Genomic DNA, 456342 nt, shown 5'->3' on the forward strand with positions numbered 1-456342 from the left:
GAGGGGGCCGGGGCGCGTCTGCTGCAGGCCAACCTGGCCGGCCACGGTGCTGACCACGCCGGCCGGCGTGATCTTGCGGATCGTCTGGTTGCCGCCGTCGACGACGTACAGATTGTCCGCTTTGTCGATCACCATATCTCCCGGACCGTTGAATTGCGCCGCCGTGCCGGGACCATCGGCCGCGCCGGGTTTGTCGGCGGTGCCCGCGAAGATGCTGGCCGAGCCGCCCGGGGTCACTTTGACGATGATGTGGCGGACGTAGTCCGATATGTATCCGTTGCCGGCGCGGTCCACCGCAAGGCCGCCCAAGTACTCGCCCAGCATGCCGGCGGTGGCGCTCAAGTCGGTCGGATACTGATAGGTCACAGGAGGGCTTGGGTCGGAATAGCCCGACACGACCGAGCCGGACTCCTGGACGAACAGGAGGCGGCCGCCGCCGTTGCGGTCCAGGGTCCGCCAGCCTCGATGTTGTGCTTCGTGGCTCCCGGTAGCCGGGCTGCTGGAACCGCCGCCAACCATGATCGCGGTTGTGGCATATAGCGTGCCGTCGGGGCCGAGTGCCAGCGCGGACGGATTGTCCCCCAGGCTCTGCGGCAGAAAGCGGTTCGCGGGCGCATGCGTCGGGAACCTCGACAGCGACATCGTGCTGGTCACCCCGTCCAGCGTGATGCGTCGCAGGGCGACGGCAGGCGACCCGTCATAAGACTGATAGCGCCATCCATCGAGGGCGTAGAGCACCTGGCTGTTCTTATCGAAAAGAAGCTGCGAGATCTGCTTCGTAAAGCCTGCCGCGTTGCCGGTGCCGTCCGTCCCCGGAGGCACGCCATCCTTGCCGACAAAGTCGGACACGACGCCGTCCTGCGTCAGTTTGAAAATCGTGGCATTGGCGTCGTTCGCCACGAACAATGTGTCGTCCGGGCCGACCGCGATGCCGGCCCTGACGTAGTTGCCGGTTGGGTTCCTGGCCAACAGGACGATGGCCTGGTTGTTCACCGGCGGCGTGCCAGAGCCCGTCGTATCCGATGAGCCGCCTCCACCGCCGCACGATGTCAACAACGCGACGGCCGCTGCGACGAGGATGGCACGGCGTGTGGATACGGTGGCAGGTATGTTGAACACAGTTCGATCTCTTTCTATCGTAAGCCTGGCCGGAGTGGCCACGGCATGCACGATAGCAAGAAAACGATATAAAAATTCTCACGAATGGTCACGACGAGAATGCCGCGGTTTCATTTCTTCGCTGCAGGAGCTGGCAAACCCGTCAACGCGCCGGTCAGGTAAGTTTTCATGCGCGAGGCGAACCGCCGCTCGACCAGGACGTGCACGCCATACGCGGCACCCAGCACGGCGGCGATCATGCCCCAGAGCAGCAGATGGGCGCTTACCGTCGGGTAGAAGCGATTGAACACGAGATAGCCGATGTTCTGGTGCAGCAGATACAGCGGATAGCTGATCGCCCCGGCCAACGGCCAGCGATAGCGGGCGATCGAGCCCGTCCGGCCCAATGCGACCAGCAGCATCACCAGGAAGAACAGGGTCAGGATGCCGATGACGATACCGCCGTTCAAGGTCGACATGGCGTTCTCGGCGCGCACCTTGCGCACGATAACTTCCGACTGGAAGAGGGCGAGGCCCCAGGAGCCTGCGAGCACCGTCAGGCTGCTCACGGCCGCACCCTGTTTCCAGATCAGGAAGCAGGTGGCACCGGCGATGAAATACGCCGCGTAATCGAAGATCAGCAGGGTACGGACGGCATGCAGCGCGCCTGCGGGCAGCCACGCGTCCGGGAACAGCGCGACGAGTGCGAGCGCGATACATGCCAGCAGCCACATGACGAGGTAGCGCTGCGCCTGGTGAATTTTTCCGATGACCAGGAGCGCGGCCACCAGTGCATAAAACCGGATCTCGACCAGCAACGACCAGTAAGCCCCTTCCAGCAACGGCACCCTGAACAGGTCGGCGACCATCGTCATGTTGACGGCGTACTGGACGAACGTGACATTGCGTGGCGTGGCCAGTGCGATGCTGGCCAGGAAAGTGATCGTGCAACAGGTCCAGAATGCGGGGTAGAGCCGCACGACGCGGGAGATGCAGAAGTCGCGCAGGCGTGCGCTGGCGGCCGCAGTCATCAGGACGACGAATCCGCTGATCATGAAAAACAGTTCGACCCCGAGGAAGCCATACTCGGCGACGGGCGCCAGCAGCGGGTACGGCATTGCCGAGAAGCCGCCGGCCGGCCCACGGTAGGCGTAGTGAAAAAAGACGACGGAGAGCGCCGCCAGGAATCGCAGAAGATCGATTTCGTTGACTCTGGTGCGTGTCATGGCGTGAACCTCCAGGCGGCGGATTCAATGGTGCGCGACCATGCCCGCGGGCGCGATGGCCCCCGGTGCCGTACTTCGCGTCCGTGGTTGGACGCGCTTGTCCAGCATCTGCCTGCTCGAGATCGCAAACAGGAGGAAGATCCAGATCGGGGCCTCGTAGAAATACATGATGCAATACGCGGGGATCAGGACGATGATCGCCGCCAGGATGATGCCGTGCAGGGCGAATATGCGCAGCAGGATCAGCGCCAACGGCAACGTCACGATAATGCCGCCGCGGCTGACCAGGTTCAGGATGACGCCGATGTCCTGGTAGTGGCATCCGATGCAAGGATCCGTTCCATAACCGAATCCCGTGAATTTCTCTTCCAACCCGGCATCCAGGTATGTGTTTATGCCCTGCATCTTGAACGACAGGCTGGGATCGTTGCCGCCGAAGCGGGTCATCAGGTGGTCGATGAAATTGGAGGCGTAAATGTAGAAAACGACGACGGACAGTGCGATGACGATTTCGAGCAAGCCGATGCGCTTGCGCCACAGCCAGCCGAGCAGCAGCAACAGCGCGGAAACGAAGAAGATCGAGGATGCTGCATGCGTCATCAGGACGGAAATGATGGTCCCGACGGCCAGGACGATGAGCTTTTTGCTGAACTCGGCCGAAAATGCGTAGATGGCCAGCATGCACGATACGTAGTTGGTGTAAGTGCCGGGCTCCACATGCAGGCCCGCAAAGCGGGCGATGTTGAAGTATTCCTCGGTGACGCGGCTTTCCGTGCCGAACACGAGTTGATGAACGTCGTAGATCGTATGCGTGACGAAATAGTACAGGATCACCTGAATGGTCAGCGTCAGTACGTTGATCCCGATCAGGCATGCCAGCGCCGCTTCGAATTCCCTCCTGTACGAGAATCGCGTTTCGAATATCGCGATGGCCAACGCCAGGTTGGCGGCGATCAGGAGGACGAATTGCGGTGGCACCGGCTTGACGACGACCACGTGAAAAACCAGTGTGAACAGCAGCGTCGCCACGAGCAGGGAGGGCAGTTTCACCCGGATCTTCCCGAGAAACACCAGAGGCGACATGGCCACCATGGCCACGCCGGCCGCGAGATACTTGGGCAGCATCGTGGCGCGGGTTCCCGATTCTTCGAAAGGCGTGAATAACAGGAAGAGCGCGACGAGAAACGCCAGGAAGAACAAGATCGAGAAACCGGACGGAGAGCGCTTGTGCTTCATGGCTGGACCAAGATTTCCGGGATGAAAAAGGTCGCCGAAGTCCCCCGTCCGGGGACGGGGTGGCTGGCGCACACCCGTCAAGCATGCGCTACGATGCTGAAGCTCGTTTGATGTGACTCAACTAGAAGCGGCTGGTCAGCATCAGGGTGACGCTGCGCGGACTGCCCGGTGCGTGCAGCGACTGCGCGCCGTCGTGCCACACATAGTCGTAGTAGCGGTCCGCCACATTGCGGACCTGGAGCTCCACGTCCAGGTTGTTGCCGAGGCGGTAGGCGGCCGAGAGGTTGACGACGGAATACGCCCCGAACTTGCCGGTGGTGTTGGTCCGGTCCAGGAAATAGCTGCCCTGGCCATTGATCGAGCCGGACAAGCGCAGCACGTCGCTGACGTTGAAGTCCGCGCCCGCGTTGTACAGCAGATGCGGCGTGTGATCGATCTCGTTGCCCTGCGTGGCGATCGACGCGTCGTCCGCCTTGACGATGCGCGCGCGTTGCACGGCGGCGCCCACCCACACGCCCAGGCGCGACGTCGGCCGCAGGTTCAACTGCAGGTCCACGCCCCGGCGCCGCGTCTCGCCGATGTTCTCCGCATCGTTGGCCGGGTCGTTCATCTTGCGCCGGGCCTCGTTCGACGCATATTGCTCCCACACCGCGAGCCGGCCTTCCACGCCTTGCGCAGGGCGGAACTTGACGCCGGTCTCCCAGCCATCGTTGATCGACGGCGACAGGTCGCTGGTCTGGTTGACCTTGTAGGTGGCGGTGCCGATGCCGATCTGGAACGTGCGGCCGACGTTCCCGTACACGGACCAGGCGTCGTTGACCTGGTACACGGCGGACAGCTTCGGTTGGCGGATCAGTCCAAAGTCGTTGATGCCGTAGACGCGGCCGTCCAGCAGGTTCGTGTAGCTGCCGGTGAGCTTGTCGACGCGCAGCGCCGGTGTGATGGTGAGTGCGGCGGCCGGTTTGTAGATCGCCTGGATGAAGCCGCCAGCCGTGTTCAGGTCGAACTGCTGGTCGCGGGTCCGGGATTGCCGCACCTCGCTCGCGGTGAACCAGCGCTGGCTGGCGTTGTCCTGGCGCTCCGTGTCCAGCCCGCCGACGACACGGAGCTGGCCGGTCGGGCGCCACGTCAACGTCGTCGAGGCGCCGGTGTGGTTTTCCTCGATCGTGCGTTCCTGCTGGCGCACCCCGGCGGAGAAGGTCACGTAGCGGTGGTCGTTCAGGGCATTGTGATAGACCTGCGCCGCCCAGAACAGCTGGCGCCCGAGCGCCGTCTCGGCCTGCAGGGCCACCTGGTCCATCCGGCGCGTGCCGCGGTCGGTGGCGTTGTGCGGCATCGACTGTTCCCAGTCCGCGCGGGCTTCCGCAGCCGTCAGGAAGCCCGGTTCGTCGGCACGCACTTCATGGTGGCGCACGATCAGGCCGTACCGGCTCGTGCCGTTGTCGGGCGAATAAAACCATTTGCCGGAGAAGGTGGACTTGTCCGCGTCCGAGTGGGCGCGGTAGCCGTCCGTCTTTTGCCAGCTCGCGGCGTAGTTCTGGGAGAAACCATTGCGGTCGATGCCAAGCGCCGCCTGCGCGTCGCGCGTGTCGAAGCTACCGTAGCCGAGGCGCGCCGCGCCGTAATTGCCGCCGATCTTCGTCACGACGTTGGCATTGCCGGCGATGTTGTGCAGGCCGTAGCGGGGATCGTTCGTGCCGCGCACGAGCTCGACGGCGCGGATGTCCAGCAGCGGCGCCAGGTCGAGGTAGGGCATCATCCCGTCGTTGCTGTTGCTGGGTATCCCGTCGATCAGCAGCTTGACGGCGTTGATCTCGCCTTCGCCCGTGAAGCCGCGGATCGAAATCTTGCCGGACGTCGTGCCCTGGCCATATTGCGTCAGCATCACGCCGGGGAGTTGGCCGAACAATTGCCAGTTGTGGCTGATTGCCTGTGTCGCGATCTTGCTCTCGTCCAGAAGGTCGACCGACGTCAGGACATTGCGTGTGGCCAGCGGCCCCGTTGCCTTGCCGACCACCGTGACCACACCGACCGTCATCGCCGGCGCCGCAGCGATGTCTGCCGTGTCCTGCGCGCGTGCCGACAGCGCGAAACACAGTCCGATGGCGAGAACGACCGTCTTCTTACGAAAAAACATCATCAAGTGTTGATAGAAAGAAAAGTTGGATCTTACCCCACATAAATTGGACTGTAAATTATAATGAGAATGATTCGCATTGAAACAACGGAACGGTATGCGCAGATTCATCTCATGGTTACACCGGTATGTCGGGCTGACGGCGGTGGTCGTGCTCATCATGAGCGGCATCACGGGCGCCGTCATTACCTTCGATGGCGAGATCGACCGGGCCGCGCACCCCGAGCTGCGCCGTGTCGAGCCGCGGCCGGGCGGCGCCGGCGTCGACACCCTGGCGGCCAGGGCCCGCGACGCCTGGCCGCGCGACCCGGTGCGCATGCTCGTCCTGCCGGAGCAGCCCGGGGACGCGGTGGAGGTCTGGTACCGGGGCAGCAGCATGCGGGCGTACCTCGACCCGCACGACGGCCACGTGCTCGGCCTGCGCGACACGCACGACTCGCTGATGGGCATCCTCGTCGACCTGCACACGAACCTGCTGTCGGGCGAGACGGGCAGGGCGGTCATCGGCGGGTTCGGCCTGGCCGCCGTGCTGCTCATCGTCCTGGGCGTCTGGTTGTGGTGGCCCCGGCGTGGCCGCTGGCGCCAGGCCTTGACCGTCAAATGGGATGCGGGTGCGGCGCGTGTCTGGCTGGACGTCCATAAAGTGGCGGGCATCGTGACGGGCGTGTTCCTCGTCGTGATCGCCGGTAGCGGCGCCGCGCTGGCACTGCCCGGCGTCTTGACGGAGCCGTTGCTGGTCGCCTTCACCGGCGCAGGGGCGAAACAGGCCGCGCCGGCCTCGTCATCCCGCGCGGGGCCGCCCGCCTCGCTCGACGCGATGGTCCAGCGCGCAGAGGCGACGTTCCCCGCCGGACGGGTCACGCGCCTGATGATGCCCGCCACGCCGACAGGCGCGGTGACGGTACGCATGCGGCTGCCCGGAGAAATCCACCAGATCGGCCGCACGTTCGTCCACTTCGACCGGTACGACGGCAGGCTGCTGCGGACGGACAACGTCCTCGAATCGAACCTGGCCACGCGCATCAACGCGTGGTTCTATCCGTTGCACACCGGCGCATACGGCGGGACGGCGACCCGCGTGCTGAACGTCCTGTTCGGCCTGTCGCTCGCGCTGATCTCCCTGTCCGGCGGCTGGATGTGGGTCAGGAACAGGCTCGCAAGGAAACGGGCGGAGGCGCGCAAACGCGGGCGCGCGCCGGTGACGACCGCAGTGAACTGACGGTTCAGTCGTCCTTCCGGGACCGGAACGGAAACAGCAGCTGTTTGGTGAAACCGTCCGGTACATAATCGCCCACCACGCCGTATTTCTCGGGAAAGCCCGTCTGGCCTTTGACGGCCGTACCCAGGATGTGATCGATGAAAGCGAAATGCGCGGCGTAATTCTTGTCGATGGCCGCGTCGTCCGACGAATGGTGCCAGTGGTGGAAATCCGGCGTGACGATCACGTATTTCAGCGGGCCCCACGGTAAATGCACGTTGGCGTGGTTGAAGACGGCCTGGAATCCGACCACGACGATGTACACGTCCATGACGTTCTTTTCGAAGCCGAGCACGTACAGGGCGCCCAGCACGCCCACCCGGGTGATGATCAGTTCCACCATGTGCTGGCGCGAGCCGGCCAGCCAATCCATCGTTTTCGCCGAATGATGCACGGCGTGGAAACGCCACAGGAAGGGAATCTCGTGGTAGGCGCGGTGGGTGCAGTATTGCACCAGGTCGGCGCACAGGATGCACAGCAGCAGTTGGGGCAGGAACGGGATCGATTGCACCGTATTCTGGATCGTGTCGCTCGCCATCCAGCCGAACAGGCGGTGAATGGCAAAGTTCACGGTCAGCAGCGCCAGGCCGACGATGAAATGGTTGACGGCAAAGTGCACGAGATCGGTCTGCCATTCGCGGCGGAACAGCAATTGATCCTTATAGAGCGGGAAGACCTTCTCGATCACCGCGAAAATCAGGGTCGAGCCGAGGAGATCGAGGATGAACCAGTCCAGGCCGATGTACGGCGTATGGTCGGGAAAATCGGCGACGGGGACGTGCGATCCGCCCAGCGCCAGCGTCAAGAGAATGAGCGCCGCCGCCATGCCATTGATGCTGCGGCGCCGCTTGAAAATCACGTTGAGCAGGCTGATCGACCCGGACAGCACCATGGCCGCGAACATGATCGAGCGGATGATGTCGGGATCGTATTTCTGGCGCAGCTCCGGCGTCGTCAGGTACTGCGGAAAATGAAAGGCCAGCACGCCGAGGAAACACAGCACGGCCAGGAAAAATGCGAGGGCGCCGCTGGCCAGCCCGTAGCCGGGTTCCAGGCGGCCGCTTTGTTGCAGGATGTCGGCGGTAGCGGAGACGGCGTCCGTGACGTCGTCGAGCGCGGCGCGCGCGGGCTTGGTCAAAATCTTCATGAATGCGATCCGTTCTTGGCGATCAGGGCCGGCGGAGCATAGCATTTTGCGTCGCGCGAAAAGGCGCGGATTGTCACCTGGCCTTCAATCGGGGATCCGTTCGACCTTGTCTCCGTGCCCGGCATATTCGTGAAAGATATCGTCGAGCCACGTCGCCAGTTCGTCCGCCGGCACGTCCGGTGGAATGACGACCTCCTCGAACGGGGTCCGCTTGCCGGGAACCGCGCGATACACGGCCCAGGCGTCGTTCTCGCGCCGGACATCGACCTGGAAGCGGCCGTAAATGTTGAACCTCATCTGCGACTCCTTTCGGTTGGCGGTCCAGTGTAAAGGAATTTCCACCTCGGCCAGCCGGTGCGGACTGGCCTGGCCGCCGTCTATATCGGAACTGTATAGATCCCCCGCGATTGCGCATGCATGCGGTGGCCCGGGCGCGGCTACACTGGCCGCCATGAAAATCACCCGACTCACCACTTACCGCGTCCCGCCGCGCTGGATGCTGCTGAAGATCGAGACCGACGAAGGCGTCACCGGCTGGGGCGAGCCCGTCATCGAGGGGCGCGCACGCACCGTCGAGGCGGCCGTGCACGAACTGTCCGACTACCTCGTCGGCAAGGATCCGGGCCGCATCAACGACCTGTGGCAGACGATGTACCGCGCGGGCTTCTATCGCGGCGGTCCGATCCTGATGAGCGCGATCGCCGGCGTCGACCAGGCACTGTGGGACATCAAGGGCAAGGTGCTGGGGCAGCCTGTGTACGAGCTGCTGGGTGGCCTCGTGCGCGACCGCATGAAGACGTACAGCTGGGTGGGCGGCGACCGTCCGGCCGAGCTGATCGCCGGCATCGCCGCGCTGCGGGAAGCCGGTTTCGACACGTTCAAGATGAACGGCACCGAAGAACTGGGCATCATCGACAACGCGCGCAAGGTCGACCAGGCCGTCGCGCGCGTGGCCGAGGTGCGCGCGAAGTTCGGCTTCGAGATCGAATTCGGCGTCGACTTCCACGGCCGCGTGTCCGCGCCGATGGCGAAGGTGCTGCTGCGCGAGCTGGAGCCGTACCGGCCGCTGTTCGTCGAGGAACCGGTGCTGGCGGAGCAGGACGAGTACTACCGCGCATTGGCCGACGCGACGTCGATCCCGCTGGCGGCCGGCGAGCGGATGTACTCGCGCTTCGACTTCAAGCGCGTGTTCGAGCGGGGCGGCCTCGCCATCGTGCAGCCGGACCTGTCGCACGCGGGGGGCATCACGGAATGCGTCAAGATCGCGGCGATGGCGGAAGCGCACGACATCGCGTTCGCGCCGCATTGCCCGCTCGGGCCGGTGGCGCTGGCGTCCTGCCTGCAGGTGGACTTCGTCGCGCACAACGCCGTGCTGCAGGAGCAGAGCATGGGCATCCACTACAACCAGGGCGCCGAGCTGCTGGACTACGTGAAGAACAAGGAAGACTTCCTGCTGTCGTCCGGCTGGATCCGGCCGCTGCCGAAGCCTGGGCTCGGCGTCGAGATCGACGAGGAACGCGTGATCGAGGCGAGCCGCACGGCGCCCGACTGGCGCAACCCCGTCTGGCGCCACGCCGACGGCAGCGTCGCGGAGTGGTAGGCCGGCCTGCCGCTGGTGTACGATGCATGTCATACAAAAACATGCAGGGCCAGGGAAGCGGCAGGAAAAGATGAACGGAAGACTCGAAGGGAAGGTGGCGATCGTCACCGGCTCCACCATGGGCATCGGCGCGGCCGTCGCGCGGCGCTTCGTGGAGGAAGGTGCGCGCGTCGTGATCAACAGCCACGTCGACGACGCGGCCGCGCAGGCGCTGCGCGAGGAACTGGGCGGGACACGCAGCGTGTTCGTCCAGGCCGACATCACGGATCCCGCCGCGATGGAGCGGCTGGCAGCACGCGCGCTGGAACGCTTCGGGCAGGTCGACATCCTCGTCAACAACGCGGGCGTGAACGTGTTTTCCGATCCGCTGGAACTGGACGCGGAAGGCTGGCGGCGCTGTCTCGCGCTCGACCTGGAAGGTGCGTGGAACGCGTGCCGCGCCGTGCTCCCGTCCATGCTGGCGGCAGGCAGCGGCAGCATCGTCAACATCGCATCCGTGCACGGCCACAAGGTCATCAAGGGCTGTTTCCCGTATCCCGTCGCGAAGCACGGGCTGATCGGCCTCACGCGGTCGCTCGGCGTCGAGTACGCGGCGCGCGGCATCCGCGTGAATTCGATCTCGCCCGGCCTGATCATGACGGAGCGGATCGAGGCGTGGCTCGCCGGCTGTCCCGATCCCGACGCGGAACGCCGGCGCCAGGCCGCGCTGCTGCCGTGCGGGTGGATCGGGGAGCCGAAGGACGTCGCAAATGCGGCGCTGTTCCTTGCCAGCGACGAGGCGCGGTTCGTGAATGCGGCGGATTTGCTCGTGGACGGGGGTAGGAGCCAGGTGTATCACGACTAGGAGCGACTGGAAGCCTGGCCGCTTTCCTGGTGCTCGGACTGGGACCGTGTATGTCCGCTATCGACCCAGGCTGTGTCAAAACGTAGGCCGGTGTAAACGAAACGGGCCCGGTAAACGTTGAGGAAGTATCTCATCACTGGGGTGCCAAATGAAGCGCTTTATCGAAGGCGAAGATCGCGGACAAGGGACGTTGCTCCCCGAGCATTTGGACGACTACGTGGCCGAAGACAATCCGGTTCGTGTGATCGATGTATTCGTTGAAGAACTTGACCTCGCGGGCCTCGGTTTTGAGCGCGTACATCCAGCGAAAACAGGCCGACCGGCCTACCATCCGGCTGTTCTCCTCAAGCTCTACATCTATGGCTACTTGAATCGCATCCAGTCGAGTCGGCGGCTGGAGCGAGAAGCTCAGCGCAACGTCGAACTGATGTGGTTGACGGGACGCCTGACACCCGACTTCAAGACGATAGCGAACTTCCGAAAAGACAATGGCAAGGCTATTCGGAATGTCTGCCGGCAGTTCGTTATTTTGTGTCAGCAGCTCGATCTGTTTTCGGATGCTGTCGTCGCCATCGACGGTAGCAAATTCAAGGCGGTCAACAGTAGCGACCGGAACTTCACTGATGCCAAACTGAAGCGCCGGATGGAAGAAATTGAGTCGAACATCATCCGTTATTTGGCAGAGCTCGACACGGCCGACCGGCGAGAACCCGCAGCAGCACAACCGAAGCGCGTTCGTCTCAACGACAAAATCGCCGCGTTAAAATCGCAGATGGCGACGTTGAAGGAAATCGAAGCGAAGCTGACAGAGACTGGCGAAACGCAAATTTCACTGACCGATCCAGATGCCCGTTCAATGATCACGCGAGGTTCCGGCATCGTGGGCTACAACGTGCAGACTGCTGTCGACGCCAAGCATCATTTGATCATCGAGCACGAAGTAACCAACATCGGCAATGATCGCGATCAGCTGTCGGGTATGGCCAAGAAGGCACGTACGGTAATCGGCACGCCAATACTTACCGCAATTGCCGACCGTGGCTACTTCAAGGGTGAAGAAATCCTGGCCTGTCATGAGGCCGGAATCTTTGCTTTGGTGCCACCGACGAAGACGTCCGGCGCCAAGGCCGACGGGCGATTCGACAAGGCCGATTTCATTTATGATCCGCAAAAGGACGAGTACCGCTGTCCGGCAGGCGAAGCACTGATCTGGCGCTTTGAGAGCGTCGAAAAAGGTATGAAGAACCACCGGTACTGGAGCTCGAATTGCAAGGGGTGTTCACTCAAGGAAAAGTGCACGCCGAGCGCGCAACGACGTGTGACCCGCTGGGAGCACCAGGACGTACTCGACGATATGCAAGCCCGTCTTGAACAAAGTCCGGATGCCATGCGAATTCGACGCTCCACGGTCGAGCATCCGTACGGCACAATCAAAGCCTGGATGGGATCGGCACACTTCCTGACGAAGGGATTGGACCGCGTGAAGACCGAGATGAGCCTGCATGTGCTTGCCTATAATTTCAGGCGCTTGATGGCGATTCTGGGCATGGCGAGCATGATGAATGCGATCAGGGCATTTGCCCGCTATCCGCAGTTATACGAGAGGCTCTGCGCGGGTTTCCTGCCACCCCCGATGAAAACACCGAAAAGAAGCTGGGACATCTCGCGGCGCTTTCTGATGCTTTGCAATTAGCCCTGGCTCGTGTAACCGAGCTCCCAGGCTTCGGTTCCGCGTTTTTACACAGCCTGGACCCATACCGGACGTTGCGGTCACGACAGTAAGACAAGCGGCCGTGCCAAAGGAGCTTAGGTTTTAATTAGTCACGAAGGTACTTCCGTTGAACCTTGCCCAACCAGGGAGCAGTCGCGGAAAAACTCGATTCGTCATCGAGGGAACCCGAAGGTGAGCAAGTCTTGCCACTCTCTCTTCTCTCTCTTTTTTTCTTCCCTTCTTTCTCGCGCGCGCGCGCGCGCGCGCGCGCGCGCGCGCGCGCGCGCGCGCGCGCGCGCGCGCGCGCGCCCGCGCGCGCGCGTGCTCTCTCTTTCTGAAACACGCGTTGTGTCCGGTGTCCATTTGATATATATACATTCCCCCATACACACACACACACACACACACACACACACACACACACACACACACACACACACACACACACACACACACACACACACACACACACACACACACACACACACACACACACCCCCCCCCCCCCCCCAACCAACACACACATATTTTCTAATTACTTCACAACAATGCTATACATAAACATTTGCAGAATATAATGACTTCCAATTCTGACAGATACCCTCTCCATTTTACTAGCATATGCAAAATTATTTTATTTTATATTTGCTTTTGCCTTGGTTTGTTATTCTTCTGCTGCATAGATACATTCATCTTCATTCTCTTCTGCTGCATCCCATTATGATTCACCTCATCCAATTTTCAACTCAATTCAATTTTGTTTACTCCCACAGAACATGGTGGATCCTCATTTCAACAAACAGAACTCTGTGTCAGTTTAGTTGCCGTTTAACACATTCATTGAAGGTTGCTGTTGATACAAAGTTGCTCCCAGTTCTTCCTTGGTAGTATTTGGTCAGAGATTCTGATCCTTTTGCTTGTTGGTGCTGTTTGCTTTCGCCTGCGCAATATGCCTGCTGGTCGGCAGGGCTTCAAGCCAAGGCGAGTGCCCACGTCGCGCTACGATCGCGCGAGCCCCATGCATGAGCAGGGTACGCAGATAGACATTGCCGCGCTTGCTTATCCCATGTTGTCGAACGCGTCCGCCTGTTCCAGTCTGTCGCGGTGCCAACCCGAGCCACGATGCGAATTCACGGCCGGATTTGAAAGTGGCGGGGTCGCCGATTGTCGCGACCGCGGCGGTCGCGGTGAACAAGCCGACGCCGGGGATCTCGATCAACCTCCTGCACTGCTCGGTCCTGCGCAGGGAGTCGGTCAATCGACGTTCGATCACTGCCATTTCCCGATCCAGGGATTGAACACGTGCCCACTGTTCCTGGAGGCTCACAACCAGCACTTCTGGCAGCCGCTCGGATGCCTCCGACAGAGCGTCGGCCCACGCCTTCGTCAGCGCGGGATACCCGGCCGGCAGCACGATGCCGAACTCATACAGGATGCCGCGTAACGCGTTGGTCTGCATGATGCGAAACTTCATCAGTTGCTCGCGCATGCGATGCAGGGCCAGGATGGTTTGTTGATGCTCAGTTTTCAGGGCCACGGTACGCGCCTCGGGCTGTTGGACAGCGGTCCAGATCGCCTTTGCATCAGCTGCGTCGGTTTTATTGCGCTGGACAAAGGGACGCACCGATTTCGGCGCCAACAGTTTGACTTGATGGCCGAGGACACTGAGCTTGCGCCCCCATTCATGGGCGCCGCCACAAGCCTCCATTGCGACGATAGCAGGTGCAAGCTGTGTGAAAAACGGGATAACCTCATTACGTTGCAGTTTCAAGCGCTTGACTTCGCCATTCGTATCAACAGAGTGGAGCTGGAACACGGTTTTGGCGATATCCATACCAATGACGAGCTGTTTCATGTCGAATCCCCCTGTCTGGTGAATGTCAGCTACTCTACTGCCTTCGACAATGCGTGCAAATCTCCTGCTCTGCCGGAGTCCGGGAGGAGGCGTCCATACCATCTGATTTAATCGCTGAGCCCCCCCGGCGGCGGGCGCAACTGGCACAATGACGCATCCCACCTTTCCAGCATCCCGATGAAGCAAACGAGTTTTTCGGACGCCGAGTTCGCAAGCAAAAAGAGACTGACGCGGCGCGATCGTTTTCTGGCCGAGATCGAGGCCGTGACGCCGTGGCCGGCGCTGGTGGCGGCGCTGCTGCCGTACTACCCCAAGGGTGAAGGGCGCGGTCGTCGGCCGGTCGGTCTGGAGCGGATGCTGCGCATGTACATCGCGCAGCAGTGCTTCGGCTTGTCTGACGAGGGCATCGAAGATGCGATCTACGACAGCCAGGCCATTCGCGGCTTTGTCGGCATCGACCTGACGCACGAGTCGGCGCCGGACGCGACGACACTTCTCAAGTTCCGCCGTCTGCTCGAGAAACACAACCTGACGCGCAGGATCTTCGATGAAATCAACGGGCACCTGGCCAGCCGTGGCTTGATGATGCGCGAGGGGACCATCGTCGACGCGACCCTGATCGCGGCGCCTCCCTCGACCAAGAACCGCGACGAAAAACGCGACCCGGAAATGCATCAATCGAAGAAGGGCAAGAACTGGTTCTTCGGCATGAAGGCCCATATCGGCGTCGATGCCAAATCCGGCCTGACGCATACGCTGGTGACCACCCCGGGCAACGTGTCCGACGTCACGCAAACCCACAATCTTCTTCATGGCGACGAAACGATGGTGTTCGGCGACGCTGGGTACCAGGGCGCCGACAAGCGCCCGGAGAACGCGGGAAAGGAGGTCACCTGGCACATCGCGATGAAGCGCAGCGTCCGCAAGGCAATGAAGAAGAATCCGCTGGGCCGCGCCAAGGAAAAGCTGGAAAAGGCCAAGGCCAGCGTGCGCGCCAAGGTCGAGCATCCGTTCCACGTGCTGAAGAACCTGTTCAAGCATCGCAAGACGCGTTACCGTGGGCTGGCGAAGAACACCGCCCAGCTCCACACCTTGTTCGCATTCGCCAATCTGGTGCTGGCCGGCCGAACTTTTGGAAGCTCCCACGCCCGAACTCCGCCCTGAACCGGGGGGGCGCACACCGCGGCACCCAAAAACGCGTCTCGTGGCCCAGCACACGCGCGAAAAATAACTGATTTCAACCATCGTGATGTCCGACGCTGGTTTTGATGCATCGAATCGGACGCGCAAGCTATTTATTCAGCGTTTCCCTAGGCATGAACCCGCGGGCCCGGTCTCAGATATGAGTTGATTCGTCTGTGCGATCTGCGAGACCACATCGTTTGGCACTTGGTATTTTAAATGAGCACTTAGTGATGCCGTTCCTTATCCAACCCTTCACTACAACTTCTATCTTCTTCGTAACCGCGTTGTATTCGATGGCCGGGGCGGAATTGAACCACCGACACAAGGATTTTCAGTTCTTGCACTTCTTTGCCACACCCGGTATCTACTTCTCGCCGGGTGCCGCCGGTTGGCGGCTGACCAGGCTAGTCACGTTCGTTTGACAGAGACGTGGGAATTGGCAGCGAGGATTTCTTCGAAGATCGCCTTGTCGTGCTCGCCGAGTGCAGTGCATTGCGACCAGCCGTCCAGAAAAAGCATATATGACTCGTCCTCTGGCCAAGAGAGGTAGTCGTTGAAGGCATCCCAGTTATTTCCATTCCAGTGCCCACCCGCAGCTCGGATCAAACCGTCATTGAACGCGCCGGCGAACGCGTTCATGTCGCGCACGTTGCGCAGATCGACGCGATATTCATTTTTCATGATTGTTGCGTTGTCTCACGGCGCCGATCCAGTGTGCCCGTAAGCGATCGTTGGCGAAGGGTCGGTCTTGGCCGAACCCGGCCGTTCGAATCAGCATAGCAGGCTGCCGACCTGTAGGAGTCGCGGACTGTCACCACAGGCCGCTGCCGACCCGAAGCGGACATCCCCACGCGATCAGTTTCCAATCTCTTTCGTTGGCTTCGGATGAGATTGTGTCGGGCGTATCTATGCCCGCACCGCGGCGTTTACTGGCGCCCCTGCCACACCCATTTCAGGCCGCGAAGATAGCTTTCGGGCTTGACGGTACCGTGGTCCGTTCCCTCCACCGTATAACTCTGCAATTCCAAGCCCTTGTAGCCGTGTGTTCCGATCTGTTTTTCGAACAGTTCGATCGGTCCCCGGAACTGGACGGGTTCGAGCGAACCGGCCGAAATGAACATGCGCGCCTTGAGCGGCCGATTCTGCTTGGCGAATGCCTCCTCGAGCTTGAACAGCGCACCGTTATCCCAGACGACAGCCGGGCTTACGGCGACATACCCGTTGAAGAAATCCGGATCTTTCAACGCGGCGCCGAGCGCAAACAAGCCGCCCAGCGAAGCCCCGACGAGGACGCGGTTGGTCTGTTCGGCGCGGTAGGTGGTTTCGATTAGCGGCGCGGCTTCCTTACGGATGAACTCGAGGAACTGGTCGCCCTTGCCCGATCCGGCGGCCCCTGCCATCGCCGTGTACGTGTAGTCGTGCATGCGTTCGACGCTGTAGTCGGTGCCGTCGGGATAGGACAAGCCCACCATGATGCACTCGGGCATCATCTTGTCGTAGACAAGGCTGCCGTGCAGGGCGGACATCAGCGGCACGTCCCAGTAGGCATCGAGGAAGTACAGCACCGGGTATTTCCTGCCCGGACTCCAAGAGTAGCTGTCCGGCAGCATCACGATCAGCTCGTGCGCCTTGCCTGTGATCTTCGATTGCACAGTCACGATTTGGGTGTTCCGTAGCACAACGTGGCGCGGCTCGGGGTCGGCAGCGCAGGCCAGCGTGGTGACTGAAAACGCCAAGGCGAAGGAGAGGAGCCAGTTTCTTATCATCGAGATGTCTTTCATTTCCATACCTTGATGGCGTACCAACCCAAGCCCGTAGGACGAGGTGCCTCGGCTTTGACGCCTTGAGCTTGAAGTCGCGAATGAAGCCAATATGCGGCATCAGCGCCGAGCCGCTGCTCCGTCTCGGATCTGGATAAGTTGAATAGTTTGAAGTCGAAGGTTGTTACAGTTCGCATTGATGACCTTAAACGACACAACGTAAGTTCATGACCTCGCCCTACGCACTTAGGACCGCTCGACCACCGTCTGCTCGTGGCCGATCTCGGCCGTTCATTGTACGGCAGGAACGACCCAATGCCGACGGTCATAAAGGTCAACGGCCTGTCGGCACGGTGCCTATGCCGAGAACCAAATCGCTGCGATGACGCCGATCACAACAGCTAAGCTGAGCCAATAAATCACACGCCGGCCCTTGGATGATTCTTCGTAAATCTGCTCACGTGTCTTCGGGAGGGAATCTACAGATAATTGGTGAAAATTTTTCTTCATATTGAATCGCCACAAGTTTTCTAGACACTCGACAGCCGCTGAAAATACTGCTTTTCGTACTCCATCGGCGACAAGTCATTGCTGAAGCTGTGCCGGCGCTTTGGATTGTAGAACATCTCGATGTAGTCAAAGACATGCTGCCTTGTCCGGTCGCGGGTGCCATAGGTCTTCCGTCGAATCCGTTCCCGCGACTCTCGGCCATTCGGTTCAGCATAGCATGTTGTCGAAGTGAAAAAGTCACGGACTGTCACGACCGGCAGCTGTCGACCCAGAGTAGATGTTTGGGTTTTATTTCTCGATTTGCTTGAGCCAGTCGCGAAACCATTGAACCGGCATGGTCTCGCTATCAAACGATTTTGAGCGCAACTCCTCAATCGAGTATGTGTTCGAAAGATAGAGGTCCCACTGCGTTTCGATATCGGTCAGCACATGCAGTAACGCTTCGATTGAAGGTTCAGCGTCGATATTCAGATACTGACACCAGAAACGATCACACCACTCCGCGATCTGCCTGTGACTATACGGGCTGGTTTCCGGATTAGCGCCGTAGGTAAGCACATGAATCACTGAGTCACGAGTGAACGGAAGCTCAATGGGTTTAGACGGTTCCATGTTGTTCCGCTTCATTTGATCCGAGGCACTGCCCGTACGTTACTAGGTCCGCTCCTGGCCGAACCCGGCCGACCATGAACGCTCAGACCCAACAAGAATCTACATGCGGCTACTGGCCCACACAAATAACTTTAGTTTCATACTGTTGGGCATTTTCCTTCTTCTTTGCTGCCCACGTGACCACTTCCTGAGCTTCAGCGGCTGTCATGACGGTTGCTTTCTCTTTATTTTTAATAAATGACACGCCTTCGAACTTGCCTTCCTTGCTACGCATGACTCTGGCAAAGACGGGCGCCGTCTTGCCGTCGCCAGTGCGCTTGTTTTGCTGGACGAGGTAACGCTGGTCGATTGTTTCCATGGTAAAACTCCATACTTGTAGAGCAAAGCAGCATTCTACGGCGTGTGAAGCGCCACCAGGAAAACGCGGCGGGAGCAATGCTCATTCTTGTCCGGATGGCGCCGGTTGGTGAACGTCAGGTCCCGACCCAGGCCGTGTAAAAACGCGAAACCGAAGCCTGGGAGCTCGGTTACACGAGCCAGGACTAATTGCAAAGCATCGGAAAGCGCCGCGAGACGCCCCAGCTTCTTTTCGGTGTTTTCATCGGGGTTGGCAGGAAACCCGCCCAGAGCCTCTGGTATAACTGCGGATAGCGGGCAAACGCCCTGATCGCATTCATCATGCTCGCCATGCCCAGAATCGCCATCAAGCGCCTGAAATTATAGGCGAGCACATGCAGGCTCATCTCGGTCTTCACGCGGTCCAATCCCTTCGTCAGGAAGTGTGCCGATCCCATCCAGGCTTTGATCGTGCCGTACGGATGCTCGACCGTGGAGCGTCGAATTCGCATGGCATCTGGACTTTGTTCAAGACGAGCTTGCATATCGTCGAGTACGTCCTGGTGCTCCCAGCGCGTCACACGTCGTTGCGCGCTCGGCGTGCACTTTTCCTTGAGCGGACATCCCTTGCAATTCGAGCTCCAGTACCGGTGGTTCTTCATACCTTTTTCGACGCTCGCAAAGCGCCAGATCAGTGCTTCGCCTGCCGGACAGCGGTACTCGTCCTTTTGCGGATCATAAATGAAATCGGCCTTGTCGAATCGCCCGTCGGCCTTGGCGCCGGACGTCTTCGTCGGCGGCACCAAAGCAAAGATTCCGGCCTCATGACAGGCCAGAATTTCTTCACCCTTGAAGTAGCCACGGTCGGCAATTGCGGTAAGTATTGGCGTGCCGATTACCGTACGTGCCTTCTTGGCCATACCCGACAGCTGATCGCGATCATTGCCGATGTTGGTTACTTCGTGCTCGATGATCAAATGATGCTTGGCGTCGACAACAGTCTGCACGTTGTAGCCCACGATGCCCGCACCTCGCGTGATCATCGAACGGGCATCTGGATCGGTCAGTGAAATTTGCGTTTCGCCAGTCTCTGTCAGCTTCGCTTCGATTTCCTTCAACGTCGCCATCTGCGATTTTAGTGCGGCGATTTTGTCGTTGAGACGAACGCGCTTCGGTTGTGCTGCTGCGGGTTCTCGCCGGTCGGCCGTGTCGAGCTCTGCCAAATAACGGATGATGTTCGACTCAATTTCTTCCATCCGGCGCTTCAGTTTGGCATCAGTGAAATTGCGGTCGCTGCTGTTGACCGCCTTGAATTTGCTTCCGTCGATGGCGACGACGGCATCCGAAAACAGATCGAGCTGCTGACACAAGATGACGAACTGCCGGCAGACATTGCGAATGGCCTTGCCATTGTCTTTTCGAAAGTTCGCAATCGTTTTGAAGTCGGGTGTCAGGCGACCTGTCAGCCACATCAGTTCGATGTTGCGCTGAGCTTCTCGCTCGAGCCGCCGACTCGACTGGATACGATTCAGGTAACCATAGATGTAGAGCTTGAGAAGAACAGCTGGATGGTAGGCCGGTCGGCCTGTTTTCGCTGGATGTACGCGCTCAAAACCGAGGCCCGCGAGGTCAAGTTCTTCAACGAACACATCGATCACGCGAACCGGATTGTCTTCAGCCACGTAGTCGTCCAAATGCTCGGGAAGTAAAGTCCCTTGCCCGCGATCTTCGCCTTCGATAAAGCGCTTCATTTGGCACCCCAGTGATGAGATACTTCCTCAACGTTTACCGGACCCGTTTCGTTTACACCGGCCTACGTTTTTACACAGCCTGGACCCGTAGCGGTCGTAGGACCACTCCAAGAATTCGCTAACTGCGTCCTCAGAAGTCAATTCCAACAACGCCTCTGCCGACTTTGAACCGTGGCAGCATACATGTGCATAAAGAAATTCTGAGTCCAACAAGCTTTTCCGTCCTGTTTAACCGAGGCGGGTATCGGTCATATTCGTGCCTCCGCTTAGGCGAGCAGTCAAAGCAAGATTCTCGAACTCGACAACGTAGTGTCCCTCTCGACGGGCAGTTACGTAATCTCCCGGTGAGGTTAAGGCCAGCCGAACGCGCAGCTCGAATTCTTCTGGGCCATTCCGCTGCTGAGTGTCAATGATTCGAGGTTGGGCCTCCCCTTTCAAGAGTATGGCGTAGCAGGTCCGTCCACCGTCGTTTGAAGACTCCTGCACGACACCGATGCGTTCTACTGTGCCCTCATAGGTTTCTACGGTTTTTTTAGCAAACATGTTATTCCTAGCGTTAGTGTATAGCCATAGATCTGCTTACGTCCGTCTGCTTCTGGCCCAGGCCGTTGGGCCAGCATAGCATGTTGTAAAGCTGGAAAAGTCACCTGCGGTCACGACCGGCCGGAACCGACCCAACGCGGCCCTTCGGGTCCGTGCTGAAGAACAGAGCTGTTTTGACGGTCGAATGCAAAATCTAGCGCCGGGACTTCGAAATCAAGGCGCCAATAACAACGCCACTTGCGACCCCTGGACCAATGCCAAGAGCAAGGTTGCCGATCGCGATGCCAATTGCGCACCCAATCGCCACTCCAAAACAAATCCCGACACCATGAATTTGCTACCTTTTTTATCGGGTGAATCGCTCATAGAATCCTTTATTTCGAAGTTGAAAGGCCGCTTCTGGCGGCAGAAGCCATTGCTGAAACTCCTCAGTCGACCCCTTGAGACGAATAAAATCCAGGGATTCGCCTGCAGGCGTTGGTCGTTATTTACACGGCCTTTTGCTCCTGTCGGACATGTCATCGATTTCCGTCTGGGTCAGCGTTATCGGCATCGGTTCATCTGCCGGAAAACCATCGGCACCTGTTCGCGCTGGCTTGGGCGGCACTTCGTTCGGGCAAGCCGGGACCGAAGGCGGAAGCGATGCCGCCAGCGCAAATAATTGCTTGCGCAGCGGTGTATCTACGACGTTGGCATCGATCCAGAGTTCGTAAGCACGTCGCCGCTCGACCCAGGACAGGTGCGAGATCGCGTTGCCGGAAGGGGCCTGAAACACGCTGAGCCGTGCGGGCATGCCGTTGATGCGTTCGGGCTCATCCTCCGGGGCACGCCAACTACTGGTGCCATCAACGGACATGTCTTGCTCGAATAGCGTCACAATATGACCGTCGGGCATTAGAAAGCCGCGGTACAAGCGTGTATGCGGAGTATTGTCGGGCTCGATCATCGCGCCCAGGCTCTTGAAATTGGCGAATTGCGTGCGAGAGAGGTTCACCGGCTGGAACGACAAATCTGCCATGATCGGCGCGGACGGTCGGAATGCAATGCGGTAGCGCTCCAAGTTTGCCTCGCACACCTTCAGATAGCCGTGCGTTTTGGCTTCGAGAGCCAGCTGCGCCTGGGCTTCCGCGAAGCCGGGAGCGCCGGGCGGCAGGCCGAGCCCGCAGGACACGCCACCTGGGGCGGGTCTGGCGTGGGGGGAGACGACGGGCAGTGCGACCGCGATGGCCACAATGGCCCAACCGATACGTCGGTTCATTGTTTTTGCATTCATCCTTGCAGCTTAGCAGTTGCAGGACCGTGAAGTTACGCACTTTTCCACTGCGGCTGCCTGGCGAATCAGGCAATTGTGCGAACAACACCGCCGTCGACACGTAAAGCCGAACCTGTCGTCGCCGATGCCTGTTCCGAGGCGACATAAATTACCATGTTTGCCACTTCCTCGGTGGTGGCGAAGCGTTGGATCAGCGTGGTCGGACGCATCGTTTTCAGGAAATCCTGCTCGGCCTGGGCGGGCGTGATGCCTTGCTCCCGGGCTGTGGATGTCATCCAGTTCGACAGGATCTCCGAATCCGTCGGACCGGGCAGCACTGCATTGACGGTCACGCCGCTGCCGGCGACGAGTTCGGCCAGGCCGCGCGACACCGCCAGCATTGCAGTCTTGGTCATGCCGTAGTCGATCATTTCCTTCGGAATGTTCAATGCCGATTCGCTGCTGATGAACACCACGCGGCCCCAGCCGCGCGCCGTCATCTTCGGAATGTAATGCCGCGACAAACGTACACTGCTCAACACATTCAGCTGGAACAGGTCGAGCCACTCTTCGTCGGTCTGGTCAAAGAAGTTCTTCGGACGGGCGGTGCCCGCGTTGTTGACCAGAATGTCGGTGTCAGGCACCTGTGTGATCAACGCTGCGCAACCTTCCGGCGTGGCGATGTCGGCGGCGACGCCGCTCAATTTGGCGTTTGGAAGCAGCACGCGCATGTCGTGGAGCGCCGCGTCCACGCGTTCCTGGGTGCGCCCATTGATCACGACAGACGCGCCCGCGCGTGCAAGTCCTTCGGCGATCGCGCGGCCGATGCCGGCGGTGGAGCCGGTCACGATGGCAGTGCGGCTTTCAAGTTCGATGTGCATGTTATTTCTCCGGTTCTGCTAGTGCCGCTTCCGCCGCGCGAGCGAGGCGGTCAATCCCCTCCTGGTGGTAGCGATGGAGCGCACGGGGATAATTGATGCGCTCGTCGCGTCAGTCTGCTTTGACGAGGTCCTGGAAGATCAGCGACGCCCAACTGCGCCCGCGCGCCTGAACCAGCGCACCGCCTTCGCCGAGTTTGCCCAGCCATACCGGCGCATAGCCGAGGCGTTCGGCCAACGCGGCGACCTGCGGTACTGCCTCGTCGTGGTCGCTGGACAGGAAGACCACACGTCTCCCGCCCTTGACGCGTGGATCGGCCGCCAGCAGACCGGCAGGAAGATGATTAAAGCCTTTTACGACGGAAGCGCCGACGAATGCCCTGGCGATGGCGGCGGAGGATGGCTGACCGTCCAGCGTTTCGACCGGCACGCCATAGGCATTGGTCGCATCGATGATCGTCTTGCCTTGCCAGTTCGTCAGCGCCCTGGCAACGGTTGCATGTTCCAGGAACGGCACGGCAAGGAAGATGACGTCGGCTTGCAGGGCGTCCTGCAAGGTTTTTGGTCGAACCGATCCGCCGATCGCCAGCGCCCGCGACGCCAACGCGTCAGGTGCACGCCGGGTAGCGACGGCAACTTCGATGCCCATGCGGGCGAAGGCACTGGCAAGCGCTTGTCCTACTTCTCCAAAGCCGATGATTGCGTAAGTCACAGAATCTCTCCAAACAAAAAGTTGACGAGAGGATGGTAATTTAGTGATTAGTAAGTGATAATCCGAAAAATTTTCATAAGACTTATTCCAAAGTAGAATGGATCAGTTCCAGGAATTGAGTGCTTTCATAGCCGTGGTCGAGACCGGCGGATTTTCCTCGGCGGCACGCAAGAGAGGTGAGTCGCAGTCTGCCGTCAGCAAGGCGGTGAACGCTCTGGAAACGCGGCTCGGCGTAGCGCTGCTCCATCGCAGCACGCGAAAGGTGACGCTTACCGACCAAGGGCAGAGGTACTACGAGCGTACCAAGCCGCTGCTCGAGGAGATTCGAGTGGCAGACAGCGAACTTGCCGGCAGCACACTGGACGTTTCCGGCCTCGTGCGCATCGCCGCGCCTTCGACGTTCGCACGCCTGCACGTTCTGCCGCTGATTCCGGAATTGTTGGTGCGCCATCCGGACTTGCGCGTGGATCTTGTACTGTCCGACGCGCTGCGCGACATGGTTGAAGACCGCATCGATCTGGCGATCCGACTGAGCACGGTCAACGATCCGGATTCCGTCGTTCGCCGTGTGGCGGGCACGTCCTTGATCTGCGCCGGTGCGCGCCGCTATTTCGAACAGCGCGGATTACCCGGGATGCCCGCCGACCTGGTCCACCACAACTGCCTGATCTACGGCGAAATGACCGAGTGGAATTTCTACGGGCCCGAAGGCCGCTTCAGCGTGCCGGTGCGCGGCAACCTGTCATCCAACAGCGCCGAAGCAATTCTGGCCGGCGTGAAAGCCGGTGTAGGCATCGGCATGTTCCATCGGGCATCTCTTGTCGAGGAATTCCGTGATTCGGACGTGGTTACGGTACTTGATAATTTCATCCACGAGCCGCGCGACATCAGCCTTGTCTGGCCCAAGCGCCGCTTCGTGCCCACCCGCGTGCGCGCAGTCACCGATTTCTTCGCGACGGCACTCTCGCTCCGCATTTAGGCGCATCCTTCCACGGGGTCGGCCAACGGGCGCGATCCCATGCAGACACCACTAAGCTGCGTCCTGTTGCTCGGGCTTCTTTGCGGCGGTGCCGGGGCCAATTTTCAGGATGGCGCTCGTCATGAGCGTGACGAGATGATCCACTCGCGACGCAAATGACGGTTGATCGGCTGTCCAGCCGAGCGCCGTGATCAGCGCGAACAGGTCGTCCCCGGTCATGTCGGGGCGTGCCGTTCCTTCGTCCTGGGCACGCCGCAACAGCCGCGCGCCTGCCGAGTGCACTGCGGCGCATGACGCGTAAAGCGCGGAGTCCGGATTCGCGTGGGCGGCCGCCATCATGGCGACGACGCCTCTGTAGCTCCGCGTGAATGCCACCAGCTCCCGAAACCAGGTCAATAGCGCCTCGTCGGCCGAAGCCGAGCTTTCGAGTTCGTCCGCCTTCCGGGTCAGCGCGTCCAGATGGGTACACAGCAGCGCCTCGAACAAGGCTTCCCGTGTCGAGAAATGACGAAGCAAGGTGGCCAAGCCTACGCCGGCGCGGCGGGCGATATCGCGCATCGAGGCCTCGGCGCCATGCTCGGCGACCACGTCACGCGCGACCGTGAGGATTTGATTGCGATTTTTTTGGGCGTCGGCTCGCATAAGTTCCCTTGACAAGTGGATCAGTGATCCATATATTGGATTATGTGGATCGGTGATCCACATAATACAGCGCCATCTGGAATTTTTCCAGCTCCCGCGCAACGCGAATGAAAGAGCACACGACATGAACAGATTAAACGGAAAGACCGCCGTCATCACCGGGGGCGCAACCGGCATCGGCCTCGCCGCGGCCAAGCGCTTCATCGAGGAAGGTGCCTTCGTCTTCATCTTCGGGCGCCGCCAGGAGGCACTCGATGCCGCTCTCACCGCCCTCGGGCCCAATGCCCGCGCCGTGTCCGGCTCAGTTTCCGAGCTGGCTGACCTCGACCGGCTCTACGCGGCGGTGAAGGCCGAGCGCGGCACCCTCGACATCGTCCTGGCCAACGCGGGGGCGGGAAGTCCGCTTCCTCTCGGCCAGATCACCGCCGAGCACATCGACGACACCTTCGACACCAATGTGAAGGGGACGATCTTTACGGTGCAAAAGGCGCTGCCACTGATGGGTCCAGGCGGTTCGATCATCCTGACCGGATCGAGCGCCGGTACCACGGGAGCCCCGGGATTCACGGCCTACAGCGCGAGCAAGGCAGCGGTGCGCAACCTTGCCCGGACCTGGGCGGAGGACTTGAAAGGCACAGGCATCCGGGTCAACGTGCTGTCGCCGGGGGCGACGGCGACCGAACTCGCCAGGCAGGCGCTAGGTGAAGAGGGCCAGAAGGCGTACGGCGCGATGACGCCGCTCCAGCGTATGGCCGAACCAGCGGAGATCGGGGCGGCGGCCGCCTTTCTTGCCTCGTCGGACAGCAGCTTCATGACCGCCAGCGAGGTCGCCGTCGACGGCGGCCTGGCACAGCTCTGAGGAGAAAAATCGAATGACACAATCACTGAAGGGAAAAACAGCGCTCGTCACCGGGGCATCGCGTGGCATTGGCCGCGCAATCGCCGAACGTCGCGCAAAAGACGGTGCGACTGTGGCACTGACCTATAACGCCAGTAAATCCAGCGCGGACGAGGTCGTCGCGGCGATCGAGAAAGCGGGAGGCGTCGCGTTCGCGATCCATGCGGATCTCGTTGATCCGAACACCGTCCCGGCCTTGTTCGAGAGACTCGACGACGAATTCACGCAACGGAACGGTAGCACAGCGCTCGACATTCTGGTCAACAATGCCGGCAATTCCGGTTGGCTTGGCTTCAGGGACGCCACGCCGGAGGGTTGGGACACACTGATGGCCGTCTACGCCCGCGCGCCATTTTTCATCGTTCAGGCCGCTCTCGATCGTCTTGCCGATGGCGGGCGCATCATCAACATTTCTTCCGCCGCAGCCACGAAGCCGGTGACGGCTGCGCCCATTTACTCGATGGCGAAAGCGGCCATCAACACCCTGACCCACACGCTCGCAATCGAGTTGGGGCCGCGTCGCATCACGGCGAACGCCGTTGCGCCGGGCTTCACGCGAACCGATGCGAACGCCGAATTCCGCGAGAATCCCGAACTCGTCAAGGCGGTCGAGGCCCAAATCGCGCTGGGCCGCTTTGGCGAGCCTTCGGAAATCGCCGCCGTCGTGGCATTCCTTGCGTCCGATGAGGGCCGTTGGGTGACCGGCCAAGCGATCGAAGCGAGTGGTGGTTACAAGCTCTGACCGCACCCCGGAACGAAGGAGAACTATATGAGTTACGCAATTATTGGCTTCGGCAAGATTGGCCAGGCACTGGCCAGGGCGTTCGCCCGCAAAGGTATCGAAGTGGCTGTTGCAAGCACCCGCGACCCGCGCAGCTTTGCAGCCGAGGCGGCCGCCATCGGGCCTACGATCATTCCCATGACCCTGGCGGAAGCCGTCAAGGCGGATATCATCTTTTTGGCCGTCCGTTTCGAATCGCATCCGGAGGTCGCAAAAGCCCTGTCCGACTGGAACGGGAAGATCATCGTCGACGCGATGAACACGCAGGCCCCGCTTGAAGAGCTGGACGGTCTCCCGTCCTCCGCCTTTGTCGCGACGACGTTTGCCGGAGCCAGGCTGGTGAAAGGCTTCAATCACCTGGTCGCCGCGGTGCTTGACCAGGATCCGTGCGTACACGGCGGCAGGAGAGTCGTCTTTCTGGCGAGTGAAGATAACGACGCCGCATCGGAGGTCGCTGCGCTTGCGGAACATCTCGGTTTCTCGCCGGTAAAGCTCGGCGGACTTTCCGAAGGCGGACTACTTGTGCATGCGCGCGGGAAAAGTTGGGGGCAGCTGATCTTCAAGGATCTCGTCAAGTTCGACTGATCTGATCTAAGCGCGGACGGTGCTGGCAGGTAAGTGGCACTTCGTTCAACCGGAAACGGGCGCGCGCGTAGGCCCGTTTTTGGCCGGTAGCGGGCGGTGATCACGGCTCAGCGTACCGAGCCGTTGTCGTCGGAGTAACAAAACGTGTTGGTAGCCGCACTAAGTCGTATTCCCGAGTTTGACCCTGAGCGGATCGGCAACTATCATTGTGGAAACTTTCAAGGCCCACGCCGCACCGCCATGTCCGATCCCCGTTCCGACCGCTTCGTCCGCGCCTACCTGAAGACGCGCCACCTCGTCCTGCTTGTCGAACTGGGCCGGCATGGATCGATCATGCAGGCCGCCCAGGCCGCGAACCTCACGCAGCCGGCGGCCTCGAAACTGCTCGGCGAGCTGGAACACGCGCTGGGCGTCACCTTGTTCGAGCGCCTGCCGCGCGGCGTCGAGCCCACGTGGTACGGCAAGGTGCTCATCCGCCGCGCCGGCGCCTCGCTGGCCGAGATGGACGCCGCGTACCAGGAAGTGATGGAACTGATGTCCGGCCTGCGCGGGCGCGTCGCGGTCGGGGCGATCCTGACGCCGTCGACCACGCTGGTGCCGGCCGCCGTTACCCTGCTCAAGACGCGGCATGCGCGCCTGAACGTGTCGATCGAGGTCGGCAGCAGCAAGCAGCTCGTCGAGCGCCTGCGTGCCGGAGACCTCGACATCGTCATCGGCCGCGTCGTGGACGGTTCGATTGCGGACGAATTCCACTTCGAGCCGATCACCGACGAGCCGCACAGCCTGATCGTGCGCGCCGGACACCCGCTGCTGGGCGCGCGCGGCCTGGACCTGGCCGAACTCGCGCAGCAGGCGTGGATCGTGCCGCCCGCCGGCAGCATGGTGCGCGACCGGATGGCGGCGCTGTTCCTCACGCAGGGCCTGGAGCAGCCCGCGGAGACCGTGTCGACGGCCGAGCTGCCCGTCGTGACGACGCTGCTGCTGGGCAGCGACATGGTGGCGCCCATGTCGGTGGAACTCGTCAAGCCCTACCTGGATAGCGGCCTGCTGGCCATGCTGCCGTACGAACTGAATCTGCGGATGGACGTCTACGGCATCATCACGCGCCGCCATCACCAGCTGTCGCCCGCGGCGGAAGCCATGCTCGGCGCGCTGCGCGAGACGGCCACGCGTCCCAAGCCGACGGCGCGCGTCACGTACATCAAATCGGTGTAAGCTGGCGCGATGGCTTCCTCCGCATCACACCGCCTGCTCGGCATCGACTGGGGCTCGAGCAACCGCCGCGCCTATCTCGTCGACGCCGCCGGCACCTGCCTCGCCACGCGCGCCGACGACCAGGGCATGCTCGCCGTGCGCCCCGATTTCGCCGGGTCGTTCGCCGCCCTCGTGGCGGAAATGGGCGTCGATCCAGGCATTCCCGCCGTCGCCTCCGGCATGGTCGGCAGCGCCCAGGGCTGGCGCGAAGTGCCTTATCTCGACATCGGCGTGCCGCTGGACGCGCTGCCCGACCACGTGGTCCGCGTCGACGACCCGCGCGCGGGCCGTCCGTGCTTCATCGTCCCCGGCTACGTGCAGCGCGGCGAGCACGTGGACGTCATGCGCGGCGAGGAGACGCAGTTGCTGGGCGCCGTGGCGCTGGGCCGGCGCGACGGCTGGTTCGTCCTGCCCGGCACACACAGCAAGTGGGTGCATCTCGCGGACGGCGTCATCCGCCGCATCGCCACGTTCATGACGGGCGAGTTGTTCGCGATGGTGTCCGCGCACGGCACGCTGGCGCCGCTGATGGCGGGCGCGCATGACGACGACAGCGCATTCGTCGCGGGACTCGATGCGGCCCGCCGTGGCGCGCCGCTGTCGAATGCGCTGTTCGGCGTGCGTGCGCGCGTCGTCTCGGGCGCCATGCCGGCCGCGCAGGCGCGCTCGTTCGTCAGCGGCCTGCTCGTCGGGACGGAGTTCGTCGCCGCGGTCGGACTGACGGGTGGCGTCGTACCCCCGACCTGCATCGGCTCGCCCGTGCTGCGGGCCCGCTACGCGCGTGCGGCCGGCCATTTCGGCACCACGCTGGCCGGCCTCGATCCTGACCGCGTGTATTGCGCCGCGCTGGCGCGCTTCCTCGACCGGATTCCTTCATGAATTTTGCCTTGCCCCTCGTTGCGATCCTCCGAGGCCTCGATCCCGCCGACGCCGGTGCCGTCGGCCGCGTGCTGTTCGACGCCGGCTGGCGCCTGCTCGAGGTGCCGCTGAACCGGCCGGGCGCGCTCGATGCCATCCGCATCCTCGTCGACATGGCCCCGCCGGACGCGATCGTCGGCGGCGGGACGATGCTGAGCGTGGCGGACGTCGACGCCGTCGCGCAGGCGGGCGGCCGCCTGTTCGTGTCCCCGAACTGCAATCCCGTCGTCATCGCGCACGCGCGCGCAACCGGCATGCTGTGCGCGCCCGGCATCGCGACGCCCACGGAAGCTTTCGCCGCGCTGGATGCGGGGGCCCATGCGTTGAAACTGTTCCCGGCCGAATCGATCGGCCCCGCGGGGCTGAAGGCGATGAAATCCGTCCTGCCGGCCGATACGCCGTTGTGGCCCGTGGGCGGCGTCACGCCCGAACAGATCCCGGCGTGGAAGGCGGCCGGCGCGACCGGCGCGGGCATCGGCAGCCAGCTATTTACGCCCGGCGTGGCGCTGGACGACCTGGCTGCGCGTGCGCGGGCGTTCGCCGGCGCCTGGCGCGGGTGAGCACCGGGGCGGAACCTTGCCGCCGCCAACAGCCCGTGCGCGCAAGGTCAGCTCAGGTACCGGAGTAAGTCGTATGCTTGCTCGATCGCACGGTCGGTCGCGGTTGCCCTTTGTTCCAAGGTGAGAGCGCGACTCTCCAAAGGCAGCTCGTCGGATCTGAACCGGGTCACCGTAGCGATCAGCACGGGAAACCGGGGCGGCGGCGCTTCACCCGCAAGGTCGAAAAAGTGTGGCGGCGTTGGCTTCAACGCATCGTGGAGATAGTGAAGCGGAAATGAATGGCGCGCATGGAACGGTAAATGGTCGAAATCTCCGAGGGCCAGTTGACGCGCGTGCTGGGCAATCGTTCCCCGGACCGTATCGAGCGCCTCGAATACGTCCAATCCAATCGGGCTTCGACGTTGGGCGAGGAAACCCAGCCCAAGCGGATTGACGTCGCGCTTCTGCTTGCCGCCCCATGTCCACTTCGCCATGATGCTGTCCACGGTCAGCGGCGCTGCCCCGGGCGCGGTCGGCCCTGCGATGGGGTAGCCCAGCAACGTGCCCATCAGCCCATCCCAACCGTTAGGATTGGACGGCGCCGGCTTGAATTCGCGCCCGGCGCCCGGTGCACCGTCGACAAGTTCTTCCAGTAATTTGCCTAGCGATTCATGGGCCGGGTCCACCGGGGTACTGGGTGTCGGCTCGCCCGCAAGCCAGTGGACCGAGTTCTGATTGGTCTTCCACCTCGTGTTTCCGGCGCCGTGGTCCCACAAGACACCAAATTTTCCGATGTCGTGGGTCGCTGCGCCGGCGCCGTTGGGAGGCACGGCAATATGGTAGAAGCCGTGGCCCTTCGGACGTGAGGCGTATCCTGTCTGGAGTTCGAATCGCGGCCATCGATGGAACAGGTAGAACTGCGAATGGTCGGTGCCGACCGGGTCCGGACCGTTGACGGGATCGTACGGGAACGTGAGGGGAGGCTGGTCGCCGGAGCGCTTCACCATCAGCAAGCAGGCGGCCCTGCGGGTGACCCTGTGTATTCCATTGCCCGCCGGTTCGGTGACGTAAACGACGAACATCCCATCCGCGAGCTCGCACCTCGGGTTTTCTTGCCCGGCCGTGAACTTCGCATACGGTGAACCGTGCAAGAAAGTCGCCCGGAAATTCACGGCGTTGACGTTCTGGTCGTACAGATTGGACGACTCGGCATTCAATCGCCGTACGGTCTGCTCCGAGATCAGGTCCCGTACGAAATGCGGCTCGTCCCTCACGCTGCTCCCGGTCGCGCAACGATGGTGAGCGTCGGAAAAAATGCTGTTGTAGGCGTCGGTGCAATTCACGCCCGCGTGTTTAATCAGCGCCATCGATTCACCTTGAAAACAGTTCGGTTTTTGTTTGTCCGGGCATTCTATTGGACACGAATATCCTGCAACCTGAATTTGCGCACCCGTCCATCCGCATCGAACAGGATCCTGAGTTCCCGGATCTGCGTGTCCGTTGCCGCCATGCGGCCGACGAGGGGCACGTATTTCACGAGCCGTGCGGCGCTGTCGTCGTACCGGTAGAACCAGACTTCGCGGCCGTTCGGGAACGCCGTCACGGACGCGTCGCCCAGCGCGCGGCGAACGTCGTCCCTCGTCGTCGTGCCCGCGACCAGCAGGCCGGCGGCGCGGTCCTGCGTCAACGTTTCAATCCGACCGTTGCCGGTGGCGGCGCAGCCGGCCAGCAGCGCGGCCAAAGAGAACATGAGCGCGGCTTTCATGCCGGATCGTCCATGTACTCGAATTCGAGCAGCGTGTCGTCCGGCCAGCTTGCGTCGAAGATGGCGGGGATGTACTGCCGGTCGCGCGCATGGCCCCAGTCGACCAGCGCATAGCCTGCTTCCGGCAGCAGGCGCGCGGAATTCGCGTACATCCATTCGCCCGCGATCGCTTCGCGTCGCGCGCCGTGGACGAGCGTGACGTTGAACACGGGACGGTCGGCGAAGAACGGATTCTGGAACGTGCGGTACGTGCACGGATCGCCCGTGGCGACGAGCGCCATGATCGACGGATCGCGCACCATGCGGCGCAGTTCCGCCCCCTTCATGTCGACCTTGCACTCGAGCCGCAGGTCGCCCAGGCGGCGTGTAGCGGGCGGCAGTCCCGGCGTGCGGATATCGACGCGCCAGGCGTACGTGCCGTCTCGTTTGTTCGTCATGACGACGGCATCCTGCGCGGCCAGCCGCGCATCCATCGGCAGCGTGAACGACTGGTTCGCGTCCAGTTCGAGCGGTATCTCGGTCTTGCCGGCGACGAGGGTGACGGCGAGGCCCGCGAACGATGCGTCCCGCGCGCGCGGATACAGCCGGAAGCGCAGGGCGGCGCCTGGTGCGAGCTGGCGGTGTTCGGCGAAGACCAGCATCCCCTTGTAGAATCTACGGTACGGGATTTCGTCCACGTCGCGCACGGCTTCGATCTTCACGACCTGCGGCGCATTTTCGTGCGTCTCCTGCGCCGTGGAAGGCGGAGCCCAGCAACCCACTGCGCCCAGCAAGGGCAGCCACGCTTGAATCCTTGTCACGGCGATGATCCCGAAGTGTCGACGGCCGGCAGCTTACCGGATCGCGTCACGAAAAGATGCACGCTTTGTCACGGCTGCTAGAATGGATGAACGATCTTCAGAGCGTACGATCATGCCCCGACCCGACCGCCACCCCGCCGCCCAGGCCTTCTGGCGCGACCCCGCCTTGCCGTTCATCGAAGCGCGCCACGTCACGGACGGGCGCGGCCTGCACTACGGGCGCCACTGGCACGAGACGCATTCCGTCGGCGTCATCACGGGCGGCCGCAGCACCTACGTCAACGGCGCGCATGCGGAGGTGGTGGAGCAGGGTGCCGTCGTCGTCGTCAATCCGGGCGACGTCCACGGCTGCAATCCGGTCGACGACGCGCCGTGGTCCTATGTGATGTTCTACTTCGATCCCGTGTGGCTGGGCGGCGTCCAGGCGCGCGTGCGCGGCCTGGCGGATCCCGCGTTCCGCCCGTACGCACAGGCGGCGTTGCGCGCGCCGCACCTGGTGGAGGCGGGCGCGCGGTTGTTCGCCGTGCTGGCGGAGACGGATCGCAGTGCTGCGGAACGCGAGGCCGCAGTCGTGGATTTCGTGGCGCGCCTGGACGGCGCGCTGGCGCCGGGGCCGGTCCCGGACACGGTCACGCCCAAGGTCGAACGCGTCGCGCGCCACATCGACGCGCATTTCGCGGACGCCCTGCCGCTGCAGGACCTGTGCGAGGCGGCGAACCTGTCCGGCTCCTACCTGATCCGCGCCTTCAAGAAGCGCTACGGTGTCGCGCCGCACGAATACCAGACCAACCGCCGCATCCAGTACGCGAAGGCGCGGCTGCGGGCCGGCGCGCCCATCGCCGAGGTCGCGCTCGATGTCGGCTTTGCCGACCAGGCCCACTTCCAGCGCGTCTTCAAGCGGATGACCGCCGCCACGCCGGGCCAGTATCGCGACTGAACGTCAGGCGGCAGCCAGCCAGACGACGCTCGCCACGAGCATGCCGGCCATCGTCCGGTTGAAGACGCGCACGCGGCGCGGGGTGCGCAGGTACACCTGCAAACGGCTGCCGGCCCAGGCCCACGCGGCGATCGACAGCCAGCACACGACGAAGTAGATCGCGGCGAACAGCCAGACGGCGGACGCCGCGCCGTCGGACGCATACGTGCCCATGCCCGCCAGTGCCGCCAGCCACGCCTTGGGACTCAGCCATTGCAGGGCGGCGCCCTGCAGCATCGTCGGCCGCGCCGCCGTCTCGCCGGCATCCAGCTCGCCCGCGTCGCTCGCCAGTTTCCACGCCATGTAGAGCAGGAAGACGACGCCGGCCCAGCGCACGACGTTCGTCACCTGCGGCCAGGCGCCGACCGCTTCGTGCAGCCCGAGCCCGGCCAGCACGAGCAGCAGGCAGAAGCCGGCGGTGGCGCCGGTGACGTGGGCGAGGCTGGCCGTGAAACCGTGGCGGGCGCCGCTGCCGAGGGCGACGACGTTCACGGGGCCCGGAGAGATCGAGGTGGCGAGGGCGAAAGCGGCCATCGAAGCGAACATGCTCATCTGCGTTTCCTTTCGTGTTGAGGGATGCGGTAGACGATAGCGGCGGCACGCGGGCCGGTATTGAAAAAAATGACCCAACCAATTGCTCAGCAACTTGCGCGTTCGGCGCGGCGTGGCGATGGTATGGTGCTGCGATGACTTCCTTCGATACGACCCGGCGCCACCTCCTGAAGGGGCTCGGCGCCGTCTGCGCATGCGTGTGCGCACCGGCGCTGGCCGCGGACTTCGACGTGCGTACGTTCGGCGCCCGCGGCGACGGCACCACGCTGGACACGGATGCCATCCACGCCGCCATCGCCGCGGCCAGCGCCGCCGGTGGCGGCACCGTGCGTTTTCCGGCCGGCCGCTACCTGAGCTTTTCGATCCGGCTGCAAAGCCGCGTCGCGCTGTACCTCGACGCCGGCAGCGTGATCGTCGCGGCCGATCCGGCGGACGGCCATGGCCGCTACGACCCGGCCGAACCGAACCCGCACGACGCCTACCAGGACTTCGGCCACAGCCACTGGCACAACTCGCTGATCTGGGGCGAGAATCTCGAAGACGTGGCGATCCTGGGCCCGGGCCGCATCTGGGGCCGCGGCCTGACGCGCTCGGGGCCGGGCGCGAACCGGCCGCTCAAGGCCGGCGACATGCCGTCCTCGCTCGGCGGCAAGGACCCGATGGGCGAGCGCGCGAAGTCCGGTACCGTGTTCGGCGCGGAGATGGACGGCAAGGGCAACAAGGCGATCGCCCTGAAGAACTGCCGCAACGTGCTCCTGCGCGACTTCTCGATGCTCAAATGCGGCCACTTTGCCGTCCTGGCGACGGGCGTGGACAACCTGACGATCGCTAATCTCACCGTCGACACGGAGCGCGACGGCTTCGACATCGATTGCTGCCGGAATGTCCGCATCAGCGACTGCGCGGTCAATACGCCGAACGACGACGCGATCTGCCTGAAGAGTTCCTACGCACTGGGCCGCGCGCGCTTCACGGAGCACGTGACGATCACCGGATGCCAGGTCTCGGGCTTCGACCTCGGCACGCTGCTGGACGGGACCTACCAGAAGACGCAGCTGAAAGCGCCGGACGAGGAGGGTGTGTGTGGCCGCATCAAGCTGGGCACGGAATCGAACGGGGGCTTCCGCAACATCGTCATCGCGAACTGCGTGTTCGAGCATTGCCGCGGCCTGGCGATCGAAAGCGTGGACGGCGCCGTCATCGAGGACGTCACCGTCGACAATCTCGCCATGCGCGACCTGACGACGGCGCCGCTGTTCATCCGCCTGGGCCGGCGCATGCGCGCACCCGCGGGCACGCGCGTCGGCGCGATCCGCCGGGTGAACATCAGTAACGTGGTCGCGTCGCAGGCGAATGCCCCGTTCGCGGCGATCGTGGCCGGCCTGCCGGAGGCGCCCGTCGAGGACGTGCGGCTGTCGAACATCACGATCGTGTACGGCGGCGGGGGCACGGCGGCGGATGCGCGGCGCGTGCCGCCCGAGGTGCCGGACCACTATCCGGAACCGAGCATGTTCGGGGTGACGCCGGCCTACGGCCTGTACGTGCGCCATGCGCGCAACGTGGAGGTCCATCACGCCGACCTGCGCACCGCGGCGCCGGATGCGCGGCCGCCCGTCGTGCTGGACGACGTGAAAGGCGAGCGCTTCGATCACGTGCAACTTGGCCGCGCGGCCGGCGTACCGGCCATACGACGGGTCAGGCCGGCATCGGCTCCGGCATCGGCTCCTCCTCGCGCGTGATACGCCACATGTCCAGGTTCACGCCCTTGCGGTAATCGTGCTGCATCTCGGGCGTCAGCACCTCGAACATCAGGCCATTCTCGAGCCACAGCTCGACGACGTCGAACACGCCGCCGCGCGAGCAGGGCACGGCGCGCCAGCCTTCGCGCCGGCCGATCGCGAGGATCTCCTCGACGGAACGCTCGGTCGCGATGGCCAGGTGGAAGCAGGCGTACGGGCGCGGGGCGGCGTCCGGATGCGGCCGTGCCATCCCGGCGCCGTTCCCCGGCGCCATCGGCAGCGTGTGCGGATAGACCTCGACCATCGACCCGCGCACGTCGCCGGCCATCGCGACCCACGCGCCGGGCCAGGGCGGGAAGCGGAACGACTGGCCGCCCCAGATCTCGGCAATGACGGCGGCGACGCGCTCGGGATCGCGCGCGGGGATGGAAGCGTGAAAGATCATGGTTCTCCTCGGGAAGTGGCGGCACGGGCCAAAGTTGCGATGACACGCACGCCAACGTTGCCGAGGTAATCCCCGAGTACCGCCCACGCCGGGACGAAGCCCAGCTGCTGTTCGAGCAGGCACCGTGCGGCGCCGACGACGCAACGCTCGAACGTCTCGAACATTGCGCCGCGCCGTGGGAGCGGCTGCGGGATAACTCCGGTGGTTGACGTGTCCATGGCGCGCATCTTGACATTCGCGCCATGGACGGTCTCGCCCCACCGGTGGGGGTATCGACTACTTGCCGATCTCGACGCGGTAGACCGGCACCACCTTCACGCCCTTCAGCTCGGCCAGCTGCGGCTTGCCGCCGAAGTCGGGCCGGTGTTCGCGCGGCAGGTAGATCGGCGCATCCGCCCGAAGGGGCAGCACGGTCAAGGTCAGCGGACCCTGGCGCTGCGCGGGAAGGTTACCCAGGTCGAATTGCCAGCGCTGGCCGTTGTAATACCAGTCGTCGACCATGCGCGTGCCATCGAACAGGCGGGCCACGTCGCCCGTGAAGTCGATGTCGAGCAGCAGGCTGTCCACGTCCTTCGACCGATTCACCGCCCCGATATCGAGCAGCCACGCGGCCGACGCGCCGAACGCTTCCGGATCCGGCTGCACGGCCGCATTGGCGTTGCCGCCGATGCGGACCGGACGCGCCGGCTGGGCGTCGCGCAGCGGCTTCACCGCGACCGCGACGTCGCGCGGCGGCAGCGTCGTGTCGAACACCTGGAACAGGCCGTCGCGGCCGGCGCTCTTCAGCGTCGTCGATGGATAGACGGCTGCGCGCACGTGCGGCTGGCCCGCGCTCCGGAGGACGAGCCGCCCGCCGTCGAAGTACGCCTGCGCGTCGCTGAGCACGAGCCGGCGCTGGCCCTGGAACGTCCCGATCGCCGCCTGGCGCGCCTGCGCCTGCGACAGGACCAGCACCGTCAGCGGCTTCGCGCCCGGGCAACGCACCGTGAACGCCGCATCGAGGCCGGGCTGGATGCCGTCCACGACGACCGCCTTGGCACCCTCGTCGACGTGCGCGCGCGTGGCCTGCACGCAGCCGCGGGCTTTCGCGCCGAACGCGAATTCGACGGGGATGCCGTCCTGCGCCGCGAACACCCACGTGCCGCCGTCCAGCCGAGCGAGCGGCTGCGCCGTCGCATACGTCAGGCGCTGGCCGCGCTCGTCACCTAAGTCGAAATTGACGGGCCAGGCGAAGTAGGCACCGGCCGGCAGGTCGACAGGTCGACGGGGCAGCGTTACCGTGCCGCCGGGCAGCTTGACCGCGAAGCGGACCTGCTCGCGCGCCGGCGTCGGATACTGGCGGATGTGGCCATCATAGAACAGGAACGCGGCTTCGCCGCGGCTGCGCACGGACCACCGCGGCGTATCCAGATCGGCCGGATCCTTCGGCACGACGTCCGGTTTGCGCACGGTCATCGGCGCCAGGCGCGCGCCGAAGTCGTGCAGGAACCAGTGGAACGGACGCAGGCTCGCCAGCACGGCGCGCTGCTGGCCGTCCGGGCCCAGCGGCGCATTGAAATCGTAGTTGATCGCCGGGACGTCGTTGTAGCCGCCGCTCTTCGTGCTTTCCTCGAGGGTCGTGCCGCCGACGGGATTGCGCCCGCCGTGGAACATGTAGTACCCCATCAGGTTGACGCCGGAGCCCAGCTGCACGGGCAGCATGGCCGCGATGTCGTCGCTGGAGACCAGCGTGCGGCGGCGGTACATGGCGGGCAGGCCCGCGCCGTATTCCGCGCCGAGGAACGGGGTCTTGTCGATGTCCGTTTCGGCCGTGCCCTGCTGGCTCGCGCGGGTCTGGGCACCGAGGTCGCCGCTCACGCGCGTGTCGAAGCGGAACGCGTACGTCTCCTTGGGCGGGAGTTCCTTCGTGCTCGTCGCCCACGGTTCGTCCGGATAGCCGCCGAACACCGGCGTCACTTCGCCCGACGGGTACAAGGTCTGGTCCCAGCCCGTGACGGTGTAGTAGGGCACGTCGATGCCCGCCTTCACGGCAAGACCCTTCAGCGTGCGGATGTGCTCCGCGCCGCGGCCCGGGCCGGCCAGGTTGTACTCGTTCTCGATCTGCGCGCCGATCACGGGGCCGCCCTGCTTGTACAGCAGGCCGTCCAGCTGGCGCCCGATCTCGCGGTAGTAGCGTTCCACGTAACGGAGGTAAGTCGGATCGTTGCCGCGCGTGGGCATCGCGTCGACCACCCAGTCCGGGAAGCCGCCGTAGCGCACCTCGGCGTGCGACCACGGGCCGACACGGACGACGACGTCCAGGCCGTGCTTGCGCGCGAGCTGCACGAAGCGGCGCAGGTCGCGGTTGCCGGACCAGTCGAATTTACCCTCGGCCGCTTCGTGGTGGTTCCAGATGATGTAGCTGGCGACGATGTCGATGCCGGCCGATTTCATCTTGGCGAGTTCCGCATCCCAGCTGGCGGCCGGGCTGCGCGTGTAGTGGAACTCGCCCATCACCGGCAGCCAGGGCTTGCCGTCGCGTGTGAGGTACTGGTTGTTGATGCCGAGCGTGTGGCCGCCCGGCGCCGTCGCCGTGCCCAGCTTGATGGTGCCGGTGCGCGGATCGGGCGCCGGCGCCGTGGCGTCGACGGTGAGGAGTTGTTCCGCGCCCGCCATGCCGGGGCCGGCGAAGGCCAGCAGCACCGCGGCGCGGAGCAGTGTGGGTCGGGTCATCGTCATCATCAGAACTTGTACGAGAGGCCCACGTTGTAGCGGCGGCCGTATTCCATCACGTTCTGCATGTACGCGTTCGCGTTCTGCGTGTAGACCACTTTCTGGTTCGTGATGTTGTCCAGGCCCACGCGCAGCTGCAGCTGCGGCGTCAGGTAGTACGAGAAGTTCGCGGTGACGTAGGTCTCCTCGCCGTTTTCCGCCATGTACCCGGCCGTCCAGCGGGGCATGCGCACGAACGGGCTGTGGTAGTTGGCGGACAGGCGGGCCTCGAAGCCGTTCTTTTCGTACCAGAGCGTGACGCCGCCGTTGTTGCGCATCAGGCCTTCCATCGGGTAGTCGTTCGTGTACTCGTGGATGTCGCTCTCGTTGTACGACCAGTTCGCGGCGACGCCCAGGCCGTCGAACGGTGCCGGCAGGCGCGTGAACGCGTGCTGGTACACCAGCTCCAGGCCGCGCACATAGCCGCCTTCGCCGTTGATGGAACGGGTGATGACCGCCTGGCGGTTGCCGATGGTCGTCGTGTCGGTCGTGATGCCGATGTAGCTGCCGATCTGCTTGTAGAACAACGCGGCCGAGAACAGCGAGCCCTTGTCGAAGTACCACTGGTACGCGAGGTCGGCCTGGTTGGCCATCATCGGCAGCAGGCCCGGATTACCGGCGCTGCCCGTCAGCGGCTGCTGCGAGCCCGGCGTCGTGTCCATCGAGATCTGGCGCGATGCGCGCATCTCGTCCATCGGCGCACGCGACATGGCACGGGCCAGCGAGAAGCGCACCTGGTGTTTCTGCTCTTCGTCGAGGCCGAAGATCAGGTTCATGCTCGGCAGGGCCTTCGTGTACGAGGCGCCGCCCGACACCGCCGTCGGCGCCGCGCCGTTGACGGACTCCATGCCTTCGCCCGTCTGGCTGGTGTGCAGGACGCGCACGCCCGCATTGCCGCGGTACTTCAGGCCGAACATCTCGCCGTCCAGGTCCGCCTGCGCATACAGGGCGCTCGTGCGCTCCTTGACGCGCCAGCCGGCCAGCAGGTCGTTCGCGGTCGGCGTACGGCCGCCCGCATCGAGGGCGCCCGGACCGAACGTGGAGGACACGGTGCCTTCGAAATCGTTCAGCATCAGCGCGGGGAAGTAGCCCGGCACGTTGATGGTGGTGTACGCGGAGGCCGGGATCGCGGCATTGTTCGGCGAGACGTTCCACGTGGTCTGGCGGTACGACTTCTCGCGGTCGGCGAAGCGCGCGCCGATCTTGATGCGGCTGACGGGGCCCAGGTCCAGCGGCAGCGCGCCGCTCAACTGCGCGGAATCGAGGCGGTCGTGGACGTGGCCGTCATTGTCGATGACCAGCTGCGGCGCGCCGAACGTCGCGAGGTTGCCGGTGTCCTGGCTGTACGAATACGACTGCTGCTCGTTGCCCGTGAAAGCCCACGACAGGGTGCCGTTGTTCGCGGTCGTGTTGCGCACGTCGGCCCACTGGCTGGCGCGGCTCGCGCGCGACGTGGCGACGTCCGCCTCGACCTTCCAGTCGCCCACGTTGAACTTGCCGTTCAGGCCACCGGCGAAGTTGTCCATGTTCTGGATCCAGCGCGTGCTGTGCGTGGTCAGGCTGACGTCCTTGACGGTCGCGCCGGTGACGTAGCCGTTGCGGATGTCGACGTTCGAGTAATTCCCGGTCTGCCAGCCGTCCCAGTTGCCGACGTCGCCGGTCCAGTGCTGGACGCTCGGCTCGCGGATCTTGTTGCGGGCGAAGTACAGGTCGGCCGTGATCAGGGCGTCGGGGCTCGCCTTCCATTCCAGCTTGCCCAGCACGCTGCTGCGTTCGTTGGTGCCGCTCTTGAGCTCATCCTCGAAGCCCCACGGCGTCTTGTCGACCTTGCCGTCGCCATTCAGGTCGGCGGAATGGTCTTCGTTGAAGCCCCAGTGGTTCTTGCGTTCTTCGATCGACGGCTGCTTCTGGTAGCTGAACGCGACGGCCGCACCGATGGTCTTGTTCGCGAACTGGTCGATCCAGATGCCGCCCAGGCGCGGGCGCACGGTCTGCGCATCGACGTCTTTCGCCAGCGGGTAGTACAGCGTGTCGGCCTTCAGCGACGCCTGGCGGCCGTTGTACTTCAGCGGCTGCACGGTCTGCAGGTCGATGGTCGTCGCGACGCCGCCTTCGACGAGGTCGGCGTTCTGCGTCTTGTAGACGATGGCGCCGGACAGCGACTCGGACGGGAACTGCTCGAAGCGCACCGCGCGGTTCGGCTCGGACGATGCGAGTTCGCGGCCGTTCAGCGTGGCGCCGATGAAGCGTTCGCCCATGCCTCGCGCGACGATCTGGCTGGCGTTGCCGCGATCGAGACCGGCGGCGAGGCCCGGCAGGCGCGCCAGCGATTCGGCGATGGTGGTGTCCGGGAGCTTGCCAATGTCTTCGGAGGCGACGACTTCGACCATGCTGTTGGAGTTCTCCTTGACGGAGAGGGCGCTGCGCACGGACGCGCGGATGCCGGACACGACGACCTGCTGCACGGCGGTGTCGCCGCCCGCGGCCGGTTCGGACGATGCGGTTTGCGGTGCCTGCTGGGCGAGGGCGGGGACGGCGGGGAGGACGAACAATGGGAAGAGCGAGCGTACGAGTACGCTCAGGGTTTTCTGCTGCATGTAATCTCCTTGCTTTTGTCGTTTAGACTTATGTGTTGTTGTCGACTTTGTTGGTGCGTCGAGCGAACCAATCAAGCGACTGACCGGCATTCTGTCGCGTTGCAAGGAGCACAACCATTATGTTTTTCACCAGCGTATATACGAAGTTCATATAGCCTGGTGAAAAACATAAAAAAGGCAGCCCGCAGGCTGCCTTGGTATCTCACATGTTTGATGGGCACATGGTGCCCACGCGCATTACCACCACATGCCGTAGATCGTGGCCAGCACCACGCAGATGACGGCCGAGCCGAGGGCGAACGCGCCGTCGACCTTGAACAGCTTGGTGTCGACGATCAGTCCCTTGACCTTGCCGCGGGCGAACACGGTGCTGAGCAGGACCATGCCCGCGACGACCAGCCAGAACACGATGAACATGCGGTCCAGGAACGGGATCTCGTAGACACCGCTGCCGTTGTCGTGGGCGAAGCCGATCGGGGCGAGGAAGGACAGGTCCATCATCCCGGGCAGGAACTTCAGGATGATCGAGAACACGAGACCGCCCACGGTCGCGAACATCGCGGCGCTGGACGTGGTCTTTTTCCAGAAGAAGCCCAGCAGGAACATGGCCAGGATGCCCGGCGAGACGAAGCCCGTGTATTCCTGGATGTACTGGAAGCCGCCTTTCTTGTCGATGCCCATCAGCGGGGCGATCAGCACGGCCAGCAGCATCGACACGACGACGGTCATGCGGCCGATCCACACCATCTTCTGCTCGGTGACGTTCGGGTGCAGGCGTTTTTGATAGATGTCCAGCGTGAAGATCGTGGCGATCGAGTTGGCCTTGCCGGCCAGCGACGCGACGACGGCGGCGGTCAGTGCCGCGAACGCGATGCCTTTCAGGCCCGACGGCAGCAGTGCCAGCAGGGTGGGGTAGGCGCGGTCCGGATTCAGTTCGCCGCCGACGCGCATCGCGTCGCCCAGCGCGCCGGAACGGTCCAGCGCGAAGGCGGCGATACCCGGCATGACGACGATGACCGGCATCAGCAGTTTCAGGAACGCGGCGAACAGCAGGCCTTTGCGGGCGGTCGGCAGGTCGGCGCCGAGCGCGCGCTGCGTGATGTACTGGTTGCAGCCCCAGTAGTTCAGGTTCACGATCCACATGCCGCCGATCAGCGTGGACAGGCCCGGCAGGTCCATGTAGTTCGGGTTGTCGCGGCCGAGCACCATCTCGAAGTGGTCGCGGGTCGAGTTGTACAAGCTCGAGAAGCCTTGCAGCGCGCCGTGGCCATTGCCGAGTTTCGCGACGAGGTCCAGGGCCAGCCACGTGGTCACGAGGCCGCCGATGACGAGGCAGGTCACCTGGATGACGTCCGTGTAGCCGATGACCTTCATGCCGCCCAGCGTGATGATGGCGGCGAAGACGGCGAGGAACAGCATGCAGGGCAGCACGCCGATGCCGGTGACGCTGCCGATGGCCAGCGCGCCCAGGTACAGGATCGAGGTCAGGTTGACGACGACGTACAGGCCGAGCCAGAACAGGGCCATCGTCGTGGCGACGGCCTTGCCGTAGCGCTGTTCGAGGAACTGCGGCATCGTGTAGATGTGGTTCTTCAGGTAGACCGGCATGAAGAACACGGCGACGATGACGAGCGTGGCGGCGGCCATCAGTTCGTACACGGCGATGGCCATGCCGATGCGGAAGCCCGAACCACTCATGCCGATGAACTGCTCGGCGGAGATGTTCGAGGCGATCAGCGAGGCGCCGATGGCCCACCAGGTAAGGGAACCTTCGGCCAGGAAGTAGTCGTGCGAGGCGGTCGTATTCGCGCTCTTCTTGCGGCGGTAGACCCACAGGCCGTAGCCTGCGACTACGACGAAGTAGAACAGGAAGACGATGGCGTCGAGGCGGGAAATCAGATTCATAGGTTTGTCTCGGTTGTGATTCGCGCGTTTCAGCGCTCCAGGAAGGCGTCCATGATCGCGGTTGGCTTGCCGCCGCGGTCAAAGGCGCCCATCGGATAGCCCTTCCAGTCGTAAGCCTCGGGCTCCCAATAAAACACGCCGCGTGCCATGCCGCCATCGACGGCACGCGCCTTGGCGATCAGGTCGGCGATGACCGCCTTGCCGTCCGGGTGGTCCCAGGGCACGCCGACCTCGGACAGGATCACCGGCTTGCCGTAGCGGTGCACCATGTCGTTGAGGTTGGCGAGGCAGGCGGCCGTGGCGCTTTGCCACGTGTGGTTCTTCGCGGTCGTCGGGTAGGACGACACGCCGATCATGTCGAAGCGCGCGCCGTGCGCCTTCAGGCCGTCGAAGTTCCAGCGGAAGGTCGCGTTGTCGTGGCAGTTGTCGACGTGGACGATCACGATCGCGTCCGGGAACACCTGCTTGACGGCGCCATAGCCGCTGTCGACGAAGCGCGCATAGTTGTCCATGTGTCTTGTTGCGTCGCCCTCGGGCCACAGCAGGCCGGTGCGGGTCTCGTTGCCGACCTGGACCCAGGTCGGCGCGACGCCCGCGTCGCGCAGGGCGGTCAGCACGGACCGCGTGTGCGCCGCGACGGCGTCGGCCAGTTGCGGCACGGTGTACCCGGCCCAGGCCTTCGGTTTCGTCTGCTGCTGCGGGTCGGCCCAGGAATCGCTGTAATGGAAATCGATCATGACGCGCATGCTGGCGGCCTGGGCGCGCTTCGCTTTCGCGACGACGTCGGCCGTGCCGTTCCAGCCGTCCTCCGGGTTCACCCACGCGCGCAGGCGGATGGCGTCCATGCCCTGTTCCTTGAGGATGGCGTACAGGTCTGCGGTCTTGCCGTCGCGGTTGCGGAATACCCGGCCGGCCGCTTCCATTTCGCTGACCCAGCCGACGTCGGCGCCCTTGGCGAAGTTCGCGCCGGCGGCGTGTGCGAAGGGAATCCCCAGCACAAGTCCGAACGCAAATGCGGCCGCGAGGGCGGAAAAGGTGTGCTTCATCGGTCTCCGTAGTCGTTATCGTTATTATCAATCTGGCAGCAAACCGGGATTCTAGGCAGGAAATGCCATGCGCACCCCATCCATTTTTCGCGTCACCTATGAAATATTCGTATGGCGGCAATGTTTCCCTTGAAACATCCGGTATTCTTTTGATAAGGAGAAAGGAACGCAGGTCATCAGCGCACTCGAACTATACTGGTCCCGTACCCGTCGATTCGGGCGGGGTTCCGGCTGACGCCGGTCGGCGTCGCCTTATTGGAATCAGGAGGTCGAGATGAGCAAAGCAACATGTATCCTGCGCGGCGTCGCGCTGGCGTGCGCGCTGTGCGCGGCCGGCTCGCCCGCGATGGCGGCAAAAGATCCGGCGCGGTGGACGCAGGGCGACAAGACGAAAGCCCAGCGCATGGCCACGCTGAAGAAGGAAATCAACGCGGCGTACGCCGAGCAGCAGACGGCATGCAAGAAGAAGTCGTCCGCCAAACGAGCTTCCTGCCTCAAGGAAGCGCGCATGGTCTACCAGCGCGACATGGCCAGCGCGCCGCAACTGCTGGCCCAGGCGCCGCGCGGGGAGGTGACGGAGCGCGTCGTCTCCACGACGACGGCCCCGGCCACGCCTGACCAGTCGTCCGGCAGCACCGCCTACGGCAGCTCCAGCATGGGCGCGACCGGTTCCGGCGCGGACACCGTCGACGGCAAGGACGACGCAATCGCGCCGAGCTCCGGCCAGACGGGCGGCCTGCCGCCGCCGCGCGTGGACCCGTCGGACAACCGGGCGCCCGACCAGCCGCCGCAAGGCAGCACGGTGCCGGTCCAGCAGCAGCAACAGTAAGGGCTGTCTCGCGCCGCGGGGCGCCGAATGGTAAACTGCCGCCTTTTGCCGCAGAGGACCACGATGGCGCTTCGCGACCGCGCGCTGGAATTATTGATCGAGACGGATGCCGCCGCCAAGACGGCGGGCGTGGCCGCGCTGGCCGACGCCTGTCGCGCCGGGGCGGTGCGGCTCGACAGCGCCGCCGTGCCGAGCGCGCGCGACGCGGCCATTCCGGGCCGTCCCGCGCGGCCGGAACTCGTGCCGCCGCGCCTCGTCGGCCGTCGCTCGATGGCGACGGACGAAGGCCGCGCGATGCTCGTCCACGCGCTGGCCCACATCGAGTTCAATGCCGTCAACCTCGCGCTGGATGCGATCTGGCGCTTCCCGGGCATGCCGGACGCCTACTACACGGACTGGCTGCGCGTCGCGGCCGAGGAAGCCCACCATTTCACGCTGCTGGCGGCGCATTTGCGCACGCTCGGCTGGGCCTATGGCGATTTCCCCGGCCACGACAGCCTGTGGGAGATGGTCGCGAAGACGAGTGGCGACGTCCTCGCGCGCATGGCCCTCGTGCCGCGCACGATGGAAGCGCGCGGCCGCGATGCCATCCCGCCGCTGCGCGCGAAGCTGGCGCAGGCCGGCGACGACGCGGCCGCGCGCATCCTCGACGTGCTGCTGCGCGACGAGGTGGGCCACGTGGAAATCGGCAACCGCTGGTATTTTTATCTCTGCGCCCAGCGCGGCCTGGAACCGGTCGCCACCTACGATGCGCTGACGGTGCAGTACAAGGCGCCCGTGCTGAAGGGCCCCTTCAACGTGGAGGCGCGGCGCCAGGCCGGTTTCACCGAAGTGGAACTGGCCCGTCTCGCGGATGCCTGATGCCATGGATAAGCAGGGGTTCCTGCTGACGCGCCACTGGCGCGATACGGACGCCGGCGTCGAAGTCGAGTTCTGGCTCGCGACGCCGGATGGACCACGGCGCGTGCGTCTCGGGCCGCAGCCGGCCGTCGCGTTCGTCCCGGCGGAGCAGGGCGACACGGTGCGCCCGCTGCTCGCGCGCGAACGGGGCGCGGAACTGCGCGAGCTGTCGCTGTGCGACTTCCGTCACCGTCCCGTGCTGGGCCTGTACTGCACGCAGTACCGCCACCTCCTGCGCCTGGAAAAGCGCCTGCGCGAGCACGGCATCGACGTCTATGAAGCCGATATCCGTCCGCCCGAACGCTACCTGATGGAGCGCTTCATCATGGCGCCCGTCACGTTCACGGGCACGCAGGATCCGCACGATCCGCAGCTGCTCGCGGATGCGCGCCTGACGCCGGCCCAGGACTACCGCCCCGTGCTGTCGACCGTCTCGCTGGACATCGAAACGACGATGCAGGGCGAGCTGCGCTCGATCGCGCTGGAGGGTTGCGGCCAGCGCCAGGTCTACATGCTCGGGCCGGCGAATGGCGATGCGTCCGGGCTCGATTTCGACTACGAGGTCGTGGCCACGCGGCGCGACCTGCTCGACCGGCTGGAAGACTGGATCCGGCGCTTCGATCCGGACGCGATCATCGGCTGGAACCTCGTCCAGTTCGACCTGCGCGTGCTGCAGCAGCACGCGCAGCAGATGCAGCGCCCGCTGCGCCTGGGCCGCGACGGCAGCGCGATCGAATGGCGCGAACACGGCGGCCGGCAGGAGCATTACTTCGCCGGTATCGCCGGGCGCCTCGTCATCGACGGCATCGAGGCGCTGCGCGGGGCGACGTGGAGCTTCCCGTCGTTCTCGCTGGAGCACGTGGCGCAAAGCCTGCTGGGCGAGGGCAAATCGATCGACAACCCGTACGACCGCATGGCGGAAATCGACCGCATGTTCGCCGAGGACAAGCCGGCACTCGCGACATACAACCTGCAGGACTGCGTGCTCGTCACGCGCATCTTCGCGAAATCGGGCCTGATGACCTTCCTGCTGGAGCGCGCCAGCGTGACGGGTCTGGCGGCCGACCGCAGCGGCGGTTCCGTCGCCGCGTTCGAGCACGCGTACATCCCGCTGATGCACCGGCTGGGCCGCGTGGCGCCGAACATCGGCGACGTGCCGGGCGCGGACAGTCCTGGCGGGTTCGTGATGGATTCGCGCTCCGGGCTGTACGACTCGGTGCTGGTGCTGGACTATAAAAGCCTGTACCCGTCGATCATCCGCACGTTCCTGATCGATCCGGTCGGCCTCGTCGCGGGCCTCGAGGAGCCGGACGCGGACACGGTACCGGGCTTCCGCGGCGCGCGCTTCTCGCGCACGCAGCACTGCCTGCCCGGCATCGTCACGCGCGTGTGGCAGGGCCGCGATGCCGCCAAGCGCGAACGCAACGCGCCGCTGTCGCAGGCTTTAAAGATCATCATGAACTCGATGTACGGGGTGCTCGGCACGACGGCGTGCCGGTTCTTCGACTCGCGCCTGGCGTCGTCGATCACGATGCGTGGCCACGAGATCATGCACCGCACCCGTGAACTGATCGAGGCGCAGGGCTACCAGGTGATCTACGGCGACACGGATTCGACGTTCGTGTGGCTCGGGCGCGCGCATGCGGACGACGCCGCGGAACGCATCGGCCGCGCGCTCGTGGACCATGTGAACGCGTGGTGGCGCGATCATCTGCAGAACGAACTGCGCCTGGAAAGCGCGCTCGAACTCGAATACGAGACGCACTTCCGCCGGTTCCTGATGCCCACCGTGCGCGGCTCGGACGAGGGCAGCAAGAAACGCTATGCGGGCCTCGTGCGCCGCAAGGACGGCAGCGACGACCTTGTGTTCAAGGGCCTGGAGACGGTGCGCACGGACTGGACGCCGCTCGCGCAGGCGTTCCAGCAGGAGCTCTACGGGCGCGTGTTCCGCGGCGAGCCGTACGAGGACTATGTGCGTGACTACGTGGCGCGAACCCTCCGGGGCGACCTGGACGGGCAGCTCGTGTACCGCAAGCGCTTGCGCCGGCCTTTGGTCGAGTACGAACGCAACGTGCCGCCGCACGTGCGCGCGGCGCGCGCGGCCGACGAGTTCCACGTGCGCCAGGGCCGGCCCGCGCAATACCGCAACGGCGGCTGGATCCGCTACGTGATGACGACGGCGGGGCCGGAACCGCTGGAGACGCTGGACACGAGCCGCACGCCCATCGACTACGAACACTACCTGACGAAGCAGCTGGAACCGATCGCGGACGGCATCCTGCCGTTTATGAACGACAGTTTCACGAGGCTCACCAGTCCGCAGGGCGCGCTGTTCTGATCAACCGCCGGCGCGCTTCGGCCGGTGGCCGAGCTTCGTCAGTTCTTCCATGATGCGGTCGCAGTGGTCGCCCTGGACCTCGATCACGCCATCCTTCACGGTGCCGCCCGAACCGCACGCGGTGCGCAGCTGCTTGCCCAGCGCGGCGAGGGCGGCGGCATCGAGCGCCAGTCCCTTGACGAGCGTGACGGCCTTGCCGCCGCGGCCCTTCGTCTGGCGCGCGACGCGCACGTTGCCGTCGCCGACGAGTGCCGTGCCGGTCTTGCAGGTGCACGCCGCGACCGGTTGCCGGCAGCCGGGGCACATGCGGCCGCTCTCGGTGGAATAGACGAGGCCTCCGTTCGAATGCTTCATGGTGTGTCGTGAGTGATGGCTATTCCCGTGAGTTTACCAGCCCATCCCGGTCGTGCACTAATGTAAATACGATGTTACTATCCGGCCCGAGGTTCAATGAAAACAACAGGGGGTGGTCATGCATCATGCCGGCATGTTCGATGCGGTCTTTCTCGCGATGTTCTGTGCCTGTTTCGCCATCCGCGCGCCGCTTGAAGTCAGGAACAGGAAGATCGGGGCCGTCGAATCGCGCGAAGGGGTGTTCGAGAAGTTTTGCCTGCTGCTCGTGTTCACGGGGTCGACGACGCTGCCGTTCCTGTACCTCTTCACGCCATGGTTCGATTTCGCCGACTACGCGGTACGGCCCATCGTCGGCGGCCCCGGCGCCGCGCTTGCGGTGCTGGGCGTCTTCCTGTTCTGGAAATCGCACCGCGACCTGGGCCGGCAGTTCTCGCCGACGCTCCAGGTCAAGGAAGCGCACCACCTGGTCTCCGAAGGCATCTACAGCCGCATACGGCATCCGATGTACACGGCCCTGTTCCTCATCGCCACCGCGCAACTGCTGCTGATCGGGAACGCGGTTGTGGGACCGGCGTTCCTGCTCGCATTCAGCATCCTCTATGCCTCGCGCATCGAGCACGAGGAAGACATGATGCTGGAGCATTTCGGCCAAGCCTATGCCGACTACAAGGCGCGTACCAAGCGCCTGCTGCCGTCCATCAGGCAATAAGGTCAGGGCCCCGGATTCGGGTTGTCCGGCAACGACGGGATCGCGCGCAGGTATTCGTAGATGGCGTACAGGTCCCGCGTCGTCATCTTGCCGACGGCCGGCCACGGCATCACCTGCAGGATCTGGCCGGCCGGGTCGTGCGGATTATGGCCCGTGCGCAGTGTCTTCACGAATTCCTCGCGCGTGAGGCCGGCCGGGCGGCCCGCGTTGTCCGGTGTGAGGTTCGGCGCCGTGAAGGGGCCGAACTGGCGCCCGCCGGACATGTATTGCTCGGCATTCACGCGCTCGGGCTGGCCCTGGAACGGATCGCCGCCGGGCGAATACGTCGGGTGCGTGTGGCAGTCGATGCAGCCCGTCGTGTTGACGATATAGCTGCCCTGCCACACGAGGTTCCTCTGCTTGCCCTTCAGGTTCAGGATCACGCCGGGCGGCACGATTTCGCGGCCGCGCATGGCGCGGCTGTTGGTGTCGCTCAATGCGGTGGCGGCGTCCATGTCGCTGTCCGGGAACGGGCCGGGTGCGGCGGCGTATGGTGCCGCGCTGGCGGCGGCGAGGGCGAGTGCAAGGCAGGTGCGGTGGGCTGCGTTCATGCTGTATCTCCCAGGGTCGGTGGCTGAAGACGAATCAAGTCAGTATAGGCGTCAATACGCAACCCGCCAGCGCGGCCTTCCTGTCCATTCTGATAGGGTCCGGGTGAGATTGCGTGCACTTTGGCGGTGGCGGCCGTGGCACCATCACGGCTCGACATCGGGAGACGTGCATGACGACATCATCCAGGCCATGGATCCAGCTTGCCGCCGCCATCGCGGCCGGCGTGAAGGCCACGGCACGGCGCGTGCCATACTGACGCCACCATGCACCTGTACCGCGAATTCCCGCCCCATCCCGCGCTGGCCGGCCATGTGGCCTGCCTGTGGACGAGCCACGCCGTCCCGGACGGTGCGCCCGTGCGCACGCGCGTGCTGCCCGACAATTGCATCGACATCCTGTGGCAAGATTCCTCGCCGCTCGGCAAGGTGGCGGGCATGATGTCGCGTCCGCACCATGTCGAGATGCGTGATCCGGTGCTGACGGTGGCCGTGCGCTTCCTGCCCGGCGCCGCGCGTGCCTTCGTCGACGTCCCGCTGTCCGAATTGCAGGACGGCCATCCGGCCCTGGCCGACCTGTGGCCGCGTGCCGACGCGGAAGCGCTGGCGGCCGGATTGTGGGAGCACGAGCGCACGGCGGCACAGCGCCTCGCCGTCATCGAACAGGCCTTGCTCGCGCGCCTGCGTACGCGCGGACCGGCGCGGACGGATGCGCTCGCGCGGGCAGCCGTCCTGCGGCTCGAGGCAAGCGGCGGGGCCGTGCGTATCGAAACGCTGGCGGATGGCCTGGGCGTCACGCGCCAGCACCTCGCCACGCTGTTCCGCGAACGCGTGGGCCTGCATGCGAAGACCTTCGCGATGGTCTGCCGCTTCCGCCGCGCGCACGCGGCGCTGCGCGGCCGGGACGCCGCCGTCGACTGGGCGCGCCTCGCGGGCGATTGCGGCTACTACGACCAGTCGCATCTCATCCACGCGTTCCGCCAGTTCGCCGACGCGACCCCGGACTCCTTCCTGCATGGCGCGCCATGATCGTCATTGCGGCCCCCTCGAATCTCGGACTCCGCCCCCTGCGCCCCGGCCACGAACCCGGCACATGGCGCGCACCCGCCGCCTTGATCGAAGCCGGCCTGCTGGACGCCGTGGGCGGCGGCGCTCCCATCGTCATGCCGCGGCCGTCCTGGAAGCCCGGGGCCGATCCCGGCACGCGGCTGCGCAATGGCCACGCGATGCGCGACTTCAACCTGGCCCTGGCCGACCACGTGGCGGCGGCCGGTGCGCGCGGCGAATTCGCGTTCGTCATCGGCGGCGATTGCTCGATCCTGCTGGGGGCGCTGGCCGGCGCGCGGCGCCGCGGGCCGCTGGCGCTCGTCCACGTGGATGGCCACAGCGATTTCCGCCACCCGGGCAACTACGACCCGGACAGCATGCTGGGAGCCGTCGCGGGTATGGACCTCGCGCTGGCCACGGGCCGCGGCGAGGCGCTGATGACCGACTGGCCCGGCGTGGAGTCGCCCCTGGTGCGGGATCGCGACGTCGTCCAGATCGGCGAGCGGGACGGGCGGCGTCCCGACTTTGCCTGGGCGGACGTGAACGACACCGGTTTCGAACGCATCGACGTGTTCACGGCGAACGAGATCGGGCCGCCGGCGGTGCTGGAACGCACGCGGCAACGGCTGGACAAGCGCTTCTGGATCCACCTGGACGTCGACGTGCTCGACGAAGCCGTGATGCCCGCGGTCGACAGCCCCGGTGCGCCGGGTATCGCGCCGGACGATCTCGTGGCGATCCTGTCCGGCCTCGTGTCCGACGTACGCTGCATCGGGATGACCGTCACCGTGTTCGATCCCGAGCTCGATCCGGACGGGCGCCATGCCCGCACGCTCGTCGGCCTGCTGGGCAGGCTGCCGTTCGGGCGCTGACCCGACGCCGGAGTTGGAGCGCCTAACAAAACCGCCTAGTTGTTCTACAGGCAACAGCCGGATACACTGGGCCGTGCCGACCATCCGCTATCGGCCAAAAGCGGACCATCGCAAAGCTATAAGACTAGTTTGCAGTAGTCAACGATATGGATTTGTCATACCCTATCCGACCTTCGTGAAAAGCCCTGCAGCCCAATCGGCGAACGCTCGCATGGCCGGAGAGAGAAAGCGATGATGAGGATAGATCAGCGACACTGGCACGGGTTCCGGTCGCATGTCGGCCAGTACCTCGACTAAGTCTCCGCTGTGCAAATGGTCGACCACCAAGATCTCAGCCAATTGCATCAGGCCGCCTCCGGCGAGACCCAGCTTGATGTACAGGCCAGTCTCGTTAACTGCAACCGTGCCGGCAACTTGCACAGCAACCTTCTCTCCGGCCTCCACGAAATTCAGCTCGCCTGTCCGCCGAGTTGTATTGGCAAAGTAGTGAACCGCGCTGTGGCGTTGCAAATCCTCTAGATTTTTGGGAATGCCCTGTTGATTCAGATAGACCGGTGCCGCGCATGTGATCCAGCGCAACTCTCCCAGATGACGCGCAATCAGGGTCGAGTCATGGAGGCGACCGGTACGGATTACGCAATCGACGCCATCCTGTATCAAGTCCACCTGGCGATCATTTATGCCGATCATTAGATAGATGTCGGGGAACTTCGCTTGGAATTGCGCCAACTGTGGAAGGATGAGGGCATGCGCGATCCCTCCAGGCATATCTACTCGCACTCTCCCTTGCGGACGCTCGGCGGAGCCATGCAGGCTGGATTCCGTGTCATCAATCAGGTCAAGTATCGCGCGGCAGCGATGGAAGTATTGCTCGCCCTCCGGTGTCAAGCTGAGCTTTCTGGTGGAGCGGTTGAGCAAACGTGTCTGCAAATGTTTTTCCAGCCGCTTGATGATGCCCGTCACGGACGACGCGGGTAAGCTCAGCGTTTCTGCTGCACGAATGAAACTCCCGCTTTCGACTACGCGAAGAAATACCTGCATTGCTTGCACACGGTCCATGTGTTGCCTTCAAAGCGATTAGCGAAACCGGCACTATAACGCAAGATTATTCGGATTTTTCGCATATTGAAAACCTCTAGTGCTACTTTTTCTGCATCACGACAATCGCTACAGTGCAGCTATCAAATCCACAGGAGAATCAACAATGTTCGATCAAAACCGCCAACAGCTCCCAACGCTTACGATGAACCTAGCAGATCCTAACGCCACATCTCAAAACATTCTCGTGCTCGGTGCCGGCGAACTCGGCCTGCCAGTGCTGCGCAGTCTCGCGAACCGCGCAAAGGCAATCAATGGGGTGAAGATCAGCGTCCTGCTGCGTGCAAGTGCCGTTGAGTCAAACTCTAAGGACAAGCAGCGTGATATCTCGGAGATCAGGGACCTCGGGATTGAGATCGTGATAGGCGATCTGGTAAAGAGCTCCATCGATGAGCTCGCCGTGGTGTTCGCGCGCTATGACACCGTCGTCGGTTGCGCGGGATACGCGGCTGGTGTCGACACACCAATGAAGTTGGCCCGGGCTGCCCTGCAGGCGCGAATTCCAAGGTATTTCCCGTGGCAATTCGGCGTCGACTTTGACGTGATTGGACGGGGCAGTCCGCAGGACATTTTCGATGCGCAGTTGGACGTGCGTGAGCTTTTGCGCAGTCAGCACATGACCGAATGGGTCATTATCTCAACTGGCATGTTTATGAGCTATCTGTTCGAGCCCGAATTCGGCGTTGTAGACTTGCAAGACAATTCAATCCATGCTCTGGGCAGTCTAAGCACTGCTGTGACCGTGACGACCCCCGATGATATCGGAGTCTTGACTGCTGAGGTCTTGTTCGCTACGCCTCGCATCCGGAACGAGATTGTCTTCCTGGCCGGCGATACTGTGACTTATGGCGAAGTTGCGGACAAACTGGAGTCCTCCCTCGGCCGACCCTTTAGTCGATCGGTTTGGAGCGAGGAGTATTTGCTGGACGAACTGGCACGCGAGCCGAACAATATGATGCGCAAGTATCGTGCAGCCTTCGCTCAAGGACGGGGCGTCGCTTGGGACAAGCGTGGCACGTTCAACAGCCAACGCGGCCTCGTGGTTACCGACGTGGCATCGTGGATCAATACGAACCTGGTTTCCGGCCGCAGCAAGTAATCGTCGTTCATGGGCTAGGTGAGGGCATCGACAGCTATCGTCAGCGACCGTCGTGTGAGTTCAAGTCTGAGCTAGTGCAACTCAACGTAGTGTCCAGGATAGGCTGACTGCTACAGTCCGCTTCGGGTCCAGGCCGTGTAAAAACGCGAAACCGAAGCCTGGGAGCTCGGTTACACGAGCCAGGACTAATTGCAAAGCATCGGAAAGCGCCGCGAGACGCCCCAGCTTCTTTTCGGTGTTTTCATCGGGGTTGGCAGGAAACCCGCCCAGAGCCTCTGGTATAACTGCGGATAGCGGGCAAACGCCCTGATCGCATTCATCATGCTCGCCATGCCCAGAATCGCCATCAAGCGCCTGAAATTATAGGCGAGCACATGCAGGCTCATCTCGGTCTTCACGCGGTCCAATCCCTTCGTCAGGAAGTGTGCCGATCCCATCCAGGCTTTGATCGTGCCGTACGGATGCTCGACCGTGGAGCGTCGAATTCGCATGGCATCTGGACTTTGTTCAAGACGAGCTTGCATATCGTCGAGTACGTCCTGGTGCTCCCAGCGCGTCACACGTCGTTGCGCGCTCGGCGTGCACTTTTCCTTGAGCGGACATCCCTTGCAATTCGAGCTCCAGTACCGGTGGTTCTTCATACCTTTTTCGACGCTCGCAAAGCGCCAGATCAGTGCTTCGCCTGCCGGACAGCGGTACTCGTCCTTTTGCGGATCATAAATGAAATCGGCCTTGTCGAATCGCCCGTCGGCCTTGGCGCCGGACGTCTTCGTCGGCGGCACCAAAGCAAAGATTCCGGCCTCATGACAGGCCAGAATTTCTTCACCCTTGAAGTAGCCACGGTCGGCAATTGCGGTAAGTATTGGCGTGCCGATTACCGTACGTGCCTTCTTGGCCATACCCGACAGCTGATCGCGATCATTGCCGATGTTGGTTACTTCGTGCTCGATGATCAAATGATGCTTGGCGTCGACAACAGTCTGCACGTTGTAGCCCACGATGCCCGCACCTCGCGTGATCATCGAACGGGCATCTGGATCGGTCAGTGAAATTTGCGTTTCGCCAGTCTCTGTCAGCTTCGCTTCGATTTCCTTCAACGTCGCCATCTGCGATTTTAGTGCGGCGATTTTGTCGTTGAGACGAACGCGCTTCGGTTGTGCTGCTGCGGGTTCTCGCCGGTCGGCCGTGTCGAGCTCTGCCAAATAACGGATGATGTTCGACTCAATTTCTTCCATCCGGCGCTTCAGTTTGGCATCAGTGAAATTGCGGTCGCTGCTGTTGACCGCCTTGAATTTGCTTCCGTCGATGGCGACGACGGCATCCGAAAACAGATCGAGCTGCTGACACAAGATGACGAACTGCCGGCAGACATTGCGAATGGCCTTGCCATTGTCTTTTCGAAAGTTCGCAATCGTTTTGAAGTCGGGTGTCAGGCGACCTGTCAGCCACATCAGTTCGATGTTGCGCTGAGCTTCTCGCTCGAGCCGCCGACTCGACTGGATACGATTCAGGTAACCATAGATGTAGAGCTTGAGAAGAACAGCTGGATGGTAGGCCGGTCGGCCTGTTTTCGCTGGATGTACGCGCTCAAAACCGAGGCCCGCGAGGTCAAGTTCTTCAACGAACACATCGATCACGCGAACCGGATTGTCTTCAGCCACGTAGTCGTCCAAATGCTCGGGAAGTAAAGTCCCTTGCCCGCGATCTTCGCCTTCGATAAAGCGCTTCATTTGGCACCCCAGTGATGAGATACTTCCTCAACGTTTACCGGACCCGTTTCGTTTACACCGGCCTACGTTTTTACACAGCCTGGGTCGATAGCGGACTTACACGGCCGTAGTTCTGCAGCGAAGATCGCGGCCGTGTTCCCAGACGGACTGACGCCATGGCCCAAGCACTTCTCCCCGAAGACCTTTGGTCGTTCGCAGCAGCGCATCTCCCGATTCACAGCAGATCGCCGAAGGGCGGACGGCCACGTATCAACGATCGCGCGACCCTAACCGGGATACCGTGGGAATAGGTGCCACGCGAACCCGGCTGCGGCAGTGGCGTGACTTGTTGGTGCCGGCTCCACGAGTGGACGAAAGCTGGCGTTTGGCAGCGTGTCGAGGCAGTCCTCCGACGGCTGCGCGAGCACGATCGTCGGCGGCAAGTCGCTCACGGAGCACGGCAAGAGCAGCTTCTACTTCGACATCAAGATCACCGACGAGACGAATACGAAGGACGACAAGGCGCGGTACATCCGGGAAGCGTTCGACGGCTTCGCCGGCATCCTGGGGAAGGTGCACGAGGAAAGCTACATCTGCGTGCGGGACGTCCGCGCCGCTTCCTACGGCCACGGCGGGCATACCCAGGAATACCGGTATCACCGCGGATTGCGCCTGCCAGGTCATCCCGATTCGACGAACGCCTTGAGCCGCGCCAGGGCGACGTCCCACTCACGGCCGATGACTTCCAGCGTGCGCCTGGCGGCGTCCAGCTGCGCCGTGTCCAGCGTCCATCTCCGCTCCCGTCCGACCTTGACGTCGTGGACGATACCGGCCTGGGCGAGGACCTGCATATGCTTGGTCACACCCTGCCGGCTGATGTGCGTGCTGGCGGTCAGTTGCGCGATCGAGAGGGCGCCGCCCGCGCACAGGGCCGCGACGAGCGTCAGCCGCGTGGCGTCTCCCAGCGCCGCGAACACGTTCGCCAGCGCCGGACCGGCATCGACCAGGTCGCGCAGCGCGGCATCAGGCCGCGACATGGCGGACGATGTTCGTCAGCTGCGCATCCCAGCCGGCGCCGTTCATGCGGAATGCCTCCAGCCGCCGGTGTGGCGGGACGTTGTCGAAGCCCGATTCCACGATCGTCAGCAAAGTACGGTTGTTTCCGGCGTCGGCGAGCGTGAACGTGACGAGCGTCGGCTGTTCCGCGCTGTAGTCGACGGCGGGATCGATCGCGTAGGGATGCCAGCGGAAGGACAGCAGTTCGAGCGGCTGCATGCGGTCGATGAGCACGTCGAAATGGAGGTGTTCGTAGCCCGGGTAGGTGATGTTCCCGCGTGCACGCTGGCCCGGTGCGAACGTCTGGCCCTTCAGGTCGGCGCCGAACCAGTTGCCGAAGGCCTCGGCGTCGGCCAGCGCGTCCCACACTTTTGCGCGCGGCGCGTCGATGACGATGCTGCGTTCGATGCGGTCCGTTTCGGATGTGTGCTCCATGATGGCTCTCCTTGTCGCGTTTTAATATGCAACCAGATGGTTGCTTATTACGCAGTGTAGGACAGCATGCGCGAATACGCAACTCACGGAAGATGAAGCGCGGCGTACCAGTCCGCGTACGGCGTGTTGGCGACGAGCCGCCGGTTGTAATCGGGCGCGCCGTCCGTCCACCACGCGGGGCCGCGCTCGCCGAGGGCGCGCTTCGCCGCGTCGACGTCATCGCGCGCATGCCGCTCCGCCTGCGCGTCTCCCGCCTTCTTCGCGGCGCCGACGGCGCGCCGCGCGCGCATCAGGCGGTCGACGAGCGCCTGCCGCGTGGCCGGATCGAGGTCCGGATCGCTCATGCGCCAGAGGCGGCCCGCGACGACGAAATAGCGGCCGTCGGGTGTGACGAGGTGTTGGGTGGGCATCGCAATATCTGGTAACACTTGTGAGGATGGGTCTTAACGCCATTTTACAGACGAGCGCCTTATCCTTTTCGCACCATCCCGGATATGAAAGGAGCCCCCTATGCGCGACCATCCCCCGGCCGGCCGCCTGGCCGACGAACTGGCAACCACCGACGTCAGGTTCACGATCACCGATGGCCAGGTCACCGGCCTCGAACACGTGATCGGCAGCCGGACCATCGCAGCCAGCCTGCCCGCCGACGCGACGTTCACCGTCGGCACCGGCACCGTCACGGAGACGCTGACCCGCGGCGCGGCCACGGCGACGCTGACCTGGTCGGTGGACGCGACCGACGCCGCCCTGTATCACCTGACGCAGGAAGTGCGCAGCTTCGACACGACCGCCGCGAACACGCCGACCTACGGTTTCACGGTGGCCGCTGGCGCCGTGACGGGCATGACCCAGACGTTCGGCACGTCGGGATGGACCCACGACGTGGCCGTCGGCGACCTGGCCGCGAGCGTGTTCACGGTCGCCGGCAGCGCCGTCACGGAAACGGCCATCCGCGGCAATACGCTGGAGACGCTGACGTACACGACGACGGACGGTACGACGTACAAGCTCGCGTCGGAAACGCTGACCGTGGTGCCCGTGGGGACGGCGGCGACGGCGCTGGATGTCGAGCCGTACGAACGCATGCGCTTCACGTTCGACGGCGTTACGGTCACGGGGGCCCGGACGGTCAAGCCGGACGGCACGGCGGTCGACGTCCACCTGGGTTCCACCGTCACGTACGCGCAGGCGGCCGCGGGCTATGTCGTGGAGACGATCACCCGCGGCAATCACGCCTACTACGAGGTTTTTCATGACGGGAACGGCGACGGCATCTACACGGCCGTCGCGCACGGCCAGGGCACGATGGTCGATCTCGTCGGCCTGCAGGCGCAGATCACGCCGCAGATCGACGCCTTGCTCTGATCCGCTTTCCATTTTTCCAATCCACGGCCGCGCGAATCGGGCATCATGACGCCTTTACGACAGGAGACACCATGATCAAAGGATTGCGCACCGTGACCTATCCCGTGGCCGATCTCGGCCGCGCCAAAGCCTGGTTCGCCGACGTGTTCGGCGTCCAGCCTTATTTCGACCAGCCGTTCTACGTCGGTTTCGCCATCGGCGGGTTCGAGCTTGGGCTCGTCCCGGACGGCACGCCGGGCACCACGGGGTCGACGACGTTCTGGGGCGTGGACGACATCGCGGCCGAGGTCGAACGCATCGTCGGCCTCGGCGCCGCCGTCCACGCGGCGATCCAGGAGGTGGGCGAGGGCATCAAGGTGGCGGAATTGCAGGACCCGTTCGGCAACGTCCTCGGCCTCATCGAGAATCCGCTGTTCGACCCCGCCGCCGTGCGCTGATTACATGCCGGCCGGCGGCTCGACCGGGATCGGGTTGCGCAGCGACAGGTTGATCGCGTTCCAGCCCCGGATGACGGCGATCGTATAGCCCAGTTCCGCGATCTCGCCCTCGCTGAAATGTTCGCGCAGTGCGGGCCAGGCAGCGTCCGTGTCGTCGCGGTGGGGCAGGGCATTGACGGCGTCGGCCCAAGCCAGCGCGGCCCGTTCGCGTTCGCTGAAGAACGGCGATTCGCGCCAGGCGGCCACGCTGTTCAGGTGGCGCGGGTCGGCGCCCTGCTTGATCAGGTCGCGCCAGTGCATGTCGACGCAGACGCCGCAGCCGTTCTGCTGCGAGACGCGCAGGTTGACGAGTTCCACGAGGCGCGGGCCCAGCGCGCCCTGCTTGACGGTCTGGGACAGGTTGACCATGGCTTTCAGCGCGGACGGGGCCAGGGTGAACAGGTTGATGCGGGCAGCGTGCGACATGATGGTTCCTTTCGTTGGCGGGGCTGCGACATGCAGCCCTCTAACCATTAGACGGAACGGCTCCCGGCTTTGTGACAGGTACCGCGAATTATTTCAAACCGTATCGCGCGCGCGAGCTGCGTGCCCGTTCGTGCGGGGCGAACGGGCTGCTCGCGCGGTCCAGCAGGGCGCGCGCCCAGGCCAGCCGTTCCCGCTCATCCGCGTCGAGCACCCGGCCGTCATCGGTCAGCGCCCGGATGACGTGAATCGCCAGCTCCTTCGCCGCGATGTCCTCGGGCAGGCCGGAGCGCGTGCACAGGCCGTATGTGCCCGCGATGAAGTGCTGCCATTCGCTGCGCAGGTGCTCGTCCGTCGCTTCCATGTCGAACCGGGGCAGGGCGTGCAGCGCGGCCCGGTAGCGCGCCGCGAACAGCCTGTACGGATCCTGGGCGCCATCCAGCAGCACATGGAGCCACTCGACATAGCCTTTGGCAAACCAGTCGAGCGCGTGGTCTTCCGCGTGGTCGCCGAAGTACGACGTGCAATCGATGCGGACCCGAAGCCGGTACGACGGCGCGGGCATCGTACCCGCGGCCGTGAACGCTTCCAGGCGGGCACCGTCGGTGGCGCAGGCCGCGAGCAGCTGCGCGCGGGTGAGGAAATGGGTGTGCAGGTAGTCGATGAGTTCCATGCGCCCATGCTAGCGGGAGCCGGCCCGCGACGCTTCGGCCGCGGCCGAAGCATCCGCTTGCACATGCAGGCCCCGGGGTCAGTGCGCGGTGACGAAGCCCGATTCGGCGCCCCAGCGGATCGCGGCCCGGTTCAGCACGACGGCTTCCGCGTCCGCCAGCCAGCCGTCGGCATCGGCGAGGCGCCACATGGCGCCGAGCAGGTTGCGGCGCAGTTCGGGCGCATCGACGTCGTCGAGGAAGGCGTCGATCGTCGCCGTGTCGACGTGCACGTTGCCGTGGTGCGCCGTCGCGAGCAGGTCGTTGCACAACTCGTGCAGGACGGCGTCGAACTCGTCGTCCTCCAGCGCGATGTGCTCCAGGATCCGCGAACGGTAGACCGCCTTCAGCTCGCTGAGGGCGACGTTGCCGTCCACGATCATCGTCAGGGCCAGCAGGCGGCCGGCGGCGCGGGGGCTGTTCTTGGGGTATGAGCGCATTTCGGTTCTCCAGTAAAAAGACGTTAGTTGGCGTCGTGCTTGCGCGCGACGAACAGGCTGGCGATACAACTGCCGGCAATGAGCACGGCGACGACGGTCAGCGACGCCTGCACCGGCATGTGATACCAGGGCATGATCAGCATCTTCGTGCCGATGAAGGTCAGCACCATCGCCAGGCCGTACTTCAGCAGGTGGAAACGATCGGCCATGTCGACGAGCAGGAAGTACAGGGCACGCAAGCCCAGGATCGCGAACAGGTTTGACGTGAAGACGATGAACGGGTCCGTCGTGATGGCGAAGATCGCCGGGATCGAGTCCACCGCGAAGATCAGGTCCGTCGCTTCGATCAGCAGCAGCACGAGGAACAGCGGCGTGACGTAGCGGAGCCCGTTTGCGGCCACGAAGAATTTCTCGCCATGGTCGCCTTCCGCCACGCGCAGGTGCTTGCGCGCGAAGCGCATCACGGGACTCTGCTTGACGTCCGGTTCCTTGTCGGCCGCGACCAGCATGCGCATGCCCGTCAGCAGCAGGAAGGCGCCGAACACGTACAGCACCCAGCTGAATTCGCTCACGACCCACGCGCCGGCGCCGATCATGACGGCGCGCATGACGATGGCGCCGAGGACGCCGTAGACGAGCACCCGGCGCTGGTATTGCTGGGGTACCTGGAAGGCGGTGAAGATCATCAGGAACACGAAGATGTTATCGACCGAGAGCGCCTTTTCGATGAGGTAGCCGGACAGGAATTCGAGCGCCTTCTGGTCGGCCACGTCGGCGCCGACCGTCGTCTTCAGGTACCACCACAGGCCGCCGTTGAACAGCAGCGCCATGCTGACCCATGCGATCGACCACAGGCCCGCTTCCTTCACGCCCACCTTGTGCGCCTTGTTGCCGCCGAACACGAACAAGTCCAGCGCGAGCATCACCAACACGAACCCGACGAAACCGGCCCACATCGGGCCGCTCGCAATAGTCTCGATTCCGTTCATCATCGCCCTCCGGTCATCGTTGCCGTTGATTTGAACGTTCACTATAGACGCCGGTTAAAGATCGGACTAATCGTGTTATCTTTCATCATTCATCGAATTTTTCGATGTATTCGAACGCCATGAGCTCACTCAACTACAAGCATTTGCGCTACTTCTGGATGGTGGCAAAGACGGGCAGCATCGCCACGGCCGCCGCGCAGCTCCACCTGACGCCACACGCGATCTCGGGGCAGCTGTCCGAGTTCGCGGCCACGCTGGGGGTGCAACTGTTCCGGCGCGCCGGGCGCAACCTCGAGTTGACGGAGGCCGGCCGGCGCATTGCCCGCTCGGCCGAACAGATTTTCACGGCCGGGGATGAATTGCTGGAACTCGTGCGGAACAGCCGGCTCGCGTCGCCGCAGCCGTTTCGCGTGGGCTGCGCCGATTCGGTCTCGAAACTCATCGCGTGCAGGCTCGTGGAGCCGGCCCTGAAGCTGGAGGAGCCGGTCAGGCTCGTATGCCGCGAAGGCCGCCTCGACAACCTGCTGGCCGACCTGGCCGTGCACCGTCTCGACCTCGTCATCGCGGACCGGACGATCCCCGCGCACTTCAGCGTGCGCGCCTACAACCACCTGCTGGGGGAAAGTTCGATGACGGCGTTCGCCACCGCCGACCTGGCGGCCCGGCTGGGGCCCGATTTTCCGGCGTGCCTAGACAATGCGCCGGTCCTGTTCCCCGGCGAGGATGTCGCGATCCGGGGCCGTCTGCTGCACTGGCTCGACAGCGCCGACATCCACGTCCGGGTCATCGGCGAGTTCGACGACAGCGCGATGATGCAGGCATTCGGCCAGTCGGGAGCAGGGGTGTTCTTCGCGCCGACGGTGATCGCGGCGCAGGTGTGCGACCAGTACCAGGTCGCCGCGCTCGGTACGGTCGATGCGGTGGTCGAGCAGGTCTACGCGATCACGACCGAACGGCGCATGAGCCATCCGGCCACGGTCGCGATCGGCGCGCTCGCGCGGGACATGCTGTTCAGGGCTTGATGTGCGGCTGGGTGGCGCCCGGGTTCAGGATCTGGTTAGTGTCGATCTGGTCCTTGTTGATCACCTGGGGTGTGCCGGTCTGGTGCCGGCGCGGCAGCATGCTGCCGGTGGGGGCTTCGCGGTCTTCGCGCGAGAGTTGCGGGCCGTCGCTGGTCGGCGCCGCGGCGCAGCCGGCCAGCACGCATGCCGCTGCGGCGGCGCTCAGGAGATGTTTCAGCATGCCTGGTAGTCCTTGGTTTTTTGGTTTGGGTCTCGCCAATATAGTCGCGATATCGCATGAAATCTGTCATCGATTTGTCGCCGCGGCCTCCGCAAGAATCCAGTCCCGCACTGCCGGCAGCGCGCGGCTGTCCGCGCCGGGCCGCGCCAGCAGCCAGTAGCCGTGATCGGTCGTCACGGGCGGCCGCGCCGTGGCCAGCGCGAGCTTGCCGTCCGCGAGCAGGTTGCCGACCAGCGCCAGGCGGCCGAGCGCGACGCCCTGTCCGGCCAGCGCCGCCTGCACCACCTGGTCGTACTGGTTGAAGAGCAGGCGGCCGTTGCCGGACGTCCCCGTCTTGTGGCCGGCGCCGCGCAGCCAGTGCTTCCACTGCAGCCAGGGCCGCGAACTGTCGTCGTAATCGATCAGCACATGCCGGCGCAACTGGGCCGGCTCCTCGATGGCAGTCACGCCCAGCGACGGGTGCGCCACGGGCACGAGGATCTCGCTGAATAGGCGGACCGCGCCGCCCGGCGCCGCCGCGTCGGGGCAATAGCGGAGGGCGAGGTCCATGCCGTCGCGCTCCAGGTCCATCACGCGATTGGTGGCGGCGACGCGCACGTCGATGTCGGGCGCTCCGCGCTGGAAGGCGCCCAGCCGGGGCAGCAGCCAGAGCGCGGTGACGCCGATGGTGGCCGTGATCGTGATGCACGGCCGCTCGGCGGGAGGACGCAGCGTACCGATCACGGACCCCAGCTGTTCCAGCATCGGATCGGCATTCCGGAACAGGTGCCGGCCCTCGGGCGTGAACTCGATGCTGCGATACCCGCGCACGAACAGGCGGCAGCCGAGGGTCGCTTCCAGTGCCTGGATCTGGCGGCTGACGGCGGACTGCACGATGCACAAGTCCTGCGCGGCCAGCGTGATGCTCATGCGGCGGCCCACTGCGACGAAGGTGCGCAGCAGATCCAGTGGCGGCAGGTCGATCAGGCGGTTCGGCATGGGCAGGTTCCTGACATGCCGATTCGGCATGCGATACGGTCATTTTAAACGTTTGAAGGGCACGCCGCGACAGCTTGTAATGAAGATTCTTCGCCACTTCATCCAAGGACCCAGCATGCATCCGGCCACCGTCGACGCGACACTCGAGTACCTGCAAAGCGCAGACCGCAAACCCGTCACCTGGATGCTCGCGCCGCCCGGCGGGCATGCATGGGACACCGGCGATTACGCATCCATGCCCGTGACGATCCGCGACGGCCGCGCCGCCGGCGATCCGCCCGCGCTCGACCGTGAAGGCTTCCAGCTGTGCAGCGCTCCGAGCGCGATGCCGTCGTTCGCCGGGCGCGACGCCATAGAGCGCGTGTACTACCGCGAGATGGAGGCACTGGCGCGCGCCGTCACCGGGGCCAGCCGCGCCATCGTGTTCGATCACCTCGTACGCCGGCGCGATCCCGGAATCCTGGCGCCGTTCGGCGCGCGCGACGGCCAGCGTCCCAGCAGCGCCACGCGCGTCCATTGCGACTTCACGCCGGCGTCGGCGCAGCGCAGGCTGGCGCTCGAGATGGAAGCGCACGGCATCCGGTCGGCCCCGCGCCACGCGATCGTCAATCTGTGGCGCACGACAAGGCTGCCGGTACTGGACGCGCCGCTGGCGGTCTGCGATGCGCGCACCGTGGCACGGTCGGATCTGGTGGCGGCGGACATCGTCTACCCGACCCGCACCGGCGAGATCTTCGAAGTGCTGCACAACCCGGCCCACGCGTGGACGTATTTTCCTGCGATGCGGTTCGACGAGGTGCTGGTGTTCAAGCAGTACGATTCCCTGGACGGCATGCCATGCTTTACGCCGCACGCCGCGTTCGCCCATCCGGACACGCCGCCCGGCACGCCGCCGCGCGAGAGCATCGAGATCCGCTGCCTTCTCATCTTCGACTGACAGGAGCCGTACATGCATACGATCGAATTCTGGTTCGACTTCGGCAGCAATTACAGCTACCTGGGCATGATGCGGATTCGTGGTCTCGCGGCCGCTGCGGGTGTGCGGGTGGTGCCCAGGCCATTCCTGCTCGGGCCGATCTTCAAGGCGCAGGGGTGGGAGACGTCGCCGTTCGTGCTGCAAGAGGCCAAGGGGCGCTATGTGTGGCGCGACATGGAGCGGCAGTGCGCAAAATACGGCTTGCGCTGGCGGCGCCCGTCCGTCTTTCCGCGCAACGGGCTGCTGGCGGCGCGGGTCGCGTTGCAGGGGGAGGGGACGGCGTGGGAATTCGCATTCTGCGAGCAGGTCATGCTGGCCAATTTCGCGGATGACCGGGACATCGGCGACGAGGCGGTCATCGGCGCCATTCTTGCCGGGCTTGACGTGGAGAGCCGTGCGGTCATCGAGGCGGCGCGGTCGGACGCGTGCAAGTCCGCACTCCATGCGCGCACGGCGGCGGCCCAGGCCCGCGGCATCTTCGGCGCGCCCACGTTCTTCGCGGGCGACGAGATGTTCTGGGGGAACGACCGGCTCGAGGACGCGCTACGGGAACAAGCGCTGCGCCACCGCCAGGACGAGCGCCAGGGCCGCGAGGGCAACCAGGACGCCGGCCCAGCCGGGGTGCCCGAAGTTGAGCGTCCAACCCATCATCGGCGTGGCCTTGGGGACCAGCAGGCGCGTGTCGCGCTTGCTGGAATACAGGCCGAGCGGGCCGCGCCAGGTCCAGTTGGCCGGATTACGCCATTCGATCTCATTGATGTCGTCCTGCTTCATCTCTGCCGCCCCGATCGGACAATTTCATTGGCACGATTGGCGGAAAACATGCGTTTCCGCGATTTTTGGCATTCGATCCATAGCATACAATCTCCCGCGACCGCTTGCATCATTCAACGTGCCAACAATAGGAACACCATGAAACTTGGGAAGTGCATTCTCGGGGCGACATTCGCCGCTGTCCTGGCGAACAGTGCCGCCGAGCCCGTACAGGCGCCTGCAAAGTCGACGTTCAACTGGACGTCGAGCGCACCGCTGATATCGCCTCAACCGGCTGCAGGCCAGACGATTTACGGTGTAAAAGACCCGTCGATCGTGTACGTGAACGGAAAATATCACGTGTTCATGACGACCGCCGGCTCCAAAGGCTGGGGGCTCGCGTACACGAGCTTCGGGAAATGGACGGAAGCGGCGTCGGCAAAGATCGTCCCGCTCGACAAATCCCCGATGGGCCCGGGTTACCGCGCCGCGCCGCAAGTATTCTATTTCGCGCCGCAGAAGAAATGGTATCTCGTCTACCAGGGCGGCGACCCGCTGTATTCGACGTCGGACGATATCGGCGATCCGATGTCGTGGAGCGCCCCGAAACCGTTCTTTTCCGTTGTTCCGGACATCATCAAGCCACCGCAAGGGCAGGGCTGGCTGGACTTCTGGGTGATCTGCGACGACAAGAAATGCTATCTGTTCAATACCGATGACCATGGGCGCTTGCTGCGCTCGGAAACGGGGTTGAGCGAGTTCCCGAACGGCTTCCGCAATACCGTCGCGGTGATCAGCGAAAAAACCGAGGATGTATTCGAGGCCAGCAATACATACCGGATCGCGAATTCGAATACGTACATCACGCTGGTGGAGGCAATCTCGCCGAAAGGGCGCTACTTCCGCATCTGGAAGAGCGATCGCCTGGACGGAAAATGGGAACCGTTTTCGTCCGCGCCGATGAATACATTCGCCGGTAGCGATAACGTCGAACCGCTGTGGTCCGAAGGCATCTCGCACGGTGAAATGATCCGGACGAATGCCGATCAGACGATGACGATCGATCCTTGCCGACCTCTCGAATATCTTTTCCAGGGCAATGACCCGAAAGTGCGCGTGGACGATTACATCAAGCTGCCGTATCGCCTTGGTGTCATCACCGCGAAAGGCGACAATCCGGTGAGCGCGCTCTGCCGCCGGTAGGGCTTCGACTACCCGCCCAAGTAACGCCGCTCGAACCGCGCACCCATCCGCGTCAGCACTTCGTAGCCGATCGTCCCGGCCTCCGCCGCGACGACGTCGACATGCTGGTGCGGCCCGAGCAGTTCGACGGTCATGCCCGGCTGCAGGCGCGCGTCCGGAATGCCGGTGACGTCCAGCGTGATGCTGTCCATCGACACGGTGCCCGCGACCGGCACGCGCACGCCGTCGATATACGCGCTGCCGCGGCCGGACAGGGCGCGCAGCCAGCCGTCCGCATAGCCGATGGCGATGGTGGCGATGCGGCGCGTACCCTCTGCCACATAGCGCGCGCCATAGCCGACGGCGGCGCCGGCTTCGATCGTCCGTACCTGCACGATGCGTGCGTCCAGCGATACGGCCTGGCGCAGCGGGTTCACACCGCCCGGCTGGGGATTGATGCCGTACAGCGCGGCGCCGGGGCGCGCGAGGCCGTAATGGAAATCGGGCCCGAGGAAGACGGCCGACGAATTCGCGAGGCTCGCGGGCATGGCGGGAAACTGCGCGCGGATGGCGTCGAAGCGCAGGCGCTGGTACTCGTTCATCGGGTGGTCCGGCACGTCCGCGCAGGCCAGGTGGCTCATCAGCAGGACCGGGTCGAACGCGGCGAGCCAGTCGCGCGGTTCGCCCAGCGCGGCGAGATCGGCGGGCGCGAGGCCCATGCGCGACATGCCGCTGTCGACCTGCACCGCGGCCGCGAGACGGCGGCCGACGCGTGCGCACAGGGCGCTCCATTCGCGCACCTGGCCCGGGTCGTTCAGCACCGGCGTCAAGCCGTGTGCGAGGAAGTCGGCGGCGGTACCGGGCGGCGGGCCATGCAGGACGTAGATGGTGCTGTCGGGCGGGACGATGTCGCGCAGGCCGATGCCTTCGTCGACGTGGGCCGTGAAGAACACGCGGCAGCCCGCGCGCACGAGCGCGGGCGCCACGCGCGCCATGCCGAGACCATAGGCATCGGCCTTCATCACGCCGGCGACGACGGCGCCGCCCGCGCGTTGCGCCAGCAGGCGGTAATTCGCCGCGATGGCGTCCAGGTCGATCGTCAGGACGGCGCCGGCACGGGCGGCGTGGGCCGGGGAGACGATGTGCGAGGGATGGGCGACCGCGTTCATGCCTTGGCCAGCTCCGCGCGCACGTTCGCGGTCCGGGTGCCGGCATAGCGGAACACGGCCAGGTCGTCGGCGTGGATGGCCGGGACCTTGCCGCTCACCAGGTCGGCGATGACGCTGGCCGAGCCGCACGCCATCGTCCAGCCCAGCGTGCCGTGGCCCGTGTTGAGGAACAGGTTCTTCAGCGGCGTCGCGCCCACGATCGGGGTGCTGTCCGGCGTCATCGGACGCAGGCCCGTCCAGAACGTGGCGCGCGCCACGTCGCCGCCGCCCGGGAACAGGTCGTTGACGACGAGTTCCAGCGTCTCGCGCCGGCGCGGATTCAACACCTTGCTGTAGCCCGCGATCTCTGCCATGCCGCCGACGCGGATGCGGTCGTCGAAGCGGGTCACGGCAATCTTGTAGGTCTCGTCGAGGATCGTGGAGACCGGTGCCCTGGCCGCATCGACGATCGGCACGGTGATCGAATAGCCCTTGAGCGGATAGACCGGGACGCGGAATTGATCCTTCAGCAGCAGGCGCGAATAGCTGCCCAGTGCCAGCACGTAGCGGTCCGCCGTCACCCGGCCTCGCTCCTGTCCTTTCCTCGTCTGCACGCCAACGATCTGGCCATTGGCGATGTCGAGGCGCTCGATCGCGGTGTCGAACTGGAAGCGCACGCCGAGGTCGCGCGCCATCTGCGCGAGGCGCGTCGTGAACAGCTGGCAGTCGCCCGTCTCGTCGTTCGGCAGGCGCAGGCCGCCGACCAGCTTGTTGCGCACGTTGCCGAGTGCCGGCTCGGCCAGTGCGAGCTGTTCGCGGCCCAGCACTTCGAATGCCACGCCGGCTTCCTTGAGCACCTCGATGTCCTTCGCGGCGCCGTCGAACTGGGCCTGCGTGCGGAACAGCTGCAAGGTGCCCTGCTGGCGGCCTTCGTAGGCAATGCCCGTCTCGGCACGGAGCGCACGGATGCGATCGCGGCTATATTCTGCCAGGCGTACCATGCGTTCCTTGTTGACGGCGTAGCGGCCGGCGTCGCAGTTCCGGTACATCTCCCACATCCACTGGAGCTGGAACAGGGAGCCGTCAGGCTGGATCGCCAGCGGCGCGTGGCGCTGGAACAGCCATTTGAACGCCTTCAGCGGAATGCCCGGCGCCGCCCACGGCGACGCATAGCCCGGCGAGATCTGGCCTGCGTTGGCGAAGCTGGTTTCGAGGGCCGGACCCGGTTGACGGTCGATCACGGTAACGTCGTGGCCGGCCTTGGCCAGGTAATAAGCGGTGGTCACGCCGACCACGCCGCTGCCGAGTACGATGACGCGCATAGTTTTCCTTGTGTCTCTGTTATTCTAGAATTAGAAGATGTTTTTATTGTAGTGGTAGGAATGCGATAATTGTTTCGGTTTGCCATTAACTTTTCAGTGAAAAATCATGCGCGTGCAAAAAGACTCGAACCGTGTGCTGGACCGCATCGACCTGCACATCCTCTCCATCCTGCAGGACGACGGCCGCATCGTGATGAAGGACCTGGCCGAGCGCGTCGGCCTGTCGCTGACGCCGTGCATCGAGCGGGTCAAGCGCATGGAGCGCGACGGCGTCATCGCCGGCTACCATGCGCGTGTGGCGCCGCGGGCGCTGGGGCTGCAGGTCCTCGTGTTCGTGGAAATCACGCTGCGCCAGAAGTCGGAGCAGGCGTTCGAGCGCTTCCGCCGGGCGATGCTGGCGATTCCCGAGGTGATGGAATGCCACCTCGTGTCCGGCGATTTCGACTACCTGATCAAGGCGCGCATTCCGGAAATGACGGAGTACCGGAGATTACTGGGCGAGATCCTGCATGTGGCGGACGGCGGCCAGTCGAAGAGTTATGTCGTGATGGAAGAGGTCAAGGAGACGCTGGCCGTGTCGATCGCGCGCTAGTCGCCGTCGCGCAGCCACGACTTCGACCTGGAGCGGGCCACGATGGGGCTTTCCACCGGCGTGGTGGCGATGAAATCGCGCTCCACCTGGCGTGGATCCGCGTGCGGCTTCGCGGGCTTGGCCGACATATAGGACGTCACCCCGACCGCGCAGCGATAGATGACCGCGGCCCCGGCAATGATGATCGCGCTGACCGTGATCGCCAGGCCGTCCGGCCGGCCGGCCACGACCAGGATGCAGGCCACGACGATGAGGTCGAGACAGACCAGATAGTTGAAGCGGGCGGGGCTATCAGAATCGTTTCTTTTTACCGACATACTAACTTCCGGGGAAACTTGCGGTGACGCGATGCTGGCGCGCCGCAATCAATGGAACCCCGGTATACTAACATTTCCACATGGAAATATCAGTACTCGGCATGGCGTCACGTGCTGGACGCTGAACCAGGTGGTCAAACCCGGGTCAGCGACAAGTACGGCGTTTCATTCCGCCCGATACAGCGGCAACGCCAGCTTCACCGGCCGCACGTCCATCCGCACCCGGTACACGGAATAGGTATCGGCCCGGTTCGACGTCCAGCCCTCGCTCTCCGGCGTGCGCGTAAAAGTGAATTCGAAGCCGCGGTCGGCCGCGGCGCCGGCCGGGTCGCCGAACGCGATGCCCGTTGCGCGGGCCTGGTCGCTGTCGCACAGCTTCATCAGCAGGTCGGCGACGGCCGTGTTGCCGAGGATGTCGGCGGCGAACAGCGGGCCCCGGTACGACGGGTCGGCCGGGTCGACTCTTTCCTTGTCCGGACCGGGCGTGAAGCGGCCGCTGGCCGGGTCGTAGCGGTCGCCGCTGTCGAGGTAGCTGATGCGGGCACCCGTGACGTTGAAGCCGGTGCGCGCGGCATCCACGCTGGCCTGGCCGAGGTCGAGCAGCAGCGCGCCCTTGTAGCCGATGACGGCGATCGACCGGTCCGGTGCGACGACGGCCGCCGTGTTCTCGTCGATGCCGAGGCCGAGTTTGTAGTGCTTGGCGAGCATCGCGGGCAGCATGCGGGCGAAGCGGCCGCGGATCAGCAAATGCTGGTCGACGAACACCTCGTCGCCGATGAAGCCGAGGCCCGGCGCGATGTCGCGGCCGTCCGTGATGCCGTCGCGCAGCGTGGGCAGCGGGGCGCGGCCTTCGTAGAACATCGTCTTGCTCATGATGGCGGCGCCGGCGCTCGTGCCCGCGATGACGCCGCCGCGCCGGTACAGGTCCCACAGCGCGTCCAGCACGGCGCTGTTGCCGCCGTCGGCGTGGCGCAGCGCGGCCGTGATGCGGCCCTGGTCGCCGCCCGTGAAGAACGCGCCCCCGGCCGACCGCACGCTGGCCGCCAGTTGCGGGTCGTCGGCGGCGCGGCGCGCGTCGGTACCGGCCAGCCCGGCGGCCAGCGGTACGACGAACGGGCGGGCGCCGTAGCTGGCCGAGGATCTCGGCCGTCAGGCGGCCGGAGCGCTCCGGGTTGCCGGCCGCCGTCGGGAACACGGCGATGCGCGCGCCGCGGCCGCCGGCAAGCTCGACGATCTTCTTCCACACGGGGGCGTTGTCGGCCCGCAGCGCGCCGCCCGCGATCACGAGCGAGCCCTTCGCGGCGCCCGCGGGTGCCTGCGCGTCCGCGCGCGCGGCGGCCGGCGCCAGGCCGAGGCTCAGTACGAAAGCGAGGGGCAGGGTCGGAAAACGGATCGCCATGGGGGTCGTCTCGATGCGGATGGGAATAGGAAGCATGATACCCGTGCCCGGCCTTGCGGCCAAAGCCGGTATCATCGGGGTATGCATTCAGACTGGAGCCAGTATGTTGATCGTGACCCACAGCGGTAAATTCCACGCGGACGACGCGTGGGCGGTAGCCGTGCTGCTGTTGTTGTATCCGGACGCGGAGCTCGTCCGCACGCGCGACCCCGCCATCATCGCGCGGGCCGACGTCGCCATCGACGTGGGCGGCGAGTGGAACCCGGCCGCGGGCCGCTTCGACCACCACCAGAAGGGCTTCGACGGCGCCCGCGTCAGCGGCGTACCCTATGCCAGCGCCGGCCTCGTGTGGCGCGAATACGGCGCGCGCTGCGTGGCGCTGCTGGCCGAACGGCACGCGGGCTACAGATTGTCGGAGGAGGGCGCCCAGCAGATGGCGTATGCGATCGATGCGGACGTCGTGCAATACCTCGACCTCTCCGACGTGGGCGCGGCCCGCAACGCGCCGGGCAGCTATGGCCTGTCCGCGATCGTCTCCGGCTTCAACCCGAACTGGCTCGACGAGCAGCGGCTCGGCTATGGCCCGGCCGCCGAGGCCTACCGCGACGAGCAGTTCCGGCGCGTGCTGGGCCTGCTCACGGACCTGATGATCAATGCGGTCAAGTACCGCATCGGTGCGCAGCTCGCCGTGGATCAGGTGCGGCATGCCGAGGTGCTCGAAGGCGGCCGCGTGCTGTACCTGAAAAATGCCGCACTGCCGTGGACGGCCATCGTGCGCAAGGAGATGCCGAAGGTGCTGTTCGTCATCAGCTACAGCCTGGCCGAGCAGCGCCACATGATCCACACGGTGCCCGTCAGCGCCGAAAGCTTCGACGCGCGCGCCGACCTGCCGGCCGCCTGGGCGGGCCTGCGCGATGCCGACCTGGCCGCCGTCACGGGTGTGCCGGATGCCGGTTTCTGCCACAACGGCCGCTTCATCGCCGCCGCGAAGTCGTTCGAAGGCATTCTCCAGATGGCGCGGCAGGCGCTGCGGGAAGTGGATGCGCAGGCCTCGACAGCGTGATCAGCCGTTACGATTTCATCAAACGTGTGTGGTTTTTTGGTGCGAAATCACTAAAATGTGACGGAGATTCTTGCTGGTCTTTATACCGACACGCGGTTCGCGTCTAGAATTTCCCAAAAGAATCAACCTTTTTGGGATGGGACATGAAATCGGTTCAGCAGGAAGTCGACGAGCGCAGCAACCTCACGGGCACGAACAAATTCGAGCTTTTGCTTTTCCGTCTCGGCGGCGACGCCAGCGGGGAGCACAGCGAGCTGTTCGGCATTAACGTCTTCAAGATCCGCGAGATCGTCGCCATGCCGACGATCACCAAGGTGGCCGGCGCGCCCGATCACGTCCTGGGCGTGGTCAACCTGCGCGGCCAGATCATCCAGGTCCTCGACTTGCCGGGCATCGCCGGCGTCACGCCCAAGACCGGCCTGAACATCATGCTGGTGACGGAATTCGCGCGCACCACGCAGGCGTTCGCCGTCGAGAGCGTGGAAGAAATCGTGCGCCTCGACTGGACGCAGGTGATGTCGGCCGAGAAGAGCGCCGGCAGCGGCATGGTCACGAGCATCGCGCGCCTGGAAGCGGTGGACGGCCAGCCGGCCCGCCTGGCCCAGGTACTCGACGTCGAGACGATCCTGCGCAACCTGAATCCGGAAGCGCAGACCGAGAACATCGAACATGCCGTCGGCGCCAAGATGAAGCTGAAGCCGGGCGCCGTGATCCTGGCCGCGGACGATTCCGTCGTCGCGCGCGCGCTGATCGAGCAGGGCCTCGACGCGATGGGCCTCCCGTTCGTGATGACGAAGAGCGGCAAGGAATGCTGGGACCAGCTGAACCATATCGCCGCCGCGGCGGAAGCCGAGGGCAAGACCGTGCACGACAAGGTCGCCCTCGTACTGACCGACCTCGAGATGCCGGAAATGGATGGCTTCACCCTGACCCGCAACATCAAGTCGAACGCGCGCTTCGGCAACATGCCGGTCGTGATCCACTCGTCGCTGTCCGGCACGACGAACGAGGAACACGTCAAGAACGTCCGCGCCGACGCCTACGTCGCCAAGTTCTCGGCCGAGGACCTGTCGCGCACCCTGCGCACGCTGCTGCGCCAGTAATTCCTCGTTCACGCGGCGCCGGCATCGCCGCCGGCACCGTGCTGCATCGCCCTTCTGAGTTGTTGTCGGGCAACATCTTCAAGCTGAGTGCGTGGGTTTTGTCCTACAGCAATAGTCATGGTGCATAATGACAGCTCAGGATGCTGTTTCCCACCTTTTCAGAATCCCATGCCACACCCGACATCCTTTATCGCGAGCATCTGGACCACGGATACGGAAGGCGTGTGCACGTCGGTCGTCGACCACGGGCCCGGTGCGCTGCCGCCGTTCGCCGTCGCGACGCGCCTGCAGGACTGGGTACGGTTGTACGCTGCAGACACGCAGCCGGCGGACCGCGTCGCGGATGCGCTGGCGCGGTCCGCGCCATTCCACTGTGACGTCGACATCCCGTGCGCGGACGGCCGCGTGCGCCGGATCGTCGTGTCCGGCCTGCCGCGCATGGAGGCGGGAGGCCGGATCGCCGGCTGGTCCGGCGCCTTCGCCGACGTCACGGAGCAGAAAGCCACCCTCGACCGCGCGCTGCGCAGCGAGGCGGAGCATCGCCTCATCGTCGACCACAGCATGGACCTGATCGCGCACTGCGGCGTGGATGGCCGCTACATCCACGTGTCGCCGTCGTACACGACCGTCGTGGGCTGGGACGCGGCGCAGTTGGTGGGGCGCAGCGTCCTCGAATTCCTCCATCCGGACGACCAGGCGCCCACCGGCGCTGCGCTCGCGCGCCTCCTCGCCGGTGAAGACATCGCCGACGTGCTCGTGGTGCGCAAGCGGCACCGCGACGGCCATTACGTCGAGCTGGGCTCCAAGGTGCGCAAAGTGACGGATCCGGTCACGGGCACCGTGTTCGGCGCCGTGCTCGTATCGCGCGACATCACACGTGAAAGGCAGATGTTGCACCGCGTCGAGGACGCGCATGCGCGCTTGCGCACGATCCTGGAAAGCATCGAGGACGGCTTCTTCTCGGTGAACCGCAACTGGGAGATCACGTACGCCAACACGCTGGCCGAGGTGTTCGTCGGCGTCGAGCCTGGCACCTCGGGCGGCAGGGTGTTGTGGGACGTCGCGAACGACCTGGACGGCACCGAGACCAGCGTCATCTACCGGCGGGCAATGGCGACGCGTGCGAACGCGGCGTTCGAAACCTTCTACGAACCGGAAGGCGTCTGGCTCAGCGTGCGCGTGTATGCGCACGACGAGGGCCTGTCGGTCTTCTTCCACGACATCACCGACCGCAAGCGCGCGGAGGAGCGGCTGGAGCAGCTGGCCACGCGCGACGACCTCACGGGCCTGCCCAACCGCGCGTGGCTGAACGGCCATCTGCGGTCGATGCTGGGCCAGGCGCGCGGCCAGGCGGAAACCACCGTGCTGTTCATCGACCTGAACCGCTTCAAGGAAGTCAACGATTCACTGGGCCACGCGGCCGGCGACCATCTGCTGCGCCAGGTGGGCCAGCGCCTGCAGTCGTGCCTGCGTCCGGGCGACGTCGTGGCGCGGCTGGGCGGCGACGAATTCGTCGTGGCGGCCCATTGCGCGGGCCGCGGCGCCGCCGCCGGCATCGCGCAGCGGCTGCTGGAGACCCTGACCAATCCCTTCCACATCGACGGGCTGGAGATGTGCGTGGGCGCGTCGATCGGCATCAGCCTGTCGGGCCAGGACGGGGCCACGCCCGAACTGCTGTTCCAGAACGCGGACACGGCGATGTACAAGGCGAAGGCGCTGGGCGCGAGCTCGTACCAGTTCTTCGAGCCGGAGATGAGCGTGGAAGCGCGCCGCCGCCTGCAGGTCGAGGCGGCGCTGCGGCGCGCGCTGGAGCTGGGCCAGTTCGAACTGTATTACCAGCCGCGCATCGACGTGCGCACGTGGCGCCTGCGCGGCGTGGAAGTCCTGCTGCGCTGGAAACATCCCGAACTGGGGCAAGTGTCGCCGCTCGAATTCATCCCGATCGCGGAAGAGCGCGGCCACATCGAGGCGATCGGCCGCTGGGCGCTGCGCGAGGCCTGCCGTGTCGGCAAGCGCCTGTCCGACCAATATGGCACGCAGTTGCACGTGTCGGTGAACGTGTCGGCGCGCCAGCTGCGGTCGGCGGAGCTCGTGGCCGACGTCGAACAGGCTTTGCGCGAAACGGGTTTCGCGCCGCGCGCGCTGGAACTGGAGCTGACGGAGAGCGCGCTGATCGACGACATCGACCAGTCCGTCGACGTGCTCCACCGCCTCAAGCGCCTGGGCGTGAAGCTGGCGCTGGACGATTTCGGCACCGGTTATTCGAGCCTGTCGTACCTGAAGCGCTTCCCCGTCGACGTGCTGAAACTGGACCGCTCGTTCTTCCTGGAAGAGTGCCCCAATGGCGACGAATTCGTCGCGGCCCTCGTCCACATGGCGCACGCGCTCGGCCTGACCGTGGTCGCGGAAGGCATCGAGACGGAAGAGGTGATGGAGACGCTGCGCGGCTGCCGCTGCGACGAAGCCCAGGGCTATCTGTTCGCGCGGCCGATGGCGCTGGCGGAGTTCGACAAATTCCTGCAATGCGAGGTGCCGGGCGTGCTGGCCGCCTGACACCTCGCGCTTGTGTCAGCGCGCGTAGCTCGGCTTCTTCGGGTCGTACTGCCAGCCGGGCACGAGGTAGCGCATCGCCATCGCGTCGTCGCGCGCGCCGCCCGCGACCTTCTTGTACAACTCGTGCGCTGCGAGGATGCGTTCCATGTCGGGCTGGATGCCCAGGCCCGGCGCGTCCGGCACCGCGACCTGGCCGCCCACGATCTGCAGCGGTTCCGTCGTCAGGCGCTCGCGGCCTTCCTGCCAGATCCAGTGCGTGTCGATGGCCGTGATGTCGCCCGGCGCCGCGGCGGCGCAGTGCGTGAACATCGCGAGCGACACGTCGAAGTGGTTGTTCGAGTGCGAACCCCACGTCAGGCCCCAGTCGTGGCACAGTTGCGCGAGGCGCACGGAGCCCTGCATGGTCCAGAAGTGCGGGTCGGCCAGCGGGATGTCGACGGCACCCAGCAGGTGCGAGTGCGCCATCTGGCGCCAGTCGGTCGCGACCATGTTCGTCGCCGTGCGGATGCCCGTGGCGCGCTTGAATTCTGCCATGATCTCGCGCCCGGAATAACCGCCCTCCGGTCCGCAAGGGTCTTCCGCATACGACAGCACGTGGCCCTGGCCCTTGCAGGCGGCGATCGCTTCCGCCAGCGACCAGGCGCCGTTCGGGTCCAGCGTCGCGCGCGCATCCGGGAAGCGCCGCTTGATGGCGGCCACCGCCGCGATCTCGTCTTCCGGCCGCATCACGCCGCCTTTCAGCTTGAAGTCGCGGAAGCCGTACTTGTCGACGGCGGCCGATGCCAGGTCGGCGATCTGCTCGGGGCTCAACGCTTCCTCGTCGCGCACCTTGTACCAGCCGTCCTTCGCCGCCTCGCCTTCGTACGGCAGGTCCGTCTGCGTGCGGTCGCCGATGTAGAACAGGTACGCCAGCATCGTCACGTGCGTGCGCTGCTGGCCGTCGCCGAGCAGTTCGCACAGCGGCACCGCGAGGTGCTGGCCCAGCAGGTCCAGCAGCGCCGCTTCCACGGCCGTCACCACGTTTTCCAGGCGCAGGTTGATCTCGTGCGGCTGCTTCATGACCGCTTCCTCGGCGCGCGACGTCACCTGGTGGCTCACGCCGGAAATCGCCGCGCGCAGCACGTTCAGGGTGCGGTTGTAGCGCGCCACTTCGGTGCCCGTCACCAGCGGCACGAGCCGCTCCAGCGCGCGCAGGATGCCGTTCGAGCCGGGCACCTCGCCCATGCCGGTGTTGCCGGCGCTGTCTTTCAGCAGGACGAGGATACGGGTGAAGTAGGGCGCGTGGGCGCCGCACAGGTTCAGCAGCATGCTGTCGCGGCCGGCCACGGGGATCACCTGCATTTCGGTGATGATCGGGCTGGCGGCGCGCTGGATAAGGGGCATTTTTGGGTCTCCTGGTGATGTCGGGCATATAAAAAAAATATATCTCGTTGCCCGTAACATTGATCTAAACTAGAATGGTAGCGCAACCATTTCCCCAGTGTGAAGGAATAACGATGTCGCGTCAATCGATTCTGGCAGCCAGCCTCCTGTGTCTCTCTCTCGGCGGCTGTGCCGCCATCGCCGTCCAAACCCCCGCCGGCGAACACTGGGTCGCCTCGTGGGGCAGTGCCCAACTCGTGCCGGAAGGCCAGAACGAACTGCCCGCCGCGCAGTGGCAGGACGCCAGCCTGCGCCAGATCGTGAGGGTGTCGCTGAGCGGCGACCAGCTGCGCGTGAAGCTCACCAACGCGTTCGGCACGGCGCCGCTCGTGATCGACGCCGGCAGCGTCGCGCTGGCGCGCGCGCCCGGCAAGGCCGACGTCGACGGCGCCAGCCTGCGCCCGCTGCGTTTCGGCGGCGCCGCGTCCGTGACCATCCCCGCCGGCGCGGAATACGTGAGCGACCCGATCGACCTGCCGCATGCGGCGGGCGCCGATCTCGCCATCTCGCTGCATTTCGCCCAGGCGCCGGCGCGCCAGACGGGCCACCCGGGCGCCCGGGCGACGAGCTTCCGCGTGCCCGGCAACCAGGTCCAGGCCGCGAACTGGCCGCAGGCCGACACCTTTACGCGCTGGTACCAGATCACGGGCGTCGAAGTGCCGGCCCGTGCCGGGGCGCACACGGTCGTCGCGATCGGCGACTCGATCACGGACGGCTACGGCGTGAATCCGGATACGTATGCGCGCTGGACGGACGGCCTCGCGACCCGCCTGCGCGCCGCGGGAATGACGAACGTCGGTGTCGTCAACGCGGGCATCGGCGGCGGCCGCATGCTGCGCGACGGCCTGGGCCCGAACCTCGTGTCCCGCTTCGATCGCGACGTGCTGGCGCGGCCGGGCGTCTCGCACGCCATCGTCATGATCGGCGTGAACGACTTCGGCGTGCAGCACCGGAACAAGGAAGACACGCCGGCGGCGCGCGCGGCCCTGCTGGACGACCTGAAACAGGCCTACCGCCAGATCGTCGCGCGCGCCCATCTGCGGGGCGTGTGCGTGCTGGGCGCGACGATCACCCCGTACGGCGGCAGCGGCTATTACGCGCCGGGTGCGGACAACGAGGCGGACCGCCTCGCCTACAACCAGTGGATCCGTACCGCGGGCGTCGTCGACGGCGTCGTCGACTTCGACGCGGCGCTGCGCGATCCGGCGAAACCGGACCACCTGTTGAAGACCCTGGACAACGACGGCCTGCATCCGTCGACCGCCGGCTACAAGGCGATGGCGGACGCGGTGCCGCTGGAACAACTCAAGACGTGCCGCATCGCGCGCTGAAACCACCTATAAAAACATCAGGAGACTTATGAGATCACTCGTCGCCGCCGCCATGCTGGCGCTCGCGGCCGCACAGCCGGCATGGGCGCTGGGAGAGCGCCCCTTCGTCACGTTCGAAGCCGGCAAGGATGCCGTCGTACTCGCGCGGTCCGGCCAGGCCGCGCGCATCCTCGTGGACCCGAACGAATTCAAGGGCGTGCGCCGCGCGGCGGCCGACCTGCAGGCGGACATCGAACGCGTGTCCGGCATCCGGCCCGCGCTGCTGGCGTCGGCCGGCGCCGTGGCGAAGGGTTCGGATGTCGTCATCGTCGGCACGCTCGGCCAAAGCGCGCTGATCGACCGCCTCGCGCGCGAGAACAAGATCGATGCGAAGGCCGTGCGCGGGAAATGGGAAGGCTATCTCGTGCAGACGGTGCGCAATCCGCTGCCGGGCGTGGCGCGTGCGCTCGTCGTCGCGGGCAGCGACCGCCGCGGCACGATCTTCGGGCTGTACACGGTGTCCGAGCAGATCGGCGTCTCGCCATGGAACTGGTGGGCCGACGTCGCGCCCGCGAAGCACGACGTGCTCGCCGTGGCGGCCGGCACGCGCGTGGCCGACGCGCCCGTCGTGCGCTACCGCGGCATCTTCCTGAACGACGAGGCGCCCGCTTTGTCCGGCTGGGCCAAGGAAAAATTCGGCGGCTTCAACCACAAGTTCTATGGCAAGTTGTTCGAGCTGATCCTGCGCATGCGCGGCAACTACCTGTGGCCCGCCATGTGGGGCAATGCGTTCTACGACGACGATCCGGAGAACGGCCCGCTGGCCGACGAGATGGGCATCGTGATGGGCACGTCGCACCACGAACCGCTGATGCGCGCCCACGCGGAGTGGAAAAAGTACGGCAAGGGTCCGTGGGACTACAGCCGCAACGAACAGGTGCTGCGCGAATTCTGGCAGCAGGGGCTGGACCGCGCGAAGGACTACGACAAGGTCATCACCCTCGGCATGCGCGGCGACGGCGACGAGCCGATGTCCGAGGAATCGAACGTCGCGCTGCTGCAGCGGATCGTGGCCGACCAGCGCGCGATGATCGCGAAGACGACCGGGAAACCGCTGCCGCAGGTACCGCAGGTGTGGGCGCTGTACAAGGAAGTCCAGGAGTATTACGAGAAGGGCATGCGCGTGCCGGATGACGTCACGCTGCTCTGGTGCGACGACAACTGGGGCAATATCCGCCGCCTGCCGACCGCCGAAGAACGCAAGCGCAGCGGCGGCGCCGGCATCTACTACCACTTCGATTACGTGGGCGGCCCGCGCTCGTACAAGTGGATCAACGTGACGCCGCTGCCGAAGGTGTGGGAACAGATGCACCTCGCGTGGCGCCTCGGCGCGGACCGGCTGTGGGTCGTGAACGTGGGCGACCTCAAGCCGATGGAAGTGCCGACGGAATTCTTCCTCACCTATGCGTGGAACCCGGCCGCGTGGCCCGCGTCGCGTCTGCCCGAGTACCTGAAGCTGTGGGCGACGCGTGAATTCGGTGCCGCTCAGTCACCTGACCTTGCCGCGGAAATCGCCGACATCGTGGAGACCTACGCCCGCTACAACGGGCGCCGCCGGCCGGAACAGCTGGAGCCGGGCACGTACAGCGCGACGAACTACCGCGAGTCCGAGCGCATCGTCGCCGACTGGCGCGACCTCGCCGCGCGTGTCGAGCGGGTGAAGGCGAAGCTGGCGCCGGCGCAGAAGGACGCGTTCTTCCAGCTCGTCGAGCATCCCGTGCGCGCATCGGGCACGCTGGGCGAACTGTATGCGACGGTGCAGGCGAATCGCCTCCACGCGCAGCAGGGCCGCGCCGACACGAACGACCTCGCGGCGCGGGCGCGCGACCTGTTCGCGCAGGACGCCGCGATCTCGCGCGAGTACCACACGATCAATGGCGGCAAGTGGAACCACATGATGGCGCAGACGCACATCGGCTACACGAGCTGGCGCGATCCCGCAACGAACATCATGCCCGGGGTGCGCGAGATCGCGCTGCCGGCCGCGCCGGCGCTGGGCGTCGCGGTGGAGGGCAGCGAGGCCGTCTGGCCGGCGGCGAAGGACCTGCGCCTGCCCGCGTTCGAACCGTTCGACAAGGCGAACCGCTACATCGAGGTCTTCGACCGCGGCGCCGCGCCGGTGGCCTGGACCGCGCGTGCCGAGCAGCCGTGGATCGTGCTGGGCGAATCGTCCGGCACGACGGACAAGTCGAAGCGGATCACCGTCGACGTGCGCTGGGACCAGGTGCCGGCGGGCGCGACGTCCGGCCGCGTGCTGGTGACCGGTCCGGATGGCCAGCGGGCCGCCGTGGAAGTCCCGCTGCGCCACGCGGACCAGCGCGGTACGAAGGTCGCCGGCTTCGTGGAGACGGGCGGCACGGTCGCCATCGAGGCGGAACACTATAGCCGCGCGCTGGCCCCTGCCGGGCGCGAATGGCTGCGCGTACCGGGCCTGGGCCGCACGCTGTCCGGCATGACCACGCTGCCGGTGGACGCGCCCGCGCTGGCGCCGGCGGACGGCATGCGGCTCGAGTACGACGTCTACCTGTTCGAACCGGGCAAGGTGAACGTGCAGGCGACGCTGGCGCCCACGCTGAAATTCCGGCCGGGAGCGGGTTTCCGCTATGCCGTCTCCATCGACGACGAGGCGCCGCGCATCGTCGACGTGCATGCGGATGCATCGCTGCAGCATTGGGAGAAGATCGTCACGGACGGCGTCGCGCAGTTCACGACGGCGCACGAGGTGAAGGCGCCGGGACGCCACACGCTGAAATTCTGGGCGCTGGATCCGGGACTCGTGCTGCAACGCGTCGTGATCGACGCGGGCGGTCTGAAGCCGAGCTATCTCGGCCCGCAGGAAAGCCCGCTGGTCAAGGCTGATTAATCGGAATGGGCGACGCGCAGCCCGCCCTTGCGGTCGGGCAGCCACACTTCGGCGAGGTCGGAGCTGACGTCGAAGAAGCCCAGTTCGTGCTTTGCCGCCAGGCGGTGCACGGCTTCCCAGGCCGCGTCGATCCGGTCCCAGTCGAGGAACGACATGTAGATGACCGTCTTGCCGACGGTGTAGTCGGTGCCGGTTTCAGGGTCCTCGGCGCCGGCCGGTGCGGGCGGGAACTCGGCCGCAAGCGCCGCGTAAAAGGCTTGCAGCGCGGGTGTGGCCACCCGCGGGTCGTCGTAGCCGTGGTCCTCCGCCCATTCTGTCTGTTGCTCGTACCAGTCGAGGAAGGCGGGCCGTTTGGCCGGGGCGGCGTCGGGGGCGAACACCATCAGGTCGAAACTCATCGTACGGTTCTCTCAAGGCGGTTCATTGGTCAGGCATGACGATACACGCCGCCCGCGTGTGGTGCAAATGCCGAAAATCCGGCAGTCCCTTAGCGAAGCTGGTTCCGGCGGTGCAAAAAAGATAATATGCTGAGCCTGCCATAGCCAGCCGTTCCGAACCCACCGCCCATTGGAGCCTACATGACTTCCACGCTGAAATCCAAGGCCGCCCCTGCATTGCTCGCCCGCTCTTTGCTCGCCATCGCTGCGCTGCTCGCCGCCGAGGCGGCGCACGCCGGTCCCAAATATACGTACAGCTACGTGGGCAACCCGGCCGCGCCCGTACGTGCAAAACCGGTGTCGTGCTGGCAGGCGGTCTGTACGCCGTCCGTCGTGCTGATGGGCGGCGGCTACGACGTGGCCGAGGCGTTCCGCTGGATGATCGCGCAGGCCGGCATCACGAGGGCCACCGGCGGCCGCTTCGTCATCCTCCGCGCGACGGGCAGCGATGCGTACAACCCGTACGTCTACAGCCGCCTCGGCACGGTCGATACGACGACGAGCCGCAATTACGAGATGGTCGGCGGCCTCGATCTGGGCGTGACCTCGGTGGAGACCCTCGTGATCCCGAGCCGCACCGCGGCCGCGGATCCGTTCGTGCTGGACGTGATCTCGAAAGCGAGTGCCATCTTCATCGCCGGCGGCGACCAGGCCGATTATTACCAGTACTGGCAAAGCACGCCGCTGGCTGCCGCGCTGCAGCGCGCCGTCGACGCGGGCATCCCGATCGGCGGCACGAGCGCCGGCAATGCGATGCTGGGCCAGTATGCGTTCGCGGCGTTGAACGACACCGTCACGTCGGACGAGGCGCTGGCCAATCCGTTCAACCGCTACATGACGATCGATCCGCTCAACACGTCGTCCGGCAAATTCATCCAGACGGGGAGCTTCATCAGCATCTCAGGCCTGGAAAAGACGATCACCGACGACCACTTCAATACGCGCGACCGCCTGGGCCGGCTGATCGGCTTCGTCTCGCGCATCGGCGACGGCTGCCCCGGCGGCGTCGAGCGGTTCGACCAGGTGCTGGGCATCGGCGTCGACGAGGAGACGGCCGTGCTTGTGTCCGGGCCGCGCGGCAGCGTCAAGGCGCAGATGGTCGCCAATCCGTACAACCAGGAAAACACGACGGCACCGTACGCGCCGCAGAACTCCGCTTACTTCACGAAGCTCGCGCGCACGCCGGCGCAGTGCGCCGCGAAGAAGACGCTGGACATCAACAGCGGCGTGCAGGTCTACCGCCTGAGCGCGCAGGTGGCGCAGCCGTCCCCGTATCCGTCGGCGCCGCAGTACAGCTTCAGGACGAACGCGACGTTCAACCTGTCGAGCTGGACGCAGCAGACGCCGACGACCTATGCCGACGGCTCGTCGCTGAATGGTCCGTTCGTGTACGGCACCGCGGGCGGCGCGATCCTGGGCACCCAGGTCCGCTGATGCCCGTGCGCCCGCCCGTCGCAATCGATCCGGACGAGGTCGAGTTCAGCGCGATCCGTGCGCAGGGGCCGGGCGGGCAGAACGTGAACAAGGTGTCGAATGCGGTGCAGGCGCGCTTCGACATCGGCGCCTCCTCGCTGCCTTCGGACGTGAAGGAGCGCCTGCGCGCGCTGCCGGACGCGCGCATCACGCGCGACGGCGTCGTCGTCATCAAGGCGCAGTCCGCGCGCAGCCTCGAGCGCAACCGCGCGGACGCGCTGGCGCGGTTGCAGGCGCTCGTCGACGCGGCGGCCGTCGTGCCGCTCGTGCGCCGGGCCACGCGGCCCACGCTCGGTTCGCAGCGGCGCCGGCTCGAATCGAAGGCCGGCCGGGGCCAGGTGAAGGCCTTGCGCGGCAAGGTGCGCGAGTAGCGGCCTATATCGAACTCCGTATTTGCCATACGAAGATGGCATATCTCCGTGATAGCGGTTAACAATCACTGTTGGCACAATTGACTGCGCCTAGCACCGTCTCTACGATGAAATCGGTTACATAAAAATAAGAATGCGGCGTTGACGCCCCGGATGCCGTATGCGGATACGGTTGTCGCGGTCCGCTTCAAGCGGGGCGAACATCAAGGAGACTATATGAAGAACGCACTTTGCATCACCGCAGTGGCATTGGCAGCGAGTCTGGCCGCCCCGGCGCAGGCGGCGACATGGTCGACGACGGCGCAGTACGGGTCGACGACGATGGGCGCGTACAGCTTCAACAACGACATCTGGGGTTCGGGCGCCGGGCCGCAGACGCTGTGGGTCAACTCGCCGACCGACTGGGGCGTGTGGTCGAACCAGCCGAACACCGGCGGCATCAAGTCCTACCCGCACATCAACTTCTACGTCGGCAAAGCGCTGAACAGCCTCTCGCGGCTGACGGCGGTAGTGTCGGCGACGACGCCGGCCGGCGGCGCCTGGGAATCCACGTTCGACATCTGGGACACGAACCACGCCAACGAGATCATGGTGTGGCTGAACTACACGGGCACGTCGGGCGGCTGCGGCAACGTCAAGCCGATCTCGTATAACTGGACCGCGCAGGGGTGTGCCATCCCCGTGTACACGAACGTGAACATCGGAGGCGCCACCTGGAACGTCTACCGCGGCAATAACGGCGGCAACATGGTGTACTCGTTCCTGCGCACGACGAAGACCAACAACACGACCGTCGACGCCCTGGCTCTCATGCGCTACCTGCAGAACCTCGGCTGGATCGGCAACGTCACCGTGGGCGACGTCCAGTACGGGTTCGAGATCACGTCGTCGTCGGGCGGCATGGACTTCGCCTCCCGCAACTTCTCGGTCACCGCCTATTGACCATTCCCGCGCGACGCGGCCCGTCCGCGTCGTTGGCGCATGCGCAACGCGCGTGGACGCGGTCGCGTCCACCGCGCTTGGCGTCGTACATCAGCTTGTCGGCCACGGCGATGAGGTCGCGCAGCACGTGGTGCCCGCCGTCGGCCGCGGGGTCGGCGCAGGCGACGCCGAAGCTCGCCGTCGTGCGCACGTGCTCCGCCCCGTCGTCGGTCATGACGCTCGTGTCTGCGAAGCGGGCGCGCAGCCGCTCGGCCAGGTGGATGCCGCCGTCGAGGTCCGTCCCCGGCAGTATCGCGAGGAACTCCTCGCCGCCGTAGCGCACCACGCTGTCGACGCCGTCCCGCGTCATGCGCCGCAACAGGTCGGCAAAGCTGCGCAGCACGGCGTCGCCGCTGGCGTGGCCGTACGTGTCGTTGATGCGCTTGAAATGATCGATGTCGCACAGGACGACCGTCAGCATGCCGCCATGATCCGGCGTGGGCATCTGGCCGGGGCGCATCAGGGTCTCGTGCAGGTAGCGCCGGTTGAAGCAGCCCGTGAGGTGGTCACGCGCCGCGGTGTGCTGGATCTGCACGCGTGCCTGGTATTCCTCGCGCGTCACCTGGTTGAAGCGTCGCGCCGCCAGCGCGCCGAACGCGTTCGCCAGTACCAGCAGCATCACCATCGTGACGCCGTCGGCCGCCGTCAGCCGGCCATATCTCCAGGTCAGTGCAAGGAAGACGGCGGTCGCGCCGCCCGCCAGCATGAGCGCGTTGGCGAAGCGGTTCGGGATGTACAGGTAGATCACGATGAGCATGATCCCGAGCGACATCGCGTGCCAATGGAATTCGTCCGTTCGCTGCACCGCGATGAACATGAAGCACGCGAGCGCCACGGTTTCCGCGACGCTGGCGGCGATGCGCGTTGCGTGGAGGGTGAGCGGCCGGTGGTAGGCGAGCCAGGCGCACGTGCCGGCCGTCGCGGCCACGACCGCGCGCGCCGCGCACAGCTTCAGGTAGGCCGGACCATAGCCCAGCGCGGCCAGGTCCGACATCGAGAACGCCAGGTAGAACAGCGTGCAGAACACGAGCGTGTAGCCGAGCAGGGCCCGTGTCTGCGGCAGTTGGTGGACGAGGAACGCGGTTTCGTTTGCGGGCTGCGCAAACTCCCCGGTGAGCGGGTGTATTCTCATGCGGTCGATGGATGGGAACTTGAAGGGGCGGCGCGAACCGGACCATTATGTTCCAAAATTTGTATCGACGCTATTCTGCCACTTCATGCAGTTGGAATAGTCACCCTTTGTCACCTTTACGCGGACAGGCCCAGCAACGTGGAAGCGTGCGGTGCCAGCGTGATGCGCAGCGCGCCGCGCACGGCCGGCTGGTCGTGCCGCGCCCACAGGTCGCGCACGGCGACGCTGCGGTTGCCCAGGTCCAGGCGCGACAGGTCGAACACGATCTCGGTCGGCGCATCGGACGTGTTGAACAGTGCCAGGTATTGCAGGTTGCGCTTGTCGGCCGAACGTGCGCTCCAGATGCGCGTGCCGGCTTCCGCGCGGTGCGGGCGGTTGTCGCGGCTGCGCTGGTTCACGGCCAGCACCTCGGGGTTCGTCAGCAATGCGAGGGTCTTCGCGTCCAGGTGGCGCAGGTCGCCGCCCATGATCAGCGGCGAGCGGGCGATGCTCCACAGCGACATCAGCGTCTGCTGCTCGTCCGGCGTGAACTTGGTGTCGCGCGCGCCGAGGGCAAGACGGCCCAGCGGCAGCATGTCGGCGTCGGGCCACGAGTTCGCGCCCATCACGGGGTTCCAGTTTTCCAGGCGCTGGAACTGGTCGTTCAGGAGGCGCCATTCGTCCCAGAAGTCGTCCGAGACGCGCCACATCTGCGCATAGTGCGGCACGTGGTTGGCCCAACGCAGGTCCATTTCGCCCGGCGACAGGCTCAGGACGATCGGACGGCCGCTGGCCGCGATGGCCTTGTGCGCCGCTTCGACCTCGGGCCAGTTGCGCTCGTACGGGCGCGACATGTCGTCCATCTTGACGAAGTCGACGCCCCACTCGGCGTACTGCTTGAACACGGAGTTGTAGTATTCCTGCGCGCCCGGCTTCGTCATGTCGACGCCGTACATGTCGCCGTTCCATTCGCAGATCGCCTTCGTGTCGGCGATGTCCTGCGCGCGCAGTTTCGTGCCGAGGATCGGCGTGTTCAGGCGCACGGCCTGGCGCGGGATGCCGCGCATGAGGTGGATGCCGAACTTCATGCCGCGCGCGTGGATCTGGTCGGCGAGCTTCCTGAAGCCCGCGCCGTTCGCAGCGGACGGGAAGCGGTTCGGCGCCGGCTGCAGGCGGCCGTACTGGTCCAGCGTCAGTTCGGCGTCCTTGCGGTATTCGTAGCTGTTCGCGTTCGGCTCGTACCACTGGATGTCGACGGTGAACACGTTGTACCCGAACGGCAGCAGCTTCGCGACCATGATGTCGGCGTTTTCCAGCGCCTGCGCTTCCGTGATGGTGGGGCCGAACGAGTTCCAGCTGTTCCAGCCCATCGGCGGCGTCGGCGCGAGGCCCGCGGCCGATGAAGTGGATTTCGATTTTGCCGCGAAAGCGAGCGAGGGGGCGCTGGCGGCGGCAGCGGCGGCGGCGAGGGAAGCGGTGAGGATGCGGCGGCGATTCGAGTCCATGTGCGGGCTAAGAGTTGATGAGCGTCGCGCGAGTATAAATACCGATCGGCCGGCGCACTAATCACTTGTGCGCGCCGACCGATACCCGAATCGATATCGCAGCCGTCAGCCCTGGCGTGCCGGCGCCGCCTTGATCGCGTCGATGATCGCCTGTTTCATCGGCTTTGCTTTCAACTGTGCGTCGAACGGCGTCGGGCGCATCGGCAGCTTGTCCCTGCGCGGCGCCTCGTCCCACGTCTGCAGCCAGCTGATGTTGTCAGCCAGGCCCCACACGAGGATGTCGCGCAGGCGCGGGTAGGCCAGCGTCACGTCCAGGTAGTCGCGCGTGGCGGCGGCGACGCCGGCGTCGCGTTTGGCGATGTCGGCCGGCAGGCGGCGGTCGTTCACGTCCAGTTCGGTGATCAGGAGGTCGTAGCCCATGCCCGACACTTCGTCGAGGAACTTGCGCCATTCGACCAGGTCGGAACGGCCTTTATCCGTTTCGTCCCACGAACCGATATGGCTCTGCAGGCCGAGCGCGTTGATCGGCGTGCCGCGCTTCTTGAGGTCCGCGAGCAGGGCCAGCACGCCCGCACGATGCTTGGCGCTGCCGGCGTCGCCGCGCATGTAGTCGTTATAGACCAGCTGTGCCTGCGGGGCATATTCTTTCGCGAGGCGGAACGCGAGGTCGATCTGCTCGACGGCGCCAAGCGGCTTCGTGAGGGCGTTCTGGCGCAGCTTGCCGTCGGCCGGGTCGACGGCTTCGTTGACGACGTCCCAGCTCTTGATGCTCTTGCCGAAGTGGCCGCACACGGTGCTCACGTGCGTGCGCATCAGCTGTTCGACGGCCTTCGCGGGCTGCGGGCCGAAGTTCTGTTTCACGACCCACGCCGGCACCCATTTCTCGGCCTGCCAGAACAGGTTGTGGCCGCGCACGGCGATGCCCTTGTCCTTCGCCCAGGCGATCACGTCGTCGGCCGGGCCGAAGTTCGGCTTGCCCGGCGCCGGTTCGAGCGCCTGCCATTTCATCTCGTTCTCGAGCACGATCAGGTTGCATTCGCGCTCGACGAGCGCGCGGTAGGCGGCGTCGCCGAACTGGTTGCGGCCGGCGCTGATGGCGGTGCCGAAGCGCATGCCCTTGCGGGCGGCGACGTCCTTCAGCGTTTCGCCGGCGGGGCCTTGGGCGCGCGCGAACGGGAGGGCGGCCGGCAGCAGGGCGGCGCCGGCGAGCGCCTGGATGATCTCTCGTCTCGTAGTCATTCTGTATGAATCCTTCTGTTTTGCGTGGTGGGGAGAAAACGGTTCAGCCGTGGCCGGGCGCGAACGGGAACACTTGCTTCCGGTAGTACTCGAGGGGTTGCGCGGGCGCGCGCACGCCGGCCGGCAGCGGCAGGCCGGACTGGTGCTGGAAGTACGCGATGCACGCGTCGCGCCACCATACGGCCTCGCGCTGTTGCTGGGCCAGGCGCTGGGCGACGTCGTTGAAGCGCTGCGCATCCACGAACGGGCGCAGGCGCTGCCATTCGGCTTGCATCGCCGTCACTTCGGCCACGCCGTGGTCGTAGTGCGCAATCAGGTCGGTCCACAGCGTGCGGCCGTCCGGCATGCGGTAGTCCCACGGCAGGTGGTGGAACCACAGCAGGAACTCCTGCGGCGTCGTGGCCGGGTCGGCGAAGCGGCGCGCGACCTCGGGCGCGTACTGGGCCACGGCATTGCTGCCTTTCGCAGTGCGGTCGAAGCCGATGCCGTTCCTGTCGGCGCGGTGGTAGTAGACGGGGTTCCAGTCGGCGCGGCCCAGGTCGTCGACCCACGGCGCGGGACCATAATGGTGGCCGGTGCCCATGATGTGGTGCAGGCCGAGGGGCGTCATGTAGTCGACGACGGCTTCGCGCGAGCGCATCATCATGGCGACGACCGGATCGACGACGCGCGCGTCCGGCGCGAACGTCTGGCCCGCCCATTCGCGTGCGATGGCGCGGCTGTCCAGGTCCGGGTTCCAGGCGAGGCGGCCGTAGGCGTACCAGTTGGCCTGGTCGAACGTGGAGCCCGTCCAGTTGCGGCTCGATCCGATGTTCGCGACGCCGGCGATGCCGCCGACATGCCCGTCCTGCGCGCCTTCCAGTACGCGCGCCACGGTCATGGGCGTCCCCCCGGCGCGGGTATCGAAGCGCAGCGTTTCCTGGAACAGGGGGCCGAGGTAGACGAGGTGCGTGGCGAAGCCGAGGTATTCCTTCGTCACCTGGAATTCCATCACGAGCGGCGTGTCCGGCATCGCGCCGAACAGCGGGTGCGCCGGTTCGCGCGGCTGGAAGTCGATGGCGCCGTTCTTCACCTGCACGAGTACGTTCTTGTCGAACTTGCCGTCCAGCGGCTTGAACTGGTCGTACGCTTGCGCCGCGCGGTCGCTGACCTGGTTCGGGTGCGCGGGCGGGTTGTAGACGAAGGCGCGCCACATCACGATGCCCTTGTGCGGCGCGAGCGCACGCGCCAGCATGTTGGCGCCGTCCGCGTGGTTGCGGCCATAGTCCTGCGGGCCGGGCTGGCCTTCCGAATTGGCCTTGACGAGGAAGCCGCCGAAATCGGGAATGGTGCGGTAGATCTCGTCCGCCTTGCGCGCCCACCACGCCGCGACGGCGGGGTCGAGCGGATCGGCCGTCTTCGTCTCCTTCAGTTCCAGCGGCGTCGACCAGCGCACGGAGAGATAGACGCGGATGCCGTACGGGCGCAGCACGTTCGCGATGGCGGCCGCCTTGGCGATGAACGCGGGGCTCAGCACCTCGGCCTTCGCGTTGACGTTGTTGAGGACCGAGCCGTTGATGCCGAGCGACGCGTTGGCGCGCGCGTAGTCCGTGTAGCGCGGGTCGACGATGTTGGGGAGCTCCCACCAGTTCCAGATCGATTCGCCCGCGTAGCCGCGTTCGACGGTGCGGTCCAGGTTGTCCCAGTGGTTCAGCACCCGGAGGGGCAGCGCCGGCTTGTCGGCGAGCGCGATGCTGTCGGGCGCGGTGCCCAGTTGCAGCTGGCGCAGCCACGCGAAGCTGCCGTACAGGAGGCCGACGTCGGAGTTCGCCGCGATCAGCGTGATGGGGACGCCACCCTGGCGCGTGCGACGCACGACATAGCCTTCAGGACCGACGGTGGCGAGGTCGCGGCGCACGGCATCCGCGTCGGCCAGGCCCGCCGGGAGCGTGGCGCGGGCGAGGACGATGGTGCCGGCGCGTGCCTTCGCGTTCAGGGGGATGGCATCCGGCGTGCGGCCCAGCATGCCGGCGAGGCCGCGTTTCAGTTCCGCGCCGGCGGCGCGCACGGTCGGGGTGTCGTCGGGTGCCGTGATGCCGGTGGCGGCGGCCGCCAGTGCGGTCCTCTGGGCTGCGGGGAGGGGGCGGTAGCGCAGCCACAGGTCGTAGCCGTCTTCATCGGCGGCGTGGGCGAGGTGGGTGCCGACCAGGGCAAGCACGAGATTCAGGACGAACGCCGTCATGATCCGTGCGCGGACAAGCCGCGGCAAATATCGCATCGTAGTCTCCGTTGTATTTATATGAGTACCGGGTGCGGCGGCCCGTCCGGCGCAGGAATGTTAGCGCAAACTCTGGAAATGGGAAATCGATTTATGAGTGTTTACGGTCATGTTTATGGCTATCTTTGCATGGGACGAAAGTGCTAAGATAGCGCAAACAAAAAATGATGGGGAATAGGGAGAATGACCAAGACCAAACCAGAGTCCGTCCAGGAAGAGCTGGAACGACGGGGCCAGCCGACGATGGCCGACGTCGCCAAGCTCGCGGGCGTGTCCGCCATGACGGTCTCGCGCGTCATGAACGGCAAGGGCCTCGTGCGCGAAAGCACGCGCCGCAAGGTCGCGGAAGCCGTGGCGGCGCTGAACTACACGCCGAACCAGGAAGCGCGCAACCTCGCGGGCTCCAAGCCGATCCGCGTCGGCTTCTTGTACAGTAACCCGAGCGCGGCGTATCTGAGCGAGTTCCTCGTCGGCCTCCTGAGCCAGTCGGGCCTGAACAACGTCCAGCTGTTCGTGGAAAAATGCGAAGCCGGCGAGCATGAAGCGGAACAGACGCGCCGCCTCGTCGAGAACGGCCTGGACGGCATCATCCTGCCGCCGCCGCTGTGCGACAGCGAGGAGGTGCTCGCCGCCATCGCGGACGCGAACATCCCGGCCGTCGTCGTCGCGTGCGGCCTGCCGGACAGCCGCGTGGGCGCCGTCAGCATCGACGACTACGAAGCGGCACATGCGATGACGCGCCACCTGGTCAACCTGGGGCACCACCGCATCGGTTTCGTCGTCGGCCATCCGAACCAGACCGCGAGCGCGCGCCGCCTCGAAGGCTATCGCGCGGCCGTCGCGGAGCAGGGCGCGGACGCGTCCGAAGAACTCGTCGTGCAAGGCATGTTCACGTACCGCTCCGGCCTCGACGCGGCCGAGCACCTGCTGGCGCTGGAAGAACGCCCGACGGCCATCTTCGCCAGCAACGACGACATGGCGGCCGCCTGCGTCGCCGTCGCGCACCGCCTGGGGCTGGACGTGCCGGGCGACCTGACCGTCACCGGCTTCGACGACACGGCGCTCGCCACCACGATCTGGCCGGAGCTGACCACCGTGCGCCAGCCGATCGCCGGCATGGCGCGCGAAGCCGTGCAGTCGCTCGTGCGCCGCGTGCGTGCGCTGCGCGAAGGCGAGGAGGCCGAGCCGGAACAGGTGCGCATGGACTTCGAACTGGTACGCCGCCAGTCCGACGCCGCACCGCGCACCCGTCCTTCGGCACTGCTGCCGCTCACCGCCGCCAAGCGCGCCGGCTGATCCCTCCCGGCCGCGGCGCCCAGTCGCGGCCGACTACGCGCAACGCATAAACTGTTCGCGCAAACATCCTCAATTCCCTCTTTTCCCGCCAATTCCGCCATTCGCGGAGGCTGTTGCGTCGCCTCTGCCGGACATCTACCCAATAATTCATTGACAAGCGCCAAATTAGACGATTAGACTGGAATGGTTGCGGTAACATTTCTGTTATTAGAATGTTGGACCTCGATCCACCGCATGCCAGGCAGACCACACTCCGCCGGCCACACGGCGGCATACAAAAACAAGCAGGAGACATAAGTCGATGGGTATCAAACGCAGAGAGTTTCTGGCCACCGTTGGGGGCGCGGCCGGCATGGCAGTCGTGCCGGGCGCGCTGGCGGCAAAAGCCGCCAAAGGGGGCGCACCGGTCTACAAGCAGGCGAACGCGCCCGTCGCGGCGCGCGTGGAAGACCTGCTGGGTCGCATGACGGTCGATGAAAAAATCGCGCAGCTGCAATGCATCTGGTTGACGAAGAAGGATCTCCAGAACGACGATACGAGCTTCAACGCCGAGAAGGCGGCAAAAGTCCACCCGCACGGCATGGGCATGTTCGCGCGCCCGTCCGACCGCCAGATCGGTGCGGACAACAATGCCGGCAACTCGGGCGCCGTCGGCAACCGCGGCCCGAAGGAAACGGCGGACTACGTGAACGCCGTGCAGAAGTGGGCGATGGAAAACACGCGCCTGGGCATCCCCGTCTTCATGCACGAGGAATCGCTGCACGGCTACGTGGCGCCGGAAGCGACCAGCTTCCCGCAGGCGATCGGCCTGGCCTCCACGTTCGATCCGCAACTCGTCGAGCAGATCTTCTCGCTCGCCGCGAAGGAAATGCGCGCACGCGGCGCCAACCTGGCGCTGGCGCCGGTCGTCGACGTGGCGCGCGAGCCGCGCTGGGGCCGTATCGAAGAGACCTATGGCGAAGACCCGCACGTGTGCGGCGTCATGGGCAAGGCGGCCGTGCTGGGCTTCTCGGGCAACACGCTGCCGCTGGCGCAGGACAAGGTCTTTGCCACGCTGAAGCACATGACGGGCCACGGCCAGCCCGAATCGGGCACCAACATCGGTCCGGCGAACGTGGGCGAACGCGCGCTGCGCGAAGACTTCTTCCCGCCGTTCGAGAAGATCATCAAGGAAACGAAGATCGCGGCCGTGATGCCGTCGTATAACGAGATCGACGGCGTCCCGTCGCATGCCAACCGCTGGCTGCTGACGGACGTGCTGCGCAAGGAATGGGGCTTCCAGGGCCTGACCGTGTCCGACTACATGGCGGTCGCGGAACTGGGCAGCCGCCACCACCTGGTCGGCTCGGTGAAGGAAGGCGGCCTGCGCGCATTCAAGGCCGGCGTCGACATCGAGACGCCGGACCCCGCCGGCTTCGCCGCGCTGGACGAACTGGTCAAGGAAGGCAAGATCACGACGAAGGAACTCGACGCCGTCGTGCGCCGCATCCTGCGCTGGAAATTCGACGCGGGCCTGTTCGAGAACCCGTACGCGGACGCCGACCAGGCAGCAGCCCGCACCGCGACGCCGGAAGCCATCGCCCTCGCGCGCAAGGCAGCCCAACGCACCGCGGTCCTGCTGAAAAACGACAAGGGTTTGTTGCCGCTCGCGCCGAACAAGGTCGGCAAGCTGCTGCTGGTGGGCACCCACGCGAAGGACACGCCGATCGGCGGCTATTCCGACAAGCCGCGCCACGTCGTCTCCGTGTACGAGGCGCTGCAGAAGGAAGCGCAGGCCGGCGGCTTCACGCTGGATTATTCGGAAGGCGTGCGGCTGACGGAAGGCCACGTGTGGGGCCAGGACGAAATCGTCTGGACCAAGCCGGAAGTCAATGCGCGCCTGATCGCGGAGGCGGTGGAAGCGGCGAAGAAGGCCGACACCATCGTCATGGTCCTGGGCGACAACGAGCAGACCGCGCGTGAAGCGTGGGCCGACAACCATCTGGGCGACCGCACCACGCTCGACCTGATCGGCCAGCAGAACGACCTGGCCCGCGCCATCTTCGCGCTGAACAAGCCGACCGTCGTGCTGCTGCTGAACGGCCGTCCGCTGTCCGTGAACTACCTGGCCGAACGCGCGGATGCGCTGATGGAATGCTGGTACATGGGGCAGGAAACGGGCCACGCCGTCGCCGACCTGATCTTCGGCCGCGCGAACCCGGGCGGCAAGCTGCCCGTCACCATCGCGCGCAACGTCGGCCAGCTGCCGATGTTCTACAACCGCAAGCCGAGCAGCCGCCGCGGCTACATCGACGACGTGACCACGCCGCTGTACCCGTTCGGCTACGGCCTGTCGTACACCCGCTTCGACATCTCCGCACCGCGCCTCACGAAGGACCGGATCGCGACGAATGGCACGACCCAGGTACAAGTGGACGTGCGGAACACGGGCGCCGTGCGCGGCGACGAAGTCGTGCAGATGTACATCCGCGACGACGTCAGCTCCGTCACCCGTCCGCTGCTCGAACTGAAGGGCTTCCAGCGCGTGACGCTGGAGCCGGGCGAAAAGCGCACGGTCACCTTCGACATCAAACCGACCGACCTGTGGTTCTACAACGCCGACATGAAACGCGTCGTGGAACCGGGGACGTTCACCATTTTCGCAGGACCGAACAGCGTCGACCTGAAGAAGGCGACCCTGACGGTGGCATAACCAAGAGAGACAAGACATGACAGCTACCCAAGCCAACCCGCTGCCCCAGGACCTCGACCAGGCCTTGATGGTCGGCCGCGTCTGGCGTTCAGCTCCGACCAATGGCCCGGCCGTAGTGGCCGTCCGTAACGGTCGTGTAATCGATATCACCCGCCACGCGCCGACCGTGTCCGAACTGCTCGAGCGCGACGACCTGGTCGCCATCGTGCGCGGCGCGGAAGGCGAGGACCTGGGCGACGTCAACGCGCTGGTCGCCGCCGCGCTGGCCGGTGACGAAGGCAACGCGGTGCGCCTGCTGGCCCCGTGCGACCTGCAGGCGATCAAGGCATGCGGCGTCACGTTCGCCGTCAGCCTGCTGGAGCGCGTGATCGAGGAACAGGCCAAGGGCGACCCGGCCCGCGCGGCGGCGCTGCGCCAGCAGCTGCAGGAAACCATCGGCACGAACCTGTCGGAACTGGAACCGGGCGGCGAAGCTGCCATGCGCCTGAAGGCGGACCTGTCGGCACGCGGCATGTGGTCGCAGTACATGGAAGTGGGCATCGGCCCGGACGCGGAAGTGTTCACCAAGTCGCAGCCGATGTCGGCGGTCGGCCACGGCGCGGCCGTCGGCCTGCACCCGTCGTCGCACTGGAACAATCCGGAACCGGAAATCGTCCTGGCCGTGAACAGCCGCGCGCAAGTGGTCGGCGCCACGCTGGGCAACGACGTCAACCTGCGCGACATCGAAGGCCGCAGCGCGCTACTGCTCGGTAAGGCGAAGGACAACAACGGCTCGTGCGCCATCGGCCCGTTCATCCGCCTGTTCGACGGCGACTTCGACATCGACACGCTGCGCAACGCGGAAGTGCGCATGCAGATCGAAGGCGTCGACGACAACTTCGAACTGGCCGGCGCCAGCTTCATGCGCGAGATCAGCCGCGACCCGCTGGACCTCGTGCGCCAGACCTGCGGCAAGCACCACCAGTACCCGGACGGCTTCATGCTGTTCCTCGGTACGATGTTCTCGCCGATCAAGGACCGCGACGCGCAAGGCGGCGGCTTTACCCACCACGCGGGAGACCGCGTGAGCATCTCCACGCCGTCGCTGGGCACGCTGGTCAATACCGTCCAGCGCAGCGACCAGATCGCACCGTGGACCTTCGGCGTGCGTGCACTGTACGCCAACCTGGCCCAGCGCGGCCTGCTGTCCTCTGGCGCGGCTTGAGCCGCGCCTCCTTGATTACAACGAGAATTACATGTCTGAACAAAACCAAGCATTCGTCTACGCCACGTTCCCCGACCTCGCCGGCAAGCGCGTCGTCATCACCGGCGGCGGCAGCGGCATCGGCGCCGAGCTGACCACGGCCTTCGCCGGCCAGGGCGCCCGTGTCTACTTCCTCGACATCGCCGAGGAAGCGTCGCGTTCCCTGGAAGCGTCGCTGGCCAACTCGCGCATCGCGCCGAAGTTCATCAAGTGCGACCTGACCAACCTCGACGAGCTGAAGGCGACCTTCGCGCGCATCGACGAGGAAGCGGGCGGCGTCGACATCCTGCTGAACAACGCGGCCAACGACGACCGCCACGACATCGAGAACGTGACGCCGGCGTACTGGGAAAGCCGCATGAACGTGAACCTGCGCCACCAGTACTTCTGCGCGCAGGCCGTCATCCCGGGCATGAAGGCGCGCAAGTACGGCGTGCTCCTGAACTTCGGTTCGATCTCGTGGCACCTGCCGCACACGCAACTGGGCCTGTACATGATGGCGAAGGCCGCCATCGAAGGCATGACCCGCAACATGGCGCGCGAATTCGGCCCGCACGGCATCCGTGCCGTCACGGTCGTCCCGGGCGCCGTCGTCACGCCGCGCCAGAAGGCGCTGTGGCACAACCCGGATGAGGAAGCGCGCATCCTGGCCGGCCAGTGCATCCCCGAGCGCGTCGAGATGGAAGACGTGGCCGCGCTGGCGCTGTTCCTGGCGTCGAACAATGCGCGTCACATCTCCGGCCGTGAATACTTCGTCGACGCGGGCTGGTATGGCGCATAAGATGGAAAATAACCCCACGATCGCCACGCAACCCACCCCATTGTGGGAAGTCGGCGCGACGCTGGGCGAGGGCGTCCTGTGGGATGCCCCGGCCAGGCAGGTGTGGTTCGTCGACATCAAGGGCAAGCGCCTGCACCGCTGCGACGCCGACGGCGGCAACCGGCAGAGCTGGGACGCACCGGGCCAGGTGAGCTTCGTCGTGCGGGCGTCGGACGGCGGTCTCGTCGTGTCGCTCGAAGATGGCCTGTACCGCTTCGTGGAAGCGACCGGCGAGTTCGTCCCGTTCGCGAAGGTCGAGGCGGACGTGACGGGCAACCGCTTCAACGACGGCCACGTCGACGCGCAGGGCCGTTTGTGGTTCGGTTCGATGGACGATGCGGAAGAAGCGCCGTCGGGTGTCCTGTACCGTTTCGACGGCACGCGCGTCGTACGCATGGACGACGGCTACATCATCACGAACGGCCCGGCCGTGAGCCCGGACGGACGCACGCTGTATCACACCGACACGCTCGATAAACGGGTGTATGCTTTCGACCTGGCGGAAGACGGCAGCCTGGCGAACAAGCGCCTGTTCGCAGAGATCACCGACGGCGGCTGGCCGGACGGGATGGCGGTCGACGCCGAGGGTTATGTGTGGATCGCGGTGTTCCGCGGCTGGCGCATCGAACGCCGCAATCCGCAAGGCGAGAAGGTGGGCGAAGTGCGCTTCCCCTGCTCGAACATCACCAAACTGGCCTTTGCCGGCGACGACCTGCGCACCGTGTACGCGACGTCGGCGCGCAAGGGCCTGACGGCCGAGGAACTGGCCCAGCAGCCGCTCGCGGGCGCGCTGTTCACCTTCCGCGCCGAGACGGCCGGATTGCCGCACCACGTGCTGCGGCTGCAGGAGTAATACGGAATGACACAACAGAACAGCAAACCGAAGCGCTTCCGGTCGCAGGACTGGTTCGATAACGAAGAGCGCATCGACATGACCGCGCTCTACCTCGAGCGCTTCATGAACTACGGCATCACCCCCGAGGAACTCCGCTCCGGCAAGCCGATCATCGGCATCGCCCAGAGCGGCAGCGACATCTCGCCGTGCAACCGCATCCACCTGGACCTGGCCAAGCGCGTGCGCGACGGCATCCGCGACGCCGGCGGCATCCCGATGGAATTCCCGCTGCATCCGATCTTCGAGAACTGCCGCCGTCCGACCGCGGCGCTGGACCGCAACCTGGCCTACCTGGGCCTCGTCGAGATCCTGCACGGCTACCCGATCGACGCCGTCGTGCTGACGACCGGCTGCGACAAGACGACGCCGGCCCAGCTGATGGCCGCCGCCACCGTCGACATCCCCGCGATCGTGCTGTCCGGCGGTCCGATGCTGGACGGCTGGTTCGAAGGTGAACTGGTCGGCTCCGGCGCCGCGATCTGGAAGGGCCGCCGCCGCCTCGCCGCGGGCGAGATCGACGAGAAGAAATTCATCGACATCGCGACCGCATCGGCACCGTCGGCCGGCCACTGCAACACGATGGGCACCGCGTCGACGATGAACGCCATCGCCGAAGCGCTGGGCATGTCGCTGACGGGCTGCTCGGCCATCCCGGCGCCGTACCGCGAGCGCGGCCAGATGGCGTACGAGACCGGCAAGCGCATCGTCGGCATGGCGTTCGAAGACCTGCGTCCGTCGCAGATCCTGTCGCGCGACGCGTTCATCGACGCGATCGTCGTCAACGCCGCGATCGGCGGTTCGAGCAACGCGCAGCCGCACATCGTCGCGATGGCCCGTCACGCCGGCGTCGAAATCACGCCGGAAGACTGGATGGAATACGGCTACGACGTGCCGCTGCTGCTGAACATGCAGCCGGCCGGCAAATACCTCGGCGAGCGTTACCACCGCGCCGGCGGCACGCCCGCCATCATGTGGGAGCTGGAGCAGAAAGGCCTGCTGCGCTCGAAGCGCCAGACCGTCACCGGCAAGACGATGGCCGAGAACCTCGTCGGCCGCGAAAGCATTGATCGCGAAATGATCACCCCGTTCGATCAGCCGCTGAAGCAGAAGGCCGGCTTCATGGTCCTGAAGGGCAACCTGTTCGACTTCGCGATCATGAAGACGAGCGTGATCTCGGACGCCTTCCGCCAGCGCTACCTGTCGGCGCCGGGCTCGGAAAACGCGTTCGAGTGCAAGGTCGTCGTGTTCGACGGTTCGGACGATTACCACCACCGCATCAACGATCCGGCGCTCGGCATCGACGAAAACACGATGCTGGTGATCCGCGGTTCGGGTCCGGTGGGCTGGCCCGGTTCGGCGGAAGTCGTCAACATGCAACCGCCCGATGCACTGATCAAGAAGGGTATCAACGCGCTGCCCACGCTGGGCGACGGCCGCCAGTCCGGCACGTCGGACAGCCCGTCGATCCTGAACGCGTCGCCGGAAAGCGCGGCGGGCGGCAACCTGGCGCTGCTGCGCACGGGTGACCGCGTGCGCGTGGACCTGAACACGGGCAGCTGCAACGTGCTGATCTCCGACGAGGAACTGGAAGCGCGCCGCAAGGACGCGCCGCCGCCGATTCCGGGCAACCAGACGCCGTGGCAGCAGATCTACCGTGCGACTGTCGGCCAGCTGCACACGGGCGCCGTAATGGAGATGGCCCTGCAGTACCGCGACGTCGGCCACGACATGCCGCGCCATAACCACTGATCGTCACCATCCCTGAAAGGGCCCGTTCGTGAACTGAACCCCAAAAGTTGGACACCAACTTTTGGGGTTTTTTCATGGCCAAGTACAGCGAGCAGTTCAAACTCGCCGTTGTCCAGGACTATCTAGCGGACACATCTGAAGGCTACCGTGCGATCGGAAGACGGCACGGGTTAAGTAGCCATGTCATTTTGCAGCGGTGGGTCGCGGCCTACCAGCTCCACGGCGGGGCAGGTTTGCGCAAGAAGTCCAGCGGATACAGCGCTGAGTACAAGCTGTCTGTGTTGCAGCACATGTGGGACAATCGGCTCTCGATTAATCAAACTGCCGCCAGATTCGATATTCGCAGTTATGCGATGGTTAGCATGTGGGAGCGTGCGTACCAGGAGGGCGGCATCGAGGCGTTGAAACCACGCCGTAGAGGAAGACCCAGGCCGATGACGGCGTCAGACACAAGTAAGCCGGATCAGGCTCCGGATGACGACAAGCGCAGCCGCGAGGATTTGCTGGCCGAGGTAAATCAACTGCGTATGGAGCTAGCTTACGTAAAAAAGTTGCAGGCCTTAGTTCAAGCCCGGCCAAAGCAAGCGCCGCGCAAAAAGCGCAAGTAGTGCAAGAACTAAGGCAGCAGTTCCCGATCGCCAGTTTGCTCAAGCTGGCGCAGCTCCCGCGCAGCACCTTCTATTATCAGCAGGGTTTGCTGCGACAGGAGGACAAGTACGGGAAGCTGAAAGAGACAATCAAAGCTGTCTTCGAACGCCACAAGGGACGTTATGGCTACCGACGCGTTACCGCCGCGATTCGCCAGTCAGGCAGTCCAGTCAACCATAAGCTCGTCCAGCGTTTGATGGGATTACTGGGGCTGAAATCGCTCGTGCGACCGAAGAAGTACCGCTCGTTCAAGGGCGAAGTGGGGCAAGCTGCGCCCAATGAACTGCAACGCCAATTCAAGGCTGATGCCGCCAATCGGAAGTGGGTGACGGACGTGACCGAGTTCAACGTCGTCGGCGAGAAGCTGTACCTCTCGCCCGTGCTGGACCTGTACAACGGCGAAATCATTTCCTTCGAAATGAACAAGCGTCCCGTCTTCGACATGGTGAGCTCAATGCTCAAGAAAGCCTTGGCCAAGCTGCAGCCTCATGAGAAGCCACTGCTTCACAGCGACCAAGGATGGCAGTATCGGATGCCGGCTTACCAGCATCAGCTTCGGGAGCGGGAACTCGTGCAGAGCATGTCGCGCAAAGGCAACTGCCATGACAACGCGGCCATGGAAAGCTTCTTCGGGGTGCTCAAGTCAGAGTTCTTCTACCTGAACAAATTCGACAGCGTCGATGCGTTACGGGATGGCCTGGTTGAGTACATCCATTATTACAATCACGACCGTATCAAACTCAAACTAAAAGGCCTGAGTCCTGTGCAATACAGAACTCAGGCCTTGGCTGCCTAGCAAACTAACCGTCCAACTTTACGGGGTCAGTTCATTCGCGGGCCCTTTTTTCATTTTGGAGCCCTAGATGCACGCTACCATGATCCGTATTTGCCGGGTGCTCGTCCTGGCCCTTTCCTGTGTCGCCTCCGTCCAGGCGGCACCCCGTACCGTCACCGCGCTGGACGACGGCTGGGAATTCGCCAAGGGCGCGCCGGTTGGCTGGACCGCCGTCGCGCTGCCCCACACGTTCAACGCGGACGACGGCACGTCGCCGAATCCCTATCGCGGCGCGGGCTGGTACCGGCGCACGCTCACGGCGCCTGCCGTCAAAGGAGGGCGCACGTATCTCGAATTCGACGGCGCCGCACTGTCGACGGACGTCTGGCTGAACGGCACGCGCATCGGCCGCCACGAAGGCGGCTTCGCGCGCTTCCGCTTCGACGTCACGGACCAGCTGCGGGCCGGCGCCAACGTGCTGCTGGTCCGCGTCGACAACACGCGCCAGCCGGACGTCGCGCCGCTCGGTGGCGACTACACGCTGTACGGCGGCCTGTACCGGCGCGTGCGGCTCGTGACGACGGCCGACGTGCACGTCGACATGCTCGATGCGGGCGGCCCGGGCGTGTATTTCAATACACCCGAGGCGACGCGTCCGCACTGGCGCGTGCGCGTCGCGAACGACCGCCCGCGCGCGGAGAACGTCGTCGTCACGGCCCGCCTGCGCGATGCGGCCGGCAAGGTCGTGGCGACGGCGCAGCGGTCCGCCGCGCTGCCCGCGCGCGCCGTCGTGCCGGTCGAGCTGGATGCTGCGCTGGCCAGCCCGCACCTGTGGCAGGGCGTCGAGGATCCTTACCTGTACACGAGCGAAGTGACGGTGGCCCGTGCGGACGCGGTGCTCGACCGTGTGGACAACGAGGTCGGCATCCGGACCGTGCAGCTGGATCCGGACCGCGGCCTGCTGCTGAACGGGAAGCCGTACCCCGTGCACGGCGTGAACGTGCACCTGACGTATGTGCCGGGCAAGGGGACGGCGGTGGACGATGCGGACATCGACGCCGACTACCGCATCCTGGAAGAACTCGGTGTCACGGGCCTGCGCTTTGCCCACTACCAGCACAACGAACACAGTTACGCGCTCTCGGACCGCAAGGGGTTCCTCGTGTGGACCGAACTGCCGTTGACGTCGGAAGTGGGCGCGAGCGATGCGTTCGCGGCCAATGCGGCGCAGCAGGCGCGCGAGCTCGTGCGCCAGAATTTCAATCACCCGTCCGTGTTCGTGTGGGGACTCGGGAACGAGATCTACAAGGTCGACGAGGTGAGCGGCCGCGTGCTCGACGCGATGCAGAAGCTCGTGCATGCGGAGGACGCGAGCCGGCCGACCGCGTACGCGAACTGCTGCGCGCCCATCGACGGACCGCAGGCGTTGCACACGGATGCCGTCGGGTCCAATGTGTATTTCGGCTGGTACGACAAGGAGTTCTCGGACCTCGCGCCGTTCCTGGCGGCGAACCATGCGAAGCGGCCGCGCACGCCGCAGTCGCTGAGCGAATACGGCGCCGGCGGCAGCGCGCTGCACCAGGAGGACCCGGTGCGCCGCCCCGTGGCGCCCAGCCGCTGGCACCCGGAGCAGTACCAGGCGCTGTACCACGAGGCGGCCTGGCGCCAGATCGAGGCGGCGCCGTGGCTGTGGGCGAGCTATGTGTGGACGGGCTTCGATTTCGCGTCGGCCGGGCGCAACGAGGGCGACGCGCGGGGCGTCAACGACAAGGGCCTCGTCAGCATGGACCGCAAGGTGCGCAAGGATGCGTATTACTGGTACCAGGCCAACTGGTCGAAGAAGCCGATGGTGTACATCACGTCGCGGCGCGCCGTGACGCGGACCGCGGCGGACGTGGAGGTCAAGGTGTACAGCAACGAGGCCCGGGTGCGCCTGCGCGTGAACGGGGTCGACCTGGGCGAGCGGGCGGTCGAGGGCCATATCTCGCGCTGGCAGGTGCGCCTTGCGCCGGGCGCGAACCGGATCGAGGCGAGCGCCGGGACGCTGGTCGACGACGTCGAGTGGAACCTGGCGCCGGCCGGTCAGTGACGCCGCCTGCCGCGGACGAATCCGAGCATGGCGAGGGCCGTCAGCGCCAGCAGCGGCGCGGGTGGCTCGGGCAGGTCGGCCGCTGCGGCGACGCGCCCCATGCCGTTCGGCGACGACGCCAGGACCGTGCCCGGCGTACCGTTCAGCCGCGGTAGCAGGACGAACTCGGCAAAACTGCCGGCAGCCCCGACATAGGCAGTGAAGTCGTCGTTGTACAGGGTCGCGTCGAACTGCGATGCGTCGATATTTTCGGTCTCCGCGAAAGCGCCGTCGAAGCTGATGTCGAAGCTGAACAACCCGCCCAGGTTCACGTACTGGGTCAGGTAGTTGCCGCCGTTCAGATTGCCAAGGACGATGCCGCCCGGGAAGCCGCCCGTGGTGGCGGGCGAGCGATCGAACGTGGCGCCGTATGCGCCGCTGAAATTGGTCAGCACCGCGTCGACCGGCGTCGCGCCGGCGTTGGCGAGAAAGGTGAAGTCCATCAGCCCCTGGCCGCTAAAACCGCTCGTGTCGATGCTGACGTGATACGTGGGCGCCGCGTCGGCGGCGCCATGCGCAAGCAGGGCGAGTCCGCAAATACACTGTGCCAGTAAAGTCTTCGGATTAAACATGGTTCAGGTCCTGGTCTCAAAAACTGCCGTTGAAAATGCTGTTCGTGTAGCCGATCGCAACCTTGTTCGGATTGCTGTAGGAAAGCGGCACCGTCACCGAGGCGCCGGCCGCGATCGACGTGGCGGCGATGGTGACGTAAGGCGCCCCGTCGCGCATGCCGGTGGCGTTGTCGAGCGTGACCCCGCCCGTGAGGTTGTTGAAGACCAGCTGGAATGGCCCTGCGAGCGTCGCGCCGCTGGTGTTGGTGAGGGTGATCGACGCGTTGTATTTGTTGGTGATGCGGTTCCAGCTCAGTCCCGAACGCAGCAGCGCGAAGCTGGACGTGGCATCGGCGACGGCGGGCCTGGCCGCACTGCCGGACACCGTCACGCCGTAGACGGCAAGGGTTTTTCCGGTGACGCCGGCCGAATTCCACGGAAAGATGCGGACGTACAGGGTGCCGGCCGGAGGGACCCGCACCACGGCCGGATAGCTCAGCCTGGCTGTGAACGTATCCTTCACGAACGTCAATGTGCTGGTATTCAGCCGCGTCGCGCCGGAAAAATCCGGATTCGCCGAATACTCGATATCGGCCACCACCGTCGATCCGCCGCTGCTGGTGAGATAGGCGGAAATCGTGTCGACGGACAGGGTCGCCGTGCCGGCATGGACGGCGAACTGCAGGTATTGGCTGTTGTCGCGCGTCGGCGCGTTCGCGACATAACGGGCCACCGTCGTGTCCTGCCCATCCACCGCGATCACCTTCGACGTCGACGCCACCAGTCCATGCACGACGGCGTCGTCGGCGCTCACCAGGCCGTCCGTCACCGGCGCCAATGCGAAGGCAGCCTTGAACCAGCTGGCATACGAAGCGATTCCCCCGGCCGCCGGCACGCCTTCTCCGCGTAAGGCGATCGTGGCGGGCAGGGTGGCGCCGCCGATCGCGAAACCGACGTCGCCCGCGTAGATCCTCGCTTCGCTCGCGGTGAACCGGACGTAAAGCGCCTGGGTAAACGCGCCGTTCGCATAGTCGACGGTGACGTTGCGCGACCACGTGGCGTTATCGAGCGAGAGTTCGAAACCGGCCGGGGCGGACATCGTCATCGTCCCTTGCGCCGGGATCAGGTCGAACGCGGACAGCGTGACGGTTTTCGTCGCCGGCACGCCCACGTAACGGGTCGACCAGTCGAGCGTGCCCGGGCTGGCAATCAGCGAGGTGACGGGCACCATATGGCCGGCGAGTATGCCCAGCCCGCGCAAGCCTTCCACGGCGCGCTTGGCGATCAGGTTCGCAAACAGCACCTGCGGATGCGTACTGTCCGCGGCAATGTACAGGTTTGCCGTCGCCGCCGCGTTGCCGTAGCTTTCCACGATCTTCCTGGTCTCGGCCGTGATGTCGACAAAGGGGACTGCATACCGGGCGGCGACCGCCTTCATCGCGGCGACGTAATCGCCCCGGGCGACGGTTTCGCCGCCCGTGATGCCGACATTGTGCTGGCCTTGCGGGGTAATCGTCGTGCCGCTGAAGTACTTGCGGACGATCGGGGACATCAGGATCGGATTCGCCCCCCTGGCGCGCACCTGCTGGACGTATTTCTTCAGGAACTGGTAATACGAGTGTTCCGAGATATCGACGGTCGGGTCGACCTTGTCCGGACGGCCCACGCAGGCTTCGCCGTCGTTCGACCCGTCGCTGCAGAAGGCATAGGTGCCGAATTGGGCGTAATCCCCCCCGGATTTCTGGTCGTTGTGGGCGAACTGGATGATGACGTAATCGCCTGCGCCGATTTTCGGCAGGATGGCGGGCCAGCGCGTAGCCTCGTAGTAGAAGCTGCGCGAGCTGCGCCCGCCCAGCGCCCAGTTGTCGACCTTGACCCCGGCGTCGAAAAACTGCGGCATCGCTTCGCCCCAGCCCATTTGAGGGCGGCGATCTTCCGCATACGCCGTCATCGTCGAGTCGCCCAGCATGTGGATCGTCGGGACGGTTGCCGTCGTGGTCGCGACCGAATCCAGCGTCGCCAGCTGCCGGTCAGCGGCCGCGGCATCGCGATCCGCGGCGCCCCCGCCGCATGCCGCCACACCGCTTGCGAGGACCAGCGCACCGATCCAGGCGGATAACGAATGTCTCATCTCTTCTCCTATTATTGAACTCAAGTGGGATTGCGTAAGGCGGTCAGAAGGCATACTCGGCCCGGGTTACCCGCGTGCGGCCGATGTGCGAGGGGCAGCGCCGCCAGGGCGATGGAGGTCAGCGCCAGGCGCGTGGTCGTGAAATGGCTGGAACGTTTCAACGTAGTCTCCGTTTTTATGTGGACCGGCCGGGGGCGCGGTCGTGACGTCGCCGACCAGCTTCGAGAGAGGAAAGTGGTCGGACCTTAGTTGCTAATTGGTCCGACAAGATAATTGCACCATTTCACAAATCCCGCAATTGGTCCAACCAATGTAGTTGCTAAATCGTCACGTCGATGTAAGGCTGATGCAAGCAAATCGTGTCGTAACCGGCCGGATGCCGCTGTCCACGTATGCGTTTTTAGCATGTCCGGACGCTATTTTCGGGATAGGTAGAAGACGCATGAACGCTTGCGCCTTGCCATCGTAATATTTTAGTATCCGGCTTTCGGCCGCCTCAACCGAGCGCCAGATCCCTGTCCACGATGCCGCTACCCCTTCAGATTCTTGCCCTGCTCGCCGTGCTCGCGGCGCCGTACGCCCGCGCCGCGCCGTTCCTCCTGGCCGCGCCGGGGGAGCCGCCCGCGATCGTCCACGACGACAGCAGGACCCTGACGCTGGCCGCGGACCTGCTGCGCCACGACCTGCGTGCGGTGGCCGGCGTGGAGGCGTCCACGTCGACCGATTTGTCCGCCTGCACGCGGGTGTGCGTCGTCGTCGGGACGGCCGGTTCGCCCACCGTGAAGGCGCTGGCGCGGCAGGCCGGCGTCGACCTCGCGCCTTTGCAGGGGCAGTGGGAGCGGTATCTGCGCGTCGCCATCGACGGCGGCGCGGGGCGGCGCATCCTGCTGCTCGCCGGTTCCGACCCGCGCGGCGCCGTGTATGGCGTGGTCGACCTGGGCCGCGAACTGGGCGTCTCGGCCTGGGAATGGTGGGCCGACGTGGCGCCGCGCGCCAACGCGCGTCCGCAGGTCGACGGCGCGCCGCGGCTGTCGGCCGCACCGTCCGTCCAGTACCGCGGCATCTTCCTGAACGACGAGGACTGGGGCCTGCAGCCCTGGGCGGCCGCGCGCGACCCCGCCGGCGACATCGGCCCGGCGACGTATGCCCGCATCTTCGAGCTGATGTGGCGCCTGAAGGCCAACCTGATCTGGCCGGCGATGCACGATTCGACGCAGCCCTTCTACCAGATCGAGGGCAATGCCCGTACCGCGGCCGACTACGCCATCGTCGTGGGCACGTCGCATGCCGAGCCGATGATGCGCAACAACGTGCGCGAATGGGACAGCGGGAAGAACGGTCCGTTCAACTTCTTCACGAACCGCGCCGCGATGGCGGACTACTGGCGCCGCCGCGTGACCGAGGTGAAGGACGGCGAGAATATCTATTCGGTCGGGCTGCGCGGCGTGCACGATTCAGCGATGGAGGGCGCCGCCACGATCGGGGAGGCGCGCGGCGCGACGGAGGAGGCCATCCGCCTGCAGCGCGACATCCTCGCGCGCAGCCTGGGCCGCCCGGCCGCCGGCGTGCCGCAGGCGCTCACGCTGTACAAGGAAGTGCTGGACGTCTACAAGGCCGGGCTCAAGGTGCCGGACGACGTCACGCTGGTCTGGCCGGACGATAACTACGGCTACCTGCACCAGCTGAGCAATGCGACCGAGCGCCGCCGCGCGGGCGGGGCGGGCATCTATTACCACATTTCGTACTGGGGCCGGCCGCACGACTACCTGTGGCTGGGCACGACGCATCCGGCGCTGATCCGCGACCAGCTGCAGCGCGCGTGGACGACGGGCGCGCGCAAGCTGTGGGTCGTGAACGTGGGCGACATCAAGCCGGCCGAATACCTCGTCCAGTACTTCCTCGACAGCGCCTTCGACGCCGGCCGGCTCGGGGCCGACCCGGCACGCCACCTGGCCGACTGGAGCGCCGTCCAGTTCGGCCCGGAGCAGGGGGCGGACGTCGCCCGGATCTTGCGCGACTACTACGACCTGGCCTGGGAGCGCCGTCCCGAATTCATGGGCTTCGGACAGGTGGAACCGGTCACGCCCAACCGCCGCACTGACTACATGGCGGCCGGCGGCGAGGAAGGCATGCGGCGCGTGGAGCGCTACGCGGCCCTGGTGGACCGCGCCGAGTCACTGGCGCGGCGCATCCCGGCCGCCCTGCGCGACGCCTATTTCGAACTGGTGCTGTACCCGGTGCGCGGCGCGGCGCGCCTGAATGCGCGCATCCTGAAGCTGGACCTCGCGGCCGAGTCGGCGCGCCAGGGCCGACCGTCGGCGCAGCACCTGGTGGACGAGGCGCGCCAGGCGCACGCGCAACTCGTCGCCGACACGGCTGCCTACAACGGGCTCGCCGGCGGTAAGTGGCGCCGCTTCATGGACATGGCCCCGCGCCGCCTGCCCGTGTTCGCGGAACCCGCGTGGCCGGCTTATGGGCCCCCTTCCGGGCCGGACCAGGGCAAGGGGTGCTCGATCGTCTACCCGTACCCGTATGCGGCGGACGCGGGCCGGCTGGTATTCGTCAGGGGCGAGCCGTCGACACGGACCGTCACCGTGGCGGCGCATGGCGGCCAGGCCGCCGCATGGCGCGTGGGCGACGGCGCGCACGGCATCGCGGCGCCGGTGCAGTCGGGCGTGCTCGATGCCGTCAACGGCTACGAGCAGCGCCTCGCCCTCCGTTACGACGGCACGGACAAGCCGGTGTTCACGCTGGAGTGCGGCGGGCGCGCGCTGCGCGTGAACGTCCGCCTCGACCCGGCCGCGCCGGCCGGCGTGGCGGGCGAGCATGCGCACATCGTCAGCATCGCCGCGGGCAGCGCCGCCCCGCACCCGGACTGGGAACGCCAGCCGGGCCCGGGCACGCGCGGCGCCGCCCTGCGCGTGCGGCTGGACTTGCGTCCGCGCGCGCCGCAGGACGTCGGCAAGACGCCGCCGCTGACCTATGCGTTCGAGACGGCGACGGACGGCGGCGCCACCTTGCGCCTCGTGGCCGTGCCGGTCCATCCGCTGACCGGCGACGGCGGCCTGCGCGTGGCCTACCGCCTGGACGACGGCCCGGTCCAGGTGGCCGATTACGCCACGATCGGCCGCAGCGACGAATGGAAGCGCAACGTGCTGTCGAATACGGCGCTGCGCGCACTCGCCGTGCCGCGGCTGAAACCAGGCCGGCACACGGTGCGGGTCTATGCGCTGGATCCCGGCGTGGTGCTGGACCGGATCGACGTCGTGCTGGACGGCGCGCCCGAGTTCTACGGAACCCCGCCGGACCAATGATAACGAAGGAGCGACATGCGCACATCAATTGCAATCGGACTGGCGCTGGGCCTGTCCGTCCTCGGGAGCGGCGCCCATGCCGTGGAGGCCAAACCGGTACGCTTCATCCTCGTCGGCGATTCGACGATGGCGAAGACGAGCGGCTACGGCAATGCGTTCTGCGAGCGGGTAGCCGTCGCCGACACCTGCCTCAACCTGGCGCGCGCGGGACGCAGTTCCGCCAGCTTCCGCAGGGAAGGGCGCTGGGACGAAGTCGAGGGACTGCTGCGCGGGAGCGCCGCCTACCGCGCGACCTATGTGCTGATCCAGTTCGGCCACAACGACCAACCGGGCAAACCGGGACACAGCACGGACCTGGCGACCGAATTCCCGGCCAACATCGCGCGCTATGCCCGCGAGGCCAGGGCGCTGGGCGCGGTACCGGTGCTGGTCACGCCGCTGACGCGCCGCACGTTCGTCGGCGGCCAGCTCGACAACAACCTGCGCCCATGGGCGGACGCGGTGCTGAAGGTGGCGCGGCAGGAACACGTGTCGGTGCTGGACTTGAACGCGGATAGCCACGCGGCGGTCCAGGCCATGGGCCAGGACGAGGCGGATACGCTGGCCGTGGCGCCCCGGCCGGCGGGTTGGGGCGGGCCGGCCGCGCCGGCCAGGACGGCGTTCGACCGCACGCACCTGGGCAGCAAGGGCGCCGCATATTTCGCGCGGATGGTCGAGCGGGAGCTGACGAACGCCTTACCCGACCTGGCGGCGGAGTTTCCGCCGCGCTGACTCAGCGCGCGACCTGCAGCGTGCCGTCCACCATGCGCGCGAGGCCCAGCGGGTTCTCGTCGCGCAGCGCTTCCGGCAGCAGTTCCGCCGGCACGTCCTGGTAGCACACCGGACGCAGGAAACGTTCGATGGCCGTCGCGCCCACCGACGTGGTGCGGCTGTCCGACGTGGCCGGGAACGGGCCGCCGTGCACCATCGAGTGGCTCACTTCGACGCCGGTCGGGAAGCCGTTGAACAGGATGCGGCCGGCCTTGCGCTCCAGCGTCGGCATCAGCTTCGCGGCCAGGTCGCGGTCCGCGGCCGTCGCGTGGATCGTGGCCGTCAGCTGGCCTTCCACGTGGCGCGTCACTTCCAGCAGCTCGGCGTCGTCCTTGCACACGACGATCAGCGAGCTCGGTCCGAAGATCTCTTCTTCCAGCGCGCTGTTCGACAGGAAGGTCGCGGCGTCCGCCTGGTACAGCGCAGCCTGCGCGGCGCAGCCGCAGCCGTCCGAGCTGCCCTGGGCGATGAGTTCCACGCCTGCGAGACCGGAGCGGCGCGCGATCGCGTCGACGTACGCCTGGTGGATGCCCGCGGTGAGCATCGTGCCGGCGCCCTTGGCCGCCAGCGCTTCGGTGACGGCCGTGCGGAACACGTCCAGGTCCGGGCCGGCGAGGGCGATCACGAGGCCCGGGTTCGTGCAGAACTGGCCCGTGCCCATCGTGAGCGAATCGACGAAGCCTTGCGCCAGCCTGGCGCCGCCCGCGGCCAGTGCGCCCGGCAGCAGGTAGAACGGATTGATGCTGCTCATCTCGGCGTAGACCTGGATCGGTTCCTTGCGGGCCTGCGCCGCATTGACGAGCGCGAGGCCGCCATTGCGCGAGCCGGTGAAGCCGACGGCCTTGATCACGGGGTGCTGGACCAGCGCGAGGCCGATCTCGAAGCCCGTACCGATCAGCATGGAGAAGGTCCCTTCCGGCATGCCGGAGTCTTCGACGGCCTGGCGGATCGCCTTGCCGACCAGTTCCGACGTGCCCAGGTGCGCGTTGTGCGCCTTCACGACGACGGGGCAGCCGGCCGCCAGCGCCGATGCGGTATCGCCGCCGGCGACGGAGAACGCGAGCGGGAAGTTCGATGCGCCAAACACGCCAACGGGGCCGAGGCCGATCTTGCGCATGCGCAGGTCGGGGCGCGGCGGCGTGCGCTGGGGCAGGGCGGAGTCCAGCGTCGCTTCGAGGAAGTGGCCGTCGCGGACGACCTTGGCGAACAGGCGCAGCTGGTTGCACGTGCGCGCGCGTTCGCCTTCCAGGCGTGCCGTCGGCAGGCCCGATTCGGCGGAGGCGCGCTCGATCAGGGCCGGGCCCAGGTCCATGATGCGGTCGGCGATGGTTTCCAGGAAGCGGGCGCGCAGTTCCAGCGGCTGGCCGCGGTAGGCGTCGAAGGCCTGTTCCGCGAGCAGGCAGGCGCTGGACAGGTCGTCCATGCTGGCGGCGCCGAATTCCGGCTCCATCTCGGCGCGCGTGGACGGGTTGTAGGCGCGCAGCGTGCCGGCGCTGCCGCGCACGGCCTGGCGGCCGATGATCATTTCGCCTTGGATGTTCATGTGGGCTCCTTGTTAAAAAAAAAGCGCCGCCGCGACCCGTGAAGGCCGCGGCGGCGGTGGGCAGGAATCGATCAGCGATTGTATCGAATCATGCGGATTCCCGTTGGATCAGAACGAGTACTGGGCCAGCAGCGTGTAACGCGGACCGCTCATGAAGACCTGGCGCGTGAAGTTGCCCGCGTGCTGCTCCATGATCTGGCGCGTGTACGAGTTGGTCAGGTTCGTCGCTTCCAGGCCGACGCGGAACTTGTCCGTGAAGTCGTAGAAGATCGAACCGTCCAGCTGGCCGTACGGTGCCTGGTACAACGGCAGGCCGAACGCCTGGTCGTTGTTCGTCGTCGGGATCAGGTACTTCGCCGGATCCGCCGCCGGGTTCGTGTTCAGGCCGTTGTTGCCGCGGCTGCCCCACTGGTTCACGCCCAGCAGGTAACGCGAACGCCAGTTGTAGGCGAGGCGCATCGACAGGCCGTGCTGCTCGTACATGACCGCGAAGTTGATCGTGTGACGCGACAGGCCCTGCAGCGGGGTCTTGCCGAACGCACGACCGTCGGTATCGCAACCGTTGATCGACAGGTTGTAGTTCGACGACGCGTCGTTACCCGAGCACCAGGCGTTGAACACCGGCTTGTTCAGGGTGCGCTCGCTCGACACGTAGGTCCAGCTGGCCTGCGTACCGATGCCCTTCAGCCAGTCGGGCACGAAGTCGTAGTACTGCTGGTGCGCGATCTCGAAGCCGCGGGCGTAGCCCTTGGCGCCGTTGACGGGACCCGTGACCACGAACGTTTGCGGCTTGCCGTTGACGTCAGTCGCCTTGTACGCGTAGTCCTGGGTGATGATGATGTCCTTCAGGTCCTTGTTGAAGGCCGAGAAGGTCAGCGAACCGGCTTTCGCGAAGTACCATTCCGCGGTCAGGTCGACGTTGGTCGACGTGGTCGGCTTCAGCATCGCGTTGCCGTCGCTGGTACCGGTCAGCGTCGTGCCGTTGAAGATGACATTCGTCGTATTGCCGGATGCATCGCGGATCGTCGTCTGGTTCGGCGCCGAGTTCAGCGTGGTCTGCACCTGCAGCTGGTTGAAGTCCGGACGCGCCATCGCCTTGGCCACGGCGAAGCGGAACTGCAGCTCGTCGCTGTACTTCAGGCGCAGGTTCAGGCTCGGCAGCCAGTTGTGGTACGAGTTGTTGTACGACTGGGCTTCCGCGAACGGCTTGATGTAGATGAGCGTGTCCACGCCGGTGACGGGAGCGTCGGTCGGGATGGTGACGCCGGCCGGGCTGTAGGCGACGTAGCCGCTGCCGGCGCCGGTCGTCTTCACGTAGCGGATGCCGATGTTACCGTCGATCGGGTACTTCAGGTCGTCGAAGCCGAAGCGCAGCTGCGTGTAGGCGGCGCGCGTCTTCTCGCTCTGCGTGTTGGTCGCGGCCGGGTCGTTGAAGGTCGCAGCCTTCCACGGGTCGCAGGTCGAACCCTGTTCCTTGCACAGCACGTCGTGATAGGCGTGGATCTTGGACCATTCGTCCGGGAAGCCGCGCACCACCGACTCGTTGGCGAACAGCATCGGCGGAATGTTGTACTTGCCGTCGAAGAAGTTGTCGATCTTCTGCAGCGACGAGCCGCCCGCGAAGCGCGGGTCACCCAGGCGGGCGACGTGGGGGATCTGCCAGCCTTCCATCCACGGGAACGTGATGGCCTGCCAGTTGTAGAACTTCTGGGCCTTGTGGTTTTCGCCGTCGCGGTTGGCCATGCGGAAGCCGAAGCGGACGTCGCGCAGCACCGGGTGGTCGAACGCATACTTGAAGTCCGTCTTCCACGCCTTCTGGGTGGCCGTGGCGTGATCCAGCGCTTCCTGGGTGTAGGCCCAGTAGTAGTTGTTCGGATCGGCCATGTAGGCCGGCGAACCCAGCGTGATCTGCGGGACGTTGCCGCGCATGTCCATCTGCTGGTTCGGCATGATGAAGCCGGTCGACACGTCGGCGTCGAAGCCTTCGGTCGTCGAATGGACGTGCTGGAAGTCGTTGGTCCAGGTCAGGTCCGGCGTCACGCGCCATTGCAGGTTCAGCGACGTGTCGCGGGTGCTCGATTCACGCGTGTTGATGCGCTGCGAGCTGTTGAACGGCGAGCCGCCATAGGTCGGGTTCGAGATCGTACCGCTCTGGAACACGCCGTTACTGTCGAAGACGGAATCCTGGCTCGCGACCTGCTGGTACCACTTGTCCTCGGACGACGTGACGACGTGCTCGTCCAGGTCTTCCTTGTACTTCGTCTTGAAGTAGGTCAGGGCGGCCGTGAAGTCGCGGTTCGGACGCCACTGGAAGGCGGCGTAGTCGCCGCGGCGGGTACGCTCGAAGTCCTGCGAGCGGTAACCGACGCCCAGCGGGATCCACTGGGTCTTGGAACGGTCGTACTTGGCCGGGTCGGTCGAGTTCACGTGCGGGAAATACGGGTCGACGCCGACGCCGTCCGAACGGGTCGGGCTCTTCGCGTGCGCGAAGTCGACCAGGGCGCCGAATTCGCCGAACGTGTCCGACTTCCAGCGGTTCGACAGCAGGATGGTGCCGGTCGGGGACGGCGCGCCCTTGCGCAGCGTCGAATACGATTCCGACACGCCCACGGTGCCCTTGAAGCCCTTGTAGTCGAACGGCATGGCCGTACGCAGGTTCACGAGGCCCGCGACGGCGCCTTCGACCTGTTCCGCGGACGGGTTCTTGTAGACGTCGACGCCGGCCATCAGCTCCGGTGCCACGTCGGCGAAGCCGAGCGAGCGGCCGCCGCCGGCCGAGAACGCGTCGCGGCCGTTGACTTCCGAACGCACGTACGTCAGGCCGCGGACGGAGACGCCCGAGCCTTCGACGGACTGGCGGTTCGGGTCGCCGGCCATGTTGCGGTCGATGGTGACGCCGGCGATACGCTGCAGCACCTCGGTGACCGAACGGTCCGGCAGCTTGCCGATGTCTTCGGCGACGATCGAATCGACGACTTCGTCCGCATTCTTCTTGAGTTGTTGCGCCGACTGCAGAGCCGCGCGCTGGCCGCTGATGTGGACCACGGTAGGGGCTGGGTTGGCCGTGGTGTCGGCGCTGGTCTGTGCCCATGCTGCGGCGCTGGAAAGGACGGCTACGTGCGCAACCGCTGCCGCAATCGCGGTCTTCTGGAAATTCCTCATTGTCTCCCCCCGATGATCAGGTTGTGTTGTTATGGAAAGCTCTAGCAAAGCCAGTGCGGATGTGATGCTTAACACTGGTTGTTATACGCTACCATAAAATTTTTATTGTTTGCTACTCAGTTGTCAGTTTTGTGACAACGCAACGTGTCTTTTTGCCGACAGCTAGAGCAAACAAACCGTTGCCAGGACCGCGCCGCCGTGCACAGGCAAGCCGGGAGAGCGCTTGGCCGATAGCGAACACGGTCCTGTGTTCAGAGTGAAAACCGCCTTGGAACGGGCGTTCACGTGCGAGCGTGTCACGCCTGACCCCGGCAGTAAGGTCACAACATCGATGTTATACGCAATCGATTTCATAACTGCCAAAAAAATCTTTTCGTGCGTGTGAGAAATACAACATCTGTGTCTTGGCAGCGCTACCTTTTCACAACGTCTCGTAGTGTTGCGGGGGTTAGCAGCTAAACATGCTAAACAAGCCACGTAACGGTATATTGACGTGTTAGCGCGAACATTTTTGCCTTGCGCATCTAACATCCCTTGGCTTAGGATACCGGTCATTAGCGCCATAAAAACAATTCCGGAGACACATGCGTAAATCACTCGCCCGCCAGACCGCCGCCGCGCTGGCCTTCCTTGCTGTCGCCGGCAATGCCATGCTGGCGCCCATCCCCGCGCAGGCCGCGGGCCACTACAAGCATTTCAAGACGGCGATCTACATCCCGGTGAACGTCACGCGAAGCCTCGTCGACCCGCAGGTCTTCGAGCACCAGTTCGCGCGTGCCATGAGCCAGGTCCCGTTCGACAAGGTCTACATCGAGGGCTACCGCGACAACCACTTCGCCAGCGACGCCGAGATCGAGGCCGTGAAGCGCCAGTTCCAGGCGAAGGGCATCGAGGTGGCGGGCGGCGTCACGCTGGCCGCGGGCGGATTCAACGGCCAGTTCATGACCTTCGATTACGAGTCGCCCAAGGACCGCGACACGTGCAAGCGCGCGATGGCACTGATGGCGCGCCATTTCGACCACGTGATCCTGGACGACTTCACGTTCTACACGTCGAAGTCGGACGCCGACATCAGGGCGAAGGGCAAGCGCACATGGACGGACTACCGCCTCGCCACCATGCGCAAGGTATCGAAGGACCTGATCATCGACCCGGCGCGGGCCGTCAACAGGAACGTCAACATCGTCATCAAGTATCCGAACTGGTACGAGCATTTCGAAGGCCTGGGCTTCGACCTCGCGCAGCAGCCCGAGATGTTCGACGGGATCTACGCGGGCACGGAGACGCGCGACCCGGTCATCACCGACCAGCTGCTGCAGCAATACGAGTCGTACAACATCATCCGCTACTACGAGACCCTCCGTAAGGACGGCAAGAATGGCGGCGGCTGGGTCGACACGTATTCGATCCGCTACGTCGACCGCTATGCGGAACAGCTGTGGGACACGATGCTCGCGAAGGCGCCCGAGATCACGCTGTTCAACTGGCACCCGGCCGCGCAGGACACGCCGGCCGAAGCGGGCGAGCGTCCGTGGGCCGGGCAGGACACCTCGTTCAATTGGGACCGCATCGTGGCCGACTGGAAGGCCGCGAACCCGGACGCGAAAGCGCCGCCGGGCTGGGGCCTCGCCGCCGGCGCCGCGCTGAAACAGATCGACGCGGTGCTGGACCAGCTGGGCAAGCCCACCGGCATCCCGACCTATCGCCCGGCCAACTCGTCGTCGGCGGAAGACTTCCTGCCCAACTACCTGGGTAATGTCGGCATCCCGATCGCCCTGACCGCGCGCTTCCCGCAGGATGCGCAGACGATCCTGCTCACGCAGGCATCGGCGGCCGATCCGGACATCCTCGACAAGGTGAAACGCCAGCTGGAAGCGGGGAAGGCGGTGTTCGTGACGTCCGGCTTCGTCAAGGCGACGCAGGATCCGAAGCGCAAGGACCGCGGCTTCCAGGACCTCGTCGAAGTCTACGCGACGGGGAACCAGGTGCTGCTGAACGACTACTACAACGGCTATGGCGCGGGCAACGGCGAATCGCTGCGCGACGATCCGAAGGTGGCGCCGCGCGACGTGCTGTTCCCGGAGCTGCACTACTTCACGAACGACGCGTGGCCGATCATCCGCGGCGTCGCGGGCGCGCGCGGCTTCCCCGTGCTGCTGATGAACCGGTATTCGAAGGGCGTTCTCTACATCCTGTCCATTCCCAGCAATATCGGCGACCTGTATAGTATGCCGCCAGGCGTGATGAACAGCGTGAAGACCTACCTGATGGCCGACGCGCCCGTCCGCATCGACGCACCGGCCGGCGTGAGCCTGTTCACTTACGATAACGGCGCCTACGTCATCCAGTCGTTCCGCGATACGCCGACGACGGTGAAGGTCGTGAAGCACGCGGTGGACGGCAAGGCGCGTCCGGCGGCCGAGACGGTGCCGGGCGCGACCCGCGACTCGGTGAGCGAGGTGGTGATTCCGCCCCACAGCTTCCGCGTCTACAAGGGCTAAACAGGTGTATGTACGCATGATGGAGACGCTGTAATGAAGTCGATGAAGCTGGCCCCAGCGGTGGCCCTTGCTCTGGCGTTGCTGGCGGGCCGCGTGACGGCACAACAGCAGGAGCCGTACGTGTGGGACAGCGTGGCGATCGGCGGCGGCGGCTTCGTCACGGCCGTGGTGCCCAGCCGCGCCGCACCGGGTGTTGCATATGCGCGTACCGACGTGGGCGGCGCCTACCGCTGGGATCCGCGCGAACGCCGCTGGACGGCGCTGCTCGACTGGGTGGCGGAAGACCAGACCGGGTACCTCGGCATCGACGCGTTGGCCATCGACCCGCGCGACGCCGACAACATCTGGCTCCTTGCCGGCATCGCCTACCTGAACGGCGGCCGCACCGCGATCCTGCATTCGACGGATGCGGGCAAGACCTTCTCCATCGTCGACGTCTCCAGCCAGTTCAAGACGCACGGGAACGGCATGGGCCGCCAGGATGGCGAGCGCCTCGCCGTCGATCCGGGCAACAGCAAATTGCTCTACGTCGGCACGCGCCGCGACGGCCTGTTCAAGAGTGTCGACGCGGGCCGCACGTGGGCGCGCGTGACGGCGCTGCCGGTGACGTCCACGCCGAACGACGTGGGCCTGACCGTCGTCGTGCCGGACCCCGCCAGCGTGAAGGAGGGCCAGGCGCGCCGCGTGTTCGTCGGCGTGTCGCGCTTCGGCGCCGTCGGCCCGAACCTGTACCGCAGCGACGACGCCGGCACGACGTTCGAACCCGTGGCCGGCGCGCCGGTGGACCTGATGCCCCAGCGCGCGATCCTCGACGGGGCAGGGAACCTCATCGTCACGTTCGCGAACGGCGCCGGCCCGCACCCGGACCGCACCGGGCGCGAGCCGATGGACCGCGGGCAGGTGTGGAAGTACGCGATCGCGAGCGGCGCCTGGACGAACATCACGCCCGCCGGCTGGACGCGGCCGTTCGCCGGCATCAGCGTCGATCCGAAGAATCCGCAGCGCCTCGTCGCGTCGACCATCAACACGTTCCTGCCGCAGGGCGACGCGAAGGGCGACCGCATCTTCCTGTCGAACGACGGCGGCGCCTCGTGGACCGACGTGATCGGCCGCGGTTTCGTGCGCGACGCGGCCGGCGTACCCTGGCTGAAAGGCCACTCCATCCACTGGGCCGGCTCCGTCGAGTTCGACCCGGCCGACACGCACGCCGTCTGGGTCACGTCCGGCAACGGCGTGTTCCGCACCGCGAACATCGATGCGTCGCCCACGACGTGGACGTTCACGGTCGACGGCCTGGAAGAGACGGTCCCGCTGGGCTTCGTCAGCATTCCCGGCGGCCCGCTCGTTTCCGCCATCGGCGACATCGACGGCTACCTGCACGACGATCCGTCGCGCCACGGCCGCATCCACGATCCGCAGATCGGCACGACGACGGGCCTGGCCTACGCCCCCAGGGATCCGAGGACGATGGTGCGCGTGGGGGACAGCATGCTCGTCACGCACGACGGCGGCGCCACGTGGACGAAGACCGCGGCCATCAAGGGCAGGCGCGGACAGGTCGCCATCTCGGCCGACGGCGCCGTGATCCTGCATGCGCCCGAAAAGGCGAAGGAGGTCTGGCGCTCGGGCGATGGCGGCACGACGTGGACTGCCGTCGCGGGCCTCGCGAAGGCCAACCTGCGGCCGGTGGGCGATCCGCTCGACGCGAAGGTGTTCTACGCGTACGACGACACCGCGCTCCTCGCCAGCACCGACGGCGGCGCCTCGTTCGCCCCGCGCGCGAGCCTGCCCGCGGGCGGGTCGCGTCTCGTGCGCGTGGCGCCGGGCCGGGGCGGGGACGTGTGGGTCGCGCTGAAGAACGGTGGTCTCGTACGTTCTACGGACGGCGGCGCCCACTTCGCGCCGCTGGCGGCCGTGCGCTATTGCGGCGCGGTCGGTTTCGGCAAGGCGGCGCCGGGGCACGACTACCCCGCGGTCTACATCTGGGGCGACGTGAAGGGCGTGCGCGGCATCCACCGTTCCATCGACGGCGGCGCCACCTGGACCCGCATCAACGACGATGCCCACCAGTACGGCGGACCGGGCGACGGCCAGTTCATCGTGGGCGACATGAACCGCTACGGCGTCGTCTACATGAGCACCGCCGGCCGCGGCATCGTCTACGGCAAACCCGCCGCCAACTGAACAACGCTTTTCGACAGCGATTTTTATGACCTCTATCTGTAATCGATTTCATCAGATGATGATCGCACTGGCGCTGGCCGGCGTCGTCTCCACCGCGCTGGCCGCACCCGACCTGGTGCTGCGCTACGACCGCCCGGCCCAGGACAACGATCAGGGCTGGGAGAAGGAAGCGCTCCCGATCGGCAACGGCCGCATCGGCGCGATGGTGTTCGGCGGGCTCGCGCGCGAGCACCTGCAGTTCAACGACATCACCTTGTGGTCGGGCGACGCGAAGGAGACGGGGACGTATCAGCCGTTCGGCGACGTCGTCGTGGACCTGCCCGGGCACGACAGGGATGCGCAAGACTATCGGCGCACGCTCGACATCGCGCGCGCCGTCCACACCGTCACGTACACGCACGGCGGCGCGCACTTCCGGCGCGAGGCGTGGGCGAGCCATCCGGCGCAAGTGATGATCCTGCGCCTGACGGCGGACAAGCCGGGTCAGTACACGGGATCGATCGCGCTGTCGGACCGCCACGGCGCGCATCTCGCCTCCAGCAAGGACACGCTGTACGCGACGGGCACGCTGGCCGGCTGGACGCTGCCGAACGAGGCGCCGACGACCAACACGCTGGACTACGCGAGCCAGGTGCGCGTCGTGAACGAGGGCGGCAAGGCAGTCATCGAAAACGGCCGCATCGTGTTCACGGGCTGCGACGCGCTGACCGTCATCGTGGGCGCGGGCACCAGTTATGTCGCCGACGCGGCGCAGCACTTCCGCGGAGAGCATCCGCTGGCGCGCGTCACGGCGCAGGTTGCGGCCGCGGCCGCGCGTCCCGCCGACCAGCTGCGCACCGAGCACGAACGCGACGTGGCCACCCTGCTGGGCCGCGTGCAGCTGGACCTGGGCGCGACGGCGGCGGACCGCAAGGCGCTGCCGACGGACGCGCGCGTGCTGGCGTACACGAAGGACGGCAACGACCCCGAACTGGAAGCGCAGTACTTCCAGTACGGCCGCTACCTGCTGGCGTCCAGCTCGCGCGGTTCGCTCCCGGCCAATCTGCAGGGCCTGTGGAACAACAGCCTCACGCCGCCGTGGCGCTCGGACTACCACACGAACATCAACGTCCAGATGAATTACTGGCCGGCCGAGGTGGCGAATTTGTCCGAGATGGCCAAACCGTTCTTCGGCTTCGTGACGAGCGTGGCGCCGGTGTGGCGCCAGGCGACGGCGGCGGAATTCAAGACCAGGGATAAGCAAGGGAAGATGCGGCCGGTACGCGGCTGGACCCTGCGCACGGAATCGAACCCGTTCGGCGGCATGAGCTATACCTGGAACAAGACGGGCAACGCGTGGTACGCCCAGCACTTCTGGGAACACTACGCGTTCACGCAGGATAAAGCGTTCCTGCGCGAAGTCGCGTACCCGATGATGAAGGAGGCGAGCGCGTTCTGGCAGGACTACCTGAAGGAACTGCCGGACGGCCGCCTCGTCGCGCCGCAGGGCTGGTCGCCCGAGCACGGCCCCATCGAGGACGGCGTCACGTACGACCAGGAGATCGTCTGGGACCTGTTCAACAACACGGTGGAAGCGGCGGACGTGCTCGGCGTCGACAAGCCGCTGCGCGACAGGCTCGCCCGTATGCGCGACCGGCTCGCGGCGCCGAAGGTCGGCAGCTGGGGCCAGCTGCTCGAGTGGCTCGACGAGAAAAAGGATCCGGTGCTGGACACGCCGGGCGACACGCACCGCCACGTATCGCATTTGTTTGCGCTGTTCCCGGGCCGCCAGATCAGCCCCGCGCGCACGCCGGCGTTGGCCGCGGCCGCGAAGCGCACGCTGGAAGCGCGCGGCGATGCGGGCACCGGCTGGTCGATGGCGTGGAAGATGGCGTTCTGGGCGCGCCTGTACGACGGCGACCACGCCTACAGGATGCTGCGCGGCGTGCTGGCCAGCCCCGGCGCGCGCGCGGCCCAGCAGGCCAGCGCCGGCTCGGAGCAACTGAATGCCGGCGGCACGTATCCGAACCTGCTGGATGCGCATCCGCCGTTCCAGATCGACGGCAATTTCGGCGCGACGGCCGGCATCGCGGAGATGCTGCTGCAGTCGCAGGCCGGCGCGATCCAGCTGCTGCCGGCGCTGCCGTCGGCGTGGCCGGATGGTGAAGTGAAAGGCCTGCGCGCGCGCGGCGGATTCGAGGTCGACATGCGCTGGACGCGCGGCCGTCTCGTCGATGCCGTCGTGCGCAGGGTAGCAGGCAGCGGTGCCGCGACCGTGCGCTATGGCGCGCGCACCGTCGCGGTGAAACTGCGTCCGGGCGACAGCGTGCGGCTGGACGCGGCACGGTTTTGAGGAGTTCAGAGGCAGACCCTGAGAGGTCGTCTCTTTGCAGTGAAGGGCACCGTCATTCGATGGGCCCTGTTGTCAGCCAAGAGGAGATGTAAATGTATCAGTTCAAGAAAACAGCCATCGCCGTGGCCGTAACGCATGTCGCGTTGCTGGCCGGCGGGATGGCGGCCGCGCAGACGGGGCCCGGGGCGCCGACGGCAAGCAATGTCGTCGTCGTGACGGGCCAGCGCGCCGCGCTCGATTCGGCGCAGGCGCTCAAGCGCGATGCCGACGAGATGGTCGATTCGATCGTCGCGGACGACATCGGCAAGCTGCCGGACCGTTCGATCACGGAAGTGCTGCAGCGCGTGGTCGGCGTCACCATCGACCGCACGATGTCGAAGGGCGACCCGGAGCACTACTCGGTGGAAGGCTCGGGCGTCACGATCCGCGGCCTGTCGTACACCCGTTCGGAGCTGAACGGCCGCGATTCGTTCTCGGCCAACGGCGGCCGCTCGCTCAACTTCGAGGACGTCCCGCCGGAGCTGATGGCCGGTATCGACATCTACAAGAACCCGTCGGCGGAACAGATCGAAGGCGCCATTGGCGGCCTCGTGAACCTGCGCACGGCGATGCCGTTCGACTTCAAGGGCCGCAAGATGGCCGCGTCGCTGCAGGACACGTATTCGGAGCTGAAGAAGGGCAAGCGCCAGCCGTCCGGCTCCTTCATGTTCTCCGACCGCTGGAAGACGGGCTTCGGCGAGATCGGCGCCCTGGTCGACTACGCGTATTCGGAGAGCGGCACCCGTACCGACGCGTTCCAGGTCGAACCGTATTACCAGCGCAGCGACGTGGTCGCCGGCCAGAACGTGTGGGTGCCGAAAGGCTCGCAGTACCGCACGCTGAACTTCGACCGCAAGCGCCAGGGCCTCTACGGTGCGCTGCAATGGAAGCGGGACGCAAACCTGCAGTCGTCGCTCACGTACTTCAAGTCGAAGTACCGCATGCAGTGGGACGAGCAGGCGATCTTCTCGTCCGCCAGCCCGTACAACATCGGCGTCACGAACGGCACCTACGGCACCAACGGCCAGCTGCTGACCGGCACCCTGACCGACGCCACCGACAAGGGCATCGATTTCGGCGCCGACACCCGCGCCGCCAACCGCAAGTCGCAGACGACCGACATCTCGTGGCACCTGATGTGGCGTCCGAACAGCGACTGGCAGATCGACACCGACGTGCAGCGCGTGCGCGCGACGAGCAACAGCTTCGACTCGACCGTCGCCACGGCCGTCAAGATGCCGTACGAGAACGTGGACCTGTCCGGCTCCGTACCGAAGCTGACGTTCGACGACGTCCAGACCGCCTACCTGGCCAATCCGGCCAATTACTACTGGGCGTTCACGCAGGAACACTTCGACGACAGCCATGCCGGCGAATGGGCGTGGAAGACCGACGCGAAGTACACGTTCGACCATCCGGTCCTGCGCGACGTGCGCTTTGGCGTGCGCCTGACGAAGGCCGATTCGACGACGACGAACTCGAACCCGAGCTACAACTGGGCGGCGATCACGCAGCCGTGGCAGTCGGACACGGGCGGCCAGCTCGCGTACCTGAGCGATCCGCGCTTCTCGAACCAGACGCAGGTCCACCAGTTCACGAACTTCTTCAACAATAACACCGCGGTCCCGTCACTCGTGTTCCCGAACGTGGCGCTGGCCACGGGCTACCCGGGCAGCTATGCCACGCTGCACAGCTACCACGACATCCTGTGCCAGCAGGCGAACCAGGCGAACGGCACGACCAACCCGTGCACGCCGTGGTCGCCCGCGACGTTCGGCACCGACCCGGCCGGCACCAACGACCTGTCCGAGCGTACCGGCGCGTTCTACACGCAGCTGCGCTTCGGCTTCGACGACCTGAAGTACCCGATCGACGGTAACATCGGCGTGCGCTATGTGCAGACGCTGCTGAAGGCGCACGGCTACACGGTGTTCAATCCGAACATCACGCAGCCGGCCGAGGGCACGACGGTCGTCGGTCCGGAAATCCCGAACATCGCGGCATTCTCGACGCGCCAGGACTTCGACAACCACTACCACAATGTGCTGCCGAGCCTGAACCTGCGCATGAAGGCGACCGACAAGCTGCAGTTCCGCTTCGCGGCCGCGATGGGCATCTCGAAGCCGGACTATTCGCAGCTGCAAAGCTACACGACCCTGTCGGAAAACGTCGACCAGACCACGACCGGCAACGTCGTCACCGTGAACAACGTCGGCCTGACGGGCACGGGCACCGGCAATCCGAAGCTGCGTCCGGTGCAGTCGCGCCAGGTCGACCTGTCGGCGGAGTGGTATTTCGCGCCGGCCGGTTCGCTGACGATGGCCGTCTTCAACAAGCAGTTGAAGGACATCATCATCAACCAGTCCTACGGCTACAACGTCGCGGGCGTGACGGGCACGCCGTACACGTTCACGGTCACGGGCCCGGTCAACGGCGCGCGCGGCCATGCGCGCGGCATGGAGATCGCGTACCAGCAGTATTTCGACAAGCTGCCGGGCTGGATGTCGGGCTTCGGCGTCCAGGCGAACTACACCTACGTGGACAGCAAGGAAGACCTGTACCATCCGGTCAACTCGGCGTTCTGCACGGGCAGCTCGAACGGCGCGGATAACCTGAACCTGAACCAGAACGGCTGCGACACCAACGGCGCGACCTTCGGCAACCTGCCGCTGCAGAACCTGTCGAAGAACGCCTACAACCTGGCCCTGTTGTACGACAAGGGCAAGGTCTCGGCGCGCCTCGCGTGGGCATGGCGTTCGAAGGCACTGCAGAACGTGAACGTCAACGGCACGAACGGCACGGACGGCCGCCGCGTCGACCCGGCCACGGGCACGACGCAGACGGTCGCGTGGGCGTTGCCGACGTGGTCGGACAGCTATGGCCAACTGGATGGTTCGTTCTTCTACAATATCAACGAGCAGCTGTCGCTCGGCGTGGAAGCGCAGAACCTGACCAACTCGAAGTACCGACAGCTGATGCAGCAGTCGATCGGCATGATGACCCGCGCGGTCTTCGTGTCCGGCCGCCGCTACACGGCGTCGCTGCGCTACTCGTTCTAAGCGCATCACGGACGGGCGGCCGCTCATTTTCGACACTGGCCGCCCGTTTTTACAACCACCGCGACCGAAGGAGACCCGTTCGCATATGAAATCCATGTCCTTCCGCCTGCTGGCCGCCGGCCTGCTCGCCGCCACCACCTGCCACGCCGCGTACGCCGCGTCCGAACTGCCCCGCATCGTGGGCAAGGACGGCCGCTACGCCCTGATGGTCGACGGCGCCCCGTTCCTGATCCTGGGTGGCCAGGCCCACAATTCCAGCAACTACCCGGCCGCGCTGCCGAAGGTCTGGGCCGCCATGAAGGACGTGCATGCGAACACGCTGGAGATTCCCGTCGCGTGGGAACAGATCGAGCCGAAGGAAGGGACCTTCGACTTCAGCTACGTCGACAAGCTCGTGCAGCAGGCACGCGAGCACAAGACGCGCCTCGTGCTGCTGTGGTTCGGCACCTGGAAGAATACCGGCCCGGCGTACGCGCCGGAATGGGTCAAGTTCGACAACAAGCGCTTCCCGCGCATGATCGACAAGGACGGCAAGACGAGCTACTGCCTGTCGCCGTTCGGCGAAGCCACGCTGGCCGCCGACAAGAAAGCCTTCGTCGCGCTGATGGAGCATATTAAAAAGATCGACTCGGACAAGCGCACCGTGATCATGGTGCAGGTCGAGAACGAAGTGGGCACCTATGGCGTGGCGCGCGACTACGCGGCGCGCGCCCAGGCCGCGTTCCAGCAGCCGGTGCCGGCCGCCGTCCTCGCGCACCAGCCGCCGCCGGCGGGCCGTGCGAAGCAGGGCTCGTGGAGCGAAGTGTACGGCGACTACGCCGACCAGTATTTCCATACGTGGGCCATCGCCAGCTACATCGAAGACATCGCCAAGGCCGGCCGCGCCGTGTACGACCTGCCGATGTACGTGAACAACGCGCTGCGCGCGCCGGTGCTGGACAAGCCCGCGCCGCCGTGGAAGGCGGACTTCGCCTCCGGCGGCCCGACGTACGACGTCATCGGCATCTATAAGGCGGCCGCGCCCCACATCGATTTCGCCGGCCCCGACATCTACATGCCGGAGTCCAGCAACGTGAGCGCCACGCTGCAGCTGTTCCAGCGCCCGGATAATCCGCTGATGGTGCCGGAGATGGGCAATGCGGCGGGCTATGCACGCTACGTCTACCAGATCATCGGCAAGGGCGCATTGGGCGTCGCGCCGTTCGGCTTCGACTACGCCATGTACAGCAACTATCCGCTGGGTTCGAAGTACACGGACAAGCGCATGATCGAGCCGTTCGCGAAAGTCTACGACGTGTTCGCGCCGATGCAGCGCGTGTGGGCGAAGTGGGCGTACGAAGGCCGCACGTACGGCGTCGCGGAAGGCGACGACCGCAAGCCGCAGACCGTGACCATGAACGGCTGGAACGCGCACCTGTCGTTCCGCGAATTCCAGTTCGGCGAGCGCGAATACCTGAAGGACAAGAACGAATACGCGGAAGGCACGGACCAGCCGTCCGGCGGCGCCGCGATCGCGCAGATCGGCCCGGACGAATTCGTGATCGTGGGCCAGCAGATCCGCGTGAAGTTGTCCGGCACCGGTCCGAATGCCGGCAAGCCCACGGGTTATGCGCGGGTGGAAGAAGGTCGCTTCGACGCCGACGGCAAGTGGGTCATGGAACGGAACTGGAATGGGGACCAGACCGACTATGGCCTGAACCTGCCGGCGGTGCCGACGGTGTTGAAGGTGAAGATGGGGTCGTACTAAAACAAACAATACCTCGCGGCGGTGCAAAATCGTCGTCGTTCCCGCGAAAGCGGGAACCCATGCTGCGCGTCTTGAGCCGATTCAGTATGGATTCCCGCGTGCGCGGGAATGACGACGTTAGCGGCGTCGCTTTACTCTAGGAGACAATCATGCAATTAACGCGAATCGCAGCCGCCGCGCTGCTGCTGGCCGCAGGCGGCCACGCCCTCGCAGGCACCGTCCAGAAAACGGCCACCGGCATCGAAGTGCGTCCGGACGCCGGTCCGGCGAAGCTCGTGCGCCTCGAGGTGATGGCCGATAACATCGTCCACGTCGTCAAGCTGGACCAGGAAGGCAAGCAACTGACGCCGTCGCTGATGACGGTCGCCAAACCGTGCAACAGCTGCGCGTTCACCGTGGCCGACGGCAAGGATGCCGTGACGCTGAAGGCCCAGAAGATCTCGGCGCAGGTGTCGCTGAAGGATGGCCAGGTCCGCTTCTTCGACGCGGCCGGCAAGGCATTCCTGACGCAGGCGGCGGAAACCATCACGCCGATCCAGGTGGGCGGCAAGCCCTACCTCGCGATCAAGGAAGGCTTCAACTACGGCACGAAGGATGCGTTCTACGGCCTGGGCCAGCACCAGAACGCGCAGATGAACTACAACGGCGAAGACGTCCTGCTGCAGCAGCACAACATGATCGCGTCGGTGCCGTTCGTCGTCTCGGACAAGAACTACGGCCTGCTGTGGGACCAGAACTCGATCACGCGCTTCGGCGATTCGAAGCCGTACGCGTGGCTGTCGCGCGACCTGAAGCTGACGGACGAGCAGGGCAAGCCGGGCGGCCTGACGGCGCGCTACTACATCGACGGCAAGCTCGCGCTGACCCGGCAAGAGAAGGACATCGCCTACCAGTTCCTGAAGGACGTCGAGGAATTCTGGCCGAAGGAACTCCCGTCGATGAAGGCGCTGGGCGGCAAGGACGTGAAAGTCGTGTGGGACGGCGCGATGGCGAGCCCGAAAGCGGGCGTGCACAAGATGCAGCTGTACGCGTCGGACTACGCGACGCTCACCGTCGACGGCAAGCAGGTCATGGACGTGTGGCGCCAGGGCTGGAACCCGTGGTACCACAACTTCGAGGTGAAGTTCGCGCCCAACAAACCCGTCAAGCTGCACCTGGAATGGAAGCCGTCGGGCGGCATGATCGCGATGACGCACAACGATCCGCTGCCGGCACCGGAGCGGCATTCGCTGACGATGTCGTCGGAGATCGCCGAAGCCGTCAACTACTATGTGATCAGCGGCGACAGCATGGACAACGTCATCGGCGGCTACCGCACGCTGACGGGCCAGCAGCCGATGATGCCGAAGTGGGTGTACGGCTTCTGGCAGTCGCGCCAACGCTACGAGACGCAGCAGCAGCTGCTGGACACGGTGTCCGAATACCGCAAGCGCGGCTGGCCGCTGGATAACATCGTGCAGGACTGGTTCTACTGGCCGGAAGACGGCTGGGGTTCGCACGACTTCGACAAGGTCCGCTTCCCGGATCCGAAGGGCATGGTCGACGAAGTGCACAAGCAGCACGCGCATATCATGATCTCCATCTGGGGCAAGTTCTACGCCAATACCGACAACTACAAGGAACTGGCGGCGAAGGGCCACATGTGGACGAAGAACGTCGAGGACGGCGCGCTGGACTGGGTCGGCAAGGGCTACAAGAACAGCCACTACGATCCGTACACGCAGGAAGCGCGCGACATCTACTATCGCCAGATGAAGGACAAGCTGGTGGCCAAGGGCTTCGACGCCTGGTGGATGGACAACACCGAACCTGACGTGCTGTCGAATTCGCGCCTGGAAGACTTCAAGAAGCTGATCGGGCCGACCGTCTACGGTCCGGGTGAGATCACGTTCAACCCGTACAGCCTCGTGCACTCGGGCGGCATGATCGAAGGTCTGCGCCGCGACCAGCCGGACAAGCGCCAGTTCATCCTGTCGCGTTCGGGCTTCGCCGGCATCCAGCGCAACTCGGTCGCCGTGTGGAGCGGCGACACGGCCGGCCGCTGGAACAACCTGTACGACCAGATCGCATCGGGCGTGAACTTCTCGATGTCCGGCATCCCGAACTGGACGCACGACATCGGCGGCTATGCGCAGGAGAACCGCTTCCAGTACGGCGACGTGGGCTCCGCGCAGGAAAACCGCGCCACGACGGGCGGCCAGGCCAAGCCGGAAGACATGAAGGAATGGCGCGAGCTGAACCTGCGCTGGTTCCAGTTCGGCGCGTTCTCGCCGCTGTTCCGCTCGCACGGCGAAGTCGTGAAACGCGAGATCTACAACATCGCGGCCGGCGACGACGCGATGCGCGATTCGATGGTGGGCTACCTGAAGCTGCGCTACCGCCTGATGCCGTACATTTATTCGATGGCGGCCGACACACACTACGCCAACGGCACCATGATGCGCGGCCTCGTGATGGACTTCCCGAAGGACGACAAGGTCAAGGACATCAAGGACCAGTACCTGTTCGGCCACGCGCTGATGGTGGCGCCGGTGACGTCGTACGGCGCGCGCGAGCGCACCGTCTACTTCCCGGCGGGCGCGGACTGGTATGACTTCGACACCGGCAAGCGCTACGCGGGCGGCACCAGCGCGAAGGTGGATGCTCCGCTGAACCGCATCCCCGTGTTCGTGCGCGCGGGCGCCGTGATCCCGACCGGTCCGGTCACGCAGTATGTCGACGAGAAGCCGGACGCGCCGATCGTGCTGCAGGTGTACGCCGGTGCCAACGGCCAGGCGAGCCTGTACGAGGACGACGGCGTGACCAATGCGTACGAGCGCGGTGAGTTCAGCCGCATCCCGTTCAGCTACGACGACAAGACAGGCACTGTCACGATCGGTGCCCGGAGCGGCCAGTACAAGGGCATGCCGCAGACGCGCCAGATCAAGGTGCGCGTGCTGCGTGCCGGCGTGGCGACGAGCGCGGACATGGATGCGGCCGACAAGACCGTGACCTATGACGGCAAGCCCGTCACCGTGAAGTTGTGAAGCGGGGACTCCCGTTTGCGCTGACGCTCGCACTGGCCGGTTCGGCCAGTGCGGCATCGCCGCGCGCGACGCCGGTGGACGCGCAGGCGGACGCCCGCACGCGTGCGGAATACACGTGGCTCGTGCAGACCTGGGGCCGGCAGACCATCGCCGGCCAGCAGGACCTGACGTGGAACGACAGCGTCGACATGGCGCGCCGCGTGTTCGACGATACCGGCAGGTATCCGGCGCTGATGGGCTTCGACTTCATGAACACGTGGCGGGAGGGCGATGGTTCGCACCAGGTCGATGAAGCCATCGCCTGGGCGCGCCGCGGCGGCCTCGTGACGTTCTGCTGGCACTGGCGCGACCCGTCGGCGCCGGCGGGCACGCAGGGCAACTTCTATGCGCGCGAGCCGGATGCGCGCAAGAACACGGCGTTCACGATCCCCGTGCGCGCTGGCCGGCTCGATACGTCCAGCCCCGCGGGCCGGCAGATCGACGCCGACATCGACCGCGTGGCCGTGGAACTCGGCAAGCTGCAGGCGGCCGGCGTGACGGTCCTGTGGCGGCCGTTGCACGAAGCGTCGGGCAGCAACGGCGACGGCTGGTTCTGGTGGGGCCGCAAGCGCGCGGACGGCGTGTCGAATGCCGAGGCCTACAAACTGCTGTACCGGCACATGTTCGATCGGCTCGTGCGCGAGCATGGCCTGCACAACCTGATCTGGGTGTGGAATGGCCAGGACGCGGGCTGGTATCCGGGCGACGACGTCGTCGACATCGCCGGTTACGACGTGTACGATGAGCGCGACCGCAAGACGTACCGGTCGCAGATCGACATCTACCGCCGCGTGGCGGCCATCGGCCCCGCGACGAAACCCGTGGCCATGACCGAGAACAGCTACATTCCGGATCCCGACAACATGCGGCGCGACGGTGCGCGCTGGCTGTGGTTCCTGACGTGGAACGACGGCCGCGCGCCCGCCGGCACGTCCGACAAGGACAATTTCTGGACCGGCGATTATTACAACAACGCGGCGCACAAGACGAAGGTGTATCGCCACCCCGACGTGATCACGCTCGACGAGCTGCCCGCATTCCTGAAAGCTCCCCAATGAAACGACTGACCAAGACTTTCGTGCTGGCCGCGCTGCTGCATGCCGGCCTCGCGTGCGCGGCCGTGGCCGTGGCGCCCAGCGACAAGCACCTGCTGTACACGGGCCGCATCGACTTCGCCCAGCCGGACGCGCCCGTCATCACGTGGCCGAACACGGCCATCGCCGGCAACTTCACGGGCACTTCGCTGTCCGTCACGCTGGACGACGAAAAGGGCAAGAACTACTTCAACGTCTTCATCGACGGCGACACGGCCAGCCCGCTGATCATCGAAGCGGGCCAGGGTTCGAAGAAGTACGACGTGATCGCGGGACTCCCTCCGGGCAAGCACAGCTTCCTGATCACCAAGCGCACGGAAGGCGAGGAGGGCGCGACCGTGTTCCGCGGTCTCGAACTGGCGGACGGCGGCCAGATGCTGGCGCCGCCCGCCCGTCCCAAGCGCCGCATCGAATTCTTCGGCGATTCCATCACGAGCGGCATGGGCGACGAAGCCCCGCTGAACGGCCGCGACGACGTGGGCCGCGACAAGAACAGCTACCTGTCGTACGCGGGCATCACGGCGCGCGCCCTGAACGCGGAACTGCACCAGACGTCGCAGAGCGGCATCGGCGTGATGATCAGCTGGTTCCCGTTCACGATGCCGGACTTCTACGACCAGCTGAGCGCCGTCGGCAACAACGACACGCGCTGGGATTTCGCGCGCTGGACGCCGGACGTCGTCGTCATCAACCTGCTGCAGAACGACCGCTGGCTGATCGGCGACCGGCACCAGCTGCAGCCGGAGCCGGACGACGCGGGCCGCATCGCCGCGTACGAGACGTTCGTCAAGCGCATCCGCCAGCTGTACCCGAAGGCCTACATCGTGTGCGCGCTGGGCAGCATGGATGCGACGAAGCCGGGGTCGCAGTGGCCGGGCTATATCAAGTCGGCGGTGGAAGACATGCGCAAGGGCGGCGACCAGCGCATCGATACCGTGTTCTTTCCGTTCACCGGCTACGGGCAGCATCCGCGCCTGAAGCACCAGCGTGACAATGCGGGGATCCTGACGGCGTTCATCAAGAAGAAGATGAACTGGTGAAACCGTCGTTCCCGCGAAAGCGGGAACCCATGCTGACTGCTCGAAGTCGACTCTGTGTAGCCAACGAGGTCGAAATGAATAACGTAGTTAGCATACTCAGTATGGATTCCCGCTTGCGCGGGAATGACGATGCTATTGTGCGCGAAGGCGGGAACCCAGGTTCTGCTTGCGCCACATCGGCACAAGAAAACCTGGGCTCCCACTTGCCCGGGGCGACGTTAGTGGAGCCGGGGATGTCCCGCGTCAGCGCTGGAGTGCTTGCAGCGCGGCGGCCACGTACACGAGCGGCGCGTTCCAGTTGATCGCGATCTCGTTGCTGGCGTAACTGCAGCCATGGTCCAGGTACGACAGGGCCGGCTGCTTCGATGCGTACGACACGCCCTTGCAATCCTTGGCGTCCTGCTGGCCCGGGTTCGGACCGCCCGCGAGCCAGCCGGGGACGGGCGCTGCGATGCCGTCCGCGTCCGATGGGCGGTGGTGCGGATGCATGGTCGAGCGGGAGCCGAAGCCCGTCACATAGCTGATGCCGAGCGGATTGCGGCCCAGCGTGTAGTCGAGCGCCGACTGCGCCGCGTTCAGGTAGTCGGCCTTGTTCGTGAGGCGATAGGCCTGCACGAGCATCATGGCCTGGTTCAGCAGCACGGCATTGCTGCCCCAGACGAAGTCGGACTTCGCCAGCGACAGCCGCGCCGGCGACGCCTGCCAGCGTGCCAGCAAGGTGTCGGCCGCCGCGAGGATCTGCTTGCGGGCGGTGTCCCCGTCCGCCGGGTTCTTCAGGCGCGCGCCCTGCTGCGCGAGCGAGATCCAGCCGAGCGGGCGCACGTCCGACCAGCCGGGTTCCGTCTGCACGCCCGCCGCCGGCGCAAGGGCGCGTGCGCGGTACTCGTCCTTGCCGGTCGCGATGTACAGCTCGGCCGCGGCCCACGAGAATTCGTCGTCGACCTTCTCGTCGCCGTAGGTGCCCGTCTTGATGTCGGCCGGCTGGCGATACAGCACGGCCGGATGGCCGACCGCCCAGCGCCACGCGCGCTCCGCCGCGGCCAGGTAGCGCTGCGACCGGCCCGGCGCCTTGGCGTCGAACGGCGCCAGCACGCGGCTTGCCTTCGCCATCACGGCCGCGAAGTCGAGGGCCGCGGCCGTCGTCTTTTGCACGACGTAGCGCGGCGCCGTCGCGCGGTCCGGCATCACCATGCCGTCGAAGCTCTTGTTCGTCAGCTTGTGATAGACGCCGCCGTCCTCCGGGTCCTGCATCGTGATCATCCAGTCGAGGTTCCACTGCACCTCGTTCAACAGGTCGGGCACGCCGTTCCCAGACTCCGGCACGTTGACGGCGAGCTTGTCGAACCAGGCCGGGAAGTGTTCGTACGCGGTCAGCAGCGTGTACGTGCTGATGCCGGAGTTGACGATGTATTTGTTGTAATCGCCCGCGTCGTACCAGCCCTTCGGGCTCGAGATCACGGTGCCCGCCGGGCGCTTGGGCGAGGCGGCCGATTCGTGCACGAGTACCTTGTCGTCCGGATGGCCCAGCGGCCGCGCGTACGGCCCCGCGACCCGCGCGTCCAGCGCGATGCTCGCGCGGTTCAGCGTGTAGGCGCGAATGGCGCCGGCGTCCAGCGCGCGATACGGTTCGGCGCCGATCGCGAAGACGGGCGAATCCGGCTGGCCCGCCACCGTCACGCGGTAGCTGCCGGTCGTGCGCAGGCCGGAAAAGTCGGCGATGCGCACGCGCTCGCCCGATGCGTCCCACGTCGCGGCCGGGCCCAGCGTCCCTTCGAACACGGCCTTGCCGCTGCTGGCGTCGACGACCTTGAAGCGCTCGTTCGCGCCGGCCGGCACGACGGCCAGCTTCTGTGCGGCCGGCAGGAAGCCGAGCTGGTTCACTTCGATGCCGGCCGCTGCGTGTGCGGTGCCCGTTGCGAGCAGGGCGGCAACGGCGAGGGCGGTGGGAAGGCGCGGGCGCGACGAATACATGCAGTCTCCTTGGATCTTATGGAATTGAAATCGATTTCATCCTACCCCGCCCGCGAAAGTAAAGTCAATCATCCAATCGCGCGGAACGCCCGTCAATACGGGCGCCGTTCATTTCGGCACGGTGCGCAACCGGCGCGCCGCGAGCCAGTCGACGACGACGCCGGCGAGTCCGATGCGGTGGTCGGCGAACGCATGGTCGCTGGGCAGCGTGACGGCGTGCACCTGCGCGCCGCGCTGCGCCTTGAGCGCCGCCGCCAGCGGCGCAACCTGGGCCGCGTTGCCGTGTTCCGCGCCGACGATCAGCACGGGCTTGCCCGCCAGTGCGCGTGCCGTGCCGTGCAGGTCCCAGTCCTGCGCATGGCGCTCCGCTTCCGCCATCAGCGTGGCGGCATCCGTGCCGGCGAGACTGTTGCCGAAGTCGTCGCCCAGGTCCGCGATGGCGTCCTGGCGCGTCGCGGGATGCGCGGCGTCGCGCGGCACGGCAAGGACGGGCGCGGTCATCACGGCGGCAAGGAGGGCAGCGGCGAGGCGTATCCGCATGCGGATTTCCTTTCGTCGAGCGGATATCGGACCATGCGATCATAAATCGTTCCCGGGCCCGTTGCCTGCTTCCGCCCATCCGGTCGATAATGCATCCATCGAACTAATTACGGAGACAGCCTTGAAACCATCCATCCTCCTGTGCGCACTGGCACTCGCCTTCGGCAGCGCCATCGCTGCGCCGGCTGACCGCTTCGACGTCGCCATCACGGTCGACGACCTGCCTTCGCACGGCTCCAAGCCGGCCGACATCAGCCGCGCCGACATCGCGCGCTCGCACATCGCGACGTTCAGGGCGCACGGCGTGCCCGAGGCGTGGGGCTTCGTCAATGCCGTGGCCCTCGGCAAGGAGGCGGAGAGCGCCGCCGCGCTGGACGTGTGGCGCAAGGCCGGCTACCCGCTCGGCAACCACGGCTACACCCACATGGGCCTGTCGCAGGCGGCGTCGCTGGACGCCTGGGAAGAAGACGTGCGCAAGAACGAACCCGTACTGCAAAAATACATGGCCGGCAAGGACTGGCACGTGTTGCGCTACCCGTTCCTCGACGCGGGCGGCAAGGGCGCGCGCCACGACGATGCGCTGGCGTGGCTGAAGGCGCGCGGCTACCGCGTCGCGGACGTGACCCTCGGCTTCGACGACTGGGCATACACGGAGACGTACGCGCGCTGCGTGGCGAAGGGCGACCAGGCCGCGATCGAGGGCATGAAGGCGAGCTACTACCGCCGCATCGACCAGCAACTGGCGCGCACGAAGGCGATGTCGCAGCGCGTGTACGGCCGCATGATCCCGCAGGTGCTGCTGACGCACATGGGTGCCTGGAGCGCGGCCACCCTGCCGGAAGTGATGAAGCGCCTGGACGCGGCCGGCGCGCATTACGTGACGCTGGACCAGGCGCAGTCCGACGCGGCCTACCGAACCCCGAGTCCGGGTGCCGGCAACGGCGCGATGATCGAGCGGCGCGCGCAGGATGCGGGCATCGACCTGGCAGGGCTGCCGGCCGTCGAACCTGTCGGCAATCTCGACGCCTTTTGCCGCTGATCCGACCGCCGGCACGTTGATTCGTGCGCGGGAACGGCCGAAAAAAAGGTATATCTGCAATGTAGACATTTTGGCATTCAGATTCGACCTTTTTTTCGGGGAGGCACATGGAATTCCAGCGCGCTGCGCCAGCAAGCGCCATGCAGGATGCGCTGCGTGCCGCCGGCGCCCAGGCGGCCCACATCGGCGACTTGTGGAACGGTACGCTGGCGCTCTGCACCTTCGTGTTCGTGGCCATCGTCGTCGCGACGATCATCGCCGTCTGGTGCGCACCCGCCGCGGACGCCGCCACCCGGCCCGACACGTCGTCCCTGGAAGGTCCCGAGCGGCGCATCTGGCACCGCATCGGCTGGGCCACCGCCGCGTGCATCGTGGGCCTGCTCGCGCTGCTGGCGGCCGATGCGTTCACGAGCCGCGCGCTGGCGCGGCTGACCCTGCGCGATGCCGTCGACATCGAACTGGTCGGCCACCAGTGGTGGTGGGAAGCGCGCTACCGCGATGCGGACGGGGCCCGTGAATTCACGACCGCGAACGAGCTGACGATTCCCGTCGGCCGGCCCGTCATCGTCACGCTGCGCGCCGATGACGTGATCCATTCGCTGTGGATCCCGAACCTGGCGGGCAAGAAGGACATGATCCCGGGCCGCACGGCCACCCTGCGGCTGCGTGCCGACCGCGCCGGCACCTACCGCGGGCAGTGCGCCGAATTCTGTGGTCTCGAACATGCGCTGATGGCGCTGCTCGTGCACGCGGTGCCGTCCGACCAGTACGAGACCTGGGCCGCGCGCCAGCGCCGGCCCGCGCGCGAGCCGGCGGATGCCTCCGCGCGCCGCGGCCGCGACGTGTTCCTGAACGCGAATTGCGCGCGCTGCCACGCGATCGCGGGCACGCGGGCGCAGGGAAGCATCGCACCCGACCTCACGCACCTCGCGTCGCGCCGGACCATCGGCGCCGGCATGTTCCCCAACAACCGCGGCCACCTCGCAGGCTGGATCAGCGATCCGCAGGCGCTCAAGCCGGGCGTGAACATGCCGGCCAACACCTTGCCCCCCGACGACCTGCAAGCCCTGCTGGCTTACCTGGAGACCCTCCGATGAAAGTATCCGATCCACGCTTCGTTCCGCCGGCCGACCCGGCCGCCGCCACGGCGCTGGAACGCACCTGGCGCGACCCGCCGGGCCTGTACGGCTGGTTCGCCGCGATCAACCACAAGACGATCAGCAAGCGTTTCATGGTCACGACCATGATCTTCTTCCTGCTGGGCGGCGTGCTCGCGCTGCTGATCCGCCTGCAGCTGGCGCAGCCGAACGCCGGCATCGTCACGCCGGCGATGTACAACCAGTTCTTCACGATGCACGGGTCGACGATGATGTTCCTGTTCGCCGTCCCCGTCATGCAGGCCGTGGCCACGTACCTCGTGCCGCTCATGATCGGCGCGCGCAGCCTCGCGTTCCCGCGCCTGAACGCCTACGCGTACTGGATCTTCACCATGGGCGGCATCATGCTGTACGCCGCCTTCTTCGCGGGCGCCGGGCCGGACGCCGGCTGGTTCGCGTACGTGCCGCTGTCCAGCCTGCGCTATTCGCCCGGCAAGGGCGTGGACTTCTGGGCCCAGATGATCACGTTCACGGAACTCTCCGGCCTGATGGAGGCGATCGTCATCATCGCGACCATCCTCAAGCTGCGCGCCCCCGGCATGAGCCTGAACCGCATGCCGTTGTACGTGTGGGCCATGCTCGTGACGTCGTTCATGGTGCTGTTCGCACTGCCGGCCGTCATGCTGGCCAGTACCGCGCTGATCACCGACCGCCTCGTCGACACGCAGTTCTACAATCCCGAGAAGGGTGGCGATGCGCTGCTTTGGCAGCACCTGTTCTGGTTCTTCGGCCATCCCGAGGTGTACCTGATCTTCATTCCGCCGCTGGGCTTCATCTCCGCGATCGTCGCGACGTTCTCGCGCCGGCCCGTTGTCGGCTACCCGGCGATGGTGCTGGCGCTCGTGACGACCGCGTTCCTCGCGTTCGGCCTGTGGGTGCACCACATGTTCGCGACCAACCTGCCGGAGCTGGGCAAGACGTTCTTCACGGCGGCGAGCCTCGTCATCGCCGTGCCGACCGCGGTGCAGATCTTCTGCTGGATCGCCACGCTGGGCAGCGGCCGGGTTTACGTCAGGACGCCGCTGCTGTTCGTGCTGGCGTTCTTCTTCATCCTCGTCATGGGCGGGCTGACGGGACTGATGCTGGCGTCCGTGCCGCTCGATACGCAACTGCACGACAGCTTCTTCGTCGTCGCGCACCTGCACTACGTGCTGCTGGGCGGCGCCGTCTTCCCGCTGTTCGGCGCGTTCTATTTCTGGTTCCCCAAGTTCACGGGACGCATGCTGGGCGAACGCCTGGGCCGCTGGAATTTCTGGCTGTTCTTCATCGGCTTCAACGTGTCCTTCTTCCCGATGCACCTGCTCGGCCTGTGGGGCATGCCGCGCCGCGTGTACACGTATCCGGCCGAGATGGGATGGGGCGACCTGAACCTCGTGTCCAGCATCGGTGCGGCGATGATCGGCGTGAGCGTGCTGCTGTTCCTCGTGAACGTCGTGCGCACGCTGCGACATGGCGCGATGGCGGGCGCCGACCCGTGGGGCGCGGGCACGCTGGAATGGAGCGTGGCGTCGCCGCCGCCGTTGGGCAATTTCGACGTCATCCCCGTGGTGCACGGGCGCTATCCGCTGTGGCAGCCGCAGGTCGAACCGACGCACGTCAGCGGCATGTCGAACGACTGGCGCGAAGTCCTCGTCACGACCGTGGCCGACGCCGAGCCGGACCACCGCCTGTGGATGCCGTCGTCGTCGATCTGGCCGTTCCTGTCGGCGGTGGCGACGACGATCCTGTTCGTCGGCTCCATCTATACGCCCTGGGCCGTCGTCTGGGCCGCCGCGCCGGTGGCGATCGGTGCGACGCTGTGGTTCTGGCCCAGGCGCGCCGTCGTCGAGCAGCGCGTGCATTCGGAGTCCGCACCATGAGCGCGCCCATCGAGAACCGCAAGTCGGGCAAGGAGGCGGTACCGCGCGGTGCGGCACTCGACGTGTCCAACCTCCCGACGTTCGCGTTCGGCACGCGCAGCCCGATGTGGTGGGGCACGATGGGCCTCGTCGCCGTCGAGAGCACCGTGTTCGCGCTGACGATCATGGCCTACTTCTACCTGCGCAGCCACGCCACCGTGTGGCCGATGAGCCGCTTCCCGCCCGACCTGCTGTGGGGGACCGTCAACACGGCGATCATGCTGGCGAGCCTGTGGCCGAACCAGAAGGCGAAACAGGCGGCCGAGCGCCTCGACCTCGCGGGCGTGCGGCTGTGGCTGACCGTGTGCATGCTGGTGTCGGTCGGCTTCCTCACCGTGCGCGTGTTCGAGTTCGGCGCGCTGAACACGCGCTGGGACACCGATGCCTACGGCTCCGTCGTGTGGATGCTGCTCGGCCTGCACACGACGCACCTCATCACGGACGCCTACGATTCGCTCGTGCTGACGGTGCTGATGTTCACCGGGCCGCACGAAGGCAAGCGCTTCGTGGACGTCAGCGAAAACGCGGGCTACTGGTATTTCGTCGTCCTCAGCTGGCTGCCGATCTACGCGGTCATCTACTGGGGCGCACGTTTTTAGGGAGGGACGATGGGAAACTGGCCGGCACTGCTGCTCGCGCCCACGCTGGCGCTCACGAACCTGTCCATCACGTATGCGCTCGTGACGCCCGCGTGCACGCGCCAGTCGATGGTGGCGCCGAACGCCGTCACGGCCGTCGTGCTGGCCGTGTGCGTGTGGATGAGCTGGGCCGCGTGGCGTAACTGGAGAGAAGGACGCAGCCTGGGACGCGAAGCCGCGCGCGACCACGTGCCGGACCGGCCGCCGTTCGTCGCGCTCGTGGCCGCGCTGGTCGGCGCGCTGTCCTGCCTCGCCGTGCTGGCGCAATGGTTTCCGCAGTGGGTGCTGTCGCCATGCGCCGCCTGATCGCTGTGCCGGCGTTCGCACCGCTCGCGGCGCGCGCCCACGACGTCCAGGCCGAGCTGGCGGCCGGCCCGGCGCTCGGCTGGGGGGCGGAATGGTGGGTCGTGACCCTGCTGGTGCTGTCGCTGCTGCTGTACGCGGCGGGCCTGAGACGTCTATGGCCCCGCGCGCAGGGGGCACGCCGCCAGCTGGCACGCCAGGCCGCGTGGTTCGGCGCGGGCTGGATCATGCTCGTGCTGGCGCTCGCGTCGCCGCTGGACGGCGCCGGCAGCCATGCGTTTTCCGCGCACATGGTGCAGCACGAGATCCTGATGATCGTGGCGGGGCCACTGCTCGTGCTGGGCCGCCCGCTCGCGCTGTGGCTGTGGGCGTTCGGGCCCGAGGGACGGTTGCGCATCGCGGCCGCGACGCGCGGGCCCGCCGTGCGCGCCGCGTGGGGTGCGCTGACGGCGCCCGTGAATGCATGGCTGCTGCACTTCGCCGCGCTGTGGATGTGGCACGTGCCGGCGTGCTTCCAGCTGGCGCTGGCCGACAACGGCATGCACGCGCTGCAGCACACGAGCTTCCTCGCCACGGCGCTGCTGTTCTGGTGGGCTGTGCTGGGGCGCGAGGGTGGGCATCACGGCCGCGGGGGCGCCATCTTTTACCTGTTCACGACGATGATGCACACGGGCGCGCTCGGCGCCCTGTTCACCATGTCGGAGACGATCTGGTATCCGCTGTACGGCAACCGCGCGCAGCTGTTCGGTTTGACCCCGCTCGAAGACCAGCAGCTCGGTGGCCTCATCATGTGGATCCCGGGCGGCCTGGCCTACCTGATCGCGGGCCTCGTGCTGTGCGCCCGCTGGCTGCGCACGGGGCCTGCGGAGGTGCGGCCATGACGGGGCGCACACTCGCCGTCCTGCTGTGCGCGGCCCTGCTGGCCGGCTGCTCGAAGACGCCACCGAAGACGGAGCCGGTCACGGGCGGCGATCCGCGCCACGGCCGCGAACTGCTGGCACGGTACGGCTGCGCGAGCTGCCACAAGATCAAGGGGATCGCCCACGCGGACAGCCAGGTCGGCCCGCCCCTCGACGAGATCCGTTCGCGCGGTTATATTGCGGGCGTCATGCCGCACAACGCGGACAACCTGATGAGGTGGATCCAGCATCCGCGCCAGGTGGTCCCGAATACCGCGATGCCGGAGCTGGGCGTCACAGGTGCCGAGGCGCGCGACATGGCCGCTTATCTGTACAGCCAATAGGAGTCGAATGTTCGAACAGACGGAACAACAGGTGCGCGCCTGGGTGGAGTGGCTGCGCCTGCTGGTGGAAGCGCTGGGTGCGTGCGTGATCGCGGCCGGTGTCGTGATCGTCGTCGTGGGGCTCGTGCGCTACGCGTTGGCCCGGGGCGGCAGCTTCATTCCGATCCGGCTGGCGTTCGCGCGCTACCTCACGCTGGCGCTGGAACTGCAGCTGGCGGCCGACGTCCTGTCGACGTCCGTCGCGCCGACGTGGGACCGCATCGGCAAGCTTGCCGCCATCGCCGTGATCCGGACGGCGCTGAACTACTTCCTCAATCGCGAGATGAAGGAGGAAGCGGCCAGCGCGGAGAAGCCGCCGGCCTGACGCTTACGCGCCCAGCGTGAGCACCATCGCCTGTTCGAACGTCGTCCTGCCGGGCATCGGCACGGGCGCGCCCACGTCGACGAAACCCATGCGGCGATAGAGCCGCGCGGCCGCGCCGTCGCCGGCCGTCACGTCGAGCCGGACTTCCGCCGCCTTGCGTGCGCGGGCCCACGTGATGGCGGCGTCCAGCAGCGCGGCACCCACGCCGCGTCCGCGCGCCTCGGGCGCCACCCACACCTGGTAGATGCTGGCGTGCGCGCCTTCCATCTTGACCCATGCGAGGCCGGCGGGCGTCCCGTCGACTTCCACCGCGAACGGCCAGCCCTGCAGGTGCGACCCGAGCGCGGGGGCGGCCAGGCGTGCGACCCAGATGTCGTCCGTGCGTTGCGATTCCTCGGCAAAGGTGCTGCCGAATGCCTGGGGCGAGTCGGCCAGCGCGCGCAGGCGCAGGTCGCGGTAGATGGGCCAGTCGTCGGGGTGCAGGGTGCGGATGGCGGGCATGTCGGGGTCCGAAAAGAAACGGGGAAGACGATCATAATGGAAAATCGCATGAGCAAGTGCGAAAAGCGTCGTTGTCACAGTCGGTGTTTGCGCGCAGGCGCGGGATCGGTTAGCATCCGCGGGATGACTTTCCTGAACGTTCCCTACGCAGAAAAAGACGAGGCCCGCGCCCTCGGCGCACGCTGGAATTCCGGCCGCAAGCGCTGGTATGTGCCCACGGGCGTCGCCCTCGAACCCTTCCAGAAATGGCTGAAGGAGGGCGCGCCCGCTGGCCGCGCCGACTCGGCCGCGGCGAAGCGCATGGTCGGCGCCAACTACATCGAACTGGACCACGCCTGCAATCCGTTCGAGCCCTGCGCGGAGTGCGCGAAGGCGCTCGCGGGCACGCCCTGGGAGCAGGCGCGCGCGGCCCTCCTCAAGCGTTAAGGCTGCGCCAGCACGCCCAGTACCGCGAGGCTCATGGCCTGGGCCGCCGTCTTGATCGACGGCTCCGGCACGGGCTCACGACGCGATGCAAACCCGGTTGCGCCCTCCGTGCTTGGCGGCGTACAGCGCGCGGTCCGCCGATTGCACGAGCGTGTGCGCGTCCTCGCCGTGGGCCGGCCACAGTGAGACGCCGAACGACGCGGTCACCTGCGGCAGCGCGACGTCGCCGTGATGCAGGTCCAGCGCGGAGATGGTCTTGCGCAGCGTTTCGGCGCACGTGCGCGCGGCGGTCGCGTCGCATTCAGGCAGCACGAGCACCAGTTCCTCGCCGCCGTAGCGGCACGCGATGTCGCTGCGGCGCACGCCTTCGCGCAGGCAGCGCCCGACGGTGCGCAGGACGAGGTCGCCCGCTTCGTGGCCGTACGTGTCGTTCATGTGCTTGAAGTGGTCCAGGTCGATCATCACGACGGCCAGCGAAGCACGCATGCGTTCGGCGCGGAACAGTTCGCGCCGCAGCGTCTCGTCGAAATAGCGGCGGTTGTACAGGCCCGTGAGTTCGTCCACGGTGGACTGGCGCCGCAAGACCTCGCGCAGGTTGATGTTGCTGATGCCGATCGCAAGCTGCTCGCTGATGGTCGTGGCGGCCGCGAGTTCCACCGCGGTGTCCGGGCCCTGCGGCACGCTCACCGAGAGCAGGCCCAGGACCTCCCCCTGCGAAATCATCGGCACGCACAGGTCCGTGCGGCCGGGCGCGGGCGGGACGTCGCCCAAATGGGGACAGTGCATGTCGTCGCCCGTCTGGGCCGCATGGGCGTGGCCGAAGCGCAGGCCCCAGCACTGGTCCGGGCTGACGAGCTCCGGACGGTGGCCGCCGCCCCACGCCGCTGCGCGCTGCAGGTAGTCGCGCGAATTGCGGTACAGGTAGACGGTGCCGCTGCTGCCGGGCAGCACCTTGGGCAGGAAGGCCGGCAACACGTTGTGCAATTCGTCCGTACGCGTCAGGCTGTCCATCGCCTGCAGCATCCGGGCGGTGACGGTGAGGCGCTCGCTGCGGGCCTGGCTGTGGCGCGCCTGGTCGGCCTGCGCGTCGGCGAGGCGGCGCGCGTGGTCGGCCGCTTCGGAGCCCGCGTGCAGGCTGCGCGTGACGACGAACAGGCCGCTGCCGAGGATGAGCATGCTGGCGACGCCCGCGCAGATGCCGATCACCGTACTGTAGCCGAGCGTCGTGTCCAGCCGGTCGCGCAGCGCCAGGCGCTCGCGTTCGAGCGCGGTGGACCGCTCGCCGATCAGCAGCCGCAGCCTGTCCATGTCCGCTTTGCCGGAGCGGTTGCCGACGATGGCTGCGGCCTCGGCGAACCCGCCGTCGCGGCGCAGGCGGATCGTCGCGGCCAGCTCGTCCAGCTTGCGCTGCGCCAGCCGTTCGATCTCGTCCAGCGTCGCCTGCTCGCCGCGGCCGTCCGCCAGCGGCTTCAGGTCGCGCACGGCGGCAGGGATCGCGGCGGCGCTGGCGTTGTACGGATCGAGGAAGCCGGCATCGCCGGTGATGATGTAGCCGCGCTGGCCCGTCTCGGCGTCGGTCAGCAGGTCCAGCAGGCGGTCGTAGACGCGCTGCTTGTCCGCGGCGGTTTGCAGCGCGTCCATCGTGGTGTCGGCCGCGCGGCTGGCGAGGAACGGCAGCGTGGCCAGGCCAATGAGGATCGCGACGACGACGGCGGCCAGCCAGCGCAGCCCGTTACCCGACGATGCGCCGGGGCGCTTGGATGGAAGGGTGTCGGTAACGAGCACGGCCGCTCCTCGGTTGGCGTGCGGTGGCATTGTCGAGGCCGCACATCGCCGTCATTTTGCATCAATTTCTGGAACTTGTTCAAGTTTTAACTGATGGAAATGACGATCTGGGTGCGGAAACACCGGCGCCACGGGCGCGGTGGCCCTCGGCACGCGGATCACGCCGGACTCAGTGCGCCGGCAGGACGAGGAGCTGCAGGCCCGACGGCGTCTGCGCCGCGTGGTAGACGCGCTGCGTGGCCGCCTTGAAGTCTTCCGGCCTCGCCTTGGGGATCGTGACGAACGTCTGCGGGTTCAGGTCGACGAGCGGGAACCAGGAGCTCTGCACCTGCACCATGATGCGGTGGCCGCGGCGGAAGGTGTGGTTGACGTCGCCCAGGTGGTAGCTGATCGCCTCGACCTTGCCGGGCACGAAGGGTTCCGGGTGCTCGAAGCCGTTGCGGAACTTGCCGCGCAGCGGATTCGCGCGCACGAGCTGCTGGTAACCCGCCATCGTGCCGCGCGGCGGCGCCACGTCGTTGCCGTTCCCACGCGGCGGCTGCTCGCCGGCCGGATACTCGGCCGGGTACACGTCGATGAGCTTCACGACCCAGTCCGAGTCCGTGCCGGTGGTCGACACGAACAGCTTCGGTGTGACGGGCCCCGCGACCGTGACGTCCTCGTCGAGCACCTCGCTCCGGTACACGAGGACGTCCGGGCGCGTGGCGGCGAAGCGCTGGTCCGACACCATGTATTCCTGCGGCACCGACGTGGCCGGGTAGCCGATGTACGGCACGGGCTTGTTCGGGTCGGACACGTATTCGTCGAAGCCGGCGCCCGCGGCGGGCAGCTGCCACGTCAGCGTGCCGTTCGGACCGAGGTACAGGGTGCGCGCCTTCGCCTGCACGGGCGGCCAGGCGGTGTAGCGGCGCCACACGTTGGAGCCGGTCTCGAACGCCGTCACTTCCGCGATGGGCTGCGCCGGCTTGACGCCCTTGAGCTGCTGTTCGAAGAACGGGAACTGGATGTGCTGGCGGAAGTATTCGCCCGTCTTGCTGTCGAACGACACGCGGCCCAGCTGCTTGCCGTCGTTGCGCGCCCACCCGCCGTGCACCCACGGGCCCATCACGAGGCCGTTGAAGATGGCCGGGTTGTTCTTCCTGATGGCGTGGTAGGTCGTGAACGGACCTTGCGGATCCTCGGCGTCGAACCAACCGCCCACCGTCAGCACGGCCGCCTTCACGTTTTTCAAATGCGGGGCGATGGCGCGCGTCTGCCAGAAGCTGTCGTAGGTGTCGTGCTCGATCGTCGGCGCGAGCAGTGCGCGCTGCTTGTCCGTTAGCGTGCCGAGGATGTTCGTCAAGGTGCGGTGCTTGAGGAAGAAGTCGTACGAATCGGCCGCGCCGTAGTCGAAGTCGGCCCACGTCTTCGGCAGCGGCGTCGGGTTCTGCTGCTCGGTGAACGACGCGTAGAAGCCGAAGTTCGCGGCCAGCATGAAGGCGCCGCCGTGGTAGGAGTCGTCGCCCATGTACAGGTCCGTCACGGGCGCCTGCGGGGACGCGGCCTTGATCGCGGGGTGCGAATCGATGATGCTCGCGGACGTGTAGAAGCCCGGATAGCTGATGCCGTAGATGCCGGCCTTGCCGTTGTTGTTCGGGACGTGCTTCAGCAGCCATTCCATCGTGTCGTACATGTCCTGGCTTTCCTGGCCTTCGCCGGCGGCCCGCCGCGGGTTCACGTGCGGCGTCATCTCCTGCCACCTGCCCTCGGACATGTAGCGGCCCCGCACGTCCTGCTTCACGAAGATGTAGCCCGCGTCCTCGAATTCCTTCGACGGCCCGATCTGCTTGGGGAACCAGTCCTCGCCGTAGTGCAGCTCGCCCTCGGCCCGCACGCCCGCGCTGTACGGCGTGCGGTTGACGAGGAACGGGTACGTTTTCGACGCATCCTTCGGCACGTAGACCACGGTGAACAGCTTCGTCCCGTCCCGCATCGGGATGCGGTATTCGTACTTCGTGTAGGTCTCGCGCAGGTCGCGCGGGGCGGGCTTCGCGTCGTCGGCCGCATGGACGGCGACCGGGGGCAGGGCGGAACACGCGAAGGCCACCAGCAGGGTAAGCAGGGGCAGGCGTGCGGGCAGGGAGCGACGGGTCATGACTTCCTTGGCAGGTTGATAAAACCGCCAGTATAGATTGCGCCCCCGCCGGCCGTCACTGCCTGGCGCCGCGGCTGCAGGATCATCAGCGACAGCAGCGCCGGCACGCCGAGCAGCAGGCACGCCACGCACCACGCGATGCGGGCCGTGCGGCCGAGGCCTGCGCGCCGGGTCCACCACGCCGCACCCGCGCCGGCGAGCAGCGCGGCGACGAGCGCGGCCGCCCACACGATGGCCGGACGCGGCTGCAGCAGGGGCGCGAACCGGCCCACGCCGTAGTCCGGGACGGTGCCGTTGTCGATCAGCAGGTCGGGCAGCGACACGAGCGCGTGCAGCGCGGGCGACACCCACCACGCGCGGTGCTCGAACAGCGGCGGGAGGTCGTGCGCCAGCGTGCGCCGGCTCACTTCCCGCACGCGACCCGTATTGTCGACGAGGTAGGTCACCTGGTCCGACGCGGGCGAACCGTCGAACTGGCGCCGGCCGTACACGAAGCTCACGAGCATCCCGTCGGGGACTTGCGCGGCTTCCGCGAGCGCGAGGTCGCCGTACGGGAGCGGCAGGCGCACGTCGGTCGCGGAGACGGGTGCCGCGGTCGCCGGGGCGAGGATCGCGACGCGGCGGTTGGTGAGGACGAGCATGTGCTGCCCGAGCACGGCGACGCCGCCCACCTGTTCCCGGCCATCCACGCGCAGGACGTGGCGCAGGCGCATGCCCGGTTGCTCGACGCGGTACAGGTTGTGGGCGTCGTACATCCACTGGAGACCCTGCCGGTCGCCGAGGGCGTCCGGCACCGTGTCGAAGCGTTCGGGCGTGCCCGGGCCGCCCGCGCCGAAGGTGCCCTGGTCCGTGCGGTCGCGGGGATCGACGCCGCGGTACTGCATGCGGTCGTGGCTGAACGTCCACAGGGTTTCGCCCTTGACGAACCGTACCTGGCCCTGCGTCGTCAGGATGCCGCGCACGCCGTATTGGCGAATGGCGTTCGGGACGCGCACCATCGTGCCCGGGTCCAGCGCGGCCCGCCAGCCGGCCGCGCGCGGATCCGCGCTGCCCGCCAGCGCGGCCCGCATCCGCAGCACCGGGTCCGAGCGGTACGCAGCCGTCGGGCCGCCGGCGGGCGTCGGCGTCATGACCTGCGGATGCGTGCCGGTGGCCACCAGGCCCGCCTGGTACAGCATCGATCCCGCCCATAACAGGGCGATGTACAGGCACGCCTGCAGCGGCAGGGCGGAGGCGGCGGTGGCGACGGTGTCGTCCGCCGCGCTGCGGCCCGGGCGGAAGACCGTGTAGAGGAGTCCGAGCAGGACGACGGCGCTGGCCGCCGCCAGCCCCAGCACCGTCGAGGCGGTGGCCAGGCGGACCGCCAGCACGGCGGGCAGCACGAAGACCACGAACGCCCAGCGGCTGCGGTGCAGCGTGATGTAGCCGCCGGCCAGCCACGCGGTCAGCGCGGATAGCGCGAGGTACGCCGCGCCCGCGTAATGCCGCGTGTCGACGACGCCGTGGGTGTAATGCTCCTGGATGCGCAGCGCCGCGCACAGGGGCAGCGCCACGGCCACGGCGCCCAGCACGGCCGCGGCCAGCACGAGGGCCGCGAGGATGCGGGCGCGGTGGACGGGCCTGTGCTGCAGCCAGATCCAGCGGCTCGGCTGGCGGTAGCTGCCGAACTGGTAGACCGCGAGGGCGTGGCCGGACAGCACGTAGAAGCCCAGCATGATGATGTGCAGGCCGACCGGCCCGTTGGGGATGTCCAGCATCTGCTGCAGCACGGACAGGGCGACGAAATTCGCGAGCGCGTACGCGGCGGCGCCGTTCCGGAAACGGCGCAGTTCGGCGAGGAAGAATTCGAGCATGGGATCTCCTTACGCGGCAAGCAGGTTGGCCACGGGACGGGCGTGACCGTGGGCGAGGAAGGCGTTCACGGCGCGGTCCAGGCCCAGCGGCATCGCCTGGACCGAGTGCGCGCCCAGCAGCTTGAGGCGCGCGCCGAAGCTGTCGTCCTGGTCGAACACGACGACGTGGGTCAGGTCGTCGATGACCTGCACCTGCAGCACGCCGGGCAATTCGCGGACTTCGGGCACCCTGGCGGGAAACGCCGCGATCCACAGGCGGATGCGGTCGCAGAAGTCGTCCGGGCCGCTCATGTAGCGCATGCGCCCGCGCTCGAGGATCACGAGGTTGTCGGCGACGCGCTCGATCTCGTCCATCTGGTGCGAGCAGTAGACGACGGTGGCGCCGGCGTCGTCCAGGGTACCCTGCAGCATGGCGTCGAGGAAGGCGCGCTTGGCGACGACGTCGAGGCCCAGCGTGGGCTCGTCGAGGATCAGCAGCTCGGGACCCTGCGCCAGCGCCATGGCCAGGTTCAGCCCCGCGCGTTCGCCGCGCGACAGCTCGCCGATGCGCTGGCCGGGTTCGACGTTGAAATGGCCAAGCACGTCGCCGTGGCGCGCGTGGTTCCAGCGCGGGTACTGGCGGCGCTGCATGTCCGTCAGGTCGCGCACGCGCATCCACGCCGGCAGCGTGTGCTCTTCGTTGACGAAGCCGATGCGTTCGCGCAGCGCGGGCGTCAGGCGGCGGCAGTCGTGGCCGAGGATGCGCGCGCTGCCGCTGGCGGCGGGCTCGAAGCCGAGCAGCACGCGGAACAGCGACGATTTGCCGGCGCCGTTGGCGCCCACGAAGGCGTGGATGCCGCCGCGCGGCAGGCGCAAGGTCAGGTGGTCGAGGGCGGGCTTGCGCTTGTAGACGAGGCACAGGTCCTCGGTATCGATGGCGTAATCGCTCATGCGGTTTTTTTCGTCTCGTAGTTGGAAAGGTCGGCCGCCACGCGGTCGAGGATGGTCTGCTGCGGATAATCGAGGCCGATCACGTCGCTGACGAAGCGGCCGACCGCCTCCGCCAGGCGGCGTTCGCGTTCCTCGTCCGACAGGCGCCGGCGCTGCTCGGCCACGAACAATCCGAGTCCGGTGCGGGACAACAGCCAGCCTTCCGCCGTCAGTTCGGCATAGGCCTTGGCCACCGTGTTCGGATTGATCGACAGCTGCTGCGCCAGGCCGCGCACGCTGGGCAGCGCGTCGCCCGGTATCAGGTCGCCGCCTGCGATCTGGCGCTTGATACCGTCGGTGATCTGGCGGGTGATGGGGCGCGGATCGCCGGTCACGATCTGCAGCATCAAAAGGGCACGTCGGGTCATGGTGAATACACTGTACTAGTACGGGTAGTACAGTAGCATCGGTGTTGCGCCGTCGTCAAGCGTTGTCGACGGGGCGTCAACGCCTGGCGGGCAGCCACGCCGTGCGGCGCCGCACCAGCGGGCCCGCGGCCACCGCCACGGACAGCGTGGCGGCCAGCAGTGCCGCCTGCGCGAGCGCGCACCCGGCGGCGAACGCGGGGATGGCGGCTGCCAGCTGCCAGCCATCGAGGTCCAGCGCGCCGACGGTACCGGCGGCGGCCAGGCCGTACAGCAGGCCGGAGCCGGTGGCGTACCACGTCTCGCCGCCCGCGAACAGGGGACGCACGGCGTGCACGGCCGCCAGCGCGAGGGCGCCCGTGGCCAGTGCCTCGAGGATGTCGGCGGGCACCCGGAACCAGCCGGGCGCGCCCGCCAGCAGCGCGAGCGTCTGTCCCAGTGCGAACGCGGCGCCGATGCGCGCCCGCGGCCAGCACGAGCAGGAGCAGCAGGTAGCGTCCGGCGTCCGCCGCGTGGCGCACGCCCAGCCTGCAGGCGGCCAGCCAGCCGCGCCAGGCGTGGTCGAGGCCACGGTTGACGGCGACCCGGCCGCGCGGCGCATCCAGCAGCGCGATCGTGGTCGGGTGGCTGGCGAGCACGCCACCGTGCCAGTCGCTGCGGATGGCCAGGCGGGTCGGGTGGCCGGGCAGTTCGCGCGCGATGGCGTCGTAGCCGAGCACGAAGCTGCGCGGGCTGGCGCCGGCGGGCGGCACGAGGACCGCGTGGGCGACGAGGACCCGCGGATCCGCATCGACGGCAACGCGCATGTCCGCGAATTCCACCCACCAGTGGCGGCCGTCGGCGGTGACGGGGTCGATGTGCGCGCCGAGGTAGCGCGCGAGTTCCGCATGCAGGCGGCCCCGCACCGGCAGCGGCGAGGCAGGCAACGGCCGTCCCAGCGCCAGCGCGAGATCGCGCAGCGGCAGGCGCAGTTCGGCCAGCACGGCGTCGTCGCGGAATTCGAGCAGCACTTCCGAGCCGGATGCCGCGGCGCTGCCGGACCAGGCCAGCGCGAGCCAGGCGAGGACGAGCCGAAGGAGGAGGCTCATCGCGTATGCGCGGCCCTGGGCGCCGGCGGGTGGAGCGCGGGCGCGGTGGCGACGCGCACGAGCGGCGCCCGCACCGGGACGACGTCGCCGCCGGCGCGTGCGGCGAGCAGCATGGGGACCGCCAGCGCGAGGCTGGCGGCGAGCTGTTTGTAGGGCAGGGCGGGCAGGTGCATGGTCTCGTGTCGTTTCCTGCGCCGGAGTATGGACGCGCGGGCCGTCAAGATGCTGACGGTTTGTGTAAATCCTTGCAAAGATGCGCCGGTCCGCGCCATCCCCGCTCCTGGGTCGAATGAGGCAAGGATAGCAGCCGGAATGTGTCGCAAAATTCAAGGATTGTCACATCGGCGTATTTACTCGACGACGAGCACGCGTGCCTGTGGATCGCGTCCCCGCACGAAATTCACGACGGCGTTCGTCGTCACGGTGTCGATCTGTCCGGCCATGCGCCGGTCGAACGGATGGTCGTCGAACGCCACGTTGGCGCGGAACATGCGGGCGCCCAGGCGCGTCACGGCCGGGATGTCGACCGTCGGCACGCGGTAGCCCTGGGCCTTCAGCCACGCTTGCGCCTCGGCACGCGTCTCGACGGCGCCCGCCGGCGCGCTGGCGGCCGCCAGCGTCTCCAGCACCCACTGGTTCGAATTCTGGTAGCGGGTCGAGTACACGTAGGACAGCATGTTGTAGTGCGGTTCGTGCAGGCGCCGCGCCGTGCGGCCCGCGGCGAGGGCCGCCACGCGCGCCTGCAGGTCCGGACCGGGAATCACGACCTGGGCCCGGTAGCGGTACAGGTCCGTCAGGAAGAAGTTGCCGACGCCTTCCACGAACAGGTCCGAGTCCGCCGTCCCGCACGCATTCAGTTCGTGCACGACGGTCCAGCGGCCCGCCGCATGGTCGCGCACGACGATGCCCATGTGCGAGTATTCCAATCTGTATTTACTCAGATCCTGGCCCGCGCGGGCGATGATCGCGACGCTGGCGCCGCTCGCGTCGAGGGCGGCGAACGTGCGTTGGGCGAGGTCCAGCGAGCGGCGCACTTCGTCCACGCCCAGGGGCTCGTCGCGGCAGGCCTGGCCCGCGTGCGCGGGCAGCGCTGCCGCGAGGACCAGGGCGCAGGCCAGCCGCGCGAGGCGGTCACGAAGCGCGCGCATGGTGCAGCAAGGCCTGGCCGACTTCGTTCGGGATGAAGGCGATCACCTTGCCCGACAGGACCAGCGCATGGCCGGCTGACATGGCGACCACCTGCAGCACGGTCCCGGCGCCGATCGACAGGCCGCGCGCCGCCGCGCCGGACAGCCGGACGGTGGCGCGGCTGGCCTGGCCAGCGCCCTCCAGCACGACCTCGATGCCGTCGCCCACCGTTTCGACGCTCGCCACGACGGCGCTGCCGGTGACGCCCACGACGGCGATCGAGCCGAGTGCGACGCTGCCAACGAGCTCGCTGGCGGCACGCGACGGGGCCGACGCCTCGGCCGCATGGGCACTCGCACAGGCCAGGCCAAACAGGGTTGCAAGCAACAGGCGCTTCATGGTTCCTCCTTGTTTTTGAACGTGGCGCCATCTTGCCCGTCGCACCGGGCCGGGCCAAGGCCGCGCCGCGCCGGGTGCGCGGTGTGCGCCTGGCGGTATCGGAATGTGCTACCGGCCGGCGGCGACCTGGTTGGAAATGCCGAATTTACGCGTGGGCGCGCGTATCGTGCACGGGTACTCGGCCGATCGGATTTAATATGCGCAATCTGACGACGATGCCGTACACAGGAGGGAGCGTACCCATGATCGACTCGAGCGACATCAACCAGACGAGGCGCGACCTGCTGATCGGCGGCGCGCTGTCCGCCACGGCCGCGGCATTGCCGCCCATGGCGTCCGCCCAGGGACCTGAAACGGGCCAGGCGCCCGCCGCCACGCCGGCGCCGGTCACGGCCAGGGTGGCGCTGCGCGTGAACGGCCAGCGCTACGAGCTGGACCTCGACACGCGCACCACCTTGCTCGACATGCTGCGCGAGCATCTGCGCCTGACGGGCACCAAGAAGGGCTGCGACCAGGGCCAGTGCGGCGCCTGCACGGTCATCGTGGACGGCCGCCGCATCAATTCCTGCCTCAGCCTCGCCGTGATGCACGAAGGCGCGGACGTCACGACCATCGAAGGCCTCGGCACGCCGGACAAGCTGCATCCGCTGCAGGCCGCGTTCGTGAAGCACGACGGCTACCAGTGCGGCTACTGCACGCCGGGCCAGATCTGCTCGGCGGTCGCGGCGCTGGACGAGATCCGGCGCGGCATCCCGAGCCACGTCAGCGCGGACCTGGACGCGCAGCCGCTGCTGTCGCCGGCCGAGCTGCGCGAGCGCATGAGCGGCAATATCTGCCGCTGCGGTGCGTACTCGAACATCATCGATGCGATCACGGACTATGCGGGGAGGCCGGCATGAAGGCTTTCACGTACCAGCGCGCCCGTACCCCGGCGGAGGCGGCCGCCGCCGCCGCGCAGCATCCCGGCGCGCGCTTCATCGCGGGCGGGACCAACCTGCTGGACCTGATGAAGCTGGAGATCGAGACGCCGCCGCACCTCGTCGACGTCAACGGCCTGGGCCTCGACAGGATAGCGCCGACGCCGGACGGCGGCCTGCGCGTGGGTGCGCTCGTGCGCAACACGGACCTCGCGGCCGATGCGCGCGTGCGGCGCGATTATCCCGTGCTGTCGCGCGCGCTGCTCGCGGGCGCGTCGGCGCAGCTGCGCAACAAGGCGACGACGGCGGGCAACCTGCTGCAGCGCACCCGCTGTCCCTACTTCTACGACACGAACATGGCGTGCAACAAGCGCAAGCCGGGCAGCGGCTGCTCGGCCATCGGCGGTTTTACGCGCCAGCTCGCGATCGTAGGGCATAGCGAGGCGTGCATCGCCACGCACCCGAGCGACATGGCCGTTGCGATGCAGCTGCTGGACGTGGGCGTGGAAACGGTGCGTCCGGATGGCTCGGCGCGCACGATCCCCATCGCCGACTTTTATCGCCTGCCGGGCGGCACGCCGCACATCGAGAACACGCTCGCGCCGGGCGAGTTGATCACGGCGGTGACCTTGCCGAAGCCGCTGGGCGGCAAGCACTACTACCACAAGGTGCGCGACCGCTCATCGTATGCATTCGCGCTCGTCGCCGTCGCCGCGGTCGTGCAGCCGGATGGCAGCGGGCGCGTGGCGCTGGGCGGCGTCGCGCACCGGCCGTGGCGCGTGCCCGCGGCGGAATCAGCCATGCCGCGCGGCGCGCAGGCCGTGACCGACCAGTTGCTGGCCGGTGTGCGCGTCACGAACGACAACGCGTTCAAGGTCCCGCTGGTCCAGCGCACGCTGGCGTCCGTGCTGGCGGATGCACGGCAGGCATGAGGAGGCACCCATGAAATTCACGACACCCGCCACCTCGAATCCCATCGACCGACTGCAGGTCATCGGCAAGCCGACCGACCGCATCGACGGTCCGTTCAAGACGACGGGCACGGCCCCATACGCGTACGAACAGCACAAGGTGGCGCCGAATGCCGCGTACGGCTGGGTCGTCGGCGCGGCCATCGCCAAGGGCACCCTCAGGCGCATCGACACGCGTGCCGCGCGGGCCGCGCCCGGCGTGCTCGCGGTGATCACGCACGAAAACGCGGGCAAGCTCGCCAAGGGCAAGTACAACACGGCGCACCTGCTGGGTGGGCCGGAGATCCAGCACTACCACCAGGCCGTGGCGCTGATCGTCGCGGAGACGTTCGAACAGGCGCGCGCCGCCGCGGCGCTGCTGCGCGTGGAGTATGCGCCGGTCACCGGCGTCTACGACCTGGAAGCGGCGATGAACGCGGCCGGCCCGGCCAGCAAGGACAAGGCGAAATCGACGACGAAGGTCGGCAACTTCGAGGCCGCCTTCGCATCCGCGCCCGTGAAACTGGACGCGACCTATACAACGCCGGACCAGACGCACGCGATGATGGAACCGCACGCGTCGACGGCCGTGTGGCAGGGCGAGACGCTGACCCTGTACACCGCCAACCAGATGATAAACTGGGGCAAGAAGGACATGGCGCGGACGCTCGGCATCCCCGAGGAAAACGTACGCCTCGTGTCGCCCTACATCGGCGGGGGCTTCGGCGGCAAGCTGTTCCTCCGGTCGGAAGCGCTGCTGGCCGCGCTGGGCGCGAAGGCCGCCGGCCGGCCCGTGAAGGTCGCGTTGCAGCGCGCGCTCATGATGAACAACACGACGCACCGGCCGGCGACGATCCAGCACATCCGCATCGGCGCCACGCGCGAAGGCCGCATCACGGCGATCGCGCACGAGAGTTGGTCGGGCGACCTGCCGGACGGCGGGCCGGAGACCGCGGTGAACCAGACCCGCTTGCTGTACGCGGGCCCGAACCGCTTCACGCAGATGCGGCTCGCCGTGCTCGACCTCGCGGAAGGCAATGCGATGCGCGCGCCGGGCGAGGCGCCGGGCATGATGGCGCTGGAGATCGCGATGGACGAGCTGGCGGAAAAACTGCAGATGGATCCCGTCACGCTGCGCATCGTGAACGACACGACCGTCGATCCGGAACAGCCGGGCCGCAAGTTCTCGCAGCGGCGTTTCGTCGACACGCTGCGCATCGGCGCGGAGCGCTTCGGCTGGAACAGGCGCAATGCCAAGCCGGGCCAGGCGCGCGACGGCCGCTGGCTCGTGGGCTACGGCATGGCCTCCGCGTTCCGCAACAACCTCGTGATGAAGTCGGCGGCGCGCGTGCGCCTGGAGCGCGACGGCACCGTCACCGTCGAAACGGACATGACGGACATCGGCACCGGCACCTATACCATCATCGGCCAGACGGCGGCCGAGATGCTGGGCGTGCCGCTGGCGCGCGTGACGGTGCGGCTGGGCGATTCCGCATATCCCGTATCGGCCGGATCCGGCGGCCAGTGGGGCGGCAACAGCTCGACGGCCGGCGTGTACGCCGCGTGCGTGAAGCTGCGCGAGAACGTGGCGAAGAAGCTGGGCCTCGACCCCGCACAGGCCGATTTCAGCGGCGGCATGGTGCGCGCCGGCGGCAAGACGCTGCCGCTGGAGCATGCGTCGCGCGACGCCGACGTGATCGGCGAAGATACGATGGAATACGGTGACCTCGACAAGAAGTACCAGCAGTCGACGTTCGGCGCCCACTTCGTCGAAGTGGCCGTCGATGCGGCGACGGCGGAAGTGCGCGTGCGGCGCATGCTGGCCGTGTGTGCGGCCGGGCGCATCCTGAATCCGAAGTCCGCGCGCAGCCAGGTGATCGGCGCGATGACGATGGGTGTTGGTGCCGCGCTGATGGAAGACCTCGTCGTCGACAAGCGCGTCGGCTTCTTCGTCAACCACGACCTGGCCGGCTACGAAGTGCCGGTGCACGCCGACATCCCGCACCAGGAGGTCGTCTTCCTCGACGAGACGGACCCGGTCTCGTCGCCGATGAAGGCGAAGGGCGTGGGCGAGCTGGGGATCTGCGGCGTGGCGGCGGCGGTGGCGAACGCCATCTACAACGCGACCGGCGTGCGGGTGCGCGACTATCCCGTCACGCTCGACAAGCTGCTGCCCGGGATGCCCCGATATGCGTGACCCCCGTAGAATGGAACCCTTGGCCACGACACCATGAACGATTCTGCCGGCGGCTTGTCCGCATCGGGCGGCGAGCGCATCCTGCGCGCGCGGGACTGGACGGCATCTCCCCTGGGGGCGCCGGCGACGTGGCCGCCCGCGCTCGCGTACGCGGCCCGGTTCTTCCTTGACGCCACGCTGCCCGCGTTCGTCGGCTGGGGCGACGCGCCCGGCCTGCTCTACAACGACGCGGCCGTGCCGCTCGTCGGCGCCTACCATCCCGCGCTGCTGGGCGGCAGCCTCGCCGACTGGCCCGAGGCCTGGAGCGAGCTGCGGCCGCACGTGGCGCGCGCGCTGGCGGGCGAATCGTTCCGCGTCGGCCGGCCCGCGTGCCCGCTCGGTGAACACGACGATGCGCCGGCGTGGCTGGAACTGGCGTTCGCGCCGCTGCGCGACCTGGACGGCACGGTGCGCGGCTTCACGTGCATCGTGTCCGGCACCGGCGCGTTGCGGCCCGTCGATGCGGAATTCCGCGCCATCTGCGACGCGATGCCGCACATGGTGTGGTCCACGCTGCCCGACGGCTACCACGACTTCTACAACCAGCGCTGGTACGAGTTCACCGGCATGCGCGAAGGCGACACGGACGGCGAGCGCTGGAACGCGATGTTCCACGCGGACGACCGGGAGCGCGCGTGGGCAGCCTGGCGCCACTCGCTGGAGACCGGCACGACGTACGAGATCGAATACCGCCTGCGCCACCGCAGCGGCGAATACCGCTGGGTGCTGGGCCGCGCCCAGCCCGTGCGCGACGCGCAGGGACGCATCGCGCGCTGGATGGGCACGTGCACCGACATCCACCAGCAGAAGCGCAACGAGGAAGCCCTGCAGGATGCGCGCATGCGCCTGTCGGCGGCGCTGGTGGCGGCCGACATCGGCACCTGGACGTACGACCTCGCGCACGACCGCGTGTACGCGGACCGCAACCTGGCCGGCATCTACGGTGTGGACGAGGCGACGGCGGCGGGCGGTCCGCTGTCCGCCTACCTGGCGGCCGTGCACCCGGACGACGTGGCGCACGCGCAGCGCTGCATCGACGACGCCCTGGCGACCGGCGACGGCTTCGAATGCACGTACCGCGTGCGGCGCGCCGACGGCACATGGCGCGACGTGCTCGCGCGCGGCAAGGTCACGCTCGATGCCGCCGGCCGGCCCGAATGGCTGCCGGGCGTCGTGCTCGACATCAGCGGGCAGAAACGGGCCGAGGAAGCGCTGCGCGCGAGCGAGATGCGCTTCGCGCGCCTGGCCGAATCGAACGTCGTGGGCATCGTGCGCTACCGCATGGACGGCACCCTGATCGACGCCAACCAGGCCTTCCTCGACATGCTGGGCTATACGCGCGAGGAGTTCGAGCGCGACGGCCTCGAGTCGCGCATGCTCACGCCGGCGGAATGGGCCGACGCCACGGCGCGCGCGATGGAAGAGCTGCGCACGACGGGGCGCATGGAAAACCTCGTCAAGGAGTACTTCCGCAAGGACGGCAGCCGGGTGAGCGTGCAGATGGGCGCCGTCACGATGGATCATCCGGCGACCGAAGGCGTGGCCGTGATGGTCGACGTCACGCCGATCCAGGACGCCCAGCGCGCCCTGCGCGAGGCCGACCGGCGCAAGGACGAGTTCCTCGCGATGCTGGCGCACGAGTTGCGCAATCCGCTCGCGCCGATCACGGCGGCCGCCGATTTCCTCAAGGTCGGCCGGCTGGACGAGGACCGCGTGCGCCAGGTGACGACGATCATCGGCCGCCAGGCGCGCCACATGACGGGGCTGATCGACGACCTGCTCGACGTCTCGCGCGTCACGCGCGGCCTGATCACGCTGGACCGCGCGCCTGTGCCGCTGGCGGGCGTCATCGGCGAGGCCGTGGAACAGGTGCGGCCGCAGGTCAGGGCGAAGTCGCACCATCTCGAATTGCACCTGCCGTCGGACGACGCGCAGGTGGAAGGCGACCGCAAGCGCCTCGTGCAGGTGTTCGCCAACATCCTCGGCAACGCCGCCAGGTACACGCCGGACGGCGGGCGCATCGACGTGCACGTGCGGCTCGACGGCGGCCGCGTCGCCGTCGACATGTGCGACAACGGCATCGGCATGGCGCCGGAACTGGCGGCGCGGGCGTTCGACCTGTTTTCGCAGGCCGAGCGCAGCGCGGACCGGTCGCAGGGCGGCCTGGGGATCGGCCTCGCGCTCGTGAAGAGCCTCGTGGAGCTGCACGACGGCACTGTGGCCGCGCACAGCGACGGGCCGGGCCGGGGCAGCCGCTTCACCGTCGTGCTGCCGCGCCTCGCCAGCGACACCGACGACGCGTTCGCCGAGCCCGTGGCGACGGGCGCCGCCGCCCCGGCCGAGGCGCTGGAAGTGCTGATCGTCGACGACAACGTGGACGCGGCGCAGATCCTCGCCATGTACATCGAGGCCGTGGGCCACCGCGCGACCGTGTGGCACAGCCCCGGCAAGGCGCTCGCGTACGCGGCCGAGCGGCACCCGGACGTGTGCGTGCTCGACATCGGCCTGCCCGAATTCGACGGCCACGAGCTGGCACGCCGCCTGCGCGCGCTGCCCGGCATGGCGGACGTGCCGCTGGTCGCCGTCAGCGGCTACGGCCAGGCGCGCGACCGCGAGCGCGCACTGGCAGCGGGCTTCGACCGCCATTTCGTCAAGCCGGTGATGGCGGCGGATATCCTCGACGTGCTGGACGGCGTGGCGGCCCGGCGCGAGCAGCTACGCGACGTCGTTCCCGCGCAGGCGGGAACCCATGCTGAAGTGCCGAAGCCGCTCCGTTGAATGGCCACTGATTTTTCGATGTGCGGAATTCGGTAAGTCAGTATGGATTCCCGCTTTCGCGGGAATGACGAGTTTCCTCTACTTGGCGGCCGGCCGCGCGAAAAACGCGTCGATCTCTTCCAGCGTCTTGCCGCGCGTCTCGGGCAGCAGGAAAGCGGACGCGAGGAAGTACACGACCGTGCACGCGGCGCCGAAGAAGAAGATCGTGGAATAGCCGTGGCGGCCGACGGCCGGCAGGAACACGGCCGCGATCGACGTCGACACGAACTGGTTGATCAACAGCGCGATGCTCATGCCGTTCGAGCGGATCCGCGTCGGCATCAGCTCGGACAGCGCGAGCCACACGCACACGCCCGGCCCGATGGCGAAGCTCGCGACGAACAGGCAGATGGCCGCCGCGACGAGCCACCCGTGGCCCGTCGTGGGCAGCGGACCGAGGCGCGCCGTCTCGATGGCGAGCGGCGCGGCGGCCGCCGCGGCCGGGTCCGGAAATGGGTTCAGGTGCAGGCGGCGGAACGCGGCGCCGATCACGCTGTCCGGCTGCACGGTGTCGGCGCGGCGCGCGTCCAGGCGCGGGAGCGCCGGATCGTCGCTGCGGATGCTGGCGACGTTCGTGAACGGGCCGTAGGCATAGGCGACCGTCAGTACCTGCGGCGGGCCGGCCGGATCGGCGCCCAGCGCGCGCAGGGTCCGTGCGTCGAGGCGCAGCGACAGGCCGTCGTCGCGCAGCTGCGTCGTTACCTGCGCGAGCACGTCGCGCTGCTGCGTCTCGTTGGCGCGGAACAGCAGGCCGACGGCCAGCAGCGCGACGACGATGCCGGCCGTGCCCACCATCAGCAGGAAGCGGCGGCCCTTGCGGTCCACGAGCAGCACCGCGACGATGGTCATCAGCGCGTTCAGCACTTTCAGCAGCACGTCCGCGAGGTTGGCGCTGGAGCCGGACAGGCCCGCGCGGTTGAGGATATTGACGACGTACGCCAGCACGGAGTTGATGCCGGTCGCCTGGTTGCAGGCGAGGATCAGGCAGGCCAGCAGGAACGGCAGGACGTAGCGGCGCGACAGCAGCGGGTCCGTCACGCCGGTTGCATTCGTGTGCATGCGCGTGGGCGCGGCTGCGCGCGCGCCGCGCTGCGCGAGCCAGCGCGGCGACTCCGCCAGCAGCAGGCAGCCCAGGGTGAAGACGACGCCGGGCGTGAGGCACATCCAGAAGATGCCGCGCCACGCATGGTCCTTGGCGGCCAGCACGGCGGCGGCGCGGGCCGCTTCCGGGAGCGCCACCGCGGCTTCCGTCGCGACCTGCACGCTGTGCGCCTGCACGAGCCCGATGACGGCGGCAGCGACGAGGCCCACCGTGAGCAGCAACTGGAACAGCGCGGCGCCGCGGCCGCGCCGGTCGGCCGGCAGGCATTCGGCGAGATACAGCGGCACGATCACCCCGATGAGGCCCCCGCTCACGCCCTGCAGCAGGCGGCCGCACAGCAGCGCGGCATAGCCGTCCGCGAGCGCGATCAGCGGGATGCTGGCGACGAACAGCGCGCCCGCGATGACCATCGCGGGGCGGCGCCCGATGACGTCGGCGAGCAGGCCGGCGAACAGCGACGACAGCACGGACCCGAGCAGCACGGCGGCCACGACGAAGGAGAGCTGCTGGGCATTGAGCTTCCACGCCAGCGCGGCCGTCGATTCCAGGTAAGGCAGCGCGCCCGCGATGATGCCGACGTCGATACCGTACAACAGGCCGCCCATGCCCGCAATGAACAGCAGGTAGCGGGCGGACCAGGCGGGTGATCTCGGGAGGGCTGCCGTCATGTCGTCTCCAGTCGGTTCTTTCGGCGTCAGTGTAACCTCCGCGCGCCCCCCGGATGTGTCAAATCTTGCGGTGTGAAGATTGGTGAGTTTTCGCGCCGGCGCCACACGCCAGGATGGCGGTTTCCCACTTTTCCGGAGATTCCATGCCGCGCTCCGTCCTGCTTTCCCTCATGCTGGCCAGCGTATCGACCGGCGCGGTCTCCGCCGCCATGAACGACGCCGATCGCGAGTTCGCCCGTCCGCACCAGATGGTCGACATCGGCGACCTGCCGCTCGTCGTGCTCGTGCGCGGCGTGAGCCCGTACGCCGTGCCGGGCAAGCCGCAGAGTGCCCTGAACGAGGCGACGGAGGCGGAAAACCTCGCGATCCAGAAGGAGGTCGCGGCGCTGTCCACGCGTTCGAGCCTGCACGTTGTCGCCGGTGCGTCGCACATTATCCAGGCCGACAAGCCGCAAGCCGTCGTCGACGCCGTCAACGAGGCGCTGGACCGCGCCGGCTACTGATTCTCGCGCGCGACCTGCACCAGCGTATCGAGCCGGTTGCCGTCCGCGCACAGGGCGATGCCCGCGCCGAAGTCGGCTTCCAGCGCGAGCCGCGTCAGCACGGAGCCGCTGGGCATTTCCAGCGCCGTGCGGGCGCCCCGTTCCCACGCATGGCGCAGCGTGTCGGCCCACAGCACGGGGCGCGCCATGTTCGCGGCGAGGTCCGCCATGATGCGGTCGGCGTCGAACAGCGCACGGGCCGCGCTGCTGCTGACGTACGTGATGCGCGGGCGCTTGCGCGGCACCTGGTCGCACGCGCAGGCGAGCGTGCGCGCCTGGTCGTCCAGCAGCGGCGAGTGGGACGGCACCGGCACCGCGAGCCGCTCCGCACGGGTGGCGCCGTGCGCCAGGGCGAGCGCGGCGACGGCGTCCAGCGCGGGCGCGCTGCCCGAGACGACGAGTTGCCGCGGCGCGTTCAGGTTCGCCAGGTAGACTGGCCCGTGTGCCTGCGCGAGCAGCGGTTCCAGCTGCTGGCGCGTGAGCCCGCCGATCGCCGTCATGCCGTAGCCGCGCGGGTACGCGTCTTCCATCAGCCGGGCGCGCAGTTCGACGAGACGTACCGCATCGCTAAAATCCAGCACGCCGGCGACGACGGCCGCGGGCCAGGCGCCGATCGACAAACCGGCCACCATTTGCGGTGCCGCGCCGAGCGCCGCCAGCACGCGCGCCATCGCGACGCCCGCCACCAGCAGCGATAACTGGACGGCGACCGTGGAGCGCAGTGCGTCGGCGCTGTCCTGCGCGAGGATGTCGCGGCCCAATGCCTGTGTGGCCTCGGCCAGCGTGCGGTCAGTCTCGGCGTGCACAGGCAGCGCATGCAGCATGCCGGCCTTTTGCGCGCCCTGGCCGGGGAAGGTGAACAGTACGCTCATGCGGCCGCCCAGGGATCGTCGACGAGGCGGGGACCCGCGTCCGTCTTCAGCAGCACGCGGCCGCCGCGCGCATATTCCGTGAGGGCAAAGCCGCCGGTGCCCGTGTCGACCTGGATGTCGAGCCGGCACGGCTGGCCGTCCTGCAGCGCGCACAGTGCCTCGATCAACCCGGCGGACGGCCGGCGCGGCAGGCGCACGAGCAGATCGAGGTCGCTCGTCGCGCGCAGCACGGGCAGGCCGCAGGCGAGCCAGTAGCCCGCACCGCCGGCCGGGCCCCAGTCGGCGTCGAGCGCGTCCAGCCGCGGGGCCAGCGCGTACAGGGCGGCGATGCAGGGCGGGTCGCGGTCTGCCGCGCTTTTGCGTTCCCTTGCCCGCGCCGCCAACATGCGCGGGGTGACGGTGGAAGCCACATCGCTCGCGGCGACGTAGCCTTTGCACCGTTCGTTGCGTGCCAGGCCGCGCGCGCCGACGGGGACGAGGCCGGGCGCCGTCGCCTCCCGCCGCACGACCAGCGGCGCGGCCGGGTCCAGCCAGTCCGGCCGCGCGCCGTCGCACGCGAATGCGTCGGGCCGGCGGACGAACAGCAGGTCGTGCGGGACCATGTCAGCCCACCAGCGCGCGGGTCGCGAAGAACAGCAGCGACGGGCCGAGGAGGCAGCCGAGGCCCGTGTGGAACGTGGCGACCAGGGCGCCGTAGGGCACGAGCTTGCGGTCGGTGGCGGCGAGGCCGGCGGAGACGCCGCTGACCGTGCCGGCCAGCCCGCCGAACACCATTGCCGAGCGCGGCGTGGACAGGCGCAGGAAGCGTGCCGCCATCGGCGTGCCGACCATGACCATGATGGCTTTTACCAGGCCTGTCGCGATCGACAACGCCATGATTTCCGAGCTGGCACCGATCGCGGCACCGGTCACCGGGCCGACGATGTAGGTGACGGCGCCGGCGCCGATGGTCGTGATGCTGACGGCGTCGCGGTAGCCGAAGCCCCACGCCACGCTGGCGCCGACAATGAACGGCAGCACCGTGCCGAGGATCAGCGCGACGGCGCCCACGAGGCCCGCCTTTCTCGCTTCCACGACCTGCACTTCGAACGCGGTGGCGACGATGGCGAAGTCGCGCAGCATGGCGCCGCCCATCAGGCCGACGCCGGCGAACAGGGTGACGTCCGCGAGGCCTTTCTGGCCGCCGGTCTGGATGCCGCCCCAGTAGGCGAGGCCGAGGCCGATGAGGATGGCGATGGCGGAACCGTGCACGCGGCCGAACGTGAGGCGGCGCGACAGCTGCATCGACACGATCATCACGAGGCCCACGAGGGCGAAGGCCAGCACGAGGCCGTTGTGTTTCGCGGTCTTTTCCAGGAGTTCGAGCATGGTGGCCTCCGTCAGGCGTGTTGGGTGGCGACGCGGGCTTCCGCGTCGGCCTCGGGGACCGGGCGTTCGCCGCGGTTGATCAGCGAGACGCAGACCGCGCACACGAGGACCGAGGCGAAGGCGGCGAGCAGGGCGACGGGACCGCCGCGCAGTGCCGAGACGACGTTCTGCTGCGCGGCCATCGCGACGACGACCGGGATGTACATGGCGCCCCAGAAGCCGACGCCCATTTCGGTCTGCGCCGGCATCAGGCCGCGCTTGTGCAGCCACAGGCGGGCGCAGATCAGCAGGATCATGGCGATGCCCACCCCGCCGACATTGGTCTTGGCACCCAGCAGCGCCCCGAGCAAATCGCCCAGGAAGATGCCGAGCAGGTGGCAGATGGCCAGCAATGCGGTTCCGTAGATAATCATGTGTGTCTCCTCTTTGTCCAGAAAAAGGTGGACCGGCCGTAGGTATTGTTGTTGGCGGCCGGGTGCTGCGGGATCTAGTCGGCGGCCTCCCATTCCGATGCGAGCAGCGCGCGCACTGACTGCGACGCGCCCCGGTGTTGGCCATGCAGGCGGCAGGAGAGATCGCGCCGTGGATCCTCGAGTATGTCCGCCAGCGCCGCCTCCAGTGCGCCGTGGACGAGCGCGATGTCCTGCTCGTCCGGCAGCGCGAGATTCGTCAACTGCAGCACGTCGTGCAGGATGCCGAGCGACGCGAAGCTGCGGATGTCGTACGCCATCGGCGGCACGCTGGCCGCGAGCTTTTCCAGTGCCTCGACGGAGCGCAGGGTCACGCGCGCGGCCGACGCCTTGCCCATCGCGTGCACCGCGACGGCCGGGTCGTCCAGCGCGATCAGCCGGTTGGCCTGATAACCGTGCGCGAGGAAGGCACCGGACATCGCGAGCCCCACGATCAGCCCGATGACGGGGTGGCCGGCCTGGCGGGCATCCGCATACGCGGCCACCGCGCCGGCCAGCGCCTGGTGGATGCCGTACGCTTCTTCGCGCCGGCCGTAGGCCTGGCTCGGGACGTCGATGACGGCGACGATAGCGCGCTTTTCGGACGCGTCCCGGTCCAGGTCGATGACTTCGCGCACGGCCTGGGCGAGACGCCAGCCTTCGACGAGGCCCACTTCGCCGTTGCGGGCGCGCGGGAACGCGTTGTCGGCATCGGGCACGACGGCGATGTAGCGTGCGGGCCGGCCGGCCAGGATGGCGTCGCAGGCGTGCACGGTGGTCCAGTCGTGCGCCGGGTGGGCGCCGCCCGTCAGCAGGCGCAGCCACATGGCGCCGCGCGAAGCGTGGTTCGTATCCATCATTCGAGTCCTTTCGCATAGAGTTCACGGACGTCCTGCGCCGTGGCCTGTTTGTCCGTGTCGACCCGTTCGAGGCAGGCGAGGAAGTCGGCCGCACGGTCGCTGCGATGCACGGGCGGCACGCCGCGGGCGAAGAAATCGATCACCCTCGCGCGCACGGCGGCCGTGTCGTCGTCCACGCAGGCGTCGGCCAGGTGCGTCGCGGTGCGCTGCGCGCCGCCCGTCAGGCCCCAGATCAGCGCGCGCTGGCGTGAATCGAATTCGGCGACGCCCGCTTCCTGCTCGATGACCTGCGGGCCGTTCAGGCCCAGCCGCGCTTCCCTCGTCATCACGAAGTAGGAGCACAGGCCGGCCGCGATCGACATGCCGCCGTAGCAGCCCACCGTGCCCGCGCTGATGCCGATGACGGGACGGTGACGCCGCAGGGCGACGATGGCGGACTGGATCTCGGCGATGCCCGCGAGGCCCAGGTTCGCTTCCTGCAGGCGCACGCCGCCCGTCTCGAACACGATCACGGCCTGGGTCGGGATGCCCCGTTCGTTGTCGCGCAGCGCCAGTTCCAGCGCGCCGGCGATCTTGGCGGCGCCGATTTCTCCCATGCTGCCGCCCTGGAACGCGCCTTCGATCGCCAGCACGACGGTCGGCAGTCCAGCGAGCTTGCCCTTGGCCACGACAACGCCGTCGTCGGCCTGGGTGACGAGGTGCTGCATGGCGAGCCACGGCGAGTGCAGGCGTGCGAACGGCCCGGCCAGTTCGCGGAACGGACCCGGGTCGAGCAGCGCCTGCGCGCGGCTGCGGGCACCCCGTTCGATGAAGCTGTCGCGCTTCAACAGGTTGTCGATGCTCATGGCGTGCCTCCCTTGTTCGCGGCCTGTTCGTAAGCCTGCTCGATGCGCATGCGGACGACGCCCGGCGTCGCGCCGTTGTCGTTGATCTCGATGCGCGCGGCCGGCAGGTCGCCGGCGCCGAACACGCGCTCCAGCAGCGCCTTCCACGTGGCGCCGTAGCCGTCGACGGACGTCTGTACGGCGACAAGCGTGCGGCTGGCGGTTGCGGGCTCCAGCAGCACTTCCAGGTCGCCGGAGCTGACGACACCGCTGACGGTGCGCCCGAGCGCGGGCTGGCCAGCGGCGAATTCGTATTCCAGTCTCTCCATTCCTATTCTCCTCGTTCGATTCGGTCCAGCAGCAGCGCGGCCGCCAGCAGGTCGGCGGCGCCGCCGGGCGAGACGTGCAGCCGGCGCAGCCGGGCTTCCAGCACGTCGAATGCGCGCCGCCCGTTCGGTGTGGCGATGCCGCCGCACGCGAGCACGCTACGCGCCCCGTCCTGCGCCGCCTCCAGCGCCTTGCGGCCGCCGCGCGCCAGCAAACAGGTGTCGTCCAGCGTGGCCATCACGGCCAGCAGTGCGTTCACGCGGGCATGGTGCTCGGCGTCGCCGCGTGCGCGGGCCAGCGCCAGCATCGGCAGCGCGTGTTCGATCACGTGCGGGAAGCCGGCGCGGGCCTGGCCGCGGGCGCCGCCCACGCCGTGCTCGATGCACGCGCGCTCGCCCTTGTGGCCCGTGGTTGACGGTGCGCCGGGGTCGGCGATGCGCGCCAGCCGGCCTGCACGGGCCGCGATGGTTCGCGCGTCGCGTTCCATCGAGCCGGCAGCCCCCGTGACGAGCAGGCCGAGGGCCCAGATCGCGCCGCGGTGTGTATTCACGCCCCCGCTGGCCGCCATCATCGCCGCTTCGCCGTCGCGGCCGATGGCGCCGATGCGCCGGCGCAGCAGCGCGTCGTCGTCCGCGCCGAGTAGACCCGCCAGCGCCATCTGGCCGAAAGCGGGCCGGAGTGCGCAGGCCGATGCGCACATCAGGGGCCACGAGAGGTCGCGGTGGGCGCCGGCGCCGCGCAGATCGACGAGACCCGGCTTCGGCGTCAGCATCGCTTCGTCGATCAGCGCCGCGACGGCGTGGTCGGCCAGCTCGTTTGCCAACCCTTGCGCGAGGGCGGGCGCGGCGTCGGAAGGAACCAGGATGGGATCGCGCGCGGTCATCACCAGCTCCTGAATTTCGCGGGCGGTTCGTACAGGCCGCCCGACCAGTCGACCAGTTCCGCGATGCTTTTCGCCGCCAGCAGCGAGCGGGTCGCATCGGCGCGGCGCACGCCCATGTCTTCCGGCAGCGCGATCAGGCCTTCGGCACGCATGCGCGCCGTCTGCTTCGGGTCGTGGGTGAGGCCGATCGGCGTGACGCCCGCGACCGCCGCCAGCATCGCCTTGCGTTCTTCGAGCGAGCGCGCCTTGTACAGGTAGGCGATGCCTTCTTCGGTGAGAACGTGGGTGACGTCGTCGCCGTAGATCATCACGGGCGCCAGCGGCATGCCGGACGTCTTGCCCACCTCGACGGCATCCAGCGATTCCACGATCGTGGGCTGGCTGCCGTCCTGGAACGTCTCGACCATCTGCACGACGAGCTTCTTGCCGCGGGCGAGCGGATCGTCCGTCTCCACGAGGTCGAGCCACGCCGGCGTCGGATGGCGGCGGCCGTGCGGGTCGTGGCCCATGTTGGGCGCGCCGCCGAAGCCCGTCAGGCGGCCGTGCGTCACGGTCGACGAGTTGCCCAGGCCATCCATCTGCAGGGTGGAACCGATGAACAGGTCGACCGCGTACTGGCCCGCGAGCTGGCAGAACGCGCGGTTCGAGCGCATGGAGCCGTCGCGGCCGATGAAGAACACGTCGGGGCGGGCGGCCGTGTATTTTTCCATGCCCAGCTCCGCGCCGAAGCAGTGCACGCTGTCGACCCAGCCCGATTCGATGGCGGGGATCAGCGTGGGGTGCGGGTTCAAGGTCCAGTTGCGGCAGATCTTGCCCTTCAGGCCCAGCCGCTCGCCGTACGTCGGCAGCAGCAGTTCGATCGCGGCCGTGTTGAAGCCGATGCCGTGGTTCAGCGACTGCACGTCGTGGCGCTCGTAGACGCCGCGGATCGCCATCATCCCCATCAGGATGTGCACGGGCTTGATGAGGCGCGGGTCGCGCGTGAACAGCGGTTCGATGTAGAACGGCTTGTCGGCGCGTACGACGTAGTCGACCCACGCGCCGGGGATGTCCACGCGGGGCAGGTCCTTCGGGTCGTCGACGATTTCGTTCACCTGCGCGATCACGATGCCGTCGCGGAAGGCGGCCGCTTCGACGAGCGCCGGCGTGTCTTCCGTGCTCGGTCCCGTGTACAGGTTGCCCTGGCGGTCCGCCATATAGCCGGCGACCATGACGACGTTCGGCGACAGGTCCACGTACAGGCGGGCATACAGCTCGATGTAGGTGTGCAGGGCGCCCACGGTGAGCGTGCCCTCCTGCAGGAATTGCGAGATGCGCAGGCTTTGCGCGCCGGCGTAGGCGAAATCGAGTTTGCTGGCGATGCCGCGCTCGAACAGGTCGAGGTGCTCCGGCAGGCTCACGCTGGGCATGATCATGTGCAGCCTGTTGATCCGGTCCGGATCGACCTGCACGAGGGCGCGGGCGAGGAAGTCCGCCTGCTTCTGGTTATTCCCCTCGAGGACGACGCGGTCGCCGCCGGCCAGCAGTAGTTCGAGCGCGTCCACGATGCGCGCGCTGTCCAGCACGGGGCCGTCGGCCAGGTGGCTCGCTGCCGCCATGCGCCGCGCCTTTTCCTGGCGCCGCGTGTCCCATCGGCGGGGAGTGTTGCTTTCCATGTTGTCTCCTTTGTATGGAAGGTAGGTCCAGCATAGAAAGGAGACGACCGCCCTACAATCAACGCGGCGGCGGAATGTTTACTCTGAGGTTAATGATTGCGGTATACTTTCCCGAGGAGCGGCGCGATGATCGACGAAGAGATTACTTTAAAGAAACTGGAAGTCTTCCTGGCCTTCATGCGCCTGCACAGCCTGGCGCGCGTGTCGGAAGAACTGGGCCAGAGCACGGTCAGCATCCACCGCGCGCTGCACTCGCTGGAAGAGGGATTGCGCTGTCCGCTGTTCCGGCGCGAAGGCAGGAGCCTCGCACCGCTGCCGGCCGCCTATGCGTTCGCCAAGCACGCGCAGCGCGCCGTCAGCGAAACGGAAGAGGGCGTGCGCAAGGTGCGCGAGCTGGCCGGCTTCGCGGGCGGCAGGCTGAAGATCGGGTCGCTGTATTCGCTTACACTGCGCTGCATCCCGCAACTGCTCATGGGCCTGAAGCTGCGCCGGCCCGAACTGCAGATCGACCTCACCCTTGGCTCGAACCAGGAATTGCTGCGCGGGCTGGACGAGGGTCGGCTGGACGCCATCGTGATCGGGCTGCAGGCGCCGCTCGACGATGCGCAGTTACTGGCAGTGCCGCTGTTCGAGGACGAGGTGCATCTTGCCGCGCCGCTGGGTTCACCGTACGCGAACCGTAGTCACGTGGATCTGCGCGACCTGGAGGGCGAAAAATTCATCACACTGGGAGGCGGTTTCGTCACGTCGGACAGTTTCGACCACGCGTTCCGCCAGGCCGGCTACACGCCGGAGACGATCATGCGGGTGTCCGACATCTTCTCGCTGATCAACCTGGTCAGCGGCGGCATGGGCTACAGCCTGCTGCCGGGCCGCGTGGCGGAATTCAGCACGCGCATCCAGCTGATCCCGCTCGATGCGCCGTACGCGTCGCACCAGACCATCAGCCTCCTGATCTCGAAGAGCCGCGAGCGCGATCCGAACCTGCTGGCGCTGGCGGCCGAGTGCCGGATGTACGGCAAGGGCCAGCGGCTCGGTGCCTAGTCGCGAAACAGCCCGGCACCTCGACGGGGCGGGCATTGTCCAGGCGGGAGGGCTGGAGGATTATATCGGCGGCGCCCGGTCGGCGCCGTAGGCGTGCACGCCGGGCACGGTCAACGTGACCATCGTGCCTTGGCGCGGGCCGCTGGCGATGTCCAGGCGGGCGCCGATGCGTGCCGCCCGTTCGCGCATGCCGATGAGGCCCCAGTGCCCGCGGTACCCTGCAAACCCGGCGCCGTCACGCGGCACCGGCTCGGGGAGGCCGCGGCCGTCGTCGGCCACGCACAGCGTCAGCGCGCGGCGCGCATGGACCAGCGTGACGCGGACGCGGGCCGCGTGCGCGTGCATGAATGCGTTGCGCAGCGCCTCGCGCGCGATCTCCGCGATCTCGTCGGCCACGGGGGCGAGCAGGGGCCGGCGCTCGCCTTCCACGTGCACGTCGACGGCCAGCGCGCCATGCGTGAGCGTGAGACGGGCGATGGCGTCGGCCAGCACGTCTTCCAGCACGTGGGCGTCGCCCGCGCGCAGCTCCTGCAGCTGGTCGCGGCCTTCGCCGATGGCATGGCTCGCGTCGTCCAGCACGTGCTCCAGCTGGCGGCGCGCGCCCGCATCGGGCGGCAGGGACGCGGCGACGGCGTCCACGCGCAGCACGAGCCCCTGCACGGTCTGCAGGAAGGTGTCGTGCAGGGTGCGCGCGATGCGTTCGCGCTCGGCCGTCCTCACCTGCAGCCGTTCCGTCAGGCGACGCGTCACGTAGCGCATGCGGTAGCGGTACAGCAGCACGCCGAGCAGCACGAGCGCGCCGGCGCAGGCGAGGCGGAACCCCAGCGTCTGCACGAGCGTGGGCGCCACGTGCAGCGGCAGGGCGGCGACCGCGTCGCCCGGCAGGCCGTCCTCGTTCACGGCGCGCACGTGGAACACGTAGTCGCCGGGACCGATGTTGGTGTACGACGTGGCACGGCGGACGCCGGCATCGAGCCACTCCTTGTCGACGCCGTCGAGCCGATACTCGAAACGCACCCGTTCCGGCAGGCGCAGCGCCGGCGCCGTGTACTGGATGCGGAAGTGGTCGGTGCCGGCCGGGAGGGCTATCGTACCTTGCGCCGGCCAGCTGCGGCCATCCGCCGTCACGCCGAGGATCACGGCCTGCGGCGCCACGCGGTTGCGGCGCAGCTGGGCGAGGTCGAGGCGCATGACGCCGCCCGTGGCCGACAGCCACAGGTTGCGGCCGTCGGCGCTGACGATGCCGCGCCAGCGGTTTTCCATCGCGGCGCGGCCCGGATAGCCGTCCAGCGCGTCGAACAATTCGTGGGGGAGTGCCTGGTCCGGGTCGCGCATGGCCTGGCGCCAGTCCGCGGCGCGCACGTGCACGAGGCCCGCGACGCCGTTCATCCAGCGGTCGCCGTCCGGCGTGACCACGATGCCGGACAGGTTGCGCAGCACGCCCGGATCCCGGGTGCGCAGCAGGCGCAGCGTGCGGTCGCGCAGCACGGCCGTGCCGCCGGAGCCGCTGACGACCAGGTGTTCGCCCGTGAACAGTGCGCTCGCCTGGCCCACGGGACCGAGGTCGTAATTCGTCAGCCTGCCGTCGAGGTAGTGCACCAGCTTGCCGTCACCGGTGGCCAGCCACAGGGTACCCGCGCCGTCGGTCGCGGACTGGAAGATCTTGGATGGCAGGTTGAAGGCGGCGCGCGGCAGCCAGCGCCCGTCGCGCCAGCCGATCAGGCCCGTCTCGAGGGATCCCGTCCACAACACCTTGCCGTCGTCCAGCAGGCCGATGAGGCGGTAGTCGCGCGGTTTGCCGTCCGGGCCCGGCGGCAGGGGGATGTCTTCCACCGTGGTGCCGCGTACGCGCTGGATGCTGCGCTTGCCGCCGACGAGCAGTGCGCCGTCGGGACCGTTGTTGATCACGCCGGCCCACGGGCCGCGCACGGCGGCCGGCGCGGCGTCGGGCGCGAGACGCCACAGCGTGCCCGTCTCGAAGTCGGCGGCCAGCACGCGGCCGGCCCCGTCCACGCCGAAGCTGTAGCGGGTCCCGCTGCCGGGCAGGCCGCTGTGCAGGAACCGGTTGCGCCGGAACCGATCGAGGCCGCTTTCCGTCGCCACCCAGATGTCGCCTTCGCGGTCTTCCAGGATCGCCGTCGTGCCCCGCCCCGACAGCAGCGCCGGGTCCACGACCCGCTCCGCGGCCGCGGAGGCAATGGTCCAGCGCGCCGCCTTGCGCTGCCCCGCGTGCGGCACGCGGCACACGGGCTGCGGGCAGTCCAGCAGCCACAGGGTGCCGTCCGCGTCGAACTGCCCGGCCCCGCCCGATTGCGACGGCGCGTACGTGCCGAGGCGCGGGTTTCCCGTGGCAGCGAGCCGGTGCAGCGTGCCGCCGGCCAGCAACCACAGGCTGCCGTCCGGCGCCAGCAGCGGCCGCCCGGCATGGTCCGTCACGCGCGCGAAGCGGCCGGCGGCCCGGTCCAGGCGCCAGGCGCCGCGCTCGTTGAACGCCCACAGGTTGCCGGCGCCGTCGACGAGCAGGTCTTCCTGGTGCGCCGTTTCCCATTCCGGCCCGGCCGCCACGACGTGCCAGCGGCCGCCGGTGAAATGGGCGATGCGTCCGCTGGCGGCCCACAGGCTGCCGTCCGTGTCGACGGCCAGCGCGCCGATGCTCTCGTATGGGGAGGATTGCTCCGGCAGGTCCGCGACGCGGCCGTCGGGATGGAGCACCGAGACGCCTTCGGAGGCGAAGGCGATCGCCAGGTCGCCGTTCGGCGCGGCCCGCAGCACCTCGATGCGTTCGTGGCTGCGTCCCGGCTGGGCGGGCAGCGCGTAGCGTTCGAAACGCTGGCCGTCGAAGCGGTACAGGCCGTCGGCGGTGCCGAGCCACAGCCAGCCGTCGCGGGTCTGCGCCATCGTGCGGATGGCCGGTGGCGCGCCGTCGGTCGCCGTCCATCGCGTGTGGTGGTAGTCCGTGAAGCCTTCCGGCGCCGCCATTGCCGGCACGGCGGCCAGCAGCAAGGCTGCCGCGAGTACGCGGACGAGACGATGGCGGCGGCGCATCGCGGTACCGGTCAGAGGTCGATGAAGCCGCGCTGCACGGCGAGCGTGACGGCGTGCGCGCGGTCGTTCGCGCCCAGCTTCACGAGGATCGTGCTCATGTGCGTCTTGACCGTCGTCTCGCCGATGTGCAGCTGTTCGCCGATGCCGCGGTTCGAATGGCCGACGGCGGCGAGGCGCAGCACGTCGAGCTCGCGCGGCGACAGCGCGTCGCCGGCGTAGTGGATCGCCACCTCGCGCCGCAGCGCCTGCGGCAGGATGTGCGAGCCGTTGTGCACTTCGCGCACGGTCGCCGCGAGCTCGCGGCCCGGGACGTTCTTCAGCAGGTAGGCGGAGGCGCCGGCCTTGAGCGCGGCCGCGATGCGGGCGTCGCCGTCGTAGGTCGTGAGCACGACGAGGCGGGCGTCCGGATGCATGCTGCGGATCGCGCGGATGGCTTCCAGGCCGTCCTTGCCGGGCATCTGCAGGTCGACGAGGGCCACGTCGGGGCGCCAGTTGGTGAAGAAACGGATCGCTTCGTCGCCGTCGCAGGCCTGGGCGATGACCTCGATGTTGCCGTGCGCGATCAGCGAAGCGGCTATGCCTTCGCGCATCATCGGATGGTCGTCCGCGATCAGGACGCGGATCGGCGTGGCGCTGGGAGGGTTCATGCGGTGGAGTCTTTGGGGGCGGTACAGGGCAAGATTGTACAAGATTCCACCTTATCGAGTCATGGCCCCCGCCAAATGGGTGGGGAAAAAAGCATGAACGGACGCTACGCTGGCAGCACCGGGGCCAGAGCGCGAATTTGCTCTTTTGCGCTCTGACCCCGAATTTTCAGCCACATCAGAAGCCGGAGTCACATCGTGCATACCTGTCCGCCGACGCCGGCGCGACCGCCGTCGTCAGCGAATTCCGGATGGCCAACCGCATCCTGGCCGCGTGGGCGGCGCAGGCCCGGCGCGACAGCCGCGTCGACTTCGAGATCACGTTCTTCGACGGCCTGCGCCTGTCCGGCGGCCCCGCGCCGTACCTGGTCGAGGTTGAGCCCTCAGTACGCGTGGATCAGCCCCCGCCGCGCCGCCACGCAGGCCGCTTCGGTGCGGCACGAGACGTTCAGCTTGGACAGGATATTGTTGACGTGGTACTTGACCGTGCCGACGCCGATGTTCTCGGTGCGCGCGATCATCTTGTTGCTCATGCCGGCCGACAGGTGCGCGAGGATCTCGAGCTCGCGGCGCGACAGGCGGTTGGCGTCCATGCGCCCGGCCAGCTTCTCGGCGAGGCCGGGCGCGAGGTAGCGGCGGTTGGCGGCCACCTGGCGCACGCATTGCACCACCTCGTCGAGGCCGGATTGCTTGAGCAGGTACGCACTGGCGCCGGCCAGCAGGCCGCGGTGCACGTCCTCGTCGCCGTCGTAGGTCGTCAGGATGACCATGCGGGCATCCGGCACGAGCGCGCGGATCTTGCGGATCGCCTCGACGCCGCCGCCACCGGGCATGTTCAGGTCGACGAGCATGACGTCGGGACGCAGACGCAGGTAGTGTTCGACGGCGGCGACGGCGTCGCCCGCTTCTCCGACCAGTTGCAGCGCCGGTTCGACGCCGATCAGCGCGGCGAGGCCGGCCCGGATCAGCGGGTGGTCGTCCGCGATGAGGACGGTGATGGGGCGCGCGTCATCCATGGACGGCCTCCACGGATGCGGTGGACGGATGCGCGTGCGCAGCGCGCGGCAGCGCGAAGCCGGCCGTGGCGCCGTGGTCCGGATTGGCGTCCAGCCAGAGGCGGCCGCCGTGGGCGTCGGCGATGGCGCGGCAGATCGCCAATCCCAGGCCCATGCCGTGCGGCTTCGTCGTCAACAATGGGTCAAATGCGTCTGCGGCGGTGGCCGCATCGATGCCGGTGCCGTTGTCGCGCACGGTGACGGCGATCTCGCCGCCGGCGCCGACGCGGGCGCGGATCGCCAGCGAGCGGGTCCGGCCGCGCACGGGAGACAGCGCGTCCACGGCGTTGCCGACGAGGTTGCGCAGGAGCTGGCGCAGTTGCACGGGGCTGGCCGCCACCGTGCGCGCACCCGGTGCCACCGTGACGCGGCAGGCGATGGCGTGGCGGCGCAGGTCGGCCGCGTATTCGGCCAGCACGTCGTCGATGGCGGCGTCGAGGCGGCATTCGGTGCGCTCGAGCCGGACCTGGCCGGCCAGGGCGCGCACGCTCCTCACGATGGCGCTGGCGCGCTGCGACGCTTCCAGCACGGCGCACAGGGCGGCATGCGCCTGGGCCGGCGCCTGGGCGCGTTCGATGCAGCGCAGCGCCGCGTGGGCGTGCAGCGCGATGGCGGCCAGCGGCTGGTCGACCTCGTGGGCGATCGACGCGGCCAGTTGGCCGATCGTGGCCAGGCGCGCCTGCCGTTCGGGTTCAAGGCTCGCGGCCAGTGGGGGCGGGTGGGTGGTCATGGGCTGCTCCTCGTCCGGTGATCAGGGTGGTGCGGACGGAATGCCGCGCCACCCTGGTCATTGTCGGGACGAAGGCCGCCGGGGTCCAGCTATACAAAAGGATATGACATCACACTAAAGTATGATGTTCGGGCGTGCTCAGTTACGCTCGGCCTGGCGTGCCAGGTGTTCGCCGATGAACCAGCTTTGCAGTTCGTTGGCGCGCACGACCTGGCTGACGATCAGGTCGTTGCTGCCGTCGTCGCCGGCGTCGGACGCCGCGCGCGCCAGCGGACGCGCGTCCAGCAGGATCGTCTCGTGGGCGGCGGCCAGGCGTTCCAGCTGGGCGGGGGCCGATTCACGGCCGCGCGGGGCGCGTGCGATCGACGATTCGCCGGCGATGTCGCCGGCCAGCGCGAACGTCACGCCGCCCAGGGTCTGGATGCGCTCGGCGATGGCGTCCATGATCGCGACCTGTTCTTCGTAGTGCTTGTCGAACAGCAGGTGCAGTTCGTAGAAGTTGGCGCCGGACGTCTGCCAGTGCGCTTTCTTGTAGGCGTCGCGCAGCGCCATCGTGTGCGCCAGCAGGCGGTTCAGGGCGCGCACGCTCTGCGACCGCGTCTGCTCCGGGAGACCGATGCGCACGGGCGCCAGCGCGCCGAATTCCTGGACGACGCCGGCATTGTCCTGGGTAGGTTGGTTGTCCATGGGAGACCTCGTGGTGGGAAATGGATGACAGGCCGAGTCTATCCATCGCCCGCCGCATGGGCACTGATCCAAAGGCCAGGCATTCCGGTAGTATGATGGTTTTCAGGTTCGGGAGCGCCATGACCATCCATTCCGAGACCGGCGACGACGCCGGCGTCTACCGCACCTTGCTCGAATCCACGCAGGCCATCCCATGGCGCATCGACTGGGCCTCCGCGCGCTTCACGTACATCGGTCCCCAGATCGAACGCGTGCTGGGCTGGCCCCAGGACAGCTGGAAGACGGTCGAGGACTGGGCCATGCGCATCCATGCGGAAGACCGGCAGAAGACGGTCGATTTCTGCGTGAGCCAGTCGCAGCAGGGCACCGATCACGAAGCCGATTACCGCGCCCTGACGGCCGACGGCGAATACGTGTGGATCCGTGACGTCGTGCACGTGATCCGGCGGGCCGACGGGGCCGTGGACTGCCTGGTGGGCTTCATGTTCGACATCAGCGAACGCAAACGGGCCGAGGACAAGATCCTGCAGCTGCAGAAGGAGCTGGAGGCGCTCTCGTACCGCGACCCGCTTACCGGCATTGCCAACCGCCGCATGTTCGACCGGATCCTCGACGTCGAGTGGGGCAAGGCCCGTGCGCTGGGCGAGCCGCTGTCGCTCGTGATGGTCGACATCGATTACTTCAAGCAGTACAACGACCGTTACGGCCACCCGCAGGGCGACGCCTGCCTGAAGGAGGTGGCGCGGGTGCTGGACCGCGCGGCATCGCGCACGCGCGACCTGTGCGCGCGCCTGGGCGGCGAAGAGTTCGCGCTGGTGCTGCCCGCGACGGACGAGGCGGCGGCGCTGGCGGTGGCGGCGCGGTGCGCGCGGCGGCTGGCGCAGGCGGCGCTGCCCCATGCGGCGTCCGGCGTGGCGGACATCGTCACGTGCAGCATGGGCGTGGCGACGATCGTGCCGGGCAGCCAGGACCAGCCGGCCGGGCTCGTCGAGGTGGCCGACACGCGGCTGTACCGTGCCAAGGGGGCGGGACGCAACCGGATTGCCGGCAGCGCCGGCTGAAAGGAATCAGACGGCCGCTGCGCCTGGGGGCAGTGCGCCCGGAGCGCGGCGGCGGCGAGCCATGCCGAGCGCGCCGAGGCCGACGAACAGCAGGGCGGCGGTGCCCGGCAGCGGGACGTGCACGCCCATGGCCACGCCTTCGAGGACGTCGTTCTGGCAGGTCTCGCCCCAGTGCATCGCGAACGAGCTGTAGTCCATCAGTTCCGAACCGGAGAGGTTGATGGTGAACGTCAGGGCGCCGGTCGAGACGGCCCATTTGCCGGACAGGCCCGTGTCCTTGACCGTGGACGAGTTGGTGTTCACGGCCGTTTCCTCGTTCTCGCGGTAGTTGCAGTTCGAGCACTTGATGTAGCTGTTCGAATTGAGGATGTTCTGCGCGTTGGTCGCGCCGTTCAGGGCGTACAGCTTGAAGTCGCCGCCCTTGTTGTTCCAGCGGTTGTCGAGCGCGAAGCCGTAGTCCCAGACGGTGCCCTTGGTGGCGTTGTCGGGGGTGTAGTGATTGGCTTCGGTGCCGGCGGCATTCCACGTGTCGGACAGGAACACGTCGCCGTAGCCGATGCCCTTGCCGGTCGCACCGGTCAGGCCGTCCTTGCCCCACGTCGGGCTGACGCCCGCCTTGCCCGCGAAGCTCGTGTTGATCGTGATGGTCAGCACACTCCCGGCGCGCGCGATCGTCGCCTTGGAAATATTGTATTGGGTGCCGCCGATGACGTCCGCGGCGCCCTGGTTGTCGTAGCCATAATAGGCGGTGACGCCGGAGTCGGTGATGGTCGCGGCCCACCCCTGGCTGGCGCCGAGGATGAATGCAGCCGAAACGGCCAGCTTGATCGCTTTTTTCACAGACTCTCCCGGATATATTTACACGTTGACCAGTATCAAGTCGTATCATGCCACGGATAAACTTAACTTGTAAATAAATTATTTATTATCCATAAGAGCCGTGATCTTTTTACAACTAGTCGCGGTGGCGTGGTATTGCGGTCATGCCCGTCGGGTTTTGCTTGCCATAAACGGCCTTGCCCCACGAAAATGCACCATTCATCTATAACAAGATCAGCGATGTTCTCCCGAGCCTCCCCACCTCCGCGCACCAGCCGCCTGGCCGCCGTCCTCGTGGCCGTTGTTCTCGCCGCCGCGCTTCCGGCCTGCAAGCAGCAGACGGCGGAGCAGCAGCGGGCCCACGCTGCGCAATTGCGCGCGAACGGGGATTTCCGCGGTGCCCTCATCGTCCTCAAGAATGCGCTGGACGCCGACCCGCGCAGTGCGGACACGCGCTACCAGCTCGCCCAGGTCTACCTCGACCTGGGCGACAGCACGACGGCCGAAAAGGAAGCCCGGCAGGCGCTGGACCGGGGCCATGCGCGCGGACCGGCGCTGGCGGCGCTGGCCGCGGCGCTCGTGCTGGAAGGCCAGCACCAGAAGGCGCTGGACGAGACGGCCGGCGGCCCGGACGACCCTGGCTTGTCCACCGCGCGCGGCGACGCCTGCCTGGCCCTGCGCCGCAACGACGAGGCGCGGGCTGCCTACGAACACGTGCTTGCCAAGCGTGCGGACGACCCGGCGGCGCTCGTCGGCCTGGGCCGGCTCGCCATCGTCGAGGGCCATGCGGACGCCGCCCACGGCTACGCCGACCGCGTGCTGGCCCGCGATCCGCGCAACGTCGACGCGCTGATGTTCAAGGCCGACCTCGTGCGCGCGGGCGAGCGGCCCGAGGACGCGCTGGTGCTGTACGACCGCGTGCTGGCCGTCAGCCCGCAACACCGCACGGCCCACGTGGAAAAAGCCTATCTCGCCATCGGCCTGCGCAAGCCGCAGATGGCGCAGGCCGAGCTGGACCTGGCCGCGAAGGGCGCGCCCGGCAGCCTGCTCGTCGCGTACACGCAGGCGCTGCTCGACTATACGACCGACAAGCCCGACGCCGCGCGCGACGTGCTGTACAAGGTGCTCAAGGCCGTGCCGGACCACATGCCCAGCGTGCTGCTGGCCGGCGCCGTCGACCTGAAGCTCGGGTCGAACTACCAGGCGGAGCAGCATTTCCGCCGCTACCTGGAACGCAATCCGGCCAACGTCTACGCGCGCAAGATGCTGGCGCAGGCGCTGATCGGCTCCGGCCACGGGGACGAGGCGCGCACCGTGCTGGAGCCCGTGCTCGATGCCCGCCAGGCCGATGCCGAAGTGCTGGCGCTGGCCGCCGACGCCAACCTGAAGGCGCGCCGCTACGACCAGGCCGCCGACCTGTTCGCGCGCGCCAGTACGCTGGACGGCGCGTCGGCCACGCTGCGCACGGGCCTGGGACTGGCGCGGCTGGGCGCGGGCGCGACGGACGATGCGGTGCGCGAGCTGCAGGCGGCGACGGCGCTCGACCAGCGTTCGCCGGAGGCCGTCGAGGCCCTCGTGCAGGCGAACCTGCGCTCGGGCCGGCGCGACGCCGCACTCGATGCGGCGCTCGCGCTGGAGCGCAACCAGCCCGACCGGCCGCTGGCCCACGCGCTCAAGGGCCAGGTACTGGCGGCCCAGGGCAAGGCGGACGCCGCGCGGGCCAGTTTCGCGCGCGCGCTGCAGCTCGATCCCGCGTACTACCGGGCCGCGGCGAGCCTGTCGCAGCTGGCACTCGACGCCAGCCAGCCGGCGCAGGCGCGCCAGGTGCTGGTCGACTTCCTGGCAAAGAACAAGAAGAGCGTGGCCGCGATGGACGGCCTGGCGACACTGGCCGAGCGCACGCAGGACAGCGCCGAGGTGACGCGCTGGCTGGAACAGGCCGCCGCCGTCGACCCGCACGCGATCGGGCCCGGCGTCGACCTGTGCGCGCACTATCTGCGCACGGGCCAGACGGACAAGGCGCTGGAACTGGCGCGCCGCCTGCAGGTGAGCCATCCGGAAAACCCGGACCTGCTGGATTTGCGTGGGAAGGCCGAGCTGGCGCGGGGCGACCTGCCGGCCGCGCTGGAATCGTACAAGCAGCTGGCCCAGGCGTTGCCGCGCTCCGCGCCGGCGCTGATGCAGGTGGCGGCGCTGCGGCTCGTGATGAACAACACGACGCAGGCCGAGGAAGACCTCAAGAGCGTGCTGGCGATCCAGCCCGATTTCCCGTCGGCCCAGCTGGAACTGGCCGCGCTGTACGTGCGCAAGGGCTCGCACGACCTCGCGCTGATGGTCGCGGAACACATGCAGAAGCAGCATCCGCAAGGCGCGGCCGGCTACCAGTTGCAGGGCGACATCCTGATGGCCAAGCGCCAGCCGGCCGCCGCGCTTGCAGCGTTCGAGCGCGCGTCCGCGCTGCATGCGACGAACGAACTCGCGATCAAGATCGACAACGCGCTGCGCCGGGCCGGCCGTGTCGCGGACGCCGACGGCCGCCTGGCGACATGGCTGGCGGCGCATCCGGACGACGTGCGCGTGCTCGCGTATCGCGCGCAGACGTGGATGGGCGCGAACGAGTTCAAGCGGGCAGCGGCCCAGCTGGAAGAGGTGCTGCGGCGCCAGCCCGGCAACCCCGTCGCGCTGAACAATCTTGCGCTGTGCTACCAGGCGCTGGGCGACGCGCGCGCGCAGGCGACGGCCGAGGCGGCGCTGAACGCTGCGCCGAAGCGCGCGGACGTGATGGATACGCTGGCCTGGATCCTCGTCGGCAACGGGAACGCCGGCCGCGCGGTGACCCTGCTGCGCGAGGCGCAGGCGCTGGCACCGAAGGCGCGCGACATCCGCTACCACCTGGCCGCGGCGCTGGCCGCCAGCGGCGACAAGGCCGCGGCGCGCAAGGAACTCGACGGGTTGCTGGCGGGCGACATGCGGTTTGCGCAGGCGGACGAGGCGCGCAAGCTGATGGAAAAACTGAAGACGGGCGGGTGATCAGCCGTCGTCGTCCTCGCGCAAGCGGGGACCCATACTGATCCGAACGGGGACACTCGGCATGGATTCCCGCCTGCGCGGGAATGACGGCTTATTGGCGTGGCGTCCAGCCCAGCCGTTCCTCGATCACCCCGCGATACAACGTCCGGATATCCCCCGGAATCCGGCGCACGTATTCCTCGGCCCTGGCCCGCTCCTCCCCCTGCAGCCCGGCCAGCAGCGCGACCGCCTCGTGCGGGCTGGGCGCCCGTTCGCTGACGCCGGCAAACTTGGCCGGCAGCGCCGTCCACACGACCGCATCGACGTCACGGGTTGCCATCCAGTCCGCGATGCACGCCACGATGGCCGCCGGCGTCTTCGCAGGCAGGCCGGGCGGCACGGGCGCGTGCAGGACGAGGGCCAGCTCGGCGCTGTCGTCGCTGTCGCGCACGAGTTGCAGACGATGTTCACGGCGCCATCCTTTCCTCTAACAAGCCCGACCGGAGCATTGTAGCGGGACGCGCGTCACATACTGTATCGTTAGCGTGCGCCGTATGCGGCGGATTTCCTGTCATTCTGTTCTGCGAGGAGGCGACATGGACGAGACCGAAGTACTGATCGCGGGGGCCGGACCGACCGGCCTCGTGCTGGCCCTGTGGCTCGTGCGCCAGGGCGTCGACGTACGGATCGTGGACCGCAGCGCGGGGCCGGGCACGAGCTCGCGCGCGATGGCCGTGCAGGCGCGCACGCTGGAACTGTACCGCCAGCTCGACCTGGTGGACGAGATCGTCGCGGGTGGCCTGCGCAATCCCGCCATCAACCTGTGGGCAAAGGGCGAACGGCGCGCGCGCCTGTCCTTCCGCGACGCCGGCCGCGAACTGACCCCGTATCCGTTCGTGCTGATCTATCCGCAGGACCGCCACGAGCGGGTGCTCGTGCGGCGCCTGGAGGAGGCGGGCGTGACGGTCGAGCGCAATACCGAACTGCTGGGCTTCGAGCAGGATGCGGCGGGCGTGACGGCGCGGCTGCGCGGCCCGGCGGGCGAATCGGTGTGCCGCGCCGCCTGGCTGGCCGGGTGCGATGGCGCGCACTCCATCGTGCGCCATCAGCTGGGGACCGGTTTCGAGGGCGGCACGTACCAGCATACGTTCTACGTCGCCGACGTGGAAGTGAGCGGCCCGGCGGCGAACGGGGAGATCCACCTGTCGCTGGAGGAGGGCGATTTCGCCGCGCTGTTCTCGTATGACCAGCAGGGCAATGCGCGCCTGATCGGCGCCGTACGCGACGCCGAGGTGCGCGAGGGCCACACGCTGGCGTTCGACGACGTGCGCCAGCGCGCCATCGCGAGCCTGGGCTTGACCATCCGCCAGGTGAACTGGTTCTCGACCTACCGCGTGCACCACCGGGTGACGGGGCATTACCGGTCCGGACGGGCGCTGCTGCTGGGCGACGCGGCCCACGTCCACAGCCCGGCCGGCGGCCAGGGCATGAACACGGGGATCGGCGACGCGATCAACGTCGCGTGGAAGCTGGCCCACGTGCTGCGGGGCCGGGCGCCGGAAACGCTCATCGATACCTACGAGGCCGAGCGCAAGGCGTTCGCCCAGCGGCTGGTCGAGACGACGGACCGCGCGTTCTCGTTCGTCGTCGCCGAGGGCGGGTTCGCGGACTTCGTGCGCACGCACATCGCACCCCTGTTCGCGTCGGCCGCGTACGGCATCGAACCGGTGCGGGCGTTCATGTTCCGGGTGCTGTCGCAGATGGGCATCCATTATCCCGACAGCCCGCTGTCGGCCGGCAGCGCCGGCCACGTTCGCGGCGGCGACCGGCTGCCGTGGGCGGGCTACGGCGGCGGCCCGGACAACCACGCGCCGCTCGCGGCGATCGCCTGGCAGGTGCACGTGTACGGCGAGGCGGCGCCGGCGCTGCAGACCTGGTGCGCCGGGCGCGGCATCGAACTGTACCGCTACGACTGGTGCGACGCTTGCCAGGCGGCCGGTCTCGTGCGCGACGCGGTCTATCTCGTGCGGCCGGATACGTATGTCGCGCTGGTGGACCGGGCTGGGGAGCGGGATACGCTGGAGGCCTATTTCACCACGCGCGGTATTCACCCGGTCTAGGCCGCCTGTACCTGCCCACCACGCGCTTCGTCCCGCAACAGCCGCGCCGCCGCCACCATGTTGCGCAGCGCCGCTTCGGTCTCCGGCCAGGCCCGCGTCTTGAGCCCGCAGTCCGGGTTCACCCACAGCCGGTCCGCCGGCACGACGGCGCTCGCCTTGCGCAGCAGGCGCACCATGTCGGACGTCGCCGGAACGCGCGGCGAGTGGATGTCGTACACGCCTGGGCCGATCTCGTTCGGGTACGCGAACGCGCCGAAACCGGCCAGCAGTTCCATGTCCGAGCGGCTCGTCTCGATCGTGATCACGTCGGCGTCCAGCGCCGCGATGGCCGGCAGGATGTCGTTGAACTCGGCGTAGCACATGTGGGTGTGGATCTGCGTCGCGTCGGCGACGCCGCTCGCAGCGATGCGGAATGCGCGACCGGCCCAGTCCAGGTAGGCGCCGCGGCTGGCGCGGCGCAGCGGCAGGCCTTCGCGCAGCGCCGGCTCGTCGATTTGCACGATGCCGATGCCGGCCCGTTCCAGGTCGGTGACTTCGGCGCGGATCGCCAGCGCGATCTGGGCGCAGGTGAGGGCGCGCGGCTGGTCGTCGCGCACGAACGACCATTGCAGGATCGTGACAGGCCCCGTCAGCATGCCCTTCAGCGGCCGCGCCGTGAGGCTTTGCGCGTACGCGGTCCACGCCACCGTCATCGGCGCGGGGCGGGCCACGTCGCCGTACAGCACGGGCGGCTTCACGCAGCGCGAGCCGTACGACTGCACCCAGCCGTTGGCGCTGAACGCGAAACCGTCCAGTTGCTCGCCGAAGTATTCGACCATGTCGTTGCGCTCGGCCTCGCCGTGGACGAGGACGTCCAGCCCGAGGTTTTCCTGCACCTGCACGGCATGGGCGATCTCGGCGCGCATCGCGGTGTCGTACGCGGTATCCGCCAGCTCGCCGCGGCGCCACGCCGCACGTGCGGCGCGGATGGCGGGGGTTTGCGGAAACGAGCCGATCGTCGTGGTCGGGAACGCGGGCAGGCCGAAGCGGGCGCGCTGCACGGCCTGGCGTTGCGCGAACGGGGCGGCGCGGCGGTCGGCGTCCGGCGGCAGCGCGGCCAGTGCGGCGGCCACGTCGGGGCGCGCGACGCGCGGGCTGGCGCGGCGGGCGGCCAGCGCGGCGCGGGCGGCGGCGAGATCCATCGCGATGGTCCGTTCGCCGCCGGTCAACGCCTGTTTCAGGATGCGCAGCTCGTTCAGTTTTTCACGCGCGCCGGCCAGCCAGGTGCGCAGTTCGGCGTCGAGGGCGGCGTCGTGGGCGAGCGTGAACGGCACGTGCAGCAGCGAGCAGGAAGGCGCGAGCCACACGGCGCCGGCGCGGCGCTCGAGCACGGGACGCAGGCGTTCGAGGCAGGCGTCGAGATCGGCGCGCCAGATGTTGCGGCCGTCGACGATGCCGACCGACAGCACCTTGTGGTCCGGCAGCCAGTCCGCGACGGGGCGCAGCTCTTCCGGCGCACGGACGCCGTCCACGTGCAGGCCCGCGACCGGGAGCTTGCAGGCGAGGCTCAGGTTTTCCTGCAGCGGCGAGAAATACGTGGCCAGCAGCAGCGGCACGCCGGCGCCATGCAGCAGGTGATACGCGCGTTCGAATGCGAGCGACCAGTCGCCCGGCAGGTCCAGGCCGAGGATCGGCTCGTCCAGCTGGACCCACTCGGCGCCGGCGGCCTTCAGGCGGGCCAGCAGGTCGCAGTACACCGGCAGCAGCGCGTCCAGCAGCGCGAGGCGGTCGGCGCCGTCCTTGGCCTTGCCCAGCCACAGGAACGACAGCGGACCGGCGAGCGTCACCTTGACGGCGTGGCCCAGCGCGCGTGCTTCCACCACCTGCTCCAGCAGGCGGTCCGGCGCGAGGTCGAAGCGCGTGGCCGCGTCGAATTCCGGCACGAGGTAGTGGTAGTTCGTGTCGAACCACTTGGTCATCTCCAGCGCCGGCTTGCCGTGCGAGGTGTGCGCGCAGCCGCAATCGTCGTGCGCTTCCGTCGCCACGCCACGCGCGAGGGTGAACAGTTGCTGCAGCGGCGTTTCGGCGCCGGTGAAGCCGAAGCGCGCCGGCGCGCAGCCGAACAGCAGCACGTGGTCGGCCACCTGGTCGTAGAACGCGAAATCGCCCACGCTGACGAAGTCCAGGCCGGCCGCGCGCTGGTCGGCCCAGTGGCGTGCGCGCAGTTCGGTGGCGACGGCCTCCAGCGCCTGCTCGTCGATCTCGCCGCACCAGTGACGCTCCAGCGCGAATTTCAGCTCGCGCTGGGCGCCGATGCGGGGATAACCGAGAATATGAGTTTTGATCATGTTGTTGCCTCATCTGGATGAATAAGTCTTGTCATCATCGATGAGCAACCGGCATAATTCAAACGAATTATTTTTCTGTCCAGATGAATTCCGCTCATGCCGACCTCGATCCTCGACCTGCGCCACCTGCGCACCCTGCTGGCCCTCCTTGAATCCGGCAGCGTGTCGCGCGCGGCCGCGCTGCAGAACGTGACGCAATCCGCGCTATCGCACCAGTTGAAGGCGCTGGAAGAGTTCTATGGGTTGACGCTGTTCGAGCGCAAGTCCGCGCCGGTCGCGTTCACGCCCGCCGGCCGGCGCCTGGTGGAGCTGGCGCAGGACGTGATCCCGGCCGTCGACCGGGCCGAGCGCGACATCGCGCGCCTGACGGGCCACGGTGCGGGCAAGCTGCGCATCGCCGTCGAGTGCCACACGTGCTTCGACTGGCTGATGCCGTCGATGGACGCGCTGCGCCTGCGCTGGCCGGAGGTCGAGCAGGACATCGTGTCCGGCTTCCAGTCCGATCCCGTCGGGCTGCTGCACCAGGACCGCGCGGACGTCGCCATCGTGTCGGAGGTCGATGCGGACGAGCGCGACGTGGATGTCTACCCGCTGTTCGAGTTCGACATCGTCGCGATCCTGCCGCTGGGCCATCCGCTGCTGGCGCGCGACCACCTCGTGGCCGCCGACTTCGCCGGCCAGACCCTGATCACGTACCCGGTGCCGGACGAGATGCTGGACCTCGTGCGCCAGGTGCTGCGGCCCGCGGGCGTGGAACCGCCACGCCGCACGACGGAGCTGACGGTGGCGATGCTGCAACTGGTGGCGAGCGGACGCGGTTTCGCGGCGCTGCCGCTGTGGGCCGTGCAGACTTACCTGCAGCGCGGCTACGTGGCGCAGCAGCGCGTCGGGGAGGGCGGATTGACGGGGCGCCTGTACGCGGTCATGCGCCAGGCCAAGGGAGAACGCGGCCGCGACGACGCCTACCTGGAGGATTTCGTGCAGGTGATGCGCGAGACGTCGTTGCGGACCTTGCCGGGTATCCGGCTGCTGTGAGCAGGCCTCAGACCGCGTAGGCCGGGGCGGCGCCGTAGCGGTTCGGACGGCTGTCCTGGCACAGGAACACGACCATGACGATGACGCCGACGAACGGCACGAAGCTGATCAGCTGCCACCAGCCGCTGCGGTCGGTGTCGTGCAGGCGGCGCGTGGTGACGGCGATGCCCGGCAGCAGGGCGATGACCGAATACACGTACGAGATCTTCGGTACGATCATCGCGAGGATCATGCTGACGATGAAGTTGAACAGGAAGAACCACCAGTATTCGGAGCGGCGCGCCGTGCCGTCGAAGGTGGCGAATTTCTTGAAGCAGGTCTCAACGGATTCAATGAGCGTCATGGTGTCCTCGTGATGTAAGCCCGGCACTATCGTACGCGAAAAGCGGTGCGACAAACTCTCCAATCTTCACGCCGCGCACGGTTCATCCGTACGTCATCCGGATGGCTTATAGTAATGACGACAACACGGATGGGAGCAAGCATGCGGTACACCCTCGCTTCGTCGGCCGGCAAGGGCCGGATCAACGAAGACGTCGCCGTCGTGTATGAGCGCGACGGTCATACGGACCTCGTGCTGATGGATGGCGCGACGCCGCTCACGCCCGAGCGCTGCGTGGCGGCCGGCGCCAGCGATCCGGCCTGGTTCGTGCGCCGCTTCGCGCAGGAGCTGGGCCGCGTGCTGCGCGCGGACGGGAGCCAGGACGCGCTCGTGCTGGAAGCGCTGGACCACACGCGCGCCGCCTACCGCGCCGCCGGCGGCCACGCCGATGTGCCGCCGTACGCCTGGCCCATCGCGACGCTCGCGTGGGTGCGCGTGTCCGATGCCGACACCGAGGGCAGCCACACCCTGGACCTGTTCTGCCTCGGCGACAGCAAGGTCCTGCTGCAGCTCCCCGACGGCACCGTACGCGACCTCGACCCCTTCGAGAATCCGCAGGAACAGGCGACGCAGGCCGCGGTCGCGGCGCTCGTCGCGGAAGGTATCCTCGATCCGGCCGAGCGCTGGACGCGGCTGCTGCCGATGCTGCGCGCACGCCGCCACGAACAGAACACGGCGGCAAGTCCCGCGGTCCTGTGCCTGGAACCGCGCGGCCCGTTCGCGGCGCGCAGGACGCGGGTGACGGCACCGCGGGGCGCGCTGCTGCTGGTGCTCAGCGACGGCTTGTACCGCCTCGTCGACACCTATGGCCTGCACTCGGACGGCAGCCTGCTGGACGCGTGCCGCGCGCGCGGGCTGGACGCGCTGCTGGACGAGCTGCGCGCGTTCGAGGCCGGCAAGGAGGCCGCCGGACTGGCTGCGAAAACGGCGGACGACGCATCCGCCATCGCCTGGCGTTTTACGTGAAACGAGAAAGGAGAGACCGATGTCCCATGCCTGCATCGCACCGGCTGCCCTCGCCCTGATCGAGCGCTACGTGACGGCCTACAATGCCTTCGACGTCGACGGCATGCTCGATACGCTGAGTCCCGACGTCCGTTTCGAGAACTGGTCCGGCGGCCACCTGACGGCGGCCAGCGACGGCCGCGACGCCTTCCGCATCCTGGCGGAACAGGCGAGAACGATGTTCGCCGAGCGCGAGCAGCGGGTGACGGCGCTGGCGCCGCGCGGCGACGCCCTCGTCGCCGCCATTGCCTGGCGCGGCCAGCTCGCCATCGACGTGCCCGGCGGGCCACCGGCCGGCACCCGGCTCGCAGTGCGGGGCGAGTCGGAATTCGTCGTGCGCGATGGACAACTCGCGCTCGTGGTCGACCGCAGCTGAGCCGGCGGGCTTGCCATTCTGTCGTGGAGAAAATCAGACGATCTTGCGGAATTTAACCTTGGTTAGATCTGCCTCATGGATTTGTATAGCCAGGCGGTGTAATCTGATCTTTTACCCCAACGCAATGTAACTTATCGGGGTAGCATCGGATTCGCGGGAAATCCATTCGTGTCGCGGGTTTCTCGGCCTCCATATTATGATTGGCTCATTCATATCACATGAAAGGACTTCCATGAACCATGATGCAGGATTCCGCGTTTCCCGTTTCGAGGAACAGAAACAGCGCGCGCGCCGCGTGCGTATCGGTGTGATGATCGTACTGTGCGCCTTGCCCGTGGCGATGGCGCTGGCCAAGACCGGCGTCACTGCTCTGGTACGTGTATCCGCGCTTTGACGTGCTTGAGGTTCGCGACGATCGTGAACGTCATGATGACCAGTAGCGACCACGAACTCCACTTGCTGACGTGGACGGCCGACCACGCGCCCAGCTGGTTCGGATAACGCCACAATCCCCAGAACGTGCCGAGGTTCTCCGCCAGCCAGATGAAGAACCCGGTCAGCACGAATCCCAGTAGCAGCGGCATGTGCCGCTCGCGGTCCAGCGGACGGAAACTGACGGTCGTGCGGGCGTAGAGCCCGAGCGCGACGGCTGCCAGGTACCCGCGCACATCCCCCAGCGCGTGGTGTGTGAAGAAATTCAGGTAGATCAGCAGCGCGACGAGCGCGGCCATCCAGTACGGCGGATGGTGGCGGACCCGCAGGTCGAGCAGGCGCCATGCCTGGATGATGTAGCTGCCTACCGCCGCGTACATGAACCCCGAGAACAGCGGCACGCCCCACACCTTCGTGTAGGCGAAGTCCGGATAACTCCACGACTTGATGCCGCTGGACGTCTTGAACGCCTCCAGCGCGAACCCGAGCGCGTGGAACAGGCAGATCGCCTTCAGTTCGTCGCGGGTCTCCAGTCCGCTCTTCAGCATCCACGCCTGGATCGCCAGCGCCGCCCCCAGCAGCAGGTCGTAGCGGGGCACGCCGAGCAGGCCGGCGCGGGGCACCAGCAGCACGCAGGCGAAGAACAGTCCAGCGAACAGGCATGCCCGCGCTTCCTTGATCCCGAACATCAGGAATTCGAGCACGCCGCGGCGCCAGCCTGCGATGCCGCGGGTGCGCGCGTCCGTCAGCAACGTGTCGAGCGCGGCGAGCGAGAGCGGGGCGCGGCGGAGCATGGGCCTCAGTAGCAGTCGGTGCCGTCGGACGCGACGCAGATCGACGCCGTGCGCTTGCGTTCGACGTAGTCCGGATTCGCGAGGTCCGCGTCGGAGCCCGGACACGTGCTGCCGTTGCAGGCCGTCGCGGTCAGCTCGAAGATGACTTTTTTCACCGTTTTCCCATCCGGCCCGAGCCCTTCGTCATACGTCTGCGTGGCGCAGCCCACGTTCACCGTGAAGCCGGTGTCCGTCCTGAAGTCCGGGACGGCCTTCACGGTATCGCACGTCGCGTCCTTGGCTTTCAATTTGTAGAACGCCCATTCGAGCCCCGTGCGCGCGGCGAGGCTCGCGCGGGTGCCGAGGAAGGACTGGTTGACGGTGACCTGCTCCGTCTCCGACAGGCGCAGTACGGCCAGCGCGAAGCCGGCCAGCACGACGAGGAAGATGATGGCCGCGATGTACGCGAACCCGCCCGCGCGCCGGGCCGTCATGGCGTGTTCTCCACGTGGGCGCCCATCGTCAGCCGGGCCGATTCGCCGCCTTCGGCCAGGCCCAGACGCAGCTGCAGGTAACCGCTCTGCTGGGTGGCGCCCTGGCTTTCGCGGTACAGGAAGTTGCAGTCGCTGACCTTCGCGACGAGGATCGCGCCACTCGTCGGGCAGTTCTTCGCCGGCGTGGTGCTCGGCGTGTAGCCGGTGACGCGGTAGATGACGCCGGTGCCCGTCCCGGCGCCGTCCGTGCCTTGCCGGGTGCACGTGTAGGTCACGGCCCGCTCGAGCCTCGGGATGACGACGAAACGGCCGCCTTCGTAGCCGGCCGGCAGGGTCGCCGGCGCGGCGAGGGTGACCGTGTTCCGGCCCTGGGTCGTCGTGGCGGCGTCGGCGATGCTCTTGATCGCCCAGCTGTTGGCGGGGTTGTAGACGTCGTTCCCGTTCACGTTGCCGATGAACAGATAATCGCCCGCATAGCTGGCGTCGATGCGCGTCAGCGTGTCGAACGTATCCGTGGCGGCGTCGCGGGTGAACGGGTTGCCTGCGGTTGCATGCTCGTAGTCCGCCGCCGTGCGGAACCGGCCGCCATCCTTCGTCGGCACGAATTCGATGCACTGGTTTTGCCCATCCGTCCACGTATAGCGCAGCGAATTCGGCACGGCCGTGCGCACTTCCCACAGGATGCGGCGCAGCGCGGTATCGGCCTGGCTCGTGAGGTTCGCGCGCTGGCGGATCGAGAGATAGGATTGCATGGCCGGCCGGATCTGCAGCACGAGCACGCCGGCGATGACGCCGACGATGACCATCACGATGATCAGTTCGACGAGGGTGAAGCCGCGCTGGCGGGTCATGATGGGTTGGTCCTCCAGCCGGTCAGCACGACGGCGCCGGCCCCCGGCATGGAGACGGTGACGACGACGCGCACCGCATCCGCCGCCGACGCGACACCGGCCAGCGCCGCGGTCCCGGCCTCGACGCTCACCGAGTACCGCTCCAGCCCCGGAATGAGGTTGCCTTCGACGTCGCGGATGCCCGTCATGCCCTTGCCATAGCCGTTGTAGTCCCTGACGTCGTCGTAGTTGATGCGCGCCCCGGTGCCCGGTCCCGGCGCGAAGGGTTTCATCAGGATCTCTTCCATCATGTTGTCCGCGATCGACTGCATCTGCTGCACGAGGACGGGATCCACGCTGGACCGCGTCGTGGCCGTGTACACGGCGACCATGCCGCCGAGCGCGACGCCCATGATGACGAGGGCGACGATCAGTTCGACCAGCGTGACGCCGGTGCTGCGCCTGGCTTTATTCAACATAGCCGGTCGCGCCTTGTACGGTGATGGTGCGGAAGATCGTACCGCCGTTGACCGCGCCCGTGACGGACAGGCCGCCCGCCCAGGCGGCCGCGCCGCCGGCGTCCGTCGTGATGCGGCCGTCCGGCTGGAAGTACAGGGTGGCCGGCAGGTTGCCGGTCGTGACCGCGAGCGCGCTGTCGCTCGTCGCATAGTCGTCGTCGCCCACGCCGTTCAGCGCGATCCAGCCGTTGTTGTTGCCGTTCACGCGCAGTACGACGGCCTTCGGCCCGACGTTCGCCGACACGACGCGCCGGTGCCCCATCGCGATCTTCTGAGCGCGGCGCAGGCCGCTGACGACCTGGTCCCCGAACACGGCCGCTTCCGCCGACTTGTCGCCCGTCAGGCGCGGGATGCCGATGGCGGCCAGCGCGGCGATGATGATCATCACGACGACCAGCTCGACGATCGTGAAGCCGCCGCGACGGGCAGGGCGAGTCATCGGAACACCTCGCGCGTGTGGATGATGCGCTTCGTCTCCGGCGCGTAGACGCCGAACGTGGCCAGCGCGGACGGGTCGACGTTGCCGGCGGCTGCGCAGGAGGCGTCCGGGCTGCGCAGGAACGCGAGGGCGGCGCCCGTGCTGGTCGACATCCCCGCGCCCCGGCTGGCGTAGCAGGACGTGTTGGCGGCCGTCGTTCCCAGGTTGAGCGCGAACGGCACGCTGACGTGGGCGGCGGCGGAGGGCGTCAACGTGAGGTCGGCCTTGCCGCCCGTGAACGCCGGCGACAGCGTGGACGCGATCGTGAGACCCGGCGGGGTCGTCCCCGTCGACACGATGCCGGCCGGCAGGGCGGTGGTGGAGTCCTCGGCGTTCATGATCCACATCTGGCCCGTGTAATACTCGATCGACACGGGAATCCGGAGCAGGGCGCCGGCGGGACCGAACCGGCTGGGCAGGCGGATGCGCCCGCTGCGGATCAGCAGCGTCGGTTCGGCGCCGGCCGTGGCGGGAAGCGCCGACGAGCTGGCGGGGTATTGTTCGGCCGGCACATCCTCGGTCGCGCGCACGCGCAGCCGGGTCTGGGCCGTCGGCGATTTCGTGAACGTGTAGCTGCCGGCCCATGTCGCGACGCCGGCCTTGAAGTCCGCTGCCCGCAATTGCGCCTTGCCCACGAGGTCGGTGACCGGGTAGCCGGGCGAGCGGCTGAAGGCGCCGCCGGCCGCCAGCGCGCTGCCGTCGGCGTTCAAGCCCGTGAACACGACGTCGCGCGCATTCGTGGCGTCATAGTTTTGCGTGACGCCGTTCTGCAGGTTGCGCGCGGTGACCGTCAGCTTGATCGCGGGCTCGCCCGAATAGTATTGCGCCAGCGTGCCGCCGTAGAAACCGGAGGTGCGCTTCCAGTCGGTGTCCGTGTCGAACGTGAAGTAGGCCGGGCCGAACGTGCCGACGCCGCCGGTGCATCCCGTGGCCGCGCTGCCCGTCGCCGCGGTGGCGGGCAGCACGCCCGTCCCCAGGTAGCCGGCGCCGTTGGCGAGCGATGCGACGAGGTCGATGCGGCCCGTCTCGCTCCACGTGGCCTTGACCGTCTGCACGCCGGCAAGGATAGCCGATGCCGTCTGTGCGAGCAGGCCGTTGCCGTTGCCTGGCTGGCATGTCACCGGCACCAGTGTCGCGCTTTCCGCTATCTGCTCGCGGCCGAAGTTCCGGGTCACGGCCGGGGTGGACGCGGCATTCAGGGCCGTGACCGTCGCCGTAAACTCCTTGCCCGCCACGTAAGGGACATTGGCGTTCGCCAGCGCGAGCGTGAACGCCTTGGGCACGAACGTCGCCTGGACGTTGGCCGACGGTGGACTCCCGGCACCGCTGTCGGTCGCCTTGACGGTCACCGCGCCGGCGTCCGCGTATTGCAGCGGCACGCTCGCCTTGCCTTCCTCGTTGAAGGTGAGCTTGACGGTCGCGCCGGTGCCGTCGCAGGCCGCCGCGGCGTTCTGGCCACTGTTCAGGGGAATATTGTTCAGCCGGACGGGCAGCGTGCCGCTCGCCGGATTGCTGTAGGCGCAGGTGAAGTTGATGTTGCGATCCACATTGTTGAACAGCGGCACGCACGTATTCTGTTTCGCGTCGAAGCGCACGGCGGCCATCGTGAGCTGCGGGGGCGCGGGCGCCTCCGCGTAGGCGGCGTCGGCGCTCAGCGTCATCGTGTACGCGGAACTGGCCACGGCGACCTTGCAGTCGCCCCCCGTGCCCGTATCCGTGCGTATGCAGGTCGTGGCGCTGGCCGTCGTCGCGCCGGTCAGCCCCAGGGTGAACGTGCCGGCCTGGGACCAGCTCACGGCCGCCTGCGCGCTGCCGGACGTCGGTATTGCCACCGACTGGCCCGTCGGGGCCAGCGTCACGGTGGCGCCGCCCCCGTACGTGGCCGTGCACGCCTGGTTGGCGCAGGCGGTAATCTTCACCGCCGACGGTGCGCACACGCTGCCCGCCGGGTTGTAGTTGATGAGGAAGTGATCGAGCGCTACAACATTGCCCTGGCAGCGCGGCCCCATGGACGTGTTCACGTCGTAGCCGCTGCCGTTCTGTACGCAGTCGCACTTGCCGGTGGTGGTGCCGCCCGAGCAGTAAATCGTCTTCGTCACGCGGCCGTGCCAGTTGAAGATGCCGCTGTCGATCGTCGCATTGCCGTAGATGGTCGCCTCGGACGAATCGAGCGTCAGCGTGCCGGCGGTCACGTCGCCCGTGACGCTGTCGGACGACCCCAGCTGCAACGACGTCGTGGCCTTGATGTCGCCCTGGACGGAGGTGTTGGACGGCATCAGGCGGACGACGGGCGCCGTCACGTCGCCCTTGACCGTGCTGCCGGAGGCGAGGGTAAATGACCTGGTCGCGACGATGTCGCCGTTCAGGGCGACGGGCGAGTTCGTGGTGATCGTCGCACCGCTGATCGGGCCGTTGATGGTCGCGTGCGAGGCGACGTTGACGGTGCCCGTGGCCGTGATGCTGCCTGTGAGGTTGAGAGCGGAACCGGTGCCCAGGTTGGCCGTGACGGCCTGGATGTTCGCCGTCAGCGTCTGGTTCTGCGCGCCCACGCTGAACACGTCGCCCGCGATCAGCGTGCCGCCCGTGATCTTGAGGTTGTTCGTGGCGACGCCGCCGATGTTCAGGTCCCCGGTGCTCATCAGGACGGCACTGCCGCTCATCGTGAGGCTGTGGTTGTAGCCGAACGTGGTGTCGGCCGTGATCTTCACCGTATAGCCGCTGGCGATGACCATGCTGTCGTCCCCGGCCGGCAGCGGCAGGCTGGGGCACGTATAGACGGCGCCGGACAGCGTGCAGTTGCTCACGGGGCTGCCGCCGCTGAACGTGTAGAGGTTGCCGGCGAACGCGGGGCTGCCTGCCGCAGACAGCATCAGGGCAAGCAGCAACAAATAAAGTCGGTGCAGGAACATGTCTCGGTGATTATATATTGGCGGAACACGCATTTCGTCAAATCAATACTGCGTGCGATCCGCAGGTCTCGATGGTGCAATGCGGAAGTGACAAACGCCGGAATTCCAGATAGCATAATTCGTTAGTCTCTCGAACTATTTGGTCCGAACGCTGCCACGCTGGCGCGTATTGACGCAATCCTCTGCCCTCTGACGATGTCACCCACACCTCTTTGCCTCGCCATCGCCGCCGTGCTGTCCTGTCCCGGCGCCGCGTTCGCACAATCCACCCCTCCGGCCGACAAGGGCAAGGCCCAGGACAAGCCTGTGCAAAAGGTGGAAGTGAAGGGCTCGGCCAGCACCTACGACCCGCGCCGCGACGACACGGCCAGCAAGACCGTGCTGTCGGCCGAGGAGATCCGCAAATACGGCGACGACAACATCTTCGACGTGCTGAAGCGCGCACCGGGCGTCACGGTGACGGATAAATCGATCAAGATGCGGGGACTCGGCGCCGGCTACACGCAGATCCTCGTCAACGGCGACCGCCCGCCGCCCGGCTTTTCGCTGGACGCGCTGACGCCGGACCAGATCGAGCGCATCGAGGTGATCCGCGCCGCCAGCGCCGAGTATTCGATGCAGGCCATCGCGGGCACCATCAACATCGTGCTGCGCAAGGTCGTCAGCAAGCCGCAGCGCGACCTGCGCCTGAACGCGACGCGCTCGCCGTTGCAGCGCAGCGGCACGATGGGCGGCACGTGGGGCGACAAGGTCGGCACCCTGTCGTACTTCGTGAACGGCACGCTGTTCGGCGGCCACAACGAGTTTCATTCGCGCGGCGCGGACCAGCTGTCGCTGCCGGACGGCACGCTGGCGCAGTCGCGCCTGACCCGCTACGACGGCGGCGGCGCCTACCGCGGCGGCGTCCTGTTCCCGCGCCTGAACTGGAAGATCGACGCGGACAACGAACTGAACCTGTCGGCCGGCCTGCAGGCGAGCAGCCATGCGTGGTCCGGCGTCTCGCACAACGAGAATCGTGCCGGGTCGTTCGGCAATCCGGACTGGATCGACATGCCGGGCCGCACGTCGGGCGACCAGTGGATGATGCGCGGCGAGATCGGCTGGGTCGCGAAGATGGCCGGCGGCAAGCTGGACGTGAGCCTGTCGGGGGAGCGCAGCCGCGACGAGAACGACAACGACACGGATTATTATTCGGCAGGCCGCGCGCACCACCTGCTGCGCGACTGGGACACCGTGTATCGTCCGCGCCGCATGTCGTTCCGCGGCAAGTTCGCGCGCTCGCTGTTCGACGGCCATTCGCTCGTGACGGGCATCGATGCGAGCCGCCAGCGCAACGAGGACTCGCGCGACCGCGTCGACCAGCAGGACGGCGCGCCCGCCACGCACGTGCTCGAGGCCTACGAGCCGCAGGTCACGCGCCTGGCCGGCTATGTGCAGGACGAGTGGAGCATCACGAAGCAGTGGTCGATGTACCTGGGCGGGCGCTGGGAAGGCGTGGAGACCGAGAGTGCGGGGACGAACGTGCCCGGGACGACGTCGCGCAGCCACGTGCTGAGCCCCGTCGCGCAGACCTTGTACAAATTCCCCGACAAGAGCGGCCGCCAGGTGCGCCTCGCGCTCACGCGCACGTACAAGGCGCCCACCGTCGACCAGCTGACGGCGCGGCGCTACCTGTCCGCGCTGAACACCCGCTTCGCGCCCGATTCCAGCGGCAATCCGGGCCTGAAGCCGGAGCTGGCGAACGGCGTCGACGTCGCGTTCGAGCAGTACTGGGCGGACGGGGCGATGGTGTCCGTGAGCGGCACGCAGCGCCTGATCAGCGACTATATCCGCACGCGCCTGGACCTCGATCCGGACGGCCGCTGGATCTATCGCCCGCTGAACGACGGCGACGCGCGCGTGCATTCGCTCGAGGCCGAAGTGAAACTGCCGCTGCGCATGCTGAACCCGGCCGCCGCCGGCTTCGACATGCGCGCGAGCGTGACCCGCAACTGGTCGGAAGTGTCGACCGTGCCCGGCCCCGACAACCGCCTCGACGGGCAGACGCCGATGTCGGCCAACGTCGGCCTCGACTACCGCCGCGATCGCCTCAGCTTCGGCGCCAGCATGGCGTACCAGCAGGGCGGCTGGGTGCGCGTGTCGGACGCCCAGATCCGCCACGCGCACACGCGGCGCGACGTCGACGCGTATGCCGCGTGGAAGCTCGATCCGCACCTGCAGCTGCGCTTCACGCTCAACAATATCCTGGGCATGGACGGCGAGTCGGAAAGCGTCTACGAGGACGCGGGTGGGCTGTCGCGCCAGGCCAGCTGGCAGCAGGGCGCCACGCGCGTCGGCGTGAATCTCGAGCTGAAGATGTGACCAGGAAACGAATGTTCCACCCGTTACGGTTTGGTACAAATTCCAAACGTACAGATGAGTTACGGCGGTTAGCATTGCCGCATGAACTTTACTTTTTCGTCATTGGAGCACGGAACCTGTGTCGTCAAGCTGTGGGCGACGGGCCGTTACGGGTTTTCCCTGCCGAAGAAAGTCGACATCACGACGCCCGCCGGGGCGACGTGTACGTTCCTCTACATCAACAAGGTTGAAAAGCGGGTCAGCATGAAGGCTGAGCCCGGCAACCGGATGATCGTCCGCATCGCCATCGGCGCCTTCCTGGCCGGCGTACCGCCGGACGGCAGCACGGTCGAGATCGATCCCGGCATGCCGCCGTATGCCGGCAAACTCACCCCGGTGCGGCTGGACGCGCCACGCGCACCGATGCGGGTGCGGCCGGGAAAGTCGCATGCCCGCACCCGGCTGGATGTCGAGTGCGGGACGACACCCTGACAGTCCGGGCAGCTGTTTCGCAGCGCTGACGGGGCGTACAATCGGCGGTCACAAAACGTGTGCCTCATCCGTCTAATGGATATGGATACCCAGACCGCCACTCCCCTCGACGAATTCATTCGTCTCCGTCCCCGCCTGTTCGGGATCGCCTACCGCATGCTGGGCGTGCGCGCCGACGCCGAGGACATCGTCCAGGAAGCCTGGCTGCGCTGGCAGAACGGCGGCAGCCTGGAAGCGCGCACGCCGGAAGCGTGGCTCGTCACCGTCGTCACGCGGCTCTCGATCGACCGGCTGCGCGGGGCCATGACGGAGCGCGAGCATTACGTCGGCCCGTGGTTGCCCGAACCGCTGGTCGAAGACACCGCGGCGTCGCCGGAAAGCGCGCTGGAGGCGGCCGGCGACCTCTCGACGGCCTTCCTGCTGATGCTCGAACGGCTGGCGCCGGAAGAGCGCGCCGTGTTCCTGCTGCACCAGGTGTTCGATTTCGATTACGCCGAGGTCGCGGCGATGGTCGGCAAGACGGAGGCGGCCTGCCGCAAGGTGCTGCAGCGGGCGCGCGAACGGGTGCGGGCGGAACGCCCCCGGTTCGCCGTCAACCGCGAGCTGCACCTGGAATTGCTGGGGCGCTTCGTGCAGGCGGCCCGTTCGGCCGACCCGGCCCAGGTGCAGGCGCTGCTGACGGCGGACGCCACGTTCACGGGCGACGGCGGCGGCAAGGTCAAGACGACGGTCAGGCAGGTGGTCGGCGCCGACCGCGTGGGCCGCCTCGTCGCGGGCATCGAACGCAAGTGGTCGAACGCCGACACGCGCCACGACATCATCACCGTCAACGGGGCGCCGGGCGTGCTGACCTGGCGCAACGGCATGCCTGATGCGATCACGTCGATCCACATCGAGGACGGCCGCATCGCCGCCATCTATGTCGTACGCAATCCGGACAAGCTGGGCGGACTGGCCGGCCTGCGTGCCTGATCGGTATCTTTTTGTCAGCGCACAACATATTTTCCTGATAACACTCAGAGGAAGATCAGATAGTCAAAAAAAACGGGCTTTCTTTCTTATGCATGGCGCAAACGGAGGTATGCTGGCGGTCGGCGCAACGCTACCATGGTCAACTCTTCGAAGGCGTGTAACAGATGGCAGGGCATACCTCGTTGTACAAGAATCATGTGTTGTTCTTGTCGCACAGCTTCTTCATCAAGGACAACCAGGCCGAGTTGCAATTGCACGCGCATAAGTACGATTTCGATATCCGCTTCTTCCATGAGCTGAGCGAATTCGTGACGGCGGTCGAACGCGATGCCGCCGACAGCCTGTACGTGGTCGACCTCGACGCGCTGCACAACATGCAGTCCGACCTGCGCGATGCGCGCAAGACCCTGCTGCTGGGCGAGCTGCTGCAGCGGCTGCCCGCGGACCACCGCTACGTCTACCTGCAAAGCGTGCGCCAGGGCAGCCGGTTCCTGCTGCAGCAACGCCTCGTCGACAGCAACTGCCTCGCCTACGCCGAAAAACCGATCGCAAACGACGTCCTCGTCGACAAGCTGTTCAACCTGTTCGTGCAGCAGAAACGCGGCGACGTCGTGCGCGTGGTCATGCTGGGCGCGCCGCCGGGCTGGGACGAGGCGGCGCTACGCGCACAGCGGCTGGACATCGTCTACCACACCGATCCGCAGACGCTGCACCTGCGCGTCAAGGACTTGCAGCCGGATATCGTACTGATCACGGACGCGGAATACGAACGGACGGAAGCCGTCGTGCGCGTTCTCAAGCGCAATATCGAGGCCGATCCCGTGCGCGAGATCACCTTGCTGCAACGCCGCGCCGACCCGGCGCTGGCGCGGCGCGCGCTGGACAGCGGCTTCGATGCGTTGCTCGCGATGGACGATGCCGAGCTGCTCGCGCGCCAGTTGCTCAACCGGGCCGCCAAGATCCGCATCAACCGCGACCTGATCGGCAAGGACCGCGCGACGGGCCTGCTCAACAAGATCGGCCTGCAGCAGAAGGCGCAGGCGCTGATCTGCCGCGCCGTGCTGGAAAACCGGCCGCTGTGCTTCGGCGTCATCGACATCGACAAGTTCAAGACCATCAACGATACCTGGGGCCATTATTTTGGCGACATCGTCATCAAGCGTCTGTCGCTGACGCTGGCGGCGCGCATGGAAGAGGGCGACCTGCTGAGCCGCTTCGGTGGCGAGGAATTCGTCGTCGTGTTCTGGGATTGCACGCTGGAGCATGGCTGGCACCGGCTCGACGCGCTGCGCCAGGCATTTGGCGCCATCGCGTTCGAGGTCAAGCCGGGCGACGTGCGCCACTTCTCGTTCAGTGGCGGCCTGGCCGCCTATCCGGACGGACGCAGCGAGAACGAATTGTTCCTGCGCGCGGACGCCATGCTGTACGAAGCGAAGCAGGGCGGGCGCAACCAGATCCGCCCGATCGCCGCGCCGGTCGCGCAAACGGGCTGAATTCTTACCAATTGTGAAATGGTTTGCCGGCAACGCGTCCGGCGCGCAACACTCTTGCGCTGATTGCTGCCGAATTTCTCTACGGGAAGTATCATACGCACTCCCGAAATCCAACGAAGCAGGAGTCAAGACCTTATGGCAGGCCAAGAAGTCACATTCGACGACGTTGCGCGCGCAGCCGAGAGTTTGCAGGAGGATGGCGAAGCGGTAACCATCGAAGCGGTGCAGGACTTCCTCGGCGAGGGTTCGCCGAACGCCATCTTCAAGCACCTGGCCGCGTGGCGTGCGGCGAACGTCAAGCCGAAGGCTCCCCCAAAGGCCGAGCTGCCGCAGGAATTGCTGGCCGGTCTGGCGGACTGGGCCTTGAAGTTCGCGGAGCAGGCCGGCGCCGGCGATCGCGAAGCGCTGGAGCGCAACGAGGCGGACATCGAGGCGCTGCGTTCGGCCGGCGAAGTGCTGGAAGGCGAACGCGACGCGCTGCGCGAGGAAATGGCGAGCGCCACGGCGGCGTCCGAGGAAGCCATCGCCGAGCGCGACGAAACCATCGAGCGCCTGAACGCGGAACTCAAGAATGCGCGCCAGGTCGCGATGGATGCCCTCGTCAGCAAGGCGAAGGACCAGCTCGCGATCGACGGCAAGGAACAGCAACTGACGCAGCTGCGCCAGGAACTGGAGCGCAAGGTGGCCGACATGGCCGCCGAATCGGACGCGCGCCTGCGCGCCGAGATGGAACTCGTGGGCGCGACGACCGCGCGCGACAGCCTGGCGGCCGAGCTGGACGACCTGCGTGCGAAGCTCGACAAGTCGACCGCGGAGCGCAGCAAGCTGCGGGCCGAGCTGACCGAGCTGAAATCGAAGAAGTAACGCTGGGTCTCAGGGTGACACGGACGGGGTGCGTTTCAGGCACCGCAAGGTAAACGTCGACCGCGTCCGCGTCACCCCCGGCAGCTTGTACAGCTTCTGCCGGAGAAATTTCTCGTAGCCTTCCGTCCCCGCCACGGCGACCTTGATCAGGTAGTCGTACTCCCCCGACAGCAGATACGCCTCCATCACCTCCGGCAACTCGGCCAGGGCGTCCTGGAACGCCTTGAAGATCTCGTCGTCGTGGCGGTCCACCGTCACCTCGATGATCACCGTGTCCGGCATGCCCAGCGCCCGCTGGTCCAGCATCGCGACGTAGCCTGTAATGAAACCCGCTTCCTCCAGCGATTTGACGCGGTGCCAGCAGGGCGTCGGCGACAGGTGCACCGTTTCGGCCAGTTTCTGGTTGCTGATGCGCCCGTCGCGGCTGAGCGTGCGCAGGATCTGGCGGTCGATCTCGTCCAGCTGGCCGTCTTTCATCGCAGTGCTTCCTTCGTAGATTCTAGATAACGCCGGAGATTTTATCTTCTATTTCGTATTTCTGCAGAAGACCCTTGCGGAAATGGCCGTGTTATCGCTATTGAATAGAAGCACATTCTGCGCGTGCTCCCTTACCATGGCGCTATCCTTTATTGCGGCGCAACATCGCTTACCCGGCAATGTCCGCGTCCGCCGCTTTTCGTTCAGGAGCCCTCGTGTCGAATGCAGTGTCACGGGCGGGCGCCGGCTACCGGAGTGATCCCTTCGCAGCCGAACTGCCGCTCATGCTGATCACCCCCGCGCTGTTCGCAGCGAACCTCGTCGTCGCCCGCTGGGCGCAGGGCGCGGGGATCCCGCCCGTCTTCCTCGCCTTCGGGCGCTGGATGCTGGCGTTCCTGATCCTGCTGCCGTCGTGCGGTCCACGCCTGTGGGCGCTGCGCGGCCTGCTCCGCGCCAACTGGCAGCGCATCCTGCTGCTGGCCGGCCTCGGCATGGGCCTTTCCGTTGCACCGCAATACGTCGGCGCGCGCCATACGAGCGCGGCCAACGTGGGCATCATCTTCGCCGCCTGCCCGGCGCTCGTGACCCTGATCGAAACGCTCGTGTGGAAGGCGCCGCTGTCGCGCCGCCAGGCCGGCGGCATGTTCCTGGCGATTCTCGGCGTGCTGGTCGTGCTGTCGAAGGGCGACGTGACTGCGTTGGGCCAGCTGGAATTCGGCCGTGGCGACCTGTGGGTCGTGCTGGCCGCGTGCGGCTGGTCGTTCTACACCGTCTTCAACAAGCGCCTGCCGCTGCCGCCGCTGCCGTCCACGGTGAAGCTGGCCGCGCTGATCGGCGGCGGCGCGCTCGTGCTGGCGCCGTTCGCCGCGTTCGAAGCGGCCAGCGGCACCGTCGCCGACTTCGCCGACGGCCGGCTGTACGCGGCGCTCGCCTTCCTCGCCGTCGTGCCGAGCCTCGGCGCGTACTTCTTCTTCGACCGCCTCGTGGGCGCGGCCGGTCCGGCGCGCGCGAGCCTGACCGTGTACCTGATCCCGCTGTTCGCGACGCTGGCCGCGTGGCCGCTACTGAAGGAGCCGCCGCACCTGTATCACGCGGCCGGTTTCGCCGTCATCCTGGCCGGCGTCGCCGTCGCCAGCATGCGCCGCCGTTAATACGCGGTCTGGGTGTAAGGGCGCGCGGCCGGCGCCATGCCCCAGTCCCTGTTCGGCGTGGCCTGCATCCGGAACACGAGTTCCCCGCCCGCCACGATGTCCTCGTGGCGCAGCACGCTGCGCGCGAGCGGCTTGCCGTTCAACGTCACGCTGGCCACGTAGGGGTTCGCGTCCGAGAGTCCCTCCGTCCGGATCGTGAAGCGCTTCCCGTTCGGCAGGTTTAACGCCGCGCGCTCGACGAACGGCCGCCCGATCACGTACTCGTTGCTGCCCGGCGCGACGGGATAAAAGCCCAGCGCCGTGAACGCGAACCAGGCTGACATCTGGCCCAGGTCGTCGTTGCCCGCGAGGCCGTCCGGCGTGTCCTTGTACTGGCTCTTCACGATCTGCGCGAGGCGCGCCTGCGTCTTCCACGGCGCGCCCGCGTAGTTGTACAGGTACGCCACGTGGTGCGACGGCTCGTTGCCGTGCGCGTAGTGGCCGATCAGGCCGGAGATGTCTTCCATGTGCGCGTACACGGTCGGGTCGATCTTCGCGTCGAACACCTGGTCGATCTTGTCGATCAGCCCCGCGTCGCCGCCGAGCATCTTCACGAGCCCCGCGTTATCGTGCGGCATATACCAGGAATACTGCCACGCGCTGCCTTCCGTGTAATCGCTGCCGAAGTTCGAGCGCACGGGGTCGAACGGCTCGCGAAACTTCCCATCCGACTTCTTGGCCCGCACGAAGCCGGTCCTGGGGTCGAACACGTTGCGCCAGTTCTGCGCGCGCTTGTAATAGCGGGCGGCCACGTCGCGCCGGCCCATCCTGTCGGCCATGCGCGCGATGGTCCAGTCGTCGAACGCATATTCGACCGTCTTCGACGCCGCTTCCGGTTCGAGGTCGATCGGCACGTAGCCCAGCTTCATGTAGTGCTGCAGGCCGCCGTACGGGCCATACTCCGCGCTGGCCGTCATCGCGCGCAGCGCCTCGTCGGCGTCGAAACCCTTCAGGCCCTTCATGTACGCGTCGGCGATGACGGGCACGGCGTGGTAGCCGATCATGCACCAGGTCTCCAGGCCGGCGAACTGCCACACGGGCAGGATGCCGTACGGGCTGGCTTTCTGCGATTCGACCAGCGAGCGCACGAAGTCGACGTTGCGCCGCTCCGGCTGGATCAGCGTCAGCAGCGGATGCAGGGCGCGGTACGTGTCCCACAGGGAGAAGGTGGAGTGGAAGCGGAAGCCCTGCGCCTGGTGCACCTGGTTGTCCGGACCGCGGTATTTGCCATCCGCGTCCATGAACAGGCTGGGGGCCAGGAGCGCGTGGTACAGGCTCGTGTAGGCCATGCGCTTCATCGGCTGCGGCGCGTCGATGTCGACGGCGCCCAGGGCGGCTTCCCACGCGTCGTGCGCGCGCCGGCGCTCGCCATCGAAGTCCCATCCCGGCATCTCCGCGAGGTTGGCGAGCGCGCCGTCCTCGCTGACGCCCGACACGGCCACTTTCACGAGCACCGTGCCGTCGGCGGGCGTGCCGAAGCCGAACGTGCCTTCCAATGCCTTGCCTTCGACGAGGACCTGGTCGGCCGGCGTCTTGCCGGGCGCCGCGAAGCCCCTGTATTCGACGCCTTCCTCGCGGTTCATCAACTGGTGCGTGACGATGGGCCGCGAGAAGCGGATCGCGAAATACAGCTGGCGGCCGGGCGCCCAGCCGCGCGTCTCGCGCATGCCCGTGACCGTGTCGTTGCCGCGCAGGCGTACGCGCGACCAGAGATTCTTGCCGGACCAGTCGTAGATGCTGGACCGCAGGTCGAGGATCACGTTGGCCTCGGCGCCCGGCCTGAAGCGGTAGCGGTGCAGGCCCACGCGCTCGCTCGCGGTCAGCTCCACGTCGACGTCGTTGTCCAGCAGTTTCACCGCGTAATAGCCCGGCTCCGCGCGCTCGTCCTTGTGCGAGAAGCGCGAGCGGTAGCCGCTGAACGGGCGCTCGGGATACCCCGGTTCCAGTTTCACCTCGCCGGCGGTCGGCATCAGCAGCACGTCGCCCAGGTCCGAGTGGCCGGCGCCGGAAAAATGCGTGTGCGAGAAGCCGAGGATCGAATCGTCCTCGTAGCGGTAGCCGGCGGCCCACGGATAGCCCTGGCGGAAGTGGCGCACCTGCGTGTCGGGACTGAGCTGCACCATGCCGAACGGGCGGGTCGCACCCGGGAACGTGTGGCCGTCGCCGCCGGTGCCGATGAAGACGTCGACGTTGTCCGTGCGGTTGGCCGCGTGGGCGGGCGAACCCGCGCAGAACGCGGCGATGGCGAGGAACAGGATGGCCTTGTGCATGTCGTCTCCAGTCGTGTGCCTGCAAACCTGAACCATATCGCGAAACTTTCCGAACCGGCAACCGGTACGTCTTGCGGCATAATGACGGCCGCGTCAACCATCAGGAGAACCCATGACCGACACGACACGCCGCACCGTCCTGCGCGCCGCGCTGATCCTGCCCGCGATCGGGCTGGCCGGTTCCGTCCACGCCGCCGCCGACGCCACGCAAGCGCTGGCCGACCTCGAACGCCGCGCCGGCGGCCGCCTCGGCGTCGCCGCCTGGCGCCGCGGCGGTGCGAACGTGATCGCGTGGCGCGGCGACGAGCGCTTCCCGTTCTGCAGCACGGCCAAGGTGATGGTCGTCGGGACCGTGCTGACGCAGGCGTCGCGCACGCCGGGCCTGCTCGACGAGCGACTGCGCTACAGGAAGACGGACCTGGTGTCGTGGTCCCCCGTGACGGAACAACACGTCGACGACGGCATGACGATCGCCGGCCTGTGCGCCGCCGCGCTGAAGGTGAGCGACAACAGCGCATGCAACTTCCTGCTCGACCGGATCGGCGGCCCGGCTGCCGTCACCGCGTTCGCACGCCGCCTCGGCGACACCGCGTTTCGCCTCGACCGCCGCGAGACCGAACTGAATGCCGCGATCCCCGGCGACCCGCGCGATACGACGACGCCGCGCGCGATGGCGCAGAGCCTGGAAGCGCTGCTGCTCGAAGAGGCGCTCGCACCGGACGCCAGGCGCCGCCTGCTCGACTGGATGCTCGCCAACACGACGGGCAAGGAGCGCATCCAGGCCGGCTTCCCTGCCGATTGCCGCGTGGCCGACAAGACGGGCACGGGCGCCTACGGCACGACCAATGACGTCGGCATCGTGTTCCCGCCGCAGGGCCAGCCCGTGATCGTGGCCGTCTACTACACGGGCTCGAAAACCGACAGCAAGGTCGTCGCCGACGCCGCGGCGATCGTCGCGCGGGCGCTGGGGACCGCCTGATGCGGATGGTCCCGATGGCGGAGCCGGACCTGGACGCCGTGCTCGCCGTGCAGGCCGCGTGCTATCCGCAGGCCATGCGGGAAGCGGCGGACGTCGTGCGGGCGCGCCTGCGCGCGGCGGGGCAGGGCGTCGCGCGCCGCCTCGTCGACGCGATGCTCGCGCGGGCCGGCGGCCTGGGTCATTCCGCCCTCGTGTCCGTGCAGGACTCGCGCCGGTTCTGGGAAAACCTCGGCTATGCGGCGGCGGCCGGCGACGGCGCGGCGCTGGCCACGTATCCGGCCGACGCGCTGTACATGGTCAGGCGGCTGTCAGCGTGAGGAAGGGCGGCGCGTGGCCACGTGCAGCGTGGCGCGCGCCGCGTGTCCGCGGGCCCGCACCTCGGCCGGACGGGCCGCCACCGTGAGCGCCAGCTCGCCGGACAGGCGGTGCAGGTCCAGCACGTCCACCAGCGCGGACAGCACCTGGCGGCCCAGCATGTGGTCGCCCCGTTCGACGTCCGGCAGCACGTGGTGCAGCGCGGACAGCACGACGGCGTTTTCCTCGCGGTGCTCGTGCAGGTGCATGTAGCCCAAGGTTTCCATGATCAGCTCTTCGTGCCGGAAGGCCGCCTCGACGGCCGCCACGAGCGCCGCGAAACCGTGCGCAACCATGTCGTCGGGGCCGGACACGATCTCGCCGATGCGCCGGCACAGCATCTTGCGGCCATGCCGCAGCGCGGCGCAGATTGCGCGTGGACGGCTGGGACTGGCACGGGTGGCAGACATGTTCGCTCCTCGGAGTCAGAATTTTCTTAGACTTCCGGTAGCACGAAAAAATCCCTGTGGTTTGATATCTCGCAACGTAGCAATGTTCTGTTCGGTTAGCCTGATTGAGGGAATACAGATCGAAGGCGAAAAATGAGCGCTGTACAAGTCGAACGAGAGCATGGCGGTTGCTGATGGGGGCACGCATTCTATTGATCCAGGGCCATCCCGATTGCCACCGCCCGCACCTGTGCCATGCGCTGGCCGAGGCGTACGTGGACGGCGCGCGCGATGCGGGGCATGACGTCGAGGTCGTCGAGCCGGCGCGGATGAACTTCCCTCTGCTGACCAGCCCGTCCGAGTGGTGGCACGGGTCGGCGCCGCCGCAGCTGGCGGCCGTGCAGGAGGCGATCCAGCACGCGGACCACCTCGTGTTCGTGTACCCGCTGTGGATGGGCGACATGCCCGCGCTGATGCGCGGCTTCCTGGAGCACGTCACGCGGCCCGGCGTCTTCATGGACGACCCGCACCGGCCGTTCGGCGCCGGCCTGCTGGGCGGACGCAGCGCGCGGCTCGTCGTCAGCATGGGCATGCCGGCGGCCGTCTACCGGTGGGGCTACGGCGGGTACGGTATCAAGATGATGCGCCGGCAAATCCTCGGCCGTGCGGGTATCCGGCCCGTGCGCGCGACGCTGGTCGGGCGCGCCCATTCCCTGTCGGCCGAGCGGATCGACATCTGGCGCGACCACCTGCGCCGTCTGGGCGGCTCGGCGACCTGAAACAACACACCTAGCGCACCACCAGCACGGGGATATCGCAGTGGATCAGCACCCGCTGCGTCTCGCTGCCCAGCAGTCGCGCGGCCATGCCGTGGCGGCCGTGCGAGGCCATCACGATCACGTCGCAGCCGTGTGCGCGCGCCGTCGCGACGATGCCTTCCCACGGTGGGCCGGGCGGCGCAAGCACGGTCTCGCACGGCACGCCGGCCTCGGTGGCGCGCCGCACGACGTAGTCGAGCGCATCGCGGCCCTGGCGGTCAGCCTCGGCCCGCCAGGCGTCGTAGAACGGGCCGCCGATGTCGCCCGTCGCAAGCAGCGGCGACTCGCCCGCCACGTGCACGCCGACGATCGTGCCCCCGCCCAGTTTTGCCAGTCCCAGCGCGGACCCGAGGGCGGCCGCGCCCCGTTCGGTGCCGTCGACGGGGACGAGGATGCGTTTGTACACGATTATTTCCTCACGGCATGCTTGTGCCCGGTCTGTGGCCGCATGACCATCACGGGCACGTGGGCGTCGGCCAGCACTTTCTGCGTCACGCTGCCGGCCAGCAGCCGCGACAGCCCGCGCCGGCCGTGCGAGCCCATGAAGATCAGGTCGCAGGCGTGGCTGTCGGCAGTGGCGAGGATGGCGTCGGCCGGCGAGTAATCGAGCACCGCCAGCGAGGTGCATTTCACGCCGGCGGCTTCCGCGGCATCGGCCACGTTGCGCGCGTGCTCCTTTGCGGCGACCAGCAGGACGGCGTCGTCGAGGCCGGGATCGATGGCCATCGCGGCTTCCGCCGACGCGATGGGCGGTTGCGGCTGGCCGACGGCGAGGACGACGACTTCGCTGCCGTGCGCGCGCGCGAAGGCGATGGCGGCCTGCTCGGCGGCGGCGGAGACGTCGGAACCGTCCGTGGGGATGAGGATACGGTCATACATGATGATTCCTCCTGAGAGTCCGGTGGGGACGATCTCAGGATGGCGAATCTATCAAGCGATTTCTTTGATATAAATCAAATTGTCCGGAAACTGCCTTCCGCCACGATGCGCCCGCCGCCCCCGACGGCGAAGCTGCCGGCCGCGAGGTCGGCGCCGAGCACCAGTTCGCTGCCGAGCGCGGCCGGCGCCCGGAAGCGGCCTTCCAGCGCGAGGATGCGCCGGCCGCACGCCTGTTCCAGCTCCGCGCAGGCGCGCGCCAGCGTGTGCATGCCGTGGATGATCGGACGCTGCATGCCCATCAGGCGTGCCGACCACGTCCACAGGTGGATCGGGTTCCAGTCGCCCGAGATGCGGGCGTAGGCGCGCCCGGTATTGCGGGGCAGGCGCCAGCCCGTCAGCACGGGCAGGTCGCGCGCATCCTGGCGGCGTTTCCTGGCGGCCTGGCCGCGCACGACGAGGTAGGTGCTGCGGCACGTAAAAATGTCGGTGCCTTGCTGGCGCGCGACGGTGTCCAGCTCTGCGTACACGGCGCCGTTCTCGGCCGGCGGCCGGATGTTGACGGTCGTCGACAGCACGAGCGGCACGTCGCGCAGGGGCTCGGCCAGCGCCTGGAGGGCGTTTTCCGTGTGCACGGTGCCGGGCAGGCGGAACGGAAAGGCGTCGTCCAGCATCGTCGCCACGTGGGCGCGCTGGGCCAGCAGGTAGTAATAGGTGACGGGGATGCCTTCGTCGCGGAAGCCGAGGGCCTGGCGGTAGCGCCGCAGCTGGTTCGAATCGATGCTGTCGAGCACGTATGCGGTGCGCGGGGTGCGCACGCCGTTCAGGCGGCGCGGGCGTTTGAACAGGGCGCGCAGCAGGGTGGCGGCGCCCAGTGAGGGAAGCGGTGACGGAGAGTCGGCTGTCATCGTGGACTTCGGAAAACCAAAATCCCATTGTGCCTGAAATTCTGTGTTCCATTGCAAGACTTGTGAAATGCGCTCATCCGCGCTACCCTTACGTATTGGTATAAAGAATCGCAGTTTTAGATGAGGATGGAATGAAGAAGCAAGCGTTGTTGGTGTTGGCACTGTCCACGGCGGGTCTCGCCACGGCCCAGGAGGTCGTGAAAATCGGCCACGTGGCCTCGATGACGGGACCGGTGGCCCATTTCGGCAAGGACAGTGAAAACGGCGTGCGCATGGCGATCGACGCGCTGAACGCGCGCGGCGCCACGATCGGCGGCAAGAAGGTGAAATGGGTGCTCGTGCCGGAAGACGATGCGGGCGACCCGAAGGCGGCGACCACCGCGGCACAGAAGCTGGCGGATGCAAGGGTAAACGCCGTGATCGGCCACGAAACGTCCGGCACGACGATCCCGGCGGCGAAGATCTACAACGACGCCGGCATCCCGCAGGTCTCGCCGTCGGCCACGAATCCGAAATACACGCAGCTGGGCTACAACACGGCGTTCCGCGTCGTCGCGAACGACATCCAGCTGGGCCGCGCGCTGGGCCGCTACGCCGTCAAGACGATGGGCGCGAAGCGCATCGCCGTCATCGACGACCGCACCGCCTACGGCCAGGGCCTCGTCACGGAATTCACGAACAGCCTGCGCCAGCAGGGCGTGAACCCGGTCGCGCGCGAATTCACGAACGACAAGGCGACGGACTTCGCCGCCATCCTGACGCGCATCCGCGCCGGCAACCCGGACCTCGTGTTCTTCGGCGGCATGAACGCCGTGGCGGGCCCGATGCTGCGCCAGATGAAGCAGCTGGGCATCAACGCGAAGATGATGGGCGGCGACGGCATCTGCTCGGACGCCATGCAGCCGCTGTCGGGCAATACGATGACGGATGGCCAGGTCGTGTGCGCGGAAGCGGGCGGCGTGGAAGAGAAGGGCAAGGCAGGCATGGACAAGTTCCGCGCCGACTATAAAAAGCGCTTCGGCATCGACGTGCAGATCATCGCGCCGTATTCGTACGACGCGGTGCTGGCGATCGCTTCGGCCATGGACAAGGCGGGATCGAGCGCGCCGGCGAAATACCTGCCGGCGCTGGCGAAGGTCCGCTATCCGGGCGTCACCGGCACCATCGCGTTCGACGCCCACGGCGACATCCGCGACGGCGTGCTGACCCTGTACACGTTCAAGGGCGGCCACCGCACGCCGATCGGCGTCACGAAGTAACGCTTGCCCGCGCGGGTGCGCGCATCAACTCGTCCACCAGCTGGCGGGTGGCCTGCAGCACCTGCTCGGATACGGCCGGGTTGCCCTTGGCGGCGCCGCGCGCCACCGCGAGACTCCCGATCATCGTGGATACGACGACCATCGCGCGGGCGAGGGCGTCGCTGTCCGGATCGTTCTGCGCGATCTGGCGCTCGAACGCGCGCACCATCACCATATAGCCCTCGGCGAAGCGGGCGCTGAGCGCCTTGTCCTGGCGCCCGATCTCGCTGGCCGACGCCGCCATCGCGCAGCGGTTGCCGAAGTCGTCGCGCGATTCCAGCGACAGGTAGCGGTCGAGGAAGCGCGCGAGGTCGGGCATGCCGTCCACCGTGCCCGAATACATGCGCGAATTGGCCTGGTCCAGGCCATACGACAGGGCTTCCAGCGCCAGCTCTTCCTTCGACCGGAAATGGGCATACAGCGCCCCGTGGGTGAGCCCCGCTTCCTTGCTGATCTCGGCGACCCCGACGCCGTCGATGCCGCGTTCGCGGAACAATTTGCTCGCCGCGCGGATCAATGCGGCGCGGTTGTCGGCGGCCTTCTCTTTGCTGATTCTCATGCTGTGCGTGTGGTGCCGGAAGCGCGTCGCGTTGGCTGGGCGGCGCAGTCCCATCGGATGAAATTATGATTGTGCCTGCGAGTATAGCGCTTCGCGGGTAGCGCTGCGCGTAGCGAAATTGTTGACATTGGCACGGGCGACGGACAATGCACCATCCTGGTGAAAGGGGGCCGAAGTTACATTTCGTTCGCCACGTTCAGCCGGGCGGGCCGGTCGCGCGAATGCTGCTATCCTGCGCTTGTCCGATCAACCACCGACCATGGAGATCCACGGCGATGCCGGCCGATCCGCCTTCCGATGCCCCGTTCTACGTCGTCCTGAATGCCGGCTCCGGCCGGGCCGAGACCGACCTGCGTTGCACGACGATCCGCGCCGTGCTGGGGGCGGCGGGGCGGTCCTGCGAACTGGAGGTCGTGCACGATGCGGCGAAGCTGGAGGACGCGGCGCGCGTCATGGCCGGACGGGCGGCGCGCGACGGCGCCATCCTCGTCGCGGCGGGCGGCGACGGCACGCTCAACACGGTCGCGCATGCGGCCGTCGCGCACGGCTGCGTGTTCGGCGTGCTGCCGCAAGGTACCTTCAATTATTTCGGCCGCACACATGGCATTCCGGAAGACCTGGCCGAGGCCGTGCGCGCTCTGCTGCACGCCCGCGTGCGGCCCGTGCAGATCGGCCTGCTGAACGAGCGGATCTTCCTCGTGAACGCGAGCGTTGGCATGTATCCGCACCTGCTGGAAGAGCGCGAGCACGACAAGCGCCAGTACGGCCGTTGGCGCGTCGTGGCCCTCCTGTCGGCCGTCAAGACGGCGCTGCGGGGCTACCGCAGCCTGCGCATCACCCTCGAACTGGACGGCCAGACGCGCCACCTGCGCACGCCTACGGTCTTCGTCGGCAACAATCGCCTCCAGATGGAACAGGTGGGCATGCATGCACTCGACCATGCGCTGGACGAAGGACGGCTGGTGGCGATCGCGCCGCGGCCCGTCGGCCGGATGCGGATGCTGGGGTTGCTCGTGCGCGGGGCGCTCGGGCGGCTGGGCGAGGCGGAGGATGTCCAGGCGTTCGCGTTCCGGAGCATGACGGTGCGCGCGCCGCTGCTGTCGGCGCGGCGCAGGCTCAAGACGGCGACGGATGGGGAAGTGTGCCGGATGCGGTTGCCGCTGCGGTTCGAGGCGCTGGAGGGGCGGCTCTTGCTGCTCGCGCCCCCCGAAGACGCGGATGAGGAGACGGCAGCGGGCGCCGCCGTCGCAGCGCGCTAGCCTTCGGTCGCCGCGACCAGCCAGGCCTCGAGCGCCTCCAGCGGCATCGGCCGGGCCATCAGGTAACCCTGCACCTCGTCGCAGTCGGCCGCGCGCAGGAAGTCCAGCACCTCGGCCGTTTCCACGCCTTCCGCCACGACGGACAGTTTCAGCGCATGGGCCATGTCGACGAACGCCTTGATGAAGTCGAAGGCACTGATGCGGCCGTCGGCCTGCAGCACGAACGAGCGGTCCAGCTTGAGCACGTCGATGTGGAAGCGGCGCAGGTAGGCGAGGCCGGAATAGCCGGTGCCGAAGTCGTCGACGGCCAGCTTGACGCCCAGCGCGCGCAGCTCGTCGAGCATGGCGGCCGTGCGCGGGATGTCTTCGATCAGGGCGCTTTCCGTCAGTTCCACTTCGAGGCAATCGGCGGGGAGGCCGGTATCCGCCAGCGCGGTGCGGACGTCGTCGACGAACCCCGGCTGCGCGAGCTGGCGCGCGGAGACGTTCACGGACACGCGGATGGTGCGGCCGTGACGGTCGATCAGGCGGCGCGTCTGGCGGCACGCCTCGTTCAGCACCCAGCGGCCGATCGGCAGGATCAGGCCCGTCTCCTCGGCGATGGCGATGAATTCGCCCGGCGAGACGCGTCCCAGGTCCGCGCTGTTCCAGCGGATCAGCGCCTCGATGCCGACGACGTTCATCGTGCGCAGGTCGATGCGCGGCTGGTAGTGCAGCTCGAACTCGGCGCGCGCGAGCGCGGGCCGCAGCGCCATCTCGAGCGCCATGCGCGCCTGGGCCGCGAGCGTCATCGCCGGTTCGAAGAAGCGGTAGCGGTTGCGGCCCGCGCGCTTGGCGCCGTACATCGCCGTGTCGGCCGTCTGGAACAGCAGCTCGCGGGTGCCGGCGTCGTGCGGGAACATGCTGATGCCGATCGACCCGCCGGCCGTCACTTCCTGGCCGCCCACGCGCACCGGCAGCGCCAGCGCGTCGAGCAGCTTGGCCGCGATCACTTCGGCATCCTGCGCGCCCGCGCACTCGGCCGCCACGACGAATTCGTCGCCGCCGAGACGGGCGATCACGTCGCCCGGCCGCATCACCTTGCGCAGCCGCGCCGCGACTTCGCACAGCAGCGCGTCGCCCAGCTCGTGGCCGAACGAATCGTTGACTTCCTTGAAGCGGTCGAGGTCGAGGAACATGACGGCGACGGCGCGGCCGTGCGGACACTCGTCGAGCATGCGCTGGACGCGCTCCTGCAGCAGCGCGCGGTTGGGCAGGCCCGTCAACGTGTCGTGCGTGGCCAGTTGCTGCAGCCGGCGTTCGGCCTGCTTGCGGTCGGTGATGTCGCTCATCAGGCCCGTCACGGATTCCACGTTGCCGCACGGGTCGCGCCGCACGCTGCCATTGAACAGCACGTGCACGGAGCCGCCTTGCGCGTGGCGCAGCACCGCCTCCACGCCCTGCACGGGGGCGTCGGCGTCGTGCGCCGCGAGGCCGTGCCAGGGGAAGGCGACGAACAGGTCGTCGAGCGTGCGCCCGAGCAGCGCGGCGCGCGTATGGCCCGCGAGTGCGCACAGGGCCGGGTTGACGTCGAGGACGCGGCCGTCCGCGCTGGCCAGCACGTAGCCGGCCGGCGTCATCTCGATGACTTCGCGGAAGCGCCGTTCGCTGGCGCGCAGCTGGCGCTCCGCTTCCTCGCGCTCCGTCAGGTCGCGGATGATGGCCTGGAAGTATTCCTCGCCGCCGTCCTCGAAGCGCGAGATGTGCACCTCGGCCGGGAAGCTGGTGCCGTCCTTTCTCCGCTTGGCCATGCGCAGCAGGTGCGTCTGGCCGCCGCGCAGGCTGTCGAGCAGGCCCGGCGTGTAGGCGTGGTGGCCGTCGATGTCGCTCACGGACAGGCCGCTGAATTCGTCTTCCGTGTAGCCGAAGCGGGCGCACGCGCGGCCGTTGGCGGCGATGATGCGCAGGTCGGCGTCGGCGATCACGATGCTGTCGCCGGCCTGCTGGAACAGGTTGCGGAAGCGCTGCTCGCTCTTGCGGACGGCGTCCAGCGCGACGCGCTTGGCGGTGACGTCATGGAAGTAGACCGAGAGCCCGTCCGGCGTCGGGTAGCAGCGTACCTCGACCCACGTCGCCGACGGCTGCCAGTACGCTTCGAAGAAGCCGGATTCGCCGCTGGCCAGCGCGCGGCGGTAGTGCTCGACGATGGCCGAGCCCTCGAGCGCGGGCGCGACCTCGAGCAGGTGGCGCCCGACATTCGGTGCCACGTCCACGCCGATGAACGCACCGGCCTTGCGGTTGGCGTACGTGATGCGCCACTCGCGGTCGATGGCGAAGAACGCGTCGCCGATACTCTCCAGCATGGCGTGCATGCGCTCGCGCGAGCGTTTCAGTTCGTCGCGTGCCGCGCGGTGCGCGGTGACGTCGCGCGCGCTCGCGTACACGAGCCTGGCGTGCGCGGACCAGCGCGCGGACAGCGACAGATAGATCGTCGCGCCGTCCTTGCGGCGCCAGCGCAGTTCGCGCTCGTGGCACGGCCGGCCGGCCAGCAGGTCGGCCGCGAGCGTGTCCATGGCGGCCCGCTCGTCCGGATGCAGCAGCTCGCGCACGGGACGGCCCGCCAGCTCGACCGGGCTGTAGCCGAGGATGTCCCCGGCCGCCGCGTTGGCGCGCACGATGCGTCCGGACGCGTCCAGCACGACCATCAGTTCGAAGGCAAGATCGATATGCGCGATGTAGTCGGCGGCGGAGGCGGGCAGGGCCGGCGCGTTCATGATGTGTTTCCAGTCAGACCGGGGATGATGCGGAAGAAGCCGGCATAGGCGCACGGACGGAAGATTGTATCATTCCGCGTGGAAACTCTTTCCCCGAGTGACGCGTAAACACAACATCATGGCTTCGGGACAGGCCCGCCCGGTGGACGGGCCGGTGATGGTGTTAGAGGGACTCGTCCGTATCGAGATCGTCCGGCGTCAACCGGTTCCGGCCCGACCGGCTGCCCTGGCCACCGCTCTGCATGTTGCCGCCGCCGCGGCTGCCCCGTTGCGAATTGTCGCCGGGCCCGCTGCCGAGGTCGGACTGCGACTGGTTGCCCTGGTCGAGGTTGCCGCTCTGGAGGTTGCCCTGGTCACCGCGCTGCGCGTTGTCGCCCGGCCCGCTGGCCAGGTCGGAGTCCTGCTGGTTGCCCTGGCTGCGGCGCGACCGGCCCTGTGCCGGCGTGCCGCCCGGCTGGCCGCCGGCCGACTGCAGGTTGCCCGAATCCCCCGGGTCGGGCGTGCCGATGCCGCCGTCGCGGCCGCCATCGTTCAGGTTGCCCGTCGTGCCCGTCTTCCCGGCACTGCTGGTGCCTACACCGCTCAGCTCGTCATAGTTCCGGCCCTTCATGCCCTTGCCTTTGTACTCCTGGTTGCTCGGCATAATCGTCTCCTTGATCGGTACGTGAAATGCCATGGTAGGCCGCCTGTCGGGGCCGACAATCGGAGGAGGCGTCAGGCGATTGTAGGACCAGTCGGACAGGACTCGACAGTCATTCCTGGCGTCGCGGATTGGGAACGATTGCATGTCAAACATTGACAAAATATTCAATCCGTGGCGGAATCCATGGTCGGCCCGCAGTGTGGTCAGCATTTACGAAAAAAAAACAATGAGCAGAAGCAGTACAGGCAAGGTAAGGGGAACGGGGCGGACTACACTGGAAGAGGTGGCGGCGCACGCGGGCGTATCGACGATGACGGCATCGCGCGCCCTCAGCCAGCCCCAACTGGTGTCCGAGGCGACACGCACCAAGGTGGAGCAGGCGGTGGTGGAACTGGGCTATGTGCCCAACCGCGCCGCGCGGGCGCTCGCGTCGTCGCAGTCGCGCGTGATCGTGGCGCTCGTGCCGTCGCTGTCGAACGTCGTGTTCACGGCCGTGCTCGACGGTATCCATGACGCCATCGAACATGGGCAGTACCAGCTGCTGATCGGCAATACACGCTATTCGGATGCCGAGGAAGAAAAGCTGCTGCTCACCTACCTGCAGTCGAATCCGGACGGCATCCTGCTCTCCGGCCTCACGCACAGCCCGCAGGTCGAGCGCATGCTGGCCGCTTCGCGCATGCCGGTCGTGTCGATGATGGATCTCGCCGACGAACCGGGTGCACTCTCGGTCGGCTTCTCGCAGCACGACGCCGGCAACGCCATCACGCGCCACCTGATCGAGCGCGGCTACAAGCGTATCGTCTTCGTGGGCGCGCAGCTCGACGAGCGCACGCTGCGCCGCGCGGACGGCTACCGGCAGGCGATGCAGGCGGCCGGCCTGGCCGATCCGAAGCTGGAGATCATGGTTGCGGACCCGTCGACCATCGCCCTCGGCGCCGAGCTGATGCGCCAGGCACTGGACACGCTGCCGGATTGCGATGCCGTGTTCTTCTGCAACGACGACCTTGCGCACGGCGCCATCTATTATTGCCAGCGCCACGACATCCGCGTGCCGCAGGACGTCGCCATCGCCGGCTTCAACGACCTGCCGGCATCCGCCTGGATGGTGCCGTCGCTGACGACCATCGACACGCCGCGCTACCGCATCGGGTACGAGGCGGCGTCGCTGCTGCTCGACGTGATCGGCGGGAAGGAGCCGCGCGAGCGGCGGATCGATCTCGGCTTCACGTTGCGCGAGCGGGAAAGCACCTGATCCGGCCAACGGCCGCGAAAAAAAATCACCCGGTTGAGCTTTACATTTTCCGTGGAAACGTTACACTGTCAGCATTGCTTGTTAGCGCTACCAGACGGTGGCGCCGGCAGGCGGTGCGGGTGCGCGGGGGGCTGCGCACTCTTCAAATATCTCCTCTTAGGGACTGGTCGCTTGTCGCTTCCGGTCCTGTTTTTTTTGGCCGTCATCGCGCCAAGGCCCAGGATCACCCCCGTCAGCAACATCGTCGGCGCGCCCGGCTCCGGCACGGGCGGGGGCGTGATCGGATCCAGCCGCACCGGCCGGCACACGTCGCTCGTACGACAGGCGTAACCGAGGATTTGCCGTGAATCGTTGATGCCGAGCGCCGTCGCCACGGTCCAGCCCAGTGCCGGATCGACCAGCGCATTGAGGTCCAGCAGCCTGCCGTCCGTGTACAGGAAACCGTGGCGGGAATCGATGTCGTCATCGAACGTCGAATAGCCGACCACCTGTCCGAGGTTGTTGATGTCCCACGTGCCCGTGTAGCGGCCGCCGAAGTCGCCGAGCATCGTCACCGTGCCGTCCGTGTAGAGAAAGGAGTGGGCGACCTGGGCGGTGTCCACGACGGCGCCGATGACCTGGCCGCGGTCGTTGATGCCTTGCGCGAAGCTCGCGGCGCCGCCGAAATCGCCGAGGTCCGTCATCACCCCATCGCGATAGACGAACGCATGGTAGCGCGATGCGTCGCCACCGAACGTCGAGGCGCCGACCACGTGGCCCGCGTCGTTGATGCCGATGCCGTATGAAACATCGCCGCCGAGCGTGCCGAGATCCCGCATGCCGCCATAGCCGGCCAGGATGGCATGCGTCCGGTCTGCGGCGGTGGTCGCCGAGCCGGTCACCTGCCCGGTGTCGTTGACGCCGAGGCCGATGCTGGAGCTGCCTCCGGGCAGCGTGCCCAGGTCGCGCATCGTACCGCCGGCGTAGAGGAAGGCGTGACCGGGACGGTTGGCCGGCGCGACGTCGCCCGTGACCATGCCGTTGTCGCTGAGGGCGTAGCCAAAGCTGCGCGTGCCGCCGAGGGCGCCGAGGTCGCGCACGTCGCCGTTCGTGAAGAGAAACGCATGCGAGCCGCCGGGAACCGGCATCACGCCGGTCATCTGTCCGGCATTGTTGATGGCGCTGGCCTGCAGCCACTCCGGCAGGATGGTCAGCGTGTACAGCGGTTCGGCGCCTGCCGTCAGAGCGGCGAAGCACGGAACGACGAGGCAGATTCGGATGCGCATGGCGATCTCCAGGAAACGGATCGCGTCCCGGCCGGGACGGATACGCTTTCGATCACGCGCGAGGCAAATCGTTACACGGACAGGTGCATGCCCGGTCCGTGCCGCCTGGCGCCGGCCTTCAGGGCACGGTCACCTCGACGCGATACGTGCGGCCCGCTTCGATGCCGCCGATGCGCGCTTCCGGCAGCGTCTGCCCGTCGCACACGACCGTCGTCCGCCCGACCGCGCCGCGCGTCACGCTGACGTCGAACGTGGCGCCGCGGAACACGCGGCGGACGCGCATGGACGGCCAGTGCGACGGCAACTGCGGATTCACGACGAGGCCTGCCGCATCGCCCTTCAAACCGCACAGGCCTTCGACGATGGACCGGTAGACCCAGGAAACGGTGCCCGTGTTGAACAACTGGCTCGAACGGCCGGCCGTGCGCGGGTATTCCTTCCACGCGCCGCGGTAGTAATTCGGGATGAACACGGGAAGCTGCCCGCGCCGCAGGTAGTCGTCCTCGCCCGGGCCCGGAATCATCTTGCGCAGCGCGTCCCATGCGCGGTCCGGCTGCGCGATCGTGTACAGGCTGTAGATGTAGAACACGGACGCGTGGTTGTACACGGCGCCGTTCTCCGCCGATCCCGGGTGCTTCTGCGTGACGCGGCCCACGTCCTCGCGCATCGCGGAATAGGGCGGGGCGAACATCTGCACGCCGTACGGGGTGTCGAGCTGGGCGTCGATCTCCGCCAGCATCGTCGCGCGCTGCTTCTCGTCCGGCGCGCCGCTGAGGAACGCCCAGCTCTGCGGATTCAAATAGATGCGGCCTTCCTTGTCGGCGCTGACCCCGAAGATCGCGTCGTCGTCCGTGATGCCGCGGGCGTACCACGCGCCGTCCCACAGGTGCAGGTTCGCCGCCGTGTTCATGTCGAGCGCGCCCCCGCGGAAGTGCTCGGTGCGCCAGTCGTCGCCGCGTGCCGCGCACACGTCGGCCCACAGGTTCAGCGCGTACGCGGCGGCCACCGTCAGCCAGCCGGACACGCCGCGGCCCTTGTACCCGACCATGTTCATCGGATCGCACCAGTCGCCCTGTTCGATGTAGGAGAGGCCGCGGTGGTCGCGCTTGTGCAGCAGCCAGTCCATCGCCATCGAGATCCGTTCGTACGCCGTGAGCGCCATGCCGTCGTGGCCCGTGACCGGTTCGTCGAGGATCGCATAGTCGCCCGTCTCGTCGAGGTAGGCCTGCAGGCACACGGGCAGCCACACGCAGTGGTCCGTGTGCGGCACCTGGTTGATGTACTTGAGCTCCGCGCCTTCGAACAGCAGGATCCCGTCCGGCATCGCACCGTTCGTACCCTGTTGCGACAGCGCGTGCAGGAACGCGGCGCGCGCGACGGCGGGCTTGATGAACGCCATCCCCATGTTGTCCTGCAGGTAGTTCCGCGTCTGCGGGTCCGTGCTGAGACGGTTGACGTCGCCGTGATAGAACACCTGGCGCGCGAGCCAGCGGTTGACGAAGTTGTCGAATTCCGCGTCCGGCGTCTCGACCTGGACGCAGCCCGCGCCCTGGTCCGCATACGCCGCATAGTCGCGGGCCGCGGCGGCAAACTGCTCGGCGCCGAGGTAGCGCCGTTGCATGGACGCGATCTCGGCGTCGTCGAACGCGGGGCCGAACAGGAAGCGGCGCGTCACGGCGGCGCCGGCATCCAGCGCGAGCCGATACTGGACGACCGCGACGGGCGTTTCGTAACGGGCGTCGCCGCCGGCCAGGCGTTCGTTGCGCAGCGCATCCGGCGCATGCAGGCCGCCTTCGCCTTCGAACTGGCCCTGGTTCGTTTCCCACGCGTCCGGCGCCGTCTCGCACAGGAAGTAGGTCCTGTCCTTGAAATCCTTGTTCTTGAAATAGTCCTGCAGCTTCTGGTACGGCGTCACGCTGGAGGCGACGATGCCACCGAGTTCGGCGCGGTATTCGGCCGACTGGTTCATCCACGACATGTAGCCGATCGTGAAGTAGGGGTAGACGCTGACCTTGCGCGGCCGGCCGCTGACGTTCGTCACGGTGAGGGTCCACAGCTCGGCCACGTCGTCGACCGGGACGCCCAGGCGCAGGTCGATGCGGATGCCCAGCTTTTCGACGGTCCACGCGAGGTCGTCGCGGCCGACGGAAAAGCTGAAACGGTCGGGCGCCGCGCGCACGGGTTCGTGCGGGGCCGAGAAGATCTCGCCCGTCTCTTCGTCCTTCACATAGAAGAAGCGGCCCGGGTGGTGCGCGTAATAGGCCTGCTCCGGCTGCATGAAGGTCTTCGCCTCGAGGTTCGGCGCGTGCGAGTACTTGGCGGGCTCCGGCTGCATGAACTGGGCGGTGGCGTAGCCGCGGCACGTCACCTGGATCATCATCCGGCGGTTCCACAGGAAGCCGCCGGCGTTCGGCATGGCGGTCGGGCTCGCGAGGTCGTAGCGTGCGCCGTTCTCGGTCGGTTGCAGCATGGTCTTTCCTTGTCGTTGTTATTCGCGTTGTTTATTCGATGGGCGGTTTGCGGGCGGCCAGGTCGGCCTGGATTGCCGCGAGCTGCCTGGCATTCAGGTTATAGAAGCACATCACGGCGACGGCGGCGACGGCGAACGCCGCCGGGATGAAGGACATGAGCCACACGATCCCTTCGCGCGACCCGGTGGCCTGCACGGCGTTGGGGACGTAGCCGAGCGCCGTGAACACGGACCCGATCACGGCGACGGCGACCGCCGTGCCCAGCTTTTGCGAGAACGTGGCGGCGGCGAACGTCATGGCGGTGGCGCGGCGGCCCGTGCGCCACTCGTTGTAGTCGGCCGTATCGGCATACATCGAGAACGCCAGCGGCGACTTCGGCCCCAGCACGAGACCCATCGCGCCCTGCAGCACGAACATCAGCCACACCTGGTCCGGCGGCACGACGTAGAACGCGGCGGACAGTACGGCGGTCGCGCTCATCAGCATGATCATCAGGGTCTTCTTGTCGATGAAGCGGGTGAGCAGCGGCGTGAGGGCTGCACCGATCGCGGCCGTCACCATGTAGGTCGGCACGAAGGTGCGCATCAGGTCCGGGCGCTCGACGACGTATTTGAAGTAATAGGCGGCGCTGGCGGTGCGCAGCGTGATCGTCACCATGATGATCAGGGCGAGGAAGAACAGCACCACCCACGGCCGGTTGCCCGCGAGGTCGCGCACGTCGCGCCACACGGCGTTCTTCTGGCCCGGCGGCGGCGCGATGCGCTCGCGCGTATTGAAGAAGGTGAGCACGAACAGCAGCGACGCGGCGACGCCCCACAGCAGCATCGTCAGTTGCCATCCGCGCTGTTCGTTGCCGGCGCCGAGCCAGCGCACGAGGTCGGGCGTCGCGGCCGTCACGAGCGTGCTGCCGGCGAACGCGAAGATGAAACGCAGGCCGTTGATGGTCGAGCGCTGCTGCGGATCGGCCGACATCACGCCGGACAGCGCGTTGTACGGGATGTTCACGCAGGTGTAGCAGACCATCATCAGCAGGTACGTCCCGTAGGCCCACGCGAGCTTGGCGTCGCCTTCCAGGCCGGGCGTCGTGTACGTGAGGACCGCGGCGCCGGCCAGCGGGACGCACATCCACACGAGCCACGGACGGAACTTGCCGAAGCGGCTGTCCGTGCGGTCGGCGGCGGCGCCGATCATCGGGTCGGTGAACGCGTTGATGATCTTAATCGTCGACATCATCGTCGCGGCCGCGGCGGCCGAGATCCCGAACGTGTCCGTGTAGAAGATCAGCAGGAAGGTGGCGACATTGGTCCAGTAAAAATTGAAACCCATGTCGGCCACGCCGTAGGCGAGCTTTTCGCGCCAGGGCAGCGGCGCCGCCGCCGCGGGTGTGGCTGCGGCGGCGGCCCGGGGCAGGGCGGCCGTCATCGGACTGCTCCGGCGGGATGAAGGAATGCGGCCATCTGTGTCTCCGGTCATTGTATTGATAGCGCTAACACCGGCGAGTATGCCGCGCGCCGGGAGTCATGTCAATCGCCCGGATACTTCACGCCGGTCTGGGCCCGGATCTCGTCCAGCACGCCCATCAGGTGCAGGGTCTGCTCGTGCGTCATGGCCGGGCTTTCGATCAGGCCTTCGGCCCAGCAGCGCTGCGCCTCGATCGCCTCGTGCACGTAGCCGTTGCCGAGATACGGCGTCGGGATGATGCGAGCCGGTTCGTCGGCCAGCATGAGGGTGAGGGTGGGCGGACGGTGGAACGGCGCGTCCAGGCGCAGCTGGCCGTGGCGGCCGGACAATGTGAGGAGACCCGGCGTGCGCGCCTTCAGCGAGCAGGCGCAGGTGGACAGCGCGCCGCCCGCGTGGCGCAGGGTGAACACGGTCTGCAGGTCGACGCCGGTCGGCCCCAGTTCCGCCTGGGCGCGCACGGATTCCACGGCGCCGAGCAGGTAGGCTGTGATCGACAGCGGATAGATGCCGACGTCGAGCAGCGCGCCGCCGCCGAGGGCCGGATTGAACAGGCGCGCTTCCGGACCGCCCGACGCGACGAAGCCGAAATCGGCGCTGGCCTGCGACACCTCGCCCAGCACGCCGGAGGCGAGGATGCGTTTGACTTCGTCCAGCGCGGGCATGAAGCGCGTCCACATGGCTTCCATCAGGAATACCTTGCGGCTGCGCGCGAGGGCCACGACCTGCCCGGCCTGCGCGCGGTTCAGCGCGAACGGCTTTTCGCACAGCACACCCTTGCCGCCGGCGAGCATCGACAGCGCGTTCTCGGCATGCATGGCGTGCGGCGTGCCGATGTAGACGAGGTCCACGTCGGCGCAGGCGGCGAGGCTGTCGTAGCCTTTCAGGCGCAGGGGAATATGGAATTCGTCGGCGAATCCGGCGGCCGTCGCGGGGTCGCGCGAGGCGACGGCGGCGAGCGTGGCGCCCGGCGTGTCGCGCAGGGCCGTGGCGAAATCGCGGGCGATCCGGCCGGTGCCGAGGATCCCCCAGCGTACGTTGTTCGTCATGTGTGCTCCATCTGATAGGGGTGGAAAAAGCGGGGCGGGCCATTCTGGAGGATGGCCTAAAAGCGGGCTACCTGTCTATCTTGACAGGTCTTTGATGACATTTTGTTATCGATGATTGCGTTATACTATATTGCGGTCCCTCATCGACTGGAAAGGAAAGCCATGGCTGCACAGTCCCCGCGCGCGGATGCGAGCGCATGGTGCCGGCCCCTGTTCGACGGGACGCAGCTGTCCATGCTGGTCTGCGACCCCGTGTCGCAGGAAATCCTCGACGCCAACGATGCGACGCTGGCGCTGCTCGGCCATACCCGCGACACGCTGCTGGGCATGCGTCTGCCCGAGCTGTACGCGCGCGATGAGGGCGACGCCGATGCCCTGCGTCCAGATACCTGCCGCCTGCATTCGCACGTGCGCCACATCGCGGGCGCGCGCGGCGAGATCCACCACGCCATCCTGCAGCGTTGCGCCATCGAATACGGCGGGCGCGACGCCGTGCTCGTCGTCCTGCAGGACGTGACGCGCCACGTCGAGGCCGAAGTCCAGCTGCGCGACACGCAGGACGAGTTGCTGCGCGCGCAGGCGCTCGCGCTGATCGGCAACTGGATCTGGGACGCGGCCAGCGATTCGCACGTGACGTCGTCGCCGGAAGGGTACCGGATCATGGGCTTCCGCCCGGACGAGAGGCCCGTGTCGACGGCGGAGATCTACGCCCGCATCCACCCGGACGACCGGCCCATGGCGGAGCGCGCGCGCGAGCGGGCGCTGCTCGACCCCGATTACAAGTACGACGTGGAGTTCCGCCTGATCCGGCCGGACGGCGAGGTGCGCTGGCTGCATTCCGTGGCCGAGGTCCGGCGCGACGCGACGGGCCGCGTCGTCAAGATGCTGGGCCTCGTGCAGGACGTCACGGAGCGCCGCCGCGCCGAGGAAAACGTGCGCCGCCTGGCATACTACGACACGGTGACGGGCCTGCCGAACATGAACCGGTTCGAGAACGAGGTCGACGACCGGCTGATCCAGCTGCGCCGCGGCGCGGGCCGGGGACGCGGCCCGGCGCGGCTGGCCTGCCTGATCGTCGACCTGGTGCGCTTCCGCGACGTTAACTACGCGCTCACGCACCTGTACGGCGACGTGCTGCTCGCGCTCGTGGCCGACCGCCTCGCCGCCGTCGTCGGCCAGGCCGGCGTCGTGGCGCGCTGCGATGCGCGCTTTCCGATCGTGCTGGACGGCGCCGACGAGGAAGAAGCGCGGCGCTGGGCCCAGCACATCCACCGCGCGCTGGAGGCCCCGTTCGCGGTCGCCGGCATCTCGTACGAGATCGGCGCACGCGTCGGCATCGCGCTCGCGCCGCTGCAAGGCCTCGACTACCACACGCTGCTGAGGAAAGCCGACATCGCGCTGTACCAGGCCGCGCACCTTGGGCGTAACGTCGCCGTCTACGCGGCCGAGGACGACCCGCACACGCCCGACCGCCTGTCGCTGATCGGCGACTTCCGCACGGCCATCGAGGCCGGCCAGATCCAGCTCTTTTGCCAGCCGAAGGTGACGATGGCCGGCCGCGAGATCGTCGGCGCGGAAGCCCTCGTGCGCTGGGTGCACCCGGAGAAGGGCTGCATCGGTCCGGAGACGTTCATGCCGCTGATCGAATCCACGGACCTGATCCACGTGCTCACGCAGCACATGCTGGCCAGCGCCGTCGCCCAGAGCGAGGCGTGGCGCGCGCAGGGCGTGCGCCTCCCCATCGCCGTGAACCTGTCCGCGCGCGACATCGCCGCGCTGTCGCTGTCCGAACACCTGCGCGAGCTGCTGGAACGGCATGGCTCGTGCGCGGGCCTGATCGGGCTGGAGATGACGGAGAGCAGCCTGATGCAGAACCCGGCGGAGAGCATCGCCGAGCTGGAACGCCTGTCGGCGATGGGCTTCCGGCTGTACATCGACGATTTCGGCACGGGATATTCGTCGCTGAGCTACCTGAGCCGCCTGCCCGTCGACGTCATCAAGATCGACCACGGTTTCACCATGCAGATGATCGAGGACCGGCGCGCCGCCTCGATCGTGAAATCCACCGTGCACCTGGCGCACGATCTCGGCATGGGCGTCGTCGCGGAAGGCGTCAGCAATGCGCGCATCTGGGATGCGCTGCACACTCTCGGCTGCGACGAGGCCCAGGGTTATTTCGTCGCCGCGCCGATGCCGGCCGCGCTGTTGCTGGACTGGGCCCGCGGGTCGCCGTACCGCCTGCAGGACGAACCCGTGTGCGCGTAGGCGCCGTTCACGCGGCGCTGGCCGCGGCCACCAGCGGCAGGCGCAGGGTGAACGTGCTGCCCTGACCGTCGCCGCCGCTCGCGGCCGTCACGCTGCCGCCGTGCAGCACCGCCAGCTCGCGCACGAGGGCGAGACCGAGACCGAGGCCGCCCTGCGCGCGGTCGATGCCGACGGGGCCCTGCACGAGCGCCTCGAAGATCAGCGGCAGGGTCGTCGGTTCGATGCCGATGCCGGTGTCGCTCACCTCGAACACGGCGACGCCATCCTCGGCATGGCCGCGCACGGCGATCGCGCCGCCGGCCGGCGTGTACTTGATCGCGTTGTGCAGGAGGTTGTCGAACACCTGTTCGAGCCGGGTGGCATCGCCGTCGACCCACAGCGCCGGCACGGACACGGTCCACGCGTGCACGCCCGCGTCCACCACCTGCCGCGTCGCGCAGCAGTGCAGCAGCAGCGCGCCGGCGTCGATGGGCGTCTTTCTCAGTTCCACCTTGCCGGACAGGATGCGGCGCACGTCGAGCAGGTCGTCGACGATGCGGGTCAGGTGGCGCGTCTGGCGCCGCCCAATCTCGCGCGCGTGGGCCGTCATCTGCGCGTTCGCGGCCGGCATGTCGAGCACCTTCAGCGCGCCCGCGATGGCGGCCAGCGGATTGCGCAGTTCGTGGCCCAGCATGGCGAGGAAGTTGTCCTTGGCGGCGCTCTGCGTTTCGGCCAGGCGGCGCGCATCGCGTTCGCTCTGGAGCAGCGCTTCGCGTTCCGATTCGAGCGCCGCGCGCGCGGCGCGCTCGCGTGCCAGGCTTTCGCTCGTGTGGTACAGCGCGTCCTGCAGCACGTCGACTTCGTGCACCCGGGTCGGCGCGGGCCGGGCGGGCGCGCCCAGCGGCAAGGCCTCGGCGGTGCGGCGCGCGCGGTCGAGCGCCACGCTCAGGCGCTGGGCGAGGAACGACGCGATGCCGAACGCGAGCCCCATCAGCGCGAGCAGCGCGAGGCCCGCGTACAGCGTGGCGGCCCGCGCCGCCTTCTCGATCTCGGCGACGGGAACGCCGATCGCGATGGTCCAGCCGGTGGTGTCGCTGTGCGTGAAGATGTCGTAGACTTCGATCCCGTCGCGCGTCTGGTGGCGCGCCATGCCGCTTTTCGCGGCGCGGGCCGCCGCGATTAGTTCGGGCCGCGCCTTGGTGCCGACGAGCGTGTCGTTGACGTTGCGCGCGATCGAGACGCCGTCGCGGTCGATGATCCCGACGACCCAGTCCGGCCCGATGCCCTTGTCCGCGAACACGGTGGCGAAATGGCCGGCGTCGAAGATCTGGCTCAGCACCCAGCGCCCGCCGGCGGTGCGCGGCACCGGCACGTCGACGGAGACGGTCGGCTTGCGCGACAGGGCGCCGACGAAGTAGCCGGACACGCGCGGCCGCTGGCTGTCCCAGGCTTCGGCCACCCAGGGCCCGGCATGGCCCGGCAGGCGCGTGCCGTACGGGACGAGGGTATTCATGAGCGGGCTGCCGTCGTAGTCGATCAACAGGGTCCACGTCCACGGCGTGGATGCGTTCATCGCGGCCGCCTCGCGGTGGATTTCGGCGAAATCGCCCCGGCGTATGGCGTCGGAATTGCCGAGGGCGCGCAGCGCCGCCTGGGCGGCCGCGACCTCGCGGTCGACGAGCAGCGCGGTGGCGCGCGCATTGGACTCGACGCTGCGGATGCGCGATTCGCGCTCCCAGTCGAGGAGCATGGACAGGCCCGCGCCGGCGATGACGGTGACCGGCACAAGGATGGCGACGGCCATGAGGATCAGGTAGTGGCGGGCTTTCATCAGGGCGCCATTGTACTTGCATTAATACGGACGCCGGAAGAGTGCATGATGGGGTAGCATGTGCGGATCGTTGCCAATTGGGCAAGCGAGGCAGGGCGCCGCCGGTGGCGCCGGGATGACGGGAAAGGAACGGCCATGGCGAAGGTACTGGTGCTGTATTACTCGACGTATGGACACATCGAACAAATGGCGAACGCGCTGGCGGAAGGGGCGCGCGCGGCGGGAGCGACCGTGGACGTGAAGCGGGTGCCCGAGACGGTGCCGGACGACGTCGCCCGCAACGGCCATTTCAAGCTGGACCAGCCGGCCCCGATCGCGACCGTGAACGAACTGCCCGACTACGACGCCATCGTGATCGGCGCGCCCACGCGCTACGGCCGCATGCCGTCGCAGATGGCCGCGTTCCTGGACCAGACGGGCGGGTTGTGGGCGAAGGGCGCATTGCACGGCAAGGTCGGCGCCGCATTCACGTCGACGGCGACCCAGCACGGCGGCCAGGAAACGACGCTGTTCTCGATCATCACGAACCTGCTGCACTTCGGGATGGTGGTCGTCGGCCTGCCGTACAGCTTCGCGGGCCAGATGACGCTGGACGAGATCACCGGCTGCAGCCCGTACGGCGCCAGCACGATCGCGGGCGGCCAGGGCCAGCGCCAGCCGAGCGCCAATGAGCTCGACGGCGCGCGCCACCAGGGCGAGCTCGTGGCGAAGACGGCCAACAAGCTGTTCGGCTGACCGGGCAGAAGCACTCACCGGCCGCATCCATCCCCGGATGCACTTCGCCGCAACATCCCATCATCATGGCAGCCGCGTCGACGGGACCGGCGCCAATCCCGGCCGACGACACCGGCACCGACCCTTCACGCGGCGTCCGTCCGTGTCGCCGCGGCCTGCCGGAGTCGCCTTGTTAAGCACTCCCGTGCAATCGGCCACGCGCGAACCACGCGTTGCGGGATTTCCTCGTGGCTTTGATGATTGTCGTAATTGCTGCCGATCGTTGCTGGGCTCACCATAACACTTGGTTGGTCCGCAAGGATTTACGACACCCGCGCCTCCTGCCCGGTCTCCCTACTGTCGAACTCGCCCTTGCCATCGCCCAGCTGCGTCCATCCAGACATGGACGGAGCGTGGCGGGAGTATTTCGCAAGAAGCGGCCGCGGCAGGTGCCGCCGCGAACCAACGCTTGAAGCAAGACGATCGTTCCGCCGCAAATCAGCGAGTGGGCCTGGAAGAGTCTTGACGCGTCATCGGTGCGGCCGGGGACGCGATATGCAATTAGATAAACACATCAGAAAAGGACACCACCATGAGGGGACAAGGGATGAAATTCCAAGTGTCAGCGATCGCGCTTGGCTGCATCGCACTGCTGAGCGGTTGCGGCGGCGGCGGCGGCGGCACCGACGGCGCCAAAGAGCAAACCATCGACTTCCAGATGCCGTTCCTGGGTCAAGCGATGATCGGTGTGCCACCCAATTCGGCGCACACCACGCTGAAGGCGACGGCGAGTTCCGGCGGGACCGTGACCTACAGTTCGGCCACGCCGGACACTTGCAGCGTCAGCGGGGATCAGCTGACGCTGCTGAAACTGGGTGAGTGCTCGGTGATCGCGACCCAGCCCGGTGCCGACGGTTTCGCTCCGGTCTCGAAGCGCCAGACTTTCGTGGTTCCCAAGAACCCGCAGATGATCAGATCGTTCATCAATCCGGGCTGGCAGCCGCTCGATTCGACGCCGGTGCAGTTGACCGCCACCTTTACCTCGGGTCTTCCGCCCAAGTTTACGAGCACGACGCCCAGCATCTGCTCGGTCAGCGGGAACACGATGACCAAGCTCGCCAACGGGATGTGCATCATCACCGCCGAGCAGGACGGCAATGACTACTTCATGCCGGCGTTGCTGACGGATGAAACGACGTTGGGCAAGGCGATGGCGAAGGCGATGTCGAAGAGCATTCCGATCGGCACCGAAAAGCCGGCCATGGTGAATTTCCTTTCCGGTTACAAGGACACCGATCACACCGTCGAAGGCCTGATCGGCCACGCGGGTAACCAATGGTGGTGCGATAGTTGCGATCGTGCTGTTTCCAGCGACGGCAAGAGCTTCACCTTTACCTCGACGTTCGATAAGGCTCCGCAGGCATCGGATTATTACAAGGCGTCCTTGCAGCTGTTCGCCACCGGCATTGTCGACAACGATGTTGCGAATACGGACAGCGTGTACAGAGCCAACGTCAAGGACGACCCTTTCCTTACGCCCGACCCCGCTTCGCCCAAGGGCGCGCGGCTCGACATCCAGACTGCGCTGCATTTCAATCTGGCGGAAAACGCCGAATGGTTCGGCTCGGCAAATAACCAGGTCAAAGTCGAAATGTTCCTCGCGCCCTTCAAGAAGACGGACGGAACCGTATGCCGATTGGCTCTGCAGTCCACGGTGCAGCCAACCGCCGCTGCCGCCACGGACTACCGCCTCGGTTTCAAGGAGAACTTCACGTTCAGCCAGGCGTGCGGCATGAGTGCGCCGGACGTCGCGATCCTGGTGCAGACCCAGCCGGTCGTCGAGCTGAGGTTCTCCGCGGTGCAGCCGAACGGACAGGTGGCGAATGCATCGTCGAAGTACGTCAGCCAGTTCAAGCTGACCGGCCCCGTCTACTTCCAGTGACAACGGACTGATATTTATGGTCGCCGTACGGCGCGGTGACAATAAAGGCATATACAAGAGGATACAGATAATGACAAGAATTGAGACGAAGATCGTGAGCAAACCGATCAAGATGACGGCGCTGGCGGTAGCCGCGGCGCAGTTCGCGCTGTTGTGCGGCAACGCTGCGCAAGCGCAGACGACGGCATCGACGTCCGCAGAGGATTCGAAGGATGGTACAACCACCGTCGTGGTGACCGGCCAGCGCAAGCAGTTGGAAACCGCGACGGCGATCAAGCGCGACGCCGAGCAGATCGTCGATGCCGTCGTGGCCGACGAGGCCGGCAAGCTGCCGGACAAATCGATCACCGAAGTGCTGCAGCGGGTCGTGGGCGTCACGATGGACCGTAACCAGTCGCGCACGGGTGCTTCCCTTGCCGCGAATGGCCTGGAATTCAACGTGGAAGGCTCGGGCGTCCAGATTCGCGGCCTTTCCTGGGGTTCTTCCACCCTGAATGGCCGCGAATCATTCTCGGCCGGCTGGCCCGGACGTGAATTGAGCTGGGGCGACGTGCCGCCGGAACTGATGGCGGGCGTCGAGGTCTACAAGAATCCCTCCGCCGACCTGATCGAAGGCGGCGTCAGCGGCCAGATCAACCTGCGCACGCGGTTGCCGTTCGATGCCCCTGGCCAGTATGGTGCGCTGAGCGCGTCGGGCAATTACGCCGAAATGGGCAAGTCCAAGACGCCGAGCTTCTCCGGCCTGTACTCGAACCGCTGGAAAACCTCGATGGGTGAATTTGGCGCGCTGGTGGATTTGTCCACCACCCGATCCAAAGGCAACTACGACAGCATCAACCAGAACAACTACTTCCCGCGGAACGATATCGTCAAGGACCAGACGGTATGGGTGCCGGGCGGCGTGAGCTGGGGCCGCAACGAGGAGGATACGAAGCGCGTGGGCTTCTATGGGGCGTTACAGTGGAAGAACGCCAACGTGGAAACGTCGCTGACGTATTTCGATTCCGGTTTCCATCAGCTGAACAATAACATCAACACCTTCATGGGGCCTGCCGATCCCTACAAGGCCGTTTATACCGACTCCAAATTCGACGGCAGAGGCGTGTTCCAGTCGGGCACGATCAACTATCCGTTCGGCCTGGGCTTGAACCAGTTCGTGGATGGCGGCATCGCCATGGGCACTACCCGCAATTTCAGCAATGTGCATGGACGCACGCGCGAGCTGGCCTGGAACCTCAAGTGGCGGCTCAATGAGAGCTGGTCGTTCCAGAACGACCTGCAGTGGGTGCATGCCACCAACTCCGCCAGTTACGGCATGCTGAACCTCGGCAGCTATTTGCCGAGCGAAACCGTCGACGTCTCCGGCAAGACGCCTGTGTTCCAGTTCGACGACAAGACGACCGCATTCCTGGCCGATCCCAAGAACTACTTCTGGGGCATTTCGCAGCCGGAGGTCAACAGGGCCAAGGCGGACCTGTATGCGTGGAAAGCGGATGCCAAATACAGTTTCGACCACCCGGTGCTGCGCGACTTCCGCTTTGGCGTACGGGCGACGGAACGTTCTTCGCGCAAAGACAAGAATGCCGGAACGGGTTGGAAATCGTATAGTGAGGAATGGGGCGTGGCGCAGACCACGGTACCGGGGCAACTGCCGAAGTTGCAGAGCTGGGACTGGCAGCGCCCTAACTTCGGTTACTTGAGCGACCCGAAATACGCGGCCCTGGGCAGCGTCGAGGGCTACGCGTTCGCCAACTTCTTCAATGGCAGGATTTCCGCACCGCCGACGTTCGTGGTGCCCACCGTGGCGATGGTCAAGGATCCGGCCGCGTACCAGAACTTGTTGCTCGCTCTGAAATATAACTGCGAGGATGCCAACAAGTACAAGGGCGGCAACACCGATTGCACGACGTACGCCAAGGATTGGAAGCCGGCGGGCTACGACAACGATCCGCAGCACGTCAGCAAGCACAACGAAGGCACCCAGAGCGTGTACGGCAACCTGCGCTTCGGCTTCGATGACTGGAAATATCCGGTGGAGGGTGTGGCGGGCGTACGCGTGGTCAGGACCAAGACGGTGGCGCATGGCTACACGGTCTTCCAGCCGAAATACAGCGTGAATGACAATCCGAACATTCCCCGCTTCGGCGAGATCAATACGCCGCTCGATCTCACGTCCAGCCATGTCGACGTGATTCCGAGCCTGAACCTGAAGGCGCGCCTGACGGACAAGCTGCAGTCGCGGATCGCGCTGTCCCGCGGCATTTACCGTCCTGGCTTCGATCAGTTGCAGGAGTACATTACCCTGAGCCAGAAGGTGGTCACCGACCCCAACAACAACAAGGCGATCACCAACATCGAATATACCGGCAGTAACTCCGGCAACGTGAAACTGAAGCCGCTCAAGGCGAACAATTTCGACGTGACGCTGGAATGGTATCCGCATCCGGGACAATCCCTGACCTCTGCGTTCTTCTACAAGCAGGTCAAGGACATCGTCATGCAGGAATCCTATACCAGGACCTTCAAGGATCTGGCCGGCACGGATCAGGAGTTCACGGTCACCGGACCGGCCAATGCGGCCAAGGCCTGGGTGAAGGGTATCGAGCTGGCGGGCAGCACCTACTTCGATCACCTGGGCAGCTTGAGCGAGAAACTGCCTGACTGGGTGAAGGGTTTCGGCGTGTCCTCGAACTTCACGTACATCGACAGCAAGCAGCAGCTGTATCACCCGAACCCGGCGAATTTCTGCCCGTCCGGCTCGCTGGTCGGTGCCGCGGCGCTGTATGGTTGCGACACGAACGGTATCCCGTACAAGGATCTGCCGGTGCCGTACCTGTCGAAGCGCGCCTTCAACTTCACGTTCATGTACGACCACGGCCCGCTGTCGGCGCGCCTGGCGTATTCCTGGCGTGACCGTACCCTGCAGGCGACCGGTGTTTATGGCACCAGCGGCAGCAATGGTACCAGCGCGGATCCGCAGCGCGTCGACGCCAACGGCAACGCGCCGCATGATGCGGGCTACGGGCTTCCGGTCTGGCAGATGCCTGTGGGTCAGTGGGACGGCGGCATCAACTACCGCTTCAGCGACCACATTTCGGCCAGCTTCAACGTCAGCAACCTGACGCGTACCGTGACGCGGCAGGTCTACCAGCAGACCCCTGGCGACATGGGACGAGCCTGGTATGATCCGGGCCGCAGCTTCCGGATGTCGGCGAACTACGTGTTCTGACCTGTAACGCCGTGCCGCACGCCATTCCTGGCGTGACGGCAATCACGGCCCCGGAACACGGGGCCGTGAACGAGATGGCCCCCTTTACCCTACGAGCGCAGGCTGTGCTGGGTGAAGGCGCCACCGATTTTGGCTGTGTTCGCCACGTCCGGCATGACGCTTGTGGGGAGTGGGCCTGGTTGCCACGACAGGCCGGCGCCTTGAAAATTGTCGCAAATGCTCGTCCTGCGGCGGTAAGTAAACGCCGTGCATTTTTATGCCGCTTTTACGTGCGATCGCTTACCATCCACGCATGCAGAGTTCCGGATCGACGACATCATCCTCCACGGCCGCCGCGCGCGGCGTGCTGGCCGTGCTGCGCGCCGACAGCGGCGACGAGCGTACCGTCGCCGCGGCCGCACGTCTCGCCGCGGCGGACGGTGCGCCGTGGCACGCCATCCTCGTCGAGAACGCCGGGACGCGCAGGCAGGGCGAAGCCGCGCGCCTGCGCACGCTCGAACTCCTGCGCCAGGCGCAGGCCCGGGGCGCCGTCACCGCCGTGCTGGACGGACCGGACGCGGCCGCCGTCGCCGCCAGCTACGCGCGCCGTCACGGCTGCGCGACGGCCGTGACGGCGCGCGGGCGCGCGGCCGCCGCGTGGCGCGCACCTTTTCTGCGCCGGCTCGCACAGGCGGCGCCGGAACTCGATCTCGTCGAAGTCGCGGCGCCCGCGCCCGCTCCGCCTCGCGCGGAGCCGCTGCACGGCTCCCACGCCGCGGGCAAGCCGGCGCCGCGCCGCTATCTCGCTGCGATCGCGGCCAGCCTGGGCACGGCCATCGTCGCGCTGCCGCTGCTGCCGTTGCTGGACGTCGCCAACGTCGCCATGCTGTTCCTGCTGACGGTGGTGCTCGTCGCGATCCGCCTCGGCCGCGGCCCCGCGATCCTCGCGACCCTGGTCGGCTTTTGCGCGCTCGTCGCCGCCGCGCCGCGCCGCCAGTACGACGTCAGCGAATTCAAGTACGCCGTCGCGCTGGCCGTGATGCTGGCCGTCGGCTGGATCACGGCGCGGCTGACGTCGGACCTGCGCGAGCAGGCGGAAAGCGCGACCGGGCGCGAAGCCCGCACCCGCGCGCTGTACGAATTCGCGCGGGCGCTGTCCGTCGCGCTGCAGACGGAGCAAGTCTTCGAGATCACCCGCCGCTTCCTCGCGCGCACCTTCGATGCCCGCGCCGCGATCCTGTTGCCGGACGATACGGGACGCCTGCGCTGGCCGGTCGCGGATCCGGCCAGCGCAGAACGCGCGCCGCTACTCAGCGTGCTGGACATGGCCGCGGCGCAGTGGGCGTTCGACCATGCCGCGCCGGCCGGCGCCGGGACGCCCACGCTGCCCAGCAATCCTTACCTGTACCTGCCGCTGCTGGCGCCGATGCGCTCGCGCGGCGTGCTCGCGGTGCGCGTGCGGGACGTCGCCGCGCTGCTCGTGCCGGAACGGCGCGAACTGCTGGACGCCTTCGCGGCCCTGGCCGCCATCGCGCTCGAGCGCGTGCACTACGTGGACGTGGCCCAGGACGCCGTCGTGCGCATGGAGGGCGAGCGCCTGCGCAACTCGCTGCTGGCGGCGCTGTCGCACGATCTGCGTACGCCGCTCACGAGCCTCGTCGGCCTGTCCGAATCGCTGACCTTGTCGCGTCCGACGCTGGCCGCCGCGCAGATGGAGCTGGCGAACGCATTGCGCGACGAGGCCCGGCGCATGAGTACCCTCGTCGCCAACCTGCTCGACATGGCGCGCATCCAGAGCGGCGGCGTGAAGCTCAACCTGGAATGGCAACTGGTCGAGGAGACGATCGGCAGCGCGCTGCGGGCCTGCCGCTGGCAGCTGGGCGGACGATCGGTCGACACGCAGATCCCGCGCGGCCTGCCGCTCGTGCGCTTCGACGCGGCGCTGCTCGAGCGCGTGCTGTGCAACCTGCTGGAAAACGCCGGCAAGTACACGCCGCCGGACGCCCATGTGACGATCGCGGCGCGCGCGGAAGAGGGCATGCTGGTCGTCGCCGTGGGCGACGACGGTCCGGGCCTGCCGGCGGGCCGCGCGGACGCGCTGTTCGAGAAATTCGTGCGCGGCAGGCAGGAATCGTCGATTGCCGGCGTCGGCCTGGGCCTGGCGATCTGCCGCGCCATCGTCGAGGCCCACGGCGGCCGCATGCGCGCGTTCAACCTGCCGGACGCCGGCGCTTGCTTCGAATTGCGCCTGCCCCTGGGCGAGCCGCCGCCGCTGCCGGACCCCGAACACCATCACCACTTCACCGACCAGCATGAGCATTGAATCCGCCGCACCCGTCGCCCTCATCGTCGAGGACGAACCGCAGATCCGCCGGTTCGTCCGCATGGCCCTCGAAGGCGAGGGCTGGCAGGTGCACCAGTCCGAGACGCTGAAGCGCGGCCGGATCGATGCCGGCAGCCGCACGCCCGACCTCATCATCCTCGACCTGGGCCTGCCCGACGGCGACGGCATGCAACTGATCCGCGACGTGCGCACCTGGAGCCCCATGCCGATCATCGTGCTGTCCGCGCGCATCGACGAGGCGGACAAGATCGCGGCGCTGGATGCCGGCGCGGACGACTACCTGACGAAGCCCTTCGGCATCGGCGAACTGCTCGCACGCGTGCGCGCCGCGCTGCGCCGCCAGCACAAGGCGGGCGGCGACGCCTCCGCACGCATCGTATTCGGCCGGGTCGAGGTGGACCTGAACAAGCGTACGGTCCTGCGCGACGGCCAGCCCGTGCACCTGACGCCGACCGAGTACAAGCTGCTGTCCGTGCTGATCGCGAACCTGGGCCGCGTCGTCACGGCGCCGCAGCTCCTGCGCGAGGTGTGGGGGCCGTCGAACGCGGACAATGGACATTACGTGCGCATCTACATGGGACATCTGCGCCAGAAGCTGGAAGACGATCCGGCGCAGCCGCGGCACCTGTTGACCGAAACCGCCGTCGGCTACAGATTGCAATCTTGACACTGAAATTGTGTAAAAGAAAACATGCACACGTGAAATTTGTTCATTATTATGGTTATAATGGAAAACCGTATCACCCGTTAATAACCAAACATTTAATTCGAACCAGCACACATGAAAAAGACACTTGCAGCCCTGGCGGCAACCGCCGCATTCCTCCCGTTCGCATCCGCGCAAGCGAGCACGCTCAGCTATTCCGACAGTATCGCCCTGGCCACGACCAACTGGTCGAACACCTTGTCGTTTTCGAAATTCGACACCAGCCTCGGTAACCTGACCTCGATCCGCTTCGACCTGTCCGGCGTCGTGCAGGGCAACGGCAATGCGGAAAGCCTGGATGCGACGGCCTCCACCGTGACCCTCTCGCTGGGTTCGCTGCTGGGCCTGACCCGTCCGGACAACAGCACGCTGGTCGTGACGAATCCGGTGTTCAGCCAGACCTTCAATTTCAGCGCGTTCGACGGCAGCATCAACTTCGACGGCACGTCGGGCGGCTCGACCGGTTCCGTATCGGCGTCGGGCGCGAACTTCTTCGTCAGCAGCAGCGCGAGCGATTTCGCCCTGTTCTCGGCGCTGGGCGGCGGCACGATCAACCTGGGCCTGAACGCCGTCGGCGCGTCGAGCGGCAACGGTTCGGGCAACCTGATCACGCAATTCAGCACGGCCGCATCGGGCGTCGCGAAGGTCACCTACACGTACACCGCGCCGTCGACGGACCTGCCGGAACCGGCCAGCCTGGCGCTGATCTGCGGCGGCCTGGGCCTGCTGGGCGCCGCGCGCCGCCGCAAGCACAAGGCGTAAGCGCCGCTCAGGGCGCTGCAAGCCGCAGCGAAGGCTCGTCCTTCAGCGCGAGCGGCATCGCCCTGGCCCAGCGGTTGACGGACAAGGCGAACGTCAATGCCCGCACCTGGTGATACCAGCCGGCGGGCACGTACAGCATCTCCCCGGGCTCGACGATGCATTCGACCGGCGCCGCCCGGCGCGCGAGCGGATACGCATCGAAATCGGGACGCTCCGGATCGAACGGGGACCCGAACAGCACCGGATTCGCTTCGCGCACGTACAGGAACTCGTCATGGTGGGGCGGAACGAGGAAGATCCTTTTCGTGCCCCAGATCTGCGCGAAGATATTGTCGTCGTAGTCGCAATGCAGCGGCGTCACCGTGCCGGCGGGACCGAGCCAGAAGCGGGGCGGTCCCATCTTGCCGAAGTAGCCGGGCCAGTGGCACATCGCATTCAATGCATTGATCTCCAGGTTGCCGACATACGGCGGCAAGCCGTCCTGCCAGTCCGCGACGAGATCCAGGTACTCGCCCATCGCCAGGTCCCGCATCGCGCGGTCCGGCGCGAACGCCGTGCCGATGTAGTCGCCCACGCGGGCGCGCACGGGCACGTCGCCGAACCTTGCGCGCAATGCCGCCGGCGTGAAGGCGCACAGCGGCCAGCGGCCGACGAGGCCCGTGATCATGAACGGCAGGCCGCGTTCGGCCTGCGCGACGAAGGCCGCGCGATCGAGCGTCCTGAAACGGGGGACGGCGGTCAGGGGCGGGAGTTTGCGTGATGCGTCACGGATGGCGTCGCGCATGGCGGCGATCGACGTCACGCCGCGCACGCGGGCATTCTTGTCGGGATCAGGAATCAACGGCTGGTTCTCTTCAGGTGGCGTACCATGGAAGTATACAGTCGTGTTCACACCAGGAGGGAATATGGAAAACCGGATGGACGATGGCGGCAAGCTGGTCCTGCGTGCCGTGCTGGCCGTGTTGATCCTGTTTCACGGCGTGTCGAAGCTGATCGGCGGCGTCGGCTTCATCAGCGGCATGCTGGTCAAGGCGGGCCTGCCGGGCGCCCTGGGCTACCTCGTGTACATCGGCGAAGTGATCGCGCCGCTGCTGATCCTGTTCGGCGTGTTCACGCGCGCCGCGGCGCTCGTCGTGGTCGTGAACATGATCGTCGCGCTGCTGCTGGTCCACACGAGCCAGTTCTTCACCCTGAACGACACCGGCGGCTGGGCGCTCGAACTGCAGGGGATGTATCTCGGCGCCGCCGTCGCCATCGCCCTGCTGGGTGCGGGGCGCTACAGCGTCGGCGGCCTGGCGGGCCGCTTCAATTGACGGCCACGCGCTCCTTCACGATGCCGCGGTAGACGAGGAAGGTCGCGAACAGGCTGATCGCGGCGGCACCCGCCATCCACCAGCCGGGTGCGGCCTTGTCGCCCGTGGCGTCGATCAGCCACGTCGAGAACAGCGGCGTCATGCCGCCGAACAGCGCGGTCGCGAGGCTGTACGCCAGCGAGAACCCGGTCGTGCGTACCTGCAGCGGGATGATTTCCGTGAGGGCGACGATGGTGGCGCCGTTATAGCTGCCGTACAGGAACGACAGCCACAGCTCGATCATCACCATGTTGCCGAAGCTGGGATGCGCGATCAGCCACGACAGCGCGGGATACGCCGTGACGGCGGCCAGCGCCGAACAGACGGCCATCACGGGCCAGCGGCCGATGCGGTCAGACAGGGCGCCCATCACGGGCAGCCAGATGAAGTTCGATACGCCGACGCACAGCGTCACGAGCAGGCTTTCCTCGGTGGAGAGTTTCAGCACGCTCTTGCCGAACGTGGGCGTGTACACGGTGATCAGGTAGAACGCGACGGTCGTCATCACGACCAGCATGGCGCCGGCCGTCACGATGGGCCAGTTCAGCGTCAGCGTGCGCATCACCTGCGGGAACGTCGGGTGCGATTTCTGCGCGAGATACGCCTGCGTCTCCTGCAGCGAGCGGCGGATGTAGAACACGACGGGGATGATCGAGCAGCCGATGAAGAACGGGATGCGCCAGCCCCAGTCGGCGATGACGTCCTTCGGCATCGCGTGGTTCAGGCCATAGCCCAGTGCGGCGGAAAACACGACGGCCACCTGCTGGCTGGCCGACTGCCAGCTCACGTAATAGCCCTTGTTGCCTGGCGTCGCCATCTCGGACAGGTAGACCGACACGCCGCCCAGTTCCACGCCCGCCGAAAAGCCCTGCAGCAGGCGGCCGGCCAGCACGAGCAGCGGCGCCATGAGGCCGATGGTCGCGTAGCCGGGCACGAACGCGATCAGCGCGGTGCCCGATGCCATGATGCCGAGCGTGAGCACGAGACCCTTGCGGCGGCCGATGCGGTCGACGTAGCTGCCCAGGAAGATGGCGCCCAGCGGGCGCATGAAGAAGCCGGCGCCGAACGTGGCGAACGTCATCATCAGCGCGGCGTACTCGCTGGTCGCCGGGAAGAACGCGGCCGCGATCTGGTTCGCGTAGAAGCCGAACAGGAAGAAATCGTACATCTCGATGAAATTCCCGCTCGTGACGCGGATGACGGCGCCGAGCTTCGATGGCCCGCGCGCGGGTGCTGCTGTCGCGGCGCGAGGCGCGACGGTCGATTGACTGGTCATGATGTGTCTCCGGAGTGGGTTCAGTGCGGGGCCGCGGCGGGTTCGAGTCCGGTGGCCTCGATGGCGGGCGCGCTCGCGGGCGCCGCGAGGAAGCGGAGCAGGGCGCGGCCCGCGTCCGCATGGGGAGCGCCGCGCACGATGGCGCCGGCGAACTGCGTCTTCAGCTGGACTTCGGCCGGCAGCACGCCGACGATGTCGATGCCCTGCACGGGTTTCAGTTCGCTCCTTTGCTGGCAGCCGAAATCCGCCTCGCCGTGCGCGATGATCTCGCCCACCGGCGTGGCCGGGATCTGCGCGGCCTTGCCCTGCATCTGCTGCTGGATGCCCAGTTTGTCCAGCAGTTCGCGTTTGATGTATTCGCCGCTCGCGCTGTCCGAATACGCCACCTTCGACGCATGCAGGAAAGCCTGACGCAGGCCGTCGACGGTGCCGATGTCGGGCTTCGGTACGCCATGGCGCACGGCGCACGCGATCGGGGAATCGGCGAGGACGACCTTGCTGCCCGGTTCGAGCTTCCCTTCGGTCATCAGCTTGTCCAGTGCGTCGCCGACCATGATGACGACGTCGACATGTTCGCCGCGGGCGAGGCGCGCGGGAATCGCGTTCTTCGTCGCGCCCATCGACGGGCCCCACCCGGACACGAGCGTGTCGCCGCTCGCGCGCTCGTACGGCACGGACAAGTCCTTGTAGGCCTGGGCGAAACCGCCCGAGCTGACGACGTGCACGTCGGTGGCGTGGGCGACGCCGGCGGTGGCGAAGGCGAGGGCGGCGAGGGTGGTCTTGATGTGCATAAGGGTCTCCTTGTCAGAATTTCTGCATGAGGCCGAGCGTGACGCCCGTGCCGTGGCGGTCCCTGGACGCGGCATCGCCGCGCCAGGCCGTGTAGTCGGCTTCCATATAGGCCGTGGTGCGCGGCGCGAGCGTCTTTTCGACGAACAGGAAGCCGCGGTCGAAGCCGTCGTCGACGTAGCCGGTGGCCTCGCGCCGCACGCTGTACCAGGCCGTCGTGACGAGCAGGTCGCGGGCCAGCGGGCGGCTCACGCCGGCGGACAGCACGCGCTGGGCGACGCGTTTGGCCGGTCCCGTGTCCGCGTCGTTGCGCGCCGCGTTGGCCTTCAGTTGCCAGGCGCCGAGCCGCACGGCGGCGCCGACGCTCCACGCATCGAGCGGCAGGCCGTCGCGGCTGCGGAACTGCATCGTCGCGCCGGAGACGACCCAGTCCGGGCGCTGGTACGCGAGCGCGACACCATGGCTGCCCGACGCGCCCGCGTCGCCGGCCACTTCGCCGGCCGAATACGCGGCGCGCGCCTGCCACGGTCCCACGGTCGCCGTGTACTTGACCGTGTTGTCCAGGCGGTAGAAGTTGTCCGCGTAGCCGCTCGGACCATACTGGCGCCCGAAGGCATGCGTGCCGAACGCCGTGTTCGAGAGGCCCGCCACGTTGATGTTCGGGTTGAACGACGCGTCGCGCTTGCCGAGCGGGTCGACGGGGAGCAGGGCGTCGGAGATCAGGTTGGCCTGGCGTCCGACGGCGAGCTGGCCGTAGGGGGAATCGAGGCCGGCCCAAGCCTGGCGGTCGAACAGGCGGTCGCTCTTGGCCTGCGTGCCGGTGTCGGCGTTCATGCCGCCTTCGAGCCGGAACACGGCCTTCCAGCCGCCGCCCAGGTCTTCCTGGCCGCGGATGCCCCAGCGGCTTGTTTGGTTCACGCCGCTCGCGACGGATGTCGTGCTGCCGGGCAGGCCATCGATGGCGCGCAGGCCGACATCGACGATGCCATACAGGTTGACGCCCGTCTGGGCGCAGCAGGTGCCGGTGGCGGCAAGCAATACGGTGAGGGCGCAGGAATGGCGCACGTTGTCTCCTTTTGATGCCTTCTTGACGAGGCTGTTGTGGGAATGACTGCATCATCCGACAAAAGGAATGATTTGATAATTGCAAATTTCCAGCGTATTCTTGCGTCATGCGCATCAATTACGATCTTCACGACTTGCAGGCATTCGTGGCCGTCGCCGAACGGGCCAGCTTCCGGCAGGCGGCGGCCGACCTGTTCCTGTCCCAGTCGGCGCTGAGCCGGCGCATCGACAAGCTCGAGGACAGCCTCGGTGTGAAGCTGTTCGAACGGACCACGCGCCGCGTGCACCTGACGAACGTCGGCCAGACCTTTCTCGTCAACGTGCGCACGGCGCTGGACGGCCTGGAAGACGCGGTGCTCGGCGTCGCCGACCTGGCGGCCCACCGCACCGGTTCCGTCACGCTCGCGTGCGTGCCGTCCGCCGTGTGGCATTTTTTGCCGGACGTGCTGACGCGCTTCAGCGAACGCTTTCCTCGCATCCGCGTGCGCGTGCACGACGAGAGCGCGCAGGACGTGCTGAACCTCGTGCTGGCGGGAGAGGCGGATTTCGGTATCAACTTCACCGGCGCGGAAAATCCGGAGATCGAGTTCGAGCCGATCTACGTGGAGAGCTACGTGCTGGCGATGCGCCGCGACCATCCGCTCGCGGGCCGCAAGGAACTCGGCTGGAAGGAGACGGTCGACGAGCGCTACATCTCGGTCGCGAAATCGAGCGGCAACCGTACCGTCATCGACGCGGCGCTGGCCGGCGTCGAAAAGCACCCGGTGATCCTGTGCGAAGTGAACCACGTGTCCGGCGTGCTGGCCCTCGTCGAGGCGGGGATGGGCGTGGCCGCGGTGCCCGGCCTGTCCGTGCTGCCGGGGCGGCCGGACACGATCGTCGGCGTGCCGCTCGTGAATCCGGCGATCCACCGGACGCTGGGCCTGATCGCCAAGCGCAACCACGCGATGGCGCCGGCGGCGCGCACGCTGTTCGACATGCTGAGGGAAGCCTTGGTGCGGGCGTCTTAGTGAAGGCGTGGGCGGCGCTGGCTCCACAGCAGCCCCGCCAGCACGAGCGCGCCGCCAGCCGCGTGGTAGCCGTGCAGCCGTTCGCCCAGCAGTCCCCACGCGCCCAGCGCGACCAGCAGCGGCAGCAGATTCATGAAGACGGCGGCGCGTGCGGGCCCGATCCGCTTGATGCCGTTCATCCAGCAGAACGGCGCCCCGATCGACGCGGCGGTGCCGGCGTACAGGACCAGCGGCAGTTTGGCGGCCGTGACCGGCGCAGCGGGCGCACACCACCAGAACGGCGCGAGGCAGAGCACGCCGAAGCCGATCTGCACATAGAGCTGTTCCCACGTCGACAGCGGCAGCGCCCAGCGCTTGAGCAGGACGCCATACACGGCGTTCGACGCGACGGCGACGACCATCAATGCGTCGCCGGGATGCAGTCCGCCGTGGAGCAGCCGGCCCGGCGCGCCCTGCGCCGCGAGGACGATCACGCCGGCCAGCGACAGCAGGGCGCCGCCGATGGTTGCCCGCGTCGGAAGCTCGCGGACGGCCAGCGCGGCCAGCAGCGCGGACATCAGCGGCATCGTGGCGACGATCACGCCCATGTTGATCGCGGTCGTCGTCCGCGCCGCCTCGTACGCCAGGCCCTGGTACGTCGCCATGCCGAGGGCGCCCAGCAGCGCGAGTTTCGGCCAGTGCCGCGCCACGACGGCGCGTTTGCGCCACACCGCGCGCGCGACGAACGGCGTGAGGATCGCGCCGGCGAGCACCCAGCGATAGAAGGCGATGGCGGCCGGTGCGATGGCGGTGGCCGCGGATTTGGTGACGAGCGTGTTGCCGGTCCAGATGCACACGGCCAGCAGGGGAAAGAGTGTGTTCATGCCGCCATCATCGGCGGACCGCGGGCCGTGCGTAAAGTGATATCCTTGCAGGCAACCCGTGCACCGTATGCAGCATTCGCGATGACTCTTCAGACGCTCGACCTCAATCTCCTCGTCGACCTCGACGCCCTGCTGCAGGCGGGCAGCGTGGCGGGCGCGGCACAACGCCTGCACGTGAGCGCGCCGGCGATGAGCCGCCGCCTCGCGCGCCTGCGCGACGCGTTCGGCGACCCGCTGTTCGTGCCGGCCGGGCGCGGCCTCGTGCCGACGTCGCGTGCGCTGGCGCTGCGCGAGGCGGTCGCGCACGCCATCGACCAGGTGCGCGGCGTGCTGCAGCCGCCGCGCGTCGATTTTGCGACCCTGGAACGGACGTTCACGATCCGCGCCAACGACGGGTTCGCCGGCGCGTGGGCCGCACGGCTGGCGGCCGCGATGCGCGCCGAGGCGCCGGGCACCGCGCTGCAGTTCCTGCCGCGTGCGAGCCGGGATCCGGACGCGCTGCGCAGCGGCGAGGTCGACCTCGACATCCTCGTCGTGAAGGGGCCGGAGCCGGGCATCCTCACGGAGCGGCTGTTCATGGCGTCGTTCGTGGGCGTCGTCCGGCGCGGCCACCCCTTGTGCGCCGGGCGCCGCCGCGCCGGAATCACGGCGGAGGCATTCGTCGCGTGGCAGCACATCGCCACATCGCCCGGCCGGCGCTCGTGCGCGGCCGTCGACGCGGCCCTGGCCGAGCGCGGCCTGCGCCGCACCGTCGCCCTCGTCGCGCCGGGCTTCCAGGCCGCGCTGGCGATGGCGCTGGCGTCCGACTTCGTCGCCGTGATGCCGGCGCCGTTCGTGCAATGGGCGATGGCGACGATGCCGTTGCAGACGTTTGCGCTGCCGTTCGCGCTGCCGGCCGTGGACGTGGAACAGTGCTGGCACCAGCGCCAGCATGCGGACCCCGTCCACGCGTGGCTGCGGAGCCACGTCCGGGCCGTGTGCGCGCAGGCGGCAGGCTAGCGCGTTGTTTTGTTTGACACTGATTTTTTGGGGATGTTATAGTCGGACCATGCCCATGGGAACGTTTCCATGGCATGCCGAATACGTATAAAAAAGGCGCCGGCCCCGCCAGGATGCCATAACGGAGACAGCATGTACGGAACCCGCAGGGCGTTGTTGTGCGCCTGGCTGTGCGCGACTACGGTTGCGGCGCATGCCGGTCCACGGGCCGAGGTGATCCACTGGTGGACGTCCGGCGGCGAATCGGCCGCCGTGAAGCAGGTCGAACAGGCCTACCGCGACGCCGGCGGCACGTGGGTCGACACCGCGATCGCGGGCGGCGACCAGTCGCGCGCGGTCACCATCAACCGCATCATCGGCGGCAATCCGCCGACCGCCGCCCAGTTCAACACGTCGAAGCAGTTCCTCGACATCATCGAGGAAGACCTGCTGAATCCCGTCGACGACCTCGCCCGGCGCGACCGCTGGGACCAGGTGCTGCCCGCGCCCATCATCGACGTGATCAAGGTGCGCGGCCACTGGTACGCCGTGCCGATGAACATCCACATGCAGACGTGGATCTGGTACTCCAGGGCCGCATTCGCAAAGGCCGGCATCGCGCGCGAGCCCGCGACGATGGACGAGCTGTTCGCCGCGCTCGACAAGCTGAAGGCCGCGGGCGTGATCCCGCTCGCGCATGGCGGCCAGGCGTGGCAGGACATCCTGCTGTTCTCGATGGTCCTGTCGAACATGGGCGGGCGCGACCTGTATCTGAAGGTCATCCGGGACCGTGACCAGGCGGCGATCCGTTCCGCCGAATTCCGCAAGGTGCTCGTCGCGTACAAGCGCCTGCAGGGCTACGTCGATCCGGCGTCGCCGGGCCGCAACTGGAACGACGCGACGGCGCTCGTCATCGGCGGCAAGGCGGGCATGCAGATCATGGGCGACTGGGCCAAGGGAGAATTCATCGCCGCCGGCCAGGCGCCGGGCCGCCAGTTCGGCTGCCTGCCGGGCCTGGGCGCGGACAGCCCCTACCTGATCCAGGGCGACGTGTTCGTGTTCCCGAAAACGGACGACGCCGGCGCGCTGCGCGCGCAGAAACTGCTCGCGAGCGTGGTCGACAGGCCGGACGTGCAGCTCGCGTTCAACAAGCTGAAAGGCTCGGTGCCCGTGCGCCTGGATGCGGACGACAGCCAGTTCGACGCGTGCGCGCGCAAGGGCATGGCGATCCTGCGCGATCCGAAGCGGCCCGTCGGCGTCGCCGAGGTGTACCTGACGCCGGACCAGAATGGTGCGCTGCAAGATGTGCTGACCGCCTACTGGAATACCAACATGCCCGTCGAACGGGCCCAGAACAGCATCGCGTCGGCGCTGCGCTACTGACATGGCGACCTTACGACTCACGCGCGTCACGCCGTACACCGCGCTGCTGCCGATGGCCCTCGTGGCCGCACTCGGCTATCTCGGCGCCGGCCTGTGGACGTTTTATATCTCGCTGACCGGCTCGCGCACGTTCCCGTCCGGGCACTTCATCGGCCTCGCCCAATACCACCGGCTGTTCGACAACGAGCGCTGGATGCTCTCCCTGCACAACCTGGCCGTGTACGGCGTGCTGTTCGTGCTGGCCTGCTTGGTCATCGGCTTTTTGCTCGCGGTAGTCATCGACCAGAACGCGATGTGGAAAATGAGGGGCGAGGGCGTGTTCCGCACGATCTTCCTGTACCCGTACGCCATGTCGTTCGTGGCGACGGGCCTCGTGTGGCAATGGCTGCTGACGCCGGGCGACGGCATCGACGGCATCGACGGCAGCCTGCGCGCGCTCGGGTTCCACGACCTCCGCTTCGACTGGATCGTGTCGCAGGACTTCGCCATCCATACCGTCGTCATCGCCACCGTGTGGCAGATGTCCGGCCTCGTGATGGCGCTGATGCTGGCGGGCCTGCGCGGCGTCGACCCGGAAATCTGGAAGGCGGCACGCCTGGACGGCATCCCCGCGTGGCGCGTCTACGCCCAGATCATCCTGCCGATGCTGTGGCCCACCATCGCGACCGTCCTGCTGTTGCTGGCGACCGCGGTGGCGAAGCTGTACGATGCCGTGGTCGCGATGACGCAGGGCGGCCCCGGCATCGCCAGCGAAGTGCCTGCGAAATTCATCATGGACCACCTGTTCCTGCGCTCGAACGTGGGCCTCGCGTCGGCCGGCGCGATCGTGCTGCTCGTGCCGGTGCTCGCGCTGCTCGCGCCCTATGCCTATGCCCGCAGCCGCAAGGAGGCCGCATGAAAATGGAATCGATCGTCCCGCCGCTGCCGGCCACGACACCCGTCGCCGCGCCACGGCAGGCGGTCCGGCGCGCGCGCCGCCGCTGGACACCGGCCCGCATCGGCCTGTACGTGTTCCTGCTGGGCGCCGCGCTGTTCTTCCTGCTGCCGCTGTACGTGATGATCGTGACGTCGCTGAAGTCGATGGACGAGATCCGCCAGGGCGGCATCTTCGCGCTGCCGCACGCGCTCACGCTGGAGCCGTGGCGCCTCGCGTGGAGCGGCGTGTGCACGGGCGCCGCGTGCGACGGCGTGCGCACCGGGTTCTGGAATTCCGTCGCCATCACCGTGCCGTCGACAATCCTGCCGATTTTGCTGGGCGCCGTGAACGGCTACGCGCTGTCGTTCTGGCGGCCGCGCGGCGCGAACCTCCTGTTCGGCATCCTGATGGCGGGCGCGTTCGTGCCCGTGCAGGTGATGATCTACCCGCTCGTGCGCGTGATGGCATTGGCAGGCATCTTCGGTTCGCTGCCGGCGATCGTGCTCGTGCACCTGGTTTTCGGCATGCCCGTGATGACCTTGTTGTTCCGGAATTACTACTGCAACGTGCCGCATGAGCTGTTCCAGGCCGCACGCATCGATGGCGGCGGGTTCTGGCGCATCTTCCTGCAGGTGATGCTGCCGATGTCGCTGCCGGTCGCCGTCGTCGCGGCGATCATGCAGGTGACGGGCGTGTGGAACGACTACATCCTCGGCCTGGTGTTCGCGGGGCGCGACAACATGCCGATGATGGTCCAGCTGAACAACGTGATCAACACGACGACAGGCGTGCGGCAGTACAACGTGAACATGGCGGCGACGATCCTCACGGCGCTCGTGCCGCTCGCGCTGTACTTTTTCTCCGGCCGCTGGTTCGTGCGCGGCATCGCCGCCGGCGCCGTGAAAGGATAGGGAATGGCGAACGTCTCGCTGCGCAAACTGAACATTGTCCTGGGCGGCAAGCCCATCATCCGCGACCTCGACCTGTGCGTGGAACCCGGCGAATTCCTCGTGCTGCTGGGACCCTCCGGCTGCGGCAAGTCGACGCTGCTGCACAGTATCGCGGGCCTCGTCGACAGCGATTCCGGCGCCATCGAGATCGGCGGGCGCGACATGACGGACGCCGATCCGAGCGAACGCGGCATCGGCATGGTGTTCCAGTCGTATGCGCTGTACCCGACGATGACCGTCGAGGACAATATGTCGTTCGGCCTGCGCATCGCGGGCACGCCGAAGGCCGAGATCCGCCGCCGCGTGGACCGCGCCGCCGCGATGCTGCAGCTCGACGCGCTGCTGCGCCGCAAGCCCGCGCAGCTGTCGGGCGGGCAGCGGCAACGCGTCGCGATCGGGCGCGCGCTCGTGCGCGAGGCGCAGGTGTTCCTGTTCGACGAGCCGCTGTCGAACCTGGACGCGAAGCTGCGCGCGGAACTGCGGCGCGAACTGAAACTGCTGCACCAGACGCTCGGCTCGACGATGATCTACGTGACGCACGACCAGGTGGAGGCGATGACGCTCGCGACCCGCATCGTCGTCATGCAGGGCGGAGAGATCCAGCAGATCGGTACGCCGCTGGACGTGTACGAGCGCCCCGCGAACCGCTTCGTCGCGGGCTTCCTCGGCGCGCCGGCGATGGCCTTCGTGGAAGGCACGCTGGATGCGCAGGGACGTTTCGAGGCGGACGGCATGCGCTATCTGCAGGAAGACGCGGCGCGTCCCGCCGCACGATCCGCGGTGCTGGGCATCCGCCCCGAGCACGTGGCGATCCGGCCGGACGGCGACTGCGTCGGCGAAGTGACGCTGGTGGAACCGATGGGCAACCACCAGGTCGTGTGGCTGCGCCGCGGGAAGGCGACGCTGGCGTCGCTCGTGCATGACGCGCGCAGCTATGCGCCGGGCGAGCGCGTGGGCTTTTCGATCGATCCGGCGCGGGTGTCGCTGTTCGACCCCGCGAGCGGGAATCGCCTCTGAGCACGGCAAATGCAGTATCCTTCGGACGAATGACAGCATTGAGGAAGAGTTTGTGGCAACTATCAAGGACGTAGCGAAGCTGGCCGGCGTGGGCCTGGGCACCGCGTCGCGCGTGGTGAGCGGGAAGGGCTCCGTGTCGCCCGCGACGCTGGCACGCGTGAAGAAGGCAATCGACGAGCTGGGTTTCCGGCCCTCGCACGCGGCGCGCGCGCTGCTGTCCGGCACGAGCCGCATGGTCGGCGTGTACATCCCCGTGCTGAGCGGGACGTTCTACACGCCGATCCTGCAGATCATCGACACGGAACTGCGCGCGGCCGGCGTGCACATGGTGCTCGCGTTCGGCGTCGGGCTCGGCGACGAGCGCCGCCAGGCCATCGAGGGCGTCGAATTCCTCGTCGAACGGGGCTGCGACGGCCTCGTCGTGATGACCAGTGCGCTGCTGGAAGAAGACCTGGCCGCGCTGGGCGCGAAGTCCGGCCAGCTCGTTGCGCTGAACCACAGCTTCGATTCCATGCCCGGCCAGTGCTTCACCGTCGACCACGCGCTGGGCGGCCGCCTCGCGGCGCGCGCGCTGCTGGACCACAAGCACCGCAAGATCGCCGTCGTCGAAGGCCCGCGCCAGCTCGAGGACAACCGCGCCCGCATCGACGGCTTCATGAGCGAGCTGCGCGACAATGGCATCGACCCCGCGAAGATCTGGCGCCTGGAGAGCGACTTTTCGCCGGCCGGCGGCTGGGCCGCGGCCAAGCAGCTGCTCGATTCCGGCTACCCGTGCACGGCGCTGTTCTGCGCGAACGACGAGATGGCCGTGGGCGCGCTGTCGTACTTCCAGGAGGCGGGCATCCGCGTGCCGCACGACCTGTCCGTGCTGGGGTACGACGACACGCCGAGCGCCGCCTTCTCGGCGCCGCGCCTCACGTCCGTGCACATGCCGTGGCGCGAGATGACGCAGAACGGCATCAACGCTTTGCTGAACCTGTGCTACGACATGCGCCGTCCCGTCACGCGCGAATTCCCCGTCAGCGTGACGTTGCGCGCCTCGCTGGCCAAGGCCCCGGGCGCGAAGCGAAAGGCGGCCTGACCCGACTTCCTGATCCGGCGCGCCGCCGCATGCGCGCCTTTTTTCGCGGCGCCGCTGGAAAGCTTTCCAATCATAACGACAAAGACTACGATGACCACCTACGATTTCTTCCCGGGCGCCGACGGCCCCGAACCGCAGGCGCCGCAGCGCGCCGACTTCGGCTCCGATTTCCTGTGGGGCTGCGCCACGTCGTCGTACCAGATCGAGGGCGCCGGCAGCGTCGACGGCCGGGTCGAATCGATCTGGGACCGCTTCGCCGCGACGCCGGGCAAGATCCGCGACGGTTCCTCGGGCGAGGTCGCGTGCGACCATTACCACCGCTGGCCGGTCGACCTCGACATCGGCCGCGACCTCGGCCTGAACGCGTACCGCTTCTCGATCGCCTGGCCGCGCATCTGCGACGGGGTGAGTGAAAAGCCGAATGCGAAGGGCCTCGATTTCTACGACCGCCTCGTCGACGGCATGCTGGAGCGCGGCCTGCAGCCGTGGGCCACGCTGTACCACTGGGACCTGCCGCAATGGCTGCAGGACCGCGGCGGCTGGGCGTCGCGCGACACGGTCGACGCGTTCGTCGACATGGCCGACGCAGTGACGCGCCGCCTCGGCGACCGCGTGGGCCACTGGATCACGCACAACGAGCCGTGGTGCACGGCCATCATCGGCAATTACGAGGGCTGGCATGCGCCGGGCCTGACGGACCTCGGCACGGCGCTGCAGGTCGCGCACCACGTGCTGCTGTCGCACGGCAGGGCGGTGCCCGCGATCCGCGCGAACGTGCCGGGCGCGCAGGTCGGCATCTCGCTCAGCCTGCACCCGCTGCGGCCCGCGAGCGCCGCACCGGAAGACGTCGCCGCGATGGAGCGCCACGACGGCCTGCGTTACCGCTGGTTCCTCGACCCGCTGTACGGCCGCGGCTACCCGGAAGCGACGCTCGCGCAAGTGGGCAAGGCGGCGCCCGTCGTGTTCCCGGGCGACCTGGACGACATCGCCGTGCCGACCGACTTCCTCGGCGTGAACTACTACTTCCCGGAGACGGTGGCGCACGATCCGGACCACGGCCCGCTCGGCGCCCGCATCCTGCCGGCGCAAGGGGAGATCACGGCGATGGGCTGGCCCGTGGCGCCGCAGGGACTGTCCGAACTGCTGGCCCGGGTCGACCGCGACTACCGTCCCGGCCCGCTGTACGTGACGGAAAACGGCTCGTGCTACGACGACGTGGTGGCGGGCGACGGCGCCGTGCGCGACGTCGAACGCCGGCGCTACCTGATGCGCCACCTGGCCGCGCTGCGCCAGGCCGTGGCCGATGGCGTCCCCGTGAAAGGCTATTTCGCGTGGAGCCTGCTGGACAATTTCGAGTGGGCGGAAGGCTATCTGCGCCGTTTCGGCCTCGTGCACGTGGATTACGCGACGCAGGAACGCCGGCTGAAGGACAGCGCGAAATGGTATCGCCGGTTCCTGCACGGGGCGTGAACGCGAGCGGATGATTGACAGCGCGGGCGTTTGCCGTCAATATCTGCTGGGTCGATTGGAATCGTTTCCAATCGGCCGCCCACGATAACGAATGACCCCTGGAGACCCCGCATGACCACCCATCGCCCCAGCCACATCCGGCTCGCCGTCGCGTCCGCGCTGGCCGCCGCCGCGTTCTGTGCAACGGCCGCGCCGCAGATCACGGCCTGGCCGCACCTGAAGAGCGCGATCGCGCCCGACGCCGCCCTCGAGGCGCGCGTGCGCGAGATCGTCGGCCACATGACGCTCGCGCAAAAGATCGGCCAGATGACGCAGGCCGAACTGAAGGCCGTGACGCCGGACGACGTGCGCACGTACGATCTCGGCTCCGTGCTGAACGGCGGCGGCAGCTGGCCGCACAACGACAAGCACGCCAGCGCTGGCGAGTGGCTGAAGCTGGCCGACGCGTTCTACGACGCCTCGATGGCGACGGACATGGCGGTCAAGGTCCCGATGATCTGGGGCACGGACGCCGTCCATGGCCACAACAACGTCTACGGCGCCACCATGTTCCCTCACAATATCGGCCTCGGCGCCGCGCGCGACCCCGAACTGGTGCAAGCCATCGGCGCCGCGACCGGCAAGGCCGTGCGCGCGACGGGCATCGCATGGGTGTTCGGCCCGACCGTCGCCGTCGTGCGCGACGACCGCTGGGGCCGGACGTACGAAAGCTTTTCGGAAGACCCGCAACTGGTGCGACGCCTGTCCGGTCCATACGTGGCGGGCCTGCAGGGCGCGCTGAGGGACGACGCGAACGTCATCGCCAGCATCAAGCACTACATGGCCGACGGCGGCACGGAGTTCGGCATCAACATGGGCGTCGCGAAAGTCAGCGAGCGCGACATGATGAACATCCACGCGCAGGGCTATTACGCCGGCATCGAGGCGGGCGCGCAGACCGTCATGGCCTCGTTCAATTCGTGGAACGACGTCGCGGCCGGCAAGGACTACGGCAAGGTGCACGGCAGCCACTATATGCTCACCGATATCCTGAAAGACAGGATGGGCTTCGACGGCTTCGTCGTCACGGACTGGAACGGCCACGGCGAAGTGCCGGGCTGCCGCAACGACAGCTGCGCCCAGGCCATCAACGCGGGCATCGACATGGTCATGGTGCCGAACGACTGGAAGGCTTTTATTTCCAATACGATCAGGGACGTCGAGGCGGGCCGCATCCCGATGGCGCGCATCGACGACGCCGTCGGCCGCATCGTGCGCGTGAAGCTGCGCGCCGGCGTGTTCGGCAAGCGCCCGTCGCAATCCACCTGGGCCGGCAAGGACGACGCGCTGCTCGCGAAGGACCTGGGCCGCCGCGCCGTGCGCGAATCGCTCGTGCTGCTGAAGAACGAAGGACCGGCACTGCCGCTGGCCACGAACAAACGCATCCTCGTCGTCGGCAAGGCGGCCGACAGCATGGCCAACCAGACCGGCGGCTGGGCGCTGACGTGGCAGGGCACGGCGAACACGAATGCCGATTTCCCGAAGGCCGAGACGATCCTCGCGGGGCTGAAGGCGGCGGGCAGCAACGTCACGTACAGCGCGGACGCCGCCGGCGTGGATCCGGCCAGGTTCGACGCCGTCGTCGCCGTGATCGGCGAGGCGCCGTATGCGGAAGGCGACGGCGACATCGTCCCCTCGGGCACGCTGCGCCATTCGAGCCGCTATCCGGAAGACCTCGCCGTGCTGCAGAAGGTACACGGCAAGGGCAAGCCCGTGGTGACCGTGTTCCTGTCCGGCCGCCCGCTGTGGGTGAACGACTTGCTGAACCTGTCGGACACGTTCATCGCCGCCTGGCTGCCGGGCACGGAAGGCAAGGGCGTCTCGGACCTGCTCGTCGCGGGCAAGGGCGCGAAGCCCCATGAATTCCGCGGCAAGCTGTCGTTCTCGTGGCCGAAATCCGTGTGCCAGACGCCGCTGAACGTGGGCGACGCCGGCTATGCGCCGCTGTTCGCGTACGGCTACGGCCTGAAACGGCGCGAGCGTTCGCACATCGGCACGCTGGATGCGACGTATCCGGCCGGCGGCTGCAGCGCGTCCGACACGTACCCCGTATACGGCCAGGCGGACCGCGCGAGCTTCCCGCTGCGGATCGCCAGCGGCACGGCCGTGCAGCCGTTGGGCGCCGACCTCAATGCGGGCACCAGCCTGCCGGGCATCTCGGTCGCCATCGCCCAGATCAAGACGCAGCAGGATGCGAAGCTCGTCTCATGGACGGCGCCGGCGGCGTTCGAAGCGCACGGCGGCAAGCCGCTCGCGCTGCCCGCCGCGCTGGCGGACAAGGGCGTGCTGCGCTTCGACACGATCGTGCGGCAAGCGCCAGCCGGCAAGGTGACGATCGCAATGGCCTGCGGCGGCACCGCCTGCGGCACGCCGCTGGATGCGACCAGGCTGTTCACGGGCCTGGCCGGCAAGGGACGGCAGGAGGTCGCGATCCCGCTGGCCTGCTTCCGCGCGCGCGGCGTGGACCTGGCGAGAGTCGACACGCCGTTCCGCGTCGCCAGCGACGGCGCTTTCACGGCCGCCTTCGGCAACGTCGACGTCACCGCGGGCACCGGCACCGTCAAATGCGAGGACCTGCAATGAGTGGCTTGCGCCGGCTGGCCGCGCCCGACATCACGGTGCGCCCGCTTCGAGGGCAAGGGCCGGCTGCAGGCTTACCTGGCGCGCTGCTCGACGCCGCAACACCATAACCATAACAAAGGAGATTCCATGGCAGCTTCCCCCAACCCGTCCGTGCCCGTGAGCGCGGCATCGTCCGCGGGCGCGACCAACACCGGCCCGCTCGTCATCGTGACGATCCTGTTCTTCATGTGGGGCCTGCTCACGTCGCTGAACGACGTGCTGATCCCGCACCTGAAGGCGATCTACACGCTGAACTACCTGCAGGCGATGCTCGTTCAGTTCTGCTTCTTCGGCGCCTATTTCATCGTGTCGCTGCCGGCCGGCGCGCTGATCCGCCGCATCGGCTACCAGAAAGGCGCCGTCACGGGCCTGTTGATCGCGGCCGGGGGCTGCGCGCTGTTCTATCCGGCCGCGCAGGGCGGCTACGGCCTGTTCCTGTTCGCGTTCTTCGTGCTGGCGGCCGGCATCACGATCCTGCAGGTGGCCGCGAACCCGTACGTGACGGTGCTCGGCCCGGCCGCGACGGCATCGAGCCGGCTGACGCTCACGCAGGCGTTCAACTCGCTGGGCACGACGGTGGGCCCGGCGCTGGGCGGCATGCTGATCCTCGCCGGCGCAAGCACCGTCGCGGCCGACCAGGCGGCGGCCGTGCAGGGACCGTATCTCGCGCTCGCCGCGGCGCTCGCGCTCCTCGCCGGCCTGTTCGCGCTGGCCCGGCTGCCGCGCATCGACCATGCGGATGCCGAGGTGCCCGCGGCGGGTGCCGTCGGCTCCGCGCTGCATCATCGCCACCTCGTGCTGGGCGCCGTCGCCATCTTCCTGTACGTGGGCGGTGAAGTCAGCATCGGCAGCTTCCTCGTCAACTTCCTCGGCGAGCAGCAGGTGGCGGGGATGCCGGCGGCGCAGGCGGCGAGCTACGTCAGCGTGTACTGGGGCGGGGCGCTGATCGGGCGCTTCATCGGCTTTGCCGTGATGCGCGTCGTCAGCCCCGGCAAGGCGCTCGCGTTCAACGCGCTGCTGGCCATCGCGCTCGTGCTGGCCGCGATCTTCGGCCGGGGCCAGGCCGCGATGTGGGCGATCCTCGCCGTGGGGTTGTGCAATTCGATCATGTTCCCGACGATCTTCAGCATGGCGCTGCACGGCCTGGGACGCCACACGGGCCAGGGCTCCGGCATCCTGTGCATGGCGATCGTGGGCGGCGCCATCGTCCCGTTCCTGCAAGGCTGGCTGGCCGACCGCATCGGCGTGCAGCCGTCGTTCTTCGTGCCGGCGGCCTGCTATGGCTTCATCCTGTTCTTCGGCGTGAAGTATGCGAACCTGCATCGCCAGGTGGCCACCACCGGCTGAGACTGGCCATGCCGGCATCTTTTGCAGTAAAATGCCGGCATCCCATTGGGGAGTAGCCTGCTTCCGCCCTGCGGAAGTTCCCGTATCAACATACTCGACAGCCCTGGCTGACGTGGTACGGGCAGCCGTTTCGGTTGGCAAGACCTTTGGTATGCCTGCGCGTTCATCGGGCCGCGCCGGCATGCCTTCGCGTTTGCCCGACTGGAACCACAATGAATCTCCTCGCCACCGCAGCCCTCGCCCTCGCCATGTCCACCGACGCATTCGCCGTCGCCGTCGGCAAGGGCGCCGCGCTGCAACGTCCCCATCTCCGCGAAGCCCTGCGCACGGGCGCCATCTTCGGCGTGATCGAAGGCCTCACACCCGTCATCGGCTGGGCGCTGGGCCATTGGGCCGCGCCGTACGTCCAGGCGTGGGACCACTGGATCGCGTTCACCCTGCTGGGCGTGCTGGGCCTGCGCATGATGCGCGAAGGCCTGTCGGGTGCGGACGAAGCCGAGGACGACAAGCCGACGAGCCACTCCTTCTGGCTGCTGGCTGTGGCAGGCTTTGCGACGAGCATCGACGCGATGGCCGTCGGCGTGGGCCTCGCGTTCATCGACGCGAACATCGTCACGACGGCCGGCGCGATCGGCCTGTCGACGTTCATCATGGTGACGATCGGCGTGATGGTGGGACGCGGCCTCGGCAAGCTGGTGGGCAAGCGCGCCGAATTCGTGGGCGGACTCGTACTGATCGCGATCGGATCGCTGATCCTGTACGAGCACCTCGGCCAGGGCTGATCAGCCGTTCGCGACCGGCGCGGCGACCGCCGGCTTGCGGTCCATCCAGCGCCGCGTGAGCCAGGCGCGCACGGGTTCGTCGTAGTACTTCAGCAGCAGCCACGCCAGCGCGACGCAGACGGCGAAGGTGGCCGCGGCGACGGGCACGCCGTCCCGCAGCGACACGTGGTTCGCGTTGGTCCACGCGGTGTACGTGTAGACGAACGGATAGTGGACGATGTAGAGCGGATACGACAGCCCGCCCAGCGCGGCGCACACGCGGGCCGTACGGGCGCTTCCCTGCGCACTGGCGCCGAGCCAGATGACGAACGGGAACACGGCGACGATGCACAGGGATTCGTACAGCCCGTTCATCCACAAGGTGTCCGGGCCGCCGATGCGCGGCAACGCCATCGTCGCGAACAGGATCGCGGCGCTGACCGGGAACGCGTACGCGACGCGGCCCGGACGCACGACGCGCGACAGCAGCAGTCCCGCGAGGAACGGGTAGGCCAGGCGCGTGAACCCGAGCTGGAACTGGACGGGGTCCAGCGACCAGCCGCCGATCACGTCGCCGTTCGGCCCCGCCAGCAGGTAGTCAACAAGCCCCACGCCGGCCAGCAGCGCGAGCACGCCGAGGATCCGGTTCGGCAGCCGCCGCAGCACCAGCGCGTACAGCACGTTCGCCACGTATTCGAAGAACAGCGACCATGCCGGGCCGTTCAGGGGATGCATTTCGGCCCAGCCACGCAGGTCCATGCTGGGTGGCACCGGCAGCAGGGTCATGCCGATCACCATGATCAGCAGCACGCGCCACAGCGGTGTGTCCGCGATCATCGGGAACAGCGGCCCGGCCTGGAAATAGAACATCAGCGCGCCGATCACCATCGCGACGACGATCATCGGATGCAGGCGGATCAGCCGGCGCTGGAAGAACTCGCCCAGCGACATGCGCCGCCAGCGGTCGTCGTACGCATAGCCGATCACGAAGCCGGACAGCAGGAAGAAGAAGTCGACGGCCAGGTAGCCGTGGTTGATCACCTGCGCGAAGCGGTTGACGGCATGCGCCTCGCACAGGTGGAACGCGACGACCGTCAGCGCCGCGACGCCGCGCAGGCCGTCGAGGACGGGGTAGTGCCGCCTGGTGTCGGCGAAGCCGCCGGCCGCCGCAGTCACGGCTTGCCCGCCGGGCAGTAGCGCTCCACGTATTGCTGGTGCGGCGGCAGTTGCGACGCCGTGCGGCGCACGCCGTTCCTGATGCCGTCCAGGAAGCCGCGCAGCTCGTCGTCGCCCATCAGGTCCGCGCTCGGGTGCCAGCGTTCGGGCGTGAGGCCCTGGCCCAGCATCACCTGCACCCACGAGTTTTCCGCAAAGAGTTCGTTCCCTTCGCGGAAGACGCGGGCGCCGTCGCGGAACAGGTCGATGCGGTGCTGCAGGCTGTCCGGCACCACCATCGTCGCCGCGTCGTGCCAGTACGGCGTGTCGCGCCGGTTCGTGACCTTGTAGTGCAGGATGATGAAGTCGCGGATCGTGCGGATGTCTTCCTCGGTCTGCAGGTTGAATTCGTCGACGTCCGCCTGCTGGATGCCGTAAGTCGGGAACGTCTGCAGCAGGCGCACGATGCCGCGCTGGATCAGGTGGATGCTCGTCGATTCGATCGGTTCCAGGAAGCCGCTCGCGAGGCCCAGGCCGATGCAGTTGCCGATCCAGACCTTCTTGCGCTGGCCCGGCGTGAAGCGGATCACGCGCGGCTCCGTGAGGACCTTCCCCTCGATGTTGCCGAGCAGCGTGGCGCGTGCCGTGGCTTCGTCCGTGTAGCGGCTGGAGAACACGACGCCGTTGCCCGTGCGGTGCTGCAGCGGGATGCGCCATTGCCAGCCCCAGTCGTGCGCCATCGAGCGCGTCAGCGGCACGGCCGGGCCGGTCGATTCCGTCTGTACGGCGATCGCGCAGTCGTTGAACAGCCATTGCGACCAGTCTTCGTACTCGGCGCCCATCGTCTGGCCCAGCAGCAGCGAGCTGAAGCCAGTGCAGTCGATAAACAGGTCGCCCTCGACGCGTGTGCCCGAATCCAGTACGAGCGCGGTGATGTGACCTGTGGCCGGGTCGGTGTCGACGCTGGCGATCTTCGCTTCGATGCGCTCGGCGCCGAAGTGTTCGGAAAAGCGGCGCAGGTAGCGGGCGTAGCGCGTCGCGTCCAGGTGGTAGGCATAGTTGATGCCCTGGTTCGGCAGGTGGCCGAAGCGCTTTTCCTGTGACGCGACAAGTTCCAGGCAGTAGTCGCCGTAGTCGCCGGCGAGGCCGCGGTCGCGGCCCTTCAGCCAGAAGTGCTGGAAGCCGGCCGTCCAGTGGTCCGTGCCCGTCATGCCGAACGAGTGGATATAGTCTTCGCCGCGCGCGCGCCAGCTTTCGAAGCTGATGCCCAGCTTGAACGTGGCCTGCGTCGCGGCCATGAATTCCTGTTCGCCGATGTCGAGCAGGCGGTGGAAGTGGACGAGGCTCGGGATCGTCGCCTCGCCGACGCCGACGGTCCCGATGTCGTCCGACTCGACGAGCTTGATGTCGATGACCTTGCCGAGGGTGCGCGCCAGCGCCGCCGCGGCCATCCAGCCGGCGGTGCCGCCGCCGGCGATGACGACGCGCCGGATCGGGCGGCCGCGCCCTTGTTGGTTATTGTTCTCCATGTCTCTACTCCTGGCTTGTACGCGTTGTCTTCTTTAGTCTTATCTGTTTATGCGGCGCAGCAGCTGGCCGCGCAGGACGCGGGCACCGTCCTCGTCGAGAGGCGACAGTGCATAGCGCGCATTCTCGGGAATGTGCGCGAGGTTTGCGGGGTCCCGCTCGAAGATGTAGTGGCGGAAGATTTCCTGCCACGCGTGCCGCTGCTCGGGCGGCAGGTCGCGCATCGTCAGGATCGCCAGCATCAACGCGTTCGTCGGCGTGTCCATGTAGTCCGGGGACTGGCGCCACCAGTAGTTCACGAGCACGTTGAACGCGGACAGCGCTTCCACGTGGTGCCACCACATCGACGGGATGAACAGCGCGTCGCCCGGCCCCATCTCGGCCACTTCCGCATGCTGCAGCGCCTCGGCGTAGCGCGGGAAGCGCTCGAAGTCGGGGTTGCGCACGTCGACGAGGCTGATCGCCTGGCCGGCCGGATTGAAGTCGAGCGGGCCGACGTACAGGTTCTTCAGCTGGTCCGGCGGGAACAGCGTGAAGCGCCGCTCGCCGACCGCGACGACCGCCATATTGTCGGGCAGGTCGTAGTGCGTGGCGACGACGGTGCGGTTGCCGATCCAGATGCTGGCCAGCGGATTGCGGTCGCCGAGGTCCAGGTCGTTCTCGGCGCGCAGGCCGGGCAGGGCGCCGTCGATCGACGTCGAGCCCACGTAGATCGCCCCGGGATCCGGCCGCTTGCGGTGTTCGGCCAGTTCGTCCAGCACCTGGTCGAGTCGCCCGCGCACGTTGTGGAAGTTGAAGCCCGTGATCGTGTCGTTGTAGAAGAAGCGGCCGCCGATCTGCGGGGGGCCGAGCATGGCGTTGACGGTCGCGTCACGATAAAACCGGCGCAGGTAGGCGTCGGCGCTTTCGGCGGATGCGCGTCCCCTTTGCACGAGGGGCCAGTCGGCCGCGAGGCCGCGTACGATGTAGGGCCGCGTTGCGCGCAGCATCTCGTCCGGCAGCTTGTTGTCGCCGAACGAGACTTCCCGGACGTGCTTAACGGATGTCATTGGCGCGGTTCTTCCGTTGGATCAGGTCGCGGAACTGCGCCAGCGACGCCACCGCCATGTAGATGGCCTGCAGATAGCCGTTGTCGTGCAGGCGCGCGAGCTGCTCGCCCGTCAGCTTCGCGAGGCGGTCTTCGTTGATCGTGTAGAAGCCGGCCAGGCGGTTCTGCGAGCCGTCGTCCAGTTCCACGTCCAGCACGAACGATTCGATCAGTTCCAGCTCGACGAGCGCGGCGACGAACGCGCGCGATGCGGCGAGGCCTTCGTGGATGGTGCGCAGCACGGAGCTGATGCGTTCCAGGTATTCGCTCGTGCCGCCGTAGGTCAGGAACAGCGCCTCGCCCTCGATGCCGCCATCGCGCACGCGCGGGCTGTCCAGGTCGACGTGGACGGACAGTTCCTCGCCGCTGCGGCCGATCACGAACGGCTGGCGTTCGATCGTCAGCGGGATGGTCGGCGCGTCCCAGCCGTTCGGGCCGAGGAACAGGTTTTCGCCCGGTTCGAAGCCGAGCAGGGCGAGCGCGTCGTAGCCGCCGTTGCCGTCCTGCGCGAAGACGATCGGGTAGCAGGCTTGCAGGTCGCGGAATTCGGCGGGGAAGGTCAGCGCCGACATCACGGCGTCGCCGTACGCCGCGCCGCGGGTAGTGACCACGCGCAGGTTCTTGTGGTCGACGTTGTTCAGGGGTGCATGGTTGGCCATCGGTAGTAGTCTCTCTCGTTATTGGTATTTTGGTGGTGTCTCCGCTAGCCCGGCGGCATGCCGTACTGGCGGATGTGGTGGAGCATCTCGCGGTTCGCGGGCAGCTGCGGCAGCATCCGGGTGGTGAGCCGCGCGGCCTCGCGGAAGTACTGGGAGGCGGCCTCCGGCAGGTCGGAGGCGCGCTCGGTCAGTTCGGGCCGGAAGCCCATCCCGTACAGGACGTACTGCCAGCTCGCGGACGGGAAGATTTCTTCGATGCGCGGGAAGTCGCGCCGCGACGGCGCGCGCGTGCGCCACAGCGCGAGCAGTTCGCGCAGGCGCGGCGACTGCGTGCCGGGCGCGCGGTGATCGAGCCAGTAGGCGGTATCCGTGCGCTTCGACAGTACGTAGTGCAGCTTCAGGAAGTCGATGATGCGCTCCCACCGGTACGTGAACGCTTCGTTGAAGCGCGCGGCGATCGTATCCATCTGTGCACGCGTGGCGGGCATGTCGTCCGCCAGCCAGGCCGCGGACAGTTCCACGAGCGCGAGCGCGGACGCTTCCAGCGGCTCGATGAACCCGGCGGACAGGCCGATCGCGACCACGTTGCGTTCCCAGAAGCGGGCGCGGTAGCCGGGGTCGAACGCGATTTTTCGCGGTTGCGGGACCGCGCCGACGATGCCCGTGGAAGCCAGATAGGTGCGCAGCGTCGCCTCCGCCGCGTCGTCGTCGACGTGCGCGCTGGAATACACGTAGCCGATGCCGCGCCGCGCGGGCAGGCCGATGTCCCAGGTCCAGCCGTGCGGCTGGGCGGTGGATGTCGTCTGCGACGCGATGGGCGTGTCTTCCGTTGGATAGGGCGCCTGCACGGCGAGGGCGCGGTCGTTGAACAACACGTCGCGCTGCGACACGAGCGGCACGCCGTAGTGGCGGCCCAGCAGCAGCGAGGCCATGCCCGTGCAGTCGACGAACAGATCGCCTTCGATCAGGCCCGCCTCGCGCGTGCGCAGCGCGGCGATGTCGCCGTCGTCCGCGGACAGGATGTCGACGACGTGGGCCAGCACGTGGCGCACGCGCAGCTTGCCGACGCAGTGCTTCTGCAGGAAGACGCCGAATTTGCCGGCGTCGAGGTGATAACCGTAGTTGGCGACGCCGGCGAATTCCGGCGTCTGCGGCTGCTTCGGCGCGCGGCCCTGCACGCACAGATGCGGCTGGTAGCTGACGAGGTCCGCGAACGGGACGCCGCGGTGCGCGCGCTGCCAGGCGGCGACGAGGTTCGCCTCGCCATAGCCCTGGGGCAGGGAAAAGGGGTGGAAATAGACGTCGCCGTCGCTCCCGTCGACCCAGCGGTCGAAGCGCGAGCCCTGCTTGAACGCGGCGTCGCATTCGCGGAAGAACGCGGCTTCGGAGACGCCGATGCGCTGCAGCGTCTCGCGCATGGACGGCCACGTGCCTTCGCCGACGCCGATGGGCGGCACGCCCGGCGATTCGACGAGCGTGACGGTCAGGCGCGGGTGTTCGGCCGCGAGGACGCCGGCCGTCAGCCAGCCCGCGGAGCCGCCGCCGACCACGACGACGTGTTCGATGGGTTTACTCATCACAGCTTCCTTTTTCCGGTGGGCCGCATGAGTCTACCTGAAAATGCTGGCTTTAGAACAACTTTTTAACTGCTGAAACCGATTACGGCAGGCTACACATCCGCAATATTGCCGTCGTTCCCGCGCAGGCGGGAACGACGTATAACTTAGAACTTGTAGCGTGCCCCCAGCATGTAACGCGGCCCGGTCTGCGTCACGTACAGGGCCTGCTGCGTGGTCCGGCCGTGGACGCGGCTCGTTTCGTTCGTCAGGTTGATGGCTTCCGCCTGCACGACCAGCTTCGGCGTGACGTTGTAGCCGACCGACAGGTCGAGCTGGCCGTACGGCTCCACGTAGTTCGGGTTCGGGCCCGCGCCGTCGAACGTCGACGACAGGAACTCGCCGCGCCAGTTGTAGGCCGCGCGCACGTTCCACTTGTCGTTCTCGTAGATGCCGACCAGGTTGGCGGAGTTCGACAGGCCGACCAGTGCGAACTGTTCGCCCACGCTGCCGTTATCGTACCGCAGTCCGGAGTGCACGTACGTGTAGTTCGCCGAGATGCCGAAGCCGGTGTTGCCGAACATGTGCTGGAGATTGAGTTCCAGGCCGTTCAGGCTCGCCTTCTTCTGGTTCGAGAACGTCGTGATCTGGAAGTGCGCCACCGGATCGCCCGGTTGGCCGACGATGTTGCCGGTCGGGTTGCCGCTGCTGTCCACGCCCGTCACCGTCACGCCCGCGGCGGTCGGGTGATTCTTGAAGATGTAGTTGCGGATGCAGGCCGGGTCCGTGCCGCAGCCGGCGGCCGACGCTTCGTTCCACAGCGCGCCGCCCACCGGCGTGTGCAGGTTGAACGGCGTGGCGTCGATCTTCGACTGGCCGGCGTAGTTCTCCAGGTCTTTATAGAACGCGTTCACGGAGAAGAAGCTGTCCTTCCCGTAGTACCACTCCCACGACAGGTCGAAGTTCTTCGACTTCACGGGCTTCAGCGCCGGATTGCCCTGCGAGCCCGTGCCGCCGTCCACGCGCGCCAGCGTATTCAGGATCTGGCCGCCGGCGATCTGGTCGTAGCGCGGACGGCCGATGGTCTCGCCATAGCTCGCGCGCACCTTCATGTCGTCGCGCAGGTCCATGTCCCAGTCGACCGACGGCAGCAGGTGGTGGTACTTGCCGGTCAAGGTCGTGAACGTCGGGGCGCCGAACGTGACCGGGAATTCGTTGGCGGAGACCATCGTGATGGCGGTGGCCGCCGGCACGAGCGCGGTGGAGACGACGTCCGTCTTTTCGTAGCGCACGCCGATCGCGGTGTGCATCGGCAGCGCCGTATCCCAGTCCGTGTTGAACTGCAGGTAGAGGCTCTTCGATTTTTCACCGGTGCGCTGGTCCGTGTCGTACGTGTTCTTCGGCAGGTACAGCGCGGGCAGGCCGGATGCCTTCGACACCACGTCGCGCACCTGCGCGAAGTTGAAGGTGTAGAAGGTGTTGAACAGGTTCGGGTTCTGGCTGCCGGCCAGCTGGTCGAAGTACTGGCGGATCGTGTCGGCGTGCCACAGGCTGCTCGGGTAGTCCGACGGCTTCGTCGCGCCGGTCCACGAGTCGCGCTGCTGCGTGGAGAACGCGGAGCGGTTCTTGACCTCGATGGTGCCGATGCCGAAGTTCAGGTTCGACGCTTCAAGCATGCGCAGGCGGCCCTTGAACTGGAGCTGGTCGACCTCGCCCTTCATGTAGCCGTTCTGGAAGACGGAGCCGGTGACCTGCTGCGGTGCGCCCGTGAAGTTGGCGCCCTTGATCGACAGGACGGGGAACTCCTGCGAGAAGTCGGCCGTCGTGTCGCCGCGCGAGAAGCTCGCGGTGCCCAGCGTATTGTTCGAGCCGAACGGGCTGTCCGCCTTCGATTCCGCGGTCGAACGGTGCGCGTCGAACTCGAGTTTGAGATCCTTGCTGGCGCGCCACTGGGTATTGAAGCCGAGCGACTTGTTCTGCGTTTTCGTCGCGAAGTCGGCGCCGCCCATTGCGATGTCGCTATTCCCGGCCGGGATGAATTCCGTGTAGACGAGCGGCGCGGCGATCGGGCCATTGGTCCACGACGATGCCGACGCGCCGAAGTTGAACCAGGCGGAGACGTCGTTGCGCTTCGTCTGCAGCTTGTTTTCCGAGTACGTGTAGTCGAGGGTCGTCGTCAGCTCCTTGACCGGCTGCCACTGCAGGGTCAACTGGCCGTTGGTGCGCTGGCGCTTCACGCCCGTCATGCTGTAGTTCAGGTTCTGCGGCACCTGGTAGATGTCGCCGGGCTTCGGACGGTTCGTGATGTTTTCCGAGCCGGCGGTACCCGGCTGCGGGATCGTGCCCCAATTGTTCTCGTCGCCGCGGAACGGACCCTTCCAGCCGCTCGACACGGACGCCTGGTTGAAGCCCAGGTTGCGTTCCTGGTAGCTGGCCGAGACGCCCAGGCCCCAGTGGCCATCCTTCGACGTCGTCGAATAGATGCCCGAGAATTCCGGCGTGGTGGAGGTGCTGGCCTTGACGTCGCCCGGCAGGTTGTTGTTCGACGTGTCGTGCACGGCCTTGATGCCGATGCTCGAATACGTGCCCAGTTTGTCGAGCGGACGCGCCGTGATCACGTTGACGGTGGCGCCGATGCCGCCGGTCGGCGTCTCGGCGCGGCTCGTCTTGTAGACCTGCAGCTGCGAGATCGCTTCCGACGCCAGGTTCGAGAAATCGAACGAGCGGCCATTCAGGTCGCCCAGGTTCGACGTCGGCATCTGGCGGCCGTTCAGCAGCACCATGTTGAAGTCGGGACCCACGCCGCGCACGGTGATCTTCTGGCCTTCGCCGTTCACGCGGTCGATCGACACGCCCGAGATGCGCTGCAGCGATTCGGCCAGGTTCGTGTCGGGGAATTTGCCGATATCCTCGGCCACGATGCCGTCGACGATCCCGTCGGACTGGCGCTTCAGGTTCAGCGACGAGGCCAGCGACTGGCGCAGGCCCGTGACGGTGACCTGCTGGATCGACGTGGTCGGGATGTCGCCGCCGCGGCTGTCTTCGGTGGCGGTCGTCTGGGCGTAAGCCGGGATCAGGGCGGCGCAGGCGCTCGCCACAGCCAGGCTCATCAGTTTTTGGTTTGCCTTGGGGTAATGCATTGGGTCTCCTCTGTTTTTATCTCTCTTCACCGCTTCAACATCGTTTCCAATGTCTGGAAACGTTTCCATATGCCGGTCGAATCTTATGTTCAGAAAAAATAATTGTCAACGGAATATTCAGTAGTGCGTGGCCGAAACGGCACACTGAAAATACAGGGCTCGTTTGACATCGAAAAATTCGCGGTGCTATATTCGAAAGTGTCTGGGAACGTTTCCACGAGGAGTTCGCATGCCCACGTTTCGCGCTGCCGCCGTGCTTGCCGTTTTCCTGTCGCTGGGGACTGCGGCCCATGCGCAATCAACGCTCACGCAGCCGCCCGGCTGGGTGCTGGACTGGCACGACGAATTCGACGGCCGCACGCTCGACCGGACCAAATGGGTCCCGGAGACGGGCGGCAACGGCTGGGGCAACCATGAGCTGCAGTTCTATACGGACCGGCCCGACAATGTTCGCGTCGACGGCGGCAGTCTCGTCATCGAAGCCCGCAAGGAAGACCACGGCGGACGCCACTACACCTCCGCGCGCATCAAGACGGCGGGCAGGGTCGAGCGCACCTTCGGGCGCTACGAGGCGCGCATCAGGGTACCGCGCGGGCAGGGCATCTGGCCCGCGTTCTGGATGCTCGGGGCCGACATCGGCCAGGCCGGCTGGCCCCGCTGCGGCGAGATCGACATCATGGAAAACATCGGCCGCGAGCCGGACCTCGTGCACGGCACCCTGCACGGCCCCGGCTACAGCGGCGCCAATGCCATCGGCAAGCCGCAGCGGCTCGACCAGGGCACCTATGCGGACGACTACCACGTCTACGCTGTCGAATGGGAACCGCGCGAGATCCGCTGGTACCGCGACGGCATCCTGTACCACACGGCGCGGCCCGATACCGTCACGGGCGACTGGGTGTTCGAACACCCGTTCTTCGTGATCCTGAACCAGGCCGTCGGCGGGGCCTGGCCCGGCAATCCGGATGCGACGACCGCGTTCCCCCAGCAGATGCTGGTCGACTACGTGCGCGTCTACAAGCGTGCACGTTGACGAATCGTCATGACGAAGTTAGCGCTCTCATGGCATCATGTCGGGCTTGGATGCCGCGCGGTGCGGCATCCGGCGGGTCTGGGGAGAGCGCATGCGGTTCGGGACGTGGTTGACGGTGGGTGTGGCGGCGATGTTGGTGGCGGGCTGCGCGCGTCCGCTACGCCCCATGCAATCGCTGTCCGATCCGGAAATCCAGCGCGCGATGCGGCGCGAGCAGGTGCAGGGCCTGGCCTTCGCGACGATCGAGAACGGGCAGGTCGTGAACGTGAAGGCGATGGGCACGCGCAACGCGTCCCTCGGCCAGCCGCTGACGCCGGACACCATCATGGCGGGCGGCACCCTCACGAAGGCGGCCTTCGCGTACATGCTGCTGCAGCTGGCCGACGAGGGCCGGATCGACCTCGACGCGACCGTCACGAAGCTGCTGCCGCATCCGTTGCCCACGTACCGCGTGCGGCCCTACGATTTTTCCGACCTCGCCGGCGACGCGCGCTGGCAGACGATCACGCCGCGCATGCTGCTCGCGCACGGCGGCGGGCTCGCCGACTACCGCTGGATGGAGCCGGGCGGCCGGCTGCGCATCCACACCGATCCCGGCGAGCGCTATGCGTATTCGAGCGAAGGCTATGCGATCCTGCAGCTGATCGTCGAGCAAGGTCTCGGCCTGGACGTGGCGCAGGAAATGCGCCGGCGCGTGTTCGACCGCTTCGGCATGCGCCGCACGAGCATGTACTGGCGCGCGGAGTATTCGGAAAACGCGGCGGATGGCTACGCCTTCGACGGCACCTTGCAGCCGCACGAGCGCCGCTACCGCGTGCGCGCCGCGGGCTCGATGGAGACGACGATCGCGGACCAGGCCAGGCTGTGGGCCGGCATCATGCGCGGCGACGGCTTGCGGCCCGACACGCGCGCCGCGTTCTCGACGGGCTGGCTGCCGATCGCATCGCGCCGTCGCTACCCCGCGTTCGACGGCGCCGAGACCGCGTGGCCGCAGAAGCTGGCGGCGGGCCTCGGTGTCGTCACGTTCGAGGACCGCTCGGGCCCCGGCTGGTTCGACGGCGGCCACGACGAATCGACGGCGGAGTTCGTGCTGTGCCTGGAGACGGGCCAGCGCTGCGTGGTGATGCTGTCGAACGACGTGCGGGCGGAGCGCCTGTTCCCGGAACTGGGCCGGCAGGCGCTCGGTCCCGACGACATGCCGTGGAGCTGGCAATATGACTGGCTGGATCAACCTTGACGCCGCGGGCGGCGCCGGCATGCCGCAGCCCGCGCCCGATGCCCGTTGCGAGGATGCGCGCTTCGAGGACTCCTTTCGGCGTTGGCTGCTGGGCGCGATCGGCGAGCCGGCCGGCAGCTGGCGCGCGGGCGTGCGCGCGCTGTGCTTCAACGTGCATCCCGTGACGGCCGGCGACCACGCCGTGGAATTGATCGGCGCGGCGGATTGCGACCCGGCCGCCGCCGACTGGGCGCTGGACGAGGTGTGGCTGCCGTCGCGCCCGCGCCTGAAACGCTATCCGCGCATCGCCGTGGGCCACGTGGACGGGCCGCTCGACGTCCTGTGGGAGCGCACGCCAATCTAGGACGCGTCCGGCAAGGATCGCAGGCACGCGTTACACTTGCCGCTTTACCCGGAGCGCATGTTGTCCCCATCGCCTTTGCCCACCGAGGTGCTCGACCGTCCGCGGCATGATAGTGCTGGCAAAGTCAGCGCAAACCATCCCGACATGCCCACGTGGCTGATGCTGCTGATCGCCACCGCCTGCGGCCTGATCGTCGCGAATCTGTATTACGTCCAGCCGCTCGTCGGCCCGATCCGCGCGGCGATCGGCCTGCCGGCCGGCGCGGCGGGCCTGCTCGTCACGCTGACGCAGCTCGGCTATTGCGCCGGCCTGCTGCTCGTCGTGCCGCTCGGCGACCTGCTCGAAAACCGCAAGCTCGTGCTGGCCCTCGTGGCCCTGCTGGTGGCGGCGCTCGTCGCGGCGCCCATCGCGCCGGCGCTCGGCCACCCGGTGCCCGCGTTCCTCGCGTGCTCGCTCGTGATCGGCTTCAGCGCCGTATCCGTGCAGGTGCTGGTGCCGTACGCGTCGCATATGGCGGCCGAACACGTGCGCGGTAGAGTCGTCGGCAATATCGTCAGCGGCCTGATGTTCGGGATCATGCTGGCCCGTCCGGTCGCCAGCTTCATCACGCACGCGTGGTCGTGGCAGGGCGTGTACGCGCTGTCGGCCGTGCTGATGGTGGTGCTCGGGATCGTGCTGCGCGTGCTGCTGCCGGCGCGCCGTCCGCATGCCACGCTCGGCTATGGCGCTTTGCTCGCTTCGATGGCGGGGCTCGTGCGCGACCTGCCCGTGCTGCGCCGCCGCGCCATCTACCAGGCCGGCATGTTCGGCGCGTTCAGCGTGTTCTGGACCGTGGTGCCGTTGCTGCTCGCGAGCCCGGCGTACGGCATGAACCAGCGCGATATCGCGTGGTTCGCGCTGGCCGGCGTCGCGGGCACGATCGCGGCGCCGCTCTCCGGCCGCGTGGCGGACCGCGGCTGGACGCGCCCCGCGACGGTGTTCTGCATGCTGCTCGGCCTGCTGTCGTTCGTTCCCACGCTGGGCCTGGCGGACGGCGGCCGGTTCGGCGTCGGCATCCTCGTGGCGACGGCCATCGCGCTGGACTTCGCCGTGTCGGGCAACCTCGTGCTGGGGCAGCGCGCGATCTATGCGCTGGGCGCGGAAGTGCGCGGGCGCGTGAACGGCCTGTACATGGCGACGTTCTTCCTGGGCGGCGCGACCGGTTCGGCGCTGGGGGCGTGGAGTTATGCGCACGGCGGCTGGCAGGCCGCGTGCGCCGTGGGGATGGGATTGATCGGGGCGGTGTTCCTGGTCTTCCTCACCGCACCCCGCAAGGTCACTTCGACGTCTTGAGCATCGCCGGATAGCCCACGTCTTCCGTCGCCTTTTTCAGGTCGGCGACGGTGGCCTGGGCGTCGTCGTAGACGATGACGGCTTCGCGCTTCTCGTAGCTGACCTTCACCTTCGACACGCCCGGCACTTTCGACAGCGCCGTCTTGATGGTGATGGGGCAGGTGGCGCAGTCCATGGTCGGCACGTTCAGCGACACGGTCTGCTGCTTGGCGAAGGCCGGCGCCGCGATGAAGAGGGCGGCGATGGCGAGGGATCGGGTGAAGTTCATGATGGCTATCCTCAGTAAAACAGCGGGGCGATCAGCGGAAAGCCCAGCAACAGCGCGACGAACAGCGCGCAGGCGATGAATACGCGGCGCATCAGCGGCCGCGTGGTGGCGCAGTCGCCGCTCTCCAGGTCGCACGCGCGCGCCGGGCGGAACACGAGCCAGCCGGCCCACGCCAGCGCACCCACGGTCAGGGCGATGGCATATGGCGTCACGGGTTTCAGCGCTTGCAGGTTGACCATCCACGCGCCCGTCACGCCGATGAGCACGAGCGCGAGCGGCAGCACGCAGCACGTGGAGGCGAGCAGCGCTGCGAGCATGCCGATGGCGAGCAGGCGGCCGGCCTTGCGTTCGGTACCGTCGACGGGTTGGCGGGCGAGCGTGGACATGTCGGTCAGATGGCGCGCGACGTGATGGTGTACTTGAACGTGTCCGGCGCGAGCGAGTCGTACGCTTCGCCGCCGCTCTGCGCCTGCGGGTACATCAGGAAGCCGACCTTGCCGGCGACGGAGCCCGGCAGGCGCACGTCGTGGGCAAAGTTATAGCCCATCCAGTTGCCTTCCCAGCCGCCGAACAGCGCGCGCTTGACGGGCGCGACGACGGGGTTGTCCGGGTCCTTGATCCAGTCCGCGGTTTCCTGGCGCATGACCTTGGCCACGTCCGCCGGGTCCATCGCGACCCAGCCGTGCTGCTTCAGGTAGACCTCGGCGCGGCAGTGCTGGGCGCCCTGCAGCGATGCCGGCTTGCCGCCCAGTTCCCGGTAGCCGAAGGCGCTCGGCGCGATGCGGATGCCGTAGACGTCGCGCGCCGGCACGCCGGAAGCCCGGCACAGGCCCACGAACAGGCCGTTCAGGTCGGCGCACTTGCCGCCGAAGTTGCCCGTCTCCAGCATCGTCTTGATGTCGCCCGTGCCGCAGCCTTTCACTTTCGGCTCGCGGAACGTGTTCAGCACGATCCAGTCGTAGATGCGCTGGACCTTTTCCTCATCCGTACGCGCGCCCCTGGTGATCGTCAGCGACGTCTTTTTCACGATGCCGTCGAGCGGCATCAGGTCGGTCGGCTGCAGCCACACGCGCAGGTCTTCGGCGGCTTCCGTACCCGGGGTGCGGGTCTTCCAGTTCTCGGCGCGGTCGCGGGTCTGGATGCGCGACACGACTTCCAGCATCGGCGCGACACTCCCATCGAATTCGGCGACGAGGAAGCGCGCGCCGTAGTGCGGGTCGCTTTCGACGTGCGTCTTCTTCGCGTTGCCGGACCAGTTGTTCGACAGGCTGCGCTGCCATTCCGTGTCGATGGCCGGCAGCGGGATCCACACGGTCGACGGACCGGCGGCGCGCTTCAGGGCCACCTTCGTCACCACCTCGTAGCTCTTCCAGTCGCCCGGACGTGGGTCGAAGTGGCGTTCCTGCGCGTCCGCCGCCAGCGCGGCGCGGGGCAGGGTGGTGGCGAGCGCGAGGCCGCCGGCCGCTCTGAGGAGCGCACGGCGGGCGGTGGACGGTTTGGTGTCTTGCATGGCTTTTCCCTATTTTTGGTTGTTTGTTCGGTGTTGCGGCTCCGTCAGCAGCGCGTCGATGGCGGCGCGCAGCTTCGTGTCGTCCGGCGGGATCTCGCCGACCGTGCGCCAGCGCGCGCGGCCCGTGCGGTCCACGAGGATCGTCGTCGGCATCACGCCCGGCGTCCAGCGCTTGAAGGCATCGCCCGTGCGGTCGCGCAGGACGGGGTAGCCGAGCGGGTGGTCCTGCGTGAAACGTTCGATCGTATCGCGCGGTTCCTTGTAGTTCACGCCCACGACCGCGACGCCGTCGCGGCCCGCCAGGCCTTTCAAGACCGGCAGCTCGTCCACGCACGGGCCGCACCAGCTGGCCCAGAAATTCACGACGACGACTTTCCCGCGCAGGCTCGCCACGTCCCACGGTTGTCCGTCCAGGCCCGTCACCTGCAGGGCCGGCGTCGGCTGGCCCGCGGGCCAGGGGCGCAGGGTCGCGTCCTTCGCGACCGCCGTGCCGGCGCTCAGCAGAGCCGCAAACAGCAGGCCGGTGGCCATCCTCGTGTGGTGCGTCAACGTGTGGATCTCGAAGCGGAAACAATCGTCATGATACCAGAGCGTGTCACGCAATGCCCGGCCCGGGCCCTTGCAGTTGGGACGATGCGACGGGGTTGTTCATCATCCGGCAACAAGTTGGGCACATGAACAACGATAAGCGTGTCAACCGTGCATCCCGCCCGGGCCGCTTGGGGTAAGCTCTGCGGCAAAAATCAGGGAGGGACGATGGGATCGCTACGCACGGGGTCGCTACGGTATGTCGGCGCACTGGCATGTGCACTGGCCGCACCCGCATGGGCGGCGCCCGCCGCCACCTATCGCAATCCGCTCCCCGTCCACCTGGCGAATGGCGAACCAGCCCAGAACTGCGCCGACCCGGCCGTGCTGCGCGACCCGCGCGCGAAGACGCCCACGTGGTATCTGTATTGCACGAGCGATCCCGTCAGCAAGAAGGAGCGTCCGCTGGACGGCGAGAAGGGCGACTGGCATTTCCACATGATCGCCATCTACCGGTCGACGGACCTGGTCGCGTGGAACTACGTGGGCGACGCGTTCGTCGACCGTCCGGCCGGGCTGGCGGCGCCCACGTCCGGCCTGTGGGCGCCGGAGCCGGCCTTCCTCAACGGTCACTACTACCTGTACTTCACCGTGACCGACGTGGCCGACGCGCACAGCCCCGAAGCGGGCTGCGACAAGGACAGCGCCATCGGCGTCGCGATGGCGGACAGCCCGGCCGGCCCGTGGGTGCCGGCATCGAAGCCGGTGGTGCCGCCCCGGCGCGCGGGACCCGGCTGCGACTTCCAGTGGACGTTCGATCCAAAGGTCGTCGAGGACGGCAGCCGCAAATGGATTTATTACGGCAGCTACGGCGGCGGCGTGTACGTGCAGCCGCTGCGGTTCGACGGCCTCCAGGCCGAGGGCACGCCGCGCAAGGTGGGCACCGCGTGGCGCTACGAAGGGGCGGAAGTCGTCCGGCACGGCGGCTGGTGGTACCTGTTCGGCTCCACGACGGACTGCTGCAACGGCCCGCTGACCGGCTATGCCGTCTACGCGGGCCGGGCACGCACGCCGGCCGGGCCGTTCCTCGACCGGATGGGCCAGGACCTGGCCGCGCCCCGCGCCGGCGGCACGCCCGTCCTGTTCCAGAACGGGAACCGCTGGGTCGGGGTGGGCCACAACACGGTCTTCCCCGACGCGGCCGGCCAGTGGTGGACGATCTACCACGGCATCGACGTGAACGAGCCGTTCTTCAGCGCGCCCGACAAGCTGACGCGGCGCCTTGCGCTGCTCGACCGTATCGACTGGGTCGACGGCTGGCCCGTCGCGCGCGGCGCGCCCAGCGACGAACCCCGGCCCGCGCCCGCCACGGTCGCCGGTACGCGTCCCCGCGCACTGACGCTCGCGCCGGCGCCCGGGCAGAAGACGAGTCCCGCGTGGACGGACACCTTTGCCGGCACGAAGCTGGACGAGCGGTGGACGTGGCAGCGCCCGCCGGCCGACGACGCCTGGTCGACGGGCCCCCAGGGCTTCACGGTGGCGACGGCCGCGACCGACCTGCACGTCGACACGAACACGGCCAGCGTGCTGCAGGCGGCGCTGCCGGACGGCGACTACCGTGTCGAGGCGGTGGTAAGACTGGCCGTGCCGGACGATTGCTGCAAGACGGCCGTGCAGGCGGGCCTGGTGGTGATGCGCGACGACGACAACTACGTCAAGCTCGTCGAGATGGCGCACGGCGGCCTGCACCAGGTCGAGTTCGCGAAAGAGCTGTCTCCCGTGCCGGCCGCGTATCCGCGCTACGGCAACACGGTCGTCGGCACGCCGGGGACGACCACGTGGCTGCGGCTCGATGTCCTCCGGGTCGGGGGGGATGAGCGTTATACCGCATATTCGAGCCAGGACGGCAAGACCTGGGTCGGGGGCGGGACCTGGACGCACCGCCTCGGACCGCAGGCAAGGCTGGGCCTGGTGGCGATGGGCGGCGCCGGCTACCGCGCGGTGTTCGAACGCGTGGCCGTGTCCCGCCTGTCTCGTTGATGCGACGTCGCTGGTATCGCTTTGTAACCGGTAGTGAAAGGGCTTGCCAGCGGCAGTTACGGCTCCTAGAGTAGGCCGTACCGAAGAACGAAGGAGCGCAAACGTGGAATATCCCCGCCCACAATTGCGGCGCGCCGCCTGGCGCAGCCTCGACGGCCCCTGGCAGGCCATGTTCGACGACTCGACCCTCTACGTCGATCCGGCCGATGTGCCGTTCGACCGCACGATCGTCGTCCCGTATCCACCCGAAGCGCGCGCCAGCGGCGTGCACGACCGCGGCTACCGCCGGCGCGTCTGGTACAAGCGCCAGATTTCGCTCGACCCCGCGCTGCTGCCGGGACCGGAGGAGCGGCTGATCCTGCACTTCGGCGCCGTCAACTACCGGGCCCGCGTGTGGATCAACGGCCGCTTCGCCGTCGAGCACCGGGGCGGCCACAGCCCGTTTTCCCTCGACGTCACGCGCCACCTGGACGGCTCGATCCTCGAGATCGCCGTGCAGGCCGAGGACGACCCGCAGGACATGCACAAGCCCCGCGGGAAGATGGACTGGGAGCCGGAGCCGCACAAGATCTGGTACCCGCGCACGAGCGGCATCTGGCGCACCGTGTGGATCGAAAAGGTCCCGCGCGCGCACGTCGCGCAGCTGCGCTGGACGGCCGATGTCGCCAGATGGCAGATCCGGCTCGACGCCGACATCGCCCACGTGCCGGAAGGCGGCATGGCCAACGTGACGCTGAAACTGGGCGACCGGCTGCTCGTGGGCGACCGCTGCCTGCTGACCGGGCCGCGCCTATCCCGTATCTTCCAGCTGCCCGACCCCGGCATCGACGACGCGCGCGGCCTGTGGATGTGGAGTCCGGAGAGCCCGCAGCTGATCGACGCCGAGATCGAGATCCGCTCGGCCGAGGGCAACCTGATCGACAGCGTGCAAAGCTACACGGCGCTGCGCACGGTGAGCGTGGAAGGCGACCGCTTCGTGCTGAACAGCCGCCCTTACTTCCTGCGCATGGTGCTCGACCAGGGCTACTGGCCGGACAGCCTGATGGTCGCGTCGAGCGACCAGCTGCGCCACGACGTCCTGCTCATCAAGCGCCTCGGCTTCAACGGCGTGCGCAAGCACCAGAAGTCGGAAGATCCGCGCTGGCTGTACTGGTGCGACGTGCTGGGCCTGTGCGTGTGGGGCGAGATGCCGTCCGCGTACGGCTTTTCCAGCGCGACGATCCACGGCGTGATGGAAGAGTGGAAGGAACTCGTCGAACGCGACATCTCGCACCCCTGCATCGTCGCCTGGGTGCCGACCAATGAATCGTGGGGCGTGCCGGAACTGGTGAACGACCGGCGCCAGGTCGATTTCGTGCGCGCCCTGTACCACATGACGCGCGCGCTGGACGGCACCCGCCCCGTCGTCGGCAACGACGGCTGGGAGATGCCGTGCGGCGACCTCGTGTGCGTGCACGACTACGAGCAGGACCCGGTCGTGCTGCTGGAACGCTACGGCAGCCGCGAAGCCGTCGCCTATACGCTGGAACACGTGCAGCCGGACCGGCGCCGCCTCGTCATCGACGGTTTTACCGGATTGGGCCGGCCGCTGTTCCTGTCCGAGTTCGGTGGCATTGCCATGTCGAAACCCGGCGAGGAGTCGGGTTGGGGCTATTCGGTGGCGAAGGACAGCAAGGAGCTGCTGACCCGTTACCAGCAGCTGATGTCGGCGGTGCACCGGTGCCGGCCGCTGTCCGGCTTCTGCTACACGCAGCTGACGGACACCTTCCTCGAAAAGAACGGGCTGCTGACGGAAGACCGCGTGCCGAAGGCGCCGATCGAAGCACTGGCCCAGGCCACGCGCGGCCCGCAGGCGCACCTGCAGGACTGGGTGCTGGACCCCCTCGGCCACAGCCAGCGCTGGCGCGCGCGGCGGGGGCCCGATTTCCCTGTCGAGTGGACGCGCGTCGGAGAAACGGCAGAAGTGCTAGCCTATCCGGGAGAGCGCCAGCCTCCGCAGCTGGAAGCACCGGACATCCCGCCGACCGAACCCGGTCCGTCCGCGGGTCCTCCGGGCTTCGAACGCCGCGGGCGTGGCGGTCCCGGGGCGCGCGCACGGCGTAAAGTCGCATAAAGACAGCTTGACAGCCGCGCGCCACAACGAACGAGAAGGACAATCAGGAGACAACGTGGCGCGACGCGGATTCCCGCGCGCCGCCGCGCTGGTTGCGACCCTGTTCCTCGGGCTGGCGGGCGTGAATGCCCCCGCGCGGGGGCAGGTCGAAGTCAGGATGTGGACGCTGCTTTCGGGCGGCGACGGCGCGCGCATGCGGGCGCTGGTCGACGACTTCAACGCCAGCCAGCGCGACGTGCGCGTCGTCAGCACGACCCTCAAATGGGGTGAGCCTTTCTATACAAAGCTGATCACGGCCTCCGTCGTGGGCGCCGGGCCGGACGTCGCGACCATCCACCTGTCGCGCATCGTCAACCTGGCCGGTGGCGGCGTGCTGCGGCCGATCGCGCCCGCCGAGCTGGCGGCGGCCGGCCTGCGCGGCCAGGACTACCTGCCGCGCCAGTGGGCCAAGGCGCAGTACCAGAACGCGACGTATGCGATCCCGCTCGACGTGCACCCGTTCGTCCTCTACTACAACAAGACGCTCGCGGGCAAGGCGGGCCTGCTCGGCGCGGACGGCAAGCTGAAGCCGATCGACGGCGTGGATGCGCTGACGGACGCCTTCCGCACCGCCACCGTGCGCACGGGCCAGCGCGGCCTGACGATGGAAAGCAGCCAGAGTTCGTATGCGATCTGGCGCCTGTGGCTGGCCATGCTCGCGCAGCAGAACGTCACGATCATTGCCAATGGCCGCTTCACGTACGGCCCGGCCGGCGCCGCGACGCTGTCGCGCATCAGCGACTGGTTTACGAAGGGCTATGCGCAGGCGGGCCTCGACTACCCGGCGTCGACGAGCCAGTTCATGGGCGGCGGCGCCGCGTTCATGCTGAACGGCGTGTGGGAAGTGCCGGAGCTCGTGCGCGCGACGAAGGCCGGCACGCTCGGCTTCGAATACGGCATCGTGCCGCTGCCGAAGATGTACGCGAACGCGTCCACGTGGGCGGATTCGCACGCGTTCGCGCTGCCCGCGAACCCGGGCCATGAACCGTCGCCGCAAAAAGTCCAGGCTGTGATGCGCTTCATCGCCTACGTCAGCAAGCATTCGCTCGGGTGGGCCGAGGGCGGCCACATCCCCGCGTACAAGCCCGTCGCCGAATCGGCCGCTGCGAAAAGCCTGATGCCGAATGCGATGTACGCGCAGGTCGCCAACGACGTCGTGTACGATCCGGACGGCTGGTACATGGGCGCGGCCGGACCGCTGGAGGCGATCGCGTCGAAATTCCTGCCGGCCGCGCTGTACGGCTACCTGACGCCGGAGCAGGCCGTGCACCGGTTCGAGACGGAAGCGGCGCGCCTCGTGCGCAAGCGTCCGCCGCGCTATTGAGGGGCGCCATGCAACGCGACGACATGACCCTGGGGCCGACGACGGCCCGGCGCGACACCCTGCCGGCTTGGCTGCTGCTGGCGCCTTTCGTGCTGGCGTTCGGCCTGTTCTTCTTCCTGCCGGCGCTGCAGACGTTCTGGCTCAGCCTCACGGAGAGCAGCCTCACGCGCACGAGCGCCTTCGTCGGCCTGGACAACTATCACACCTTGCTGAACGACCCGTCGTTCTGGGATTCGGTTGGCAACACGTTTTATTTTTCCCTGCTGACGGTGATCCCGCTGTGCGCCATCGGCCTGCTGATGGCGCTGCTCGTCGACCGCTTCACGCGCGTGCAGGGCTGGCTGCAGGGCGCGTTCTTCCTGCCGTTCGTGCTGCCGATCTCCGTGATGACCCTGATCGCCGACTGGATGCTGCAGCCGTCGTCCGGCGTCGTCAATCACATCCTCGGGGGCCAGCGCGCCTGGCTCGCGGACCCGTACTGGGCGCTGCCCGCCGTCGCCATTGGCACGATCTGGTGGACGGTCGGCTTCAATATGCTGTTGTTCCTCGCCGGCCTGCGCAACATCCCCGCCGAGCTGTACGAAGCGGCCGCGCTGGACGGCGCCCGCGGTTTCACGCTGTTCCGAACGATCACGTGGCCCGCGCTGCGGCCCGTCGCGACGACCGCGCTGATCCTGCAGCTGATCGCGTCGCTGAAAGTGTTCGGCCAGACGTACATCCTCACGAGCGGCGGGCCGTTCAACACGACGCGCGTCGCGCTGCACTACATGTACGAGACGGCGTTCACGCAGAGCGATGCCGGGTATGCGGCCGCGGTCGCGATGGCGTTCGTGGCGATCGTCGTCCTGCTGTCGCTGGCGCAGGCGTGGCTGGTGAAATTTTTGGCCGGGAGGGACGCATGAGGGCCTCATTCTGGACGGTCGCCGGCGCCGCCTGCGCCATCGTGCTCGCCGCGCTGTGGGCGTTTCCGCTGCTGTGGGCCCTGTCCACGTCGCTGCGGCCGGAGCTCGAGACGGTGTCGGCGAACTTCCACTGGCTGCCGCAGGACTGGACGCTGGACGCGTACCGCAAGACGCTCGGCGCCGGCAACGTCGTGCGCTGGCTGTTCAACAGCTTACTCGTCGCGTTGCTGGTGACGGTGGTGACGATGGCGATCAGCCTGATGGCAGCCTACGCGTTTTCCCAGCTGCGTTTCCGGGGCCGCGGCATCGTGTTCGGCATCGCCATGCTGGGCTTCCTGCTGCCGTTCGAGGCGCTGCTCGTGCCGCTGTTCCGCACGATGCACCAGCTGGGTCTCATCAATTCGTACGCGGGCATCGTGCTGCCGCAGGTCGTGTCGCCGGTCGTGATCTATGTGTTCAAGCAGTTCTTCGACGCGATTCCCGCCGATTTCCGCGAGGCCGCCGTGATGGATGGCGCGGGCCCGCTGCGCGTACTGTGGAGCGTGTACCTGCCCATCTCTGGCAATATCGTGTGGGCGATGGCGATCGTGACGTTCATCGCGGCGTGGAACAACTTCCTGTGGCCGTTCATCATCGTCACGTCGAACGACATGATGACGATCCCGCTGGGCCTCACGCAGACGTACGATGCGTTCGGCGTACGCTACGCCCAGTTGATGGCCGCGGCGCTGCTCGGCGCCTTGCCGGTGGCATTGGCGTACGTGCTGTTCCAGCGCCGCGTGACGCAGGGCTTCCTGGCAGCGAGCGGATTGAAAGGATAGATTCTATGGCATCGGTAAGGCTGCGCGGCATCCGCAAGACCTATGGCGACAATCCCGTCATCAAGGGCGTCGACCTGGACATCGAGGACGGCCAGTTCGTCGTCTTCGTGGGACCGTCCGGCTGCGGCAAGTCGACTCTCCTGAGGATGATCGCGGGGCTGGAAGACATCACGGACGGCACCCTCGAGCTCGGGGGCGTCGTTAGCAACACGGTGGAGCCGGCCCGGCGCGGGATCGCGATGGTGTTCCAGAGCTATGCGCTGTACCCGCACATGACGGTGGCCGAGAACATGGGTTTTGCGTTGAAACTCGCGAAGGTGCCGAAGGCGGACATCGTCGCGCGCGTGCGGCACGCGGCCGAGATCCTGCAGATCGCGCACCTGCTGGACCGCAAGCCGAAGGCGCTGTCGGGCGGCCAGCGGCAACGCGTGGCGATCGGCCGCGCCATCGTGCGCAAGCCGGAAGTCTTCCTGTTCGACGAACCCCTGTCCAACCTCGACGCCGCGCTGCGCGCGCAGACCCGCGTGGAACTCGCGCGCCTGCACAAGGACTTGAAGGCGACGATGATCTACGTGACGCACGACCAGGTCGAAGCGATGACCCTGGGCCAGAAGATCGTCGTGTTCAACGGCGGCCGCATCGAGCAGGTGGGCAAGCCGCTGGAACTGTACGAGCGGCCTGCGAACCTGTTCGTCGCGGGCTTCCTCGGCTCGCCCCGCATGAACGCGTTTCCCGCCGCGCTGGCGGGCCACACGGGCGGCCTCGCGACCGTGCGCGTGCCGGGCGGCGGCATGGCGCAGGTGGCGGCAGATGCGAGCCAGGCGCAGGGCGGCGCCGCGCTGACCCTGGGCGTGCGGCCGGAGCACCTGCGGCTCGAGACCGGCGGCGAGGCGGGCATCCCGGGCCGGTTGTCGCTCGTCGAATACCTGGGCGACGTGACGCTCGCGTACGTCCAGGTCGACGGCGTCGACGGCATGGTGGCGGCCAAGTGTGCGCCGGACGTGCCGTTGCCGGCGCCGGGGACGGCGGTCAGGCTGCGGTTCGATCCGGCGCGGGCGTGGCTGTTCGACGGGCAGGGCGGCGCATTGCCGGCGTTGCGGGAACAAGTGGCGGCTACCTAGAAACCGTCATCCCCGCGCATGCGGGGATCCATACTGAGCCACCGAAGCCGCTCCGGCAAACCTGTGCGACTTCTCCAATCTACCGGATTCTGCTGCTCAGCATGGGTTCCCGCTTGCGCGGGAACGACGTCAGATCGGCCGTTGCCCGCTTGCTTCGACAAACGATTTCGGCACGACGCCGATCTGCTGCAGCACCCCCAACCGGTCCGCCTGCAGCCACGCCCGCACGATCTGCCCGTCGCGCAGCTGGTAGATCACATTGCCTTCCTGCGTCACCTCCGCGAGACTCGGCTTGATACCGACGAAGCGCCCGCCATGCATGGCGCGGAACGTCCAGCGGACGGCGACCTTGTCATCCTCGCTGAATATGTCGTGCAGTTCGAAGCGCACGCCCGGAAATCCCGTGAGCACGGCTTCGATGGTCGCGCGGAATTCGCGCGGCCCCCGTTCGCCGCGCGCGCCGACGAAGTCGGGGGCAATCAGGGACTCGAGCCGGTCCAGGTCGCGCCCGTTGATGCATTCTTCGTACAGCGTCCGGACCAGGGCCTTGTTCGTGGCGGCGGCATTCATGCGATCGTTCATGCGGTTCTCCTCGTGGTTGCGTTTCGATGCAAAGGAGTGTAGAACCTCAACTTAACTTGAGGTCAAGAGGATTTTGATGGCAAAGATAGACGCGGCCGACATCGGGCGGTCATTGACGGTGGGGGAGGTCGCGCGGCGCGCGGGCGTCGCAGCGTCGGCCCTTCATTTCTATGAATCGAAGGGACTGATCCGCAGCGTGCGCAGCAGCGGTGGCCAGCGGCGCTACGGGCGCGACGTGCTGCGGCGCGTGGCCGTCATCAAGGTCGCGCAGCGCATCGGCATCCCGCTCGCGTCGATCAGCGCGGCGCTGGCGTCGCTGCCGGAAGAGCGCACGCCGACGAAGGCCGACTGGACGCGCCTGTCCAGCCTGTGGCGGCGCGAGCTCGATGACCGCATCGAACAGCTCACCCGGCTGCGCGACCAGCTCGACGATTGCATCGGCTGCGGCTGCCTGTCGATCGAAGCGTGCCGGCTGCGCAATCCGCTGGATGAATTGTCGGAGCAGGGGAGCGGCCCGCAACTGATCAGGGCATCCTCCGCGCGTGACGGAACCGGGCATAGCGATTCAGGAGGTCGTTAATCAACTGTTCGTGCGTGTAGCCCGTGACGTCGTGCTGCTGGTCCCCTTCGGAACTGTAGGCCATGGCCCGGTAGTGACGCGTGTCGCCGTTCCTCTCCCCGGACTCGGACCACGCGGAATTTGGCGCACGGAAGCTGCGCACGCGTATCGTGTAGCGGAACGTGCCGCGGTCGCCGTGGGGCACGTTCAGGTCGATCCGGCGGTCGGTCCCGGTCAATTCCGGCGCCAGTCCGCTGTCCCGCATCTCCGCCGCCACCGCGCCGAGGGCCGCGCGTCCGGGTCCGCCGAGAAAGGCCGCGATCTACGACAGGTCGATCGCCGACCCTTCCGATTCCGACTGCAACGCGCGCAGCAGGCCGTAGCACATGAGCAGCATCACCACGGCGAACGGCAATGCGCTGACGAGGGCAGCCGTCTGGAGTGCCTGCAACCCGCCCGCCAGCAGCAGCATGGCGGCCATCAGGCCCGCGCACGCGGCCCAGAAGATACGTTGCCAGACAGGCGGATTCGGGGCGCCGCCGGAGGTGATCATGTCGACGACCAGCGCGCCCGAATCGGCGGACGTGACGAAAAAGGTAATCACGACCACGGTGGCGAGGCCGGACGCGAGCATCGACAGCGGTAGTTGCTCCAGCACTTCGAACAGGGCCACCGGGAGATTGTCGGCGACGGTCTGCACGATCGGCGCCGCGCCACCCAGGTCGAGCCGGATCGCAGTGTTCCCGAAGACGGTCATCCACCGGAACAGTTAGTGCTTGCTGAGCGGTCCGGGCAACCCGGGACTGTCATGGCTGGCGCCGGCAATAGGTGGCGCCGGCCGAGGCGGAGCGCTCGATGAGCGCGGCTGCGTTTAGGCTGAATTATAAGCACTTAGGTGCATTGGCACAAATGTGCTCAAATTTAATTCAACTACAACGAAGTAATAATTAGTGATAATGTTGTGCAACCGATGATCCCATGCGAAGACCTTTGACATGACCAGGCCCCGCCGACCCACGATGACCGACATCGCCAAGCTGGCCGGCGTGTCGCAATCGACGGTGTCGCTGGTCATCAACCACATGAGCGGCGCGAAAGTGTCGAAGGGCACGCGCGAGACCGTGCTCCGGATTGCGCGCGAGCTCGGCTACCCCGTCGAGCGGCACGCGCATCCGGCCGCGGCCCGGACCCGCAACCTGATCGTCTATCTCACCGACGAGCTGACGACGAGTCCGCACGCGATGCAGACCATCGACGGCGCCAAGGAGGCCGCCTGGGAGCAGGATTGCCTCGTCGCCGTGTTCGCGACGCGCGGCGATCCCGAGCTGGAAGCGGCCGTGTTCGCGCGCATGCTGGACCATCCGGCGCTGCTGGGCGTCATTTACTCCACCATTTTCACCCGCGCCGTGACGGTGCCGGCCGCGCTGGAGGCGACGCCGACCGTCCTGCTGAACTGCCATACGCGCGACCGAGGGCGGGCATCGGTCGTGCCGAGCGAACTGCTGGGCGGCTATACGGCGACCATGCACCTGATCGAGAACGGACACAGCCGCATTGGCTTCATCAACGGCGAACACTGGATCGAGGCGGCCGCCGAGCGCCTGAAGGGGTATCGGCAGGCGCTGTCGACGGCCGACATCCCATTCGATCCGGTCCTCGTGCGCGCGGGCGACTGGCAGGTCGCGGCGGGGTACGAGCACGCGCTGTCGCTGCTGGACCTGCCGCAGCGGCCGACCGCCTTGTTCTGCGCCAACGACCTGATGGCCATCGGCGCGCTGGACGCGGCCCGCGAACGCAAGCTGGCGGTGCCGCGCGACCTGTCCGTGGTCGGGTACGACGACCAGGATATCGCCCGCTACACTCACCCGCCGCTGACCACAGTGTTGTTACCAAACTACGAAATGGGCCGCTGGGCGGCCGATTCCCTCATCGCGCAATGCCGCGCGAACCATGCCTCGAAGGCCATCATCAAGATGGAATGCCCTCTGGTGGCACGCGATTCCGTAGCCCCGCCTATGCTGTAAAACCGCTCGAAAAGCGGGTTCAAGCGTGCGTCGGCTTGCCGACTTTTGCGTTAGCTTCCTGATAAAAATTATTACTAATTATGAGGAGAATCGCATGACCACGTTCCAGCTCCGGCCCGTGTGCGCGGCCATCCTTGCGCTGCTCGCCCAGGCCGCCAGCGCGCAAACCACCGACACGCAGTCCACCCCTGCGCCGGGCGCGCAAGTCCAGCAGGTCACCGTCACCGGCCTGCGCAGCAGCATCCGCAGCGCCGAGGCGATCAAGCGCGATTCCGTGCAGGTCGTCGACTCGATCAACGCGGAAGACATCGGCAAATTCCCCGACCGCGCCGCGGGCGACGCCCTGCAGCGGATCGCCGGCGTGCAGGTCGGCCGCGACCGGGGAGAAACCAGCCAGGTGATCATCCGCGGCCTTCCGGACGTCGTCACGACGCTGAACGGCATGGAATACTTCACGGGGAACGGCCGCCGCCTGCAGTACCAGGACCTGCCCGTGCAATCGATCGGCGGCCTGGACGTGTACAAGACGGCGACGCCGAACCAGCTCGAAGGCGGGATCGCGGGCGGCATCGACGTCCGGCTGCGCCAGCCGTTCGACCTGAAGGGCCGGAACGTGACGGGCTATGTGGAAGACCGCCGCCAGAAGGTGAGCGGGTCGGACGCGACGTCGACGAAGAACAATCCGGGCGCCGGCTTCTCGGCCAGCAACCGCTGGAACACGAGCTACGGCGAGATCGGTGCGCTGGTCGACGTGGCGTTCAACCGCGAGCACTGGGGCTATCCCGTGCAGTGGGTCGACCGTCCCGACCGCGTGCATTCGATCGATGCGAACGGCGTCGGCACGCGGCTGGGCGACGGTCCGCTCGCGCCATCGACGCCGGGCGCGCGCCTGGGCGAGCTGCCCAACGTGGGCGGCATCTACAACGCGGGCGACCGCGATCGCGGCAGCATCCACGGCGCCCTGCAGTGGAAGGTCAACCCGACGCTGGAAGCGAACGTGCAATACCTCGGCACGGGCTACCGCGCGCGCAGCGAAGTGGATTACATCCTCGCCATCACGACGTGGACGCCGCGCCTGACCAACGTGCAGCTGGCGCCGCAGGGCGCCTACTGCGACACGCCGGAAGGCGTCGTGTGCCCGATCCAGTCCGCGTACGCGCAGGCCGCGCAGTATGGCGGGCCGTACGACTGGGATCCGTACACGGCCACGTCGACGTGGGGCGTGAAGGAACACACGACGTCGCACTTCCTGAACCTCGGCCTGAACTACCGCGAGGGACCGTGGAAGGCGAGCTCCAACTTCGGCTGGACCAAGTCGACGTTCGTGAACGACACGGTGATCGTCGACCAGCAGATCCCCGGCGCCAGCGTCGGCGTCTACACGTACGGCGCGGACGGCCACGGCGGCTACAACAGCGTGAGCACGCCCACGAGCCCGAACGCCCTGCGCGACCCGCGCGCTTTCGTGCTGCGCGGGATGGTGCAGAACTGGGGCATCTCGAAGGGCGAGCAGGTGCAGTGGCGCGGCGACGTGTCGTACCGGCTCGGCGACGGCTTCTTCTCGGGCATTGACGCCGGCCTGCGCCTGTCGAACCGGCTCGCCAGCTTCCACGGCGCGGAAGGCCACAGCGACATCGCGGGGGCGGTGCGCGCGAACCCCGTCGACGCGTTCGGTCCCGGCTTCGAAGCGCTGGTGCCGGGCCTCGACCGGCTCGGCGGGCCGTGGCTGACGCCGTCGCGCGACTTCCTGATCGACCAGGCCGACACCGTACGCGCGTTCTACGGCGCTGCTCCGGGCCGCGTGCCGGACGATCCGACCCGCACCTTCGAGCAGCGCGAAGGCACGAACACCGTGTACCTCGCGGCGCGCTGGAAGACGAAGGCGGGCGACGTCGACCTGTCCGGCACGGTGGGCGGGCGCTACGTCCACGTGGCGCGCAACCTGAACGGCAACAGCCGCATCGGCGACGTGGTGACGCCGATCGCCGTGAACTCGACGGAAAACAACTTCCTGCCCAGCGTTGCGGCCGTCGTCGGCTGGCGCGAGAACCTGCAGTCCCACCTCGCGGTCGGCAAGACGATCACGCGGCCGGACTTCGTGTCGCTGAACCCGGCGCTGTCGCTGATCCCTCCGACCGTCAACGCGCCCGGCACCGGCTCGTCCGGCAACCCGAATTTGCGGCCGACGCGCTCCGTGAACACGGACGCCACGCTCGAATACTACTTCCCGAAAAACGGCTACGCACAGATCGCGCTATTCCACCGCGACATCGAGGGCTACCTGCAGAACATGGAGTCGAGCGAGGTCATCAACGGCCAGAACTATCGCGTGACGCGTCCGCAAAATTCCGGCAAGGGCGCGTTGCGCGGCGCGGAATTCGGCATCCAGAAGTTCTTCGACTTCCTGCCCGGCCCGTGGAGCAATTTCGGCGCGCAGTTCAACTACACGTGGATCGACGGCGACAACCAGACGCCCGTCTCGCCGACGAGCACGGAATACCGCACGACGGCGCTGACGAATGTCGCGAAGAAGAACTACAACTTCGCGCTGTTGTATGAAGGGAACGGCATCACGGGACGCCTGACCGCGACGCACCGCGGCAACTACGTCGAGCAGATCGCCGAGCCGCGCTTCTTCCAGGACCGCATCGTCAAGGCCAGCACGTACGTGGACCTGAGCGTGTCGTATGCGCTGAACAAGAACCTGTCGCTGCAATTCGACGCGATCAACCTCACGCACGAGAAGTACGAAAGCTATCTCGGCTCCGAGATCCGTCCGCGCGACATCCGCTACAACCCGACCACGTACGGCCTCGGGCTGCGCTTCTCGCTGTGAGCGTGCCCATGGCGAAGACGTATCGCAACCCGGTCTACCCGGACGTGTTCGCGGACCCGTTCGTGCTGCGCCACGACGGCGTGTATTACGCGTACGGCACGGCGCCGGGCGGCGCGGACGGGCGCCAGGTGCCGGTGCTGCGCTCGACGGATCTCGTCGAATGGGAACCGCTGGCCCACGCGCTGCTGCCGATCGGCGAGGCGCACTACTGGGCGCCGGAAGTCGCGAGCCACGGTGGCCGCTTCTACATGTACTACTCGGCCGGGTCGGCGCCGGAAGGCACGGACCAGAAGCTGCGCGTGGCCGTCGCCGACCACCCGGCCGGCCCGTTCGTCGACAGCGGCAAGCTGCTCGTGCCCGATCGACCGTTCGCCATCGACGCGCATCCGTTCCGTGCGGAGGACGGGCAGTGGTATCTGTTCTACTGCGCCGATTTCCTGGAACTGGAAGGCGGGTACCGCGTCGGCACGGGCATCGTCGTCGACCGGCTCGTCGACATGACGACGCTGGCGGGCGAACCGCGCGTCGTGGTCCGTCCGCACGAGGACTGGCACGTGTTCCGCAAGGGCCGCACGATGTACGGGGCCGTGTACGACTGGCACACGGTGGAGGGCGCGGCCGTGCTGCAGCACGACGGCCGCTACTATTGTTTCTACAGCGGCGGCGCGTGGGAGCGCGACAATTATGGCGTCAGCTGGGTCGTGGCGGACGATCCGCTCGGGCCGTACACGCGGCCGGAAGGCGGGCACGAAGCGCTGCTCATGCGTACGCCGAAAGGCGGGGACCTGCTGGGGCCGGGGCACAATTCGTTCACCACCGGGCCGGACGGCACGTCCACATGGATCGTGTACCACGCGTGGGACCTCGCGCAGACGGCGCGGCGCATGTGCATCGACCGGATCGACTGGGTGGACGGGAAGCCGTCCACGCCGGGGCCGACGTGGACGGACCAGCCGGCGCCGCAGGATGATGACGCGTCACGCGCTTAGTCCCAGTCGCTGCCGGTCTCCTCGTCGAACGCCTTGCGGTCGCGCGAAATCATGGCCTCGAGTTCCTCGCGCGCCTGCTTGGCCATCGACACGAACGTCTCGCGGTCCTTGTAATACGGATACACCGCATCGAGCGTCTGCTTGTTGTAGCGCCTGAATTTCAGCGCGGCCTGCCGCGTGGCGTACGCGCTCTGGCCCAGGCCCGCCGTCATCACGGAGCGGCCCAGCCGCAGCGCCGCTTCAAAGGTCTCGCGCTCGATCAGTTCCACGCCCCGGTCCATCAGCTGGTAGTAGTGCGTGACGTTGCGGGCGCGCGCGAACACGGGCAGGTCCGGATACTCGCGCCGCACGGCGTCCACGAGCTTCAGGCTGTCCTCGATGTCGTCGATGGCGACGACGACGGCTCTGGCCTTCGGCGCACCCGCGGCGCGCAGCAGGTCGGGCCGGGTCGCGTCGCCATAGAACACCTTGAAGCCGAAGTGGCGCAGCACCTCGATCTGGTCCGGGTCGTGGTCCAGCACCGTCAGGCGCACGTTGTTCGCGTGCAGGAAGCGGCCCACGATCTGGCCGAAGCGGCCGAAGCCCGCGACGATCACGTGGTCCTCGTTCGGCTCGATGCGGTCGGCCTTGCGCTTGCCGCCGCGGCCCTCGCGGCCGGCCGACAGGCGGTCGTAGGCCATCAGCGCGAGCGGCGTCACGACCATCGACAGCGCGACGACGACGACGAGGATGTTCGCCACGTCCGGCGAGAACACCTTTGCCGTCGCGGCCGCGCCGAACACGACGAACGCGAATTCGCCGCCCTGCGCGAGCAGAAGGGAAAACTGCAGGTGTTGGCCGCGCGCGATCTTCAGCCCGCGCGACAGGCCGTACAGCACGGCGATCTTGATGACCAGGAAGCCGGCGACGAGGCCCAGCACGAGGCCAGGCTGCGCGAGGAACACGGCGAAGTCGACGGACATGCCGACCGCGATGAAAAAGAGGCCGAGCAGCAGGCCCTTGAACGGTTCCAGGTCGGTCTCGAGCGCGTGGCGATATTCCGAGTCGGCCAGCAGCACGCCGGCCATGAAGGCGCCGAGGGCCATCGACATGCCCACCCACTGCATCAGCAGCGAGATCGCGATCACGAGCAGCAGCGCGAACGCGGTGAAGATTTCGCGGGCATCCGTCTTGGCGATGATGCGCAGCACGGGCCGGAGCAGGAAACGGCCCGCGACGACAAGACCCGCGAGCACGCCCGCGACCTTCAGCGCCGCGATCCACGCATTCCCGCCGCCACCGGCGGATTCCGGCACGCCCAGTAAAGGCACGATGGCGATCATCGGGATCGCGGCGATGTCCTGGAACAGCAGGATCGCGAAGCCGGCCTGGCCGGCCGGTGTCGGCATCAGGTTGCGTTCTTCCAGCGAGGCGAGGGCGATCGCGGTCGACGACAGCGACAGGCCCAGGCCCGCGATCAGCGCGATCTTCCAGTCGATGCCGGCCAATAGCGCGGCGCCGAACAGGCCGGCCGCGACCCCGAGCACCTGCGCGCCGCCCCAGCCGAAGATCGGCCGGCGCAGCGCCCACAGGCGGCTTGGTTCCAGCTCCAGGCCAATCAGGAACAGCAGGAGCACGACGCCGAATTCGGCGAAGTGCAGCGCGTCCTCGCCATCGGCGACGAAGCGCAGGCCGAACGGGCCGATGAGGATCCCGGCGACGAGATAGCCCAGCACGGCGCCCATGCCGAGACGCTTCGCGAGCGGGACGACCAGTACGGCGGCGCCGAGGTAGACGACCGCGTTTTGCAGCAGCTTATCTTCCATGACTTGCTCCATGCGGGCGCTCCCCCGATGTGGCCGCCAGCCCCGCATAGCCTTCGAGACGATGGCGGAATTCGCCAGCGAACGCGTCGATCGCTTCCGGCGTCGCCTGTGCGGCGCCGTGCATGACGAGCGGCGCGATCCAGTCCATGCCGCACAGGGCGGCCGTCGCTTCGTACGGCGCGAGGAAGTCGGCGAACGGCCGGCCGTGCAGGCCGCCGGGCTGGTAGGCGTCCGGACCGCTGCCCGTCGTCGTCACGAGCCAGAAGCTTTTCCCGCGCAGCGCGCACTCGCCCGTGTGGGCGTAATCGTTATAGGCCCAGCCGGGCTGCAGCACGACGTCCATCCATTCCTTGACGATGGACGGCATGCCATACCAGCGGAACGGGTGCAGGAACACGAGCAGGTGGGCGGCACGCAGCCGCTCGCGCTCCTGCTCGCCGTCGATATCGAAATCGGGATAGCGTTGGTACAGGTCGCACAGCTCGACGCCGGGCAGCGCCCGTGCCGTCTCGGCGAGGCGGCGGTGGACGGGCGAGCGGTGCGGCGCCGGGTGGGCGTAGATCACCAGGATGTTCGGTTCGTTCATTCGTCATTCATCAATTGCAACATCGTTTTATAGCATACAAGACATGCCTTGCGTCATTCTCGCCCGACATGTCCTACAAGCCAGCCGGGTGCGTGCCTATAGTGGGCGGATACGGGAGGATTATGATGGTCATCAACGCGAACGAATGGAGAATCCTATGTCCATGCAGAGCGAAGGCAACAACGCCAAAGGGCGCAACTACGACCAGGTGACGAAGGACGGCACGAGTTCCGCCGGCACGTTGGGCGCGGGCGGCACCGGCGCCGGTACGAATGCTCAGTCGGATACCGGCGGCAACCTGCAAAAAGGCAGGGCGGACGATTTGCTGAGCAATGATGCGGACCGCGACAGCGAAGGCTTCGTCGGCGAGGAAGCGGGTGAATTGCAGACCGGCCTCGGCGGCATCGGCAGCCTGAGCACCGGCAACGCGGGCAGCCGCCAGTCGGACGACGACAAGGCATCGGAGTAAGGCCCGGCGGGTCCGGGATCGGGGGCGCGCCAGCGGTCTGGTGCGCGGTACGGGCGAAAGGCGCCGGGGGCGACGCCGTTCGCCCGTGCGTTTTTGTCAGATGTGCAGCGCGTGGCCCAGTGCCCTCAGGGCCGCTTCCTGCACCGCCTCGCCCAACGTCGGATGAGCGTGGATCGTGCCCGCGACGTCCTCCAGCTGCGCACCCATCTCGATCGATTGCACGAACGCCGCAGACAGTTCCGACACCGCGCCGCCCACCGCCTGCCAGCCGACGATCACGTGATTGTCCTTGCGGGCGACCACGCGTACGAAGCCGTCCGTGGACTCCAGCGTCATCGCCCGGCCGTTGGCGGCGAACGGGAAGCTCGCGCCGATGCAATCCACGCCCAACCCAGCAGCTTCCTGCGGCGTCATGCCCACGACGACCACTTCCGGGTCCGTGAAGCAGACGGCGGGAGTCGCGCCTGGCGTGAAATGGCGGCGCTTGCCGGCGATGATCTCGGCCACCATCTCGCCCTGGGCCATCGCGCGGTGCGCGAGCATCGGCTCGCCCGTGAGGTCGCCGATGGCCCACACGTTGCGCATCGACGTGCGGCACTGGTTGTCGGTGCGGACATAGCGCCCGTTCATGTCGAGCAGCAGGCTCTCCAGGCCGTAGCCCGCCGTGCGCGGCCGCCGGCCGACGGCGACGAGCACGCGGTCCGCTTCCAGCACGACTTCCTCGCCGCCGCCATCCTTCATGCGGACGCCACGGCCGTCTTCCGCGAGGCCCAATACGCTCGATTCCAGGTGCAGGCCGATGCCCAGCCGCTTCAGGCTCGCCGCAACGGGCTTCACGAGTTCGTCGTCATAGGCGGGCAGCACGCGGCCGGCCGCTTCCACGACCGTCACCCGCGCACCCAGCTTGCGGTAGGCGATGCCCAGTTCCAGGCCGATGTACCCGGCGCCGACGACGACCAGGTGCTCGGGCAGGGTGCCGGGGGCGAGCGCTTCCGTCGACGACACGACGTTGCCGCCGAACGGCATGAACGGCAGTTCGACGGGCACGGAGCCGGTCGCGAGCAGCAGGTGTTCGCAATGGATCCGCAGGTCGCCCACCGCGACCGTCTTGCCGTCGAGGATGCGCGCCCAGCCTTGCGCGACTTTCACGCCATTCTTCTTCAGCAGCGCGCCGACGCCGCCCGTCAGGCGCTTGACGATGCCGTCCTTCCACGCGACCGTTTGCCTGACGTCGATGGTCGGCGCGCCCGTGCGGATGCCGAGCGGCGACTCGCCCGCGTAGCCGGCGGCCTGGTGGAAGGCGTCTGCCGCATGGATCAGCGCCTTGGACGGGATGCAGCCGATGTTCAGGCATGTGCCGCCCAGGTCCGCGCCTTCGACGAGCACGGTCGGGATGCCCAGTTGCCCGGCACGGATCGCGGCGACATAGCCGCCCGGGCCGCCGCCGATGACGAGGAGGGTGGTGTTCTCGGTATTGACCGTCATGCGCTCACTCCACGAACAGGGTGGCCGGCGACTCGAGATACGAGCGTACCGCCTGGATGAATTCCGCCGCCACCATGCCGTCGATGACGCGGTGGTCGAACGACGACGACAAATTCATCAGCTTGCGCGCCACCATGCCGCCATTCCTGATGACGGGCCGGTCGACGATGCGGTTCACGCCCACGATCGCCACTTCCGGGTGGTTGATGACGGGCGTGCTGACGATGCCGCCCAGCGCGCCCAGGCTCGTGATCGTGATCGTCGACCCGGACAACTCGTCTCGCGCCGCCTTGCCATGGCGCGCCGCATCCGCCAGCCGGGCGATCTCCGCCGCGCTGGCCCACGGATCGCGCGCTTCCGCATGGCGCACGACGGGCACCATCAGGCCGGCATCCGTCTGCGTCGCGATGCCCATGTGGACGGGCGCGTAGCGCGTCACCACGTTGGCCTGGTCGTCGTAGCGGGCGTTCACGTCGGGGAAGCGACGGATCGCGAGGACGACGGCGCGCATCAGCAGCGGCAGCAGGGTGATCTTGCCCCGCTCCTCGCCATAGCGCGCGTTCAGCTGGCCGCGCAGCGCTTCCAGCTCCGTCACGTCGACTTCCTCGACGTACGTGAAATGCGGGATCTGGCGCTTCGCCAGTTGCATCTTCTCCGCGATCTTGCGGCGCAGGCCGATCACGGGGACGGCTTCTTCTCCTTCCAGTTCCGCATAACGCCCGTCCGCGCCCGCAGCGCGGCCGCGCCCCGCCACATGCGCATCGAGGTCCGCGTGCGTGATGTGGCCCGCGGGGCCGCTGCCGGCCACGTATTGCAGCTCGATGCCCAGGTCCCACGCGCGCTTGCGGACGGCCGGCGCGGCCAGCGGTTTTTCACCCGCCGCGCGCAATGCAGGCGCAGGCGCGCGCGCGGGACGCGGCGGCGCAGCGACGATGGCCGCCGCCTGCGCGACGCTTGCGGCGGCTTCGGCCACCCGCGGCGGCTCCGGCACGAAGCCGTGCGGCACCTCCGCGGGTTCGTCGGCCGGCGGTGGCGCCGCCTTCGCATTCCCCGCACCGTCCACTTCCAGCCGGATCAGCTCGGCGCCGACCGCCAGCGATTCCCCGACCTTGCCGCCGAGTGAGATCACCGTCCCGTGCACCGGCGACGGAATCTCCACGGTCGCCTTGTCCGTCATGACGTCGGCCAGGATCTGGTCTTCGACGATCGCATCGCCCGGCTGCACGCGCCACGCGACGACTTCCACTTCCGCGATGCCTTCGCCCAGGTCCGGCATCTTGATCACATGCTGCCCCATCACGCCTCCATCGCTCGTTTGAATGCCGCGCCCACGCGGTCCGGCCCCGGAAAATACGCCCATTCCTGCGCATGCGGGTAGGGCGTGTCCCAGCCCGTCACGCGCTCGATGGGCGCCTCGAGGTGGTAGAAGCAGTGTTCCTGCACGAGGGCCGCGAGTTCCGCGCCGAAGCCGCTCGTGCGGGTCGCTTCGTGAACGACGACGCAGCGGCCCGTCTTCCTGACGGATGCGACGACCGTCTCGAGGTCCAGCGGCCACAGGGTGCGCAGGTCGATGATCTCGGCGTCGATGCCCGTCTCGTTCGCGGCCGCCTCGGACACCCACACCATCGTGCCGTACGTGAGCACGGTGAGGTCGGCGCCTTCTCTGAACACGGCGGCCTTGTCCAGCGGGACCGTGTAATAGCCTTCCGGGACTTCGCCCTTCGGGTGCTTCGCCCACGAGACGACGGGGCGGTCGTGGTGGCCGTCGAACGGACCGTTGTACAGCCGCTTCGGTTCCAGGAAGATGACGGGGTCGTCGTTCTCGATCGCGGCGATCAGCAGGCCTTTCGCGTCGTACGGATTCGACGGCATCACCGTGCGCAGCCCGCACACGTGCGTGAAGAACGCTTCCGGGCTCTGGCTGTGCGTCTGGCCGCCGTAGATGCCGCCGCCGCAGGGCATGCGGATCGTCAGCGGCGCGGTGAAATCGCCTGCCGAGCGGTAGCGCAGGCGCGCCGCTTCCGACACGATCTGGTCGGTCGCCGGATAAAAATAGTCGGCGAACTGGATCTCGACGACGGGCCGCAACCCGTACGCCGCCATGCCCACCGCCGTGCCGACGATGCCGCCTTCCGAGATCGGCGCGTCGAAGCAGCGCTGCTTGCCGTATTTCGCCTGCAGGCCGTCGGTCACGCGGAACACGCCGCCGAAATAGCCCACGTCCTGGCCGTAGATGACGACGTTGTCGTCGCGCCCGAGCATGACGTCCATGGCCGAGCGGAGGGCCTGGATCATCGTCATCGGGGTGGTCTTGATGTCGTTGTCGATGTCGCGCTTCATGTCACACCCCCAGTTGCTGGCGTTGGCGGCGCAGGTGTTCGGGCATGTCCTTGTAGACGTCCTCGAACATCGACGCGGCGCTCGGCACGCGGCCGTCGATCAGCGTGCCGTGGCGCTCCGCTTCCTTCTGCGCGGCCAGCACCTCGGCTTCCAGTTCGGCCTGCAGGGCCTCGTGTTCCGCGTCCGACCACCAGCCTTTGCCGATCAGGTGGCGGCGCAGGCGGCCGATCGGATCGCCCAGTGGGAAATAGGTCCATTCGTCGGCGGGCCGGTAGCGCGACGGGTCGTCCGACGTCGAGTGCGGCCCGGCGCGGTACGTCACCCATTCGATGAGCGTGGGACCGAGGTTGCTGCGCGCCCGCTCGGCGGCCCAGCACGACGCGGCATACACGGCCAGGAAATCGTTGCCGTCCACGCGCAGCGACGCGATGCCCGCGCCGACGCCGCGGGCGGCGAAGCTGACGCTCTCGCCACCGGCGATGGCCTGGAAGGACGAGATCGCCCACTGGTTGTTGACGACGTTCAGTATCACGGGCGCCTGGTACACGTGCGCGAACGTGAGGCCCGTGTGGAAATCGCTTTCCGCCGTGGCGCCGTCGCCGATCCAGCCGGACGCGATCTTCGTGTCGCCCTTGATCGCGGACGCCATGGCCCAGCCGACCGCCTGCGGGATCTGCGTCGCGAGGTTGCCCGAGATCGTGAAGAAACCTTTGTTCTTCACGGAATACATCACGGGCAGTTGGCGGCCCTTCAGCGGGTCCGCCTCGTTCGACAGCAGCTGGCACACCATGTCCACGAGCGGATACTCGCGCGCCATCAGCAGGCTTTGCTGGCGGTAGGTGGGGAAGCACATGTCGCCATCCTTCAGGGCGAGCGCATGGGCGCTGCCGATGGCCTCCTCGCCGAGCGAGGTCATGTAGAACGACAACTTCTTCTGGCGCTGCGCGATCACCATGCGCGCGTCGAAGATGCGGGTCTTCATCATCGTTCTCAGGCCGAAGCGCAAGGTGTCGCGGTCGAGGCCCGGATCCCACGGGCCGACGGCATTGCCGTCGTCGTCCAGCACGCGGATCATGCCGGCGGCAAGTAGCGCCGTGTCCTGGTAGCGGACGTCGACGGGCGGCCGGGGCGTGTCGCCGGCCCGGTGGATGTCGAGGTAAGAAAAATCGGTCTTGCAACCCGGGCGGCCGGTAGGCTCCGGGACGTGCAGCGACAGAGGTGTACTCTGGCTCATAAACGCTGTCCCCCTTGGTAAGGTGTGTGTGCGGCAGCAACATATTAATTCCGGAAAGACGGCGCACGGGTGCTTTCGCCGGGAATTTTCGTGCTGCCCTGCAGCATGCCGGCACGGGATCGCCGCGCGCGCGCCCGCCGCATCTGGCCCGCACCTTAGCATGCGGTGCAGCGGACAGGGGCCGATCCGGACAAGGTCGCGAATCGTGTGACCGCACGATGGTAAACGCGATTAAAATCGCGGACTTCAGAATATTCCAGCGGGCAGATTCACACGATGTCGACTCAGGCGGCTCCGGTCAGGACCTTTGGTGCGGGCGGCGGCCTGCTAGGCGGAATCATCGACGACTACGACTGGGCCGGCACGAGCCTCGGCCCCATCTGCCGCTGGCCGGACGTCGTCCGTACGACCGTCGAACTGATCCTGCGTTCGCCCGTGCCCATCGTCACGTTATGGGGCGAGGACGGCGTCATGATCTACAACGACGCGTATTCCGGCGTCGCGGGCGGACGCCATCCGCGCCTGCTTGGCTCCAGGGTGCGCGAAGGCTGGCCCGAAGTGGCCGACTTCAACGACAACGTGATGAAAGTCGGCCTGGCCGGCGGCACGCTGTCGTACCGCGACCAGGAACTGACCCTGCACCGCAGCGGCAAGCCCGAGCCGGTGTGGATGAATCTCGATTACTCGCCGATCGTCGATGCGGCCGGCGCCGTCGTCGGCGTGATCGCCATCGTCGTCGAGACGACGGCGAAGGTGCGCGCCGAGCGCTGGCTGAGCGGGGAACACGACCGCCTGCAGACGATGTTCGAGCAGGCGCCCGGCTTCATGGCCCAGCTGGCGGGCGCCGACCACGTGATCCAGTCCGCGAACGCAGCCTATCGCGCGCTTGCCGGCCAGCGCGACCTGCTCGGCAAGCCGCTGCGCGACGCGCTGCCGGAGACGGTGCCGCAGGGCGTGATCGCGATCCTCGACCAGGTCTACCTCACCGGCACGACCTACACCGCGACCGCGAGCCCGTTGTGGCTGGCCGACAGCCGCGGCAACCGCCGCCTGCACTACGTCGATTTCGTCTACCAGCCCGTGAAGCGCGAGGACGGCACCGTGTTCGGCATCTTCGTGCAGGGCGGCGACGTCACGGTGCGCGTCGAGGCCGAGCGGGCGCTGCGCGAGAGCGAGGAAAAATTCCGCACGTTCGCCGAGGCGATGCCGAACCCGGTATGGACGGCCACGAAGGACGGCAGGCTCGATTGGTTCAACACGCACGTGTACGCGTACGGCGGTCTCGATCACGCCGCTCTCGCGGGCATCGCGTGGACTGTCACCGTGCACCCCGACGACCTGCCGGCCGTGCAGAAGCGCTGGGCGATCGCCGTGGCGTCGGGCGCGCCGTTCGACGCCGAATTCCGCCTGCGCCGCGCGGACGGCACGTACCGCTGGCATCTGTCGCGCGCCGTCGCGCTGCGTGATGCGGACGGCAACGTGGCCCGCTGGATCGGCACCAGCATCGACATCGAAGACCAGAAGGTGATCGCGCACCGCCTCGCGGCGCTGAACGCGGACCTGGAATCGACGGTCGCGCGGCGCACGGCGGAACGCGACCGCATGTGGCGCCTGTCGCGCGACGTCATGCTCGTCGCGTCGTTCGACGGCAACGTCGAAGCCGTCAGTCCGTCGTTCGGGTCGCTGCTCGGCTGGGCCGAGCACGACATCGTCGGCAAGAACTTCCTGCATCTCGTGCACCCGGACGACCAGGCCGCGACGATGGCGCAGATGGCGTCGCTGGGCGAGGGCCATTACGTCTATAAATTCGAGAACCGCTACCGGCGCAAGGACGGCAGCTATTGCGTGCTGTCGTGGACCGCGGCGCCGGACGCCGATTTCATCCACGCGATCGGCCGCGACATCACGGCCGACCGCGAACAGGCGGAGCAGATCCGCCGCACGGAACTGGCACTGCAGCAGTCGCAGAAGATGGAGACGATCGGCAAGCTGACGGGCGGCGTGGCGCACGATTTCAACAACCTCCTGCAGATCATTTCGGGCAACCTGCAGCTGCTGGAAATGAACACGGGGGGCGCGGACGGGCTTGCCAACACGAAGCGGTGGATCGGGAATGCGCGTCAGGCCGTGGAAAAGGGCGCGAAGCTGGCGAGCTACCTGCTCGCGTTCGGCCGCCGCCAGCCGCTGGAACCGAAGGTGGTCAAGATCGGCCGCGTCGTGACGGGCATGGAAGACATGCTGCGCCGCGCACTCGGCGAACAGATCGAAGTGGAGCTCGCGCTCTCGGGCGGATTGTGGAATACGGCGGTCGACGTGGCGCAGGTGGAGAACGCGATCCTCAACCTTGCCATCAACGCGCGCGACGCCATGTCCGGTGCGGGCAAGCTGACGATCGAGGCGCACAACGCCATCCTCGACGATTTATATTGCCGCACGCACGGCGACGTGGCGCCGGGCCAGTACGTGATGCTGGCCGTGACGGACACGGGCAGCGGCATGACACCGGACGTGCTGCGCCAGGCGTTCGAGCCGTTCTTCTCGACCAAGGCGGAGGGTAAAGGTTCCGGCCTCGGCCTGTCGATGGTGTATGGCTTCGTCAAGCAGTCCGGCGGCCACGTCAAGATCTACAGCGAGCCGGGGCAGGGCACGACGGTGAAGCTGTACCTGCCGCGCACGACGGCGGCCGAGGAACCCCTGGGCCCGATGGATCCGCACCAGCCGGCCGTCGGCGGTACCGAGACGATCCTCGTGGCGGAAGACGACGAAGCCGTGCGCACGACCGTCGTCGAGATGCTGACCCGGCTCGGCTACCGCGTGCTGAAGGCGGCCGATGCGGCCAGCGCGCTCGCGGTGGTGGAATCCGGCGTGCCGATCGACGTGCTGTTCACGGACGTCGTCATGCCCGGCACCCTGCGCAGCCCGGACCTCGCCCGCATGGCCCGCGAACGGCTGCCGAACCTCGCCGTGCTGTTCACGTCCGGGTACACGGAAAACTCGATCGTGCACGGCGGCCGCCTCGATCCGGGCGTGGAGCTGCTGGGCAAGCCGTACACGCGCGAAAGCCTGGCGCGCCGCATCCGCCAGGTGCTCGCGAACCAGAGAAACCGCGTCCACGTGGACAGCGCGCCGTCGAATGTGCTGCCGATTCTGCCTTCGGCCGGGCGCAAGCCCGACCCGAGCCGCCTGCGCATCGTGCTGGTGGAAGACGAGGACGAGATCCGCGACGCGACCGCGGCGCTGCTGCGCCACCTGGGCCACGAGGTGCTCGAAGCCGTCGATGCGGAGCAGGCGCTCGCGCTCATTTCGTCCGCGTCGGACGTGCTGATCACGGACGTATTGTTGCCCGGCATGTCCGGCGACCTGCTGGCCGCCCAGGCCCGCACCCTGGCGCCCGGCATCCGCATCGTGTTCGCGACCGGGCAGGGAGAGGTCAACAACTGGCCGGACGCCGTCGTGCTGCGCAAGCCTTACGACCTGGCCGCGTTGACGGCGGCGCTGGCGGACAGCGGCGCCTGAGCCGCGGCCGCGTCGATGAACGCGGCCGTCGCGTCCGGATTCGTGATCGGCAGCATGTGGCCGCCCTCGACCAGTTCCAGGCGCGCTCCACGCACCTTGTCCGCGAGCGCCTGGCCGTGCGCCCGCCAGTCGAGGATGCGGTCGTCCTTGCCGTACAGGATGCTGACGGGAAGCTGCAGTTCGCCGTAGCGCGTCTCCTGCGCGGGCAGGCAGTCGGGGAGCGCGCGCAAGTCGTCGGACGCCGCCAGGAACGCGCTGGGACGCAGGCCAAGCAGGCCGCCGCCGCGCGTCGCGAAATCCGCCGGCACGGCTTCCGGGCCGAACACCTGGTCCAGGGCCACGCGGCTGTTCTTGATCGACGCGGGAATCGCGAGGGTCCATGCGACGATATTGCGCCACGTCGGCGACAGGATCGTCAGCCCTTGGAACACGGGCGGTACGTGCTCCTGCATGTGCGTCAGCGGCGCGACCAGCGCGAGGCCGCCCACGCGGTCCGGATGGCGCAGCGCGAGCGCGAGGGCGAGCGCACCGCCCAGCGAGTGACCCACGACGAGCGGACGCTCCAGTCTCAATTGTTCGATCAGCGCGGCGAGCATGGCGGCCTGCGTGTCCAGGTCGGCCGCCGTGCCGGGCGCGCGCGTGGAAAAGCCGGAGCCGGCGCGGTCGACGGCGACCATGCGGTAGCGCCCGGCCAGCCGGTCCGTCACGCCGTACGTGTAGTGCGCGAGCTGGCCAGCAAGGCCGTGCACGAGGAGCAGCGGGGGCAGGTTCGGATCGCCGCCGTCGAATTCCTGGATGTGCAGGCGCGCGCCGGGCACGTCGACGAAGCGGCCCTGCGGCGGCAGCACGGCTTCGACCTTGCGCGCGGTCCACAGCGTGAACAGGAAGGCCACGAACACCGGTAACGCGAGGACGGCGAGTAGTATCAGGACGAGAGTCATCGTTCGATCGCTTTCTTGAGGAGGTTCCGGTCACCGATGGGGTTCAAGGCAGGGCGCCTTTGCGGCCGAAACGCAGGACGCCGTCCGCGATACGGCCGAAGCGGATCGTCAGCATGTCCTGCACATAGTTCTGGTAGACCTGCCACGGCTTGCGCGAGCCCTGCTGCGGCAGCTCGGCGCGGGCGCGCAGTACGTAGCCCGAGGTGAAACCGAGGAACGGTTCCGGTTCGACGCCCGGTTCCCGGTGCACGACGGCGACATCCTGGCCCTCGCGGTCCATGTGGCGCAGCAGGCGCACGACCCAGGCGGCCGTCAGGTCGGCCTTCAGCGTCCACGACGCGTTCGTGTACCCGAACGTCATCACGCAGTTCGGCAGGTCGGACAGCATCATGCCCTTGTACGACATCGCGCCGTTCGGACGGAACGGCTTGCCGTCCACGGTGATGGCGATGCCGCCCAGCAGCTTGATCCTGAGTCCCGTCGCGAGCACGACCACGTCGGCGGGCAGCACCCTGCCGGATTCCAGCAGCAGGCCTTCTGGAGTGAAGCGCTGGATGCGGTCGGTCGCCACGCTCGCACGGCCCGTGCGGATCGCGCGGAACAGGTCGCCGTCGGGCACGACGCAGACGCGCTGGTCCCACGGCTTGTAACCGGGCGTGAAATGGGTGTCGACGTCGTAGCCCGGGCCCAGCTGGTGGCGGGCCATCTCGACGATCTTGCGTTTCGCGAGCTCCGGCTGCGACCGTGCGACGCGGTACAGCAGCATGCTCTCGACGATCACGCGCCAGCGCGTCAGCGCGTACGCGGCGCGTGCGGGGAGCCAGCGGCGCAGGCGCTGCGCGAAACCGTATTCGGACGGGCGACTCACGACATAGGTCGGGGAGCGCTGCAGCATCGTCACGTGGGCGGCGTCCTGCGCCATCGCGGGCACGAGCGTCACGGCCGTGGCCCCGCTGCCGACGACGACCACGTTCCGGCCCCGGTAATCCAGGCCGGCGGGCCAGAACTGCGGCTGCACGATGCGGCCGGCGAACGCGTCCTCGCCGTCGAAGCGGGGGCGGTATGCCTCGTCGTAGCTGTAGTAGCCGCTGCACATGTAAAGGAAACGGGTGCGCAGCCACACGCGCCGGCCGCCGTGCTCCGCCTCCACCCGCCAGTACGCGTCAATGCTCGACCACTGTGCGCCGACGACCTTGTAGCCGTAGCGGATGTGGCGGTCGATGCCGTTGTCGCGCGCCGTCTGCGCGATATAGCGCCGGATGGATGGCCCGTCCGCAATCGCCTTGCCTTCAGTCCAGGGCTGAAACGCGTAACCGAGGGTATACATGTCGGAGTCCGAGCGCACGCCGGGATAGCGGAACAGATCCCACGTGCCGCCGAGCGCGGCGCGTGCTTCCAGGATGGCCCAGGCCTTGCCGGGGCAGCCCCGCTGCAGGTGCCAGGCGGCGCCGATGCCGGACAGGCCGGCGCCGACGATGAGGACGTCGAAAAAGGGCTCCGCGGCGGCTTCTGTCATGGCGTGTGTCGTTGTGTATGGAATACGACTGACACTGTAGATTGTCACATATTGATAAGCAACGTTCTGTGCGAAAATAGAAGGATGCCTCCAGAAACTTCACAACCTGCCCGGCCCTATCGCGGCGTCCCGCAAGACGAACGGCGTGCGCAGCGGCGCGCGCAACTGATCGCGGCGGCCGTCGCCGTGTATGGCGAGCGCGGCTACCGCCAGTCGACCGTCAAGGCCGTCTGCGAGGCCGCCGCGCTGACCGAACGTTATTTTTACGAATCCTTCGCGAACAGCGAAGAGTTGTTGATCGCCTCGTTCAACGCCGTCACGTACGGCGTGCTGGGCGAGCTCACCGAAGCGGCCCAGCAGGCCGGCCGCAGCCGGGTCGCGCGGGCCCGTGCGATGCTGCATACGTATTTCGCGGCGCTGCAGCGCGAGCCCCGTTCGGCGCGCGTGTTCCTGGTCGAGATCCGCGGCGTCAGCCGGGCCGTCGACAAGGCGTTCGATGCCGCGCTGCGCGCCATCGGCGAACAGGTCGGCCGCTACGTCGTGCCGCCCGGCGTGCCGGCCGATCCGCTGCTGGAAGCGGGCATCGTCGGCGGCGTGATCCACATCGCGCTGCGCTGGATCGAGGACGGGTACGCGCCGGACATCGAGATCGTCACCGACAGCGCGTTACGCCTCGGGATGGTGCTGGGACGGGCGCCGGTGCGGCGGACTGTGGGCAACTGAGACACCGTCGTTCCCGCGCACGCGGGAACCCATGCCGATGCGCCGAAGTTGTACCGCCAAGCGCCTGCAGCATCTTTCATTTACGGGATTCTGTAGTTCAGTATGGGTTCCCGCTTTCGAGGCTGTCGCAATACTAAATAGTTGCACTGCGGAGCTTGATGCCTGCATCGAGTTCCGCGGGCAGCAGGAAATCGAAAGTTCGTGTCGCTCGTTTGGCGAATTGGCGTCTCAAAGATAAGAGTAGCCGCTGGAAGGCCGATGGATCGACGCAAAGGCACTTCAGCAGTGCTACGGCCCGCGCCAGGTTGTAAGCAAGGACATGCAACCCAAACTCACGGGTCACGCCGGCCATGCCACGGCGGCGAAAGCGATTGAGTCCCTGTTGCGCGCGTAGATAGCCGAACACAGGTTCCACCATCGCTTGCCGTTTGGAGAAGATAGCCCGCGCCTTGGGCTGGCGCATGACGGCACGCAGCGCATCGCGTTGCTCGTCTTCGGCATGGCGCCTGATTTCCCGTCTCTTGGTCTTCGTGCACTGCGCTCGCTTGGCGCAGTTTTCGCATGCGCGGGTCGTGTACAGTCGAAATTCGCGTGTCTTGTCCGTGCCGGGATAAATCTTGATCAGGCCAAGAGTCTGGCCAGCTGGGCAGCGGTAGGTGTCGGTCGACGCGTCGTACTCAAAGCTGCTCTTCGCGTACACGCCGCCCTTGCCGGTTTTGATTTCTTCGGGATCCTGTCCATCCGAGCAAAGCATGCTGATGTCGCGCTCCAACGTCGCGGCAATCACGCCATCGTCGAAATAACCGCCATCGAGCAGCAGCTCCTTTGGCTGCTCGCCGACGACGCGACCACTTTGGTCGAGCATGGCGCCGATGACTTTCGTTTCGCTCGACGCGTCCACCGCCATCGCCGTGATGATGCGGCTTTCATTGGCGAGAATGGATGGCTTGTACGAGGCGGCGCTGCCCCTGCCACGCTTGAGGCGCTGCACCGGTGCCTCTGGCTCGGTCGGACTCACTCGCAACGTGGTGGTGCTTCTGCTGCTGCGTTTGCATGCCTGCTCACGCTCCTTGTATGTCTTCAGGCATTCATCGCTGAGTTCAGCGTTGCGCTGCGCATCAGGATCGTCTGGAGACTCAGCCAGCTTGCGCCGGGCTGATTCAGCACGTTCTTTCAAAGCTTCTTCGCGCAGCAGTTTGTAATGGGAGCAGGCGGCCTCGATCACTGTGCCATCTCCTGCCAGGCGATGACTGCCCGCCCCAGTTTTCTTTAAGATCCTGCGCGTGAGCGATTCGAAAACCTGCGTAAGCAGCCCCTCGTGCATGACGATGAAACGGCCGATGTTCGCGTGGTCCGGTGCAATCCCCCCCGTCACCCACATACAGCCCAGATCCAGTCGCGAAAAACGCTCCAGCTCACGAAGGGAATGATGACCATGCATGATGCCGAACAGGATCAATCCCAACATCGCTCGTGGTGAATAGGGCGCGCGCCCAACGGCGCTATAGCGCTCTTCGAAAGGCTTCCAGTCTTCGCCGTCGAGCAGCTCGGCTACGACGAACGGCGCCTTTTGCGAAGCCTCTTTGAGGTATTCCTCGAGCCGAACCGGCCCAATGAAGATCTTGCCGGGATCACCCGAAATGAACCGACGGCCGCTCTGGGCGGCCGTCTTCGTCACCGATGTTTTTCCCATTGGCGCGGCACTGAACAAATTCAACTGCAGCTCATCTGGCGCGCTGATTTTCGATGAAGTACTGCTCCGTTTGCGATCAGGCTGTGTCATGCCGACATTTTAACGGTCGGCAGCTTTCGCGACAGGCTCTTTCGCGGGAACGACGTGAGGCCTTACGCCAACTTCGGCCAATCCAATTCAACCCACGTCGGCGCATGGTCGCTCGGCTTCTCGCGCCCGCGCACGTCGCGGTCGACGCCGGCCCCCTTCAGCTTCGGCGCGAGGGCGGGGCTCAGCAGCAGGTGGTCGATGCGCAGGCCCGCGTTGCGGCCGTACGCGTCACGGAAATAATCCCAGAACGTGTAGATGACTTCGCCGGGGTGCGTCGCCCGAAGGGCATCCGTCCAGCCCTGGTCGAGCAGGCGCTGGTAGGCCGCGCGCGTCTCCGGGCGGAACAGCGCATCGTCGAGCCAGCGTTCCGGCTTGTAGACGTCCAGTTCCGTCGGCATCACGTTGTAGTCGCCCGCGATGACGACCGGCGCACCCGTGGCGATGAGTTCCTGCGCGCGCAGCCGCAGGCGCTCGAACCAGCGCAGCTTGTACTCGAACTTCGGGCCCGGCGCCGGGTTCCCGTTCGGCAGGTACAGGCAGGCGACGAGGATGCCGTTCACGGCCGCCTCGATGTAGCGGCTCTGCTCGTCGTCGGGATCGCCCGGCAGGCCGCGCTGGAGTTCCTGCGGCTCGGTGCCGCGCGCGAGGATCGCGACGCCGTTCCAGCTTTTCTGGCCGTGCCAGATCGGACAATAGCCGGCCGCGCGGATCTCCATCTCGGGAAATTTTTCCTGCGGCGCCTTCAGCTCCTGCAGGCAGGCCACGTCGGGCTGCGTCTCCTCGAGCCATTGGAGCAGGGCGGGGAGGCGGCTGTTGATGCCGTTGACGTTGAAGGTGGCGATGCGCATGGGGTCTCTCATGGGTTGTCGTTGCCGCTATTTTGACCCGAGAATGCCGCGACCGCCGCACGACGCGCTGAAGTAGTCAAACTACGCGCAAATCTTCAGAAATTCTATGGCCTCTGCCTATCTCTGTAGCTTTTCTACGGAATGCGGTTAAACTCCCGTATTCCAACAACGATACCGCCCGGAGACCATGAAGCCGATCCCCCACGCCGTTCTCGCCCTCTGCCTGCTCGCCAGCCTGCCGTCCCAGGCACAGAATACGGAGCGCGCGTTCCTCGGCTACCGCAACGACAACGGGACGCTGGACATCGCCACCAGCGACGGCCGCTACCTGATCCGGCCCTACGACGCCAACATCGTCGAGACGAGCTTCGTGCCGCGCGGCGAGACGTTCGACCCGGCCTCGCACGCCGTCGTGCTGAAGCCCGGCCAGGCGCAGGCCACGGTCCGGGAGGCGGACGGGCGCATCCAGCTCGTCACGGACGGCATCACGGTCACGGTGGAAAAATCGCCGCTGCGCATCAGCTATGCGTACAAGGGAAAGCCGCTCGTCGCCGAGAAGGGGGGCTATGGCCACGCGGGAGAACTGGAAAGCATCGAGTTCGCGCTCGCGGGCGACGAGGCGCTGTACGGCGCCGGCTCGCGCGCCGTCGGCATGAACCGGCGCGGCAACCGCTTCCGCCTGTACAACCGGGCGTCGTACGGCTTCGGCAACCGCGCCGACCAGATGGGCTATGGCATTCCGATGGCCGTGTCGTCGCACAAGTACGCGATCCACTTCGACAACCCGCAGGCCGGCTGGCTCGATTTCGACAGCCGCAAGGACGGCACCCTGCGCTACGAAGTGATGGGCGGCCGCAAGACCTACCAGGTGATCGCGGGCGACGACTGGGCGCAGCTGATGGACGTGACGACGCGCCTGACCGGCCGCCAGCCGCTGCCCCCGCGCTGGGCCTTCGGCAATTTCGCGAGCCGCTTCGGGTACCACAACGAGGCCGAAGCGCGCGCCGTCGTCGATCGATTCATCGCGGACGGCATCCCGCTGGACGCCATCGTGTTCGACCTGTACTGGTTCGGCAAGACGGTCAAGGGCACGATGGGCAACCTTGCATGGGACCGCGACAGCTTCCCCCATGCCGAGGCGATGATGGCGGACTTCAACAGGAAGGGCGTCAAGACGGTCCTCATCACGGAGCCGTTCGTGCTGACGACGTCGAAGCGCTGGCAGGACGCCGCGCGGCACGGCGTCCTCGCGACGGATGCGCAGGGCAAGCCGTTCGTCTTCGATTTCTTTTTCGGGAACACGGGCCTGCTCGACGTGTTCAAGCCGCAGGCGCGCGACTGGTTCTGGAACATTTATAAAGACCTCAAGGCGGGCGGCGCCGCCGGCTGGTGGGGCGATCTGGGCGAGCCCGAGACGCATCCGTCGGCCGCGCGCCACGCCACCGGCACCGCGGACCAGGTCCACAACATCTACGGCCACGAATGGGCGAAGCTGATCGCCGACGGCTACGCGCGCGACTTTCCGCAGGAGCGGCCGTTCATCCTGATGCGCTCGGGCTACTCGGGTTCGCAGCGCTTCGGCATGATCCCCTGGTCCGGCGACGTGCAGCGGGGCTGGGGCGGCCTGCAGTCGCAGATGGAGATCGCGCTGCAGATGGGCATGCAGGGCCAGGCCTATATGCACTCCGACCTGGGCGGCTTTGCCGGGCCCGTGCTGGACGACGAGCTGTACGTGCGCTGGCTCCAGTACGGCGTGTTCCAGCCGATCTTCCGCCCGCATGCGCAGGAAGAAGTGCCGGCCGAGGCGATTTTCCGCACGCCGGCCGTGAAGGCGCGCGCACGCGACGCCATTCGCCTTCGTTACGCGATGCTGCCGTATAACTACACGGCCGCCTTCGACGACAGCCGCACCGGCATGCCCATGATGCGCCCCGTGCTGTTCGAGGATCCGGACAACGAATTCATGTCGACGACGGGCATCTCGTCCACGTACCTGTGGGGCCCGGACTTCCTCGTCGCCCCCGTCACGGAACCGGGCGCCACGCGCAAGGAAGTCTTCTTCCCGCGCAAGGGCAGCGTGTGGTTCGACTTCTACACGGACGAGCCGCACCACGGCGGCATCCTGGAGACGGTGACGCCGCGTCCGGACCGCATCCCGACTTATGTCCGCGCCGGCGCGTTCGTCCCGCTCGCGCAACCCGTGCAGAGCACGCGCGATTATTCGACGGCGAAGCTCGACCTGCATTACTGGCACGATGCCGGCGTGACGCAGGCGCAAGGCCACCTGTACGACGACGACGGCCACACCGCGCACGCGTTCGAAACGGGCAAGTACGAGCTGGTGCGGTTCTCCAGCACCTTCGCCGACGGCCGCCTGGCCCTGACGGTCGCGCCGGAACCCGGCGCCGCCGCGACGCCGACCGCGCGCACGTTCGACCTGAAGGTGCACAACGTGGCGGCGAAACCCCGGGCCGTGCAGGTCGGCGGCAAGGCGATCGCGTACCGCTGGGATGCGAAACGGCGCGTGCTCGACGTCAGGCTGCCGGCCGTTCGTACCGAGGCGTTGCAGGTGGTCGTGACACTGTAACGCAGGCGCGCTCCGCGCTTGGGTTGAATTCGGTACACTGCTCCTCCGGGAATCCGGAATTGCGCACCGCACCATGAAGACCCAATTGTTGCAAGACTTCCAGGAAAGCGGCTCGGCACCGTCGGCGCCGCCATCTCCGCCGCCATCTCAGGCCGCGCCGCGCCGGCGGCCGGCCGTCTGGCACGGCCCCGGTTCGCAGCGGGCCGAAGCCGGCGCGGCCGTCCAGAAGGCCGACCCCGGGCCGGCGCAACGCGCGCCGGAAGTCTCGGCGGGCGGCAAGGGCGTCGCGATCGAAGCGCTGGCCGACCGCATCGCGCAAGCTCGGACGGCACGGCCAACAGCGCCGCCGCCCGTCGACGAGCCCACCGTGCCCGGGGCCGCGGCCCGCCAGCCCCCGGAGCCGCCGGGCCCTCCCGAGCCGCCGCCGGTCGCCGATCACATTCCGCCGCCGCGCGCCGACGCGGGCACGATCCCGCGCCCCGTGCAGCCGGACATCGAAGCGGAATGGCTCGCCGCGCGCCTGCGCGAGGAAACGGCGGCGCGCGAGACGCCGGCCTGGACGAGCATGTGGAAACGCCGCCTCGTCACGTGGAGCATCGCGGGCGGCCTGCTGGCCGGCCTGGCGGCGGGCGGCTTGTGGCTGTACGAGGAAAACCGGGTCGAGGATGCGCTCGTCGTCGTGGCGAACACGTCACCGGCTGGGCAACCGCCGCCCGCGGCGGCCTTCGTGGCCCGCGCGCCAGCGCCAGCGCCTGCACCGGTGCCGGTGCAGCCCGCCGTCACGCCGGAACCCGTGAAGCCGGTGCCCGATGAGCCCGTCGCACCCGTCATCGAGGACAAGGCGCCTGCCGCGGCCCCGGCCGACGTCACGCCGTCCCGGCGCACGGCGCGCACCAGGACGGCGGTGAAGAAACAGGGCGCCGCGAAGGCGCGCCGCACGGCAACCAGAGCGACGCCTCCGGTCGCCGCCGACCCGTCGCCGCGCCAGCGCCGCGAAGAGACGCTGATGCAATGCCGGGCCCACGGCTACGACGCGCGCCGGTGTATCGAGCGCGCCTGTACGATGACGCGCTACGGCCTCGCCTGCAAAGGATAGGCCGGTGCGGAATCAGTGGCCGTGCTGTTGTTCGTATTCGTCCGCCTCGGCCTTGGTCGCATGGACGATGCCGTCCGGATGCTCGGGCGGGGTGTACAGCGTGTACAGGCGCATCGGCTCGCTGCTCGACGTGTTGATGACGTTGTGCTCGGTGCCGGCCGGGATGACGACGGCGACGCCGTCCTCGAGCTTGTGCTCCTCGCCATCCAGGATCGCGACGCCCTGGCCGGCTTCGACGCGGATGAACTGGTCGTGGTCCTCGTGCCTTTCGAGGCCGATTTCCTCGCCGGGCTGCAGGGTCATGATGACCAGCTGGCTGCGCTGGGTCGTGTAGAGGACTTCCCGGAAATTATTCCCGGCAAGTGTTTTTTCTTCGATGTTGATGCTGTAGCCCGACATGACGTTCTCCATGAAGTGGTCGTCCGCATTGTAGCGGAAAGCGTGATTGGACACGCAATATTGTCAACACAGCCATAAACGTTTCATGATGTGCATGAGTATTTCCACAATGTTATAATCAGATCATGAACGTTTGACCTTTTCCGATATGACTTCCGACATCACCACGCAGCGCCGCATGCAATTGTTGATCGAGCGGGTCGCCGATTACGCGATCTACATGCTGAATCCCGACGGCACGGTCGCGAGCTGGAATGCCGGCGCGCGGCGCTTCAAGGGGTACACGGAGGCCGAGATCCTGGGTCAGCATTTCTCGCGCTTCTACACGCCGGCCGACCGCGCCTCCGGCTTGCCGGAACGGGCGCTCGCCACGGCGCTGGAAAAAGGACGGTTCGAGGCGGAAGGCTGGCGCGTGCGCAAGGACGGCAGCCAGTTCTGGGCATCCGTCGTCATCGACCCGATCCTCGACGACGACGGCCAGTTGCTCGGCTTTGCCAAGATCACGCGCGACATCAGCGACAAGAAGCTGGCGCGCGAAGCACTGCGCCGCAGCGAGGAGCAGTTCCGCCTGCTCGTCGACGGCGTGATCGACTATGCCATCTACATGCTGTCCCCGGAAGGCCTCGTGACGACGTGGAACGCGGGCGCCCGCAGCATCAAGGGGTACACGGCGGACGAAGTCATCGGCACGCACTTCGGCCGCTTCTACACGGATGAAGACCGGAACGACGGGCTGCCGGACCGCGTGCTCGCGACGGCGCGCGAACAGGGGCGCTACCATGGCGAGGGCGTGCGGGTGCGCAAGGATGGCACGCGCTTTCGCGCCGACGTCGTCGTGGACGCCATCCGCGACGCGGACGGCCGCCTCGTCGGCTTCGCCAAGATCACGCGCGACGTCACGCAGCGCGTGCAGCTGGAAGAGGCGCGCCAGGCCCTGCAGCATGCCCAGCGCCTGGAAGCGGTCGGCAAGCTGACGGGCGGCGTCGCCCACGACTTCAACAACATCCTGCAGGTGATCGGCGGCAGCCTGCAGTTGCTGGGCGGAACCGTGGCCGGGCTGCCGGCCGCGCTGCGGCATGTGCAGATGGCGCTGGCCGCCGTCGACCGCGGCGCCAAGCTGTCGTCGCAGCTGCTCGCGTTCGCGCGCCGCCAGCCGCTGCGGCCCTGCGTGCTGAACCCGGGCCGCGTCGTGCGCAACATGGAAGACCTCGTGCGCCGCGCCGTCGGCGAACACGTGGAAGTCGAGACCGTCGTCTCGGCGTCGCTGTGGAACACGACGCTCGACCCGCACCAGCTGGAAAACGTCGTGCTGAACCTCGCCATCAATGCGCGCGACGCGATGCCGGGCGGCGGCAAGCTGACGGTCGAACTGTCCAACACGATGCTCGACGACACCTACGTCAGCGCCGCGCACGAAGTGCCGCCGGGTCAGTACGTGCTGCTCGCGATTTCCGACACGGGCACCGGCATGACGCCGGAGGTGCTGGAGCGCGCCATCGAACCGTTCTTCACGACCAAGGGCGAAGGGCAGGGGACGGGCCTCGGCCTGTCGATGGCGTTCGGCTTCGTCAAGCAGAGCGGCGGCCACTTCCGTATCTACAGCGAAGTGGGCCACGGCACGACGATCAAGGCCTATTTCCCGCGCGTGCTCGAGGCGGAGCAGACGCTGCCGGAACCGGTCGCGAACGAGGTGCGCGGCGGCACGGAGACGATTCTCGTCGTCGAGGACGATCCGAACGTCCAGGCGACCGTCGTCGGCATGCTGTCCGAGCTGGGCTACCAGGTGCTGCGCGCCGACAATGCCGAGTCGGCGCTGGCCGTGATGAAGGCGGGCGTTCGCTGCGACCTGCTGTTCACCGACGTCGTCATGCCGGGCAAGCTGAAGACGACGGACATGGTGCGCCAGGCGCGCGCGCTGCTGCCGGACATGAAGGTCCTGTACACGTCCGGCTACACGCAGAACGCGATCATCCACGGCGGGCGCCTCGACCCGGGCGTGGAACTGCTGTCCAAGCCCTACCGCCGCGAGAAGCTGGCGTCGAAAGTGCGCCAGCTGCTGGGCGCGAAGGAGGCGATGCCCGGGCCGGCACCGGCCGCGCCGGCGCCGCGCCAGGCGGCGTCCGCGGGCCTGCGCGTGCTGCTGATCGAAGACGATGCCCAGGCCCGCGAGCTGTACCGCGACATCCTGCTGGCGGCGGGCTTCCAGGCCGACGAGGCGGCCACGGCCCAGGACGCCCTGGCGCTGCTGGCGCGCGACCGCTATCACGCGGCCGTCGTCGACTACAGCCTGCCCGACCTGGACGGCCTCACGCTCGCCCGCCGCATCGTGGAAAGCCATCCGGGCGTGGCGATCGTGTTCGCGTCCGGCTACGGTAGCCTGGTCGCGGGCGCAGCGGACGTCACGGCGCGGGTGCTGACGAAACCGTTCACGGACCTGCAGCTGAAGCAGGCGTTGCTGGCCGCCGTGGCCGAGCGGCGTGACGCGTCACGCCGCGCCTGAGAGGTCGTCTCAAACGCGAATATCGCCGAAAAATCCCAGTTGCAGGCTCGACGCGATGCGCTGGGCCACCTCCATCGCCTCGGTCGCGCCGTCGATGCCGAACACGTCGATGGCCGTCAGCCGGAACAGTGTGAGCCAGCGGACGAAGTGTTCCGTCTCGATACCCGAGAGGGCCATGTGCTTGCCGAAGACATTCCCCTGGAATTCGCCCGTGCCGAGCAGGACCTTGGTCCAGAACGCGTACATGCGCGGCATGTGCTCGTGCCACCGTCCGGCGAGTTTCGCTTCGAACACGGGGGACAGCACGGCATCGTCGCGCACGCGCGCGTAAAACGTGTCGACCAGGCGGATGATCGACGATTCGGTGATGGTGGGGGAAGGCATGGCTCGCTCGGGAACAACGTGATGCCCGACATTCTAGCAAAGGTGCATTAGAAATGCACCTTTACCGCCCGCGGCCATGCCCGCCACCAGACCTACTTGCTGGCCGTCTTCACGTCGGCCTCGGGCAGCAGGACGACCTGGACATAGTTGTCCTTGTCGAAGTAGCGCTGCGCGGCCGTACGCACGTCCGCCACCGTCAGTGCGTCGACCTCGTCCATGACCGTCAGCAGGTGCGACAGCGGCGTGCCGTCGAGCAGGGACACTTTCACGCTCTGCAGCCAGTACCCGTTCTCGTGCTGCGAACGCTCGTGGACCACGCGCCAGTTGGCCTTGACCTTGTCGAGCTCCGCCTGCGTCGGGCCGTTGGCCTTGACGCTGTCGATCTCCGCGAACAGGGCGGCGACGAGCTGGTCGACCTTTTCGGGGCCGGTCGGCAGCTGCGTGCTGATTTCGTAGTGCTGGTACGGGATGCGCTGCACCGCGCCGGCCATCTGGCCCGAATAGATCAGGCCGAGCTTCTCGCGCAACACCGCGTTCACACGCAAATTCATCACCTCGATGAGCGCATTCATGCGCAGCGCCTCGGCCGGCGACCAGGCCGCCGGACCGGAAAACGTCAGCGACACGACGCTCTTGGGCTCCGTGCCCGCGTGGACTTCCTTCTTGACGACACCTTGCGCGATGCGCAGGCCGACGTCGCGGTAGGCGAGCGGCAGGTCGGGCGTCGGCAACGTGCCGAGGTAGGCGGTCACGAGCGGCTTGATGGTTGCCGGATCGAAGTCGCCGACGACGACGAACGTCAGGCCCTTCGCGCTGGCGAAGCGCTGCCGGTACACGGCGAGACTGCGGTCGAGGTCGATCTTGCCGAGGTCTTCCTGCGTGGGCATGCGCCCTTCGTACGGATGGCGGCCATAGAGCGTGTCGGCGACCGCTTCGGCGAAGCGCTGTTCGGGGGCGGCCGCGCGGTTGCGCACCATGTCGCCGAGCGCGCCCATGTACGCCTTGTACAGGGATTCGTCGCGCCGCACGCCGTCGAAACGCAACCACAGCATCTGGAACATCGTCTCCAGGTCTTCGGCACCGCTGGCCGACTGGCCGCCGATCTCGTCCGTGTAGTCGGACATCCCGAGCGTCACCGCCGCGCGCCGGCCCGCGAGCATCTTCATCAGGTCCGTGGGCGCGAAGTCCTTGATGCCCATCGACATGGCCAGCCCCGTGGCGGCGCGCGCGTTCGGCAGGTCCTTCTCGTCGACCAGCGTCTGGCCGCCGTAGCGCACCGCGCCCAGCAGCACCTCGTCCTTGCGGAAGGCGGTCGGCTTGAGGACGACCTGCACCCCGTTCGACAAGGTCAGCCGGGTCAGGCCGAGCGTCTCGTCGCGCGTTTCGGTCACGATGCGGCCGGGCGTGGCGGGACGGTCCATCAGGCGTTGCGCGACCTTCTTCTCGGCGCGGTCGGTGACCGTGGCCTGCGCGGCGGCCGTGTCGGCGGCCAGCAATTGATCCGTCGTGGGCGCGGGGCCGGCCTTCGTATTGCCGGCGAACACGACGAGCTTGCCGGCATCCGCCGGGAACGCCTTGCGGGCGGCCGCATTGAGATCGGCCACCGTGATCCCCGGCAGCAATTCCTGCACGAGATGGAACTCGGCCTCGATGCCCGGGATGCTCTCGCCGGCGAGGAAATTGCGCTGGTATTCGGCAACGTACCGCCCGGAATCCGTCGTGTCCCGTTGCTTGACCGCGCTTTCCATCCCATTCAGGACGACTTTGCGGACACGCGCCAGCTCCGCTTCGCTGAATCCGAACTGGCGGACCCGGTGCATTTCCTGCTCGACGGCCGCGACGGCCGGGACCACGCCGCCCGCTCCCACCGCGGCGCTGATGGAGAACGCCTTGTGGCGCGCGGTCACCGGGACGGTGCGGCCGCCCGCGCCGAGGAAGGGCGGATTCGCCTGCTGCGTCAGCTCGCCCAGCCGCAGGCTCAGCAGGATGGCCGCGAGGTTGTCCACGACCTTGGCGCGGTAGCTCCCGTACGTCCCGAGGTCCGGCTCGAGCCGGACGGGGTAGTTGAGCTCGACGGCACTGCGGGGCATTTCCTCGTCGGCGAACACGAACGCTTCCGTCCCCGTTCGTGCGGGAATGTCGGTGTACGTCCGGGGGCGCGGCTGCGGCGGATTGGTCAGCCCGGCGAAGTGCGCCTTGACCAGGCGCTCGGCCTCGGCCGGCTCGATGTCGCCGACGACGATCACGGCCATCAGGTCCGGCCGGTACCAGTCGCGGTAGAAGCGGCGCAGCGCCTCCGGCCGCGCGGTGCGGATCACGTCTTCCTTGCCGATCGGCTCGCGCAGCGCATAGCGCGAGCCGTTGTACAGCTTCGGCGCGAGCGCCTTGCGCAGGCGCTCCTGCGCGCCCTTGTGCAGGCGCGCTTCCTCGAGCACGATCGCGCGCTCCTTGTCGATGTCGTCCGCAGCCAGCGTGACGCCGTGCGCCCAGTCTTCCAGCACCGTGAAGGCCGTCTCCACGTTCTCCTTGCGGTCGGTCGGCACGGGCAGCATGTAGACCGTCTCGTCCAGGCCCGTGTAGGCGTTCAGGTCGGCGCCGAATTTCACGCCGATCGATTGCAGGTACGAGACCAGTTCCTGTTTCTTGAAGTGCGTGGAACCGTTGAAGGCGAGGTGTTCGACCATGTGGGCGAGACCCTGCTGGTCATCGTCCTCGAGCACGGAGCCGGCCTTCACCACGAGCCGCAGCTCGACCCGGTGCTCGGGCTTGCCGTTCTTCTGGATGTAATAGGTCAGGCCGTTCGCCAGCGTGCCGACCTTGACCTGCGGCCCGACGGGAACGCGGGCATTGAGGTCGACGGCGGCTGTGGCGGGCAGCAGTGTGGCCAGGGCAGCGGCGAGCACCGTGGCGCGAAACAGGAAGGGCATCCGGACATCCTTTGCGATCGTTATCAAAAACAGCGAGCTTAGCAAAGGAACATGCCCCATAAATACACGCATTGTCACGTGGACACGGTATTTGCCTGGACGAACCCAATAGACCGCACCGGCACGCCGAATGTCTTGCGGGAACGGACCCGATCCGGTTAAGGTAGGGACCGTCTCAATCCGACGCCATGCGGCGGATTGTTGTGTTAGCCTTTCTCGGCGGCAATCTCACTGAAAGGAGCGGCGTGGAATCCCAAGTCAAATCTTCCGTGCTGGACGCGATCGGCAACACGCCCGTCGTCAGGCTGGGCCGCCTGTTCCCCGGCTGCGACGTGGTTGCGAAGCTGGAATACATGAATCCGGGCGGCAGCATCAAGGACCGCATGGTCCGCCATATGCTCAAGAGCCTGCCGGCGGGGACGGACCGCGTCGTCGAGAGCTCGTCCGGCAACACGGGCGCCGCGCTCGCGATGGCCAGTGCCGTGCTGGGCCTGCAATGCGACGTGACCGTGCCGCAGACCACGAGCATCGAAAAGATCAAGCGTATCCGCGCCTACGGGGCCGAGGTGCACCTGTGCGCGCTGGACGACGGCCTCGACCCCGCGGCCGGTTACCAGGCCGTGGCCGAGCGCCTCGCGCAGGGCGACAACGTCCACCTCCTCGACCAGTACCGCTCCGCGCTGAACCGCGAAGCCCATTACCGCGACACGGGGCCGGAACTGTGGCGCCAGCTCGCGGGCGAGATCGACGTGTTCGTGTGCGGCATCGGCTCGGGCGGGACGATCTCCGGCATCGGCCGCTACCTGAAGGAACAGAAGCGGGACCTCGTCGTGCTCGGCGTGGAGCCCCGCAACTCGGCGTACCGCAAGCTCGTCACGGACACGCCCACCGACGGGGAGTTCGCCAGCGTCGTGGAAGGCGTGGGCAAACACCAGCCGTCCGGCAGCTTCGACCCCGCGATCGTCGACGACGTCGTGCAGGTGGCCGACGACGACGCGCTCGACTGGTGCCGCCGGCTGGCGGCGGAAGAGGGCATCCTGGCGGGCGGGTCCAGCGGCTGCGTCGCGGCCGGCATCGCGCACCTGCTACCGCGCCTCGCCGGCAAGCGTGTGGCGACCGTGTTCCCGGACTCCGGCGTGTACTATCTATCCAAGTACTTCTGATAACGGATCCGGACCGTGTCCGACCTCATCGCCCTGCTCGGTGCCCGCATTCCGGCCAACCTGGCGCCGTTCATGCTGGCCAGCGTCACGGCACCCGCCGTGCGCGGGGTGCCGCACGGCCCGGACGTCCTCGCGCGCCGGCTCGGCTGCCCCTGCGGCAGCTGGGAACTGAAATTGCGCACGGCGCGGCGGCGCGAGCGGCGCGGGCTGTTCGGGCGCAAGACGGTCGCGGCGCCCGTCGCACCCGTGCATGCCGCGTGCCCCGTGTGCGGGCGCGAGGTGCTGTTGTACGATCCGGCGCAGCACGGCTGGCATGGCCGTCATGGCGACGGCGTGCGGCCGCGCGCGGACGACGAGGGCTGGTTCGCCGATGCGGCGGGTGAAGTCGTGGTCGTGTACGCATACCGCGCGGAAGACGCGTACCGGGCGATGCTGGCCGACGGGTGCTCCGATCCGCAGGACTGGTTCGACTGCTTCGCCATCGTGTTCCGCGCGGCCGGCGCGCAGCCCGTGCTGGTTCTCTCCGAGGAGCGGGCGTAGGGTGGGGACCCTGTGCCCACCCTACCGCCGGCCCGACAGATAGGCCACGCCCTCGGGCGCGTAACTCTCGCGATGCGGCTCGTCGCGGCGCAGGTGAAACACGTCGCCGGCCCGATAGATCTTGATCTCGCCGCCCGCGTGCAGGCGGATCTCGCCTTTCAGGATCAGCGCCTTCGCTTCGAACGGGTGCGCATGATCGGCCAGCGTGCCGTTAGACGCCCTGTACGACGTTGCGCGACCGGACCGGCGCCCGTGATCACGAAGTCGCGCGGGCGATGCGCGCGCGCCGGCCCTCGGCCACCCGGTAGCCGATCGCCAGCACGACGAGCCAGGCCGGAATCATCCACACCGAGACGCGCAGTTCCGGCGTCGCATACATGATCGCGACGATCCCGCCGAGATACAGCAGGCACACCCAGTTCGTGAGCGGGTAGAGGGGGCTCGGGAACGCCGTGCGCTCGCCGGCGGCCTGCCTGGCGGCGCGGAAGCGCAGGTGCGACCAGCTGATCATCGCCCAGTTGATCAGCATGCCGGCGACGGCGAGACCCATCAGGAGGCCCAGCGCCTTGCCCGGCACGGCATAGTTGACGCCCACGCACAGCGCGGTGGCGACGGCGGACACGGCGAGCGACGCCAGCGGTACGCCCCGTTCGTTCACGCGCAGCAGCGCGCGCGGCGCGTGGCCCTGCACGGCGAGGCCGTACAGCATGCGGCTGTTCGAGTACACGCAGCTGTTGTAGACGGACAGCGCGGCCGTCAGCACGACGACGTTCAGCACGTGCGCGACGACGCCGGCGTCGAGCGCCTTGAAGATCAGCACGAACGGGCTGGCGCCGGGCACGATCTGGTCCCACGGGTACAGCGACAACAACACGGCCAGCGCGCCGACGTAGAACACGAGGATGCGCCACAGCGTCTGGTTCGTCGCGCGCGGGATCGAGCGGGACGGATCGGCCGCCTCGGCCGCCGTGATGCCGATGACCTCCAGGCCGCCGAACGAGAACATGATGATCGCCATCGACATCACGAGACCCTGGATGCCGTGGGCGAAGAAGCCGCCGTGCGTCCACAGGTTGCTGACGCCGGCCTGCGGTCCCGCCCCGCCGCTCGCGAGCAGGAACACGCCATAGACGATCATCGCGATGATGGCTGCCACCTTGATGACGGAAAACCAAAACTCGCTCTCGCCGAACGCGCGCACGTTGATGAGGCTGATGCCGTTCGCGAGCACGAAGCAGCCCAGCGCCGACACCCACGCCGGCACGCCCGGAAACCAGTACTGCACGTAGATGCCGACGGCGGACAGCTCGGCCATGCTGACGAGCACATACAGCACCCAGTAATTCCAGCCCGATACGAAGCCGGCGAAGCGGCCGCAGTATTTGTCGGCGAAGTGGCCGAACGAGCCGGCGACCGGTTCGTCGACCATCATCTCGGACAGCTGGCGCATGATCAGGAAGGCGACCAGGCCCGCGACCGCGTAGCCGAGCAGGACGGACGGACCGGCCAGCTTGACCGTTTCCGCGACGCCGAGGAACAGGCCGGTGCCGATGGCGCCGCCGAGGGCCATCAACTGGATGTGCCGGCTCTTGAGGCCGCGGTGGAGTGTCGTGTGGTCGGAAGCCATGGTGCCCGCTTGCTAAAAGACAAGGATTTTAAAGCAAACGGTGGCGGATGTGACCACGCGATCGCGAACTCGTACGCGAATATCGAGGCGGGATTTCGTCGTAAAAAGATGGACTTGCAAAAACACGGCGGTTCGAGCAATCTTGAACTGGACTCCTCCCGGAATGGCGGATGTCTTCCCGCATGTATTTTATAAGCAGCTGTCCAGGAATATCATGATTCAACCATCAGACGCCGGATTTTCCGCGCTGTTTCACGCGCATCCAGTACCGATGTGGGTGTATGACCTCGAAACGTTCCGCTTCATGGCGGTCAATGCCGCGGCCATCGTCCATTACGGTTATTCGGAAGCGGAATTCCTGGCCATGACGCTCCGCGATATCCGTTTGCGGGAAGATCTCGAGCGGCTGGACGACAACCTGCGGCAGCCGCAGGTACCGAGTATCGAAAAGTCCGGCATCTGGCGGCATGTCAGGAAGGACGGCTCCGTCATTCATGTGGAAATCACGTCGCATCCCTTGTGGTTCGGCGAACGCGCGTGCAGGTTCGTCCTTGCCCACGACGTCACCGAGCGCCTGCTCGCGCAGGACAAGATCATGCGCCTCAGCCGGATCTACGCCGTGTCGAGCGGTGTCAATGCGGCGATCGCCCGGATCCACACGCGTGACGAGCTGTTCGGCGAGGTCTGCCGGATCGCGGTGCACGTCGGCGCGTTCAAGACGGCATGGATCGGCGCGTTCGAGCCCGATGTGCTCGAGGGGCGGGTCGTGGCGTGGTGCGGCGGCGAACGGCGCAACGTCGACCGGGTGCACTTGACCTTACGCGCCGACAGTATCGATAGCGCAAGGCCAGCCTGCGTGGCGGCGCGCGAAGCGCGGGCGGTGATTTGCAATGACGTCGCGACGGATCCCGGGCTGGCGCCGCTGGCGAGGGAAATGCTCGAGGAAGGGCAGCGTGCCGTTGCCGCGCTGCCGCTGGCGCCGGCCGGTCGCGTCGACGCCGTGATGGTGTTCATTGCCGATACCGCCGGGTTCTTCGATGCGGAGGAACTCAAGCTCCTCGATGACCTGGTCGGTGACATCAACTTTGCATTGCAGTTCATCGACAACAAGGAGCGGCTCAGCTATCTGGCGTATTACGACGTATTGACCGGACTGCCGAACGCCAGGCTGTTCGAGGACAGGCTCGGGCAATTCATCCACTCGGCGCAGGCGGGACAGCATGTCGGCACGATCCTGGTGAATATCGATCGGTTCACGCAACTGAACGATGCACTCGGACGCCACATGGGCGACGCCCTGCTCAAACAGGTCGCACAGCGGCTGGACGAGGCGCTGCCGGGGGGTGTCAGCGTGGCGCGGATCGGTGGCGCCACGTTTGCGATCGCCGTCGCCGAACTGGCGCAGGACGCCGACCTCGAACATATCGTCGATGAGTTCATCCTGGCGACCATCAACCAGCATTTCCGGCTGGGGCCGCACGAAGCACGTGTCCAGGCGCGGGCCGGATTGGCGCTGTGTCCCCGCGATGGCGGCGATGCCGAAACCCTGCTCAAGCATGCGGAAGCGGCGCTGCAGAGCGCCAAGCGGCTGGGCGAACCTTATCTGTATTACTCGCCGGCGATGAATGCCTCTCACGCTGCCAGGCTCGCACTGGAATCGGAGCTGCTGCACGCGCTCGATGCGCAGGAATTCGTCGTGTACTACCAGCCACGGGTTGACCTCGTGAGTGGACGCATCGTCAGCGCGGAAGCCCTGATTCGCTGGCGGCATCCACAGCGCGGACTGGTGTTTCCCGGCACCTTCATTCCACTCGCGGAAGAGGTTGGGCTGATCGAGCCGATCGGCGACTGGGTTCTCGATACCGTCTGCGCCCAGCAGGCGCGCTGGCTGCAGGGGAAGATCGACGTCGTGCCGGTCGCGGTCAACCTGTCGGCGGCGCAGCTCAGGAATGGAAAATTCGTACAGGACGTGACGGATGCGCTGTCCAGGCACCAGCTGCCGGCCCACCATCTCGAATTCGAGCTGACGGAATCGATGGTGATGAATGACGTGGAGCTGGCCGCGGCGAATCTGCAGGCCTTGAAGGCGCTGGGTATCCAGTTGTCCCTGGACGATTTCGGCACCGGGCATTCTTCGCTCGCCCACCTGCAGCGTTTCCCGTTCGACGCGGTCAAGATCGATCGCGCGTTCATCCGCGACGTCAATGCCAATGCCGGGAATGCGGCGATCGCGACTGCGGTCATTGCGATGGCCCACAGCCTGCATTTACGCGTGGTCGCGGAAGGGGTCGAAACGGAAGGGCAATTGCAATTCCTCCGCCGGCGCCGTTGCGACGAACTGCAGGGGTTTTACTTCAGCGAGGCGGTGCCGGCCGCGCAATTCGAAACCATGCTCGTCGAAAAAACGCTGCTGACGCTCGGACCGCAGGTCGATGAAGATACGCTCCTGATCGTCGACGACGAACCCAACAACCTGTCGACGCTGAGGCGACTGCTGCGGCGCGAGGGATACCGCGTGTTGACGGCGAGCGGAGGGCAGGAGGGTCTCAACCTGCTTGCCCTGAACAAGGTGCAGGTCATCATTTGCGACCAGCGCATGCCCAACATGTCGGGGACCCAGTTCATGCGGATCGTCAGGGAGCTCTACCCGGATACGATACGCATCATCCTGTCGGGATTTACCGATCTCGCGGCGGTGACGGACAGCGTCAACCAGGGGGAACTCTTCAAGTTCATGACCAAGCCATGGGACGATGGCGAACTGGTGAGAAATATTCGCGACGCGTTCCGGCTCCACCGGCAACGCAACGGCTAGGCCGCCGCCGCGCGGGTTCGGCGGCGGCCCCGGTATCCGATCAGACGCCGTGCGGCAGCCCGAGGTTGCGATTCGCCGGCACGGCGATGTCGATCAGCTTCGGCTGCGGCAGGTTCAACCCGTCCATCAGCGTCACGAAATCCTCGCGCGACCGCCCCGACACACGCGCGTTGTGCGCCTTTTCCCAGCCGATCGTCGACACCGACTGGCCCCTGTAGTCATGCCCCGGCCACACGCGCGTCGCATCCGGCAGCGCGAACAGCTTGCGCGTGATGCTGTCGTACAGCGCCGCCGCGCTGCCGCCCTGGAAATCGGTGCGGCCGCAGCCGTCGATCAGCAGCGTATCGCCCGTGAACACATTGCCGCGCCAGACGTAGCACATGCTGCCCGCCGTGTGGCCGGGCGTGTGGATCACGGCGATCGTCTCGCCGGCGCCGAAGCGGATGATGTCGCCGTCCTGCAGCTGCACTTCGGCGGGCGGGATGCCGCAGCCGCTCGGCACGGCGGCACGCGCGCCCGTCAGCTGGCGCAGGCGGCCGGCGGAGGTCACGTGGTCGGCGTGGGCGTGCGTCTCGAGAATGTATTCGAGGCGCAGGCCCAGGCGCCGCAGGTGGGCGAGGTCGCGTTCGACGTGCTGGTCGACGGGGTCGATGATGACCGCGGCGTCACTGCCGGGCGCGGCGAGGATGTACGTGAAGGTCGACGACGCGGCGTCGAACAACTGGATCGGATTGTTGTGCATTCATTCTCCCGAAGGGCCGGCCGCGGCGCGGGTACCGCCGCGTTGAGCCTCGATGCCGGCGCGGATACGCTCGGCCACTTCGAATATTGCCATGCCGGCCACCATCGCCGCAACGAACAGGAGGGTGGACCGTCCGCCGACGGCCAGCGCCGTCAGCGCCGGACCGGGGCAATAACCGACGAGGCCCCAGCCGACGCCGAACGTGATGCTGCCCAGGACGAGCGGCGCGTCGATGCGGCCCGCGCCCGGCACGCGGATTTGGCTCCCGAACAGCGGCCGCACGCGCGTGCGCGCGAAGCGGAAGGCGAGGGCGGCGACGAGGATGGCCCCGAGCATCACGAACACCAGCGACGGGTCCCAGGTGCCGGTCACGTCGAGGAAGGCGAGCACCTTGGCGGGATTGCTCATGCCGGACAGGATCAGGCCCCCGCCGAACAGCAGGCCGGCGAGGAAGGCGGTAACGAGATTCATGAAAGGTTCCTCAGCGCCCGAGCACGTGGCGCACGATGAAGACGGTGACGAAACCGGCCGCCATGAAGCAGGCCGTGGCCAGCAGCGAGCGGGGCGACAGGCGCGCGATGCCGCACACGCCGTGGCCGCTCGTGCAGCCGTTGCCGAAGCGGGTGCCGATCCCCACGAGCAGGCCGCCCACGGCGAGCAGCGCCGGGGAATGGTCGATCTGCGCCGGCGGCATCGCGCGCATGCTCAGCCACACGAGCGGCGCGGCGAACAGGCCGAGAATGAACGTGACGCGCCACGCAATATCGCCGCGGCTGGGTCGCAGCAGGCCGCCGACGATGCCGCTGATGCCGGCGACGCGGCCATTGGCCAGCAGGAGCAGGGCCGTGGCCAGGCCGATGAGTATGCCGCCCGCGAGCGATGCCCACGGGGTGAAATGGAGCCAGTCGATCCGCATGATCAGTCCTCCTTCGGACAATACAGCTGGTATAACAACCGCAGCACGGCCAGCGCTTCCGGGCTCGCCACGCTGTAGAAAATCTGCTTGCCGTCGCGCCGCGTGGCGACGAGGCCTTCCTGGCGCAGCACCGCCAGCTGCTGCGACAGCGTGGGCTGGCGGATGTCGAGCGCCGCTTCCAGCGCGCCGACGGGCTGCTCGCCCCGCGTGAGCTGGCACAGCAGCAGCAGGCGATCCGGATTCGCGAGCGCCTTCAGCAGGCCGCCGGCCTGGGCCGCGGCGACGCGCATGGCGTCCGGCGGGAGAGTCGTGACGGTGTCCATGCACTCATTCTATAAAACTACAATCTATAACTCAATAGATTATTTGCTCGGCGGCTGGGGCTGGCTGTCCACGACGCCCGGCATGTCCTGCGTCTGGCGCGGGAACTTGCCCTTCAGCGCGTCGACGCCGCCCTGCGGATGTGCGAGCGGCTTCAGGTCGGCGCGCGACTTGCGCCGGTCGCCGGTGTGGATCTTCATGCGGGTATCGCGCTCCTCGAGCATGTTGGGCAGCAGCTCACCATCCCGGTTGAACGACCACGCGAGCATCGGCACGCCCAGCGGCAGGGCGTCGCCGGGCTTGCCGTTGGCACCCGTGTTCCACACGTGCCACGTCTTGCCGTAGCTGTTCATCTTCTTTTTCATCAGCGCGTGTTCGGCCGCCTCGGGCAGGCCGGGCGCGATCAGCTGGCCGCTGAGGATCTCGCCGTTGTGCGGATGCCAGTACTGGCGCTCGTCGGGCGGCAGCCTGCCGTACAGCTTTTCCGAAATGATGTATTCGATGCCGTTCAGGTTGGCCGCGCGCGTATTGCCGTCGAACAGGGCGCATTGCGCGAAGTCCTCGTTGACCTGGCGGCAGAAGTGGTGGGCTTCGACCTGCATCTCCGGCTGCTCCTTCATCGGATGAAAGCCATTCAGGTAGATGTCGAACCCGGCCAGCGGCGCATTGCCCTGCAAGAGCTTCGCGCCCGCTTCGAGCGCGCGCGTGTCGCCGGCCTTCGGGGCGCCGGCGGGCTGCGGGTGCTGGGCGGCGGCCACGGTAGCGAACAGGCAGCCGGCCATGCCGGCGACGGTATGCAGCTTCATTGGAACCTCCTTGGTGGATAGGATCGTGAAACCGGCCGCCGGTTCCGCCCGGGTCAGGTGCGCGCCGGCGGCGCAGGCAGATGAAAAGCCAGCAGCCGGTCGATGCGGTTGCCGTCCATGTCGACGACTTCGAACCGCCAGCCTTCCCAGTCCAGCCGGTCGCCCGCGCGGGGAATCACGGCGAGCTGGTACAGCATGAAGCCGGCCAGCGTGTGGTAGGCGCCGCTGTCCTCGTCGGGGAAGTCGATGTCGGCGCCCGTGAGGTAGCGGAAGCGGTCGAGCACCATGCCGCCGTCGACGAACCAGCTGCCGTCGTCGCGCCGGACGGCGTCGGGCTGGCCGTGGTCGCTCGTCGGCGTGACGTCGCCCACGAGCGCGCTCATCACGTCGGTCAGCGTGATCATGCCCTGGATGTCGCCGTATTCATCCACGATCATCGCCAGCTCGGCGCGGTGCTGCCTCAATTGTTCCAGCAGGTCGATGGCGCTGCTCGATTCGGGCAGGTACAGGATCGTCTCCAGGGCGGCCTCGATGTCGATGCCGGCCAGCGACTGCGTGCGGATCGCCTGGCCGAACAGGTTGCGCGCACGCACGATGCCGAGCACCTGCGAGCGGTCGCCGCGGTACACGGGAAAGCGGCTGTACGGCGATTCCGCGATGCGCGCGAGGTTGCGTTCCAGCGGCTGGTCGAGGTCGAGGAATTCCAGGTCAACCCGGGGCGTCATCAGCGCGCGCAGGTGCCAGTCGTCGAGCCGCAGGGCGCGCGCGGCGATGTCGTACTCCGCCTTCTCGAACACACCCGCGTCCGTGCTTTCCTTGATCATGCCCGTGACGTCTTCCTCGGTCGGCGTCTCGTCCTTGTGGTGGTGCATGCCGAGCAGGCGCATGATCCCGTCCGTCGTCATCGCGAGCAGCCGCACGAACGGATGCGCGAGACGGGCCATGAATTGCAGCGGGCGCGCGATCATGGCCGCCATCGTTTCCGGATACAGGATCGCGATGCGCTTGGGCACCAGCTCGCCCAGCACGATGGAACAGAACGTGATGCCGGCCACGACGATCGCGAGCGCGACGAGCCGCGCATAGCCGTCCGGCACGCCCATGCCGGCGAGCGCCGGCGTCAGGCGCGCCGTGAGCGACGCTTCGCCGAACGCGCCGTTGAAGATGCCGATGAGGGTGATGCCCACCTGCACGGTGGAGAGGAAGCGGCTCGGATCGTCATGCAGGTCGAGCGCGGTACCGGCGCCGCGCCGGCCTTCGTCGGCCATCTTTTCCAGGCGCAGGCGCTTGGCGGACACCACCGCGAGCTCCGACATGGAGAACACGCCGTTGAGCAGGATGAGGGCGAGGATGATGACGATGTCGACCATGCGGGTCCCGGGTGAGATGACGGATTAATCATCGCACGAGGGAATTGAACAAGGTCGCACAGAAGCTCGCGTCGTTCCCGCGAAAGCGGGAACGACGGGTTATCGCTTTGCCGGATTGAAATGCTTCGCAATCCCCGCCCAGCAGTCCTGGTAATTCCCCTGCAACTGCGGCGACTGCAGCGCGTACGGCGTCGCCACCAGCGGATTACGCGTCTCGAACATGAACGCCATCGTGTCCGTCACCTTGTGCGGCCGGCTCGTGTCCGCGCTGCTCGCCTTGTCGAACGTGGCCGCGTCCGGACCGTGCCCGCTCATGCAGTTGTGCAGGCTCGCGCCGCCGGGGACGAAACCTTCCGCCTTCGCATCGTAGGCGCCGTGCACGAGGCCCATGAATTCGCTCGCAACATTGCGGTGGAACCAGGGCGGGCGGAACGTGTCCTCGCCGGCCAGCCAGCGCGGCGGGAAGATCACGACATCCAGCGTGTCGACGCCCGGCGTGTCGGACGGCGCCTGCAGCACGAGGAAGATCGACGGGTCCGGGTGATCGTAGCTGATCGAGCCGATCGTGTTGAAATGGCGCAAGTCGTATTTGTACGGCGCGTAGTTGCCGTGCCAGGCCACGACGTCCAGCGGCGAATGGCGGATGCCCGCGCGCCACAGGTTGCCGCCGAATTTCGCGACGAGCTCGAAATCGCCCTCGACGTCTTCGTAGCGGGCGACCGGCGTCAGGAAATCGCGCGGGTTGGCGAGGCCGTTCGAGCCGATCGGACCCAGGTCCGGCAGGCGCAGCAGGGCGCCGAAGTTTTCGCAGACATAGCCCCGTGCCGCGCCGTCCGGCAGGTCGATGGCAAAACGCACGCCGCGCGGAATGACGGCGATTTCCTGCGGCTCGACGTCGACCAGGCCGAATTCCGTGGCGATGGCGAGGCGCCCCTGCTGCGGCACGACCAGCAGCTCGCCGTCGGCCGAATAGAAATAGCGCCCGCGCATCGAGCGGTTCGCGGCGTAGAGGTAGATCGCGCAGCCGGACATCGCGGCCGGCGAGCCGTTGCCGGCCATCGTCACGAGGCCGTCGACGAAATCGGTGGGCGCGTCCGGCATCGGCAGCGGGCTCCACCGCATCTGGTTCGGCGACGCCGCCACGCCGTCGAAGCCGGCGGCGATGCGGCCATTGCCCATCGCCTCGAACGGCCCGTGCATCGCGGCCGGGCGGATGCGGTACAGCCACGAGCGGCGGTTGTGGCTGCGCGGCGCCGTGAACGCCGTGCCAGACAATTGTTCCGCGTACAGACCATAAGCGACGCGCTGCGGCGAATTGCGGTGCGCCGGCAGCGCGCCGGGCAGGGCCTCCGTCGCGAATTCGTTGGCGAAGCCGGACATGTAGCGGTCGGTTGAAGCGGTCAAGAGTGTCTCCAGATTGCGTGGTGTTTACGACACTCTAGTGGAGCGCGGCCAGTTTTACGAGATGAATACAAAAATGTAGACTATTTAGACCATCAATAACCCTATCTCCCGCATGATCGAACCCTCTAGCATCGACCTGAATCTGTTATCGGTATTTCAGGAGGTCTACCGCGAACGCCAGATCTCGGCCGCCGCAAGGCGTCTGGGCCTGACGCAATCGGCCGTAAGCAATGCGCTGGCCCGGCTGCGGCGCACGTTCGGCGACGAGCTGTTCGTGCGCACGGCGCACGGTATGCAGCCCACGCCGCTCGCGCAGCAGATGGCCGAGCCGATCGGCGCCGCGATGGCCCAGGTGGCACTGGCCCTGTCGCAGCGCAGCCGCTTCGACCCGGCCACGAGCGCCCGCCGCTTCACGCTGGCGATGACGGACGTGGGCGAGGTGTATTTCATGCCCGTGCTGATCGAGCGTTGCCGCACGGTCGCGCCGAACGTGGAGATCGCGTCGCTGCGGGCGAACGGGCTGACCCTGAAGGACGATATGGAGACGGGCAGGGTGGACCTGGCGATCGGCGCGTTCGAGGACGTGTCGGACGCGCTGTACCACCGCGCGCTGTTCCGCCAGCCGTTCGTGAGCATGTTCCGCAAGGACCATCCGCTGGCGAAGGGCAAGGTGGACCTGGAACGGTTCGTGGCGGCGCCGCACCTGATCGTCGATGCGGCGCAGAGTCCTTACGACCGCATCAATGGATTGCTGGAAAAGGCCGGGGTGACGGCCGGGGCCCGGTTCCGGGTGCCGCATTTCACCGCGGTGCCGTACATCGTCAGCACGAGCGAGCTGGTGGTGACGGTGCCGCAAAAACTGGCCGAAAGCGCGGCGAGCCCGTTCGGCCTGAAGTGGATCGAGCCGCCGCTCGCCCTGCCGGCGTTGCAGACCAACGTCTTCTGGCACCGGCGCTTCAACCACGATCCCGGCATCCAGTGGCTGCGGGGACTGATTGGCGACGTGTTCGCGGAATGACAGGCGAACGCGCCGGAAGGCGCGAACATTTTAATGAAAAGAGGAATAGACAATGGCCGACCTGTATGACAATCCGATGGGGCTCATGGGCTTCGAGTTCGTGGAATTCGCGTCGCCCACCCCGGGCGTGCTGGAGCCCGTGTTCGAAGCGCTGGGCTTCACCAAAGTGGCCGTGCACCGCTCGAAGGACGTCGTGCTGTACCGCCAGGGCGACATCAACTTCATCGTCAACAACGAGCCGAAGAGCGCCGCCTATTACTTCGCGGCCGAGCACGGCCCGTCGGCCTGCGGCATGGCCTTCCGCGTCCAGAACGCCCATAAAGCCTACGCGCGCGCGCTCGAGCTGGGCGCCCAGCCGCTGGACATCCCGACCGGCCCGATGGAGCTGCGCCTGCCCGCCATCAAGGGCATCGGCGGCGCGCCGCTGTACCTGATCGACCGCTTCGAAGACGGTAAATCGATCTATGACATCGACTTCGAATGGATCGACGGCACGGAACGCCACCCGGCCGGTCACGGCCTGAAGATCATCGACCACCTCACGCACAACGTCTACCGCGGCCGCATGTCGTACTGGGCCGGTTTCTACGAGAAGCTGTTCAACTTCCGCGAGATCCGCTACTTCGACATCAAGGGCGAGTACACGGGCCTGACCTCGAAGGCGATGACGGCGCCGGACGGCATGATCCGCATCCCGCTGAACGAGGAGGGCAAGGCGGGCGGCGGCCAGATCGAGGAATTCCTGCTCAAGTACAACGGCGAAGGCATCCAGCACATCGCGCTGCTCACGGACGATATCTTCTCCACCGTCGACGGCCTGCGCGCCGCGGGCGTGCCGCTGATGACCGCGCCGCCGGCCACCTATTACGAGATGCTGGAAACGCGCCTGCCCGGCCACGGCCAGGACGTCGAGGCGCTGAAGGCGCGCGGCCTCCTCGTCGACGGCACGACCGAAGGGGGCACGCAACGCCTGCTGCTGCAGATCTTCTCGGAAACGCAGCTGGGTCCCGTGTTCTTCGAATTCATCCAGCGCAAGGGCGACGAGGGCTTTGGCGAAGGTAACTTCAAGGCGTTGTTCGAGTCGATCGAGCGCGACCAGTTGCGCCGTGGGGCGCTGAAGACCGCCGCCTGATTCGTGACCGGCATGGTGGGCTCGGGGAGCCCACGCCGTACGCAGGCAAGAATTCAAACATTTTCAAGGTGTTAAGCGATTTTTTGCGAACACCTGTGCACTTCATTTCCAGACAAATATCGGAGTGTTGCGCGCACGTCTCATTCGCCCGTTTCCCACAGATTTTCTCATCGGTTTGTAACCAAAAGCCACAAGCTCGGCACTAGAATTTCCGTACGGCATCAATACCTACTGAAATTCAACCACAAACCATGACTACCCGGCGCCTTGCTCCGTTAACCTTCCTGCTGCTGGCCGCGGCTTCGTGCGCGCACGCCGGCGAATCCGGCGCGCCGCTGACGGCGGAGGTGCCCGCCGACGACCCGCTGAGCGCCACCGTCTCCGTCAGCTCGCAATACGTCTCGCGCGGCATCCGCCAGACGTGGGGCGGCCCCGCAGCGATGGCCGGCATCGACTATGCGCATCCGAGCGGCTGGTCGGCCGGCACGTCCGTCATCAACGTCAGCGACAGGTTCATCGAGAGCGGCACCGTCGAATGGGACCTGTACGGCGGCTACAGCGGCAGCGCGGGTCCCGTCGGCTGGTCCGCGATGGTCTACTGGTACAAATACCCGGGCGCGCGCATCAGCGCGACGGACACGTCGTTCGACTACGGCGAGCTGTCCGCCGGCGTGACCTGGAAATCGCTGTACGCCCGCTACAACTACACATTCAGCCGCGACTTCTTCGGCATCGCGAATGCCCGCGGCACCGGCTACCTGGACGTCGGCGCAGACCAGCCGCTGACGAAGTCGCTGACCCTGAACCTGCATGCCGGCGACGGCCGCGTGGCCGGCAGCGGCAACGGTATCTGGGACTGGCGCGACCTGAAGGCCGGCCTGACGCACAAGCTCGAAGACGGCTGGACCGTTGCCCTGAACTACACCCGTGCCATCGGTGCGACCGGCATCTACAACGGCTACACGACGGGCGTGCCGCGCCGCGACGGCCGCCTGGCCGTGGCGAACGTCGCCCGCCGCGCCGTCGTGCTGTCGCTGACCCGCAAATTTTGAATCGAGGAGAAACAATGCGTCGCAACCCCCTGTCGTCTCTCTCGCTGACCGCGAAGATCTGCGCGACGGCCACTACGCTCGTCGTGCTGAGCCTCGCGGTCACGTCGGCCGTCATCGCCGTGCGCAGTAGCGGCAACGCCGAGGACGCGAGCATGCACCAGGCCCGCACGTCCGCGCGCGAAGCCGCCGCCGCCGTGCAGGCGCAGATCGGTACCAAGCTGGGCGCCGTCACCAACCTTGCCGCCGCGATGAGCGCGCTGCGCGAAGCGGACATCGCGCCGTCGCGTCCGCAGGTGTCCGCGATGACACAAGGCATGCTGCGCAGCTTTGGCGACCTGATCGGCGGTGCCGTGACCTGGGAGCCGGACGCGCTGGACGGCAAGGACGCCGACTTCGCGGGCAAGGCGCCGGAATATGACGCGACCGGCCGCTACATGCCGTACTACACGCGCAACCCGGACGGCACGCTGCACGTGGAACCGATCGTGTTCCCGACCACCCCGGGCGCGAACGACTGGTACGACATCCCCAAGGCCACGCGCAAGGTATTCTTCACCGAGCCGTACGGGTATGCCGTCAACGGCAAGAACATCATGATGTCGTCGCTGGTGGCGCCGATCCTCGTCAAGGGCGAGTTCCGCGGCGTGGCCAGCGCCGACTTCCAGCTCACGCACCTGGGCGAGATCCTCGGCAAGATCAAGGTCATCGACGGCGGCGGCCTGTCGCTCGTCTCCAACGGCGGCCTGTATGCGAGCCACCCGGATACGAGCCGGAACGGCAAGAAGGCCGACGACCTGCCGCCCGCCGCGCTCGCGGCCGTGCGCGCCGGCGAGACCTATGAATACATCGACACGGCCGGCGTCGTGCACCTGCTGCAGCCGCTGCGCCTCCACCCGGACCTCGCGCCGTGGGCCGTCAAACTCTCGTTCCCGCGCGCTGTCGCCACGGCCAGCGCGCGCCAGCTGATGGGCTATTCGCTGTTCGCGTCGCTGGTCTGCGCGATCGTCGCGGCCATCGTGATGGTGACCGTGCAGCGCCGCCTGACCCGCCCGCTGCGCGTCCTCGGCGCCACCATGACGGACCTCGCCACCGGCAACGCCGACCTGAACGCCCGCCTGGACGCGAACGGCACCGACGAGCTGGCACGGATCGCCGCCGGTTTCAACGGCTTCGTCACCAAGATCCAGGAAGTGCTGGTGCAGGTGCGCGCGAGCGCCGGCAGCGTCGCGGCCGCGAGCGTCGAGATCAGCCAGGGCAACATGGACCTGTCCGGCCGCACCGAGCAGCAGGCCGGCGCGCTGGAAGAGACGGCGGCGTCGATGGAACAACTCACGTCGACCGTCGGGCAGAACGCCGACAATGCGCGCCAGGCCAACCAGCTCGCGCTCTCCGCGTCGGAGACGGCCCGCCGCGGCGGCGCCGTCGTCGCCGAAGTCGTGGAGACGATGGCCGCGATCGACACCGCGTCGCGCAAGGTCGTCGACATCATCGGCGTGATCGACAGCATCGCGTTCCAGACCAATATCCTCGCACTGAATGCGGCCGTCGAGGCGGCACGTGCGGGCGAGCAGGGCCGCGGTTTCGCCGTCGTCGCGTCGGAAGTGCGGGGGCTGGCCCAGCGCAGCGCGGCCGCCGCGAAGGAGATCAAGGCCCTGATCGGCGATGCGTCCGGCAAGGTGGAAGCGGGCAGCGCGCTCGTGCGGGACGCGGGCCGCACGATGGACGACGTCGTGTCCAGCGTGCGCCGCGTGAGCGACATCGTGGCCGAAATTTCGGCCGCCAGCGCGGAGCAGAGCACGGGCATCGGCCAGGTCAACCAGGCCATCGTGCAGATGGACGGCACGACACAGCAGAACGCTGCCCTCGTCGAAGAGGCGGCCGCCGCGGCGGACAGCCTGCAGCAGCAGGCGGACCTGCTCGTGTCGCTGGTGGGCCAGTTCAAGCTCGAGGGCGCGGCACCGGCGCCGGCGCGTCCGGGCATTTCCGCGCGGACCCCGATGAAGGCGCTGGCCGCCGCGTAAACGTTCACGTTGGGCTACACTTCCGGATCCACGATCCGGAGGAGACCCATGCATACGAAAGCAGCGCACAACGCCGCACGTCGTCTTCTGGCCGCCATCGCCTGCGGCCTCGCCATCGCGGGCGGCGCCACCGCCGCCCAGCCGGCCGTGTCGAAAGCCGGCATCCCCGCCTTCGACGAGGCGATGCTGTCCCCCGACTACTGGATCCGGCGCGCACCCGGGCCGGACGCCGTGCTGCTGGACGCCCGCGCCACCGCCGCGCAGCGGGCCGCCGCCTACGCGCCGGGCGGCGGCTTCGTCGACGTCCGCAAGCTGCCCGCGACCCTCACGCGCGACCAGGTACTCGACTGGATCCGCGGCGCCGAACAGCAGACGCCCGTCAAGGTCGCGGTCGACGACGCCGGCCATCCCGTCGGGCCGGACACCTTGCAGACCCTCCGTGACGCCACGGCCGCCGGGCAGGTCCCGGTGACGGCGCCGGCCCGCTACGGCCTCGCGGTACGCCGCGCGGCGCTGCGCACCTACCCGAGCGACCGCGTGTTCTACGCGAGCCTCGGCCAACCCGATTTCGAAAGCCTCACGGCCGGCACCCTGTTCCCGGGCGAGCCCGTGCTCGTCGCGCACACGAGCGCGGACGGCGGCTGGCTGCTCGCCGTGACGACGCAGGGCCCGGCGTGGGTGGACGCCGACGACATCGCCATCGGCACGGCGGATGCGGTGTTCGGCTACGCGGCGCTGCCGCCTGGCCGCGTCGTCACGGGCGACCATGTGGTCACGGTCCACACGCGCGAGCTGCCTGCCGTGTCGCAGCTGGATCTCGACATGGGCGTGGCCCTGCCGCGCGCCGACGTGCCGCCCGACCAGCCGGTCAACGGCGCGAGCCCGTACGCGTCGTGGCCCGTGCTGCTGCCCGTGCGCCAGGCCGACGGCTCGCTCGCGATCCGGCCGGCGCTGATTCGCCGCAGCGCCGATACGGCGCCGGGCTACCTGCCGCTCACGCGCGCGAACATCATCCGGCAGTCGTTCAAGCTGCTCGGCGAACGTTACGGGTGGGGCCACCAGTTCGACGCGCGCGATTGCAGCGGCCTGATCGCCGAGACCTACCGCACCATGGGCCTGCTGCTGCAGCACAGTTCCGGGCTGCAAGGCACGTCGACGGCGCTGAAACACCGCGCGTTCACTGCGGCGGACACCCATGAAGCGCGTGTAAAAGCGGTGCGGGAGGCGCAGGTGGGCGACCTCGTCGTCGTGCCGGGCCACGTGCTGATGATCATCGGCCACGTGAACGGCGCGCCGTACGTGATCCAGGACGTGCCGTATGCCGTCTTCAAGGATCCGGCGACCGGCGCGCGGCGCCGCACGAAGCTGAACCAGGTCTCCGTCACGCCGCTGCTGCCGCTGTACGCCGACGACGAGAAGACGTATGTGGATGCGATGACGAGCCTCGTGCAGCCGACGCGGCGCTGAGCCGGATGCTATCCTTCGGGGAACCAACATCGAAGGAGGTCGCTTGCTGATCGCGTTTGCCGTACTGCTCGTTTTCCAGTGCCTGGGAGAGGGGCTCGTTTTCCTGCTCCGGCTCCCAGTGCCGGGTCCCGTGGCCGGCATGCTGCTGTTGCTGGTGGCGCTCGTCGCGTTCCCGCGCCTGCACGACACCGTGGAGGCGGGCGCGAACGAGTTGCTGCGCCATCTGTCGCTGCTGTTCGTGCCGGCGGGCGTGGGCATCATCGTCGCCGCGGCGAGCGGCAGCGGGCACTGGCTCGCGATCTGCGCGGCCGTCGTCGGCAGCACCCTGCTGACACTTGCCGTGACGGCGCTCGTGCTGCGCGCGCTCACGCCCGCCCACAAGAACGGGGAGGGCCGCGATGTTTAATGTCGAGGAATTCACCCACTTCTGGGTCTACCTGTCCGCGTCGCCGCTGCTGGGCCTCACGGTCACGCTGTGCGCCTACGTGTTCGCGCAATGGGTCTATGCACGCTGCGGCTTTTCGCCGCTCGCCAATCCCGTCGCCATCGCGATCGCCCTCGTGAGCCTCGTGCTCGCGGCCAGCGGCATGTCGTACCAGCGCTATTTCGCCGGTGCGCAGTTCGTCCACTTCCTGCTCGGTCCCGCCACCGTCGCCCTCGCCGTGCCGCTCGCGCGCCAGATGCCGCGCCTGCGCCGCAGCCTGTTCCCGCTTGCGTGCGCGCTGGTGTCCGGGTGCGTGACGGCCATCGTCAGCGCGGTCGGCATCGCCGTGCTGATGGGCGCATCGCCCGAGCTGGCGCGCTCGCTGGGCCCGAAGTCGGCCACGACGCCCATCGCGATGGCCGTGTCCGAGCACCTGGGCGGCGTGCCGGCGCTGACGGCCGTCCTCGTGATCGGCACGGGCATCTTCGGCGCCGTGACGGCGCGCTTCCTGATGAACGCCTTGCGCATCGATTCGCATGCGGCGCGCGGCCTCGCGCTCGGGGTCGCGTCGCACGGCATCGGGACGGCACGCGCGTTCCAGGTCAGTCCGGAGATGGGCGCGTACGCGGGCCTCGGCATGGGCATCAACGGCGTGCTCACGGCGCTGTTGGCGCCGTGGCTCGTGCCCTTGCTCCTGCGCTGGATGGGTCAGTAAACAAAGAAGCCCGCAACCACGCGCGGACGCGATTGCGGGCGAGGCAGGCGCGCGGAACGCCATGCCGGGGGAGCGCAGGCGGCTTGCGCCGCTGCGGAAAAGGGTCAGGCGTGCGACGGCTTGCGGGTAAAGGCGCGGGCCGCGAACAGGGCGCTGGCCACGCCGACGACGATGGCGGCCGTGCTGCCCGAGAAGCCGACGGCCGTGTTGGCCGCGATCTTGCCGGCCTTCGGCGTCACCAGTTCCAGGCGGCGCTTCGTCATCTGCGCGCCCAGCTCGGACAGGCGGTCCTTGCTGAGCGTCTGCTCGGCTTCCGGCAGCAGCACGGTTTCCTCGTCGGCCACGTGGTGCTGCACGTCGCGCATCAGTTCGAACACGAGTTCGTCGTGGCGCGGCGACTTCGGATCGGTGCGGCGCAGCTCCGCAATGACGGCGCGCATTTCGTCATGTTCCGGCTCGCTCTTGTCCATGACCTTCTGGTCGTGGGCGCGCGGGCGCATGACGGGATAGAAGATTTCCTCTTCCAGCGTCGCGTGGATTTCCAGCGCGTCGCAGATCGTTTCCGCCAGCGCTTTCTTGACGCTGGGGCGCTTGTCGCGGGTGTACTGGTGGAACGTCACCATCACGTGCGAGTGATCGAAGCGGATCATGTCGGTGATGGAAGGACTCAGTTTGTTCAGGGAAAACATGATCGTCTCCTGTTGGCTGTGGGGTAGCGATAGACCCATGTTAGTGCCGACGCTAGAGCTCCCGCGTAGGAGGGCGCCGCACTGTTTTGTCGGCCGATGACGCACGGACTGTCCGGCACAGACTGGCAATCTTCGACTGTTTCCACCTGTTCAGAATCCCGCGCGGCTCGACAGGATGTCGCCTCCAATCCTACACAGACACGGCTTGGTTTCTGATTACTCGGCGCCGCAACGCTGCCAAGATGGCATCGACCGGTCGCGCTACGGCGCTTCCGTTTGTCCGCGCGGTAATGCAGGACGCATTCCGCGCGGTCATCCAATCACACACTGGAGGAATCGGAATGTTTGCACATAACAAACGCCTGCAGTACACCGTGCGTGTCAGTGAGCCAAATCCGGGGCTGGCCAACCTGATGCTCGAACAGTTCGGCGGCCCGCAGGGCGAACTGGCCGCGGCCATGCGTTACTTCACGCAGGCCGTCAGCGAAGACGATCCGGGCCGCAAGGACATGCTGTTCGACATCGCGACGGAAGAGCTGAGCCACCTCGAGGTGATCGGCCACATCGTCGCCATGCTCAACAAGGGCGCCAAGGGCGACCTGGCCGAAGCCGTCGACAGCGAAGCGGATCTGTACAAGAAGATCCAGGGTGCGGGCAACGACAGCCACGTGACCCAGGTGCTGTACGGCGCCGGCACGCCGCTGGTCAATTCGGCCGGCGTGCCGTGGACGGCCGCGTACATCGACACGATCGGCGAGCCGACCGCCGACCTGCGCTCCAACATCGCCGCCGAGGCGCGCGCCAAGATCGTCTACGAGCGCCTGATCGCGCTGACCGACGACCCGGGCGTGAAGGAAGCGCTGGGCTTCCTGATGACGCGCGAGATCGCGCACCAGAAGTCGTTCGAGAAGGCGCTGTACTCGATCCAGCCGAACTTCCCGTCCGGGAAGATGCCGGGCGACCCGCGCTTCGCCAACACCTACTTCAACATGTCGCAGGGCCCGGGCGAGATGCGCGGCTCCTGGAACCAGGGCGAAAACTGGGACTTCGTCACGGACCGCGAAAAGCAGATGGCAGTCGACGGCGGCACGGGCGAGGCCGAAGTCAGGCTGCCGGCCAAGAACGTCGACGTGCTCAAGCAGATGGCCGAGCGCACCATGTCCGATCCGAATGTCGATCCGACGACCGGCGCCGAACTCGGGATGGGGAACCAGACCCTCGCTGACGGCATGACCGTGCAGCCGGGTGCGCAGCCGAGCCCGGGGGCGCCGAAGCTTCACTAAGCCGTCGTCCTCGCGCAGGCGGGGCCCAAGTTTCGCGACTCTGCCGAGGAAATTGGGCTCCCGCCTGCGCGGGAGCGACGGTGAGTCCATCTCCAACACCGAGCCCGCGCATGGAATCACCCCTGACCAAACCCGCCTCACTCTCCTGGATACTGCGCCCCCGCCGCCTCGCCGGCTGCGCCGTCTGCCTCCTCGGCTGCGCCGTCCTGGTCTTCACGGGCTTCGGCTACCTCGCCGGCGTCCTGCAGGACGTGCCCCACGTGCGCGGCGCCCTGGTCGGCGGTGCGACGGCCGCCGCCGCGACGGCGCTCGGCACCTTGCCCATCCTGCTGTCACAGAATTTTTCGAACCGCACCTACGACTGCTTCCTCGGCTTCGGCGGCGGCGTCATGCTCGGCGCGACCGCGTTCTCGCTCGTGATCCCCGCGCTGGCCGCCGCCAGGACGGGTGGCGCCGGCAACTGGGGCGCCAGCCTGTCCGTCGGTGCCGGCATCATGGCCGGGGCGGCGCTGCTGCTCGTCCTCGACCGCTGCATGTCGACCGACGGGATTCTGGCTCATGACGATCCCCGCACGGCGCACTCCCTGAAGCGCGCCTGGATGTTCGTGTGGGCCGTCGCGCTGCACAACCTGCCGGAAGGCCTCGCGATCGGCGTCGCGTATGCGGGCGTCGACGTCGACAAGGCGAACTCGCTGGCGACCGGCATCTCGATCCAGGACGTGCCGGAAGGCCTCGTCGTCGCGCTGGCCCTGCGCACGGTCGGCTATGGACGGGGTTTGTCGGCGGCGCTCGGCGTCGCGTCCGGCCTGATCGAACCGGTGGCCGCCGTCGCCGGCGCCATCCTGATCGGCATCTCGGCCGGCCTGCTGCCGTTCGCGCTGGCCGCCGCGGCGGGCGCGATGCTGTTCGTGATCGTCAACGACGTCGTGCCGGAAGCGCAGCAGAACGGCAACGGCACGTGGGCCAGCGTGGCCCTCGTCTTCGGCTTCATCCTCATGACGGTGCTGGACACGGCACTCGGCTGATACCGAAATCGCAATCGCACCCCTGTTTTATTTCATTGGTGGCGCCGACCCGCATTGCCTAAGCTGGTGGCGGGTTCAACCCATATGTACAAATAAAACAGGAGACTTCATGTTTAAAAAGCTGCTGGCAGCATGCTGCCTCGCGCTCGGCTGCGCCTCGGCCGGGGCCATCGACCTGCTCGGCGTGAACAATGCCCACGACCCGGGCACCATCACGAAGGACGGCGACACGTATTTCAACTTCACGACGGGCACCGGCATCTGGTATTCCACATCGAAGGACCTCAGGACGTGGGCCGCGGGGCCGGGCCCCGTGTTCGCCACGCCGCCCGCCTGGGTCACGCAAAAGATCCCGAACTTCTCCGGCTCGTACTGGGCGCCGGACGTGATCCAGATGAACGGCTATTACTACCTGTACTACTCGGTGTCGTCGTTCGGCACGTCGTCGTCCGCGATCGGCGTGGCGCGCAGTCTCTCGCTGAAGAACCCGAACTGGCAGGATCTCGGCATCGTCGTGCAGTCGTACGGCGGCAGCGCCGAGGTCAACGCCATCGACCCCGCGCTGTTCCGCGACCATGACGGCAAGGTCTACCTGAGCTACGGCTCGTTCTTCGGCGGCATCGGCCTGGCCGAGATCGACCAGGCCACGGGCAAGCTGGCCGGCAGCGTGACGACGATCTGGGGCGGGGCTGGCCGCGACATCGAAGCCCCTTACATCACGCGCGACGGTGGCTACTATTACCTGTTCGTGAACCGCGGCAGCTGCTGCAAGAACGCCGACTCCACCTATTACGTCGAAGTGCAGCGCGCGACGAACATCCGCGGGCCGTATTCGGGTACGCGCACGATCCTGCCGGTCACCGACGGCAAGTACCGCGGCCCCGGCCACATCGCCGACCTGCGCCAGGACGGCTGCCACTTCGTCTCCACGCACTACTACGACCTGACGGACAACGGCAATGCGAAGCTGGACATCCAGCGCATGACGTACAGCGCCGGCTGGCCGGTCCTGACCCGCGACTTCACCGACTTCGCCGGCTGCGGCGGCATCAGCGACGGCGTTTACGCGTTCAAGTCGCGCCTGTCGGGCAAGGTGTTCGGCGTGGCGGGCGGTTCGACGGCGGACGGCGCACTTGTGCAGCAGTCGACCGATGCGAACGCGCGCCACCAGCAGTGGTACGTGATCGGGCATGGCGACGGGTACTACAGCATCATCAACGCCAACAGCCTGAAGAGCCTGGACGACTACAATAACTCCACGACCGCCGGCACGAACATCGCGCAGTGGGGCTACTGGGCGGGGCAGGGCCAGCAGTGGCGCTTCGCCAGCCCGGCAGCGGGTTACTACACGGTCGCGAACCAGCTCTCCGGCATGGTGCTGGACGTGCAGAACAAGAGCACGGCCGACGGCGCGCAGATCATCCAGTATCCGTCCAACGGTGGCGCCAACCAGCAGTGGTCGCTGATCCGAAAGTGAAGCAGCAGGGCGCACGCGTGTGAGGTGCGCCCACGTCGATACCCGCTTCGCGTGCAATCCCCTCGTCACCGGCCAGCCGGCCTGCACTTCCACGCGGGCGCGCTGCGCCGTACGCCGGAAGGCATCCCGCTGGGCACCCTGTGCATCCGTCGAACTGCAAGCCCTCCTCGACATCGTCGCCGGCAACCGCTGACCACCGGGGTGACCACCGGGGTCAGAGCCCTTTTTTTGGCAAGATTTTCTGAGCCATTTCCAGAAACCGGGCTCTGACCCCGGTTCTTGGCAAATCGGCATAGGGGCGGCCAGTTGTCTGGCCGGTCCCCTGCCACACCACCCGGCGTGCGGGTCCGCACCGGGCGGTTCGAGTAGTTGAGGTTAGGTGAGGCGTGGCATGCCAAGACGGTCGAAGTAGGCAATCGTTAGCGCATTGTTCAAGGCAAACTTGCTGTTATGCCACCAGCGACGGCTGTTTCTTGCCACCAGCAGTGCAACGTTCGGTTTTGCCCCTAGCTTCAGCAGTTCACGGTAGATCGTCGTCCCTCGCTTCCAGTGCTTGAGGTGAAGTGCTCGCATCCGGTGCCGCATCCATTCATCCAGCCTGTTTAGGACCTTTGGGGTTTGCGCCAGACCGAAGTAGCCTTTCCATCCCAGCACATAAGAGCGCAGGCTTTCAATCACCTGCATGATGCTGCGTCCGCCGGACCGGCGGGTGAGTTCTCTGATCTTTTGCCGAAACGCCTCCTGCGCCTTCTTCGACACCGCACGTTTTACCTCGCCTTTTCCGGTCATATAAAGCTCGTAGCCGAGAAATTTGCGGCCAAACGCCTGGCTTACCGCACTTTTCGATTCGTTGATCTTCAAGTGCAGCTTGTCATATTGACGCTTGAGCAGAGCCATCACCCGCTCGCCTGCCTTCTGGCTGCGCACGTACACGTTGCAGTCATCGGCATAGCGGGCGAAGCGGTGTCCCCGTCGCTCCAGCTCACGATCCACCTCGTCGAGAAGCACATTGGCCAGTAGCGGAGAAAGCGGACCGCCTTGCGGCGTCCCTTCTCCCCGCTCGAGCACCACGCCGCCATTCATGATGCCCGCGTTCAGGTAGGCGCGCACTAGCCGGATGATTCCGGCGTCCTTCACGCGTTTCCCTAGACGGTCGATCAGAATGTCGTGGTTGACTCGATCGAAGAACTTCGACAGATCGACGTCGACCACGGTGCGGTAGCCCTGCTGCACGTACCACTGTGCTGCAAGCACGGCATCTCGCGCACGACGGCCGGGCCGGAACCCGTGGCTGTGTTCACTAAAAGTGGGATCGATCAGGGGTTGCAGCACCTGCAACAGCGCCTGCTGAATCAAACGGTCGGTCACGGTGGGTATCCCCAGTTCACGCTCGCTCCCGTCCGGCTTCGGTATGCCGACGCGCCGTACCGGCATGGGCCGGTACGTGCCTTCCATCAGTTGCTGCCTGATGGTGGGCCAAGCGTGCTTCAGGCGTTGTCCGGTTTGGGCAATGTCCAGACCGTCGGCGCCTGCGGCTCCCTTGTTCGCCTTCACGCGTTTCCACGCGCGTTGCATGTTCTCCCTCGCGAGCGCTTGCGTGAGCAAGTCTCGCCCTGTGCCTTCCAGTCCCTGTCGCGGGAGCCGTGTTTCATCGCTGGACGCTTGGGACGGGGCTTCACCCCGCCTTGCCGCGACCCGCCCCGCTTTTGCGGGCATCTGATGCCGTACACAGTTCATCGACACGTTGTTGGACACTCCTACTCGTTCGGCCCTTCGCTGAAAAAAAAAAAAAACTCAGCTACTACGGCCTCTGCTGACTTCTCGCTCCGATTTTTTTTTTCGTCGCCCTTTCAGGCGTGAGGCGAGATCTCCCCAGGTAAGAACGCACTCCTTCCCTGCACAACCGCCGGATCTACGCCGCTTCGCCTTGACCACAAGAGCTTCGCGGTTTTTGGCCCGCTCGCCCTGCTCGGCAGCGCCTTGTATCCGATTCTTGTTCATCGGCTCGCAGTTTCGCTCCACGCTTCCTCCCCACAGTCGGTCGCCCTCGTGCAGTTGCGCTTCGCTTCGCTCGCTGTGGTCAGCTCGCGGCGGGACTTCCACCCACAAGAGTGCGCCCATGCTGGGCGCACCAAAAAAAGCCCCGGGGTACCGGGGCTCGGGCTTTGCTCTATATATGTCGCTCAGTTGCGGATCTCGAGCGCCCGGTTCAGGCTCAGCGCGGCCAGCGAGCCGACGGCGCCGGACAGCAGGTACAGGCTGACGTAGCCGAGGCCGAAGTTGGCGGCCAGGCCCAGTGCGACGAGCGGGGCGAACGCGGCGCCGACGAGCCACGCGAGATCCGACGTCAGGGCGGCGCCCGTGTAGCGGTATTGCGGCAGGAAGTTCGACGTCACGGCGCCTGCGGCCTGGCCGTACGACAGGCCCAGCAGCAGGAAGCCCACCAGGATGAACGTGTTCTGGCCGGTCACGCCGCCATCCATCAGGGTCGGGATGAAGCCGGAGAACAGGGCGATCAGCGCGGCCAGCGTGCCCAGCGTGTTGCGGCGGCCGAACTTGTCCGCGATGATGCCCGACGCCAGCACGCCGACGATGCCGAGACCCGCGCCCATCATCTGGACTTGCAGGAATTCGGCCATCGAACGGGTATCGTACAGCTGGATCCACGACAGCGGGAACACGGTCACGAGGTGGAACAGCGCATAGCTGGCCAGGGCGGCGAGGGCGCCGATGACGATGTTCGCACCCTGGTTGCCGATCACTTCGCGGGCCGGGGCCGGATCCAGCTCATGCTCGTCGAGCAGGTGGGTATAGTCCGGCGTCGAGACGAGGCGCAGGCGGGCGAACAGCGCGACGACGTTGATCGCGAAGGCGACGTAGAACGGATAACGCCAGCCCCAGACGAGGAAATCGTCCTGCGACAGCTCGGCCATCAGGTAGGAGAACAGGCCGGCGGCGATGATGAATCCCGTTGGTGCGCCAAGTTGTCCCAACATGGCGTACCATCCACGCTTGTTCTGCGGCGCATTGAGCGCGAGCAGCGACGGCAAGCCGTCCCACGACCCGCCCTGGGCAACGCCCTGGCCGATGCGCAGGATGGCCAGGGCGACGATGGACCACTCGCCCCAGCGGGAATAGGTGGGCAGCATCGAGATGGCGACCGTGGCGGAGCCCATCAGGAAGAGGGCGATGGTCAGCTTGATCTCGCGACTGTAATGACGCTGGATGACCATGAAGAACAGCGACGCGAGCGGCCTTGCCACATAGGCCAGCGCGAAGATGGCAAACGAGTAAAGCGTACCTTCGAGCCGGTCCGCGAACGGGAAGAACACGGCGGGGAACACGAGGACCGAAGCGATCGCGTAAACAAAGAAGTCGAAGTATTCGGAAGCGCGGCCGATGACGACGCCGACCGCGATCTCTCCAGGCGCGATTTTCGTGTCGCGGCTGTTGATGTTCCGGGCCCCGGAGTGGGGTGCTGTGATGGGAGCGGCTCCTGCGCCGCCGTACGTGTTCGGGGTGCTCTGCATGTCTTCGTCTCCTTTTTCAGCCGACGGCTTCTGGACCCTCTGAAATGCTGCAATACGGTAAAGGGTAGGACAAAACGTCCAATCGCCAAACGCACGCCGTTGGCGTTACATTAGCATGTTATTTTTCCCATGTAACGTAAAACACAAGCATGATTCCAAAGACCCTCCGTCGCGGAATGTTCCTCTCTCCCCTGTTAGCGCTGCTTTCCGGCTGTAACACGGTGGTGATGAACCCTTCCGGCGACATCGCCAAGCAAGAGGCGCAACTGATCATCGTTTCGGTGATCCTGATGCTGCTGATCATCGTTCCCGTCATGTTCCTGATCATCTGGTTCGCGTACAAGTACCGCGCCAGCAACCAGGAAGCAGCCTATGAACCGGACTGGGACCACTCGACCAAGCTGGAACTCGTCATCTGGGGCGCGCCCCTCTTGATCATCATCGTGCTGGGTCTCGTGACCTGGATCTCGACGCACAAGCTGGATCCGTACCGTCCGCTGGACCGCATCGCCGAAGGGCGTCCGATCCCGGCGTCCGCCAAGCCGCTGGTCATCCAGGCCGTGGCGATGGACTGGAAGTGGCTGTTCATCTATCCGGAGCAGGGCATCGCGACGGTCAATGAACTGGTCGTGCCGGTCGACGTGCCCGTGCGCTTCAAGATCAGCGCGACCTCCGTCATGAATGCGTTCTACGTGCCCGAACTGGCGGGCATGATCTACGCGATGCCGGGCATGGAAACGACGCTGAACGCGGTCCAGAACAAAGCGGTCCAGTCGGTTGGCTTCTCGTCGAACTACAGCGGCGCCGGCTATTCCGACATGCGCTTCTCGTACCGTGGCGTGCCCCAGGGCGACTTCGACGGCTGGGTCCAGTCGGTCAAGTCCGCCAGCGCCAACCTCGACCGCGCAGGGTACCTGACGCTCGAAAAGCCGAGTATCAAGGAGCCGGTGCGCCACTACGCGGCGGTCGACAACGACCTGTTCTATCGCGTCCTGAACCGCTGCGTCGCCGACGGCGCCGTATGCATGGACAAGATGATGAACGACGACGCGAAGAAGGCCCGTGAAATGGCCATGCTGCGCCACGCGCCCCAACAAGCGGCAGCGACCCGCCTGGCCCAGGCCAACGGCGAGGTCTGCACTACGCCCAATGATTCTGTGAAGAAGAAGTAATCATGCACGAGCAATTTGACTTAGCGAAGTTGATCTTCGGTCGGCTCAGCTGGGAAGCGATTCCCTACCACGAGCCTATCCTGATCGGTACCTTTATCATGGTGGCACTGGGCGGCATCGTCGGCCTGGCGCTGCTGACCAAATTCAAGCTGTGGGGCTACCTCTGGAAAGAGTGGTTCACCAGTATCGACCACAAGAAGATCGGCATCATGTACATGGTGCTGGGTCTCGTGATGTTCCTGCGCGGCTTTGCCGACGCGCTGATGATGCGCGCCCAGCAGGCGTTCTCGTTCGGCGATTCGCACGGCTTCCTGCCGCCGCACCACTACGACCAGGTCTTCACCGCCCACGGCGTGATCATGATCTTCTTCGTGGCGATGCCGTTCGTGACGGGCCTGATGAACTACGTCGTGCCGCTGCAGATCGGCGCGCGCGACGTGGCGTTCCCGTTCCTGAACAACTTCTCGTTCTGGATGACGACCGCCGGCGCGATCCTCGTGATGGCCTCGCTGTTCGTCGGTGAATTCGCCCGTACCGGCTGGCTGGCGTTCCCGCCGCTGTCCGGCATCCTGGCGAGCCCGGACGTGGGCGTCGACTACTACATCTGGTCATTGCAGGTGGCGGGTGTCGGCACATTGCTGTCAGGCGTGAACCTGGTCGTCACGATCATCAAGATGCGCGCCCCGGGCATGGACCTGATGAAGATGCCGGTGTTCACCTGGACCGCCCTGTGCACCAACATCCTGATCGTGATGGCCTTCCCGATCCTGACCGCCACGCTGGCCATGCTCGGCCTGGACCGCCTGTTCGACACGCACTTCTTCACGAACGAACTGGGCGGCAACGCCATGATGTACGTGAACCTGATCTGGATCTGGGGCCACCCCGAGGTCTACATCCTGGTGCTGCCGGCGTTCGGCATCTACTCGGAAGTCGTCGCGACGTTCTGCAACAAGCGCCTGTTCGGCTACACCTCGATGGTGTACGCGACGGTCGTGATCATGGTCCTGTCCTACCTCGTGTGGCTGCACCACTTCTTCACGATGGGTTCGGGCGCGAGCGTGAACTCGTTCTTCGGCATCACGACGATGATCATCTCGATCCCGACGGGCGCGAAGATCTTCAACTGGCTGTTCACGATGTACAAGGGCCGCATCCGCTATGAACTGCCGATGATGTGGACCGTGTCGTTCATGATCACCTTCATCATCGGCGGCATGACCGGCGTGATGCTGGCGGTGCCGTCGGCCGACTTCGTGCTGCACAACTCGCTGTTCCTGATCGCGCACTTCCACAACGTCATCATCGGCGGCGTGCTGTTCGGCCTGTTCGCGGGCGTGAACTACTGGTGGCCGAAGATGTTTGGCTTCAAGCTGGACCGTAAATGGGGCGTGTACTCGTTCTGGCTGTGGTCGATCGGCTTCTGGGTCGCGTTCACGCCGCCGTACATCCTGGGCTTCATGGGCGTGACCCGCCGCATGAGCCACTTCGACGATCCGTCGATCCACTGGCTGTTCCAGGTCTCGCTGCTGGGCACCCTGATGATCGCCGCCGGTATCGGCTGCCTGCTGATGCAGATCTTCGTGTCGATCATGAACCGCAAGGAACTGGCCGACGTGACGGGCGACCCGTGGGGCGGCCGTACGCTGGAATGGTCGACGTCGTCGCCGCCGCCGGGCTACAACTTCGCGTTCACCCCGGTCGTGCACGACAACGATTCGTGGGCCGACATGAAGAAGAACGGTTACATGCGTCCGCTGAAGGACTTCGTGGCGATCCACATGCCGAAGAACACGTGGGCCGGTCCGGTCATCCCGGGCATCACGTTCGTGATGGCGTTCGGCATCATCTGGCACATGTGGCTGCTGGTCGGCGTGACGTTCGTTGCCATGCTCGCCGTCGCCATCTACCACACGTTCGATTACAAACGCGACTTCTACATCCCGGCGGACGAAGTGACCCGTACGGAAGAAGAACGCACCCGTTTGCTGGAAGCCCATGTCTGAGATTAACGTAACCCACGCCGGCGCCGCGAGCGCCGACCCGAGCTCGCGCTATTACGTGCGCGAGCACCATCCGGAGAACGGCACGCTGCTGGGCTTCTGGATCTACCTGATGAGCGACTGCCTCATCTTCGCCTGCCTGTTCGCGACCTATGCCGTTTTGGGCCGCAACTACGCGGGCGGCCCGTCGGGCGCCGAGATCTTCGAGCTGCCGACCGTCGCACTGAACACCGCGTTCCTGCTGTTCTCGTCGATCACGTATGGCTTCGCCATGCTGGCCGCGCAGAAGAAGAACGTCAAAGGCACGCTCGTCTGGCTCGCCATCACCGGCGTGCTGGGCGCCTGCTTCCTGTACCTGGAACTGGACGAGTTCGCGCACCTGATCCACGAAGGCTTCGGCCCGTGGCGCTCGGGCTTCCTGACCGCGTTCTTCTCGCTGGTCGGCACGCACGGCCTGCACGTGACCTTCGGTATCGTGTGGCTCGTCACGCTGATGTTCCAGGTCGGTAAGCACGGCATCAACGGTGCCAACTACCGCCGCCTCGCCTGCCTGTCGATGTTCTGGCACTTCCTGGACGTCATCTGGATCGGCGTGTTCACCTATGTTTATCTGATGGGAGTCCTGCCATGAGCGATCTGCATCATCACGATCATGGCCACGGTCATGGTCACCACGACGACGACCACCTGCACGCCCACGGCAGCTTCAAGGATTACACGATCGGTTTCATCCTGTCCGTGATCCTGACGGCGATCCCGTTCTGGCTGGTGATGACCCACCAGCTGGCACCGGGCACGACCAAGTTCGTGATCCTCGGCTTCGCGGCCGTCCAGGTCGTCGTGCACATGATCTACTTCCTGCACATGAACTCGAAGTCGGAAGGCGGCTGGAACATGATGGCGCTGATCCTCACGGCCATCCTGCTGTTCATCGTCCTGACCGGTTCGATCTGGGTCATGTACCACATGAACGCCAACATGATGCCCAACATGGGCAATGACGGCAGTTCGGTACACGGCATGCACGACATGCAGTAATGGCGAGGGACGATCGCGCAGCGGCACCGGCCGGCCGCAAGGGAGTCTCTCCCGTCCTGGCGGTGCTGGCATTGCTGCTGATCGTCCTCTGCGCGGGTCTGGGTACCTGGCAGGTGGTTCGCCTGCAGTGGAAACTGGACCTCATCGCACGCGTGGAAGCACGCGTGCACGCCGCCCCGGCGCCGCTGCCATCGCGCACGAGCTGGGCCGGCATCACGCCCGAATCCGCCGAGTACCGCCGCGTGCAACTGCACGGTACTTATCTCTACGATCTCACCACCCCCGTCCAGGCGCTGACCGAAGCCGGCAGCGGCTACTGGCTGCTCACGCCCATGTGCACGGCGGATGGGAACGTCGTCCTCGTCAACCGCGGCTTCATTCCCGCCGAACTGGGCGCGCGCACGCGCTACACGCCGCAGCGCGCCACGGAAAATCCGTGCGCGAACGCCGGACCGGCGGCCGACGTCACGGGTCTCCTGAGGACGAGCGAACGTAACGGCGCGTTCACGCGCACGAACGACCCCGCGGCGAACCGCTGGTACACCCGCGACGTGGCCGCGATCGCCGCGGCGCGCGGCATCGCCACGGCACCGTTCTTCGTTGACGCCGCCGCCGGACAGAACCCGCCGGACAGCCCCGACCAGCCCGTCGGCGGCCTCACCGTCGTCAAATTTCCAAACAGTCACCTCGTGTACGCGTTCACTTGGTATGCTCTCGCCTTGATGGTGGCCGCCGCCTGGTGGTGGGTCGCCCGCTACGGCAACGACACCGAGAATGATGAACGACACGACTGACCTGCTGAAACGGATGTTCGAACGGGGCGCGGACAACGCCGCCGCCGTCGAATACGTCGCCGGCCACAAGAACATGCTGCAGCTGATCGAGCTGCGCTGGATCGCCGTCATCGGCCAGATCACGACCATCGCCGGCGCGATCCTCGTCTTCGACGTGCGCCTGCCGCTCGTGCAGATGCTCGAGGTGCTCGCGTGCCTTATCGCCTTCAACATCGCCAGCCACCTGCGCTGGCACGAACACCGGCCCGTCACGAACAACGAACTGTTCCTCGCGCTGCTCGTCGACGTGGCCAGCCTCACGATGCAGCTGTACCTCGCGGGCGGGACGACGAATCCGTTCGCGTTCCTGTACCTGCTGCAGGTGATCCTGTCGGCCGTGCTGCTCGAAGCGTGGTCGACGTGGACCATCGTCGCCATCACGCTCGCGTGCCTGGCCGGCCTGTCCGTGTTCGCGAAACCACTCGCGCTGCCGTTCGACCATGCGCGCGGCATCTCCAGCCTGTACGTGCAGGGCATGCTGATCTGCTTCACGCTGAACGCGGCGCTGCTCGTCGTGTTCATCTCGCGCATCACGAATACCCTGAAAGCGAAGGCGGCCCAGCTGGCGGACCTGCGACAGCGCGCGGCCGAGGAAGACCACATCGTGCGCATGGGACTCCTCGCGTCGGGCGCCGCGCACGAACTCGGCACGCCGCTCGCCACGTTGTCCGTGATCCTCGGCGACTGGAAGCGCATGCGCGAATTCAAGGCGAACCCCGACCTGCTGGAAGAGATCACGGAAATGGAGACGCAGCTGAAACGCTGCAAATCCATCGTCAGCGGCATCCTGCTGTCGGCCGGTGAGACCCGTGGCGAATCGGCCGCGCGCACGACCATCCGCGGCTTCCTCGACAAGCTCGTCGCGGACTGGCAGCACAGCCGCCCCGTGCGCGACTTCGACTACCGCAACCGGATCGAACACGACCTGCCGGTCGCCTTCGACTCCGCCCTGAAACAAACGATCGACAACGTGCTGGACAACGCGTTGGAGGCCTCGCCCGACTGGGTCGGCGTGGAAGCGGGTGTCGACGACGGCACGCTCGTACTGACCGTGCTCGATCGCGGCCCCGGCTTCGCGCCGGCGATGCTGGCGCAGTTCGGCAAACCGTACCAGTCCAGCAAGGGCCGTCCCGGCGGCGGCCTGGGCCTGTTCCTCGTCGTGAACGTGGCCCGCACGCTGGGCGGTACCGTGCAGGCGGTCAACCGGCCGGAAGGCGGCGCCGCCGTCACGCTGACGTTGCCGCTGTCCGCGATCGCGCTCGAGAAGGAACTGGGACATGCCCATGGATGAAGACAATGACGACCGCCTCCTGCTGATCATCGAGGACGACGACGCGTTCGCGCGCACCCTCGGCCGCTCGTTCGAGCGGCGCGGCTACCGGGTGCTGCAGGCGCCGGGCCTCGACGAAGCGCAGGAACTGCTGAAGGAACATTCGCCGGACTATGCCGTCGTCGACCTCAAGCTGAAGGGAAACAGCTCCGGCCTCGCGTGCGTGCAGATGCTGCATGCGCACGATCCGGACATGCAGATCGTCGTGCTGACGGGTTTTGCCAGTATCGGCACGGCCGTCGAGGCGATCAAGCTCGGTGCGCGGCAGTATCTCGCGAAACCGTCGAACACGGACGACATCGAGGCCGCCTTCGGCCACGTCGCCGGCAACACGGAGCTGGAACTGACGAACCGTACCACGTCGATCAAGACGCTGGAATGGGAGCGGATCCACGCCGTGCTGGCCGAGACGGATTTCAATATTTCGGAAGCGGCGCGCCGGCTCGGCATGCACCGCCGCACATTGGCGCGCAAGCTGGAAAAGCAGCGGGTCAAGTAAGGACTTTCAGCGCGAACGCATACGGCAGGGCGGGCGCCGTCGACGGCAGCGTGACCTTCAGCCCGTCCTCCGCCTGGCGGAACGCGAGCGGCGCACCGGTGCCGACGAGTTCGACCCGCGCGACCGGCTTCTTCAGGTGCCCGGCCGCCGTGCCCATCGCGGCGATGCCGATCTCGCGGCCGGCCGGCCAGCCCATCACGAACGCGTAGACGGCATCGCCCTTCGCCGTGAAGCGGACGTCGGCGGCGGTGAGCGGCGCGTTCTTCCCCTCGTTCATGCCCTGGTCCGTCAGCGGCGCCGTCCGGTGCTGCGCGGGACCTTCGCCGAACACGGCCCACGGCCGCGTATCGTAAATCGCTTCGCCGTGCACGGCCATCCAGCGGCCGATCTCCTCGACGATCGCCTGTTCCTTTTCGTCGATCGTGCCGTTGCCGCGCACGGGTACGCTGAGCAGCAGGTTGCCGTTCTTGCTGACGATGTCGACCAGCATGTGCACGACCTTCTGCGCGCTCTTGTACTCGTTGCGCTCATAGCCCGGGCGCGAATAATGCCAGCCGCCGATGCAGGTGCACGACTGCCAGGGCAGCGGTTCGATGGCGTTGCTCTGGCCGCGCTCGATATCCCACACGAGGGAACGGCGCTGCCGCTCGTCGAGCATCTTGCCGTTGATGACCGCTTCCAGCCGGCCGCGCGTGGCGATGCTGCGGTTGTACATATGCGCGGCGATGCGCAGGCCAGCGTCGCTGAACGGCCAGAAGGGCAGGGCGGTGTCGTCGAAGTAGACCAGGTCCGGGTCGTACTTGTCGATCAGGTCGATGGTGCGGTCGTGGAAGTTGTCGACGTAGCGCCGCGACGGCAGCGTGGCCCCGCCACCCCAGTCCCACTGCGCGCCCCATTCGGCCGGCTTGGTGGTCTTGCGGCTGAGCGGATGCGCCTGCGCGTACAACGCCTGCGGATCCAGTCCTTCCCACCACTGGCCCTTGCCGGCGGCCGCCGTGAGCACGCCGTCGTACGGGATGCCGGCGTACGGCCCAGCCTTGTCGGCGCCCTGGGCCACTTCATACCAGGTCCACGCGTGGGCCGCGTGGACGCTGACGCCGAAGCGCATGCCCTGCGCGCGCGCCGCCTTCGCCCAGCCGGCGATCAGGTCCTTCTTCGGCCCGATGCGCGTCGAATTCCAGTCGGGCTGGAAGCGGCTGTCGTACAGGTCGAAATTGTCGTGGTGGTTCGCGAGCGCGACGAAGTAGCGGGCGCCCGCCTTGCGGTACAGGGCGAGCAGGGCGTCCGGGTCCCATTGCGCCGCCTGCCATTGGCGGATCACGTCCTTGAACCCGAACTTCGACGGGTGGCCGTATTTCTGCAGGTGGTGGCGGTACGCGTCGCTGCCTTCCTTGTACATATTGCGCGCGTACCAGTCGCCGAATTCCGGCTCGCATTGCGGACCCCAGTGGGCCCAGATGCCGAACTTCGCGTTCCGGAACCAGTCCGGCGTGCGGTACGCGGCCAGCGAATCCCAGTCGGGCTTGAAAGGGCCGGGGGCGTTCGCCGCCAGCGCGGACCGTGGCAGGAGGGTGCTTGCGGCAAAGCCCGGTACGGTGGCGGCCAACCCGGCCAGGACCTGGCGTCGTTTCATGATGTCTCCGTGATGGTTTGGTTATCGATAACAGCACACACGATTGTATGTTATAGATTCAAAACAATCAACGGCTCGGATATTCAACGTGACGGGCGCGGCGCCGGCGCGGGCATCGGGCACGCTCAACGTTCCAGCCATGCATGGGCCCGGCGTCATGGCGGTTGACCGCCCATGCCGCCCTTGCGCTCGGGATCGACCTCGGGCGGTGAGCCGCGTGTCCTGTGCCGCATCACACGCCAGCACACTTCCGGCTGGATCAGCGTGCCGCGGAAAAAGCTCCATCCCTTGTCGTTGCCGAAGACCCGCATGAACAGTAGACCGATCTCGACAATGTCTGCCGTGGCATGATCCTTCCTGCGATTGACGCCAAGAAAATGCCGTAGCTCGTCTTCGGCGCGGCTCATGCCGGGATGCCTTCCGGCTCGGGATCGGCGCCGCGCACGGTCCGGCGAAACCGTCCTGCAACGATTCTCCGGTAGACGGTGGGTACGATGTCGGCCGTGAGGAAGAAAGCGTCCGCGTTGTCCCGGCCGTAGACGTTCATGAAAATAATGCCGACCTGGATGACGTCCGCAGTGACGGCATCGACGCGGCGTTCGATGCCGCCGCGCGCCGGGTCAGCGGTGTCGCGATGCGTCATGGCGCCCGCTGCCCGAAGCCGGCCCCATGACCTGGCGAGGGCCGAACCGGCAACCGACGCGATGTTACGCAAGCGTCCATGCCGCCGCCCGCTCATCGGGCAATGCCCGACGCTGGCGCCCGGAATGCAGATCGGCAAGAAGTATTGATGGTAACCATCAGTTAACGTCCTGCTGCTGGATCACCACTGGGATCAGGTTCGACGCCGGGCGATCGCTGTGGTTCAGCGGCGAGAATCCTCACAAATTCTTGCATGGCAGCATCCGCGAGCGTCAGGACGAGCGCGGAATAATAGCGGCGCCGACTGGGATCGAGCGTCACTTCGAGACCGATGGCGATGATCTCCGGGTGCATGCTCGCCGATGCAATAAGCTTTTTTCTTGACATGGCGCAATAATTTGCATGTAAGTTATTGAAAATGAACAAGGTCAAGCTTACGGCCTGATGCGATGCAGCATTTGACTTTAATCAAACCTCTCAACGGCTATGGGATATGCATGCAAAACTTCGCCGCATTGCAGCAATTTTGCGACAGTGAAGTTCGGTGAGAATCAATTTCAAAACGGTAAATTGACCAATGGTGACAATTGGTTAATCATGGATGTGTTTACTTAAACATTACTACCCATTAACCATACGGAGGCAGCATGATACAGATGCTGGTGGCTGATCGAAGCGAGACGATGCGGCTCGGTGTGTGTACGCTCTTTGCCAGGCAGGCGCGGGATACAGTGGTCCGCGAGGCAACAAGTCGTTCCGACCTGATCAGTAAATTACAAAGCGAGCAATATCACATCATCCTCGTCGATCCGGTACTCGCAGCCGGAAGCGAGGAGACGTTCCTGCGCCAAATCCGGGCCGTAGCGCCGCGCGCCCACGTCCTCGTGTATACCGAGCTGGACGAGCTTCACTTCGGCATGCGGGCGATCCGCTGCGGCGTGAAGGGGTACGTGATGAAAAGCCGTCCCGCCGATGAGCTTCTCGAGGCCGCAAGCCGGGTGAGCCTGGGAAAGGTCCATATGAGCGAGCGACTCGCCGAGGAAGTCGCATTGCACATGTGGGAAGGTAAGGATGAGTTGCCGCACGAGTCGCTCAGCGACCGCGAGTTCCTCGTGTTCGCCATGCTCGTCTGCGGTCGGAGCGTCAGCCGCATCGCGGCCGTGCTCAACCTGAGTATCAAGACGATCAGCACGCACAAGGCCAGGGCGATGGTCAAGCTGCGCTGCAAGAGCCTGAGCGACATGATCCAGTACAGTATCGCGAACAACCTGACGGACGTCTGTCGGGATCGCTGCACCGACCGGTAGCTCGCCCGGTCGACGCCCGGCCGCCACGGTGCCGACAGCACCGCCCGCCCGGCATCGACAGGCCGCTCACGATCGACGCGGGAATGCCGTCGAGCAGGGCGCCGACGGCGATGGCGCCGCCGCTGTGGTAGATTGCCGACTTTGCCCGGACCCTCCATGATCCATCCGATCCTGCGGCCGCTCGCCGTCGCCGCTGTCCTGACGGGCTGCGCGAGCCTGCCGTCCGAACCGCCGCCGGCCGCCGCCTTTGTCATGCTGGGCGCGGACGGCGCCCCGATCGCCCGCGCCGTCACCACGGCTTCCACCTGTCCCGCGATCACGATCGACGGCCGCACGGCGGCGATGGCCGTGCGTGCCCCTCGCGGCCCGATCCCGCTGCGCGGCAAGGACCACAGCGCGAGTTTTCATCCCGATGCCGTATCGGCCCCGGTGCTGTCGTGCGAGACCCCGCTTCCGCCCGGCGTAACACAGGTGAGTGTCGCCGGCCAGCCGCTGCCGCTGCCGGCGGCGGAGCTGAAACGCATCGTCGTGATCGGCGACACGGGCTGCCGCCTGAAGGGCAAGGAATTCCAGGACTGTAACGACCCGCAGGCGTACCCGTTCGCGCGCGTGGCCGCGAGTGCGGCCGCGTGGAAGCCGGACCTTGTCGTGCACGTGGGCGATTTTCATTATCGCGAAGACCCGTGTCCGGGGGACCGCCCCGGCTGCGCGGGCAGCCCGTACGGCTATGGCTGGGACGCGTGGAACGCGGATTTCTTCGCGCCCGCGCGCACGTTGCTGGCCGCGGCACCGTGGGTGATCGCGCGCGGCAACCACGAGTCGTGCGCGCGCGGCGGGCAGGGGTGGTGGCGCTTCCTCGACGCCCACGCCTACGACCCGGCCGCGAACTGCGACGACCCGGCGACGGACGAACAGGCAGACTACGCGGACCCGTATGCGGTGCCTTTGGGCGGCGGCGCACAACTGATCGTGTTCGACAGCGCGAACACGAACTGGCGCGGATTCAAACCGGGCGACCCGGCCATCGCGCGCTACACGGACACGTGGCGCAAGATCGAGGGGCTGGCCCGCCGCCAGCGCTACAACATCGCCGTCGACCACCATCCGCTGTACGCCTACGGCGCGCTGCGCGATGCACGCACGGGCGCCGTCACGCTGTTCGGCGGCGACGCCGGGCTCACGCAGGTGTTCGGCGCGCTCGATCCACGCCTGCTGCCGGCGACCATCGACGTCCTGCTGTCCGGCCACGTGCACCTGTGGGAGCAGACGAGTTTTACCAGCGATCACCCGACCCAGTTCGTCGCGGGTTTCGCCGGCACGGCGGAAGACATCGTCCCGCTGCCGCAGACGCCGCCGGCCGGGCCGCCGCCGGCGCCGGGTGCGGTGCTCGAGGCGATGAGTTCGTGGATCGACGGTTTCGGTTTCATGACGATGGAGAGGACGGGCCCGGATGCATGGCGCGTGATCGTCCACGACCGCGACGGCAAGGAACGGAATACCTGCACGGTGGAGGGCCGGCATTCCCGTTGTGCCGAACCGCGGGTCTGATGTATTGCCACAAATGTGATTGCCTTCAATACACGTTTTATGTGACAATGAACCTGTGAGCGGGGTTGCTTGTTGCAGCCTTCGCGATCAGCGATGAGGATACCAAAGTATCTCTTGAGCCCGTGGCTTGCCGCGGGCTTCTTTTTTACATCTGCGACAACAGCACGTTCGCACTGGCTTCATCCGCCTCGAGCAGGGCGATCAGCTTGGACAGGTCGTGCTCCAGCCGCGCCAGCGTGTCGGCATCGAGCGCGGACAGGGCGTCCGGCAGCACGCCGGTGAAGGGCAGGGGCGCGGTGCGCAGGACATCGGCACCCGCCGGCTGGATGCGCAGCGACACGCTGCGCCGGTCCGTGCCTTCGCGGCTCGTGGCCACGAGGCCGCGCTCGACGAGGCTCTTGATCAGGTTGCTGGCGGTGGACTGGTGAATGTCCAGCTCGCGCGCCAGTTCCGTCACGCCGATGCCGGGACGGCGGTCGATGACAGACAGTGCCCATAGCTGGGCGCCGCCGACGCCCGCTTCGCGCTCGACCTGGCGGAAATGGGTTTTGACGGAATTGAAGACGACGCGGAACTGGCGCAGCACGCGGGTGGACGGCGCCAGGGACGACTCGGAAGCCGCATTGGTTTCGGAAGACGAGGACATGCAAGAATGATAGCGGAAAACCCGAAAGGCCGCCGGAATATGATATTCAGGCAACGATATCGAAAGCGGGTCAAACCATGAACACGGCACCGGACCTGCGCCGCGAACTGGGCGACTGGCGCCTGTGGACTGTGCGCGGCATCGTCGTCCTGCTCTCCGCCGCGGCGGGCCTGACGGTCGTCGGTTTTACCTGGCTGGCCGAGGCGGCCTACGGGCGTTTCGCCGCGCTGCGCGCCCTCGCGTGGTGGAGCCCGCTCATCTGGACCCCGTTATGCACCGCTGCGGTCGTCTGGTGCACGCGCCGCTTCGCGCCCGGCGCGGGCGGTTCCGGCATCCCGCAGGTGATGGCCACGCTCGACACGAAGGTCGGCGAGGCCGAGCGCGGCCTGTTCGTTTCTCTGCGGCTGTCGGTCGCCAAGATCCTGCTGACGGCCGGCGGCCTGCTGGGCGGCCTGTCGCTCGGACGCGAAGGTCCGTCCGTGCAGATCGCGGCCGGCGTCATGCTGCAGGCGCGCCGCCTGATCCCGGCCGGCAGCGCCGTCGGCGTCGACGGGCTGCTCGTCGCGGGCGGCGCGGCGGGCATCGCGGCCGCGTTCAACACGCCGCTCGGCGGCGTCATGTTCGCCATCGAGGAACTGGCGCGGGCGCCGGAACAGCGCTCCAGCGGCCTGATCATCGCAGGCATCGTGCTGGCGGGCCTCGTCGCCGTTTCGGCACACGGCAACGGCGCGTATTTCGGCGTCATCCACGCACCTGCAATCGGCATGGACCTCCTGCTGCCGGGCCTGCTCGTCGCCGTGCTGTCCGGCCTGGCCGGCGGGCTGTTCTCGCGCCTGATGATCGCGTCGCTGTCCGGTGCCAGTCCCGACCGCGTCAGCCGCTGGCGCGCACGCCGGCCCGTGCTGTTCGCGGCCGCGTGCGGCCTCGGCGTCGCGCTGATCGGCATCGCGACGGGCGGCGCCGCGTTCGGTTCCGGCTACGCCACCACGCGCACGATGGTGGAGGGCAGTGCGGCAATGCCGTTCGCCTATGCGCCCTTCAAATTCCTCGCGACGTGGCTGACGACGTGGTCCGGCGCCCCGGCCGGCATCTTCGCGCCGTCGCTCGCGATCGGCGCCGCGTTCGGCAACGACGTCGCGCTGCTGTTATATGGCATGCAGGTACCGGCGCTGATCGCGCTGGGCATGGTCGGCTTCCTCGCGGCCGCCACGCAGGCGCCGCTGACGGCCTTCATCATCGTGATGGAGATGGTGGACGGCCACGCCATGGTGCTGAGCCTGATGGCGTGTGCGCTGATCGCATTTGCCGTCGCGCGCCTGATCAGTCCGCCTCTTTATCCGACCCTCGCGCGGCTCCAGCTGGGCCGCGTACCGGCCCCGAACTTGGCGCCGGCACAACCGCCGACGGCAGACTGAGGCGGCACGGAAATAAGCCACGCCCGCATGTCCAAATGCGCTAGCATGGGACATGCTGACACGGAAAGTGCGCCTCGGCCGCGCCCGCGCGCGGCCCCCGACTCCTGCCGCGGTGCTGACACTGCTGGCGGGACTGGGTCTTACTGCCGTGCTGGTCGTCGGGATGGTCAACGCGGAACGCGAACGGGCCCGCTCCGAATTCCTGCAGCGCGCGGAAATCCGCAACGCCACCGTGACGCGCAGCTTCGGCGACGCGCTCGACGTGCTGCGGGCGGCCAACGCCCTGTTTTCCTCCGTGGGCATCGCCAGCCGCGACGAGTTCGGCGCCTTTACCCGGCCGCTGCTGGCCAGCCATCCTTACCTGCAGGCCGTCGTGTTCCACCGCATGGTGGCAAGCCACGAGCGCGCCGCGTTCGAGGCGGCGAACCAGCGCTTCCGGCCCGGCTTCGAGATCCGCGAACGCCGCGCGAACGGGAACAGGGTCACGCTCGTGCGCGCGGCGCCGCGCCCGCGCTACCTCGTCGTCGACTACATCGAGCCGATGGCGGGCAATGAGGTCACGCTGGGCTACGACGCCTTTTCGTTCGCCCAGCAGGGCTCCACGTTCATGCGCGCCATCGACACGGGCCAGCCGGCGTCCAGCCTCATGGTGCCGTTGCTGCAGCGCGGCGGCCATCTCGGCTTCATCTTGATGATGCCCGTATACCGGCGCGGGGCGGCGCTCACGAACGCGGCCGCGCGCAGCGCCGCGGCGCTGGGCGACACGGCCGTCGTGATCGACGTCGCCACGCTGGTTAGCACGACGCTCGCCAAATCGAACATGTTGGCGCGCAATGGCCTCCGGATCGAGTTGACGGGCCGCGGCCTCGACGGCCCGCAGCGCGCCTTTCTGCACGACGCGCTGGACCGCACGAGCCGGCCCGCCTGGCACGCGTGGCTCGGCGACGCCGTCTTCACGAACCGCCACACGTTCGAGGTGGCCGGGATGCCGTGGGAGCTGCGCGTCACCGGGCGCTCAAGCGAAATGGCGGGCAGCGCCGGCGCCCTCATCGCGCTCGTCCTCGGCTGCCTCGTGAGCATCGCCACGTCCGCGTACGTGCAAAGCCGCGTCAAGCGCACACGCCGCATCGAGGCGCTCGTCGAAAGCCGCACGGCCGACCTGCACGACGCCCTCGACGCGCTGCGGCTGTACCGGCGCGCCATCGACGCCAGCGCGAACGCCATCATCCTCGTGAGCGCGACGCGGCCCGGCTACCCCATCGAGTACGTGAACCCGGCGTTCGAACGCATGCGCGGCGTGACGGCGTCCGAGGTGGTCGGGCGGGGCCTGCTCGACCTGGGCAACCGCGAACCCGACCAGGCTGGCGTGGCCGAACTGCGCGCCGCGATCCGCGAGCGGCGCGAGGGCCACGTGTCGATGCGCCTGCTGCGGCGCGGCCGCGAGGACATGTATGCCGAGGTGTATATCGCGCCCGTCAACAACGAGGACGGCGTGACGACGCACTTCGTGATGGCGCAGTACGACGTGACGATGGCCAAGCGCTACGAGGCCGAGCTGGAGGCGCGCGCCCGCTTCGACACGCTGACGGGCCTCGCCAACCGCGCGCTGCTGCACGATCGCATCGACAACGCGATCAACCTCGCGGCCGGGCGCGCCACGGTGTGGGTGGCGGCGCTGGACCTCGACCACTTCAAGTTCGTCAACGATACGCTGGGCCACGACGCCGGCGACGAATTGCTGAAGGCCGCCGCACAGCGCATCAGCGCGGCTGTCGGGCGCACGGACACCGTGGCCCGCACGGGCGGCGACGAATTCGTGCTCGTGCTGCCGGGCCGCGAGAACGAGTCCGACGCGGCGGCCACCGTCAACGCCGTGCTGCAGGCGCTCGCCCACCCGCTCGAGCTGCATGGGCAGGACCTCGTCCTCACGGGCAGCGCCGGCCTGGCCGCGTTCCCGGCCGACGGCACCGACGCCGCCGCGCTGATCCAGCACGCGGAAGTGGCCATGTACCGGTCCAAGGAACTGGGCCGCAACATGGTGCAGTTCTACATGCCGACGATGAATGCCCGCGCCCGCGAACGCCTCGCGCTGGAAGGCGCGCTGCGCAGCGCGCTCGTGCACGACGAGTTCGAGCTGTACTACCAGCCGCAGGTCGACCTGGAGACCGGCGCCGTCGTCGGGCTGGAAGCGCTGATCCGCTGGCGCCATCCGAGCCTGGGCATGGTGCGGCCCGACCGCTTCATCAACCTGGCCGAGGAGACGGGCCTGATCGTGCCCATCGGCGCGTGGGTGCTGCGCACGGCGTGCCGCCAGAGCCGCGCGTGGCAGCATGCCGGACTGGGTCATTTACGCATCGCCGTGAACCTGTCGGCACGCCAGTTCGCCGAACCGAACCTCGTGCGCGAGATCGCCCGCGTGCTGGACGAGACGGGCCTGTCGGCGGGCTGCCTCGAAGTGGAGATCACGGAAAGCCTCGTCATGGGCGACGTGGAAAGCGCGATCCGCACGATGCGCGAACTGAAGCAGATGGGCGTGCAGTTGTCGATCGACGATTTCGGCACCGGCTATTCGAGCCTGTCGTACCTGCGCCGCTTTCCCGTGGACGTGCTCAAGATCGACCGCAGCTTCGTGCGCGACATCCCGTTCAGCGAGGACGACGCGGCGATGGTCGCGGCCATCATCGAGCTCGCGCGCGGCCTCCACATGCGCGTGATCGCCGAGGGCGTGGAAACCGAAGCGCAACTGGACTACCTGCGCCGGCGCGGCTGCGACGAGGTGCAGGGCCACGTATATGCACAGGCGGCGTCACGCGCCGACGTCGAGCGCCTGCTGCGCACGGGGCGGCACATGATACCGCATGACGCGAACGGTATGAGCGTGCGCTAACCGAAAGTCAGCGGGCCGTCGGCTATACTTGTGCCGCCATTGACAAGCTAGCTGACAGGAAGAAACGAGAGTGGAAGACCATAACGAGGGCAAGGGCTGGAACGGACGCGAACGCAGGATGATCGACCGCGCCGGGGCCCGCGCCAGGCAAGCCTATGCGCGGGCGCACGGGCACCTGATGACCAAACCGCCGCACCTGCGCTGGCTGTACATCGCCGCCGGGCTCGCACTGCTGCTCGTGACGCTGTTCGCCGTCTGGATCGCGCTGCTGTTTCCGCTCACGCCCGGCATCGAGGACGTCAAGCAGGCCCGCGTGGCGCGGCCCACCGTCGTCGTCTCGGCCGACGGCCGCCAGCTGGCCAGTTTCGAGCAGGGCATCCAGATGAAGGTGCCGCTGTCGGCCGTGTCGCCGAACGTCGTCAATGCCCTCATCGCGACGGAGGACCACCGCTTCTACGACCACCACGGCGTCGACTTCACGCGCATCGCCGGCGCTGTTGTCGCCAACCTGAAGGGCGATGCGCAGGGCGGCTCGACGATCACCCAGCAGCTTGCGCGCAACCTGTTCCGCGACGAGATCGGCCGCGCGCGCAACATCAACCGCAAGCTGAAGGAACTCATCACCGCCTTCAAGATCGAGAACACGTACAGCAAGACGGAAATCCTCGAAGCCTACCTGAACACCGTCCCGTTCCTGTACAACACGTACGGCATCGAAGCGGCCGCGCACACGTACTTCAACAAGACGGCCGCCCAGCTGAACGAGACGGAAGCGGCCACGCTCGTCGGCATGCTGAAGGGCACGGCCTATTACAACCCTGTGACGAACCCGGAACGTTCGCTTGCGCGCCGCAACGTCGTGCTGGGGCAGATGCTGAAGGCGGGCGCCATCGACGAGGCCAGGTACCGCCAGCTCGTGAAACGGCCGCTGCGCCTGCATTTCGCGCGCATGGCGGAACGCAACGGGAAGGACGACCATTTCACGGCCTATGTGCGGCGCTGGCTCGTCGACTGGGCCGAGAAGCACGACGCCGACCTGCAGCAGGACGGCCTCGTCGTGCAGACGACGCTCGACTACGACCTGCAGCAGGCCGCGCAGCGCGCCGTCGAACGCCAGGCCGGCGCGCTGCAGGCCATCGCCGACGTCGACTGGGCCCATTCCTGGCCGATCAACGCGACGTCCACGCAGACCTATGTCGACATGCGCGACGGCGTGAACCCGTTCGAATACTACTGGCAGTCGCACGGCGAACTGCTGGAGACGTTCATCCGCGAATCGTCCGACTACCGCAAGGCCGTCGACGGCGGCGAGAACCCGGTCGCGGTCCTGAAGAAGCTGAAGGCGGACCGCAACTTCATGCGCCAGCTGAAGGCGTCGAAATCGCGCCTGGAGGCGGGCTTCCTCGCGATGGACCCGACGACGGGCGAGATCAAGGCATGGGTGGGCAGCCGCGACTTCGAGAAGGAGCAGTACGACCACGTGGCCCAGGCCGCGCGCCAGCCCGGCTCCACGTTCAAGCCGATCGTCTACGCCGCGGCGCTGGAAAAGGGCATCGCGCCGGACCACGCCTACCTGGACGCTGTCACGACGATCCGCTTCGACGACGGCACCGTGTGGCGCCCGACGGACAACAGCGGCACAACGGGCCGCCAGCTGACCATGCGCGATGGCCTCGTCTATTCGAAGAACACGATCACGGCGCAGGTCGTGCGCGACATCGGCGTGGCGCCCGTCGTCAAGCTGGCGCAGGACCTGGGCGTCCGCACGAGCAAGCTGGCGCCCGTGCCGTCGATCGCGCTGGGCTCCAGCCCGGTCACCCTGCTGGAGATGGTCAACGCGTATTCGTCGATCGCCGCGCAGGGCGAATACCGCAAACCGGTGTTCGTGCGCCGCATCACGGACCGCAACGGCCAGGTGATCGCCGATTTCGCGTCGCAGACGCCGCAGCGGGTGCTGTCGCAGGAGTCGGCCATCACCCTGATCGACATGATGCGCGGCGTGATCAACCGCGGCACGGGCACCGGCATTCGCTACCGCTTCGGCATCACGGCCGACGTGGCCGGCAAGACGGGCACCACGCAGAACAACGCGGACGGCTGGTTCATCATGATGCACCCGAACCTCGTCGCGGGTGCGTGGGTCGGCTTCAACGACAACCGCGTCACGATGCGGTCGAACTACTGGGGGCAGGGCGGGCACAGCGCGATCCTGCTCGTGGGCGACTTCTTCAAGTCCGCGCTCGACAGCGGCAAGATCAGCGGCGACGCGCTGTTCCCGGGCGGACGCAAACCCGAACCCGTGACGCGTCACGCGGAGCCGCCGCCCGAGGAAGACATGGAAGAGGGCGGCGACATGCAGCAGGAAGGCGGCCCGCCACCCGACACGCCGCAGCCGCCCGAGAATGAACCGCCGGCGCCGCCGCAGCCGGAACTGCAGCAGGAAGGCATCACGCTGCCGCCGCCGAACGATGCGTGATCACAGGATCGGGGTGCCGCCCGTGACCGGGATGCGCGCCCCGGAAATGTAGCTGGCTTCGTCCGACGCCAGCATCACGTACACGGGCGCCACCTCCACCGGCTGGCCCGGCCGCTTCATCGGCACCTGCTGGCCGAAGCGCTCTACCTGGTCCGGCGGCATCGTCGACGGGATCAGCGGCGTCCAGATCGGCCCCGGCGCGACGGAGTTCACACGTATCCCTTTTTCCGCCAGCAGCTGCGCGAGGCCGGCCGTGAAGTTGGCGATGGCGCCCTTCGTGGTCGCATACGGCAGCAGGGTCGGCTTCGGATTGTCCGAGTTGATCGACGTCGTGTTGATGATCGACGACCCGGGCTTCATGTGCTTCACGGCCGCCTTGCAGATGTGGAACATGGCCGAGATGTTGACCGCGAACGTGCGGTCCCATTCGTCGTCCGGGATCTCGTCCAGCGACTCGCGCGTCATCTGGAACGCCGCATTATTCACCAGCACGTCGATGCGGCCGAATGCCTGTACCGCGCGGTCGACGATGGCGCGGCAGTGGGCGGGATCCGCGATGTCGCCGGGGACCAGCACCGCTTTCCGGCCGGCCTCACGTACGAGGCGTTCCGTCTCGCGCGCATCGTCATGCTCGTCGAGGTAGGAAATCAGCACGTCGGCCCCTTCGCGCGCGAAGGCGAGGGCGACGGCGCGGCCGATGCCGCTGTCGCCGCCCGTGATGACGGTGGCCTTGTCCTTGAGCCGGCCGTGGCCGACATAGCTCGTCTCGCCGTGGTCCGCTTTCGGCGTCAGTTGCGCCTCGTGGCCGGGCGGCGTCTGTTGTTGCGCGGGTTGATGTTGCTGCATCGTGACCTCCTGATCGAACATTGGAGGCTCGGATGATAGGGCCGGACGCCGGGAGGCGGCGTCCGGTTCCGCTGGTCAATGCATGGGCCGGGCCTGCGGGGGCGCGGGGACCTCGCTGCGCGCGTCGTTGGCGGCCGGTTGCCGCAGCAGCAGTTCCTGCGCGCGCGGCGCCGTCGAGATGTCCAGGTCGCGCAGCAGCTGCATCGTCTCCAGCAGCACGGCCTGCTGGGTCTGCAGGTACAGGCCGTAGTTGGCATCCGTCAGGTTGTAGACGATGTCGTATTCCAGGTAGTTCTGGTCCATCGTCGTCAGGTTGACGTGGTCGAGTTTCACCTTGTCCCTGGCCGCGATGATGGCGCCCACCCGTTCCGGCAGCTGCGCCGCGAGTTCGTGCGGCGTGGCGGGATTGATGCGCAGGGTGTACTGCACGCGCCGCGTGTTCTGGCGCTTGAAGTTGTGAACCGTCTTGCGCAGGAGCTCCGCGTTGGCGATCACGATCTGCTCGCCCGACAGCGCGCGGATCCGGGTCGTCTTGAGCCCCACGTGCTCGATCGTGCCGAAGAATTCGGGCACCGAGATCGCGTCGCCCACTTCGAACGGCTTGTCGGTCGCGATCGCGAGGGACGCGAACAGGTCGCCGAGGACGTTCTGCACGGCCAGCGCGATGGCCACACCGCCGATGCCCAGGCTCGCGACGAACGTCGTCACGTTGATGCCGAGGTTGGACAGCATCGCCAGCAGGAACACGGTCCACACGCTCCATTGCAGCGCCCAGATCATCAAGGTGTGCGCGACGGTGACCTGGTCGTTTTCCAGGCCCTTGCCGTGCACGCGGAAATAGCGCCGCGCCGTCACGGCGATCGCGTGGTGCAGGTACAGGGCAAGCTGCGCGCCGAGCGTGATGAACCACAGGTGGCCGATGCGCTGGTTCCACGGCGGCGGCAGGTCGAGCATCGACACGCCGATCAGGATCGAGGTCGCGAGGATGGCGAGGTTGCTCGTGCGCGCGAGCGTGTGGCGCAGGACTTCGACGATGGGTTTATGGGCCCGCTCGTCGTCGAACTGGTCGAGACGGCGGCGGAACAGGCGCACGGCGCCGTGGATGGCGATGAAGCTGACGACGGCCGCGGTCAGTGCCACGGCCGCATTGGTCCAGCTGATGTCGAGGTTGGAGAAATAGCCGCGGATAGTCATCGGGCTCCTTTCGAAAGGACGGGTTGCGCGGGAGCACGCGCGAAAGGATAGCGCCCGGCCGGCGGGGCCGGGCGGGCGTCGGGCAAGGTACTTACCGGATCAGTGACGGGTGCCGCGCAGGTGCTGGCGAACCGCCTCGGCGCTGCTGCTGCCGGCGTCCTTGACGGCCTTCGCCAGCTCTTCCTCGGTCACGCCCAATTCCTTGGTCCAGTACTGGACTTCCCATTTTTCGTGCAGGTTGATGCGCGTGCGGTCCTGCTGGCCGCGGTTTTGCAGGTTATCGGACATGATGGCCTCCTTGGTCGATACAAGTGCAGGATGCCACCGGTCCCGGCCATATTCCGTTCGGTGTTTCACGTTGTGGCCGCCTTAAAAGCGGCCTGGACTTACTCCAGCGGCATGTTTTGTTGTAGGCTAGCGTGATCGACAACATGGAGACATGCATGAGCAAACCCTATGACACGGCGCAGCCCGAGCGCGGCGCCATCGACGCGCTGCCCGGCGTGGTCGCCCTCGACTTCGGCACGAACTGGTGCGGCTATTGCCAGGCGGCGGCCAGCCTCATCGACGACGCGCTGGCACCGTACCCCGGCGTCCAGCACATCAAGGTCGAGGACGGCCCCGGACGCAAGCTGGGCCGTTCGTTCAAGGTGAAGCTGTGGCCGACCGTCGTCGTGCTCAAGGATGGACACGAAGTCGCGCGCGTCGTGCGCCCGGTCGCGAGCAGCGAGCTCGCCGACGCGTTGTCGCAGGCCGGTGCCGCATGACCGGTACCGCGACGCACACCCCACAGAACCGCCCGGCGACCGTCCTGTTCGCCAGCCTCATCGGCACCACCATCGAGTTCTTCGACTTTTATATCTATGCCACGGCCGCCGTGCTCGTGTTCCCGAAGCTGTTCTTCCCGGCCGGGGATCCCGCGGCGGCCACGCTCCAGTCGCTGGCCACGTTCGCCATCGCCTTTTTCGCGCGCCCCGTCGGCTCGGCCGTGTTCGGCCACTTCGGCGACCGCGTCGGGCGCAAGGCCACGCTCGTGGCCGCGCTGTTGACGATGGGCCTGTCCACCGTCTTCATCGGCCTGCTGCCCACCTATGCCACCATCGGCACGGTGGCGCCGCTGCTGCTCGCGCTGTGCCGCTTCGGCCAGGGCCTCGGCCTGGGTGGCGAGTGGGGCGGGGCCGTGCTGCTGGCGACGGAAAACGCGCCGCCGGGCAAGCGCGCGTGGTACGGCATGTTCCCCCAACTGGGCGCGCCGATCGGCTTCTTCCTGTCGAGCGGCGTGTTCCTGCTGCTGTCGCAGACCCTGTCCGATGCCGATTTCCTGCGTTACGGCTGGCGGATTCCGTTCCTGGCCAGTGCGCTGCTGGTCCTGGTCGGCCTGTACGTGCGCCTGAAGATCACGGAAACGCCGGATTTCCAGGCCGTGCTCGATCGTAACGAGCGCGTGAAGCTGCCCGTCGCGGCCGTGTTCGCGAACCACACGCGCGCCCTCGTACTGGGCACGCTCGCCGCGCTGGCCACGTTCGTCGTGTTCTACCTGATGACCGTGTTCGCCCTGAGCTGGGGCACGTCCGCGCTGGGCTATTCGCGCCAGACCTTCCTGCTGCTGCAACTGGGCGCCATCGTCTTCTTCGGCCTCACGATCCCCATCGCCGCCGTATTGGCCGACCGCCACGGCCGGCGCGCCGCGATGATCCTCGTGTCCGTCGGCCTGGCACTGTTCGGCCTGCTGTTCGGCCCCCTGTTCGGGTCCGGCCAGCTGACGCTCGTGGCGTTGTTCCTCGTGCTGGGCCAATGCCTGATCGGCCTGACGTATGGCCCGCTGGGCACCTTGCTGTCGGAAATGTTCCCGCCCGAGGTGCGCTACACGGGCGCATCGCTGACGTTCAACCTGGCGGGCATCCTGGGCGCCTCGCTCGCGCCGTACGTGGCAACATGGCTCGCGACCAACTACGGCGTGCAGACCGTGGGCTGGTATCTGAGCGCAGCGTCCGTCATCAGCCTCGCCGCGTTGCTACTGACGGCGCCGGCAAGCAGCGGAACGCCGGCCACGGCGCGCTGACACGACGACGGGAGAGGGCGATGGGCCTGCAGGGCGGATGCATGTGCGGCGCGGTGCGTTACGAGGCGTCGGGAAAGCCTTTCAACGCCACGCTGTGCCACTGCGTCGATTGCCGCCGCGCGAGCGGTGCGCCCGCCCTCGCGTGGTTCAGCGTGCGCCGCGACGCCCTGCGCTGGACCCGCGGCAGTCCGGCCCGCAACGCATCGAGCCCCGGCGTCGAACGCCTGTTCTGCGGCCAGTGCGGCACGCAGCTGACGTGGCACGGCGCCGGCGCCGCCGACGAGATCGACGTCACGACGTGCAGCCTGGACGATCCGGACGCCGTACCGCCGGCCGACCATACCTTTGCGTCCCAGCAAGTGCGCTGGCTGCATCTCGCGGATGCACTGCCACGTTACGCCAAGACACGCTCCGGTGGACTAATGTGTTGAAATATTGACACAATAAGTGTCGTATTTACCAACGCAATTACAATAAAATACACAATCGTCCACACGAAACGATAGCAAATCGCTAAAATTCGGTTTCAACAATTTATTTGGAGAACTTCATGTTCAAGTATGTCCTGCGTTTCGCCACCGGCGCCGTCCTCATGTCTGCCGCGCTCTGCGCTTCCGCCGCTCCGGCCACGTACAAGGACTTCAAGGTGTCCGGTGTGCTGCAGGAAATCCCGGGCCCGTCCGCCCGTTGCGCATCCAACTTTGGCGGCACCATTCTCGGTTTCGGCACCAGCAGCCTGGTCGGCAACAAGGTCACGTTCCTGGCCACCGACTGCATCACGCCGAGCGGCACGTCGTACACCTTCAGCGAAGGCAAATTCCTGATCACCACGCTCACCGGCGAACTGATCTTCGCAAACTACAGCGGCCAGTTCGTGCCGACGGGCGTGGGCACCAAATTCGTGTTCAGCAACGCCACGTTCCAGGTCACGGGCGGCACCGGCCGTTACGCCAAGGCGACGGGCGGCGGCGACATCACGGGCGGGGAAGATATGGCGACGGGGCAGGGCACGATCCAGCTGAGCGGGCGTATCCTGGCGAAATAAACCAAGGGGGAAGAACAAAGGAACGGCCGGGATATCCCGGCCGTTTGTGTTTTCAGAACGAGTACACGAGCGTCAGCGACGTCTGCGTATCCGTATTCTTCTTGTTGTCGGGCACGTTCGTATCGCTGCGCGCGCTGAACGCGGCCTTCATCTGCATCGTGCCGTTGATCTTGGTGGACAGCGCCGTCTCGGCGATCGAGTGCATGTTCGACGTGCCCCGTTCCACGCTGACGCTCTGCGAAAATGCCGCGGACGGGCTCACGCGCCAGCGCAGCTGGGCCGCGCCGCGCACGGTCATGCCGGATTCGACGCCGCCGGCCGCGTTCTCGCCGTGGAAATAACCCGGACCCACTTCGACGTCGACGGTTTCATTGTCGCGCTTGAGGAGCTGGGTGCCGTAGCCGACGCCGACCGACGAATAGCGGGTGTAGGCGCCGAACTTGTCGTTCACGTGCGAGCCGAGCAGGAAGGCACGGTTGCCGTCTTCCAGCAGCTTGAACGCCGCCTTCGCCGACACCTGGTAGCGCTCGGCCGAGCGGGTGCGCGTCGTGGAGCCGTCGTCGTTGTGCGTGACGTCTTCCTTGAAATAGCCGCTGACGATGTATTCGTTGCTCCAGTTCGCCATCTCGTGGCGCGCATCGATCTTGCCGGTCACGGACGTGCCTTCGGTATTGCCCGAGGTCGTGATCGCACCCAGCTCGGCCGACGTGTACCAGTTGCTGCCTTCCGGTATCGCCATCGTCGGCGCCTGGGTGAAGTAACTGGACGACGGCACGCTGCTGTCGAGGTCGTCCGGAGCGGCCATCGCCGCCCCCGCGCCGGTCATTGCCAGCACACAAAGCATCAGAGATTTCATAGGCATCGGGTTGGCTGCCTTCCGTCGCCATCGGGAGCGATGCGCAGCCTGTCGTTCACGGATCATCTGCGGCAGGCCGAGCCTGCCGGCGGAGGCGACATTGTAGCCCAAAGCGCCCGACGAAATACTTTCGCGTAGAAAATTTACATATTTATCTGGAGAAATGCCTCAAAATCTGGTGCAATTGTTAACTGATCAAAGATTGTGTTTGCATTCGTGCGTAAACGTTGCCTAGAATGCTTGCTTTGCCGAAATACCGGCTTGCATGTAAGAAGGAAGCATTTTGATCAGGCTAGTCATCGCCGACGATCATGAACTGATCCGCGAAGGAATCAAGAAGATCGTACGGCCCTGCGCCGACCTAAAAATCGTCGGCGAAGCCGCGGACTTGAAGCAAGCGATCGCCCTCATCGCCCAGGTTCGCCCAGACGTCGTGATCCTGGACCTGACACTGCCCGATTACGACGGGCTGGACGGCCTCGTCGAACTGCGGCGCCATTTCCCCGACCTGCGGGTCGTGATCCTCAGCATGCACGCCGAGGAGAAGTTCGCGCTCGCCTCGCTGCGCGCGGGTGCGCTCGGCTACGTCTCCAAGGCGATGGCGTCTGCGGAACTCGTGGAAGCGGTGCGCCGCGCAGCCACGGGCGGCACATGGCTGGGGCCGCGGGTGGGCGAACTGCTCGCGCTCGAAGCGCGTCCGGGTGGGCGTCCCCCGCACCACAGCCTGACGCCGCGCGAAGCGGAAATCGTCGCGCTGATCGGTTCCGGTTTGCAAATCAAGCAGGTCGCGGCCGAGCTGGGCATCAGCATCAGCTCCGTCAACACCTATCGCACCCGCATCTTCCGCAAGATGGGGCTGTCGACGAACGCGGCCCTCATCCGCTACGCGCTCCAGCACGGCCTCGCCGGCTGAGCTTTTACGTTGCCATACGGTAACAATGTGTCTGAGCAATTGTCATAGAATTCGTGACAGGCTTCTTCGCGTTTTCCTACCCTAAATTGTGTCGCGCCGGAGCGGAACGCGGCCAGGCGCCGTCAAACCGGCGCCGAACCGGTTCGCTCGTAATGACGTTCGTTGTCATGGACAGACCTACTACGAATGTTAATGCTTAGCCATCTTAGCTAATATCAATGCAAGTTCTGACGGCCGGGGTGTGCGGTGCACCGGCCACCGACTGTATGACATGACGGCACGACCGCCCAACAAACGCGGCGCGAACAAGATGACAACAACGCACAAGAGAGAGAACGCCCGGGGACCCTATGAAATCCTCGTGGCCGAGGACAGCCCGACACAGGCCGAACACCTGGCCCGGGTGCTGGCGCACGACCCGGACTGCCCCGCGCGCGTGCGCGTGGCTGCCGACGGCGAAGCCGCACTGCAAATGGCGCGTGACATGGCGCCCGACCTGGTCGTCAGCGACATCGCCATGCCGCGCATGGACGGCTATGCGCTGTGCCGCGCCCTGAAGGACGATGCGGGGCTGGCCGCCGTGCCCGTCCTGCTGCTGACGCGCCTGACCACGCTGCAGGACATCGTGCGCAGCCTTGAAGCGGGCGCCGACGGCTTCCTGCCCAAGCCGTACGATGCCGACCAGCTGCGCGACCGCGTGCGCCGCATCCTGCAGGGACGGGACGCGGGCGACCCGGCGCGGCCGCTGGAAGTGATGGCGGACGAGCGGCGCCGCATCTACGAACTGCTCGTGGCCACCCACGAGGACACCCAGCGCCTGAATACGGACCTCGCGCGCATGGTCGATTCGCTCGCGCTGCTCGGCCGGATCGCGAGCGCCCTGAACGAGGCGGCCGGCGAGGCCGACGTGGCGCGTGCCGCACTGGATCACCTGATCAGGCTCCCGGCGCTCGCGGGCGCCGCCATCAGCACCGCCGCGCCCGACGGCGCCGTGCGCGTGCTCGCGCAACGGGGCGAGGGGCCCGTCCCCAGCGCCTGCACGTGCGCGGACGGCCGCGCGGGAGACGACCCGGCGCAGCTTTGCCTGCCGCTGCTCGCAGGGACGCGCCGGCTCGGCGAATTGCACGCGCGCGCCCGGCACGACGCATTCAGTAACGAAGATCGCGAGCTGCTGGCCGGCGTGGCGCAGCAGATCGCACTCGCGTTGGAGCGCGCGCGCCTGTACACGCGGGCCGAGGCGCTCGTCGTCGAACGGACGAACGCGCTACGCTCCGAGCGCAACCGCCTGTCCGCCATCGTGGAGACGGCGGGCACGCTCGTGCTCATGACGGACCCGGAAGGCCGCATCGTGACGTTCAACCGGGCCTGCGAGGAATCGCTCGGCTGGCGCGCGGCGCAGGCCATGGGGCGGCACTACTGGGAGGTGGTGCGCGGCGCCGCCGACCCGGAGGTCGTCCGGCACATGTTCGCGGGCCTGGCCGAGGACCCGCAGCCGCAGCGGCTGCAGGGTGAATGGGTGACGCCCGACGGGCGCACGCGCAGCATCGTCTGGACGCACACGCTGCTGCGGCGCGAGGACGGCAGCGTCGAATTCGTCCTCGGCACCGGCATCGACGTCACCGCGTTGCGCGGCGCGGAGCAGCGGCTGCACTATGCCAGCAACTACGACGCCGTCACGGGACTGCCGAACCGCGACCTGCTGCGCGACCGCCTGCGCCAACTCAAGGCACAGGTGCAGGCCCAGGCCGGCCGCCGCGTGCTCGGCTTCATGCTCGTGCGCTTCGGACGCATGGCCCTGATCCGCGAGGCGCTGGGACCCGGCGCGGAACAGGCCCTGCTGCAGGAAGCGGCCGCGCGCCTGCGCGCGGTGGGCAGCCAGGACATGGCCGCCAGCTTCTCGGAAGGCGCGTTCGCGCTGGCCCTGCTGCGCACCGACGCCGACGAACTGGCCGCCAGCGCACGCCGCGTGCTGGCCGCGCTGGGACAACCGTACAGGTATCAGCACGACGAATTCCACCTCGACCCGAGCGTCGGCATCGCGATCTATCCGAACGACGGCGTCGCGTACGATACGCTGGCGAGGGGCGCCGAAACGGCGCTGCGCCAGGCGGCCGACGGCGTCGGCCAGCGCTACGCGTTCTACCGACCGGAACTGAACCGCGACGCGAACGAGCGCTTCAAGCTGGAAAACGCGCTGCGCCGGGCGCTCGAACGCCAGGAGCTGGAGCTCCATTACCAGCCGCAGATCGCCGTCGACGGCAAATCGATCGTCAGCGCGGAGGCGCTGCTGCGCTGGCGCCATCCGGAGCGGGGCCTCGTGCCGCCGAACGACTTCATCCCGCTGGCCGAGGAATCGGGCCTGATCGTCGAGATGGGGGAATGGGTACTGCACAAGGTCTGCTGCCAGTTGCAGGCCTGGCGGCGCGCGGGCCTGCCCGTCGTGCCGGTGGCCGTGAACCTGTCGGCGCACCAGTTCGACGAACGCATCGTGGGCACGGTGCGGCGCGTACTGGACGACTGCGGGCTCGAACCGGGCCTGCTCGAACTGGAACTGACCGAGAGCGCGTCGATGGCCGACGCGGACAAGAGCATCGCGCTGCTGGCGCGGCTGAAGGGGATGGGCATCCGGCTCGCCATCGACGATTTCGGCACCGGCTATTCGAACCTGAACTACCTGAAGCGGTTCCCGGTCGACCGCCTGAAGCTGGACCGCTCGTTCGTGCGCGACCTGGAGACGGATGCCGACGACCTGGCGATCGCACGCGCCGTCGTCGCGATGGCACATGGCCTGCGGCTGTCGGTGGTGGCGGAAGGGGTGGAGACGGCCGGCCAGCTGGCTTTGCTGGCCGACCTCGGATGCGACCTCGTGCAGGGCTGGCTGTTCAGCCGCGCCGTGCCGGCGGACCAATTCGCGCAGCTGCTGGCGGCCGGGCGCATGCCGGCCGCCGCGTAGTTCAGCTTCCGATATAGACGATCTTGAAGGCGAAGAGGGCCGCGATCACCCAGATCACCGGCTTGACTTCGCGCGCGCGGCCGGTGGTCAGCTTGAGCAGCGCGTAGGTGATGAAGCCGAACGCGATGCCTTCCGCGATCGAGTAGGTGAACGGGATCACGAGCGCCGTGATCGCGGCCGGAACCGCTTCCGTCGTGTCGTTCCACTCGATGTCGCCCAGGTCGCGCAGCATCAGGCACGCGACGAACAGCAGCGCGGGCGCCGTCGCGTACGCGGGCACCACGCCCGCGAGCGGGGCGATGAACAGACAGGCCAGGAACAGCACGGCCACGGTCAACGCCGTGAGGCCCGTACGGCCGCCGGCCTGCACGCCCGACGCGCTTTCGATATAGGCCGTCGTGCTCGACGTGCCCAGCACCGAGCCGGCGACGATCGCGGCGCTGTCCGCCAGCAGGGCCTTGTTCAGGCGTTCCATCTTGCCTTCCACGAGCAGGCCCGCGCGGCTGGCGACGCCCATCAGCGTGCCGGTGGCATCGAACAGCTCGACGAGGAAGAACACAAGCACCACGTTCAGGATGCCGACGCCGAGGGCGCCCCTGATGTCCAGCTGGCCGAAGGTCGGCGCGATCGACGGCGGGGCCGAGACGAGGCCGTGGAACGTGTTCCCGCCGAAGAAGAACGAGAGGATCGTCACGACGACGATGCCGATCAGGATCGCGCCGCGCACCTTGAGGCGGTCGAGGGTGACGATCAGCAGGAAGCCGAAGACGGCCATGATGGCCTCCGGCTTGTGCAGGTCGCCCGCCTGCACGAGCGTCGCCGGGCTGGCCACGACGATGCCGGCGCTCTTCAGCGCGATCAGCGCGAGGAACATCCCGAGGCCCACCGTGATCGCCACGCGCAGCGAACGCGAGATGCCGCCCACGATCATCGCGCGCAGCCCGAACACGGAGACGAGGATGAACAAACAGCCCGACACGAACACGGCGCCCAGCGCCGCCTGCCAGGGCACCTTCATGCCCAGCACGACGGCGTAGGCGAAATAGGCGTTCAGGCCCATGCCGGGCGCCATCGCGATCGGGTAGTTGGCGTACAGGCCCATCACGAGGCTGCCCAGTGCCGCGACGAGGCACGTCGCGACGAACACCGCGTCCTTCGGCATCCCGGCGTCGCCCAGGATCGTGGGATTGACGAAGATGATGTACGCCATGGTCAGGAACGTGGTGACGCCGGCGAGGATCTCGGTCCGCGTGTCGGTGCCGCTCTGGCGCAGTTTGAAAAATGAGTCGAGCATTCTTGGATCCATTATTGTAGTGATGGCCGTGAGCGTTGTATCCATGCGTCACGAGCCGATGACCGAAGCATAACATCCGCACCAACGGCCGCGAAGGCACAAAGTCCTTGCACTGGTAATATATTAGGCCTACCATCCTGATATATCAGATTAGACACCAAGGAGCTACACGCTATGACCGCCTTCATGGACCAGGATTTCCTCCTCACCACCGACGTCGCCCGCAAGCTGTACCACGACGTTGCCGCCGACCTGCCGGTCATCGACTACCACTCGCACCTGCAGCAGGGCGAGATCGCCGAGCGCAAGAAGTTCCGCAACATCGCCGAGCTGTGGCTGGGCGGCGACCATTACAAATGGCGTCTGATGCGCACGGCGGGCGTGCCGGAGGAGTACTGCACGGGCGACCGCTCGGACAAGGAAAAATTCCTGGCCTTCTGCAAGGTGCTGCCGCTCGCCATCGGCAACCCGATCTATCACTGGAGCCACCTGGAGCTGCGCCGCATTTTCGGCATCGACCTGGTCATCAACGAAAAGAACGCGGAAGCGATCTGGGAACAGGCGAACGCGAAACTGGCCGGCATGGACACGTGGACGTTCCTGGAGCAGGCCAAGGTGGAAATCGCCTGCACGACGGACGACCCGGCCGACGACCTGCTGCAGCACGCCGAGATCGCGCAATCGGCGCTGAAGACCCGCGTGCTGCCGGCCTACCGTCCGGACAAGGCCATGCGCATCAATAACCCGGGCTTCGAACAATACGTGGCCCGCCTTGCCGACGTGTCCGGCGTGAAGATCGATTCGTTCACGTCGTTGATCGCCGCGCTGGCCAACCGTGTGGAATACTTCCATGCGCGCGGCGGCCGCATTTCGGACCACGCGATCGACATCCCGCTGCCGACCGTCGCCGCGACGGCCGACCAGCTGGACGGCCTGTTCGCCAGGCGCATGCGCGGCGAGCTGCTGGGCGACCTCGAACAGGCGCAATACCTGCGCGGGCTGCTGGAGGCGATCGGGGGCGTCTATGCGAAATACGACTGGACGATGTGCTTCCACATCGGTGCCATGCGCAACAATAACCAGCGTATGCTGGAGACTTTGGGTCCGGATACCGGCTACGATTCGATTTCCGATATGACGACGAGTAACGGCCTCGTGGCGCTGCTGTCTGCGCTCGACTCCCGTAAACAGCTGCCGAAGACGATGCTGTTCAACCTGAACCCGGCGATGAATGAAGTGCTGTCGACGATGATCGGCAACTTCCAGGACGGCAGCGTGGCCGGCAAGGTGCAGTTCGGCCCGGCCTGGTGGTTCAACGACCACAAGCTGGGCAACCTGAACCAGATCCTCGCGTTCGGCAACCACTCCGTGCTGGGCATCTTCGTGGGCATGGTGACGGACTCGCGCAGCTTCGCGTCGTACCCGCGCCACGACTACTTCCGCCGCCTCGTGTGCCGCCAGCTGGGCGAATGGGTCGCCAGCGGCGAGTATCCGGAAGACTACGATGCGCTGGCGACCATCGTGCGCGGTATCTGCTACGAAAACGCCAAGAACTACTTCAAGCTCTGATTGGGCAACCATGCAAAAAGTAATCTGCATTCACCCGGACGACAGCATGCTGGTCGCCCTGACCGACCTGGCGCCGGGTGATGTCGTGACGTGGAACGGGGAGAACATCCTCGTCTCCACGCCTGTCAAGACCAAGCACAAACTGGCGCGCCGCGCCTTCGCCGAGGGCGAGCTGCTGTCCATGTACGGCGTCGTCGTCGGCAAGGCCACCCAGCCGATCCGCAAGGGGGAAGCCGTCACGACGGACAACCTCGCGCACTACGCGTCCGAGGTGGAGATCGGGGAATCGAAGCCTTATACGTGGACGCCGCCCGACGTCTCGGACCTGAACGATGCGACATTCGACGGCATCGTGCGCGCGGACGGCCGCGTGGGCACCGCCAATTACTGGCTGATCTTCCCGCTCGTGTTCTGCGAGAACCGCAACGTGGAGCACCTGCGCAATGCGCTGGAAGGCCCGCTGGGCTATGCGACCAACGACCTCGCTTCCTTGACGTTCCAGCTCCTCGGGGAGGACATGGAGGCGCCGAAGCCGCTCGTGCGCCCGTTCCCGAACGTGGACGGCGTGCGCATCATCACGCACAACGGCGGCTGCGGCGGCACGCGCGCGGACGCGCGCTCGCTGTGCAAGATCCTCGCCGCGTATGCCGACCACCCGAACGTGGCCGGCATCACCGTATTCTCGCTGGGCTGCCAGAACGCGCAGATCGGCATGTTCAAGGATGCCCTCGCGAAGCAGAACCCCGACTTCGCCAAGCCCGTGCTGATCTACGAACAGCAGCAATGGGACAGCGAAGAAAAGATGATGAAGGCGGTGCTGCAGGACACCCTGACGCACCTGAAGGAAGCGAACAAGGTGCAGCGCCGGCCGATGCCGCTGTCGCACCTGAAGATCGGCGTGAAATGCGGCGGCTCGGACGGCTTTTCCGGCATTTCCGCCAACCCGGCGATGGGCTATGTGTCGGACATGGTCGTCGCCGTCGGCGGTTCGTCGATCCTCGCGGAATTCCCGGAACTGTGCGGCGTGGAGTCGTCGTTGATCGAACGCTGCGTCGAGGACGACGACAAGCGCCGCTTCCTCGGCATGATGCGCGACTTCGAACAGCGCGCGCTGGCCGTCGGCACGCATTTCGCCGACAACCCGAGCCCCGGCAATATCCGCGACGGCCTGATCACGGATGCGATGAAATCGGCCGGCGCCGCGAAAAAGGGCGGCACGTCGCCGATCGTCTCCGTGCTGGACTACGGCGAGCAGACGGACAAGCAGGGCCTGGCACTGCTGTGCACCCCGGGCGGCGACGTCGAATCCGTCACCGGCATCGTGGCGTCGGGCGCGAACGTCGTGCTGTTCTCGACGGGCCTCGGCACCCCGACCGGCAACCCCATCGTCCCCGTGCTGAAAATCTCCAGCAACAGCCGCGTGGCTGCCAAACTGTCCGACCTGATCGACTACGACTGCGGTCCGATCATCGAAGGCAAGCCGCTGCCCGAGGTGGCGAAAGGCCTGTTCGACATGGTCGTGGCGACGGCGGGCGGGCAATACAAGTGCAAGGCCGACCGGCTGCAGCAATACGACTTCATTTTCTGGAAACGCGATATTTCGCTGTAAGGGCATACCCATGACTCAACTTCGTCGTACCACTCCGTTCGCACTGCCGGTCAAGATCCTGCAGTTCGGGCAGGGTAATTTCATGCGCGGTTTCTTCGACTGGCAAATCGACCTGCTCAACGAGCGCACGGGCCTGGATGCCGGCGTCGTCGTCGTGCGCCCGCGCGGCGGTGGCTCGGCCCCGCTGCTGGACGTGCAGGACGGCCTGTTCACCGTGCTCGTGCGCGGCCTGGACGAGGCGGGGCTGCCCGTGAAGCAGTACCGCAAGGTCGAATGCGTGCAGCGCGAGATCGATCCGGCCACGATGTATGCCGACTACCTGGCCCAGGCGAGCAATCCGGACCTGCGCTTCATCGTCTCCAACACGACGGAGGCGGGCATCGTCGTCAACGACACCGATGGCCAGCCCGACGCGCCGCCCGTGACGTTCCCCGCCAAGCTCACGCAACTGCTGTTCGCGCGCTACCAGGCGTTCGACGGCGCACAGGACAAGGGCCTCATCCTGCTGCCGTGCGAACTGATCGACAAGAACGGCGAAGCGCTGAAGAACGCCGTGCTGCACTATGCGCGCCTGTGGGACCTGCCGGCCGGCTTCGCCGCGTGGATCGGCGACGCTTGCACGTTCTGCAGTACGCTCGTCGACCGCATCGTCACCGGCTACCCGGCCGCGGACGCCGCGCAGATCGAGCAGGAACTGGGCTACGCGGACCCGTTCCTCGTCGCGGCGGAGTACTACTACCTGTTCGTGATCCAGGGCCCGGCGGCGGTCGGGGAAGAGCTGAAGCTGGCGGGCGCGGACCTCAACGTGAAGCTCGTCGACGACATCACGCCGTACAAGAAGCGCAAGGTCGGCATCCTGAACGGCGGCCACACGACGCTCGTTCCGGTCGCGCTGCTGGCCGGCCTGGAAGCGGTCGGTCCGGCCGTCGACGATGCGCAGGTGGGCGCGTTCCTGCGCGCCGCCATCGATGACGAGATCATCCCGGCGCTGGAGATGGACCGCGTGGAACTGGAAGCGTTCGCCGCAGACGTGCTGCGCCGCTTCCGCAATCCGGCCATCCACCACCGCCTCGCGGCGATCGCGCTGAACAGCTGGAGCAAGTTCGCCGCGCGCGTGCTGCCGCAGCTGCTGCGTTACGCCGAACTGCACGACGGCCGCCTGCCGCGCCGCCTCGTGCTCGCCATGGCCGCGACGATGGTGCTGTACCGCGGCGGCGTCATCGACCTCGCGGACGATCCGGTCACGCTGGCCTGGTTCAAGGCAGGCTGGGACAAGGTCGCCAGCGGCGCATGGACGCTGGACGACCTGGCCAGCGGCTGGCTCGCCCACGGGGCGCTGTGGGGCAGGGACCTGAACGCGGTGCCGGGACTGGCTACGCAACTGGCCGCGAACCTGCGCGACATCGAACAGCAGGGCATCCGCGCACTGCTGGCGTAAGGCACTCACTATCAACGAAAAAAGAAGCCGCAGGCGCACCCGCGCCGAGCGGCCCGGAATCTTGCGCGCCTAAAAAACGGCGCCGGAGGAGACAACATGAGCAAAATGAAGGGCATGCGCTGGTGGATGGTGGGCCTGGTCACGCTGGGCCTGATCGTCAACTACCTGGCGCGCAACACGCTGTCCGTCGCGGCGCCGACGATGATGGCCGACCTGCACATCGACACGAAGCAGTATTCGTACATCGTCGTCGCGTGGCAGGTCTGCTACGCCGTCATGCAGCCCGTGGCCGGCTTCGTGCTGGACGCGATCGGCACCAAGATCGGCTTCGCCGTGTTCGCGTTCGCATGGTCGCTGGCCTGCGCCTGCGCCGCGCTGGCCTCCGGCTGGCAGAGCATGGCGTTCTTCCGCGGCCTGCTCGGGCTGACGGAGGCGGCCGGCATTCCGGCCGGCGTCAAGGCGACGACGGAGTGGTTCCCCGCCAGGGAGCGGTCGGTCGCCATCGGCTGGTTCAACATCGGCTCGTCGATCGGCGCCCTGTGCGCGCCGCCGCTCGTCGTGTGGGCGATCCTGCACGCGGGCTGGAAGTCGGCGTTCGTCATCGTGGGCGTGCTGGGCATCGCGTGGACCCTGTTGTGGGCCGTGTTCTACAAGCACCCGCGCGACCAGAAACTGCTGTCCGATGCGGAGCGCGATTACATCCTGGCGGGCCAGGAAGCGAAACACCAGGACAGCGCCGCGAAGGCGTCGTGGCGCGAGATCGTCAGGAACCGGAACTTCTGGTCGATCGCGATCCCGCGCTTCCTGTCCGAGCCGGCGTGGCAGACGTTCAACGCGTGGATCCCGCTGTACATGGCGACCGAGCGCCACATGGACCTGAAGGAGATCGCGGTGTTCGCATGGCTGCCGTTCCTCGCCGCGGACATCGGCTGCGTGCTGGGCGGCTATCTGTCGCCGTTCGTCCACCGGCATTTCAATGTCTCCCTGTTCGCGTCACGCAAATGGGTCGTCGCGTTCGGCGCGCTGTGCATGATCGCCCCGGGCTGCATCGGCCTCGTGGCCAGCCCGTACACCGCGATCTTCCTGCTGTGTATCGGCGGCTTCGCGCACCAGACGCTGTCCGGCGCGCTGTACGCGATCACATCCGACGTCTTCGGCAAGAACGAAGTGGCGACGGCCACCGGGCTGGCCGGCATGTCCGGCTACCTGGGCGCGACCCTGTTCACGCTGGTGTTCGGCATCGTGGTCACGCACGTGGGCTACAGCCCGCTGTTCGTCGTGCTGGCCGTGTTCGACGTGCTGGCGGCGGTCGTCGTGTGGACCATGGTCCGCGACGGCGGGCCGCGCACGCCCCGCAAAACAGATGCCCCGGCCGTCGCCGGCATCCGGTAAACTCTCGGCCGATACTCAACACAAGGACTCAAGATGGCAGCACACACCGTCTACGCGATCGGCGAATGCATGATCGAACTGCAGAAGCACGGCGACCAGGGCACGCTCGACTACCGCTTCGGCGGCGATACGCTGAACACGGCCGTGTACATGGCCCGCCTGCTCGATCCGGCGGTCGCGAACGTCGCGTACGTGACGGGCCTGGGCCAGGACGGCATGTCCGCCGAGATGCTGGCCGCGTGGGAGCGCGAAGGCGTCGCCACCGCCAGCGTGCTGCGCCTGGCGGACCGGCTGCCGGGCATCTACATGATCGAGACGGATCCGGACGGCGAGCGCCGCTTCCACTACTGGCGCAAGGATTCCGCCGCGCGCCACTGGATGGCGGCGCCGGACGCGGACCGGGTGCTCGCGCAACTGGCCGGGGCGCGCATGGTGTACCTGTCCGGCATCAGCCTCGCGATCCTGTCCCCGGGCGACCGCGACGTGCTGATCGCGACGCTGGCGCGGTGCCGCGCGGCGGGCGGCAAGGTCGTCTTCGACAACAACTACCGGCCGCGCCTGTGGGAGAGCGCGGACACGGCGCGCGACGTCTATGGCCGCGTGCTGGCCCATGCGGACATCGCGCTGCTCACGCTGGACGACGAGGTCGCGCTGCATGGTCCGGGCCACGCGCGCGACGCGATCGAGCGCACGCGCACGCTGGGCGTGGGCGAGATCGTCGTCAAGTGCGGCGGCGATCCGGCCGTCGTCTGGCACGACGGCACGGTGCACGAAGTGGCGCCGGAACCCGTGAACGACGTGGTCGATACGACGGCCGCCGGCGATTCGTTCGGCGCCGCGTACATGGCCGCGCGCCTGTCGGGCAACGGGCCGGACGACGCGGCGCGCGCCGGGCACCGCCTGGCCGGCACGGTGATCCGCCACCGCGGCGCGATCATCCCGCGCGACGCGATGCCGAATTCGCTACACTTCCGACCATGAACCAGGCCCCACCCAATCCCGTGACCGAGGCGGAGAGCGGGCTCTCCGCGTCGCGCCGCGTCTACCTGTGCCTGCGCCGGCGCATCGTCGAGATGGACATGCTGCCGGGCACCCGCGTCGTCGAGCGCGACATCGCCGAGGAGTTCGGCACGAGCCGCACGCCCGTGCACGAGGCCGTGCAGCGCCTGGCGGACGAAGGCCTGATCGAGATCGTGCCCCGCTCGGGCACGTTCGTGTCCCGCATCCCGCTCGACGCGCTGGACGAGGCCAACCTCGTGCGCCACGCGCTGGAGACGGCGATCATCGAAAAGGCGGCCGAGCGCGTGGGACCGGACGACATGGCACGCCTGCGCGCGATCCTCGCCGAGCAGGAGGCTGCCATCACCGCGAACGACTTCGGCACGTTCCACCGCACGGACGAACGCTTCCACGCGCTGCTGGCCGAGCTGTCCGGCTACCCGGGCGTGTGGCCGATCATCCAGCAGGCCAAGACGCAGATGGACCGCTACCGCCAGCTCACCCTGCCGCTGGAAGGCCGCATGGCCGGGGTGCTGGAAGAGCACCGGTCCGTCGTCGACGCGATCGAGGCGCGCGACCCGGCCCGCGCGGTGGCCGCCATGCGCGAACACCTCGACCATGTGATGCCGGTGCTGGAAATCACCCGCAAGCTGCGTCCGGAATTCTTCACGGCCCACCTCGACGCGCGCCCCCCACGCTGACGCGTTTTTCGCCCCGGGCGACCGATTTGTTACCATGGTGGCTCGTAAACTTTGATGAAGTCAGCCATGCCCAACAACAAGCGCCCGGCCAAGGGCCCGTCGGCCCAGCCCAACCGAAGGTCAGCGACGCCGGCCAAGCCGGCCAAGGCCGCCAAGCCGGTGGAAGCGGATCCCGACGAGCTGGCCCAGAATCTCGTCGACCTGGCGCTCGAGATCACCGAGCGCGAAGGCCCCGACGCGGCCACGCTCACCGCGCGCCAGGAAGAACTGGCCGTGCTCGTGCGCCGCATGCTGCGCCGCAAACACGACGACGTGCTGTACGGCGCCATCGAAGTGGCGAAGTACACGGATCCCGATTGCTGCCGCCTGCTGCGCGAGCGCGTGGAAGAAGAGGCCGCCACCTACCACGTCCGTGACGACGAGACCGAACTGGAAATCGACGCCTTCATGATCCCGCTGTTCGTGCACAGCACGGGCGGCCTCGTGCAGGACGACGTGTTCCGCGACGACGCCGATTTCGACGCCCTGATGGACAGTTTCCGCCAGTCCGGCCTGGCCAGCGCCGCCACCCGCATCGTGCTCGTGCGCCACCTGTACGACCTGGACGCCGTCGACCGCATCCGCTACAGCCACCTGCAGGAGATGCTGCGCGAAGCCGCGCAGGCGCTGCGCTCGCGCAAGCTCGTCGCCACGCCCGCCATCGAGGCCAGCATGCGGCCGTGGATCGGCGGCGACTACGAGCCGGAAGACGAGGCGATGGAACTGCGCTTCCTCCTCGGCTTCGCGCTGAAGCCGGCCGACGATCCGTTCTACAAGGTGCCGTCCGGCGAGGCCGCGTCCGATGCGTACTTCGAAGGCCGCATGGCCCGCTACCGCATGTGGGCCGGCAGCGTGTCGCCGCTGCTGCAGCGCTGCCTGTCGCGCCATCCGGCCGAGATCGAGCTGAACTTCCTGTACCAGGACCTGTTCTACGGCGCCAAGGAGCAGGGCGTGGGCGAGCTGTCGATGCTCGCCACCCTGGCCGAGGTCAACCAGAAACTGGAAGACCAGCAGCGCCCGCCGGACCGCATCAAGGCCGTCGTCGCGCCGCTTGAAGCCAACGGCGAGCCAGTCCTGAGGATCAACCTGTACCCGCTGGACGGCGGCGCGCCGCTGGCCACGGTCGACAAGCCGCTCGACCTGGCCGCCCACCTGGAGGCCGAGCTGGAAGACTTGTGCGATGCGCTGGGCACGGTCGGCCTCGACGGCGTGCTGCTGGCCCGCGGCTTCGATGCCGCCGGCGAACCGGAAGACGCGGAACCCTATCTTTCGGCCTGAGGCGTTCAAACCCGGAAAAACGCATTCATGCCGCGGGCGTACCCTTCGTCGCATCGTCCGCCGGGTCGTCATGGCGTCGCTACAATGATCCTTGTCGAACGTTACAAGGGGTCCATGATGACTGTTCCATTCCGCCTGCCGGCCGTGCCGCAGGACCACAAGCTGGCACGGCGCTATATCGTGCAAACGATCCTGCGGCATGGTGCGACCGTCGTGCTGGCGTGGGTGGTCATCCTTGCCTTCGGGCTGATCCTCGCATGGCGCTTCGAAAGCCTGCGCCATCTGGACGTCTGGAACCTGCCCACCACGCTGCTGGTGTCGCTGGTGTTGCCGTTGCTGGGATGCAGCGCGACCGCCATCGGGCTGGCCCGGCAGCATCTCGATCGAGCACCTTCCCGGCCTGCAGTTATTCCTTGCGCCCGGCCGGGCATTGCAGGCGGTGGAAACGGTGACCGGCCTGCTGCGCGAACGCCTGCGCCAGCGCGGACTGGCGATCGAGACGGCCCGGCGCGCGCAAGAACTCGAACGGGCGGCCCTGCATGCCCGGCTGAGCGCCCTGCAGGCCCAGGTGGAGCCGCATTTCCTGTTCAATACGCTGGCCAACCTGAAATACCTGATCCGTACGGACCCGGAACGCGCCCAGGGCATGCTCGACAGCCTGGTGGGCTATTTGCAGAGCGCGCTGCACGACATGCGCGCCGTCTCCTCGACGCTTGGACGCGAACTGGCGTTGGCACGCAACTATCTGTCGCTCATGAGCGTGCGCATGGGGCCGCGCCTGCGCTTCCGGATCGATGCGCCCGATGACCTGCTTGCCGTACCGATGCCCGCGGCCATGCTGATCTCCCTGGTCGAGAATGCCGTCAAGCATGGGCTGGAACGCGCGACCCGGCCCGGCACCGTCACGATCGCCGCGCGCGCCGAAGGCGGCGCCCTGCGGTTGCACGTGAACGACGACGGCGTCGGTTTCACCGACCAGGCAGGGCAGGGGTTCGGACTGTCGAATATCCACGAGCGCCTCGCCTTGCTGTACGGCGGCGCCGCATCGCTGACGGTGTCGGGGGCGCCCGAAGGCGGCGTGGAAGCGGTCCTGACCCCGCCGCTGGCCGCGACCGGAGCCTGACATGCCGGTCGCCCTCATCGTCGAAGACGAACCGTTGCTGCGCGCGGAACTCCGCGACCAGCTGCACGCCCTGTGGCCCGAACTGGAGATCGGCGCGGAGGCCGAGAACGGCATCGAGGCCGTGGCGTACGTCGAGTCCCTACGGCCGGACGTCGTGTTCCTCGACATCCAGGTACCGGGACTGAACGGGCTGGAAGTCGCGCGCCACATTCCGGAGGCGACCCAGGTCGTGTTCGTCACCGCCTATGCCGAACACGCGCTGCTGGCGTTCGAGACGGGCGCCGCCGACTATCTCGTGAAGCCCCTCGATACCGGGCGGCTGATGCAGACGGTCAAGCGCCTGAAGGCGCGCGGACGTGACGGCAACAGACCGGCCGCCCATCTGTGGCGACAACTGTCCAGCCCGCCGGCACCCGTCGCCCACCTGAAATGGCTCAGGGCTTCGGTGGGGAATGTCGTGCGGCTGGTGATGGTAAGCGACGTGCAGTTCTTCCAATCCGACGGTAAATATACGCGGGTCGCCACAGCGGGCGGCGATGCGTTGATACGCCTGCCGCTGAAGGCCTTGATCGAACAGCTCGATCCCAGCCAGTTCGTGCAGGTGCACCGCGCCGCGATCGTCAACCTGCAAGCCATCGACCACATCGTCCGGGACGGGACGGCGATGGAAATCCTGCTCAAGGGCAGGCCCGAAAAGCTCGCCGTGAGCGAGGCGTACGGCCGGCAGTTCCGCCAGATGTGATCCCGTTTTGCGGCACTGCACACGTCGTCACGCAAGCGTAGATGATGCCGCTTCGTAGTGTTTTTTCCATTGTCCGCGTAGGAGGGAACCTACAATTTTTGGCACTCTGCCGAGCTCTCCTAGGGAGACCCGGACCGTAGGGGTCTCGGCACGTTTCCCGATGCAAACATTGCAATGCATAAATGAAAATATTAAGAATTTTGCATGATACGATTCACTGGTCCGGCACTTGATCTGTCGGTGTTTTCCAGAGCATCGACGCATCAGGTTCCGGCCTTGAATCCAGATCAACTAGAACGCCCCGAGGCGAAAGGAAATCAACATGCCGACCCTGATCGTGTTTTGCCATCTGCGCTGGGACTTCGTCTTCCAGCGCCCCCAGCACCTCATGACTCGCCTGGCGGAACACTACCGAATCCTGTTTGTCGAGGAGCCGGTGTATGACGAGGGCAAGGCGCACCTGAAGAAGACGGCCGTTGCGCCGAACATCACGGTGTGCCAACCGCATACCGGCATCCAGGCACCCGGCTTCCACGACGACCAGATCCCCACGCTGCAGACGCTGCTGGCCGACCTCGTCCCGGAAGGCGAGCGTCCCGTCGTCTGGTTCTACACCCCGATGGCCCTGCCGCTGCTGCAAGGCTTCGATCCGGCACTCGTCGTCTACGACTGCATGGACGAACTGGCCGCCTTCAAGAACGCCCCGAAACAACTGCTGCAGCGCGAAAACGCACTGCTGAACATCGCCGACCTGTGCTTCACGGGCGGTCCGAGCCTGTACCAGTCCAAGCGCGAGCGCCACGCCAACGCGCACTGCTTCTCGAGCAGCGTCGACGCGAAACACTTCCAGAAGGCGCTGGACCGTGACTACAGCCACCCGGAGCAGGCGCACGTCGCCCGTCCGCGCCTGGGCTTCTACGGCGTCATCGACGAGCGCTTCGACACCGACCTCGTGCGCCAGGTCGCGCAAGCGCGTCCGGACTGGCAGATCGTCCTGGTGGGGCCGGTCGTGAAGATCGACCCGGCCAACCTGCCGCGCGCGAACAACATCCACTACATGGGCCAGCGCACCTACGAACAGCTGCCGCAATTCCTGGCCGGCTGGGACGTCTGCCTGCTGCCGTTCGCGCTGAACGAGTCGACCAGGTTCATCAGCCCGACCAAGGTGCTGGAATACATGGCGGCCGAACTGCCGTCCGTCAGCACCCCGATCACGGACGTGAAGGTGCCGTACGGCGACGTCGTCGCGATCGCGGACACGCCGGATAAATTCATCGCCGCCTGCGAACGCATGCTCGCCATAAACGACGAGCAGCAGGCCGCGCTGAAGGAGCGCATGCGCGCCATCGTCGCCAACACGTCGTGGAACAAGACGGCCGCCAGCATGCACCACCTGATCCAGACGACCGCGCCGAGCAACAAGGCCCAGCGCTTCCTGGCCCAGGCGGAACAGCGGGACTTCGACGACGTCGTCAACGCCGAGAACGTCAATCCGCTGCCGATCGCCGCACTGGCCGCGCGCATGACACCGAAGGACGGGATGGCGAAGGCCGCGGGCTGAACGCAGAAATCGCTCAACCGGGCGATTAAATCGCGCAAACGCGCGCGACCGGTGACGAACGTGAATACAATTCGCGCATGCGAACGTATTCACTCTTCATCGCTCATTTAATCGCCCTCTTGCTGGCGGTCGTCAGCGGCGGCGCGGGAGCGCAGGGCACGGCGACCTGGATCTGGTCCCCGGGCGATTTCGAGATCTGGCTCTCCAACCGGATGCAGGTGCAGCGCGTCGAGCGCGACGTCGCCTGGCCGCCGTTCTGGCGCCTGTACAACCATCAGCCGCAGGTGAACTTCATCCGGCAGGTCGACCTGGCCGCGCCGGAAGACATCGACATCACCGTCGAAGGCATCTACAACGTCGCCATCGACGGCCAGTTCGTCCATGGCGACCAGCACCGCGTGCGCGTCCCCGCCGGCAGGCACACGCTCAACCTGCAGGTCTATAACGCGGCCTCGCCGCCGGCCGTGTTCGTGCGGGGACCGACGATCCGCTCCGACGCGTCGTGGTCGGTCGGTCCGCGTCCCGGCGCGCCGGCGGCGCATGCGGCGCACTGGAACCTCACCGCGCCGGACACGCCGCCATCCCGCTACCGCCTGCCGACCCGCGAGATCCCGGCCGTCGCCGTCGTGCGCGCGGACGGCGGCGTCCTCGTCGACTTCGGCCAGGAGACGACGGGCTTCGTCAAGCTGAAGAACCTGACGGGCAGCGGCAAGGTCACCCTGTACTACGGCGAGTCGAAAGAGGAAGCGCTGTCCGCGCAGGGCGCCGAAACCCTCGACCGCTTCACGCTCGCGGACCACCGCGGCGACTTCATCGCGCCCACGTCGCGCGCGATGCGCTACGTGAACGTCCGCTTCGATGGCGGCATACGCGCCGACGACGTGACGCTCCTGTACGAATACCTGCCCGTCGCGCACCGCGGCACGTTCAAGAGTTCCGACGACGAGTTGAACCGGATCTGGGACGTCGCCCAGCGCACGCTGGAACTGAACACCCGCGAATTCTTCATCGACGGCGTCAAGCGCGACCACTGGGTGTGGTCCGGCGACGCCGTGCAAACGTACCTGATGAACTACTACACGTTCTTCGACAGCGACACGGTCAAGCGGACGACGTGGGCACTGCGCGGCGCGGATCCCGTCGACATGCACATCAACACGATCCTGGATTACTCGCTGTACTGGTTCATCGGCATCCGCGACTACTACCAGTACACGGGCGACGCGGACTTCGTGAAGAGCGTCTACCCGCGCATGACGACGCTGATGGACTTCGTCCTCGCGCGCCGCAACGCGAACGGCATGCTGGAAGGCCTGCCGGGCGACTGGGTGTTCGTCGACTGGGCCGACATGCCGAAGGATGGCGAGCTGGCCGTCATCCAGCTGCTGTTCGCCAGGAGCCTGGAAGCGATGGCGGATTGCGCCGCGCTGGCCCACGACGACGCGAAGGCCGCGACGTACCGCCAGCTCGCCGCGGAGCTGAAGACGAAGATCATGGCCGCGTTCTGGGACCCGCAACGCCAGCTGTTCATCCACGCCCGCAAGGACGGCAAGGTCAACCCGCTCGTCACGCGCCATCCGAACATGTTCGCGCTGATGTTCGGCTATCTGGACGATGCGCAGGCGGCCGCCGTGCGCCGCAACGTCCTCACGAGCGACTCGGCACCGAAGATCACGACCCCGTACATGCGCTTCTACGAACTGGCGGCGCTGGCGGAAAGCGGGCAGCAGCGCTACGTCACGGACCAGATCAAGGACTACTGGGGCGGCATGCTGCGCGCGGGCGCGACCTGCTTCTGGGAGCAGTACGACCCGAAGGTCGAGGGCGCCGCGCGCTACGCGATGTACGGCAAGCCGTTCGGCATGAGCCTGTGCCACGCCTGGGGCGCGAGTCCGCTCTACCTGCTCGGCAAATACTACCTGGGCGTGAAGCCGACGCAGCCCGGTTACGCCGCCTATGTGGTCGAGCCGGACCTGGGCGGCCTGGCATGGATCGACGGGAAAGTGCCGACGCCGCGCGGCGACATCGCCGTGTACGCGGACGCGCAGACGATCCGGGTGACGGGCGTGGCGGGGCAGGGCGTCCTGCGGTTCACGAGTGCGGGCACACCCCGCAGCGATGGCGGGACGATCCGCAGGATCGGCGAGCGGCGCTACGAGCTGGCGCTGGAAGGAGGGAAGACGGTCACCGTTGCGCGCAAAAAATAAGCTGTTGCGGGGACTCCTTGGGTGCATCTATAATCCGGCCAGTACGTTATAGATTAAAAACCAAGGAGACCGAATTGCGCCGCTCACTTCTTTCCACCCTCATCCTGTGCGGCCTGTTCGCCAGTCCGCTGGCATCCGCAGCCGACAAGGCCGTCCAGCTGACGCACGTCGCCGGCCCGTTCGCCGCCGATCCGGCCTCGCTGGACAAATACGAAACCCCGGACTGGTTCCGCGACGCCAAGTTCGGCATCTGGTCGCACTGGGGCCCGCAGGCCGTGCCGCGCGCCGGCGACTGGTACGCGCGCAATATGTACATCTACGGCACGCCGCAGTACGAACACCACCTCAAGCACTACGGCCACCCGTCCAAGCACGGCTACAAGGACATCATCCCGTTGTGGAAGGCCGAGAAATTCGACCCCGACGCCCTGATGGCGCTGTACGCCAAGGCCGGCGCGAAGTATTTCGTCAGCATGGGCGTCCACCACGACAATTTCGACCTGTGGGATTCGAAGTACCATCGCTGGAACGCCGTCAAGATGGGGCCGCACCGCGACATCGTCGGCGACTGGCAGAAGGCGGCCGTCAAGGCGGGCCTGCGCTTCGGCGTGTCCGAGCACCTGGGCGCGAGCTACGGCTGGTTCGGGACCAGCCATGGGCACGACGAGGTCTTCCCGCAGCTTGGCGTGCCATACGACGGCGCCGATCCGCAGTACGCGGACCTGTACCACCCGAAGCATGACGAGCTGTTCGGCGGCGGCCAGAAGTGGTACACGAAGGACGCGGCGTATCACCAGGAATGGTTCAACCGCATCACCGACCTCGTGACGCACTACAAGCCGGACCTGCTCTACTCCGACGGCGGCATTCCGTTCGGCGACACCGGCAGGACGCTCGTCGCGAATTTCTACAACGAGAACATCAAGACGCACGGCAAGCTGGAAGCCGTGTACAACCACAAGGACATCGGCTCCGGCGAGTTCCTGCGCAAGGCCGGTGTACAGGACGTCGAGCGGGGCGTCATGAACGGCATCCAGCCGCTGCCGTGGCAGACCGACACGTCGATGGGCGACTGGTTCTACAGCGAGGGCTACAAGTACAAGACCACGCGCGACGTCGTGACCATGCTGGCGGACATCGTCAGCAAGAACGGCAACCTGCTCCTCAACGTCGTGCAGTACCCGGACGGCAGCCTGCCGCCGGAATCCCGTAAATTCCTCGACGAGATGGCAGCGTGGATCCAGGTCAACGGCGAAGCCATCTACGGCACGCGGCCGTGGAAGACGTTCGGCGAAGGCCCGACGAAGACGGAGGGCGGCGCGTTCAAGGAAAACGCGGACTATACGGCCGCCGACATCCGCTTCACCACCAAGGGCGGCTCCGTGTACGCCATCACGCTGGGCGAGCCGAAGGGGCAGGTGCGCATCGCGTCGCTCGGCACGAAGGCCGGGTTGGACAAGCGTCCGGTCAGGTCGGTATCGCTCGTGGGCGCCACCGCGCCGCTGCGCTGGAAGCAGCAGGACGACGCCCTCGTGATCGACGTGCCGGCCAGCCTGCCGACCACGATCGCCTCCAGCTTCAAGATCGGATTCTGACATGAACATGCGTATGTTGACGCTGGCGGTGCTGGCCGCCTTCAGCGGTACCGCGTCCGCCGCTTCCTCGGGGCAGGTCGCGGTGACGTCGCCGAACGGGCGGGCCGTCATCAAGATTGCGCGGGACGGCGGCAGCTACGCCGTGACGCGCGGCGGCGAAACGGTGATCGCTGCCTCACCGCTGGGCCTCGAATTCGACGGCCAGCCGGAGTTCGGCGCGCTGGTGCTGGAAAAGGTCACCAGGACGAGCGCGGACCGCGCCATTCCGCTCGTCGCGACGAAGGCGTCGAGCGCGCGCGACCGCTACCGCGCCGCGACGCTCCAGTTCCGCGACCGCGCGGACGCCACGCGCCGCCTGCTCGTGGACGTGCGTGCCTACGACGACGGCGTCGCCTTCCGCTACCGCATCGACGGCAGCGATCCCGTCCGCCTGCGCGGCGAAAAGACGGGCTTCGTGCCTGCGGGCGATCCGGACTGCCTGATCTCGGTGTTCGACGGCGCGCACGAAGTGCCGTTCGCACGCCAGAAGATCACCCAGCTGGACGACAAGAAGGGCTACGACGTGCCGGTCGTGTGCACGACGCCGTCCGGCCGCACCGCCTATGCGATCACCCAGGCCAACCTCGGGGGCTACACGGGTGCGTCCCTGTGGCGCGATGGCGCCGGCCTGCGCGTGCATCTGTCCCCAGTGCCGGGCCGCGCCGCGCCCGTGTACGCATCGCAGGGCGGGTTGCAGACCGCCTGGCGCGTCGTCATGCTGGGCAACCGGCCGGGCGATTTGATCGCCTCGAACCTGGTCGGCAACCTGAATCCCGCCGCGCAGGGCGATTTCAGCTGGGTCAAGCCCGGCAAGGCCGCGTGGGACTGGTGGTCGGGTCCGCTCATGGGCATGAAGCCGGACATGGCGGCCTACCGCCGCTTCATCGACTTCGCGGCCGCATCGGGCTTCCCGTACTACCTGATCGACGCGGGCTGGTCCAAAGGCGCAAACGCCGACGCCTGGGTCGCGCTGCCGACCACCGACATCACCCGCACCGCCGACGGCATCGACATGCCGGAACTGGTGCGCTACGCGGCCTCGAAGGGCGTCGGACTGATCCTGTGGGCCCACTGGGAACACGTTGCGGCGCGCATGGACGAGGTGCTCGACACCTACGCGCGCTGGGGCATCAAGGGCGTCAAGATCGACTTCATGAGCCGCGACGACCAGGACATGGTCGATTTCTACCAACGCGTCGCGCGGGCCACGGCCCAGCGCCACCTGCTGCTGGACCTGCACGGCGCCTACGTGCCCGCCGGCCTGCAGCGGACGTATCCGAACTTCATCACGCAGGAAGGAGTCCTGGGCGCGGAGTGGAGCAAGATGCAGAAGAAGGTCACGCCCGAGCACAACCTGATGCTGCCGTACACGCGCATGCTGGCCGGGCCGATCGATTACACACCGGGCGGCTTCCGCAACGTCACGCCCGCGGCGTTCCAGGTGCGCGCCGAACTGCCGTTCGTGCAGAACACCCGCGGCCAGGAACTGGCGAAGTACGTGGTGTACGACAGCCCGCTGCAGATGGTGTCCGACGATCCGGACGCCTACCGCGACGCCGAAGGCTTCGATTTCATCCGCAAGGTGCCGACGGCGTGGGACGAGACCCGTTTCCTGTCCGGCGAACCGGGCAAGGACATCGTGCTGGCGCGGCGCCAGGGCACGACGTGGTACGTGGGCGCGATGTCCGCGGACGAGGGTGCGACGACGAAGCGCGTGCCGCTGGACTTCCTGCCGGCCGGGCGCTACAAGGCCACGATCTGGGAAGACGGCGCCACGCCGAACAACGTCAAACTGCGCGAAGCGGACGTGACGGCGCGCGACGCCCTGGCCCTGGAACTGGCGGGGGCGGGCGGCGCGGTGGTGATCCTCGAAGCCCGGTGATCAGGCCAGCGGGTCGATCGCGAACGCGGGCATCCGGACGTTTTCGCGCGCGGCCTCGAGGAACTTGTCCGCGGTGAGCAGCGCCTCGTGGATGGTCACGTCCATGTCGAGGTAGCGGTACGTGCCGAGCCGGCCGACGAAAGTCACGTTCGGCTCGGTGCGCGCCAGGTTCACGTATTTTTCCAGCAGCGCCTTCTCGCGCGCCTGGCGGATCGGGTAGTACGGCGTATCGTTTTCCTCGCACTGGCGGCTGTACTCCATGTAGCAGATCGTGCGCTCGTGCTGTTCCCACGGCGAGAAGTGCTTGTGCTCGGTGATGCGCGTATAGGTCTGCGAATCGTCGCAGTAGTTGATGACGGCGTTGCCCTGGTAGTCGCCGGTGTCGCGGAAGACTTCGAAATCCAGCGTGCGGTACGGCAGGCGGCCTTCGACGTGCTTGAACCAGGCGTCGATCGGGCCGCTGTAGAACACGTGGTCGTAGTCGGACCTGGACGCCGGATCGAAGCGCGTCCCGAGGTGCACCTTGATGCCCGGCACCTTCAGGATGTTTTCCACGAGCGCCGTGTAGCCGTCCTTCGGCATGCCCTGGTACTTGTGGTTGAAGTAGTTGTCGTCGTAATTGAAGCGCACGGGCAGGCGCTTCAGGATGCTGGCCGGCAGTTCGCTCGGATGCAGGCCCCACTGTTTCATCGTGTACGTCTTGAAGAAGGCTTCGTACAGTTCGCGGCCGACGAAGCGCAGCGCCTGTTCCTCGAACGTCTGCGGATTCTCGATCGACTTGTCGCCCAGCGACTGGATGAACGCCTGGGCTTCGGCGGGACGGAAGGTCTTGCCGAAGAACTGGTTGATCGTCAGCAGGTTGATCGGCAGGGTGAACACGCGGTTGTTCGTGATCGCCTTCACGCGGTTCACGTAGGGCATGAATTCCGCGAAACGGTTGACGAATTCCCACGCCCGTTCGTTATCGGTGTGAAAAATGTGCGGTCCATACACATGGACCATGACGCCGGTCTCGCTGTCGCGCTCCGAGTGGCAATTGCCCGCGATGTGGTCGCGCGCCTCGAAGATCTCGACGTTGTAGCCCGCATGGGCCAGCTGGTGGGCGATGACAGCTCCGGAAAACCCAGCACCGACAATGGCAATATTTTTTTTCATTCGCTGATCCTGTTTGAAAAGTGATGTGTGACCCATGCCCGCATGCGCTGCTGGTGACTTGCAGTTACTACACGATAGGAATGTGAAATATAGTGCCAAAAATATATCACCTCTCACCCGTTTGGCCCCGCACAATTGGATGCGGACGAATGCATGGCGATTATTCGGACGCGTCACGCAAATACGAAAACCGCCGGCCGAAGCCAGCGGTTTTCGCCACGACAAGGGGTCGCCGATCAGCGTTTGCGCATTAACGCTTGCGCATTAACGCTTACTATCGTTCTTGTGGCTCTGCGAGCCGGCCTTGGCGTGCTGCTCCGGCGTGCCGCCGCGCGTGCTGTTACCCCGCTGATTGCCGCTCTGCGAGTTGCCAGCATTACCGCTCTGGCTGTTGCCGTCGTTCTTGTGGCTCATCGAGCCGGCACGGCGTGCTTCTTCCGAGGTGAACTCGTGGGCATTGCCGGAAGCGTGGGCGGCGCGGCCGCCTTCCGATGCGATTTCGCGCTGCTTTTGCGGGTCCATCGATGCGAAACCGCGGTTGCTGGTATCGCCGCTCTGGTTGTTGCCCTTGTTACCGCCTTGTTGGTTGTTCGATGCCATGATCGTTCTCCTTTAAGTGGGTTGAGCGCATTTGCACTTCCTCTGCCGGAGCAGCGTCTCGTGACGCCCGTTCGGGAAGAGGTGAGTCCATGGTAAGCCCGTCCTTATGCATGGTGAATAGGAATTCCTACGGCTGACTTGTAGGATGAGTCTGTCTATTTTGGTGCAACAATCAGTGCACGGACGGCCCCGGCGGCATCGCATCGCCGCGGCGCAGCAAGGATTCCGCGAGCTTCGGGTCGTCCAGCCGCACGATCGAGAGCGGGTGCGCGAACTCGATGCCTTCCTTCTGAAAGCGGCGGTAGATCTCGAGGAAGATCGCCTGCTGCGCATCCATGTGCAGGATGTAGTCCGGGCTGCGGAAGTGGTACACGACTTCGAAATCCAGCGACCACTGGCCCCAGCTGAAGAAGTGGGCGCGCTCGAAGTCGACGTTCTGCTGGCTCGAGACGATCTCGCGGATGATCTGCGGGATGCGGCACAGCTGGTCTTCCGGTGTGCCGTACGCGACGCGCAGGACGAATGCCACGCGCCGCGTCTGCATGCGCTTGTGGTTGTGGATGCGGCTCTTCAGCAGCTCGCCGTTGGAAAACACGACCTGCTCGCCGCCGAGCCCGCGCACGCGCGTCGTCTTGAGGCCGATGTGTTCCACCGACCCGAGCACGTCGCCCACGATGATGAAATCGCCGACCTCGAACGGCTTGTCCAGCATGATCGACAGCGACGCGAACAGGTCCCCCAGGATGTTCTGCGTGGCGAGCGCGACGGCCACGCCGCCGATCCCCAGGCTGGCCACGAGGGTCGTGATATTGATCCCGAAGTTATCGAGGATCATCAGGGTGACGACCACCCACAGCAGCAGCCGCGAAATGAAGCACAGGACGCTGCTCGAGGCGCGCCGCGCGCCGTCGACGGGGCCGATGCTGAACCGGTCGCGCCATGCGCGCAGGCCCGTGTCGCCCCAGATCGCCGCCTGCAGCAGCAGCGACGCGATGGCGATGCGGGTGACGAACTTGTCCTGCCTGGCCGTCAGTTCCAGGAACGTGCCGCCGAAATACACGGCAAACACGAGGATGAACAGCAGATACGTCTTCGACAGCATCGCCGTGACGAAGTCGTCCAGCCGGGTTTCGGTCCGGCGCGACAGCGCTTCCATACGCCGCAGCACGAACGCGCGCAGGAACACCATCGCGACGGCACTGCCAAGCGCCACGCCCAGGGCCAGAGCCCAGTCTTCGACACCATTGTTGAGAAAGGAGAAGTGCCCGGATTGGGACAGGAAGGGAAACGTCATCGACATGATTCACTAAAAACGAAAGCCAGCCGCCAGTGTGCGGGCGGGCGCCATCCGGCCGCGCACAATTGACTTTCGGAAGGGCGCGGCATACATTGTCTTATTTGCATCAAGACACCGCCCGACACCGATGGCCTCCGACCAGACCACCAAGATCCTGCTCGTCGACGACCAGCCGGCCAACCTGGCGGTGCTCGAGGCCATCCTGGCGGACCTGGGGCAGACGCTCGTGTCCGTGACGTCCGGCGAGGCGGCGCTGCGCGAAGTGCTGGCCCACGATTTCGCCGTCGTGCTGCTGGACGTGCGCATGCCGACGATGAACGGGTTCGAGCTGGCGGAACTGATCCGCGAGCACCCGCGAACGCACAGCCTGCCCATCATCTTCCTCACCGCCGGCGACGCCGACGAATTCCCGCTCGAGCGCGCGTACGCGCTGGGCGCGGTCGACTACCTCACCAAGCCGCTCAATCCCATCGTCCTGCGGGCCAAGGTCGCCGTGTTCATCGACCTGTACCGCAAGAACGCGGAACTGGCCCGCATCGAGGAAGAACGCCACCGCGCCCAGCTGCGTTCGCGCGATGCCCGCCTGCGGCTCATCCTCGACAACATCCGCGACTATGCGTTCATCGGCACGGACGTCGACCGCATCGTGACGGAGTGGGAAGGGGGTGCCGCCGCGATCACCGGCTGGTCGCCCGACGACGTGCGCGGGCGCAGCGCCGACCTGCTGTTCACGCCGGAAGACGTGGCGCACGGCCAGCCCGAACTGGAAGCCCGGCGCGCGCTCGAACAGGGCCGCGCGGAGGACCGCCGCTGGCACCTGCGCAGCGACGGCACGCGTTTCTTCGCGGACGGCGTGATGGTGCCGCTGCGCGACGAGGCGGGCGTCCACGTCGGCTTTGCCAAGATCATCCGCGACGCCACCGCCGAAAAGCTGGCCGCCGAACGGCTGGCCGAGAGCGAACAGGAACTGGACGAAAGCCGGCGCGAGGCCGAGGCCGAGCGCGAGCGGCTGCTGCGCGAGCTGCAGGCCGCCAGCGAGCGCATGCGCGACATCTTCCACCGCGCGCCCGCCATCATGTGCGTGATGAGCGGCCCGGACCACGTGATCGAGATGGCCAACCAGCGCTTCCTGGAACTGGCCGGCGGCCGCAAGCTCGCCTGGCGCCCCGTGCGAACGGCGTTGCCGGAACTGGCGGGGCAGGGTTTTGCCGACGTGCTGGACCGCGTGTTCGCGAGCGGCGAAGCGGTCGAGGGCCATAACGTGCGCCTGCTGCTGGCCCCTGCCGCGGACGGCACCGGCGACGCGCACACGGGCCTCGAAGAACACTTTCTCGACTTCGTGTGCATGGCCCTGCGGGAACCGGACGGCAGTGTGTCGGGTGTGCTGCTGCACGGCGTCGACGTCACCGAGCGCGCGCGTGCCAACCTGCTCGCCATCGGCCAGCGCGGCGCGCTGGAACTGGCCGTGACCGACGCGCCGCTGGGCGACGTACTCGACGTGCTGGCCCGCACCGCCGAGGATTACACGGGCGGCGCGGCGCTGGCCTCCGTGCAGCTGATGGCCGGCGGCGGGCGCCTGCAGCACGCGGCGGCGCCGTCGCTCGCCGTGGAATTCCAGCGCGCGCTCGACACCGTGCCCGTCGGCCCCGTCGCGGGTGCCGCCGGCAGCGCCGCGTGGCAGGGCGCACCGATCGTCTGCGCCGACATCGCGACCGACCCGCTGTGGCAGCAGCACGTGCTGCTCGCGCAGGCGCACGGCCTGCGCGCGGCGCGCGCGCTGCCGATCCTGGCGCCGTCCGGCACGGTGCTCGGCACGTTCACCCTGTACTACCGCGAACGGCGCCTGCCGAACCCGCAGGAAGAGGCGGCGCTCGCGCTGCTGGCGAATACCGCGTCGCTCGTGATCGGCCAGCGCCACGAGGCGGCCGAACGGCAGGCCGCGGAGCACCGCTCGCGCGCGATCCTGGAAAGCATGAGCGAGGGTTTCATCGCGCTCGATCCGGCCTGGCGCATCACGTACGCGAACGGCGCGGCCGAAGCCGTCACGCGCAAGCCGCGCGAGGAACTCGTGGGCGCCCAGTTCTGGGACCTGTTCGCGCGCCTGCAAGGCAGCCAGCAGGAACGCGCGCTGCGGCGCACGGCGCTGGAACGCGAACGATCCCGCATCGAAGCGTACGACGACGCCGAGGGCCGCTGGTTCGAGATCAATTCGTTCCCGATGGAGGGCGCCGGCGGACTCGCGCTGTATTTCCGCGACGAGACCGACCGCCGCCGCGCCGAAGAGGGCATCCGGCGCCTGGCCGCCGTGGCCGAGCAGTCGTCCGACTTCATCGGCATCTTCACGCCGGACGCCGGCGGCATCTACCTGAACCCGGCGGGCCGGCGCATGGCGGGCCTCGATGACCGTACCAACATCGCCGCGCGGCGCATGATCGATTTCTTCCCGCGCGAAGACCGGCCGTTCGTGCGCGACCACGTGATGGCCGCGCTGACGGTCGGTGCGGCCGAATGGGAGGGAGAACTGCGCCTGGCGCAACCCGACGGCCGGCCGCCGCTGCCCGTCTACTTCAAGGGGTTCGCGGTGCGCGACGCGGAGGGCAACAACATCGGTCTCGCGACGATCACGCGCGACATCACGGCGCAGAAGCGCGCCGAGGACGAGCTGCGCCGCGTGGCCGCCGACCTGTCGGAGGCGGACCACCGCAAGAGCGAATTCCTCGCCACGCTCGCGCACGAACTGCGCAACCCGCTGGCGCCGATCCGCACGGGGCTCGACCTGTTGCGCATGGCGCCGGCCGACAAGGACGCGCTGGCGCGCATCCACGCGATGATGGACCGCCAGCTGGGCCACCTGATCCACCTCGTCGACGACCTGCTCGACATCGCCCGCATCACGCGCGGCAAGATCGAACTGAAACGGGAGAACGTCGACCTGAAGGTCATCGCGCAGATGGCCGTGGAGACGAGCGCCGCGCTGATCGAATCGCACGGCCACCGCCTGGACGTCGACCTGCCCGAGGAACGGCTGCCGCTCGAGGCGGACGTCACGCGCATGGTGCAGGTGCTGTCGAACCTGCTGAACAACGCCGCCAAGTACACGCCGGCCGGCGGACGCGTCGCGCTGTCCGCATGGCGCGAGGACGGGCACGCCGTAGTCGCCGTGTCGGACAGCGGCATCGGCATTCCGCCGGATGCGATCGGCTCCGTGTTCGAGATGTTTACGCAGGTGCGCGGCAGCCTCGATCGGGCCCAGGGCGGCCTCGGGATCGGCCTGTCGCTCGTGCGCCGCCTCGTCGAGCTGCACGGCGGGCGCGTCGCCGCGTTTTCCGCCGGCCGGGGCCACGGCAGCACGTTCACGGTGCGCCTGCCGCTGCAACCCGGCTCGCCGCACGCGCGTCCGCGCGCGACCGGGGAGGACGCACACGCGCGGCCACCGGCGCCCCTCCGGGTGCTGGTCGTCGACGACAACGCGGATGCGGCCGACAGCCTCGTCGCGCTGCTCGACGCGCTCGGCCACACGACATCGGTTGCGCGCGACGGCCCGGAAGGTCTCCGCCTGGCGCTCGAGGCGCAGCCGGACCTGGTCCTGCTCGACATCGGCCTCCCCGGCATGAGCGGCTACGAGGTGGCGCGCGCGATCCGGCGCAACCAGGGCGTACGCCAGATCGTCCTCATCGCATTGACCGGCTGGGGCGCGCAGAGCGACCAGCAGCAGTCGCACGAGGCGGGCTTCGACCAGCACCTGACGAAACCCGTGAGCCTGGAGGCGCTGGAACAGGCGCTGGCCGCCGCCGCGCGCACGCTGCCATGAAGGCCGTCGACGTCTCCTGCGGCACCCTCGTGGTGGACGCCGGCGGCCGGCTGCTGCTGGGCCACGTCACGCACACGCCGCGCTGGGACATCCCGAAGGGCCTGCGGGATCCGGGCGAAACGCTGCTGGACGCGGCCATGCGCGAACTGTTCGAAGAGACGGGCCTCGCATTCCCGGCCGGCGCCTTCCGCGAGCTGGGCCGCTTCGACTACCGGCGCGACAAGGTTTTGCACCTGTTCCGCGTGGACGTGGGCGAGGCGCTGCCGGATCTTGCGCACCTGGCGTGCACCAGCATGTTCCCGCACCACGTGACGGGCAGGCCGACGCCGGAGATGGATGCTTTCCGCTGGGCCACGCGCGACGAGGTCGCGGCGCTGTGCTGGCCGCGCATGGCCGCGAAGCTGCTAGCGATCGGCTGGTGAAGGAGTACGCCGTGACTCCACGTCGCGCAGCACGGACTCGATGGCCGTCACCGTCGCCGGCTTCGTGAGATGCGCGTCGAACCCGGCCTGCGCGGTGCGCGCACGGTCGTCCGCGCCGCCCCAGCCGGTGAGCGCGACGAGCATGACGCCGTCGTGGCGCGCCTCGCGCCGCACGGCCTGCGCCACCTCGTAGCCGGACAGGCCGGGCATGCCGATGTCGAGGAACACGGCGTGCGGCTCCAGGCCGCCCAGCATGCGCAGCGCCTGGTGGCCGTCGTGCGCCACCACGACGTCGTGGCCCATCACGGACAGCAGCGCGGCCAGCGTGTCGGCCGCGTCGCGGTTGTCGTCCACGACGAGCAGGCGCAGCGCCGGAATGCGGGTCGCGTCCGGGTCCGCCGCGCCGGGCGCCGCCTTGTCCGCGCCATGATCGGCCAGCGGCAGGCGCACCGTGAAGACGCTGCCCGTGCCGATGCCGGCGCTGGCCGCCTGGATCGTCCCGCCGTGCAGCTCGACGAGGCTTTTCACGAGCGACAGGCCGATCCCGAGGCCGCCCGGCATGTGCCGGGTCGCGTTCGGGATTTGCGTGAACATGCGGAAGACTTCGTCGAGCGCGTCGGGCGGGATGCCGATGCCGTTGTCGGACACGGCGATCAGCGCCTGCCGGCCGTCGCGCTCCGCCGCCAGCACGATGTGGCCGCCGCGCGGGGTGTATTTCGCCGCGTTGTTCAGGAGGTTGCTGACGACCTGCGTGATGCGGGTGGCGTCCGCGTGCAGCATCAGCGGCTCGCCCGGCAGCCGCACGTCGAGCTCGTGGCGCGCGGCCTCGATCAGCGGCAGGCTCGTTTCGACGGCCGCGTTCAGCACGTCCGCGAGCGGCACCAGCGCCGGCTTCAGGTCGACCTGGCCGCGCGTGATGCGGGCCACGTCCAGCAGGTCGTCGACGAGGTGTACGAGGTGGTCGAGCTGGCGGTCCATGATGTCCTGCACGCGCGCGATGGCGGTCGGGTCGGAGCGGGCGCGCCGCATCAGCTGCAGGCCGCTGCGGATGGGCGCGAGCGGATTGCGCAATTCGTGCGCCAGCGTGGCGAGGAATTCCGTCTTGCGGCGGTCCTGCTCGGCCAGGTCGTCGGCCAGGCGGCGCAATTCCAGCTCCGTGCGGCGGCGTTCCGTGATGTCGGTGAACAGCACGACCACCTTGCGGCTGCCGGCCGGACCCACGCGCGCCGCGTACACGTCGTACCAGCGCCCCAGTTGGGCCGCCTCGTCGACGAAATGCACCGGTTCGCCCGTCGCCGCCACGCGGCCGTAGGTCTCGAACCAGCGGGATTCGTGCTGCGGCACGAGCGAGCGCATCGTGCGCCCGACGGCATGGGCGAGGCCCGTGGCCTTCACGAACGCCGGATTGACCTCGAGGAAGCGGTAGTCGTTCGGGATGCCGGCATCGTCGTACAGCATCTCGACGACGCACACGCCTTCGTCGATCGCGTCGAACAGCGTGCGGTAGCGTTCCTCGCTCGCCTGCAGCCGCTCCTCCGCCTCTTTCTGCAGCGACGCGTCGATCACGACGCCGCGCATCATGCCGCGCGTGCCGGCATGCCGGTCCAGGTGGCCGCGCGCCAGCACCCAGCGCCACGCGCCGTCCGGCGTACGGACGCGGAACGTGGCATCGTACGGTGCCCCCGTCTCCATGGCGCGGCCGAGCAGGACCTGGGTCGGCGGCACGTCGTCCGGATGGATCGCGGCGAAATACGTGGCCACGTCGGCGCCTTGCCCGTCTTCGGGACGCAGGCCGAACATCTCGATCATGCGCGCGTCCCCCCGGACGCGGCCCGTGGCGATGTCCAGCGACCACACGGCCACCTCGGCCGCGGCGATGATGGCTTCCAGGCGCGCGCGGGTGTCCTGCAGCGCGGTCTCCGCCCGGCGTCGCTCGGCCGCCGTGGCGTAGGCTTCCAGGAAGAAGCGCGCCTTGGCCTTGAGGATGGGGACGGAGACGGGATCGTGCAGCACGGCCAGCGCGCCTGCGTCGTACAGCGACTCGAGCGTGAACGGCGGGGAGCCGGGCACGCCGTGCGCGATCACGGGCGCCTCCGGCAGGGCGGCGCGCAGGCGGCGCACGCTGTCGAACAGGGCGTCGACGTTGCCGGAATAGCCGGCCAGGACGAGGGCGAAGCCGGGCAGGTCGTCGCCGTGGCGGGCGTGGGCCAGCGCCTCGTCCAGCGTGCCCGCACGCACGAGGTCGTAGCCCATCTCGGCGGCTACGGTGCCGATGGCCGGGTCGGAAACGGGACGGTCGCACAGGAACAGCACGCGTCCCTGCATCCGGCCGCTCACACGGGAAGTGGAAGTCATCGTGATGCGACTGTAGGAGCTGAACGGCCAACTGTCAACGGTGACATTCGGGCGCCGTCTCCCGCCGATCGCCGGTAGGATGGCCGAGGTCTAGCGAGGAGATCAGCATGCAAGCATCGAACGAGAGCGCCGGCTACGACGTGGGCGCCATCATGGGCGGCCTGTACGGCGACGGCATCATCGCCTGCAAGGGCGCCTTCAGCGCCGCGTGGGTAGCGCAACTGAAGGAAGACATCGAAACCCTGTTCGCCGAGGCGCGTGCGCGTCCGAACGGCGCCCTCGAACGCGGCCCGTGCCGCTATTACGTCGAGGTACATCCGGAACGGCTGCGCGGCTTCGTCGAGCTGGCGACGCACCCGTGGGTCGTCGCCGTGTGCCGGGCCGTGCTGGGGCCGGACTACAAGATCGTGGAGGTCGGCTTCGACATCCCGTTCCCGGGCGCCATGCACCAGCCGTGGCACCGCGACTTCCCGTCGCCGCCGGAAACGCTGGTCGGGCGCCGCCTGAATTCGCTCGCCTTCAACCTCACGACGGTGGATGTGACGGAAGAGATCGGCCCATTCGAGATCGCGCCCGGTACCCAATGGGACGACCTCGCCGGCGGCGACCTCATGTTTCCCGACAAGTCGCTGTACCCGCGCTACGAGGCGCGCGCCCAGCGCAAGCTGCCGAAAGTCGGGGACATCTCGGCCCGTTCGGCCCTGACGATCCACCGCGGCACGGCGAACCGCAGCCGGCAGTCGCGTCCCGTGCTCGTGCTGGGCGTGGATGCGCCGGACGGCCGCAACGCCGACAAGCACGACTTGCAGGTGACGCAGGCCTATTGGGATGCGCTGCCGGCCGAGGTGCGCGACCACCTGCGCTGCCGCATCGTGCCGGCGCTGGAAAACATCGAGCAGGCCCACGCGATCGAGGGCCTGAAGATGGGGCTTACGGTTTAGGGATGTCCTTCGGCGGCTTGCCGACGCGGCGCAGCTGGTCCGACTGCTGGTCGAGGTTCACTTCCTCGGCCACGTCGTAGCGGCCGTCGCCGGCATCGTCCCCTGGCAACAGAGACTCCGAGCGGTTTTCGGCGCGCTGCTGCTGGCCCGGATCGGCGCGCTGGGCGCCTTGATCCTTGCGTTTGTCCTGTCCTGTCATGACGTCCTCCCGATAGTGGCATCGGGCCGATTATGGCGCAGGGAAGGGCGGCCGGGCGCACGCTACTTGCCGTCGCGGCGGCGCGCGGGCAGGTTCTTTTCCAGGATCGCCCACAGGATGAGCCCGTACGCCAGCAGACGCACGAGGTAGTGCAGGGGCGTGTCCTCGGCCTCGTCGAACGTCAGCGCCGACACGATACGGTGCACGCCCTCGATGCCGAACGACAGGGAGAAGTACAGGAAGAAGCGGTCGCGCGAGTTGCGCCAGAAGCGCAGGAAGAACAGCGCGATCACGAAGGAAGCCATGGCGATGGCGCCGGAAATCAGGTCGCTCATGTCATTCTTTCTCGTAGATGAGGCCGTACAGCAGCAGGAGCATGGCCACGAGGGCCGACACCTGGCGCACGGGGAGCAGGTAGAAGTCCGGGAACACGACCTTGTCCAGCATGAGGAACACGTTGTTCACGGTCAGTGCCGCGAACGAGGCGCCGCTCCAGAACAGCAGCCGGTGGCCGGTGCGGCGATAGCTGCCCAGCAGCAACCAGGCGCACGCCAGCGACGTCAATGTACACAGCGAATAGATGGTAATCGCCATCATGAATCCTTACGCCATTTGAACGCGTCCGCAAATTGCTGGGCCTTGCGGTCGAGTGAAGAGTGGATCAGGTGGGTGACTTCGACGAGGTGCGTCGCGTACGCATCGGCCAGGCGGTCGATCCGTTCGCGCAGGCCGGCATCGGCCGGGCCATAGCGATAGGCCCCGGCTTCCTCGCACGGTACGGCGATCCTGGCCGTGCACAGGTCGGCGAGCAGGTCTTCCGCCGTCTTTTCGCGCACGTACAGCCGCCGCGCCAGCGTATCGCGGCGCCAGGCGTAGTCCGGATTGGCGCGCATCAGCAACAGCGCTTCCAGGAAAGGGACCGAGGGGATGCTGGTCAGCACGAAGCGTCGGAGGTCCTCGGGTATGGAGGAATTATCCATCGCCATTTAATTTGGACAAATATACTTAGCTTTTTGAAACTGGGATTGTATAGCATTCTTTTCGGAAATGCAGGTAGATTTCAAGCGTGCGCGGCTATGCACACAGGAAATCCCTGAGGAAGCGCAAGCGCGCGTCGGCTAAAATGGCGCGATCGTTGATTTGTCTTTTCATCATGTTCAAGAAGTTTGTCACGCCGGCGCTCGTGCTGGCATCGCTGTTATCCCTCGGCGCGTGCAAGCGCGAGTCCACGAACCCGGCCCCGGCCCGCGTCCAGACGGAAGCGCGCGCCCCGCAACCGCAATCCTGCGACGACCATTTCGTGGCCGGCCAGGCGCCGCGCATCACGAATCCCAAGCTCGGCAACAAGACGGAAACCCTGTGCTTCAATGTGTTCAGCGTGCTGCACTCGGGGATCACGCGCACGCCGCTGTGGTCGGCGGAACACCTGCAGGCAGAGAATATCGCGGCGGCGCAGGATTTGTCGCGCGAAAACTCGTTCCATTCCGAATCGCGCCTGCCGGCCGGCCAGCGGGCGGAGTTATCGGATTACTCGCGCAGCGGCTACGACCGCGGCCACATGGCCCCGAACGGCGACATGCCGGACCGCGACAGCCAGCGCGACAGCTTCAGCCTCGCCAACATCGTCCCGCAGGACGGCGAGAACAACCGCAACCTGTGGGCCGGCATCGAGGGTGCCGTGCGCAAGATGACGAAGAAGGAGGGCGACCTGTACGTGGTGACGGGGCCGGCCTTCCTCGGCGCGGACCTGAAGAAGATCGGCAACGTGCTCGTGCCGACCCATTTGTATAAACTCGTGTACAGCCCGCGCCAGCGCGCCGGCGCCGCGTGGTTCGTCGAGAACGCGGCGGATGCGAAGGCGAACGTGATCCCGATCCCGGAGCTCGAGCGCATCATCGGCATCAACCTGCTGCCCGCGCTGTCCGACGCCGAGAAGGAACGCGTGCTGGCGCTGCCGGAAGTGCGCGTCAAGCCGTCCCGCAACCGTAAATAGGAACCTTATGACCAAGTTTGCACCCTACGAGAACGAGGCCGACGTCGTCGAGATCGGCAACCTGACGCTCGAGAACCGGCTCGACCGGGTCACGGTGGCGGGCGACGTCGACCTCACGGCCGACACGGACGGCCTGGCCAGGGCGCGCCTGCTGCACGACCTGCTGGGCCGCATCGTCGCCGGCCTGGAAGCGCGCGACCTGCCGGACCGGCTGCCGCCGCCCGACGTGAAAACGGTCGACAATCCGTTCGGCTGACAGCCGTATGGCCGCGTGCCGGTCGGTGCGCGTGCTCACTGAACCCATGGATAACATGGACGAAACGCGGGCCACACGGCCCGTTTTTCATGGGTGCGATACGCATGAGTTGTAGCCGGTCAATGGTGCGCGCAACGCGGCCGCTTTGGAGTAGTCTCGACAAGGAACCGGCGTGAGGAGCTCCACGCGGAAAACGTCGTGCTCGGAGGCGAGCAGGTCGGCGTGGCGCGCTTCGCGGAAGCCGGTGTCTTCTTCACCAATACAGCGGAGGAACATCATGCGACACACCCTGGTAGCAGTCTTCGACAACCGAAGCGACGCACAAAGCGCCCTGGACGAATTGCTGGCGTCGGGCTTCCCGCGCACCGATGCGAGCCTCTCGAGCGCCGACCCCACCGGCCAGTCGAACAGCGTCACCGGCGACAACGAGTTGCTGGAGGGCGAACGCGAGGAAGGCTTCGGCGCCTCGATCAAGCACTTCTTCACGGGCCTGTTCGGATCCGACACGAACGAACACGCGATGAAGTACTCGTACGCCGTCACGCGCGGCCATCACGTCCTGACCCTGACGGCGGACTCCGAGCCGGAAGTCGAACGCGCCGCCGACATCATCGAGCGCTTCGGCCCCGTCGACATCGACGAGCACCACGACCAGTGGACGCGCGAGCCGGGCAGCGCGGGCGTCCCCGGAGGCGCGGCGTCCGGGATGCGGCAATCGGGCAGCATGTCCGCGCAGTCGGGCAGCCCCGGATCGGGTTCCGCCTCGTCCGGCTCGTACCAGGGCACGCCCCCGGGCACGGAACCGGGATCGCTGCAGTTCACGGGCCACGACGACCGCAACTTCTTCGCCACGCAGAACATCAACGATCCGGTCCCGAAAGGGCAGACCTACGAGGAGCCGCTGGGCGCCTCGGAGCAGTCGGGCGGATCGATGGACAGCGCCATCGGCGGCAACACGCTGAGCGGCACCCAGAGCTCGGCGCAGAACCCGGCCACCTCCTCGTCGCTGCAGTCGGCGCAGGGCGGTTCGCTGAACCAGAGCGGCGCCACGCTGCAGGGCACCGCATCGATTCCCGGCTCGGACGACACGTCGCTGGGCGGCACGGCCCGCGTCGGCAGCTCCATGCAGCGCGATACGGGAGGCTCCGTCTCGCGCGGGAACGTGCGCGTGTTCTCGCATGACGGCGGCATGAGCGATACGTACGACGATACCTACCGCAACCACTGGAACGACAATTACTCGAGCCTGGGCGGCAGCTACGACGACTATGCACCCGCATACCGCTACGGCAGCGACATGCGGCGCGACGCGACTTACCGCAACCGCGCGTGGGACGACGTCGAATCCGACCTGCGCACCGACTGGGAAGCGCGCCATCCGGGCGAGTCGACGTGGGAGAAATTCAAGGCGGCCGTCCGCCATGGCTGGGACAGGATCACCCCGGACCTGAACACGGACGACTGGTACCACTCGGACTGGCACGACAATTATTCGAGCCTGGGCGGCGGCTACGCCGACTACGAGCCGGCCTACCGCTACGGCACCGAGATGCGTTCGAGCGCCAGATACCGCGACCGCTCATGGGACGAGGTGGAGTCGGACCTGCGCAGCGACTGGGAATCGCGTCATCCGGGCGAGTCCACGTGGGAGAAATTCAAGGCCGCCGTGCGCCGCGGCTGGGACAAGATCACCCCGGACATCGATAACGACAGCTATTACCGCAGCCACTGGAACGCGAAGTACTCCAACGCGGACGACAACTACGACGACTACCTGCCTGCCTACCGCTACGGCAACGAAGCGCGCCGCCTGCAGAAATACCGCAGCCGCCACTGGGACGACGTGCAGTCCGACCTGAAATCCGACTGGGACTCGCGCTACACGACGGGCGGGTCGACGTGGGAGAAGTTCAAGGACGCCGTGCGCCATGGCTGGGACAAGATCACCCCGGACATGGACGACGACTCGACCTATTACCATACGCACTACGAGTCGACCTACGCCGCCAGCGGCACGGACTTCAACGACGTCGCGCCGGCCTACCGCTACGGCAACGAGATGCGCAGCAGCGGCACCTATCGCGACCGCGACTGGGACGACGTCGAGCACGACCTCAAGCAGGACTGGCACAGCAGGTACGGCACGGACAACGAACCGTCCGCGTGGGAACGCATCAAGGCGGCCGTCCGCCACGGCTGGGAAAGCATGACGGGCGAGACGACGTCCACGGACGACGACAGCCACTACCGCACGCACTGGACCAACACGTACAAGCCGGGCGGCACGAGCTATGACGACCTGGCGCCGGCCTATCGCTACGGCGCCGAGATGCGCAATGACGTCCGCTATCGCAACCGCGACTGGTCGGACGTCGAGAACGACCTGCGGGCCGACTGGGATACGCGCTACGGCAAGGATGGCGCGTCGACCTGGGAGAAGATGAAGGCCGCGGTGCGGCACGGATGGGATAGGGCGACCATCGGCTGACCGTCGCCCCCCCGCGGAGGCGGGGGCCCATACCGAGTTGAACGAGACACTCGGCAGGGATTCCCGCTTGCGCGGGAGCGACGTGGTTTATGCCAGTTCGGTGAGGGGCAAGCTGATCCGGTTCCGTCCCATATGCTTGGCCCGGTACAGCGCCGCATCGGCAATGGCGACCAGTTCGCTGGCGCTGTTGTCGGGCGTGGCGATCGCGGTGGCCGCGCCGATCGACACGGTCACGTGCTGTGCCGGCGCCAGGCGGTTGGGGACTTGCAATTGTTCGACGCGGGCGCGGATGCGTTCGGCGACGGTCGCCGCGCCCTTCAGTGACTGGTTCGGCAGGATCACGGCGAATTCCTCGCCGCCATAGCGCGCCACGAGGTCGTTGGCGCGCATTTCGCTGGCGACGGCCGTGGCGATCCGTTTCAGGCATTCGTCGCCGCCCAGGTGGCCGTTCGCGTCGTTATACGCCTTAAAATTGTCCACATCCACCATCAGCAGCGACAGCGGCTGGCGCTGGCGCAGCGCGCGCGCCCATTCGGCGTGCAGCGTCTCGTCGAAGCAGCGGCGGTTGGCCAGGCCCGTGAGGCCGTCGCGCGTGGCAAGTTGTTCGAGCGCGATCTGGGCCAGCTTTTCATCCGTCATGTCGCGCAGCGTCTCCACGACGGCGGCCAGCCGGCCGCGTTCGTCGTAGATCGGGCTCGCGTCCGCAGCGAGGTAGCGCCGGCGGCCCATGCGCGGCATGTCGCACCAGCTTTCCGCGGACAGGTGCGGATCCTCGGGCAGGCCGATGCGGGGCTGGTGCGTTTCGCCGGCGCGTTCTTCGATCAGGAGGTCGGCGAGGGTGGGGCGGCGCTCTTCGAAAAAGCTGCGCCAGTGGTCGCGCGTGCCGATGATGTCGCGCGCGGGCACGCCCGTCAGCCGCTCGCAGGCGCGGTTCCACAGCATCACGCGGGACGTCGTGTCGAGGACGAAAATGGGAATGGCCAGCGTCTCCATCAACTGGTGGGCGAAAGCGCGATCGGCCGGCGCGCCCGAGGCATCCATGAGCCGCTGTATTGTTGTTGTGCTTGTCATGTACCGTCCTTCGGTTCTGATTAGCAATTACTTGCTGGCGAGAACCGATTGTGCGCTACAGACAATGGCGCCCCCTTGATTTTCAGCAAGGGTGGACGGGGCTGTTATCCCGGCTCGTCGGCGTGGGTGACGATCGCCTGGGCGACCCGGTCGACCCGGGTGCACAATAAATCGATGCGCGACGCGAGGAGCGGATCTTCCAGCGCGTACTGGCGGCGCACCTGCAGCAGCTCGGTCTGGATGGCCACCAGTTGCGCGAGCGGGTCGAGGTTGCCGCGGCGGCCGTCCGTGCCACCCGTCAGCCGCCCCAGCAACATATCGGACTCGGCCAGCGCCTGGTCGGCCTGGCTGCGGGCCTTCTGCTCCCGGCACAGCGCGGCTTCGAGGCGCGCGATCTGGTCCTCGCTGTGCATGCGCCGGAACAGCACGGCGAACAGCACGGACAACACGACGAGCACCAGCACACCCAGTTGCAGCCGCTCTGGCACCGCGAGCATGCGGGCGTGTTCCGACATGCCGAACCACGCGGTGAGCAACAGCAGGGCCCCGAGCGTGACACGCAGCGACTGAAGCAGCAGGGTTTTCATCACGATCCCTCCGGCGAGGACTAGGACGACTCGATTAGGAACTTTCCGTATCAAAAGGTACGACTTTCCGAATGGCACGTTTTTGCTTGCCATCAATTTTGCCGTCTTTACAGCGCCGGGCGTGGGAAGTGCGCCTCTTCTGCCACCCGGCCCGGGCGCGGTATAATGGAAGGTTGACGCGAGCCTTACCGGACTTTTACTGTGACTTACAGCATCAAAGAGATCTTCTACACCCTGCAGGGCGAGGGCGCCCATGCGGGCCGCCCGGCCGTGTTCTGCCGCTTTTCGGGTTGTAACCTGTGGACGGGCCGCGAGGCGGACCGTTCCACGGCCGTCTGCCAGTTCTGCGACACGGATTTCGTTGGCACCGACGGCGAACGGGGCGGCAAATTCAAGGATGCCGCCAGCCTCGCCGCGGAAATCAATGGGTTGTGGCCGGAGACCTATCCGGCCAGCAAATACGTCGTCTTCACGGGCGGCGAGCCACTGCTGCAGCTGGACGCGGCCCTGATCGACGCGATGCACGCCGTCGGCTTCACCATCGCCATCGAGACGAACGGCACCTTGCCCGTGCCGCCGGGCGTGGACTGGACCTGCGTGAGCCCGAAGATGGGCTCGACACTGGTGGTTGCAAAGGGCAACGAGCTCAAGGTCGTCATTCCGCAGACGGGCCAGGACCTGGCCGCGTACGAACACCTGGATTTCGACAACTTCTTCGTGCAGCCGATGGACGGCCCGCTGGGCCAGTTCAACACGCAACTGGCCATCGACACCTGCCGCCGCAACCCGAAGTGGAAGCTCAGCCTCCAGACCCATAAACTCCTGAACATCCCCTGAGCACACATGCTGACCATTACCCGCAAGCTGGAATTCGACGCCGGCCACCGCATCCCCGACCATAAAAGCCAGTGCCGCAACCTGCACGGCCACCGCTACACGCTGGAAATCACGCTGACGGGTGCCGTCATCGACGTCGAAGGCAACTCCGACAACGGCATGATCATGGATTTCTCGGACATCAAGGCACTCGCGAAAGAGCACCTCGTCGACGTCTGGGACCACGCCTTCCTCGTGTACGAGAAGGACGAGTCCGTGCGCGGCTTCCTCGCCAGCCTGCCGAACCATAAAACCGTCGTAATCGACCGCATCCCGACCGTGGAAAACCTCGCGCAGGTGGCATGGAACATCCTGAAGGCGGCCTACACCGACCGCTACGGCACCGGCCTGCGCCTGCAGAAGCTCGTGCTGCACGAGACGCCGAACTGCTGGGCCGAAATCACGGATGCCTGAAGCGGACGACAATACGTACATGGGCCTGGCCCTGCAGGAGGCCCGCAAGGCCTGGGCGGCGGGCGAGGTGCCCGTGGGCGCCGTCGTCGTGCGCGACGGCGCGATCATCGCCACCGGCTTCAACCAGCCGATCGGCCGCCACGACCCGACCGCGCACGCCGAAATCGTCGCCCTGCGCGCGGCGGCGGACAAGCTCGGCAACTACCGGCTGCCGGGTTGCGAGCTGTACGTGACGCTCGAACCCTGCGCAATGTGCTCGGGCGCGATGATGCACGCGCGCCTGGCCCGCGTCGTGTATGCGGCGCCCGATCCCAAGACGGGCGTGTGCGGCTCGATCCTCGACCTGTTCGCGCTGGAGCAGTTGAATCACCACACGGACGTCGTCGGCGGCGTGCTGGCCGACGAAGCGAGCGCCATGCTCAAGGGGTTCTTCGCCGAGCGGCGTGCCGCCCGGCGCACGCAAGGCTGACACCACCCGTTTGCCAAAAATGATATGCTGGTCCCAGGCCTTCGCTGCTTCCCGGTAGCGGAGGATTTCACGACCCAGCTATCGACAATGCCTAGCCTGAACGCCAACGGGATCCGCATCGCCTTCGACACGGCGGGCGATCCGAAATCCGTACCCCTGCTGCTGGTTTCGGGCCTCGGCCTGCAATTGACGGCCTGGCCGGACGAATTCGTCGAAGGCCTCGTCGAGCTGGGCTTTTACGTGATCCGTTTCGATAATCGCGACAGCGGCCTGTCCACCAAATTCGAACACGCCGGCACGCCGAGCCTCGGGCTCGCCTGGCTGAAGTCGCTGCTGCGCATCCCGCTCAAACCGCCGTATCGCCTGGAAGACATGGCCGACGATGCGATCGGCGTGCTGTCCGCGCTGGGCGTCGCCCGCGCCCACGTCGTCGGCATGTCGATGGGCGGCATGGTCGGACAGCTGATGGCGGCCAAGTACCCGTCGCGCGTGCTCAGCCTCACGTCGATCATGTCCAGCAGCGGCCGCCGCGGCCTGCCGGGCCCGACGCAAGTGGCCCGCCGCGCGCTGCTGCGCCGTCCGCGGGGCGCCGGCGACATCGACACGGCGATCGAGTACAACGTGCAGCTGCTGCAAGCGATCGGCAGCCCGGCGTACCCGACGCCGGAAAAACACCTGCGCCGCCGCGTCGCCCGCGCGCTGCGCCGCAACTGCTGCCCGGGCGGCGTCGTGCGCCAGATGCTGGCCGTGACGGCCTGCGGCGACCGCACGCCGCAGCTGCAGACGATCGTGGCGCCGACGCTCGTGATCCACGGCGCGGCCGATCCGCTCGTACCGCTCGCGTGCGGCGTCGACACGGCGCAGGCGATTCCCGGCGCCCGCCTCGAAGTCATCGAGGGCATGGGACACGACCTGCCGCCCCAGCTGCTGGAGCGGCTCCTCGCCTTGATCGACGCCCATGCGCACGGTAAGATGGCGCCCGACTCGACACCAAGGCTCTTCGTCAAACAGTGACCATCCAACAACCGGGCATTGCCCTCATCGCGCCGGGCAGCTACGCGCCCGAGCCGGAAGCGATCCCGCGCGGCATCGCGCGCCTCGAAGCCCAGGGCATCCTGGTCCACAATTACTACAAGCACGAAGAGCGCCACCAGCGCTTCGGGGCCACGGACGCGGAACGCCTCGCCCAGCTGGAAGCGGCGGCCGCCGACCCGGACGTGCAGGTCGTCATGGCCATCCGCGGCGCCTACGGCATGACGCGCCTGCTGCCGCACATCGACTTCGAACGCATGGCCGCCAGCGGCAAGATCTTCGTCGGGTACTCCGACGTCACGGCATTCCACATGGCGCTGTATGCGAAGACGGGCGCCATCAGCTACGCCGGGCCCATGTTCACGGCCGACGTGGGCACGGCCGAGCCGAACGAATTCACGCTGAACGATTTCTGGCATTGCCTGGCCGGTCCCACGCACACGATCTCCGGCCACGGCGCGGTGAACCCGCGCCTCGACGCGACGGGCATCGTCTGGGGCGGCAACCTGGCGATGATCATGTCGCTGATGGGCACGCCGTACTTCCCGCGCATCGACGGCGGCATCCTGTTCCTGGAAGACATCGCGGAGCACCCGTTCCGCGTGGAGCGCATGCTGCTGCAGCTGATGCAAGCCGGCGTGCTGGACAAGCAGCGCGCCATCGTGCTGGGCGATTTCTCCGGCTACCGGCTCGGCGCGAACGACAACGGCTACAACTTCGACGAAATGCTGGCGTATGTCCGCGCGACCTTGCCCGTGCCGGTGCTGACGGGGCTGGAATTCGGCCACATCGCCCGTCACGTGACGATTCCGTTCGGGGCGCACGGGCATTTGCAGTGCGACGGCGGGCAGTGGTCGCTGACCATGTCGGGTTACCCGACACTCAAGACCGGCTGACGCAACGCCCTTCCCACAGTGGTAAAATGTGCGGTTAATTGAATCACCACGCGAAGGTTTCCCAGTGCTCAGTACAGCCAACATCACGATGCAGTTCGGCGCCAAGCCGCTGTTCGAAAATATTTCCGTCAAGTTCGGCGACGGCAACCGTTATGGCCTCATCGGCGCCAACGGCTGCGGCAAGTCGACCTTCATGAAGATCCTCGGTGGCGACCTCGAGCCGTCCGCCGGCAACGTCAGCCTCGACCCGCACGAGCGCCTCGGCAAGCTCCGCCAGGACCAGTTCGCCTACGAAGACGTGCGCGTCCTCGACGTCGTCATGATGGGCCACACGGAACTGTGGGAAGCCATCCGCGAACGCGACGCCATCTACGCGAATCCGGAAGCGACCGACGAGGACTACATGAAAGCGGCCGAGCTCGAAGGCAAGGTCGCCGAATACGACGGCTACTCGGCCGAAGCGCGCGCCGGCGAACTGCTGCTGGGCCTGGGCATCGCCACCGACCTGCACCAGGGCCCGATGAGCGCCGTGGCGCCGGGCTGGAAGCTGCGCGTGCTGCTGGCGCAGGCCCTGTTCTCGGATCCGGACATCCTGCTGCTCGACGAACCGACCAACAACCTGGACATCCACACCATCAGCTGGCTGGCCGACATGTTGAACCAGCGGAACTCGACGATGATCATCATCTCGCACGACCGCCACTTCCTGAACTCGGTGTGCACGCACGTCGCCGACATGGACTACGGCACGCTGAAGGTCTATCCGGGTAACTACGACGACTACATGGAAGCGTCGACGCAGGCCCGCAACCAGCAGCTGGCCAACAACGCGAAGGCGAAAGAGAAGGTCGCCGAGCTGCAGGACTTCGTGCGCCGCTTCTCCGCGAACAAGTCCAAGGCCCGCCAGGCCACGTCGCGCGCCAAGATGATCGACAAGATCAAGATCGAGGAATTCAAGCCGTCCTCGCGCGCCTATCCGTTCGTCCGCTTCGAAGGCGAGAAGAAACTGCACCGCCTGGCCGTCGAGACGGAAGGCCTGTCGAAATCGTACGACCGCCAGCTGTTCAAGAATTTCTCGATCATGGTCGAGGCCGGCGAGCGCATCGCGATCATCGGCGCCAACGGCGCCGGCAAGACCACGTTGCTGCGTTGCATCGGCAGCGCCCCGATCACGGGTCTCGACGCCGACACCGGCCGCGTGAAGTGGGCCGAGAATGCGAATCCGGGCTACATGCCGCAGGATCCGACGGAAGAATTCGCCACCGACCTGAACCTGACCGACTGGATGGGCAAGTGGACGAAGGAAGGCGACGACGACCAGGCCGTGCGCTCGATCCTGGGCCGCCTGCTGTTCGGCGGCGACGAGGTCAAGAAGTCCGTGCGCGTGCTGTCCGGCGGCGAGAAGGGCCGCATGATGTACGGCAAGCTGATGCTGGGCCGCCACAACGTGCTGCTGCTCGACGAGCCGACGAACCACATGGACATGGAATCGATCGAGTCGCTGAACATCGCGCTGGATAAATACGCAGGCACCCTCATCTTCGTGTCGCACGACCGCGAGTTCGTGTCGTCGCTGGCGACCCGTATCCTGGAGATCAAGGAAGACCGCATCATCGACTTCCAGGGCAATTACGAGGATTACCTCAAGAGCCAGGGTCTCGACTGATTGGAGCTTGTATCCCATGAATACCATTGCCCCCGTTAAAGTATTTGAATACGACCGGCCGGTTGGCGGCGTGTGCTCCACCGCCGAGGCCTGGGCCCGTACCCCGTCGCCGCTCGAAGTCGAACAAAAGACCGCGCTGAAGGACCGCATCCGCCGCCTGCTGAAGGAGCGCGAAGCCGTCCTGGTCGCGCACTACTACGTCGATGCCGACCTGCAAGACCTTGCCGAGGAAACGGGCGGGTGCGTGTCGGACTCTCTGGAAATGGCGCGCTTCGGCCGCGATCATCCCGCCAGGACGCTCGTCGTGGCGGGCGTGCGCTTCATGGGCGAGACGGCGAAGATCCTGAGCCCGGAAAAGACGATCCTGATGCCGGACCTGGACGCGACCTGCTCGCTGGACCTGGGCTGCCCGGCCGACGAGTTCGCCGCGTTCTGCGACCAGCATCCGGACCGCACGGTCGTCGTCTACGCCAACACGTCCGCCGCCGTGAAGGCGCGTGCGGACTGGATGGTGACCTCGTCGATCGGCCTGGACATCGTCAAGCACCTGCACGACCAGGGCAAGAAGATCCTGTGGGCGCCGGACCGCCACCTGGGCTCGTACATCCAGCAGCAGACGGGTGCCGACATGCTGCTGTGGCAGGGTTCCTGCCTCGTGCACGACGAGTTCAAGGGCATCGAACTGGACCTGCTGCGCGCGGAGTACCCGCACGCGAAAGTCCTCGTGCACCCGGAATCGCCGGCCAACGTCGTCGCCCAGGCGGACGTCGTCGGCTCGACCACGCAGCTGATCAACGCGGCGCAGACGATGGATGCGACGCACTTCATCGTCGCCACCGACAACGGCATCCTGCACAAGATGCGCATGGCGGCGCCGGGCAAGACCTTGATCGAAGCCCCGACGGCGGGCAACAGCGCCACCTGCAAGAGCTGCGCGCACTGCCCGTGGATGGCGATGAACGGCCTGCAGAACCTGGCCGACGTGCTGCAAGCCTCTGACAGTAAAAACGAAATCTTCGTCGATCCGGAAATCGGCAAGCAGGCCAAGCGCGCCATCGACCGCATGCTCGACTTCGCCGCCGCCAAGAAAGCGAAGGCACTGCCGACCGGCGCGCTGGAGCAGGAAGCCAACCTCTTCAAAGGAATCGGTCCCGCATGAGCAATCTCCGCAACCCTTACGCCGACGAAGGCCAGTTCGACGACAAGCTGCAGGCCGCATTCGAACAGAACCTGCTGGCCGCGCTGCTGGAAGACGTCGGCAGCGGCGACCTGACCGGCAAGCTCGTGCCGGAAGCACCCCGCGCGAAAGCGCGCGTGATCGTGCGCGAGCAGGCCGTCCTGTGCGGCGCGCCGTGGTTCGAAGGCGTCATGCGCGCCGTCGACCAGGACATCGAGATCGACTGGAAATATGCCGAGGGCGATGTGATGGCGGCCGACAGCGTCGTCTGCATGATCGAAGGCTCGCCACGCTCGCTGCTGACGGCGGAGCGCTCGGCGCTGAACTTCCTGCAACTGCTGTCCGGCGTCGCGTCGGCCACGCGCACCTATGTCGACGTCATCGCCGGCACCAGGGCGCAGATCCTCGACACGCGCAAGACGCTGCCGGGGCTGCGCCAGGCGCAGAAGTACGCCGTGCGCGTGGGCGGCGGCGCGAACCAGCGCATGGCGCTGTACGACGGCATCCTGATCAAGGAAAACCACATCGCGGCCGCGGGCGGCATCACGCCGGCGCTGCAGGCGGCGACCGCGCTGAACGCGGGCGTGTCGATCCAGATCGAGGTGGAGTCGATCGCCGAACTGGAAGAAGCGCTTGCGGCTGGCGCAACGTCGGTCCTCCTCGATAATTTTGACCTGGACATGATGTGCGAAGCGGTGCGCATCAACGAGGGACGGGCGTTGCTGGAAGCGTCCGGCGGCATCAATATGCAGACCGTACGTGCGATCGCCGAGACCGGGGTCGACCGGATTTCGATCGGCGGCCTGACCAAGGACGTCAAGGCGACGGACTACTCGCTGCGCATTATTGGCTGAGAGCCCCACGACCGTCGTTCCCGCCTGCGCGGTAACGACGGTGTTTTTACGTCCCGCTCTCGCTGGCCCTCGCCAACGCCTCCGCCTGCGGATTCCTCCGATACACGGACTCCCCAACGCGCCCCGCGATCTCGTCGACCGCGGCCAGCACCTTCTCCGGGTGCGCATAGTGCGTCATGTGCCCGACGCCGGGCTGCAGCTGCAGCTCGCTGTCCGGCAGGCGCTCGTCCAGCCGCTCCGAGTTGTGGCCGAAGTCGACGATCTTGTCCTTCGTGCCGGCCATCACCACCACGGGCACCTTCAGCTCCGGATAACGCCTGGCCAGCGCCACGGCCGACGGCACCATCAGCGCCGTCTCCGCCGCGCTGGCGCGCAGCTGGCTCGGACGCAGCAGCATCCATACGGGCAGGTCGCGGAAACGGGCGTCGACCGGCTGCGGCGAGAACACGCGCTTCGTCAGCGGACGCCACAGCATGCGCGTGACGAGCGGCGAGATCGTGTACCGCATCAAATCGCCCACGATCGGGATCGCGGGTCCGGACAGCAGCGGCACGTCCGCGCGCAGGCTCGGGTAGTAATAACCCGACAGCAGCACGAGACCGCGCACGAAGTCCGGCACTTCCAGCGCCATCGACAGCGCGACGAGCGTGCCCCACGAGTGGCCCAGCACGATGGCCGAATCGACGCCGATCTCCTGCAGCGCGTGATGGAGCAACCGCGCCTGGGCTTGCGGCGTCCACACCTTGCTGCGCGGCCGCTCGCTGTAGCCGAAGCCGGGGCGGTCGAACGCGATCACGCGGTAGTGCTCGGCCGCCTTGTCCATCAGGCCGCTCGTCTGGAAATCGCTGGCCAGCACGCCGTTCCCGTGCAGCAGGACCAGCGCGGGGCCGCTGCCCCGTTCCACGTAATGCAGGCGCACGCCGTCGACCTTGACGAAGCGGCCCTGCGGCGGATTCTCCGCCTCCGCCTGTTTCGTTTTCGAACGCACATAGAAATAAGAGGCCGCGAGGCCGAGACCGGCCAGCAATGCGCCGGCCTGCCAGGGTTTGACACCAGTGCTGCTTAACGTTTTCGTCACAGTATTCCCCCGTCGAGTGGTATGGATGGCGTGTCTCGCTCCGTCTGCTCCGAACCTTTGATGAGCATGTCCAGCGCGAGCGGGAGCACCCGCTCGGCCGATTCTTCGATCTTGATGTCGAGGAGGTCGTCGGCGCGCGTGCGGCCGAGGTTGATGGCGGCGATCGGCTTGCCGGCGGCCCGCGCCATGCGGCAGAACCGGAAGCCGGAATAGACCATCAGCGACGAGCCGACGACCAGCAGCGCGTCCGCCCGTTCCATCTGTTCCAGTGCGATGGCCGTGCGTGCCGGCGGGACGTTATCGCCGAAGAAGACCACGTTGGGCATCAAGATCCCGCCGCAGCACGTACAGTACGGCAGCCGGAAGCTGGCGAGTTCCGTCGGTTCGACGGACGCATCGCCATCCGGCAGCGGCGTCGCATTGGCACCCGCCATGTGCGGATTGAAATCTTCCAGCTGCCCCTGCACGAAGGCGCGCGGGAAGATCGCCGAGCATTCGAGGCACACGACCGTATGGATATTGCCGTGCAATTCCAGCACGCCGTGCGATCCGGCCTGGCCGTGCAGGCCATCGACGTTCTGCGTCAGCACGGAACCGATCCTGCCGATCCGCTCCAGCCCCGCGATCGCGGCATGACCCCGATTCGGCCGGGCCTGCGCGAGCACGGGCCAGCCGATCATGCTGCGCGCCCAATAGCGCCGCTGCACGGCTTCGGATTTGCGGAAATCCGGGCCGTGGATCGGGGGTTTGCCGCGGCGGGTGCCATCGCGGTCGCGGTAATCGGGAATGCCGGATGCCGTCGACAACCCCGCGCCCGTCAGTACGAGCGCGCGCGGGTGGCGGTCGAGGAATGCGGCGATCCGCGCCGCGTGGTCGTGGACGGTGAATGCTTCAGCCATCTTGATGTGCTCCTTCCGCCGGGATCGTAACATCTCCGATGCCCGCACAGAAACACGTTACGGCTGCTTCAACGTTTGGCGGACACGACGATCCCGCCGACGATCAGCAGGAACGCGAGCACGTGGTAGGCATGGGGCAGCTCGCCCAGGAAGGCGGACGACAGCAGCGCCGTGAACAGCGGCGTCAGGTTGACGAAGAAGGCACCGATGCCCGGCCCGGCACGGCGGATGCCCGCGCCCCACATGGCGAACGCGAGCACGGCCGGGCACACGGCCACGAACAGCAGCGCCGCCACGACGGGCCAGCTCCACGCGATGGCTGCCGCGCCCAGCGACCACTCGACGCCGGCAAAACCGGCCGACCACAACAGCCCGAACGCCACCTGCGCGCCGAGGAACGCGGCCCAGTCGGCGCGCAAGGCCGGCTCGTCCCGCGGCTGCAGCAGCATCCAGCTGTAGAACGACCACGCGATGGTCGCGAGGATCATGTACAGGTCGCCCGCGACGAGGCGCAGCGCAAGCAGCTGGCCGACGTCACCACGGCACAGCACGACAAGCACGCCGACGATCGACAGCAATGCGCCGATCACCTGGCGCGTCCGTACGGCCACGCCATAGAACAGCCGCCCGACGAGCATCATCCACACGGGCATGCCCGAGGCGACGAGGGTGACGTTGATGGGCGTGGAGCTTTGCAGCGCGAGATACTGCAGGGAGTTGTACATGCCGATGCCCAGCAGCCCCAGCAGCGCATAGCGGTGCCAACGGGTGCGAATCGCGTCCAGCACGCCGGCCTGGCGCAACGTCGCCCACCCGAGCGGCAGCAGGACGGCCAGCGCGATGACCCAACGCAGCAGGTTCAGCGTCATCGGCGGCACGGCCGCGCGCACGAGCCGTCCCACGATGGCGTTACCCGCCCACAGCAGGGGCGGGACGGTCAGCAGCAGGACGGTCGACGGCGTAAGCTTCTGAATCATCTACCCGAATTAGCGGCGGCGCGGCGTCAGCACGCTGGGCAATGCCTTCGGCAGCGTATCCGGATAGTCGCGCGAGAAATGCAGGCCGCGGCTTTCGTGGCGCGACAGCGCGCTGCGCACGATCAGGTGCGCCACCTCGACGAGGTTGCGCAGCTCCAGCAGGTCGTTGGTGACGCGGAAGTTGCGGTAGTACTCGTCGATCTCTTCCTTCAACAGCTTGATGCGGTGCTGCGCGCGTTCCAGGCGCTTGGTCGTGCGCACGATGCCGACGTAGTTCCACATGAAGCGGCGCAGCTCGTCCCAGTTGTGGGCGATGACCACTTCCTCGTCCGCATTGGTGACGCGGCTTTCGTCCCACGCGGGCAGCGCGGGCACGTCGACCGACGGCGCCGCGGCGATCTGGTGGGCGCACGCGCGGCCGACGACGAGGCATTCCAGCAGCGAATTGCTGGCCAGGCGGTTGGCGCCGTGCAGGCCCGTGTAGGCAGTCTCGCCGACGGCGTACAGGCCCGGGATGTCGGTGCGGCCGGACAAATCGGTCACGACGCCGCCGCACGTGAAGTGGACGGCCGGCACGACGGGAATCGGTTCCTTCGTGATATCGATGCCCAGCTCCAGGCAGCGCGCGTAAATCGTCGGGAAGTGTTCCTTGATGAATTCCGGGCTCTTGTGCGTGATGTCCAGGTGGACGTAGTCGATGCCGCGCTTCTTCATCTCGAAGTCGATGGCGCGGGCGACGACGTCGCGCGGCGCCAGTTCCCCGCGGTCGTCGTGCGCGGGCATGAAGCGCGTGCCGGCCGCGGGTCCCGCCTCGGGCGGCAGCTTCAGCAATCCGCCTTCGCCGCGCACCGCTTCCGTGATCAGGAACGATTTCGCGAACGGGTGGTACAGGCAGGTCGGGTGGAACTGGATGAACTCCATGTTCGACACGCGGCAGCCGGCGCGCCAGGCCATCGCGATGCCGTCGCCCGTCGCGGTGTCGGGGTTCGTCGTGTACAGGTAGACCTTGCCGGCGCCTCCGGTGGCGAGCACGGTGTGCTCCGCCTCGAACGTCTGCACCCTGCCGCTCTGTTCGTCCTGCACGTACAGGCCATGGCAGCGCGGCTGGCCGACGAGGGCCGGTCCGGCATGCACGCCGTCCGGCTGCAGTTTATCGGACGTGATCACGTCGATCGCGCAGTGATGCTCGAACAGGGTGATGTTCGGGTGCGCGCGCACTTTCTGTTCCAGCGTCACCTGCACGGCGTGGCCGGTGGCGTCCGCGGCGTGGATGATGCGGCGCTGGCTGTGACCGCCCTCGCGGGTCAGGTGGAAGCCGAGTTCCGCTGTCTCGTCGCGGGTAAACGGCACGCCTTGCTCGATCAGCCATTCGATCGCCTCGCGCCCGTGCTCGACGATGTAGCGGGTGGCCGCTTCGTCGCACAGGCCGGCGCCGGCGACGAGGGTGTCGGCGATATGCTGGTCGTGGCTGTCGCCCGAGTCCAGCACGGCGGCGATGCCGCCCTGCGCCCAGTTGCTGGCACCGTCGAGGAGCTCGCGCTTGGAGATGATGGCGACCTTGCGGGTTTGCGCCAGATGAAGGGCAACCGACAGGCCGGCGAGGCCGCTGCCGACGATGGCTACGTCAAATTTCATCGCACTCTCTTGGTTTTGCTTTTGTAAAGAGGCATCACTATAGACGATTTGGCGCGGGCATGTGGAAGATGCCGCTGTTCAGCATCCCCCGCGGACGCTCCCCGGCGCGTCGCCGCCCGTGAGGGCATCGTAGACGGCAAGGACATCGCGGGCCATCGCCGGCATGCTGTGGCGCGCGATCACCTGGCTGCGCGCGCGGGCGCCGTGGCGGGCCGCCATGTCCGGGATCCTGCAGTAATCGGCGATCGCCGCCGCCAGCAATTCCGTCGACATCGGCGGCACGAGGATGCCCGTAAAGCCCGGGTGGACGAGCTCAGTATTGCCGCCGACGGCCGTCGCGACGACCGGCAACCCCGTCGCCATCGCCTGCAGGATCGCGCCCGACCGGTCCTCCGCACGCGCCGGCAGCACGAACAGGTCCATCGCCCGCAGCAGCTGCGCCACGTCGGCGCGGGCGCCCGGCAGCCAGGCACGCGCCGCCGCGCCGGCCCGGTGCAGCAGCGCCTGGCATTCGGCGCGCTCGGACCCGTCGCCGACGAGCAGCAGCTTCAACCGCTGGTGCGCCGGATGCGGCGACGCGATCAGGCGCAGGAATGCCTCGACGAGGGTCGTGTGGTTGCCGGCGGCATCCATGCGGCCGACGCTCCCGACGACGAATGCCCCATCGTGCATGAAACCGGGCGGGCCGACGGCGGCGGACGGCCCCAGCCGCGGATGGAATTGCACGCTGTCGACGCCGCTCGCGATCTGCGACACGCGCGCCGGTTCCGCGCCCACGGATTCGACGAGCCATTCCTCGAGGTCGCTGCTGGCCGCGATGTAATGGTCGACGAGCGGACACAGCAGCCGGCGCAGCAGCCGGGTACCGACGCCCCGTCCGGCATCCGCCGCGCCGCGTCCGTGTTCCGCATGCACGCGCAGCTTGACCCCGGCCAGCGCCGCGACCACCTGGGCGGGCAGCCCGGCGCCGTCACGAGTGTGGATGAGGTCGGGCCGCAGCGCGCGCAACACGCCGAACATACGCACGTAGTGCAGGGGATCGGACCCGGACCGCTTGTGCAGGTTGACGACCTGGACGCCGTGCTCGCGGACGTCGGCGTGATGGCCGAAGCGGTCGTGCATGCAGACGATGGCGTGGCGATAGCGCTCGGGCGGCAGGTAGCGGATCAGGTTCAGCAGGCTGGTCTCGGTGAGGGCGGCATCGAGCGCGTCGACCACGTGGACGACGAGACGCGGCCGCTCGTCCGGCTCGAAGAGGGAACCCATGCATCACCCGAAAATGAGACGAGATGGCAGATTATATTGCGCTGCAACGTGGCATTTTTTCTGCTTGCGGGCACTGTTGACCGGCCTCAAAGGTTCGCCGCCGCACCGAACCACAGGTGGGCGCGCGCTACGATGGGGCTCCATCCGTACAAGGAACCACCATGAGCTCACACGACAGCAAAGACATCGCCGACCTGAAATCGAGGATCAAGGAAGTCCGCTTTCCCATGTTCACATGGCAGGACGAACACGGCCACCTGCTGAGCCAGCCGATGACACAGGAAGAGGTCGACGACGCGGGCGGCGTCTGGTTCTTCACGTCCACGCAGACCGCGCTGTGGGATTGCATCGCGCACCGGCCGCAAGTGAACCTGTCGTTCGCGAAGCCGGAAGACAGCCTGTTCGTGTCGGTCAGCGGCCTGGCCGAGCGCGTCGTCGACCGCGAACGCATCCGCGCGATGTGGAACGCGGGCGTGCAGGCGTGGTTCCCGGCCGGTCCGGACGACGAGCACGCCGTGCTGATCCGCGTCGAGCCGCACTCCGCCGAATACTGGGACTCGCACGACAGCAAGATGGTGCGCCTGTTCGCCTACGCGAAAGCGGCCGTGACCGGCACCCGGCCGGACGTGGATGCCGAACACCGCACACTGAAGCTATAACATTCCTCTCTTGCAATAATCGGAGTGGCTGGCGTACAGTACACGCTTCTTTGAAGGAGCGTGCATGGATAGGGACGGGCAGGGCCGGACGCGATGATCGCGCCGCTCGAACTGGCGGCGAACGGATTTGTCGCGGTGTCCATCCTGCTGGCCGGACGCAACAACGTCCACACGTGGTGGACCGGCATCGTCGGCTGCACGCTGTTCGGCGCGCTGTTCGCCCAGAACCGCCTGTATGCCGACGTCGCCCTGCAGGCGTTCTTCGTCGCCACCAGCGTCGTCGGCTGGTGGAAATGGGTGCGCGGCGACCATGGCGACCCGCTGCCGATCACGCACGCCGGCGCTGCCAACCTCTTGTGGACCGTGCCGGTGGGCATCGCCGCCACGGCCGGCTACGGGGCGTTGCTGCACTTCACGACCAGCGCGTACGCGCCTTTCCTCGATTCCGCCGTCCTCGTCTTTTCCGTCATCGGCCAGGTGCTCATGATGCAGCGCCGCGTCGAGAATTGGGCGTTCTGGCTGCTGGTGAACTCCATCGCCGCACCGCTCTACCTGAGCCGCGACCTCGTCCTGACGGCCGTGCTGTATGGCGGCTTCTGGGTCAATGCCATCGTTTCCTGGCGCAGCTGGTACCGACTGGCTGCGCAACCTCTTTTATCCGAGAGCCCAATCCCATGAACAAGACACCGCTCGCGGCCGCGCTGGCCATCCTTACCTTCACGTTGTCGGCTACCGCCGCCGACCAGGTCGTCGCCATCCGCGCCGGCAAACTGGTCGACGTCGTCGGTGGCAAGGTACTGCCGGACCAGACTATCCTCGTCAGCGGCGAACGCATCACGGCCGTCGGACCCAGCGCGAGCACGACCGTGCCGGCGGGCGCCCAGGTGATCGATTTGTCGCGCGAGACCGTGCTCCCGGGCCTGATCGACGCCCACGTGCACCTGACCGGCGACCCGAACCTGCACGGCTACCGGTCACTGGGCGTGTCCGACATCCGCGCCGCCATGTACGGCGCGTACGCGGCGCGGCGCACGCTGGAAGCCGGCTTCACGACGGTGCGCAACGTGGGCGCGAGCGGCTTCGGCGACGTGGCGCTGCGCGACGCCATCAACGACGGCGAGCTGCCCGGTCCGCGCATGCGCGTGGCCGGCTACGCCATCGGCATCCAGGGCGGCCACTGCGACAACAACCTGCTGCCGCACGATTTCCATTTCACGGAGAACGGCGTGGCCGACGGTCCGTGGGCGGCACGCGCCAAGGTGCGCGAGATGGCGAAGTTCGGCGCCGACACGATCAAGATCTGCGCCTCCGGCGGCGTGCTGTCGAAAGGCGACGAGGCGGGCGCCCAGCAACTGACGCTGGAAGAGATGAAGGCAATCGTCGAGGAAGCCCATAAACTGGGCCGCCGCGTGGCCGCGCATGCGCATGGCGCGAGCAGCATCCGCGACGCGATCCTGGCCGGCGTCGACTCGGTCGAGCATGCGAGCCTGATCGACGACGAGGGCATCCGCCTCGCGCGAGAAAAAGGCACGTATCTCGTGATGGACATCTATAACGACGACTTCATCCTGCAGGAAGGCGCCAGGGCCGGGATGCTGCCGGAGTCGCTGGAGAAGGAGCGCATGGTCGGTCAACTGCAGCGCGATAACTTCCGCAAGGCGTTCAAGGCAGGCGACAAGATGGCGTTCGGCACCGACGCCGGCGTCTATCCCCACGGCGACAATGCCCGCCAGTTCTTTTACATGGTCAAGTACGGCATGACGCCCATGCAGGCGCTCCAGGCCGCGACAATCAATGGCGCCGACCTGCTGGGCTGGAAGGATCGCGTGGGGTCGATCACGCCGGGCAAGTATGCGGACATCGTGGCGGTCAGCGGGGATCCGCTGGCGGATCCGGCCGCGCTGACGCGCGTGGACTTCGTCATGAAGGGTGGCGCCGTCATCCGGAGCGATACGCGAAAATAGACGTCACCTATCCACGGCCAACATCCACGACCAGCCATCGCACTGGACATGGACTGCGCCCAGATCTGCCGCATGGCCGGCGCCGCCCGCGGGTCAGTCGCGGCGGGGCGGCGCCAGGTCGTCTTCGCTCTGGTTACCGCCCGTTTCGGGCGCGCCGAGACCCGTCGAACCGGGGCTGGCCTGGCGGCTGCGCGTGTCCTGGTAGCCGCGGTTGATGGCTGTCGCGGCCGTGCCTTCGCCTTCCGCCGGCTCGTCCGGCTGCCCCTGGCGGTTGCCGGCCTCGCCGGACTGGCTGCTGCCGCGCGCCAGCGGCGCTTCCTCTTCCGGACGCGGCTGGGTGCCGCTGCCGCCCGTCTCGGCCATCGTCTCGTGCGTGAGGGTGCTGCCTTCTTCGCCGCTGGTCGGGTTGCCGACGCCGATCGTCGTCGATTTCGCGTTCATGTCGCCTCCTGAAGTGTCAATTGATGAGCGATTGTCGCCGCGCGCACGCCGCCCGTCTGTCGGCAGGCATGGCGTGCGCGTGTAGGATCAGACCGGAATCTCGGACGTGCCGCCGCCCACGCTGCCGAACTCCTGCAATTGTTCGATCGTCAGCCGGCGCTCGTTGAGCGCGGCCAGGATCGCTTGTAACTGGTCGGGATCGGGCTGGATGTAGACGATGCGCTGCTCGACCTCATCTTCCCAGCAGCGCGTGTAGGGTACGTCGGTCTCGGCCATGATCTTCGCGTCGAAGCTGCCGTCGCGCAATTCGCCGAACAGGGTGACGCGGGTCGTGTCGGGCGTCGTGTTCTTTACCGTGATGCTCATGCATGCTCCTTTCGGTGTGCTGGTCGTCACGGTCATTGTCCCGTAGGCGCGGGCGGGCTGCAAACGCGGTTCAAGCGTGCGCGGCGGCCAGGTAGCGCGAGGCCGGCTTGCCGCTCATCGCGCCCTGCATCAGCCTGGCGGCGGCTTCCTCGAAATTCTTCCACAGTTGCGCATCCTCGACGGACGGGAAGGTCACCTGCTCGCCCAGGTCGAGGCCAGCAAGGGCCGCGTCCACGCAATCCTCGGCCGTCATCACGATGCGCGGGTCCATCGCATTCAGCCGGTCTTCTTCCCAGATCTCGGTGGCAGTCACGGACGGCGCCACCAGTTGCACGCGGACGTTCGTGCCTTGGACCTCGTTCTGGAGGGCGCGCGTCAGGTTCGCGACATGGCCCTTGCCGGCGCTGTAGAACGTGCTCGTCGGCAGGAAGCCGAATCCGAGGATCGAGGCAATGTTCACGAGCGTACCGTGATTGCGCGCCAAAAATTGCGGCAGGGCGGCAAGACTCAGGCGGTTGACCGCGTCCACGTTGATCGCTTGCTGCCAGGCGACATCGGCCGGATTCAAGGTCGTCGTCGCACCGGACACCGACACGCCCGCGTTATTCACGAGCATGGTGATGCTGGCATCGTCACGGATCAGGTCGGCCAGGCGCTCCACGTCGTTGCTGCGGCTGAGGTCGGCAACGAAGGGACGGACCTGCACGCCATATTCGGTGGCCAGCGTCTCGGCCAGTTCAGCGAGCTTGTCGCCGCGGCGGGCGACGAGGACGAGGTCGTAGCCGCGCCGCGCCAGGCGGTCCGCGTAAATCCTGCCCAGGCCTGCGGATGCGCCGGTGACGATGGCCGTGCCTTGCTGTGCTTTGCTCATGATGTACTCCTCGATGGTGGGGTTGAAAGCAAACATGATGAACGTCATGTTTGGATGGACGAAGCATGATGGATATAATATTTGAAGTCAACCTCACAATTTATATGGAGGCGATAGACATGCGCTATCCACCGGAAGAAACCGCCGCCAAGCACCGCCGCATCCTCGAGCAGGCGGGCCGGCTGTTCCGCGAACGCGGCTTCGCGGGCGTCAGCGTCGGCGAGATCATGAAGGCGACCGGCCTCACGCACGGGCCGTTCTACAACCACTTCGCCTCCAAGGAAGCGCTGATGGCCGAGGCGCTGGCCGACCTGTCGTCGCGGACGCAGGCCGATTTCGACCGCATCCTGGCGGAGCAGGGCATCGCGGCCTACCTCGACCTGTACCTGAGCCGGCGCCACGTCGACGGCGCCGGCGCGGGCTGCCTGATGACGGCGCTCGCGGCCGACAGCGCGAAGGAGCCGGCCACCCGCGGCCCGTTCACGGCCCACGTGAAGGGCGCCATCGACCGCCTGATGCGCGCGCTGCCCGGCAAGCGCCGCGCCGAGGCGGACGCGCGGGCCGACGCCATGCTGGCGCTGGCCGCGATGGTGGGCGCGGTGACGCTCGCGCGGGCGGTCGACGATCCGGCGCTGGGCGACGAGATCCTGGCCGCGACGCGGCAGCGACTCCTGGACTAAATCAACGCCGGCGCTGGGCCGTCTGCTGCCGAGCTGTTATACTGTATAAAAACACAGTCATCCCAGCGCCGCCATGCCGAACTTCACGCCCATCGACCTTGGTCCAACGATACCGGAAGCGATCACGACCGGCGCGAGCGGTCGCCTGCACGTCAAGATGTACCGCCAGGCCGAGGACGCGATCACGGAAGCGACCACGGACATCGAACTGGCGCGCGAATTCATCGCCCACGGCGAACTGAGCGCGAAATCCATCCAGAACACCCAAAAGGAATTGTTCCGCTTCCTGACCTGGTGCCGCGAGGAAGCGAAAAAGACGCTGGCCCAGCTGAACGTCGCCGACCTGAACGCGTACAAGGAATTCCTCAAGAACCCGCCGCCCGAGTGGGTCTGCACGACGAAATGGCCACGCACCGATGCGCGCTACCGGCCGTTCACGGGACCGCTGTCCGACGCGAGCCGGAGACAGGCGATGATCGCCGTGAAGGGCCTGCTGGGTTTTGCCGAGCAGACGGGCTATCTGCGCCGCAACCCGGGCGCGCTCGTGCGCAACGTCCGGGCGCCGTCCGCGAGCCGCATTACGCGCTACCTGACGCAGGGCGCGATCGCGCTGGCGCTGGAGACCGTCGCACACCGTGCTGCCGACACGCCGGCCGCGCTCAAGCGCCGCGCCCGCGACCGCTTCCTGCTCGTCGCCTTCGCGCATACGGGTGCGCGCCTGAACGAGATCGTGGGTGCATCGATGGGCTCGATCTACACGGAAGGGAATGGCCGCTGGTGGATCGACGTCCTCGGCAAGGGCAACAAGCCGCGCCGCCTGCCGGTGCCGCCGGACATGCTGGACGCGTTTCGAACCTACCGCCAGGCGTTCGGCCTGTTGCCGCAGACGGGTCGGACCGACCGCACGCCGCTCGTCCTGTCCAGCCGCAGCCGCGAGCTCGCGCGCATCACGGACGAAGCGGCCTCGGAAGCCATCAAGGCGATCTTCGCCGACGCGGCAGGCGTGGCGGACGGGCGCGGCGACGCCGACACGGCCGCCACGCTGCGCCAGGCATCCGCGCACTGGCTGCGCCACAGCATGCTGACGAACCATGCGAACAACGGCGTGCAGCTGAAGACGCTGCAGGACACGGCGGGCCATGCGAACATCGCGACGACGGCCGCTTATCTGCACAAGACCGACAACGAGCGCTACGACGAGATCATCGCTTCCGTGAACGGCCGCGGCATCCTGTAAGCGCCTTACGCTGCGCGTTTTCGTGACTATACTGGATGCATGGTGCTTCCAGCTCACGCTACCAGCGGTATCGACGGCGAGGTGATCCTGCGCCCGGTGAGCCCGGTCGAATGGCCGTGCATGGTCAACCAGCGCCCGTACCAGGCGCTGATCGCCGTGGCGGATGGGGCAGGGCGCCGCGTGGCGGAGGTCCGCAGCGATTCCGACGGCCGGTTCCGCATCATCCTCGAGCCCGGCACGTACGTCCTGCAACCGGAATCCGAGGCCATCTATCCGCAGGCGCCGGCGCAAACGGTCACGGTGGGAAAGGACCAGTTCACGCCGGTACGCATCATTTACGACAGCGGCATCCGCTGATCACGACGCGAAGCCGATGCCGACGATCCGGCTGCCCCAGTCGTGGTTGGTCAGGACATCCTCATTGACCAGCCACGCGCGCCGCGTGTTGCGCGGATCCACCGTCACTGCCGAATAATCGCCCCAGCGGCCGCCCGTGAAGAACGTCGGACTCGTGAACGCCGCGATGCCCGGGCTCAGCGAATACGTGGTGCCGTTGTTGTGGTCGAAGCCCGAGAACCGCACCTGGGCGTTGGTACCGCGTGGCGGGTCGGTCATCGTCCAGGTCACGTAGATGTCGTTCGCGCCGTTGGCGGCGATCGCCGCGTTGAAGTCGAACGACGTCGACGTCCCGAAGAAGAACGCGCTCTGCACGAGCGCACTGGTGGCCGTATTGATCTGGTAGAACTTGGGCGCCGCATAGCCCACCAGGTTGACGGTATGAACCTGCCACAGGAAGTCGCCGGTCTGCGTACTGGCGTTGACGAAGCGGCCGTCGAGCGTATCCAGCGTGGACGTCGTGCCCGGCTGCGGCGCGTCGGGCGGGGCGGTGTAGGCGGGCACCGCCACGCTCACCGGTCCCGTCAGCTGGATCGCGTTCGGCCGGCTCGAATTGGTGAGCGTGTAGAGGCTCAGACTGCTGCCGCCCGATGCGGCGACCAGGTACGTGCGGGCATTCTGGTCGAGCACGATCGGCGGCGCGAGCGTGGCGCGCAGGCCCGTGAAGACGGGAACCGAGAAGCCGAGCCCGTTGTACAGGCGCGCTTTCGCCACCGCAAACATGTCCGCACCCCGGAATCCGCCGGACGACGTGAAGACGTTGGCCGTGATGATGACCGCGTCCTGGTCGTAGCCGAGCTGCGGGTAATCCCAGAAATCGCCCGCATTGAAGGTCACGTTCAGCGCGTAGATGAAATACGAGCCGAGCGGATTCGACGTGGTGGAGATCGCGACGAAGAAGAGCTGGCGCGTGCTCGACTCCTGGAACGCGTCCGCCGTGACGACCCAGCGGTTCCACACGCTGTCGTACACGGCGCGCGGGTCGAACAGCACGCGGGTGCTATAGCCGAAGAAGGCGGCCAGCGAAATGCTGGTGCGCTGGCTGGGATTGGTCCGCAGGAAGATATCGATGTGGGAGTTGGTCACCTCGACGAAATGATCGAGACCCACCGCGCCATGCGTGTCCGGCGGCATCAGGCCGTCGACGTCGGTCGCACCCGCGAAATTCGGACCGACGAGGACGATGGGCGCGCGGGGGAGGGCTTCGGCTTCCATGTCCGCCTCGACCGGCTTCTCGCCCATCCGGTCCTGTGCCCGCAGTTTCGATTTAAGTTCTTCATACTCGGCCGCAGGCATCGTCGGCAGGAAGGGCTTCGATTTTCCCTGGGCGACCGCACGCGCATTCGGCGCCACATTGCTTTCCATGTCTTGCAGCATGGTCTCCACAGTCCTCAGTTGCGGCGCTGCGGCCTCCAGTTGAGTCCCGATTTCGATAGCAGAATGTTTCACGACAGTACTCCTTTCCATTGAAATAGCTTGCAGCATTGGAACCGGCAGAGGGCAGGCGCCATTCCCGCGCCGTCCACTATCGTGACAAACGGGCTCGGCGTTGTTGATAGGGGTCAGGGCGAGAGAGCGCGTCTTTTGGGAAGGAGTTTCCTACTGGAGCGGGAAAATACTGACGATTGAAAAGGCAGACTTGCCTATTCGGTCGGATAATGAGGTCATTTCGGCTGTATATTGTTGACTCGGAATATTTTTAACCGCCCTTTTATTCAAATCGACATTATTTCCACTAATGTCGAGTTTATTAGGCTTGAATAAGACCCCGATAGGGGAAAGAAAAGGTTTGGGAATATCCGCTTTCGTCAGCATTATCGGAATTTATTTGACTGCAAACCCTGTTGTCGCTCAACTCTCGCAGAATCGGGGCGAGATGGCGTTACGAATTGCGGAGCCTGCCATTTCATTTTTTATTGCGATTGATGTTCCCTCGGTGTCCGGGCTTGGCTGGCGACGCCACGGGGCATCGCGAGTTCTCAGCACCACCGAAACAAGACTTGGCGCATCGACTTCCGAAGCGTGCCGCCTGATCCGGGAGCTACGGCATCGATATCGATGCCGCGCCGCGGCCTACGTCCTGAGGCACCGCTGAGACGAGGCAATACCATTCGAATTGCGGAGCGCACCGCGAGCTCTCAGGCACCGCCGAGACGATGCGGCCCATCCAAACTGCGGAGCGCGCCTCCCGATGCCGCAGGCGCGGCTTCGATCCCGATTGGATTCCAGCGCCGCCTGCAGATCGACGCCCGAGGTCGGGCAGGCTGATTCAACTCGATTGCGCGCACGCGCGCGGCGCCGAGACGTTCTCGGAGCCCACGGAGCTGGCGACACGGCCGTAGGCAGCCCGGCCACCGCGTCCAGACCCCGATGCCATGGCAAGACGAGCGCGTGCACATGGCAGTGATCCATCTGCCTCCGGGACGACATGTACGACATGCCCGACGTTCTGCCGGAAAGCAGTTTACTCTGCCAGGGAAGGCATCCCTCGGCTGTCTCGATAAACGTCATTTGACATAATATAGATTATGCGAAATTCGACGTCGCCGTGATTCGTCACGAAAATCAACAGTACGCGCATGGTTTAAACGGATGCTTATACCGGCTACATTGAAGCCGACAGCAAGCTAGAAGGTCCAAAATTTCACGCTTTGAGACGCCTGCCAACAGCAGGCGTTTTTTTTTGACCTCGACAACGCGATACTGCTTCCTCAACCGGGCCTGCCCGAAACGGCCGTCGCGGAGATTACGGATAACCCAATACGAGCGCCGTATTTCACTGTAGATCGTTTGAAGCTCCGTCGGCCCAAGACTGTCGTATGGAAACAACTCTAGTTGCATATCGGAAATATACCAAATCCCCTGCAACCGTACCGAGCCCGCGCCCTTGAGGGCCGCTTGGTATACGGGGGGGCTATTTCGCCTCGGCTAAATCGTCGGCCATCCCGCCCAGCTCGCCGCAACAGCGCCGAACTGGACGTGCCGATTGCCCCCCTTACGACAGATCACCGGCCAACTGGACGGACCCAATCAATGACGCCGGTTGCGCGCCTCCGCGTCCAGCTGCCGAGAACGAGCCTCCTCGTACTCAATGTAATCACGATCAAGCTGCTTCTGAAGAATAACCATTTGAAGCCACCAAACCGCCTGCCGAGCAACCACGACACCCACAACAAGCGCCCCGGCCACCGCGACCGCAACCTTAGCATCAGCAATATCAGACAACACACCTGCATCCAAAGCCATACCACCTCCCGAAAAACGGAACCGAACAAAATTCGACCTGGTCGGATCCGAAAGCGCCCGATTGGGCAAAAATCCAGCTGACAAGGTCGAACAAAATTCCGTCGATCGCCGATCAGCCGAACACTACAACCCGGCAACCTTGGCCCCGGCAGCAGCACGAGTAGCGCGATTATTCGGCGGACCATCCTCGACCTCACCCGCCTCATTCAACCCCGGCGACGTGTCCGTGCGCTGAGGCCCCATTGCCTTACCGGGCAACATCACGCGCACAGGCCGTGAACGATCCTCGCGAACGGGAATAGAAGCCTCAGGAACGGCCCGTATCGCGTCCACACCGCGTTCCGTGCGTTCGGAGGCCAAACGGTCCCGGTCAGCGTCAAAATCGCGGAAAAAGCCGTTCCGCGCGAATTCAATGCACATGTTGAACGGAACATCAGGCATCCGCGTGGCCTGCTGAGACCAGCACTTGCACGTAACATCCTTCGACCCGGACACCGTACCAATCTGGATACACATCGCCGGAACCGGCACGCGCACCGGCTTCGTCAACTCGTCATACTTCGGCGCCGTCTGCGGCAACCCGGCCACCCTCGCCGTCTGCTGCCGTACGTATTCGCGCAGGTCTTCCAGCTCCCTCATCTTCGCGGCAAGCTCGATCTCCGCAGGCGTCTTCGGCGAAAACTGTCCTGCAGGCGAAGCGACCAACGCCACCCCGGCCGTCTCGCCTGCAGCCACCGCGGGCTTCTGCTTGTCGTACCGATGCTGATAGCGATCCAACGCCCACACACCAGCCGCAAGCACCGCAACCACGAACAACACGGCCAACACCAGCTTCATCGGGATCGAGCGCTTGACCGTGTGCACCTCGGCCGACTTGTACCAACCGTAGACCTCCTTCGGATAGGCCCACTTCAATGTGATCGCGCTTTTCTGACTGGCGACGTTTTCCGGTGCCGGATTACATGCGCTCCACTCATAAACGGTCGCGCGCTGCATGCCGAACTTACGCACGCTGTGGTAATGCTGACCCACCAGCCGCCGCACGAAGTTGTCGATCAACGTGGGATGCTGCGTGATGAAAAACATGTCGAAGCCCTTATGACGGTGCTTCGCCAATTCTTCATAATGAGGCGGAAGCTGCGCACCGTTCGGCTTCTTCGGAAACACCTCTTGGCACTCATCGATAACCACGATGGAACCGTGCGGCAAATCCATCCACTTTTCAGGCTCAAACTTCTGCCACGAATTCACCGGCTCAACGTCGGCCAACTTGATGTTGTGGTAGTAGACCTCGCGATTTTCCTTCTTCGCCTTGGCCGCAATGGTGGACAGCATGAACAGCGTTTTGCCGTTCCCCGGCAGACCAGTACCGAGCGTAATCACTTCAACACCATCTTCTTAACCGAACCGCCGACAGCCTTCATGGACAACGCCGTGACCACACCCGAAAAAACGACCGTCAACGCCTTGTCAAGCCAGAGATACCCCACCAAGGACAGCGCATCAGAAGGCAAACTGTTTACACCGTTTACCACCTGTGTTTTCAAGGCAGCGATACCCAAATCGATACCCTTATACGTGACAAAACCAATGCCGAGCGCGATCAACGCACGCCCAATCAACGACCCCATCGCCGTAGCAAGCGCGCCCCACAGCGCGGCAATAAACATAGCTGGCATATGACCTCCTTAACCGTTGATGACCGAACGGGCCACCATGAGATAGACGAGAATAAACGCGCACGCCATAACGGCATAACGCAAAGGCTGGATATTGCTGCACACGGCGGCAAACGACATCGTGACGGTCCGCCCCATCACGGAAAAAACCTTGTCCGGAATGCAGGCGCCGCCACCCACAAACCCGCCCTGATCGAGAACAGGCGCGCTCATGTCGGCCGTGTCCCCCTTGATGAGCGTATCGATGGCACCCTTGCTAGGATCGGTACCACCTAAGATCGCATCACCAAGCGTCTTAGACGCGCTCGACTTCAAGCCGTCCTCATCGGACTGACGCGCGCATTGCAGCTTCTGCGCCGCCTGGAGCGTCGCGCACTGGATAGCGTCACCAGTACAAACGACACCAGACGTGCAATCGCCGGACACCGACGAGTTACGGCAAATCGCCAACGTCGGATTCTGCTTGCACAAATTCGCCTGATCGGCCGCCGTCGTGTCCTGCTTACCCGGCGTACCCGAAGTGCTATTGGTCGTGGTCGATCCTTGAGAAACCGTCTTGGAACCATCGGCCCCCACAACAGTCGTCGTCGTCGTCGTGGTCGTCGAACCGTCACTGTTCTGCTGCACAGTCTGTTGCGTCGTCGTGGTCGAACCGTCCGAGTTATTGACCGTAACCGGCGGCTTCGTCGTGACTGGAGGCGGTGTTTGCGGATTCTGCGGATCGGATCCCGTACCGATGCAAATCACGATGCCGTCAGAATCAAAACCACCCTGAACCGAGCCCTTCGGACAAGGAATATTCTTACCCCCGCTCTTCGTCGGCGGAAGGTCGGACGGCGTCGACGAACCTGACGGCTTCGCGCCACCGGCACCATAATTCGTATTCTGCGAATTGTCCGTATTGGCGTTGCACTTCGCACCCGTCAACGTCCCTTCGATATCGCACCAGCGAACACCCGTAGAGCCGAGCGTCATACACGTATGAACATCGGTCGCCGTGGCGGCGCAACCCGACGATGAACAGATCGGAAAACCCTTACCATTCCCGTTGTACGGAAACCAATCTTCCGCCTTCTGTCCAATCGGACAGTTCACCGGAGGATCCGCACCGATACACATCGGCTTGGTAGTCATCGTAAAAGTGCCACCATACGGGCAAAACCACTGAAACGTACAAGACACAACACCCGGCGTCCCTGTCCCCTCCGGATTCAACCACCAGTTGCACTGATACGGACCCGGATACGACCCAATAGCCACAGACTTCTTCGCACCGCTGGGATAAGGCACCGGAGTCGAATACGCATTGGAGATGTACTGGCAAGCCTGCTGGTGATCGTCGAACGTCCTACCCGAGCTACCGCACATAAATCCCTTTGGCACCGCCTCATAATCCGCCCACGCATCACCAACAGGCAGCAGCAAAAACACGCACAACCACAGTACGAGCCTCATCATCACTTCCTCAACAAAATCCAGAACCCACCCAACAACGCCAACGACACAAACACGCCAGCCATAACGAACCCTCCCCGTAAACGAAAAAGGGGAGCAAAGCTCCCCTGTGCGGCAGACTCGAACGATTACCGTACGACCCGACGAATCCAACCGACCACGGCGATCGAGACCACCACACCGATGATCAGACCACCAGCAGTCGCGATGTCGGTTTTTGCAGACGTCGTATCCGCGCTGATATCGACAGCCGCCGATGCGAACGACGATACAGCCATTGCAGCCACGCCCAGTGCGGCAGCAGCCGCTTTTTTCAGGTTACCCAGTTTCATTTGTTGATCCCTTGATCACTTCAATTACAGAACGAATGCCATAAGCCGCCACCCAGCAGGAGATAACACCAGACGACAGCAAGGCCCCATCAGAGGCAGAGAAGGACACGAGAGAGTTACCAAGCTCCGCCCCGGTTTGAACGACGTAAGCACACGTCGACAAATCAGTCGCCGACGGGTCGAGCACCAGAGCATAAGAACCGTCTGCCTGCTGGACTGCTCGAGCGCACGCCGGCATGTCTTACGCCTTCGCGGCCGGAGCAGCAGCCGAAGCCTGATCGCGGATCGCCTGGACAGGAGCAACGGCCAGCACCGTCTGTTCCATGCCCTTCGAGCCGCTGACCATCTCGATGTCCAGCTCAGCGATAAACGGAAACTTAAGATGCTTGATCGTCTCGATCACGGACGAATTTTTGCACTTCATCGGCTCGGTGCACATACCGAACGCGTTATCGCTTTCCTTGAGAATGACCTCGACAAACAGCTTGCCGCTGTCGATCTCTTTACCGTCATCCATACGACCCTTGAACATCTTCGCGCCACGAATGGTCGCCTTTGCTTTCATTTGCATTTTCACTGCTCCATTGGTCGGGCTGGCTCGTGCACCCGGTTCACGCCGCCGGCCACAGCGGATTTTTCTAAACGATGCGGTACACCGGGTACATGCAGCAGTTCGTAAAGGGCCTTGTGATCCATGCCCAACTCTTGCGCGAGCTGGTAAATCGTCTTGCCATAAGCCGAGACAAGGTAGTGCGTCAACCGCTTGAGGACGATGGTTCGTTCCTCGCTGACGATGTCACGCTGATCAGTCTTGATCTTGGTCTTGATGGTCTCGACCAGATCTTCCAACGCGATAAACGCGCCAGCGAAATAGGTCGTCGGATTCAGCACAATGTCATGCGGAATAACGCGATCGCGATTGCCGAATCTAATCTCGATGCGCAGCCATTCGCTGCTAGGGTCGCCGAGCTGTTTGCCCTTCTCATAGATGCAAAGCTCTTTGCCGTTCGCCTTCTTTCCGAGATAGAGCGTGCGCCCCAGCGCGTGCAGGTCGCCGCTATGTCCGCCCTCGAAATAACGCCGCGTAGGAATACGCCCACCGCAGTTAAATTCACCAGACACGTACAGGTCATCGAACTGGTCGAGCGTGAATCCTTCAAGCAGATCGAGCGCCGTATCGGCCCGCGTAATGCGCGCGTCGAGGTCCTGCAATGTGGCGTACACAGCCTGCCAATCGCTCACCATCGAACAGCCCTTGCCGGTGAGGTCAACCATCATCGTGCTACCGGTACTGCTGCCGCCCATGGCGACCGTACCAACCTTCACAAACTCTGCATCGATCCAAACCATAAGATCGAAACTCGACTTGTAGCCAAACATGCCCTTCTCAGCAGGAAGGAAGTTCATCGGGATCGAAAACCAGAGCGCGAAATATCGCTTCAACACATCCAGCGCCTCAATTTCGCTGCCTGTCGGCAGGAAGGTAAAACGAAGCCAGTCGATGATCGCCAATCGCTGCTGCTGTGTTGGCGTTCCGTCACTTTCCCCCCGTATTACAGTACGGGGGGAGCCGCCTCCGGCGGCCTCGCCGTCTCGCGTCGCTGCGCGCCGCAGGCCGGCGCGGCCTTGGTCGGCAGCATAAACACCCATGCCATCGCCGGAAATACCGAGCTTTGCCCCGATCATTGCACTCGCTCCAGTTCGGCCGTTGCCCATGCCAACTGGCGAGCCACGTACAGTTCCCCCAACGTCGCGACCTTGGAGCACAGCAGGTCGATGTAGTCCTGAACTTGGACAGCCGTCATGTTGGAAGGCCCCGGCGCTATGGCATACTGCTGACCATTGTTGCTTTGTGGAAAAATCATGTTTTTTACTGTGTCGGAAGCAAACTATTGGCTCGGAATCTGGGATTGCCTCTGGAACATAGCCATATGCGGCCTGATGTTCTACCTAGGGCGGCGCTACGAACGTAAGCAGATCGAGAAGGCGTCTTTGCCCGCAGCAGGCACCTGGGCAGAGCCGACGCTCGGTGACCCGCCGAAGACTCCTGATTGACCAACGGAAGGTTTACCCATAGGATTCGACCTGTTCTCTCAACTGAGTAATGCACTCAGGTGAGAGGTTGCACTCAGCCGAGTGCACTTGTCAAGGGGCAACCATGCAAAGCGTGAAATTTCTTAATCAAGTGAAGGCCAAATATGGCCTCAAAAACGATAGGCAATTAGCCGAACACCTGGGCGTGACCAGCGGCACGATTAGCCAATACATGAACGGAAAGCGAGTAATGGACGACGAGGCCTGTCTGGCCGTCGCCCTTCAGCTGGACATCAATCCGCTAGAGATAATCGGCGCGGCCTGCATAGACCGCGCCGAAAAAACAGGCCAGAAAAGCCTGTGGGAAGTTTTTATGTCGAGGACAGCGATGACGGCCGGAACCGTCCTGGTCGCTAGTGGTGTCAATTTATTTTTGACAACTCCCCCCGCAAACGCAGCAACCATGCGGGTTCCGACCACCTCGGATTCGAATTTCTATAGATTATGCGAAATTTCGCAGATGCCGTTACGCATCACATAAATCACGCCCCGACCGCTTCAGCGAGCCCAACAATGATCCCCTCCGGCCCACGAATATACGCCAGCCGGTAGGACTCCCCGTACCGCATCTCGCCGATGACCTCGTGGCCACGCTCCCGCATGCGCACGACCATCTCATCGATGTCGTCGACGGCAAACATCACCCGCCGCAAGCCCAGCGCATTCACCGGCGCCGCCACCGGCCCGAACCTGACGGCGTCCGGCGTGTGGAACTTGTCCAGCTCGATGCCCTGGCCATCCGGCGTGCGCAGCATCGCGAGCGTCGCCCTGACGTTCTCCAGGCCGATCAGGCGCCCGACGTCCGGCCCCTCGACCGTCGTTTCGCCCTCCAGCGTGAGCCCCAGGTCGATGAAAAACGCTTTCACGGCGTCGAGATCGTCCACGACGATGAGGACGTTATCCATGCGCTTGATCGTCATTGTTTTTCCTCCATTAATTCAACCACCCAGTCGATGAACACCCGCAGCTTCCTGCCGATGCGCCGATTGGCAGGATACGCGACGTACAGTGGCAGCGGCGCGATCTCCCAGCCGTCGAACAACCGCACGAGCTCGCCCCGCGCGACCGCGTCCCGCGCCATGTAATCGGGCAGCCACAGCACGCCCAGGCCGGCCAGCCCGGCCGCGAGATACGCGTTGCCGTCGTCGATCGCCAGCATGTACCGCGCGTCCAGCAGCACGGTCTCGCCAGCCCGCCGCAATGCGTACTCGAATCCCTGCCCGGAACGCGCGCCGCGGAACTGCACGATGCGGTGGGACGGCTCGCGCAGTTGCGCCGGATGCGCCGGCACGCCCGCGTGTTCCAGATACGCGGGCGCCGCATAGACCCGCAGCTGCAGGTCGGCCACGTGACGCGCGGCCAGCGACTGGTCGGTCAGGATGCCGCCCCGCACGACGCAATCGACATTGTCTCCGATCAGGTCCACCATCCGGTCGCTGACGCCCAGGTCGAGCTGGATGTCCGGGTAGCGCGCGTAGAACCCGGGCAGCGCCGGCACGAGCAGCATCGTCGCGAACGGGCTCGGCACATCGACGCGCAAGCGCCCTGCCGGTGCCGTCGCCTTGTTCGGCAACCCGGCCTCGAGGTCTTCCAGCTCGGCCAGCATGTGCACGACGCGTTCGTAATACACCGCGCCGTCTTCCGTGACGTTGACCTTGCGCGTGGTCCGGTGCAGCAGTTTTACGCGCAGGCGCGTCTCCAGTTGCTGGATGAGCAGGGTAACCGTCGCCCGGCTCATGTCCAGTGTCTGCGCCGCCCTCGTGAAACTGCCGGCTTCCACGACGCGCACGAATGCCCGCATGCCATCGAATCGGTCCACGCTCCCTCCAAAGGTTGATTGTTTCGATTATACAAACAGTGATGGCGTGACTTGGCGATTTATTGGGAACGGTCGAGGCTCTACAGTGAGATCCTTGACTCACAAAGGAGATCACCATGACCATCCGCGACGTCGTTTTCCCGCCGGGCCGCCAGGCGCTGTACGAAAAGAACCGCTATTCGCCGGCGGTGCGCGCCAACGGCTTCCTGTTCGTCTCGGGCCAGGTCGGCAGCCGCGACGACGGCTCGCCCGAACCCGACCTGGACGACCAGGTCCGGCGCGCCTTCGGGAACCTCAACGCCGTCCTGGCCGCGGCCGGCTGCCGCTTCGAGGACGTGGTCGACGTGACCGTGTTCATCGTCGACCCCCAATCGACATTCGAGCGTGTCTGGGCCGTGGCGCAGGAATACTGGGGCCAGGCGCCCTATCCGAACGTCACCGCCGTCGGCGTGACCTGGCTGTACGGATTCGAGTTCGAAATCAAGGTCATCGCACGTTTGCCGCACGCTTGACACGTTCAAGATCTCGAGCTATCTTGGCAACGTTTCCAGATGGAAACGTTTCAATAACGGCCGTTGCGACGGCCGTTATTTTCATTTTATACATGATGATTATCATGTATTCAGCATTATTGACGCAGAAACAATAACCAGCGCCGCCAGAGCGTATCGACAGCGGGATCATCCCGCGCGACCTGACCTTCAAGGAGGAACCATGCCACAACGATATCGAGGCTTGCCATCAACCGTGGCGCTGTTGACCAGCGCCCTGCTCTCCGCCTGCGGTGCCGGCGATCCGGGCGCGCCGGGCGGCCAGTCGATGACGCGCACGGCGGCGGAGATCGTCACCGAAACCGCACTGACGCCCACCGCCGCGACCGCCAGCGCGTCGGAACGGGGCGACCTGTCGGCCGCCGCAACGATCGACCATGACGCCGCCACACGCTGGAGCAGCGGGTTCACGGACGACCAGTGGCTGACGCTCGATTACGGCAAGACCGTGACGATCAATCGCGTCAACATCGCCTGGGAAAACGCGCACGCACTGCAATACCTGCTGCAGGTGTCGGACGACAACGTGCACTGGACCACAATCAAGACCGTCGACGCCAGCACGGGCGGCACCGAAGACATCGGCGGCCTGTCCGCACAGGGCCGCTACCTGCGCATGCAGGGTGTGAAACGCTCGAGCCAGTACGGCTATTCGATCTTCGAGATCCAGGCGTTTACCGGCACGCCCGCCACGCCGGGCGGGAACGTCCCGACGCCGATCCCGGTCGACCTGACCCGGCCCGGCATCGTCGTCAAGCCGGCGGCCGCGACGTCGTCGGCGGTGGAAAACGGCGCTCTGGCGGCATCGATGGCGATCGACGGCAAGCCGGACACGCGCTGGGCCAGCGCCGCCGAGGACGGCGCCTGGATCCAGTTCGATTTCGGCGTGCCGACGCCGATCGGCGCCGTCAAACTGACCTGGGAGAACGCGTACGGCAAGGAATACGCGCTGCGCGTCTCCGACGACGGCAAGACGTGGACGCAGCTGCGCTATGTCGCCGAGGGCAAGGGCGGCACGGAAGAATTCCTCAACCTGAACACGAGCGCGCGCTACGTGCGCCTGCAGGGTGTCGCGCGCGCCACGCAATACGGCTATTCGCTGTTCGACGTCGAGTTCCGCACGCCCGGCAGCGACAACACGCTGCCCGTCAACGCGACGTCGCCCCTGAACTATCCCGCACCGGGCAGCGGATGGGCGCCCTTGCCCGCCTCGGCCGAACCGCTGGAGACGCTGCAATTCACCCTTCCCGACGGCACGCTCGTCACGCGCTTCGGCGCGCGCGCGATGGCCCGCCATGGACGCGAGCGCGGCGAGGACTGGAACGAGATCGGCTACGGTCCGAACGACACCGTCGATCCGGCGACCGGCCTGCCGCTCGACAAGGGGCCGGGCAACTACCTCACGTTCGTGCCGCTATACTTCCAGAACCGCACCTGGGGCATCGAGATCATCGACAACAGCCGCGTGGCGGGCGTCACGAAGCCGACGCTCGTCTACAACCAGTACACGCAGGTCGACTTCCTGCCCGGCCAGGTGGCGTTCTTCCGCGGCTTCGACCGGCCCGGCGTCACCGGCTACGGCTGGATGAATCCGGGCGAGCTCGTCGACCGCAACGTACCGATCTGCAAGCCGACACCCTACCCGGCGCCGGGCAGGCTGACCGTCACGTCGGGCATCAACGGCGCGTGCACCCTGCTCGTGAAGGGATATCCGGGCCATGCCGATCTCGGCGCGGACGGTTTCCCGAACGGGAAGGACGTACCGGCCCGGCCGCTCATCGTCGGCGACGTCATCGAGGTCGCGCCGTCGATGTTCTCGACGACGGACGCGATGGCCGCGAAAGGCGACAACGGCGGCATCCGCTACTACGGCCCCGAATGGGTGTACGTGGTCGGCGCCGGCCTGCGGCCGTGGTACGGCGTGCAGCCGCGCCTGAACTCGGTGCCGCTGCCGGATGCGACGCTGTCCGGCGGTCTCGGTTCCGTCTCCTACAATTATTCGGACAACGGCCTCTTCATGTTCCAGCAGCCGCAGAACAATGCGGGCATGCAGGACGTGCAGCGCTTCGTCGAGGGGCGGCGCCTCGTCCACACGAACTTCACGACGGGCGACCACAACGAGCCGGGCAACGACCGCTACTCCGGCGCCGTCGGTTTGCAGGGTGCCCGCTTCAACCAGTCCGCGTGCATCGGCTGCCACGTCAACAACGGCCGCAGTCCGGCGCCGGCGAGCATCAACCAGAAGCTGGACACGATGTCCGTGCGCGTCGCCGTCACGGGCACGGACGGCCGCCAGCTGCCGCATCCGCAATACGGCACGGCGATCCAGATGAACGGCGCCCGCAACTGGGGCACCGCCGTGCGCGTGGCCGGCTTCGATGCGAAGACGGTCAAGCTCGCGGACGGCACCGTCGTCGAACTGCGCAAGCCGACGCTGGCCTTCGAGGGCCCGGTACCGGAGCGCGTGTCGCTGCGCGCGGCCCAGCCGATGATCGGTACCGGCCTGCTGGAAGCCGTGCCGGAAGCGGACATCCTCGCGCGCGTGCGCACGACGCCCGACGTCGACGGCGTGCGCGGCGTGGCCAACTTCGCCTACGATCCGGAAACCGGCGCCGTGCGCCTGGGCCGCTTCGGCTGGAAAGCGGCGAAAGCGACCCTGCGCCACCAGGCGGCCGAAGCGCTCCTCCTCGACATGGGTGTGACGTCGCCGGTCTATCCGAACCGCGCCTGCGTGAACGGACCGGCAGCATGCGCCGCCGGCGGCACGCAAACCGGCATCGCGGAAGCGGACCTGCAGAAGATCGCCCACTACCTGGCGCTCGTCGCCGTGCCCGCGCAGCGCAGCCTGTCCAGCGGCTTCCCGAAAGGCGTCGCGCCGCTCGACGAGCACAGGGTCGATCCCGTACAGGTCGGCGCCGGCGCGAAGCTGTTCCAGGGCATGCGCTGCACGGCCTGCCACACGGCGGAGATGAAGACGGGCAGCGGCCACCTGTTCGCGGAACTGCGCAGCCAGACCATCCACCCGTACTCCGACTTGCTGCTGCACGACATGGGCGACGGCCTGGCGGACAAGTTCGCGGAGGGCCAGGCGACGGGCGCGATGTGGCGCACGGCGCCGCTGTGGGGCATCGGCTACACGGACAAGGTGATGGGCAACGCGGCGCGTGTGGGCTACCTGCACGACGGGCGCGCACGCACCCTGCCTGAAGCGATCCTGTGGCACGGCGGCGAGGCCACGCAGGCACGCGTGCGCTTCGAAAACCTAAGCAAGGCCGACCGCGACGCGCTGCTGGCGTTCCTGAAGTCGCTCTGACACGACATGCGGAGCGGGACACCCTGCTCCGCTTTTTTGTGACGCATCACGGCATCTTTGTTTAGCGTCAATGCGCCGTCTTGTTCCCGGTCAGTGCACAATACGTGGAACGGAGGCCATCATGCCGCACATCTACAAACCCGAAGAGCGCTGGGACAACGCCGACATCGGCTATCCGTCCGCGCTCGCCATCGGCGATTCCTGGTTCTGGTACGTCAACAACAATATCCTGGGCACGATGATCAACCATCCGGCCCTGTCCGACGATCACCGCAACCTCCAGCTCGTGGGCTACAACGGTGCGCGGCTCAAGGATTATGTCGGCGACGGCAAGTATGCCGACACGGTCGAGCATTTCCTCCGTCCCGGCTTCGTGGAAGGGTTTTCGGAGTTCTACGTCAGCGGAGCGGGCAACGATGCCGTCGACGTCGACCTCGCGCTGTTCGACCATCGCCCGCCCGGCACGGACGCCCATGGCTGGATCGACGGCCGCGGCATGGACGACATGCTGTTCCGGCTGCGCCAGGCGCTCACCAGGCTGATCGCGTCGATCCGCGTCGCGAAGCACGCCAGCGCCACGCTGGCGCCCATCTTCGTGCACGGCTACGATTACCCGGTGCCGGACGGCCGGGGCTTCGAGTTCGGCCTGATCCACGCCGGGCCATGGCTCGCGCCGGCGCTGGACCGGCACGGCGTCCCGCCGGACCTGGCGCTGCGCAGCGAGATCGCCCAGATCATGATCGACCGCCTGAACGACGACCTGCTCGCGCCGCTGGCGGCCGTGACGCCGGGCGTCGTGCACATCGACAGCCGCGGCATCCTGCCGCGCGACCACACGTACCGCGATTACTGGTCGAACGAGATGCACCCGACGAACCTGGGATTCCGGCGCATCTTCGAACATGCGTGGCTGCCGCACCTGTTCGAACACGGCATCGCGCTGCGGCCGTTTCCGTAAGCGCAGGCGTTCAGAAGCCCCCGCCGCCTCCGCCGCCGGGTCCGAACCCGCCACCGCCATTGCCGAAGCCGCCGCCAGGGCCGCCTTCGCCGCGGCCGCCGCGGAACATGCCGCGGTTGCCGTTGCGCAGGCGCTCGTCGCCCGTCACGCCGCCCCACTGGTAGCGCAGGCCGATCTGGACGATGCGGGGCTGGCTCACGTTCAGCGTATGCAGCCGGAGCACCTCGTTCTCGATGTCGCTCTCCATGTTCCCGGTATGGAAAACGTTGTTCACGTTGAGGTTCAGCGACAGGCGCGGCGTGATGCGGTGCATCCACGTGAAATTCGTCATCGTGACGGCGCTGTTGATGCCCTGGCCGTTCAGGGTGGCGCCGTTGCGGTTGACGCTCAGCTGCAGCGATTCCATGCCCACCTGGTACGCGAGCCGCAGCTTGATGTTTTCCCGGTGGTTCGTCTGCTCCACGGCCGTCGTGTCGGTCGTGAAGTTGGAGATGCGCTGGCGCTTCTCGTTGGCCAGCGTCGCCCCGAGGTTGGCGGACAGGCCCGGCACGAACAGCTGGCGCACGTTGAAATTCAGGTCGACGCCAACGGAATCGTTGGCGCCGAAGTTGATGGGCGACGTCACGATCACGTTCGGATCGCTCGCGAGCGCGTAGCTGCGGTTGCCGACCACGGGCGACTCGCGCCGCTTGAACAGGACGAAGCTGCTGTCGACGCCGAAGAAGCGGTCGCGGTACGCCAGCTCGAGCAGGTCGTTATTTACAGGCTGCAGGTGCGGGTTACCCTGGCGTGCGCTGAAGTCGCTCAGGTAGACGAGGTTCGGGTTCAGGTCGCGCTCGTTCGGCCGCGCGATGCGGCGCGCCGCGCGGAACTGCAGCATGCCGTCGGCGCCGATGTCGCGTGTCGCGTAAAAGCTCGGCAGCCAGTTCATGTAGTGATACTTGTCTTGCTCGTCCAGCAGGGGCTGGTGGACGTCGAGTTCCGTGTACTCGCCGCGCAGGCCGCCCTGGATACTGAGGTTCTTGCCCAGCTTAGTGGACAGGATGCCGTAGACGGCCGCGTTGCGGTCGTTCGATTCGAAATCGCTGATGCGGCTCGACACCGGCACGTACTCGCCCGTGGCGGGGTCCTGCCCGAGGTAGTTCGTCGGATTGTTCGTCTTGCTGTCCGCGACCTTCGCGCCGGCCTTCAGGTGCCACGTGTCCCAGACGTTGCGCTCGTAGTCGACGGAGATGTCGAGGATGCGGTTGCGGCGGTCGGTCGAGCGCAGGCTGTTCGCGATGAACGGGGTCGGGCGCAGGCGGTAGTCGTAGAAGACGTCCGAATCGGAATGATTGTTCTGGCCCGTGTAGCGCAGGTCGAACTTCAGGTCTTCGCCCGGCGCGCCGCTCTTGTGGTCGTACGATGCGCCGATGCCAAAGTTCTCGGCCGGCGAGCGGCTCTGCGACCGGCTCGTGAAATCGGCCAGCGGCGAGTCGTCCGCCGCGAACCGCCGGGTCGAGGTCGTGCTGTCGCTCTCGTTGCGGATCTTCGAATAACTGACGGTGGCGCCGGCCTGGTCGCGCTCCCCGACGTTGTACGTGAACGTCGACGCGAGGTTCAGCGATTTCGACCGGCCCTGCCGGTTGCCCACCGAGTCTTGCGAGTCCTTGACGGCGCCGGTGGCCGGGTCGAGATCCTCCCGCTGGGACTCGTTATGGCTGTTGCGCACGTACTCTCTCACACCGATGTTGCCGGAGATCGAGTACGGGCCTTCCGCGTGCTCGCCGTTGAGGAACGCGTTGCCGCGGCCCTCGGTGCCCTTGTTGACGCTCATGTTCGCGCGCGAGCCGGCCTTGCGGTTGCGCTTGAGGACGAGGTTGATGATCGGCCCGCTGCCGCCCTCGTTGCCGAATTCGGCGCCGGGCACGTTGACAACCTCGATGGATTCGATGGCCTCGGCCGGGAACGCATTCAGCGCGTCGCCCCGGTTCTGGCCCTGGAATTGGGCGTCGCGCTTGCCGTTGACCATGATCTGCACGTTCTGGTTGCCGCGCAGCGCCACGTTGCCGTCCTGGTCGACCGTGACCGACGGAACATTGTTCAGGATGTCGGCGGCGGACGCGTTGCTCACGCTGATGTCGTTCTTCAGGTCGTAAACATCGCGGTCGACCTTGTTGGTCGGGCGCGTCGCGACCACCTCCACGGTCGCGACCCCGTCGTCGGACTTCGTGTCCGGTGCGGCCTTGGCGGCGGGCGGCGCCGTTTGTGCGAACGACGCCGGTACGGCGAAACAGGTAACGAGTAAGGCGGGAAGGATTTTCAGCGCGTGCTTGGTCGGAATCATCGAACAGGATCAGTGAGTGGAAACGCCGGAGCATGAATCCGTATTCCTCCGGGTCCCCATAAAAGTTCCAGCTTTTTTTAGCGGCTCGTCGGCGGGTTCAGCAACGCCTTGGAGGGATCCGGGTTCTGCATCTGCTGCTCGAAAAAGCCCCGGGCGTCCTCCAGCCCCGCATTGTATTCGACGTCGCGCATCACGCTGACCTGGTCGATCGTCCATTCGCTGAAGCCGCCGGCACCCGCCACCAGGCGCATTTCCGCCGTGATGTCGGCCAGGCTCAGGCCCCCGTCCAGGCGGCGCTGGAACGCCGCCGCCCACGCGGCCGTGGCCGGGTCGCGGACGTCGTTCTCCAGCGTGCGCAGGATGTGCTCGGCCGTGGGCACGTCGACCCGGTAGCAGGACGCGAGCACCGCCGCGCGCGCCAGCGTGCGCGCATCCCGGCCCGTGCGCCACGCCGTCAATACGCCGTCCAGTGCTTCGGGACTGGGCTTGCCGCCGGCCAGCAGCGACAGGTCGAGCGCCGCCAGCGCGACGGCGCCGGCGCCCGGATCCCGCTCGCGCGCCCGCGCGAGACCGGCGCGGGCGGCGTCGAGGTGCGGCGCGCGTGCGCCGGCGTCGAGATGCGCGGCCAGCTTCAGGTGCGCCCGCGCCAGCAGCAACAGCACGTCGGGGCCGGCATCGGCATGGCGCGCGGTCTTCTCCAGCCACGGCAGCGCGGCGGCCGGATCGCCCCAGTCGACGCGGGCCCGGTTCAGGGCCAGTTGCCCCGCTTCGACGTTCGGGACGGCACCGGCGTCGGCCGTCAGCGTGCGCAGCAGCGCCTCCCCCTGCGCGGGTGCCGGACAGGCCTTCAAGGCCGCGTCGGCGAGCATGAAGCCGCCGGACGTCGCGGACATCGTCGTGATGGCGATCTCCGGACGCGGACCGGGCGGCTGCTCCACGCGCATGACCTCGGCCCGCTGCAGCCGGTAGCGCCACAGCGCGGTCGACGCATCGCCCACGTCCAGGCCGAACGCGTCGCGCAGTGCGGCGGCCGGGTCGGCACCCTGGTGGACGGCATTCAGGAACGTCCCCAGCTTCCTGCGCCGTTCGCCGGCCCCGAGGATGTAGTGCGCGAGGAGCCAGGAACGCGCCTCGAATTCCACGCCCGCCGCCCGGCGCCGCGTGTCGGACAGGTTCGCGAACGGACGCGGTCCCAGTACGTCGGCATAGTCGAGGTTGTAGCGGTGGCCCTGGTCGAGGAAATAGAAATACCGGCCCACGCCAGGCGGCGTGCGGCCGATCACCATCTGCGTCGCGCCGAAGCGCACGCCCGCGAAATAATTCGCGAAGCCTTCGATCCAGGCGGACGGGCCGCGCACGTCCGTGTGACGATACAGGAAGTGGCGTGCATACGCTTCCGACGCGTACGAAAGTCCTTCGTCGAGGGGCGTCTTGACGAGCTTGTCGTCGTCGATGGCGGCCAGCGGCGCCGTCCGCACGAGGAAGCCCTGGGTGCCGTCCGTGCAATCGCGGAACAGCGCGATGCCGTTGGCCGGGCGGTCCGCCGCCACGCGGTCGAGGTCGCGCACGTCGTTCAGGTACACGAGGTTCAGCTTGGCCTCAGGGCCGGCCGACTTGGGGCGGTAGTCGTCCGTGTACACGCGCAGCAGGCTGTCGAGGCGCTCCAGGTGTTCCACGAGCCGGGCCACGTCGTCGCGCGGCGCGTCGGACAGGACGACCACGTGGGCGCTCTCGGCCCGCACCCACGACGACGTGCTCCGCTGGCCCGTGACGACGATGCTTTGCGGACCGGCGTCCTGTGCAAAACAGGCGCCGCCCACGAGCGTACAGACGGCGGCAACGGCCGCCGCCGACCTTTTGAATGGTGAACCCACGATTCCCGACTCCTTGACAGTATTTACGAATGTACAACCCTGTCATTCTACCGGGATCGTTGCCGATTGCACATTATATATTCAGTGCCGGGCGTCCGATGGCGCCCGTACCGGCACGGATTGCCGCCCCGCCCGCGCCGGCGCGGGCGTCCGCCCGGACGGCGGCTTCGGCACGACGGCCGTGATCCGCACGTCCTTCAGCCGCCAGCCGGCATCTGCCACCATGAGCTCCGACTGTCCTTCGATGCGTACGGGCCGCCCATTGATCAGCGTGTGCGCCGAGCGCCAGGCGACGACGGCCTGCGGCGTCCTGGGGACGTCCGGCGCGATGCCGTGGACGGTCGTCCCATCGATGACGAGCTCGCCGAAGTGTGCCGCGCCGTCCGGCCGGACCGTGCCGCCGGCCCCATCCGGACGCTGGCCCGCCGCGCACGCGCACGCACCGGCCAGGGTGCCGTCCAGGCCGGCGAACAGACTCGGCATATGCTCGCGCAGGGCCAGGTAGCGCCGTGCCTGCGCCGCGCCATGGTCCCACAGCGCGCCGCGCAGGGCCGGGTCGCGGTCCAGCTTGGAGTTCGCGCCCAGCGGCATGCCGGCCGCCGCCTCGACAGCCGTGCAATCCATGACGATGCGGTCGACCCGCACGAGCTTGTCGCGCCGCTGCGCCGCCGCGCTGGCGGGGGACGCATCGTCGCCGCGGCCGCTTTCCATGCGGCGGTTGATCGCATCGACGAAACCCAGTTCCTGGTTCATGGCCAGATTGCCGCCCAGCGCATTGCGCACGTCCCAGATCTCGCCGCCGTTGAGGGCGATATGCGGTCCGTCCGCAGCTAGCCTGGCCTGGCTGGGATTGATCTGCACGACCCAGATGGCGTCCGGCTTTCTGTCGTCGTCCGCCACGCCGGACAGGAAGTTGCGGATCGGCGGATTCTGCGAGAACAGCCCGTCCCACAAGGTCAGTGGACGCGGGGCGAGCGTCGTCTCGTCGAGTCCGGCCATCTCGTGCGCGCGGAACAGCCACGGGACGGCGGCGGACGCCAGCACGGCGTCGAGCGAGATGCCGCCGTCGCCCGGCGCCCGCTCGGAACTGAACGCGACGAATTCCCCTTCGTGCAATTCCACGGCGCCCAGCAGCAGGCGCGGGATCGGACGCAAGGTGAGGCGCACGGCATCGGCAAGCTGCCCCAGCGCCTCGGCGTCGAAGCGCACCGCGGGCGGACGCCACCGCTCCAGCGCGGCGTGGAGCAGGCTGCCGGGCTGGACGCCGATCTGCGCCATGCGCGCGCGCAGGCGGTCGGCGGCGCCGAGCTTGTTCGCAATGCGGCCCTCGACCGCGCCCCGGTCCGCCCGGTAGCGTTCCTGGCAGGGTGCCGTGGGCGGGAACATGGCCGCCTCCAGGTCGCTGCGCAGCCAGCGCTCCACCTCGGCCGGAATACTGGCGAACTCGCCCAGCAGCGCGACGAGCGGCCAGTCCACGCCCGGGCGCAGCAGCGCCGGCAGCGAAAAGAAGTCGGGGCGCATCCAGGGATTGTCCGGCCCGAGCATGCGGGCCAGCGCCGGCCACGCGGTCGCGTTCCATAGCTCCATGCCCGCGAGCGGCCCAACGTACGGGCTGGATTTGATGTCCCAGCCGCCCAGCGCGGCCAGGTCGGCAAGGCCGCGGCAGACGTGATTGACCGTCGACTCGACGAGGCCGAGCGCGGAATTGCCCTGCCAGAACGCGTCCAGCCGCCGCCCGGCCTCCGGCGCGCCGCCCGTGATGAAGCCGTACCAGCCGAGCAGCGCGCTGATGGCGCCGCCGGACGTGCCGCTGATCGCGACGAGCGCCGTGCGGGCGGCGCCGTCCTCGTCGCCACGGTTGTCGAATTGTTCCAGCAGGATCGGAAGGACGCCGCCCGTGTACGCGGCGTGGCTGCCGCCGCCCTGGCAGGCGATTGCGATGTGATTGGTTGCCATGAGACCTCCCGGCACAAGGGGTTGGATGACCCTCCCGCACCGTTAGGCAGGCCGCGGCGCGCACGGTTCCCTATTGCTTTATTGAAATGCGTCACGAATAATAGAGCGACAATCATTCTCGACCGCACCATGAAGCAACCGGAAGACCTGAGCACGATCGAATTGCCGCTCGACGCGGCGCTGGCGAAGAAGCGCGGCCGTCCGCCGAAGGAGGACAAGCTCAGCGACGCCGAGCGGGCCCGCCGCTACCGCGCCCGCCAGAAGATGCGGCCGAAGGGCGCGTGGAATTACGAGCAGGTCACGACCCAGACGCGCACGGAGATCGAACGCCTGCTGGGCAGCGCGTCGACGCGGCCGGCCGGGGAAGCGGAATTGGTGGCGCAATGGGCGTACGGCATGTTCCTGCTGTGGGACCGCGTCACGGCCCAGCGCCAGCAGGCGGCCGACCGGGATGCGTTGCTGGCGCTCGTCTCCGGCTGATGTTACGCGCCGGGCAGGCCGAGCCGGTCGGCGTGCGTGTAGCAGACGAAGTCGTTCCCGCGCGCGAACGCGAGCAGGGTCAGGCCGGCTTTATCCGCCAGCTCGACGGCGGCCAGGGTCGGCGCCGACATGCCGACCAGCGCCGGCACGCCCGCCACCGCGGCCTTCTGCGCCATCTCGAAACTGACCCGGCTGGTGATCAACAGGAAGCCGGCGCCGGGCGCCACGCGTTTCCGCGCCATCGCGCCGATCACCTTGTCCAGCGCATTGTGGCGGCCGACGTCCTCGCGCACGATGTGCAGGGTGCCGTCCATGCCGCACCAGGCAGCCGCGTGGGCGGCGCCCGTCAGCTTCGTCAGCTTCTGTTCCGCGCCGATCGCGCCCAGCGCGCGCCGTACGCCGTCGACGTGAAAACCGCGCGCCGGCGCCAGGGACGGCAACGCGCGGCAGACCTGGTCCAGGCTGTCCACGCCGCACAGGCCGCAGCCCGTGCGCCCCGTCAGGCTGCGGCGGCGCTCCTTCAGCGCCATGAACGCGCTGCCGGCGATCTCGATCTGGACGGCGACGCCGCCCGCGGCGGGCTCGACGTCGATCCCGTAGCACTGGCCCGGCCCCACGATGATTTCTTCGCTCAGTGTAAAGCCGAGCGCAAAGTCTTCCAGGTCGGCCGGCGTCGCCATCATGACGGCGTGCGAGATGCCGTTGTAGACGAGCGCGACGGGGACCTCGTCGACCACCAGGTCGTCCACCTCGGCAAGTACGCCCGCGCGCATCCGCAGCACACGCCGCGGATGCGCCGTGAGCGGCAAGGCGTCGGTCTCGGGATCGTGAAGGGGATTCATCGACGCCGATGATACCATCAGCGCCGCGCCGCGGCTTTCACCCCCTCGACGTCGCGCGGCTCCGCGATCGCGCTGCCGTTGCGCTCCGCGCGGAAGCGCTTCGACATCGCATACACCGCCTTGCGCACCCGCATGATCGAGCCGAGCGGACGATGCGCGGCCAGCGCATGCCACGGATTGAACTGCATGCCGTCGTCGACGAGGCGTGCCAGGTCGTCGCCATACGCCTTCTGCGGCGCCGCGCGCAGGCGCGCCACGGTCACGTACGGGCTCAGGTCTTCCGGCCATTCGACGGACGCGTCCTCGATGGGCATGCGGTCGATGTCCGTGCACAGCTGCACCCGCAGTTCCCACTCGCCGCCTTCGCTCGCGAAGTGTTCCACGACAGCGTCGCGCAGGCCGTCCGGCCGGCCCTTCAGGTCGACGTGGCTGCCCGCGAGCGCCGCCAGCGCGGGCGCCACGGGCGCCACCTGCACCTTCGCCATGTAGCGGCCGTACAGGATCGGCACCTGGCTGTAATACGTCTCGCCGAGCGGATGCGTCTCGGGATGGCCGCCCAGCGCCTTCAGCGTCACGCTGTCGCCGCCGACGGCTTCCACCGCCTGTTCGGCAGCGCGCGCCACTGCGGAAAACAGGCGCTTGAGGTTCGGCGCCTTGTCCGTCGTCGCGGCCAGCAGTTTCGCGCTGCCGAGGAATGTCTGCGCGTTCGGTGCGCTGAACACGGGACCGTTGACGAGCACGAAGTCCTGCGTGACGTCGTGCTCGCTGCCGCCCACGCGCGGGCCTTCGACGCCGACGACCTTGATCCCCATGCCGCGTGGCGTGGAGACGTCGTCCGCCAGCACGTCGCCCGGCGTCGTCGACAGCCGCAGCACGACGGGATACGTGCCCGGCTGGGCGAACAGGCCTTGCGCGTACGCGTCCGGCAACCCGGTCTCGACGGTCAGCTCGCCCACCAGCAGGCCGTGCGTCTTGGCGTGCACGCTGCGCAGCGCGCGTCCGGAATCCTCGTACGTCTTCGTGGAAATGCTGCGCATCGTCGTCTGCAGGTCGAAGCTGGTCTGCGCTTCGTCGTCTTCCAGGCTTTCGAAACGCGGTTCGAACGGGATCGGGGAGGTCATGATGGAATCCGGTGGTTTGAATGATGATGAGCAGATCATCGGCGCGCGCGAGCTCGGCGGTCTGTGCAACGCCGTACGGAGTGCGCGGATTTGCCGATCTTGCGTGTGCGCTGTCGAACAGACATGGTTGCGCCATCGGATCAAGCTCCACGGTATCGCGCACTGGGAGTCTGATCATGAGCAAGCACGGCGGCAATCCGAACGAACCGAACGAACCGCAAATCCCGGCCGGCGGCTGGGGCTCGGTGAAGGAAGTCACCACGATCCTGCTGAAGGAACGCGTCCCCCTCGAGGGCACGCAGTTGCTGATGCAGCAGAACAAGCCGGACGGCTTCATGTGCGTGAGCTGCTCGTGGGCGAAGCCGGCCCATCCGCATCCGGCCGAGTTCTGCGAAAGCGGCGCCAAGGCGACGGCGTGGGAAATCACGAGCAAGCGCCTCGACCCGGCATTCTTCAAGCGCCATATGCTGCGCGAACTGGAAGGCTGGAACGACCATGAACTCGAGGAGGCGGGCCGCCTGACGGTGCCCATGCGCTACGACAGCGCGCTGGACCGCTACGTGGAAATCACCTGGGACCGCGCATTTGCCGAAATCGGTGCCGAGCTGCGCAAGATGGATCCCACCCAGGTCGCGTTCTACAGCTCGGGCCGCGCCTCGCTGGAAACGTCGTACATGTACCAGCTGCTGGCGCGCATGTACGGCAACAACAACCTGCCCGACAGTTCCAACATGTGCCACGAAAGCACGTCCGTCGCGCTGCCGAAGACGATCGGCGTGCCGATCGGGACCGTCGTGCTGGACGACTTCGAACAGACCGACTGCATCTTCTTCTTCGGCCAGAACGTGGGCGTGAACAGCCCGCGCATGCTGCACCAGCTGCAGGAGGCGAGAAAGCGCGGCGTTCCGATCGTCACGTTCAACCCGCTGCGCGAGCGCGGCCTGGTCAGCTTCGTGAACCCGCAATCCCCGGTCGAGATGCTGAGCGGCCACGAGACCGTGATCAGCACGCAGTACCACCAGGTGAAGGCCGGCGGCGACGTGGCGGCGCTGACGGGCCTCTGCAAGGCCGTGCTGGAGGCGGACGAGCGCGCCCGCACGACCGGCGGACCGCGCGCCCTCGACACGGCCTTCATCGAAGAACATTGCCACGGCTTCGACGAGTTCGCGGCCGCCATGCGCGCGCGCACGTGGGACGAGATCGAAAAGGAATCGGGTCTCGCGCAAGGCCAGATCGAGCAGGCGGCCGGCACCTACCTCCGTGCGAAACAGGTGATCGGCATCTACGGCATGGGCCTCACGCAGCACCGCAACGGCGTGCTGAACGTGCAGATGCTCGTCAACTTCCTGCTGTTGCGAGGGAATATGGGCAAGCCGGGCGCGGGCATCTGCCCGGTGCGGGGCCACTCGAACGTGCAGGGGCAGCGCACGGTCGGCATCACGGAAAAGCCCGAGCTGGCGCCGCTGGACAAGCTGAAGGAGCTGTATGGCTTCGAACCGCCGCGCGACAAGGGCATGAACACGGTGGAGATGTGCGAGGCGATCAAGGCCGGCAAGCTGCAGGCGTTGATCAGCCTCGGCGGCAACCTCGTGCGGGCCGTGCCGGACCACGGCCAGATGGATGCGGCCTGGCGCGCCGTCCCGCTCACGGTGCAGATTTCGACCAAGCTGAACCGCAGCCACCTCGTGCACGGCAAGACGGCGTACCTGCTGCCCTGCCTGGGCCGCATCGAGATCGACCGCCAGGCCAGCGGCGAGCAATCCGTGTCGATGGAGGATTCCACCGGCTGCATGCACGGCTCGCGCGGCCGCGCCGAACCTGCTGCGGACACGCTGCTGTCGGAACCGGCCATCGTGGCCCGCCTGGCGAAGGCGACGCTGGACCCGAATCCGAAGGTCGACTGGGATGGATGGGTGGCGGACTATGCGAAGGTGCGCGACGCCATCGCCGCGACGTACCCGAAGATCTTCCACGACTTCAACGAGCGCATGTGGCAGCCGGGCGGCTTCCGCAAACCGCTGGCGGCAGCGGACCGCAAATGGAACACGCCCACCGGCAAGGCGAATTTCACCGTGCCGGACACCTTGTCCGCGGACCCCGACATGCCCGTGCCCGAGGACGCCCTGCGCCTGTTCACGGTGCGCAGCGACGGCCAGTTCAACACGACGATCTACAGCCTTGAAGACCGTTTCCGGGGCGTGCAGGACAGGAACGTCCTGTTCATGGCCGGCACGGACATGGCCCGCCTCGGCCTGGCCGATGGTGACATTGTCACAGCCAGCACGGCCATCGACGATGGCGTCGAGCGCAAGGTCGAAGGCTTGCGCGTCGTGGAATACAGCGTGCCTGCCGGCTGCGTTGCGGGCTATTTCCCGGAGTGTAATCCGCTGATTCCCCTCTGGCACTATGCGAAGGAGAGCAAGGTGCCGGCCGCGAAATCCATCGCCATCCGGGTCGAGCGCACGGGTGGGACGGGGCGACCGCTGCATTGACTGTTGCCATTTTGGTATTGCCACGTAAATATTGCTGTCATAGATTGTGATTTTTTGATAGATTCCTAAGTGCATCAGACGGAGTCTTTCAAACAACATGATCTGGCAGCCATGACATCGCCCTACCGCCCGCCCTCACCGGAACCTGGTTTCGACGCCGCCGCCTACTGCAATACCAGGCAGGCGGCAGCCATGCTGGGCGTGTCGCACCGTACGGTGCAGCTGTGGGTGGAAAGCGGCACCCTGGAAGCGTGGAAGACGGCCGGCGGCCACCGGCGCATCGCGCTGGCGTCGATCGAACGCCACGTCGAGCGCCGGCGCCAGGCGATGCTGGACCGTACGGCGCCCGCGCGCTACAAGGTGCTGCTCGTGGACGACGACGCCTCGACCATGGCGCGGTACGAGGGGGCGATGTCCGGCTGGGACCTGCCGCTGGACGTCGTCCGGGTCGGGAACGGTTTCGAAGCGCTGATCCGCATCGGCGAGACGCGGCCGCACCTGCTCGTCGGCGACCTCAGCATGCCGGGCGTGGACGGCCTGCGCATGATCCGCACGCTGCGTGCGAGCGAGGCCTACCGCGACATGGCCATCGTCGTCACGAGCGGGCTGGATCCGGCCACGATCCGGGCCATGGGCCTGCCGGACGACATCCCCGTGCTGCCCAAGCCGGTGGCGCCCGAGGCGCTGCGCACGGCCATCGAAGACGTCCTGCACGTCGAGGTGCACGCCGAACGGTGACATAAGCCCTTGATCTGGCTATAATTTCCGCCTTCGTCAGCCAGGATCACCCGCCATGTCACTGCTCGCCCACCAGCTCGAACTGCTGTCCCCCGCCAAAACCGCCGAGATCGGCCGCGAAGCCATCCTGCACGGCGCGGACGCGGTCTATATCGGCGGGCCCGCATTCGGCGCGCGCCACAACGCCAGCAATACACTGGAAGACATCGCGGGCCTCGTCGAATTCGCGCACCGCTACCGCGCGCGCATCTTCGTCACCATGAACACCATCCTGCACGACGCCGAACTGGAAACGGCCGAAAAGCAGATCCGCCAGCTGTACGATGTCGGCGTCGACGCGCTGATCGTGCAGGACATGGCGATGTTCGAACTGGACCTGCCGCCGATCCAGCTGCACGCGAGCACCCAGTGCGACATCCGCACCGTGGAAAAGGCGAAATTCCTGTCGCAGGTCGGCTTCTCGCAGCTGGTGCTGGCGCGCGAGCTGACCATCGAACAGATCAAGGCCATCCGCGCCGAGGTCGACACGCCGCTGGAGTACTTCATCCACGGCGCGCTGTGCGTCGCGTTCTCCGGCCAGTGCTACATCTCGCACGCGGACACGGGCCGCAGCGCCAACCGCGGCGACTGCTCGCAGGCGTGCCGCCTGCCGTACACGCTGTCGGACGGCCAGGGCCGCGTCGTCGCCTACGAAAAACACCTGCTGTCGATGAAGGACAATGACCAGAGCCGCAACCTGGAAGCGCTCGTCGACGCCGGCATCCGCTCCTTCAAGATCGAAGGCCGCTACAAGGACATGGGCTATGTGAAGAACATCACCGCCCACTACCGCCTGCTGCTGGACGAGATCCTGGAACGCCGTCCGGAACTGGCGCGCGCGTCGAGCGGCCGGACGCAGGTGATGTTCACGCCGGACGTCGACAAGAACTTCCACCGCGGCCACACGGATTATTTCGCGCAGGGCCGCCAGCAGACCATCGGCGCCTTCGATTCGCCGAAGTACGTGGGCGTGGAACTGGGCACGGTCGCGCGCATCGGCGGCGACAATTTCGATCTCGTCACGAATTCGCCGATGGCCAACGGCGATGGCCTGAACTACATGCACAAGCGCGAGACGGTCGGCATCCAGGCGAACACCGTGCAAAAGCTCGGTGAGGACGAAGACGGCCAGCGCTGGCGCGTGTTCCCGAACGAGGGCCTGGCCACGTTGCCGGGCCTGAAGGTCGGCACCGTCATCCACCGCAACCGCGACCACCAGTGGGAAGCGGCCCTCAACAAGAAATCGTCCGACCGCAAGGTGCGGGCGGACCTGCGCCTGGAAGACACGGCCGAAGGCCTGCGTTTGACTGTCACCGACGAGGACGGCATCACGACGACAACCGAAGCGAGCCTCGCGCTGCAGCCGGCCCAGCAGGCCGACCAGGCACTGGCGGGCCTGCGCACGAGCCTCGCCAAGCTGGGCAACACGATGTTCGAAGCGGGCACCATCGATGTCGCGCTGACGCAGCCGTGGTTCGTGCCGGCGAGCGCGATCAACGGCCTGCGCCGCGACGCCATCGCCGCCCAGGAAGCGGCGCGCCTCGCGGCATGGCGGCGTCCGGAGCGCGCCCAGCCGGTCGAACCGCCGGCCGCGTACCCGGACACCCAGCTGAGCTACCTGGCCAACGTCTACAACGAGAAGGCGCGCGCGTTCTACCACAAGCACGGCGTGCAGCTGATCGCGGCCGCGTACGAGTCGCACGAGGAACCGGGCGAAGTGTCGCTGATGATCACCAAGCACTGCCTGCGCTTCTCGTTCAACCTGTGCCCCAAGCAGGCCAAGGGTGTGCAGGGCGTGCAGGGCCAGGTGCGCGCCGAGCCGATGACGCTCGTGTCCGGCGCCGAAACCTACACGCTGAAATTCGATTGCAAGCCGTGCGAGATGCATGTGATGGGCGCGATGAAGCCGGGGATCCTGAATTCGCCGCCGCCGTCCGCCATTCCGTACA

Annotated in this window: 390 protein-coding genes and 5 pseudogenes (2 of these 395 running past the window's edge); 202 read left to right on the forward strand and 193 right to left on the reverse strand. The window is 66.8% G+C overall.

The features are described 5' to 3' along the window. From ACEN9G_RS27075 to ACEN9G_RS27090, 4 genes are all read right to left on the reverse strand, one after another. Positions 1-1119: the 5' portion of an NHL repeat-containing protein gene (locus ACEN9G_RS27075; RefSeq protein ID WP_483127264.1), read on the reverse strand. It extends 99 nt beyond the left edge of the window; only the first 1119 of its 1218 coding nucleotides appear in the window; it begins with the start codon at positions 1117-1119; its stop codon lies off the left edge, out of view. 110 nt (positions 1120-1229) lie between these two features. Continuing rightward, positions 1230-2324, reverse strand: a complete 1095-nt coding sequence (locus ACEN9G_RS27080; protein WP_413342960.1) for an acyltransferase family protein — start codon at positions 2322-2324, stop codon at positions 1230-1232. 24 nt (positions 2325-2348) lie between these two features. Continuing rightward, positions 2349-3560 carry a hypothetical protein gene (locus tag ACEN9G_RS27085; RefSeq protein WP_413342962.1) on the reverse strand — a complete coding sequence of 404 codons (1212 nt, stop codon included), beginning with the start codon at positions 3558-3560 and terminating at the stop codon, positions 2349-2351. 121 nt (positions 3561-3681) lie between these two features. Next, on the reverse strand, positions 3682-5700 hold the full coding sequence (locus ACEN9G_RS27090) for a TonB-dependent receptor (protein ID WP_413342964.1): 2019 nt from the start codon (positions 5698-5700) through the stop codon (positions 3682-3684). A gap of 94 nt (positions 5701-5794) precedes the next feature. Here ACEN9G_RS27090 and ACEN9G_RS27095 point away from each other — a divergent pair, with 94 nt between their 5' ends. Continuing rightward, on the forward strand, positions 5795-6916 hold the full coding sequence (locus tag ACEN9G_RS27095) for a PepSY-associated TM helix domain-containing protein (protein ID WP_483127265.1): 1122 nt from the start codon (positions 5795-5797) through the stop codon (positions 6914-6916). A 4-nt stretch (positions 6917-6920) separates the two neighbouring features. Here ACEN9G_RS27095 and ACEN9G_RS27100 read toward each other — a convergent pair whose 3' ends face one another. Both ACEN9G_RS27100 and ACEN9G_RS27105 read right to left on the reverse strand, forming a co-directional pair. Then, complete coding sequence (locus ACEN9G_RS27100; RefSeq protein WP_413342643.1) at positions 6921-8102, reverse strand: sterol desaturase family protein; 1182 nt, start codon at positions 8100-8102, stop codon at positions 6921-6923. 84 nt (positions 8103-8186) lie between these two features. After that, positions 8187-8399: a DUF7661 family protein gene (locus ACEN9G_RS27105; protein ID WP_413342641.1), complete on the reverse strand. Its 213-nt coding sequence runs from the start codon at positions 8397-8399 to the stop codon at positions 8187-8189. Positions 8400-8553: 154 nt separating this feature from the next. Between ACEN9G_RS27105 and dgoD the strand changes: the two genes are divergently transcribed. The 3 genes and pseudogenes from dgoD to ACEN9G_RS27120 all read left to right on the forward strand — a co-directional run. Further along, positions 8554-9702 (forward strand): galactonate dehydratase, encoded by a 1149-nt coding sequence (gene dgoD, locus ACEN9G_RS27110; protein ID WP_413342639.1) that lies wholly within the window; start codon positions 8554-8556, stop codon positions 9700-9702. A gap of 70 nt (positions 9703-9772) precedes the next feature. Further along, complete coding sequence (locus ACEN9G_RS27115) at positions 9773-10546, forward strand: SDR family oxidoreductase (RefSeq protein WP_413342637.1); 774 nt, start codon at positions 9773-9775, stop codon at positions 10544-10546. 148 nt (positions 10547-10694) lie between these two features. Beyond that, positions 10695-12122 (forward strand): annotated as a pseudogene (locus ACEN9G_RS27120) (IS1182 family transposase); the annotation flags it as partial. Positions 12123-13152: 1030 nt separating this feature from the next. On the opposite strand, the gene ACEN9G_RS27125 reads toward ACEN9G_RS27120, so the two are convergent. Continuing rightward, positions 13153-14112 (reverse strand): IS110 family RNA-guided transposase, encoded by a 960-nt coding sequence (locus ACEN9G_RS27125; RefSeq protein WP_495605481.1) that lies wholly within the window; start codon positions 14110-14112, stop codon positions 13153-13155. Between the two features lie 177 nt (positions 14113-14289). Here ACEN9G_RS27125 and ACEN9G_RS27130 point away from each other — a divergent pair, with 177 nt between their 5' ends. Then, the gene (locus tag ACEN9G_RS27130) at positions 14290-15276 is read left to right on the forward strand and encodes an IS5 family transposase (RefSeq protein WP_483127266.1); all 987 of its coding nucleotides are present in this window, start codon (positions 14290-14292) and stop codon (positions 15274-15276) included. 429 nt (positions 15277-15705) lie between these two features. Here ACEN9G_RS27130 and ACEN9G_RS27135 read toward each other — a convergent pair whose 3' ends face one another. The 11 genes and pseudogenes from ACEN9G_RS27135 to ACEN9G_RS27185 all read right to left on the reverse strand — a co-directional run bounded on the left by ACEN9G_RS27135 (position 15706) and on the right by ACEN9G_RS27185 (position 23651). Further along, positions 15706-15978, reverse strand: a complete 273-nt coding sequence (locus ACEN9G_RS27135) for a barstar family protein (protein ID WP_413344369.1) — start codon at positions 15976-15978, stop codon at positions 15706-15708. A gap of 245 nt (positions 15979-16223) precedes the next feature. Further along, the gene (locus ACEN9G_RS27140) at positions 16224-17078 is read right to left on the reverse strand and encodes an alpha/beta hydrolase (RefSeq protein ID WP_413344368.1); all 855 of its coding nucleotides are present in this window, start codon (positions 17076-17078) and stop codon (positions 16224-16226) included. Between the two features lie 509 nt (positions 17079-17587). Further along, a pseudogene (locus ACEN9G_RS27145) lies at positions 17588-17755 on the reverse strand (IS3 family transposase); the annotation flags it as partial. Positions 17756-17855: 100 nt separating this feature from the next. Then, the gene (locus ACEN9G_RS27150) at positions 17856-18179 is read right to left on the reverse strand and encodes a hypothetical protein (RefSeq protein WP_413344366.1); all 324 of its coding nucleotides are present in this window, start codon (positions 18177-18179) and stop codon (positions 17856-17858) included. Positions 18180-18288: 109 nt separating this feature from the next. Further along, positions 18289-18537, reverse strand: coding sequence for a hypothetical protein (locus ACEN9G_RS27155; protein WP_413344364.1), 249 nt, complete (start codon positions 18535-18537; stop codon positions 18289-18291). A 301-nt stretch (positions 18538-18838) separates the two neighbouring features. Then, a pseudogene (locus tag ACEN9G_RS27160) lies at positions 18839-20266 on the reverse strand (IS1182 family transposase); the annotation flags it as partial. A gap of 228 nt (positions 20267-20494) precedes the next feature. Continuing rightward, positions 20495-20809 carry a hypothetical protein gene (locus ACEN9G_RS27165; protein ID WP_413341651.1) on the reverse strand — a complete coding sequence of 105 codons (315 nt, stop codon included), beginning with the start codon at positions 20807-20809 and terminating at the stop codon, positions 20495-20497. Between the two features lie 193 nt (positions 20810-21002). Then, positions 21003-21116: a hypothetical protein gene (locus tag ACEN9G_RS27170; RefSeq protein WP_495605482.1), complete on the reverse strand. Its 114-nt coding sequence runs from the start codon at positions 21114-21116 to the stop codon at positions 21003-21005. A gap of 177 nt (positions 21117-21293) precedes the next feature. After that, complete coding sequence (locus ACEN9G_RS27175) at positions 21294-22067, reverse strand: hypothetical protein (RefSeq protein ID WP_413341653.1); 774 nt, start codon at positions 22065-22067, stop codon at positions 21294-21296. Positions 22068-22147: 80 nt separating this feature from the next. Then, entirely contained in the window at positions 22148-22942 is a 795-nt protein-coding gene (locus ACEN9G_RS27180; RefSeq protein ID WP_413341655.1) for an SDR family NAD(P)-dependent oxidoreductase, read from the reverse strand. Between the two features lie 109 nt (positions 22943-23051). After that, the gene (locus tag ACEN9G_RS27185; protein WP_413341657.1) at positions 23052-23651 is read right to left on the reverse strand and encodes an NADPH-dependent F420 reductase; all 600 of its coding nucleotides are present in this window, start codon (positions 23649-23651) and stop codon (positions 23052-23054) included. 97 nt (positions 23652-23748) lie between these two features. Here ACEN9G_RS27185 and ACEN9G_RS27190 point away from each other — a divergent pair, with 97 nt between their 5' ends. Continuing rightward, entirely contained in the window at positions 23749-24630 is an 882-nt protein-coding gene (locus tag ACEN9G_RS27190) for a LysR family transcriptional regulator (RefSeq protein ID WP_413341659.1), read from the forward strand. 51 nt (positions 24631-24681) lie between these two features. Here the strand turns inward: ACEN9G_RS27190 and ACEN9G_RS27195 are convergent, their stop codons facing one another. After that, positions 24682-25272, reverse strand: a complete 591-nt coding sequence (locus tag ACEN9G_RS27195) for a TetR/AcrR family transcriptional regulator (protein WP_413341661.1) — start codon at positions 25270-25272, stop codon at positions 24682-24684. Between the two features lie 124 nt (positions 25273-25396). Between ACEN9G_RS27195 and ACEN9G_RS27200 the strand changes: the two genes are divergently transcribed. From ACEN9G_RS27200 to ACEN9G_RS27225, 6 genes are all read left to right on the forward strand, one after another. Then, positions 25397-26131: an SDR family NAD(P)-dependent oxidoreductase gene (locus ACEN9G_RS27200; RefSeq protein ID WP_413341663.1), complete on the forward strand. Its 735-nt coding sequence runs from the start codon at positions 25397-25399 to the stop codon at positions 26129-26131. A 13-nt stretch (positions 26132-26144) separates the two neighbouring features. Continuing rightward, complete coding sequence (locus tag ACEN9G_RS27205; RefSeq protein ID WP_413341665.1) at positions 26145-26912, forward strand: SDR family NAD(P)-dependent oxidoreductase; 768 nt, start codon at positions 26145-26147, stop codon at positions 26910-26912. 27 nt (positions 26913-26939) lie between these two features. Next, on the forward strand, positions 26940-27536 hold the full coding sequence (locus ACEN9G_RS27210; RefSeq protein ID WP_413341666.1) for an NADPH-dependent F420 reductase: 597 nt from the start codon (positions 26940-26942) through the stop codon (positions 27534-27536). Positions 27537-27776: 240 nt separating this feature from the next. Next, positions 27777-28751, forward strand: a complete 975-nt coding sequence (locus tag ACEN9G_RS27215; RefSeq protein WP_413341668.1) for a LysR substrate-binding domain-containing protein — start codon at positions 27777-27779, stop codon at positions 28749-28751. Positions 28752-28760: 9 nt separating this feature from the next. Continuing rightward, positions 28761-29669 carry a 2-dehydro-3-deoxygalactonokinase gene (locus ACEN9G_RS27220; protein ID WP_483127267.1) on the forward strand — a complete coding sequence of 303 codons (909 nt, stop codon included), beginning with the start codon at positions 28761-28763 and terminating at the stop codon, positions 29667-29669. Further along, positions 29666-30268 carry a 2-dehydro-3-deoxy-6-phosphogalactonate aldolase gene (locus tag ACEN9G_RS27225; RefSeq protein ID WP_483127268.1) on the forward strand — a complete coding sequence of 201 codons (603 nt, stop codon included), beginning with the start codon at positions 29666-29668 and terminating at the stop codon, positions 30266-30268. The genes ACEN9G_RS27220 and ACEN9G_RS27225 overlap by 4 nt, the downstream gene beginning before the upstream one ends. 47 nt (positions 30269-30315) lie before the next feature. Here the strand turns inward: ACEN9G_RS27225 and ACEN9G_RS27230 are convergent, their stop codons facing one another. Genes ACEN9G_RS27230 through ACEN9G_RS27240 form a run of 3 tightly spaced genes read right to left on the reverse strand, consistent with a single transcriptional unit; the run spans position 30316 to position 32812 of the window. After that, positions 30316-31614: a hypothetical protein gene (locus ACEN9G_RS27230; protein WP_483127269.1), complete on the reverse strand. Its 1299-nt coding sequence runs from the start codon at positions 31612-31614 to the stop codon at positions 30316-30318. A 44-nt stretch (positions 31615-31658) separates the two neighbouring features. Beyond that, complete coding sequence (locus ACEN9G_RS27235) at positions 31659-32012, reverse strand: hypothetical protein (RefSeq protein ID WP_413342870.1); 354 nt, start codon at positions 32010-32012, stop codon at positions 31659-31661. Further along, entirely contained in the window at positions 32009-32812 is an 804-nt protein-coding gene (locus ACEN9G_RS27240; RefSeq protein ID WP_413342868.1) for a hypothetical protein, read from the reverse strand. The genes ACEN9G_RS27235 and ACEN9G_RS27240 overlap by 4 nt, the downstream gene beginning before the upstream one ends. A gap of 112 nt (positions 32813-32924) precedes the next feature. Between ACEN9G_RS27240 and ACEN9G_RS27245 the strand changes: the two genes are divergently transcribed. Further along, positions 32925-33749, forward strand: coding sequence for a helix-turn-helix transcriptional regulator (locus tag ACEN9G_RS27245; protein ID WP_413342866.1), 825 nt, complete (start codon positions 32925-32927; stop codon positions 33747-33749). A gap of 3 nt (positions 33750-33752) precedes the next feature. Here ACEN9G_RS27245 and ACEN9G_RS27250 read toward each other — a convergent pair whose 3' ends face one another. Next, complete coding sequence (locus ACEN9G_RS27250) at positions 33753-34340, reverse strand: LysE family translocator (RefSeq protein ID WP_413342864.1); 588 nt, start codon at positions 34338-34340, stop codon at positions 33753-33755. A gap of 134 nt (positions 34341-34474) precedes the next feature. On the opposite strand from ACEN9G_RS27250, the gene ACEN9G_RS27255 reads away from it, so the two are divergent. Continuing rightward, positions 34475-36079 carry a rhamnogalacturonidase gene (locus ACEN9G_RS27255; RefSeq protein WP_413342862.1) on the forward strand — a complete coding sequence of 535 codons (1605 nt, stop codon included), beginning with the start codon at positions 34475-34477 and terminating at the stop codon, positions 36077-36079. Here the strand turns inward: ACEN9G_RS27255 and ACEN9G_RS27260 are convergent. From ACEN9G_RS27260 to ACEN9G_RS27280, 5 genes are all read right to left on the reverse strand, one after another. Then, complete coding sequence (locus tag ACEN9G_RS27260) at positions 36036-36524, reverse strand: hypothetical protein (protein WP_483127270.1); 489 nt, start codon at positions 36522-36524, stop codon at positions 36036-36038. The two genes, ACEN9G_RS27255 and ACEN9G_RS27260, sit on opposite strands and share 44 nt — an antisense overlap. 276 nt (positions 36525-36800) lie before the next feature. Next, positions 36801-39236 carry a beta-galactosidase gene (locus ACEN9G_RS27265; RefSeq protein ID WP_483127271.1) on the reverse strand — a complete coding sequence of 812 codons (2436 nt, stop codon included), beginning with the start codon at positions 39234-39236 and terminating at the stop codon, positions 36801-36803. An 8-nt stretch (positions 39237-39244) separates the two neighbouring features. Beyond that, entirely contained in the window at positions 39245-41872 is a 2628-nt protein-coding gene (locus ACEN9G_RS27270; RefSeq protein ID WP_413342648.1) for a TonB-dependent receptor, read from the reverse strand. A gap of 237 nt (positions 41873-42109) precedes the next feature. Further along, on the reverse strand, positions 42110-43777 hold the full coding sequence (locus ACEN9G_RS27275; protein ID WP_413342649.1) for a sodium:solute symporter family transporter: 1668 nt from the start codon (positions 43775-43777) through the stop codon (positions 42110-42112). Between the two features lie 29 nt (positions 43778-43806). Beyond that, complete coding sequence (locus tag ACEN9G_RS27280; protein ID WP_483127272.1) at positions 43807-44823, reverse strand: glycoside hydrolase family 53 protein; 1017 nt, start codon at positions 44821-44823, stop codon at positions 43807-43809. Between the two features lie 274 nt (positions 44824-45097). Here ACEN9G_RS27280 and ACEN9G_RS27285 point away from each other — a divergent pair, with 274 nt between their 5' ends. The 3 genes from ACEN9G_RS27285 to ACEN9G_RS27295 all read left to right on the forward strand — a co-directional run bounded on the left by ACEN9G_RS27285 (position 45098) and on the right by ACEN9G_RS27295 (position 48890). Next, on the forward strand, positions 45098-45652 hold the full coding sequence (locus ACEN9G_RS27285; RefSeq protein WP_483127273.1) for a hypothetical protein: 555 nt from the start codon (positions 45098-45100) through the stop codon (positions 45650-45652). Between the two features lie 63 nt (positions 45653-45715). Continuing rightward, positions 45716-46513 (forward strand): ferritin-like domain-containing protein, encoded by a 798-nt coding sequence (locus ACEN9G_RS27290; RefSeq protein WP_495605483.1) that lies wholly within the window; start codon positions 45716-45718, stop codon positions 46511-46513. 4 nt (positions 46514-46517) lie between these two features. Beyond that, a complete protein-coding gene (locus ACEN9G_RS27295; RefSeq protein ID WP_413343544.1) occupies positions 46518-48890 on the forward strand; it encodes a DNA polymerase II in 2373 nt (790 codons plus the stop codon). On the opposite strand, the gene ACEN9G_RS27300 is transcribed toward ACEN9G_RS27295, so the two are convergent. Further along, positions 48891-49244 (reverse strand): translation initiation factor Sui1, encoded by a 354-nt coding sequence (locus tag ACEN9G_RS27300; protein ID WP_413343542.1) that lies wholly within the window; start codon positions 49242-49244, stop codon positions 48891-48893. A 118-nt stretch (positions 49245-49362) separates the two neighbouring features. Between ACEN9G_RS27300 and ACEN9G_RS27305 the strand changes: the two genes are divergently transcribed. Beyond that, positions 49363-49953, forward strand: a complete 591-nt coding sequence (locus tag ACEN9G_RS27305) for a protein-S-isoprenylcysteine O-methyltransferase (protein WP_413343540.1) — start codon at positions 49363-49365, stop codon at positions 49951-49953. Between the two features lie 2 nt (positions 49954-49955). Here ACEN9G_RS27305 and ACEN9G_RS27310 read toward each other — a convergent pair whose 3' ends face one another. Then, positions 49956-50543 (reverse strand): hypothetical protein, encoded by a 588-nt coding sequence (locus ACEN9G_RS27310; protein ID WP_413343538.1) that lies wholly within the window; start codon positions 50541-50543, stop codon positions 49956-49958. Between the two features lie 264 nt (positions 50544-50807). On the opposite strand from ACEN9G_RS27310, the gene ACEN9G_RS27315 reads away from it, so the two are divergent. Together ACEN9G_RS27315 and ACEN9G_RS27320 are read left to right on the forward strand one after the other, a co-directional pair. Continuing rightward, positions 50808-51569, forward strand: a complete 762-nt coding sequence (locus ACEN9G_RS27315; protein ID WP_483127275.1) for a DUF6597 domain-containing transcriptional factor — start codon at positions 50808-50810, stop codon at positions 51567-51569. Next, positions 51566-52459 carry an arginase family protein gene (locus ACEN9G_RS27320; RefSeq protein ID WP_483127276.1) on the forward strand — a complete coding sequence of 298 codons (894 nt, stop codon included), beginning with the start codon at positions 51566-51568 and terminating at the stop codon, positions 52457-52459. Before ACEN9G_RS27315 ends, ACEN9G_RS27320 begins: the two co-directional genes overlap by 4 nt. A gap of 162 nt (positions 52460-52621) precedes the next feature. Here ACEN9G_RS27320 and ACEN9G_RS27325 read toward each other — a convergent pair whose 3' ends face one another. After that, positions 52622-53518: a LysR family transcriptional regulator gene (locus ACEN9G_RS27325; protein WP_413344925.1), complete on the reverse strand. Its 897-nt coding sequence runs from the start codon at positions 53516-53518 to the stop codon at positions 52622-52624. Between the two features lie 184 nt (positions 53519-53702). On the opposite strand from ACEN9G_RS27325, the gene ACEN9G_RS27330 reads away from it, so the two are divergent. Further along, the gene (locus ACEN9G_RS27330) at positions 53703-54656 is read left to right on the forward strand and encodes an aromatic alcohol reductase (protein ID WP_413344929.1); all 954 of its coding nucleotides are present in this window, start codon (positions 53703-53705) and stop codon (positions 54654-54656) included. Positions 54657-54958: 302 nt separating this feature from the next. Here ACEN9G_RS27330 and ACEN9G_RS27335 read toward each other — a convergent pair. Further along, positions 54959-56386: pseudogene (locus ACEN9G_RS27335) on the reverse strand (IS1182 family transposase); the annotation flags it as partial. Positions 56387-56794: 408 nt separating this feature from the next. Between ACEN9G_RS27335 and ACEN9G_RS27340 the strand changes: the two are divergent. After that, positions 56795-57022: pseudogene (locus ACEN9G_RS27340) on the forward strand (tautomerase family protein); the annotation flags it as partial. Between the two features lie 23 nt (positions 57023-57045). Here ACEN9G_RS27340 and ACEN9G_RS27345 read toward each other — a convergent pair. The 3 genes from ACEN9G_RS27345 to ACEN9G_RS27355 all read right to left on the reverse strand — a co-directional run bounded on the left by ACEN9G_RS27345 (position 57046) and on the right by ACEN9G_RS27355 (position 58266). Next, on the reverse strand, positions 57046-57402 hold the full coding sequence (locus ACEN9G_RS27345; RefSeq protein ID WP_413345935.1) for an ArsR/SmtB family transcription factor: 357 nt from the start codon (positions 57400-57402) through the stop codon (positions 57046-57048). Further along, on the reverse strand, positions 57389-57856 hold the full coding sequence (locus ACEN9G_RS27350; protein ID WP_413345937.1) for an SRPBCC family protein: 468 nt from the start codon (positions 57854-57856) through the stop codon (positions 57389-57391). Before ACEN9G_RS27350 ends, ACEN9G_RS27345 begins: the two co-directional genes overlap by 14 nt. Positions 57857-57939: 83 nt before the next feature. Further along, entirely contained in the window at positions 57940-58266 is a 327-nt protein-coding gene (locus tag ACEN9G_RS27355; protein WP_483127277.1) for a hypothetical protein, read from the reverse strand. A 100-nt stretch (positions 58267-58366) separates the two neighbouring features. Between ACEN9G_RS27355 and ACEN9G_RS27360 the strand changes: the two genes are divergently transcribed. After that, positions 58367-59224, forward strand: a complete 858-nt coding sequence (locus tag ACEN9G_RS27360) for a hypothetical protein (protein ID WP_413343534.1) — start codon at positions 58367-58369, stop codon at positions 59222-59224. 71 nt (positions 59225-59295) lie between these two features. Beyond that, positions 59296-59661 carry a VOC family protein gene (locus ACEN9G_RS27365; RefSeq protein WP_413343532.1) on the forward strand — a complete coding sequence of 122 codons (366 nt, stop codon included), beginning with the start codon at positions 59296-59298 and terminating at the stop codon, positions 59659-59661. Here the strand turns inward: ACEN9G_RS27365 and ACEN9G_RS27370 are convergent, their stop codons facing one another. From ACEN9G_RS27370 to ACEN9G_RS27385, 4 genes are all read right to left on the reverse strand, one after another. Then, entirely contained in the window at positions 59662-60126 is a 465-nt protein-coding gene (locus ACEN9G_RS27370; RefSeq protein WP_056133496.1) for a carboxymuconolactone decarboxylase family protein, read from the reverse strand. Positions 60127-60214: 88 nt separating this feature from the next. Continuing rightward, entirely contained in the window at positions 60215-60796 is a 582-nt protein-coding gene (locus tag ACEN9G_RS27375; protein WP_413343530.1) for a DUF6058 family natural product biosynthesis protein, read from the reverse strand. Between the two features lie 78 nt (positions 60797-60874). Then, the gene (locus ACEN9G_RS27380; RefSeq protein ID WP_413343528.1) at positions 60875-61273 is read right to left on the reverse strand and encodes a TerB family tellurite resistance protein; all 399 of its coding nucleotides are present in this window, start codon (positions 61271-61273) and stop codon (positions 60875-60877) included. Positions 61274-61296: 23 nt separating this feature from the next. Beyond that, positions 61297-62262 (reverse strand): TerC family protein, encoded by a 966-nt coding sequence (locus ACEN9G_RS27385; protein WP_413343527.1) that lies wholly within the window; start codon positions 62260-62262, stop codon positions 61297-61299. Between the two features lie 119 nt (positions 62263-62381). Between ACEN9G_RS27385 and nhaR the strand changes: the two genes are divergently transcribed. Then, the gene (nhaR, locus tag ACEN9G_RS27390) at positions 62382-63284 is read left to right on the forward strand and encodes a transcriptional activator NhaR (RefSeq protein WP_413343525.1); all 903 of its coding nucleotides are present in this window, start codon (positions 62382-62384) and stop codon (positions 63282-63284) included. On the opposite strand, the gene ACEN9G_RS27395 is transcribed toward nhaR, so the two are convergent. After that, positions 63274-63504 (reverse strand): hypothetical protein, encoded by a 231-nt coding sequence (locus ACEN9G_RS27395; RefSeq protein ID WP_483127278.1) that lies wholly within the window; start codon positions 63502-63504, stop codon positions 63274-63276. The genes nhaR and ACEN9G_RS27395 overlap by 11 nt on opposite strands. A 66-nt stretch (positions 63505-63570) precedes the next feature. Beyond that, positions 63571-64482 carry a LysR substrate-binding domain-containing protein gene (locus tag ACEN9G_RS27400; RefSeq protein ID WP_483127279.1) on the reverse strand — a complete coding sequence of 304 codons (912 nt, stop codon included), beginning with the start codon at positions 64480-64482 and terminating at the stop codon, positions 63571-63573. Positions 64483-64597: 115 nt separating this feature from the next. Between ACEN9G_RS27400 and ACEN9G_RS27405 the strand changes: the two genes are divergently transcribed. Together ACEN9G_RS27405 and ACEN9G_RS27410 are read left to right on the forward strand one after the other, a co-directional pair. Continuing rightward, the gene (locus ACEN9G_RS27405) at positions 64598-65419 is read left to right on the forward strand and encodes a CmcJ/NvfI family oxidoreductase (protein ID WP_413344270.1); all 822 of its coding nucleotides are present in this window, start codon (positions 64598-64600) and stop codon (positions 65417-65419) included. A gap of 12 nt (positions 65420-65431) precedes the next feature. Further along, on the forward strand, positions 65432-67414 hold the full coding sequence (locus ACEN9G_RS27410) for a non-reducing end alpha-L-arabinofuranosidase family hydrolase (RefSeq protein WP_413344268.1): 1983 nt from the start codon (positions 65432-65434) through the stop codon (positions 67412-67414). Between the two features lie 8 nt (positions 67415-67422). On the opposite strand, the gene alr is transcribed toward ACEN9G_RS27410, so the two are convergent. Continuing rightward, positions 67423-68562, reverse strand: coding sequence for an alanine racemase (gene alr / locus ACEN9G_RS27415; RefSeq protein ID WP_483127280.1), 1140 nt, complete (start codon positions 68560-68562; stop codon positions 67423-67425). Further along, positions 68559-69863: a D-amino acid dehydrogenase gene (locus ACEN9G_RS27420; RefSeq protein ID WP_483127281.1), complete on the reverse strand. Its 1305-nt coding sequence runs from the start codon at positions 69861-69863 to the stop codon at positions 68559-68561. The genes alr and ACEN9G_RS27420 overlap by 4 nt, the downstream gene beginning before the upstream one ends. Positions 69864-69969: 106 nt before the next feature. Here ACEN9G_RS27420 and ACEN9G_RS27425 point away from each other — a divergent pair, with 106 nt between their 5' ends. Then, positions 69970-70455 carry an Lrp/AsnC ligand binding domain-containing protein gene (locus tag ACEN9G_RS27425; RefSeq protein ID WP_160410490.1) on the forward strand — a complete coding sequence of 162 codons (486 nt, stop codon included), beginning with the start codon at positions 69970-69972 and terminating at the stop codon, positions 70453-70455. Here the strand turns inward: ACEN9G_RS27425 and ACEN9G_RS27430 are convergent. Together ACEN9G_RS27430 and ACEN9G_RS27435 are read right to left on the reverse strand one after the other, a co-directional pair. Further along, a complete protein-coding gene (locus ACEN9G_RS27430) occupies positions 70452-70772 on the reverse strand; it encodes a hypothetical protein (RefSeq protein ID WP_413344828.1) in 321 nt (106 codons plus the stop codon). The genes ACEN9G_RS27425 and ACEN9G_RS27430 overlap by 4 nt on opposite strands. 165 nt (positions 70773-70937) lie before the next feature. Then, complete coding sequence (locus tag ACEN9G_RS27435; protein ID WP_495605484.1) at positions 70938-71807, reverse strand: cyanophycinase; 870 nt, start codon at positions 71805-71807, stop codon at positions 70938-70940. 467 nt (positions 71808-72274) lie between these two features. On the opposite strand from ACEN9G_RS27435, the gene ACEN9G_RS27440 reads away from it, so the two are divergent. From ACEN9G_RS27440 to ACEN9G_RS27450, 3 genes are all read left to right on the forward strand, one after another. After that, positions 72275-73234 carry an MYG1 family protein gene (locus tag ACEN9G_RS27440; RefSeq protein WP_413344464.1) on the forward strand — a complete coding sequence of 320 codons (960 nt, stop codon included), beginning with the start codon at positions 72275-72277 and terminating at the stop codon, positions 73232-73234. 143 nt (positions 73235-73377) lie between these two features. Next, on the forward strand, positions 73378-74337 hold the full coding sequence (locus ACEN9G_RS27445) for a chemotaxis protein (RefSeq protein WP_413344462.1): 960 nt from the start codon (positions 73378-73380) through the stop codon (positions 74335-74337). Positions 74338-74505: 168 nt separating this feature from the next. Further along, positions 74506-76890 carry a putative bifunctional diguanylate cyclase/phosphodiesterase gene (locus ACEN9G_RS27450; RefSeq protein ID WP_483127283.1) on the forward strand — a complete coding sequence of 795 codons (2385 nt, stop codon included), beginning with the start codon at positions 74506-74508 and terminating at the stop codon, positions 76888-76890. 15 nt (positions 76891-76905) lie between these two features. Here the strand turns inward: ACEN9G_RS27450 and ACEN9G_RS27455 are convergent, their stop codons facing one another. Next, on the reverse strand, positions 76906-78273 hold the full coding sequence (locus ACEN9G_RS27455; protein WP_413345188.1) for an enolase C-terminal domain-like protein: 1368 nt from the start codon (positions 78271-78273) through the stop codon (positions 76906-76908). A 113-nt stretch (positions 78274-78386) separates the two neighbouring features. Here ACEN9G_RS27455 and ACEN9G_RS27460 point away from each other — a divergent pair, with 113 nt between their 5' ends. Then, entirely contained in the window at positions 78387-79643 is a 1257-nt protein-coding gene (locus tag ACEN9G_RS27460; protein WP_483127284.1) for an SGNH/GDSL hydrolase family protein, read from the forward strand. A gap of 28 nt (positions 79644-79671) precedes the next feature. Then, positions 79672-82545, forward strand: a complete 2874-nt coding sequence (locus ACEN9G_RS27465) for a glycosyl hydrolase 115 family protein (RefSeq protein ID WP_483127285.1) — start codon at positions 79672-79674, stop codon at positions 82543-82545. Here the strand turns inward: ACEN9G_RS27465 and ACEN9G_RS27470 are convergent. After that, positions 82542-82943, reverse strand: a complete 402-nt coding sequence (locus ACEN9G_RS27470) for a hypothetical protein (RefSeq protein ID WP_413344959.1) — start codon at positions 82941-82943, stop codon at positions 82542-82544. The two genes, ACEN9G_RS27465 and ACEN9G_RS27470, sit on opposite strands and share 4 nt — an antisense overlap. Before the next feature lie 180 nt (positions 82944-83123). On the opposite strand from ACEN9G_RS27470, the gene ACEN9G_RS27475 reads away from it, so the two are divergent. The 3 genes from ACEN9G_RS27475 to ACEN9G_RS27485 all read left to right on the forward strand — a co-directional run bounded on the left by ACEN9G_RS27475 (position 83124) and on the right by ACEN9G_RS27485 (position 85768). Next, the gene (locus ACEN9G_RS27475) at positions 83124-84416 is read left to right on the forward strand and encodes a cyanophycinase (RefSeq protein WP_413344957.1); all 1293 of its coding nucleotides are present in this window, start codon (positions 83124-83126) and stop codon (positions 84414-84416) included. Continuing rightward, positions 84416-84826, forward strand: a complete 411-nt coding sequence (gene arfB, locus ACEN9G_RS27480) for an alternative ribosome rescue aminoacyl-tRNA hydrolase ArfB (RefSeq protein WP_483127286.1) — start codon at positions 84416-84418, stop codon at positions 84824-84826. The genes ACEN9G_RS27475 and arfB overlap by 1 nt, the downstream gene beginning before the upstream one ends. A gap of 216 nt (positions 84827-85042) precedes the next feature. Continuing rightward, a complete protein-coding gene (locus ACEN9G_RS27485; protein ID WP_413343825.1) occupies positions 85043-85768 on the forward strand; it encodes a GH12 family glycosyl hydrolase domain-containing protein in 726 nt (241 codons plus the stop codon). Here ACEN9G_RS27485 and ACEN9G_RS27490 read toward each other — a convergent pair. The 4 genes from ACEN9G_RS27490 to ACEN9G_RS27505 form a co-directional block, all read right to left on the reverse strand. Further along, positions 85755-86939, reverse strand: a complete 1185-nt coding sequence (locus ACEN9G_RS27490) for a GGDEF domain-containing protein (protein WP_413343823.1) — start codon at positions 86937-86939, stop codon at positions 85755-85757. The genes ACEN9G_RS27485 and ACEN9G_RS27490 overlap by 14 nt on opposite strands. 116 nt (positions 86940-87055) lie before the next feature. Further along, on the reverse strand, positions 87056-88423 hold the full coding sequence (locus tag ACEN9G_RS27495) for a glycoside hydrolase family 27 protein (protein WP_413343821.1): 1368 nt from the start codon (positions 88421-88423) through the stop codon (positions 87056-87058). 105 nt (positions 88424-88528) lie between these two features. Continuing rightward, the gene (locus ACEN9G_RS27500; RefSeq protein WP_413675158.1) at positions 88529-89662 is read right to left on the reverse strand and encodes an endo-1,4-beta-xylanase; all 1134 of its coding nucleotides are present in this window, start codon (positions 89660-89662) and stop codon (positions 88529-88531) included. A 43-nt stretch (positions 89663-89705) separates the two neighbouring features. Then, complete coding sequence (locus ACEN9G_RS27505) at positions 89706-91883, reverse strand: alpha-glucuronidase family glycosyl hydrolase (RefSeq protein ID WP_413675159.1); 2178 nt, start codon at positions 91881-91883, stop codon at positions 89706-89708. Between the two features lie 219 nt (positions 91884-92102). Here ACEN9G_RS27505 and ACEN9G_RS27510 point away from each other — a divergent pair, with 219 nt between their 5' ends. The 8 genes from ACEN9G_RS27510 (at position 92103) to ACEN9G_RS27545 (ending at position 104126) form a co-directional block, all read left to right on the forward strand. Then, on the forward strand, positions 92103-93215 hold the full coding sequence (locus ACEN9G_RS27510; RefSeq protein ID WP_413341713.1) for a LacI family DNA-binding transcriptional regulator: 1113 nt from the start codon (positions 92103-92105) through the stop codon (positions 93213-93215). 301 nt (positions 93216-93516) lie between these two features. Next, positions 93517-95907 (forward strand): glycoside hydrolase family 3 N-terminal domain-containing protein, encoded by a 2391-nt coding sequence (locus ACEN9G_RS27515; protein WP_413341714.1) that lies wholly within the window; start codon positions 93517-93519, stop codon positions 95905-95907. A 16-nt stretch (positions 95908-95923) separates the two neighbouring features. Further along, positions 95924-97111 (forward strand): fumarylacetoacetate hydrolase family protein, encoded by a 1188-nt coding sequence (locus ACEN9G_RS27520; RefSeq protein ID WP_413341716.1) that lies wholly within the window; start codon positions 95924-95926, stop codon positions 97109-97111. A 31-nt stretch (positions 97112-97142) separates the two neighbouring features. Further along, positions 97143-97931, forward strand: a complete 789-nt coding sequence (gene xylB / locus ACEN9G_RS27525; protein WP_413341718.1) for a D-xylose 1-dehydrogenase — start codon at positions 97143-97145, stop codon at positions 97929-97931. 1 nt (position 97932) lies between these two features. After that, positions 97933-98823: an SMP-30/gluconolactonase/LRE family protein gene (locus tag ACEN9G_RS27530; RefSeq protein ID WP_413341720.1), complete on the forward strand. Its 891-nt coding sequence runs from the start codon at positions 97933-97935 to the stop codon at positions 98821-98823. Between the two features lie 6 nt (positions 98824-98829). After that, on the forward strand, positions 98830-100614 hold the full coding sequence (locus tag ACEN9G_RS27535) for an IlvD/Edd family dehydratase (protein ID WP_413341722.1): 1785 nt from the start codon (positions 98830-98832) through the stop codon (positions 100612-100614). A 74-nt stretch (positions 100615-100688) separates the two neighbouring features. Continuing rightward, positions 100689-102058, forward strand: a protein-coding gene (locus ACEN9G_RS27540) for an IS3 family transposase (protein ID WP_483126724.1) whose coding sequence is annotated in 2 segments (ribosomal slippage) — positions 100689-101177 and positions 101180-102058 — 1368 coding nt in all. Because the reading frame shifts where the segments join, the coding sequence is not laid out codon by codon here. Between the two features lie 67 nt (positions 102059-102125). Beyond that, entirely contained in the window at positions 102126-104126 is a 2001-nt protein-coding gene (locus tag ACEN9G_RS27545) for a glycoside hydrolase family 2 protein (RefSeq protein ID WP_483127287.1), read from the forward strand. On the opposite strand, the gene ACEN9G_RS27550 is transcribed toward ACEN9G_RS27545, so the two are convergent. Together ACEN9G_RS27550 and ACEN9G_RS27555 are read right to left on the reverse strand one after the other, a co-directional pair. After that, the gene (locus ACEN9G_RS27550; RefSeq protein ID WP_413343765.1) at positions 104120-104737 is read right to left on the reverse strand and encodes an NF038129 family PEP-CTERM protein; all 618 of its coding nucleotides are present in this window, start codon (positions 104735-104737) and stop codon (positions 104120-104122) included. The two genes, ACEN9G_RS27545 and ACEN9G_RS27550, sit on opposite strands and share 7 nt — an antisense overlap. Before the next feature lie 16 nt (positions 104738-104753). Beyond that, positions 104754-106847 carry a GDSL-type esterase/lipase family protein gene (locus ACEN9G_RS27555; protein WP_413343763.1) on the reverse strand — a complete coding sequence of 698 codons (2094 nt, stop codon included), beginning with the start codon at positions 106845-106847 and terminating at the stop codon, positions 104754-104756. 524 nt (positions 106848-107371) lie between these two features. Here ACEN9G_RS27555 and ACEN9G_RS27560 point away from each other — a divergent pair. Together ACEN9G_RS27560 and ACEN9G_RS27565 are read left to right on the forward strand one after the other, a co-directional pair. Beyond that, entirely contained in the window at positions 107372-110161 is a 2790-nt protein-coding gene (locus ACEN9G_RS27560) for a glycosyl hydrolase 115 family protein (RefSeq protein WP_495605485.1), read from the forward strand. 15 nt (positions 110162-110176) lie between these two features. After that, positions 110177-110932, forward strand: coding sequence for a rhamnogalacturonan acetylesterase (locus ACEN9G_RS27565; RefSeq protein WP_483127289.1), 756 nt, complete (start codon positions 110177-110179; stop codon positions 110930-110932). A gap of 1 nt (position 110933) precedes the next feature. On the opposite strand, the gene ACEN9G_RS27570 is transcribed toward ACEN9G_RS27565, so the two are convergent. Together ACEN9G_RS27570 and ACEN9G_RS27575 are read right to left on the reverse strand one after the other, a co-directional pair. Continuing rightward, positions 110934-112514 carry an aldehyde dehydrogenase (NADP(+)) gene (locus ACEN9G_RS27570; RefSeq protein ID WP_413341690.1) on the reverse strand — a complete coding sequence of 527 codons (1581 nt, stop codon included), beginning with the start codon at positions 112512-112514 and terminating at the stop codon, positions 110934-110936. 108 nt (positions 112515-112622) lie between these two features. Beyond that, positions 112623-115559: a TonB-dependent receptor gene (locus ACEN9G_RS27575; protein WP_413341692.1), complete on the reverse strand. Its 2937-nt coding sequence runs from the start codon at positions 115557-115559 to the stop codon at positions 112623-112625. Positions 115560-116260: 701 nt separating this feature from the next. Here ACEN9G_RS27575 and ACEN9G_RS27580 point away from each other — a divergent pair. From ACEN9G_RS27580 to ACEN9G_RS27615, 8 genes are all read left to right on the forward strand, one after another. Beyond that, complete coding sequence (locus ACEN9G_RS27580) at positions 116261-118177, forward strand: hypothetical protein (protein WP_413341694.1); 1917 nt, start codon at positions 116261-116263, stop codon at positions 118175-118177. 33 nt (positions 118178-118210) lie between these two features. Further along, positions 118211-120361, forward strand: coding sequence for a beta propeller repeat protein (locus ACEN9G_RS27585; protein WP_483127290.1), 2151 nt, complete (start codon positions 118211-118213; stop codon positions 120359-120361). Positions 120362-120416: 55 nt separating this feature from the next. Continuing rightward, complete coding sequence (locus ACEN9G_RS27590) at positions 120417-122693, forward strand: glycoside hydrolase family 95 protein (RefSeq protein ID WP_483127291.1); 2277 nt, start codon at positions 120417-120419, stop codon at positions 122691-122693. Positions 122694-122785: 92 nt separating this feature from the next. Beyond that, the gene (locus ACEN9G_RS27595) at positions 122786-125791 is read left to right on the forward strand and encodes a TonB-dependent receptor (RefSeq protein ID WP_413340785.1); all 3006 of its coding nucleotides are present in this window, start codon (positions 122786-122788) and stop codon (positions 125789-125791) included. Positions 125792-125876: 85 nt separating this feature from the next. Further along, the gene (locus ACEN9G_RS27600) at positions 125877-127538 is read left to right on the forward strand and encodes a GH35 family beta-galactosidase (protein ID WP_413340783.1); all 1662 of its coding nucleotides are present in this window, start codon (positions 125877-125879) and stop codon (positions 127536-127538) included. Between the two features lie 149 nt (positions 127539-127687). Further along, on the forward strand, positions 127688-130564 hold the full coding sequence (locus ACEN9G_RS27605) for a glycoside hydrolase family 31 protein (RefSeq protein WP_413340781.1): 2877 nt from the start codon (positions 127688-127690) through the stop codon (positions 130562-130564). Next, positions 130561-131661, forward strand: coding sequence for a glycosyl hydrolase (locus ACEN9G_RS27610; RefSeq protein ID WP_413340780.1), 1101 nt, complete (start codon positions 130561-130563; stop codon positions 131659-131661). Before ACEN9G_RS27605 ends, ACEN9G_RS27610 begins: the two co-directional genes overlap by 4 nt. After that, positions 131658-132737, forward strand: coding sequence for an SGNH/GDSL hydrolase family protein (locus ACEN9G_RS27615; protein WP_413340778.1), 1080 nt, complete (start codon positions 131658-131660; stop codon positions 132735-132737). Before ACEN9G_RS27610 ends, ACEN9G_RS27615 begins: the two co-directional genes overlap by 4 nt. Before the next feature lie 243 nt (positions 132738-132980). On the opposite strand, the gene ACEN9G_RS27620 is transcribed toward ACEN9G_RS27615, so the two are convergent. Together ACEN9G_RS27620 and ACEN9G_RS27625 are read right to left on the reverse strand one after the other, a co-directional pair. After that, positions 132981-134708 carry a glycoside hydrolase family 9 protein gene (locus tag ACEN9G_RS27620; RefSeq protein ID WP_483127292.1) on the reverse strand — a complete coding sequence of 576 codons (1728 nt, stop codon included), beginning with the start codon at positions 134706-134708 and terminating at the stop codon, positions 132981-132983. Positions 134709-134816: 108 nt separating this feature from the next. Beyond that, complete coding sequence (locus ACEN9G_RS27625) at positions 134817-135248, reverse strand: hypothetical protein (RefSeq protein ID WP_483127293.1); 432 nt, start codon at positions 135246-135248, stop codon at positions 134817-134819. A 121-nt stretch (positions 135249-135369) separates the two neighbouring features. Here ACEN9G_RS27625 and ACEN9G_RS27630 point away from each other — a divergent pair, with 121 nt between their 5' ends. From ACEN9G_RS27630 to ACEN9G_RS27665, 8 genes are all read left to right on the forward strand, one after another. After that, the gene (locus tag ACEN9G_RS27630; RefSeq protein ID WP_413345490.1) at positions 135370-136287 is read left to right on the forward strand and encodes a polysaccharide deacetylase family protein; all 918 of its coding nucleotides are present in this window, start codon (positions 135370-135372) and stop codon (positions 136285-136287) included. Between the two features lie 107 nt (positions 136288-136394). Further along, a complete protein-coding gene (locus ACEN9G_RS27635; RefSeq protein WP_483127294.1) occupies positions 136395-137384 on the forward strand; it encodes a cytochrome c oxidase subunit II in 990 nt (329 codons plus the stop codon). Further along, positions 137381-139303 (forward strand): cytochrome c oxidase subunit I, encoded by a 1923-nt coding sequence (gene ctaD, locus ACEN9G_RS27640; protein ID WP_413344939.1) that lies wholly within the window; start codon positions 137381-137383, stop codon positions 139301-139303. The genes ACEN9G_RS27635 and ctaD overlap by 4 nt, the downstream gene beginning before the upstream one ends. After that, the gene (locus ACEN9G_RS27645; RefSeq protein WP_413344941.1) at positions 139300-139941 is read left to right on the forward strand and encodes a cytochrome c oxidase subunit 3; all 642 of its coding nucleotides are present in this window, start codon (positions 139300-139302) and stop codon (positions 139939-139941) included. Before ctaD ends, ACEN9G_RS27645 begins: the two co-directional genes overlap by 4 nt. Before the next feature lie 9 nt (positions 139942-139950). Further along, entirely contained in the window at positions 139951-140286 is a 336-nt protein-coding gene (locus ACEN9G_RS27650; protein ID WP_483127295.1) for a hypothetical protein, read from the forward strand. Further along, a complete protein-coding gene (locus ACEN9G_RS27655) occupies positions 140274-141164 on the forward strand; it encodes a cytochrome c oxidase assembly protein (protein WP_483127296.1) in 891 nt (296 codons plus the stop codon). The genes ACEN9G_RS27650 and ACEN9G_RS27655 overlap by 13 nt, the downstream gene beginning before the upstream one ends. Continuing rightward, positions 141161-141526 carry a c-type cytochrome gene (locus tag ACEN9G_RS27660; RefSeq protein WP_413345968.1) on the forward strand — a complete coding sequence of 122 codons (366 nt, stop codon included), beginning with the start codon at positions 141161-141163 and terminating at the stop codon, positions 141524-141526. The genes ACEN9G_RS27655 and ACEN9G_RS27660 overlap by 4 nt, the downstream gene beginning before the upstream one ends. A gap of 7 nt (positions 141527-141533) precedes the next feature. Further along, positions 141534-141890, forward strand: coding sequence for a DUF1622 domain-containing protein (locus ACEN9G_RS27665; protein WP_413345970.1), 357 nt, complete (start codon positions 141534-141536; stop codon positions 141888-141890). Positions 141891-141893: 3 nt separating this feature from the next. Here the strand turns inward: ACEN9G_RS27665 and ACEN9G_RS27670 are convergent, their stop codons facing one another. Next, entirely contained in the window at positions 141894-142391 is a 498-nt protein-coding gene (locus ACEN9G_RS27670) for a GNAT family N-acetyltransferase (protein ID WP_483127297.1), read from the reverse strand. A 123-nt stretch (positions 142392-142514) separates the two neighbouring features. Here ACEN9G_RS27670 and ACEN9G_RS27675 point away from each other — a divergent pair, with 123 nt between their 5' ends. Beyond that, the gene (locus tag ACEN9G_RS27675; RefSeq protein WP_413345776.1) at positions 142515-142817 is read left to right on the forward strand and encodes a DUF5710 domain-containing protein; all 303 of its coding nucleotides are present in this window, start codon (positions 142515-142517) and stop codon (positions 142815-142817) included. 75 nt (positions 142818-142892) lie between these two features. Here ACEN9G_RS27675 and ACEN9G_RS27680 read toward each other — a convergent pair whose 3' ends face one another. The 6 genes from ACEN9G_RS27680 to ACEN9G_RS27705 form a co-directional block, all read right to left on the reverse strand. Next, positions 142893-144602, reverse strand: coding sequence for a diguanylate cyclase (locus ACEN9G_RS27680; protein WP_483127298.1), 1710 nt, complete (start codon positions 144600-144602; stop codon positions 142893-142895). 169 nt (positions 144603-144771) lie between these two features. Continuing rightward, complete coding sequence (locus ACEN9G_RS27685) at positions 144772-146736, reverse strand: CocE/NonD family hydrolase (protein ID WP_483127299.1); 1965 nt, start codon at positions 146734-146736, stop codon at positions 144772-144774. Beyond that, positions 146733-148589: a hypothetical protein gene (locus tag ACEN9G_RS27690; protein WP_483127300.1), complete on the reverse strand. Its 1857-nt coding sequence runs from the start codon at positions 148587-148589 to the stop codon at positions 146733-146735. Before ACEN9G_RS27690 ends, ACEN9G_RS27685 begins: the two co-directional genes overlap by 4 nt. A 9-nt stretch (positions 148590-148598) precedes the next feature. Next, positions 148599-149519, reverse strand: a complete 921-nt coding sequence (locus ACEN9G_RS27695; protein ID WP_413345997.1) for an ABC transporter ATP-binding protein — start codon at positions 149517-149519, stop codon at positions 148599-148601. Then, positions 149516-149926 (reverse strand): GntR family transcriptional regulator, encoded by a 411-nt coding sequence (locus ACEN9G_RS27700; RefSeq protein WP_413345995.1) that lies wholly within the window; start codon positions 149924-149926, stop codon positions 149516-149518. The genes ACEN9G_RS27695 and ACEN9G_RS27700 overlap by 4 nt, the downstream gene beginning before the upstream one ends. A gap of 76 nt (positions 149927-150002) precedes the next feature. Beyond that, a complete protein-coding gene (locus ACEN9G_RS27705; protein ID WP_495605486.1) occupies positions 150003-150494 on the reverse strand; it encodes a HupE/UreJ family protein in 492 nt (163 codons plus the stop codon). Between ACEN9G_RS27705 and ACEN9G_RS27710 the strand changes: the two genes are divergently transcribed. Further along, complete coding sequence (locus ACEN9G_RS27710; RefSeq protein ID WP_495605487.1) at positions 150481-151164, forward strand: hypothetical protein; 684 nt, start codon at positions 150481-150483, stop codon at positions 151162-151164. The genes ACEN9G_RS27705 and ACEN9G_RS27710 overlap by 14 nt on opposite strands. A 197-nt stretch (positions 151165-151361) precedes the next feature. Here the strand turns inward: ACEN9G_RS27710 and ACEN9G_RS27715 are convergent, their stop codons facing one another. After that, positions 151362-152159, reverse strand: coding sequence for a DUF2145 domain-containing protein (locus tag ACEN9G_RS27715; protein ID WP_483127303.1), 798 nt, complete (start codon positions 152157-152159; stop codon positions 151362-151364). Next, positions 152143-152538, reverse strand: a complete 396-nt coding sequence (locus ACEN9G_RS27720; protein ID WP_483127304.1) for a hypothetical protein — start codon at positions 152536-152538, stop codon at positions 152143-152145. The genes ACEN9G_RS27715 and ACEN9G_RS27720 overlap by 17 nt, the downstream gene beginning before the upstream one ends. A 242-nt stretch (positions 152539-152780) precedes the next feature. Here ACEN9G_RS27720 and paoA point away from each other — a divergent pair, with 242 nt between their 5' ends. The 4 genes from paoA to ACEN9G_RS27740 are packed head-to-tail and all read left to right on the forward strand — an operon-like array spanning position 152781 to position 159419. Next, entirely contained in the window at positions 152781-153437 is a 657-nt protein-coding gene (gene paoA, locus ACEN9G_RS27725; RefSeq protein WP_413346341.1) for an aldehyde dehydrogenase iron-sulfur subunit PaoA, read from the forward strand. Continuing rightward, positions 153434-154387 carry an FAD binding domain-containing protein gene (locus tag ACEN9G_RS27730; protein WP_483127305.1) on the forward strand — a complete coding sequence of 318 codons (954 nt, stop codon included), beginning with the start codon at positions 153434-153436 and terminating at the stop codon, positions 154385-154387. The genes paoA and ACEN9G_RS27730 overlap by 4 nt, the downstream gene beginning before the upstream one ends. 10 nt (positions 154388-154397) lie before the next feature. Further along, positions 154398-156602, forward strand: coding sequence for an aldehyde oxidoreductase molybdenum-binding subunit PaoC (gene paoC / locus ACEN9G_RS27735; RefSeq protein ID WP_413344953.1), 2205 nt, complete (start codon positions 154398-154400; stop codon positions 156600-156602). 33 nt (positions 156603-156635) lie between these two features. Continuing rightward, entirely contained in the window at positions 156636-159419 is a 2784-nt protein-coding gene (locus tag ACEN9G_RS27740; RefSeq protein WP_483127306.1) for a PAS domain-containing protein, read from the forward strand. 78 nt (positions 159420-159497) lie between these two features. Here the strand turns inward: ACEN9G_RS27740 and ACEN9G_RS27745 are convergent, their stop codons facing one another. Further along, entirely contained in the window at positions 159498-161228 is a 1731-nt protein-coding gene (locus ACEN9G_RS27745; RefSeq protein WP_483127307.1) for an MFS transporter, read from the reverse strand. Between the two features lie 143 nt (positions 161229-161371). Here ACEN9G_RS27745 and ACEN9G_RS27750 point away from each other — a divergent pair, with 143 nt between their 5' ends. Then, positions 161372-161731 carry an alpha/beta fold hydrolase gene (locus ACEN9G_RS27750; RefSeq protein WP_413346445.1) on the forward strand — a complete coding sequence of 120 codons (360 nt, stop codon included), beginning with the start codon at positions 161372-161374 and terminating at the stop codon, positions 161729-161731. Here the strand turns inward: ACEN9G_RS27750 and mdcH are convergent. The 9 genes from mdcH to mdcA all read right to left on the reverse strand — a co-directional run bounded on the left by mdcH (position 161725) and on the right by mdcA (position 169008). Continuing rightward, positions 161725-162642, reverse strand: a complete 918-nt coding sequence (gene mdcH, locus ACEN9G_RS27755; RefSeq protein WP_483127308.1) for a malonate decarboxylase subunit epsilon — start codon at positions 162640-162642, stop codon at positions 161725-161727. The genes ACEN9G_RS27750 and mdcH overlap by 7 nt on opposite strands. Then, on the reverse strand, positions 162639-163244 hold the full coding sequence (locus ACEN9G_RS27760) for a malonate decarboxylase holo-ACP synthase (RefSeq protein WP_483127309.1): 606 nt from the start codon (positions 163242-163244) through the stop codon (positions 162639-162641). The genes mdcH and ACEN9G_RS27760 overlap by 4 nt, the downstream gene beginning before the upstream one ends. 1 nt (position 163245) lies before the next feature. Further along, positions 163246-164010 carry a malonate transporter subunit MadM gene (gene madM, locus ACEN9G_RS27765; RefSeq protein WP_259452250.1) on the reverse strand — a complete coding sequence of 255 codons (765 nt, stop codon included), beginning with the start codon at positions 164008-164010 and terminating at the stop codon, positions 163246-163248. A gap of 11 nt (positions 164011-164021) precedes the next feature. Next, positions 164022-164423: a malonate transporter subunit MadL gene (gene madL / locus ACEN9G_RS27770; RefSeq protein WP_413344677.1), complete on the reverse strand. Its 402-nt coding sequence runs from the start codon at positions 164421-164423 to the stop codon at positions 164022-164024. A 74-nt stretch (positions 164424-164497) separates the two neighbouring features. Then, positions 164498-165319, reverse strand: coding sequence for a biotin-independent malonate decarboxylase subunit gamma (gene mdcE, locus ACEN9G_RS27775; RefSeq protein ID WP_413344676.1), 822 nt, complete (start codon positions 165317-165319; stop codon positions 164498-164500). Then, complete coding sequence (locus tag ACEN9G_RS27780) at positions 165316-166164, reverse strand: biotin-independent malonate decarboxylase subunit beta (RefSeq protein WP_413344674.1); 849 nt, start codon at positions 166162-166164, stop codon at positions 165316-165318. Before ACEN9G_RS27780 ends, mdcE begins: the two co-directional genes overlap by 4 nt. Further along, positions 166161-166472 carry a malonate decarboxylase subunit delta gene (locus tag ACEN9G_RS27785; RefSeq protein ID WP_413344672.1) on the reverse strand — a complete coding sequence of 104 codons (312 nt, stop codon included), beginning with the start codon at positions 166470-166472 and terminating at the stop codon, positions 166161-166163. The genes ACEN9G_RS27780 and ACEN9G_RS27785 overlap by 4 nt, the downstream gene beginning before the upstream one ends. Positions 166473-166474: 2 nt before the next feature. Next, positions 166475-167353: a triphosphoribosyl-dephospho-CoA synthase gene (locus tag ACEN9G_RS27790; RefSeq protein WP_483127310.1), complete on the reverse strand. Its 879-nt coding sequence runs from the start codon at positions 167351-167353 to the stop codon at positions 166475-166477. Next, positions 167353-169008 carry a malonate decarboxylase subunit alpha gene (mdcA, locus tag ACEN9G_RS27795; RefSeq protein WP_413344791.1) on the reverse strand — a complete coding sequence of 552 codons (1656 nt, stop codon included), beginning with the start codon at positions 169006-169008 and terminating at the stop codon, positions 167353-167355. Before mdcA ends, ACEN9G_RS27790 begins: the two co-directional genes overlap by 1 nt. 126 nt (positions 169009-169134) lie before the next feature. Between mdcA and ACEN9G_RS27800 the strand changes: the two genes are divergently transcribed. Continuing rightward, positions 169135-170052: a LysR family transcriptional regulator gene (locus ACEN9G_RS27800; RefSeq protein WP_413344789.1), complete on the forward strand. Its 918-nt coding sequence runs from the start codon at positions 169135-169137 to the stop codon at positions 170050-170052. A 60-nt stretch (positions 170053-170112) separates the two neighbouring features. On the opposite strand, the gene ACEN9G_RS27805 is transcribed toward ACEN9G_RS27800, so the two are convergent. The 5 genes from ACEN9G_RS27805 to ACEN9G_RS27825 form a co-directional block, all read right to left on the reverse strand. Further along, entirely contained in the window at positions 170113-173097 is a 2985-nt protein-coding gene (locus ACEN9G_RS27805; RefSeq protein ID WP_483127311.1) for a sensor histidine kinase, read from the reverse strand. Between the two features lie 11 nt (positions 173098-173108). Further along, entirely contained in the window at positions 173109-173744 is a 636-nt protein-coding gene (locus ACEN9G_RS27810) for a response regulator transcription factor (RefSeq protein ID WP_413345558.1), read from the reverse strand. A gap of 380 nt (positions 173745-174124) precedes the next feature. Next, on the reverse strand, positions 174125-174757 hold the full coding sequence (locus ACEN9G_RS27815; RefSeq protein WP_483127312.1) for a response regulator: 633 nt from the start codon (positions 174755-174757) through the stop codon (positions 174125-174127). Continuing rightward, on the reverse strand, positions 174750-175526 hold the full coding sequence (locus ACEN9G_RS27820; protein WP_483127313.1) for a sensor histidine kinase: 777 nt from the start codon (positions 175524-175526) through the stop codon (positions 174750-174752). The genes ACEN9G_RS27815 and ACEN9G_RS27820 overlap by 8 nt, the downstream gene beginning before the upstream one ends. 138 nt (positions 175527-175664) lie before the next feature. Beyond that, the gene (locus tag ACEN9G_RS27825; protein WP_413345959.1) at positions 175665-176213 is read right to left on the reverse strand and encodes a Dps family protein; all 549 of its coding nucleotides are present in this window, start codon (positions 176211-176213) and stop codon (positions 175665-175667) included. Positions 176214-176332: 119 nt separating this feature from the next. On the opposite strand from ACEN9G_RS27825, the gene ACEN9G_RS27830 reads away from it, so the two are divergent. Continuing rightward, positions 176333-177274 carry a sensor domain-containing diguanylate cyclase gene (locus ACEN9G_RS27830; RefSeq protein WP_483127314.1) on the forward strand — a complete coding sequence of 314 codons (942 nt, stop codon included), beginning with the start codon at positions 176333-176335 and terminating at the stop codon, positions 177272-177274. Positions 177275-177280: 6 nt separating this feature from the next. On the opposite strand, the gene ACEN9G_RS27835 is transcribed toward ACEN9G_RS27830, so the two are convergent. Continuing rightward, a complete protein-coding gene (locus ACEN9G_RS27835; protein ID WP_483127315.1) occupies positions 177281-178114 on the reverse strand; it encodes a VPLPA-CTERM sorting domain-containing protein in 834 nt (277 codons plus the stop codon). A 219-nt stretch (positions 178115-178333) separates the two neighbouring features. Between ACEN9G_RS27835 and prsT the strand changes: the two genes are divergently transcribed. Continuing rightward, entirely contained in the window at positions 178334-181123 is a 2790-nt protein-coding gene (gene prsT / locus ACEN9G_RS27840) for an XrtA/PEP-CTERM system TPR-repeat protein PrsT (RefSeq protein WP_495605488.1), read from the forward strand. 91 nt (positions 181124-181214) lie between these two features. Here prsT and ACEN9G_RS27845 read toward each other — a convergent pair whose 3' ends face one another. Next, a complete protein-coding gene (locus ACEN9G_RS27845) occupies positions 181215-181553 on the reverse strand; it encodes a hypothetical protein (protein ID WP_483127317.1) in 339 nt (112 codons plus the stop codon). Between the two features lie 145 nt (positions 181554-181698). Between ACEN9G_RS27845 and ACEN9G_RS27850 the strand changes: the two genes are divergently transcribed. Further along, positions 181699-183222 (forward strand): FAD-dependent monooxygenase, encoded by a 1524-nt coding sequence (locus ACEN9G_RS27850; RefSeq protein WP_483127318.1) that lies wholly within the window; start codon positions 181699-181701, stop codon positions 183220-183222. Here ACEN9G_RS27850 and metE read toward each other — a convergent pair. Further along, positions 183219-185549, reverse strand: a complete 2331-nt coding sequence (gene metE / locus ACEN9G_RS27855) for a 5-methyltetrahydropteroyltriglutamate--homocysteine S-methyltransferase (protein WP_483127319.1) — start codon at positions 185547-185549, stop codon at positions 183219-183221. The genes ACEN9G_RS27850 and metE overlap by 4 nt on opposite strands. 96 nt (positions 185550-185645) lie before the next feature. Between metE and ACEN9G_RS27860 the strand changes: the two genes are divergently transcribed. Then, entirely contained in the window at positions 185646-186584 is a 939-nt protein-coding gene (locus ACEN9G_RS27860; RefSeq protein WP_413344768.1) for a LysR family transcriptional regulator, read from the forward strand. Positions 186585-186591: 7 nt separating this feature from the next. On the opposite strand, the gene ACEN9G_RS27865 is transcribed toward ACEN9G_RS27860, so the two are convergent. Beyond that, complete coding sequence (locus tag ACEN9G_RS27865; protein ID WP_413344770.1) at positions 186592-186927, reverse strand: DUF805 domain-containing protein; 336 nt, start codon at positions 186925-186927, stop codon at positions 186592-186594. A gap of 141 nt (positions 186928-187068) precedes the next feature. Between ACEN9G_RS27865 and ACEN9G_RS27870 the strand changes: the two genes are divergently transcribed. The 3 genes from ACEN9G_RS27870 to ACEN9G_RS27880 all read left to right on the forward strand — a co-directional run bounded on the left by ACEN9G_RS27870 (position 187069) and on the right by ACEN9G_RS27880 (position 188741). Further along, positions 187069-187932, forward strand: a complete 864-nt coding sequence (locus ACEN9G_RS27870; protein WP_483127320.1) for a hypothetical protein — start codon at positions 187069-187071, stop codon at positions 187930-187932. Positions 187933-187951: 19 nt separating this feature from the next. Next, positions 187952-188347, forward strand: coding sequence for a nuclear transport factor 2 family protein (locus tag ACEN9G_RS27875; protein ID WP_483127321.1), 396 nt, complete (start codon positions 187952-187954; stop codon positions 188345-188347). A 232-nt stretch (positions 188348-188579) separates the two neighbouring features. Further along, positions 188580-188741 (forward strand): hypothetical protein, encoded by a 162-nt coding sequence (locus tag ACEN9G_RS27880; protein ID WP_258850763.1) that lies wholly within the window; start codon positions 188580-188582, stop codon positions 188739-188741. Here ACEN9G_RS27880 and ACEN9G_RS27885 read toward each other — a convergent pair. Genes ACEN9G_RS27885 through ACEN9G_RS27910 form a run of 6 tightly spaced genes read right to left on the reverse strand, consistent with a single transcriptional unit; the run spans position 188710 to position 194781 of the window. Then, positions 188710-189573 (reverse strand): DUF817 domain-containing protein, encoded by an 864-nt coding sequence (locus ACEN9G_RS27885; RefSeq protein WP_413339789.1) that lies wholly within the window; start codon positions 189571-189573, stop codon positions 188710-188712. The genes ACEN9G_RS27880 and ACEN9G_RS27885 overlap by 32 nt on opposite strands. 5 nt (positions 189574-189578) lie before the next feature. Further along, the gene (locus ACEN9G_RS27890) at positions 189579-190046 is read right to left on the reverse strand and encodes an MSHA biogenesis protein MshP (RefSeq protein ID WP_413339791.1); all 468 of its coding nucleotides are present in this window, start codon (positions 190044-190046) and stop codon (positions 189579-189581) included. Beyond that, complete coding sequence (locus ACEN9G_RS27895; protein WP_413339792.1) at positions 190043-190897, reverse strand: prepilin-type N-terminal cleavage/methylation domain-containing protein; 855 nt, start codon at positions 190895-190897, stop codon at positions 190043-190045. The genes ACEN9G_RS27890 and ACEN9G_RS27895 overlap by 4 nt, the downstream gene beginning before the upstream one ends. Then, on the reverse strand, positions 190894-191355 hold the full coding sequence (locus ACEN9G_RS27900; RefSeq protein WP_413339794.1) for a prepilin-type N-terminal cleavage/methylation domain-containing protein: 462 nt from the start codon (positions 191353-191355) through the stop codon (positions 190894-190896). The genes ACEN9G_RS27895 and ACEN9G_RS27900 overlap by 4 nt, the downstream gene beginning before the upstream one ends. Further along, positions 191345-191833, reverse strand: coding sequence for a prepilin-type N-terminal cleavage/methylation domain-containing protein (locus ACEN9G_RS27905; RefSeq protein WP_413339796.1), 489 nt, complete (start codon positions 191831-191833; stop codon positions 191345-191347). The genes ACEN9G_RS27900 and ACEN9G_RS27905 overlap by 11 nt, the downstream gene beginning before the upstream one ends. Then, entirely contained in the window at positions 191830-194781 is a 2952-nt protein-coding gene (locus ACEN9G_RS27910; RefSeq protein WP_483127322.1) for a DUF6701 domain-containing protein, read from the reverse strand. Before ACEN9G_RS27910 ends, ACEN9G_RS27905 begins: the two co-directional genes overlap by 4 nt. 195 nt (positions 194782-194976) lie before the next feature. On the opposite strand from ACEN9G_RS27910, the gene ACEN9G_RS27915 reads away from it, so the two are divergent. The 5 genes from ACEN9G_RS27915 (at position 194977) to ACEN9G_RS27935 (ending at position 200942) form a co-directional block, all read left to right on the forward strand. Next, positions 194977-197142, forward strand: a complete 2166-nt coding sequence (locus tag ACEN9G_RS27915) for a TonB-dependent receptor plug domain-containing protein (protein WP_413339801.1) — start codon at positions 194977-194979, stop codon at positions 197140-197142. Between the two features lie 81 nt (positions 197143-197223). Continuing rightward, the gene (locus ACEN9G_RS27920; protein WP_413339803.1) at positions 197224-197613 is read left to right on the forward strand and encodes a hypothetical protein; all 390 of its coding nucleotides are present in this window, start codon (positions 197224-197226) and stop codon (positions 197611-197613) included. An 81-nt stretch (positions 197614-197694) separates the two neighbouring features. Further along, complete coding sequence (gene sigJ / locus ACEN9G_RS27925) at positions 197695-198585, forward strand: RNA polymerase sigma factor SigJ (RefSeq protein WP_413339804.1); 891 nt, start codon at positions 197695-197697, stop codon at positions 198583-198585. A gap of 164 nt (positions 198586-198749) precedes the next feature. Continuing rightward, the gene (locus ACEN9G_RS27930) at positions 198750-200078 is read left to right on the forward strand and encodes a GGDEF domain-containing protein (protein WP_413339806.1); all 1329 of its coding nucleotides are present in this window, start codon (positions 198750-198752) and stop codon (positions 200076-200078) included. Positions 200079-200213: 135 nt separating this feature from the next. After that, entirely contained in the window at positions 200214-200942 is a 729-nt protein-coding gene (locus tag ACEN9G_RS27935; protein WP_413339808.1) for a DNA-binding protein, read from the forward strand. Between the two features lie 9 nt (positions 200943-200951). Here ACEN9G_RS27935 and ACEN9G_RS27940 read toward each other — a convergent pair whose 3' ends face one another. Continuing rightward, positions 200952-201419: an Lrp/AsnC family transcriptional regulator gene (locus ACEN9G_RS27940; protein WP_413339810.1), complete on the reverse strand. Its 468-nt coding sequence runs from the start codon at positions 201417-201419 to the stop codon at positions 200952-200954. Positions 201420-201703: 284 nt separating this feature from the next. On the opposite strand from ACEN9G_RS27940, the gene ACEN9G_RS27945 reads away from it, so the two are divergent. Further along, positions 201704-202570, forward strand: coding sequence for a DMT family transporter (locus tag ACEN9G_RS27945; RefSeq protein WP_483127323.1), 867 nt, complete (start codon positions 201704-201706; stop codon positions 202568-202570). On the opposite strand, the gene ACEN9G_RS27950 is transcribed toward ACEN9G_RS27945, so the two are convergent. Further along, positions 202567-204879, reverse strand: a complete 2313-nt coding sequence (locus tag ACEN9G_RS27950) for a GH92 family glycosyl hydrolase (RefSeq protein ID WP_413344596.1) — start codon at positions 204877-204879, stop codon at positions 202567-202569. The two genes, ACEN9G_RS27945 and ACEN9G_RS27950, sit on opposite strands and share 4 nt — an antisense overlap. 112 nt (positions 204880-204991) lie before the next feature. Here ACEN9G_RS27950 and bla point away from each other — a divergent pair, with 112 nt between their 5' ends. Then, positions 204992-205858: a class A beta-lactamase gene (bla, locus tag ACEN9G_RS27955; RefSeq protein ID WP_483127324.1), complete on the forward strand. Its 867-nt coding sequence runs from the start codon at positions 204992-204994 to the stop codon at positions 205856-205858. Next, on the forward strand, positions 205858-206175 hold the full coding sequence (locus ACEN9G_RS27960) for a hypothetical protein (protein ID WP_483127325.1): 318 nt from the start codon (positions 205858-205860) through the stop codon (positions 206173-206175). Before bla ends, ACEN9G_RS27960 begins: the two co-directional genes overlap by 1 nt. Here ACEN9G_RS27960 and ACEN9G_RS27965 read toward each other — a convergent pair. Beyond that, positions 206167-206622: a hypothetical protein gene (locus ACEN9G_RS27965; protein WP_483127326.1), complete on the reverse strand. Its 456-nt coding sequence runs from the start codon at positions 206620-206622 to the stop codon at positions 206167-206169. The genes ACEN9G_RS27960 and ACEN9G_RS27965 overlap by 9 nt on opposite strands. A gap of 173 nt (positions 206623-206795) precedes the next feature. Between ACEN9G_RS27965 and ACEN9G_RS27970 the strand changes: the two genes are divergently transcribed. Further along, positions 206796-207380: an NAD(P)H-dependent oxidoreductase gene (locus ACEN9G_RS27970; RefSeq protein WP_413346141.1), complete on the forward strand. Its 585-nt coding sequence runs from the start codon at positions 206796-206798 to the stop codon at positions 207378-207380. 10 nt (positions 207381-207390) lie between these two features. Here ACEN9G_RS27970 and ACEN9G_RS27975 read toward each other — a convergent pair whose 3' ends face one another. The 3 genes from ACEN9G_RS27975 to ACEN9G_RS27985 all read right to left on the reverse strand — a co-directional run bounded on the left by ACEN9G_RS27975 (position 207391) and on the right by ACEN9G_RS27985 (position 209203). Then, entirely contained in the window at positions 207391-207825 is a 435-nt protein-coding gene (locus ACEN9G_RS27975) for a universal stress protein (RefSeq protein ID WP_483127327.1), read from the reverse strand. Between the two features lie 2 nt (positions 207826-207827). After that, complete coding sequence (locus tag ACEN9G_RS27980; RefSeq protein ID WP_483127328.1) at positions 207828-208298, reverse strand: universal stress protein; 471 nt, start codon at positions 208296-208298, stop codon at positions 207828-207830. Positions 208299-208372: 74 nt separating this feature from the next. Further along, positions 208373-209203 carry a MaoC/PaaZ C-terminal domain-containing protein gene (locus ACEN9G_RS27985; RefSeq protein ID WP_413388831.1) on the reverse strand — a complete coding sequence of 277 codons (831 nt, stop codon included), beginning with the start codon at positions 209201-209203 and terminating at the stop codon, positions 208373-208375. Positions 209204-209334: 131 nt separating this feature from the next. Between ACEN9G_RS27985 and ACEN9G_RS27990 the strand changes: the two genes are divergently transcribed. Next, entirely contained in the window at positions 209335-210462 is a 1128-nt protein-coding gene (locus tag ACEN9G_RS27990) for a branched-chain amino acid ABC transporter substrate-binding protein (RefSeq protein ID WP_413345176.1), read from the forward strand. Here the strand turns inward: ACEN9G_RS27990 and ACEN9G_RS27995 are convergent. Continuing rightward, positions 210452-211060 carry a TetR/AcrR family transcriptional regulator gene (locus tag ACEN9G_RS27995; RefSeq protein ID WP_413345174.1) on the reverse strand — a complete coding sequence of 203 codons (609 nt, stop codon included), beginning with the start codon at positions 211058-211060 and terminating at the stop codon, positions 210452-210454. The genes ACEN9G_RS27990 and ACEN9G_RS27995 overlap by 11 nt on opposite strands. A 275-nt stretch (positions 211061-211335) precedes the next feature. On the opposite strand from ACEN9G_RS27995, the gene ACEN9G_RS28000 reads away from it, so the two are divergent. Next, positions 211336-212319 (forward strand): diacylglycerol/lipid kinase family protein, encoded by a 984-nt coding sequence (locus ACEN9G_RS28000; RefSeq protein WP_483127329.1) that lies wholly within the window; start codon positions 211336-211338, stop codon positions 212317-212319. Here the strand turns inward: ACEN9G_RS28000 and ACEN9G_RS28005 are convergent. Then, positions 212316-215072 (reverse strand): bifunctional diguanylate cyclase/phosphodiesterase, encoded by a 2757-nt coding sequence (locus ACEN9G_RS28005; protein WP_483127330.1) that lies wholly within the window; start codon positions 215070-215072, stop codon positions 212316-212318. The two genes, ACEN9G_RS28000 and ACEN9G_RS28005, sit on opposite strands and share 4 nt — an antisense overlap. Before the next feature lie 163 nt (positions 215073-215235). Next, positions 215236-215715 (reverse strand): hypothetical protein, encoded by a 480-nt coding sequence (locus ACEN9G_RS28010; protein WP_483127331.1) that lies wholly within the window; start codon positions 215713-215715, stop codon positions 215236-215238. A gap of 226 nt (positions 215716-215941) precedes the next feature. Between ACEN9G_RS28010 and gntR the strand changes: the two genes are divergently transcribed. Then, positions 215942-216970, forward strand: a complete 1029-nt coding sequence (gene gntR / locus ACEN9G_RS28015; RefSeq protein WP_413341860.1) for an HTH-type transcriptional regulator GntR — start codon at positions 215942-215944, stop codon at positions 216968-216970. A 68-nt stretch (positions 216971-217038) separates the two neighbouring features. Here gntR and ACEN9G_RS28020 read toward each other — a convergent pair whose 3' ends face one another. From ACEN9G_RS28020 to ACEN9G_RS28035, 4 genes are all read right to left on the reverse strand, one after another. Continuing rightward, positions 217039-218235 (reverse strand): hypothetical protein, encoded by a 1197-nt coding sequence (locus tag ACEN9G_RS28020; RefSeq protein ID WP_413341861.1) that lies wholly within the window; start codon positions 218233-218235, stop codon positions 217039-217041. Between the two features lie 118 nt (positions 218236-218353). Then, positions 218354-220705, reverse strand: coding sequence for a GH36-type glycosyl hydrolase domain-containing protein (locus ACEN9G_RS28025; RefSeq protein WP_413341862.1), 2352 nt, complete (start codon positions 220703-220705; stop codon positions 218354-218356). Positions 220706-220736: 31 nt separating this feature from the next. Then, complete coding sequence (locus ACEN9G_RS28030) at positions 220737-222128, reverse strand: MFS transporter (protein ID WP_413341864.1); 1392 nt, start codon at positions 222126-222128, stop codon at positions 220737-220739. A gap of 101 nt (positions 222129-222229) precedes the next feature. After that, entirely contained in the window at positions 222230-223213 is a 984-nt protein-coding gene (locus ACEN9G_RS28035; RefSeq protein WP_413341866.1) for a Gfo/Idh/MocA family protein, read from the reverse strand. 162 nt (positions 223214-223375) lie between these two features. On the opposite strand from ACEN9G_RS28035, the gene ACEN9G_RS28040 reads away from it, so the two are divergent. Continuing rightward, positions 223376-225478 carry a putative bifunctional diguanylate cyclase/phosphodiesterase gene (locus tag ACEN9G_RS28040; RefSeq protein WP_483127332.1) on the forward strand — a complete coding sequence of 701 codons (2103 nt, stop codon included), beginning with the start codon at positions 223376-223378 and terminating at the stop codon, positions 225476-225478. A 7-nt stretch (positions 225479-225485) separates the two neighbouring features. Here ACEN9G_RS28040 and ACEN9G_RS28045 read toward each other — a convergent pair whose 3' ends face one another. Then, the gene (locus tag ACEN9G_RS28045; protein WP_483127333.1) at positions 225486-227288 is read right to left on the reverse strand and encodes an ATP-binding protein; all 1803 of its coding nucleotides are present in this window, start codon (positions 227286-227288) and stop codon (positions 225486-225488) included. A gap of 135 nt (positions 227289-227423) precedes the next feature. Between ACEN9G_RS28045 and wrbA the strand changes: the two genes are divergently transcribed. The 6 genes from wrbA (at position 227424) to ACEN9G_RS28075 (ending at position 236964) form a co-directional block, all read left to right on the forward strand. Continuing rightward, entirely contained in the window at positions 227424-228023 is a 600-nt protein-coding gene (gene wrbA, locus ACEN9G_RS28050; RefSeq protein ID WP_413342548.1) for an NAD(P)H:quinone oxidoreductase, read from the forward strand. Between the two features lie 586 nt (positions 228024-228609). Then, positions 228610-229944 carry a hypothetical protein gene (locus ACEN9G_RS28055; RefSeq protein WP_413342550.1) on the forward strand — a complete coding sequence of 445 codons (1335 nt, stop codon included), beginning with the start codon at positions 228610-228612 and terminating at the stop codon, positions 229942-229944. Between the two features lie 16 nt (positions 229945-229960). Beyond that, the gene (locus ACEN9G_RS28060) at positions 229961-233173 is read left to right on the forward strand and encodes a TonB-dependent receptor (RefSeq protein WP_483127334.1); all 3213 of its coding nucleotides are present in this window, start codon (positions 229961-229963) and stop codon (positions 233171-233173) included. Positions 233174-233465: 292 nt separating this feature from the next. After that, positions 233466-235475, forward strand: a complete 2010-nt coding sequence (locus tag ACEN9G_RS28065) for an ATP-binding protein (RefSeq protein WP_483127335.1) — start codon at positions 233466-233468, stop codon at positions 235473-235475. Beyond that, positions 235465-236163 carry a two-component system response regulator KdpE gene (kdpE, locus tag ACEN9G_RS28070; RefSeq protein ID WP_413344145.1) on the forward strand — a complete coding sequence of 233 codons (699 nt, stop codon included), beginning with the start codon at positions 235465-235467 and terminating at the stop codon, positions 236161-236163. The genes ACEN9G_RS28065 and kdpE overlap by 11 nt, the downstream gene beginning before the upstream one ends. A gap of 114 nt (positions 236164-236277) precedes the next feature. After that, a complete protein-coding gene (locus ACEN9G_RS28075; protein ID WP_413344147.1) occupies positions 236278-236964 on the forward strand; it encodes a choice-of-anchor E domain-containing protein in 687 nt (228 codons plus the stop codon). 7 nt (positions 236965-236971) lie between these two features. On the opposite strand, the gene ACEN9G_RS28080 is transcribed toward ACEN9G_RS28075, so the two are convergent. Beyond that, on the reverse strand, positions 236972-237748 hold the full coding sequence (locus ACEN9G_RS28080) for a cupin-like domain-containing protein (RefSeq protein ID WP_483127753.1): 777 nt from the start codon (positions 237746-237748) through the stop codon (positions 236972-236974). Between the two features lie 121 nt (positions 237749-237869). Between ACEN9G_RS28080 and ACEN9G_RS28085 the strand changes: the two genes are divergently transcribed. Beyond that, positions 237870-238277 (forward strand): DoxX family protein, encoded by a 408-nt coding sequence (locus ACEN9G_RS28085; protein WP_413344149.1) that lies wholly within the window; start codon positions 237870-237872, stop codon positions 238275-238277. Here the strand turns inward: ACEN9G_RS28085 and ACEN9G_RS28090 are convergent. Genes ACEN9G_RS28090 through ACEN9G_RS28100 form a run of 3 tightly spaced genes read right to left on the reverse strand, consistent with a single transcriptional unit; the run spans position 238270 to position 241446 of the window. After that, on the reverse strand, positions 238270-239592 hold the full coding sequence (locus ACEN9G_RS28090; RefSeq protein ID WP_413344150.1) for an MFS transporter: 1323 nt from the start codon (positions 239590-239592) through the stop codon (positions 238270-238272). The genes ACEN9G_RS28085 and ACEN9G_RS28090 overlap by 8 nt on opposite strands. Before the next feature lie 20 nt (positions 239593-239612). Then, entirely contained in the window at positions 239613-240383 is a 771-nt protein-coding gene (locus ACEN9G_RS28095) for a substrate-binding domain-containing protein (protein WP_483127336.1), read from the reverse strand. A 13-nt stretch (positions 240384-240396) separates the two neighbouring features. Further along, complete coding sequence (locus tag ACEN9G_RS28100; RefSeq protein ID WP_483127337.1) at positions 240397-241446, reverse strand: porin; 1050 nt, start codon at positions 241444-241446, stop codon at positions 240397-240399. Between the two features lie 107 nt (positions 241447-241553). Here ACEN9G_RS28100 and ACEN9G_RS28105 point away from each other — a divergent pair, with 107 nt between their 5' ends. Further along, positions 241554-242456: a LysR family transcriptional regulator gene (locus ACEN9G_RS28105; RefSeq protein WP_413345537.1), complete on the forward strand. Its 903-nt coding sequence runs from the start codon at positions 241554-241556 to the stop codon at positions 242454-242456. Here ACEN9G_RS28105 and ACEN9G_RS28110 read toward each other — a convergent pair. After that, positions 242453-243319, reverse strand: a complete 867-nt coding sequence (locus tag ACEN9G_RS28110) for a DMT family transporter (protein ID WP_483127338.1) — start codon at positions 243317-243319, stop codon at positions 242453-242455. The two genes, ACEN9G_RS28105 and ACEN9G_RS28110, sit on opposite strands and share 4 nt — an antisense overlap. A gap of 81 nt (positions 243320-243400) precedes the next feature. Between ACEN9G_RS28110 and ACEN9G_RS28115 the strand changes: the two genes are divergently transcribed. The 10 genes from ACEN9G_RS28115 (at position 243401) to mntP (ending at position 255904) form a co-directional block, all read left to right on the forward strand. Further along, entirely contained in the window at positions 243401-244318 is a 918-nt protein-coding gene (locus tag ACEN9G_RS28115; protein ID WP_483127339.1) for a LysR family transcriptional regulator, read from the forward strand. 132 nt (positions 244319-244450) lie between these two features. Beyond that, a complete protein-coding gene (locus ACEN9G_RS28120) occupies positions 244451-245680 on the forward strand; it encodes an ABC transporter substrate-binding protein (RefSeq protein WP_413345466.1) in 1230 nt (409 codons plus the stop codon). A 1-nt stretch (position 245681) separates the two neighbouring features. Next, the gene (locus tag ACEN9G_RS28125) at positions 245682-246578 is read left to right on the forward strand and encodes a carbohydrate ABC transporter permease (RefSeq protein WP_483127340.1); all 897 of its coding nucleotides are present in this window, start codon (positions 245682-245684) and stop codon (positions 246576-246578) included. A 2-nt stretch (positions 246579-246580) separates the two neighbouring features. Further along, complete coding sequence (locus ACEN9G_RS28130) at positions 246581-247507, forward strand: carbohydrate ABC transporter permease (protein WP_483127754.1); 927 nt, start codon at positions 246581-246583, stop codon at positions 247505-247507. Positions 247508-247510: 3 nt separating this feature from the next. Beyond that, the gene (locus ACEN9G_RS28135) at positions 247511-248563 is read left to right on the forward strand and encodes an ABC transporter ATP-binding protein (protein ID WP_483127341.1); all 1053 of its coding nucleotides are present in this window, start codon (positions 247511-247513) and stop codon (positions 248561-248563) included. A gap of 52 nt (positions 248564-248615) precedes the next feature. Beyond that, complete coding sequence (locus ACEN9G_RS28140; protein ID WP_413343646.1) at positions 248616-249644, forward strand: LacI family DNA-binding transcriptional regulator; 1029 nt, start codon at positions 248616-248618, stop codon at positions 249642-249644. A gap of 90 nt (positions 249645-249734) precedes the next feature. Then, entirely contained in the window at positions 249735-251114 is a 1380-nt protein-coding gene (locus ACEN9G_RS28145; RefSeq protein ID WP_483127342.1) for a GH1 family beta-glucosidase, read from the forward strand. Positions 251115-251225: 111 nt separating this feature from the next. Then, positions 251226-253736: a glycoside hydrolase family 3 protein gene (locus ACEN9G_RS28150; RefSeq protein WP_483127343.1), complete on the forward strand. Its 2511-nt coding sequence runs from the start codon at positions 251226-251228 to the stop codon at positions 253734-253736. 126 nt (positions 253737-253862) lie between these two features. Next, the gene (locus ACEN9G_RS28155) at positions 253863-255122 is read left to right on the forward strand and encodes a sugar MFS transporter (RefSeq protein ID WP_483127344.1); all 1260 of its coding nucleotides are present in this window, start codon (positions 253863-253865) and stop codon (positions 255120-255122) included. 212 nt (positions 255123-255334) lie between these two features. Continuing rightward, on the forward strand, positions 255335-255904 hold the full coding sequence (mntP, locus tag ACEN9G_RS28160) for a manganese efflux pump MntP (RefSeq protein ID WP_413339827.1): 570 nt from the start codon (positions 255335-255337) through the stop codon (positions 255902-255904). On the opposite strand, the gene ACEN9G_RS28165 is transcribed toward mntP, so the two are convergent. The 6 genes from ACEN9G_RS28165 to ACEN9G_RS28190 all read right to left on the reverse strand — a co-directional run bounded on the left by ACEN9G_RS28165 (position 255905) and on the right by ACEN9G_RS28190 (position 264977). Then, positions 255905-257059, reverse strand: coding sequence for an acyltransferase family protein (locus ACEN9G_RS28165; RefSeq protein ID WP_413339826.1), 1155 nt, complete (start codon positions 257057-257059; stop codon positions 255905-255907). Continuing rightward, positions 257056-258567 carry a tryptophan halogenase family protein gene (locus tag ACEN9G_RS28170; protein ID WP_483127345.1) on the reverse strand — a complete coding sequence of 504 codons (1512 nt, stop codon included), beginning with the start codon at positions 258565-258567 and terminating at the stop codon, positions 257056-257058. The genes ACEN9G_RS28165 and ACEN9G_RS28170 overlap by 4 nt, the downstream gene beginning before the upstream one ends. 39 nt (positions 258568-258606) lie before the next feature. Continuing rightward, a complete protein-coding gene (locus tag ACEN9G_RS28175) occupies positions 258607-259614 on the reverse strand; it encodes a cupin-like domain-containing protein (protein ID WP_413339822.1) in 1008 nt (335 codons plus the stop codon). Beyond that, a complete protein-coding gene (locus ACEN9G_RS28180; RefSeq protein ID WP_413339820.1) occupies positions 259601-260311 on the reverse strand; it encodes a SapC family protein in 711 nt (236 codons plus the stop codon). Before ACEN9G_RS28180 ends, ACEN9G_RS28175 begins: the two co-directional genes overlap by 14 nt. A 44-nt stretch (positions 260312-260355) precedes the next feature. Continuing rightward, positions 260356-261888, reverse strand: coding sequence for a tryptophan halogenase family protein (locus ACEN9G_RS28185; protein WP_413339819.1), 1533 nt, complete (start codon positions 261886-261888; stop codon positions 260356-260358). 146 nt (positions 261889-262034) lie between these two features. Beyond that, positions 262035-264977 carry a TonB-dependent receptor gene (locus ACEN9G_RS28190; RefSeq protein ID WP_483127346.1) on the reverse strand — a complete coding sequence of 981 codons (2943 nt, stop codon included), beginning with the start codon at positions 264975-264977 and terminating at the stop codon, positions 262035-262037. 259 nt (positions 264978-265236) lie between these two features. On the opposite strand from ACEN9G_RS28190, the gene ACEN9G_RS28195 reads away from it, so the two are divergent. From ACEN9G_RS28195 to ACEN9G_RS28210, 4 genes are all read left to right on the forward strand, one after another. Further along, on the forward strand, positions 265237-266040 hold the full coding sequence (locus ACEN9G_RS28195; protein ID WP_413339816.1) for a glycoside hydrolase family 16 protein: 804 nt from the start codon (positions 265237-265239) through the stop codon (positions 266038-266040). Between the two features lie 91 nt (positions 266041-266131). Beyond that, positions 266132-267277, forward strand: a complete 1146-nt coding sequence (locus tag ACEN9G_RS28200; protein ID WP_483127347.1) for a serine hydrolase domain-containing protein — start codon at positions 266132-266134, stop codon at positions 267275-267277. Continuing rightward, positions 267255-267620 carry a hypothetical protein gene (locus ACEN9G_RS28205; RefSeq protein ID WP_483127348.1) on the forward strand — a complete coding sequence of 122 codons (366 nt, stop codon included), beginning with the start codon at positions 267255-267257 and terminating at the stop codon, positions 267618-267620. The genes ACEN9G_RS28200 and ACEN9G_RS28205 overlap by 23 nt, the downstream gene beginning before the upstream one ends. Before the next feature lie 144 nt (positions 267621-267764). After that, positions 267765-268952, forward strand: a complete 1188-nt coding sequence (locus tag ACEN9G_RS28210; protein ID WP_483127349.1) for an MFS transporter — start codon at positions 267765-267767, stop codon at positions 268950-268952. Here ACEN9G_RS28210 and merP read toward each other — a convergent pair. The 4 genes from merP to ACEN9G_RS28230 are packed head-to-tail and all read right to left on the reverse strand — an operon-like array spanning position 268936 to position 271279. After that, a complete protein-coding gene (merP, locus tag ACEN9G_RS28215; RefSeq protein ID WP_413343551.1) occupies positions 268936-269220 on the reverse strand; it encodes a mercury resistance system periplasmic binding protein MerP in 285 nt (94 codons plus the stop codon). The two genes, ACEN9G_RS28210 and merP, sit on opposite strands and share 17 nt — an antisense overlap. An 11-nt stretch (positions 269221-269231) precedes the next feature. Continuing rightward, positions 269232-269606: a mercuric transporter MerT family protein gene (locus tag ACEN9G_RS28220; RefSeq protein WP_413343553.1), complete on the reverse strand. Its 375-nt coding sequence runs from the start codon at positions 269604-269606 to the stop codon at positions 269232-269234. A gap of 5 nt (positions 269607-269611) precedes the next feature. Then, on the reverse strand, positions 269612-270730 hold the full coding sequence (locus tag ACEN9G_RS28225) for a transglutaminase-like domain-containing protein (protein ID WP_413343555.1): 1119 nt from the start codon (positions 270728-270730) through the stop codon (positions 269612-269614). A 9-nt stretch (positions 270731-270739) separates the two neighbouring features. Next, positions 270740-271279, reverse strand: a complete 540-nt coding sequence (locus ACEN9G_RS28230) for a TlpA family protein disulfide reductase (protein ID WP_483127350.1) — start codon at positions 271277-271279, stop codon at positions 270740-270742. Between the two features lie 207 nt (positions 271280-271486). Between ACEN9G_RS28230 and ACEN9G_RS28235 the strand changes: the two genes are divergently transcribed. The 6 genes from ACEN9G_RS28235 to ACEN9G_RS28260 all read left to right on the forward strand — a co-directional run bounded on the left by ACEN9G_RS28235 (position 271487) and on the right by ACEN9G_RS28260 (position 279618). After that, positions 271487-273298 (forward strand): family 43 glycosylhydrolase, encoded by a 1812-nt coding sequence (locus tag ACEN9G_RS28235; protein ID WP_495605489.1) that lies wholly within the window; start codon positions 271487-271489, stop codon positions 273296-273298. A 103-nt stretch (positions 273299-273401) separates the two neighbouring features. Then, entirely contained in the window at positions 273402-275411 is a 2010-nt protein-coding gene (locus ACEN9G_RS28240) for a glycoside hydrolase family 2 protein (protein WP_413344855.1), read from the forward strand. Between the two features lie 55 nt (positions 275412-275466). Further along, positions 275467-276774 (forward strand): extracellular solute-binding protein, encoded by a 1308-nt coding sequence (locus tag ACEN9G_RS28245; protein ID WP_483127352.1) that lies wholly within the window; start codon positions 275467-275469, stop codon positions 276772-276774. 8 nt (positions 276775-276782) lie between these two features. Continuing rightward, entirely contained in the window at positions 276783-277676 is an 894-nt protein-coding gene (locus ACEN9G_RS28250) for a carbohydrate ABC transporter permease (protein WP_413344645.1), read from the forward strand. After that, positions 277673-278497 (forward strand): carbohydrate ABC transporter permease, encoded by an 825-nt coding sequence (locus ACEN9G_RS28255; protein WP_413344643.1) that lies wholly within the window; start codon positions 277673-277675, stop codon positions 278495-278497. The genes ACEN9G_RS28250 and ACEN9G_RS28255 overlap by 4 nt, the downstream gene beginning before the upstream one ends. 5 nt (positions 278498-278502) lie before the next feature. Further along, entirely contained in the window at positions 278503-279618 is a 1116-nt protein-coding gene (locus ACEN9G_RS28260; RefSeq protein ID WP_483127353.1) for an ABC transporter ATP-binding protein, read from the forward strand. Positions 279619-279747: 129 nt separating this feature from the next. Here ACEN9G_RS28260 and ACEN9G_RS28265 read toward each other — a convergent pair whose 3' ends face one another. Beyond that, a complete protein-coding gene (locus tag ACEN9G_RS28265) occupies positions 279748-280200 on the reverse strand; it encodes an ester cyclase (RefSeq protein ID WP_483127354.1) in 453 nt (150 codons plus the stop codon). 76 nt (positions 280201-280276) lie between these two features. Here ACEN9G_RS28265 and soxR point away from each other — a divergent pair, with 76 nt between their 5' ends. Then, positions 280277-280780: a redox-sensitive transcriptional activator SoxR gene (gene soxR, locus ACEN9G_RS28270; protein ID WP_413340430.1), complete on the forward strand. Its 504-nt coding sequence runs from the start codon at positions 280277-280279 to the stop codon at positions 280778-280780. On the opposite strand, the gene ACEN9G_RS28275 is transcribed toward soxR, so the two are convergent. Both ACEN9G_RS28275 and ACEN9G_RS28280 read right to left on the reverse strand, forming a co-directional pair. Beyond that, complete coding sequence (locus ACEN9G_RS28275) at positions 280725-281024, reverse strand: hypothetical protein (RefSeq protein ID WP_413340429.1); 300 nt, start codon at positions 281022-281024, stop codon at positions 280725-280727. The genes soxR and ACEN9G_RS28275 overlap by 56 nt on opposite strands. Before the next feature lie 57 nt (positions 281025-281081). Continuing rightward, complete coding sequence (locus tag ACEN9G_RS28280) at positions 281082-281516, reverse strand: BCCT family transporter (RefSeq protein ID WP_413340427.1); 435 nt, start codon at positions 281514-281516, stop codon at positions 281082-281084. 238 nt (positions 281517-281754) lie between these two features. Between ACEN9G_RS28280 and ACEN9G_RS28285 the strand changes: the two genes are divergently transcribed. The 3 genes from ACEN9G_RS28285 (at position 281755) to ACEN9G_RS28295 (ending at position 286608) form a co-directional block, all read left to right on the forward strand. Further along, positions 281755-282783, forward strand: coding sequence for a LacI family DNA-binding transcriptional regulator (locus tag ACEN9G_RS28285; RefSeq protein WP_413340425.1), 1029 nt, complete (start codon positions 281755-281757; stop codon positions 282781-282783). Positions 282784-282877: 94 nt separating this feature from the next. Continuing rightward, a complete protein-coding gene (locus ACEN9G_RS28290) occupies positions 282878-285619 on the forward strand; it encodes a TonB-dependent receptor (protein WP_413340423.1) in 2742 nt (913 codons plus the stop codon). A gap of 8 nt (positions 285620-285627) precedes the next feature. Further along, positions 285628-286608 (forward strand): glycoside hydrolase family 43 protein, encoded by a 981-nt coding sequence (locus tag ACEN9G_RS28295; protein WP_413340422.1) that lies wholly within the window; start codon positions 285628-285630, stop codon positions 286606-286608. Here the strand turns inward: ACEN9G_RS28295 and kefC are convergent. Continuing rightward, on the reverse strand, positions 286605-288413 hold the full coding sequence (gene kefC / locus ACEN9G_RS28300) for a glutathione-regulated potassium-efflux system protein KefC (RefSeq protein WP_413340420.1): 1809 nt from the start codon (positions 288411-288413) through the stop codon (positions 286605-286607). The genes ACEN9G_RS28295 and kefC overlap by 4 nt on opposite strands. Then, complete coding sequence (gene kefF, locus ACEN9G_RS28305) at positions 288403-288999, reverse strand: glutathione-regulated potassium-efflux system oxidoreductase KefF (RefSeq protein ID WP_413340419.1); 597 nt, start codon at positions 288997-288999, stop codon at positions 288403-288405. The genes kefC and kefF overlap by 11 nt, the downstream gene beginning before the upstream one ends. 157 nt (positions 289000-289156) lie before the next feature. Here kefF and ACEN9G_RS28310 point away from each other — a divergent pair, with 157 nt between their 5' ends. Beyond that, positions 289157-289468: a hypothetical protein gene (locus tag ACEN9G_RS28310; protein WP_413340418.1), complete on the forward strand. Its 312-nt coding sequence runs from the start codon at positions 289157-289159 to the stop codon at positions 289466-289468. 96 nt (positions 289469-289564) lie between these two features. Here the strand turns inward: ACEN9G_RS28310 and lpdA are convergent, their stop codons facing one another. From lpdA to ACEN9G_RS28330, 4 genes are read right to left on the reverse strand one after another with little or no spacing between them, the layout of a single operon-like run. Next, positions 289565-290953: a dihydrolipoyl dehydrogenase gene (gene lpdA / locus ACEN9G_RS28315; protein WP_413340416.1), complete on the reverse strand. Its 1389-nt coding sequence runs from the start codon at positions 290951-290953 to the stop codon at positions 289565-289567. A gap of 4 nt (positions 290954-290957) precedes the next feature. Continuing rightward, a complete protein-coding gene (locus tag ACEN9G_RS28320) occupies positions 290958-292250 on the reverse strand; it encodes a dihydrolipoamide acetyltransferase family protein (RefSeq protein ID WP_483127355.1) in 1293 nt (430 codons plus the stop codon). Then, positions 292250-293293 carry an alpha-ketoacid dehydrogenase subunit beta gene (locus tag ACEN9G_RS28325; protein ID WP_413344522.1) on the reverse strand — a complete coding sequence of 348 codons (1044 nt, stop codon included), beginning with the start codon at positions 293291-293293 and terminating at the stop codon, positions 292250-292252. The genes ACEN9G_RS28320 and ACEN9G_RS28325 overlap by 1 nt, the downstream gene beginning before the upstream one ends. A gap of 1 nt (position 293294) precedes the next feature. Continuing rightward, entirely contained in the window at positions 293295-294527 is a 1233-nt protein-coding gene (locus ACEN9G_RS28330; RefSeq protein ID WP_413344524.1) for a 3-methyl-2-oxobutanoate dehydrogenase (2-methylpropanoyl-transferring) subunit alpha, read from the reverse strand. A 276-nt stretch (positions 294528-294803) separates the two neighbouring features. Between ACEN9G_RS28330 and ACEN9G_RS28335 the strand changes: the two genes are divergently transcribed. Then, entirely contained in the window at positions 294804-298043 is a 3240-nt protein-coding gene (locus tag ACEN9G_RS28335; protein ID WP_483127356.1) for a PAS domain-containing protein, read from the forward strand. Here the strand turns inward: ACEN9G_RS28335 and ACEN9G_RS28340 are convergent. Next, the gene (locus ACEN9G_RS28340) at positions 297995-298984 is read right to left on the reverse strand and encodes an alpha/beta fold hydrolase (protein ID WP_483127357.1); all 990 of its coding nucleotides are present in this window, start codon (positions 298982-298984) and stop codon (positions 297995-297997) included. The two genes, ACEN9G_RS28335 and ACEN9G_RS28340, sit on opposite strands and share 49 nt — an antisense overlap. Before the next feature lie 43 nt (positions 298985-299027). Further along, on the reverse strand, positions 299028-300500 hold the full coding sequence (locus ACEN9G_RS28345) for a flavin-containing monooxygenase (protein WP_413343773.1): 1473 nt from the start codon (positions 300498-300500) through the stop codon (positions 299028-299030). A gap of 84 nt (positions 300501-300584) precedes the next feature. On the opposite strand from ACEN9G_RS28345, the gene ACEN9G_RS28350 reads away from it, so the two are divergent. After that, entirely contained in the window at positions 300585-301223 is a 639-nt protein-coding gene (locus ACEN9G_RS28350; RefSeq protein ID WP_413343771.1) for a TetR/AcrR family transcriptional regulator, read from the forward strand. Between the two features lie 133 nt (positions 301224-301356). Here the strand turns inward: ACEN9G_RS28350 and ACEN9G_RS28355 are convergent, their stop codons facing one another. After that, positions 301357-303006, reverse strand: coding sequence for a transposase (locus tag ACEN9G_RS28355; protein WP_483127358.1), 1650 nt, complete (start codon positions 303004-303006; stop codon positions 301357-301359). A 62-nt stretch (positions 303007-303068) separates the two neighbouring features. Next, entirely contained in the window at positions 303069-303854 is a 786-nt protein-coding gene (xth, locus tag ACEN9G_RS28360; RefSeq protein ID WP_413344429.1) for an exodeoxyribonuclease III, read from the reverse strand. A gap of 187 nt (positions 303855-304041) precedes the next feature. Between xth and ACEN9G_RS28365 the strand changes: the two genes are divergently transcribed. Further along, on the forward strand, positions 304042-306441 hold the full coding sequence (locus ACEN9G_RS28365; protein WP_413344427.1) for a glycoside hydrolase family 31 protein: 2400 nt from the start codon (positions 304042-304044) through the stop codon (positions 306439-306441). Positions 306442-306514: 73 nt separating this feature from the next. Continuing rightward, positions 306515-307537, forward strand: a complete 1023-nt coding sequence (locus tag ACEN9G_RS28370) for a hypothetical protein (RefSeq protein WP_495605490.1) — start codon at positions 306515-306517, stop codon at positions 307535-307537. 12 nt (positions 307538-307549) lie between these two features. Here the strand turns inward: ACEN9G_RS28370 and ACEN9G_RS28375 are convergent, their stop codons facing one another. Further along, on the reverse strand, positions 307550-307990 hold the full coding sequence (locus ACEN9G_RS28375) for a cupin domain-containing protein (protein ID WP_413345920.1): 441 nt from the start codon (positions 307988-307990) through the stop codon (positions 307550-307552). A gap of 94 nt (positions 307991-308084) precedes the next feature. Between ACEN9G_RS28375 and ACEN9G_RS28380 the strand changes: the two genes are divergently transcribed. After that, a complete protein-coding gene (locus ACEN9G_RS28380; protein ID WP_483127360.1) occupies positions 308085-310436 on the forward strand; it encodes a hybrid sensor histidine kinase/response regulator in 2352 nt (783 codons plus the stop codon). Positions 310437-310445: 9 nt separating this feature from the next. Here ACEN9G_RS28380 and ACEN9G_RS28385 read toward each other — a convergent pair whose 3' ends face one another. Both ACEN9G_RS28385 and ACEN9G_RS28390 read right to left on the reverse strand, forming a co-directional pair. Further along, positions 310446-310820, reverse strand: coding sequence for a group III truncated hemoglobin (locus ACEN9G_RS28385; protein WP_413343807.1), 375 nt, complete (start codon positions 310818-310820; stop codon positions 310446-310448). 92 nt (positions 310821-310912) lie between these two features. Then, the gene (locus ACEN9G_RS28390; protein ID WP_413343809.1) at positions 310913-313747 is read right to left on the reverse strand and encodes a M16 family metallopeptidase; all 2835 of its coding nucleotides are present in this window, start codon (positions 313745-313747) and stop codon (positions 310913-310915) included. A gap of 245 nt (positions 313748-313992) precedes the next feature. Between ACEN9G_RS28390 and ACEN9G_RS28395 the strand changes: the two genes are divergently transcribed. Continuing rightward, complete coding sequence (locus ACEN9G_RS28395; protein ID WP_413343811.1) at positions 313993-314910, forward strand: PLP-dependent cysteine synthase family protein; 918 nt, start codon at positions 313993-313995, stop codon at positions 314908-314910. A gap of 15 nt (positions 314911-314925) precedes the next feature. Then, positions 314926-315450, forward strand: coding sequence for a hypothetical protein (locus ACEN9G_RS28400; protein WP_483127361.1), 525 nt, complete (start codon positions 314926-314928; stop codon positions 315448-315450). 21 nt (positions 315451-315471) lie between these two features. Here the strand turns inward: ACEN9G_RS28400 and ACEN9G_RS28405 are convergent, their stop codons facing one another. Next, entirely contained in the window at positions 315472-315654 is a 183-nt protein-coding gene (locus ACEN9G_RS28405; protein WP_413341775.1) for a cupin domain-containing protein, read from the reverse strand. 52 nt (positions 315655-315706) lie between these two features. Next, complete coding sequence (locus ACEN9G_RS28410) at positions 315707-317077, reverse strand: amino acid permease (protein WP_413341762.1); 1371 nt, start codon at positions 317075-317077, stop codon at positions 315707-315709. A 214-nt stretch (positions 317078-317291) separates the two neighbouring features. Here ACEN9G_RS28410 and ACEN9G_RS28415 point away from each other — a divergent pair, with 214 nt between their 5' ends. Beyond that, positions 317292-319892: an EAL domain-containing protein gene (locus ACEN9G_RS28415; RefSeq protein WP_413341764.1), complete on the forward strand. Its 2601-nt coding sequence runs from the start codon at positions 317292-317294 to the stop codon at positions 319890-319892. A 40-nt stretch (positions 319893-319932) separates the two neighbouring features. Here the strand turns inward: ACEN9G_RS28415 and ACEN9G_RS28420 are convergent, their stop codons facing one another. The 7 genes from ACEN9G_RS28420 to hmgA all read right to left on the reverse strand — a co-directional run bounded on the left by ACEN9G_RS28420 (position 319933) and on the right by hmgA (position 325427). Beyond that, a complete protein-coding gene (locus ACEN9G_RS28420) occupies positions 319933-320634 on the reverse strand; it encodes an MBL fold metallo-hydrolase (protein ID WP_413341765.1) in 702 nt (233 codons plus the stop codon). Then, positions 320635-321105, reverse strand: coding sequence for a DUF6691 family protein (locus ACEN9G_RS28425; RefSeq protein ID WP_413341767.1), 471 nt, complete (start codon positions 321103-321105; stop codon positions 320635-320637). It abuts the gene before it with no gap. Between the two features lie 10 nt (positions 321106-321115). After that, positions 321116-321550, reverse strand: coding sequence for a YeeE/YedE family protein (locus ACEN9G_RS28430; RefSeq protein ID WP_413341768.1), 435 nt, complete (start codon positions 321548-321550; stop codon positions 321116-321118). Positions 321551-321552: 2 nt separating this feature from the next. Continuing rightward, positions 321553-321873: a metalloregulator ArsR/SmtB family transcription factor gene (locus ACEN9G_RS28435; RefSeq protein WP_413341769.1), complete on the reverse strand. Its 321-nt coding sequence runs from the start codon at positions 321871-321873 to the stop codon at positions 321553-321555. A gap of 39 nt (positions 321874-321912) precedes the next feature. Beyond that, a complete protein-coding gene (locus ACEN9G_RS28440; RefSeq protein ID WP_413341771.1) occupies positions 321913-322677 on the reverse strand; it encodes an OBAP family protein in 765 nt (254 codons plus the stop codon). 53 nt (positions 322678-322730) lie between these two features. Further along, positions 322731-324047: a hemolysin family protein gene (locus ACEN9G_RS28445; RefSeq protein WP_413341773.1), complete on the reverse strand. Its 1317-nt coding sequence runs from the start codon at positions 324045-324047 to the stop codon at positions 322731-322733. A 99-nt stretch (positions 324048-324146) separates the two neighbouring features. Then, positions 324147-325427, reverse strand: a complete 1281-nt coding sequence (hmgA, locus tag ACEN9G_RS28450) for a homogentisate 1,2-dioxygenase (RefSeq protein WP_413342807.1) — start codon at positions 325425-325427, stop codon at positions 324147-324149. A gap of 136 nt (positions 325428-325563) precedes the next feature. Between hmgA and ACEN9G_RS28455 the strand changes: the two genes are divergently transcribed. The 7 genes from ACEN9G_RS28455 (at position 325564) to ACEN9G_RS28485 (ending at position 333280) form a co-directional block, all read left to right on the forward strand. Next, a complete protein-coding gene (locus ACEN9G_RS28455; protein ID WP_413342799.1) occupies positions 325564-326469 on the forward strand; it encodes a LysR family transcriptional regulator in 906 nt (301 codons plus the stop codon). A 52-nt stretch (positions 326470-326521) separates the two neighbouring features. Further along, the gene (gene hppD, locus ACEN9G_RS28460; RefSeq protein WP_413342801.1) at positions 326522-327601 is read left to right on the forward strand and encodes a 4-hydroxyphenylpyruvate dioxygenase; all 1080 of its coding nucleotides are present in this window, start codon (positions 326522-326524) and stop codon (positions 327599-327601) included. A 251-nt stretch (positions 327602-327852) separates the two neighbouring features. Beyond that, on the forward strand, positions 327853-328653 hold the full coding sequence (locus tag ACEN9G_RS28465; protein WP_413342803.1) for a TorF family putative porin: 801 nt from the start codon (positions 327853-327855) through the stop codon (positions 328651-328653). A gap of 14 nt (positions 328654-328667) precedes the next feature. Continuing rightward, positions 328668-330674 carry a methyl-accepting chemotaxis protein gene (locus ACEN9G_RS28470; protein WP_413342805.1) on the forward strand — a complete coding sequence of 669 codons (2007 nt, stop codon included), beginning with the start codon at positions 328668-328670 and terminating at the stop codon, positions 330672-330674. A gap of 48 nt (positions 330675-330722) precedes the next feature. Beyond that, positions 330723-332141 (forward strand): SH3 domain-containing protein, encoded by a 1419-nt coding sequence (locus tag ACEN9G_RS28475; protein ID WP_495605491.1) that lies wholly within the window; start codon positions 330723-330725, stop codon positions 332139-332141. A gap of 43 nt (positions 332142-332184) precedes the next feature. Next, complete coding sequence (locus tag ACEN9G_RS28480) at positions 332185-332547, forward strand: CidA/LrgA family protein (RefSeq protein ID WP_413344709.1); 363 nt, start codon at positions 332185-332187, stop codon at positions 332545-332547. Beyond that, positions 332540-333280: an LrgB family protein gene (locus ACEN9G_RS28485; protein WP_413344711.1), complete on the forward strand. Its 741-nt coding sequence runs from the start codon at positions 332540-332542 to the stop codon at positions 333278-333280. Before ACEN9G_RS28480 ends, ACEN9G_RS28485 begins: the two co-directional genes overlap by 8 nt. A 104-nt stretch (positions 333281-333384) precedes the next feature. On the opposite strand, the gene ACEN9G_RS28490 is transcribed toward ACEN9G_RS28485, so the two are convergent. Further along, positions 333385-333969 (reverse strand): hemerythrin domain-containing protein, encoded by a 585-nt coding sequence (locus ACEN9G_RS28490; RefSeq protein WP_413344713.1) that lies wholly within the window; start codon positions 333967-333969, stop codon positions 333385-333387. 341 nt (positions 333970-334310) lie between these two features. On the opposite strand from ACEN9G_RS28490, the gene ACEN9G_RS28495 reads away from it, so the two are divergent. The 4 genes from ACEN9G_RS28495 to ACEN9G_RS28510 all read left to right on the forward strand — a co-directional run bounded on the left by ACEN9G_RS28495 (position 334311) and on the right by ACEN9G_RS28510 (position 337947). Further along, the gene (locus tag ACEN9G_RS28495) at positions 334311-335252 is read left to right on the forward strand and encodes a manganese catalase family protein (RefSeq protein ID WP_413344715.1); all 942 of its coding nucleotides are present in this window, start codon (positions 334311-334313) and stop codon (positions 335250-335252) included. Positions 335253-335362: 110 nt separating this feature from the next. After that, the gene (locus tag ACEN9G_RS28500) at positions 335363-336277 is read left to right on the forward strand and encodes a ZIP family metal transporter (protein ID WP_483127363.1); all 915 of its coding nucleotides are present in this window, start codon (positions 335363-335365) and stop codon (positions 336275-336277) included. A 109-nt stretch (positions 336278-336386) separates the two neighbouring features. Next, positions 336387-337754, forward strand: a complete 1368-nt coding sequence (locus tag ACEN9G_RS28505) for a family 43 glycosylhydrolase (protein ID WP_413345126.1) — start codon at positions 336387-336389, stop codon at positions 337752-337754. 19 nt (positions 337755-337773) lie between these two features. Continuing rightward, positions 337774-337947, forward strand: coding sequence for a hypothetical protein (locus ACEN9G_RS28510; protein ID WP_483127364.1), 174 nt, complete (start codon positions 337774-337776; stop codon positions 337945-337947). 182 nt (positions 337948-338129) lie between these two features. On the opposite strand, the gene ltrA is transcribed toward ACEN9G_RS28510, so the two are convergent. Together ltrA and ACEN9G_RS28520 are read right to left on the reverse strand one after the other, a co-directional pair. Further along, complete coding sequence (gene ltrA, locus ACEN9G_RS28515; protein WP_413345805.1) at positions 338130-339491, reverse strand: group II intron reverse transcriptase/maturase; 1362 nt, start codon at positions 339489-339491, stop codon at positions 338130-338132. A 446-nt stretch (positions 339492-339937) separates the two neighbouring features. Next, a complete protein-coding gene (locus tag ACEN9G_RS28520; protein ID WP_413340390.1) occupies positions 339938-341284 on the reverse strand; it encodes an MFS transporter in 1347 nt (448 codons plus the stop codon). Positions 341285-341433: 149 nt separating this feature from the next. Between ACEN9G_RS28520 and cyoA the strand changes: the two genes are divergently transcribed. The 7 genes from cyoA to ACEN9G_RS28555 are packed head-to-tail and all read left to right on the forward strand — an operon-like array spanning position 341434 to position 348159. After that, complete coding sequence (gene cyoA, locus ACEN9G_RS28525; RefSeq protein ID WP_413340392.1) at positions 341434-342456, forward strand: ubiquinol oxidase subunit II; 1023 nt, start codon at positions 341434-341436, stop codon at positions 342454-342456. Between the two features lie 2 nt (positions 342457-342458). Next, the gene (gene cyoB, locus ACEN9G_RS28530; RefSeq protein ID WP_413340394.1) at positions 342459-344462 is read left to right on the forward strand and encodes a cytochrome o ubiquinol oxidase subunit I; all 2004 of its coding nucleotides are present in this window, start codon (positions 342459-342461) and stop codon (positions 344460-344462) included. Beyond that, complete coding sequence (cyoC, locus tag ACEN9G_RS28535; protein WP_413340396.1) at positions 344455-345090, forward strand: cytochrome o ubiquinol oxidase subunit III; 636 nt, start codon at positions 344455-344457, stop codon at positions 345088-345090. The genes cyoB and cyoC overlap by 8 nt, the downstream gene beginning before the upstream one ends. Then, positions 345087-345497 (forward strand): cytochrome o ubiquinol oxidase subunit IV, encoded by a 411-nt coding sequence (cyoD, locus tag ACEN9G_RS28540; protein WP_413340398.1) that lies wholly within the window; start codon positions 345087-345089, stop codon positions 345495-345497. The genes cyoC and cyoD overlap by 4 nt, the downstream gene beginning before the upstream one ends. Beyond that, positions 345497-346291, forward strand: coding sequence for an SURF1 family protein (locus ACEN9G_RS28545; RefSeq protein ID WP_413340400.1), 795 nt, complete (start codon positions 345497-345499; stop codon positions 346289-346291). The genes cyoD and ACEN9G_RS28545 overlap by 1 nt, the downstream gene beginning before the upstream one ends. Then, positions 346275-347621, forward strand: a complete 1347-nt coding sequence (locus ACEN9G_RS28550) for an ATP-binding protein (RefSeq protein ID WP_413340402.1) — start codon at positions 346275-346277, stop codon at positions 347619-347621. Before ACEN9G_RS28545 ends, ACEN9G_RS28550 begins: the two co-directional genes overlap by 17 nt. After that, positions 347614-348159: a response regulator transcription factor gene (locus ACEN9G_RS28555; RefSeq protein ID WP_413340404.1), complete on the forward strand. Its 546-nt coding sequence runs from the start codon at positions 347614-347616 to the stop codon at positions 348157-348159. Before ACEN9G_RS28550 ends, ACEN9G_RS28555 begins: the two co-directional genes overlap by 8 nt. On the opposite strand, the gene ACEN9G_RS28560 is transcribed toward ACEN9G_RS28555, so the two are convergent. From ACEN9G_RS28560 to ACEN9G_RS28575, 4 genes are all read right to left on the reverse strand, one after another. Next, positions 348152-349792 carry an alpha-L-fucosidase gene (locus ACEN9G_RS28560; protein WP_413340406.1) on the reverse strand — a complete coding sequence of 547 codons (1641 nt, stop codon included), beginning with the start codon at positions 349790-349792 and terminating at the stop codon, positions 348152-348154. The genes ACEN9G_RS28555 and ACEN9G_RS28560 overlap by 8 nt on opposite strands. A 155-nt stretch (positions 349793-349947) precedes the next feature. Then, positions 349948-350199, reverse strand: coding sequence for a hypothetical protein (locus tag ACEN9G_RS28565; RefSeq protein WP_413340407.1), 252 nt, complete (start codon positions 350197-350199; stop codon positions 349948-349950). Next, on the reverse strand, positions 350196-350435 hold the full coding sequence (locus ACEN9G_RS28570; RefSeq protein WP_413340409.1) for a hypothetical protein: 240 nt from the start codon (positions 350433-350435) through the stop codon (positions 350196-350198). Before ACEN9G_RS28570 ends, ACEN9G_RS28565 begins: the two co-directional genes overlap by 4 nt. 161 nt (positions 350436-350596) lie before the next feature. Next, entirely contained in the window at positions 350597-350866 is a 270-nt protein-coding gene (locus ACEN9G_RS28575; RefSeq protein WP_413340411.1) for a hypothetical protein, read from the reverse strand. Positions 350867-351081: 215 nt separating this feature from the next. Here ACEN9G_RS28575 and ACEN9G_RS28580 point away from each other — a divergent pair, with 215 nt between their 5' ends. Then, positions 351082-351741, forward strand: coding sequence for a LuxR C-terminal-related transcriptional regulator (locus ACEN9G_RS28580; protein WP_413340413.1), 660 nt, complete (start codon positions 351082-351084; stop codon positions 351739-351741). A gap of 156 nt (positions 351742-351897) precedes the next feature. Next, positions 351898-353289 carry a metallophosphoesterase family protein gene (locus ACEN9G_RS28585; protein ID WP_483127366.1) on the forward strand — a complete coding sequence of 464 codons (1392 nt, stop codon included), beginning with the start codon at positions 351898-351900 and terminating at the stop codon, positions 353287-353289. A 145-nt stretch (positions 353290-353434) separates the two neighbouring features. Here ACEN9G_RS28585 and ACEN9G_RS28590 read toward each other — a convergent pair whose 3' ends face one another. After that, on the reverse strand, positions 353435-353935 hold the full coding sequence (locus tag ACEN9G_RS28590) for a MarR family winged helix-turn-helix transcriptional regulator (RefSeq protein WP_413345339.1): 501 nt from the start codon (positions 353933-353935) through the stop codon (positions 353435-353437). 77 nt (positions 353936-354012) lie between these two features. Between ACEN9G_RS28590 and ACEN9G_RS28595 the strand changes: the two genes are divergently transcribed. The 3 genes from ACEN9G_RS28595 (at position 354013) to ACEN9G_RS28605 (ending at position 360713) form a co-directional block, all read left to right on the forward strand. Then, the gene (locus tag ACEN9G_RS28595; RefSeq protein ID WP_483127367.1) at positions 354013-355350 is read left to right on the forward strand and encodes a chloride channel protein; all 1338 of its coding nucleotides are present in this window, start codon (positions 354013-354015) and stop codon (positions 355348-355350) included. Between the two features lie 52 nt (positions 355351-355402). Continuing rightward, the gene (locus ACEN9G_RS28600; RefSeq protein ID WP_483127368.1) at positions 355403-358237 is read left to right on the forward strand and encodes a bifunctional diguanylate cyclase/phosphodiesterase; all 2835 of its coding nucleotides are present in this window, start codon (positions 355403-355405) and stop codon (positions 358235-358237) included. Between the two features lie 70 nt (positions 358238-358307). Continuing rightward, positions 358308-360713 (forward strand): penicillin-binding protein 1A, encoded by a 2406-nt coding sequence (locus ACEN9G_RS28605; RefSeq protein WP_483127369.1) that lies wholly within the window; start codon positions 358308-358310, stop codon positions 360711-360713. Here the strand turns inward: ACEN9G_RS28605 and ACEN9G_RS28610 are convergent, their stop codons facing one another. The 3 genes from ACEN9G_RS28610 to ACEN9G_RS28620 form a co-directional block, all read right to left on the reverse strand. Next, a complete protein-coding gene (locus ACEN9G_RS28610; RefSeq protein WP_413339885.1) occupies positions 360714-361580 on the reverse strand; it encodes an SDR family oxidoreductase in 867 nt (288 codons plus the stop codon). 54 nt (positions 361581-361634) lie between these two features. Next, positions 361635-362753 (reverse strand): mechanosensitive ion channel family protein, encoded by a 1119-nt coding sequence (locus ACEN9G_RS28615; RefSeq protein ID WP_413339887.1) that lies wholly within the window; start codon positions 362751-362753, stop codon positions 361635-361637. Between the two features lie 99 nt (positions 362754-362852). Further along, positions 362853-363041, reverse strand: coding sequence for a DUF3606 domain-containing protein (locus ACEN9G_RS28620; RefSeq protein WP_413339889.1), 189 nt, complete (start codon positions 363039-363041; stop codon positions 362853-362855). A gap of 155 nt (positions 363042-363196) precedes the next feature. On the opposite strand from ACEN9G_RS28620, the gene ACEN9G_RS28625 reads away from it, so the two are divergent. The 4 genes from ACEN9G_RS28625 to ACEN9G_RS28640 all read left to right on the forward strand — a co-directional run bounded on the left by ACEN9G_RS28625 (position 363197) and on the right by ACEN9G_RS28640 (position 365860). Continuing rightward, on the forward strand, positions 363197-363520 hold the full coding sequence (locus ACEN9G_RS28625) for a thioredoxin family protein (RefSeq protein ID WP_413339890.1): 324 nt from the start codon (positions 363197-363199) through the stop codon (positions 363518-363520). Continuing rightward, the gene (locus ACEN9G_RS28630) at positions 363517-364815 is read left to right on the forward strand and encodes an MFS transporter (RefSeq protein ID WP_413339892.1); all 1299 of its coding nucleotides are present in this window, start codon (positions 363517-363519) and stop codon (positions 364813-364815) included. The genes ACEN9G_RS28625 and ACEN9G_RS28630 overlap by 4 nt, the downstream gene beginning before the upstream one ends. Positions 364816-364835: 20 nt before the next feature. After that, positions 364836-365246 (forward strand): GFA family protein, encoded by a 411-nt coding sequence (locus ACEN9G_RS28635; RefSeq protein ID WP_413339894.1) that lies wholly within the window; start codon positions 364836-364838, stop codon positions 365244-365246. A gap of 119 nt (positions 365247-365365) precedes the next feature. Continuing rightward, on the forward strand, positions 365366-365860 hold the full coding sequence (locus ACEN9G_RS28640) for a hypothetical protein (protein ID WP_413339896.1): 495 nt from the start codon (positions 365366-365368) through the stop codon (positions 365858-365860). Positions 365861-365912: 52 nt separating this feature from the next. On the opposite strand, the gene ACEN9G_RS28645 is transcribed toward ACEN9G_RS28640, so the two are convergent. Further along, positions 365913-366716: a DUF481 domain-containing protein gene (locus ACEN9G_RS28645; protein WP_483127370.1), complete on the reverse strand. Its 804-nt coding sequence runs from the start codon at positions 366714-366716 to the stop codon at positions 365913-365915. Positions 366717-366999: 283 nt separating this feature from the next. On the opposite strand from ACEN9G_RS28645, the gene ACEN9G_RS28650 reads away from it, so the two are divergent. Then, positions 367000-367629 carry a response regulator gene (locus ACEN9G_RS28650; RefSeq protein WP_413339897.1) on the forward strand — a complete coding sequence of 210 codons (630 nt, stop codon included), beginning with the start codon at positions 367000-367002 and terminating at the stop codon, positions 367627-367629. Positions 367630-367939: 310 nt separating this feature from the next. Further along, positions 367940-370582 carry a GGDEF/EAL domain-containing response regulator gene (locus ACEN9G_RS28655; protein ID WP_483127371.1) on the forward strand — a complete coding sequence of 881 codons (2643 nt, stop codon included), beginning with the start codon at positions 367940-367942 and terminating at the stop codon, positions 370580-370582. A gap of 1 nt (position 370583) precedes the next feature. Here ACEN9G_RS28655 and ACEN9G_RS28660 read toward each other — a convergent pair whose 3' ends face one another. Then, positions 370584-371876 (reverse strand): NCS2 family permease, encoded by a 1293-nt coding sequence (locus tag ACEN9G_RS28660; RefSeq protein ID WP_413339353.1) that lies wholly within the window; start codon positions 371874-371876, stop codon positions 370584-370586. A 174-nt stretch (positions 371877-372050) separates the two neighbouring features. On the opposite strand from ACEN9G_RS28660, the gene uxaC reads away from it, so the two are divergent. The 13 genes from uxaC to ACEN9G_RS28725 all read left to right on the forward strand — a co-directional run bounded on the left by uxaC (position 372051) and on the right by ACEN9G_RS28725 (position 390050). Next, complete coding sequence (uxaC, locus tag ACEN9G_RS28665; protein ID WP_413339351.1) at positions 372051-373445, forward strand: glucuronate isomerase; 1395 nt, start codon at positions 372051-372053, stop codon at positions 373443-373445. Between the two features lie 10 nt (positions 373446-373455). Then, on the forward strand, positions 373456-375054 hold the full coding sequence (locus ACEN9G_RS28670; RefSeq protein ID WP_413339349.1) for a UxaA family hydrolase: 1599 nt from the start codon (positions 373456-373458) through the stop codon (positions 375052-375054). 10 nt (positions 375055-375064) lie between these two features. Continuing rightward, the gene (locus ACEN9G_RS28675) at positions 375065-376492 is read left to right on the forward strand and encodes a tagaturonate reductase (protein WP_413339348.1); all 1428 of its coding nucleotides are present in this window, start codon (positions 375065-375067) and stop codon (positions 376490-376492) included. Between the two features lie 96 nt (positions 376493-376588). Further along, positions 376589-377884: an MFS transporter gene (locus ACEN9G_RS28680; protein ID WP_413339346.1), complete on the forward strand. Its 1296-nt coding sequence runs from the start codon at positions 376589-376591 to the stop codon at positions 377882-377884. Between the two features lie 33 nt (positions 377885-377917). Next, positions 377918-378865, forward strand: coding sequence for a 2-dehydro-3-deoxygluconokinase (kdgK, locus tag ACEN9G_RS28685; RefSeq protein ID WP_483127372.1), 948 nt, complete (start codon positions 377918-377920; stop codon positions 378863-378865). Continuing rightward, entirely contained in the window at positions 378862-379584 is a 723-nt protein-coding gene (locus tag ACEN9G_RS28690; RefSeq protein WP_413339342.1) for a GntR family transcriptional regulator, read from the forward strand. Before kdgK ends, ACEN9G_RS28690 begins: the two co-directional genes overlap by 4 nt. Before the next feature lie 66 nt (positions 379585-379650). Beyond that, positions 379651-380901 (forward strand): DUF2863 family protein, encoded by a 1251-nt coding sequence (locus ACEN9G_RS28695; protein ID WP_413339340.1) that lies wholly within the window; start codon positions 379651-379653, stop codon positions 380899-380901. Positions 380902-381340: 439 nt separating this feature from the next. Next, positions 381341-382024, forward strand: a complete 684-nt coding sequence (locus ACEN9G_RS28700; RefSeq protein WP_413339338.1) for a sensor histidine kinase — start codon at positions 381341-381343, stop codon at positions 382022-382024. Position 382025: 1 nt separating this feature from the next. Continuing rightward, positions 382026-382766, forward strand: a complete 741-nt coding sequence (locus ACEN9G_RS28705) for a LytR/AlgR family response regulator transcription factor (RefSeq protein ID WP_413339336.1) — start codon at positions 382026-382028, stop codon at positions 382764-382766. Between the two features lie 322 nt (positions 382767-383088). Then, complete coding sequence (locus tag ACEN9G_RS28710; RefSeq protein ID WP_413339334.1) at positions 383089-384327, forward strand: glycosyltransferase family 1 protein; 1239 nt, start codon at positions 383089-383091, stop codon at positions 384325-384327. 77 nt (positions 384328-384404) lie between these two features. Beyond that, positions 384405-386534, forward strand: a complete 2130-nt coding sequence (locus tag ACEN9G_RS28715) for an alpha-L-rhamnosidase-related protein (RefSeq protein ID WP_483127373.1) — start codon at positions 384405-384407, stop codon at positions 386532-386534. Positions 386535-386608: 74 nt separating this feature from the next. Further along, positions 386609-388129, forward strand: coding sequence for an alpha-L-fucosidase (locus tag ACEN9G_RS28720; protein WP_413344582.1), 1521 nt, complete (start codon positions 386609-386611; stop codon positions 388127-388129). A gap of 1 nt (position 388130) precedes the next feature. Continuing rightward, positions 388131-390050: a glycoside hydrolase family 97 protein gene (locus tag ACEN9G_RS28725; RefSeq protein WP_483127374.1), complete on the forward strand. Its 1920-nt coding sequence runs from the start codon at positions 388131-388133 to the stop codon at positions 390048-390050. Here ACEN9G_RS28725 and glf read toward each other — a convergent pair whose 3' ends face one another. The 3 genes from glf to ACEN9G_RS28740 all read right to left on the reverse strand — a co-directional run bounded on the left by glf (position 390051) and on the right by ACEN9G_RS28740 (position 393099). Further along, positions 390051-391205, reverse strand: a complete 1155-nt coding sequence (gene glf / locus ACEN9G_RS28730) for a UDP-galactopyranose mutase (RefSeq protein ID WP_413343113.1) — start codon at positions 391203-391205, stop codon at positions 390051-390053. A 264-nt stretch (positions 391206-391469) separates the two neighbouring features. After that, positions 391470-391805: a KGG domain-containing protein gene (locus tag ACEN9G_RS28735; RefSeq protein WP_413343115.1), complete on the reverse strand. Its 336-nt coding sequence runs from the start codon at positions 391803-391805 to the stop codon at positions 391470-391472. Between the two features lie 172 nt (positions 391806-391977). Then, complete coding sequence (locus ACEN9G_RS28740) at positions 391978-393099, reverse strand: mechanosensitive ion channel family protein (protein ID WP_483127375.1); 1122 nt, start codon at positions 393097-393099, stop codon at positions 391978-391980. A 130-nt stretch (positions 393100-393229) separates the two neighbouring features. Between ACEN9G_RS28740 and ACEN9G_RS28745 the strand changes: the two genes are divergently transcribed. Then, positions 393230-396913 carry a response regulator gene (locus tag ACEN9G_RS28745; protein ID WP_483127376.1) on the forward strand — a complete coding sequence of 1228 codons (3684 nt, stop codon included), beginning with the start codon at positions 393230-393232 and terminating at the stop codon, positions 396911-396913. After that, positions 396910-397335 (forward strand): NUDIX hydrolase, encoded by a 426-nt coding sequence (locus ACEN9G_RS28750; protein ID WP_413346467.1) that lies wholly within the window; start codon positions 396910-396912, stop codon positions 397333-397335. The genes ACEN9G_RS28745 and ACEN9G_RS28750 overlap by 4 nt, the downstream gene beginning before the upstream one ends. Here ACEN9G_RS28750 and ACEN9G_RS28755 read toward each other — a convergent pair. Further along, positions 397318-399690, reverse strand: a complete 2373-nt coding sequence (locus ACEN9G_RS28755) for a hybrid sensor histidine kinase/response regulator (RefSeq protein WP_483127377.1) — start codon at positions 399688-399690, stop codon at positions 397318-397320. The two genes, ACEN9G_RS28750 and ACEN9G_RS28755, sit on opposite strands and share 18 nt — an antisense overlap. 107 nt (positions 399691-399797) lie before the next feature. Between ACEN9G_RS28755 and ACEN9G_RS28760 the strand changes: the two genes are divergently transcribed. Further along, positions 399798-400631 carry a phytanoyl-CoA dioxygenase family protein gene (locus ACEN9G_RS28760; protein WP_413340828.1) on the forward strand — a complete coding sequence of 278 codons (834 nt, stop codon included), beginning with the start codon at positions 399798-399800 and terminating at the stop codon, positions 400629-400631. On the opposite strand, the gene ACEN9G_RS28765 is transcribed toward ACEN9G_RS28760, so the two are convergent. From ACEN9G_RS28765 to ACEN9G_RS28780, 4 genes are all read right to left on the reverse strand, one after another. Continuing rightward, entirely contained in the window at positions 400621-400830 is a 210-nt protein-coding gene (locus ACEN9G_RS28765) for a hypothetical protein (RefSeq protein ID WP_413340826.1), read from the reverse strand. The two genes, ACEN9G_RS28760 and ACEN9G_RS28765, sit on opposite strands and share 11 nt — an antisense overlap. A gap of 62 nt (positions 400831-400892) precedes the next feature. Next, positions 400893-401165, reverse strand: coding sequence for a DUF5985 family protein (locus ACEN9G_RS28770; RefSeq protein WP_413340824.1), 273 nt, complete (start codon positions 401163-401165; stop codon positions 400893-400895). Between the two features lies 1 nt (position 401166). After that, positions 401167-401424, reverse strand: a complete 258-nt coding sequence (locus ACEN9G_RS28775) for a DUF5985 family protein (protein WP_413340823.1) — start codon at positions 401422-401424, stop codon at positions 401167-401169. Further along, entirely contained in the window at positions 401424-401810 is a 387-nt protein-coding gene (locus ACEN9G_RS28780) for a hypothetical protein (RefSeq protein WP_413340821.1), read from the reverse strand. Before ACEN9G_RS28780 ends, ACEN9G_RS28775 begins: the two co-directional genes overlap by 1 nt. Before the next feature lie 173 nt (positions 401811-401983). On the opposite strand from ACEN9G_RS28780, the gene ACEN9G_RS28785 reads away from it, so the two are divergent. Both ACEN9G_RS28785 and ACEN9G_RS28790 read left to right on the forward strand, forming a co-directional pair. After that, positions 401984-402823, forward strand: coding sequence for a DNA/RNA non-specific endonuclease (locus ACEN9G_RS28785; protein WP_413340819.1), 840 nt, complete (start codon positions 401984-401986; stop codon positions 402821-402823). A gap of 7 nt (positions 402824-402830) precedes the next feature. Next, positions 402831-403079, forward strand: coding sequence for a hypothetical protein (locus tag ACEN9G_RS28790; RefSeq protein WP_413340817.1), 249 nt, complete (start codon positions 402831-402833; stop codon positions 403077-403079). 87 nt (positions 403080-403166) lie between these two features. On the opposite strand, the gene ACEN9G_RS28795 is transcribed toward ACEN9G_RS28790, so the two are convergent. Beyond that, the gene (locus ACEN9G_RS28795; protein ID WP_413340816.1) at positions 403167-403358 is read right to left on the reverse strand and encodes a hypothetical protein; all 192 of its coding nucleotides are present in this window, start codon (positions 403356-403358) and stop codon (positions 403167-403169) included. Between ACEN9G_RS28795 and ACEN9G_RS28800 the strand changes: the two genes are divergently transcribed. After that, positions 403357-405567: a hypothetical protein gene (locus tag ACEN9G_RS28800; RefSeq protein WP_413340814.1), complete on the forward strand. Its 2211-nt coding sequence runs from the start codon at positions 403357-403359 to the stop codon at positions 405565-405567. The genes ACEN9G_RS28795 and ACEN9G_RS28800 overlap by 2 nt on opposite strands. Before the next feature lie 87 nt (positions 405568-405654). Here the strand turns inward: ACEN9G_RS28800 and ACEN9G_RS28805 are convergent, their stop codons facing one another. Both ACEN9G_RS28805 and ACEN9G_RS28810 read right to left on the reverse strand, forming a co-directional pair. Beyond that, a complete protein-coding gene (locus ACEN9G_RS28805; protein ID WP_413340812.1) occupies positions 405655-406608 on the reverse strand; it encodes a sensor domain-containing diguanylate cyclase in 954 nt (317 codons plus the stop codon). 134 nt (positions 406609-406742) lie between these two features. Next, positions 406743-407228, reverse strand: coding sequence for a hypothetical protein (locus ACEN9G_RS28810; protein ID WP_483127378.1), 486 nt, complete (start codon positions 407226-407228; stop codon positions 406743-406745). A gap of 198 nt (positions 407229-407426) precedes the next feature. On the opposite strand from ACEN9G_RS28810, the gene queE reads away from it, so the two are divergent. From queE to nadC, 8 genes are all read left to right on the forward strand, one after another. Further along, positions 407427-408062: a 7-carboxy-7-deazaguanine synthase gene (queE, locus tag ACEN9G_RS28815; RefSeq protein ID WP_413340808.1), complete on the forward strand. Its 636-nt coding sequence runs from the start codon at positions 407427-407429 to the stop codon at positions 408060-408062. 6 nt (positions 408063-408068) lie between these two features. Next, on the forward strand, positions 408069-408515 hold the full coding sequence (gene queD / locus ACEN9G_RS28820; protein WP_413340806.1) for a 6-carboxytetrahydropterin synthase QueD: 447 nt from the start codon (positions 408069-408071) through the stop codon (positions 408513-408515). Beyond that, a complete protein-coding gene (gene tadA / locus ACEN9G_RS28825; RefSeq protein ID WP_413340804.1) occupies positions 408508-408984 on the forward strand; it encodes a tRNA adenosine(34) deaminase TadA in 477 nt (158 codons plus the stop codon). The genes queD and tadA overlap by 8 nt, the downstream gene beginning before the upstream one ends. Before the next feature lie 87 nt (positions 408985-409071). After that, a complete protein-coding gene (locus ACEN9G_RS28830; protein ID WP_483127379.1) occupies positions 409072-409998 on the forward strand; it encodes an alpha/beta fold hydrolase in 927 nt (308 codons plus the stop codon). After that, complete coding sequence (ldcA, locus tag ACEN9G_RS28835; RefSeq protein WP_413341496.1) at positions 409995-410912, forward strand: muramoyltetrapeptide carboxypeptidase; 918 nt, start codon at positions 409995-409997, stop codon at positions 410910-410912. The genes ACEN9G_RS28830 and ldcA overlap by 4 nt, the downstream gene beginning before the upstream one ends. A 64-nt stretch (positions 410913-410976) precedes the next feature. Continuing rightward, positions 410977-412578, forward strand: a complete 1602-nt coding sequence (locus ACEN9G_RS28840; protein WP_105377246.1) for an ABC-F family ATPase — start codon at positions 410977-410979, stop codon at positions 412576-412578. A gap of 16 nt (positions 412579-412594) precedes the next feature. Beyond that, entirely contained in the window at positions 412595-413737 is a 1143-nt protein-coding gene (gene nadA, locus ACEN9G_RS28845; RefSeq protein ID WP_413341493.1) for a quinolinate synthase NadA, read from the forward strand. Beyond that, on the forward strand, positions 413734-414609 hold the full coding sequence (gene nadC, locus ACEN9G_RS28850) for a carboxylating nicotinate-nucleotide diphosphorylase (protein WP_413341491.1): 876 nt from the start codon (positions 413734-413736) through the stop codon (positions 414607-414609). Before nadA ends, nadC begins: the two co-directional genes overlap by 4 nt. A 46-nt stretch (positions 414610-414655) precedes the next feature. On the opposite strand, the gene ACEN9G_RS28855 is transcribed toward nadC, so the two are convergent. The 5 genes from ACEN9G_RS28855 to ACEN9G_RS28875 all read right to left on the reverse strand — a co-directional run bounded on the left by ACEN9G_RS28855 (position 414656) and on the right by ACEN9G_RS28875 (position 420464). After that, the gene (locus tag ACEN9G_RS28855) at positions 414656-415687 is read right to left on the reverse strand and encodes an alpha/beta fold hydrolase (protein WP_413341489.1); all 1032 of its coding nucleotides are present in this window, start codon (positions 415685-415687) and stop codon (positions 414656-414658) included. Then, positions 415684-416586, reverse strand: coding sequence for an NAD-dependent protein deacetylase (locus ACEN9G_RS28860; protein ID WP_413341487.1), 903 nt, complete (start codon positions 416584-416586; stop codon positions 415684-415686). The genes ACEN9G_RS28855 and ACEN9G_RS28860 overlap by 4 nt, the downstream gene beginning before the upstream one ends. 68 nt (positions 416587-416654) lie before the next feature. Continuing rightward, positions 416655-417563: a DMT family transporter gene (locus ACEN9G_RS28865; protein WP_413341485.1), complete on the reverse strand. Its 909-nt coding sequence runs from the start codon at positions 417561-417563 to the stop codon at positions 416655-416657. A 9-nt stretch (positions 417564-417572) separates the two neighbouring features. Then, positions 417573-419198: an L-aspartate oxidase gene (nadB, locus tag ACEN9G_RS28870; RefSeq protein WP_495605492.1), complete on the reverse strand. Its 1626-nt coding sequence runs from the start codon at positions 419196-419198 to the stop codon at positions 417573-417575. 78 nt (positions 419199-419276) lie between these two features. After that, on the reverse strand, positions 419277-420464 hold the full coding sequence (locus ACEN9G_RS28875) for a glycosyltransferase (protein WP_483127380.1): 1188 nt from the start codon (positions 420462-420464) through the stop codon (positions 419277-419279). 161 nt (positions 420465-420625) lie between these two features. Between ACEN9G_RS28875 and ACEN9G_RS28880 the strand changes: the two genes are divergently transcribed. The 3 genes from ACEN9G_RS28880 to ACEN9G_RS28890 all read left to right on the forward strand — a co-directional run bounded on the left by ACEN9G_RS28880 (position 420626) and on the right by ACEN9G_RS28890 (position 423087). Then, positions 420626-421123, forward strand: coding sequence for a pyridoxamine 5'-phosphate oxidase family protein (locus tag ACEN9G_RS28880; RefSeq protein WP_413344557.1), 498 nt, complete (start codon positions 420626-420628; stop codon positions 421121-421123). Between the two features lie 93 nt (positions 421124-421216). Then, a complete protein-coding gene (gene pnuC, locus ACEN9G_RS28885) occupies positions 421217-421801 on the forward strand; it encodes a nicotinamide riboside transporter PnuC (protein WP_413344559.1) in 585 nt (194 codons plus the stop codon). After that, complete coding sequence (locus ACEN9G_RS28890; RefSeq protein ID WP_413344561.1) at positions 421798-423087, forward strand: Xaa-Pro dipeptidase; 1290 nt, start codon at positions 421798-421800, stop codon at positions 423085-423087. Before pnuC ends, ACEN9G_RS28890 begins: the two co-directional genes overlap by 4 nt. A gap of 93 nt (positions 423088-423180) precedes the next feature. On the opposite strand, the gene ACEN9G_RS28895 is transcribed toward ACEN9G_RS28890, so the two are convergent. From ACEN9G_RS28895 to ACEN9G_RS28905, 3 genes are all read right to left on the reverse strand, one after another. Further along, entirely contained in the window at positions 423181-423528 is a 348-nt protein-coding gene (locus tag ACEN9G_RS28895; protein WP_056132680.1) for a hypothetical protein, read from the reverse strand. A gap of 87 nt (positions 423529-423615) precedes the next feature. Next, entirely contained in the window at positions 423616-423894 is a 279-nt protein-coding gene (locus ACEN9G_RS28900; RefSeq protein WP_413345723.1) for a hypothetical protein, read from the reverse strand. 70 nt (positions 423895-423964) lie between these two features. Continuing rightward, complete coding sequence (locus tag ACEN9G_RS28905; RefSeq protein ID WP_413345725.1) at positions 423965-424765, reverse strand: SDR family NAD(P)-dependent oxidoreductase; 801 nt, start codon at positions 424763-424765, stop codon at positions 423965-423967. A 119-nt stretch (positions 424766-424884) separates the two neighbouring features. Here ACEN9G_RS28905 and ACEN9G_RS28910 point away from each other — a divergent pair, with 119 nt between their 5' ends. The 3 genes from ACEN9G_RS28910 (at position 424885) to ACEN9G_RS28920 (ending at position 427039) form a co-directional block, all read left to right on the forward strand. Next, entirely contained in the window at positions 424885-425445 is a 561-nt protein-coding gene (locus tag ACEN9G_RS28910) for a TetR/AcrR family transcriptional regulator (RefSeq protein ID WP_483127381.1), read from the forward strand. Positions 425446-425518: 73 nt separating this feature from the next. Next, on the forward strand, positions 425519-426682 hold the full coding sequence (locus ACEN9G_RS28915) for a tyrosine-type recombinase/integrase (RefSeq protein WP_371765657.1): 1164 nt from the start codon (positions 425519-425521) through the stop codon (positions 426680-426682). Between the two features lie 42 nt (positions 426683-426724). After that, the gene (locus tag ACEN9G_RS28920) at positions 426725-427039 is read left to right on the forward strand and encodes a carboxypeptidase-like regulatory domain-containing protein (protein WP_413343872.1); all 315 of its coding nucleotides are present in this window, start codon (positions 426725-426727) and stop codon (positions 427037-427039) included. Here ACEN9G_RS28920 and ACEN9G_RS28925 read toward each other — a convergent pair whose 3' ends face one another. The 9 genes from ACEN9G_RS28925 to ACEN9G_RS28965 all read right to left on the reverse strand — a co-directional run bounded on the left by ACEN9G_RS28925 (position 427040) and on the right by ACEN9G_RS28965 (position 435655). Further along, positions 427040-428455: a hypothetical protein gene (locus tag ACEN9G_RS28925; protein WP_483127382.1), complete on the reverse strand. Its 1416-nt coding sequence runs from the start codon at positions 428453-428455 to the stop codon at positions 427040-427042. It abuts the gene before it with no gap. Positions 428456-430108: 1653 nt separating this feature from the next. Then, positions 430109-430324, reverse strand: coding sequence for a hypothetical protein (locus ACEN9G_RS28930; protein ID WP_413340107.1), 216 nt, complete (start codon positions 430322-430324; stop codon positions 430109-430111). Positions 430325-430447: 123 nt separating this feature from the next. Next, complete coding sequence (locus ACEN9G_RS28935) at positions 430448-431707, reverse strand: zonular occludens toxin domain-containing protein (protein ID WP_413340108.1); 1260 nt, start codon at positions 431705-431707, stop codon at positions 430448-430450. Further along, complete coding sequence (locus tag ACEN9G_RS28940) at positions 431704-432003, reverse strand: DUF2523 domain-containing protein (protein WP_413340110.1); 300 nt, start codon at positions 432001-432003, stop codon at positions 431704-431706. Before ACEN9G_RS28940 ends, ACEN9G_RS28935 begins: the two co-directional genes overlap by 4 nt. 9 nt (positions 432004-432012) lie before the next feature. Next, positions 432013-433458 carry a virulence factor TspB C-terminal domain-related protein gene (locus ACEN9G_RS28945; protein ID WP_413340112.1) on the reverse strand — a complete coding sequence of 482 codons (1446 nt, stop codon included), beginning with the start codon at positions 433456-433458 and terminating at the stop codon, positions 432013-432015. Positions 433459-433586: 128 nt separating this feature from the next. Next, a complete protein-coding gene (locus ACEN9G_RS28950) occupies positions 433587-433790 on the reverse strand; it encodes a major capsid protein (protein ID WP_413340114.1) in 204 nt (67 codons plus the stop codon). Between the two features lie 241 nt (positions 433791-434031). Beyond that, positions 434032-434361 (reverse strand): hypothetical protein, encoded by a 330-nt coding sequence (locus tag ACEN9G_RS28955; protein WP_413340115.1) that lies wholly within the window; start codon positions 434359-434361, stop codon positions 434032-434034. A 2-nt stretch (positions 434362-434363) separates the two neighbouring features. Then, complete coding sequence (locus ACEN9G_RS28960; RefSeq protein ID WP_413340117.1) at positions 434364-435476, reverse strand: replication initiation factor domain-containing protein; 1113 nt, start codon at positions 435474-435476, stop codon at positions 434364-434366. After that, on the reverse strand, positions 435473-435655 hold the full coding sequence (locus ACEN9G_RS28965) for a hypothetical protein (RefSeq protein ID WP_413340119.1): 183 nt from the start codon (positions 435653-435655) through the stop codon (positions 435473-435475). The genes ACEN9G_RS28960 and ACEN9G_RS28965 overlap by 4 nt, the downstream gene beginning before the upstream one ends. Here ACEN9G_RS28965 and ACEN9G_RS28970 point away from each other — a divergent pair. Together ACEN9G_RS28970 and ACEN9G_RS28975 are read left to right on the forward strand one after the other, a co-directional pair. Further along, positions 435654-435845 (forward strand): hypothetical protein, encoded by a 192-nt coding sequence (locus ACEN9G_RS28970; RefSeq protein ID WP_413340121.1) that lies wholly within the window; start codon positions 435654-435656, stop codon positions 435843-435845. The two genes, ACEN9G_RS28965 and ACEN9G_RS28970, sit on opposite strands and share 2 nt — an antisense overlap. A gap of 103 nt (positions 435846-435948) precedes the next feature. Next, the gene (locus ACEN9G_RS28975) at positions 435949-436365 is read left to right on the forward strand and encodes a helix-turn-helix domain-containing protein (protein WP_413340122.1); all 417 of its coding nucleotides are present in this window, start codon (positions 435949-435951) and stop codon (positions 436363-436365) included. Position 436366: 1 nt separating this feature from the next. On the opposite strand, the gene ACEN9G_RS28980 is transcribed toward ACEN9G_RS28975, so the two are convergent. Then, the gene (locus ACEN9G_RS28980) at positions 436367-436804 is read right to left on the reverse strand and encodes a VOC family protein (RefSeq protein ID WP_413340124.1); all 438 of its coding nucleotides are present in this window, start codon (positions 436802-436804) and stop codon (positions 436367-436369) included. Then, a complete protein-coding gene (locus ACEN9G_RS28985) occupies positions 436801-437703 on the reverse strand; it encodes a LysR family transcriptional regulator (RefSeq protein ID WP_413340125.1) in 903 nt (300 codons plus the stop codon). The genes ACEN9G_RS28980 and ACEN9G_RS28985 overlap by 4 nt, the downstream gene beginning before the upstream one ends. 116 nt (positions 437704-437819) lie before the next feature. Between ACEN9G_RS28985 and ACEN9G_RS28990 the strand changes: the two genes are divergently transcribed. From ACEN9G_RS28990 to ACEN9G_RS29000, 3 genes are all read left to right on the forward strand, one after another. Then, on the forward strand, positions 437820-438215 hold the full coding sequence (locus ACEN9G_RS28990; protein WP_413340126.1) for a RidA family protein: 396 nt from the start codon (positions 437820-437822) through the stop codon (positions 438213-438215). Between the two features lie 307 nt (positions 438216-438522). Further along, positions 438523-441567, forward strand: coding sequence for a di-heme oxidoredictase family protein (locus tag ACEN9G_RS28995; RefSeq protein WP_495605569.1), 3045 nt, complete (start codon positions 438523-438525; stop codon positions 441565-441567). 121 nt (positions 441568-441688) lie between these two features. Further along, entirely contained in the window at positions 441689-442525 is an 837-nt protein-coding gene (locus tag ACEN9G_RS29000; protein ID WP_413340129.1) for a hypothetical protein, read from the forward strand. 10 nt (positions 442526-442535) lie between these two features. Here ACEN9G_RS29000 and ACEN9G_RS29005 read toward each other — a convergent pair whose 3' ends face one another. From ACEN9G_RS29005 to ACEN9G_RS29015, 3 genes are all read right to left on the reverse strand, one after another. Continuing rightward, on the reverse strand, positions 442536-444851 hold the full coding sequence (locus ACEN9G_RS29005) for an outer membrane beta-barrel protein (RefSeq protein WP_483127384.1): 2316 nt from the start codon (positions 444849-444851) through the stop codon (positions 442536-442538). 77 nt (positions 444852-444928) lie between these two features. Then, positions 444929-446725 carry a hypothetical protein gene (locus ACEN9G_RS29010; RefSeq protein ID WP_483127385.1) on the reverse strand — a complete coding sequence of 599 codons (1797 nt, stop codon included), beginning with the start codon at positions 446723-446725 and terminating at the stop codon, positions 444929-444931. A gap of 81 nt (positions 446726-446806) precedes the next feature. After that, the gene (locus ACEN9G_RS29015) at positions 446807-448681 is read right to left on the reverse strand and encodes a hypothetical protein (protein ID WP_483127386.1); all 1875 of its coding nucleotides are present in this window, start codon (positions 448679-448681) and stop codon (positions 446807-446809) included. Positions 448682-448810: 129 nt separating this feature from the next. Here ACEN9G_RS29015 and ACEN9G_RS29020 point away from each other — a divergent pair, with 129 nt between their 5' ends. Further along, entirely contained in the window at positions 448811-449161 is a 351-nt protein-coding gene (locus tag ACEN9G_RS29020; RefSeq protein ID WP_413346276.1) for a hypothetical protein, read from the forward strand. Between the two features lie 2 nt (positions 449162-449163). On the opposite strand, the gene fdhD is transcribed toward ACEN9G_RS29020, so the two are convergent. Both fdhD and ACEN9G_RS29030 read right to left on the reverse strand, forming a co-directional pair. Then, on the reverse strand, positions 449164-450003 hold the full coding sequence (fdhD, locus tag ACEN9G_RS29025) for a formate dehydrogenase accessory sulfurtransferase FdhD (RefSeq protein WP_483127387.1): 840 nt from the start codon (positions 450001-450003) through the stop codon (positions 449164-449166). A gap of 17 nt (positions 450004-450020) precedes the next feature. Beyond that, positions 450021-451124: a catalase family protein gene (locus ACEN9G_RS29030; RefSeq protein ID WP_483127388.1), complete on the reverse strand. Its 1104-nt coding sequence runs from the start codon at positions 451122-451124 to the stop codon at positions 450021-450023. 176 nt (positions 451125-451300) lie between these two features. Here ACEN9G_RS29030 and ACEN9G_RS29035 point away from each other — a divergent pair, with 176 nt between their 5' ends. From ACEN9G_RS29035 to ACEN9G_RS29045, 3 genes are all read left to right on the forward strand, one after another. Beyond that, entirely contained in the window at positions 451301-453616 is a 2316-nt protein-coding gene (locus ACEN9G_RS29035; protein WP_413343476.1) for an FdhF/YdeP family oxidoreductase, read from the forward strand. A gap of 111 nt (positions 453617-453727) precedes the next feature. Further along, positions 453728-454354 carry a helix-turn-helix domain-containing protein gene (locus ACEN9G_RS29040; protein ID WP_413343478.1) on the forward strand — a complete coding sequence of 209 codons (627 nt, stop codon included), beginning with the start codon at positions 453728-453730 and terminating at the stop codon, positions 454352-454354. Between the two features lie 55 nt (positions 454355-454409). Next, positions 454410-456342, forward strand: the 5' portion of a protein-coding gene (locus ACEN9G_RS29045; protein WP_483127389.1) for a peptidase U32 family protein. 38 nt of this gene lie beyond the right edge of the window; the window shows 1933 of its 1971 coding nt (coding positions 1-1933); its start codon is at positions 454410-454412; its stop codon lies beyond the right edge, outside the window.

The organism is Massilia sp. Masssp94 (assembly GCF_059491305.1).

What these genes read in the sequence shown, in the direction of transcription:
- ACEN9G_RS27080 (WP_413342960.1), bottom strand. Translation starts at nt 2,324, where the DNA reads ATGACACGCACCAGAGTCAACGAAATCGATCTTCTGCGATTCCTGGCG.
- ACEN9G_RS27085 (WP_413342962.1), bottom strand. Translation starts at nt 3,560, where the DNA reads ATGAAGCACAAGCGCTCTCCGTCCGGTTTCTCGATCTTGTTCTTCCTG.
- ACEN9G_RS27090 (WP_413342964.1), bottom strand. Translation starts at nt 5,700, where the DNA reads ATGATGTTTTTTCGTAAGAAGACGGTCGTTCTCGCCATCGGACTGTGT.
- ACEN9G_RS27095 (WP_483127265.1), top strand. Translation starts at nt 5,795, where the DNA reads ATGCGCAGATTCATCTCATGGTTACACCGGTATGTCGGGCTGACGGCG.
- ACEN9G_RS27100 (WP_413342643.1), bottom strand. Translation starts at nt 8,102, where the DNA reads ATGAAGATTTTGACCAAGCCCGCGCGCGCCGCGCTCGACGACGTCACG.
- ACEN9G_RS27105 (WP_413342641.1), bottom strand. Translation starts at nt 8,399, where the DNA reads ATGAGGTTCAACATTTACGGCCGCTTCCAGGTCGATGTCCGGCGCGAG.
- dgoD (WP_413342639.1), top strand. Translation starts at nt 8,554, where the DNA reads ATGAAAATCACCCGACTCACCACTTACCGCGTCCCGCCGCGCTGGATG.
- ACEN9G_RS27115 (WP_413342637.1), top strand. Translation starts at nt 9,773, where the DNA reads ATGAACGGAAGACTCGAAGGGAAGGTGGCGATCGTCACCGGCTCCACC.
- ACEN9G_RS27125 (WP_495605481.1), bottom strand. Translation starts at nt 14,112, where the DNA reads ATGAAACAGCTCGTCATTGGTATGGATATCGCCAAAACCGTGTTCCAG.
- ACEN9G_RS27130 (WP_483127266.1), top strand. Translation starts at nt 14,290, where the DNA reads ATGAAGCAAACGAGTTTTTCGGACGCCGAGTTCGCAAGCAAAAAGAGA.
- ACEN9G_RS27135 (WP_413344369.1), bottom strand. Translation starts at nt 15,978, where the DNA reads ATGAAAAATGAATATCGCGTCGATCTGCGCAACGTGCGCGACATGAAC.
- ACEN9G_RS27140 (WP_413344368.1), bottom strand. Translation starts at nt 17,078, where the DNA reads ATGAAAGACATCTCGATGATAAGAAACTGGCTCCTCTCCTTCGCCTTG.
- ACEN9G_RS27150 (WP_413344366.1), bottom strand. Translation starts at nt 18,179, where the DNA reads ATGGAACCGTCTAAACCCATTGAGCTTCCGTTCACTCGTGACTCAGTG.
- ACEN9G_RS27155 (WP_413344364.1), bottom strand. Translation starts at nt 18,537, where the DNA reads ATGGAAACAATCGACCAGCGTTACCTCGTCCAGCAAAACAAGCGCACT.
- ACEN9G_RS27165 (WP_413341651.1), bottom strand. Translation starts at nt 20,809, where the DNA reads ATGTTTGCTAAAAAAACCGTAGAAACCTATGAGGGCACAGTAGAACGC.
- ACEN9G_RS27175 (WP_413341653.1), bottom strand. Translation starts at nt 22,067, where the DNA reads ATGAACCGACGTATCGGTTGGGCCATTGTGGCCATCGCGGTCGCACTG.
- ACEN9G_RS27180 (WP_413341655.1), bottom strand. Translation starts at nt 22,942, where the DNA reads ATGCACATCGAACTTGAAAGCCGCACTGCCATCGTGACCGGCTCCACC.
- ACEN9G_RS27190 (WP_413341659.1), top strand. Translation starts at nt 23,749, where the DNA reads ATGGATCAGTTCCAGGAATTGAGTGCTTTCATAGCCGTGGTCGAGACC.
- ACEN9G_RS27195 (WP_413341661.1), bottom strand. Translation starts at nt 25,272, where the DNA reads ATGCGAGCCGACGCCCAAAAAAATCGCAATCAAATCCTCACGGTCGCG.
- ACEN9G_RS27200 (WP_413341663.1), top strand. Translation starts at nt 25,397, where the DNA reads ATGAACAGATTAAACGGAAAGACCGCCGTCATCACCGGGGGCGCAACC.
- ACEN9G_RS27205 (WP_413341665.1), top strand. Translation starts at nt 26,145, where the DNA reads ATGACACAATCACTGAAGGGAAAAACAGCGCTCGTCACCGGGGCATCG.
- ACEN9G_RS27210 (WP_413341666.1), top strand. Translation starts at nt 26,940, where the DNA reads ATGAGTTACGCAATTATTGGCTTCGGCAAGATTGGCCAGGCACTGGCC.
- ACEN9G_RS27215 (WP_413341668.1), top strand. Translation starts at nt 27,777, where the DNA reads ATGTCCGATCCCCGTTCCGACCGCTTCGTCCGCGCCTACCTGAAGACG.
- ACEN9G_RS27220 (WP_483127267.1), top strand. Translation starts at nt 28,761, where the DNA reads ATGGCTTCCTCCGCATCACACCGCCTGCTCGGCATCGACTGGGGCTCG.
- ACEN9G_RS27225 (WP_483127268.1), top strand. Translation starts at nt 29,666, where the DNA reads ATGAATTTTGCCTTGCCCCTCGTTGCGATCCTCCGAGGCCTCGATCCC.
- ACEN9G_RS27230 (WP_483127269.1), bottom strand. Translation starts at nt 31,614, where the DNA reads ATGGCGCTGATTAAACACGCGGGCGTGAATTGCACCGACGCCTACAAC.
- ACEN9G_RS27235 (WP_413342870.1), bottom strand. Translation starts at nt 32,012, where the DNA reads ATGAAAGCCGCGCTCATGTTCTCTTTGGCCGCGCTGCTGGCCGGCTGC.
- ACEN9G_RS27245 (WP_413342866.1), top strand. Translation starts at nt 32,925, where the DNA reads ATGCCCCGACCCGACCGCCACCCCGCCGCCCAGGCCTTCTGGCGCGAC.
- ACEN9G_RS27250 (WP_413342864.1), bottom strand. Translation starts at nt 34,340, where the DNA reads ATGAGCATGTTCGCTTCGATGGCCGCTTTCGCCCTCGCCACCTCGATC.
- ACEN9G_RS27255 (WP_413342862.1), top strand. Translation starts at nt 34,475, where the DNA reads ATGACTTCCTTCGATACGACCCGGCGCCACCTCCTGAAGGGGCTCGGC.
- ACEN9G_RS27260 (WP_483127270.1), bottom strand. Translation starts at nt 36,524, where the DNA reads ATGATCTTTCACGCTTCCATCCCCGCGCGCGATCCCGAGCGCGTCGCC.
- ACEN9G_RS27265 (WP_483127271.1), bottom strand. Translation starts at nt 39,236, where the DNA reads ATGACCCGACCCACACTGCTCCGCGCCGCGGTGCTGCTGGCCTTCGCC.
- ACEN9G_RS27270 (WP_413342648.1), bottom strand. Translation starts at nt 41,872, where the DNA reads ATGCAGCAGAAAACCCTGAGCGTACTCGTACGCTCGCTCTTCCCATTG.
- ACEN9G_RS27275 (WP_413342649.1), bottom strand. Translation starts at nt 43,777, where the DNA reads ATGAATCTGATTTCCCGCCTCGACGCCATCGTCTTCCTGTTCTACTTC.
- ACEN9G_RS27280 (WP_483127272.1), bottom strand. Translation starts at nt 44,823, where the DNA reads ATGAAGCACACCTTTTCCGCCCTCGCGGCCGCATTTGCGTTCGGACTT.
- ACEN9G_RS27285 (WP_483127273.1), top strand. Translation starts at nt 45,098, where the DNA reads ATGAGCAAAGCAACATGTATCCTGCGCGGCGTCGCGCTGGCGTGCGCG.
- ACEN9G_RS27290 (WP_495605483.1), top strand. Translation starts at nt 45,716, where the DNA reads ATGGCGCTTCGCGACCGCGCGCTGGAATTATTGATCGAGACGGATGCC.
- ACEN9G_RS27295 (WP_413343544.1), top strand. Translation starts at nt 46,518, where the DNA reads ATGGATAAGCAGGGGTTCCTGCTGACGCGCCACTGGCGCGATACGGAC.
- ACEN9G_RS27300 (WP_413343542.1), bottom strand. Translation starts at nt 49,244, where the DNA reads ATGAAGCATTCGAACGGAGGCCTCGTCTATTCCACCGAGAGCGGCCGC.
- ACEN9G_RS27305 (WP_413343540.1), top strand. Translation starts at nt 49,363, where the DNA reads ATGCATCATGCCGGCATGTTCGATGCGGTCTTTCTCGCGATGTTCTGT.
- ACEN9G_RS27310 (WP_413343538.1), bottom strand. Translation starts at nt 50,543, where the DNA reads ATGAACGCAGCCCACCGCACCTGCCTTGCACTCGCCCTCGCCGCCGCC.
- ACEN9G_RS27315 (WP_483127275.1), top strand. Translation starts at nt 50,808, where the DNA reads ATGCACCTGTACCGCGAATTCCCGCCCCATCCCGCGCTGGCCGGCCAT.
- ACEN9G_RS27320 (WP_483127276.1), top strand. Translation starts at nt 51,566, where the DNA reads ATGATCGTCATTGCGGCCCCCTCGAATCTCGGACTCCGCCCCCTGCGC.
- ACEN9G_RS27325 (WP_413344925.1), bottom strand. Translation starts at nt 53,518, where the DNA reads ATGGACCGTGTGCAAGCAATGCAGGTATTTCTTCGCGTAGTCGAAAGC.
- ACEN9G_RS27330 (WP_413344929.1), top strand. Translation starts at nt 53,703, where the DNA reads ATGAACCTAGCAGATCCTAACGCCACATCTCAAAACATTCTCGTGCTC.
- ACEN9G_RS27345 (WP_413345935.1), bottom strand. Translation starts at nt 57,402, where the DNA reads ATGTCGCGGCCTGATGCCGCGCTGCGCGACCTGGTCGATGCCGGTCCG.
- ACEN9G_RS27350 (WP_413345937.1), bottom strand. Translation starts at nt 57,856, where the DNA reads ATGGAGCACACATCCGAAACGGACCGCATCGAACGCAGCATCGTCATC.
- ACEN9G_RS27355 (WP_483127277.1), bottom strand. Translation starts at nt 58,266, where the DNA reads ATGCCCACCCAACACCTCGTCACACCCGACGGCCGCTATTTCGTCGTC.
- ACEN9G_RS27360 (WP_413343534.1), top strand. Translation starts at nt 58,367, where the DNA reads ATGCGCGACCATCCCCCGGCCGGCCGCCTGGCCGACGAACTGGCAACC.
- ACEN9G_RS27365 (WP_413343532.1), top strand. Translation starts at nt 59,296, where the DNA reads ATGATCAAAGGATTGCGCACCGTGACCTATCCCGTGGCCGATCTCGGC.
- ACEN9G_RS27370 (WP_056133496.1), bottom strand. Translation starts at nt 60,126, where the DNA reads ATGTCGCACGCTGCCCGCATCAACCTGTTCACCCTGGCCCCGTCCGCG.
- ACEN9G_RS27375 (WP_413343530.1), bottom strand. Translation starts at nt 60,796, where the DNA reads ATGGAACTCATCGACTACCTGCACACCCATTTCCTCACCCGCGCGCAG.
- ACEN9G_RS27380 (WP_413343528.1), bottom strand. Translation starts at nt 61,273, where the DNA reads ATGCGCTCATACCCCAAGAACAGCCCCCGCGCCGCCGGCCGCCTGCTG.
- ACEN9G_RS27385 (WP_413343527.1), bottom strand. Translation starts at nt 62,262, where the DNA reads ATGAACGGAATCGAGACTATTGCGAGCGGCCCGATGTGGGCCGGTTTC.
- nhaR (WP_413343525.1), top strand. Translation starts at nt 62,382, where the DNA reads ATGAGCTCACTCAACTACAAGCATTTGCGCTACTTCTGGATGGTGGCA.
- ACEN9G_RS27395 (WP_483127278.1), bottom strand. Translation starts at nt 63,504, where the DNA reads ATGCTGAAACATCTCCTGAGCGCCGCCGCAGCGGCATGCGTGCTGGCC.
- ACEN9G_RS27400 (WP_483127279.1), bottom strand. Translation starts at nt 64,482, where the DNA reads ATGCCGAACCGCCTGATCGACCTGCCGCCACTGGATCTGCTGCGCACC.
- ACEN9G_RS27405 (WP_413344270.1), top strand. Translation starts at nt 64,598, where the DNA reads ATGCATCCGGCCACCGTCGACGCGACACTCGAGTACCTGCAAAGCGCA.
- ACEN9G_RS27410 (WP_413344268.1), top strand. Translation starts at nt 65,432, where the DNA reads ATGCATACGATCGAATTCTGGTTCGACTTCGGCAGCAATTACAGCTAC.
- alr (WP_483127280.1), bottom strand. Translation starts at nt 68,562, where the DNA reads ATGAACGCGGTCGCCCATCCCTCGCACATCGTCTCCCCGGCCCACGCC.
- ACEN9G_RS27420 (WP_483127281.1), bottom strand. Translation starts at nt 69,863, where the DNA reads ATGCGCGTCATCGTACTCGGCAGCGGCGTGGTCGGCGTGACCACCGCT.
- ACEN9G_RS27425 (WP_160410490.1), top strand. Translation starts at nt 69,970, where the DNA reads ATGCGCGTGCAAAAAGACTCGAACCGTGTGCTGGACCGCATCGACCTG.
- ACEN9G_RS27430 (WP_413344828.1), bottom strand. Translation starts at nt 70,772, where the DNA reads ATGTCGGTAAAAAGAAACGATTCTGATAGCCCCGCCCGCTTCAACTAT.
- ACEN9G_RS27440 (WP_413344464.1), top strand. Translation starts at nt 72,275, where the DNA reads ATGTTGATCGTGACCCACAGCGGTAAATTCCACGCGGACGACGCGTGG.
- ACEN9G_RS27445 (WP_413344462.1), top strand. Translation starts at nt 73,378, where the DNA reads ATGAAATCGGTTCAGCAGGAAGTCGACGAGCGCAGCAACCTCACGGGC.
- ACEN9G_RS27450 (WP_483127283.1), top strand. Translation starts at nt 74,506, where the DNA reads ATGCCACACCCGACATCCTTTATCGCGAGCATCTGGACCACGGATACG.
- ACEN9G_RS27455 (WP_413345188.1), bottom strand. Translation starts at nt 78,273, where the DNA reads ATGCCCCTTATCCAGCGCGCCGCCAGCCCGATCATCACCGAAATGCAG.
- ACEN9G_RS27460 (WP_483127284.1), top strand. Translation starts at nt 78,387, where the DNA reads ATGTCGCGTCAATCGATTCTGGCAGCCAGCCTCCTGTGTCTCTCTCTC.
- ACEN9G_RS27465 (WP_483127285.1), top strand. Translation starts at nt 79,672, where the DNA reads ATGAGATCACTCGTCGCCGCCGCCATGCTGGCGCTCGCGGCCGCACAG.
- ACEN9G_RS27470 (WP_413344959.1), bottom strand. Translation starts at nt 82,943, where the DNA reads ATGAGTTTCGACCTGATGGTGTTCGCCCCCGACGCCGCCCCGGCCAAA.
- ACEN9G_RS27475 (WP_413344957.1), top strand. Translation starts at nt 83,124, where the DNA reads ATGACTTCCACGCTGAAATCCAAGGCCGCCCCTGCATTGCTCGCCCGC.
- arfB (WP_483127286.1), top strand. Translation starts at nt 84,416, where the DNA reads ATGCCCGTGCGCCCGCCCGTCGCAATCGATCCGGACGAGGTCGAGTTC.
- ACEN9G_RS27485 (WP_413343825.1), top strand. Translation starts at nt 85,043, where the DNA reads ATGAAGAACGCACTTTGCATCACCGCAGTGGCATTGGCAGCGAGTCTG.
- ACEN9G_RS27490 (WP_413343823.1), bottom strand. Translation starts at nt 86,939, where the DNA reads ATGAGAATACACCCGCTCACCGGGGAGTTTGCGCAGCCCGCAAACGAA.
- ACEN9G_RS27495 (WP_413343821.1), bottom strand. Translation starts at nt 88,423, where the DNA reads ATGGACTCGAATCGCCGCCGCATCCTCACCGCTTCCCTCGCCGCCGCC.
- ACEN9G_RS27500 (WP_413675158.1), bottom strand. Translation starts at nt 89,662, where the DNA reads ATGACTACGAGACGAGAGATCATCCAGGCGCTCGCCGGCGCCGCCCTG.
- ACEN9G_RS27505 (WP_413675159.1), bottom strand. Translation starts at nt 91,883, where the DNA reads ATGACGGCGTTCGTCCTGAATCTCGTGCTTGCCCTGGTCGGCACCCAC.
- ACEN9G_RS27510 (WP_413341713.1), top strand. Translation starts at nt 92,103, where the DNA reads ATGACCAAGACCAAACCAGAGTCCGTCCAGGAAGAGCTGGAACGACGG.
- ACEN9G_RS27515 (WP_413341714.1), top strand. Translation starts at nt 93,517, where the DNA reads ATGGGTATCAAACGCAGAGAGTTTCTGGCCACCGTTGGGGGCGCGGCC.
- ACEN9G_RS27520 (WP_413341716.1), top strand. Translation starts at nt 95,924, where the DNA reads ATGACAGCTACCCAAGCCAACCCGCTGCCCCAGGACCTCGACCAGGCC.
- xylB (WP_413341718.1), top strand. Translation starts at nt 97,143, where the DNA reads ATGTCTGAACAAAACCAAGCATTCGTCTACGCCACGTTCCCCGACCTC.
- ACEN9G_RS27530 (WP_413341720.1), top strand. Translation starts at nt 97,933, where the DNA reads ATGGAAAATAACCCCACGATCGCCACGCAACCCACCCCATTGTGGGAA.
- ACEN9G_RS27535 (WP_413341722.1), top strand. Translation starts at nt 98,830, where the DNA reads ATGACACAACAGAACAGCAAACCGAAGCGCTTCCGGTCGCAGGACTGG.
- ACEN9G_RS27545 (WP_483127287.1), top strand. Translation starts at nt 102,126, where the DNA reads ATGCACGCTACCATGATCCGTATTTGCCGGGTGCTCGTCCTGGCCCTT.
- ACEN9G_RS27550 (WP_413343765.1), bottom strand. Translation starts at nt 104,737, where the DNA reads ATGTTTAATCCGAAGACTTTACTGGCACAGTGTATTTGCGGACTCGCC.
- ACEN9G_RS27555 (WP_413343763.1), bottom strand. Translation starts at nt 106,847, where the DNA reads ATGAGACATTCGTTATCCGCCTGGATCGGTGCGCTGGTCCTCGCAAGC.
- ACEN9G_RS27560 (WP_495605485.1), top strand. Translation starts at nt 107,372, where the DNA reads ATGCCGCTACCCCTTCAGATTCTTGCCCTGCTCGCCGTGCTCGCGGCG.
- ACEN9G_RS27565 (WP_483127289.1), top strand. Translation starts at nt 110,177, where the DNA reads ATGCGCACATCAATTGCAATCGGACTGGCGCTGGGCCTGTCCGTCCTC.
- ACEN9G_RS27570 (WP_413341690.1), bottom strand. Translation starts at nt 112,514, where the DNA reads ATGAACATCCAAGGCGAAATGATCATCGGCCGCCAGGCCGTGCGCGGC.
- ACEN9G_RS27580 (WP_413341694.1), top strand. Translation starts at nt 116,261, where the DNA reads ATGCGTAAATCACTCGCCCGCCAGACCGCCGCCGCGCTGGCCTTCCTT.
- ACEN9G_RS27585 (WP_483127290.1), top strand. Translation starts at nt 118,211, where the DNA reads ATGAAGTCGATGAAGCTGGCCCCAGCGGTGGCCCTTGCTCTGGCGTTG.
- ACEN9G_RS27590 (WP_483127291.1), top strand. Translation starts at nt 120,417, where the DNA reads ATGATGATCGCACTGGCGCTGGCCGGCGTCGTCTCCACCGCGCTGGCC.
- ACEN9G_RS27595 (WP_413340785.1), top strand. Translation starts at nt 122,786, where the DNA reads ATGTATCAGTTCAAGAAAACAGCCATCGCCGTGGCCGTAACGCATGTC.
- ACEN9G_RS27600 (WP_413340783.1), top strand. Translation starts at nt 125,877, where the DNA reads ATGAAATCCATGTCCTTCCGCCTGCTGGCCGCCGGCCTGCTCGCCGCC.
- ACEN9G_RS27605 (WP_413340781.1), top strand. Translation starts at nt 127,688, where the DNA reads ATGCAATTAACGCGAATCGCAGCCGCCGCGCTGCTGCTGGCCGCAGGC.
- ACEN9G_RS27615 (WP_413340778.1), top strand. Translation starts at nt 131,658, where the DNA reads ATGAAACGACTGACCAAGACTTTCGTGCTGGCCGCGCTGCTGCATGCC.
- ACEN9G_RS27620 (WP_483127292.1), bottom strand. Translation starts at nt 134,708, where the DNA reads ATGTATTCGTCGCGCCCGCGCCTTCCCACCGCCCTCGCCGTTGCCGCC.
- ACEN9G_RS27625 (WP_483127293.1), bottom strand. Translation starts at nt 135,248, where the DNA reads ATGCGGATACGCCTCGCCGCTGCCCTCCTTGCCGCCGTGATGACCGCG.
- ACEN9G_RS27635 (WP_483127294.1), top strand. Translation starts at nt 136,395, where the DNA reads ATGGAATTCCAGCGCGCTGCGCCAGCAAGCGCCATGCAGGATGCGCTG.
- ctaD (WP_413344939.1), top strand. Translation starts at nt 137,381, where the DNA reads ATGAAAGTATCCGATCCACGCTTCGTTCCGCCGGCCGACCCGGCCGCC.
- ACEN9G_RS27645 (WP_413344941.1), top strand. Translation starts at nt 139,300, where the DNA reads ATGAGCGCGCCCATCGAGAACCGCAAGTCGGGCAAGGAGGCGGTACCG.
- ACEN9G_RS27650 (WP_483127295.1), top strand. Translation starts at nt 139,951, where the DNA reads ATGGGAAACTGGCCGGCACTGCTGCTCGCGCCCACGCTGGCGCTCACG.
- ACEN9G_RS27655 (WP_483127296.1), top strand. Translation starts at nt 140,274, where the DNA reads ATGCGCCGCCTGATCGCTGTGCCGGCGTTCGCACCGCTCGCGGCGCGC.
- ACEN9G_RS27660 (WP_413345968.1), top strand. Translation starts at nt 141,161, where the DNA reads ATGACGGGGCGCACACTCGCCGTCCTGCTGTGCGCGGCCCTGCTGGCC.
- ACEN9G_RS27665 (WP_413345970.1), top strand. Translation starts at nt 141,534, where the DNA reads ATGTTCGAACAGACGGAACAACAGGTGCGCGCCTGGGTGGAGTGGCTG.
- ACEN9G_RS27670 (WP_483127297.1), bottom strand. Translation starts at nt 142,391, where the DNA reads ATGCCCGCCATCCGCACCCTGCACCCCGACGACTGGCCCATCTACCGC.
- ACEN9G_RS27675 (WP_413345776.1), top strand. Translation starts at nt 142,515, where the DNA reads ATGACTTTCCTGAACGTTCCCTACGCAGAAAAAGACGAGGCCCGCGCC.
- ACEN9G_RS27685 (WP_483127299.1), bottom strand. Translation starts at nt 146,736, where the DNA reads ATGACCCGTCGCTCCCTGCCCGCACGCCTGCCCCTGCTTACCCTGCTG.
- ACEN9G_RS27690 (WP_483127300.1), bottom strand. Translation starts at nt 148,589, where the DNA reads ATGCTCGAATTCTTCCTCGCCGAACTGCGCCGTTTCCGGAACGGCGCC.
- ACEN9G_RS27695 (WP_413345997.1), bottom strand. Translation starts at nt 149,519, where the DNA reads ATGAGCGATTACGCCATCGATACCGAGGACCTGTGCCTCGTCTACAAG.
- ACEN9G_RS27700 (WP_413345995.1), bottom strand. Translation starts at nt 149,926, where the DNA reads ATGACCCGACGTGCCCTTTTGATGCTGCAGATCGTGACCGGCGATCCG.
- ACEN9G_RS27715 (WP_483127303.1), bottom strand. Translation starts at nt 152,159, where the DNA reads ATGCGCGCGCTTCGTGACCGCCTCGCGCGGCTGGCCTGCGCCCTGGTC.
- ACEN9G_RS27720 (WP_483127304.1), bottom strand. Translation starts at nt 152,538, where the DNA reads ATGAAGCGCCTGTTGCTTGCAACCCTGTTTGGCCTGGCCTGTGCGAGT.
- paoA (WP_413346341.1), top strand. Translation starts at nt 152,781, where the DNA reads ATGATCGACTCGAGCGACATCAACCAGACGAGGCGCGACCTGCTGATC.
- ACEN9G_RS27730 (WP_483127305.1), top strand. Translation starts at nt 153,434, where the DNA reads ATGAAGGCTTTCACGTACCAGCGCGCCCGTACCCCGGCGGAGGCGGCC.
- paoC (WP_413344953.1), top strand. Translation starts at nt 154,398, where the DNA reads ATGAAATTCACGACACCCGCCACCTCGAATCCCATCGACCGACTGCAG.
- ACEN9G_RS27740 (WP_483127306.1), top strand. Translation starts at nt 156,636, where the DNA reads ATGAACGATTCTGCCGGCGGCTTGTCCGCATCGGGCGGCGAGCGCATC.
- ACEN9G_RS27745 (WP_483127307.1), bottom strand. Translation starts at nt 161,228, where the DNA reads ATGACGGCAGCCCTCCCGAGATCACCCGCCTGGTCCGCCCGCTACCTG.
- ACEN9G_RS27750 (WP_413346445.1), top strand. Translation starts at nt 161,372, where the DNA reads ATGCCGCGCTCCGTCCTGCTTTCCCTCATGCTGGCCAGCGTATCGACC.
- mdcH (WP_483127308.1), bottom strand. Translation starts at nt 162,642, where the DNA reads ATGAGCGTACTGTTCACCTTCCCCGGCCAGGGCGCGCAAAAGGCCGGC.
- ACEN9G_RS27760 (WP_483127309.1), bottom strand. Translation starts at nt 163,244, where the DNA reads ATGGTCCCGCACGACCTGCTGTTCGTCCGCCGGCCCGACGCATTCGCG.
- madM (WP_259452250.1), bottom strand. Translation starts at nt 164,010, where the DNA reads ATGCTCGAACTCCTGGAAAAGACCGCGAAACACAACGGCCTCGTGCTG.
- madL (WP_413344677.1), bottom strand. Translation starts at nt 164,423, where the DNA reads ATGATTATCTACGGAACCGCATTGCTGGCCATCTGCCACCTGCTCGGC.
- mdcE (WP_413344676.1), bottom strand. Translation starts at nt 165,319, where the DNA reads ATGATGGATACGAACCACGCTTCGCGCGGCGCCATGTGGCTGCGCCTG.
- ACEN9G_RS27780 (WP_413344674.1), bottom strand. Translation starts at nt 166,164, where the DNA reads ATGAGCATCGACAACCTGTTGAAGCGCGACAGCTTCATCGAACGGGGT.
- ACEN9G_RS27785 (WP_413344672.1), bottom strand. Translation starts at nt 166,472, where the DNA reads ATGGAGAGACTGGAATACGAATTCGCCGCTGGCCAGCCCGCGCTCGGG.
- ACEN9G_RS27790 (WP_483127310.1), bottom strand. Translation starts at nt 167,353, where the DNA reads ATGACCGCGCGCGATCCCATCCTGGTTCCTTCCGACGCCGCGCCCGCC.
- mdcA (WP_413344791.1), bottom strand. Translation starts at nt 169,008, where the DNA reads ATGGAAAGCAACACTCCCCGCCGATGGGACACGCGGCGCCAGGAAAAG.
- ACEN9G_RS27800 (WP_413344789.1), top strand. Translation starts at nt 169,135, where the DNA reads ATGATCGACGAAGAGATTACTTTAAAGAAACTGGAAGTCTTCCTGGCC.
- ACEN9G_RS27805 (WP_483127311.1), bottom strand. Translation starts at nt 173,097, where the DNA reads ATGCGCCGCCGCCATCGTCTCGTCCGCGTACTCGCGGCAGCCTTGCTG.
- ACEN9G_RS27810 (WP_413345558.1), bottom strand. Translation starts at nt 173,744, where the DNA reads ATGAACCCTCCCAGCGCCACGCCGATCCGCGTCCTGATCGCGGACGAC.
- ACEN9G_RS27815 (WP_483127312.1), bottom strand. Translation starts at nt 174,757, where the DNA reads ATGGATGACGCGCGCCCCATCACCGTCCTCATCGCGGACGACCACCCG.
- ACEN9G_RS27820 (WP_483127313.1), bottom strand. Translation starts at nt 175,526, where the DNA reads ATGACCACCCACCCGCCCCCACTGGCCGCGAGCCTTGAACCCGAACGG.
- ACEN9G_RS27825 (WP_413345959.1), bottom strand. Translation starts at nt 176,213, where the DNA reads ATGGACAACCAACCTACCCAGGACAATGCCGGCGTCGTCCAGGAATTC.
- ACEN9G_RS27830 (WP_483127314.1), top strand. Translation starts at nt 176,333, where the DNA reads ATGACCATCCATTCCGAGACCGGCGACGACGCCGGCGTCTACCGCACC.
- prsT (WP_495605488.1), top strand. Translation starts at nt 178,334, where the DNA reads ATGTTCTCCCGAGCCTCCCCACCTCCGCGCACCAGCCGCCTGGCCGCC.
- ACEN9G_RS27850 (WP_483127318.1), top strand. Translation starts at nt 181,699, where the DNA reads ATGGACGAGACCGAAGTACTGATCGCGGGGGCCGGACCGACCGGCCTC.
- metE (WP_483127319.1), bottom strand. Translation starts at nt 185,549, where the DNA reads ATGATCAAAACTCATATTCTCGGTTATCCCCGCATCGGCGCCCAGCGC.
- ACEN9G_RS27860 (WP_413344768.1), top strand. Translation starts at nt 185,646, where the DNA reads ATGCCGACCTCGATCCTCGACCTGCGCCACCTGCGCACCCTGCTGGCC.
- ACEN9G_RS27865 (WP_413344770.1), bottom strand. Translation starts at nt 186,927, where the DNA reads ATGACGCTCATTGAATCCGTTGAGACCTGCTTCAAGAAATTCGCCACC.
- ACEN9G_RS27870 (WP_483127320.1), top strand. Translation starts at nt 187,069, where the DNA reads ATGCGGTACACCCTCGCTTCGTCGGCCGGCAAGGGCCGGATCAACGAA.
- ACEN9G_RS27875 (WP_483127321.1), top strand. Translation starts at nt 187,952, where the DNA reads ATGTCCCATGCCTGCATCGCACCGGCTGCCCTCGCCCTGATCGAGCGC.
- ACEN9G_RS27880 (WP_258850763.1), top strand. Translation starts at nt 188,580, where the DNA reads ATGAACCATGATGCAGGATTCCGCGTTTCCCGTTTCGAGGAACAGAAA.
- ACEN9G_RS27885 (WP_413339789.1), bottom strand. Translation starts at nt 189,573, where the DNA reads ATGCTCCGCCGCGCCCCGCTCTCGCTCGCCGCGCTCGACACGTTGCTG.
- ACEN9G_RS27890 (WP_413339791.1), bottom strand. Translation starts at nt 190,046, where the DNA reads ATGACGGCCCGGCGCGCGGGCGGGTTCGCGTACATCGCGGCCATCATC.
- ACEN9G_RS27895 (WP_413339792.1), bottom strand. Translation starts at nt 190,897, where the DNA reads ATGACCCGCCAGCGCGGCTTCACCCTCGTCGAACTGATCATCGTGATG.
- ACEN9G_RS27900 (WP_413339794.1), bottom strand. Translation starts at nt 191,355, where the DNA reads ATGTTGAATAAAGCCAGGCGCAGCACCGGCGTCACGCTGGTCGAACTG.
- ACEN9G_RS27905 (WP_413339796.1), bottom strand. Translation starts at nt 191,833, where the DNA reads ATGACTCGCCCTGCCCGTCGCGGCGGCTTCACGATCGTCGAGCTGGTC.
- ACEN9G_RS27910 (WP_483127322.1), bottom strand. Translation starts at nt 194,781, where the DNA reads ATGTTCCTGCACCGACTTTATTTGTTGCTGCTTGCCCTGATGCTGTCT.
- ACEN9G_RS27915 (WP_413339801.1), top strand. Translation starts at nt 194,977, where the DNA reads ATGTCACCCACACCTCTTTGCCTCGCCATCGCCGCCGTGCTGTCCTGT.
- ACEN9G_RS27920 (WP_413339803.1), top strand. Translation starts at nt 197,224, where the DNA reads ATGAACTTTACTTTTTCGTCATTGGAGCACGGAACCTGTGTCGTCAAG.
- sigJ (WP_413339804.1), top strand. Translation starts at nt 197,695, where the DNA reads ATGGATACCCAGACCGCCACTCCCCTCGACGAATTCATTCGTCTCCGT.
- ACEN9G_RS27930 (WP_413339806.1), top strand. Translation starts at nt 198,750, where the DNA reads ATGGCAGGGCATACCTCGTTGTACAAGAATCATGTGTTGTTCTTGTCG.
- ACEN9G_RS27935 (WP_413339808.1), top strand. Translation starts at nt 200,214, where the DNA reads ATGGCAGGCCAAGAAGTCACATTCGACGACGTTGCGCGCGCAGCCGAG.
- ACEN9G_RS27940 (WP_413339810.1), bottom strand. Translation starts at nt 201,419, where the DNA reads ATGAAAGACGGCCAGCTGGACGAGATCGACCGCCAGATCCTGCGCACG.
- ACEN9G_RS27945 (WP_483127323.1), top strand. Translation starts at nt 201,704, where the DNA reads ATGCTGATCACCCCCGCGCTGTTCGCAGCGAACCTCGTCGTCGCCCGC.
- ACEN9G_RS27950 (WP_413344596.1), bottom strand. Translation starts at nt 204,879, where the DNA reads ATGCACAAGGCCATCCTGTTCCTCGCCATCGCCGCGTTCTGCGCGGGT.
- bla (WP_483127324.1), top strand. Translation starts at nt 204,992, where the DNA reads ATGACCGACACGACACGCCGCACCGTCCTGCGCGCCGCGCTGATCCTG.
- ACEN9G_RS27960 (WP_483127325.1), top strand. Translation starts at nt 205,858, where the DNA reads ATGCGGATGGTCCCGATGGCGGAGCCGGACCTGGACGCCGTGCTCGCC.
- ACEN9G_RS27965 (WP_483127326.1), bottom strand. Translation starts at nt 206,622, where the DNA reads ATGTCTGCCACCCGTGCCAGTCCCAGCCGTCCACGCGCAATCTGCGCC.
- ACEN9G_RS27970 (WP_413346141.1), top strand. Translation starts at nt 206,796, where the DNA reads ATGGGGGCACGCATTCTATTGATCCAGGGCCATCCCGATTGCCACCGC.
- ACEN9G_RS27980 (WP_483127328.1), bottom strand. Translation starts at nt 208,298, where the DNA reads ATGTATGACCGTATCCTCATCCCCACGGACGGTTCCGACGTCTCCGCC.
- ACEN9G_RS27985 (WP_413388831.1), bottom strand. Translation starts at nt 209,203, where the DNA reads ATGACAGCCGACTCTCCGTCACCGCTTCCCTCACTGGGCGCCGCCACC.
- ACEN9G_RS27990 (WP_413345176.1), top strand. Translation starts at nt 209,335, where the DNA reads ATGAAGAAGCAAGCGTTGTTGGTGTTGGCACTGTCCACGGCGGGTCTC.
- ACEN9G_RS27995 (WP_413345174.1), bottom strand. Translation starts at nt 211,060, where the DNA reads ATGAGAATCAGCAAAGAGAAGGCCGCCGACAACCGCGCCGCATTGATC.
- ACEN9G_RS28000 (WP_483127329.1), top strand. Translation starts at nt 211,336, where the DNA reads ATGCCGGCCGATCCGCCTTCCGATGCCCCGTTCTACGTCGTCCTGAAT.
- ACEN9G_RS28005 (WP_483127330.1), bottom strand. Translation starts at nt 215,072, where the DNA reads ATGAACGCGCCGGCCCTGCCCGCCTCCGCCGCCGACTACATCGCGCAT.
- ACEN9G_RS28010 (WP_483127331.1), bottom strand. Translation starts at nt 215,715, where the DNA reads ATGCCGAGCAACCAGGAGTACAAAGGCAAGGGCATGAAGGGCCGGAAC.
- gntR (WP_413341860.1), top strand. Translation starts at nt 215,942, where the DNA reads ATGAGCAGAAGCAGTACAGGCAAGGTAAGGGGAACGGGGCGGACTACA.
- ACEN9G_RS28020 (WP_413341861.1), bottom strand. Translation starts at nt 218,235, where the DNA reads ATGCGCATCCGAATCTGCCTCGTCGTTCCGTGCTTCGCCGCTCTGACG.
- ACEN9G_RS28025 (WP_413341862.1), bottom strand. Translation starts at nt 220,705, where the DNA reads ATGCTGCAACCGACCGAGAACGGCGCACGCTACGACCTCGCGAGCCCG.
- ACEN9G_RS28030 (WP_413341864.1), bottom strand. Translation starts at nt 222,128, where the DNA reads ATGACGGCCGCCCTGCCCCGGGCCGCCGCCGCAGCCACACCCGCGGCG.
- ACEN9G_RS28035 (WP_413341866.1), bottom strand. Translation starts at nt 223,213, where the DNA reads ATGACGAACAACGTACGCTGGGGGATCCTCGGCACCGGCCGGATCGCC.
- ACEN9G_RS28040 (WP_483127332.1), top strand. Translation starts at nt 223,376, where the DNA reads ATGGCTGCACAGTCCCCGCGCGCGGATGCGAGCGCATGGTGCCGGCCC.
- ACEN9G_RS28045 (WP_483127333.1), bottom strand. Translation starts at nt 227,288, where the DNA reads ATGAAAGCCCGCCACTACCTGATCCTCATGGCCGTCGCCATCCTTGTG.
- wrbA (WP_413342548.1), top strand. Translation starts at nt 227,424, where the DNA reads ATGGCGAAGGTACTGGTGCTGTATTACTCGACGTATGGACACATCGAA.
- ACEN9G_RS28055 (WP_413342550.1), top strand. Translation starts at nt 228,610, where the DNA reads ATGAAATTCCAAGTGTCAGCGATCGCGCTTGGCTGCATCGCACTGCTG.
- ACEN9G_RS28060 (WP_483127334.1), top strand. Translation starts at nt 229,961, where the DNA reads ATGGTCGCCGTACGGCGCGGTGACAATAAAGGCATATACAAGAGGATA.
- ACEN9G_RS28065 (WP_483127335.1), top strand. Translation starts at nt 233,466, where the DNA reads ATGCAGAGTTCCGGATCGACGACATCATCCTCCACGGCCGCCGCGCGC.
- kdpE (WP_413344145.1), top strand. Translation starts at nt 235,465, where the DNA reads ATGAGCATTGAATCCGCCGCACCCGTCGCCCTCATCGTCGAGGACGAA.
- ACEN9G_RS28075 (WP_413344147.1), top strand. Translation starts at nt 236,278, where the DNA reads ATGAAAAAGACACTTGCAGCCCTGGCGGCAACCGCCGCATTCCTCCCG.
- ACEN9G_RS28080 (WP_483127753.1), bottom strand. Translation starts at nt 237,748, where the DNA reads ATGCGCGACGCCATCCGTGACGCATCACGCAAACTCCCGCCCCTGACC.
- ACEN9G_RS28085 (WP_413344149.1), top strand. Translation starts at nt 237,870, where the DNA reads ATGGAAAACCGGATGGACGATGGCGGCAAGCTGGTCCTGCGTGCCGTG.
- ACEN9G_RS28090 (WP_413344150.1), bottom strand. Translation starts at nt 239,592, where the DNA reads ATGACCAGTCAATCGACCGTCGCGCCTCGCGCCGCGACAGCAGCACCC.
- ACEN9G_RS28095 (WP_483127336.1), bottom strand. Translation starts at nt 240,383, where the DNA reads ATGCACATCAAGACCACCCTCGCCGCCCTCGCCTTCGCCACCGCCGGC.
- ACEN9G_RS28105 (WP_413345537.1), top strand. Translation starts at nt 241,554, where the DNA reads ATGCGCATCAATTACGATCTTCACGACTTGCAGGCATTCGTGGCCGTC.
- ACEN9G_RS28110 (WP_483127338.1), bottom strand. Translation starts at nt 243,319, where the DNA reads ATGAACACACTCTTTCCCCTGCTGGCCGTGTGCATCTGGACCGGCAAC.
- ACEN9G_RS28115 (WP_483127339.1), top strand. Translation starts at nt 243,401, where the DNA reads ATGACTCTTCAGACGCTCGACCTCAATCTCCTCGTCGACCTCGACGCC.
- ACEN9G_RS28120 (WP_413345466.1), top strand. Translation starts at nt 244,451, where the DNA reads ATGTACGGAACCCGCAGGGCGTTGTTGTGCGCCTGGCTGTGCGCGACT.
- ACEN9G_RS28125 (WP_483127340.1), top strand. Translation starts at nt 245,682, where the DNA reads ATGGCGACCTTACGACTCACGCGCGTCACGCCGTACACCGCGCTGCTG.
- ACEN9G_RS28130 (WP_483127754.1), top strand. Translation starts at nt 246,581, where the DNA reads ATGGAATCGATCGTCCCGCCGCTGCCGGCCACGACACCCGTCGCCGCG.
- ACEN9G_RS28135 (WP_483127341.1), top strand. Translation starts at nt 247,511, where the DNA reads ATGGCGAACGTCTCGCTGCGCAAACTGAACATTGTCCTGGGCGGCAAG.
- ACEN9G_RS28145 (WP_483127342.1), top strand. Translation starts at nt 249,735, where the DNA reads ATGACCACCTACGATTTCTTCCCGGGCGCCGACGGCCCCGAACCGCAG.
- ACEN9G_RS28150 (WP_483127343.1), top strand. Translation starts at nt 251,226, where the DNA reads ATGACCACCCATCGCCCCAGCCACATCCGGCTCGCCGTCGCGTCCGCG.
- ACEN9G_RS28155 (WP_483127344.1), top strand. Translation starts at nt 253,863, where the DNA reads ATGGCAGCTTCCCCCAACCCGTCCGTGCCCGTGAGCGCGGCATCGTCC.
- mntP (WP_413339827.1), top strand. Translation starts at nt 255,335, where the DNA reads ATGAATCTCCTCGCCACCGCAGCCCTCGCCCTCGCCATGTCCACCGAC.
- ACEN9G_RS28170 (WP_483127345.1), bottom strand. Translation starts at nt 258,567, where the DNA reads ATGGAGAACAATAACCAACAAGGGCGCGGCCGCCCGATCCGGCGCGTC.
- ACEN9G_RS28175 (WP_413339822.1), bottom strand. Translation starts at nt 259,614, where the DNA reads ATGACATCCGTTAAGCACGTCCGGGAAGTCTCGTTCGGCGACAACAAG.
- ACEN9G_RS28180 (WP_413339820.1), bottom strand. Translation starts at nt 260,311, where the DNA reads ATGGCCAACCATGCACCCCTGAACAACGTCGACCACAAGAACCTGCGC.
- ACEN9G_RS28185 (WP_413339819.1), bottom strand. Translation starts at nt 261,888, where the DNA reads ATGAGTAAACCCATCGAACACGTCGTCGTGGTCGGCGGCGGCTCCGCG.
- ACEN9G_RS28190 (WP_483127346.1), bottom strand. Translation starts at nt 264,977, where the DNA reads ATGAGCCTGGCTGTGGCGAGCGCCTGCGCCGCCCTGATCCCGGCTTAC.
- ACEN9G_RS28195 (WP_413339816.1), top strand. Translation starts at nt 265,237, where the DNA reads ATGCCCACGTTTCGCGCTGCCGCCGTGCTTGCCGTTTTCCTGTCGCTG.
- ACEN9G_RS28200 (WP_483127347.1), top strand. Translation starts at nt 266,132, where the DNA reads ATGCGGTTCGGGACGTGGTTGACGGTGGGTGTGGCGGCGATGTTGGTG.
- ACEN9G_RS28205 (WP_483127348.1), top strand. Translation starts at nt 267,255, where the DNA reads ATGACTGGCTGGATCAACCTTGACGCCGCGGGCGGCGCCGGCATGCCG.
- ACEN9G_RS28210 (WP_483127349.1), top strand. Translation starts at nt 267,765, where the DNA reads ATGCCCACGTGGCTGATGCTGCTGATCGCCACCGCCTGCGGCCTGATC.
- merP (WP_413343551.1), bottom strand. Translation starts at nt 269,220, where the DNA reads ATGAACTTCACCCGATCCCTCGCCATCGCCGCCCTCTTCATCGCGGCG.
- ACEN9G_RS28220 (WP_413343553.1), bottom strand. Translation starts at nt 269,606, where the DNA reads ATGTCCACGCTCGCCCGCCAACCCGTCGACGGTACCGAACGCAAGGCC.
- ACEN9G_RS28225 (WP_413343555.1), bottom strand. Translation starts at nt 270,730, where the DNA reads ATGCAAGACACCAAACCGTCCACCGCCCGCCGTGCGCTCCTCAGAGCG.
- ACEN9G_RS28235 (WP_495605489.1), top strand. Translation starts at nt 271,487, where the DNA reads ATGGGATCGCTACGCACGGGGTCGCTACGGTATGTCGGCGCACTGGCA.
- ACEN9G_RS28250 (WP_413344645.1), top strand. Translation starts at nt 276,783, where the DNA reads ATGCAACGCGACGACATGACCCTGGGGCCGACGACGGCCCGGCGCGAC.
- ACEN9G_RS28255 (WP_413344643.1), top strand. Translation starts at nt 277,673, where the DNA reads ATGAGGGCCTCATTCTGGACGGTCGCCGGCGCCGCCTGCGCCATCGTG.
- ACEN9G_RS28260 (WP_483127353.1), top strand. Translation starts at nt 278,503, where the DNA reads ATGGCATCGGTAAGGCTGCGCGGCATCCGCAAGACCTATGGCGACAAT.
- ACEN9G_RS28265 (WP_483127354.1), bottom strand. Translation starts at nt 280,200, where the DNA reads ATGAACGATCGCATGAATGCCGCCGCCACGAACAAGGCCCTGGTCCGG.
- soxR (WP_413340430.1), top strand. Translation starts at nt 280,277, where the DNA reads ATGGCAAAGATAGACGCGGCCGACATCGGGCGGTCATTGACGGTGGGG.
- ACEN9G_RS28275 (WP_413340429.1), bottom strand. Translation starts at nt 281,024, where the DNA reads ATGCGGGACAGCGGACTGGCGCCGGAATTGACCGGGACCGACCGCCGG.
- ACEN9G_RS28280 (WP_413340427.1), bottom strand. Translation starts at nt 281,516, where the DNA reads ATGACCGTCTTCGGGAACACTGCGATCCGGCTCGACCTGGGTGGCGCG.
- ACEN9G_RS28285 (WP_413340425.1), top strand. Translation starts at nt 281,755, where the DNA reads ATGACCAGGCCCCGCCGACCCACGATGACCGACATCGCCAAGCTGGCC.
- ACEN9G_RS28290 (WP_413340423.1), top strand. Translation starts at nt 282,878, where the DNA reads ATGACCACGTTCCAGCTCCGGCCCGTGTGCGCGGCCATCCTTGCGCTG.
- ACEN9G_RS28295 (WP_413340422.1), top strand. Translation starts at nt 285,628, where the DNA reads ATGGCGAAGACGTATCGCAACCCGGTCTACCCGGACGTGTTCGCGGAC.
- kefC (WP_413340420.1), bottom strand. Translation starts at nt 288,413, where the DNA reads ATGGAAGATAAGCTGCTGCAAAACGCGGTCGTCTACCTCGGCGCCGCC.
- kefF (WP_413340419.1), bottom strand. Translation starts at nt 288,999, where the DNA reads ATGAACGAACCGAACATCCTGGTGATCTACGCCCACCCGGCGCCGCAC.
- ACEN9G_RS28310 (WP_413340418.1), top strand. Translation starts at nt 289,157, where the DNA reads ATGTCCATGCAGAGCGAAGGCAACAACGCCAAAGGGCGCAACTACGAC.
- lpdA (WP_413340416.1), bottom strand. Translation starts at nt 290,953, where the DNA reads ATGACGGTCAATACCGAGAACACCACCCTCCTCGTCATCGGCGGCGGC.
- ACEN9G_RS28320 (WP_483127355.1), bottom strand. Translation starts at nt 292,250, where the DNA reads ATGGGGCAGCATGTGATCAAGATGCCGGACCTGGGCGAAGGCATCGCG.
- ACEN9G_RS28325 (WP_413344522.1), bottom strand. Translation starts at nt 293,293, where the DNA reads ATGAAGCGCGACATCGACAACGACATCAAGACCACCCCGATGACGATG.
- ACEN9G_RS28330 (WP_413344524.1), bottom strand. Translation starts at nt 294,527, where the DNA reads ATGAGCCAGAGTACACCTCTGTCGCTGCACGTCCCGGAGCCTACCGGC.
- ACEN9G_RS28335 (WP_483127356.1), top strand. Translation starts at nt 294,804, where the DNA reads ATGTCGACTCAGGCGGCTCCGGTCAGGACCTTTGGTGCGGGCGGCGGC.
- ACEN9G_RS28340 (WP_483127357.1), bottom strand. Translation starts at nt 298,984, where the DNA reads ATGACTCTCGTCCTGATACTACTCGCCGTCCTCGCGTTACCGGTGTTC.
- ACEN9G_RS28345 (WP_413343773.1), bottom strand. Translation starts at nt 300,500, where the DNA reads ATGACAGAAGCCGCCGCGGAGCCCTTTTTCGACGTCCTCATCGTCGGC.
- ACEN9G_RS28350 (WP_413343771.1), top strand. Translation starts at nt 300,585, where the DNA reads ATGCCTCCAGAAACTTCACAACCTGCCCGGCCCTATCGCGGCGTCCCG.
- ACEN9G_RS28355 (WP_483127358.1), bottom strand. Translation starts at nt 303,006, where the DNA reads ATGACACAGCCTGATCGCAAACGGAGCAGTACTTCATCGAAAATCAGC.
- xth (WP_413344429.1), bottom strand. Translation starts at nt 303,854, where the DNA reads ATGCGCATCGCCACCTTCAACGTCAACGGCATCAACAGCCGCCTCCCC.
- ACEN9G_RS28365 (WP_413344427.1), top strand. Translation starts at nt 304,042, where the DNA reads ATGAAGCCGATCCCCCACGCCGTTCTCGCCCTCTGCCTGCTCGCCAGC.
- ACEN9G_RS28370 (WP_495605490.1), top strand. Translation starts at nt 306,515, where the DNA reads ATGAAGACCCAATTGTTGCAAGACTTCCAGGAAAGCGGCTCGGCACCG.
- ACEN9G_RS28380 (WP_483127360.1), top strand. Translation starts at nt 308,085, where the DNA reads ATGACTTCCGACATCACCACGCAGCGCCGCATGCAATTGTTGATCGAG.
- ACEN9G_RS28385 (WP_413343807.1), bottom strand. Translation starts at nt 310,820, where the DNA reads ATGCCTTCCCCCACCATCACCGAATCGTCGATCATCCGCCTGGTCGAC.
- ACEN9G_RS28390 (WP_413343809.1), bottom strand. Translation starts at nt 313,747, where the DNA reads ATGCCCTTCCTGTTTCGCGCCACGGTGCTCGCCGCTGCCCTGGCCACA.
- ACEN9G_RS28410 (WP_413341762.1), bottom strand. Translation starts at nt 317,077, where the DNA reads ATGGCTTCCGACCACACGACACTCCACCGCGGCCTCAAGAGCCGGCAC.
- ACEN9G_RS28415 (WP_413341764.1), top strand. Translation starts at nt 317,292, where the DNA reads ATGATTCAACCATCAGACGCCGGATTTTCCGCGCTGTTTCACGCGCAT.
- ACEN9G_RS28420 (WP_413341765.1), bottom strand. Translation starts at nt 320,634, where the DNA reads ATGCACAACAATCCGATCCAGTTGTTCGACGCCGCGTCGTCGACCTTC.
- ACEN9G_RS28425 (WP_413341767.1), bottom strand. Translation starts at nt 321,105, where the DNA reads ATGAATCTCGTTACCGCCTTCCTCGCCGGCCTGCTGTTCGGCGGGGGC.
- ACEN9G_RS28430 (WP_413341768.1), bottom strand. Translation starts at nt 321,550, where the DNA reads ATGCGGATCGACTGGCTCCATTTCACCCCGTGGGCATCGCTCGCGGGC.
- ACEN9G_RS28435 (WP_413341769.1), bottom strand. Translation starts at nt 321,873, where the DNA reads ATGGACACCGTCACGACTCTCCCGCCGGACGCCATGCGCGTCGCCGCG.
- ACEN9G_RS28440 (WP_413341771.1), bottom strand. Translation starts at nt 322,677, where the DNA reads ATGAAGCTGCATACCGTCGCCGGCATGGCCGGCTGCCTGTTCGCTACC.
- ACEN9G_RS28445 (WP_413341773.1), bottom strand. Translation starts at nt 324,047, where the DNA reads ATGGTCGACATCGTCATCATCCTCGCCCTCATCCTGCTCAACGGCGTG.
- hmgA (WP_413342807.1), bottom strand. Translation starts at nt 325,427, where the DNA reads ATGTCCGGCTTCGCCAACGAATTCGCGACGGAGGCCCTGCCCGGCGCG.
- ACEN9G_RS28455 (WP_413342799.1), top strand. Translation starts at nt 325,564, where the DNA reads ATGATCGAACCCTCTAGCATCGACCTGAATCTGTTATCGGTATTTCAG.
- hppD (WP_413342801.1), top strand. Translation starts at nt 326,522, where the DNA reads ATGGCCGACCTGTATGACAATCCGATGGGGCTCATGGGCTTCGAGTTC.
- ACEN9G_RS28465 (WP_413342803.1), top strand. Translation starts at nt 327,853, where the DNA reads ATGACTACCCGGCGCCTTGCTCCGTTAACCTTCCTGCTGCTGGCCGCG.
- ACEN9G_RS28470 (WP_413342805.1), top strand. Translation starts at nt 328,668, where the DNA reads ATGCGTCGCAACCCCCTGTCGTCTCTCTCGCTGACCGCGAAGATCTGC.
- ACEN9G_RS28475 (WP_495605491.1), top strand. Translation starts at nt 330,723, where the DNA reads ATGCATACGAAAGCAGCGCACAACGCCGCACGTCGTCTTCTGGCCGCC.
- ACEN9G_RS28485 (WP_413344711.1), top strand. Translation starts at nt 332,540, where the DNA reads ATGTTTAATGTCGAGGAATTCACCCACTTCTGGGTCTACCTGTCCGCG.
- ACEN9G_RS28490 (WP_413344713.1), bottom strand. Translation starts at nt 333,969, where the DNA reads ATGTTTTCCCTGAACAAACTGAGTCCTTCCATCACCGACATGATCCGC.
- ACEN9G_RS28495 (WP_413344715.1), top strand. Translation starts at nt 334,311, where the DNA reads ATGTTTGCACATAACAAACGCCTGCAGTACACCGTGCGTGTCAGTGAG.
- ACEN9G_RS28500 (WP_483127363.1), top strand. Translation starts at nt 335,363, where the DNA reads ATGGAATCACCCCTGACCAAACCCGCCTCACTCTCCTGGATACTGCGC.
- ACEN9G_RS28505 (WP_413345126.1), top strand. Translation starts at nt 336,387, where the DNA reads ATGTTTAAAAAGCTGCTGGCAGCATGCTGCCTCGCGCTCGGCTGCGCC.
- ltrA (WP_413345805.1), bottom strand. Translation starts at nt 339,491, where the DNA reads ATGAACTGTGTACGGCATCAGATGCCCGCAAAAGCGGGGCGGGTCGCG.
- ACEN9G_RS28520 (WP_413340390.1), bottom strand. Translation starts at nt 341,284, where the DNA reads ATGCAGAGCACCCCGAACACGTACGGCGGCGCAGGAGCCGCTCCCATC.
- cyoA (WP_413340392.1), top strand. Translation starts at nt 341,434, where the DNA reads ATGATTCCAAAGACCCTCCGTCGCGGAATGTTCCTCTCTCCCCTGTTA.
- cyoB (WP_413340394.1), top strand. Translation starts at nt 342,459, where the DNA reads ATGCACGAGCAATTTGACTTAGCGAAGTTGATCTTCGGTCGGCTCAGC.
- cyoC (WP_413340396.1), top strand. Translation starts at nt 344,455, where the DNA reads ATGTCTGAGATTAACGTAACCCACGCCGGCGCCGCGAGCGCCGACCCG.
- cyoD (WP_413340398.1), top strand. Translation starts at nt 345,087, where the DNA reads ATGAGCGATCTGCATCATCACGATCATGGCCACGGTCATGGTCACCAC.
- ACEN9G_RS28545 (WP_413340400.1), top strand. Translation starts at nt 345,497, where the DNA reads ATGGCGAGGGACGATCGCGCAGCGGCACCGGCCGGCCGCAAGGGAGTC.
- ACEN9G_RS28550 (WP_413340402.1), top strand. Translation starts at nt 346,275, where the DNA reads ATGAACGACACGACTGACCTGCTGAAACGGATGTTCGAACGGGGCGCG.
- ACEN9G_RS28555 (WP_413340404.1), top strand. Translation starts at nt 347,614, where the DNA reads ATGGATGAAGACAATGACGACCGCCTCCTGCTGATCATCGAGGACGAC.
- ACEN9G_RS28560 (WP_413340406.1), bottom strand. Translation starts at nt 349,792, where the DNA reads ATGAAACGACGCCAGGTCCTGGCCGGGTTGGCCGCCACCGTACCGGGC.
- ACEN9G_RS28565 (WP_413340407.1), bottom strand. Translation starts at nt 350,199, where the DNA reads ATGAGCCGCGCCGAAGACGAGCTACGGCATTTTCTTGGCGTCAATCGC.
- ACEN9G_RS28570 (WP_413340409.1), bottom strand. Translation starts at nt 350,435, where the DNA reads ATGACGCATCGCGACACCGCTGACCCGGCGCGCGGCGGCATCGAACGC.
- ACEN9G_RS28580 (WP_413340413.1), top strand. Translation starts at nt 351,082, where the DNA reads ATGATACAGATGCTGGTGGCTGATCGAAGCGAGACGATGCGGCTCGGT.
- ACEN9G_RS28585 (WP_483127366.1), top strand. Translation starts at nt 351,898, where the DNA reads ATGATCCATCCGATCCTGCGGCCGCTCGCCGTCGCCGCTGTCCTGACG.
- ACEN9G_RS28590 (WP_413345339.1), bottom strand. Translation starts at nt 353,935, where the DNA reads ATGTCCTCGTCTTCCGAAACCAATGCGGCTTCCGAGTCGTCCCTGGCG.
- ACEN9G_RS28595 (WP_483127367.1), top strand. Translation starts at nt 354,013, where the DNA reads ATGAACACGGCACCGGACCTGCGCCGCGAACTGGGCGACTGGCGCCTG.
- ACEN9G_RS28600 (WP_483127368.1), top strand. Translation starts at nt 355,403, where the DNA reads ATGCTGACACGGAAAGTGCGCCTCGGCCGCGCCCGCGCGCGGCCCCCG.
- ACEN9G_RS28610 (WP_413339885.1), bottom strand. Translation starts at nt 361,580, where the DNA reads ATGTTCGATCAGGAGGTCACGATGCAGCAACATCAACCCGCGCAACAA.
- ACEN9G_RS28615 (WP_413339887.1), bottom strand. Translation starts at nt 362,753, where the DNA reads ATGACTATCCGCGGCTATTTCTCCAACCTCGACATCAGCTGGACCAAT.
- ACEN9G_RS28620 (WP_413339889.1), bottom strand. Translation starts at nt 363,041, where the DNA reads ATGTCCGATAACCTGCAAAACCGCGGCCAGCAGGACCGCACGCGCATC.
- ACEN9G_RS28625 (WP_413339890.1), top strand. Translation starts at nt 363,197, where the DNA reads ATGAGCAAACCCTATGACACGGCGCAGCCCGAGCGCGGCGCCATCGAC.
- ACEN9G_RS28630 (WP_413339892.1), top strand. Translation starts at nt 363,517, where the DNA reads ATGACCGGTACCGCGACGCACACCCCACAGAACCGCCCGGCGACCGTC.
- ACEN9G_RS28635 (WP_413339894.1), top strand. Translation starts at nt 364,836, where the DNA reads ATGGGCCTGCAGGGCGGATGCATGTGCGGCGCGGTGCGTTACGAGGCG.
- ACEN9G_RS28640 (WP_413339896.1), top strand. Translation starts at nt 365,366, where the DNA reads ATGTTCAAGTATGTCCTGCGTTTCGCCACCGGCGCCGTCCTCATGTCT.
- ACEN9G_RS28645 (WP_483127370.1), bottom strand. Translation starts at nt 366,716, where the DNA reads ATGAAATCTCTGATGCTTTGTGTGCTGGCAATGACCGGCGCGGGGGCG.
- ACEN9G_RS28655 (WP_483127371.1), top strand. Translation starts at nt 367,940, where the DNA reads ATGACAACAACGCACAAGAGAGAGAACGCCCGGGGACCCTATGAAATC.
- ACEN9G_RS28660 (WP_413339353.1), bottom strand. Translation starts at nt 371,876, where the DNA reads ATGCTCGACTCATTTTTCAAACTGCGCCAGAGCGGCACCGACACGCGG.
- uxaC (WP_413339351.1), top strand. Translation starts at nt 372,051, where the DNA reads ATGACCGCCTTCATGGACCAGGATTTCCTCCTCACCACCGACGTCGCC.
- ACEN9G_RS28670 (WP_413339349.1), top strand. Translation starts at nt 373,456, where the DNA reads ATGCAAAAAGTAATCTGCATTCACCCGGACGACAGCATGCTGGTCGCC.
- ACEN9G_RS28675 (WP_413339348.1), top strand. Translation starts at nt 375,065, where the DNA reads ATGACTCAACTTCGTCGTACCACTCCGTTCGCACTGCCGGTCAAGATC.
- ACEN9G_RS28680 (WP_413339346.1), top strand. Translation starts at nt 376,589, where the DNA reads ATGAGCAAAATGAAGGGCATGCGCTGGTGGATGGTGGGCCTGGTCACG.
- kdgK (WP_483127372.1), top strand. Translation starts at nt 377,918, where the DNA reads ATGGCAGCACACACCGTCTACGCGATCGGCGAATGCATGATCGAACTG.
- ACEN9G_RS28690 (WP_413339342.1), top strand. Translation starts at nt 378,862, where the DNA reads ATGAACCAGGCCCCACCCAATCCCGTGACCGAGGCGGAGAGCGGGCTC.
- ACEN9G_RS28695 (WP_413339340.1), top strand. Translation starts at nt 379,651, where the DNA reads ATGCCCAACAACAAGCGCCCGGCCAAGGGCCCGTCGGCCCAGCCCAAC.
- ACEN9G_RS28705 (WP_413339336.1), top strand. Translation starts at nt 382,026, where the DNA reads ATGCCGGTCGCCCTCATCGTCGAAGACGAACCGTTGCTGCGCGCGGAA.
- ACEN9G_RS28710 (WP_413339334.1), top strand. Translation starts at nt 383,089, where the DNA reads ATGCCGACCCTGATCGTGTTTTGCCATCTGCGCTGGGACTTCGTCTTC.
- ACEN9G_RS28715 (WP_483127373.1), top strand. Translation starts at nt 384,405, where the DNA reads ATGCGAACGTATTCACTCTTCATCGCTCATTTAATCGCCCTCTTGCTG.
- ACEN9G_RS28725 (WP_483127374.1), top strand. Translation starts at nt 388,131, where the DNA reads ATGAACATGCGTATGTTGACGCTGGCGGTGCTGGCCGCCTTCAGCGGT.
- glf (WP_413343113.1), bottom strand. Translation starts at nt 391,205, where the DNA reads ATGAAAAAAAATATTGCCATTGTCGGTGCTGGGTTTTCCGGAGCTGTC.
- ACEN9G_RS28735 (WP_413343115.1), bottom strand. Translation starts at nt 391,805, where the DNA reads ATGGCATCGAACAACCAACAAGGCGGTAACAAGGGCAACAACCAGAGC.
- ACEN9G_RS28740 (WP_483127375.1), bottom strand. Translation starts at nt 393,099, where the DNA reads ATGACGTTTCCCTTCCTGTCCCAATCCGGGCACTTCTCCTTTCTCAAC.
- ACEN9G_RS28745 (WP_483127376.1), top strand. Translation starts at nt 393,230, where the DNA reads ATGGCCTCCGACCAGACCACCAAGATCCTGCTCGTCGACGACCAGCCG.
- ACEN9G_RS28750 (WP_413346467.1), top strand. Translation starts at nt 396,910, where the DNA reads ATGAAGGCCGTCGACGTCTCCTGCGGCACCCTCGTGGTGGACGCCGGC.
- ACEN9G_RS28755 (WP_483127377.1), bottom strand. Translation starts at nt 399,690, where the DNA reads ATGACTTCCACTTCCCGTGTGAGCGGCCGGATGCAGGGACGCGTGCTG.
- ACEN9G_RS28760 (WP_413340828.1), top strand. Translation starts at nt 399,798, where the DNA reads ATGCAAGCATCGAACGAGAGCGCCGGCTACGACGTGGGCGCCATCATG.
- ACEN9G_RS28765 (WP_413340826.1), bottom strand. Translation starts at nt 400,830, where the DNA reads ATGACAGGACAGGACAAACGCAAGGATCAAGGCGCCCAGCGCGCCGAT.
- ACEN9G_RS28770 (WP_413340824.1), bottom strand. Translation starts at nt 401,165, where the DNA reads ATGAGCGACCTGATTTCCGGCGCCATCGCCATGGCTTCCTTCGTGATC.
- ACEN9G_RS28775 (WP_413340823.1), bottom strand. Translation starts at nt 401,424, where the DNA reads ATGGCGATTACCATCTATTCGCTGTGTACATTGACGTCGCTGGCGTGC.
- ACEN9G_RS28780 (WP_413340821.1), bottom strand. Translation starts at nt 401,810, where the DNA reads ATGGATAATTCCTCCATACCCGAGGACCTCCGACGCTTCGTGCTGACC.
- ACEN9G_RS28785 (WP_413340819.1), top strand. Translation starts at nt 401,984, where the DNA reads ATGTTCAAGAAGTTTGTCACGCCGGCGCTCGTGCTGGCATCGCTGTTA.
- ACEN9G_RS28790 (WP_413340817.1), top strand. Translation starts at nt 402,831, where the DNA reads ATGACCAAGTTTGCACCCTACGAGAACGAGGCCGACGTCGTCGAGATC.
- ACEN9G_RS28800 (WP_413340814.1), top strand. Translation starts at nt 403,357, where the DNA reads ATGCGACACACCCTGGTAGCAGTCTTCGACAACCGAAGCGACGCACAA.
- ACEN9G_RS28795 (WP_413340816.1), bottom strand. Translation starts at nt 403,358, where the DNA reads ATGATGTTCCTCCGCTGTATTGGTGAAGAAGACACCGGCTTCCGCGAA.
- ACEN9G_RS28805 (WP_413340812.1), bottom strand. Translation starts at nt 406,608, where the DNA reads ATGGATGCCTCGGGCGCGCCGGCCGATCGCGCTTTCGCCCACCAGTTG.
- queD (WP_413340806.1), top strand. Translation starts at nt 408,069, where the DNA reads ATGCTGACCATTACCCGCAAGCTGGAATTCGACGCCGGCCACCGCATC.
- tadA (WP_413340804.1), top strand. Translation starts at nt 408,508, where the DNA reads ATGCCTGAAGCGGACGACAATACGTACATGGGCCTGGCCCTGCAGGAG.
- ACEN9G_RS28830 (WP_483127379.1), top strand. Translation starts at nt 409,072, where the DNA reads ATGCCTAGCCTGAACGCCAACGGGATCCGCATCGCCTTCGACACGGCG.
- nadA (WP_413341493.1), top strand. Translation starts at nt 412,595, where the DNA reads ATGAATACCATTGCCCCCGTTAAAGTATTTGAATACGACCGGCCGGTT.
- nadC (WP_413341491.1), top strand. Translation starts at nt 413,734, where the DNA reads ATGAGCAATCTCCGCAACCCTTACGCCGACGAAGGCCAGTTCGACGAC.
- ACEN9G_RS28860 (WP_413341487.1), bottom strand. Translation starts at nt 416,586, where the DNA reads ATGGCTGAAGCATTCACCGTCCACGACCACGCGGCGCGGATCGCCGCA.
- ACEN9G_RS28865 (WP_413341485.1), bottom strand. Translation starts at nt 417,563, where the DNA reads ATGATTCAGAAGCTTACGCCGTCGACCGTCCTGCTGCTGACCGTCCCG.
- nadB (WP_495605492.1), bottom strand. Translation starts at nt 419,198, where the DNA reads ATGAAATTTGACGTAGCCATCGTCGGCAGCGGCCTCGCCGGCCTGTCG.
- ACEN9G_RS28875 (WP_483127380.1), bottom strand. Translation starts at nt 420,464, where the DNA reads ATGGGTTCCCTCTTCGAGCCGGACGAGCGGCCGCGTCTCGTCGTCCAC.
- ACEN9G_RS28880 (WP_413344557.1), top strand. Translation starts at nt 420,626, where the DNA reads ATGAGCTCACACGACAGCAAAGACATCGCCGACCTGAAATCGAGGATC.
- pnuC (WP_413344559.1), top strand. Translation starts at nt 421,217, where the DNA reads ATGATCGCGCCGCTCGAACTGGCGGCGAACGGATTTGTCGCGGTGTCC.
- ACEN9G_RS28890 (WP_413344561.1), top strand. Translation starts at nt 421,798, where the DNA reads ATGAACAAGACACCGCTCGCGGCCGCGCTGGCCATCCTTACCTTCACG.
- ACEN9G_RS28895 (WP_056132680.1), bottom strand. Translation starts at nt 423,528, where the DNA reads ATGAACGCGAAATCGACGACGATCGGCGTCGGCAACCCGACCAGCGGC.
- ACEN9G_RS28900 (WP_413345723.1), bottom strand. Translation starts at nt 423,894, where the DNA reads ATGAGCATCACGGTAAAGAACACGACGCCCGACACGACCCGCGTCACC.
- ACEN9G_RS28905 (WP_413345725.1), bottom strand. Translation starts at nt 424,765, where the DNA reads ATGAGCAAAGCACAGCAAGGCACGGCCATCGTCACCGGCGCATCCGCA.
- ACEN9G_RS28910 (WP_483127381.1), top strand. Translation starts at nt 424,885, where the DNA reads ATGCGCTATCCACCGGAAGAAACCGCCGCCAAGCACCGCCGCATCCTC.
- ACEN9G_RS28915 (WP_371765657.1), top strand. Translation starts at nt 425,519, where the DNA reads ATGCCGAACTTCACGCCCATCGACCTTGGTCCAACGATACCGGAAGCG.
- ACEN9G_RS28925 (WP_483127382.1), bottom strand. Translation starts at nt 428,455, where the DNA reads ATGCTGCAAGACATGGAAAGCAATGTGGCGCCGAATGCGCGTGCGGTC.
- ACEN9G_RS28930 (WP_413340107.1), bottom strand. Translation starts at nt 430,324, where the DNA reads ATGGCTTTGGATGCAGGTGTGTTGTCTGATATTGCTGATGCTAAGGTT.
- ACEN9G_RS28940 (WP_413340110.1), bottom strand. Translation starts at nt 432,003, where the DNA reads ATGCCAGCTATGTTTATTGCCGCGCTGTGGGGCGCGCTTGCTACGGCG.
- ACEN9G_RS28945 (WP_413340112.1), bottom strand. Translation starts at nt 433,458, where the DNA reads ATGAGGCTCGTACTGTGGTTGTGCGTGTTTTTGCTGCTGCCTGTTGGT.
- ACEN9G_RS28950 (WP_413340114.1), bottom strand. Translation starts at nt 433,790, where the DNA reads ATGAAACTGGGTAACCTGAAAAAAGCGGCTGCTGCCGCACTGGGCGTG.
- ACEN9G_RS28955 (WP_413340115.1), bottom strand. Translation starts at nt 434,361, where the DNA reads ATGCAAATGAAAGCAAAGGCGACCATTCGTGGCGCGAAGATGTTCAAG.
- ACEN9G_RS28960 (WP_413340117.1), bottom strand. Translation starts at nt 435,476, where the DNA reads ATGATCGGGGCAAAGCTCGGTATTTCCGGCGATGGCATGGGTGTTTAT.
- ACEN9G_RS28970 (WP_413340121.1), top strand. Translation starts at nt 435,654, where the DNA reads ATGTTTTTTACTGTGTCGGAAGCAAACTATTGGCTCGGAATCTGGGAT.
- ACEN9G_RS28965 (WP_413340119.1), bottom strand. Translation starts at nt 435,655, where the DNA reads ATGATTTTTCCACAAAGCAACAATGGTCAGCAGTATGCCATAGCGCCG.
- ACEN9G_RS28975 (WP_413340122.1), top strand. Translation starts at nt 435,949, where the DNA reads ATGCAAAGCGTGAAATTTCTTAATCAAGTGAAGGCCAAATATGGCCTC.
- ACEN9G_RS28980 (WP_413340124.1), bottom strand. Translation starts at nt 436,804, where the DNA reads ATGACGATCAAGCGCATGGATAACGTCCTCATCGTCGTGGACGATCTC.
- ACEN9G_RS28990 (WP_413340126.1), top strand. Translation starts at nt 437,820, where the DNA reads ATGACCATCCGCGACGTCGTTTTCCCGCCGGGCCGCCAGGCGCTGTAC.
- ACEN9G_RS28995 (WP_495605569.1), top strand. Translation starts at nt 438,523, where the DNA reads ATGACGCGCACGGCGGCGGAGATCGTCACCGAAACCGCACTGACGCCC.
- ACEN9G_RS29000 (WP_413340129.1), top strand. Translation starts at nt 441,689, where the DNA reads ATGCCGCACATCTACAAACCCGAAGAGCGCTGGGACAACGCCGACATC.
- ACEN9G_RS29005 (WP_483127384.1), bottom strand. Translation starts at nt 444,851, where the DNA reads ATGATTCCGACCAAGCACGCGCTGAAAATCCTTCCCGCCTTACTCGTT.
- ACEN9G_RS29015 (WP_483127386.1), bottom strand. Translation starts at nt 448,681, where the DNA reads ATGGCAACCAATCACATCGCAATCGCCTGCCAGGGCGGCGGCAGCCAC.
- ACEN9G_RS29020 (WP_413346276.1), top strand. Translation starts at nt 448,811, where the DNA reads ATGAAGCAACCGGAAGACCTGAGCACGATCGAATTGCCGCTCGACGCG.
- fdhD (WP_483127387.1), bottom strand. Translation starts at nt 450,003, where the DNA reads ATGAATCCCCTTCACGATCCCGAGACCGACGCCTTGCCGCTCACGGCG.
- ACEN9G_RS29030 (WP_483127388.1), bottom strand. Translation starts at nt 451,124, where the DNA reads ATGACCTCCCCGATCCCGTTCGAACCGCGTTTCGAAAGCCTGGAAGAC.
- ACEN9G_RS29035 (WP_413343476.1), top strand. Translation starts at nt 451,301, where the DNA reads ATGAGCAAGCACGGCGGCAATCCGAACGAACCGAACGAACCGCAAATC.
- ACEN9G_RS29040 (WP_413343478.1), top strand. Translation starts at nt 453,728, where the DNA reads ATGACATCGCCCTACCGCCCGCCCTCACCGGAACCTGGTTTCGACGCC.